Origin of the sequence: Rhodococcus sp. IEGM 1307 (assembly GCF_030056915.1) — a bacterium.
Lineage (GTDB): Bacteria > Actinomycetota > Actinomycetes > Mycobacteriales > Mycobacteriaceae > Rhodococcus_F > Rhodococcus_F opacus_D.
On the sequence record NZ_JASHKW010000002.1, the window covers coordinates 1 to 460,129 of the forward strand.

Genomic DNA, 460,129 nt, shown 5'->3' on the forward strand with positions numbered 1-460,129 from the left:
TCGAGACCGTCGTGGTCGACAAGGTGATGCAGTCGGTCGGATTCGCGCCCCGCGTCGAGGGCTTCGGCCTCGAGAAGACCGGCGTGCAGCTCGATCGTGGTGCGATCGGCATCACCGACACGATGCAGACGTCGGTGCCGCACATCTACGCCATCGGTGACGTCACGATGAAGCTGCAGCTGGCGCACGTCGCCGAGGCGCAGGGCGTCGTGGCCGCCGAGACGATCGCCGGCGTCGAGACGCTGCCGATCGAGGACTACCGGATGATGCCGCGGGCCACGTTCTGCCAGCCGCAGGTCGCGAGCTTCGGTCTGACCGAGCAGCAGGCCAAGGACGAGGGGTACGACGTGAAGGTCGCGACGTTCCCGTTCACCGCCAACGGCAAGGCGCACGGCCTCGGTGACCCGACCGGTTTCGTCAAGCTGATCGCCGACAAGAAGTACGGCGAACTGCTCGGCGGACACCTCATCGGCCCCGACGTCTCCGAGCTGCTGCCCGAGCTGACCCTCGCGCAGAAGTGGGACCTCACCGTCAACGAGCTGGCCCGCAACGTGCACACGCACCCGACGCTCAGCGAAGCCCTGCAGGAGGCCATCCACGGTCTCGCCGGGCACATGATCAACTTCTGACCCGAACACCGAGAGGGCCCGCACAGTCTCTGTGCGGGCCCTTCTCGTTTCTCACCGGGTTGCTTCCGCGATCCGATGGCGAACTGCCCGTTCCGGTGGCATCGTGGGGAAGATGACCATGCCGGACAGCACGCCAGAAGGATCCGAGGGCGAGTACAGCCTGGACGAAGAGGACCAGTTGCAGCCGGAAGACACGTTGGTCGACCGAGGTGTGGACGACGTTCTCGACGAGGGCTATTCGCCTCCGGAGAGGCCGCTCGGGCTCGACGCGTACGGGACGACGGCCGCCGAGCAGCGCGAGGGTGAGACCCTCGATCAGCGGCTCGCGGAGGAGGAGCCGGACCCGGCTCTGGAAGACGACGACAACGCGGAGATCCTCGACGACAACGAGGTCGGGCGGCTGCGGTCGGGCCGGCTCGTCGCGGAGGACGCGGGTGTGGGCGAGGACGAGGAGAAGGACCTCGTGGCGTCCGACATCGGCATCGACGGGGGAGCGGCGTCGGCCGAAGAGGCCGCGGTCCACATCGTCGACGAGGAAACCGAACTCGACGAACTCAGCTGACGCCGCGTCCGGCGTCGTACTTCTCCTGTGCTGCCTGAACGTCGGGGACGCGCGATTCGACCAGTTCGATCAGGCCGATGAGGCGTGAACCGACCTCGGCGCCGAGCGGTGTCAGGCTGTATTCGACTTTGGGTGGAATGGCCTCGAGCACCTCGCGAACGACGAGGCCGTCTCGTTCGAGGGCCTGCAACGTCTGCGACAGCATGCGCTCGCTGACGCCGTCGACGCGTCGGCGGAGTGCGCTGAATCGGTAGTTCCCCTCGGTCAGCGCCGCGAGTGCGAGCACCCCCCAGCGACCGGTGATGGTCTGCAGGGTCTCGCGCGACGCGCAGTTGCGTGCAAAGACGTCGGCCTCGAGGGTGGGGTCCTCGGCTTCCTGTGCTGGCTGTGCGAGCTCGGACATGCGTCCAGCCTACCCCACATGAAGGAAGTGCTTACCGAAACATTTGCACTTACGAAAAATTAGTGCATGATGGAAAGTGAGCTTGAAAAGTCAACTCGCCCCCTCATGCGCTAGGAGTTCGTCATGACCATCGCCGTCACAGGAGCAACCGGACACCTCGGTCGACTCGTCGTCGAGGCACTGCTCGACAAGGGCACCCCCGCGGGCGACATCGTCGCCGTCGTCCGCACCCCGGCCAAGGCCGCGGACCTCGCCGACAAGGGCGTGGAGATCAGGCAGGCGGAGTACGGTGATCGCGCCGCACTCGAGTCGGCCTTCGCCGGCGTCGACAAGCTGCTGCTCGTCTCCGGCAGCGAGGTCGGTCAGCGGGTTGCCCAGCACACCAACGTCATCGACGCCGCGAAGACCGCCGGGGTCGGATTCGTCGCGTACACCAGCGTCCTCGACGCGCAGAACAGCCCGATCGGATTGGCCGTCGAACACCGCGCCACGGAGGACCGGCTGACGCAGTCCGGAATCGACTTCGCGCTGCTCCGCAACGGCTGGTACTGGGAGAACTACCTCGGCAGCATTCCCGCCGCGGCCGAGACCGGTGCGCTGTTCGGCAGTGCCGGAACGGGTGTCGTCGCCGCTGCCGCCCGCAAGGACTACGCCGAGGCCGCCGCCGCGGTCCTCCTCGCCGACGGGCAGGCAGGCAAGGTGTACGAGCTCGGTGGCGACGAGCGCCTGACGTACAGCGAACTGGCGGAGGTCATCTCCTCCGTCCTCGGAAAGCCGGTGTCGTACAAGGATCTTCCGCAGGCCGAGTACGCCGCGGTGCTCGAGGGGGCCGGACTGCCCGCACCGATCGCGAGCATGCTCGCCGACTCCGATGCGGGAGTCGCGGTCGGCGCCCTCGACACCGGGAGCGGCGACCTGCAGAAGCTGATCGGGCGCAACTCGACTCGCGCCGCCGCCGTCCTTGCCGTGAGTACTTATTAACCGCCCGTGGTTAATAAGTACTCACGGGTGTAGGCAACCCAACTGCCGAACTCGGTGATATCCGTGGCCCCGTCGACCGCGTCGTGGGTGCAGCTGAAGCCGACCACGGCGCGGCCGTCGGACAATTCGACGCTCGTCAGCGCCATCGGGGCGGGCAGTGCGGCGAGGAAGGCGCCCAGCCCGGCGGGCGACACCCGGAACAGTTCCCCGGCGATCGCCGCTCCCGCGCCGGGGCCGCGACGGACGAGGCCGGGCTTGGGCGGTGTCGTGGCGAGCGCGGTGAGCCGGTAGGCGTCCGTGGTGGTGATGGTGTCCACGAACCGTGCGCCGATGTCCTCGAGCTGGAAATGCAGGGGCTGTCCGCGCAGGTGGGCTCCGAAGACGGCGAGTTCGACACCGTCCGCGACGAGGGTGGGCGCCGGTGCACCGACGAGACGGGCCGCGAGGTCCACGGCCACCTGGTCGGCGAACGCAGGCACCACGAACATGACACCGAACGGGTCGCCGGTGGCGGTCGGGGCGCCCGGGACCGCGACGGCGGCCATATCGAGCAGGTTGCAGAAGTTCGTGTACGTGCCCATCCGCCGGTTGATGTCGATCGGATCGGCTTGTACGGCAGCGATGGTCGGGTGTTCGGTGGTGGTGGGCAGCAGGAGGCCGTCGAAACCGGCCAGCAGTTCCCGCGTCTGCGCCTTGACGCGGGTGAGCGTGTCGAGGTCGGCGGCGAACTCGTGGCCCGCCGGCTTCCTCGCCGACTCGACGATGGCTGTGACCACCGGATCGGCACCCGCCGGTGCGGTGTCGAGGAATTTCCCGACAGCGGTGTACCGCTCGGCGACGACGGCGCCGTCGTACAGCAGGCGGGCGGCGTCGAGGAGCGGGGAGATGTCGATCGCCTCGACGGAGAAACCTCGGTCCGCCAACGACCCCACCGTGGCGACGAATGCCGCACGGTACTCCGGTGTCAGCAGGTCGAGATTCTGTTCCGCGGGAATCGCGACCCTCGGCTGCGCGGGCGCCGCCAGGCGGACGTCGGACGGCCACGCGCGGCTTCGCGGGTCCGCGCTCGCCGGGCCCGACATGATGCGGGCGGCGGTCACGGCCGTGTCGAGTTCGGTGGCGAAGACGGTGACGCAGTCGTAGTCGACGCAGGCGGGAACGACGCCGTCGGCGGGGATGACGCCGAGTGTCGCCTTGATGCCGACGAGACCGTTGAACGCGGCCGGGACCCGCCCGGAACCTGCCGTGTCGGTGCCGATTCCGATGTCGGCGATGCCGAGGGCGACGGCGACGGCGGAACCGGAGCTGGATCCGCCCGACACCCGTTCGGGGTCCCACGAGCACCGGACGGCGCCGTACGGACTGCGTGTCCCGACCAGCCCGGTCGCGAACTGGTCGAGGTTCGTCTTTCCCAGCACCACAGCGCCCTGCTCGACGAGGCGGCGCACAGCGCTCGCGGTGACGTCGGGGAGGTAGGCGAACTCGGGGCACGCTGCCGACGTCGGCAGTCCCGCGACGTCGATGTTGTCCTTGACTGCCACAACCTTCCCGGCCAGGGGGAGGTTTTCGCCGGCGTCGAGACGGGCCTGCACGGCAAGGGCATCGGCGTGCACGTCCTCGGCGGGCCGGAGGGTGATCCACACTTCCGGACGGTCCACCTCGGCGATCCGCCGGAAGGCATCCTCGACACGGGCGATGGGGGAGAGGGTGGTCTGTCCGCGGTTCACGGCATCGACAGTCATCAGTTTTCTGCTCCAATCACGACGAGAGGGGTGCCCGGTTCGACGATCGCGCCCGGTGACACGAGGACTTCGAGGACTGTTCCGGACGTGGTGAACGCAACCGGCATCTCGAGTTTCATCGCCTCGAGTACCACGGCGTTCTGGCCCGGTTCGATGCGTTGCCCGGCTTCGACTTCGACACGCCACACGCTGCCGACCATGGGAGCCTCGACGACGACAGCCCCGGGCGGAACGTCGACCCGTGCCGACGGTTCGGGTGCGGGCGCCTGCTCGACGCGGTCGAATTCGCCCGACGCGCGCCACGCGGACTTCTCCGCCTCGAACGCCGCGGACTGCCGGGAGTCGAACTCGGCGATGGATTCGGCGTTGTCCCGCAGGAACTTCAGGTGGTCGGCGAACGCGAACGTGCCGTCGGAGATCTCGGCGTCGAACCGCCCCGCGACGGCCTGCTCGCGGTATTCGCGCAGCTGCTCCGGGGTGACGGGTTCCCACACGATGCGGTCGAAGAACCGGAACATCCACGGTGTGCCCTCGTCGAAGGGGCGGTGCTGCCGGTAGCCGGACCAGATCGGGACGGTGCGCCCGATCAACTGGTAACCGCCGGGCGACTCCATGCCGTAGACGCACAGGTACTTGCCGCCGATCCCGACCGCGTCGGACGGCGTCCACGTGCGCGCCGGGTTGTATTTGGTGGTGACCAGGCGGTGCCGCGGGTCGAGGGGCACGGCCAGTGGTGCGCCGAGGTAGACGTCGCCGAGCCCCAGCACCAGGTATTCGGCGTCGAACACGGCGTCGCGCACGTCGTCGACGCTGTCCAAACCGTTGATGCGCCGGATGAACTCGGTGTTCGACGGCAGCCACGGCGCCTCGTCGCGGACACCGTTGCGGTACCGGTCGATGGCCTCGGCGATGGACGGGTCGTCGAACGACAGCGGCAACCGGACCGTGCGACTCGGCACCACCAGATCGTGTGTCGCGGGCAGCAGTTCCTCGATGTCCTGGAGGATGTCCAGCAACCGGCCGGCGGGAAGTTCGTCGGCGTCGAAATGCAGGTGCAGGGAGCGCACACCTGGAGTGATGTCGATGATGCCCGGGACCCGACGCCGGATCAGCGCTTCCGACAGCGCGTGGACGCGCATGCGGAGTCCGAGGTCGAGTTCCCGGTCGCCGTACTCGACGAGGATGTTGTCGTCGCCGCCGCGCAGGTACACGACCTCCGGTCGGTCCAGCACGGGCGCGATGCGGCGCAGGACCCCGCCGTCGCTGTTCGCCGAGCGGGTTGCGGTGGGCGGAAGATCCAGTCTGCGAGACGAATCCGAGGCCCGCAGCACGTGCGCACCGTCGTCGGAGACGGCGACGAATCGCAGTTCGTCGCCGGGCCTGATCTGCCCGAGCTTCCACCGGTGCGCCTTCACCACGGTGAGGGGGCACGCGAAGCCGCCGAGGCTCGGTCCGTCGGGGCCGAGCAGGATCGGGGTGTCGCCGGAGACGTTGAGCGCTCCGATGCTGTACGGGTTGTCGTGCAGGTTCGACGGGTGCAGCCCGGCGTCGCCGCCGTCGGTCCTCGACCAGACCGGCTTGGGGCCGTCGAGTCGGAGGCCGGTCCGGTTCGCGTGGGTCTGGACCTTCCAGGTCGTGTCGTAGAACTGCGCCATGTCGGAGTCGGTGAAGTAGGCGGGCGCCGGCTGCGGTCCCTCGGTGACGGCGAGATGCCACACGTGCGTGAACTCGGGACGCGAGTCCTCCGGGACGGGATGCGGTGCGCCGAGACCCGTGGTGTTCTCGAACAGCGAGTCGTCGAAGAGTCCCAGCACGTCACCGGTGGTGACGGCCTTGCCGGTGATGCCGCCGAACCCGCCGAGCGTGAACGTGGACGCGCTGCCGTGGTACAGCGGAGCGTCGATGCCGCCCCGGAACGCGACGTACGTGCGCAGGCCGGTGTCCGCCGGAGTGCCGACGTCGAGGACCGAGCCGGCCGGCGCTTCCACCGGTTCCCACAAGGGGATCGGTTCGCCGTCGAGAGTGACCGGGGTGTCGGCACCGCCCACACAGATCACGGTGGCGTCCGAGAACACGAGGCGCGGCCCCTGCAGGGTGCATTCGAGACCCGGCGCGCCGACCGGATTGCCGACCGCGGTGTTGACCAACTGGAACGACAGGTCGTCCATCGGTCCCGACGGCGGAATACCGACCTCCCACAGTCCGATTCGGCCGGGGTGATCCTGCACGGTGGTCATCGTCCCGGCGCGGAGCACGTCGACGCGTCGGCCGGTCGGCCGCAGATCGGCCAGCGACTGCGTGGTGTGCTCGCCGCCCAGCACCGTGTCGGCGACGCAGATCCGCCGCAGCTGGGGCAGGTTCGTCTGGACCCCGTAAATGTGCGTGTCGGCGAGTGCCTCCGCGAGGGCGGCGAACGCCGCCGTGCGCCGGTGCCCGCGGGTGATCACCTTCGCCAGCATCGGGTCGTAGTAGGCACTCACCTCGGTGCCCGTCTCGACCCACGTCTCGACCCGCGTGTGAGCCGGGAACTCGACCCCGGTGAGTCGTCCGGCGCTGGGACGGTAATCGTGGCCGGGGTCCTCGGCGTAGATGCGGGCCTCGACGGCGGTTCCCCTGATCTCGGGTCCGGAGTCGGGCAGCCCATCGAGCATGGAACCGTCCCCGCGGGCGAGCCTCAGCATCCACTCGACGAGGTCCACCCCGGTGACTTCCTCGGTCACCGGGTGTTCGACCTGCAGTCGCGTGTTCATCTCGAGGAACGACGCCTCACCGCGGTCCACGTCGTAGACGAACTCGACGGTTCCCGCGGACCGGTAGTTCACCGACGACGCGAGACTGCGGGACGAGCTGAGCAGTTGTTCCACCACGTCGTCGGAGAGTCCGGGCGCCGGGGCCTCCTCGACCACCTTCTGGTTGCGGCGCTGTAGCGAGCAGTCGCGGGTGCCGAGGCTCAGCGTGCGGCCGAGTCCGTCGCCGAACACCTGCACCTCGATGTGGCGGGCGCGGGCGACGAAGCGTTCGAGGAACACCCCGGACGAGGAGAAGTTGGCCTGGGCGAGGCGCTGGACGCGGTCGTAGGCCTCGCGGAGTTCGGCGGCGTCGAAGCACGCCTGCATCCCGATGCCGCCGCCGCCACCGACGGCTTTGATCATCACCGGATAGCCGACGTCGGAGGCCGCGGACAGGGCGGCGTCGACGGAGTCGAGGAGCCCGCTGCCCGCGACGAGCGGGACGCCGACGGCGCGGGCGGCCTCGCGCGCCGTGTGCTTGTTCCCGAACGTGCGGAGCTGTTCGGGGGTGGGGCCGACGAACGCGATCCCGGCGGATTCGACCGCCGCGGCGAACGTGTCGTTCTCCGAGAGGAAGCCGTATCCGGGATGAATCGCGCCCGCGCCTGTCGCCAGCGCGGCTTCGACGACGGCGTCAGCCCGCAGATACGACTCGGGGGCGGGAGCCGGGCCCAGCCGGACGGCGACGTCGGCCATCTCGACGTGCGCGGCCGCCGAATCGGCGTCCGAGTACACCGCGACCGTCTTCAGTCCGAGGATGTGCGCGGATCGCATGATGCGGCAGGCGATTTCGCCCCGGTTCGCGACGAGCAGAGTGTCGAAGGAGTACTCGATCGGCGGCGTATTCATCCCTGTGGACATGGTTGTATACGCTAAGGACGGGGTGTTTCACCGAGATTTCTCGAGGTAAAGCGTGGGTTAGTAAGACCTCTCACGGGCCGCGCGAACCGGGGTCACGGCGAGGAGGGCTGCACCGGGGGTACGAACTCGAATGTCGTCCCGAGCAGCCACACCAGGAGCAGGACCACCGGCAGGTGGAACATGAACTGCAGGAACGTGAATCCCACCAGGTCGCGCGCCTTGAGTCCCAGCACCGCGAGGAGGGGCAGCATGAAGAACGGGTTGATCAGGTTCGGCAGGGCCTCGGCGACGTTGTACACCTGGACCGTCCAGCCCAGGTTCATCCCGACGTCGGTGGCCGACTGCATGACGTAGGGCGCCTCGACCAGCCATTTTCCGCCTCCGGACGGCACGAAGAGGCCCAGCACGACCGTGTAGAGGGCGATGACGACGGTGAAGCCGCCGCCGCTGCCGATGTTCGTGAAGAAATCGGCCAAGTGCTCGGAGATGGTGAGGCCGTTTCTGCCCTCGGCCTTCGTCAGGATCGCGGCCATCGCGGCGTACAGCGGGAACTGGACCAGGATGCCTGCGGTGGCGGGGACGGCCAGCGCGACGGCTTGCAGGAACTTGCGCGGCGTCCCGTGCAGCACCAGCCCCAGCATGAGGAAGACCAGCAGGTAGGCGTTCAGGCTGCTGACGACGGTGAGCACGGGTTTGGTCACCAGCTGGGAGATCAGCCACCCCAACGTCATCAGACCGGCCAGCGCCGGCAGGATCCGGCTGTATTCGAGCCACTCTCCCGGTCGCGATCGGGGTGCCACCTCCTTCGGCCGGTCGTCGAGATCGACCTCCAGATCCTCGGCGGTGGTGACGGCCGCACCCCTCGGCGCGGAGAAGTGGGCGATGACCACGGTCAGGGCGATGATGATGACGCACATCAGCAGCGACTGCCAGGTGAAGATCGTGGTCCCGAAGTCGAGGACGCCGGTGATCTCCAGCAGCGCGGGCGGCAGGGACGCGGCGGTGGCCTGGAGCTGCGCGGCGGACGAGGACATGCCGAGCGCCCACACGGCGCCCAGACCCATGAAGGCCGCCGCGCCGAGCGCGCGGTAATCCACTCTCAGGTCGGATCGGCGGGCGATCGCCCGGGCGAGCAGCCCGCCGAACACCAGACTGAGCCCCCAGTTCAGGAAGGAGACCGACATGGACAGCAATGCGACGAAACTGACTGCGGTGCGCCCCGACTGAGGCACCATGGCCAGACGATCGATCAGCCGGGCGACCGGCGGGGACGTGGCGACGACGTATCCGGTCAGCACCACCATCGCCATCTGCAGGGTGAACGCCGTCAGATCCCAGAAACCGTCACCGAACGCGTCCACGACCGTCTGCGGAGACGAACCGTTGGCCAATGCGGCCACCGAGACGACGAAGACGCCGACGAGCGCGAAGACGTAGGCGTCCGGAAACCATTTTTCCGTCCAGCCGGCCAGCGACTGCGCGACCCGCGCCAGTCCCTTCTCGGAACGGACTTCTTCGGTAGCGGATGTCATGCGGCCGTTCCTCTTCTCTACGCGATGTGGAACCTACGAATAGTCGCGTTCGATCCTCAGAGTCCCGATGGTGGTGGCCAGGGCGTCGTACTGGGTCACCAGAAAGCAGAATTCGATCATCCGGCGGTCGTCGAAGTGGGTGCTCAGCGCCGACCACGCGGCATCGTCCAGGTTGTCGGTGGTGACGAGTTGGTCGACGGCGGTGAGAATGGCGCGGCGGCGCGCGTCCCAGCCGTCCGCGGCGGGACCTTCCAGCACCTGTTCGAGGAGCGCCGGGGTGACGCCCGCCCGGCGTCCGAGGCGCACGTGGTGATCCATCTCGTAGCCGCACTTCCGCAGGTGCGCCACGCGAAGGATGATCAATTCGGTCTCGTACCGGGAGATCTGCCCGCCCGGCATCAGCTTGCCGGAGTACTGCAGCCACGCACGGAAGAGGCCCCTCGTGCGGCCCACCGTGCTGAACAGATGAGCGTCCGGCACACCGGCGACACGGGAGATGATTCGCCACAACACCCAGTTGACGGGGCCGAGTTCCTTCAGACGTCCGGGTGGAATGCGTGCGGTCACGCCGCCCCCTCTCCTTCTGCTCGTCCCCTCGTGGGAACGGCTGCGTGCGCGCGTAGTTCGATCGAACGGGTCATCTCCGTGGCCCGAAGTGCGAGCATACGCACAGAATCCGTTCCGGGTACCCGGGACGGTGCGTATATCCGATTCTTCCGTCCCGCGATTGCCCGCTCGAGTGCGTCGACCGCCACCGTGATCGAGGAGGTCCGGGTCAGTGCGCTGCCGCGGGGTGGGGGAACCGCGACGCCGTCGAAATCGATCAGGGTGCGGTCCGTGTCGATCTCGCCGAGCCGGGCGATGCCGACCCGGGTCCCCAGCGATTTCATCTCGTCCCGCAGGGCCTCGCCGAGTTCCTCGGCACCGCCTCTCGTGGCGCCGTGGACACCACGCAGGGGGCTGAACGTCGTCGACGACGCCACGACGAGCGCGTACCCGTTGCGGTGCCCGATGTACGGTCCCGCGGCCCGCAGCGTGTGGTACGTCCCCATCACGTTCACCTCGATGGCATACCGCATCACCTCCGGATCACCCTCGACGATGTGCGCCGGGGGCGTCACGCCCGCGTTGGCGACGACGACATCGAGGCCGCCGAGCCGGTCGGTGAGGTAGTCGAACGAGTCCTCGACGGCTCGCCGGTCGCGGGTGTCGCAGCGACGCCACGGCGCCCGGCCGCACGTGGTGGCCGTCTGTTCGAGGAGTTCGGGTTCGAGGCCGAGCAGCCCGACACGGGCGCCCCGCTCGTGAAGTCGTCTGGCGAGTCCGGCGCCGATACCCCGGGCTGCGCCGGTGATCAGGACGCGGCGTCCGACCAGATTCTCTTCGAGAGTGCGTGACATGAAGCGAGTTCCCAACCTGTGTTACCGAGCGGTAGCAAGACGCTAGCACCCGCTCGGTTCATTGGTGGGAAAAATGTCCAACCGAGTTGGACAACTGTCTCAATCGCGGATCGCCCACGCCATGCGTGCGAGGGAAAGTGCCTGCTCAGCACGCTCGATGACCACCTCACGCGACTCGCTGATGTGCGCGAGCAGCGTGTCGTACGCGGAATCCAGCTTGCCGTCGAGGGCGAGCTCGGCCACCGAGATGTGTTCATCGACGGTCGCGCTCATGCGGTCGGGGGTGAGGTAGTCGAACATCCGGACCGGCCGCACCTTCGCGTTCACGTTGACGAGCGCATCGGACAGCGCCCGGTTGCCCGCCGACCGCAGCAGAACGGTGTGGAACTGCTCGTCGAGCGCCACGAACCCGGCGTCCGGCTCGGGGTTCTCCTTCCGCAACGCGTACCACCGGTCGAGCTCGGGTCCGAGAACGTCCGGGTCGTGCGACAGCGACTCGTCGGCGCGGACCCGGGCGATTCCTTGGAGCTCGAGCGTGATGCGCAGTTCGTACAGTCCGGCCAGCTCGTCGATGCGGGGGCGGTACGGAAACAACCCGCCCACGTCGCGCTGGACGAGTCCGTCGGCGAGGAGCCGGGCCAGGGCCTCCCGCACCGGCGTCCGCGACACCCCGTAGGTGTCGGCGAGACGCTCCTCGCCGAGACGCTGTCCCGGTGGGATCCGGCCGCTCATCAGGTCGGTGCGCAGCGACAGATACACGTGATCGCTGAGGGAGCCGGCCGGTTCTCGGCGTGCCATCAGATCGCCATCGCCGCGCGGACGTCGGAGACCGCGGTACGGACGTCGGAACCGGGTGCGGCGCCACCGGCGCCGGAGGACGTGACCCGCCCCGACTCGAGGACGTAGTAGCTCTCGGCGGATTCGAGAGCGAACCCGATGTGCTGTTCCACCAACAGGACTCCGAGTCCGCCGCGGCGGGTGAGTTCCATGATGGTGCGCTCGATCTCGGCCACGACGGACGGCTGAATGCCTTCCGTCGGTTCGTCGAGGATCAGCATCTTCGGTTCCGTGATCAGGGCCCGCGCGATGGCAAGTTGCTGACGCTGCCCACCGGAGAGGAGACCGGCACGCCGGTCGAGCAGGCCGCGTAGAGCCGGGAACAGATCCAGCACCTCGCCGACGAGTTCCTTTCCGCGCTTGCGGCCGTCGGCCACCACCTGAAGGTTCTCCGCGGTGGTCAGCTGACCGAACGACTGCTGGCCCTGCGGCACGTAGGCGAGGCCGCGCGCCACCCGGGCGCTCGGCCGCAACGCCGTGACGTCCTCGCCGTCGAACAGCACCCGCCCGGAATCGACCTTGATCAGTCCGACCGCCGCCCGCAGAAGCGTCGTCTTGCCCGCTCCGTTGTGTCCCATCACCGCGGCCACACCGTCCGACGGGACCGTCAGCGAGACTCCGTGGATCACTTCGGTTCGGCCGTACCCGGCCCGGATGTTCTCAAGCTCGAGCATCGCTGTCCTCCTTCGAAACCTCGGGCTGCAGTTCGGGGGCGGCACCGGCCGCGGCGGTCCCGAGGTACACCTCCTGCACCCGTGGATCGGCCTGCACCTGCTCCACGGTTCCCTCGCTCAGCACCTTCCCGGCGTGCAGCACGGTCACCGACGTCGCGAACGCGCGCATGAAGTCCATGTCGTGCTCGACCACCACGACGGTCCGCTCACCGCCGATTCGGCGCAGCAGGTTTCCCGTCTCGTCGCGTTCCTCGTGGCTCATGCCGGCCACCGGCTCGTCCAGCAGCAGGACGGAACAGTTCTGCACCAGCAGCATTCCGATCTCCAGCCACTGCTTCTGTCCGTGCGCGAGGATTCCGGCCGGGGTGTCGCGCAGCTTGCCGAGACCCGTGACGTCGAGCGCCTCCTCGATGGCAGGGAGCACCGTCTTGCGTCGGCGCAGCAGTGTGAGCGCCGACCGGCCCGCGCCCGCCGCGATGTCGAGGTTCTGGAGAACCGTCAGCTCCTCGAACACGCTCGCGGTCTGGAACGTGCGGCCCACACCGAGCCGGGCGATGCGGTGCACCTTCTTGCCGATCAACTCGACACCGGACTTCGTGACCGATCCCGTCGCGGGGACGAGCCCGGTGATGGCATCGACGAGAGTGGTCTTGCCGGCGCCGTTGGGGCCGATGAGGAACCGCAGGTCGCCCTGCATCAGGGTGAGGTCGACGCCGTCGACCGCCTTGAAGCCGTCGAAGCTGACCCGAAGGTCCCGGACCTCGAGGTACTCGCTGGACATTCCGGCGTTGCCGCCGAGCACCGGCTCCTTGGCCGTGGCAGGAATCGTCATCGGGCCATCTCCATTCGTTCCGTCGGCTCGGTCTCGTCTTCCGGTCCGGGCGGGGCAGGTTCGTCGGAGGAGGCCTTCTTCTTCCGCTTCAGCAGCGCGAACAGCCCCGCGACACCGGCCGGGAAGAAGCCGACGACCACGATGAACAGCAGACCCTGCGCGTACGTCCAGCCGGACGGGAACGACTCCGAGAACGCGCTCTGCGCCCACGCCACCCCGATGGCGCCGAGGACCGGGCCGAGGAGCGTGGAACGTCCGCCGATGGCCACCCCGATCAGGAACGCGATCGACGGGACGATCCCGACATCGGCGGGGGAGATGATGCCGACGATCGGAACGAACAGCGCGCCGGCGAGGCCCGCGAAGAACGCGGCCGTCACGTAGGCGACGAGTTTGATGTTCGCCGGGTCGTACCCGAGGAAGCGGACGCGCTCCTCCTGATCCCGGACGGCGACGAGCAGTTCGCCGTAACGGCTGTTCATCAGCTGCCGGGTGATCGCGACCACGGCCAGCAGCACGCCGGCGGCGATGAAGAACAGCATCTGCTTGTTGGCCGGATCGTTCAGGTTGAAACCGAAGAACGTGCGGAACCGGTTGAGGCCGTTGCTTCCTCCGGTGCTCTGCTGGCCGACCAGCAGGATGGCGAATGCGGCGGCGAGCGCCTGGCTGAGGATCGCGAAGTAGGCGCCCTTGACGCGGCGCTTGAACACCCCGAGCCCGAGGACGAACGCCACCAGCGCCGGGATCAGCAGGATTCCCAGGATCGTCACGATCGGCGACGTGAACGGCACCCAGTAGCCCGGCAGCTCCCGGATGCCCGCGATCTGCATGAAGTCGGGCACCGTGTCTCCGCGGAGTTCGGCGTCGGCGATCTTCAGATGCATCGCCATCATGTAGGCACCCAGCCCGAAGAAGACACCCTGGCCGAGGGTGAGCATGCCGCCGCGGCCCCACGCCAGGCCGATACCGACCGCGACGATCGCGAAGCACAGGAACTTGCCGAGCAGACTCAGCCGGAAGTCGCTGAGAACCGCGGGGGCGACGACGAACAGAAGCAGCGCGGCCAGTGCGAATCCCGCCCACGCGCGGTAGCGGCCACTCGTCAGGATGCTCATACGAGACTCCTCGTCTTGACGGCGAACAGGCCCTGCGGCCGAACCTGGAGGAACACCACGATGACCACGAACACGATGACCTTGGCGATCGACGCCGTGGTCGAGTACTCGACGAACGAATTGAGGATGCCGAGTGCGAACGCGGCGATCACCGCGCCCTTCATCTGACCCAGGCCGCCGACCACGACCACCAGGAACGCGTCGATGAGGTAGCTCTGCCCGATGGTCGGACTCGTCGAGCCGATCAGGGTGAGCGCCACACCCGCGACACCCGCCAGACCGGAACCGATGAAGAACGTCGTCACATCGGTTCGGCGACTGGAGATCCCGCTCGTCTCTGCGAGGTCGCGGTTCTGTACGACGGCGCGGATGCGGCGTCCCATCGGGGACTTCTGCATCGCCAGCGACAGCGCGACGACGGCCACGACGGCCAGCACCAGGATGAACAGGCGCGTCTTCGGCACCACCGCGCCCAGGATCTCCACACCACCGGAGAGCCACTCCGGTGCGGCGACGTTGACGGCGGGCGCACCGAAGACGTCCCGTGCCAGCTGCTGCAGGATCAACCCCACACCGAACGTCACCAGCAGCGTGTCCAGCGGCCGGTGGTACATCCGCTTGACGAGGGTGACCTCGAGGAGGACACCCATCGCGCCACCGACCACGAAGCCGACGAGCAGAGAGATGAACAGAGAACCGGTGGCGCTCGATACCACCTGCTGCACCACATACGCCGTGTACGAGCCGGCCATGATGAATTCGCCGTGGGCCATGTTGATGACGCCCATCTGGCCGAACGTCAACGACAGCCCCAGCGCCGCGAGCAACAGAATCGATCCGATACTCAATCCGGTGAACAGCTGTCCGATCACTACATCCATCGATGTATGTCCTCTCTCTTCCCTCGTGCTCGTCGGACCGTGTTCTAGCTACCCAGCGACTCGGCCCACGGGTAGGACTTCAGGTACGGGTCCGGCTGGATCGGTGTGCCCGAATCCCAGACCGTGTAGATCAGGCCGTCGTTCCGGATCTCACCGATGCGCGCGGTCTTGGTGATGTGGTGGTTGGACCCGTCGATGGTGACCAGTCCCTCCGGGGCGGCGAACGTGACGCCGTCCGCGTTGTCCTGGATGTCCTTGGTGGCGAAGGAGTTCGCCTTCTCGACGGTGTTCTTCCACAGGTACACGGACGTGTAGGCGGCTTCCATCGGGTCGGACGTCGGCTTGTTCGCGCCGTACCGGGCCTTGTACGCGTCGACGAACTTCTTGTTCTCCGGCGTGTCGATGGTCTGGTAGTAGTTCCAGGCGGTCAGCTGGCCCTCGATGTTCTGGACGCCGATACCGCCGACCTCCTCCTCTGCGATCGACACGGACACGACGGGCATGTCGGCGGGCTTCAGGCCGACGTTCGCGTACTCGCGGAAGAACGCGACGTTGGAGTCGCCATTGAGGGTGTTGAAGACGGCGTCCGCATCGGCGGAGCGGACCTTGTTGACGATGGTCGAGAAGTCGGTGGAGCCGAGCGGGGTGTAGTCCTCACCCTTGATCTCGATGCCGTTGGCCTCCGCGTACGCCTTGATGATGCGGTTGGCGGTCTGCGGGAACACGTAGTCACTGCCCACCAGGTACAGCGACTTGACGCCCTTCTCCTTCAGGTAGTCGAGTGCGGGCACGATCTGCTGGTTGGTGGTGGCCCCGGTGTAGAAGATGTTCTTCGAATCCTCGAGGCCCTCGTACTGCACGGGGTAGTAGAGCAGCGAGTTGTTGTCCTCGAACACGGGCAGCATCGCCTTGCGGCTCGACGACGTCCAACCGCCGAACACGGCTGCGACGCAGTCACTGCTGATCAGCTTCTCCGCCTTCTCGGCGAACACGGTGGGCTCCGAGGCCCCGTCCTCCGCGACGATCTGGATCTTCTTGCCGAGCACGCCGCCCGAGTTGTTGATCTCGTCGACCGCGAGCGCGATCGAATCCCGGACGGTCACCTCGCTGATGGCCATCGTGCCCGACAGCGAGTTCAGCGACCCGACCTTGATCGTGTCTCCGGAGGTGTCCACACAGGACGCCGCGGTGGACTCGCCGGCCGTGTCGGACGCCTTGCTGCCACAACCGGTCAGCACGAGCCCGATGGCGGCGAGCGCGGTCGGTGCAGCGAGGGCGCGCTTGGAGAAGGTGCGCATGTACGGGCCTTTCCGTCGGAGGACTTGGGGACCTCCGCAACCCGGGACATGTATCCGCCCCACGTATACAGAGGTGTATTCGTGGGGCGAACATTAAGCGGCCGTTGTTGCGCCTGAATGTCTGTCGGTGACGTGTTCGTGACGCGAATTACGGTTACGTGAACAACCGCTCACAGCGCTCCCTGCGGGGCCGGAGGCTGCTGCCGCTGCGGCCAATGTGACACCGGTTCAGTCGGATTGAACCGATGTGACACAAGGGCGAGTCAGCGGATCAGGTACGGGGAGACCGAACTCTGGTGCTCACTGATGTCGAGTTGCTTGCCGAGCGGCGGGAACGCGCGCTGCGGGCAGTTGACGCGCTCGCACACCCGGCAACCGGCGCCGATCGGGGTGCCCGGGTTGGAATCGTCGAGGTCGAGACCGTCGCCGTAGACGAGCCGGTGGGCGTGCCGGATCTCGCAGCCGAGCCCGATCGCGAAGATCTTGGCCGGCTGGCCGTAGCGCTGGGCGCGACGTTCGACGGTTCGGGCGATCCACAGATACCGGCGGCCGTCCGGCATCTGCGCGATCTGGTTCATGATCTTGCCGGGGTACGCGAACGTCTCGTACACGTTCCACAGAGGGCACGTGCCGCCGCTGGTGGAGAAGTGGAACCCGGTGGCGGACTGCCGCTTCGACATGTTCCCGGCCCGGTCGACGCGGACGAACATGAACGGAACGCCGCGCAACTTCGGACGCTGCAGCGTCGAGAGGCGGTGGCAGATCGTCTCGTAGCTCACCGAGTAGAACGCGGACAACCGCTCGATGTCGTACCGGAAGTCCTCGGCCACGTCGTGGAACTGGCCGTACGGCAGCACCGTGGCCGCAGCGAAGTAGTTGGCCAGCCCGAGCCGGGCGAGCGCCACGGACTCGTCGCTCGTGAAGCCGCCCTCGGCCACCAGCTTGTCGAGCAGGTCGCCGTATTCGAGGAACGCCAGCTCGGTCGCGAACTTGAACACCTGCTGGCCGCCCGACAGGTGCGGCGAGATCTCCAGCAGCCGGGATTCGGGGTCGTACCGGTGCAGGACGTTCTCGCCCAGGTCGATGCGCTTGACGATCTGCACGTCGTGCACGGTCTGCAACCTGCGGGCGATCTCACCGCCGACGTCGCCGCGGTGGAATCGCATGCGCGCGGTCAGTTCCTCCGCCGCCGTGTCCAGTTCGTGCAGATAGTTCTGCCGCTGATAGAAGTAGTCGCGGACCTCTTCGTGCGGCATCGTGATCGAGCCGCTACCACTGCCGTCGCTGTAGCGGTCCTCAGTGGCGAGAGCCAGCTGCGCGGTGGTGTTACGGAAGCGGCGGTGCATGTTGACCATCGCCTTCGCCAGGCCCGGATGCGACGCCACCATCTCGGCGATCTCCTGGGCGTCCGCGTCGATGCCCATCTCCTGATCCAGCGCCACCTCGCGCATCTCCGCGATCAGTCGCGTGTCGTCCTGGGATGAGAAGAACGTGGTGTCGACGCCGAACACCTCGCTGATCCGCAGCAGCACCGGCACCGTCAGCGGCCGCACGTCGTGCTCGATCTGATTGAGGTAGCTGGCGGAAATCTCCAGCGTCTTCGCCAGCGCCGCCTGGCTCAGTCCACGCTCGGTTCGGAGCTGACGCAACCGGGTGCCGACGAAGGTCTTGGACATACGGCCAATGGTACCGGCGCAGGTCAGATGTGCGAACGGAACCTTCGCAAGATTTACTCGCGCGGGTCGGGACAGCTCAGGCCTTGTTCTCCGAGCGCGGCGCGCCGACACCCGGGTCGATCTGGAACGGACCCGACGCGGACGGTGCGACGGGGAAGTCGAACATCGCCGTCGGCAGGTACACCGTCGAGCAGGAGTTCGGGATGTCCACCACCCCCGACAGCCGGCCCTCGATCGGTGCGGCGCCGAGGAGGAGGTAGGCCTGCTCGGGGCTGTACCCGAACTTGGTGAGGTAGTCGATCGCGTGGAGACAGGCCCGCTGATACGACAGGTGCGAGTCGAGGTACTTCTGTTCCCCGTCGAGGGTGACGGACGTTCCGGAGAACGCGAGCCACTCCGAGTACTGCGGGTCGGTGTTGCCGGGCATGAAGATCGCGTTCTCGGACACGCCGTACGTGTCCATGCCGCCCTTGATGATGTCGACGCGCAGGTCGATGAAGCCACCCATCTCGATGGCGCCGCAGAACGTGATCTCGCCGTCGCCCTGGGAGAAGTGCAGATCGCCGACGGACAGGTTCGCGCCGTCGACGAACACCGGGTAGAAGACGCGGCTGCCCTTGGTGAGGTTCTTGATGTCCTGGTTGCCGCCGTTCTCGCGTGGGGGCGCGGTGCGGGCGGCCTCGCCGGCGACGCGGTCGAAGTCGGCGCCCGACAGGGACCCGAGGACGGCGTCCTGCGGTTCGGGCGGCAGGGCGAGTGGGGGAACCCGGCCCGGGTCGGTGGCGATGAGCGCGCCCTCCCTCGCGTTCCACTTCGACAGGAGGGCGGCCGACGGCGCGGTGCCCATCAGTCCGGGGTGGACGATGCCGGTGAACGAGACGTGCGGGACGTGCCGCGACGTGGCGGTCTGACCGGAAAAATCCCAGACGGCCTTGTAGGCGTCGGGGAACTGCTCGGTGAGGAATCCGCCGCCGTTGTGGCGGGAGAAGATCCCGGTGTACCCCCAGCCCTGGCCTGCCAGCGGGCCGGAATCCTCCTGGGGGATGGGTCCGACGTCCAGGATGTCGACGATCAGCAGGTCGCCGGGCTTCGCGCCCTCCACGGCGAACGGCCCGGACAATGTGTGGACCGTGGTGAGGGGAGCGTTCAGGATGTCGTCGGCTGAGTCGTCGTTGTGGATGGCGCCGTCGAACCATTCGCGGCAGTGGACGCGGAAGGAGTCGCCCGGTTTCACCGTGACCGCGGCCGGGATGTCCGGGTGCCAGCGGTTGTGGCCGACGATCGCCTGATCGGTGAACTTTTTCGAGGAATCGAGCGGAAACAGCAGTTCGGGCATGTGCGCTCCTTCGGTGGCCGGTCAGGGACGAGGAAGTCGGCGGTGCAGCGGATTGCTCGTGACGGGTGAACGCCCGGCCGTGGTCCGGGGCGGCGGACCGGTGACGACGTCCGGTTCGTGAGCCGACCTCTTCGTGCTGTCGAGGAGGTTCATCGCGGACGACGATCCGTGTCCGAGTCGCGGTGAGGACACGCGCCGGACGGCGTCGCGGTCGCACCGCGGGCAGCGTGTGGTGCCGGGTACGTCGGCCATCGGGAACGACTGCTCGAACGGGCCGCAGTCGGCGGCACATCGGAATTCGTACAGCGGCATCGTGGTGCCCTTCGCCGGAGGAGACCATTCGAGGTCACGGTAACCGACCCGATTGGTGATTGCAGTCACAACGGGCGGGTCGACGGCTGTGCCGCGGTGGGAAGGCGAGGGTCGCACGGGCGGAAATATCTGTGTACGGCGAGTTGCGTGCATTTGGTTCACCACCTGCGGCTTTTTGCTACTGGCGAGTATCTTTCCTCTCCGATCGGGCAGGTGTGGCGCCGAACTTTCTTAACAGTCTTTGCAAGGTGTTGTGAAAAGCTAGCCAAGATTGGCATTAGCAACAGGTAGACGGCACTTTTTGCTTGTGTCATTCTCGGTAAGTACATACGAAGGGCCTGGCAAGGATGTGAAGCAGTACATCCGTACCGGACCAGCAGATCGAAGAGAGTGGAGTCTTGATGTCGACCACCGGCACCCCGAAGACCGCAGCTGAAATCCAGCAGGATTGGGACACCAACCCGCGCTGGAAGGGAGTAACCCGCAACTACACGGCGGAGCAGGTCGCCAAGCTCCAGGGCACCGTTGTCGAGGAAGCCACCCTCGCCCGCCGTGGTTCCGAGATCCTCTGGGACCTCGTGAACAACGAGGACTACATCAACTCGCTGGGTGCCCTCACGGGTAACCAGGCCGTGCAGCAGGTCCGCGCGGGCCTCAAGGCCATCTACCTGTCCGGCTGGCAGGTCGCCGGCGACGCGAACCTCTCGGGTCACACCTACCCGGACCAGAGTCTCTACCCGGCCAACTCGGTGCCGCAGGTCGTGCGCCGCATCAACAACGCGCTGCTGCGCGCCGACGAGATCGCCAAGGTCGAGGGCGACACCTCCGTCGACAACTGGCTCGCCCCGATCGTCGCCGACGGCGAGGCCGGCTTCGGTGGCGCTCTGAACGTCTACGAGCTGCAGAAGGCCATGATCGCGTCCGGCGTCGCCGGTTCGCACTGGGAAGACCAGCTCGCGTCGGAGAAGAAGTGCGGCCACCTCGGTGGCAAGGTCCTCATCCCCACGCAGCAGCACATCCGCACCCTGACCTCGGCGCGACTCGCGGCCGACGTGGCCGACGTTCCGACGGTCGTCATCGCGCGCACCGACGCCGAGGCCGCCACCCTGATCACCTCCGATGTCGACGAGCGCGACCGCGAGTTCCTCGACGGCACTCGCACCGCCGAGGGCTTCTACGGTGTGAAGAACGGCATCGAGCCCTGCATCGCTCGCGCCAAGGCCTACGCGCCGTACTCCGACCTCATCTGGATGGAGACCGGCGTGCCGGACCTCGAGGTCGCCAAGAAGTTCGCCGAGTCCGTTCGCAGCGAGTTCCCGGACCAGCTGCTCGCCTACAACTGCTCGCCGTCCTTCAACTGGAAGGCGCACCTTGACGACGCGACCATCGCGAAGTTCCAGAAGGAGCTCGGCGCGATGGGCTTCAAGTTCCAGTTCATCACCCTCGCCGGCTTCCACTCGCTCAACTACGGCATGTTCGACCTGGCCCACGGCTACGCCCGCGAGGGCATGACCGCCTTCGTCGACCTGCAGGAGCGCGAGTTCAAGGCCGCCGAGGAGCGTGGCTTCACCGCCATCAAGCACCAGCGTGAGGTCGGCGCCGGCTACTTCGACCGTATCGCCACCACGGTCGACCCCAACACCTCGACGGCTGCTCTGAAGGGCTCCACCGAAGAGGGTCAGTTCCACTGAGCCTTGTTCCCCAAGGCTTCGACCGATCACGGTTTCACCTGATCAACCCGACCCCGGGGAGGGGCCTGTAACAGGGCCCCTCCCCGGGCGACGACTCCACTAGACGAAAAGGAGCTGACGTGACCAGCGAAAAGATTCAGCGCGTCGGCGTGATCGGCGCCGGGATCATGGGTGCCGGAATCGCTGAGGTGTGTGCTCGCGCGCACGTCGACGTTCTGGTGTTCGAGCAGACCCGCGAGCTTGCGGCGGCGGGGCGTTCGCGCATCCTTCGTTCGCTCGACCGCGGAGTGAGCAGCGGCAAGATCACCGAGCGGGAACGTGAGCAGGCCGCCTGGCGGCTGCGGTTCACCTCCGATCTCGGTGATTTCGCGGACCGGCAGCTCGTCGTGGAGGCCGTCGTCGAGGACGAGAAGGTGAAGAGCGAGATCTTCACCGAACTCGACCAGGTCGTGACGGATCCGAACGCCGTACTGGCGTCCAACACGTCGTCGATCCCGATCATGAAGCTGGGCATCGCCACGAAGTCCCCGGAACGGGTCATCGGGATGCACTTCTTCAACCCCGTTCCGGTGCTCCCCCTCGTCGAGCTGGTGACCACGCTCAAGACGAGCAAATCGGTGTCCGAGCGGGCCGAGGCCTTCGCCAGCGATGTGCTGGGCAAGCAGGTCGTCCGTTCCGCGGACCGTTCCGGGTTCGTCGTCAACGCCCTTCTGGTGCCCTACCTGCTCTCCGCGATCCGCATGGTGGAGTCCGGGTTCGCCACCAAGGAAGACATCGACAAGGCAACGGTTCTCGGCCTCGCACACCCGATGGGTCCGCTCGCGCTGACCGACCTGGTGGGCCTGGACACGGTCAAGTCCATCGCCGACTCCATGTACGAAGAGTTCAAGGAGCCCCTGTACTCGGCGCCGCCGCTGCTGCTTCGCATGGTCGAGGCCGGGTTGGTCGGCAAGAAGTCCGGTGCGGGCTTCTACGAGTACGGCGACAACGGTCGTGCCAGCAAGAAGGCCAGCTAGTAGGTAGGTAGGCGACTACACCTGTGCGCCTTTCACGACCACTGGCGGTTGTGAGAGGCGCACAGGTGCATCGAGCCCAGAGGCATTCTCAGCCACTGGACTGAGCCCAGAAAGGTCGACCGCATGTCCAGCACCGCAGCATACGGATCCAGCATCCTGGGGTATCCCCGCATCGGACCTCGCCGCGAACTCAAGCGTGCCCTCGAGTCCTACTGGCACGGCACGAGCACGAAGGAAGAACTCGTCGCCGTCGCCCGGGACCTTCAGGAGGAGACGTGGAGTGAGCTCGCCGCGACCGGTCTGACCCAGGTCCCGGGCAACACGTTCTCCTACTACGACCACGTACTCGACAACGCACTGCTGTTCGGTGCCGTGCCCGAGCGGTTCAAGCCGCTCGAGAGTCAGCTCGATCCGCTGGACTTCTACTTCACGCTGGCCCGCGGCCGGCCGGACTTCCCGCCGCTCGAGCTGGTGCGGTTCTTCGGCACCAACTACCACTACCGTCAGCCCGAACTGGACGAGAACACCGAGTTCTCGCTGCGGTCCGAGACCGTGATGGACGAGTTCGAGCGGGCGAAGGCGCGCGGGATCGAACTGCGTCCGGTCGTGCTGGGGCCCGTGTCGCTGCTGATGCTGTCGAAGGTCGGTCCGACGTCGAAGCGGCACGGTTTCTCGACCCTCGACCTGCTGGACAAGGTGCTGCCGGAGTACGAGCGGCTGTTCGAGCAGCTCGCGAAGGCCGGCGCCACATGCGTCCAGCTGGACGAGCCGTCGTTCACCGAGGACCGCACAGCGGAAGAACTGGCCGCGCTGGCCAAGGCGTACGAGAAGCTGTCGCACGCACCGCTGCGGCCCCGCATCCTCGTCACCGGTCCGTACGGGCATCTCGGGGAGGCGCTCGCCATCCTCGCCTCCACCAAGGTGGAGGCTCTGGGCCTCGATCTCGTCAGTCACCGGCTGAGCGCCGACGAGCTGACGAAGATCCCGGGCATGAAGCGCAAGCGCATCTACGCCGGTGTGGTCGACGGCCGCAACGTGTGGCGCGTCGACCGGTACAACACGTTGACGTACCTGAACACGCTGAAGGACGTCGTGCCGGATCTCGTGGTCTCGACGTCGACGTCGTTGCTGCACGTTCCGTACGACGTGTTGTCCGAGTACGACATCCCGGGTGATGTCGCAGACCGGCTCGCGTTCGCGAAGCAGAAGGTCGGCGAGGTGGTCTCGCTGGCCAAGGCGCTCACCGAGGGGCCGTCCGACAAGTGGCGCAAGCGTCCCACGTCGGTGCACTTCAAGCTCAAGCACGCGGTGCGGGCACGGGTCAACGCGATCAAGCCGGGCGACCGCTTCCGGGTTCCGTACGAGGAGCGGCGGGTCGCCCAGCAGGAGCGACTGAACCTGCCGCTGGTTCCGGCGACGACGCTGGGCTCGTTCCCGCAGACGGACGCGATCCGGCAGGCGCGGTACGAGCTGGGTGAGGGACGCCTCGAGTGGGAGGAATACTACAAGCGGATCCAGGCCGAGATCGAAAGCACGATCCGGTTGCAGGAAGACATCGGGCTCGACGTCTTCGTGCACGGTGAGCACGAGCGCAACGACATGGTGCAGTACTTCGCGGAGCTTCTCGAGGGGTATGCCTTCACCCACAACGGGTGGGTGCAGGCTTACGGCTCGCGGTGTACACGTCCGCCGATCCTCTACGGGGACGTGTCGCGGCCGAAGCCGATGACCGTCGAGTGGATCTCGTACGCGCAGTCGCTGACGGACAAGCCGGTCAAGGGCATGCTCACGGGTCCGGTGACGATGATCGCGCGGTCGTTCGTCCGCCAGGATCAGCCGCTGTACGAGACGGCCGACCAGTTGGCGCTGGTGATCCGCGACGAGATCGCCGACCTCGAGGCGGCGGGCATCGCGATCATCCAGGTCGACGAGCCGGCGATCCGGGAACTGCTGCCGTTGCGCGAGAACGGCCGCGAGGCGTATCTCGAGTGGGCGGTCGACGCATTTCGTCTCGCGACGGGCGGGGCGAAGCCGGAGACGCAGATCCACACGCATATCACGTACACGAGCCGGGCGTCGGTGGTCGACGCCATCGAACGGCTCGACGCGGACGTGACGGCGATCGTGGCGACGCGCTCCATCACGTGGGTGCTCGGTGCCATCAAGGAGCGGGCGCTGACCCACGGTGTCGGTCCGGGTGTGTACGAGAGCCGGTCGGCCCGGATTCCGGACATCGACGAGTTGGACGAACTGCTCACGGAGGCGAGCGAGTCGGTGTCACTCGAACGGTTGTGGGCCAACCCGGACGGCGGCCTGAAGACGCGTCACTACTGGCAGCTCGAGCCTTCGCTGCGCAATATGGTGGCGGCGGCGAAGCGTCTCCGCAGGCGGGCCGAGAAGGAAGAATCCGAGGCCTGATTTCTCCGGCGTGTTCGGGGTCACCGCCTCAGCGGTGGCCCCGAACGGGCTTTCGGTCGCGCAAACATGTCGAGGTGTAGGCCGCCACGAGTGGGGCAGCACGCGACGGCGCCTACGACCGCGTGGTTGGCAGCGACGTGCGGTACCGATTCGTGATCGACACGGCAACGATCTGACCTACGCGTCACCGAGTTGATCTCGCAGTGATGCCAGTGTCTTCGCCAGCAACCGGGACACGTGCATCTGCGAGATACCGACCCGGTCGGCGATCTGGGTCTGTGTCATGTTGCCGAAGAATCGCAGCATGAGGACGGTCCGCTCCCGTTCTGGGAGGGATTGAAGCAGGGGGCGCAGGGTTTCGTGGTTCTCGACGTCGTCCATCGCGGCGTCGTAGTCGCCGAGCGTCTCCACCATGGACAGTTCGCCGGTCCGGTCCGACGACGTGTTGTCGACGGAGACGGTCTGGTACGCGTTGCCGGCGAGGAGCCCCTGCGCCACCTCCTCCTGTTCGAGGTCCAGGTGCTCGGCGAGTTCGCTGACAGTGGGAGCGTGGCCGAGACTCTGGGACAGTTCGGCGACGGCCTGGCTCAGCGCGAGGTGCAGTTCCTTCATCCGGCGGGGCACCCGCACGGCCCACCCGGTGTCGCGGAAGTGCCGTCGCACCTCGCCCATGATGGTGGGGACCGCGAAGGACACGAAGTCGGATCCCCGCTCCACGTCGAACCGGTCGACCGAGTTGACCAGGCCGAGGCGCGCGACCTGAACCAGATCGTCGTGCGCCTCGCCGCGACCGTCGAAGCGGCGTGCGATGTGCTCGGCGAGCGGGAGACAGCGCGTCACGACGGCGTCGCGCAGTCTGCTGCGCCGGGGATCGTCCTCGTCGAGGGCTGCCATCTGTTCGAAGAGTGCTGTGACGTCCTGATACTCGTCCGGCCAACGGGCCGTGTGCCCCCCACTGTGAGTATGGGACGTCACAGACTCAGGCCGTTCTTCACCTTGGTGAATTCCATGGTGGTCACGAAACCCGCGGTGGCGGAGTCTGGCTCCTGTTTCAGATCGACCGAATCGGTGAGGGCGTTGAGCACGTGCCAGGCGAACGAACGCTCGCCGAGGGAGTCGACCGAGGTGGTGGTGCTCGATACGTCGACTCGCAGGGTGTTGTCGAGATACTGCAGCCGGCACACCAGGACCGCATCCGGTGTCGCGCGGACGATCAGTTGGGTACAGATCTCGTCCATGGCGAGTTTGATGTCGGCGATGGAGTCGAGGTCGAAATCTTCGTGAATGGCAACGGTTGCTGCCAGGGCGCGCAGTACGGAGAGCTGATCGGGCGTTGCTCGCACGCGCAGTTCGACGACGGGATGTGTGTGATCCTGGTCGGGTTCGATTGTCTTGGCGATGGCCATGAGACCTCCGGGTCGGGCGTACCGTGCTGTCGGCGGGCGGTGGGTCGGCCCGCGCTGCTGAGAAGTCAGGGTAGCGATCCGGCGACACCGCAGGTGGAATACCGCAGAACAGGACCGATCAAACCAGTCCGATCAGTACGTTTGCCCGAGTAGTGTTGGCGGCACGATCAGCGTTCCTGAGGCCCTCGGCAGGGTCATGGTGGTCACGGGAGACGAGTGGGATGCCTGACGAGATTCACCTGCACACGTTGACGAATGACGTCGAGACCGCGGACGCCGACGCGGTCACCGTGTCGCTCGACGCTGTGCTCGAGTTGCTCGAACCCGTGGACGAGACCGACGTGGTGCTGCACACGCTGTGCCGTCGGGTGGTCGAGGTGTTCCCGGGTGCGGCGATGGCCGGGATCACCGTTCTCCGGCCGACGGGTCCCGTCACGGTGGCCGCGACGTCGGACGAGCTCGCGGCGCTCGAGGAGTTGCAGTACCGCTTCGGTGAGGGGCCTGCGCTCGACGCCGTGCGCTCCCGCGAGACCGTGCGGGCCGACCGTGCCGCGGCGTACGAGAGGTGGCCGGCGTACGCCGCGAGTTCCGAGCCGGCAGGCGTCCACAGCTATCTGTCCGTACCCTTGCCCGTCGCGGAGCAGTCCGCCGCGCTGAATCTGTACGGACTGTTGCCGCACGCCTTCCATCGCATGGACGAGTCGGTGCTGGAGCTGTACGTCGAGGCGGCTGCGGTCGCGGTGCGCAATGCCCGGCGGTACGGCGAGGCGAGAAATCTGATCGAGCAACTCCGTATCGCCCTCCGGTCCCGCGCTGTCATCGATCAGGCGAAGGGAATCGTGATGGCGTTGCGGGGTCTCGACGCCGAGACCGCGTTCGACGTCCTCGTCACGCGTTCGCAGCGGGAGAACGTCAAACTGCGCGTGGTCGCAGAACGTGTCGTCGCGGCTGTTTCGGCGCGGACAACCGTGCGTAACGGTTTGTAATCGCTCACCAGGGCAAATGAGAGCTCGAGTATCTGTTATTTCCTTGTGACACACCACAGGCGGGAGTAGTCTCGAACCGAGGTTGAACACACAGCCGATGTCGGGAAGCGCTGCCGTAGCAGACGGTGTCATGTGTCCGAGGTCGGGTCTGTCTGCAGGTGCTCCGCTTCCCCTCTCAATGTTCGAGATGGGGTGAGCCATGTCTGTTGGTCCAGGGGTCCCAGAACCTGAAATGGCGTGTTCGGGCACGGAGTTCGGTACCACGTACAAGCCGAGGGTAACGCTCTCGGCTGTCGGTTCCGCTCCGACACGCTGTGCGAGCGCGGAATTCACTTCCGAGCGAGTCGGGTCCGGGGTGATGTTGGTAGGGGTGCGAGGCGAAATCGACCTGTTCAGTGCACCGGGGTTCCGCGACTACGTGTGCACGCGGATTTCGCCCGAGGGGCAGTTCATCCTCGACATGTCGAAGGTGGATTTCATCGGAACCGCGGGGCTGTCGGTGCTCGACACCGTCCACGCGACGAACGTCCGGGACGGGCGGACATGGGCGATGATCTGCGGCCGGCCGGTATATCGGCTGCTCAGAGCCGCGGGCCAGGAGTCGAGCTACCCCTGCTTCGCTTCCGTGGACAGTGCCCTCGGGGCCTGGCACGGCCGAACGGCCTGACCGTCCGAACCGGCGCCCGACGTCAGTGGGCGCCGGTTCGACTCGTGCGCGGAGGGGCCGACACGCAGCGGCCGTAGGCGCGGAGGGTATCGGTGGCGACCCGGTCCCACGAGTAGCGGGCGCGGGCGCGATCGCAGCCCGCCATGCCGTATCCCGTGCGCAGGGCGTCGTCGTCGAAGATCTGTCGCAGGGCCTCGGCCAGGCGGACCGGGTTGCGCGGTGAGATGAGGCGCCCGGTGATGCCGTCGACCACCGTGTCCCTCATACCACCGACGGCGGACGCCACCACCGGTGTGCCGCAGGCCATCGCCTCGAGCGGAACCATGCCGAACGGCTCGTACCAGGGGGTGCACACGACGGCATCCGCCGAGCGCAGCAGCGAGGGCATGGCGTTCCTCGGCACGCGCCCGACGATCCGTACCCGGTTGCGCACCTTCGTCTCCCGGGCCAGGGTCAGTAATCGCGACGCTTCGGGGTCGTCGGCGACGTCGTCGGCGGCCGGCCCGCCCGCGATGACGAGTTCGGTGTCGGGGAAGTGGGAGAGCGCCTCGATCGCGGTGTCGAACCCCTTGCTCGGCGCCAAGCGGCCGACCATGACGAGGCGATGGCGTTTGCCCTTCTCGTCGGCGCGGCCGTCGGGCGTGAACTCGGCGACGTCGACGCCGGACGGAACCACGGACGTGCGCGAGCGCGGCAGGCCGAGATGGGAGAGTTCGAAGACCTCGTCAGTACACGTCGCCACCACCCGGGTGGCGCCGCGGGCGATCAACTGTTCCAAGTGAATTCGGTTGTGGGTGCTCGACGAATCCGCGCGCTCGAACCGCTGCTCGACCACCCCCAGCGCATGGAACGTCTGGACCACCGGAATGCCCATGGTGCGGGCGGCGAGTTGCGTCGCGATCCCGGACATCCAGTAGTGGGCGTGGACGATGTCGGGCCGTTCGGCTTCCCATTCGGCCTTCAGAACGCTGCCGAACGCCCCCATCAGCGGCAGGATCTCGGCCTCGGACATCCGCCGCGGAGGCCCAACCGGCACGTGCACCACGGTGTATCCGCCGGGGGTCGTGACCCGCGCCGGGGCGTCCTCGCTCTCCGCCCGGGTGTAGACGGTGACGTCGTGACCCTCTCGTGTGAGGGCTGCCGACAGTTCGGCGAGGTGAATGCTCTGCCCCCCGACATCGGCGCCGTCCGAGACGTCGAGAGGACTGGCGTTGGCCGAGACCATCGAAATCCTCAATCGTCTCGAGGTGCCGACGGCTGCCGTTCTCATCGGTTGCCCGCCGCACACGGGAGGTCTGGGTTCGCGATGAATGGCCGTCATGCCACGGGGATTCCCGAACTTCGGGTTTGTAAACCGACCGGCTAGCACTCTGTCACAGGACAGGTGGCACAGGCAGGCCGGTGTTGCGTTCTAATACCAACGCCGCCTACCGCCGACCGCACGACCAGTGGCGCCGAGAATCCACAAGATCGCGCCGATCACCAGGAGGATGATGCCGATGGTCCACAGCCAAGTGAGGCCGGTGAGCCATCCGATCAGGAGCAAGATCAGTCCGAGCACGATCATGACGTTCCTCGATTCTTCATCCCACCGGGGCGAGGCGAGAGTCCGATCCCGGACCCTCCCGCACCCCGTCGACTCCTGCGCCCATTGCGTAGGTCAGATGGCCGCCGAGCGCGCCGCCGACACCGATCGCGAGTAGTCCCGCGGTGCTCGTGACGACAGCGCGTGCGTCCGTTCCGTGTCTGCGGCGAAGGTAGGACGCGAGCATGGCCGTGATGCCGATGGCGTTGGCCTCGGCGTGGATCAGGCCGACGCGGCGCTGACGCGTATCGCGTTCGGCCCAGTCCGCCCAGCCGGTCACCAACGTCGGGGGAGTGGCGAGCAGTCCCAGGCCGATCAGCCTGCGTGCGCCGACGTGATCGCGGAACGCCAGATCGAAGACGGTCGCGCCGACCCACGCACCGATGGGGAGGCTGACGAGAACGGGATGCACGGGGTGCCCGAGCCAGGATCCGCGCAATAACGCACCCGCGCCGGACGAACCGAGCGCCCCCTGGATCCGCTGTTGCAGGAACCGGCTGCCTCCGTCGAGGAACCCGGCGGATTCCGCCTTCCGGAACAGGCTCTCGAGGTTCATGACTCCCGGTTACCCAGGGCGGCGCGAAGAAAACCGGCCTGCCTTGTCGTCGATGCAGGTCGGGCGTAGCGTCGGGACCACGTTCTCGAAGGTGAGGTGAGTGCCGTGAAACTCAATCTCTTCGCTGCTTGGGTCAGCTTCGCTCTCGTGTTGTTGTCGGTGGTCTGTCTCGGCGGGTTCCTCGTCGCCGCAGGCTCGGGGCAGGGCGGCTGGGCGGTGATCTCCGGATCTCTGTGCGTCGTCGCGCTGGCCGGAGCGATGGCGCTGTACGGAGGAGCCGTGCGTCACGATCACAGGCTGCACCACGAAACGCCGCACCTCTTCTGACGGCGGCATTTCCGGAAGGTCTCAGGAGTCCGCGAGCCTCCGCTTCTCCGCGTCGATGTCGAAAGTGGCGGGCGGCCAGTCGAGGTCCAGTTTCTCCAGGGCGTCGATCAGCAGCTCGCTGACCGCGATCCGGCTGTACCACTTGCGGTCGCACGGAACCACGTACCACGGCGCGTAATCGGTCGACGTCTCGTCGAGCATCGCCTGATACGCGTCCTGGTACGCGGGCCAGAGTTTGCGCTCGTCGACGTCCGAGGGGTTGTACTTCCAGTACTTGTCCCGGCGTTCCAACCGTTCGCGCAGCCGCGACTTCTGTTCGTCGAGTGAGACGAACATCGCGACCTTCACCAGCGTCGTGCCGCCGGCGACGAGTTCCTTCTCGAAATGGTTGATCTCGTCGTAGCGGCCGCTCCAGATTTCGGCGGGCACGAGATCGTGAACCCGGACCACCAGCACGTCCTCGTAGTGCGACCGGTCGAACACGCCGAGTTGCCCGGCGCGGGGCAGGGCGTTGTCGATCCGCCACAGGAAGTGGTGGCGCTTCTCCTCGGGTGTGGGCACGCCGAACGACGCGTGATCCACGCCCTGCGGATCCACGTGCCCGATGACGTGGCGGACCATCCCGCCTTTACCTGCGGTGTCCATGCCCTGCAGCACGAGGAGCACCGACCGGCCGTCGCCGGATCGTCCGTTGGCGTAGAGCTTCTCCTGGAGGGACGACAGCACCGCACCGCGTTCCTCGAGCAGCGCGACCCCGTCCGACTTGTCGCCGACGAACCCCGGTGTGCTCCCACAATCGAGTTCGGCGATCCGCTGACCCGGGCGCGATCGCAGGGCCTCGATCGCCGGCGTCTTCCACAATCCGCGTGCCTTGTCTGCCATGTACAAACAGTGCCACAGGAGCGTTACATGGAGTCGTGGGCGGCGAGGTGCACCGGTGTCGTGTCCTGGTGATCGGGACGGGATTTTCCGGTCTGGGCACGGCCATCCAGCTCCGCAAGCGGGGACGCGACGACTTCATCCTGCTGGAGAAGGCGCGGGAGGTCGGCGGCACCTGGCGGGAGAACACGTACCCGGGTTGTGCGTGTGACGTGCCCTCGCACCTGTACTCGTTCTCGTTCGAGCCGAACCCGGACTGGACGCGGATGTGGTCGGGACAGGAGGAGATCTTCGACTATCTGCGCGGCCTGGCCGACAAGTACGACCTGCGGCGCAACATTCATTTCGGCCGCACGATGACGGGCGGGCACTGGGACGCCGAACGGCAACGGTGGCACGTCCACACCGAGTCGGGCGACGAGTACGTCGCCCAGTTCGTCGTGTCCGGGATCGGCGCCCTCCACATCCCGAACGTCCCGGATCTGCCCGGCGCCGACACCTTCGAGGGAACGGCGTTCCACTCGGCGCAGTGGAACCACGACTACGACCTGCGGGGCAAGAAAGTCGCGGTGATCGGCACGGGCGCCAGCGCAGTCCAGTTCGTTCCCGAGATCGTGGGCGACGTAGCCGAGTTGCAGCTGTATCAGCGGACGCCGCCCTGGGTGATACCCGGCCTGAACTTCAGCATTCCGCCGGAGGCGCGGCGCTTGTTGGGCCGGGTCCCGCTGGCCCGTCGAATGGTGCGTGCCGCGGTCTACTGGACTTACGAATCGCTCGCGCTCGGGTTCAACGGGCACTCCCGCCTGATGCGGCCGATCGAGAGCGCGGCGCGGAAGAACCTGAACAGGACCGTCACCGATCCCGAACTTCGCCGGAAGCTGACCCCGTCCTATCGCATCGGTTGCAAGCGGATCCTGGGGTCGGACGTGTACTACCCGGCGTTGATCTCATCGAAGACGGTCGTGATCACCGAGGGCATCGCCGAGGTACGCCCGCACAGTATCGTCGCGGGCGACGGGGCTGAGCGGGCGGTGGACGCGATCATCTACGCCACCGGATTCCACGTCACCGACGGCTTCGACAATGTCGACCTCACCGGGGTCGAGGGCCGACGCCTCGCCGACGAATGGGAGGAACACGGGATCCGCACCCACCTCGGTATCACCGTCGCGGGTTACCCCAACGCGTTCTTCCTCTTCGGCCCCAACACCGGGCTCGGTCACAATTCGGTGGTCTTCATGATCGAGTCGCAGATTCGTTATGCACTGGAGTTGATGGATCTCGTCGACCGGCGCGGCGCCGATTCCGCGGCCGTCCGGCCCGCCGTGCAGAGCCGCTTCAACACCGACATCCAACGGAAACTGGCAAAGGGCGTGTGGTCCACCGGCGGGTGCGTGAGCTGGTACCTGGACTCGCACGGCGTCAACCGCACTATCTGGCCGGGTTCGACCGTGCGCTACTGGCGACGGACGCGGTCGGTCGAACCGGCGGACTTCGAGTTCACACCCGGCTGAACGGCGGGGGCGTCACTCCGTCGACGAGATGGCTTCCCCAGAGGTCCATCCCGGTGATCCGGGCGGTGGCCGTGCCATCCGGGCCCGTGATCTGCAGCTCGGTGCCCGCGGACAGGTCGGCATCGGCGCCGAGGACGTCGGTCAGGGTGCGTACGCGGCCGTGCCAGACGTACCGACCGCTGATGGGTTCGAAGTTTCCCGCCAACTGGACCTGCACGGTCACGGCAGGACGGTCGCCGACGACGACGTCGGCGGGGCCGCGGTAGCCCTCTTCTTCTTCCTCGTGTTCGTTCACACAGGCGAGTTTACCTGTAACTGATAGTTACACAAGAAACCTTCGGCGCTAGTCGGCCTCGGCCGCAGGCGGGCGCAGCGGGTGCGGGATCGCATTGAATCGCGCGGGCGAGCCGTTGACGGCGGCGATACCGGTGACGCCACCCCAGGTCATCATCGTCAGGTAGTTGATCAGATCCTCGACCGACATGGACCGGTTGGAGATCCACCAGTGCGTCGCCAGCTGCACACCGCCGACGATTCCGTACGCCCAGGGGACGGCGCCGCCGGAGTCCATCTCCATCTGCCGCAGCCGCTCGCCGAGAACCGTGGAGAGCACCTCCGCGATCATCCGTTCCGAGTCCGCGACCGTTTCGCGGCCCGGGCCGGAGCCGTTCGCCATGATGTACAGGTAGACGTCGGGATCCGACGCCACCGTCTCGACGTACGCCGTGATGGTGGCGCGGGTCAGCTCGAAGTCGTCGAGGTCGCCGCCGATGGCCTCGTAGATCCGCGGGGCGAGTGTGGTCTCCACGTAACGCGCCATGGTCGCGTTCGTCAGATCGCTCTTGTCCGCGAAATAGCGGTACAGCACCGTCTTGGAGACACCGATCTCGGATGCGATCTCGTCCATGCCGATGTCGCGTCCACGCAAGCGAATGGCGGCGATCGTTCCGTCGACGAGTTCTTCTCGGCGCGCGATCTTGTGCTCACGCCAGCGGCGCTTGCGCCCATCGGGCTTTGCCGCCTTGTCCAGCTTCGTCATCGACTCGGTCACCTGCTCAGGATCCTTCACGTCGTCGTTCGCCACTGAGTCTCTTCACATCCGTTTCGTGTCGCGATCTCCTGTCAGCTTAGTGCTCCGGTCTTGTCGCACGGCACAACGCCGTCTGTGCGGGCGCGCGTCCAGCGGCTGGGTTGCCGCCTTCCCGCCGTCCTTGGGCACAATGGCGTCTGTGGATCAACTGAGCCTTTCCGCCTTCGACGACGACGCGAAGCGTCGCGATCTCCGCAAGATGAAGGCTGTCGCGACGGGCTTTCTCGTGTTCGCCACCGTGGTGTACCTCGTGTGCAGGTGGCAGGAATCGCGGGGCGCGGGGGCGTGGGTCGGCTACGTGCGGGCCGCGTCCGAGGCAGGCATGGTCGGTGCGCTGGCCGACTGGTTCGCGGTGACGGCCCTGTTCCGGCATCCGCTCGGATTGCCGATCCCGCACACCGCGATCATCAAGCGCAAGAAGGACCAGCTGGGGGCGAGCCTCGGCAACTTCGTCGGCCAGAACTTCCTCGCCCCCGAGGTGGTGTCCGCCAAGGTGGAGGCCGCGGAGATCCCGCTGCGGCTGGGCAGGTGGATGGCGCAGCCCAAGCACGCCGCGCGTGTCGCTGCCGAGACGGCCACCATCCTGCGCGGCTTCGTCGAGATCCTGCGCGACGAGGACGTGCAGCAGATCATCGACAGCACCCTGGTGCGCAGGCTGGCCGAGCCCCAGTGGGGGCCGCCGATCGGGCGCGTACTCGGCGAACTCCTGCGCGAGAACCGGCAGTTGCCGATCCTGGATCTGCTCGCCGAGCGGGCGCACCAGTGGGCGCTCGGGAGTCAGGAGACCATCGACCGGATCGTCAGCCGCGATTCGCCCGCCTGGTCGCCCAAGTTCGTCGACGCCATGCTCGGCGAGAAGATCCACCGGGAGCTCGTCGAATTCACCTGGAAGGTGCGATCCAACCCGGAGCACGAGGTGCGGCAGGCGGCCAACCGCTTCCTCGTCGACTTCGCCGACGACCTGCAGAACGACCCCGCGACCATGGAGAAGGCCGAGAAGATCAAGGCCGAGATCATGGGGCGCGAGGAGGTGACCGGTCTCGCTGCGGCTACGTGGACGGTCGCCAAGCGCCTGATCATGGAATCCGTCGACGACCCGAACAGCACGCTGCGCACGAAGGTCGCGGAGAACGTCGTGCGATTCGGTGAGCGGCTGCGCGACGACCACGAGCTGAGGGCCAAGGTCGACGGGTGGGTGCTCGCCGGCACGCGCTACGTCGTCGTCCACTACACCGACGAGATCACCGCGATCATCTCCGACACCGTCGAGCGCTGGGACGCCGAGGAGGCGTCCAAGAAGATCGAACTGCAGGTGGGACGGGATCTCCAGTTCATCCGCATCAACGGCACCGTGGTCGGGTCGATCGCGGGGCTGCTGATCTACACGTTCTCGACGTTGCTGTTCGGCTGACATCGGCCTCGGCGGAGGGTCCGCTAGCTGGGTGCTAACAGAGTGCTTGCAATTGCTAGCACCCTGCTTTAGGCTTGGTTCTGCCCAGCAACACGGAGGACTGATGGCAAGCGATGATCGCGACGCAGCCGGTGCAGGAGATCTGGCAGCTCGCGTAGTCAGCAACGCCGCTCACGACATCGGAGGTTTCATTCGTGCCCAGCGCGAAGCGGCCCAGGTGTCGATGCGGCAGCTGGCGCAGCTGGCCGGTGTCAGTAATCCGTATCTGAGTCAGATCGAACGTGGGTTGCGCAAGCCCTCGGCCGAGGTGCTTGGGCAGATAGCCAAGGGTCTCCGGGTGTCGTCGGAGGTCCTGTACGTCCAGGCGGGTTACCTCGAGCAGCGGCCACACGGTCCCCTCCGTGACGCTCTGCTCGCGGATACGGCCATTACCGAGCGGCAGAAGCAAGTGCTGCTCGAGATCTACGAGTCGTTCTGTCGTGAGAACGAATCGGCGGAAGCGGCCGAATCCCGGACGTCCGAGCTTCGGACAGAAGAACACCAGCGTTCTGATTCCCAGACGCCGGAACCAGAACCCCCCACCGTTGAACAGGAGAAAGCCGATGACTGACCAGAAGACCATCGACAGCGTCAAGACCTCGCTGTACGCGGCCGTAGGCGCCGGCGACGTCGTCGTGCAGGCCGTGGCCGACGTCGTCGCCCAGGTCCGCTCGCGCGCCGAGTCCACCCAGGGCGACGTCGAGGAGCGTGTCGGCGGCGCCAAGGAGCGCATCGCCGGACTCCAGGAAGAGGTCACCGAGGGTGTCGAGAACCTTCGCGACCGCCTCGCCGGACTGCCGTCCGAGCTGCCCGAGGAGCTTGCCGAGCTGCGTGAGAAGTTCACCGCCGACGAGCTGCGCAAGGTCGCCGAGGCCTACCTGAAGGTCGCCTCCGACCTGTACACGTCGCTCGCCGAGCGCGGCGAGGACACCGTCGAGCGCATCCGCAAGCAGCCGGTCGTCGAGGAGGGCATCGGCCGCGCCGAGACCGCCTTCGGTGACGCCGTCGAGCTGACCGAGGAAGCTCTCGGCACCGTTGCACGCCAGACGCGCGCCGTCGGCGAGCAGGCCGCGAAGCTCGCGGGCCGCGCTTCGGGTCGCATCTCCGACACCGCCGAGGGGCTCGGGGAGGCCATCGCCGACGCCGGCGACGAGGCTGCCCTGAAGGTTCTCGACCTGGGCGACCAGGCCGAGGAAGCGTCGAAGGGCGCTGCCGATCGCGTCGACGCCACCGCTGCCGACGTCCAGGCTCAGGCCGACAAGGCTGCCCCGGCCAAGCACGCCGCTCCCGCCAAGAAGGCTGCTCCGGCCAAGGCTGCGGCAACTCCGGCCCCGGCTCCGGCCAAGAAGGCCGCCGCTCCGGCCAAGAAGGCTGCTCCGGTCAAGAAGGCTTGATCCTTCACGCTTTTCGGCCCCCGCACGTTCGGTGCGGGGGCCGTTTGCGTGTCGACCTCGTAGGATGGGGCTGTGATTCAAGTTGACGGCGTCGTCTCGGTGATCTTGTTGGTGATTCGCATCGTCGCCCTGGGTGGTGCTGCGTACGCGCTGTTCCACGCGGCTCGCCAGCGCAAAGACGCGTTCACCGCCGTGGACAAGTTGAGCAAACCGATCTGGCTGAGCATTCTCGCCGTCGCGTTCCTCGTCCTCCTGCTGTTCCCGGCCGTGCAGTTGTTCGGCATCGTCGCGGTCGTCGCGGTGTGCGTCTATCTCGTGGACGTGCGCCCGCGCGTCGACGACGTGCAGCGCGGGCCTCGCTGGTAGCCGCTCCCCACCCCATGAGCACGTGAAGGCGTGGCTCTCGTGCACCCAAACGATGACAATGGGCATTGTGACAATGCTATTGTGGTGACACGGCTACCGAGGAGCTGACATGTCCGTCGTCCATCTGCGTGACTCAGTGAGCGATGCCCACCCGGCCGCGGGACTCGTCGGCGGCCCGTCGCGGCTGCTGCTCCGACGGGCGCACATCGTCCGATGAAGGAATACCGGATCGACGACCTCGCGCGCGAGGCGCGGGTGAGCGTGCGCAACGTGCGCGTCTACCAGGACCGCGGACTGCTCCCGCCGCCACGGAAGCAGGGGCGCACCGGGTGGTACAACGAATCGCACCTCGCCCGTCTGCACCTGATCGGGCGCATGCTCGATCGCGGCTACACGTTCGCCACCATCAGCGAACTCCTCACGGCTGCGCACTACGGCCTCCAGGTCAAGGACGTTCTGGAGACCGACGATCCGGGCAGCCGGTGGAAGAAGCGCAGGCGAGCGGCCCGCCTCACGATCGCCGAGCTGAAACGCATGTTCGGTGCGCAGACCACCGAGGCCAACATCGCCAAGGGCACCGAACTCGGAGTGCTCGTTCCCTCCGGAAGCGACTACTCGGTGAACGATCCACGACTGGTCGAGGCTGCGCAGGTTCTCGTCGACGCCGGCATCCCGCTCGAGGACGTCCTCGAACAGACCGCGGCGGTGCGACGAGACCTCTCGGACGTCGCCGCGCGGTTCGTCGCCGTCGTCGCGGACCGCTACCTCGCAGCCGAGGGCGAGCCGCTCGAACTCGACGAGGCGAAAGTCTCGGAGATCGCGCGGCTCGTCGACCAGATGCGTCCCCTCACGCGCGATGCCGTCCAGTCGCTGTTCGAAGAGGCGATGGAGGAACAGATCTCCAAGGCACTCGAACGGGCGGCCCGGCAACTCGGTGAGACACCGGGCCCGGCGACGAGCACAGACACCAACAGAGCAAGTTAGACAGGACAGGGGCAGGAATGACCAGCAGTTCGCGCACCATCGCCTTCCGGGCACTCGCCGGCGCAGCCGGAGTGGGCGCCGTCGTCGCCGCGGCAGCGGCGATCCGCCACAAGCGCGCCACCCGCGGGTTGACGTTGTCGACCGAAGTGGCGCAGAACGAGCTGCTGCGCACCCCGAACCTGCGCCCGGACGTGACGGAGATCCTCACCGACGACGGAGCGACGCTGTACGTCCGCGCCTACGGTCCGGTGGACGGCGATCCCATTGTGCTGAGCCATGGCTGGACCTGTTCCACCGAATACTGGTACCCGCAGGTGAACGCGCTGGCGGACGAGTACCGGGTCATCACCTACGACCAGCGTGGGCACGGCCGCAGCACCGTCGGCTCGCTCCCGCTCGGCCCGGACGTCCTCGCCGACGACCTGTCGGAGGTGCTGAAGGCGACGGTGCGTGACGACAAGAAGGCCGTGCTCGTCGGTCACAGCATGGGTGGCATGAGCATCATGGCGTGGGCAGGCCGTCACCCCGACGAGGTGAAGAAGTACGCGTCGGCAGTTCTGCTCGCCAGCACCGCCTGTGATCGGCTCATCGCCGAGACCACCGTCATCCCGCTGCCGAATCGTTTTCCGCGCGTGCCGGTTCCGGTCGGCCGCGCCGTCCTGAGCACCCCGGTTCCGTTGGTGTCGTCGCCGGTGATGACGCGCGCACTCCAGTACGTGTCGATGTCGCCGAACGCCTCCCGCGCCGAAGTCCAGTTCTGCGAGAACATCGTCCGGGACTGCAAGCCGCGCATCCGCGGCGGCTGGGGCGCCGCGCTCAGCGGCCTCGACATCCACGAGGCTCTCGACAACCTCGACGTCCCGACCACGGTGCTCGTCGGCTCCATGGACCGACTGACCCCACCCGTCCACGCCCGCAAGCTCGCTCGCGTCCTGGACGAGGCCGGTCACCTCGAGCGGCTCATCGTCCTGCCCGGCGTCGGCCACATGAGCTCCGTCGAGAGCATCGACGAGTTCGACAAGGAGATCGTCCGGCTGCGCAATCTCTGATCCGACAGTTGCCCGCGTATTTGTCAGGCTCACACGCAATAGCGTGTGAGCCTGACAAATACGTCGGAATCTACTGGTTGGCGACCACACCGAAACGGCGCAGCGACAGCGCCGGGTTCTTGGCGCGGACCTCTGCGATGCGCTCGGGGGAGACGGTGCCGATCGCGGTCCCGACCCGTTCACCGAGGGACGCGATCACCACCCCCATGGGATCCACGATCATCGACGCACCCGAACCGGCCGGGGCGCTCTGGTCGGCCGCGGCGACGTAGATGGTGTTCTCGATGGCCCGGGCGCGGACGAGCGTGGTCCAGTGGTCTTCCTTGAGCGGGCCGGGCACCCACTCGGCGGGCAGGACCAGGACGTCCGCGCCCGAGTCGACGATGCGCCGGGTCACCTCCGGGAACCGCAGGTCGTAACACGTCTGCATGCCGAAGGTGACGCCGTCGACGGTGAACGTCTCGGGTTCGCCGATCGAGCCGGCCTGCACGAAGTCCGACTCCTTGTAACCGAATGCGTCGTACAGGTGCAGCTTCCGATACGCGGCGGCGATACTGCCGTCGGGGGCAACCGCGACGAGGGTGTTGAAGATGCGGCGCTCGCCCGGGATCGCTTCGTTGATTCCCGCGACGAGGATCAACCGGTGGCGGGCGGCGATCTCGCCGAGCCCGGTGACGAACTCGCCGTCGAGGGATTCGGCGGAGTCCACGAACCGCTCGTCCATCGTCGGGACCGTGAACATCGCGTATTCGGGTGCTGCAAGTACCCGGGCGCCGCCCGCCGCCGCCTCCTCGGCGAACTTCGCGATTCGGCCGAGATTGTCCTGCTTGTCCGAACCCGGTGCGAATTGAGCGATTGCGATGTCGACCATGTCAGTGCCTTTCCGAAGTGACGGGTGCCGGCATCCGTTCGATCTTGCCGAGCACCACGGTGTAACAGAAGATTCCGCCGATCAAGACCGCTCCGGTCGCGAGGAAGGCCCCCGCGAACGAGCCCGTGGAGTCGACCACCATGCCGGTCACGATGGGCGCCGCGATCCCGAGGAGATTGGCGACGAAGTTGACTATTCCGCCGAGCGATCCTGTGTACCCCTGCGGGGCGATCAGGGCGACGATGCTGGATCCGGCGGGAACGGACACAGCCAGTCCGGCTGCGCCGATCGACAGGAAGATCAGCGCGACGGCGATCGATCCCGCGTACGCTGCGCCCGTCACCGCGAGGGACGCGAGCAGGCTGACCACCAGCACGGTTCGGCGCACCTTGGTGACGTCGCCGGTCCGCGCCAGCCATCGGTCCATCAGGATGCCCGCGATGAGGAACTGCGCGATGACGGCGACCAGCCACGGAATCATCGTGTAGATGCCGCCCTTGAGCAGATTCACCCCGAACTGCTTCTCCAGATAGGCCGGCAGCCAGGTGAGCAGGACGTAGTAGGCGTAGGTGTACGACGCGTAGCCGAGCGCCAGGCCCCACGTCTTGCGCCGGCGCAGCAGGTAACCCAGTCCGTTGAGCGACCCGGCCGTCTCGGCGTCTTCGTCCTCCGCGCCGCCGGCCCGGATGAAGTCGAATTCCGCTTGGCTGAGGCGGCCCTTGGCGAGAGCCTGTTTCGGGGTGAGATAGAGCAGCCACCACACGGCCAGGTAACCGACGGACAGGATGCCGGTGAAGATGAACGCCGCGTGCCAGCTGAACGTGGTGACGAGGAAGGCCATGATCGGGATGCCGATGACGTTGGAAATCTTCGCGCACCCGTCGAAGATGGCCGTGGCGGTTCCACGCTCCTGCCGGGGGAACCACTGACCGATGGCCTTCCAGCCTGCGGGCACCGTCGGCGCCTCGCCGACGCCGAGGACCAGACGGGCGACGAGCAGCATGCCGAGACCACCTGCGGCGGCGGACGCGAACGAGGCGACCGCCCACAGGAACGCCGCCGCCCGGTTGACCCACCGGACGCCGATCTTGTCGATGAACGATCCGATCGGCATCTGGAGCATGGCGTACGTCCAGAGGAATGCGGAGGACACCATGCCCATCTGCGACGCACTGATCTCGAAGTCGCGCATGATCTCCGGGGCGGCGATCGAGAGGTTGACGCGGTCGATGTAGTTGACGAACATGCCGACGCCGAGAACGCCGGCGATGGTCCACCGGGCACGGCCCACCTTGGGGTGGGCCGCCGCTTCCGCGCTGTCGGGGGATACCGGTCCCGACGTCTGGGTCGTCATCGTGACTCCCTGATCTGCTTGATCTGCTCGAACGGTGCCGCAAATCCTGCGGCGAGTGCGCCGTGCTGCATGATCAGCGCCATCTGGTCGGCCCCGTAATGCACCGCGAACTCCTTCTCTTCGACGCTCCATGCCGGGAGCACCCAGGGCTTGCCCGCCTCGGCGGCGGCCGTGGCCACCGCGGCGAGGTCGGTGAAGTCACCCTCTTCGCGTGAGTATGCCCCGCGTTCGCGGCGGAGGGAGAGGTCGGACGGTCCGACGAACACGCCGTCGACGGTGTCGAGTGCCAGGATCTCGGCGATGTTCTCGATCGCTCCGGCGTCCTCGATCATCGGGTAGCATCGGGTGAACGTGTCCTGCTCCGTGACCCACTCGTCGGTGAAACCGCCGTAGTTGGTGGTGCGGCCGCCCGCGAAACTCCGGTCGCCGAGTGGCGGGAACTTCGCGAATGCCGTGACTTCCTTTGCGTGAGCCGCATTCTCGATGTGGGGGATGACGACAGCCGTCGCGCCGAAGTCCAGCGCCTGCTGGATGGGGCCGCGTTCGGGTCCGAGCACCTTCGCCAGGACCTCCATGCCGAGGCTGCGCAGGAACGGGATGAACCGTTCGAGATCCGCGAGGTCGAAGGATCCGTGCTCGATGTCGAGGACCACGGCGCCGTAGCCGATGCCGCGCGCGATCTCCGCTGCGGCGAAGCTCGGGTCGGACAGCCAGATCGCGTAACGCCGATCGGCGGGGGTGCTGTACATGCTGGTGGTCTCCTTTTTTCGGGGGGTCGCTTGCCGGAAGCGGGTGGCTCTCGGCGGTCACTGCGCTGTGACCGCCCCCACATCGCTCTGTATATGTCATGTATACACAGAGGATACTTGGTGTGTCCATAGCTTGTATGATCAATTTGTTACGAGTCCGTCAATCCGATGGACCGTTCGACGAAGGGATCGAGATGTCGGCATCGACGCTCGCCGGGCCCACCGGTGAATCCGGACCGGCACGAGATCGGGTCTATGTCTGGCTGCGGGACGAGATCATCCGCGGGTCCATCGAAGGCGGCCGATTCCTCGACGAGCTCTGGGTCTCCGGGACGATGGGAGTCTCACGCACCCCGGTGCGAGAGGCGTTTCACCGGCTCGCCGCCGAACGGTTCATCACGCTGCTTCCGCGCAAGGGTGCGCAGGTGCGCACGGTCACCGGTCGCGAACTCGAAGAGGTCTACCAGACCCGGCTGCTGATCGAAGGCCATGCGGTGTCCACCCTGTGTGCGCGGGGAGTCGGCGCACCCGCGCACATGGTCGATCTGATCGAGCCGATGGAAGCCGCGGGCCGCGAACAGGACTGGTTCGCGGTGTCAGGCCTCGACCGCGAATTCCACCTGACCATGGTCAGCGCAGCGCAGAACTCGGTGCTCACCGAACTCTACGATTCGCTGCGGTCGCGGCAGCAACGCGTCGCCGTCCGCGCGTTGAACGTCGGACCCCAGCGGCTCGACACCATCAACGCGCAGCATCGGGCGCTCGTCGCCGCACTCGACGCCGTCGACGCCGACCAGGCGCTGGAGATCCTCACCGCCCACCTGCGGCCCGTCCCGGAAGTGCTGGCGTTGCTGCCGTCCCAGTAGCGGGACGACGAAACTAGCTGAACACCACCGTCTTACGGCCGTGGACAAGGACGCGGTCCTCGAGATGCCAGCGCAGGCCACGGGACAGCACGAGCTTTTCGATGTCGCGACCCTGCCGGACCATGTCCGCGACCTCGTCTGCGTGGTCGACGCGGATCACGTCCTGCTCGATGATGGGGCCCGCGTCGAGTTCGGCCGTCACGTAGTGGCAGGTTGCGCCGATCAGCTTCACACCGCGGGCGAATGCCTGGTGGTAGGGGCGGGCCCCGACGAAGGACGGCAGGAAGCTGTGGTGGATGTTGATCGCCCGGCCGGCCCAGTGCTCGCACAGTGCCGAGGGCAGCACCTGCATGAAACGCGCCAGCACGACGGCATCGGGGTCGTGGGCGTCGACCAGTTCACGCACCTGCTCGAACGCGGGCCCGCGTTCGGCGGGATCCTTCGGGAACGGGACGTGATGGAAGTCGATGCCGTGCTGCCTGGTGACGGTCTCGAGATCGCGGTGGTTGCCGATCACCGCGCAGATGTCGGCGGGCAACTCGCCTCCGGCCGCGCGGCCGAGCAGGTCATGGAGGCAGTGCGCCTCCTTGCTCACCAGCAGCACCACCCGCTTTCGCTCACCGGTGTCGGATACGGTCCACTCGGTCTCGGGGCCGAGTTCGGCGGCGACGGCCGCGAAGCGCTCCCGGAGTTCCTCGATCGAGATGTCTACCGAGGAGGCACGCACTGCCTGCCGGGTGAAGAACCAGCCGGTGTCGGCGTCGGCGTGGTACGCCGCCTCGACGATCCAGCCGCCGACCTCGGCGAGGAACGTCGAGATCCGGGCGACGATGCCGGTGCGGTCGGGGCAGCCGAGAGAAAGAACGTACCGGTGGTCCTCGGTCGAAGCAGCGCTCATGGGCAACAGTCTTTCAGGTCGCGCGCCGGCCGTTCACCACGGCGGTGCCGACGAGGGTGCCGGCGTCGATGTCGTGAATCGCGCGTTCGGTGAGCAGCTGCAGGAGATCGAGGCGAATCTGCTCGACCGTCCCGGCGTCGAACGGGGCGAGCGCGCGACGGAAGTTCCCACCCAGGACGAGGTCCCAGGCGAACTCGGGGGTGGCGGGAATGCTATTGGACAGCTCCCGGACCTCGGTCGAGTGCGCACCCAGCTCGCCCAGCCACTGGTGGAGCGCGTCCGGGGTGTCGATGCGTTCGAGTGGATCGAACGGCGACCCGGCCGGTTCTGGCTCGGGTTCCCGGTGCCGGGCCACGGCGTCCTGGAACGCGCTCGCGAAGTCGCGCAACGCGCCCCGCCGCCACACCGTGATCCCGACCTTGCCGCCCGGCCGGACGAGGCCGGCGAGCCGGGTGAACGCGGCATCCATGTGGGGCAGGAAGAACACGCCGTACGAGCAGGCCAGCGCGTCGTAGCCCGCCTCCGGGACGGTGCTCGGCGACTCCCAGGTGGTGGCGTCCGCGCAGACGAACTCGATGTTCTGCAATCCACGCTCCGACGCCTTCAGCCGCCCCTGCTCGAGCAGTTCGTCGGCCAGGTCGACGCCGTGGACGAGGCCCGACGGACCCACGGCGGTGGCCGCGGGGAGCGCCGAAGAGCCTGCGCCGCAGCACACGTCGAGGACGGCGTCGCCGGGACGCAGTCCGAGCTGGAAGGCGAGTGACTGCCCGGCCGGCGTCCACACGGCCGTCGTCAGCCGGTCGAACTCCAGCCGCGCCTCGTCGAAGATCGATCCCGGATCGCTCATACGGCGATGCTAGGCCGTGCCGCAAGCCCCGGAAGGCATTGTGCGAAGCTCACAGGTATGTCCGACGTTGCACTGACCCGCTCCCAGGTGGCCGACCTCGTCGACCACACGCTCCTCAAGCCCGAGGCCACCACCGACGACGTGACGGCGCTGATCGCCGAGGCGCGCTCGCTCGGTGTGCTCGCTGTCTGCGTGTCGCCGTCGATGCTGCCGGTCAAGGCGCCGGGTCTGGTGACCGCGGCGGTCGTCGGGTTCCCCTCGGGCAAGCACCACTCGCTGGTCAAGGGGGCCGAGGCCCGGCTCGCCGTGGACCAGGGCGCGCAGGAGATCGACATGGTGATCGACATCGGGGCCGCCGTGGCCGGCGACTTCAACGCGGTGCTGGCCGACGTCCTCACGGTCCGCGAGGCGGTCGGCGACCACACGGTCCTGAAGGTGATCCTCGAGACCGCCGCGCTCAGCGACGAGGCGATCGTGGAAGCGTGCCGGGCCGCCGAGCGGGCCGGGGCGAACTTCGTGAAGACGTCCACCGGATTCCATCCGGCCGGGGGAGCGACCGTGGAGGCGGTGCGGCTGATGGCGCAGACCGTCGGCGGGCGGATCGGCGTGAAGGCGAGCGGCGGGATCCGCACCGCACAGGCCGCGCTCGACATGATTGCGGCCGGTGCGACGCGGCTGGGACTGTCGGGAACCCGTGCCGTCCTGGACGGGTTGCCCGACTGACCCGACGGTCGATCAGACCAGGAGGCCGCAGCTGCTCTGCTGTTCCTGCTGCTGTTGCTGGGTGCCGGCGGCAGGCATCGTGTAGGCGCCACCCTCGAGGGTGATCTCGATGGCGTCGTCGGTGACCTTCAACGACGTCGGCTGCATGCCCAGCGGGTAGGTCTGCAGGCTCGAGGTCAGAATCTGGACGACCCCGTCCACCAGATCGGTGGGGAGGCCGAAACCGAGGATCGCCGCACCCACCGTCTCCACTTTCACGGTCCCGTTCACGACCTCCGGTTTGACGGTCAGGTCCGCGAGCCCGGCCGGACCGACGGAGAACCGCAGGGTGCCCGCGCTCGAATCGGCGGTGACACCGCTGATGAGCGAGCCGAACGCCTGCTGCTGCAGCGTCGCGAGGATTCCCGCGGTGGACCAGGTGATGTCCGCGTCGGAACTGCCGATGGTGCCGCTGCTGTCCGCGGTGTTCTCGATCCGGATGTCGTTGACCTGAGCGTGCACCTGCATCCCCTGGGCGGGGCCGAACTTGGTGTCGTCGCTGTCGATCGTGATGTACGGGACGTTCTTGTCGACCGACTGGAGCAGGACCGGCTTCCAGCTCAGGCCCACGTCGACCTGCGAGCCGAGTTGGCTCTCGAACTGGTCTGCCATGCAGGTCTTCACTCTGTTGCGCACGAAGAGTTCGCCGCCGACGAGGACCGCCACGAGCGCGGCGATGACGACAAGAGAGATGACGAGCACACGGTTACTTCGGGGTGCGGAGTTCGTTCGGGCTGCCATTACACGGATTCTTCCCGACAACTCTGAACAAATTCTGTGAATGCGCCCGCGGCGGGTCGCCGAGATCCGCAGAAATTGTGATGCGTGCCACAAACGCCCAGTAATCTAGGGGAATGTCCGGATGGTTGGCTCCACGTCCCGGTGACCCGGAGCGCGAAGGTGTCGGTGAAGAGCTGACACGCGTCGCGACGGCTCAGGCGGGTTTCTTCACCACTGCGCAGGTGCTGCGCCTCGGTTTCGCCGCCGACGAGATCGATGAGCGCGTCGCCGACGGCTCGTGGGTCAAGGTCGAGCGAGATCTGTTCCGCTTGAAGGATTGTCCGCACTCCGATCTCGAGGAGTTCGCGAAGTGGTGCACCTGGTTCGGTGCCGCCGCCGCGGTCTCCCACCAGAGTGCCGCCGAACTTCACGGCCTCGGGCACCTGTACCCGCGGTTCATCCACCTCTCGACGGTGCTGTCACCGCCGTCGCCGACGCAGCAACTGGCGCTGCACCGGCGTTCGCTCCGCCCGGAGGACTGCGAGCAGGTGGGACCCCTGCGCATCACCACGCCGCTGTGCACGGCACTCGACCTCGCCGCGAGCGGCATCTCGCAGGAACTGCTCGACGAAGTGGTCGCCGACGGCGTCGCGATCGGGCGACTGAATGCGCGCGCACTGCACGGGGAGTGCGGATCCCTGCCGGCGCAGGTGGCGCAGCGCGTCGAACACGCACTGGCCACCTGCACCTGACGGATCACCGATCCGGGATCAGAACGGCCACTCGCCGTCCCGGGTGCCCTCCAGGAGCGGGATCATCGAGAATCCGGCGTCCGACAGTCCGCCGAACGTGTGGCGGTTCGCGGACCCCGTCGGACCGTGTCCGTGGCGGTAGCCCGCCACGTTCCACGTGTACACGGGGACGTCGGCCGGGACGTGCCGGGTCGGATCGCCCCACGCCGCCTGCTCGTCGGTGACGATGACGACGCGGTCGTGGTCGCGGTAATGCTTCCGCACCGCCGACGCCGTGTCCGTGCCGCCCAGGTCGCCGAAACTGTCGACGACCCGCAGCACCGGCTGGTGCTTGAACGGCACGAACCGGCTGTCCGAGCCGAACTCGACCAGGTTGGCCCGCTCCGCGCGCGCCGCCAGTACGGTGCCGAACACCGCGGCCGCGTCCGCCCGCGTCAGTTCCGACCGCGCCGAGACGCGGCTGTAGAACATCGATCCGGACCGGTCGACGAGCACCAGGGTGCGGCCGGGTAGCGACGGGACCGCGGACAGCGACGCCCCGAGTGCCCGTTCGAGTGCGTGTCCCCACCGCAGGCTCGGCGCGTTCCGGTAGGCCGCGAGGAACCGCATCGGAAGCTGCCGCGACTTCACCTCCCCCGGATCGGCGATCCGGGCCGCTACCTGTTCCGCGACGTGGTCGGGGATCCCGGCCTCGTCGAAGTTCCTCAGGTTGCGCAGAAGAGCCATGTACCCCATGGACGGGATCACCGCCTGCCATGCTGCCGCATCCATCGGTCCCTGCAGCCAGCCGGCGAGCGACTCCCACGTCATGCCGGCCGCCGACAGCCGCTCCGGGGTCCGGAGGACGGCACGCCGATCCTCCGGCGGGAGCGCCGCCAGCGCCGCCCGTTCCGTGAGCATCCGCAGGCCGGTGGGGATCGTGTTCTCGCGTCCCTGCCGCCGGTCGATCGCGTGCCGGAACAGCTCGCCCTGCCACGTCGCCGACGGCGACGCATGGGTGAGCTCGAGGACGTCGCCGAAGCGGACGTCCCTGGAATCGGAATCCCACTTCAGCAGTGAGCGTTCCGAGTACAGGCGGACAGCGGCATCGGCGACACCGCGCTTGACCGGCTTCGGGATCGAACGACCGTGGCGCGCAATCCAGTAGGCGAGGATCTCACCCGGCTCGTCGGCCCGCTCCAGCGCCGAGGAGATCACGGCGCGGTTGCCGCCGTGCAGACCGGCGCCCAGCCGGGCCCGGACGAACTCGGCCGCGGCCACCACCGACGCCGAACGCAGATGCGCGTCGCGGCGCAGCCACCCGATCAGGCGGGCGGTCCACTCCGGGTCCGACAGCGTGACCTCGTGGACGAGCTGGACGAACCGGCCGTCGCGGTCCGGAGCCGACTCGTAGAACGTGTGCTCACCCACCATGTTGGTGACGGCGAGGAGGAACAGCTCGCTCTTCGCGTCGCGGGCGTAGCCGCTGCCGCCCTCGAACGTGCGGCCGGCCGGTTGCATTTCCGACGTGACAGGGCTCTGTACCTTGGTGCGGCGCAGCGTCTTCAGGTTGAACTTGCTCATGGGTGTTCCTCCTTCCGGGAGGTGTCGGTGCTCGTGGGGTGCGCGCCACCCGAGATCGAGGCGACGACGGGGTGCGGAGTCGAACCGCGTGCTTGCGCACTTCACCTGAGAAGTATCCGTCGTCTGCGCACCGGGTGGCGCGCACGCATGTCGTGCCGAGTTCGGAGTCGGCGGAGGCACGGACGCGCTCTACCACTGAGCTACAGGGACCTGCGTCCCTGACCGGATTCGAACCGGCGACCACGCGATCCACAGTCGAAGTAGCCCTCGCCTGCGCACCGGCACAACATGTTTCGTGAAGTGACTCTACGGGGCGCTGTGGGGGATGTCGCGTGAATTAATTCGTGCCGGAACCGGGCGCGACCAGGTGCCACGGAACGGTGAGGATGTTGTCGCGGAGCCGGCGGCGCTGGGGTTGCACGGGAAGTCCCTGCGCGCGCAGCAGTTCGAGGGCGGCCCGCCACCGCACCCGCGGTCCGAACGAGCCGTGCGGCGCCGCGGTGGCCCACGCACGATCCGCTGCCGCGAGGAGGGCGTGGACCGGCTCACCCGGGACGTTGCGATGGATCAGCGCCTTGGGTAGCCGTTCGGCGATGTCCGACGGCTTCTCCACGGCGAACGGATCCCATGCCAGCGTCAGCGACAGCGGGCGGGTGGCGTCGAGCAGCACCCACGCACAGCGGCGGCCCAGCTCGTCACACGTGCCGTCGACGATCAGCCCGCCCGGTGCGAGCCCGGACTGCATCCGCGCCCAGGCCGGCCCGACCGCATCCTCGGGATACTGACGCAGCACGTTGAACGCGCGGACCAGGACGGGGCGCAGTCCGGAGAGCTCGAACCCGCCGCGGGCGAAACTCACTCCGTTCCTGCTCTCGACCACACGCTCGGGATCGATCTCGAGCCCGACCACCCGGCGGTCGCCGCGCACGGCGGTCAACCGGTCGGCGAGCTCGAACGTGGTGTGCGGCCGGGCGCCGTACCCGAGGTCGACGACGAGCGGGTCGGCGGATGCGTGCAGCGTCCGGCGCACCAGCGCGTCGTGGACGAGCCAGCGGTCGCTGCGTCGCAGCCGATTGATGCCTGTCGTACCCCGGGTGATGACACCGTGAGGCCGCTTCAGCGTCGCTGAAGTCATGGGAAATCCGTGCGGTGGTTGCTAGTGCTGCGACAACCACGTTTCGGTGATCTCGGCCTCGGCGCGGAAGAGGTCGATCAGGTTGACGAGCATCAGCTGCTCGAGCTTCCCGCCGATGAACGGCAGATACACCTTGGCCTCGGACGAGGTGCGGAACGTGCAGCCCGTCTCGGTGGCGAACAGCTTCATGGTGCCCGTGAGGCTGCCCGGGCCCGCTGGGATCGACGCCTCGTACGTGCCCGTGGTCGGCTCACCGAAGGGCGTGTACGACTCCTTGCGTGTGATGACCATGTCCTTCTTCATCACGGTCTGCGCGATCTCGGGGAGTTCCGACCGCGGCAGGATGTGGTGCAGGACGATGTCGATCCCGTCGTCGTTCACGTCGAAGTGCTCGATGTGGTTCTCGGAGTACTTCCGCATCTCCTCGATGCGCGCATCCCAGTAGTCACGGTTGGTGAACGCGTTGTACACCTCTTTCGGGGTGTGCTTGTAACGGGCTGAGTAGTCGATGCGGCGAGCCATGATCGCCAAGGTTACCGGCTGTGACGGAACACAAGGGACACCCGCCCCAGGTCAGGCCCCGAGCCACTGCTGCGTGAAGCCCTGCTCCTTCTCGATCAGGCGCAGGACCTCGTCCGCGATCGCGCTCTCGATCTTGCCGCCGATCAGCGGGATCCTCACGTCGGCCTTGCCTTCGACCTGCACGTTCGACCCGGAACCTGAAGCCGTCAGGGTCTGGGTCCCCGAGATCGTCGCGGGCGCACCCTGGACCTCGGCCGTGAACGTGCCCTCGGCGTGATCACCGTCGAGCGTGCCCCATGTCTCCGTGCGCTTGATCACGAGATCGCCCGACCGGACCTTCGAGACGATGCTGGGCAGGTGCTCGGCGGGGATCGACTGCGACATGGCCACCGAGATGGTGCCCGGGCCGGTCGTGACCTCGTCCAGGGTTGCCCCCGGTCCTCCGACCCGGTCGAGACGGTCGCGCCAGTACTGCTCGGTGATCAGGCCCGCATGGAGCTGGGCGACGGGAAACGCATAGGACGACGAATGCTCGATGCGGCGACTCACGATCCGCAGGCTACCGTTTGCGGTTGTGTGGGACGTGAGCATTGTCAGTCAACTCGTCGATTCGGGCGCATTCGTGTCCGAGAACCTCGAACTGTCGGGGATGACCACGCTGCGCGTGGGCGGGCCGGCGCGGATCGTGGCGGAGTGCCCGACCACGCAGGTCCTCGTCGACGTGGTGCGCCTTCTCGACGCCGCGCACATCCCGACGCTGATCCTTGCCGGCGGTTCCAATCTGGTGGTCGGGGACGGCGGATTCGACGGTGTGGTGGTGCGTGTGTGCAACACCACCGTCGGTCTGGAGGAGGGATTCGTCACTGCCGAGGCGGGCGCCGAGTGGGATCAGGTGGTCGCGCAGACCGTCGCCGCCGAGCTGGGCGGGCTGGAATGCCTGTCGGGGATTCCCGGGTCGACCGGGGCCACCCCGGTGCAGAACGTGGGCGCGTACGGCGTCGAGGTGGGGTCGATGCTGCGGCGGGTCCACCTCCTCGATCGACGCACCGGTGAGGCGCGCTGGGTCGAACCCGAGGCCCTCGGTCTCGGTTACCGCACGAGCGTCCTCAAGCACTCCGATGCCGCCCTGGTGCTGGCCGTGGAACTGACCGTGCATCCCGACGGGCTCGGCGAGCCGCTGCGCTACCGCGAACTGGTGTCGGCGCTGAACAGTGCCGAGGGCGACCGGTTGCCGTCGGCGCAGGTCCGCGACGCCGTGCTGGACCTGCGGCGGGGCAAGGGCATGGTGCTCGATCCCGAGGATTACGACACCTGGAGCGCGGGCTCCTTCTTCACCAACCCCGTCGTTGCGGACGGCGAGTTGGCGGGTGTCCTCGCCGCGATCGAGACCCGCCTCGGCGACGTGCTTGTTCCTCAATACCCGGCCGACGGCGGAACCAAGTTGTCTGCGGGGTGGCTGATCGAGCGGGCCGGCTTCTCGAAGGGTTATCCCGGCGAGAACGCCGTCGCGCGGCTGTCGACCAAGCACACTCTCGCGTTGACCAATCGAGGTGCCGCGAAGAGCGAGGACCTGCTGGCATTGGCTCGCGACGTCCGGGACGGCGTCCAGGCGGCGTTCGGTGTCCGGCTCGAACCCGAACCCGTGACGGTGGGCTGCGCGATCTGAGACAGGTCCGTAGCGCAGGTAACCTGTTAGCTGTGCATGAACTGGGTTCTCGGACAAGTCGGTCGCGCGTCGCGTTGATCGCGACGGCGCTGATCGCGTTTCTCGTTGTGCTGACCGGATGCACGGTCGGCTCCGAGTCGGGAACCGCCACCGCGCCGCCCGAACCGGCGGTCGAGGTCACCCAGAATCCGGCGTCGGGCACCGAGGACGTCAATCCGGTGGCGCCGATCTCCGCGACCGCGTCGCAGGGCACGTTCACCGACATCTCCCTCGTCAACGCCGAGGGGCGTGCCGTGCAGGGTGTGCTGTCACCCGACCGGACCACGTTCACCGTCGGGGAGGCACTGGGTTACGGCGCCACGTACACGTGGAAGGGCACGGCGCTCGGCACGGACGGCAAGTCCGTTGCCGTCGACGGCAGCTTCACCACGGTCGACCCCGACGAGACCATCGGCGCCACACTCAACATCGGCGACGGTCAGGAAGTCGGGATCGCCGCCCCGATCATCGTCCAGTTCCACGAGTCCGTCGAGGACAAGGCGGCGGTCGAGAAGGCGATGACCGTCACGACCAACCCGCCGACACCGGGCTCGTGGGCGTGGCTGCCCGACGACAACGGGTCGCGCGCGCACTGGCGTCCGCAGAACTACTGGGCGCCCGGCACCACCGTGAGCCTCGACGCCCGGCTGTACGGACTGGACTTCGGCGGCGGCGCGTACGGCGCGGAGGATCTGTCGCTGAACTTCACCGTCGGGCGCAGCCAGATCGTGATCGCGAACGCGCCCAGCCACCGCATGCAGGTGGTGCGCGGCGGCGAGACCATCATGGACATCCCCGTCAGCTACGGCGAAGGCAACGAGGCCCGCAACGTCACCCGCAGTGGCATCCACATGGTGACCGAGAAGCACGAGGACTTCCTCATGTCCAACCCGCCGTTCTACGAGAACGTGCGCGAGCGCTGGGCGGTCCGCATCTCCAACAACGGCGAGTTCATCCACGCGAACCCCGAGACCACCGGCGTCCAGGGTTCGTCGAACGTCACCAACGGCTGCATCAACCTGTCCCTCGCGGACGCCCAGCAGTACTTCGGCACCGCGATGTACGGCGATCCCGTCGAGGTGACCGGAACGTCCATCGACCTGTCGGCCGCTGACGGCGACATCTACGACTGGGCCCTCAGCTGGTCCGAATGGCAGTCCATGTCGGCCCTCGCATAGGCGAGCGAACTTTCTTCACACCCGGTGGAACCGAAACCGGGGCCGCTGCGTCTACCTGAATGAGGACGCGTCGACGGCGCCGTGTTCTCGGTTCACACAACTGTGGGGAGTCGTCCGCTGTCGAGGGGTCGACGGACGACCCCGACAGTCTGTTTCGGTCGAAAGTCGTTGATCGGCAGGGGGCTGTGGGATGGGATGGATGTTGCTGGGGGTCGTGACGATCGTGGCGGGACTGTGGACCGTGGTCCTGGTGCTCGAGCACCAGGACCGGCGGTCAGCCGCGAACGCGTCTACGTCGTGCGGTGAAAACGCCCGGACGAAGCCTGATCTCGTGGCTTGACGACGATCTGGTCGATGTTCACGTGGGAGGGCCTCGAGGCGACGAACCCGACGACGTCCGCGACATCCGCGGCGACGAGCGGGGTGATGCCCTCGTAGACCTTGTCGGCACGCTCCTGGTCGCCTTCGAAACGCACCAGCGAGAACTCGGTTTCTACTGCGCCCGGCGCGATTTCGGTGAGACGGACCGGCTTGCCGAGCAGTTCTCCGCGCAGCGTGCGGTGCAGGACGCCCTCCGCGTGCTTGGCGGTCGTGTATCCGGAACCGTTGTCGTACGCCTCGAGCGCGGCCAGCGACGTGATGGTGACGACCAGACCGTCACCCGACTCGATCAACTTCGGCAGCAGCGCCTTGGTGATCCGAAGGGTGCCCAGGACATTGGTCTCCCACATCCACCGCCAGTCGTCGAGATCGGCCTCGGCGACGGTGGCCAGTCCCTTGGCGCCGCCCGCATTGTTCACGAGCACGTCGACCCTCGGCAGTACCGCGCTGAACGCGTCCACGGAATCCTGGTCCGTGACGTCGAGTTCGAGCGCGGTACCGCCGATGTCTTCGGCGATCTTCTCCAGACGATCCAGTCGCCGGGCCCCGATGACCACATGAAATCCCTGCGCGGCCAGGGTGCGGGCGGTGGCTTCTCCGATTCCGGAGCTCGCCCCGGTGACGACGGCGATGCGGGTGTCAGGTGAAAAGGTCATGCCGACATGTTAGGGCTCGTCGATGACGGAGTAGCCACTCGCGTCGCCGGCGACGCTGCGGCTGCGCTCGCCCCGGATGTCGACGGGGACGTCGCCGGCCAGGGTGATGCGGTTGAGTCGCCGGTACTGATCGTCGTAGTCGGCGACGGCGTAGTGCTGAGTGGCACGGTTGTCCCAGATCGCCACGTCGCCCGACTGCCAGTTCCACCGGGTCGTGAACTCGAGCGAGATCGCGTGATCCTGCAGAACTCGGAAGAGTGCCTGCGACTGGGTGCTGCTCAGGCCGACCAGGCTCTTGACGAAGTGACCGAGCAGCAGTGTGCGCTCGCCGGTCTCGGGGTGCACCCGCACCACCGGGTGCTCCGTCTCGAAGTAGGTGGACTGGAACTCGGCGCGGTACTCCTTCGCCTTGTCGTCCTGCGCGCGTTCCGCGCTGGTCGCCGCGTAGTCGTAGACGTTGGTGTGCGTCGCCCACAGGTTGTCGGCGAGGACCTTCAGCGGCTCGGGCAGCGCGTTGTAGGCGGCGACACCCGACGCCCAGGTGGTGGATCCGCCGTAGGTGGGGAGTTGCACGGCGCGCAGGATCGACGCCTTCGGGATGCGATCGACGAACGTGACGTCGGTGTGCCAGCTGTTGGCCTTGCCGTAGTCGGAGTCGATGGGCAGCACCTTGGTGCCACGCGACGTGACGGTCGGATGCGCGGTGGTGGGGGAGCCGAGAAGCTCCGCGAACTCGTACTGCGAGTCGTCGGTCAGATGTTCCTGGCCACGGAAGAAGATCACCTTGTGCTCGAGCAGGGTCTGACGGATGAGCGACACGGTGGCGGGGTCGAGGTTGCCGCCGAGCCGGACGCCGTCGATCCGGGCGCCGATGTGTGCACCGAGCTTGACGACGCTCGCCGCGTTCGGGGAACCCTCGGCGTCTGTCACGTGCTCGGGCGCGAAATCGATGGACATGGTGAGCCTTTCGGATACCGGAGACGGTGTGGAGTCCCGTAACCGAACCATCGGGCGGTGTGTCGCCGGAAGGATTTGCGTCACCCTGATCGCAACGGGCCGCGGACCTTCCGTGTGATCGCGACGACGCAGAGCAGGCTGAGCAGTGTGACCGCGGTGAGGTAGACCGGTCCGACAGCATCAACGCGACGGTGATGACGATCAACCACACGAACGAGGCGACCAGGGTGAAGACGAGCACCAGTGTCTTGCTCATGCCCAGGACCTTCGTCGAATAGGACAGCAGGTACGCCATGAAGATGTATCCGACCGTGTTGATGCCGATGAACGCGCCCGCCGCCAGCAGCACTTCGCGCAGGTTCTCCCGCAGTACGGTGACGATCGGCAGTCGTTGATCGCGGTGGGTGCTCTTGACCTTCTCGAAGTCGGGGCTCTCGGTGATGGTGAACCGGATGACGAGCCCCATCAGCACCATTACCACGCCGCCGATCGGCCGTGCGATGAAGCTGACGGAGAACGTCGCGAACGCCGCCAGCGTGCCCGCGATGGAGGAGAAGGACGGAAAGAACAACGGGCCGAACACGATTGCCGCGGCCATGCCGTAAATGAAGTAGTCGTACCACTCGATGGCGGTCCCGATGAGACTGGCGCCGGCCACCTTCGGCGGCCGGACGGTCGCCCGGGGTGTCACGGAGATCTGGGTGGAGGTCATGTCGATCTCTTCGAGGGCGCGAACGACTGTTCGGTCAGGATGGCGATCTCTGCCGTCTGATCCGCGTCGTCGCGGAGGCGATCACGTCGGTACATCTCACCCCTGTAACCGTACGTTCGGTTGGTATCTCGGCGTATCGTGTGGTGAAACACTCTTGTAGTCAAGAGTGGCGATGCTCTCCGATGTGCGCCGCAGGCGGCGCCTCGCAACGGCGGGAACTGCGGAAGTGGCGCGGCGCGGATCCACACGCCGACGCGCCCTCCGATTGGTGAAACCGACCGAAGCTGCTAGTTTCGTGTCATGTCTTCAGGCCAGTCGACCGCTCCGCGGGTCACCTATGTGACTTCCGCGCTGGGCTCGCGGCTGCCCTTGGCGCGGGAACTGTGTTGTCGCTGTCTCAGCATCTGCAGCTAATTCGCGCAGTCTTCTCCTGATCGATCGTCCTCGGTCGTCCCACTCTCGACCCGGGACGGATGCAGCGTTCGGACGAAGGTGCGCACCGCCTCCGCTTGCAAGGACTGCCACGTGTCTACCCCCACTCTTTCCAGCCCCACCCGGACCGGCTCCGCATCTCGATTCCAGCGGCCCGTGTCCCGTCCCCGTCTCCACATCGTTCCCCCTGAGCTGCGGATCAGCGACGGCCCGGCCGCCGGTGTACTGCGGGTGGCCCGGTCTCGCGGGCCGCTGTCCAGGGACGTCGCCGCGAAAGCGACCGGCCTGAGCATCGCCACCGTCAACCGTCAGGTGTCGGCGCTCCTCGACCTCGGGCTGCTGCGCGAACGCGGCGACCTCACGCCGTCCGGCGCCATCGGTCGTCCGCGGGTTCCGTTCGAGGTCAACCACGAGCCCTACCTGACGGTGGGCATCCACATCGGCGCGGTCGTGACCAGCATCATCGCCAGTGACCTGCGAGGGAAGGTCCTCGGCGCGGTCGAGGTACCCACCCCGCAGGGAGCGTCCGCCGACGCACTCGCCGGCATCGCACGCAGCGCGCGGGCCTTCGCCTCCCGCTGGCACCGGCGTCGCCCGCTGTGGGCGGGTGTCGCACTCGGCGGTCGGGTCGATCCGCAGACCGGTGTCGTCGACCATCCCCGACTGGGATGGAAGTCCGCCCAGGTCGGCGCCATCATCGCGAGCGGACTCGGGTTGCCCGTCTCCGTCGCGGCGCACGTCGAGGCGATGGCCGCATCCGAACTGCTGCTGAGCCCGGACAGCGAAGACGGTGTCGCGCAAGGCGAAACGGGCCTGTACTTCTACGCCCGTGAGACGGCGGGCATCGCGATCACCATCGACGGCCGTGTTCACACTCCGTCGAGCGGTCCCGGATCGATCGCGCACTTGCCGACGGGCTCGTCGGCGCAGTGCTCGTGCGGTTCACGCGGGTGCCTCGAGGCGACGATCAGCGATCGCGCGGTCATCTCCGCAGCCCTCGACGCGGGCATCCTCGCGGAGTCGAACCAGCGGCCGACGATGAGTGCCCTCTACAAGGCGGCGTCGTCGGGTTCCGTTCCCGCGCATGAACTTCTGGTGGAACGTGCTCAGGTGCTCGGGAAGACGGTCGCCATGCTGCGGGACCTGTTCAACCCGGACCGGGTGATCCTCGGGGGCCAGGCGTTCACCGAGTACCCGGCCGGTATCCCGCACGTCGCCGAGGCCTTCGCGCAGGCATCGTCGCTGGAACGCAGGGACATTCGAATCTCCGGTTTCGGCAACCGGGTGCAGGAGTATGCCTCGACGGTGGTGTCGCTGAGCACCATCTACTCCGATCCGGTCGGAGCGATGCGCCGGACGTCGATCTAGCGTCACAGCACTTCGTCAGCCGCACAGGCAATAGCCTGTGCGGCTGACGAATTCGTGTGCATCGCTCCGGGCGCCGACTCCCCGGTGGATCTCAGAGTTTGCGCAGCCCGTCGAGGACGCGTTCCATCAGATTCCGGTCCGGGCCGGTGGACCCGGCGGTCTCGTTCACGGTGACCGCCCCGGCCGCCGCGAGGTCGCCGACGAGTACGCGCGCGACCCCGAGTGGGATCGACGCGAGCGACGCGATCTCGGCCACCGACCGCGGTTCGGCGCACAGCGCGAAGACGCGGCGCAGTTCGTCCGGCGCAAGCATCCCGTCCACCACGGTGTCGCCGTCCGCGCGGGCGACGATGACCGCCTCCAGTGGCAGATCGACCCCGGACTCGGTCCGCCCGCCCGTGAGGATGAACGGCCGGACGATGGAGACGGTGTCCTCGGGCGCCACCCACTCGGTGGACTCGACAGCAGCACTGTCGGCCACCTCGGGAGTCCGATCGGCAGGTTCGGGCACGGGTTCGACCTGCTCGGGAGCGGCCTCGGCCGGGACGGGTTCCACCCATTCGGCCGACTGCGTCGGGCTCGGGTCCTGCTCTTTCCTGGCGCTGCGGCGCCGGCCGGCTGATCCGAAGCGCGCCCCTGTCGCGCCGATCAACGGCCAGTTCTCATCGCTCACAGTCATCGGTTGGGACCCTTCTCGCACTACCCCACCCGCTCCATGGTCCCAAACCCGCGTTGCGTGCGAACGAACCGGTCCCTGTGATTCCCGCTACAGGGTGTGCGTGAGCGTTAGATTTGCTGCGTGACCCACTGGCGGCAGAACTCGGATCCGTTCCTCGCTCCCGATCTCGGCCGGTCCGCGCTGCTCGTCGTCGACACGCAGGTGGACTTCGTGGACGGCGGGACCGCCCCGATTCCCGGCACCTCGGCGGTGCTGCCCGCGATCGCGCGTCTCGTGGACGCCTACCGGGAGGCCTCGGCCCCGATCGTGCACGTCGTCCGGTTGTACGAGGGCGACGACGTGGACCTGTGCCGGCGCCGCGTGATCGCGGCCGGACTCGACATCGCCAGACCGGGCACCGCTGGCTCCCAGGTGGCGCCGGAGCTGGGGGTGCCGCCGCTCGACCCCGAGTCGCTCCTCGGCGGCGGTCTCCAGACTGTCTCGCCCACCGAGCACATCCTGTTCAAACCCCGGTGGAGTTCGTTCTACCGCACCGAACTCGACGACCGCCTGCGCCAGTGGCGGGTCGACACCGTGGTGATCGCGGGATGCAACTACCCCAACTGCCCGCGCGCCACGATCGTCGACGCCAGCGAACGCGACTACAAGGTGCTCGTCGCAGCCGATGCGATCTCGGGCGTCGACGCGCGTCACCTGGAGGAGGCCGGGCGAATAGGGGTTCTCCACGCGGAGACCGACGAGATCGTCGAGGCATTGCAGCCACCCGAGCTCGAGGTGATCAGCTGAGCGGCGGCGCGGATGTCGCGTCCGGTGGCGCGCCCCGCCTGCGCAGCTCCGCCCGCGCCCGCCCGATACCGCCGTGTTCCAACGCGGCGAGTGGTGATTCGTCGGCCCAGACGAGCTCACCGCGACGGCGGACCGTCACACTCATCGAGCCGGCGAGGTGCTCGAGGGCGCCGGGAATGTTGCGACGCTCGGCAGGAAGCGGAACCGGCAGCACGTGCGCCGAGCCCAGCGGGGAACCGCCCTCGATTTCGACGCTCCACGTGCGATTGCGGCCCCGCAGCCACCACCGATCGTCCGTGACGTGCGCCCGGACGGGGGAGGTGACCGGGTTGCCGAGGCGGAACACCGTGCCGTCGGGCAGCGCGACGACGACGGCCGTGACCTCGGTGCGCAGCCCACCCGCGGTGATCTCGCCGCCCGCGAACGCGACACATGCCTGCCGGTCGGCGAAACCCTGAGCCTGGCCCCACCACCAGGAGTCGGGGAAACCGCCCTTGCCCCAATTCTTTTCGCCGTAGACCTGGGCGCCGTCGAGGTCGATCTCGGTGCCGCCCAGCACGGCCGTTCCCTCGGCCCGGCCGCCGAGCAGCCACGGGTGCCAGTACTGGTTCAGTGCGGGCACGGTCTGGAACACACTCGACCCGCCGAGCCTGCGCCGCGGCCACGGAACCTGGGCGCCGACCCGGACGTCGAGGCGGGCGTCCGGCCCGAGATCCACCCGCACGCGGTCGACGGACCCGCGGAACGCGTCGCCGGCGAACGCGCCGAGTCCGGCAGGGTTGGCGTAGCCCTCCGGATGCGCGGCGGTCCGCAGGAACCGGGTGGGATGACCGGCGAGACCGAGCGTCGCCCAGTGCCCGTCCGCGGCCCGGTTGATCCCCGCCAGCGCGATGACGACCTGTCCCGTCGCGGGCTGGGTGAACCGCCAGAAATAGCCTTCCATCGCGACGTCGTGCGCGGCGAGGAGGTTGCCGAACGGCAGATCCGCTCCCGTGGCGCGGTATGCCCGCAGCAGTCGTGACATCGGTCAGCTTCCCGGCTGGGGGTGAAGCACCGCCTGCGACTGCGTCACCTGCGCCACGAGACGGTCCTCGTCGTCCCGCAGTTCGGTGACGACGGCGACCGTGGTTCGTCCGGCGTGCAGCGGACGCGCGGTCGCGGTGACGGTGCCCTTGCGGACGCCGCGGGTGAACACCGTGCTCGAACTCGTGGTCGACGTCGACGCTCCCGCCGGAAGGTTGAGAAACGCGCAGACGGCTCCGACGCTGTCGGCGAGCGTCATCAGCGCCCCGCCGTGCATGCCGTTTCCCGCGGTCGTGCGGTGCTGTTCCCACTCGAGGTGCCCGACAACCTCCTCGGGTGCGGCCTTGGTGAGACGAACCCCGGTGTGCACGGCGAACGGCATGGTCGCGACGAGATCAGCGGGATCCATACCCGTGGATGCTAGGCGCGGAACCACACCCGCGCAGGCGGTTCGCGGGGCTAGATTGGCGGGATGTCCAGTCTGTCGGAAGCCGCCCGCCGGTCGGGCCGGGCGCGGGGGAGCGCCGCCGCGGTGGTCGGATTCTTCGCCGCAGGCTGGTTCGGCTGGGCCATGGCCGTCGACCTTCGCCGCCCCCTCACCGTGCTCCTCGACGCCGCCATCGTGGTGGCGCTCGTCGTCGCCGTGCTGGGAGCGGTACTCGCCGTGCGTAGTCCCGCCGAGAGTTCCGCGTTGGCGGACCGGGCGGTCCGGCGGCGGTACACCCTCGTGGTGGTGGTCGAGTTCGCGGTGATCTGGGCGGGCGCCGCCGTTCTCGGAAACACGGGTCTGTCGGCGTGGATACCGGTCTGGGTGTGCTTCGCCGTCGGCGTCCACTTCGTGCCGTTGGCCGGCGTACTCGGCGAGTCGTCGTTGACCGTCCTCGGTGCGCTGCTCGTCGTGGTCGCCGCTGCCGGGCTCGTCGTGGGTCTGACGACCACCGTGGCACCCGGCACGGTGACCGGGATCGGGGCGGGCGGATGCCTCCTCGCCGCAGCCGTCCTCACCCTGGCGGGGAAGCGGTTCTCCGGCAGGAGGACACCCGGGCCGGTCGATCAGAGGGGCAGCGAAGACTCCGCGAGCCCGGCGGGCGCCCCGCGACGGCGGAACCATTCCTGACCGAACGCCGCGCGCAACTGCTCCTCGGGCATCTGCAGGAACGGGCCGAAGTCCCCGATCTGGGTGGCGTGCGCGTGCATCGCGGCGCGCTTGGCGTCCATGGCCGAGGTGACGTCCACGACCGTGGTGATCTCGGAGTCCGGCAGACCGAACGTGTCGAGGTCCGGTGGCTGGGCGTTCTCGGACCACTCCGGATTGGCGGCCATGAGTCGCCGGATGTGGTCGCGGCTCACTGCCGCCTCGTAGACGTGCGGCACACCCGCCAGTTCGGCGGCCCGGATGCCCACGTGATGGACCTGCACATGATCGGGATGGCCGTAGCCACCGTTGGGGTCGTAGATGGTGATCACGTCGGCGGATTCCTCGACGAGGATCGCGGCCAGCCGGGCAGCGGCCTCCTCGACGTCGACGTTGCAGAACGCGGCGGGATTGTCGTTCTCCGGCGTTCCCGCCATCCCGGAATCCGCGTAGTGCAGCAGCACCACGCGCTGGGCGCCGAGCAGCGACGTCGACTCCTCCAGCTCGCGGCGCCGACGCTCGGCGAGTGATTCGCCGTCGGTCAGGATCCCGTCGGGGGCCTCGCCGAGCGCCCCGTCCGTCGCGGTGACCACCACGACGCGATGACCGGCGTCGGCGGCCTGACGCATCACGCCGCCCGTCGTGAACACTTCGTCGTCGGGATGGGCGTGGAAACACACCAGGACACTCATGAGCGCAATACTTGCACGTGCTGGAAGTCGCGGCCACGATCTGTGAGGCTCGACGCGTGCTCGGTACCTATCGTCAGATCTTCGCCGCCCCCGGCTCCGCAGCGTTCTCCGCCGCAGGATTCGTTGCGCGCGTACCGATCGCCATGGTCGGCATCGGCATCGTCACGATGCTGTCCGAATTGCGCGGCGACTACGCACTGGCCGGAGCCCTCGCCGCGGTGTTCGCACTGACGTACGCGTTCATCACCCCCGTCGTGTCGCGGGCGGTGGACCGGTACGGGCAGTCCCGTGTCCTTCCCGTCGCGTCGGGGATCAGCGCGACGTCCATCGCTGCGATGCTGCTGTGTGTCCGGTTCGGGACGCCCGACTGGGTGCTGTTCGTGTGGGCCGTCCCCGCCGGCTGCATGCCCACGATCGGTGCGATGGTGCGCGCCCGCTGGACCGAGCTGTACCGCGGCACGCCACTGCTGCGGACGGCGTTCGCGTTCGAGGCGGTGGTGGACGAACTGTGCTTCATCGCGGGGCCGGTGGTCTCCGTCGGATTGTCCGTCACGGTGTTCCCCGAGGCGGGACCGCTCGCGGGCCTCGTCCTGCTGGTGGTCGGCACCCTCGCGCTCGTCGCGCAGCGCGGCACCGAACCGCCCGTGCATGCCGCAACGCACGACGGCCGCCCGTCCGTCGTCCGGACGCCCGCCGTGTGGATCCTCGTGGCGGTCATGGTGTCGATGGGCACGATCTTCGGCGTCATCGACGTCGGTGCCATCGCCTTCACCCGAAGCCACGACGCACCCGCCTCCGCCACCGTGGTGCTGGCCCTGTTCGCGGCCGGTTCCGCGGTGGCGGGCATCGTGTTCGGCGCGATCCGGGTGTCGGCGTCGCTCCGGAAACAGCTGATGGTCGCGGTCCTCGCGGTGGCGGTCCTGACGGTTCCGCTGCTTCTGGCCGACAGCATCCCGGCGCTCGCCGTCGCCTACGCGGTGGCGGGGATGACGGTGGCGCCGATCATGATCGTCACGACCGGTCTCGTCGAGCAGATCGTGCCCGCGGCCGCGCTGACCGAGGGCATCACCTGGATCGTCACCGGACTGGGTGTCGGCGTCGCGATGGGGTCGGCACTCGCAGGCCGGATGATCGACGAATTCGGCACGACCGCGGGTTACGCGGTGGCGGCGGTCGCCGCGCTGCTGGCCTCTATGGTGACCCCATGGCTATTCGTGAAACAGTCGGCGTCGACGGAACGCCCCTCGTCTACTCGGTGACCGGTGCCCCCGACGCGCGGACCCTGGTCCTCCTGCACGGTTGGGCGCAGTCCTCGAAGTGCTGGGGCCCCGGGGTGCTCGACGAACTCGCGGCCCGCTACCGCGTCATCGCCGTCGACCTGCGCGGACACGGCTACTCAGGTGCACCCGACGCCGGCTACGACGACTCCGCGATCTGGGCCGGGGACGTCGACGCGGTACTCACGGCCGAAGGCGTCACGTCCGGCGCCGTGCTCCTCGGCTGGTCCTACGGCGGCCTCGTGATCTGCGACTACCTGGCGTCGCACGGCACGTCCGCCGTCGACGGCGTGGTCCTCGTCGGAGCCATCACCAGCATCGGTCGCGGGGAGGCAGGCGGCAAGGTCGGCGCGGCGATGCGCGCGGCGATCCCCGGCGCGATGTCCGAGGAGCCGCGCGACGCGATCCGCGCGCTGGGCGCGTTCGGCAACGCGCTCACCGGACCGCCGGAAGGCAAGGGCGCACAGTCGCAGGCGCTGTTCGGGGCCAGCCTCGCCACCCCGCCCCGGGTGCGGGCCGCCCTCTTCAACCGGTCCGCGAGTCACGACGAGCTGCTCCGCTCGCTCGACGTGCCGGTGCTCGTCCTGCACGGCACCGAGGACTCCGTCGTCGACGTCTCAGCTGGTAGGCACGCTGCAGAGCTGATCCCGCAGGCGCGGGCGTCGTTCTGGGAAGGCTGCGATCACGGACCGTTCGTGGAGGATCCCGACAGGTTCGTGAAAGAGGTCGGCGAGTTCGTCGACAACCTCGGTTAAAGGGGCCGATCGGTGAGGGAGCACTATGGAGTGGTGACGCCCATGCACAATTCGCGCCCCCGCAGGGTGGCCGTCCTCTCGGTCCACACCTCACCACTGGCGCAGCCCGGTACCGGCGATGCGGGCGGCATGAACGTCTACGTGCTGCAGTCCGCCATCCAGATGGCGCGTCGCGGCGTCGAGGTGGAAATCTTCACCCGGGCCACGTCGTCCGCCGACGCACCGGTCCAGGAAGCGGCCCCGGGGGTCCTCGTCCGCAACGTGGTGGCCGGCCCGTTCGAGGGGCTGGACAAGCAGGATCTGCCCACGCAGCTCTGCGCGTTCGTCGCCGGGGTGCTCCGCGAGGAGGCCCGCCACGAACCGGGCTACTACAACCTGGTGCACTCGCACTACTGGTTGTCGGGGCAGGTCGGCTGGCTCGCCCGCGACCGCTGGGGTGTGCCGCTCGTGCACACGGCGCACACGCTCGCGGCGGTCAAGAATCTGTCGCTCGCCGATGGTGACACTCCCGAACCGGCCGCCCGCCAGATCGGCGAGCAGCAGGTGGTCGCCGAGTCCGACCGGCTCGTGGCCAACACCACCGAAGAATCCGATCAGCTGGTCCGCCACTACGGCGCCGACCCGAACCGGATCGACGTGGTGGCGCCGGGCGCCGATCTGACGCGGTACCGGCCGGGCGACCGGGCCGCCGCCCGGGCGAAGCTGGGGCTCGACCCGCGTGAGACCGTCGTGACGTTCGTCGGACGCATCCAGCCGCTCAAGGCGCCCGACGTCCTGCTCCGCGCCGCCGCCGAGCTGATCGCCCGAGATCCCGAATCGACACTGCGGGTGCTCGTGGTCGGCGGCCCGTCCGGGTCCGGGCTGGCCCGGCCGGACGCGTTGATCGAACTCGCGTCTTCGCTCGGCATCGCCGCCCGGGTGACGTTCCTGCCGCCGCAGGCACCCAACCGGCTCGTCGACGTGTACCGGGCTTCGGATCTCGTTGCGGTGCCGAGCTATTCGGAGTCGTTCGGGCTGGTGGCCATCGAGGCGCAAGCCTGCGGCACTCCGGTGATCGCCGCGAACGTGGGCGGTCTCGGCGTCGCCGTCCGGAACGGCGAAACCGGGCTTCTCGTGGACGGGCACCGCACCGAGGACTGGGCGACGGCGTTGCAGTCGCTGGTCTCCGAGCCGGGTAGGCTCGCCGCGCTGGCCGCCGAGGCTCCGCGTCACGCGGAGAATTTCTCCTGGGAACACACCGCCGACGGCCTCCTCGAGAGCTATCGGATGGCGACCGTCAACTACAACTACGGACACGGCCCCAGCGAATTCTCCCCGCGTCGCGGACGCGGATTGTGGAAGCTGCGCAGGGCCGGAGGGGTGCGCGCATGAGCGAGCTGGCCGACGTGATCGAGTCCGCCCTGACCGAACGTGAGATGGACTTCACCAGGAAGGACTCGACGCACTTCATCGTCGAGTTGCCCGGCGAGCGCAAGCTCAAGACCACCACGCTCCTGACCGTCGGCAAGCACGGTCTGCGCGTCGAGGCGTTCGTCTGCCGCAAACCCGACGAGAACTTCGAAGGCGTCTACAAGTACCTGCTGCGGCGCAATCGCCGGTTGTACTCGGTGGCGTACACGATCGACAAGATCGGCGACATCTACCTGGTCGGTCAGATCGCCGAGCACGCGGTGACCGCGGACGAACTGGACCGGATTCTCGGGCAGGTGCTCGAGGCGGCCGACGGCGACTTCAACACTCTCCTCGAGCTCGGATTCGCCGAGTCCATCAAGCGCGAATGGGAGTGGCGCGTCTCACGCGGGGAGTCGCTGGCGAACCTGAAACCGTTCGAGCATCTCATCGAGGACTCGCAGGCCTGAGTGCTGGTCGACCGCCCGCGGACGGGAAATACGCGCGGGTAGAGTTGCGGCGAGCTTGTGACTGTTGTCACAGGTTAGGTACATGTGTCTGATGTTCACAGAAACTTGTACCGACAACTGCTGCTGCAACACTTCGAGGGAGAGGCCCCAGTGAGCTTCAAGAGCCCGTTTCCGGACGTCGAGATTCCGAACCTCAGTGTCTACGATTTCCTCTTCGGCCAGGTCGACCCGGCCGATGGGGACCGGCCCGCGCTGATCGACGGTGCCTCCGGCGCGGTCACCACGTACCAGTCGCTCATCGCCCAGATCAACGGGGTGGCCGGGGCGCTGGCCGCGCGCGGTCTCGCCGTCGGCGAGGTGGTGGGTCTGCATTCGCCGAACGTTCCCGCGTTCGCGTCGGTGTTCCACGGGATCCTGCGGGCCGGTGGCGTCGCGACCACCATCAACGCCCTCTACACCGCCGAGGACATCGCCAAGCAGCTCACCGACTCGAAGGCGAAGTTCCTGTTCACCGTCTCCCCGCTGCTGCCGCAGGCCAAGGCCGCGGCCGCGAAGGTCGGGATCCCGGTAGAGAACGTGATCGTCCTCGACGGCGCCGACGGGCACCCGTCGCTGAAAGATCTGCTGGCCGAGGGCGCCCCCGCCCCGGACGTGTCGTTCGATCCGGCGACCCAGCTGGCGGTGCTGCCGTACTCGTCCGGGACCACCGGCCGGCCCAAGGGGGTGATGCTCACGCACCGCAACCTGGTGGCGAATGTGTGTCAGATCAACCCACGGATGGGCATCGGCGCCGACGACAAACTGCTGGCGGTGCTGCCGTTCTTCCACATCTACGGGATGACGGTGCTGCTGAACGCGGCCCTGTACAACCGGGCGAGCTTGGTGACGATGCCGAAGTTCGACCTGGTCGAGTTCCTGTCGATCGTGTCCGGGCAGAGGTGCACGTATGTGTTCATCGCCCCGCCGGTCGCGGTGGCGTTGGCCAAGCATCCGCTGGTCGACGAGTACGACCTGTCGAGCGTGCATTCGATCTTCTCCGGTGCCGCCCCGCTGGATCAGGAGCTGGGCAAGGCGGTCGCGAACCGGCTGGGTTGCCGGGTGCGGCAGGGCTACGGGATGTCGGAGATGAGCCCGGTCTCGCATGCGATTCCGTTCGACCGTGACGACATCGCCCTGGATTCGGTGGGTCCGTCGATCGCGAACATGGAATGCAAGCTGGTCGACCCGGCCACCGGCGAGGAGGTCGCCTACCCGGCCGAGGGTGTCAGCGCACCGGGTGAGTTGTGGTGCAAGGGCCCGAACATCATGGCCGGGTACCTCGGCAACGACGAGGCCACCGCGGAGACCCTGGACGGGGACGGGTACCTGCACACCGGCGACATCGCGACCGTCGACTCCGAGGGCGTCGTGACGATCGTGGACCGGATGAAGGAGCTGATCAAGTACAAGGGCTACCAGGTGCCGCCCGCCGAGCTGGAGGCGTTGCTGTTGACGCACCCGCAGATCGCCGACGCCGCCGTCATCGGGGTTCTCGACGACGAGGGTGAGGAGGTGCCGAAGGCGTTCGTCGTCCGCCAGCCCGGTGCCGAATTGGACGAGGCTGCGGTCATCGCGTTCGTCGCCGAGCGGGTGTCGCCGCACAAGAAGGTCCGCAAGGTCGAGTTCATCGACCTGGTGCCGAAGTCCGCCGCGGGCAAGATCCTCCGCAAGGATCTGCGGGCCAGCGAGGCCGGCCGGAGCTGACGGCAGGGGTTCACGGCGCGAGGGTTCCGGGAGGCATGCCAGGATGAACGGCATGAGTACCGGAACCCTTGTGCTGCTCCGCCACGGCGAGAGCGAATGGAATGCGCTCAACTTGTTCACCGGCTGGGTGGACGTCCACCTGACCGATAAGGGCATCGCCGAGGGCAAGCGCGCCGGCGAATTGCTGCTCGAGCACAACCTGCTCCCCGACGTGCTGTACACGTCGCTGCTGCGCCGCGCGATCAGCACCGCCAACATCGCGCTCGACACCGCCGACCGGCACTGGATTCCCGTCACCCGCGACTGGCGTCTCAACGAGCGCCACTACGGTGCCCTGCAGGGACGCAACAAGGCGCAGGTCAAGGAGAAGTACGGCGACGAGCAGTTCATGCTGTGGCGCCGCAGCTACGACACCCCGCCGCCGCCGATCGAGGCAGGCAGCGAATACAGCCAGGACACCGATCCCCGCTACGCGAACCTCGATGAGGTCCCGCTGACGGAGTGCCTGAAGGACGTCGTCGTCCGCCTGATCCCGTACTGGGAAGACACCATCTCCGCCGACCTGAAGGCCGGCAAGACCGTGCTGATCACCGCGCACGGCAACTCGCTGCGCGCCCTCGTCAAGCACCTCGACGGAATCTCCGACGAGGACATCGCGGGCCTGAACATCCCGACGGGCATCCCGCTGCGCTACGACCTGGACGAGAACCTGAAGCCGCTCAACCCCGGCGGCACGTACCTCGACCCCGAAGCCGCCGCCGCGGGCGCCGCCGCGGTCGCGAACCAGGGCGGGAAGTAACCCGTGCGTCCGGCCGGACGTCCCGTTCGCGGGACGTCCGGCCAACGGCAGGTTAACTACGGACGAAGACTCCGGTTCCCGCGTGTGACGTGCGCGGAAATGCCTGGACCCTGCGTAACCGGCCCGCCGCGCGAACGTACGATTCAGGCGTGAGTGTTGTTCAAGCCGTCTTGCTTGCCATCGTGGGCGGCTTCGTCGGTTACCTCGTCGGTGGCGTGCTGATCCCCATGCTGTCCACCCGGCAGGCGCAGCGGATGGAAGAGAAGTCCGGGCTCACGATGTCGCAGGTCCTCGACCTGATCGTGCTGGCCTCCGAGAGCGGCATCGCCGTGGTCGACCAGTTCCACGACGTCGTCCTGTTCAACCCCCGGGCGGAGGAGCTGGGCCTGGTGCGGAACCGGCTCGTCGACGACCGTGCGTGGGTGGCGGCGCTCCGGGTCCTCGAAACCGGCGAACCCGTCGAGGTCGACCTGAGTACCAAGAACCCGCAGCGGGGACGGGATCGGATCGCGGTGCGCGGCACCGCACGTCTGCTCAGCAAGGAAGACCACAACTTCGTGGTCCTGTTCGCCGACGACGACTCCGAGCAAGTCCGGATGGAAGCGACCCGCCGCGACTTCGTCGCCAACGTCAGCCACGAACTCAAGACCCCGGTCGGCGCGATGGGTCTGCTGGCGGAGGCACTCCTCGAATCGGCGGACGACCCCGAGTCGGTCCGGCACTTCGGCGAACGCGTGCTCAGTGAATCCGTCCGGCTCGGCAAGATGGTCACCGAACTGATCGCGCTGTCGCGGCTGCAGGGCGCCGAGAAACTGCCCGACCTCGAAGCCGTCTCCGTCGACGAGGTGGTGGACGAGGCGCTGCAGCGTTGCAAGATCTCCGCGGAAGCCGCCGGGATCGCCGTCACCACGGACCACAACAGCGGCTACGAGGTGCTCGGCGACCGCGCCCTGCTCGTCACCGCCCTGTCCAATCTGGTCCAGAACGCGATCGCCTATTCGCCGAAGGGCGCCCCGGTGTCGGTGAGCCGGTCGATCCGCGGCGACAACGTGGCGATCTCGGTGACCGACCGCGGCGAAGGCATCGCCAAGGCCGACCAGGAGCGCGTGTTCGAACGCTTCTTCCGCGTCGACAAGGCGCGCGCCCGCGCGACCGGCGGAACGGGACTCGGTCTTGCGATCGTCAAACACGTGGCCGCCAACCACAACGGATCCATCGACCTGTGGAGCAAGCCCGGAACAGGTTCGACGTTTACCCTGCAGATTCCTGCACACATCGAGACAGTGGACGCCGAGAGCGGAAACGTCGGGAAGAGAGAAACCGGTATGGAGGCCAAGCGATGACAAGTGTGCTGATCGTGGAAGACGAGGAGTCACTGGCCGACCCATTGGCATTCCTGTTACGCAAGGAAGGGTTCGAGACGACGATCGTCGGCGACGGACCGTCCGCGCTCGCCGAGTTCGACCGGGCCGGTGCCGACATCGTCCTCCTCGACCTCATGCTGCCCGGCATGAGCGGCACGGACGTCTGCAAGCAACTCCGCAGCCGGTCCGGTGTCCCCGTCATCATGGTGACGGCACGGGACAGTGAGATCGACAAGGTGGTGGGCCTCGAACTCGGCGCCGACGACTACGTGACCAAGCCGTACTCGGCGCGGGAACTGATCGCCCGCATCCGCGCGGTGCTGCGCCGCGGCGTCGACAGCGAACTCGACGTCGCGCAGGACTCGGCCGTCCTCGAGGCGGGGCCGGTCCGGATGGACGTCGAACGTCACGTGGTCCAGGTGAACGGCGAGGCTGTCACGCTGCCGCTCAAGGAGTTCGACCTCCTCGAGTACCTGCTGCGGAACTCGGGCCGGGTGCTCACCCGCGGGCAGCTGATCGACCGGGTGTGGGGCGCGGACTACGTCGGCGACACCAAGACCCTCGACGTGCACGTCAAGCGTCTGCGTTCGAAGATCGAGACCGACCCGGCCAAGCCGGAGCATCTCGTCACCGTCCGAGGCCTGGGCTACAAACTGGAGGCGTGAGCGGACGCCGATCCGCCACGGTTACAGAAGAATTCGTCAGCCGCACACGCAATTGCGTGTGCGGCTGACGAATTCGTGGGCGTGCGTCAGAACGGGTTGTACACGTAGACACCGCGGAACGGCGCCGAGATGACCTGCGTGAGGGCGTGTTCGCCTCCCTGGTCGTCGAACTGCCTGCAGTAGACCGCGACGTAGTGCCCGTCGCCCTTGCACTCGATGACCCGGCCGGTTCCGTACGGGCTCAGCACGAGCGCCCGGTCACCCTTGTCGCCGAACGCACCCGGATCGAACGGTGCGACGAAGTTCGCCGTCTTGTCGTAGAAGGTGTTCCAGTCCGGGGTCGGCTGGGCGGACGCGGTCGGCGCGAGGGCAAGCGTCGCGGCGGCGGTCAACAGGGCACCTGTCAGAATTCGAGCGAACATGATCTCTCCCGTCATGGCTGTGCCCGGAATGGGGCCGTGACGGGTAAATCGACCGATGGGTCTGATGCGTTACTCGGCGGCCTTCCGCTGGGCGGCGGCGGTGGCGGGGTGCACGGCGACGAGGCCGAGGCCTGCCCTGCGCTTGCACATCTTCGCCAACTCCGAGTACGCCGCCTTGCCGAGCAGTTCCGTCAACTCGGGTGCGTACGACTGCCAGACGGCCTTGACTCCGACGTGGGCGTCGGGGGAGCCGGAGCAGTACCAGTCCAGGTCCGAGCCGCCCTCGCCCCAGCCGCGTCGGTCGTACTCGCTGATGGTGGTCTTGAGGATCTGCTCGCCGTCCGGGCGTTCCACCCACTCCTGGGTGCGGCGGATCGGGAGCTGCCAGCACACGTCGGGCTTGACCTCGAGAGGCTCGATCCCGCGCTTGAGGGCCATCGAGTGGAGCGCGCAACCGACGCCGCCCTCGAAGCCGGGACGGTTCAGGAAGATGCAGGCGCCGTGGTAGCGGCGGGTGCGCAGCGCGGGCTCGTCCTCGAGGTCGTCCTCCTCGACGTAACCCTTCTTGCCGAGACCCTTCTCCATGAACTGCCAGTCCTCGGGTGTGAGCATCTTCACTGACTTGTTCAGCTTCTCCAGGTCCTCCTCGTCGGAGAGGAACGCGCCGTGGGAGCAGCAGCCGTCGTCCGGCCGGTCGCCGATGATGCCCTGGCAGGCGGGGGTGCCGAACACGCAGGTCCAGTGGGAGAGCAGCCACGTCATGTCCGCGGCGATGATGTGCTCGCTGTTGTCGGGATCGGGAAATTCGACCCATTCGCGAGCGAAGTCGAGGGGTACTTCCGGGCTGGGTGTCATCTTGTGTGAACGCCCTGCTTTACGTGCTGTCACAAAGCCCGACGGTAGACCCAGTACCGTGTCAATGTGCGACTAGGGGTACTCGACGTCGGAAGCAACACCGTCCATCTTCTCGTAGTGGACGCCCACAGGGGCGGCCACCCCACACCGATGAGTTCGACCAAGTCGACTCTGCGGTTGGCGGAGAACACCGACGACCGGGGTGACATCACCTCCCAGGGTGCAGATCGCCTGGTCTCGACGGTGGCAGACTTCGCCAGCATCGCGAAGACGTCGGGGTGCGGTGAGCTGATGGCGTTCGCCACGTCCGCCGTGCGCGACGCCAACAACTCGGACGCCGTGCTCGAGCGGGTACACGCCGAGACCGGAGTGACGCTCGAGGTTCTGTCGGGTGTCGACGAGGCTCGGCTGACGTTCCTCGCCGTGCGCCGCTGGTTCGGGTGGAGCGCGGGCCGCATCCTGAATCTCGACATCGGCGGCGGGTCCCTCGAGCTGACGGCGGGCGGCGACGAGGACCCGGACGTCGCGCTGTCGCTGCAACTCGGCGCGGGACGGCTCACCCGGGACTGGCTCGAGGCCGACCCGCCGGGCAAGCGTCGCGTGGCGGTGCTGAGGGATTGGCTGGACGCCGAACTGACCGTCCCGTCGAAGGAACTGCGCGCGGCGGGGCAGTGGGATCGGGCGGTCGGCACGTCCAAGACGTTCCGCTCGCTGGCCCGGCTGACGGGCGCAGCGCCGTCCGGCGCCGGCCCGCGGGTCAAGCGCACCCTCACCGCCAGCGGTCTCAGGCAACTCATAGCTTTCATTTCGCGGATGACGGCCTCGGACCGTGCAGAATTGGAAGGGGTGAGCTCCGACAGGTCGCAGCAGATCGTGGCCGGAGCACTCGTTGCGGAGGCCAGCATGAGAGCACTGGGCGTGGAGGAACTGGAAATCTGCCCCTGGGCTCTGCGTGAGGGTTTGATCCTCCGCAAGCTCGATACGGAAATGGGCGGTGAATTGATGGTGGGTGCTCGATGACCGAGGACAGTCAGCAGATCTCTGTGTCAGAGCTGCTCAAACGCAACGGGCAGCAGGTGGAGTCCCGGGGCGGGCGGCGTCGTCGCGGCGTCAAGGGGGGAATCTCCGTCGCCGAGCTGACCGGTGAAATTCCGGTGGTCCGGGATCCGTCCGATTCGCGGGCACTCGACCCCGAACCCGAACCGGAACCTGCCGCGCCCGAGCCGCCCCGCGCGTCCGCACCGTCGGCGCCGTCCGCGCGCGCCGACGAGCGCACAGCAGCGTTCAAGGCTCCCGTCGACGACGACGATGACGACGAGCCCATCGCCAGTCGCCCCGCCGGCCGCGGCCGCGGAGTGGTGGCGGGTGGGACGTCGCGTGATCACCAGGGAACCTGGGTCAGCCGATCCGTCCAGAAGGAACGGCCGGCGCCCGAGGCCGCCGCGCCCGCACCGGCGCCCACCGTGGCCGCCCCGGCCGTGAAGAAGGCGGAGCCCGCCCCGACCGTCGCCGCTCCCCGCGTGAAGCCGGCGCCGAAGACCGACACCGCGGCGGCCGAGACCGCACCGGCGGCGAAGTCCGACGCGCCCGCGAAGCCCGCGGTCCCGGCGAAGCCCGAGGCGCCGGCGAAGCCCGGAACCCCCGCGACGGCGGGTGCCGCGGCACCGTCGAACGGCGCGTCGAAGTTCGTGAAGACGCCGAAGCCCGAGGCTCCCGCCAAGGCGAAGCCGGAACCCGCACTGCTGTCCGGCTCGACGCTGGCCGGCGACCTGATGCGGCAGTCCCGGGACTCGGAGGCGGCGAACGCGGGCGAGGAGACGGAACTCATCGAGGCCGCCACCGACGACGCGGACACGGAGAAGCACGAGGGCGACACTCAGAAGCCCGAGAGCCCTCGCCGTTCCCGCAAGGAGGCGAAGGCCGAGAAGGCCGAGGCCGCGAAAGCGGAGAAGGCAGGCAAGAAGGACGAGGCAGGCGAGAACTCCACTCGTGAGTGGGCCGTCCTCATCGGTCAGGGTGTCGTAGCCGTGATCGCCGGCGCCCTGCTCTTCAAGGGCTTCGAGAAGCTGTGGGACGTCTTTCCGTGGGTCGCGCTGATCCTGGCGCTGCTCGTCATCGTGGGCCTGGTCGCGATGGTCCGCATCCTGCGTCGCACCGACGACATCACCAGCTTTGTGATCGCCGTCGTGGTCGGGATGATCGTCACTCTGGGGCCGTTAGCCTTCATGCTTGCGTCGGGCTGAGTTGCTCATGGTCGGGGACAGTGGGCACGGGCAGGTTCGACGGTCATCGCGCGGGCGGAAGGTACTGGTGGGCCTGTCGACGGCCTCGGTGTACCCGGAGAACACGGAGGCGGCGTTCCGGTACGCAGCCGATCTGGGGTACGACGGCGTCGAACTGATGGTGTGGGCCGAATCGGTCAGCCAGGACGTCGGGGCCGTGGCCGGGCTGGTGCGCAGGTACGCGATTCCGGTTCAGGCGATCCACGCGCCGTGCCTGCTCATCTCGCAGCGGGTGTGGGGCGCCGACCCGGTCGCGAAGCTGGAGCGTTCCGTGCGCACCGCCGAGTCGCTCGGGGCGACGAGTGTCGTGGTGCACCCCCCGTTCCGCTGGCAGCGCCGGTACGCCGAGGGTTTCGCCGATCAGGTGGCCGACCTGGAACAGCGCAGCGACGTGATCGTCGCGGTGGAGAACATGTTCCCCATGCGGGCGGACGGCTTCTTCGGCAGCAAGGAGCGATCCGCGCAGCGGCTCCGGAGGCGGGGCGGACCAGGGGCGGCGCTGTCGGCGTTCAGCCCGTCCTACGACCCCACCGATTCGGGACACGCCCACTACACCCTCGACCTGTCGCACACGGCGACGGCAGGCATGGATGCGATGAAGCTGGCGGAGCGTATGGGGGAGGGCCTCGCTCATCTCCACCTCGCCGACGGCCGCGGCGCGTCGATGGACGAGCACCTCATCCCCGGCCACGGAGCCCAGCCCTGCGCGCAGTTGTGCCGGCATCTCGTCGACACCGGATTCGACGGGCAGGCGGTGATCGAGATCAACACACAGAACGCCCGGACGCAGCGGGAACGGTCGTCGATGCTCGCGCAGGCGCTGGCCTTCGCCCGTGAGCACCTCGAGCCGGGCCGCGCCGCCTCGGGGTCGCCCCGCAGCCACTCCGGTGGCGATCACGACGACACCTGACCTATCTGCCGCCTTCCTGCTGCGGTAAGCTCGTCGCCATATTGGATAGTCTCGGTATCTAGTGCTGAGTATCCGAGGTCGACAGTCGATGAGCCGGAGGAGGGGCCGTGCGCGTTTCCGAGTTGGTCGCCCGTACCGGCATTCCACTCGCGACGGTGAAGTACTACCTGCGCGAAGGTCTGCTGATGCCCGGCGAGGCGACGAGCGCCACCCAGGCCCGGTACGGCGAGAAGCACGTCGAGCGACTCGGCCTCGTCAAGGCGCTCGCCGGGGCCGGACTCCCGATTCCGCGCATCCGGGAGATCCTCCGGCTCGTCGACCATCCCGACGGCTCGCTGTTCGAGGTGCTCGGCGAGGCCATCGCGCAACTCCCGCCCTACCTCGACGCCAGCGTCGACGACGGGGACGAGTTCCCGCGGGCACGCGCCGTCCTCGACAGGCTCGGGCAGGTGTACGACCCGCGGTACGTCGCGGTCGGACAGCTCGAACGTGCGCTCGAGGGGCTCGAAGAGGCCGGCATCCCGATGACCGACGAGCGACTCGACGCCTACGGGCGGCACGTGCGCGGGATCGCCGAGATCGACATCGGACTCATGCCCACCGAATCGGCCGAGGACGCGATCCGCTACGCGGTGCTCGGCACCGCCATCTACGAGCCGGTGATCGCCGCGATGCGCCGCCTCGCACACCAGGACCTCGCGCAGAAGCGCCTCCGGAACCCCGAAGAACAGGATCAGCAGTGAGCTCAACTCCCTTCCGCGACCTCAACGTCCTCACCGCTGCCGGTGACGGGACCTATCAGGCGTCAATCGACCCGATCTGGACGATCGGCCCCAAGGTGCACGGCGGCTCGATGATGTCGCTGTGCGCGGCCGCGGCCCGCAGACGACTGCTCGACGAGAGCGGCGACGCCGAGCTGTCCCGGGTGCAGCCCCTCGCGGTCGGTGCCAATTACCTGTCCGCCCCCGACCCCGGCGAGGTGACGCTGTCGACGACGGTCCGCAAGCAGGGCAAGCAGGTGTCGTTCGTCGACGTGGAGCTGAAGCAGGGCGACCGAGTGGCCGTGCACGCGTCGGTCACGCTCGGCGTCCCCGACGCGGGGGAGCCGCAGTACAGCGGAGTCCACGCCCTGTCCCAGCTCCCGGTGGAACCGCCCACCGACGCCGTCGTGCTCACGGCCGACCATCCGATGGGGCAGATCGTCCACGTGTCGCAGGGCTGCGACATGCGGGTGGACGGGACGTCGGCGCACTTCCTGACCGGCAACCAGGGTGAACCCGAGGTGCGCATGTGGGTGCGACCGCGCGCGGGCGACGAGGACGACCCCGACACGGCTGCCCTGTTCGCGATCATGACCGGAGACATCAGCGCCCCCGTGACGATGAACCGCGGCATGTTCGGCTGGGCGCCCACGGTGCAGCTGACCACGTACCTGCGCAGGCAGCCGGCGCCGGGGTGGCTGCGCGTGATGGCCAGCAGCACGGTGCTCGGCGGTGCGTGGTTCGAGGAGGACCACACCGTGCTCGACTCGACCGGGGCGATCGTCGTGCAGAGCCGGCAGTTGGCGATGATCCCCCGCTAGGAAGGCGCCGCGGAGCGTCGTGGCAGGCTGTTCGGCATGACGAGAATTGCGGTAATCGGAGGCGGCAAGATCGGCGAGGCCCTCATCTCGGGGCTTCTGCAGGCAGGTCACGCCGTCAAGGATCTGGTGGTGGCCGAGCAGCATCCGGCGCGCGCCGACGAGCTGGCCGCGGCGTACGCGGTGCGGGTCACCACCCCCTCCGACGCCGCGGAAGGCGCCGACGTCATCGTGATGGCCGTCAAGCCGGGCGACGTCGAGGCCGCGCTCACCGAGGTGTCCAAGGTGGAGCTCGACGGCGAGCGCGAGCAGCTGCTCGTGTCGCTCGCTGCGGGGATCCCCACCGCCTTCTACGAGACGAGACTGCCCGCCGGGTTCCCGGTGGTCCGGGTCATGCCCAACACGCCCATGCTGGTCGGTGAGGGCGTCAGCGTGCTCGCCCCCGGCAGGCACGTGAAGAAGGAGCACCTCGAACTGGTGCGCGGCGTCCTGTCGTCGGTCGGCAAGGTCGTCGTCGTCCCCGAATCGCAGATCGACGCCGTCACCGCCGTCTCCGGCTCCGGTCCTGCCTATTTCTTTCTGGTCGCCGAGGCCATGATCGACGCGGGCGTCGGGCTCGGACTGACCCGGGCGACCGCTTCCGAGCTGGTCGTGCAGACCATGGTCGGCTCCGCGGCGATGCTCGACAGGTCGGGGGAGAGCGCGACCGAACTCCGTGCCGCCGTGACCTCGCCCGGCGGAACCACCGCGGCCGCGATCCGCCGACTGGAGGGAAACGGGCTCCGAACAGCCTTTTTCGACGCTCTCGAAGCCGCGAAGATTCGTTCCGCCGAACTCGGCACGTCGACCGAATGAATATTCGATTGCCCACACCCGTCGCAGTAACCCCATCCGTCCCGCTAAGCTCGAAGTAGCACGTGCGTGTCTGTTCCGCCGGAGGGGAAGCCGGCGGCGCGAGACGTGCCGGAGGTAAGTGGTTGATGACGTCTGCAAAAAAGCCGTCCAAGGGCTCGGCCCCGGACGGACAACCGGCCCTGGCCGGAACGCAATTTCTCACCGTCGCCGAGGTAGCGACGCTGATGAGAGTGTCCAAGATGACTGTGTATCGGTTGGTGCACAGCGGCGAACTGCCCGCCGTCCGTGTGGGCCGCTCGTTCAGAGTGCATGCGAAAGCAGTGCACGACTACCTCGAAACCTCGTACTTCGACGCCGGTTGACCGATCGGCACGAAGAGGGTCACCTCGGTTTCGCCGGCAACGGTGCGACCTAGTTTTCAGAGAGCGGACCCGCACCGGTACGATTAGCGACTGTCGTACCAGCCAGCTGGTGTCGTAAGGCGCTGAGCTAGTTAAAACGAGGCCCAGGCGCCAGAGCGGCGCAGGCGTACGTGACCGGCGTGCGCAGGAACGCTAGAGAAGAACGTGAGGGACACCCGCTATGGGTTCAGTGATCAAGAAGCGACGCAAGCGCATGTCGAAGAAGAAGCACCGCAAGCTGCTTCGCCGCACCCGAGTGCAGCGCAGGAAACTCGGTAAGTAAAGAGTTGCGTCTGGATGCCCGTCACCTCCGGTGGCGGGCATCCGTCGTTTACCCGGCACTCTCCGCGTAGTGGGCGACCGACCAATTGTCGTTGTGCGGAGCGCCATCCCCCTCCTGCACGTATCGTTGACGTCACTCGCTACGTGATCGGGGGTCCTAGTGGTTGTGAGTGACGGAGACAGTACTACGCGGACGGCGGTGCCGCGCGTCGTGCTGGTCACTGGGGCAAGCAGGTTTCTGGGTGGGTACCTGGTCACCCGGCTCGCTCAGAATCCGGACATCGAGCGGGTCATCGCGGTGGACGCGGTGTCGCCGAGCAAGGACATGTTGCGCCGCATGGGCCGCGCCGAGTTCGTGCGCGCCGATATTCGGAATCCCCTGATAGGCAAGGTCATTCGCAACGCCGAGGTCGATACCGTCGTGCACGCCTCGACGCTGGCGCGCCCGCCGAAGTCGGGCAGTCGCGCGGCCATGAAGGACATGAACGTCATCGGCGCGATGCAGTTGTTCGCCGTCTGCCAGAAGGCGCCGACCGTCCGGAAAGTCGTGCTGCGGTCGGCCTCCGTGGTGTACGGCTGCAGCGCCAAGGACCCTGCCAAGTTCACCGAGGAGATGAGCGCCCGGCGGCGTCCCGCGGGTGCCTACGCACGGGACTGCATCGAGATCGAGGGATATCTGCGGGGAATGGGGCGCAGGCGCCCCGACATCGCGGTGTCGATTCTCCGCCTCGCACCGCTGGTCGGTCCCCGCCTCAACGCAACCGTCGCGCAGTACCTCACCTCACCGGTGGTGCCGACCATTCTCGGACGCGACGCACGCCTGCAGGTGCTGCACGAGGAGGACGCGCTCGCCGCCCTGGAACGGGCCACGGTATCGGGCCCGGCGGGCACGTTCAATGTCGCCGGCGACGGCGTGGTCATGATGTCCCAGGCCATCCGCCGCGCCGGGCGGATCGAGGTCCCGATGCCGTTCGGGTTGTTCCGCAACGTCGGACGTGCGCTGATGGGTCCGGTAATGCGGTCGTACACCACCGAGCAACTCGAGTACTTCCACTTCGGTTGCGGACTCGACACCACCCGCATGCGAAGCGAACTATCCTTCGAGCCACGGTGGACCTCGATGCAGGCGCTCGACGACTTCGCTCGCGCGGCAGGCGTCAAGGCGATCATCAAGAACGAATGGGTCGACGCAGCAGAAAACGCACTACTCGCTCTTACCGGCACGGCGAAAGGAGAGAGGTGAACGAAGTGGCGAAGGTCATTCCGCTGCACGGTGCGACAGCCGCGCGCGGGGCCGCTATCGGACGTTCGAGGCGTGAGCAGAGCGAGAGCCGACATCCGTCCGCGATGCCTCCACCCGCCGTGATCACCCCACCCGAGCCCGTCACCGAGACTTCGGCCGTCGACGCCGTCCGCAACGCCCTGGCCGAGCAGATCGTCAACACCGCCGAGTTCGTGCGGCGCCGGCTGTCGGGCGACTACCACGTCGACGACTTCGGCTACGACCCGCACTTCGCCGAGAACGTGTGGCTCCCCATCCTGCGGCCACTGTTCGACAAGTGGTTCCGCGTCGAGGTCAGCGGTCTGGAGAACATCCCGTCTACCGGTGGCGCGCTGGTGGTCGCCAACCATGCCGGTGTCCTGCCCATCGACGGTCTGATGACGTCCGTCGCCGTCCACGACCATCACCCCGCGCACCGCCCGCTGCGGATGCTGGCCGCCGATCTGGCCTTCGAGATGCCACTGGTCGGCGGTGTCGCCCGCAAGGCCGGGCACACCCTCGCATGCCACCCGGACGCCGTGCGCCTCCTGCAGGACGGGGAGGTCGCCGCCGTGTTCCCCGAAGGCTTCAAGGGCATCGGCAAACCGTTCAGCGAACGCTACAAGCTGCAGCGGTTCGGCCGCGGCGGCTTCGTGTCCGCCGCCATGCGGACCGGTGCGCCCATCATTCCGTGCTCGATCGTCGGATCCGAGGAGATCTACCCGAAGATCGGCGAACTCGGGACGCTCGCCCGGTTGCTGGGGATGCCGTACTTCCCGGTGACCCCGCTGTTCCCGCACTTCGGACCGCTCGGACTCGTCCCGCTGCCGTCGAAGTGGTACATCGAGTTCGGCAAGCCGATCGTCACCGACACCTACGACGCGGCGGCGGCCGACGACCCGATGGAACTGTTCGAGGTCACCGACCACGTCCGGGAGACCATCCAGCAGACGCTGTACCGGCTCCTCGCGAAGCGCCGGAACGTGTTCCTCGGCTGAACCGCCGCGGGCGGCTCAGGCCGCCTGTTCGCGGCGGCGCGCGACGATCGCGGCGAGTGCGCCGCCGGCAGCGCCGAGGAGCAGCGCCGTGGGGACGCCGATCTTGGCGGCCTTGCGTCCGGTCCGGAAGTCGCGGATCTCCCAGCCCCGGTTCTTGGCGAGTTCGCGCAGGTCGGTGTCGGGGTTGATCGCGACGGCCGTGCCGACCAGCGACAGCATCGGCACGTCGTTGTGGCTGTCCGAGTACGCGGTGCAGCGCTTGAGGTTGAGCCCCTCGCGGACGGCCAGGGCGCGCACGGCGTGCGCCTTGCCGAGGCCGTGCAGGATGTCGCCGACCAGACGTCCCGTGAACATCCCGTCCTCGCTCTCGGCCACCGTGCCGAGGGCACCGGTGAGGCCGAGGCGCTTCGCGATGACCTGGGCCAGCTCCACCGGGGTCGCGGTGACCAGCCACACCTGCTGCCCGGCGTCCAGATGCATCTGCGCCAGCGCGCGGGTGCCGGGCCAGATCTTGTCGGCGATCACCTCGTCGTAGATCTCCTCGCCGAGCCGGGCGAGCTCGGCCGTCGACCGTCCGGAGACGAACGAGAGGGCCTTCTCCCGGCCGGAGGCGACGTCGTCGCTGCTCTCCTTGCCGGTGACGCGGAACTTGATCTGCTTCCACGCGAAGTCGACGAGGTCGGACGTCTTCAGGTACTTGCGGGCGGCGAGTCCGCGGGCGAAGTGGATGATCGAGGCGCCCTGGACCATCGTGTTGTCGACGTCGAAGAACGCGGCCGCCGTGAGGTCGAGGGGAACGTCGTGTTCCACCAGTTCGGTTTCCTCGCCGGACGCGACGTGGAGCGCGAGGGCCGCATCGGCACTCGCCTCACCTGCGACATTGGCACGTACCTCGGCTTCGCTGGGTCCCAGCGGATTCCTGAACTGGCGTCGGCCCGGGAGGATGATCCCCGCCAGACCTGAACCGAAACCCGTGCCGTTCGGTAGTGATCGCGCAGGCACTCGCACCTCCCGTATCGCAGAAGCCTCTGGGAGCAGCCTATCCCCCGAATCGGGGGCGGGGCGGGTGGATGGCCGCGCTGAGGGAACTGTGTGACGTTCATCTCCGAGCCGATTGGCGTCTGCGGACCCCGAAACGGCACAGTGACTCCACCGGAGGCGTCGAAAGGAAGTGACGAGGCATGAGCACGGGCGGACACGAGGTGACGCTTCTCACGAGGGCGGGGTGCGGTGCGTGCGCGCCGGCCCGCGAGCTGCTGCTGGTTCTGTGCGAGGAGTTCGGGCTGGAACTGACGTGCATAGACGTCGACGAGGCGGCGGCCACGGACCCCGAATTGCGGGCCGAATTCGGCGACCGATTGCCGGTGGTATTGCTCGACGGACGTGAGCACAGTTACTGGGAGGTCGACGACGAGCGCCTTCGCTCGGATTTACGCAAGTAAGGGAACCCTAAAAGTGGGATCTTCCGATGCCGTGCAGGTAGGACCGCATGTCGCGCAGTCGCAGCGACTTTGTGCATGGGTTCACAAGCAGTTACCGTGGTGTGAACAATTCCCCGGAGCATCGTGAAGAACGGCATCGAATGCCGGTCGGACGAGGAGCCAACGACGTGACCGAAACGCACCAGACGCATGGGTCTGTGGCCCCTGGCGTCACGGGGGCGGTCGGGCAGTCGATGGTCGGGTCTCCGGCCCCCTCGGTCGCCGGCGCCGCTCCGCTCCCCGAATCGCGGGACATCCCCCAGGCTACGGTGACGCGCCTCGCGACGTACCTGCGGGTCCTCGGAGTGCTGACGGAACGCGGCACGATCATCGTCTCGAGCGAGGAACTCGCCGCAGCCTCCGGTGTCGGCTCCGCGAAGCTCCGCAAGGACCTTTCCTTCCTGGGGCCGAACGGTGTGCGCGGCGTCGGCTACGACGTGACGCGCCTGCGGGCCCGCATCGAACGCGCGCTCGGCCTGGACCGCGGACACAAAGTGGTGCTCGTCGGCGTCGGAAACCTCGGCCAGGCGCTCGCCGGCTACGGCGGCTTCGGCCGTCGCGGGTTCTCCATGGTCGGACTGTTCGACAGCGACCCGGCGCGGGTCGGTGCGCCGGTGGGCGACCTCACCGTGCGGCACGTCGACGAACTCGAGCAGGCCTGCGCCGAACTCGAGGCCACCATCGGCGTCATCTCGACGCCCGACGAGGCGGCGCAGGAAGTCGCCGACCGTCTGGTGCGCGCCGGACTGCGCTGCATCCTCAGCTTCTCGCCGACCTCGCTCGACGTCCCCGATCACGTCGAGATGCGCCGCGTTGACCTCGCCGTCGAAATGCAGGTTCTCTCGTTCAACAGCGCACGCAACACGGAGTCGGTCCCCACCGCTCCCCGCGTCCGCATCGGACATTCGGCTGTCCCGTCCACCGCACCAAGAAACGGATCAGTGATCGCGCCGTGAGTGTTCTGCTTGTCGGGGTCTCGCACAGAACGGCCCCGGTGCCGGTTCTCGAGCGGGTAGCTGTCACCGACACCGATCGCCCGAAGTTGACGGACAAGCTTCTGGCGTCGTCGCACATCTCGGAGGCGATGATCGTCTCCACCTGCAACCGGGTGGAGATCTACGCCGTCGTCGATGCGTTCCACGGTGCGCTGGCCGAGGTCGGCGAATTGCTCGCCGACCACTCCGGGCTCGATCTCACCGATCTGCACCGGCACGCGTACGTCCGCTACAGCGAGGCTGCGGCGGAGCACCTGTTCGCCGTGGCCAGCGGCCTCGACTCGATGGTGATCGGCGAGCAGCAGATCCTGGGGCAGATCAGGACCGCCTACGCGTCGTCCGACGCGCAGCAGGCCGCAGGCCGCACCCTGCACGAACTCGCCCAGCAGGCGCTGCGCGTCGGCAAGCGGGTGCATTCGGAGACCGGTATCGATTCGGCGGGCGCGTCCGTCGTGTCCGTGGCCCTCGACCGGGCCGCCGGCATCGTCGGCGACGGCGGACTGACCGGACGCACCGCCGTTGTGGTCGGTGCCGGATCCATGGGCGGCCTGTCGGTCGCCCACCTCACGCGGGCCGGGATCGGCCGCATCGTCGTCGTGAACCGGACCAAGGAGCGTGCGGAGCACCTCGCCGACACGGCCCGGTCCAACGGCGTCGAGGCGGAAGCCCTCGAACTGAGCGAACTCCCCGCCGCGATGGCCCAGGCGGATGTCCTCGTGACCTGTACCGGCGCGGTCGGCGCCGTCGTCACGCTCGCGGACACCCACCGCGCGCTGGCACAGCCCGGCCGCGACGCCGAACGCCCCCTCGTCATCTGCGACCTCGGTCTGCCCCGCGACGTGGAGCCCGCCGTGTCGGGTCTGCCCGGGGTCACCGTCCTCGACATGGAATCGCTGCAGCGCGATCCCGCCGCAGGCGCCGCTGCATCCGACGCCGACGCCGCCCGGACGATCGTCGCCGCCGAACTCGCCAACTACCTCGCCGGCCAGCGGCTGGCGGAGGTCACGCCGACCGTCACCGCCCTGCGCCAGCGCGCCGCGGACGTGGTTGAGGCGGAGCTGATGCGACTGGATTCGCGTCTGCCCGGACTCGACGACCCCGAGCGCGACGAGGTCGCCCGCACCGTGCGGCGAGTGGTCGACAAGCTTCTCCACGCGCCCACCGTCCGGGTGAAGCAGCTCGCCTCCGCACCCGGTGGCGACTCCTACGCCGCCGCCCTGCGCGAGCTGTTCGAACTCAGCCCCGGATCCGTCGAGGCCGTCGCCAAGCCCACCGACCTCGGCGGCGCCACCGACCTGAGCGCCATCGACATCACCGACGGCTTCATCGCCGGCCAGGACCCGCGCCTGCGCCGCTTCGTCACAGACGACAACCATGGGAAGGAATCGCAGGCATGAGCGCCGTCGGCACCCGTACGCTGCGGATCGGAACCCGTGGGAGTGAGCTCGCGACCACCCAGGCCGGGACCGTGCGCGACGCACTGATCTCGGCCGGGCACGACGCCGAGCTCGTCATCATCAAGACCAAGGGCGACCAGTCCATGGAATCGGTGGAGAAGATCGGAGTCGGCGTCTTCACCGCCGAACTCCGGGAAGCGCTCGCCGACGGCCGCGTCGACGTGGCCGTCCACTCCTACAAGGACCTGCCGACCGCCCCCGACGAACGGTTCACCATCGCCGCCATTCCGCCGCGCGAGGATCCCCGCGACGCGCTCGTGGCCCGCGACGGACTGGTCCTCGGAGAACTGCCCGCCGGTTCGAAGGTCGGCACGTCCGCACCGCGGCGCGCGTCGCAGCTCCGGGCGCTGGGCCTCGGCCTCGACATCCGTCCGCTGCGCGGCAACCTGCAGCGGCGCCTCGGCAAGGTCGAGTCCGGCGAACTCGACGCCGTCGTCCTGGCCCGCGCGGGCCTGGCGCGGATCGGACGTCTGGACCTGATCACCGAGTCCATCGAACCGGTCCAGATGCTGCCCGCACCCGCGCAGGGCGCGCTCGCCGTCGAATGCCTGTCCGCGAACACGGCGCTCGTCGCGATCCTGTCGGAGCTCGACGACCCGAACAGCCGCGCCGCCGTCACTGCGGAACGCGCGCTGCTCGCCGAGCTCGAGGCCGGCTGCACCGCGCCCGTCGGCGCCATAGCCGAGGTCGTCGAATCACTCGACGACGACGGCCGCATCTTCGACGAACTGTCCGTCCGGGGCTGCGCCGCAGCCATCGACGGTTCCGACGTCATTCGCACGGGGGCCGTGGGCTCCCCGGAGAACGCCGCAGAACTCGGCCGCTCCGTCGCGCGGGAGCTTCTCGAGCTCGGTGCGCGGGAGCTGATGAATGTCACCGAGGCCGGTGATGCCGATGTTTGATGTGCGAAGGCCGACTGATCGGCCGATCCGCTTCCTGTACCCATCTCGACACATGATCGCACTGGAGAATTACCGATGAGCCGAGTCCGTAAGAACACCCCCGGACGAATCCTGTTCGTGGGATCCGGACCGGGCGATCCGGCACTGCTCACCGTGCACGCACGGGACGTCCTTGCCGCAGCGACCCTCGCCTTCACCGACCCCGACGTCGACAAGGGCGTCACGGTCCTGGTGGGCACCGACCTGGGCGTCGACGCCGAGACCGGTGAGCCGCTCGCCGAGGTCCGTCCGGCACTGGGTGAGCCGGCGGAGGTCGCGAAGACCCTCGTCCACGAGGCGAGGAACGGCCACGACGTCGTGCGTCTGGTGTCCGGCGACCCGCTGACCACCGACTCCGTGATCGCCGAGGTCACCGCCGTCGCCCGCACCCAGGTGCAGTTCGAGGTCCTGCCGGGCCTGCCGTCCGCGTCCGCCGTCCCGTCCTACGCCGGTATGGCACTGGGGTCGGGACACACCGAGGCCGACGTCCGCGGCGAGGTCGACTGGGCTGCCCTGGCCGCCGCACCCGGACCGCTGGTCCTGCATGCCACGTCGGGTCACCTCGCCGAGACGGCGAGCGCGCTCGTCGAGCACGGCCTGGCTCCGCAGACCCCGGCCGCCATCACGGTCCGCGGCACCACCCGGCAGCAGCGCACCGTCGAGGCCACCCTCGCGACGCTGAACGAGGCCGGTTCCGAACTGGTCGGTTCGCTGGTCGTGACGGTCGGCAAGGTCGTCGCCCAGCGCAACAAGATGTCGTGGTGGGAGTCGCGTGCACTGTACGGCTGGAAGGTCCTGGTGCCGCGCACCAAGGATCAGGCAGGCGAAATGAGCGACCGCCTCGTCACGCACGGCGCCATCCCGATCGAGGTGCCCACCATCGCCGTCGAGCCGCCCCGCAGCCCGGCGCAGATGGAACGGTCCGTGAAGGGCCTCGTCGACGGCCGCTACCAGTGGGTGGTCTTCACGTCCACCAACGCGGTGCGTGCGGTGTGGGAGAAGTTCGAGGAGTTCGGGCTCGACGCCCGCGCGTTCTCCGGCGTCAAGATCGCCTGCATCGGTGAGGCCACGGCCGCCAAGGTGCGCTCGTTCGGAATCAACCCCGAACTCGTGCCCTCCGGTGAGCAGTCGAGCGAAGGCCTGCTGGCCGAATTCGCCCCCTACGACGACGTGTTCGACCCGGTCAATCGGGTTCTGCTGCCCCGCGCCGACATCGCCACCGAGACGCTGGCCGAGGGCCTGCGCGAACGTGGCTGGGAAATCGACGACGTCACCGCCTACCGCACCGTCCGGGCTGCGCCGCCGCCGGCCGAGACCCGCGAGATGATCAAGACCGGTGGGTTCGACGCCGTCTGCTTCACCTCGTCCTCGACCGTCCGCAACCTCGTCGGCATCGCCGGAAAGCCGCACGCGCGCACCCTCGTCGCCTGCATCGGTCCGAAGACCGCCGAGACGGCCATCGAATTCGGCCTGCGCGTGGACGTGCAGCCGGAGACCGCTCAGGTCGGCCCGCTGGTGGAGGCTCTCGCCGAGCACGCCGCGCGCCTGCGTGCCGAGGGCGCACTGCCCCCGCCACGCAAGAAGTCCCGCGCTCGGCGATAGGCGCTACGCGCCCGTGCGCCTTTTTGGTTGTTCCCACTACCAAAAAGGCGCACGGGCCCGACGAAGGAGGGCATGTCCTTGTTCCCGACCCACCGACCGCGACGCCTCCGCCGGACACCGGCGCTGCGTCGTCTCGTCGCCGAGACTTCGCTCGAGCCACGGCATCTCGTGTTGCCGATGTTCGTCGCGGACGGTATCGACGAGCCTCGTGAGATCTCGTCGATGCCCGGCGTCTTCCAGCACACACCCGACTCGCTGCGTCGGGCGGCGACGGAAGCGGTCGAGGCGGGACTCGGTGGACTCATGCTCTTCGGGGTGCCCCGTCCCGACGACAAGGATGCCGAGGGGTCCGGCGCGTCCGACCCGGACGGCATCCTGAACCGCGGATTGCGCTGGCTCGCAGACGAAGTCGGCGATGCGACGGTGATCATGGCGGACACCTGCCTGGACGAGTTCACCGACCACGGTCATTGCGGAGTTCTCGACGAGAGCGGTGCGGTCGACAACGACCTCACGCTGCAGCGGTACGTCGACATGGCGGTCGCGCAGGCCGAGGCCGGCGCGCATCTGCTCGGTCCGAGCGGAATGATGGACGGCCAGGTCGCCGCCATCCGCAAGGCCCTCGACGACGCGGGCTACACCGACGTCGGTCAGCTCGCGTACTCGGCGAAGTACGCGTCGGCGTTCTACGGCCCGTTCCGGGAGGCCGTCGGGTCGTCGTTGCAGGGTGATCGCCGCACGTACCAACAGGATTCGGCCAATCGCCGGGAATCGCTGCGGGAGGTGGACCTCGACATCGACGAGGGCGCCGACATGGTGATGGTGAAGCCGGCGATGTCCTACCTGGACGTCCTGCGCGAGACGGCAGACCGCTCTCCCGTCCCCGTTGCGGCGTATCAGATCTCGGGCGAGTACTCGATGATCACGGCCGCCGCGCAGAACGGCTGGATCGACCGGGACGCCGCGATCCTCGAATCGCTGACCAGTATCCGCCGCGCAGGCGCGGACGTCGTGCTGACGTACTGGGCGACCGAAGCGGCCGGCTGGTTGTGATCGTCTCGTCGGCGGATACGGTAGTGCCATGACCCAGCAGTGGCCACCGACACCGCCGCACCAGGCTCCGCATCAGCAGAGCCCGTCTCCGCACGATTTCCCGTACCCCCCGCCGGTTCCGCAGCCGAAGCCCGAACGTCCGGCACCGGTCGACGTGGGCACGGCAGCCCAGTTGCTGTGGGCGGTGGCCGGGCTCGGGCTGATCCAGGCGCTGGCCGCGATGGTTCTGGTGGTGGGGGAGAAGTCGACGTTCGTCGACGAACTGATGAACAACCCCAGCGTCACATCCGGCGAGGTCGACATGAGCCGCGACAGCGTGGAGAAACTGTTCTACGTGGGTATCGGGTTCACGGTCGTCCTCATCCTGATCCTCACCGGGCTGTTCCTCCTGTTCGTGCACTTCATGCGCAAGGGCCGGAACTGGGCCAGGATGCTGCTCACCATCGCGTGCGTGATGATGGTGGTGTGGACCGTCCCGGTGCTCTTCGGCATCGGATCCGACGGAAGCGGCACCGCGCTCGCTCTCGGTGGCGTGCAGATCCTCCAGGCCGTGGTGGCCGTCGGAGCCGTCGTGCTGATGCACCGCAAGGATTCCAACAGCTACTTTTTGAGGTTGCCCCCCTCCGACGAGTAGCTTCGATTTGCTCGTGAAATATAAAGATGTACCGTGAAGTACGTCACAAGGGCAGACCGCAGACTTCATTTCGACCGAAGGACTTTTCTCCATGCGCGCTGACGATCGAGCACACGGGTCTCGCAAAGAAGCACTGATGTTCGCCATCATCGTGGCCTTCGTGCTGCTGACTCTGTTGCTCGTCGTGATCCCGGGCGCCCTCTCCTGACGTGCCCCACGTTTTCCTCGCGCGCCACGATGTCGCAGGATGAGCGTGTGAGCGAACCAGCCGTCCTGTTCAGTGAGCCCGGCGCCCGCTGGCGGATGGTGGCGTTCGGCCCGGTCTTCTGCCTGATCGCGCTGATCATCGAACTACTGACCGGCCCGGTGGTGCACTGGTTCGCGCTGTCGTTGTTCGCAGTGTTGCTCAGCGGTTTCGTCTACGTGCAGGTGGTGGCCGCCCGTAGGCATGCCAGCGTCGAACTCACGACGTCGTCGTTGCGGCAGGGCACCGAAGACGTGCCGATCACCGAGATCGTGAAGATCATGCCCCCCGCCGACCCGGAGTCGTACGAGCAGCAGCCGTGGGAAACCGCCCGGAGTCTGGGGGAGCTGTCCGCGGTTCCCCGCCGGCGGACGGGCATCGGACTGCGACTGCGGGGCGGCGCCTTGGTGCAGGCGTGGGCGAAGGACGACGAGGCATTGCGCGCGCAGCTCGAATCGCTGCTCGCGAAGTCGGCGGGCGGGTCGGCGGAATGAACCGCCGGACCGCGGTGGTGACAGCGGAGTGGATCGGTGCCGTGGCCGGTGTCGTCGCCGCAGTGTGGTGCTGGAACCATGCCCAGGTCACATCGGAGTTCGGTCCCGTGGCGCCGGGTGCACCCTCCTTCGAGGGAACCGCGTACTCGGGGTCGTGGATCGCCGTCGCCGCCGGACTGCTGACGGTCGCGGGGTTGCTGGTGATCGATTCGGTGCGCCGGCTCCGGTCCGGCCCGGCGGGCGAACCCGCCGAGCCGTCCTCGTCATCGGAAGATCTGGGTCTTGCGGACGGTGTCGGTCCCGGGACCGTCGAGCATCGCGGAGCCGAGTAGCGCCTCGGGAACCCCGAGGCCCTCGATCAACGTCTGGGCGTGCGGCCGCAGCGACCGGCAGCGCTCGTTGATTCCCCGCTGCACCGCCTTCGACCGCTCCACCGACAGCTGCCGGTGCTCCATGAACCATGCCTTGTCTTCTTCGATCACGCTCAGCGCGTAGAGGTCGCAGACATCGCTCAGCAGGTCGCGGGCGTCGTCGTCCTCGCATTCGTCGATGCCGGCGACGAACGCCTCGAGCACCACCCGGTCGATGTGCGCCTGCGCGGCGTGCAGCACGTGATCCTGCACGAAATTGAAGGCGTCGAACGGGTTCTCCTCGCGCTTCTGCGCAGCCTGGAGGCGACGGGCGGCGGTCGCGAGCAGGTACTGCTCGCGGTCCTCGAACATCGTCAGCTGCGTGCCGCGGTTGAAGAGGCTGCCGTCCTCTTCGTTGTCCTGCCGCGTGTCGAGGATCGTCTGGATGATCTGCTGCGCGGCGGTGCGCTTCTTGACGACGTCGGAAACCGTGGTGGCCGCGAAGCGCATCCATTCGACGGGGCTCATGCCGCGCACCTCGTCCGCGTAGGACGTGAGCAGTTCCTTGGCCACGAGCTGCGTCAGGACGTGGTTGTCGCCCTCGAACGTGGTGAACACATCGGTGTCGGCCTTGAGCGCCGTGAGACGGTTCTCGGCCATGTACCCGGCGCCGCCGCACGCTTCACGGGCCTCCTGGATCGCACGGGTGGCGTGCCAGGTGTTCGCAACCTTTAGCCCGGCGGCGCGGCCCTCAAGTTCACGCTGTTCCTGGGGGTCGGCGTCGGCACTGCTCTGGATCTCGTGCATCTTGGCGACGAGCTCGTTCTGCGCGAACTGCAGAGCGTAGGAGCGTGCGATCAACGGGAACAGCCTGCGCTGGTGGACGAGGTAGTCCATGAGCAGCACCTCGTCCTCGGCCTGCGGGGCATTGAACTGCCTGCGCTGCAACGCATATCGGGTGGCGATCGACAATGCGACGCGGGCGGCGGCGCCGGCGGACCCGCCCACCGTGACGCGTCCCCGCACGAGAGTGCCCACCATCGTGAAGAATCGGCGGTTCGCGTTGTCGATCGGCGAGGTGTACGTGCCGTCGGGTTCCACGTCTGCGTATTTGTTGAGCAGGTTCTCCCGCGGAATTCTGACCTGGTCGAACGTGATTCGGCCGTTGTCGACGCCGGGAAGTCCACCCTTGTACCCACAGTCCGACGTGTGGACGCCGGGGAGATCGTTGCCGTCCTCGTCCCGGATCGGCACCACGAAGCAATGCACGCCTTGCGACTCGCCGCCCGTGATCAACTGCGCGAACACGGCCGCCATCGTCGCGTGCTGCGCCGCCCCGCCGATGTAGTCCTTGCGCGAGGACGGTGTGGGGGAGTGGATGACGAATTCGCCCGCGTCCGCGTCGTACGTCGCGGTGGTCTCGAGGGCCTGCACGTCGCTGCCGTGACCCGTCTCGGTCATCGCGAAACACCCCAGCAGATCCAGATCGACGAGACGCTTCACGTACGCCTCGTGATGGCGCGCGGTACCGAGGTTCTCGATCGCGCCGCCGAACAGTCCCCACTGCACGCCCGCCTTGACCATCAGGGACAGGTCCGACATCGCAAGCATCTCGATGCTCGTGACTGCGGCGCCGGCGTCACCGGTGCCGCCGTGGTCTTTCGCGAATCCGTCGGCGGCGTAGCCGTTGCTCGCGAGCAGACGCAACTGCGCCAGCGTCTTGGCGCGGGCCTCGTCGAGGTCGGGGGTGTAGTGCGGTGCGAAGTCGGGGGATCCGGACAATTCCGCCCTGACGCGCTCGCGTACCTCCCGCCAGCGTCCGTCGAGGGTGCTTCTCAGGTGGTCAGCTGTGGTGGCCATGACTCGACAGTAGCGGTCGCTCCGAGGCGCGTGATGTCGGTCGAGGAACAGGTCCGGCGATCAGGGGACACCGAAGGTGCCGAAGCCTTCCTCCGGCCGGCCGTAACACCGGTGATGGGCGTTGCATGCGGCAATGCTCTGGGTATTCCGGTGTGGTGAGCATTTCCCACGCACTACGGTCCCTCGTCACGGGCCCGACCTTCCGGTGGACGTCCGCACCGAGTGGCACCGCCCGCCACCCGATCAGTATCACCACGGCATCGGTGTCACTCGAACAACAGCATCGGGTGCGGGTGCGCAAGTACGTGATCGTGGCGTCGTTCAGGATTCTCGCGTTCGTGCTGTCCGCGGTGGTCTACGGTCTGTCCGGTAACCCGTGGGTGGCCGTGGCGATCATCGGTGTGTCGCTGCCCCTGCCGTGGCTCGTCGCCCTGATCGTCGACGACCTGCCGCCGTGGGAGACGGACGAGTCCCACGGTAGTGGGTGAGGCGTTCACCAGAAGCGACTCCCGGGCCCGCCCTTGAACGGGCCGACCACCTGATCGGTGATCCACCCGCCGTAGAAGCCCCCCGTCTGGGGCCGAACCCGCTCGCCGCCGACGAAACAGCCGTCCACCGATCCCGGCATGACCGCCACGTGCCCGAGGAGAGATTCGTACCCGGCGACCGGCCGCGGATAGTGCCACGCCGCACGCTCGGCGACGTGTCCGCCCGCGACGACGTCGAAATAATCCGCCCGCCCCTTCCACTCGCACACCGTGCTCCCGGCAACCGGACGCAGGACCCCCTCGGCGAAACACGTGCGCGGCAGGTAGTACGTCGGCGGGTGGCTCGTCTCGAGCAGGCGCAGCGGGTTGCGTGTGCGTGCGACGAGTTGCCCGCCGAACCGCACCTCCACCAACTCGCCGCTCTGCTCGACCACGGGTGGCCGCGGGTAGTCCCACACCGATTCCTGGCCCGGACCGACGGGGTCCGGGATCGGGTGGCCGCTCGTCATGCGTGGACCAGTCGAGTCAGGCCGAGGTGCTGATCATCGCGAGATATCCCACGGGGTCGCGCCAGAACGCGGTGATCAGGTCGGCGAGTGCGGCCGGGTCGGCGATCAATGGTGTGATGTGGCCGGCGCCGTCCACCGTGGTGGCTGCGGCGTGCGGCATCGTCGCCGCGGCGGCCCGTGCCTGCTCGAGGGAGATCATCGTGTCTGCGCGGGGGACGACCATCAGCGTCGGCGCTCCGATCCGGGGGAGGAGAGGGCCGAGGCCCTTGCGGTGCAGCATGATCGACTGCATCGCCTGGTGCATGCCGCGGCGTGGTGCCTGCCGGAAGGTCCGGGAGACGGCCTGGAACTGTTGCGGCTGCGTTCGTGAAAGCTCGGTGCCGAGAAGGACGTTCATCACCGCATTCGTGAGCGGTGGAATCGGCCCGGCGATGCGGTAGGCCCACACCATCGGCACGATCCTGGCGCGTTCCCTGCGGGTGAGGGCTTGGGTCGGTGTCCCGATGGTGACCACGGTGCGGCACAGGTCGGGAGTGTCGGCGGCCGCGACGAGCCCGACGTGTCCACCCCAGGCGTTGCCCACCCAGTCGGCGGGCTCGGTGACGCCGAGTACGTCGAGGACGGTGATCGCCGCCTCCGCGCACTCCTCCATCGTGAACCGGCGCGGTACGGCGGTGCTCGCTCCGTGGCCGGGTCCGTCGATCGAGATCAACTGCCGGTGCGCGACCAGATGGCTGCGCAGGGGTGCCCACGTCGTCGAGTCGACGAAAAGGCTGTGCCACAGCACGGTCGGCGGTCCGCTACCGGTGACGTGGACGGCGAGGTTCCCGACGCTCGTCGGGACGGTCCGGGTGATCGATTGTGTGTCCATGGGATGCCCCAGGTGCTGTGTCGAGTAATGCTTCGGAAACCGAAACTTCGGTAACCGTAGTATTCTCCTGTGTCATGGAACGGTCAAGAGGTCTGCCGTCCGATCGCCCTGCGGTGGGGCAGTTGCTGGTTCGTTTGCTGCACGAGTTCCGCCGGGAGTTGAGCGAGCCCATGGCGGAACGCGGTTACGGCGACATCCGCCCGCCGCATCTGCAGATCTTCGGCAACATCGGTTGGGAGGGCCGGCGGTTGACGGAGATCGCCTCCCGGGCCGAACTGAGTCTGTCCGCCGCGTCCGAACTGATCAACGATCTCGAGGACCTCGGGTACGTCGAGCGGGTTCCGGACACGCGGGACAGGCGGGCGAAACTGGTCGTCCCGACCGCGCGGGGACGGCAGGCGCTGCAGGACGCCGCCGTACGGGTCGCCGAGATCGAGCACCACTGGGGCGGCATCGTCGGCCACGACCGGTTCGACGACGCCTGCTCCGTGCTCAATTCACTGTTGGACGAGCTGAGTCCCGAGGACCGCTGACCGTGGGCGGAGGGACCGCCGCGCGGACGAGTTGCTCGTGACGCAGGGCGATCTGGGTCTGCGTCGCGATGACGGTCGACGAGCGAAGAACGTTGTGCCCGTCCACGATCGAGTTGATCACCCGCTGCAGGTCGGCGTGGGTGCGCGCCACCACGCGGACCAGGACGTCGCCGGCTCCGGTAATCGTGTGCGCTTCGAGAACTTCGGGGATGGCGGTCAGATGCTCGACGACCGCGGCGTGCCCGTTGCCCTGGGCGATCTCCAGGGTGGCGAACGCGACCACCGGAAACCCCAGTGCCTCCGGGTCGAGGGTCGGTGCCGAACTGGTGATCACGCCGGTGCGTTCGAGCCGGTCGAGACGCGCCTGAACGGTGCCACGCGCCACTCCCAGGCGTCTCGACGCCTCGAGCACCCCGACCTTCGGCTCGGCGTGGAGCAGGTCGAGCAGTGTGGCGTCGAGTTGATCGATACTCATGGCGTCCCTGGTCAATATGTAGGGTCCAACCGTCTTTTCGTCCAGCATTCTGTACAGATTGAACAGCGTCAAGAGGCACCGTTGCGCAGTGATGTGTGCTGGATCACAGTGAGATATGACTATCGCCGACATTCGCCTGACGCCCCGCGAGGTGGCCGCACATCTGGAGACCGACGAGCTCCGGCAATTGGTCGGGCTCGTCGAACACGACGACGCGTCGGATCCGTTTCCCGTGGTCGCGATGGATGCCGTGGTATTCGCGTGCGGCAACGCGACGCAGAGCATGCAGTACTTCGTCTCCACCTGGGGCATGACCCTCGTCGCCTACGCCGGGCCGGAGACCGGTCAGCGCTCGCACAAGTCCTTCGTCCTCGAGTCGGGGTCGGCACGGTTCGTGCTGCACGGCGCCGTCGATCCGAAGAGCCCGCTCGCGGACCATCACCGGGCGCACGGCGACGGCGTCGTGGACCTGGCGATGGAAGTGCTCGACGTCGACCGCTGCATCGCGCACGCCCGCTCGCAGGGGGCCGCCATTCTCGAGGAGCCGCGCGACGTCACGGATCAGTTCGGCACCGTGCGGCTCGCGGCGATCGCCACGTACGGCAGCACCCGGCACACCATCGTCGACCGCAGCCGGTACGACGGCCCCTACCTCCCCGGATTCGTCGCGCGCTCCAGCGGTTTCGCGGCGCGACCGGGTAAACCCCCGCGGTTGTTCCAGGCGCTCGACCACGCCGTCGGCAACGTCGAGATGGGCCGGATGGATCACTGGGTCCGGTTCTACAACCGCGTCATGGGATTCACGAACATGGCCGAATTCGTCGGCGACGACATCGCCACGGAGTACTCGGCGCTGATGTCGAAGGTCGTGGCGAACGGCAACCACCGGGTGAAGTTCCCGCTCAACGAACCCGCGGTGGGAAAGAAGAAGTCGCAGATCGACGAATATCTCGAGTTCTACGGTGAGCCGGGCTGCCAGCATCTGGCCCTCGCGACCGGGGACATCCTCGCGACGGTGGACGCGCTGCGGGCCGAGGGCGTCGAATTCCTGAACACACCCGACGCGTACTACGAGGACCCGCGGTTGCGTGCCCGGATCGGGAGGGTCCGGGTGCCGGTGGAGGAACTGCAGAAGCGCGGAATCCTCGTCGACCGCGACGAGGACGGATACCTCCTGCAGATCTTCACCAAGCCGCTCGGCGACCGGCCGACCGTGTTCTTCGAGCTGATCGAACGGCACGGTTCGCTCGGATTCGGGGCGGGCAACTTTCAGGCCCTGTTCGAATCCATCGAGCGTGAGCAGGCGGCGCGCGGCAATCTGTGAACCTCCGATCGGCACGCAGTGCATCATCGACTGATGGATGACACGGATCGGGGAACGTTCGCAGGGAAAGTCGCTCTCGTCACCGGGGCCTCCTCGGGGCTCGGGCACGCCGTGGCCCGGCTCCTCACCGACCGGGGAGCCCTCGTCTTCGGGGTCGCACGGGACGGGGATGCGCTGCGGCAGGCCATGATCGAGATCGCCGGGCCGGAGGCCGCGGGGCGCTGTGCACCGGCGGACGTGGCGTCGCCGGAAGCGTGCAGCGCGGCCGTGGCAGCCTGCGTCGCCGGGCTCGGCGGTCTCGACGTCCTGATCAACGTTGCCGGTTCGCACACCCTCCGGCACACCGCGGACGTCACGGACGAGGACTGGGCACACGATCTCGCCGTGAACCTGAACGGGCCGTTCTACCTGTCGCGGGCAGCGCTGCCGCATCTGCTCGACCGCGGAGGCAACATCGTCAACGTCGCATCCGTCGCCGGACTGCAGGGGCAGGCGTACTCGGCCGGCTACTGCGCCGCCAAGCACGGACTGGTGGGTCTCACCCGCGCGATGGCACTCGAGTTCACCGGCACACCGCTGCGGATCAACGCCGTCTGCCCGGGCGGGATGATGACACCGCAGGTCACGAATTTCGCGTTCCCCGACGGCGTCGATTTCGAGCTCGTCCTGAAGTCGGCCTCCCCGAGAGGGCTGATGGAACCCGAGGACGTGGCGAAGACGGTGGCCTTCCTCGCATCCGACGACGCGTCCGCCATCCACGGAGCCGTGTACTCGGTGGACAACGGGAAGATGGCGTGAGCCTCGTCGCCGGCCCGATCTTCCAGATCTGCTGGGTCGTCGACGACATCGAGGCTGCCGAGCGGTACTTCACCGAGCAGCTCGGCGTCGCGCGATGGTTGCGGCTCCCGGAAGTGCACTTCGGACCCGAGCACTGCACGTACCGCGGGCAGCCCGCCGACTACGTGGTCCACGTGTCCCTCGGATACGCCGGCGGACAGCAGCTCGAGCTGATCCAGCCGGTGTCGGGACGCAACCTCTACACGGAACAGCTGGAGACCACCGGTCCCGGCGTCCATCACGTGGCCTGGGTCCCCGACGACTTCGAGGCCACCCTCGCCGAAGCCGGACGTCGAGGACTGCCGGTGGTGCAGCGGGGCCGGTTCGAGGGCGTCGGGATGGAGTTCGCGTACCTCGAGGGCGGCCCGCTCGGCGGATACGTGGAACTGCTGAAACTGTCCGAGGAGATGCGGGCGATGTTCGCCTCGCTCGTCCCGGAACCACCCGGCGCGACGGATCGGCCAGAGTGATCCTGGCCACCCACTACACCCTGTCGTTGGCAAATTCGACAGAACTGGGACACTGGAGGCCGTGACTGTTTCCTCCGGTGACCCCGACGTGCACGCATCCCGCTCCGCCCAGCTCTTCGAGAGGGCTGATCTGGTCATTCCCGGCGGCGTCAACTCCCCGGTGCGAGCCTTCCACTCGGTCGGCGGCACCCCGCGGTTCATCAAGGAAGCGTCCGGCTACACGCTCACCGACGTCGACGGCAACGACTACGTCGACCTCATCTGCTCCTGGGGACCGATGATCCTCGGTCACGCGCACCCCGCCGTCGTCGAGGCAGTGCAGAAGGCGGCCGCCACCGGCCTGTCGTTCGGCGCGCCCACCGAGGGCGAGATCGAACTGGCCGAGGAGATCGTCGGCCGGGTTGCGCCGGTGGAGAAGGTGCGCCTGGTCAACTCCGGCACCGAAGCCACCATGAGCGCCGTCCGCCTGGCCCGCGGATTCACCGGCCGAACCAAGGTCCTCAAGTTCTCCGGCTGCTACCACGGACACGTCGACGCGCTGCTGGCCGACGCCGGCTCGGGGCTCGCCACCTTCGGCCTCCCGACATCGCCCGGCGTGACGGGCGCGCAGGCCGAGGACACCATCGTCGTTCCCTACAACGACCTCGACGCCGTCGTCCAGGCCTTCGCCGCGAACGAGGGCCAGATCGCGTGCGTCATCACCGAGGCCGCCGCCGGCAACATGGGCGCAGTGGCGCCGCAGCCCGGATTCAACGAGGGCCTGCGGAAGCTGACCAGCGACAACGGCGCCCTGCTCATCATGGACGAGGTGATGACCGGGTTCCGCGTCAGCTCCGCCGGTTGGTTCGGGCTCGACGGCGTCGCCGGTGACCTCTACACGTTCGGCAAGGTGATGAGCGGCGGTCTGCCCGCCGCCGCATTCGGTGGCCGCGCCGACGTCATGGCCCATCTCGCCCCGGCCGGACCCGTCTACCAGGCGGGCACCCTGTCCGGGAACCCCGTCGCCGTCGCCGCCGGGCTCGCCAGCCTGCGCGCCGCGGACCTGGCCGTGTACGACGCACTCGAGCGCAACAGCGCCACCCTGCGGACCCTGCTGTCCGACGCGCTGACCGCCGAGAGTGTGCCGCACCGGGTGCAGACCGCAGGCACGATGCTCAGCGTGTTCTTCAGCGAGGACCCGGTGACCAACTACGCCGAGGCCAAGGCCGCCCAGACCTGGCGCTTCCCGGCGTTCTTCCACGGGCTTCTCTCACGCGGTGTGTACCCGCCGCCGAGCGCGTTCGAGGCGTGGTTCGTCTCCGCCGCCATGGACGACAGAGCCTTCTCGATCATCGCCGACGCCCTGCCGCACGCCGCGAAGGCCGCCGCCGCGGCCGTCCAGCCCTGACGTGTCCTCCCCCCTCGCGGCCGGCAGCCTTGCCGCCGACACCCACCCGCCCTCCCGTCCCGACCCGAGGAACCGCAACGTGACCGAAGCCGATCATCCCGACCACACACAGACCCGCACCATCGTGCACGTGCTCCGGCACGGCGAGGTGCACAACCCGCGAGGAATCCTCTACGGCAGGCTCCCCGGGTTCCGGCTGTCGGTGACGGGTGAGGCGCAGGCCCGCGCGGTGGCGTCGGTGCTGGCCAAGCACGACATCACCCACGTGGTGTCCTCGCCGCTGCAGCGCGCGCAGGAGACGGCGGTTCCGATCGCCGACGCGCACGGCGTCGAGATCGCGACCGACGAGAACCTCATCGAGGCAGGCAACGAATTCGAGGGCCTCAAGGTGTCCGTCGGCGACGGCGCGCTGTCCCGTCCCCGGCACTGGTGGAAACTGCGCGACCCGTTCACCCCGTCGTGGGGCGAGCCGTACCTGCAGATCGCGCACCGCATGCTGGCCGCCGTCAACAGCGCCCGCGTGTCGGCGGTGGGCCACGAGGCCGTCGTCGTCAGCCACCAACTCCCCGTCTGGACCCTCCGCCGATTCCTGCAGGGGGAGCGGCTGTGGCACGACCCGCGGCACCGTCAGTGCGGTCTCGCGTCGCTGACCTCCCTCGTCTACGAGGGCGATACCCTCATCGACATCGTGTACTCGGAGCCCGCGGGCGCGTCGGATCCGAGGGTGACCGGGGCATGAGTCGGGGGCGCTTCGCCGGGCTTCTCGCGGTGATCTGTACGGCCGCGGTGTCGCTGTCGGCGTGTGCGTCCGGCGACGACGCCGTGGCCCAGGGCGGCACCTTCGACTTCGTGTCGCCGGGCGGGCAGACCGAGATCTTCTACGACCCGCCTGCCGACCGCGGCACCATCGGCACGGTGTCCGGACCCGACCTGATGACCGAGGGCAAGACCACCTCGCTCGACGATTTCGAGGGGCAGGTCGTGGTACTCAACGTGTGGGGGCAGTGGTGCGGCCCGTGCCGGGGTGAGGCCAACGACCTCGAGCAGGTGTACGAGGAGACCAAGGATCAGGGAGTGTCGTTCCTCGGGATCAACGTGCGGGACAACCAGCAGGACAAGGCGCAGGACTTCGTGATCGACAACAAGGTGTCGTATCCGTCGATCTACGACCCCGCCATGCGGACGATGATCGCGCTGGGGCAGAACTACCCCACGAGCGTCATCCCCACCACGATCGTGCTCGACCGGGACCACCGCGTGGCCGCGGTGTTCCTGAAGGAACTGCTCGCCGAGGACCTGAAGCCGGTGGTCGAACGGGTGGCGCAGGAATCGTGAGCACCAGCACTACCCTTCTCGCCGGAGGCGTCGGCGACGCCTTCCAGTCCACCGCGGCATCAGGACCGCTGCTGCTCGCGCTCGGTGCGTGCGTCCTCGCCGGTCTGGTGTCGTTCGCGTCGCCGTGCGTCGTGCCCCTCGTTCCCGGATACCTGTCCTACCTCGCGGGTGTGGTCGGCGCGGACGCCCCGGCCGTCACCGCGGAGGAGGCGGCCACCCGCACGAAGACGGTCGCCGACGGTCGGCTGCGGGTCGCGGGCGCCGCGGCCCTGTTCGTCGCCGGTTTCACCGTGGTGTTCGTGCTGGCCACCGCGTCCGTGTTCGGCGCCATCTCGGCGCTCGCGATCAACCGCGACATCCTGATGCGGGTCGGCGGGGTGGTCACCATCGCCATGGGCCTGGTGTTCATCGGCCTGATCCCGGCCCTGCAGCGCGACACGAGGCTCGAGCCGCGCCGCATCTCCAGCCTGGCCGGGGCCCCGCTGCTCGGTGCCGTGTTCGCGCTGGGCTGGACCCCGTGCCTCGGCCCCACCCTGGCGGGTGTCATCTCCCTGGCCGCAGGCACCGACGGTGCCACCGCCGCCCGCGGAGTGGCCCTGATCGTCGCGTACTGCCTCGGCCTTGGGCTGCCGTTCGTGATCCTGGCGCTCGGCTCGTCCCGCGCGCTGCGCGGTGTCGGCTGGCTGCGCCGGAACGCGCGGACCATTCAAATCTTCGGCGGAATCATGCTGGTGGCCGTGGGTATCGCCCTCGTCACCGGCGCGTGGGACCAGTTCGTCGGCTGGGTTCGCGACGCCTTTATCTCGGAAGTGACTCTGCCGATATGAGCGACACCCAGACCCCCGAGGCCCCGGAAGCCACACCGGTGCCCCGCCAATCGCTGCCCGGCCGCGCGTTCGCGGTCGTCCGCAACACCTGGCGTGGCCTCACATCGATGCGCACCGCGCTGGTGCTGCTGTTCCTGCTTGCCCTCGCGGCCATTCCCGGCGCTCTGCTCCCACAGCGCAGCCTCAACGCGGGCAAGGTCGACGAATACATCTCGAACCGGCCGACCCTCGGACCGTGGATGGACAAGCTCGAGCTGTTCGACGTGTTCGGCAGCTTCTGGTTCACCGCGATCTACGTCCTGCTCTTCATCTCCCTCGTCGGCTGCATCCTGCCGCGCTGCGTCGACCACGCCAAGGCGCTGCGCACCCGTCCGGTGCCTGCCCCCCGGAACCTCGCGCGACTTCCGCACCACCACGAGGACCGCGTCGACGAGACACCGGAGGAACTCGCCGCCCGCATCCGCACCCACCTGAAAGGGTGGCGGGTCGAGACCCGCGCGGGAGGGGAGCGCGCCGCGCACGACGGCGAGATCACCATCTCCGCGGAGAAGGGCTACTTCCGCGAGCTCGGCAACCTGGTCTTCCACCTGTCGCTCGTGGCGCTGCTCGTCGCGATCGCCGTCGGCAAGCTGTTCGGCTACGAGGGCAACGTCATCGTGGTCGCCAACAACGGTCCCGGCTTCTGCACCACGTCGCCCGCGGTCTTCGACTCGTTCAAGGCGGGCAACACGCAGGACGGCACCGGCATGACGCCGCTGTGCGTCAAGGTCAAGGACTTCGCGGCCGACTACCTCGACAGCGGTCAGGCCGAGATGTTCACATCCAACATCGCCTACCAGGCCGGCGACGACCTCGAGACGAACACGTGGCGGGACGGACAGTTGCAGGTCAATCACCCGCTGCGCGTCGACGGTGACCGCGTCTACCTGCAGGGGCACGGGTACGCGCCGACGTTCACCGTCACGTTCCCGAACGGGGAAACCCGCACCGAGACGCTGCAGTGGCGGCCCGACGACGCGACGACGTTCCTCAGCAGCGGCGCGATGCGGTTCGACCCGCCCGGCGGCATGTACACGGACACCGACGAGCGCCGGAAGAATCAGATCGCGATCGAGGGACTGTTCGCCCCGACCGCGCTGTTCCACGGCAATCTGCTGGCGTCGAGCTACCCGGCCATGAACGACCCGGCCGTGGCCATCGACATCTACAAGGGCGACACCGGCCTCGACACAGGCAATCCGCAGTCGTTGTTCTCGCTGAACACCGAACTGATCAATCAGGGCCGGCTCGTGAAGCAGGACCGGGTGAATCTGAAACCGGGGGAGAGTTCGACGCTGGCTGACGGCACCCAGGTGCGGTTCGACGGTGCGGTGGACTTCGTGAACCTGCAGGTCTCGCACGACCCGGCGCAGCAGTGGGTGCTGGTGTCGGCGCTGACGATGATGGCCGGATTGCTCGTCTCGCTGCTGGTCAAGCGTCGTCGCGTCTGGGCCCGCATCTACCCCGCGGACGCTTCCGATCTTGACCCACGACGTACTGTAGTAGAGCTTGGTGGACTCGCCCGGACCGATCAGGCCGGCTGGGGCGACGAGTTCGGCCGACTCTGCACCCGTCTGCTCACGGACGACACGAAGCCTGACGCGCAGGAGAGCCAACGATGACGACCAACGAGACACTGGCGCAGTACAGCGACTGGGCCTTCCGATCAGCCTTCACCGTTCTGGTGCTGGCACTCGTGCTGCTCATCGTGCAGTACGCGTCCAGCCGGGCGCAGGCCGTGCAGGACCGGGAACTCGTGTCGGCAGGCTCCGGCGCCCGTCCGGCCGATGCGCCGTCGGTTCCCGGCCGAGTGGTCGAGCAGCCGAAGAAGCCCATGGCCGAGCGCTTCGGCGGCATGGGCGCGGCCGTGCTGGTCGTCGGCACGGTGCTGATCTTCGCGTCGATCGTGCTGCGCGGATTCGCCACCGCACGGTTCCCGCTCGGCAACATGTACGAGTTCGTGACGATGGCCTGCGCGGCCGCACTCGTCGTCGGTCTCGCACTCCTGTCGAAGCCGGCGTACCGGTCGATGTGGGTGTTCCTGCTCGTCCCCGTCCTGATCCTGATGTTCCTCGCCGCCACCGTGCTGTACGCGGACGCGGCGCCCGTGGTGCCCGCACTGCGGTCGTACTGGCTGCCCATCCACGTCACCATCGTGAGCGTCGGTTCCGGTGTGTTCCTGGTGTCGGGCATCGCGAGCCTGCTGTTCCTGCTGCGCATGCGGTACCCGCGCGGCGAGGAGGGAACGGGCGTGTTCGCGCGGATCGCGGAGCGGCTGCCCGACGCGCAGACCCTGGACCGGCTGGCGTACAAGACCACCATCATCGGGTTCCCGCTGTTCGGCGCGGGTGTCATCCTCGGCGCCATCTGGGCCGAGGCCGCCTGGGGCCGATTCTGGGGCTGGGACCCCAAGGAGACGGTGTCGTTCATCGCCTGGGTGATCTACGCCGCCTACCTCCACGCCCGCGCGACGTCGGGCTGGCGCGACACCAAGGCTGCATGGATCAACGTGGCGGGCTTCGTCGCGATGCTGTTCAACCTGTTCATCATCAACATGGTGGTGTCGGGATTGCACTCGTACGCGGGCCTCAACTGACGGTAGTCACCGACTGATATCCTTCCGCCGCGACGTCTCCGACCGGTGTGATTCGGTGGAGACGATGGAGACTTCACGAGGGGGATGTTCAGCCATGTCCGAAAACAACGCCGGCATGTGGGAGCCGGTACGGCCTGCATCGAATCCGCCCGGGGACGACCACGCATCGGCCGCCGCGTGGAACGCCGCGCGGCAGGCCCCGTACGTTCAGCCGCAGGGTCCCAACCCGTTCGCGCAGCCCGGTGCCCAGGCCCCCTCCGCCGCACCCGCGCGGCCGCAGACCCAGGCCCCGGCTACCGCTCCCGTCCCGCAGCAGGCCCCGGCCCCTCAGCAGGCCCCGGCCCCGCAGCAGACTCCGGCTCCCCAGCAGGCGCCCGCTCAGGGAACGTTCACGCCGCCGCAGCAGGCGCCGGTCCAGCACGCGCCCCAGCATCCCCGCCCGAACAACACGAATGCCGATCAGCAGTACGCGGTGTCGGCGCGTGACCTGTCGACGTCGCTGCTCCTCAAGCAGGTCAAGCCGGCCCCCACCACGGGGTGGCGCAAGGCGCTGTACCAACTGTCCGGCCGCTACATCAACGTCGGCAACAGCGCGAAGGAACAGCGTCGGATCGAGCTGACCAAGCAGGTCAACCAGCCGCTGCAGGGGTGCTACAAGATCGCGCTGCTGAGCCTCAAGGGCGGAGTGGGCAAGACCACCACCACCGCGACCCTCGGCTCCACGTTCGCGTCACTGCGCGGCGACCGCGTCATCGCCGTCGACGCCAACCCCGACCGGGGCACGCTCAGTCAGAAGATTCCCCTCGAGACCCCGGCCACAGTGCGCAATCTGCTGCGCGACGAGCAGAGCATCGAAAAGTACAGCGACGTCCGCAGTTACACGTCGCAGAGCCGGCACCGGCTCGAGGTGCTCGCGTCCGACAGCGACCCGGCGGTGTCGGAGGCGTTCAGCGCGGACGACTACTCGCGGACCGTCACGATGCTCGAGAAGTTCTACAGCATCGTCCTCACCGACTGCGGCACCGGACTGATGCATTCCGCCATGCAGACCATCCTCGAAGAGGCCGACGCGCTCGTGGTGGTCAGCTCGGGCTCCGTCGACGGCGCCCGCAGCGCCTCCGCGACCCTCGACTGGCTCGACGCCCACGGATACCGCGAACTCGTGTCCCGGTCGGTGGCCGTCGTGAACGCGGTCCGACCACGGTCGGGCAAGGTGGATCTGCCGAAGGTCGTCGAGCACTTCGAGCAGCGGTGCCGCCTGGTCCGGCTGATTCCGTTCGATCCGCACCTCGAAGAGGGCGCCGAGATCGAACTCGAGCGGCTGCGTCCCAAGACGCGCACCGCTCTTCTCGAACTGGCGGCCGCGGTGGCGTCGGACTTCCCGGCGTCCAGTTTCGCGCTACAGGATCGTCGCTGAGGCAATGACGCCGAGGGTGCCGGATCGACCGGCACCCCGGCTTCGGCTCACCCGGCGGGGTCCGCCGGACCGGCCTCGGGTTCGTCGGACTTCTTCCGACGGGTCTCCCGATCCACCTTCCAGAGGAAATCCGGATCGTCGTCGGGTCCCTGCACCCGATTGCTGAGCACGGGCCTGGTGTTCGGGCCGAATGCCTTCCAGAGCAGGACCGCCACTGTCACGAGCCCGATGAGTGCCAACAGATAGATCACCGCGCACCTCCTTACACCGCTCGAGGGTAGCCGGTATCCCTGAGCGTAGCCGCGTCGGCGGCAGAGGGCATCTACCCGGTCGCAGTGCGTCCCGGGTAGTGCGGTCGCGGTCAGCCCTACGGCCGCCCGCCCAGCGTCAGGGTCGGCCCGCCCAGCGTCAGGGTCGGCCCGCCCAGCGTCAGGGTCGGCCCGCCTCCGTGGTGAGGGAGCGGAGCAGCTGCATGACCTCGGCCTCGCGGAAGCGGCGGTGCCCGCCGGGGGTGCGCAGCGATCCGAGCCGGCCCGCGTGCGCCCATCGCGTCACGGTCTTCGGGTCGACATGGAACAGGGCAGCCACCTGGCCCGGGGTCATGAGGGCTTCGTTGGATCCGCTGAATCCGGGTCCGTTGTAGGTGGGTGCGCTCATCGACGGTCCTCCACTGCTTTCGACTGGTCTGTGCTGAAGCCGGCCGCTGTTGCGACTGAACTCGGTCATCGTGACATCTGGCACCCCGGGTACTCGAACGATCTAATGTTGGTAAAGGGGAGGTAATAGACAAATCGGATAAGTCGGACGTGTGAGGGGTGGCCTCGGCGATGGGTAACCTGGGGGCGTGAGTGAGTCATCCGAGAAGCCAGAAGACCAGGTCGAGCGCCCCGTCGCAGCCGATTCGAGCGCACCGGCGAAGCCGGACGGGCGGGTGACCAAGGGGCAGCTGGCGCGCGACGTCGCGATCTATTCGATCGCCCGGCTACTGCTGGTCGTCGTCATCGGTGCCATCATCCTCGGGGTGGCCGCACTCGTCGGAGTCGCCGTGCCGCTGCTCGTCGCGGCCATCTTCGCGGTCCTCATCGCCCTCCCGCTGTCGCTGCTGCTGTTCGCGAAACTCCGCCGGCGGGTCAACGAGGGGATCGCCGCGTTCGACGCGCAGCGTCGCGCCGACCAGGCCGACCTGCGTGCCAGGCTCCGCGGTGAGGGCACGTCCCGGTGACGGACGGCGACTGCGTCGTCATCGACCGGAGCTTTCCGCGTGACTGGGTGGACAACGCCGTCCGCCTCATCGACGCCGACGCGCAGCGCAGCGCCGACACACACCTGCTGCGGTACCCGCTGCCCGTCGAATGGGGTGTGCAGCTCTATCTGAAGGACGAGTCGACCCACATCACGGGCAGCCTCAAGCATCGCCTGGCCCGGTCGCTGTTCCTCTACGCGATCTGCAACGGATGGATCACCGAGGGGACGACGGTCATCGAGGCGTCCTCGGGGTCCACGGCCGTCAGCGAGGCGTACTTCGCGAAGATGCTCGGACTCGACTTCGTGGCCGTCATGCCGCGCAGCACGAGCAGCGCGAAGATCGCCCTCATCGAGGCGCAGGGCGGTCGCTGCCACTTCATCGACCGGCCGCCGGAGATCTACAGCGAGGCCCGACGGCTCGCCGCGGAAACGGGCGGTCACTTCATGGACCAGTTCACGCATGCGGAGCGGGCCACCGACTGGCGGGGCAACAACAACATCGCCGAGTCGATCTACCACCAGATGATTCGTGAAGAGCACCCGGTGCCGGAGTGGCTCGTCATGAGCGCCGGCACCGGCGGCACCAGCGCGACGCTGGGCCGGTACATCCGCTACCGCAGACACGCGACCCGGCTGCTCGTGGTGGATCCGGAGAACTCGGCGTTCTTCGGCGGCTACGACACCAACTCCTGCGACTACGCGACGGGGATGCCCTCGCGCATCGAGGGCATCGGCAGGCCGCGGGTGGAGCCGTCGTTCGTCGGGCAGGTCATCGACCGGATGATGCGGGTGCCCGACGCCGCGTCCATCGCGACCGCTCGGCACGCCAGTTCGGTGCTGGGCCGCCGGGTCGGCGGCTCCACGGGCACGAACCTGTGGGGTGCGTTCACCGTCGTCGCGGAGATGCTCGCGGCCGGACGGTCCGGCAGTGTGGTCACGATCCTGTGCGACGGCGGCGAACGCTACGCGGACACCTACTTCGACGACGACTGGGTGGCCGGGGAGGGTATCGACCTCACCGGTCCGGCCGCGGTGCTCGACCGCTTCGCGGCGACCGGGGAGTGGCCCGGTCAGCCCGGCTGAGGCGCGGTCGCGGCGGTCCGCACCGGCGCCGTCACCGGGCGGGACATCGTGACCCGCGGCCATGCGGCGAGGCCGTGCCTGGCCTCGTCGGCGCGGATGCGCGACAGACCCGGGGTCAGGGTGTCTTCGGGCAAGGGGCGGAAACCCAGCCGCTCGTAGTAGGGGGCGTTCCACGGGACGTCGACGAACGTGGTGAGGGTGAGGGCGGGCAGTCCGCGGACGGCCGCCCACGACGAGATCTCGTCGAGGAGCAGGGCGCCGAGCCCTTGGCGGGCGTGGCCGGGGTGGACCGACACCTGCTCGATGTGGGCGGCCCCGTCGACCACGGCGACGAGTGCGTATGCGACCGGGGCATCGTCTGCGTCGACCGCAACCCAAATGCATTCCAGCTGGAGGTATTCGGTCAACTCGTCGAGTGTGAACGGGGGATCGTCGGCGACGGCGTCCATTCCGATGTCACGAAACGGCGCACCCGCCGCGATTTCGATGTCTTGCAGAACGGGCAGGTCGGTGGAAATGGCCGGGCGGATCACAGGTCTTTTGTACCCGAAATCGTGCTGTTCGCACAGTTTCCCTGCACTTTCCCAAAACTTACTCCACCGTAGGCTACGCAACCGTAGGTTGGTAGCCTGGCGATAGGACGACGGAGCGGGGACGAGGATGGACAAGCCCGAGGTAACTCTCGAGAACTACGAAGCGGTGTACGCGTACTACCGCGACCATCAGCAGAATCGAATGCTCGCCAAGCTGGCGTACGCGTCGCTGTATGCGAAGTACCGGCCGCGGGTCGTGTACGCGAACGACGCGAAGGCGCAGCTGGCGGGGCTGGTGAAGTCCGGCAGGGTGCTGATCGTCGCCACCAATCACATCACCCACAGCGATCAGTACACGCTTGCGGCCACGGCATGGAACACGCCGTTGCGCCGCGCGATCGGACGCACCCGGGTGCTCGCCAAGGATGAATTGTTCGTCGACCCCGACCTGCACAAGAAGGTCGACATGATGGGCGGCATCCCGGTGTTCCGCAGCAAGAACTACGGACTCCGGGCGGTCGCCGACGCGGGCCGGCTCATGATGGACATCTCCGCCGAACGGCTGTGTCGCGGTGACAACCTGGCAATCTTCCCCGAGGGCACGTGCAACGAGGACGACCCGACCCGCCTGCAGCACATCAACAGCGGCATCGGTCACATCGCGAAACGTGCGGCGGATCGCGGAGTCTCACCCGTCCTGCTGTCCATCGGCCTCAGTTACGGGCCGGACGCCCACGGGCCCGACCCCGAGAACGTGAAGTCGGCCAGCGTCTTCGTCGGGGAACCGCTGTTCGACCTCCCGGCGAAGCCGATGGACATCGCCCACGTCGTGCAGAAGGAACTGCAGATCGCTGTCGACGGGGCGGTCGCCGCGTACTGACGGCCCCCGAGATCTGTCAAGGAGGGTTGACACCCGGTCGGTGTCAATCTAAATTGACATGCATGACCGAAGCAACCACGCTCGCCGCAGCCGCGGGCAGCCCCGACCCCGCCGAGGGGCTGCGGGCCGTGCGTGCGCTGCGGCGTCTCCTCGAACGGCTCGAGGCCATCCAGGTCGCCAACGCCCGCGCCCAGGGCTGGTCCTGGCAGGCGATCGCCGATTCCCTCGAGGTGAGCAGGCAGGCCGTTCATCAGAAGCACAATCGGAGAGGGAGGTAACGGCGCATGTTCGAACGATTCTCGACGGACGCTCGGGCCGTGGTGATCGGCGCGCAACAGGAAGCGCGCGTACTGAAGTCGCCCCAGATCGGGCCCGAACACCTCGTACTCGCGCTGCTGTCCGTGCAAACCGAACCCGTCCACGGCATCCTCGCCGACGCCGGCATCGAGGAGGAGAAGTCGCGATCGACCGTCGCGACGCGCGGCACGGCGTTGAGCGACGCCGACGCGGAAGCGCTCGAATCGATCGGCATCGACCTCGACGCGGTGCGTCAGAGCGTCGAGCAGAACTTCGGCAAGGGCGTCCTCGATCCCGAAGAGCCGTCGGAGAAGCGCGGGTGGTTCGGCCGGAAGTCGGGGCACATCGGGTTCACCCGCGACGCCAAGAAGGCGATCGAACTGTCACTGCGGGAGGCGCTGGCGCGCAAGGACGATCACATCGGCGCCGAGCACATCTTCCTCGGAGTGCTGCGAGTGGCCGACGGCACGACACGGGAGATCCTCGAGGTCCAGGTCGGTGTCGGCGAACTCCGCCGTCGCGTGCACGCGGCACTCGACGACCGCGCCGCCTGACCGTCCGGTCCCGGGTTATCCGGTTCCCGTTTGTCCGAACGGTGTGCCAGCATGCACCCATGACCTTCTTGGTACGCCTCGTCATCAACGCGTTCGCGATCTGGCTGGCGGCAGCCTGGGTGTCGGGCATCGACATCTCCAGTTCGGGCAACGGAACCGGATGGGACATCGTGGTGCTGCTCGGCATCGCGGCGGTGTTCACCGTCGTCAACATCTTCGTCAAACCACTGGTGAAGCTGCTGTCGCTGCCGTTGCTGATCCTGACGCTCGGCCTGTTCACCCTGGTGATCAATGCCCTGATGCTGCTGCTCACCGCATGGCTGAGCTCCCAGACCGATTACGGCCTGACCGTCGACGGCTTCTGGACCGCCGTGTGGGGAGGCCTGATCATCTCGATCGTCAACTTCATCCTCGGCATCGTCCTCCCGGACGGCGACTGACCGGGCGGCCGCTCAGGCGACCGAGAGGGCCACGGCGGTGGCGGCGCCCCAGATCAGCATCGCCAGCCCCGAATCCCGAAGCGCCGGAATCAGTGCGAGGCCCAGGCCGCCGGAGCGGACCGGCGCGTTCGCCCGGACCGCGAGAGGCAGCGCGAGCAGTCCGACGAGCGACCAGGGGGTGCGCAGCACCAGGACCAGCGTCACGACGAACGGGACCGTCAGCGTGACGAGATGCAGGATTCGGGTACGCGAGTCGCCGAGCCGGACGGCGAGCGTGCGCTTGCCGGACTCGGTGTCGGTGGGAATGTCCCGCAGATTGTTGGCGACGAGAACCGCGCTCGAGAACGAACCGACGGCGATCGCGGACACGAGACCGGCCCAGTCCACCGTCTCGGCCTGCACGTACTGGGTGCCCAGCACGGCGACGAGACCGAAGAACACGAAGACGGCGACCTCGCCGAACCCGCTGTACCCGTACGGCTTCTTGCCGCCGGTGTAGAACCAGGCGCCCACGATGCAGAGGGCGCCGATGAGCACGAGCCACCACGCGGTGGTGGCGGCGAGGGCCAGACCGGCCACCGCGGCGACGGCGAAGCAGGCGATGGCCGCAGCCTTCACCGCCGACGGTTTCACCAGCTTGGACCCGACGAGCCGCAGCGGGCCCACCCGCTCGTCGTCGGTGCCGCGGATCCCGTCCGAGTAGTCGTTGGCGAAGTTGACGCCCACGATCAACGCGAGAGAGACCACCAGTGCCAGTACTGCCTTCCACCACACCGCGCCGCCGAGCGACGCCGCGGCGCCGGTGCCCACGAGCACCGGGGCGATCGCGTTCGGGAGGGTGCGCGGACGAGCGCCTTCGATCCATTGAGCAGCCGTTGCCATGCACCGATCTTTGCACCGTGCGAGAAGACGCCCGCACCCACGCCGTGCAATACCATCGAACGCGGTGGACCAGCACATGAGCGTGGACGAGAGAGTGGCACCGGCAAGCACACCGATCCAGGTCGCGTTGTTGGGTGAAATATCGACGTGGCGATCGGGCGTGCTCGCGCCGCTGCCCGGCACCCGCGCGCGCAGCCTGCTGGTCGCTCTCGCCCGCGATCCCGGCCGGAGCCGGTCGGCGCAGGCCCTCATCGACGAGGTGTGGGGCGAGGATCCGCCGCGGTCCCCGATGAATGCGTTGCACACGCAGGTCTCCCGTCTGCGCGCGGCGTTGCCGGACGGAGCGCTGGAGATCGGCCCGGCCGGGTACCGGCTGGCGGTGCCCAGGGATGCCGTCGATCTGGCGCGCGCGGAGGACGTGGTACGCCGGCTGCAGGGCCGGGGGAACGGTCGCAGCGTCGGGCCGGACGAGATCCGCGATGCCCTCGCGTTGTGGCGGGGCGACCCGGGCGCGGACCTTCCGGGCGGTGCCGCCGCAACGGAACTCGCCGCCGATGCCGCAGGGGTCCGGGGGCAACTCGAGGCCGCGGAACTGGCGGCGCTGGTGGCGGTCGAAGACTGGGACGCCGCCCTCCCGAAGGCGCTGGCCCACGTCGCCGCCGAACCTCTGGACGAGCAGGGGCACGCGCACCTGATGCGGGCGCTCGCCGGGCTCGGGCGGGACAACGAGGCGCTGGACGTGTTCGCGACCTTCCGCAAGCGGATGGTGTCCCGGTTGGGGGCCGATCCGTCGCCCGCGCTCGTCGCTCTGCACACCGAGATCCTGCGCGGCGGACGTCCCGGTGCCGTGGCGGCTCCGCTCCTCGTGTCGCCGGATCGGACGGCGATCGGGCTCCGCGCGGCACCCAACGCCCTCCTGGGACGCGATTCGGACATCGCCGAGATCGAGCGGTCGCTCACGTCCTCGCGCGTGGTGACCATCCTCGGGCCCGGCGGTGCCGGCAAGACGCGACTCGCGCACGAACTGGGTGCGCGGGCAGCCACGGGGACGTCCGTGGCCCTGGTGGAACTCGCGTCGCTGCGCAGCAGCGAGGACGTCGTCGCGGCGATCAGCAGCACACTCGGGCTCAGCGAGGTCGACATCGCGCCGGGCCGGCTCACCGTCAGCCGCGTCCATTCGGCGCGGGAACGGCTCCGGGAAGCGTTGTCGGCGGGGCCGATGCTCCTGATCCTCGACAACTGTGAGCACGTCATCGGCGCGTGCTCCGAGGTCGTGGCCGACCTGGTGGCGGCCGGCGACCAGCTGACCGTCCTCGCCACCAGTCGGTCTCCCCTCATGCTCGCGTCCGAGGCCGTGTACCCGCTGCCGCCGCTCGCGATCGACGACGAGGACGCGCCCGCCGTGCAACTGTTCACGGCGCGGGCTCGCGCCGTGCGGCCCACCGCGCGCCTCGACCCGGAGACGGTGCGCAGCGTCTGCCGCACCCTCGACGGTCTCCCGCTCGCGCTCGAACTGGCCGCCGCCCGGGTGCGCAGCATGAGTGTCGAGGATATCGGCCGACGGCTCGAGCATCGGTTCGCGCTACTGCGATCCCACGACCCGACGTCGCCCGAGCGGCACCGCACCCTGCACGCCGTCATCGACTGGAGCTGGCAGCTTCTGGGTGAGCAGCAGCAGATCGCGCTGCGCAGACTCTGCCGGTTCCCGGCCGGGTTCACCCTCGACGCCGCCCGGACGATCGCGGAGTGGGACGGCGTCGACGATGTCGTGGACGCCGTCGAGGGCCTCGTCAACCAATCCCTGCTGTCCGTATCGGAGACGTCGGACACGCTGCGCTACTACATGCTCGAGACGGTGCGCGAGTATGGCGAGGAACAGCTCGCGGCGGCCGGCGAGGGGACGGAAGTGTTTGCTCGCCAAGGAGTCTGGGCAAGCCAGTTCGCGTCCGAGGCGCTCCGCCGGTGCCGCGCCGACCAGGTCGCGCTCGCGGACGACATCGACGCCGACCACGACAACCTGCTCGCGGTCCTGCGGTGGGCGGTCGAGCGCGACGACGCCGAGACGGTGGCGACCGTGTTCCCGGTGCTGGGCGGCCTGTGGGCCATCCGGGGTGCGCACTCGGAAGTGATGAACTGGACCCCGCGGATTCTCGGGTCGACGGCGGACGCCGACCTGACGGACGTCGGTTCGGAATTGGTGGCGTACACCTTCCTGCTCGCGGCGATGCACCTGGTGTTCGGTGGCCAGACACGCACGCTCGCCCGTGCCCGGATCCGGCTGCGTCACGTGCTCCGGGAGCGCCCCGACCTACCGTCGGTCACCGGGTTCGCGGTGCAGCTCATCCTGTCGCTGGGTTCGGGTCGGCGGCTGGCGAGGATCGTCGCGGAAGGCGTGCGGTCCGAGGATCCGGAGACCCGCGCGGCCGCCCTCTCCGCGCGGGCCAGCATGCGGGAGAACCTCGGCGACTTCCGCGGCGCGATGAAGGATGCGACGACCGTGTCCGGACTGTGCGGGGCGATCGGTGACGTGTGGGGCACGGCGATGGCGTCGCAGTTCCTCGGTTCACTGCAGAGCCAGTCCGGTGAGTACCGGGACGCGGTGCGGCACTATCAGGATGCTGTCGAGGGCATGCGGAAGCTGGGTGCGCAGGAGGAGGCGGATCAGCTGTGGGGCTTCCAGGCCTCCGCGCTGATCGCCGCCGGTGACGTGGAGGCCGGCCGGAAGGTTCTGGCCGAGACGGTACTCGAGCATCGCGGTGCGGGCACCGGGACCGACGACCACCAGCCGGACGAATGGCGGGCCGCCGCCACCGGCAGTCTCGCGGAAATCGATCTCGCGGACGGCGACGTCGAACGCGGGCTCGCCCGTTACCGTGAGGCGCTGGACATGGTGTATCCCCGGATGCTGTCCGAGCCGTACGCCGACCCGTTCGGAATGATGCTGGCGGCGTCGGTGGTGTGCGCACATGTACTGCACGGCCGGTCCGAGATGATGATGGAGTTCGTGCCGAAGCTCGCGGAGGCGGCGCTGTCGAGGCTGGGACAGGATGCCTACCAGGATCTGCCGGTCACCGGAACCGTCGCGGCCGGTGTGGGGTGCTTCGAACTCGCTGCCGGTGACCAGGATCGGGGCCTCGCCCTGCTGGCGTTGTCGGTCCGGGCCCGGGCCCGGCAGGACATCGCGTCGCTGCGACACCCCCGGCACGTCGCGTTCGCAGTCGAGCGCGTGGGGGAGGACCGCTGGGAGGCGGCGCAGAAGCGGTTCGGCGGCTGGTCGCGTCGCGCGGTGCGCGCCGAAATCCTGGACATGCTCGCCGGTTCGAGGTGAGTGCCGGCCTCAGGCAGGGACCCGGCCGCTCACCCGGGCCGCACACGATCGCAGGAGGTCGGTGAGTTCGGGATCGTCGACGGCCAGGCGTCCGGTCTTGCCGATCGCCGCAAGGCATCCAACCACCGCGTTCTGCGCATCGTGCACCGGGACGGCGACGGCGCTGCGGCCCACCCGCACCTCGTCGACCTCTCGGGCCGAGCCGGTGTGACGGACGGCGTCGAGTTCGCCCCGCAGCGCGGCGATGTCGGTGACGGTCCGCGACGTGACCCGGCGCAGACTCGGCGGCACCAGGTCCGGACGGGACGCGAGGAGGATCTTGCCGATGGCGGACGCGTGTAGGTGCGCGGCGATCGTGTTCTCGCCGCTGAGTTCGTGGTCGGGGTCCCGGTCGATCAGTCGCACCCGGCCGCCGGTGAACGACGCCAGATGGATCCCGAAACGCACCTGCCCCCGCAGTTCCTCGAGCACGGCGTGGTGGTCGACCGGGTCCGGTGCCGCCTCCGCCCCCGCGAGCTGTCTGGTCCTGCGGCCCAGTGCGAACCCGGACAGGTCGGCGATCCGCACCAGATAGCCGTCGGCGGTCAGGAGATTGAGCAGCCGGTACGCCGTGGCCTGGGGGATCCCCGCGTGTGCGGCGATGTCTCGCGCGGTCGCCCCGGACCCGAGCTGAGCCACGGCCTCGAGCAGGGCGAGTGCCTTCTGCACGGCGCGTGGTTCGTGGCCCGCGATCTCCCCGGCTCGGGCGCCCATCACCGGGACCCGGGGGTACGTCCAGCCGCCGTCAACGCGAGGTTTCCGGCGGCGTCCGTGGCGAACACGCCGGCTCCCGGCAGCACATCATCCGTTTCCGCCGTGTCGAACACACCCATCGACCGCAGACTCGCCGGGTGGCGCCATCGCAGGTACAGCTGCCACGCCGAACCCGACAGCAACAGGGTCAGCACCACGGTGGGGACCATCGCGAAGCCGTGGGCCACGTTCACGAACAGCATGTAGGCCAGGACGATTCCGCCGGCGGCGCTGCCCGCGACTCCCGCCGACAGGACGAGAGGGGTGTGTTCCCCGATGCGGCTGAGGAACCGCACCGACGCCACGGCGACCAGCACGTACGCCGCGACCACCGCGGTCCTGGCGATCAACTGCACGTGAGAAAATCCGGTCGATTTGCCGACGACGGCGAATGTCGCGGCACCGACGCACACGGCGCACACGATGACCGCCAGCGCCGCGTACGGGGTGCGGTAGCTCCGGTGCACCCGGGCGAACAGACGCGGCACGACTCGTTCGATCCCCATCGAATACAGCAGGCGCGACGCGGCATTCGACGACGCCATCGCCGACGCCAGCCACGACGTGCTCAACCCGAGGTTCAGGGCGATCACCACGGCCGGGGCGACCCCGGTGCCGGTGCCGTGCAGATACGCATTGACCAGGGTATCCGTGCGACCGGACCACGCGGCCCACGCCGAGAAGATGAACAGGCCGCCGCAGATCATCGGCGTGAGCATCACGGTGCGGGTGACGGTGGCGAGCGGGCGCTTGGCCTCCGGACCGAAGAACGTGGCGCTCTCGAAGCCGGCCAGGGCGAACACCGCGGCCAGCGTCATGAGCAGTGGCCCGTACGCGGAATCGGACGGCGGCACGGCGGCGTGCTGGCCGCCCGCACCGGTCACGATCATCAGACCGACGATGAACAGCAACGAGCACGATTCGACGGCGAGGATGGCGAGGGCCGCGAACCGCACCCCGCGGACCAGGCAGCCGAGGATCACGATCGCGATCCCGGCGTACACGAGGAGACGTTCGGCGGGTTCGCGCAATTCCAGCCCGAAGAAGCCGAGCGTCGCGATCACGGCCTGGCCACCGTGGTACAGCGTCATCACCGCACTGCCCACGTACTTGGTCAGCATGGCGACCCCGGCGGTCAGCGCGGCACGCGTGCCGAGGCCTTGGAACACGAAACTGTAGAGGCCGCCCGCGGCCGCCATGCGTCGCGTGAACTGCGAGACGCACACCGCGATCAGGGACACCACCACCGTGGCGACGACGATCGTGATCAGACCGCTCAGCAGCATCTGGTGGGTGAACATGGTGACGGGCAGGACCACCATCGACACCGCCGGAGCCGTCGTGGCCACCGACTGGGCGAGAACCTCGAAGCCCGACAACTGCCGCCGGCCCAGCGCACGCAGCGGCGACACGGCCTGACGTTCGGGCTCGCCGGTGGCGAACGAACGCGCGATGGCGTCGGAAAGGGCTGACATGCGCGTGAAACTAGCCGGGTCGTGTTGCCGAAAAGTTTCGGTTTCGGGTCGAACTCCGCTTCGGGAGTGAGAACGGCCCGCGTCCGTTCTCGCTCGCCGGCCTCAGACTGTTTCGCTGCCGACAACTTCCCGACTCGCGTTCCTCCCAGGATGAATCCGGACAAGTTACCCGGGTCGCCGGGCGCAAGAATGGGAGCGCGAATTGGCATTCACACGTAGATCTTTCATGAAGGGCCTCGGGGCCACCGGGGGCGCGGGACTCGCGTACGGCGCGATGTCGACGCTCGGGCTCGCACCGTCGACCGCCGCTCCCGCCCGCGCGTTCCAGCCGCTCGCGGCCGGCGACCTGATCGGGAAGGTGAAGGGCAGCCACTCCGTGGTCGTGCTCGGCGGCGGCCCCGCCGGCCTGTGTTCGGCGTTCGAACTGCAGAAGGCCGGATACACGGTGACGGTCCTCGAAGCTCGCACCCGGCCCGGTGGCCGCGTCTGGACCGCCCGGGGCGGTACCGAGGAGACCGACCTGAACGGCGAGACGCAGAAATGCACGTTCTCGGAGGGGCACTTCTACAACGTCGGCGCCACCCGCATCCCGCAGAGCCACATCACGCTCGACTACTGCCGCGAACTCGGCGTCGAGATCCAGGGTTTCGGAAACCAGAACGCCAACACGTTCGTGAACTATCAGAGCGACACGTCGCTGTCGGGCCAGTCCGTCACGTACCGGGCCGCGAAGGCCGACACGTTCGGCTACATGTCGGAGCTGCTGAAGAAGGCCACCGATCAGGGCGCCTTGGACCAGGTGCTGAGCCGGGAGGACAAGGACGCGCTGTCGGAGTTCCTCAGCGACTTCGGTGACCTGTCCGACGACGGCCGCTACCTCGGATCCTCCCGTCGCGGTTACGATTCCGAACCCGGGGCCGGCCTGAACTTCGGCACCGAGAAGAAGCCGTTCGCGATGCAGGAAGTGATCCGCAGCGGCATCGGCCGCAACTTCAGCTTCGACTTCGGCTACGACCAGGCGATGATGATGTTCACCCCGGTCGGCGGCATGGACCGGATCTACTACGCGTTCCAGGACCGGATCGGCACCGACAACATCGTCTTCGGCGCCGAGGTGACGTCGATGAAGAACGTGTCCGAGGGCGTCACCGTCGAATACACCGCCGGCGGCGCGAAGAAGTCGATCACCGCCGACTACGCGATCTGCACCATCCCGCCGCACCTCGTCGGACGACTGCAGAACAATCTGCCCGCCGACGTGCTCACCGCGCTGAAGGCGGCCAAGCCGTCGTCGTCCGGAAAGCTCGGCATCGAGTACTCGCGCCGGTGGTGGGAGACGGAGGACCGCATCTACGGCGGCGCATCCAACACCGACAAGGACATCTCGCAGATCATGTTTCCGTACGACCACTACAACTCCGACCGGGGTGTGGTCGTCGCCTACTACAGCAGCGGCAAGCGGCAGGAAGCGTTCGAGTCCCTCACGCACCGCCAGCGGCTCGCCAAGGCGATCGCGGAGGGCTCGGAGATCCACGGCGAAAAGTACACCCGCGACATCTCGTCGTCGTTCTCGGGCAGCTGGCGGCGCACCAAGTACTCCGAGAGTGCCTGGGCCAACTGGGCGGGCAGCGGCGGCTCGCACGGCGGGGCGGCCACTCCCGAATACGAGAAGCTGCTCGAACCCGTCGACAAGATCTACTTCGCCGGCGACCACCTGTCCAACGCGATCGCGTGGCAGCACGGCGCCCTGACGTCCGCCCGCGACGTCGTCACCCACCTCCACGAGCGCGTGGCCCAGGAAGCCTGACCTTCCCCTCGAACAAGGAGTTGTGAACTGTGAAGTCTTTTCGTACCAAGGCCGTGACCGCCGCGCTCGCAGCGTCCGCTCTGATCGCCGGGGCGACGTCGTGCTCCTCCGAGGAGGCGGCGGCGGAAGCGCCCGGCAGCACCTTCGTGTCGAAGTCCGTTCTCGAAGCCGGCGAGGCGAATCCGATGATCGCGCAGGGTGTGGCCATCGGTGGCGGCACCGCCGTCTACAAGTCGAGCGGCATCGGCCCGGGCGCGTCCAACAAGGCCGCACCCGAGGGCACTCCCGAGTCGTACATCGACACCGACGTGTTCGCGGGCGGCGCACTCCCGGCCGGAGTCACGATCACCGAAGCGCAGGGAATCAACGCGCTGAAGCGGATTCGCGACAATCTCGAGGCACAGGGGCTGACGCTCGAGGACGTCGTGACCATGCGGGTGTTCCTCGACAACGCCCCCGGCACCGACCGCGCCGACTACGCCGGCTGGAACCGCGCCTACCGGCAGTTCTTTGCGAACACCAACCTCGGCACCGGTGACACCGAACTGGTCCCGCTCGGCACCGCGGAACCGGCCGCGCCGATGGAACGGAACTCCGCGCGTCCCAGCCGGTTCGCGCTCGAGGTCGCGAGCCTGCCCGCCGCGGGCTGGCTCGTCGAGGTCGAGGTGGACGCCGTGTACCCCGACGGTGAGGAGCCCCAGTAGTGGGGGCGCTGAGCCCGAGCCACTGGGCGATCATCGCGGTGGTGCTCGTGGTGCTGTTCGGGTCGAAGAAGCTTCCGGACGCCGCCCGCGGCCTGGGCCGGTCGATGCGGATCCTCAAGACCGAGGTGGGGGAGTTGCAGGCGGACGCCCCCGAACTGGAGAAATAGGCGAAGCGAGCCGGTGGACCCCGCGTCCACCGGCTCGCTTCGTTCTTCGGGTGTCAGGCCTTACGCATGTACGTCCGGACCGTCAGCGGTGCCATGATCGCGACGATCACGGCGGCGCCGAGCAGCGACCACACGACGTGGACACCGAAGTGTCCGTCGTTGACGAGTTCACGCACCGCGGTCACGACGTGCGACACGGGGTTGACGTTCACGAACGCCTGCATCCAGCCCGGCATCGTGTCGGCGGGCACGAACGCGTTCGACATGAACGTCAGCGGGAACAGGATGAGCATCGAAATGCCCTGCACCGACGACGCTTTGCTCATCAGGACACCCATCAGTGCGAAGATCCAGCTGATCGAGAAGGCGCAGACGATGACGAGCGCGCCGGCCGACACCACCCCGACGACACCGCCGCCGGGCCGGTACCCCATCGCGATACCGACGGCGAACGTGATGGTCGTGGCAATGCCGTACCGCACGACGTCGGCGAGGAGCGCACCGGACAGCGGCGCGATGCGGGCGATCGGCAGGGACTTGAAGCGGTCGAAGACGCCCTTGTCCATGTCTTCCCGCAACTGGGTGCCCGTCACGATCGACGTGGTGATCACCGTCTGGACCAGGATGCCCGGGATGATGATCGGCAGATACGACGCCACGTCGCCGGAGATGGCGCCACCGAAGATGTACGTGAACATCAACGTGAAGATGATCGGCTGGACGACGACGTCGAACAGTTGCTCCGGGTTGTGCTTGATCTTGAGCAGTCCCCGGTACGCCATGGTCAGCGTGTTCGCGACGGACTGCTCGAGGCTGATCCGGTTCCGGGCCTCCGGAATCGGTCGGGGGCCCGCGTGAGTGCGGGATTCGAGGGTGGTGGTCATGCGACGCTCCGTTCGGTGTCGGCCTCGATGGCGTCTGCGCCGTGGCCGGTGATGGTGAGGAAGACCTCGTCGAGACTCGGCTTCTGGACGGTGATCTCGTCGACGGCGATCCCGTGGTCGCGCAACCGGATCAGGAGTTCCACGGTGAGCGACGGATCGGTCATCGGCGCGGTGAGGCGGCCGATCTCCGGCGTGATCGCGACCTCCACACCGAGGGTGTGGGCGATCACCGACCGCGCGTCGTCGGTCTGCCCGCGATCGACCAGGGTCAACTGCAGTGAGGAGACGCCGACGGACGCCTTCAACTCGTCGGCCGTGCCGTCCGCGATCACCTTTCCGCGGTCGATGACGGCGATCCGATCGGCCAGCTGATCCGCCTCGTCGAGGTACTGCGTGGTGAGCAGCACCGTCGACCCGTCCGCGACCAGCCTGCGGATGGTGTCCCACATCTGGGCGCGCGTCCGAGGGTCCAGACCCGTCGTCGGCTCGTCGAGGAACAGCAGCGGGGGATGGGCGATCAGGCTGGCCGCCAGGTCCAGACGTCGACGCATGCCGCCCGAGAAATTCTTGAGCGGCTTCGTCGCCGCCTCGGTGAGGTCGAACTCCTCGAGCAGTTCCGTGCACTTGCGGCGGGCATCGCCCCGGCTCAGACCGAGCAACCGGGCGAAGATCACCAGATTTTCGACCGCCGACAGGTCCTCGTCGACGGACGCGTACTGGCCCGTGACACCGACCAGCGAGCGCACCGCGTTCGGTTCGCGCACCACGTCGTGGCCGAAGATGCGGGCCTCGCCGCCGTCCGGACGCAACAGCGTCGCAAGCATCCGCACCGTCGTGGTCTTGCCGGCGCCGTTCGGGCCGAGCACTCCGTACACCGACCCGGTCGGGACGGACAGGCTCACGCCGTCGACGGCGCGCTGACGGCCGAAGAGCTTCACGAGCCCGTCGGCCTCGATGGCTGGGGGAGTTGCAGTGAGGTTCATGCCGTAGACGATGCAGCCCACCCCTTGCAGCGGGCTTGCACGCCTCTTGCACGGGCTTGCGGACGCCGTTGTCCTGCGAATTCAGAGACATTGGGGGAATCAGGGGCTATTGCGGCGGAATCCGGCGAATCGGTGTGCGGATCTGGATTTCCACAGCCAGTCGGTTATCCACAGGTGGGCTGTTTTCCCTGGTCGGCGAAGACGGCCGGCGTCGAGAAGGGTGCACGATGCTCGCTATGAGAGCAGAGGACTTGATCTTTCGCCGCCATGCATTGGCCGACGGAATCACCGACCCGGAACTGCGGCGCGCAAGGACGACCGGACAACTAGTCGCCGTGGCAGCGGGTGCCTACCTCCACAGCGGCAGCTCGGAATCCTTGGACGCGCTCGGGATGCACCGAGCCCGGGTCGCGGCGGCCGTCGTGGCGCACGGGGGTGAGGTCGTGGTCAGCCATGCGTCCGCTGCCGTCCTCCACGGACTCGATGTCGGTGCGGTGAACCTCGATCGGGTGCACCTGAGCCGGGAGCGTCGATCGGGCGGCCGACGGACCGCGACACTGCACTTTCACATCGCTCCACTAGGCCCGGACGATGTCACCGAGATCGACGGCGTGGCAGTGACCTCGCTCGCCCGGACCGTGGCGGACGTGGCGCGATCGGAATCGCTGGACCAGGCCGTCGTGATCGGCGATTCCGCGCTGAATCGAGGCGGTGTGTCGATCGGCGACGTCCAGGCTGTGGTGGAGTGTCACGGGCGCCGGAAAGGCATCGGGGCTGCGCGTCGCGCGGTGGGTCTGCTGGACGGACGCAGTGAGAGTCCCGGTGAGTCGCTCAGTCGAATCAGGATGCGCGAGTGTGGGATGCCGGCGCCCGACCTGCAATACGAAGTGCGCACCGACGGAGGTGCATTCGTCGGCCGCGTCGACTTCTTCTGGGAACGCTGGGGAGTCGTCGGCGAGTTCGACGGCATGGGCAAGTACAGATTTGGGTCCGGGCAATCGGGTGACATCGTGGCGAAGGAGAAGTTGCGGGAGGATGCGATACGCGACACGGGCCTCGAGGTGATCCGGTGGGTGTGGGCGGACCTAGGGCGGTTCGACGTCGTGAAGGCGCGATTCGAGCGCGCGTGTGCCCGCTCGCGGCGCCGGTGACCCATTCCCGCCCACCGAATGGCTGGAATCACACGCAGTTGCCCGGGAATCTGGAGAATCGGTGTGCAACTCCGCAGACGGGCGGACCCGCTAGCCGAACCGCGATTCCAGCGCGCGCCGGTCGATCTTCCCCGGACCTCGGAGGGGGAGGGTGTCGACGAGGTGCAGTTCGCGGGGGGCGGCGGTGGGGTCGAGGGTGCGTTCGACGAAGGAGCGGAGTTCGGCGAGTGTCGGTTCGGTGCCGGGCTCGGCGACGACGACGGCGGTGACGCGGCGCCCCAGTCGCTCGTCGGGGAGGCCGATCACCGCGCATTCCCGGACGCCGGGGTGCGCGACGAGAGCCGCTTCGACCACCTGCGGGACGACGGTGAGACCGCCGGTGGAGATGGCTTCGTCGAGCCTGCCGGAGATGCTGAGGACGCCGTCGGTGACGGCGCCGGCGTCGTCGGTGCGGAACCAGCCGGGTTCGGCGAACGCCGGATGGTCGGGGAGTCCGCGGTAACCGGACGCGCGCATGGGTCCGCCGAGGAGGACACGGCCGTCACCGTCGATCCGTACGTGGGTTCCGTCGAGGGGCACCCCGTCGTATACGCATCCACCGCACGTCTCGCTCATTCCATACGTACGGACGACGGTGATGCCGGCGTCGGTTGCGCGACGTAGGACGGGGGCGGGGGTGGCGGCTCCGCCGAGGAGGACGGCGTCGAGTGCGGCCAGCGACGCCACGGCGTCAGGGTGGTCGAGGGCCTTGACCAGCTGGGTCGGAACGAGCGATGTGTAGCGGCGGGGGCCGCTCATCGACGCGACTGCGGCAGGCAGTGCACCGGGGTCGAAGCCGTCGGTCACGTCGATCACCACCGGCTCGGTGCCGGCGAGGACACTGCGCAGCAACACCTGCATGCCCGCGATGTGGTGGGCGGGAAGGGTCAGCAGCCAGGAGCCCGCACCCCCGAGCCGCGCGTGCGTCGCGTCACCGCTCGCGCGGAGCGCGGCCGCGGAGAGCATGGCCCCCTTCGGCACTCCCGTCGTCCCGGACGTCGCGACCACGAGGGCGACACCGTCGTCGATCGGCTCCCCGGGGTGCAGTGCGTCCGTCAGTCGCCGGGTCTCCCGCTCGTCCGCGGCGGGGACGGGGAGCGCGGCGGGGGCGGTTCCGTCGAGGATCGCCGACAGCTGCGGCAGGAGGCCGAGAACCCCGACACCGGACGGGACGGGCAGGACCTGCAGTTCGCTCACTGGGCGGGCCCGGCCAGCGGCCAGCCGCCGGCGGCGAGGTTGCTGCGCACCCGGTCGACGTCCGACTCCAGCGGCAACTCGTCGGTGACCTTGGTGATGAGCACCTGGATGTCGGTCTTCTCGATGGGAATGTCGCCCTCCTCGACGAGGGCGTCGGCGACGGCGTCCACCTCGTCTTCCGACAGACGGCGGGTGAGCAGCGCGAACAACGGAATGTAGTCCTGCTCGGGTACGCCGTTGGGGTAGCCGGCTCGCAGCCAGCCGATGATGGAGGAGAGAAACGGTGGAAGGCTCATGGCTAGCCTGCGTCGCGGGTTTCTTCCCCGTCGCCGGAACCGTCGCCGCATTCGGCGTCGGGTCCGACCGGCCACCCTCCGGCCTCGAGGTTCTCCGTCACCCGGGCGACGTCCTCTTCGGAGGGTTCCTCGTGGGTGATCTCGCTGATGAGGCGGCGGATGTTGTCGTAGTCGACGTGGCGTTCGGGTGTCTCGTGGGCCGTCTCGATGGACAGCGCGACGACCTGTTCGATTTCCTCGTCGGTGAGACGGCGACGCAGCACGGCCAGCAACGCGAAATGGTCTTTCGCCGGGATTCCCTCGGGGTACCCGGCGCGTAGCCAGTCGAGCACGGAGCGAAGTGAATTCTTGGGCACGCGTTCGGCTTCTTTCGTCGATGGAACGGGACTCGTGGTCGCCGCTCAGAAGATGTGGATACCGAAGCTGCTGGCCAAAAAGCCCTGCATCAAGAGAAGTATCCCAGTGATGATCGCGATCAGCACCACGGCGAAACAGGCCCAGGCGCCGATCCGGCCTGCGACGGTCGGCTGCGAGACTCCTTCACCGGTGTCCGTGCCGCCGAGCGAGCGCAGTCCGAGCGCGAAGATCGCGGGTAGGCCGGCACCGAACAGCAGACCGACGAGGAGGACCTGCCAGAGCGAGTTGACGGTGGTGGTGAGCAGTGTCATGGCGAGCCCCTCAGCGGTTCGCGGCGGGACCGGCGGAGTCCGCGGTCTCGGCCACACCCGGTTCGGTGGGTTCGGCGGGAACGTCGGCGTCGCCCGACTCCCACTCGGCGTTCACGTTGCCGGACGTCACCGGCTGCAGGCGGGAGCGGAGGTACATGAACCCGGCGAGCAGGATCAGGGCGGCGAACACGATGAGAACACCGGGCAGACCGCCGATCATGTGGGCGATGACCCAGCACACGGCTCCCACGATCGCCGCGGACGGCAGCGTGACCAGCCACGCGACGGCCATGCGCCCGGCGATGCCCCAGCGGACCTCGGCGCCCTTGCGGCCGAGACCGGTGCCGAGGATGGAACCGGTTGCGACGTGCGTGGTGGACAGCGGCAGTCCGAGGTGGCTGGACGTCAGGATGATGGCGGCGGACGAAGACTCCGCGGCCATGCCCTGGGGAGCGGCGATCTCGACGAGTCCCTTGCCGAGCGTGCGAATGATGCGCCAGCCGCCGAGGTAGGTACCGAGCGCGATGGCGATGGCGCAACTGAGCTTCACCCAGAACGGCATCTCGTCGTCTGCGGACAGGCTTCCGTGCGCGACGAGTGCGAGGAAGATCACGCCCATTGTCTTCTGGGCGTCGTTGGTTCCGTGGGCCAGCGACACCAGGGACGCGGAACCGATCTGGCCGATGCGGAACCCGTGCTCCTTGGTGTCCTCGGGCACGCCGGAGGTAATCCGGTAGACCAGCTTGGTGCCCGCAGTGGCGACCAGCGCTGCGACCACCGGGGCGAGGACGGCGGGAACGACGACCTTGCTGAGCACGCCGCCCCACTCGACACCGCTCATGCCGATGGACGCGATGGCTGCACCGATCAGTCCGCCGAACAGTGCGTGGGACGAGCTCGACGGCAGGCCCAGCAGCCACGTCGCCAGGTTCCAGATGATGCCGCCGACCAGGCCGGCGAACACGATGAGCAGCAGATCCTCGCCGCCCACTTCTCCCAGATTGACCACACCCTTGGCGACTGTCGCCGCCACCTCCACGGACAGGAACGCGCCGACCAGATTCAACGATGCGGAGAGCGCGACAGCGGCCTTGGGTCGCAGAGCTCCCGTCGCGATCGAGGTGGCCATTGCATTGCCGGTGTCGTGAAAGCCGTTCGTGAAATCGAAAGCGAGGGCGGTGACGACCACCACCAGGAGAACTACGAGCTCTGCGGTCACACCCAGATTGTGCGGATTTCAACCGAAAATGTACAGCTGACGTCCGGTGTACAGGATCACTCCTGCGTATGGCCTTCCGTCAGTTCTCACCCTTCGGACGGACGTCGCGGCGGATGGGGTGATCCTCCGGGATCTGCACCAGAACGATCGGGATTCCGTCGGGGTCCGCGATCCACATCTCGAACAGTCCCCACGGTTCCTGCCGGGCCTCGCGGTCGATCTTCACCCCGGCGAGAACCAGCTCGGTCTGCACTGCCGTGAGATCGCGAACCTGCAGCCACAGGGCGCCGTCGAAGGAGGACGACTCGCCCGTTCCGCCGTGCGCGGCCACTTCGATCAGGCCCTGACCGGCGAAGAACACCGTGCCACCGGGGTATTCGCGGGCGGTCGCGAGTCCGAGGATGTCGCGGTAGAAGCTCAGCGTCGTCGTGTAGTCGCGCGGCCGCAGAATCGTCCTGCTGCTGAGGATCTCCACCCGTCACCCTCCTTCGCCGGGCCGGGCTTCGTGCCCCGCCCGGCCGTGTGTTCGTCGATCTTCCTTCATCTCCGCCTCGAACAGGTGTCGCCGTCCGTCGGCGAGTTCGTGACGTGCGCCACGCTCGTGCTCGCGCAGCGGCGACCAGTAGTGGTCGTCGAACTCCTCGACGAGCTGGAACGTCCACCGGCCCTCGACGACGTTGCGCCCCACGAGTTCGGACTGCACCCGGTCCGCGACGGCCGCGTGTCCCGCGTCGCGGAGCGCGTCGACGGCTTCGCCGAGCTGAAGGTCGGCGTGTCCGATCAGCTGATGGAACGAGTAGAGGTGCCCGCGGGCACGCTCGACCGTTTCGAGGGCCTCCGACAACTTCCCGAGCGCGGCGACGGTGTCGTCACTCACTCCGGGCGGACGACGATGTTCCGGTGCGGGGAGCTCGCGGTCGATGCTCATGTGGGTCAGTGTGCCCGAATCGGAGACGCCGCGCGCCCTCTCCTGCCGAGGCGACGAATCCGTCCGCGTATTTCACCCTCCGAGGGTGTACTCGCGCCCGGCCGCCCGGTGCTGGACTGGATCGACAGCATCGGACGACGAGGGGACCGGGCCATGAAATCGAGCGTGACAGGTGAGCCGATACCGGGTGGCGAATCGTTACCGTTCCCGCCGACGCCGTCGGGAAGCATCGCCGGCCGGACCATGCAGGAGTCGGTGTACAGCCCACTTCCGAAGGAGCGGCGGCTCCCCAGCGACGCCCCGAACATTCTGATCGTCCTCATCGACGACGCCGGGCCGGGCCTGCCGAGTGGTCTCGGCGGTGAGGTGAACACCCCGACGCTCGACGCGATGTTGCAGGACGGTGTCGGGTACAACCGATTCCATACGACCGCAATGTGTTCGCCGACCCGGGCGTCGCTGCTGACCGGACGCAACCACCATCGCGTCGGCAACGGGCAGATCGCCGAGCTGGCCAACGACTGGGACGGCTACTCCGGCCACATCCCGAGGTCGAGTGCGACGGGGCCCGAGGTGCTGCGCCACTACGGGTACAGCACTGCCGCTTTCGGGAAATGGCACAACACGCCGGCCGAGGAGACCACGGCCGCCGGCCCGTTCGACAACTGGCCGACGGGTCTCGGGTTCGAGTACTTCTACGGCTTCCTCGCAGGCGAGGCGTCGCAGTACGAGCCGAACCTGGTGCGGAACACGACGGTGGTGCTGCCGCCGAAGACCCCGGAGCAGGGCTACCACCTCAGTGAGGATCTCGCGGACGACGCCATCGGCTGGCTGCGCAGGCACAAGGCGTTCGACGCCGACAAACCGTTCTTCATGTACTGGGCCAGCGGCTGCCTGCACGGACCGCACCACATCATGAAGCCGTGGGCCGACAAGTACGCCGGGAAGTTCGACGACGGCTGGGATGCCTACCGGGAGCGGGTCTTCACGAGGGCGAAGGAGAAGGGATGGATTCCCCCCGAAGCGGAGCTGACCGACCGGGACCCGACGATGGCCGCATGGGACGACATTCCCGAGGACGAGAAGCCGTTCCAGCGCCGGCTGATGGAGGTCGCGGCCGGGTACGCCGAGCACTGTGACGTCCAGGTGGGCAGGCTGTTCGACGAGCTGGACCGTCTGGGGTACCGGGACGACACGCTGATCCTGTACATCTGGGGCGACAACGGCTCGTCGGGTGAGGGGCAGAACGGCACGATCAGTGAACTGTTGGCGCAGAACGGCATTCCGACCACACCGGCGCAGCACATCGCGGCCCTCGAGGAACTCGGTGGCCTCGACGTCCTGGGGTCGCCGAAGACCGACAACATGTATCACGCGGGCTGGGCGTGGGCGGGCAGCGCACCCTACAAGGGGATGAAGCTGCTGGCGTCCCATCTCGGTGGCACCCGCAACCCGATGGTCGTGCGGTGGCCGGCGAAGGTGACACCGGACCCGACACCCCGCACGCATTTCCTGCACTGCAACGACGTGGTGCCGACGCTGTACGACATCGTCGGGATCACCCCGCCGCGGACGGTGAACGGTGTTCCGCAGGACCCGGTGGACGGCGCCAGCTTCGCGCAGACGCTCGTCGAACGCGGCGCCACCGGGGGAAAGCTCACCCAGTATTTCGAGATCATGGGCAGCCGGGCGATCTACCACGACGGATGGATGGCGTCCGCGTTCGGGCCACGCGCACCCTGGGCGGCGGGTGTGCCCGGTGGCATCCGCGACTGGAGCCCGGACGACGACACGTGGGAGCTCTACAACCTGGACGAGGACTGGACTCAGAATCGGGACCTCGCCGAGCAGCATCCGCAGAAGCTGGCGCAACTGCGGGAACTGTTCGCGATCGAGGCCGCGAAGAACAACGTACTCCCCGTCGGCGGCGGGCTGTGGGTCATCGCGCTGCATCCCGAGCAGCGGATCACGACGCCGTACACGAGCTGGGAGTTCTCCGGCGACACGATCCGGATGCCCGAGTTCTGCGCTCCCGCGCTGGGCAACAAGAACAACCGGGTCACCCTCGACCTCTCCGCGCCGGAGAATCCGAGCGGAGTGCTCTACGCACTGGGAAGCAACGCCGGCGGACTCACGTGCTTCGTCGACGACGGCTACCTCTGCTACGAGTACAACCTGTTCATCCTGATGCGCACAAAGATTCGTTCGACCGTGCCGATCCCGCCAGGCGCCCGCACGGTGCAGGTGGTCACGGAGTTCATCGAGGCGCGGCCCGGTGGCCCGCTGAACGTGAAGCTCTGTGTCGACGGCAGTGTCGTCGGGGAGGGGCAGGTGCCGGTGAGTGTGCCGTTGCTGTTCACAGCCAACGACTGTCTCGACGTCGGCACCTGCCTCGGTTCCCCGGTGTCGCTGGACTACTACGACCGGGCGCCGTTCCCGTTCAACGGCACCATCGACCGGATGGCGGTCGAGTACACGTAGGCGCTCAGAAATACCAGGGATACGGCTTCCAGTCGGGTTCGCGCTTTTCGAGGAAGGAATCGCGGCCCTCGACGGCCTCGTCCGTCATGTACGCCATGCGGGTTGCCTCGCCGGCGAACAGTTGCTGACCGACGAGTCCGTCGTCCTGCAGGTTGAACGCGTACTTGAGCATGCGCTGGGCCTGCGGGGACTTGCCGTTGATCTTGGTGGCCCAGTCGATTGCCACATCCTCGAGTTCGGCGTGGTCGACGACCTTGTTGACGGCGCCCATCTGGTGCATCTCCTCCGCGGTGTACGTCTCACCGAGGAAGAAGATCTCGCGGGCGAACTTCTGGCCGACCATCTTGGCGAGGTAGGCGCTGCCGTATCCACCGTCGAAGCTGCCGACGTCGGCGTCGGTCTGCTTGAAACGGGCGTGTTCGCGGCTGGCGAGGGTCAGGTCGCAGACCACGTGGAGGCTGTGACCGCCGCCCGCGGCCCAGCCGTTGACGAGGCAGATGACGACCTTCGGCATGAACCGGATCAGGCGCTGAACCTCGAGGATGTGGAGACGTCCGGCGCGGGCCTTGTCGACGGTGTCCGCGGTTTCGCCTTCCGCATACTGGTATCCGCTGCGTCCGCGGATGCGCTGGTCGCCGCCGGAGCAGAACGCCCAGCCCTCGTCCTTGGGGCTCGGACCGTTGCCGGTGAGCAGCACGGCGCCCACGTCGGACGTCATCCGGGCGTGGTCGAGCGCCTGGTACAACTCGTCGACGGTGTGCGGGCGGAACGCGTTGCGCACTTCGGGACGGTCGAACGCCACCCGGACGATTCCCTGGGTGACATGCCGGTGGTAGGTGATGTCGGTCAGGTTCTCGAAACCGGGAACCGGTCGCCAGTGCTGCGGGTTGAAAGTCACGGCTCCGAGGTTATCGGGTGCGGTTGACGGGTGTCCGCGCGCGCAGGACTTTGCCCGGGTTTACCGTGCAGGTATGAGCGAACAGGCTGCCGACGTCACCCGTCTCGACGGCAAGGGCGACGACGAGTACGAGCACCACGGCGGGTTCCCCAAATACGAGCCGGTGACACCCGGCCCGGACTGGCCGCGGTTCGTCGAGGGAATGCGCACGTTGCAGGACCTCGCGGTGTCGGTCGACGCCCCGGACGACGTGCTCGCGCAGGCCGCGGACCAGGTGGAGAAGCTGGCCGAACTGCTCGGACCGCACGTCGTCCCCGAGGGGCGGTCGCCGGCGGGCCGCACGATCGAGTTGCCGGGCCGGGGGAGTCTCCTCATGCCGCCGTGGAACATCGAGAAGTTCGGGCCCGAGGGCGTGCGTAGTGCGGGCATGTTCCGGCGCTACCACCTCGGTGGCAACGGTGCCGCGCACGGCGGCACGCTGCCGCTGCTGTTCGACGACCTGATGGGCATGATCGTCCACGCGTACGGGCGGCCCATCAGCCGCACCGCCTACCTGCATGTGAACTACCGCGCGATCACACCGCTCGACACGCGTCTGACCGTCGAGGGCAGCGTCGACCGCGTGGAGGGGCGCAAGACGTTCATCACCGCACGGTTGATGCAGGACGACACGTTGCTCGCCGACTGCGAGGCCCTGATGCTCCAGTTGCTGCCCGGGCAGCCCTGACGTCGTGACGTCCCTGCCCTCCGTGGAGGAGGTCCTGGCCGATGCCGTCGTGGTGAGTCTGCCCATGCGCCTGCGGTTCCGCGGCATCACGACGCGAGAAGCGTTGCTGTTGCGCGGTCCCGCGGGGTGGGGTGAGTTCGCGCCGTTCCCCGAGTACGCGGACGACGAGGCGGCGCACTGGTTGCAGTCGGCGATCGAGGACGCCTGGCTCGGGCCGCCGCCCGCGGTGCGAACGCGGGTGCCGATCAACGCCACCGTCCCTGCCGTCGACGCCGCCCGGGTGCCCGCCGTGCTCGAGCGTTACCCCGGCGCGCGGACCGCGAAAGTGAAAGTGGCCGAACGTGGTCAGACCCTCGACGACGACGTCGCGCGGGTGCGGGCGGTCCGCGCACTCGTTCCGAACGTGCGCGTCGACGCGAACGGGGGATGGTCGGTCGACGAGGCCGAGGCCGCGCTGCGGGCCCTGACCGTCGACGGTCCGCTCGAATACGCCGAGCAGCCGTGCGCGAGCGTGCCCGAGCTGGTGGAGGTCCGCAGGCGGATGCCCGACGTGCGGGTGGCCGCCGACGAGAGCATCCGGCGCGCCGAGGATCCGCTGAAGGTCGTGCGGGCGGGCGGTGCCGACGTGGCCGTCGTGAAGGTCGCTCCGCTCGGGGGAATGCGGCGGCTGCTGTCGCTCGCGGACGAGTTGTCTTCGTACGGTGTGCCGGTGGTCGTGTCGAGTGCGTTGGACACCGCGGTCGGCATCGCCGCCGGTGTCGCCGCTGCCGCCGCCCTCCCCGAATTGCAGTTTGCGTGCGGTCTGGGTACCGGGGGCCTCTTCGAGGCGGACGTGGCCCGCCCCCGCGAACCCGTCGACGGCGAACTCACCGTCGAAGCGGTGGCACCCGACGTCGAACGCGTCACGGCCCTCGCCGCGTCCGCGGAGCGTTCGCGCTGGTGGATCGAGCGGGCACGCCGGTGCCATGGCCTGCTCGAACAACGCGGAGTCCGGTTTTTCGTATAGTGTCTGGCCGGACCTGATCGCTCAGTCAATACGGAGGCATTGAAAGTGGTTGCAGCTCTGAACGAAACCCTGCTCGACGAGTCGCGCGTTCCTGCGGTCATCGCAGACGTCCAGGCTCTCATCGACGCGGAGGTTTCGGACAAGTCGGGGGCCTCGGGACTGGCACTCAAGGGTGGATACGGCGCCGTCAAGAAGGTGGGACCGTCGATCGTGCCGGACGCCATCGAGGGCCTGCTGCCGGCATTCGTCACCAAGCTCGAGCCGTACTGGCAGGCCTTCATCGCCAGTGGTGAGGCCGGATTCTCCGAGTACCTGGTCGCGCGTAGCGACGAGGTCGCGGACTCGCTCCTCGGTGTGACCGACGAGCGCATCGAGGGCAGCGACCGCGGTGCTGTCAAGAAGGTGTACTCGTCGCTGCGTCCGTCGGCGAAGAAGAATGTGATCGAGGCACTTCCGCGTCTGGGCGCCCTCGTTCAGAAGCACGCCAACTGAGAACCCAGGTGAGTGGCCCGGCGCGCCCCGGCGTGCCGTGCCACTCACCTGTGGTCAGTTGGCAGCGTGGCCGTGGCGCCAGTACCCGGTGAACGAGATGTTCGCCTTCGGGATGTGGCGCTCGTTCACGAGGTGGCGTCGCAACGCCGTCGTCAGCTCGCTCTCACCGGCCACGAACGTGTAGGACGGCCCGGTCGGCAACTCCGACTGTTTCACGGTGTCGAGCGCGAGCACTCCCGGACGGGCATCGGCGTCCTCGCGCACCAGCCAGTGCACGTTCACGCCGTCACCCACCGAAACTTCCTGAGCGTCTTCGGCATCGGGAATCTCGACGAAGACTTCGGCCCGCAGGTCCCGCGGTGCCGATCGCAGGATCCCGACGATGGCGGGAAGCGCGCTCTCGTCACCGACCAGCAGCTGCCACTCGGCGTCCGGCGTCGGGTTGTAGATCAGCCCCTCGTCGAGGATCGCCACCTCGTCACCGGCCGCGGCCGAGTTCGCCCACGCCGACGCGGGACCGAGGTCGCCGTGCGAGGCGAAGTCGATGTCGATCTCGGTGCTGTCGCCGAACGTTCCCGATCCCGCCACCCGGATCTCGCGGATCGTGTAGTTGCGCACGACCGGCCGGGTGTCCTTGGACATCAGCTTGTACTGCGCGTACCAGAGGTTGCTCGCGCTGGTCGGAAGCCGCAGCGTGCTCTGTCCCCGCTGGGGGATGAACATCCGGAACCACTGGTCGAACCCCATCGGGCTGACGGAGTCGAGTTCCTCGCCCGCGATGGTGACGCGGACGAAGTTCGGGCTGATCTGCTTGCCCGCGACGACGCGTGCGGACGCGATCCGGCGACTCTGAGGTTTCACGAACTTGCTGCGTTGAGCCATGGCGTCGGCTTCTCCCCCGGTATCGGTGCGATTTGTCAGGTAAGCCTAACCAATCGATCGGTTATGCGGGGCGACGCGGTCGGTCGAGCATCACGACCTTCGGCGGCAGACCCCACTCGTTGCGGCCGAGGCGGCTGAGAGGGGCGAGTTCCCGGAAGTCCGGAAGTCCGTCGTCGGCGAGCGCCTCGGGCCGCACCGCGACCGTGACGACGTCGCCCATCACCACGAACGAATCACCGACAGGTATGACCTGGTGCAGGGTGCACTCGATGGCGACCGGCGAACCCGCGACCCGGGCGGGACGGACCCGCTCGCTGGGTTCGGTGTCGATGCCCAGCGCGGCGAACTCGTCGACCTCGCTGTCGAACGTGGCGGAGCTGGCGTTCACCGTCGAGATCAGCGGCTCGGTCGCCACGTTGATCACGAACTCTCCCGTCGCCTCGATGTTGCGGAGACTGTCCTTGCGGGTCACCGAGGTGAACTGCACCACCGGCGGGTGGGTGCTGGACACCGAGAAGAAGCTGTACGGGGCCAGGTTGGCCACCCCGTCCGCCGAGACGGTGGACACCCACGCGATCGGCCGGGGCACGATCGAGGCGGTCAGCACCTGATACATGCGGTGTGGGGGAAGCTTGGCGGGATCGAAGAGAGTGCGCATGCGTTCATGGTGTCAGCGCCCGCGATGTGGCCGTGAACTCACCCGGCGAGGTCGCCGGACGGGGTTGCCGGAGTATCTGACACTCTTGATGTCGTGAACCCGTCCACTGCACAAGCCACCGCGGTCGTCGACGAACTGGTCCGCGGGGGAGTACGCGAGGTCGTGCTCTGCCCGGGTTCGCGCAACGCGCCGTTGGCGTTCGCCCTGCAGGCCGCCGATCTCGAGGGCCGGTTGCGTCTGCACATGCGCATCGACGAACGCACCGCGGGATTCCTCGCGCTCGGCCTCGCTGTGGCCGGTAAGCGCCCCGTCCCGATCGTCATGACGTCCGGCACCGCGGTCGCCAATCTCGGACCCGCGGTCCTCGAGGCGAACTACGCCCGGGTGCCGCTCGTGGTGCTCAGCGCCAACCGCCCGTACGAGATGCTCGGCACGGGCGCCAACCAGACCATCGAGCAACTCGGACTGTTCGGCAGCCAGGTGCGCGCGACCATCAGCCTGGGCCTGGCCGAGGACGATGCCGGGCAGAACAGCCAGTGGCGTTCGGCGGTGTGCCGGGTCCTCGCCGCAGCGCGCGGCACGAGGTCGGGCAACGCCGGTCCCGTGCACTTCGACATCCCGCTCCGGGAACCGCTCGTTCCCGACGTCCACGCGCAGGGCCCGGTCCCGCAGGGACGACCGGGTGGGGCGGCGTGGACCACCACCCAGCACGCGACGCTCGACGTGCCGATGGACCTCGACCTCACCCCCGACACCATCGTGATCTCCGGGCACGGGTCCGCGCTGCGGCCGGAACTCGCCGGACTTCCGACGGTCGCCGAGCCGACCGCGCCGCTGCACGGCATCCCGGTGCATCCGATGGCGTTGCCGCAGCTCAAACCGCGGCAGGCCGTCATCACCGGGCGCCCCACCCTCCACCGGTCCGTGTCGAAGGTCCTCGCCGATCCGTCGGTTGCCGTCTACGCGCTCACCACCGGCCCCCGCTGGCCCGACGTGTCCGGCAACGTGCTGGCCACCGGCACCCGCGCGGTCGTGTCCGGTGAACCCGACCGGGCCTGGATCAATCGGTGCCGCACGCTGTCCGAGCACACCGACAAGGCGGTGCGCGCGCAGCTCGCCGCGCACCCGAAGGCGACGGGACTGCACGTGGCGGCCGCCGTCATGGACGCCCTGGCCGACGGTGACCAGTTGCTGCTCGGGGCGTCGAACCCCGTGCGGGACGCCGCGCTCGTCAGCTATCCGGCGCCGAAGATCCGGGTGCTGTCCAACCGGGGTGTCGCCGGCATCGACGGCACCGTGTCCGCCGCGGTCGGGGCGGCCCTGGCCTACGAGGAGGGGCGGACGGTGGCCCTGCTGGGCGACCTCACGTTCCTGCACGACGCGTCCGGGCTGCTCATCGGTTCGGGCGAACCGCGTCCCCGGGACCTGACCATCGTGGTCGCGAACGACGACGGTGGCGGCATCTTCGAACTGCTCGAACAGGGCGATCCCCAGTATGCCGGGGTATTCGAGCGGGTTTTCGGCACTCCGCACGGGATGGATCTCGCCGCACTCTGCGCTGCCTACCGGGTGGAGCATCACCTGGTGGGGTTGGGTGAGCTCTCGACACGGCTGAGTGCGCCGGAGGCGCCCGGCGACCGCGGCATCCGGGTGCTCGAGGTGACCACCGAACGTTCCGGGCTGCGCGAACTGCACGCCGCGGTGCGGGCACAACTGTGAATGCGCGGGTGTCGCGGCGCGTCCGGCGGGGGGTGCTGGTGACGGCGATCGGCATCTCGGTCCTCGCCGTGCTTCTCGTGCTGGCCGCCTGGCGCAACGACCACACCATCCAATCCGACCGGGGCGTGGCCACGGCGGAGGTGCTGTCGGCGGGATCGCTGAGGTCCGCCATCAGCTTCGTCACGCCCGACGGGGTGACGCACAACCCCGAACTGGGCGTGTTGTACCCGACCAAGCTCACGGTGGGGCAGCGGATCGACGTCGAGTACGCGCGCAGCGACCCTGACCTGGTGCGGGTGTCCGGGCGCGACGCCAGCGTGGCCGTCGTCCCCGCCGGTTCGCTGATCGTCGTGACCTGGCTGATCGCGGGACCGGTGATCTGGTACCTGCGGCGGCGGGAGAGTTCGGCGGAGGCCCAGCCGACAGTGTCATCCTGAGTTTCCCGGAACTTCGCGCGACGGTCACGTCGATCTCGCTGCTGTGACCACGAGCACTGCCACGCTGAGCGCGTGAGAGTAGCCATCGTCGCGGAATCGTTTCTTCCCAACATGAACGGTGTGACCAACTCGGTGCTGCGGGTTCTCGACCATTTGCAGCGCACCGGACACCAGGCGATGGTCGTCGCCCCGGACACGGTCGGATCGCAGACGTCCGCGCCGACCGAACACGGCGGCGTACCCGTCTACCGGGTGCCTGCGGTGATGGTGCCGAAGGTCAGTTCGCTCCCGGTGGGCCTGCCGCAGCCCGGGCTCACCGCCGCGCTGCGGGCGTTCGACCCCGACGTCGTGCATCTGGCGTCGCCGTTCCTCCTCGGGGCGGGCGGGCTCGGTGCGGCGCACCGGCTCGACGTTCCCACCGTCGCGGTGTACCAGACGGACGTGGCGGGTTTCGCCGAGAGCTACGGCCTCGGCATCACCAGCCGTGCGGCGTGGGCCTGGACCCGTCGCATCCACCGGGGCTGCACGCGCACTCTCGCGCCGTCCACGTCGGCGGTCGAGGCGCTCGCCGAGCAGCGGATTCCGAGGGTCCACCGCTGGGCGCGCGGCGTGGAGACCGCTCGATTCGCGCCGTCGCGTCGCAGCACCGGTCTGCGGGACTCCTGGCTGGGCGGCTCGGATCGGCTGGTCGTCGGATTCGTGGGCAGGCTCGCACCCGAGAAACACGTCGAGCGGCTGGCGGCAGTCGCCGGCGACCAGCGGGTGCGGCTGGTGATCGTCGGCGACGGTCCGGAACGGGCGCGCCTGCAGAGGTTGATGCCCGATGCGGTGTTCACCGGCCAGCTCGGCGGTGTGGAGCTGGCCGAGGCCTATGCGAGCCTGGACGTCTTCGTCCACCCGGGCGAGCACGAGACGTTCTGCCAGGCGGTGCAGGAGGCGTTGTCCAGCGGGGTGCCGGTGATCGGACCGGATGCCGGTGGTCCGCGCGATCTGGTCGCGCACTGCCGCAACGGCTACCTGCTTCCGGTCGACCGGTTGGGCGAACTGCTGCCGAGCGCCGTCGAGGCGCTGCGCGACCGCCGCATGCGGGCCCGCTTCGGGGAGGCCGCCCGGCAGTCGGTGCTGCACCGCACGTGGCCTGCGATCTGCGACGAGCTGCTGGGTCACTACGCGGCGGTTGTGGGCGGGCAGGACTTTCGCGAGTCCCGGGCGGCCTGACCACCGCATCGATTCCGGTGGGGAATTCGAGAGGCTGTCTCGTGGTTGCCCGCAGTATGGCGAAGTACAAGACTGTCAATCCCGCGACCGGTGAAACCGTCCGGGAATTCACGACCTTGGACGATGCAGGAGTGGAGTCGGCGCTGTCCCGCCCCCACCGCGGATATCTCCACTGGCGGACCACCCCCGCCGAGGAACGCGCCCGGATCCTGGGCCGAACCGCCGATCTCTACGCGGAGCGCGAAGACGAACTGGCGCGGATGATCGCCCTCGAGATGGGCAAACCCGTCCGCGAGGCCAAGGGCGAAGTCAAGCTCTCCTCGGCGATCTACCGCTACTACGCGGACAACGGCCCCGCACTGCTCGAGGCGGAACGGCTCGACGTGCCGGGCGCGGACGAATCCGTGGTCTACCGCAGGCCGATCGGTGTGCTCGTCGGCGTGATGCCGTGGAACTACCCGTACTACCAGGTCGCCCGCTTCGCGGCGCCGAACCTCATGCTCGGCAACACCGTGCTGCTCAAGCACGCCCCGAACTGTCCGCAGTCGGCACTGCTGATGGAGGAGATCTTCCGGCAGGCCGGTCTCCCGGAGGATGCGTACATCAACGTGTTCGCCACCAACGAGCAGATCGCCGACATGATCGCGGATCCGCGTGTCCAGGGCGTCTCTCTCACCGGCAGTGAGCGGGCCGGGACCAGCGTCGCCGAGACGGCGGGCCGCAACCTCAAGAAGGTCGTGCTCGAACTCGGCGGGTCCGACGTGTTCGTCGTCCTCGACACCGACGATATGGACGCGACGGTCAAGACCGCGACCCGTGCCCGCCTGTCCAACGCGGGCCAGGCCTGCAATTCGCCCAAGCGATTCATCGTGACCGAGCCGAACTACGACGAGTTCGTCTCGAAGCTCGCCGAGTCGTTCAAGGCCACCCCGACCGGCGATCCACTCGACGCGAAGACCGTCCTCGGGCCGCTGTCTTCGCAGAGCGCCGCGGATTCGCTGATCGAGCAGATCGAGGACGCGGTCGCCAAGGGTGCGACGCTCCTCGCCGGCGGGAAGAAGATCGACGGCCCCGGCTCGTACGTCGAACCGACGCTGCTCGTCGACGTGACCCCCGAGATGCGGGCGTACAGCGAGGAATTGTTCGGACCGGTCGGCGTCGTCTACAAGGTCGCCACCGCCGACGAGGCCGTGGAACTCGCCAACTCCTCCTCCTACGGGCTCAGCGGTTCGGTGTGGAGCACCGACCTCGACGGGGCGCGGGAAGTCGCCGACCGGCTCGACGTCGGCATGGCCTTCGTCAACGAACACGGCACGACGCTTCCCGGGTTGCCGTTCGGCGGCGTCAAGCGCTCCGGCGTCGGCCGCGAACTCGGTCCGTGGGGAATGGACGAATTCGTCAACAAGAAGCTGGTGCGGGTCTCCAAGAAGTGACCGCCTCGCCACCGCGCCCGGCGCCGACATCGGCGCCGGGCGCGGTTGGTAGCGTTTCGGGCGTGGCAACTACACACGGTTCGCGGGCGTCGCTCGAAAAGGATCCGCACGAGGTCGCGTCGATGTTCGACGGCGTCGCGAAGCGCTACGACCTCACCAACACGATCCTGTCGTTCGGTCAGGACCGCAGTTGGCGCAAGGCGACGCGCTCGGCCCTGGCACTGAAGCCGGGGGAGCGCGTTCTCGACCTCGCGGCGGGGACCGGGGTGTCGACCGTCGAGCTCGGACGGTCGGGTGCGTGGTGTGTGGCCACCGACTTCTCCAAGGGAATGCTGCAGGCAGGCAGCGGACGCGACGTCCCGATGGTCGCGGGCGACGCGATGCACCTGCCCTACGCCGACGCCGTGTTCGACGCCGCGACCATCTCCTTCGGGCTGCGCAACGTCTCCGACTTCGATGCCGGTCTCCGCGAGATCGCCCGGGTCACCAAACCCGGCGGGCGCCTCGTCGTGAGCGAGTTCTCGACCCCGGTGTTCGGGCCGTTCCGCACGGTCTACATGGAGTACCTGATGAGGGCCCTGCCGCGGGTCGCGCGCGCCGTCAGCAGCAATCCCGACGCCTACGTGTACCTCGCGGAATCGATCCGCGCCTGGCCGACCCAGCAGGAACTCGCGCTGCGCATCGAGGCGGCCGGGTGGCGGAACGTGCAGTGGCGCAACCTCACCGGCGGTGTGGTGGCCCTGCACCGCGCCACCCGCTGAACCTCAGCCGAACAGCGGTCGCGAGTCGACCTTCGTCGACAGCAGACCGGACGCCCGCCACGCGCGGGCGGTGAGGTCGCTGTCTTCCTCGGTGACGAGGTTGCCCATGACCCGGACCGCGATGGTCATCAGCGCACGGGACCGCATCGCCACCGGACCGGACGCGGGCAGAACCCGGGGGACGGTCAGCAGCCCGGCGAGTCGCCGCGCCACGGAGAACGCCCGGCCGTACCGCTCCCGGAGAATCGCGGGCCACAGCTCCGTCAGGTCGTCGGAGTCGAGGATCTCCGCGACCAGGCGCCCCCCTTCGAGCCCGTAGTCGATGCCCTCGCCGTTCAGCGGATTCACGCATGCCGCCGCGTCGCCGATGATCGCCCAGTTCCGGCCGGCGATGTGCGACACCGCACCGCCCATCGGCAGCAACGCCGACGCCACCGCGCGGAGCTCGCCGTCCCACTTCCACTCGTCGCGCCGCTGCGCCGTGTACAGGTCGAGCAGCGGTCGCAGCGCACCCGGGGCCGGACGTTTGGCGGTGGCGAGGGTGCCGACCCCGATGTTCACCTCTCCGGTGCCGAGGGGGAACACCCAGCCGTAGCCCGACTGCAGCGTCCCCGCCCCGTCCCGCAGCTCGAGGTGCGAGGTGATCCACGGGTCGGCGCTGCGGTCGGTGGCGATGTAGGCGCGGGCGGCAACACCGTAAGCCGTGTCCCGGTGCCATTCACGGCCGAGCTGCTTGCCCAGTGTGGATCGGACGCCGTCGGCGACGATCAGCGTCCGGCAGCCGATGGTGTGGGTTCCGTCGGACGTCTTCAGCGTCACCGCCGTCACCCGGTCGCCGTCCCGTTCCACGCCGATCGCCTTGGCGCCCTGCACCATGACGGCTCCGGCGTCGACGGCGGTCGCACGGATCTTGTCGTCCAGCTCGGTGCGGGCCACCGCACTGCCGACGGCCGGGAACGACCTTCCCGGCCACTCGAGTTCGAGCTCCTGACCGAACCCGCTGAGCCTCAGCCCGCGGTTGGTCCCTTTCGACCGCACCCAGTCGCCGAGACCGAGATGGTCGAGCTCGGCGACGGCACGCGGAGTGAGTCCGTCGCCACACGTCTTGTCGCGAGGAAACACCGCCGCGTCGGCGAGCACCACGTCACGTCCCGCGCGGGCCGCCCACGCGGCAGCCGAGGAACCGGCCGGACCAGCACCGATGACCAGGACATCGGTGGCGGTGGGAAGCGGGGATCCCGCGGGCGACTGTTCTGCTGCGACCACACCTACATCCTGTCAGGCTTCGCTATGCGACCGCGGCGAGGCCGACGGGCAGCGGAACCGCTAGGTTCACTACCGTGGTAGCCGAGCCGCCACCGACGGCGCGGGAACCGAGCCGTCACTGACGACAGGATGGGTACTGAGAACGTGAGCACCGAGGGCGCAGCACACACCGCTGCCGACGCTGTAGTGGGCACTACGGTCGCCGGGATCGATCTCGGCGACCCGCAGCTCGCTGCCACGGTCCGTGAAGGACTGAAGCAAGTCGAGGAACTGCTGGTCAGTGAGCTCTCCGACGGGGAGGACTTCCTCACGGAGGCGGCGTTGCATCTCGCGAAGGCGGGAGGCAAGCGTTTCCGTCCGCTGTTCACGGTGCTCACCGCCCAGCTCGGACCGAAGGCCTCCGACCCGTCGGTGGTCACGGCGGCCACCGTCGTCGAGCTGGTCCACCTCGCCACGCTGTATCACGACGACGTGATGGACGAGGCGTCGATGCGCCGCGGTGCACCCAGCGCGAACTCGCGGTGGGGCAACAGCGTTGCGATCCTCGCCGGCGACTATCTGTTCGCGCACGCGTCCCGTCTCGTCTCGACGCTGGGACCCGAGGCGGTGCGCATCATCGCCGAGACGTTCGCCGAACTCGTCACCGGCCAGATGCGCGAGACGATCGGGCTTCGCGGCGAGCAGGATCCGGTCGAGCACTACCTCAAGGTCGTGTGGGAGAAGACGGGCTCGCTCATCGCGGCGTGCGGACGCTTCGGCGGCACCTTCTCCGGCGCGGACGCCGACCACGTGAAGCGGCTCGAACGCCTCGGCGACGCCGTGGGCACCGCCTTCCAGATCTCCGACGACATCATCGACATCTCCTCGGTGTCCGCCCAGTCCGGCAAGACACCCGGAACCGACCTGCGTGAGGGCGTCCACACGCTGCCCGTGCTGTACGCGCTGCGCGACGAGGGACCCGACGCCGATCGCCTCCGGGTGCTCCTCGACGGCCCCGTCACCAACGACGACGACGTCGCGGAGGCGCTCGCGCTCCTCGAACGGTCACCCGGCATGGCCGCCGCCAAGGCGAAGCTGGAGGAGTTCGCGGTCCAGGCACGCGCGCAGCTCGCCGAGCTGCCGCAGGGCCCCGCCAACGACGCCCTCGTGAAGCTCGTCGATTACACGATCGAGCGTGTCGGCTGAGCCGTATCGTCAGTACCCGAACTCGTCTTCACCCGATTTCTCGTCGTCCGAGCGGGAACCGTCCCACCACCGTGTTTCGTTGAATGATCAAGATCCCGAAACTCGGGTGACGTGATCGGGTGACAACGACAAGGAAGGCGTGACGTGCGCTACGCAAACGGGGCGAAGACTCTGGTTCTGTTGGTCGGCATGTCGGCGCTGATCGTGTTCATCGGCGCGTTGTTCCGCAACCCCACCATCCTGCTGCTGGCGATCGTGTTCGCGGTGGGAATGAACGCGTATGTGTACTTCAACAGCGACAAGATGGCGCTCAAGGCCATGCACGCCCAGCCGATCACCGAGGTGCAGGCGCCGGTCATCTATCGCATCGTCCGGGAACTGGCCACCACCGCGCACCAGCCGATGCCGCGGCTCTACATCAGCCCCACGTCCGCGCCCAACGCGTTCGCCACCGGGCGCAGTCCGCGCCACGCCGCGGTGTGCGTCACGAGCGGCATTCTGCAGATCCTCAACGAACGCGAGTTGCGGGCCGTGCTCGGACACGAGCTGTCGCACGTCTACAACCGCGACATCCTGATTTCCTCCGTCGCCGGCGCCATGGCCGCCGTTGTGTCGGGACTCGCGAACTTCGCCATGTTTGCCAACATGTTCGGCGGACGCGGCGGGGGACAGGGCGCCAACCCGATCGCGCTGCTCCTGGTGTCGCTGCTCGGGCCCATCGCCGCGACGGTCGTCAAACTCGCGGTGTCGCGGTCGCGGGAGTACCAGGCCGACCAGTCGGGCGCAGAACTCACCGGCGACCCCCTGGCGCTGGCGTCTGCGCTGCGGAAGCTGGAGCAGGGCACCCAGGCTGCGCCGCTGCCGCCGGAGCCTCAGCTCGCCGCGCAGTCGCACCTGATGATCGCCAACCCGTTCCGCACCGGCGAGAAGATGAGCCGGATGTTCTCCACCCACCCGCCGATGGCCGACCGGATCGAGCGGCTCGAGCGCATGGCGGGGATGTAGGCGGCTTCGCCGCCCGTGCGCCTTTCTGGTCGTTCCTACGACCAGAAAGGCGCACGGGTGCGGAGCGCCTCTACCGGTAGTTCACGAACTGCAGCGCGATCCCGAAGTCCTCACCTTTCAGCAGGGAGATCACGGCCTGCAGGTCGTCGCGCTTCTTGCTGCTCACCCGCAGTTCGTCGCCCTGGATCTGCGCCTTGACGCCCTTGGGGCCCTCGTCGCGGATCTTCTTGGTGATCTTCTTGGCGTTCTCCGTGGTGATGCCCTGGACGAGGCTGCCCGACAGCTTGTAGATCTTTCCGGACTGCGCCGGCTCGCCCGCGTCGAACGCCTTCAGGGAGATGTCACGCCGGATCAGTTTCTCCTTGAAGACGTCCAGGGCGGCGAGCAGTCGCTCCTCGGTGTCGGCCGTCAGGGTGATGGTTTCCTCGCCGGACCATTCGATCGATGCTCCCGTGTTCCGGAAGTCGAACCGGGTCGACAGCTCCTTGCCGGCCTGATGCAGGGCGTTGTCCACCTCTTGACGCTCCACCTTGCTCACCACATCGAAGGACGAATCAGCCACTTCACACTCCCGGTTTCGTCTAGTTCTCCCCGCCGCGACCCGGCCGGGGGCCCGCCGAATGCCGACGAGCAGATTCGACGCTATCGGTTCGCAACCGCCCGTATCCACCCGGTTTGCAAAACGGGGGGCCGTTCGTTGTATTCTTCTTTCCGCAGCGGAGAGCGATTTCGCACAGATTTCGCGCTCCTCGTGCAACCCCGGCAGATTGCCCGAGCGGCCAATGGGAGCGGACTGTAAATCCGTCGGCTTATGCCTACGTAGGTTCGAATCCTACATCTGCCACACACAGAACCCCGGTGAGCGACAGCTCACCGGGGTTCTGTCGTTCGTGGCCGGGACCGGTTGTCCGGCCGGCACCCCGCTCTGTGTGGGCTGCCGACCCGAACTGCCGGGTGCAGCGACATACGAAAGCCGCTGACCAGGCAATTTGGTTCTGGACGCGAACTCTGTGTAATCTCGTCAAGGCTTCAGCGCGCAGCGATGTGCGAGCGAAGCACGCCCCCTTAGCTCAGTCGGCAGAGCGTTTCCATGGTAAGGAAAAGGTCAACGGTTCGATTCCGTTAGGGGGCTCGCTGGATTGAAGTGGAGCGCCTAGTGCGCGACACTCGACACCGAGGCGGTGTAGCTCAGTTGGTAGAGCAAACGACTCATAATCGTTGCGTCGCCGGTTCAAGTCCGGTCACCGCTACACAATATGCATGATCCACCCTGATTGTTCGTAATCAGATTCACCCGAAAGAAGGCATCCCGTGGCCTCCTCGACTGACGTTCGGCCCAAGATCACTTTGGCCTGCGAGGTATGCAAGCACCGCAACTACATCACCAAGAAGAATCGGCGCAACGACCCCGATCGCCTGGAGATCAAGAAGTTCTGCCCGAACTGCGGAACTCACCAGTCGCATCGCGAGTCCAAGTAACACGGTCCGGAACTAGGACTGCGTTCGCGAAGGGAGTCCTCTAGGCTGCCCTCACGCGCTGACGTCAAGGGTAGAAGAGGTTCTTTCGCGTGACTGACACTGTGACAGAGACAGAGGCATACGTGCCCGAGGCTGTTCCTGCTGATCCTGCCGCGCACGCACTGGCAATGGTCGGGCACCACTACCGCGTCGACGATTTCTACGAGGTCGGACGCGAGAAGGTGCGCGAGTATGCGCGTGCCGTGCAGGACTGGCACCCCGCTCACCACGACGAGGAAGCCGCGAAGGGCCTCGGCTACGACGGTCTCCTCGCTCCTCTGACGTTCATCTCGCTCGTCGGCATCATCGCCCAGGGACGTCTCTTCAAGGAGATCGTCACGGGCTACGACCCGAGCCAGATTCTCCAGACCGATCAGCGGCTCGAGTTCCACAAGCCGATCAAGGTCGGCGACCGCCTGGTCTGTGACGTGTACCTGGAGTCGTTCCGTCAGATGGGCGGCAGCGACATCATCGTCACCAAGAACATCGTCACCGATCAGTACGACGAACTGGTCCAGACCACGTGGACGACGCTCGTCGCGCGCACCGGTGGCGAGGTCGACGAGAACATCGCTCACGCAGTCAAGGACGTGATCATGCATGGCGCTTCGTAAGTTCGAGGACGTCTCGGTGGGTGAAGAACTCCCCGAGCGCATCGTGAAGCTCACGCGTGGCGACCTGGTCAACTACGCGGGCGTGTCCGGCGATCCCAACCCGATCCACTGGAGCGACGAGGTCGTCAAGCTCGCCGGTCTGGACAACGTGATCGCGCACGGAATGCTCACCATGGGTCTCGGCGGCGGCTTCGTCACGTCGTGGCTCGGAGATCCGGGTGCTGTCAAGGAATACAACGTTCGTTTCACGAGCTCGGTCTACGTCCGTGAGGACGAGGCCGCGCAGGTCGAGTACACCGGTAAGGTGAAATCGCTCGACGAAGAAAGCAAGACAGCAGTAGTCGCGATCGTGGCGCGTTCCGAGGGAAAGAAGATCTTCGGTCGCGCCACCGCAACGGTCCGTCTGGCCTGACAGCCGGGTGGATTGGGTTTGTTCCGGGGCTTTGAAGTACACTGAGATTTCTGGGATTACTCAGCGCTGCGCGCTGCCCTACGGTGCTGTATGGCCGGCAAGGGTGGCGCGCGTGTCATGTAATCACAGAGAGGTCGGTCAAGAATTGGTCCGAGGCTAGTTTCGGACCAGGTCTCCCGACCAAAGGGGCGTAGCTCAACTGGCAGAGCAGCGGTCTCCAAAACCGCAGGTTGCAGGTTCAAGTCCTGTCGCCCCTGCCCCCGGATGCCAGCGACTGAGAGGAACGACGTGAGCGAGGAGCGCGCCAAGCGCGACGGCGACACTTCAGGGTCGACGCGCCCGGACGGTGCCGACGACACCGCGGCCGACGCCACCACCACGCGTTCCGCCACTCCCTCGGGAAAGCCCAGCGGTAAGCGCCAGGGCCGTCGTTCGCAGGCAGGTACCGAGGTCGCCGCGAGTTCCGTGAAGTCACCGGAACTCTCGAAGTCGGACACGACCACCAAGGTCAAGCCGGCGAAGAAGGATCGCGCCGACAAGCCGCGCAAGGAAAACATTTTCAAGCGCCTGCGCCGGTTCCTCCGCGAGGTCATCGCCGAGCTGCGCAAGGTCATCTGGCCCAATCGCAAGCAGATGATCACCTACACCAGCGTCGTCCTGGTCTTCGTGGTGTTCATGGTGACGTTCATCGGCGTGTTGGATCTGGTGGTCATCAAGGGCGTCACCTGGTTGTTCGGTTGACGGAATCCGCCCCGGTGGATCCGAAGTATGTGAGTGACGAGAGGAAGCGAGTGCCCCAGTGAGCACCCCCGAGAACGACACGAATGAGGCTTTGGCCGAAGAGCGTGTTTCTGCCGAGGCGGCAGCCGAAGTGGATGTCGAGGCTGCCGACGAGGGCACCGAAGCCGCGGAAATCGACGGTGCAGAGGACGCCCCGGCCGACGAGATCGTCGAGGACGAGGTGACCGCCGAAGAGGCTGTGACCGCTGACGAGGCTGCGCCCGCCGACGAGGCTGTGACGGCCGAAGAGCCCGAGGATCCCGTTGCGGAACTCAAGGCCGCTCTGCGCCGCGCACCCGGTGACTGGTACGTCATCCACTCCTACGCGGGTTACGAGAACAAGGTCAAGGCCAACCTCGAGACCCGTGTCCAGAACCTCGACGTCGGCGATTACATCTTCCAGGTGGAAGTTCCCACCGAAGAGGTCACCGAGATCAAGAACGGTCAGCGCAAGCAGGTCAACCGCAAGGTTCTGCCCGGCTACATCCTGGTCCGCATGGATCTCAACGACGAGTCCTGGGGAGCCGTGCGCAACACGCCCGGCGTCACCGGATTCGTCGGTGCGACGTCGCGCCCGTCCCCGCTGACCCTCAACGAGGTCATCAAGTTCTTGCTCCCGCAGCAGGAGCAGAAGAAGCAGGCCGCCGCGGCAACCGTCTCGGCCGGCGAGACCGGCGGAGAAAGCTTCGCAAAGCCGCTCATCGAGGTCGACTTCGAGGTCGGCGAGTCGGTCACCGTCATGGACGGCCCGTTCGCCACGCTGCCCGCCAGCATCAGCGAGGTCAACGCCGAGCAGCAGAAGCTCAAGGTCCTGGTCTCGATCTTCGGTCGCGAGACCCCGGTCGAGTTGTCCTTCACGCAGGTCGCGAAGATCTAGCGCCACATACTTGCACTGCAGTAGCAAGAAACACACCCAGCAAGAATTAGGAAATCGAGATGCCCCCCAAGAAGAAGAAGCTCGCAGGGCTCATCAAGCTTCAGATCCAGGCCGGTCAGGCTAACCCTGCACCGCCCGTGGGTCCCGCGCTTGGTCAGCACGGCGTGAACATTATGGAATTCTGCAAGGCCTACAACGCGGCGACTGAGTCCCAGCGCGGCAACGTGGTGCCGGTCGAGATCTCGGTCTACGAAGACCGGACCTTCGATTTCAAGCTGAAGACCCCTCCGGCTGCCAAGCTGCTGCTCAAGGCTGCAGGCGTGCAGAAGGGCTCCGGCGAGCCGCACAAGACCAAGGTCGCTTCCGTGACCATGGATCAGGTGCGCGAGATCGCGAAGACCAAGCAGGAAGACCTCAACGCGAACGACATCGAGCAGGCCGCGAAGATCATCGCCGGCACCGCACGCTCGATGGGTATCACGGTCGACGGCTGAGTCAGCCCTGATCGATCGGCGGCACCGCCGTCGAAGATCGACTGACGGCACCGCCGTCGAAGAAAGCGTGGGAGGGCCGGCCAGGCCCAGACCACTACTGAACCATTCACCATCGCAGACAAGACACACACTGCGGTGAGAAGTTAGGACAGAAGAAATGGCAAAGCGCAGCAAGGCGTATCTCGCCGCCGCTGAGAAGATCGACTTCGACAAGCTGTACAGCCCGCTGCAGGCTGCGAAGCTGGCGAAGGAGACGTCGTCGAGCAAGATGGACGCGACCGTCGAGGTTGCCGTCCGTCTGGGCGTCGACCCCCGCAAGGCGGACCAGATGGTCCGCGGCACGGTCAACCTGCCGCACGGCACCGGTAAGACCGCCCGCGTCATCGTGTTCGCAGTCGGAGAGAAGGCCGCCGAGGCCGAGGCAGCTGGAGCCGACGCCGTCGGTGCCGAGGACCTCATCGAGCGGATCCAGGGTGGATGGCTCGATTTCGACGCCGCCATCGCGACTCCCGATCAGATGGCCAAGGTCGGCCGCATCGCCCGCGTCCTCGGACCGCGTGGCCTGATGCCGAACCCGAAGACCGGCACCGTGACGGCTGACGTCACGAAGGCTGTCGCGGACATCAAGGGCGGAAAGATCAACTTCCGCGTCGACAAGCAGGCCAACCTGCACTTCGTGATCGGCAAGGCATCGTTCGACGACGCCAAGCTGGTGGAGAACTACGGCGCCGCGCTGGACGAGATCCTGCGTGCGAAGCCGTCCTCCGCGAAGGGCCGCTACGTCAAGAAGGTCACCGTTTCGACCACCACCGGCCCGGGCATCCCGGTGGACCCGAACCGCACCCGCAACCTTCTCGAGGATGCCGACGCGTAAGTCACGCTTCACACAGTTCGGCCGGTACGGAAATCTTCCGTACCGGCCGAACTGCTTTTCCGGGGTCAGTTTTCGTCGCCGGTTTCCGATTCGGACTTCTTCCGCCACGCCAGCATCACGGAATCGGTGCGTGCCGGCGCCCAGGGCATGAAGATCGCGACGACGACCGCGCAGACCACCACGGCGCCCGCCGCGACGAGCGACGCAGTGTGCGACCCCTGCAGCACCGTCGTCTTCATGGTGAGGATGAGATTCTCACGCTGCTGTTCGAGGAACGGCGGGATCTCCCGTTTCCGGATCTCGAGCACACTCAGGACCGTCGCACGCGCGAAGCCCTTCTCGTCGTCGTTCATCAATGCGGCCGGAATCCGGTCGAGCAGCGGACTCATCGTCGTCGCGTAGTACGACGCGACAATCGATCCGAGCACGGCGACACCGAGCGTTCCACCGATTTCCCTCGTCGTGTCGTTCACGGCGGAGCCTGCTCCCGCCTCGTCGAGAGGCAGCGATGCCATGACCGACTCGGTGGCGGGCCCCTGCACGATGGCCAAGCCGAGCGCCATCGACACCATCGACGGAAGCACATCCGTCAGGTAGCTGCTGTCGACGGCCACCTGACCGCCGAGGTACAGCCCGACACCGGTGAGGAGGAGGCCGAACACGATGACCGGGGTCGTCCCGATCCGCTGGGCCAGAAGTGTGGCGACGGGGGCGCCGACCGCCACCGACACCGCGAACGGCAGCGACGCGACACCGAACTCGAACGGCGTGTACTCCCGGACTCCCTGGAAGTACTGCGTGATGAGGAACAGGAAGCCGAACATCGAGAAGTACCCGATGGCGATCGCGAGGGCGGGCAGGGAGAACCTACGGTTGCGGAACAGCCGCAGGTCGAGGACCGGGTGCTCGGTGCGCAGTTCCCAACGGACGAATCCGACCAGGACCGCGATCGAGACGGCGACGGCGCCGACGGTGACGAACGACGTCCACCCGTGGTGAGGGGCCTCGATGATGGCCCACACGAGGACGGTGATTCCGGTGATCGAGGCGGCGATTCCGACGAGGTCCATGCGTCCGATGACGGAGGCGCGTGACTCCGGCACCAGGAGCAGCGTCGCTGCTGCCGCGACCACCGCGATCGGCACGTTGATCCAGAAGACGGAGTGCCAGCTGAAATGCTCGAGCAGCCACCCGCCGGCCATCGGCCCGATGGCGATCGCGAATCCGGCCATCGCGGTCCAGGCGGCGATGGCCAGCGCCCGTTCCCGCACGTCGGTGAAGATGTTGATGACGAGGGCGAGGGTCGCGGGGAAGACTGCGGCCGCGAAGACACCCATCGCCGCGCGGGCCGCGATGACCTCCCCCAGACTCTCGGCGTTGGCGCCGGCGATCGACATGACGGCGACGCCGATCAGACCGATGACCATGACGCGTCGACGACCGTAGCGGTCGCCGAGGTTGCCGAACGCCAGGAGCAGGCCTGCGAACGTCAGCGTGTAGGCGTCGACGACCCACTGCAAGCCGCTGACACTGGTGCGGAGTTCGACACCGATCGACGGGAGAGCGACGTTGACGATGGTGTTGTCGAGCACGACCAGCAGTTCGGCCAGGCAGATCACGGCGAGCGCGAGGAAGCGTCGTGTCCGGGATCCGGTCACGACGGCCCGGGCTTCGAGGATTGTCATGAGGAAAATCTAGCTCATATATGTAACGTCGCGTAACAGGTAAATGGACGCTGCTTCAGTCTGATGGACCACACACCGCATGCCGAGTGATGCCGGTCACTGCGATGGGTGGAGTCCCGCCGCGATTTGGCGGTTATGCAGGCCATGCCGTAATCTGTCCTGCGGAGTTCAATGCAGTATTTGAACTTCACCCCAAATCATGTTCTACCCAAGACCGTTGGTGATCACTCCCGCAAGGGTGTGATTGAAAGTCCGGGAATGTCCGGCGGCCCACGCAGGAGGACGAGGTAGGGGGATGCGTATCGGTTGTGGGCTCGCGCCCTGACCGTGTCGTTTCCTTTCACGCCCCGTGTGCCCTGCACCGGGGCGTTTTGCATGTCGTGGATTGTGTGCTCCGGGATTCCGGCGGTGCGCAGCGGTTCCGAAGTGGGATAACGACTGTCATGAGAGGAGGCGAAGTATGGCAAAGCCTGAGAAGGTTTCCGCGGTTGCGGAGATCACCGAGCAGTTCAAGGGTTCGACCGCTGCTGTGATCACGGAATACCGTGGTCTGACGGTGGGCAACATCACGACACTGCGACGCGCTCTCGGAGAAGGTGCCACCTACTCCGTCGCCAAGAACACCCTGGTCAAGCGTGCCGCTGCTGAAGCGGGCGTCGAGGGCCTTGATGACCTTTTCGTCGGTCCGACCGCCATTGCATTCATCAAGGGCGAGCCCGTCGATGCTGCGAAGGCTCTGAAGAACTTCGCTAAGGACAACAAGGCGCTCATCATCAAGGGCGGCTACATGGACGGCGCTGCGCTGTCCGTGGACCAGGTCAACAAGATCGCGGACCTCGAGTCCCGCGAGATCCTGTTGGCCAAGCTTGCCGGCGCGATGAAGGGCAACTTGGCAAAGGCCGCAGGCCTGTTCAACGCTCCTGCTTCGCAGGTGGCCCGACTGGCTGCTGCACTGCAGGAAAAGAAGGCCGCAGAAGGCGGAGCTGCCGAAGCTCCCGCCGAGGCTGCAGCCGAAAGCTGATCCGCACCCGCGCATCACTGCTATAACCCCGCCCGGTCGCGGATCAGCGACATGGGACTTACAGGAAGGACCGCCACAATGGCGAAGCTCAGCACCGAAGAGTTGTTGGACCAGTTCAAGGAGCTCACCCTCCTCGAGCTCTCGGAGTTCGTGAAGGCATTCGAGGAGACCTTCGAGGTCACCGCCGCTGCCCCGGTCGCCGTTGCCGCTGCAGGCGGAGCGCCGGCTGCTGCCGAGGCTGCTGAGGAGCAGGACGAGTTCGACGTCGTCCTCGAGTCGGCCGGCGACAAGAAGATCCAGGTCATCAAGGTCGTCCGTGAGGTCGTTTCCGGCCTCGGCCTGAAGGAAGCCAAGGACCTCGTCGAGGGTGCTCCGAAGGCGATCCTGGAGAAGGTTGCCAAGGACGCGGCCGACGCCGCCAAGGAAAAGCTCGAGGCTGCCGGCGCGAAGATCACCGTCAAGTAAGACGGTCTCTCCCGCGCTGCTCACCGAGCAGACGAAGAGGGTCACTCCCCATCCGTGGGGAGTGACCCTCTTTTTGTGTCCGCGGACGTCTTCGGAGTGTCGAGATTCCTGGCCGAAAGCTGGACGCGCGACCAGAAATTTCGCTACCGTTATCCCAGTTCAGACGCGTTGTTTTGCATAGTGGGACCCGCTGTTGGCATGCTTCCTTACTCATGAGTAGCATCCCTTGTCACAGGTAACACGTCGATGCGATAGAGTGACCCAACCCACACGGGGTGAGTGCATCGAACGGTCGCGGAGGTAATGGTGGGAGTCGAGGTATCCGTCGAGGGACTGACCAAGTCGTTCGGCTCGCAGAGGATCTGGCAGGACGTCACGTTGACCCTTCCCGCCGGTGAGGTCAGTGCGTTGCTCGGGCCGTCGGGTACGGGTAAGTCGGTGTTTTTGAAGTCGCTGATCGGTTTGCTCCGCCCGGAGCAGGGCTCGATCGTGATCGACGGCACCAACATTCTCGAGTGCTCCAGCAAGGAGCTCTACGAGATCCGCAAGCTGTTCGGTGTGCTGTTCCAGGACGGCGCCCTGTTCGGCTCGATGAACCTGTTCGACAACGTGGCGTTCCCGCTGCGCGAGCACACCAAGAAGTCCGAATCCGAAGTCCGCAAGATCGTCATGGAGAAGATGGAGCTCGTCGGCCTGCTCGGGGCCGAGGACAAGCTGCCCGGTGAGATCTCCGGTGGTATGCGCAAGCGTGCGGGCCTGGCCCGCGCCCTGGTGCTGGACCCGCAGATCATCCTCGTCGACGAGCCGGACTCCGGCCTGGACCCGGTGCGTACCACCTACATCTCCCAGACGTTGATCGACATCAACGCCGAGATCGACGCGACGATCCTGATCGTCTCGCACAACATCAATCTCGCGCGGACGGTGCCGGACAACATCGGCATGCTGTTCCGCCGTCATCTGGTGATGTTCGGTCCGCGGGAGGTGCTGCTCACCAGCGAGGAGCCGGTGGTCAAGCAGTTCCTCAACGGCACCATGATCGGTCCGATCGGCATGTCCGAGGAGAAGGACGAGGCCACCATGGCGCAGGAGCAGGCGATGGTCGATGCCGGTCACCATGCCGGTGGTGTCGACGACGTCGAGGGCATCGTCCCGCAGATGAAGGCGACGCCGGGGATGCCGTTCCGGCAGGCTGTCGCCCGCCGGCAGGAACGTGTCCGGCACATCATGCACACCCTGCCGGAGAATGCCCAGATCGCCATCCAGGAAAGCCTCGACGAGACTTCCGGCGGAAACGGCGGCGGCGGCTACGACTACGCATACAGCCAGGAAGACACTCAGGTCATCCCCGCATACCGGGGCGAAGGATACGAAAACACCACTCACGGGCAAGGGTAGGCATATCGGATGGGGGTTACCCGCAGCTCGGTCTTGCGGCCGGTCAACGGTGCGCTGACACAGGCCGGAAACATCGTCGAGCTCTTTGTCGACGTTGCACGAAACACGTTCAAGCGGCCGTTCCAGTTCCGCGAGTTCATCGAACAGGCCTGGTTCATCGCCAGCGTCACGATCCTGCCGACGGCGATGGTCGCGATTCCGTTCGGCGCAGTGGTGTCACTGCAGACCGGATCGCTCATCAAGCAGCTCGGTGCAGAGTCGTTCACGGGAGCGGCCAGCGTGCTCGCCGTCATCCAGCAGGGTTCCCCGCTGGTGACGGCACTACTGGTGGCCGGGGCTGCGGGCTCGGCCGTCACGGCGGATCTCGGTGCGCGGACGATCCGCGAAGAGATCGACGCCATGGAAGTTCTCGGTATCAACCCGATTCAGCGTCTCGTCGTGCCTCGGGTGCTTGCCATGGTTCTCGTCGCGATCCTGCTGAACGGCCTCGTGTCCGTGGTCGGTATCGCCGGCGGGTACTTCTTCAACGTCATCCTCCAAGGGGGTAATCCCGGTGCGTACCTGGCATCGTTCTCGGCCTTCGCCCAGCTTCCCGACATCTGGGTCGGCGAGCTCAAGGCGGCCGTCTTCGGTGTCATCGCCGGTGTCATCGCCGCGTACAAGGGGCTCCATCCGAAGGGTGGACCCAAGGGCGTCGGTGACGCGGTGAACCAGTCGGTGGTGATCACGTTCCTGCTGCTGTTCTTCGCGAACCTGATCCTGACCATGGTGTACCTCCAGATCGTTCCGGCGAAGGGATCGTGACCCCATGACAATCGCCAAGGGACGTGGTGACCGGACTCTGATGGCGGCACGCCGAGTCGGTCGTGCGCCGCTCAACGTGCTCGACCGGGCCGGCGAGCAGATGTCGTTCTACGCCAGGGCAATCGCCTGGTCGCCCCACACTCTCGTGCACTACCGCAAGGAAGTGCTCCGGCTGCTCGCCGAGGTCACGTTCGGCAGCGGCGCGCTCGCCGTCATCGGCGGCACCATCGGCGTCATCGCGATGATGTCCGGCTTCACCGGCGTCGTCGTCGGACTGCAGGGATTCGCCGCGCTCGAACAGCTGGGCAGCTCGGTGCTCACCGGCTTCCTGTCGGCCTACGTCAACACCCGTGAGATCGCGCCGATCGTTGCGGCACTCGCGCTCTCGGCCACCGTCGGTTGTGGTTTCACCGCGCAGCTCGGCGCCATGCGGATCTCGGAGGAGATCGACGCGCTGGAGGTCATGGCGGTGCCGAGTGTGCCGTTCCTCGTCACCACCCGCATGATCGCGGGATTCGTCGCTGTCATCCCGCTGTACATCGTCGGTCTGCTCGCGGCCTACCTCGCGTCCCGCATCATCAGTACCGTGTTCAACGGCCAGTCGACCGGCTCGTACGACCACTACTTCAATTTGTTCCTGCCACCGCAGGACGTCCTCTATTCGTTCGCGAAAGTGCTGATCTTCGCGTTCGTGCTGATCCTGATCCATTGCTACTACGGCTATCACGCCTCCGGTGGTCCCGCCGGTGTCGGTGTGGCCGTGGGTCGGGCGGTCCGCACCGCGATCGTCACCATCGCCGTTCTCGACTTCTTCCTGAGCCTCGCCATCTGGGGCACGACGACCACAGTGAGGGTGGCCGGATGAGCAACACGACATCTGTTGTGGGTCGACGGGTGCTGGGGCTGGTGTTCTTCCTTGTCCTCGCGTTGTTCCTGGTCTTCACCATCGGCATGTTCAACAAGACGTTCACCAAGGTCGTCAAGATCGACCTCCTCACCGATACCGCCGGAAATGCCCTGCCGCCCAACGCTGACGTGAAGGTCCGTGGCCTCATCGTCGGCGAGGTGCGCTCGGCATCCTCCCAGGAGGGCGAGGTCACCCTGGCTCTCGCGATCCAGCCCGACAAGGCGCAGCTGATTCCGTCCAACACGACGGCGCGGTTGCTGCCCAAGACGCTGTTCGGTGAGCGCTATGTGTCGCTGATCGTTCCCGAGGGCGACACCGCTCCGCCGATCCAGGCCGGCGACACGCTGCGTCAGGACAAGAGCGGCAACGCCGTCGAGGTCGGCGAGGTTCTCGACGGTCTGCTGCCGCTGCTGCAGGCGATTCCGCCGCAGGACCTGGCGAATACGCTCGGCGCGCTGTCCCAGGGACTGAGCGGCCGCGGCGCCGAACTCGGCCTGACGCTCGACCGTCTCGAGGAGATCTTCGGCGGGCTGAACACTGAACTTCCTGCCATCCAGGAGGATCTGCGCGGTCTGGCAGATTTCTCGCAGACGTACTCCGAGGCGGCACCCGACCTGGTCAACGCCCTCGACAACCTGCGTACCACCGGAAATACCGTGGTGGAGAAGCAGGGCGAGATCTCCACGTTGCTTGCGTCGCTGACCGGAACCGCGTCCAGCACCGCGGATCTCCTGCAGACCAACGCCGAATCGATCGTCAGTATCGCCGCCGATTCGCGTGAGGCACTGCAGATCCTCGGCCGTTACTCGCCGAGCTTCGGCTGCACGTTCGCGGGCTTCGCCAAGTCCGCTCCCGTCGCCCGTGAACTGCTGGCACCGGACGATCCGTACCCGGGCGTGCGTGCCAGCGTGCAGTTCGTCAATCCGAAGGGTCGCTACGTGCCCAACCAGGATGAGCCGCGGCTGCTCGACAACCGCGGACCGGCTTGCTATGACAACGTCACCGCTCCGGGTGGAAAGTTCCCGCAGTACCCGGGCGGGTCGTCCTACAACGACGGTGCCTACCAGGTGCCCTCGCGGAATCCCGGCCCGTCGACCATCGACTTCCTCCCGGCGCCCGCCGGCGTCCCCGATCAGGTCCCGGGCTACGGAGCCGAGGTCACACCCGCGAGTTACGCGGGTTCGAAGATGGAGCAGGACACGTTGGACGTCGTCTACGGCGAGGCCGGGGGCATGGCGCCGGAGGACGTGCCGAGTTGGACGACACTCGTCGGCGCGCCGACCATGAGGGGGACTGAGGTGAGCTTCAAGTGAGGGGCCTGGCCGCACCATTGGTCAAGCTGATCGTGTTCGCCGTGGTCACCATCCTCGCGACCGGTCTGCTGGCCGCCACCATCGCCAACCTCGGTGGCGGCGGTGGCACCAAGTTCAACGCGATCTTCTCGGACGTCACCTCGCTCAACGAGGGCGACGAGGTCCGCATCGCCGGTGTGCGCGTGGGCCAGGTCGAGAAGATCGCGATCCACGACGACCGCGAGGCAGAGGTCCAGTTCACGGTGTCGGAACGGGACTGGCTGCCCGCCAGCACCACCGCGACCATCCGCTTCCGGAACCTCGTGGGGCAGCGCTACATCGCGCTCGAACAGGGCGAGGGGCAGCAGGGAATGAAGATGAGCGGCGGCGACACCATTCCGATGGAGCGGACGAAGCCTGCCGTCAACCTCACCACGCTGTTCGACGGGTTCCGTCCGCTGTTCCAGACCCTCAGCGCCGACGACGTGAACAAGTTGTCGTACCAGATCATCCAGGTGTTCCAGGGTGAGTCGGGAACCATCACGGAACTCGTCAAGAACACGGCAAGCCTCACCAACACGGTCGCCGACAAGGATCGGGTGATCGGTGCGGTGATCAACAACCTCAACGACGTGCTGGCCACGGTGAATCAGCGTGACGATCAACTCGATTCGCTGATCGTCAACACCCAGCAACTCGTCACGGGCCTGGCGAACGAGCGGGGAACTGTCGGTTCTGCGGTGACGTCCCTCGCGGGACTCACCGACGCGACCGCCGACCTGCTCGAACCCACCCGACCGTCCATCCAGGAATCCATCACGTCGCTGAACACGCTGGCGACGACGTTGAACCGTAACTCCGACACGGTCAACAGCGTTCTCCAGACGCTTCCGGTGAAGCTCGAGAAGCTCGGCCGGGCAGCCAGTTACGGATCCTGGTTCCAGTTCTACCTCTGTGGAGTCGACATCGTCGCAGGACCAGGTACCGCGCCCCAACTGAACCTGCCCACGGGCTTGCCCACCGTCAACCAGCCGCTCTATACGAACTCGGCGAAACGGTGCACGCAGGACGGCCTACAGGAGTTGCAGACACGATGAGCAGACGTCGCAGCCCGGCAGTGGCTGGTGCCCTCGGCATTCTCGTGGTGCTGTTGGCCACCCTGTCGGCTTTCTTCCTCGATTCGCTGCCGTTCATCGGCGCCGGATCGACCTATCACGCCGAATTCACCGAGGCGGCAGGGCTCAAGCCCTCCAACGAGGTCCGGATCGCCGGCGTCAAGGTCGGCAAGGTCACGTCCGTCGAACTCGACGGCGACCATGTGGACGTCGCCTTCAAGGTGTCGGATGCGTGGGTCGGCAACGAGACGTCGGCGTCCATCCAGATCAAGACGATCCTGGGTCAGAAGTATCTGGCCCTCGACCCCCGTGGCTCGGACACGTTGAATCCGAGCGACGTGATCCCGTTGGACCGCACCACGTCTCCGTACGACGTGATCGAGGCGTTCTCGGCCGCCGCACAGACGGTGGGTGACATCGACGCCGATCAGCTCGCACAGAGCATGGTGACGCTGTCGCAGGCGTTCGAGGGAACTCCCACGGAGATCCGAGCCTCCCTGGACGGTGTGAGCAGGCTGTCGCAGACCATCGCCAGCCGCGATCAGGAACTGCAGAAACTGTTCGACGCGACCGGCAAGACCACCAAGGTCCTCGCCGACCGCAATGCCGAATTCAACCGGTTGATCAGCGACGCCGGTCTGCTGCTCGGTGAGCTCAACAGCCGTCAGCAGTCGATTTCCCAGCTGCTCACCGGAACTCAGCGGCTGTCGCAGCAGCTGACCGGGCTCGTGCGCGACAACGAGGCCGCCATCGGTCCCGCGCTCGAACAGCTCGACGGTGTCGTCGAGATCCTCAAGGCCAATAACGAGAACCTGGACAAGGCGATGAAACTGTACGAGCCGTTCGTCCGCCTGTACACGAACGTGGTCGGTAACGGTCGCTGGTTCGACCAGGTCGTGGTGAACCTCCTGCCGCCGGGTCTGCCCGACATTCCCGGTCCGCGCGATCCCGTCCGCACGTTGGGGGGTAACTGATGGCAGACGTCGAGAACGGAGCCGAGCGCGGCGGACGCGGCGGGGTCGCCCTCATCGCAGGAATCGTCATCGTCGCGCTGGTGATCGCCGGGGCCCTGTGGTGGTTGTTCACCCGCGCAGGCACCACGCAGATCACCGCGTACTTCGACAAGTCGGTGGGTATCTACGAGGGTTCCGACGTGCGGATCCTCGGTGTGAAGGTCGGATCCGTCGACGGTGTCGAACCGCAGGGCGACCAGGTGAAGGTCGACCTGCGCGTCGACCGTGGCGTCGACATCCCCGCCGACGCCAAGGCAGCCCAGGTCACGCCGTCCGTGGTGTCCGACCGCTACATCCAGCTCGCGCCTGCCTACACGGGCGGCGACACGATGCAGAGCGGCGCCGTCATCTCGCGTGACCGCACTGCCACCCCCGTCGAGGTGGACGAGCTCTACGCGAGCATCGAGAAGCTGTCCACCGCTCTCGGCCCGGACGGGGCGAACAAGGAAGGCGCGCTGTCACAGTTCGTCGAGACCGGCGCGGCCAACCTCGACGGCAACGGAGAGGCGCTGGGGCAGAGCATCAATCAGCTGTCCGACGCCGCCCGCACGCTCAACGAGAGCCGCGGCGATCTGTTCGACACCGTCAAGAACCTCCAGGTGTTCGTGGGTGCGCTGGCGGCCAACGATCAGCAGGTCCGCGACTTCAACTCCCAGCTGTCCGACCTGTCCGGATTCCTTGCGGGGGAGCGGGAGAACCTCGGTGCCGCCCTGAACCAGCTGGCGATCGCCCTGGGTGACGTCTCGAAGTTCGTGGCCGACAACCGGGAGATCCTCGCCGAGAACGTGGACGATCTGGTTCCGGTGACGCAGACCCTCGCGGACAACCGCGAGTCGCTGGTCAATTCGCTGACCCTGCTTCCGCTGGCGATCAGCAACCTGGCCAACTCCTACGACGCGGAGTCCGGCAACCTGGCCTCGCGCCTGGCGTTCCCGGATCTGCAGGACCCGGCCGGCGTCGCGTGCAAGTTGATCGACCTCGGCAAGCTGGTACCCGGCGATCCGCGCTTCGAGCAACTCGGGCGTCAGATGCAGCCGCTGATCGACAACTGCGCCAACATCACGTCGCAGATCACGCAATCGGCGAAGACGCCGTCGCTCGTGCTTCCGTTCGGGATCATGAGTGCGGACAACATTCAGCGGACGGTCACACCCGGCACGGTGCCGGGTGTCGTGTCGCCGCGATTCGAAGGCGCAACGGGTGGTGAGGGCGAATGAAGCGGTCGGTAATCCTCGGCGCCGGTGCGTGCGCCGTCGCCATCGCAGTGACGTCCTGCTCGTCGGAGGGAATCTACGGAGTTCCGCTGCCGGGCGGCCCGGATGTCGGTGACCACCCGATGCACCTGACGATCCAGTTCGACGACGTCCTCGACCTCGTCCCGCAGTCCGCTGTCAAGGTCGACGGTGTTCCGGTCGGCCGGGTCGAAACGATCAAGGTGGCCCCGGACGGCTGGACAGCCGATGTGGAGGTCGTCCTCGACTCGTCCGTCGATCTCGCGGCCAACGCGGTCGCCGCCATCGAGCAGACCAACCTGCTCGGCGAGAAGTTCGTCCAGCTGTCCGAACCGCCGGAAGACAAGGATCCCGCGCGGCTCGAGGACGGCGACACGATCTCGCTCGATCGCACCCGGCACGCCACGGAGATCGAGCAGGTACTCGGCGCGCTGTCGCTGCTGCTCAATGGCGGCGGCGTCGGCCAGTTGCAGCCGATCGTGCACGAACTGACCACCGCACTCGACGGGCGTGAGGATCGTGTCCGGGGACTTCTCGAGCAGGCGAACACGCTCATCGACGGTCTCAACCAGCAGCGCGACGACATCACCCGCGCCCTGGACGGGCTCGACACCCTGACCACGCGGGTGAACGAACAGAACGAGAAGATCGGGCTGATCCTCGACCAGCTCCCGATCGCCGCCGAAGTGCTCAACGAGCAGCGACCGCAGCTCACCCAGATGCTCACGCAACTGGACCGGCTCGGCACCGTCGGCACGGACGTGATCAACCGGTCGAAGAACGATCTGATCGCGGACCTCCTCGCGCTGCGGCCGACGCTGAAGGCGCTCGCCGAGTCCGGCGACGACCTGCCCAACTCGCTCGCGTTCATCCCGACCGTCCCGTTCCCGGACGGTGTCGAGAAGATCGCGCTCGGCGGATCGGTCAACCTGTTCCTCACGGTCGACCTGCAGATCGGCGATGCGCTCAGCGCACTCGGCGTCGGTCAGGGCGACCCGGTGTACGTGCCGCCGAAGTTCGGTGAGCCCAAGCCGATCGTCGATCCCTCGAACCCGTACTACAACGGCAACGGGCCCAAGCCGGGATGGCCGACGGTGTCGCTGCTGCCGATTCCGCCGATCATCCCCGCCCCGACGGGCCTGCGGATCCCGGGTCTCCCCGGCACCGCGCCTGCGGCAGGCAACGGTGGCGCAGGGAACGGCACGACGGACGGTGCAGCGCCGCCGCCGCAGAACCCGCTCGGGGGACTGCTGGAGCAGTTCGGAATAGGGGGTGGACAGTGAGGTCACGACTGGTCAGGATCCAGCTCGTCGCGTTCGCCATCGTGGCGATGCTCGGGCTCGTTTACGTCGGCGCCAAGTACGTCCGCCTCGACAATCTTCTCGGGTTCGGTGAGTACGACGTGAACGCGCAGTTCAAGGACTCCGGCGGCATCTTCACCAACGCCGAGGTCACGTACCGCGGAGTTCCCGTCGGCCGTGTCGGCGACTTGTCCCTGACCGCGGACGGAATCAACGTCGAGTTGAAGATCTCCTCGGGTGGGCCCGACATCCCGGCGTCGGCCAAGGCCGTCGTCGCCAACCGATCCGCGATCGGTGAGCAGTACGTCGACCTTCAGCCCGACAGCGACCAGGGGCCGTTCCTCGAACAGGGCTCGGTGATCACCGAGGCCGACACGTCGACACCTGTTCCGGTCGAGCAGGTGCTGATGGCCACCGACGGTCTGGTCCGGTCGGTTCCGGTCGACTCGCTGCGCACGGTCGTCACCCAGCTGGGAACGGCATTCAACGGCAAGGGCGAAGATCTGCAGACGCTCGCGGACTCTCTGTCGACGCTGACGAAGGACGGACTCGACGTTCTCCCGCAGACGCTGGCCCTCATCCGGGACAGCCAGACGGTGCTGGCGACGCAGTCCGATCAGTCCTCCGCGATCGTCCAGTTCAGTTCGGATCTCGACGCGGTTGCGGCGCAGCTGCGGACCAGCGACCCCGATCTCCGCGCGATTATCGACAAGGGAATTCCGGCGAGCGACGAGGTCGGTCTGCTGGTGAACCAGATCGGTCCGAGTCTCACCACCGACCTGACGAACCTCGCCGCGGTCGGCGACAAGCTGGCTCCGCAGGCGATCGCGCTGCGGCCGATCCTGATGTTCTTGCCTGCCATCGCGGCGTCCGCGTCGACCGTGGCCCCCGGCGACGGCACGGTGCATCAGGGCATCGTCCTGGAAACCAACAATCCGCCGTCGTGCACACTCGGTTACGAAGGGACACAGGAGATCCTGGCCGAGATGAAGCGGCAGGACCCGAACTTCGACGACACCCAGCAGGACTTCCCGTACAACACGAAGGCCAACTGCGACGCTCCCCAGGGAAGCGTGACGGGTGTGCGAAGTGCAGACCGCATCGTGTTCGCCGATCCGGACACGATCCAGCCGTGGGATTTCAAGCCGAAGGTCATGCCTGACACTCTCAACTTGAATCCCATCGCAACGCAGCTCGCACCGCTCCTCGGGGTTACTCCCAAGTAGCATTCGGTTCCGGCCGAGGGCGAGTAGAAGAAAACAATCAGTAGGGTATTGGTGTGACGCGAATTACCACGCCCCCGGAGTCGGGACAACCGGCTCCGGGGAAGGACAGAACTCTGAAGGCCTCGTTTGCTGCGGTGACCGCACTGGTGGTGATCGCGGTTGTCGCAGCCGGATGGTTTGGCTTCGGGTGGGCGCGCGCTCTCTTCGTGGACAAGCCGATCGCCGACGCACGCGATTCCGCGTTGACAGGCGCCCAGCAGGCCGCGATAAACCTCAACTCGGTCGATTCGAAAGACCTCGACGGATCCTTCGAGAACATGAAGTCGTCGATCACGGGCGACAAGATGAACCAGGACCTCCAGGCGACGATGGACGGGTTCACCGACCAGATGCGTCAATCCGGTGCGGCGAGCAAGGCCGAGCTGATCCAGGGCACACTCACGGAACTGAACACCGACGACGGCACCGCGAAGGCACTGGTCGTCGTGGCAGTCACCACCACGTGGCCCGACCGCTTCGACAAGGCCAAGGTGACGATGCGGATGGACGTCCAGGACGTGGACGGGGTCTGGAAGGCCTCGTCGGTCGAACCGGTGGGCGGGCGTATTCCGCTCGAGAGCGGACCGGTGCCCGCCGACGGCGCGGCTCCCGCCCCGGCCCCCACCGAACCGGCTCCCGCCGAGCAGGCGCCGGCCGAACAGGCCCCCGAAGGCGACAGCGGCGGTCAGTAGTCCTGATGTGCCGCGGCGGCATGTCGCTGCGGTGTCCACGTCGACGACAGCTCGTCGTGCAATGAGAAAGTGGTGAACTATGCCCCCCAAGCGCCGAAACAACGTGCCGGACAGCGCTGCAAAGGGCAGGCGTCCGCGCGTGGCGGGGACCCGTCAGTCGACGCCGAAGCCGCCCCGACCGGAAACCCCGGTCGCTGAGACGGAGCCGGTGACGAAGCCGGAACCGGCGAAGAAGACGGAACCGGTGGCGAAGGCCGAAACCGAGACGGCGAAGACCTCCGGCACGGACACGACTGTGTCGTTGGCCAAGCCGGTGTCGACGGCGAAGGCCGCGTCCGCGGGAAAGGCGAAGGTTGCCAACCTTCAACCGCGCATCAGCAAGCAGCAGGCCCCCACCGCCGCCGAGACCGCGGCCACCGGCAACGGGTCCAGTCGGATCACCTGGAAGCTCGTCGGGATCCTCGGAGCCGTGGCGGTGGTGCTCGGGGTCTTCGCGGTGGTCGCGGCTTTCAAGCCCGGCGCAGACATCACGAACACCGCCTGGGTCGACGAAGGCGGTACCGCCGAGGTGACCAAGGCGGGAACGGAGGCGATCGAGACGCTGTACACGTACAGCTATGAGAGCATCGATCAGGACTTCGAGAAGGCGCGCGGCTACCTCAACGACGCCAAGCGTGACGAATTCGACTCGACCGCCGGCACCACCAAAGAGGCCGCCATTCAGACCAAGACGGCCACCCAGGCCTCCGTCACCGACATCGGGGTCACGATGCTCGACGGCGACCGGGCCGAACTGCTCGCGCACATGAACGTCAGCGCCACCGGTGACGCCGTGGCTCAGGGCAGTGCTGCGACCCCGCTGTCGATCAAGATGGAGAAGATCGACGGCAAGTGGGTGCTGTCCGACATCTCCGACAGCGAGGGCTGATCCTGCCGCCCAAAAAGATTTGAGCTGGAACGGGATCCGTGCGCTCCGGACGGGTGAGTGCTGAATTGCCCTCTCCGGCAGAGTAAACCGATTCGCATCCGATCGTCTTCACGATTGGATGGGAATCTGTTGCTGTGGTGTCGGTTTCGGATGCTCTGGTGAACCGGGGGTAGGTGTTTTCCGTGCCAGGAATCCCGGCGCCCACCAGTTGGCCTCACCCATCAGCTTCACCAGGGCGGGCACCAGCATCATGCGGATGACGGTGGCGTCGATGAGCAGCGCGACGATCATGCCGAGCCCGATGAATCGCATCATCGTCAGTTCCGAGAGCGTGAACGCGCCGGTGACGACGATCAGCAACGCGGCGGCCGCAGTCACGATGCGCCCCGTATGTGCGGTGCCGATCCGCACGGCCTCCTCGGTCGACGCACCGTTGTCGTGGGCCTCGACCATCCGTGACATCAGGAAGATCTCGTAGTCGGTGGAGAGCCCGAACACCACCGCGATGATGAGCACGACCATCGTCGCGGGCAGCGGTCCCGGCGTCACGCCGAGAAATTCGGCCCCGTGACCATCCTCGAAGATCCACGTGAGCACGCCGAACGAGGCGGCGAGGCTCAGAGTGGCCATCGCGATCGCCTTCAGGGGCAGCACCACGGAACGGAACGCCAGCAGCATCAGCACGAAGGTGACGCCCACCATGATCCCGATCATCCACGGCAGTCCCGCGGCCATCGCGTCCAGTCCGTCGGCGGTGAGGGCGTTCAGCCCGCCCAGCATCTTCTCGGTGCCTTCCGGGGGCGGGAGGTCGCGCAGTGCGGCGGCCGTCGCCATGGCCCCCGTCGTGCGGTCGGCGTCGCCGAAGATGGCCCGGATGGCGACGAACGTGTCGGTGGCGCCGACCGGGACCACCCGCTGGACGCCGTCGACCGCGGCCGTCGCCCGGAAGAACTCCGCCGTGGCGGCCGGCGGCGGGGCCTTGCCGTCGCTGCCCTGCAGAACCAGCGTCGCCCCGTTGTTGGCGAGTGGAAAGTCGGTGGCGAGATCCTGGACGGCGAGCCGGAGCGGGTGAGCCGCGGGCAGTCCGGTGTGGTCGAGATCACCCAGTGATGCGCCTGTGAGGGGCGCGGCGAGCACGAGCAACCCCGCGACGATGGCCGTCGCGATCGGGACGGGCCGCCGCATGACGCGGGCGGCGACGCCGCCCCAGAACCGGTGCGCCCGGTCTTCGCCGCGTTCGACCACTCCCGGTCGCCACGTCAGCGAGTTGATGCGTGGCCCGAGCAGAGCGAGTGCCGCGGGCAGCGCCGACAGCGACAGCACGGCGGCGATCCCGATGGCTGCCATCCCGCCGTAGGCGAACGACCGGACGATGGCCTGGGGAAACACGAGCATGCCCACGAAACCGCACACGAGGAGGAGGGCGGAGAACCCCACGGTCCGGCCGGCCGTGGCGAGCGTCCGGCGGACGGCGTCGTCGGTGCGGGAGCCGGACCGCAGCTCCTCGCGGAACCGGGTCACGACGAACAATCCGTAATCGATGGACATGCCGAGCCCGACGAGGCTCGCGATGTTCACAGAGAATGCGCTGACCTCGGTGAAGTACGAGATCACGCGCAGGGCGCCGAGGGCGCCGAGGATCGCGAGACCGCCGACGCACAGCGGGACGGCTGCGCCGACGAGGCCGCCGAAGATGACGAGCAGAAGGAGCAGCAGAAGCGGGAATGACACCGCCTCGGCTCGCAGCAGATCACTTTCGGACACCTCGTTGAAGGCGTTGGCTGCCGCGCTGAAGCCGCTGAACTCCGCGTCAGCGCCGTCGATGACCAGCAGGGGTTCGAGAACGTGGTACGCCGCGATACGCGTGTTCTCGTCGCCGCTCAGCGACAGCACCACCAGTCCCTCGGTGCCGTCGGTGGACCGCAGGAACTCCTTCGCCTGCGGCGGCGCCGACCAGTACGACAGGGGAGTGTTGGCGAGCATTCCGGGGTCGATCTGCGCGAGGTGGGCGGCCACCTCGGGACCGAGATCCTCGATCGTCGCACCCGGACGTGCGTGGTAGGTGACCGCCAGATCGGGGGTCTGCCGTCCGAACGTCCCCTCGATCAGGCGCTCGACGGCCGCGGATTCGCTGCCCGGATCGGTGTACCCGCCGAGGCTCAGGCGGTCGAACACGCCCGATCCCCACGCCCCACCGAGCAGCACCAGCAGCACCGTGGCGGCGAGGACCAGCTTCGGACGGGCGACGACGAACGAACTCCAGCGCGTCACGGCTCTGCTTCCCTCGAGAAATCGACGGCGATCGCGTGCGCATATTGTTCACCGCCCGTCAGCGGCTGGGAAGGGGCGGCGTGAACTGTCCCGGGCCTCGCGAAACGACGCGACACGCCCCCTAACTCTTGACGCCGCGATGATCACGCGTCACTCTGATGCGTGAACATGCGCAGTGACGCGTGGCCAAGCGCCCGGCTGGGTGCTGTTTCGGGTGCCCGACTCGACATCTACTGAGTTTGGGTGTACTTTTGGACGTTGCGCTGGCTGCCTCCTGTCCACCCCTCGTCCGCACCGCTGCGAAGTGATTCACTCTTCAGCAACTGTGACGAGTTTCGTTCGGGTTGTGACCAGCGAAATTCGAAGCAGATACAGCGGCGGTCGCAACAGCAAGAGCGGCCCGCGTGAGGTGCTGGAAGGACGCATCTTGGCAGTCTCTAGCCAGACCAAGGCAGTTTCCGGAATCCCCGGAGCCCCGAAGAGGGTTTCGTTCGCAAAGATTCGCGAACCCCTCGAAGTTCCCGGGCTTCTTGATGTACAAACCGATTCGTTCGAGTGGTTGATCGGTGCGCAGAGCTGGCGCGAACGCGCCGCCGCTCGTGGCGACAGCGCAATCTCCGGAGGTCTCGAGGACATTCTCGCGGAGCTTTCTCCGATCGAGGATTTCTCGGGCTCGATGTCTCTGTCCTTCTCGGACCCGCGTTTCGACGAGGTGAAGGCCTCGACGGACGAGTGCAAAGACAAAGACATGACCTACGCGGCGCCGTTGTTCGTGACCGCGGAGTTCATCAACAACAACACCGGTGAGATCAAGAGCCAGACGGTCTTCATGGGCGACTTCCCGATGATGACCGACAAGGGCACGTTCATCATCAACGGCACCGAGCGTGTCGTGGTCTCGCAGCTGGTGCGTTCCCCCGGCGTCTACTTCGACCACTCCGTCGACAAGGGCACCGAAAAGGACCTGCACAGCGTCAAGGTCATCCCGGGCCGTGGTGCATGGCTCGAGTTCGACGTGGACAAGCGTGACACGGTCGGCGTCCGCATCGACCGCAAGCGCCGCCAGCCCGTCACCGTGCTGCTGAAGGCCCTCGGCTGGACCACCGAGCAGATCACCGAGCGCTTCGGCTTCTCGGAGATCCTCATGGCGACGCTCGAGAAGGACAACACCGCCGGCACCGACGAGGCGCTGCTCGACATCTACCGCAAGCTGCGTCCGGGCGAGCCGCCGACCAAGGAGAGCGCGCAGACGCTCCTGGAGAACCTGTTCTTCAAGGACAAGCGCTACGACTTGGCTCGCGTGGGTCGCTACAAGATCAACAAGAAGCTGGGCCTGAACCTCGGACAGCCGATCGTCGCGTCGACCCTCACCGAGGAAGACATCGTCGCCACCATCGAGTACCTGGTGCGCCTGCACGCCGGTGACACCGAGATGACCGCCCCCGGCGGCAGTGCGGTGCCCGTCGAGGTCGACGACATCGACCACTTCGGTAACCGTCGTCTGCGCACGGTCGGTGAGCTCATCCAGAACCAGATCCGCGTGGGCCTGTCCCGCATGGAGCGAGTGGTTCGTGAGCGCATGACCACCCAGGACGTCGAGGCGATCACGCCGCAGACGCTGATCAACATCCGGCCCGTCGTGGCTGCGATCAAGGAGTTCTTCGGAACCTCCCAGCTGTCGCAGTTCATGGACCAGAACAACCCGCTGTCGGGGCTGACGCACAAGCGTCGTCTGTCCGCCCTCGGCCCCGGTGGTCTGTCCCGTGAACGCGCCGGCCTCGAGGTGCGAGACGTTCACCCGTCGCACTACGGCCGCATGTGCCCGATCGAGACCCCTGAGGGTCCGAACATCGGTCTGATCGGTTCGCTGTCGGTGTACGCACGGGTCAACCCGTTCGGCTTCATCGAGACGCCGTACCGCAAGGTCGAGAACGGCCAGGTCACCGACCAGGTCGACTACCTGACCGCGGACGAAGAGGACCGCCACGTCGTCGCCCAGGCCAACTCGGCCCTCGACGCCAACGGTCACTTCACGGACGATCGCATTCTGGTCCGTCGTAAGGGTGGCGAGGTCGAGTTCGTCTCGTCCGCCGAGATCGACTACATGGACGTCTCGCCGCGACAGATGGTGTCCGTCGCGACCGCGATGATTCCGTTCCTCGAGCACGACGACGCCAACCGTGCCCTGATGGGTGCGAACATGCAGCGTCAGGCGGTGCCCCTCGTTCGCAGCGAGGCTCCGCTGGTCGGTACCGGCATGGAACTGCGTGCCGCCGTCGACGCGGGCGACGTCATCGTCACCGAGAAGACCGGTGTCGTGGAAGAGGTCTCCGCCGACTACGTCACGGTCATGGCCGACGACGGAAGCCGCAAGACCTACCGGATGCGCAAGTTCGCGCGTTCGAACCAGGGCACCTGCGCCAACCAGCGTCCGATCGTGGACGAGGGACAGCGTGTCGAGTTCGGACAGGTCCTCGCCGACGGCCCCTGCACCGAGAACGGTGAGATGGCGCTCGGCAAGAACCTGCTCGTCGCGATCATGCCGTGGGAAGGCCACAACTACGAGGACGCGATCATTCTGTCGCAGCGCCTCGTGGAAGAAGACGTCCTGACCTCGATCCACATCGAGGAGCACGAGATCGATGCCCGCGACACCAAGCTCGGTGCCGAGGAGATCACTCGCGACATCCCGAACGTCTCCGACGAGGTCCTCGCCGACCTCGACGAGCGCGGCATCATCCGTATCGGTGCCGAGGTTCGTGACGGTGACGTGCTGGTCGGAAAGGTCACGCCGAAGGGCGAGACCGAGCTGACCCCCGAGGAGCGCCTGCTGCGCGCCATCTTCGGTGAGAAGGCTCGCGAGGTTCGCGACACGTCGCTGAAGGTTCCCCACGGTGAGACCGGCAAGGTCATCGGCATTCGCGTGTTCTCGCGCGACGACGACGACGATCTGCCCCCCGGTGTCAACGAGCTGGTCCGCGTCTACGTGGCACAGAAGCGCAAGATCCAGGACGGCGACAAGCTCGCCGGCCGCCACGGCAACAAGGGCGTCATCGGCAAGATCCTCCCGCAGGAGGACATGCCGTTCCTGCCCGACGGCACTCCGGTCGACATCATTCTGAACACCCACGGTGTTCCGCGTCGTATGAACATCGGTCAGATCTTGGAGACCCACCTCGGGTGGATCGGCAAGACCGGCTGGAACGTTCAGATCGCCGGCGACGGCTCCCGTCCCGATTGGGCGGAGCAGCTGCCGGAGGAGATGCTGTCTGCACCTGCCGACTCCAACATCGCTACCCCGGTGTTCGACGGCGCCAAGGAAGACGAGCTCACCGGTCTCCTCGGTTCGACGCTGCCGAACCGCGACGGCGAGGTCATGGTCGCGTCCGACGGAAAGGCCACGTTGTTCGACGGCCGTTCCGGCGAGCCGTTCCCGTACCCGGTCTCGGTCGGCTACATGTACATCATCAAGCTGCACCACCTGGTCGACGACAAGATCCACGCTCGTTCGACCGGTCCGTACTCGATGATCACCCAGCAGCCGCTCGGCGGTAAGGCCCAGTTCGGTGGCCAGCGCTTCGGTGAGATGGAGTGCTGGGCGATGCAGGCCTACGGCGCGGCATACACGCTGCAGGAGCTGCTCACCATCAAGTCGGACGACGTGGTGGGTCGAGTCAAGGTGTACGAGGCCATCGTCAAGGGCGAGAACATCCCCGAGCCGGGCATCCCCGAGTCGTTCAAGGTGCTCCTGAAGGAGCTCCAGTCGCTCTGCCTCAACGTGGAGGTGCTGTCCTCGGACGGCGCGGCCATCGCGATGGCCGACGGCGACGACGAGGACCTGGAGCGGGCCGCAGCGAACCTGGGCATCAACTTGTCCCGGAACGAAGCGGCGACGGTCGACGACCTCGCGAACTAGGTTTCGGTCCCCGGGTCCTGAGAAATCAGGATCCGGGGGCGTAGTTCACATTTGAATTGGCAGTCAGGTATCGGCGGGTGACCGTTGATCCACAATCCCTCTGGGGAAAGGAAGTTACGTGCTCGACGTCAACTTCTTCGATGAACTCCGCATTGGCCTCGCCAGTGCAGAGGACATCCGCAATTGGTCCTACGGCGAGGTCAAGAAGCCGGAGACCATCAACTACCGCACCCTCAAGCCCGAGAAGGACGGCCTCTTCTGCGAGAAGATCTTCGGCCCCACCCGGGACTGGGAGTGCTACTGCGGTAAGTACAAGCGTGTCCGCTTCAAGGGCATCATTTGTGAGCGCTGCGGCGTCGAGGTGACCCGCGCCAAGGTTCGGCGTGAGCGTATGGGCCACATCGAACTGGCCGCCCCGGTCACGCACATCTGGTACTTCAAGGGCGTGCCCAGCCGTCTCGGCTACCTGCTCGACCTGGCGCCGAAGGATCTCGAGAAGATCATCTACTTCGCCGCGTACGTCATCGTCGGTGTCGACGAGGAACTGCGTCACAACGAGCTGTCCACTCTCGAAGCCGAGATGCAGGTCGAGAAGAAGTCCGTCGCGGATCAGCGTGACGCCGACCTCGAGGCCCGCGCTCAGAAGCTCGAAGCCGACATCGCCGAGCTGGAGGCAGAGGGCGCCAAGTCCGACGTCCGCCGCAAGGTCAAGGACGGCGGCGAGCGCGAAATGCGTCAGCTCCGTGACCGCGCGCAGCGCGAGCTGGATCGTCTCGACGAGATCTGGACCACGTTCACCAAGCTCAGCGTCAAGCAGCTCATCGTCGACGAACTGCTGTACCGCGAGCTCGTCGACCGCTACGGCGAGTACTTCACGGGCGCCATGGGTGCCGAGTCGATCCAGAAGCTCATGGAGAGCTTCGACATCGACGCCGAGGCCGAGAACCTCCGCGAGACCATCCGCAGCGGCAAGGGGCAGAAGAAGCTCCGCGCACTGAAGCGTCTCAAGGTCGTCGCAGCCTTCCAGGTCAACCAGAACTCGCCCATGGGCATGGTTCTGAACGCCGTCCCGGTGATCCCGCCGGAGCTGCGCCCGATGGTTCAGCTCGACGGTGGCCGCTTCGCCACCTCCGACCTGAACGACCTGTACCGCCGCGTGATCAACCGCAACAACCGCCTCAAGCGACTGATCGACCTCGGTGCCCCCGAGATCATCGTCAACAACGAGAAGCGGATGCTGCAGGAGTCCGTGGACGCGCTGTTCGACAACGGCCGTCGTGGCCGTCCCGTCACGGGTCCCGGTAACCGTCCGCTGAAGTCCCTGAGCGACCTGCTCAAGGGCAAGCAGGGTCGTTTCCGTCAGAACCTGCTCGGTAAGCGCGTCGACTACTCGGGTCGTTCCGTCATCGTCGTCGGCCCGCAGCTCAAGCTGCATCAGTGCGGTCTGCCGAAGCTGATGGCTCTCGAGCTGTTCAAGCCGTTCGTGATGAAGCGTCTGGTCGACCTGAACCACGCGCAGAACATCAAGTCCGCCAAGCGCATGGTGGAACGTCAGCGCGCACAGGTGTGGGACGTCCTCGAAGAGGTCATCGCCGAGCACCCGGTGCTGCTGAACCGTGCACCCACGCTGCACCGCCTGGGCATCCAGGCCTTCGAGCCGCAGCTGGTCGAAGGTAAGGCCATTCAGCTCCACCCGCTGGTGTGTGAGGCCTTCAACGCCGACTTCGACGGTGACCAGATGGCCGTGCACCTTCCGCTGTCCGCGGAGGCGCAGGCCGAGGCTCGCATCCTGATGCTGTCGTCGAACAACATCCTGTCGCCCGCGTCGGGTCGACCGCTCGCCATGCCCCGTCTGGACATGGTCACCGGTCTGTACCACCTGACCCGGTTGGACGAGGGTGCGATCGGCGAGCTCGAAGCGTCGACCAGCGAAGAGGCGGAGCAGGGCGTGTACTCCTCGCCTGCCGAGGCTCAGATGGCCGTCGATCGTGGCGCGCTCGTCGTGCAGGCGAAGATCAAGGTGCGGCTCACGCAGCAGCGCCCGCCCCGCGACATCGAGTCGGAGCTGTTCCCCGAAGGCTGGAACTACGGTGACGGCTGGACCGCGGAGACGACGCTGGGTCGCGTGCTCTTCAACGAGCTGCTGCCCGCGGACTACCCGTTCGTCAACGAGCAGATGCCGAAGAAGCGTCAGGCGACGATCATCAACGATCTCGCCGAGCGCTACCCCATGATCGTGGTCGCGCAGACCGTCGACAAGCTGAAGGACGCCGGTTTCTACTGGGCCACGCGTTCGGGTGTCACGGTCTCGATCTCCGACGTCCTCGTGCCGCCGGAGAAGGCTCAGATCATGGAGTCCTTCGAGGCTCAGGCCGACCAGATCGAGAAGAAGTACCAGCGTGGTGCTCTGAACAAGACCGAGCGCAACAGCGCCCTGGTCAAGATCTGGTCCGAGGCCACCGACGAGGTCGGTAAGGCCATGGAGGCCCACTTCCCCGACGACAACCCGATCCCGATGATCGTGAAGTCCGGCGCCGCCGGCAACATGACTCAGGTTCGGTCGCTCGCCGGTATGAAGGGTCTGGTGACCAACCCGAAGGGTGAGTTCATCCCGCGTCCGATCAAGTCTTCCTTCAAGGAAGGCCTGACCGTTCTCGAGTACTTCATCAACACGCACGGTGCCCGTAAGGGTCTGGCCGATACCGCGCTCCGCACCGCCGACTCGGGTTACCTGACCCGTCGTCTGGTGGACGTCTCGCAGGACGTCATCGTCCGCGAGGTCGACTGTGGAACCGAGCGCGGCATCGTCACCACGATCGCCGAGAAGCAGGCCGACGGCACGCTGATCCGCGACGCTCACGTGGAGACGAGCACGTACGCCCGCACCCTGGCCGCCGACGCGGTCGACGAGAACGGCAACGTCATCGTCGAGCGTGGACACGACCTGGGCGACCCGGCGATCGACGCGCTGCTCGAAGCAGGCATCACGCAGGTCAAGGTCCGCTCGGTGCTCACCTGCACCACCGGCACCGGCGTCTGCGCCACTTGCTACGGCCGCTCCATGGCCACCGGCAAGCTCGTCGACATCGGTGAGGCCGTCGGTATCGTCGCCGCACAGTCCATCGGTGAGCCCGGTACCCAGCTGACCATGCGTACGTTCCACCAGGGTGGTGTCGCCGGAGACGACATCACCGGTGGTCTGCCGCGTGTTCAGGAGCTGTTCGAGGCCCGCGTCCCCAAGGGCAAGGCCCCGATCGCCGACGTCAGTGGCCGCGTGCAGCTCGAGGACGGCGACCGCTTCTACAAGATCACCATCGTCCCGGACGACGGTGGCGAAGAGGTTGTCTACGACAAGCTCTCGAAGCGTCAGCGTCTGCGTGTCTTCAAGCACGACGACGGCACCGAACGCCTTCTGGCCGACGGTGACCACGTCGAGGTCGGTCAGCAGCTCATGGAAGGTGCTGCCGATCCGCACGAGGTGCTGCGTGTCATGGGCCCCCGTCAGGTGCAGATCCACCTCGTCAACGAGGTCCAGGAGGTGTACCGGAGCCAGGGTGTGTCGATCCACGACAAGCACATCGAGGTCATCGTGCGCCAGATGCTGCGTCGCGTGACGATCATCGACTCGGGCGCCACGGAGTTCCTGCCCGGTTCGCTGACCGAGCGTGCGGACTTCGAAGCGGCCAACCGCCGGGTCGTCGCCGAGGGTGGCGAGCCGGCAGCCGGACGTCCGGTGCTGATGGGTATCACCAAGGCATCGCTGGCGACCGACTCGTGGCTGTCCGCGGCGTCGTTCCAGGAGACCACTCGCGTGCTGACCGATGCGGCGATCAACTGCCGCTCGGACAAGCTGATCGGTCTGAAGGAAAACGTGATCATCGGAAAGCTGATCCCCGCCGGTACCGGTATCAACCGTTACCGCAACATCCAGGTTCAGCCGACCGAAGAAGCTCGCGCTGCTGCGTACGCGGTTCCGTCCTACGACGACCAGTACTACAGCCCGGACGGCTTCGGCCAGAACACCGGTGCCGCGGTGCCGCTGGACGATTACGGTTTCAGCAACGATTACCGGTAGGCGCTCCGCGCCCGTGAGCGGCTGACGAGTCCCAGGACTCGCCGGGCACTCACCAAGGACGAAGGCCCCACCCCTCTCTCTTCGGGGGTGGGGCCTTCATCTGTTTGCATGCCTTGTCGCCGGGTGTTCGCCGTTGCTAGCGTCGGATGATGGCCCGGTCGAGGTTCGCCATCGCGCTCCTACTCGCCGTCGTCGTGGGGGCCGCGACCTCCTGCACGGCCTCGGACACCCAGCAGAGCGAGGCGACGTCGTCGGCGGCGCCTGCCGCGTCCGCCGGTCCCGCCGTGCTCACTCCGGTGGTCGCGGATGTGGTGGCCGCACCGATCCCGGTGACGGGCAGCGACGGTCGCGTGCACCTGGTCTACGAACTGCGGCTGACGAACACCGGTTCGCAGCCGGCGACGATCACGTCGCTGCAGGTGAAGGGCGACGGCCGCACGCTGGTGGATTTGAGCGGCGATGCGCTGACGCCCTGGTTCCAGGCACTCGGCGGAGGCCCGAAGACCGGCACCGTCCTCGCCCCCGGACAGCAGGGGCTGGTGTGGATCGACGCGACACTGAACAGTCCCGACGACGTGCCCACCAGTCTCGGCCACGTCGTGAACGTCAACTTTCCGCAGGCGACGTCACTCGTGCCGTCGCAGCTCGCCGAGAACGTGGCGGACACCGAAGTCGACACCCGCGACGCCGTCCGGATCCGCGCTCCCCTCGACGGTCCGCGGTGGCTCGACGGCACCGGCTGCTGCACGGTCACGTCCCACCGCGCGGCCGTGCTGCCGATCAACGGGCGGATGCTCACGGCCGAGCGCTTCGCGATCGACTTCGTCCAACTCGACGAGCAGGGACGCATCTACGTCGGCGACAAGACTCAGCTGTCGAGCTACGAGTACTACGGCGCACCGGTCCGTGCGGTGTCGGACGGCAAGGTGATCGCCGTCGTGGGCGACCTGTCCGAACAGGTTCCGGGTGCCAGTCCGCAAGGACTGCCCCTCGACAAGTACGGCGGAAACCACGTCGTCCAGGACATCGGGAACGGGCGGTACGCGTTCTACGCGCACCTGCAGCCCGGCAGCGTGGACGACATCAGCGTCGGCCAGGACCTGCGGGCGGGCGACCAGCTCGGGTTGCTGGGCAACAGCGGTAACACCGACGCACCGCATCTGCACTTCCATCTGATGGACGGGCCGGACTACCTGGCGTCGAACGGCATTCCGTTCGAGTTCGAGAACTTCGACCTCGACGGGCGGGTGACGGGGGAGAGCCTCGAAGCTGCTGCGACCGCCGGCGCCCCGGTGGTCGACGAGGCGGGAACGCAGACCGGATCGCGCACCGACGAGATGCCGCTGTACCTCGATGTCGTGACGTTCCCGGGCAGTTAGCCGAGGAGCCCGCGCTCGACGAACCGGGTGAGTGCGGCGATGCCCGCATCGTCGTCGCCGTCCCACAGGCCGACGAAGGCGGTCGCCACCGCGGCGAGCAACTGGGCACTGACGTCGGGGCTCGCAGGGAGGTGTGCGCCGTCCGCGGAGAGTGTCGTGAGGAGTTCGGCCCACGGCTTCATCTGCTCGATCCCGAAGTCGTGCATCCGCTGCGCGAACTCGGGATCGACGAGGGCTGCGTCGCGGAGCGCGGCCATCACGGTGCGATGCCGCGACTGCAGTTGCCAGAACACGGCGAGATGCGGACCGAGGTTCCGCAGATCGTCGGGGGAGGTGGTGACGAGTGCATCCGCGTCGTCGCCGATGTCGTCCGCGAGCGCGAGGAGCAGCGCTTCCTTGCCATCGAAATGGTTGTAGAACGAACCCGCCGCCTTGCCGGCCTCGGTCGTGATGTCGGTGATGGTGGCGTTCAGGTAACCCTTGCGTTCGAAGACCACTCTGGCTGCGTCGAGTAAGTCCCGGCGCGTCTGGGCGGCCTTCTCCTGTCGGGTGGTCACTGCGGTTTCCCATCTCCCTCGCCGCTGGTCTGCCCTCGCTCGAGCTGGTTCTCGTCCCGTGAAGACTATCCTCGACCACACCTGTCCGATATGCGTGGTTCGCTGAACGGAGACGAGATGTCCGAGAAGAAGATCGATCGCGTCAAGACGGAGTCGGCACTCGAAGTGCTGCGGGAAAGCCCCACGATCGCACTCATCACCGTGGCACCGGCACTGGTCGTCTTCGGGGTGGTCTGGTGGCTGTTCGGATTCTGGTCGGCCCTCGTGCTGGTCCTGATTCTGGGTGTCGTCGCCGTCGTCGGCCGGAAGCTGTTCTGAGGCCCCTACCGCGGGACGTGGAACGCGGCGAGTGACGCCGCACTCGACGTGAGTTCGTCCCAGTCGCACGGCACCGTGAGGACCGCGAGCGCGGACGTCGGGAACTTCTCCCGCATCAGGTCGGCTTCCCCGGTGTCGGGGTTGCCCGCCAGATCCAGTGCCGTCGACGGCATGCCGGGAACATGTCCGACCACGAGCAGCGTGCGCACCGACGGCTCGACCCGCACGATCTCCATGAGCACCTCGGACGGGTACGCGCCGTACAACTCGTCGGCGAACCGGGCGGGAGCGCCGACCCGGGTCGCCTCCAGCGTTTCCCGGGTGCGGCGAGCAGTCGAACACAGCACGGCGTCGATCGGCGGCTGCGTGGACCGCAGCCACTCACCGGCCAGACCCGCCTGCTTCCGTCCGCGCGGCGCCAACGGCCGTTCGTGATCCGCGACCCCCTCCGGGTACGCCGACTTGCCGTGGCGCATCAGGATCAGGGTGCGATTCCGCGAGGAGCTGTGCGAGGCCATGGCTAGACGCTAGCGCCCCACGCCGGCGCGTTCACTGTCGAGTTGGGCCATCTGCGCGGGCGCGTAGCGGTCCCCGGCGACTGCGGTGTCGGGAACCGCTGCGGCGATGGCGGCGAGGTCACCGGCGTCGAGGTGGACGTCGAGTGCGCCGAGGGTCTCCTGGAGCCGGGCGACGGTGCGCGCTCCGACGACGGGCACGATGTCGTCGCCCTGGGCGAGAACCCACGCGATCGCCAGCTGCGCGACGCTCACCCCGTGCTGCGCGGCCACGGCGGCGAGCGAGTCGACGAGGGTGAGGTTCTGCCGGAGGTTGTCGCCCTGGAACCGGGGGCTGTGTGCGCGGAAGTCGTCGGCCGCGAGGGTCTGATCGGTGCGCAGCGAGTCGCTGAGCAGACCCCGGGAAAGTACGCCGTAGGCCGTCACGCCGATCCCGAGTTCCCGGCAGAGCGGAAGGATCTCGGCCTCGATACCCCGCGAGATGAGCGAGTACTCGATCTGCAGGTCCACGATCGGGTGCACGGCCGCCGCGCGGCGCAGGGTCTCGGGGCCCACCTCGGACAGGCCGATGTGGCGCACGTAGCCGGCCTCGACGAGTTCGCCGATCGTTCCGACGGTGTCCTCGATCGGCACGTCGGGGTCGAGACGGGCGGGGCGGTAGATGTCGATGTAGTCGACGCCGAGACGCTGCAGCGAGTAGGCGAGGAAGTTCCGGATCGACTCGGGTCGCGTGTCCACTCCGGCCCACGTGCCGCCGGGGCCGCGCAGTCCGCCGAACTTGACGCTGAGGGTCACGTCCTCCCGTCGACGGCCGGCGAGGGCCTTGCCGATCAGGGACTCGTTGTGGCCCGATCCGTAGAAGTCCCCGGTGTCGACGAGATCGATCCCGGCTTCGAGCGCCGCGTGGATGGTGGCGATGGACTCCACGTCGTCGGTCCTGCCGTACATCCCGGACATGCCCATGGCGCCGAGGCCGAGCCGGCTGACGGTGGGACCGGTGGTTCCGAGTGCGGTGGTGCTGATCATGTTCTGCTCCGATTGTCGGTGTCTGTTCCGGACTGACACCAGCGTCGCCGTCGCCGGGAGCGGCAACCAGAGACCGTTCATCGGGGGACCGGCGATCCCTGGCAGCGTCCCGGTGGGTCCGGCACAGTTGATGCATGAACCGCTCCGAGTTGGCCGACTTCCTCCGCCGTCGCAGGGAACAGCTGGTTCCGGCCGACGTCGGACTGCCACCGGGTGTACGCCGGCGGACGCCGGGGCTCCGGCGCGACGAGGTGGCGATGCTCGCGGGAATGTCGACGGATTACTACACCCGACTCGAGCAGGCCCGCGGCCCGCATCCGTCGACGCAGGTCCTGGCGTCGATCGCGCGGGCGTTGCGGCTGACCGACGATCAGCGAGACCATCTCTACCTGTTGTCGGGTCAGGTGCCGCCGATGCGGGCCGCGGGCAACAAACACGTCGGACCGGGACTGCTGCACCTGCTCGACAAGCTCGACGACACCCCGGGCTGCGTCATCTCGGACCTCGGGGAGGTGCTGGTCCAGAATCGCATGCACGTGATCCTGTTCGGCGACGCGACCCGGTATTCGGGTCTCGACCGGTACGTGCCGTGGCGGTGGTTCGCGCACCCCGGCGAGCGCGGGATGTTCCCCGAGGACGATCACGAGCGGCTCGCCGGAAACCACGTCGCGGATCTGCGGGCGACGGCTGCCCGGCGGGCCGGTGACGCCGACGTGACGGAATTGGTGGACCGCCTCTACGAGAGCAGCGCCGAGTTCGCGGCGCTCTGGGACAGGCACGATGTGGCCGTCCGCCGCTCCGACACCAAGACCGTCCTCCACGCCGAGGTCGGACGCATCGACCTCGTCTGCGAGACGCTGCTGACCCCGAGCGCCTACCAGCATCTGCTCGTGTACATGCCGCAGCCGGGCTCCGACGCGCGGGCCCGGCTCGACCTGTTGCGGGTGATCGGCACCCAGCAGATGGTCTGATCAGGTGGTGAGTGGCCCGACCCGGGCCACGGCCCGCAGGGCGTCGTCGACCAGGAACCACACGGTCAGCGACGTCTCGTCCCGCCTCGAACGCAGGACGATCCGGTCCGTCGACACGATGGGCGAAAGGTATTCGAGCACGGCGCGATGGGGATTGTCGACGAGGCGACCGCCGCCCGGATGCTCGTGGTCGGCGAGCAGTTCTTCGACGGCCTGCCAGTAGACGGCGTTGTTGACGTGGTCGAACGGGTCGATGTCGGTGCGGCGTAGAACGAACTCGGTATCCACGATGCCGTCCTCCTCGGCAGCCGGCGCATTCTCGACGAGCCAGCGCTTCCATTTGAGCCGGTGTTCCTCCGCCGACTCGCCGAGGCGTTCGATGAACCCGTCGTCGATGCGGGTGGGCATTCCCGTTTCGCCGCTGATGTGGATCCAGAAACCTTCGGTCTCGATGAGGGCGCCCGCCTCACCCTCGATCTGGACCCGCATGTTCGTCCAGCGGGTCGAGAGCGCGGAGCACCAGCGCCGGAGGTGCACCCGCTCGGGCCATACCGCCGGTCGTACGACGTCGATGACGGTGCGCCGGACGATCCACAGCGGGTGACTGTCGGCGGCGTCGACCGCGTCGAGGTTGTCCAGTCCGGCGTCCTGCAGATACCGCGCGATCCCGTCGAGGCGCAGGCGCTTGGCGGCATCGATGTCGCCGGTGCGGACCGGCCAGGACGTCTCGAAGAAGCGGCCGCGTGCGGGGACAGCGGCGAGGGGTCGGTCGAGTGCCAAGATGCGGTTCCTTCGCTCGTGGACGGAGCCCCGATTCTTCCATCCCGGCGCCGGTGCTTGTTTGCGGACGCGATTCTCAGTACAGTTCATATAACTGTTACTACGTGTAACACAAACGAGTTCGATGGTCCGGACAGGTGTGAGGAAACCGCAATGGCATATGTCATCACCCAGGCGTGCTGCAACGACGCGAGCTGCGTCTCCGCATGCCCCGTGAACTGCATCCATCCGACACCGGAGGAGCGGGAATTCGCGCAGACCGAGATGCTGCACATCGACCCGGAAACCTGCATCGACTGCGGGGCCTGCGTCGACGCGTGTCCGGTCGACGCGATCTTCCCGGAAGACAAGCTCATCGGCTCGCTCACGCGCTACAAGGACATCAACGCCGAGTACTACACGACCAACCCCATGCCGACCGGGTGGATCCCCCTCACACCCGCGACCCCGCCGCGCCGCGACCTCGGCAAGCTCCGGGTCGCCGTCGTCGGCGCCGGCCCGGCGGCCTGCTACGCCGCCGGTGAACTGCTCGAACGGTCCGACGTCGAGGTCGAGATGTTCGAGAAGCTCCCGACCCCGTGGGGACTCGTCCGCGCGGGTGTCGCACCCGACCATCCCGGCACCAAGGAGGTGACCCGGATGTTCGAGTGGAGCCTCGACCGGCCGAACTTCGAGTTCCACCTCAACGTCGAGGTCGGCAAACACGTCACCCACGACGAGCTGCTGGAGAATCACCACGCCGTCATCTACGCCGTCGGGGCGTCGAGCGACCGGCGTCTGGGGATCCCGGGCGAGGATCTTCCCGGCGTGCACGCCGCCACCGAGTTCGTGGCCTGGTACAACGGCCACCCGGACTACGCGGAGCGCACGTTCGACCTGTCCGCGAAGCGCGCGGTGATCGTCGGCAACGGCAACGTCGCGCTCGACGTGGCCCGCATCCTCACGATGAACGTCGAGGAGCTGGAACGGACGGACATCGCCGATCACGCCCTCGCCGCGCTGCGGCGCAGCAACATCGAGGAAGTCGTTCTGCTCGGCCGCCGCGGGCCTGCGCAGGCCGCCTACAGCAACCCCGAGTTCCTGGCGCTCGGCGACCTCGAGAACGTGGACGTCGTCATCGACGACGCCGATCTCGACCTCGACTCGGCCAGTGAGGCACTGCTCGACGATCCGGCCACCGCGATGAAGGTCCGGCTCGCGCGGGAGTTCGCGCAGCGTGCCCCGCGGCCCGGACACAAGCGCATCGTGTTCCGCTACCTGACGTCGCCGCTCGAGGTCACCGGTTCCGGCAAGGCCGAGGCCCTGCGCTACGGACGCAACGAACTGGTGGTCGACGACTCCGGCGCGTTGTCCGCCCGGGCTCGCGGCGAGGAGGGTTCGCTGGACACCTCGCTCGTGCTGCGCTCCATCGGCTACCGCGGCAACCCCGTCGGCGGTGTCGCGTTCGACGAGAAGCGCGGCGTGATCCCCAACGAGCACGGCCGGGTCACCGACCGGGTGTACGTGACCGGATGGATCAAGCGCGGACCCAGCGGCGTCATCGGCACCAACAAGGCGTGCGCGAAGGAGACGGTGTCGTCGCTGCTCGCAGATTTCGAGGCCGGAAAACTCCTCGGCACGGTCGGCACCCGCAAGGACGTGAAGAAGCTGATCGAGCGGCGCCAGCCGGAACAGATCGGGTTCCCCGGCTGGCGGGCGATCGACAAGGCGGAGACCGGCCGCGCGGCGGGGTCCGGCCGGCCCCGCGTGAAGATGACCGACAAGGTCGAGCTGGTGTCCGTCGCCCGCAAGCGGAAGCGGCTGTTCGCTCGTTGACGCCTCTCGCCGCCCCTGCGCGTCTAGTGTTTCGAGCATGCGCGCAGTGGTGGTGACGGAGCTGTCGGGGCCGGGCGGCATGACGCTGCAGGACGTACCCGAACCGGCGGCCGAGGGGCTCATCCTGATCGACGTCAAGGCCAGCGGCGTGTGCTTCCCCGACCTGCTGATCAGCTACGGCAAGTATCAGCTCGGCCCCGAGTTGCCGTTCGTTCCCGGCGCCGAAGTTGCGGGTGTCGTGGTGTCGGCACCGGTCGACAGCGGATTCGAGCCCGGACAGCGGGTGCTCGCGGCGTCGCAGGTCGGCGGTTACGCCGAACGGGTCGCGGTGCCGCCGGCGCAGGTGCTGCCCAGTCCGTCGATTCTTGATTTCGACGAAGCGGCGTCGCTGATCGTCAACTACCAGACGATGGAATTCGCGCTGGAGCGCCGGGCCCGGCTGCGGGCAGGCGAAACCGTCGTCGTCCTCGGCGCGGCGGGTGGGGTGGGGACGTCCACCATCCAGCTGGCCAAGGCGCACGGCGCCCGCGTGATCGCGGTGGTGCGCCGGGACGGCGCCGACGACTTCCTGCGCGAACTGGGGGCCGACGAGGTCGTCCGCCTCGACGACGGCTGGGGCGCCCGGGTCCGTGAGCTGACCGGCGGCCGCGGCGCGCAGATCGTGGTCGACCCGGTTGGCGGCGACGCGTTCGACGAGGCCGTCCGGGTGCTGGCCCCGGAAGGCCGGCTGGTCGTGATCGGTTTCGCGGGCGGGACGATCCCCGAGGTGAAGGTGAACCGGGTGCTGTTCCGCAACATCAGCATCGTGGGTGCGGCGTGGGGTGAGTTCATCCGGACCGAACCGACTGCGCTGGAAGAGGCGCATGCCGCGTTGATCCGGCACGTCGAACGCGGACTGCGTCCCGTGGTCACCTCGCGGTATCCCCTCGAGCGGGCCGCGGACGCACTGCGTGACCTCGAGGCAGGCCTCGTGCTGGGTAAAGCGGTGCTCGTCCAGGACTGAACCCGCAGGTCCAGGCTGCCGCCGGGGGATGTGATACCTGACACCATTTATTCGGTTGCGCCATAGTTGCCCTTGGGCAATAGTTGCATGAGCGCTAGCATTCGAGGGTGCCCGACAAATCTCCTGATCTTCTCTTCGAACTACTCAACGATTTCTTCACCCAACTGTTGAGTGCGGGGGAGTCGGAGTCGATGGACAACCTCATCGAACTGGACCTCACGTTTTCGCAGGTGCGCATGCTCTTCGCGCTGGTTCAGCACGGTGAGCCACTTCCGATCAACGAGGTGGCCGAGCGGTTGCGGCTCTCGGTGGCCGCAGCGGGTCGGAACGTCGATCAACTCGTGAAACTGGGTCTGGTCGTTCGCCGGGAGGACGAACGCGACCGGCGGGTCAAGCGGGTCTCCCTGTCGGAGGCCGGACATAAGGTCGCTACCCAGCACATCGAATGCAAGCGTGATCAGTTGCGACGGTTCGCATGGCGGGTTCCGGAGATCGAGCGGACTCGGCTGATCGAGGCACTACAACCGATCCTCGCGGGGGAGTCCCTGCGAGAACTCAACCAGGAGATACTCGGATGACATCGCCGACCGCCGCGAACGCGGCGCCCGACAAGCTCGACGGCACGGTCCTCAAGATCGCGTCCGTGGTGGTGCTCGGTGCCATCATGTCGATCCTCGACGTCACCGTCGTCAGCGTCGCGTTGCCGACGTTCGCCACGGAGTTCGACACCACGTACGCCACCGTCGCGTGGACGATGACCGCGTACACGCTCGCCCTGGCCACCGTCATCCCCGTCACCGGGTGGGCGGCCGACCGATTCGGCACCAAGCGCCTCTACATGACGGCGCTCGTGCTGTTCGTGCTCGGCTCGGTGCTGTGTAGCTTCGCGTGGGACATCACGTCGCTCATCGGCTTCCGCGTCCTGCAGGGCCTCGGCGGCGGCATGTTGATGCCGCTCGGCATGACGATCATGACGAAGGCTGCCGGCCCCGACCGTGTCGGCCGGGTCATGGCGGTTCTCGGAATCCCCATGCTGCTCGGCCCCATCGGTGGTCCGATCCTCGGTGGCTGGCTGATCGAGGCGGCGAGCTGGCACTGGATCTTCCTGATCAACCTGCCCATCGGCATCATCGCCCTGGCCGCCGCGTTCATCATCCTGCCGTCCGACAACGCGTCGCCGTCCGAGTCCTTCGACTTCCTCGGCATGCTGCTGCTGTCGCCGGGTCTGGCTCTGTTCCTGTTCGGTGTGTCGTCCATCCCGGAGGTGGGGACCGTTGCTTCGGCGCGCGTGCTCGTGCCCGGTGCGGTCGGCCTGGTGCTGATCGTCGCGTTCGTGTTCCACGCGCTCCGCAAGGATCACCCGCTGATCGACCTGCACCTGTTCAAGAACCGGCAGCTGTCGGTCGCGGTCATCACGACCTCGCTGTTCATCGTCGCGTTCATGGGGGCCGGTCTGCTGTTCCCCAGCTACTTCATCCAGGTGGGCGGGCACACCACCCTCGCGGCCGGTCTGCTGATGGCTCCGCAGGGTATCGGCGCGATGCTGACCATGCCGGTGGCCGGACGTCTCGTCGACAAGATCGGGCCCGGCAAGATCGTGCTGACGGGTCTGCCGCTGATCCTGATCGGTCTGGGCGTCTTCACGCAGGTGGCGTCGGACTCGCCGACCTGGCTGCTGATGGGTGCGCTGTTCGTGATGGGCATGGGCATGGGCTGCACCATGATGCCGCTGATGACCGCAGCCATCGTCACGCTTTCCAACGAGCAGGTCGCGCGCGGTTCCACGCTGATGAACATCGTCCAGCAGACCGCCGGTTCGATCGGTACCGCCGTCATGTCGGTGGTCCTCACCAACCAGCTGCTCGATCGCGGTCTCGACAGCCAGACGGTCGCGATGCAGCACGTGCCCGAGGTCGCCGCGCAGGAGCCTCCCGGAATGGTGGATCAGGTCCTGAGCCAGGCCGCCGATGCGTTCGGCAACACGTTCCTGGTCGCCACCGTGCTGATCGCGTTGACGCTCATCCCGGCGTTCCTGCTGCCGCGGAAGAAGTCGGTCAACCCGAAGCTCGAGGCCGAAGGTGCCCCGACGGTCATGATGCACTGATCGGGCTCGTTCGATCCGACCGTCGCCGAGGGCGGCAAGCGCACTGCGCTTGCCGCCCTCGGCCGTTTCCGGAATAGGACGAAGTGGTTGAATGTTGCAATAGGTTCATGCAAATGCATGGAGTTCTGGCGCGAGAGGAACAGCTATGCAGTTCGGAATCTTCACCGTCGGCGACGTGACACCCGATCCCACCACCGGCCGCACCCCCACCGAGCACGAGCGCATCAAGGCGATGACGACCATCGCCACGCATGCGGAGGATGTCGGGCTCGACGTGTTCGCCACCGGCGAGCACCACAACCCGCCGTTCGTGCCGTCCTCCCCGACCACCATGCTCGGCTACCTCGCAGCGCAGACCGAGAAGATCATCCTGTCGACGTCCACGACGCTGATCACCACCAACGACCCGGTGAAGATCGCCGAGGACTACGCGATGCTGCAGCACCTCGCGGACGGCCGGGTGGATCTCATGATGGGTCGCGGAAACACGGCCCCCGTCTACCCCTGGTTCGGTCAGGACATCCGCCAGGGGATTCCGCTGGCGCTCGAGCACTACCGGCTGCTGCGCCGGCTGTGGGACGAGGACGTCGTGGACTGGCAGGGACAGTTCCGCACCCCGCTGCAGGGCTTCACGTCCACGCCGCGTCCGCTCGACGGCATCCCGCCCTTCGTGTGGCACGGCTCGATCCGCAGTCCGGAGATCGCCGAAATCGCGGCGTTCCACGGTGACGGCTTCTTCGCCAACAACATCTTCTGGCCGAAGGAGCATTACATCGCCCTGATCAACCTCTACCGCGAGCGGTACGAGCACTACGGTCACGGCCGCGCGGACCAGGCGATCGTCGGACTGGGCGGGCAGGTGTTCATGCGCAGGAACGCCAAGGACGCCGTCGACGAGTTCCGGCCCTACTTCGACAACGCCCCCGTCTACGGCCACGGGCCGAGCCTCGAGGACTTCACCGAGCAGACCCCGCTGACCGTCGGCACACCGGAGCAGGTGATCGAGAAGACCCTGGCGTTCGCCGACTTCTTCGGCGACTACCAGCGGCAGTTGTTCCTCGTCGACCATGCGGGACTACCCCTGAAGACGGTGCTCGAGCAGCTGGATCTGCTCGGCGGCGAGGTCGTGCCCGTGCTGCGCAAGGAATTCGCTGCCCGGCGACCTGCCGGCGTGCCGGACAACCCGCCGACGCACGCGTCGATGAAGGCCGATCGCGAGCCGGTCGATGCCGCCCGTCAGTAGGACCGAACGCGCGGCCGAGGCGTGGGAGGCACTCTTCCGCGCCCAGGTCGCGGTGATGCGCAACCTCGCCGCCGACGACGTGTGGGACGAGGTGAGCATGCGCGAATACGACGTGCTGTTCACCCTCGCCCGGGCACCCGGACACAGACTGCGCCTGCACGATCTCAATCGGGAGATCCTGCTCAGCCAACCGTCGCTGAGCCGGCTCGTCGAGCGACTGGCCCGGTCCGGATTCGTCACGCGGGAATGCGATCCCGGCGACCGCCGGGGGACCGTCGTCGCTTTGACGGACGAGGGTGCTCGTGTGCAGAAGTCCGTCGGACGCAGGCACGCGGCGAGCATCCGGCGGCACGTCGGCCCGGCACTGTCCGACGACGAACTCGACACGCTCACCGAACTCTGCGCGAAACTGCGCGGCGCACAGGACTGACGGAAGGCACGATGGAACAGTGAGCAATCTGGAGACGAATTCGGTGGAAGAGCGGTGCGAGTCGCACGCCGACGGCGGGGGCATCCAGGTGCTCGGCGCGCGCGAGGTCCCGCTCGGCGGTCCCCGCGCGATGCCGGTGCGGCGCACCCTCCCGCAGCGGGAGCGGTCGCTGATCGGAGCCTGGTGCTTCGCCGACCACTACGGTCCGGACGACGTCGGGAACACGGGCGGGATGAACGTTCCGCCGCACCCACACACCGGACTGCAGACGGTGAGCTGGCTGTTCACCGGCGAGATCGAGCACCGCGACAGCATCGGTTCGCACGCGATGGTGCGTCCCGGTGAGCTCAACCTGATGACCGCGGGTCGGGGGATCGCGCACTCCGAGGTCTCGACCCCGCAGACGCGCATCCTGCACGGCGCGCAGCTGTGGGTCGCGTTGCCGGCGTCGGCGCAGGACGCGGATCCGGCGTTCGAGACGTACGCACCCGACCCGGTCGAACTGGACGGCGCGAGCGTGCGGGTGTTCCTCGGGAGCACGGCGGGCTCCACCTCGCCGGTCCGCACGTTCACGCCGCTGCTCGGCGCGGAGATCCTCCTGGAGCCGGGCGCCGACGTCACCCTCGACATCCAGCGCGGCTTCGAGGTCGGGGTGCTCGTCGACGAGGGTGAGGTGCAGCTGCGCGGGACAACGCTGCGGTGGGCGGAACTCGGCTATCAGCCGCCCGGGGAATCGCTGGTGGCGCTGCGCAACACGGGCGGGACCCGGGCCCGGCTGCTGCTGCTCGGTGGTGAGCCGCTGGGCGAGCAGGTGATCATGTGGTGGAATTTCCTCGGCCGTAGCCACGAGGACATCGTCGGCTACCGCCGCGAGTGGCAGTCCGAGCTCCGGGGCTCGGCGCCCGCCGACCCCCGGTTCGGCACGGTCGAGGGTTACGACGGCGATCCGCTGCCCGCACCGGAACTGCCGAACAGCCGGCTGAAACCGCGCGGCTGAGACGTCGGCGAATCAGTAGCTGGTCATCGACGTGTTGGCGCCGCAGAGCACCACACAGAGCGGCTTGTCGTCGGCGGGGGCGAGCTGTCCGGTGACGATCGCGGCGAGCGCGGCGGCAGTGCCGTGCTCGACGACGATCCGGAACTCCTCCCACAGCAGTGTTCGCGCGTCGATGAGGGCGTCGTCGTCGACGATCAGGCTGGACACGGGGCGCGACCGGACGGTGTCCCAGGCGATGGAACCGATCTTGGTGGCGCCCAGGGAATCGCCGGCGATGCTGTCGATGTCGATGTCCACGGGCTGCCGGGCGGCGACCGCGGAGTGCAGCGTCGCCGCTCCGCTCGGTTCCACGCCGTAGATGCTGTCGTCCTCGCCGCTGCCTGCGACGACACCGGAGAGCAGTCCGCCGCCGCCGACGGCGATCACGTAGGACAGCGGCTCGGCGACGTCGTCCTGGATCTCGAGGGCGATGGTGCCCGCCCCGGCGACGATGTCGGGGAGATCGTAGGCGTGCAGGGCGAGGGCGTTCGACGACGTCGCGAGTTCGTCCGCGTACTCGGCCGCCTCGGCGTATCGAGCACCGACCTTGCGCACGTCCGCGCCGAGCGCGATCAGCTTGTCGATCTTGACGTCGGGTGCCGTGACGGGGACGACCACCGTGCACTTCACGCCCCGCAGCCGCGACGCCCAGGCCGCGCCGATCGCGGCGTTCCCGCCGGACGCGATGACGACACCCGCATCGTCGAGCCGCCCGTCCTCCTCTGCGTGGAGCAGCGCGTTGAGGCTGCCCCGCACCTTGAACGAGCCACCGTACTGCAGGAACTCGAGTTTGAAGATCACCGGTACGGCGCCGCGCACGGTGGGGACGGTGGCACGGAACGTGGGTGTCCGGCGGATCAGGCCGGTGATGCGCTCACGCGCCCTGTCCACGGATGCGCGGTCGACGGATTCAGCCATGGTCCCATCGTTCCATCCCGTGCGGCCGCGACTACCGCGGCTGCTTGACCGTCGCCGTGCCTTGGGCGGCGGCGCACAGTACCTCCGAGCCGTCGTCCTGCACCGCGTAGATGTCGCACCGGCACAACGCCTGCCGCCGGGTCGACGCGTCGGCTCGGGCGTCCGCCCGCAGCAGCACGCCCTGGGCGGGGCGGAGGTAGGTGATCGTGAAGCCCGCGGTCATGATGTTCGCGCCGAGTACGGTGCCCGCGGCGAACGTCAGAGCGTTGTCGGCGGCGTACGACAGGACGCCGCCGTGCACGAAGCCGTTCTGTTGCCGCAGTTCGTCCCGGACGGGGATCTCGAGGGTGGCGCCACCCTCGCCGAACTGGGTCATGCGGGCGCCGACCAGCATGCTGAACGGCTGGGCCGCCAGCACGGCCTGCGCGGTGTCGGCGGTGAGTGCGACGTCCACTGTCATGCCTCTACTCCTGGTTCCGTAGCGAATTCCACGCGGCGCGCGCCAGTTCGGGCGCCACCGCGGTGGGGTCGGTGGTCATGGCGCCCGCGAGCCACTGGCGGGAGTACTCCTGGGCCGGGCCCAGCCACAACGCGTAGAGCACGTCGAAGTCGAACCGGCGGACCGTTCCGTAGTGTTCGTGGACCCGCCACCAGTGGGTGACGTCGCGGAAGAACGCCGCGTTGGTGGAATCGGCCCGCCCGTCGATGCCCGGGGGCCGGGGCGCGGCGAGGATGGTGGCCCGCTGCGGGTTGCCGGACACCCACTGCAGGTGGCGGACGACAGCGCCTTCCACCCCGGACCGCGCATCGGCGCATTCCGAGAGCACGGCCCGGAATCCGTCCTGATAGTCGGCGAGAGCGCGCAACCAGACCTGGAGGTACAGCTCTTCCTTGTTCGGGAAGTGGTGGTAGACGGCTCCCACACTGACACCGGCCTCGTGCCGGATGTCGGCGAGCCGCGTCGCGAGGACGCCACGGCGGGCGAAGTGGCCCTCCGCCGCATCCAGCAACAGACTTTGAATCGGCACATACCGAATATAGTTCGGTCATGGTCGCGGGGGAAGCGAGTTCGCAGGTTTACGGCGAAGGGCGACGTCGTTCCTGGGACGATGAGGACGTGCGCAACCCGCGACAGCCCCGACGGATCACGCCCCGAACGGGACGTCTGGTGTCCCCGCCGCCTCGCCCGCTCCGACGCCCGGGTCCGCCGCCCACGCAACTCCACGAGTTCGAGGCCGCCGGCCTCCTCGACGGACTCAGCGGATCGGATCGCTCTGCGCGCATGGGGGTCCTGAACACCCTGATCGAGGACGGGGTGTCGATCGACGAACTCCGCGCCGCCTCGCGGACCAATCGGCTCGCGCACCTGCTGCTCGAGCACGCGCTGGCGCCGAAGGGCCGGTACGGCATCGACGAGATCTCCGAGAAGACCGGCGTCACCGTGGAGGATGCCCGTCGGTGGTTCCGGGCGATCGGCCGGGGTGCGTCGGAGGACGGGACGTTCTACGACGACGGCGACCTCGACCTCGCGCGCGGACTCAAGCAGTACCGGGATCTGGGGCTCGACGAGAGCGGAATCTTCGCGGCCGCCCGGGTCCTCGGCCGCAACCTCTGGACGGTCGCCGACGCCGCGGACGCGCTCCTGCAGGAGCGGCTCGAGGCGACGCGCGATCACCCCGAGGTGGCCCTGCGGTATGCGGTGGAGGTGCGGCGCATAGCGGATTTCGAGGCGCAGATCCTGGCTCATCTCATCGCCACCACTCTGCGCCACCAACTGCGCTCCGATGCGGTGGGTATCGCCAGGGACTCGAACCTGCAGGTTCGGGGGGCGCAGGAGATCGGCGTCTGTTTCGCCGACCTCGTCGGATTCACGCTGCTCGGTGAGCAGGTGGCGCCCGCCGATCTGGGGCGGGTGGCCGAGCGGCTCGATGGGATGGCCACCGATCTGGTGCTTCCGCCGGTGCGTCTGGTGAAGACGATCGGCGACGCCGTCATGTTGGTCTCGGCCGATCCCAACGCGCTGGCGTACACCGCGCTCGACCTCGTGCAGGCCGCCCGCGCCGAGGGGCTTCCGCCGCTGCGGGCCGGGATCGCCTGGGGCACAGCCGTGCCGAGCGCGGGCGACTGGTTCGGCAGGCCCGTGAACATGGCCAGCCGCGTCGTCGCGGTCGCGCCGTCTCACGAGGTGGTCGTGACCGGCGAGTTCTACGACGAACTCGACACCGACGAGTTCTGGGGCGAACCGGCGGGCAGTCACCGGCTCAAGGGGATCGACGTCCCCCAGGAGCTGTTCGGGATCGGCCGCCGATCCGTCGCCTGAGCGGCGCGGCTCCGAAAACGTGTCGTACCCCCGCGATATCGTCATGGCACAGCTCACAGAAGCACATCGAGTGAGGCGCATCATGACTGGCGATTCGGGCGCAGACTGGCATTTCTACGCGGTGGTCGAAACCGCGGTGGACGGCGGTCACACGCTCGCCGCGTTCGGGCCGCGACCCACGGCGCTCGACGCGCTCCGGCTTGCCGTGCATTCGGTCAACCACACCGCGTATTCGGTTCTGGAACAGGGCATCGCGGGTGATCCGCGTGCCGAGGCGAGCGTCGTCGAGCGGTTGCCGATCACGTCGTTCACGATCAGGCGGCACAGCCGCAGCACGAGTGAGCTCGACGTCCGCTGGATGCTGAACGGCGGCAGGCATCACCGGCAGGGCTACCGCGGTTCCGTCGTGAGGTAGTACTCGAGCACCGGCCCGACCCAGCGCATCAGCTGCTCGTGCGTCATGTTCGCCACGGGCGGCACCCGGAGTACGTAGCGGGAGAAGGCGAGTCCGAGGACCTGCGACCCGACGAGGGCCGCGCGTTCGTCCGGGCGGTCCGCCGTGACCACGGCCAGCGCGGGCGCTACCTGGCGGGCGAAGACCTGCAACATCGCCTCGGCGGCCCGCGGGCTGCTCGCCGCCGCGCGGAGCAGGGGGAGGAACGCGCCGTCGTTCTCCCACACCGCGAAGAAGCGCGGCATGAGCACGGCCGCGAGGTCCTTCGCGGGAACGTCGTGGAGGTCGGGCAGGTGCAGATCGAATTCGGCGGCCTCGGCGAACAGTGATTCCTTGTTGCCGAAGTACCGGACCACCAGTGCGGGGTCGACGCCCACATCGGACGCGACGGCGCGCATCGTCGTGCGTTCGTAGCCGTCGGTGCCGAATCGGGCGCGGGCGGCGTCGAGTATCGCGGCGCGGGTGGCGACGGCGGAGCGGGCGCGGCGGTCGGGCATTCCCAGAGTGTAAGTCAACAGCTGTTGACCTCGCGCGGGGATGCGCCTACCGTGGAAGTCAACGGTTGTTGACTTAGTCGGGACGCTTTCGATCGGAGGCAACGTCATGACGCACATCGACGTGGTGGTGATCGGCGCGGGACCCACCGGATGCATGCTCGCGGGAGAGCTGGCGGCGGCGGGCCGATCGGTGACGGTGCTGGACAAGCGCGCCGCACCGTCCACCCTCAGCCGCGCATTCGGCGTCCACGCCCGCACCCTCGAACTGCTCGACGCCCGCGGACTCGCCGACCGACTCGTCGCCACCGGCGCCGCCTCGCCGGGTCTGAAGCTGTGGCGCGGTGCAGCGCTGAACCTCGGACGCCTGCGGTCCCGGTTCCCGTTCGTCCTCGTCACCCCGCAGCGGAACGTCGACACCCTCCTGGAGGAACACGCCCGGGACCGCGGCGCCGACATCATCCGCGGGTTCACCGTGACCGGGGTGGAGCAGGACGGGAACGGCGTCCGTGTTCACGGCCACCACAGTTCGGGACGCGACAGCACGTTCCACGCGATGTATGCGGTCGGTGCGGACGGCGCGCACAGCGCGGTCCGGACGATGATCGGGCAACCGTTCCCCGGCAAGGCCGTGCTGCGGTCGATCATGCTCGCCGACGTCGAACTCGAGAACCCACCCGACAATCTCGTGACCGTCAACGCCGTCCGCGACGGATTCGCGTTCATCGCACCCTACGGCGACAACCTGTTTCGCGTGATCGCCTGGAACCGGCGGCATCAGGTGGACGACACCGCGCCCGTGGATCGGGAGGAACTGCGCAGCACCATCGAGGTCGCCATGGGCACGGACTACGGTCTCGGCGGCGTGCGCTGGCAGTCGCGTTTCCACAGCGACGAACGGCAGGTCCCGCAGTATCGGACGGGTCGGGTGTTTCTCGCCGGCGATGCAGCCCACGTGCATTCGCCTGCCGGTGGGCAGGGAATGAACACCGGCATTCAGGACGCCGTCAATCTCGGCTGGAAACTCGCGGCCGTCCTGGACGGCGCGGACGACGCGGTTCTCGACACGTACCACTCCGAGCGGCACCCGGTGGGACGGCTGGTTCTGCGGTCGAGCGGTGCCACGATGCGTATGATGATCGTCCGGCCGTGGATCCTCCGGAAGCTCCGGAACGGGGCAGTGGCGGCGCTTCTCTCCTTCCCGCCGATCGGCGACGCGATCGCCCGGATGTTCTCGGGGATCGGAATCGGGTACGGCCACGCCGCCGGTGAGAGCACCCTGGTCGGCCGACGTGCCGAGGACCTGCCCACCGACGGCGGACGGCTGTACGAGGTGATGCGCTCGGGCGGTTTCGTCCTGGTCACCGCGCCCGGGGCTCCCGTCCCGGGCGGTGTCCACGCGGTGACCCGGACCGACGAGGGCCCCGCACTGCTCGTGCGTCCCGACGGCTACATCGCCTGGGCGGGCGACAGTGCGTCCGGCCGGTGGCGGGACGCCCTGGAACGGTGGACGGCCCGCACGTCGAACGGTGCCCGGCCGGTCAGCCGGTGACGTCCGAACGGCTGTTGAACGCCTGCGCTCGCAGGTCTCGGGCGAGATGATCCCGTTGCTCGAGCACCAGCCGTCGTAGCGCGGCGGGCGCATCGGCGTTGGTATCGAGCCATCCGTCCGCCGCGTCGAGTGTGGGCTCGGACGGGAACAGCCCGACCACGATCCGCCGCGCGATTTCGATACTGCGCTCCTCCCACACCGAGCGGATCGAGGCGAAGTAGTCGGCGGCGTAACCCTCGACGAGGTCGTGCCGGGCGCCTGCGCGGAACCCGGCGATGATCGCCCCGAGATGTTCGTTGGACAGTGTGCGGTCGTGGAAGATCGATTCCCAGGCCTTCGCCTTCACGTCCGGGTCCGGTCGCGAGAAACTCGCCCGCAAGTACGCGGTGCGACCGGAACCGGTGTCGTCGCGGCGCAGCTCCCCGTCGAGGTCCGCGTCGTCGGCGTGTCCGGTGGCGGCGAGCGCGCCCCAGAATCCCCAGCGCAGATCCGGGTCGAGCGACAGCCCGGTCGGTACCGACCCGCCGGACTCGAGAATCGATCGGATGCCGGCCGCGCGACTGCCGTCCATCGCCGCTGCGCCGGCAACCGCGCGTGCCCAGGCGAGTTGGCTTCCCGAAGCCGGCGGGGCGTCCCACAACGCGCGCCAGGTGTGCTCGAGCCAGTCGAGACGGGCGGTGTCGCGCGACGTCTCGGGGAGGAAGTGCTCGATCGCATAGGGGGCGTTGGCCTGCACCGACGTGAGGAGGGTCAGGTGCGACTCCGCCGGTGAGAACCGCTGGGCCATCGACAGATACCGCGTGGCACCCAGTTCGCTGTCGCGGGTCGCGTTCCACAGCGACGACCAGATCAGGCCCCGCGCCAGCGGGTCGCGCAGCCGGTCGAGCGACGTCTCGACGGTGGTCAGCGATCGGTCGTCCAGCCGTACCTTCGCGTACGTCAGGTCGGCGTCGTTGAGCAACACGAGCGGCGCGTCGGCGAGGTCGATCGGGGTGCGGGCGTCGGTGAGGTCGACCTCCACCCGCTCCACGCACACGAGGTCGCCGGTGTCGTCGAAGTCGTAGCGCCCGACGCCGAGCCGGTGCGGACGCGGATCGGTCTGCACGATCGCGGCGCGCCCGTCGGCGCCGCGTTGCAGGCTCAGTGCGGACACGCCGGTGGTCTGCAGCCAGGCGCGCGCCCAGCTCGTCAAATCCCGGCCCGACGTCGCCGACAGTTCCGTCAGCAGATCCGTCAGGGTGGTGTTCCCGAAGGCGTGGGCGCGGAAGTAGCGGCGTGCCCCCTCGAAGAACGCATCACGCCCGGCGTACGCGACGAGTTGCTTGAGGACGCTGGCGCCCTTCGCGTACGTGATGCCGTCGAAGTTCAGTTTCGCGGCCTCGAGGTCGACGATGTCCGCGACGATCGGATGCGTCGTCGGCAACTGGTCCTGCAGGTACGCCCACGCCTTGCGACGGTTGGCGAAGGCCACCCACGCGCCGGTCCACCGGGTGGCCTCCGCGTTGGCCAGTGCGCCCATGTAGTCGGCGAACGATTCCTTGAGCCACAGGTCGTCCCACCACACCATCGTGACGAGGTCGCCGAACCACATGTGGGCCATCTCGTGCAGGACCGTGTTCGCCCGGCCCTCGTACTGGGAGTCGGTGGCGGCGCCGCGGAACACGTACGCCTCGGTGAATGTCACACAGCCGGGGTTCTCCATGGCGCCGAGGTTGTACTCGGGGACGAACACCTGGTCGTACTTGCCGAACGGGTAGGGGTAATCGAAACCGTCGGTGAAGAACCCCAGCCCCTGCCGGGTGATCTCGAAGATCGTGTCCGCGTCGAGGTACTGCGCAAGCGAGGCGCGGCACAGGACGCCCAGCGGGATCGTGACGTCGCCGCCACTCCATTCCGAGTCGACCCGGTGGTAGGGCCCGGCCACGACCGCGGTGATGTAGGTGGAGATCGGCAGTGTCGGCGCGAACGTGACGACCTGCGCGCCGGTGGTGTCTTCCCGTTCGGCGACCTGCTGGTTGGAGACCACCTCCCACTCCTGCGGCGCGGTGACGACGAACGTGAACGGCGCCTTCAGGTCCGGCTGTTCGAAGCACGCGAACACCCGCCGCGCGTCCGCCGGTTCGTACTGCGTGTACAGGTACGTCTGCCCGTCCGCCGGGTCGAGGAACCGGTGCAGACCCTCACCGGAACGGCTGTACTCGCCCCGGGCTGCGACGATCACGACGTTGGATTCACACAGCCCGGTCAACGCGATGCGGGCGCCGTCGTAGTCGACGGGGACGTCGGCGCCGTTGACCGTCACCGACTCCACACCGGCGCCGAGGAAGTCGAGCCAGGTCGTGGACGTGCGGGCGGTGAACTCGACGGTCGTGGTGGTCGCGAACGTCCCGACCTCCCGGTCGACGGCGCCGAGTACGTCCAGTTCCACCCGATAGCCGAGAACGTCGATCGCGCGGGAACGTTCGGCGGTTTCGGCTCGGGTCAGGTTCGCTGTGCTCACGCGTCGATCCTGCCAGCCCCGCCCGCAGGCCGTGCCGCTACCGGTTGCTCAGGACGGAGCCGACACCGGCCGCGACGACGAGCGCGATCGCGGCCAGCGACTGCAGTCCGAGGACCTGCCCGAGCACGATCACCCCGGCGAGGGTCGCGGCCGCAGGCTCGAGCGCGATGAGCACGGCGAACACCTTCTTGCTCATCACCTGCAGCGCCCGTAGCTCGAGCGAGTACGGAATCACCGACGACAGCAGGGCCACCGCCGCGCCCACGGCCAGGATCCGGGGGTCGAACAGTGCGGTGCCGCCGGACACCGCGCCGAGCGGAAGCGTCAGGGCCGCCGCGACGATGCTCGCGCCCGCCAGGCCGTCCGCGCTGGGAACCGTTGCCGCGAGGTTCGAGCCGGCGACGATGTAACCGGCCCACGCCGCCCCGGCGGTGAGCGCGAATGCCACCCCCACGAGGTCGAGGGACTCGGCACCCGAGTTCTCGCGCAGGCCGAGCATGATCACCCCGGTCAGCGCCGCCAGCACCCACACACCGTCCCGCAGTCTTCGCGACAGCACGGCGGCGAGGGTGAGCGGTCCCAGGAACTCGATGGTGACGGCGGTGCCGAGCGGGAGCCGCGCGAGGGCCTCGTAGAACGCCGAATTCATCACGGCCAGCGCCACTCCGAGTGCGAGGATGCCCTCGCGTTGCGTTCGTGTCCACCGTCGCCACCGCGGCCGCACGATCACCCCGAGGATGATCGCCGCGATCGTCAGCCGCAGCGACACCGCGCCACTGACGCCCACCGCCTCGAACAGGGTGCTCGCGAAGGCGGCGCCGAACTGGACGGACAGCACCGATCCGAGGACCGAGACGACGGGAAGAAGCTGACTGCGCGGCTCGGCTGTCACCGGTGTTCGATGCCCGGGTTCACTGGCCGGTGAAGTTCGGGCTGCGGCGATCGAGCATCGCGCCGACCGCCTCGTGATGGTCCGCGGTGTGATGGGCGAGCGACTGCATGGCCGCCGACAGTTCGAGGAGGCTCTCGAGGCTCTGGTGACGGCCCTCGCGCAGCAGCTTCTTGGTCATCCGCAGCACCTGCGGCGGGTTGACCGCCACCCGCTCGGCGAGCGCCCGTGCCGCGCCGAGGAGTTCCTCGGGTTCGGTGACCTGCGAGACGAGTCCCCACTCGAGGGCTTTCGCGGCGTCGATCGCGTCGCCGGTGAACGCCATCTCGCTGGCGCGCGCCATCCCGACGGCCTGCGGCAGGAACCAGGCGCCGCCGTCGCCGGGAACGAGTCCGACCTTGACGAAGCTCTCCGCGAACACGGCGGCCGTGGAGGCGATCCGCATGTCGCACATCAGGGACAGGTCGCATCCGGCACCGATCGCGGGTCCGTTGACGGCGGCGATGGTCGGCACCTCACAGTGGTAGAGGGCCAGCGGAATGCGCTGGATGCCGTGCCGGTAACCCTGCCGCAGGTCGGCGGGGGAGCCGCCGAACATTCCGGCGCGGTCGCGCATGTGCTTGACGTTGCCGCCGGAGGAGAACGCCGAACCCGCACCCGTGACGATCGCGACGCGCACGCTGGGATCACCGTTGACGTCGGCCACCGCATTCTCGAGCGCCTCGATCACGTCCGGCTCGGAGATCGGGTTGCGCGCCTCCGGACGGTTGAGCGTCCAGGTGACGATGTCGCCTTCGCGGGTGGTGAGCACGGCGTCGGTCATGGACGACTCCCTCGGGTGTGAGCGCGGATTCGAGACCGTCCCAGTCTGTCATTGCGCTCAGATGCCGGTGCGCCGTACCAGTGCGTCGGTGGCGGACGGCGCGAACGTGCCGAGCACCCGGAACAGTTCGGCGTAACTGGGGAGCAGTTCGATCGGCCGGGTGCGCACGGCGGTGACGAACCATTCCGCCGCCTGCTCGGGAGTCAGGGCCGCCATCGCGTCGTAGTCCGTGGTGGGCGCGATCATCGGCGTCCGGACCAAGGGAAAGTCCAGGGTGGTCACGGAGATTCCGCGGTCGCGCACTTCGGCGCCGAGGCTTCGGCCGAACGCGCCGACGGCCGCCTTGGACGCGTGGTAGGCGGAGAACTTGGGCATCACGCCGGCGGGTACCCCCCACGTCGCGACGTTGATGATGTGGCCCTCGCTGCGCTCGATCATCGACGGGAGCAACGCGAGGGTCAGTCGCGTCGAGCCGAAGTAGTTGACGGCCATGGTGCGCTCGAAGTCGTGGAATCGGTCCAGCGAATCCTCGACCGTCCGCCGGATCGACCGCCCGGCGTTGTTGACGAGTACATCGACTGGGCCGATCTCCCCGAGCACTTGAGCGACGAGGGCGTCGACGGACTCCGGGTCCGTGAGGTCGCAGGGGACGGCGTGCGCGTCGCAACCGGACCGCAGGATGTCGTCGCGCACGGACTCGAGGGCGTCGGAGCCGCGGGCCACGAGGACCACCTCCGCGCCGAGGGCGGCGAGCCGGCGTGCGGCCGCTTCCCCGACCCCCGAGGAACCACCGGTGACGAGGATCCGTTTCCCGGCGATGCGGTGGCCGGTTCCCGGTACGGCTCGGGCGGCCAGTGCGCGCGGGGAGGGGAGAGGGTTGAGCGCCGCATGGGTGAGCAACTGTCGTATCACGTGACCAGCGTGGCAGCTCGCCGGACGATCCGCAGCCAAATAACAATCAATCGTGCTTGCTTTTTTATCGGGCCGGTGTGATGCTGGTCGCATGGCTGAACTGCAGAGGTTCATCGACGACTTGTGCGCCGAGAGCGATTCACTGGATGCCCTGGTCGCCGACCTCCCCGACTCCCGCTGGGCCGATCCGACACCGGCCGAGGGCTGGACCATCGCCCACCAGATCGGACATCTGCTGTGGACCGACGAGGCCGCCCTCCTGGCGATCACCGATCCCGACGGCTTCACCGAGCAACTGACGGTGGCCGCCTCGAACCCCGCCGGCTTCGTCGACGCCGGCGCCGAGGAGCACGCCCGGCGGCAACCTGCGGAACTGCTCGCCGCCTGGCGCTCGGCCCGGGCTCGACTCGCGGAGGCTCTCCTGGCGGTGCCGCCGGGACAGAAGATCCTCTGGTACGGCCCGCCGATGAAGGCGGCCTCGATGGCCACCGCCCGCCTGATGGAGACGTGGGCGCACGGTCAGGACGTCGCCGACGCGCTCTCGGTGCCGCGCACACCCACCGAGCGGTTGAAGAGCATCGCCCACCTCGGTGTCCGCACCCGCGACTTCGCCTACGCCGTCAACGAACTCGCCCCACCCGCGGAGGAGTTCCGCGTCGAACTGACCGCCCCCGACGGAGTGTCCGTCTGGACGTGGGGACCCGAGGATGCCGCGCAGAAGGTCACCGGGCCCGCCGAGGACTTCTGCCTTCTCGTCACCCAGCGCGCGAACCGAGCCGATCTCGCTCTCGAGGCCACCGGTGCGGATGCGGACGCGTGGCTGAACATCGCTCAGGCCTTCGCGGGCCCCGCGGGCGGCGGCCGCGAGGCGGGAACCCGATGACCGTGCGGATCGGCAACTGCTCCGGTTTCTACGGCGACCGCCTGTCGGCGATGCGCGAGATGCTCGAAGGCGGCGAGCTCGACTATCTGACCGGCGACTACCTCGCCGAACTCACCATGCTGATCCTCGGCCGCGACCGCATGAAGGACCCGAACCGCGGCTACGCCAAGACGTTCCTCCGTCAGGCGGAGGACTGCCTCGGGCTGGCCCTCGACAAGGGAGTCCGCATCGTCGCCAACGCAGGCGGCCTCAACCCGGCCGGTCTCGCGGACGCGTTGCGGGAGGTGAACGACAAGCTGGGGCTGCAGGCGACGATCGCCCACGTCGAAGGCGACGACCTGATCGGCCGGGCCGCCGAACTGGGGCTGGGCAGCCCGCTGACCGCCAACGCCTACCTCGGCGCGTGGGGCATCGTCGAATGCCTGAATGCCGGTGCCGACGTCGTCGTCACCGGGCGCGTCACCGACGCGTCCGTCATCGTGGGCCCGGCGGCCGCGCACTTCGGCTGGCAGCGAGACGCTTTCGACCAGCTCGCCGGCGCCGTGGTGGCGGGGCACGTCATCGAGTGCGGCACCCAGGCGACGGGCGGCAACTACGCGTTCTTCACCGAGATCGACGACCTCGACCGTCCCGGATTCCCGATCGCCGAGATCGACTCGGACGGATCGTCCGTCATCACCAAGCACCCCGGGACCGGTGGCGCCGTGAACGTCGGCACCGTCACCGCGCAGTTGCTGTACGAGATCACCGGTGGCCGCTACGCCGGTCCCGACGTGACCGCGCGGATCGACTCCGCCGCACTGTCGCAGGACGGACCCGACCGCGTGCGCATCAGTGGCGTCGTCGGGGAGGCACCGCCGCCGCAGCTCAAGGTGTCGCTGAACACGCTCGCGGGATTCCGCAACGAGGCCGTGTTCGTCCTCACCGGCCTCGACATCGAGGCCAAGGCTGCCCTGGTGAAACGGCAGCTCGAGGGGTGGCTTCCCACGCGGCCGGCCGAACTCGACTGGTCGCTCGCCCGCACCGATCACCCGGACGCCGACACCGAGGAGGCCGCGAGCGCGCTGCTGCGCTGCGTGGTCCGGGATTCCGACGCCAACGCGGTCGGACGCGGATTCTCCTCCGTCGCAGTCGAAATGGCACTGGCGAGCTACCCGGGATTCACGCTGACGGCGCCGCCCGGGCAGGGGCAGCCCTACGGCGTGTTCACCCCGGGATACGTGTACGCCAAGGAGGTGCCGCACGTCGCGGTGCTACCGGACGGAACGCGCGTCGACATCGAACCCGCCACCGACGTCCGGGAACTCGAGGACGTCGCCGAACCCGCGCTCCCGGAGCCGCGGGGTGCCGAACCCACGGTCCGGGTGGCGCTCGGCACCATCGCCGGAGCGCGCAGTGGGGACAAGGGCGGCAACGCGAACGTCGGTGTGTGGGTGCGTACCGACGAACAGTGGCGGTGGCTGGCCCACGCCCTGACCGTCGACGAAGTCAAGCGCCTCCTCCCGGAGGCCGCCGACCTCACCGTCACGAGATATGTGCTGCCGAAACTGCGCGCCGTCAACTTCGTGATCGAGGGAATCCTCGGGCAAGGCGTCGCGTCCCAGGCCCGGTTCGACCCGCAGGCCAAGGGGCTCGGCGAATGGCTGAGATCCCGGCACCTCGACATACCGGAAGCACTTCTTCCCGAAGGGACAACGTTGTGAGCGTGTGGGACACACCCGAGCGGCAGGAACTGCGCAAGACGGTGCGCAGCTTCGTCGAACGACAGATACTGCCGCACCTGGACGAGTGGGAACGCGACGGCGAACTGCCCCGCGCGCTGCACCGGGAGGCCGCCGAGCTGGGTCTGCTCGGCGCCGGCTTCCCCGAATCCGTCGGAGGCGAGGGCGGTGACCTCGTCGACGCCGTACTGATCTGCGAGGAATTCCACCAGGCGGGTGCATCGGGTGGCGCGTTCGCTTCCCTGTTCACGTCGGGAATCGCGCTACCGCACCTCGCGGCGGCCGGTGACCCGGAGCAGATCGAGAAGTGGGTCCGCCCCACCCTGCGCGGCGAGCTCATCGGCTCCCTCGCCATCACCGAACCCGGCGGCGGTTCCGACGTCGGGCATCTGCGGACCACCGCGGTCCGCGACGGCGACCACTACGTCGTCAACGGATCCAAGACGTTCATCACGTCTGCTGTCCGGGCCGACTTCGTGGTCACCGCCGTCCGCACCGGCGGCCCCGGCGCATCCGGGGTCTCCCTGCTCGTGATCGAGAAGGGCACACCGGGCTTCGAGGTGGCACGCAAACTCGACAAGATGGGCTGGCGTGCGTCGGACACGGCCGAGTTGTCGTTCGTCGACGCCCGGGTGCCCGCCGCAAATCTGGTCGGCGAGGAGAACAGCGGGTTCGCGCAGATCGCCCAGGCGTTTCTCACCGAGCGCATCGCCCTCGCCGCGCAGGCCTATTCGAGCGCGCAACGGTGCCTCGACCTCACACTGCAGTGGGTGCGCGACCGCGAGACGTTCGGCCGTCCGCTGATCAGCAGGCAGTCGGTGCAGAACACGGTCACGGAGATGGCGCGCAAGACCGACGTGGCCCGCGTCTACACCAGAGCGCTGGTGGAGCGTTCGCTCGTGTCGAACGAGGACTTCATCGCGGAGGTCTGCTTCGCGAAGAACACCGCCGTCGAGTCGGGCGAATGGGTGGCCAACCAGGCCGTCCAGCTGTTCGGCGGCCTCGGCTACATGCGGGAGAGCGAAGTGGAACGGCAGTACCGCGACATGCGCATCCTCGGGATCGGTGGCGGTACCACCGAGATCCTGACGGGGCTCGCGGCCAAGCGATTGGGGTATCAGTCATGACCACGTTGAAGTCCACGCTGGACACGAGTTCCGAAGAGTACGCCGCGGCGGCGAAGGCCATGACGGACAAGCTCGCCGAGATCGACACCGAGCACGCCAAGGCACTCGCTGGCGGCGGCGAGAAGTACACCGAGCGGCACAAGAAGCGCGGCAAGCTCCTCGCCCGGGAGCGCATCGAACTGCTCCTCGACCCCGACTCGCCGTTCCTCGAACTGTGCCCGCTCGCGGCGTGGGGCAGCGACTTCCCGGTCGGCGCCAGCACTGTCGTCGGTATCGGCGTGGTGGAGGGCGTCGAGTGCCTGATCGTCGCCAACGACCCGACGGTCCGCGGCGGCACCAGCAATCCGTGGACGTTGCGGAAGGGATTCCGCGCCAACGACATCGCCCGGCAGAACCGGCTCCCCGTCATCTCCCTCGTGGAATCCGGCGGCGCCGACCTTCCCACCCAGAAGGAAGTGTTCATCCCCGGTGGCCGCATGTTCCGCGACCTCACCCAGCTCTCCGCCGCGGGTATCCCGACCATCGCCCTCGTCTTCGGCAACTCGACGGCCGGCGGCGCGTACATCCCCGGCATGTCCGATCACGTCGTCATGATCAAGGAACGGTCCAAGGTGTTCCTCGCCGGACCGCCGCTCGTGAAGATGGCCACCGGTGAGGAATCCGACGACGAAACCCTCGGCGGCGCCGAGATGCATGCCCGCAAGTCCGGCCTCGCCGACTACTTCGCGGTCGACGAGCAGGACGCCATCCGGATCGGCCGCAGCATCGTCAAGCGCCTGAACTGGAAGAAGCAGGGTCCCGCGCCGCGGGCCGAGGTCATCGAACCGCTCGAGGACGCCGAGGAACTGCTCGGCATCGTCCCCGCCGACCTCAAGATCCCGTTCGATCCCCGCGAGGTGATCGCCCGCATCGTCGACGGCTCCGATTTCGACGAGTTCAAGCCGATGTACGGATCGTCACTCGTCACGGGCTGGGCCGAACTGCACGGATATCCGGTGGGCATCCTCGCCAACGCGCGCGGCGTGCTGTTCAGCGAGGAATCGCAGAAGGCCACCCAGTTCATCCAGCTGGCCAACCGGTCGCACACACCACTGTTGTTCCTGCACAACACGACCGGATACATGGTGGGCAAGGAGTACGAGGAGGGCGGGATGATCAAGCACGGGTCGATGATGATCAACGCCGTCTCCAACTCCACCGTCCCGCACATCTCGATCCTGCTCGGCGCGTCCTACGGCGCCGGCCACTACGGCATGTGCGGACGGGCATTCGACCCGCGGTTCCTGTTCGCCTGGCCCAGCTCCAAATCCGCCGTGATGGGTGGGGCGCAGCTGGCCGGTGTCATCTCCATCGTCAGCCGCGCCTCTGCCGAGGCCCGCGGGCAGGCGTTCGACGAAGAGGCCGACGCCGGCATGCGCGCCATGATCGAGAACCAGATCGAGGCGGAATCCTTGCCGATGTTCCTGTCCGGTCGCCTCTACGACGACGGCGTGATCGACCCGCGCGACACCCGAACCGTGGTGGGAATGTGCCTGTCGGCCATTGCCAACGCCCCGATCGAAGGCGCCGAGAACTTCGGCGTCTTCCGGATGTGAGGCCCGACATGATCCAGTCCGTACTGGTTGCCAATCGTGGTGAGATCGCCCGCCGCGTCTTCGCCACCTGCCGCCGCGCAGGCATCGGGACCGTCGCCGTGTTCTCGGACGCCGACGCACTCAGCCCGCACGTCGCCGAGGCCGACACCGCGGTCCGGTTGCCGGGCAACAGTCCCGCCGACACGTACCTGCGCGGTGACCTCGTCATCGAGGCGGCACTGCTCGCCGGCGCCGATGCCATCCACCCCGGCTACGGGTTCCTCTCCGAGAACGCGGACTTCGCGCGCGCCGTCCACGACGCGGGCCTGACGTGGATCGGGCCGCCCGCGCCCGCCATCGAGATGATGGGTTCGAAGGTGGAGTCCAAGAAGATGATGGCTGCCGCCGGAGTCCCGGTGCTGACCGAACTCGACCCGGGCGCCGTCACCGAAGCGGACCTGCCGGTTCTCGTCAAGGCGTCCGCAGGTGGCGGCGGACGCGGCATGCGTGTCGTGCGTGAGCTCGCGGACCTTCCGGAACAGCTGGAAGGCGCCCGCCGCGAAGCGCAGTCGGCGTTCGGCGACCCGACCGTGTTCTGCGAGCGGTACCTGGAAACGGGCAGGCACATCGAGGTCCAGGTGATGGCCGACCGGCAGGGGACCGTCTGGGCGGTGGGGGAGCGTGAATGCTCCATCCAGCGTCGGCACCAGAAGGTGGTGGAAGAGGCGCCGTCGCCGTTGGTCGAAGCCGTCCCCGGGATGCGCGAGCGACTGTTCGAGGCCGCCCGGCTCGCGGCGAAGGCCATCGATTACGAGGGTGCGGGAACGGTCGAGTTCCTGGCTTCCGGTCGAGCGGAGCGAGGGGGAGACGACCCGGACGCGGGTGACTTCTATTTTCTCGAGATGAATACCCGGCTGCAGGTGGAACATCCGGTCACGGAATGCACCACCGGCCTCGACCTCGTGGAACTGCAACTGCAGGTGGCGTCCGGGCAGGCGCTCGGCGCCGAATCGCCCGCCGTGTCCGGCCATTCCATCGAGGTCCGGTTGTACGCCGAGGATCCGGCGCAGAACTGGCAGCCGCAGAGCGGACCGGTCCACCGCTTGGACCTGCCCGAGAACGCGGTCGAATTCGACGTCCTGCGCTCCCCGGGGATCCGCCTCGACTCCGGCGTGGTCGACGGATCCACCGTCGGCGTGCACTACGACCCGATGCTCGCGAAGGTCATCGCGTTCGCGCCCACCCGCACACAGGCGGCCACCCGGCTGGCCACGGCCCTGAGTCGTGCGCAGATCCACGGACTGCGCACCAACCGCGACCTCCTCGTCAACGTGCTCCGCCACCCGGCATTCCTCGCCGGCGACACGGACACGGCGTTCTTCGACACGCACGGGCTGGACGTGCTGGCCCGTCCGCTGGCCTCGGCCGACACCGAGCGATTGTCGGCGCTGGCCGCCGCACTCGCGGACGCCGCGCACAACCGCGACGTCGCGACCGTGAACACCTCGCTGCCCAGCGGATGGCGGAACCTGGCGTCCGCACCGCAGAGCAAGACGTTCACGGGCGGAGGCGGTGACCTCGAGATCCGGTACCTGCTCACCCGGTACGGGCTGAAGGCCGAGGGCTTCGACGACGTCGCGCTCGTGTCGGCCACGGCGCGGCACGTCGCACTGGACGTCGCGGGGCTGCGCCGCTCGTTCGCGGTGTCCCGGTACGGGGACGACGTGTTCGTCGACTCCGCCCTGGGCCCGGTGAGCCTGCACGCCGCACCGCGATTCACCGATCCGAGCGCCGTCGTCGCCGAGGGGTCGCTGCTCGCGCCGATGCCGGGTTCCGTCATCCGCCTCGGCGCCGCGGCCGGCGACACCGTGACCGCCGGTCAGCCGATCGTGTGGCTCGAGGCGATGAAGATGGAACACACGATCAAGGCACCGGCCTCCGGTGTCCTCACCGAACTTTCCGTGACCGCCGGTCAGCAGGTCGACGTGGGAACGGTCCTTGCAGTAGTCGAAGCAGCGCAGCCTGGAGGAGAACTATGAGCTTCATCGAGACCGAAGAACAGAAGGAACTCCGCGCCTCCGTGTCGAGGCTCGGGGAGCGGTTCAACTACATCGACTACGTGCTGCCCCGGGCGCGGCGCAGCGAACCGCTGACCGAATTGTGGAACGAGGCGGGCAAACTCGGCTTTCTCGGCGTCAATCTCCCCGAGAAATACGGGGGCGGCGGGGCAGGCATCTACGAACTCGCCCTCGTTCAGGAAGAGCTCGCGGCCCACGGCGCCGGCCTCCTGCTGGTGGTCGTGTCGCCGGCCATCTGCGGCACGATCATCGGCAAGTACGGCACCGAGGAGCAGAAGCAGGCCTGGCTCCCCGGCCTCGCCGACGGTTCGAAGATCATGGCGTTCGGCATCACCGAGGCCGACGCGGGTTCGAACTCGCACCAGATCACGACCACCGCGCGTCGGGTCCGGTCGAGCGAAGCGAGGGGTGATGGTCAAGCTGAGGACTGGCTGCTGTCGGGGAACAAGATCTACATCTCCGGGGTCGACCAGGCCGACGCCGTGCTGATCGTCGCGCGGACCGAGGACTCGAAGACCGGCAAGCTGAAGCCTGCACTGTTCATCGTCCCCACCGACGCCGAGAACTTCGTGAAGACGCCGATGGAGATGGACATCGTCGAGCCCGACCACCAGTTCATGCTGTTCCTCGACGACGTCCGGCTGCCCGCCGACGCGCTCGTCGGCGAGGCCGACGCGGCGTTGATGCAGCTGTTCGCGGGTCTCAACCCCGAACGCATACTCGGCGCCGCCATGGCGATCGGCATGGGCCGGTACGCGCTGGACGCCGCGGTGCGGTTCGCGAAGGAACGCACGGTGTGGAAGGAGCCGATCGGCGCGCACCAGGGCATCTCGCATCCGCTGGCGCAGATCAAGATCGAACTCGAACTCGCCAAGCTGATGATGCAGAAGGCGGCCGTCCTCTACGACAGCGGCGACGACTTCGGCGCCGCCGAGGCCGCCAACATGGCCAAGTACGCCGCCGCCGAAGCCAGCATCAAGGCACTCGACCAGGCTGTCCAGACGCACGGTGGCGCGGGCCTGACAAAGGAATACGGTCTCGCGGCGATGCTCGGCGCGGCACGCATCGCCCGTGTGGCCCCGGTGAGCCGGGAAATGATCCTGAACTTCGTCTCCCAGCACTCGCTCGGGCTGCCGAAGTCGTACTGATGTCGAACGGACAGCACATGACCGACGTGGAAGCCGACCGGTACGTCCGGTACGAGGTGAACCGGGGGTTCGCCACCCTCACCCTCGATTCGCCCCACAACAGGAACGCGATCTCCGGCAGGCTCGTGGACGAACTGCTGCAGGGATTGCGGGACGCCGCCGCGGACAACGACGTCCGCGGCGTCGTCCTCACCCACACCGGCGGCACGTTCTGCGCCGGGGCGGATTTGAGTGAGACGTCCGGCGACGTCGGCTCGCGGACCCGGCAGATGGCCGACCTGCTGCGGGCCATCGTCGAGTTGCCGAAGCCGGTGATCGCCCGGATCGACGGTCACGTCAGGGCCGGGGGCATGGGCTTGGTCGGGGCCTGCGACATCGCCGTCGCCGGCCCGCGCAGCACGTTCGCGCTCACCGAGGTCCGGCTCGGACTTGCCGCGTCGATCATCTCGTTGACGGTGCTGCCGCGTATCGATTCGCGCGCGGCGAGCCGCTACCTCCTCACGGGCGAGAAGTTCGGTGCGCACGAGGCGGAGGCCGTCGGGCTGATCAGCGAGTCCGCCGAGGATCCCGAGGACACCGTCGAGGAGTTGCTGGACCAGTTGCGGCAGGCGTCGCCGCAGGGTCTGGCCGAATCGAAGACCCTGACGACGCGCAGTGTGCTCGCCGATTTCGACCGCTACACCGACGAGCTGACCGCCCAGTCGGCGAGGCTGTTCGAATCCGAGGAGGCGCGGGAGGGCATGATGGCGTTTCTGCAGAAGCGGCCGCCGAGATGGGCCTCCGGCCCCGTGCGTGGTTGACGAGTCTCTGGACTCGTCACCCGCTCACGGGCGCGCAGCGCGACGAGAGGAAGTGACACATGACCCGCGAACCGAAGCAGGACCGTAGCCGGGTCACGCGCGGGCATCTCCTCGAGGTCACCATCGACTGCCTCGCCGAGCTGGGCTGGGGTGCCACCACGGTGAGCCTCGTCGCCCAGCGCGCCGGCGTGTCCCGCGGCGCGACCCAGCACCATTTTCCCACCCGCGAAGACCTCATCACCGCGGCACTCGAGGTCATGTTCGACGCGCGGATGGAGCAGGCCCGGCGCGAAGCCACCGATCTGCCGACCGGGGAGGGACGCACCGAGGCGGTGGTGTCGCGGCTCGTCGACTACTACACGGGCACCCTGTTCAAGGCGGCGCTGCAGGTCTGGACGGCCGCCGCAGCCGACCCCGAACTCCGGGCCCGGATCGTGCCGCTCGAGGAGCGGTTCGGGCGGGTCGCGCACCGCACCGCCGTCGAACACTTCGGGTTCGACGACGCCGACCCGGTGGCGCACCGGCTCGTCCAGGCCACCCTCGATCTCGCCCGCGGACTCGGTCTGGCCGACGTGCTCACGGACGACTCCAAACGACGGGCGGAGATCGTGCGGCAGTGGGCGGCGCAGCTGGACGCGGCGTTACCGTCCGGACAGCCGCGGAGCGGTCAGTCGGTAGAGCCGCGGAGCCTCGACGTGGCCGTTCTCGACTGACCGGGCAAAGAGCGCGGGGATCGGTAGAGTCACCGACCATGGGCCGGAAATGGGGAGCGCTCGTCCTGATCACCGTCGCGGCCGGTCTGGCCGGCTGTGGGGGAGACGGAGACGATTCCGGTACCGAACCCCCCGCGCAGCAACTCCCGCAGGTGACCGATCCGGGCCCGTTCTTCGGTCAGTGCGGTTCGGTCACCGACGACGAGGTGGCGAAGGCGTTCGGGATGCCGACCTTCACCGGCGTGACGCGTAATTCCGTCGGCTGCGAGTGGGAAACCGCGGGAATCGGCGGTCCCAGCGTGACGTTCTCCTGGTACCGCGGCAGTCCCATCGGCCGCGAGCGGGCGGGTTCCGAGCTGATCGGCAGGCCGGCCACCGACATCGATATCCAGGGGCATCCCGGATTCATTGCGTCGTCCGAAGGAATTCTGTGCGAACTCGGTGTGGAGTTCGGGGGTGACTTCGTGCACTGGTCGGTGATGTACGCGGATGCGCAACCTGCGGCGGACCCGTGCACGGTGGCGCGCGATCTCGCCGAACTCAGCGTGTCGAGGGCCAAGTGAGCGGGGGAGTGATGAGCAGCGGGACGTGGCGTGCGGTGCGGGTGCTGGCCGCGGCCACCGCGGTCGGGCTGATCGCGGGGTGCGGGTCGACGATCGAGGGCTCGCCCAGGGCGGAGGGGGCGTCCTCGTCCGGTGACACCGAACAGTTCACGGCCCTGTTGGAGGAGTGCAACGCCGTCGCCGACGAACAGATCGCCCAGACCGTCGGCGCCGACGCCATCGAGCGGGGCTTCTTCGGCGCGATCTGCCGCTGGGACGCGGTCGGCGCCAACGGTCCGGTGAAGGTGACGTTCAACTGGTTCGAGACGGGCTCCCTCGACACGGAGAAGTCGACAGGCGAGAAGCTCGGCTACACCGTGGAGTCCTCCACCATCCAGGGGCGCAAGGCCGTCGTGATGCGTCCCCCCGGCGATCCGGGGGCGTGCGGAGTGACGGTCGGATCACCCTCCGCGGGCGTCGTCGGCTGGTGGGTACAGTTCCAGACGGGGGCGGCAGACCCGTGTGAAGCGGCATCGACGCTTGCGGATCTGACGCTCAATCTGAGTAGTTGATGTGCCCGTGTCCGTACCGACAGCTCCGCGCAGTACCCCACATCGCAGGTCAGCCCTTACCACTGCCAACCCACTTTGACCTTCCGGCGCGCCGCCGGGTATCGTTGTGGGTCGTGTCCGGCATGCCCGGGCCGATCTGTGTGCCTAGCGAGGTATTGCCGTGCGCGCGTTCGTGCAGATTTCTGCATGGAACGAGCATCCGGCTGCCTGTGTGGGGGTATGCGACACACCCGACCTCGGGTGCAGCTCGAGGTGCGGGTGAGGGGCAGCAGCTCTCTTGCCCCAACTGCTAGATCCCTAATTTCAGAACAGCCAAGGTTGCTTGTCCAGAGCAGTCTGTTCAACACGAAGAAAGCCGGTAAATGCCAACCATCAACCAGCTGGTCCGCAAGGGCCGCCGCGACAAGACCGCGAAGGTCAAGACGGCAGCCCTCAAGGGCAGCCCGCAGCGTCGTGGCGTGTGCACCCGCGTGTACACCACCACCCCGAAGAAGCCGAACTCGGCGCTCCGTAAGGTCGCGCGTGTGCGCTTGACCAGCTCCGTCGAGGTCACCGCTTACATCCCGGGCGAGGGTCACAACCTGCAGGAGCACTCGATGGTGCTCGTCCGCGGTGGTCGTGTGAAGGACCTCCCCGGTGTGCGCTACAAGATCATCCGTGGCTCGCTCGATACCCAGGGTGTCAAGGGCCGCAAGCAGGCCCGCAGCCGCTACGGCGCCAAGAAGGAGAAGAGCTAATGCCACGTAAGGGCCCCGCTCCGAAGCGTCCGCTCATCAACGACCCGGTCTACGGTTCGCCCCTGGTGACGCAGCTCGTCAACAAGATTCTCCTGGACGGCAAGAAGTCCACCGCCGAGCGCATCGTCTACGAAGCACTCGAGCAGGCGCGCGAGAAGACCGGCACCGACCCGGTCGTCACCCTCAAGCGCGCACTGGACAACGTCAAGCCCGCCCTCGAGGTCCGCAGCCGCCGTGTCGGTGGCGCCACCTACCAGGTGCCGGTCGAGGTCCGTCCGGGCCGCTCCACCACCCTCGCGCTCCGCTGGCTCGTGACCTTCTCCCGGCAGCGCCGCGAGAAGACCATGGTCGAGCGTCTCGCCAACGAGCTCCTCGATGCCAGCAACGGCTTGGGTGCCGCTGTGAAGCGCCGTGAGGACACTCACAAGATGGCCGAAGCCAACAAGGCATTCGCCCACTACCGCTGGTGACGTCACGTCGGAGCAGTCACCTACCGTGACTGCTCCGGCGTCGTCGCACGTCGGGCCCCTACCGGGGACCGGCTGATCTACAACTCGAGACAATGGCCCCGCTGGTGGAACACCGGGGAGGCCGACACCCGATACACGAGCTACGAGCGGGGAAGAATCCTGTGGCACAGGAAGTGCTGACCGACCTGAACAAGGTCCGCAACATCGGCATCATGGCGCACATCGATGCCGGCAAGACCACGACCACCGAGCGCATCCTGTTCTACACCGGTGTCAACTACAAGATCGGTGAGACGCACGACGGTGCCTCGACCACGGACTGGATGGAACAGGAGAAGGAACGCGGCATCACGATCACCTCTGCCGCGGTGACCTGCTTCTGGAACAACAACCAGATCAACATCATCGACACGCCGGGCCACGTCGACTTCACCGTCGAGGTGGAGCGTTCGCTCCGCGTGCTCGACGGCGCCGTCGCAGTGTTCGACGGCAAAGAGGGCGTCGAGCCCCAGTCGGAGCAGGTGTGGCGTCAGGCCGCCAAGTACGACGTTCCGCGCATCTGTTTCGTCAACAAGATGGACAAGATGGGCGCGGACTTCTACTTCACGGTCCAGACCATCATCGACCGCCTCGGCGCGAAGCCGCTCGTCCTGCAGCTGCCGATCGGCGCCGAGGACGACTTCGACGGCGTCGTCGACCTGGTCGAGATGAAGGCTGTCACCTGGCGTGGCACGGTCGCCATCGGCGCCGAGCCCACCATCGAGGAGATCCCGGCCGATCTCGCCGACAAGGCTGCCGAGTACCGCGAGAAGCTGCTCGAGACGGTTGCCGAGTCCGACGAAAAGCTCATGGAGAAGTACTTCGCCGGCGAGGAGCTCTCCGTCGAGGAGATCAAGGGCGCCATCCGCAAGATGACGGTCAACTCCGAGCTGTACCCGGTTCTGTGCGGTTCCGCGTTCAAGAACAAGGGCGTTCAGCCCATGCTCGACGCGGTCATCGACTACCTGCCGAACCCGCTGGACATCGGCGAGGTCCAGGGTCACGCCCTGGGCAACGAAGAAGAGATCCTCACTCGTAAGCCGAGCAAGGAAGAGCCGTTCTCGGCTCTGGCCTTCAAGATCGCTTCGCACCCGTTCTTCGGCAAGCTGACGTTCGTCCGCGTGTACTCCGGCCGGATCGATCCGGGCGCCCAGGTCATGAACGCGACCAAGGGCAAGAAGGAGCGCATCGGAAAGCTCTTCCAGATGCACGCCAACAAGGAGAACCCGGTCGACGAGGCCGTGGCCGGCCACATCTACGCGATGATCGGTCTGAAGGACACCACGACCGGTGACACCCTGTGTGCACAGGACGCCCCGATCGTGCTCGAGTCCATGAGCTTCCCGGACCCGGTCATCCAGGTCTCGATCGAGCCCAAGACCAAGTCCGACCAGGAGAAGCTGGGCACCGCGATCCAGAAGCTCGCCGAAGAGGACCCGACGTTCTCCGTCGAGCTCGACGAGGAGACCGGCCAGACCGTCATCGGCGGCATGGGCGAGCTCCACCTCGACATCCTCGTCGACCGTATGCGTCGCGAGTTCAAGGTCGAGGCCAACGTCGGCAAGCCGCAGGTTGCCTACCGCGAGACCATCACCAAGAAGGTCGAGAAGCACGACTACACCCACAAGAAGCAGACGGGTGGATCGGGCCAGTTCGCCAAGGTGATCATCGCGCTGGAGCCGTTCGTCGGCGAAGACGGTGCCACCTACGAGTTCGAGAACAAGGTTTCCGGCGGTCGCATCCCTCGCGAGTACATCCCTTCCGTGGATGCAGGCGCGCAGGACGCGATGCAGTACGGCGTTCTCGCCGGCTACCCGCTGGTGAACCTGAAGCTGTCGCTGCTCGACGGTGCTTACCACGACGTCGACTCGTCGGAAATGGCCTTCAAGGTCGCCGGTTCGCAGGCGCTGAAGGAAGCCGCCCGCAAGGCCGGCCCGGTCATTCTCGAGCCGCTCATGGCTGTCGAGGTCACCACACCCGAGGAATACATGGGTGACGTGATCGGCGACCTGAACTCCCGCCGTGGCCAGATCCAGGCCATGGAGGAACGCAGTGGTGCCCGTGTCGTGAAGGCGCTGGTTCCGCTCTCGGAGATGTTTGGTTACATCGGTGATCTGCGGTCGAAGACCCAGGGCCGGGCGAACTTCTCCATGGTGTTCGATTCCTACGCAGAGGTTCCCGCGAACGTCTCGAAGGAAATCATCGCCAAGGCGACCGGCGAGTAACCTCGGTTCCAGCCGGCCGAAGCACGACCCAGTAATAACAACCGCACTGCTGCATACCGCAAGCATCAATCAGTCCAGGAGGACACACAGTGGCGAAGGCGAAGTTCGAGCGGACGAAGCCGCACGTGAACATCGGCACCATCGGTCACGTCGACCACGGCAAGACCACGCTGACCGCGGCCATCACCAAGGTTCTGCACGACGCGTACCCGGATCTCAACGAGGCTTCGGCCTTCGACGAGATCGACAAGGCTCCTGAGGAGAAGGCTCGCGGTATCACGATCAACATCTCGCATGTTGAGTACCAGACCGAGAAGCGCCACTACGCGCACGTCGATGCTCCCGGTCACGCCGACTACATCAAGAACATGATCACCGGTGCGGCGCAGATGGACGGCGCCATCCTCGTGGTCGCGGCCACCGACGGCCCGATGCCCCAGACGCGTGAGCACGTGCTGCTCGCCCGCCAGGTCGGCGTGCCGTACATCCTCGTCGCCCTGAACAAGGCCGACATGGTGGACGACGACGAGATCATCGAGCTCGTCGAGATGGAGGTCCGTGAGCTCCTCGCTGCGCAGGAGTTCGACGAGGACGCTCCGGTTGTCAAGGTCTCCGCACTCAAGGCGCTCGAGGGCGACCCGGAGTGGACCAAGAACATCCTCGAGCTCATGGCTGCGGTCGACGAGTCCATCCCGGACCCGGTCCGCGAGACCGAGAAGCCCTTCCTCATGCCCGTCGAGGACGTCTTCACGATCACCGGTCGTGGCACCGTCGTCACCGGTCGTATCGAGCGTGGCGTGATCAACGTCAACGAGGACGTCGAGATCGTCGGCATCAAGGAAACCAAGACCAAGACCACGGTCACGGGTATCGAGATGTTCCGCAAGCTCCTTGACTCGGGCCAGGCCGGTGACAACGTCGGTCTGCTGGTTCGTGGTATCAAGCGCGAAGATGTCGAGCGTGGACAGGTTGTCGTCAAGCCCGGCACCACCACCCCGCACACCGAGTTCGAGGGCCAGGCGTACATCCTGTCCAAGGACGAGGGCGGCCGCCACACGCCGTTCTTCAACAACTACCGTCCGCAGTTCTACTTCCGTACCACGGACGTGACGGGCGTTGTGACGCTGCCCGAGGGCACCGAGATGGTCATGCCCGGTGACAACACCGAGATGTCCGTCAAGCTGATCCAGCCCGTCGCCATGGACGAGGGCCTGCGCTTCGCGATCCGCGAAGGCGGCCGTACCGTCGGCGCCGGCAAGGTCACGAAGATCAACAAGTGATCTAGCTCCACCAACGCCAATGGCGCTCACCCTCCGGGGTGGGCGCCATTGGCGTTTTCGGGGTGTGACACTCAGCGGTAGTTCAACGCATCCCATTCTCGGATGTCGCTGGGATGCGCGATGCCCTCGAGGACGAACGGGTCGCGGGCGATGAATTGTTCTGCGCGCTCGCGGCTGCTGAAGATCGCCATGGACCCGTTGCTCGCCGGGTCGTCGAACGGTCCGATACCGAGCAGCCCACCTTCCGCGGCGAACGCGTCGAGGTACTTCCGGTGTCGTGGATAGATCTCCGGAATCCTGGCGGCGGTGGTCGGATCGGTCGCGTAGAACACCACGTATTCCATGGCACCGAACCTACCGAGACCGGAACGCCGCGTGTCAGCTTTCGACGTGCACCGGGTGGTCGGCGCGGTCGAGGTGGAGCAGGACCTGGGTGGCGACCTCTTCACCGCCGAGGGTCGATGCGACCCAGGACGCGACGTCCTCGGATTTGCGGGTGAAGTCGTACATGTCGAGGGTGGGGTCGGCGGTTACGACGATCGACAGGGTGGGGAGTCCGCGTTCGATGACGGCGCGAGCGCGTGTCTGCCGCACTCCGGGGTACTGCGCGAGTTCGCTGGCGACTCCGTTGGCGAGAGAGCCGAGGTCGACGGTGACGTAGGTGCCCGATTCGCGGTCCGGTACGGCGACGGGGGATGTGCGTCGCCGGGTGAGGTCCAGGGCGAGGAGCACGATCCCGAAGACCAGCCCCACGACGACCGTCGCGGCGAGCGCCCAGCCCCACCAGTCCTGGTCGGGGAGTGCGGTGACACGCGCGCGGTCGTACCGCGACACCCATTCGCGGACGATCGGAACCTGGAGGTCCCAGGCCACGGCGTACGCGCCAAATCCGAGGAGTGCGAGCCCTACGAGCAGGACGATGACCCGGTTGACGGCGGCGGTCCGATGTCTCACGGTTTCACCTGCACTCGGAGTTCGGGGGACGTGCCGAGCAGCGACAGCGTCGGTTCCACGGCCTCGCGTACGGAAATGGCCACGTCGCCGGCGGGTGTCGACTCGGTGCGCACCACGCGGACGGTGACGTGTTTGCGGTCGACCGTCGTGTGCGCCGACAGCACGCCGGGGACGGTCTTGGCGTGACTACTGGAGTTGCGAGCGAGGTCGGTGGGGCGGAGCCAGACGATCGGGGTGTCACCGACTGCGAGCGGCAGGTGGGTGCGCGGCCGCGGTTTGAGGGCCGCGACGATGAACACGACCCCCAGCACGATCGCGCCTGCGGCGACGGGGACGATCCACTCGGACCAGTGCAGCCGGCCCAGCCATTGCACGGTGTTGCGGATCCAGGGCGCGTTGGCGAAGGTGCCGCGCATGATGAGCAGCTCACGCGCTGCGACGACCGCGAGACCGAGGGCCCCGACGGCGACGATGATCGCGGCGGGCACAGCGGCCGGGGTCGCGCGCGGCGTGCGTGGCCGGAGGGGCGCCACCGGGGCGGGCGGCACCGCCGGATCGCCCTGTTCGGAGTAACGGCCTTCGGCCGAACTGTCTTCGGGGGCGGCGGATTCCGTTCCGACGACCACGATGTTGAGTTCGATGACCGGCATGCCCGTCATCTGCTCGACCTGACGGTGCACCTGCGCGCGGAGCCGGCGGTTGACGAGGTCGAGGTGGCACGGCCACTGCACCGCGATGTACAGGTTGATCGCGACGGCGCCCGCTCCCGTCGAGACGTCGGCGCGGGGGAGTTCCCGCCCCGTCAGGCGGGACAGCCCACCGGACTGCTTGACGACGCCGGGTACCTGGAGTGCTGCGGCGACGGCGATCTTCACGACGGCGCGCTCCTTGATGACCAGTTCGCCGCGCAGGGCGGTGTCGTCGAGCGCCGCGTCGTCATGCGGACCGGCGGGGGGTGCGGTGAAGGGTTCAGCCACGGCCGCGGCTTCGGAGGATGGCGCCGAGATCGAGGTGGCCGTCGCGGTGCGCGCCGACGGCCATGCCCAGCGCGCCGAGGAGGACGGCGAAGACGAATCCGCTGAAACCACCGAGGATGCCGGCGATGGCGAGAAGTAACCCGACGATCAGGCCTGTGATTGTGCTGTTCATTGAGATTGTCCTGTCTCTGTCAGGAGATCTTCGATGGTCACGTCGACGGGGACGTCCACCAGCGATTCCACTGCGGCCCGCACTCTTTCGGCGGTGTCGACGACGTTGGCGGGGTAGCGAGCCGCGAGGTGGACGGCACAGGACGTGGGGCCGACGGTCACCCCGGTCACCCGGCGTCCGGGCAGGTAGGTCGCGACTTCACCGAACGCGCCGCCGTGCATCGCTGCCACTCCGGGGATGGCGAGGACGGCGGCGACGATGCGTTCGGAGATGTCCTCGGCGTGGGTGTCCGGTGGAAGTGGTCCGGTCACTGCACCCTCGGTTTGCCGTCGAGCTCGGACGCGGCCTCGGATTCGTCGAACAGCATGACGTCGAAGACGGTGATGTTCACTTCGGTCACTTCGAGCCCGGTCATGCGCTCGACGGCCGCGATGACGTTGCGCCGGATGCCGACCGCGAGTTCGTGCAATGCGACACCGTATTCCGCGACGATGCCGATGTCGATGGCGGCCTGTTTCTCGCCGACTTCGACGGCGACGCCCTGGGCGTGGTTGACGCGGGCGCCGGGGATCCGATCGCGGAGGGCACCGACAGCGCGCGCGGTACCGCCGCCCACGTCGTAGACGCCGTTGATCTCACGGGTGGCGATCCCGGCGATCTTGGCGACCACGGCGTCCGCGATGATGGTCCGTCCCTCGGAACTGACGAGTTCCGGCGTCGCCCCGGCACCGAACTGCACGCGGCTGCGTGCCCCTGAATCGCTGGTCATCGTGGATCCCCTTCGAGTCGCCTGCCTTCTCCTCAACAGTAATGATCACCGACCGTACGCGGGGTCTCCCACGCGCCTTTCCGTCCGCGGATCCCGTGACGGGAGACACCCAAAAATATTTGATATGACTACCCGGTAACATCTGACGTGATGCAGGTAATACAGACGCAGCCCGACGGAAGGAACCCCATGGCGGAAGAGCCCACCGGTGAGGACGCCGCTCCCCAGGCACGGACGCCGGCCGTCGCCGCGGGTGTGGTGGTTCTGGCCGTCCTCGCACTCGCGTTCGTCGCGGTCAGCGGCTACTTCGGCTACACACACCGGCAGGCGGCGCAGGAGGCTCAGCAGAGATCCGAGATCCTCGAAGCAGCGCGGCAGGGCGTCGTGAATCTGACGACGATGGACTTCGAGCGGGCCGACGAAGACGTGCAGAAGGTACTCGACGGCTCGGCCGGAGAATTCCGCGACGAATTCGAAGCCCGATCCAAGGACCTCATCGCGGTCATGCAGGAGGCCAAGGTCAAGTCCCAGGGGGAGGTGCGCCAGGCTGCGATCGAGACGCAGAACGGCGACTCCGCGGACGTGCTCGTCGCGGTCGCGCAGAAGGTGTCCAATGCGGGCGGCGCGGCCGAGGAGCCGCGCGGTCAGCGGATGCGGGTGACGATGCAACTCGAGGACGGCACGTACAAGATCGTGAAGGCGGGGTTCGTGCAGTGAGTACCGACGCATCGCCGAAGTCCCGCAGACTCCTCCTGATTCTGGGCGCGCTCACCGCGGCCGCGGCCGTGCTGGCGGGGGTTCTGTACTTCACGCTCTACCGACCCGACCAGCGCGTCGACGACGCCGTCCGCGCCACCGTCACCGACACCGCGTCGCAGGGCGCGATCGCCCTGCTGTCCTACAAGCCGGACACGGTGGAGAACGACGTCGGCGCCGCGAAGGAACGCCTGACGGGGGAGTTCCTCGACTACTACACACAGTTCACGACGGACGTCGTCGTCCCGGCGGCCAAGGAGAGCCAGGTCGCGACCCAGGCGACGGTGGCCGCGTCCGGTCCGGTCGAGGTGGCGGCCGACACCGCGACCGTGCTGTTGTTCGTCAATCAGACCACCACCAGTGCGGCGAAACCGGAACCGGCGGCAACGGCGACGAGCATCACCGTCGAGCTCACCAAGTCCGGCGACAACTGGCTGATTTCGGGCTTCGATCCGGTTCAGTCGTCCGGGTAGCGTTGGCGCCCATGAGTACTCTTCGAGAGGTCGGCGACCGCGAGTCGTGGCGTTGCTGGCTGTGTGACGAACCGGTGGACCCCGACATGTCGGTCAACGATCCGCGTGGCCCCAGCATCGACAGCGTCGTCACCGCGAAGAAGGCCAAGGCGAAGGGCGGCGTCGAACGCCTTGCGCACCGGGCGTGCAACACCAAGAAGGGTGCCGTCAAACCGGTCGTGCCGTGGCCCGACCGGTTGTTCGTCGTCGATCCCGCCCCGATCATCGGTGTGGTCGAACAACTCGGCCGCAAGGGCGGACGGGTGGCGGTGGCGCGATGCCCGGGCAAATCGGACGCCGAGGACGCGGCGGAGTGGTTGCTCGACAGGTTGTCCCGTCTTGCACCGGAACTGAACGTCGAGACGCAGATCGATGCCGCCGGTGGTGCGTATCTGCTCGTCCTTCGCACCGCCTGACCCGTGAGTACTTGTTAACCGCGGGCGGTTAACAAGTACTCACGGGCGGCGGAGTCGCACGAGGGAGTAACGTCGGGAACAGAACATGAATCCGACCTCGAGTGCGAAGGAATTCCGATGAATCTGGCCTTGACCGACGAGGAGCTGGCGTTCCGCGACGAGATGCGAACGTTCTTCACCACGCAGATTCCGGCGGAGATCCGCGAGCGGTATGCGCGTGGTGAAGAAGTGGGGAAGGAAGGATTCATCGAGTCCCAGCGGATTCTGAACGCCAACGGGCTCGCGACGCCGCACTGGCCGGTCGAGTGGGGCGGCCGCGACTGGACTCCGGTGCAGAAGCACATCTGGCTCGACGAACTGCAGCTCGCGTCGGTACCCGAGCCGCTCGCGTTCAACACCAGCATGGTCGGCCCCGTCATCGCGGCCTTCGGTTCGCAGGAGCAGAAGGAGAAGTTCCTTCCCCCGACCGCCAACCTCGACATCTGGTGGTGCCAGGGATTCTCCGAACCCGAGGCCGGCTCCGACCTCGCGTCGCTGAAGACCCGCGCCGTCCGCGACGGCGACGACTACGTGATCAACGGCCAGAAGACGTGGACCACCCTCGCGCAGCATGCCGACTGGATCTTCGTCCTTGCCCGCACCAACCCGGACGCCCCCAAGAAGCAGGCCGGCATCTCGTTCATCCTCGTCGACATGAAGACGCCCGGCGTCACGGTGCGCCCGATCAAGCTGATCGACGGCGGCTACGAGGTCAACGAGATCTTCTTCGAGGACGTGCGCGTGCCGGCCGAGAACCTCGTGGGCGAGGAGAACCAGGGCTGGAGCTACGCCAAGTTCCTGCTCGGCAACGAGCGCACCGGTGTGACCAGGCTGGGATTCTCCAAAGTCCGTCTCGCGCAGGCGAAGGAACGCGCAGCCGAGATCTCGGTCGGCGAGGGGACGCTGCTCGACGATCCGCTGTTCGCCGCCCGGATCGCCGAACTGGAGAACGAGATCATCGCGCTCGAACTCACCCAGCTGCGGGTGGTGGCCAGTTCGGCCGACGGCAAGCCGAACCCGGCGTCGTCGCTGCTGAAGCTGCGCGGGTCCGAACTGCAGCAGGCCACACTCGAACTGCTGACCGACGTCGCGGGACCCGACTCCCTGCCCTTCGCCGCAGGTGACGGCATCGCCTCGCCGCTCTGGGCGCAGCGGACGACTCCGACGTATCTGAACTACCGCAAGGTTTCCATCTACAGCGGATCGAGCGAAGTGCAGCGCAGCATCATCGCCTCCTCGATCCTCGGATTGTGAGGGCGTGACATGGACTTCGAACTGACCGACGAACAGAAACTGCTGCGCGACACCACCCGCGAACTGCTGGGCCGCAGCTACGACGCGGAGAAGCGCAACACCGTCACCGACACCGAGCAGGGGTGGAGCCCGCAGGTGTGGAAGCAACTCGCCGAGGTGGGACTGCTGGGCCTGAGCTTCGACGAGGAAGACGGCGGAATGGGCGCCGGACCGGTCGAGGTCGCATCGGTGATGACCGAGATCGGCCGCCGCCTCGCGCCCGAACCCGTCCTCGACGCCGTGCTCGTCCCCGGCGGTCTGATCGCTGCGGCCGGCAGCACGGAGCAGCGCCGCCGGATTCTGCCGGACGTGTCCGAGGGCAATCTCCTGCTGGCCTTCGCCGATCGGGAACCGGGTGTGCGCTGGCCGTCCACCCAGGTGTCCACGACCGCGAAGAAGGACGGCGACGCGTGGACCCTCACCGGTACCAAGAACCCCGTTCCGCACGGCGGTAGCGCGAACACCCTGGTCGTCACGGCGGCACTCCCGGACGGTGGGGTCGGACTGTTCCTCGTCGACGCCGATGCCAGCGGCCTGACCCGCACCGCCTACGCGACCCACGACGGATTGCGGGCCGCGCAGGTGGAACTGTCGGACACCCCGGCGGAGCCTCTCGGTGCGGGCGGCGACGCATCGTCGGCGATCGAGAGCGCGCAGATCCGGGCGCAGGCGGCACTGTGTGCGGAGGCCGTCGGCGCGATGGAGGAAGCGCTGCGACTGACCACCGAGTACCTGAAGACCCGCAAGCAGTTCGGTGTCCCGATCGCGAAGTTCCAGACGCTCACGCACCGTGCGGCCGACATGTACGTGCTGCTGGAACTGGCTCGCAGCATGAGTCTCTACGCGACGATGTCGCTGGCCGGCGGAGCCGCCGATCCGGTGGTCGCCTCCCGCGCCAAACTGCAGATCGGCCGCTCCGCCCGCACGATCGGGCAGGAAGCGATCCAAATGCACGGCGGCATCGGCATGACGGCCGAGTATCCGGTCGGCCACTACGTGAGCCGGTTGACCGCCATCGAGCACACCCTCGGCGGGTCCGACGACCACCTGCGGGTGCTCGCGTCGGCGACCACCCAGGGGACCATCAGCATCATTTAGCCGCCCCCGTGAGTACTTATTAACCGCCCGCGGTTAATAAGTACTCACGGGTCCAGGTCTCGGATTGGTATCGGAAAGAGCGTTTACGACGTGTCGCACAGGGACCCCAGTGTGACGCGGCTAACGTTCTGCGCGCACACCAGAACTCACGGGGGATGTACGTAATCTCGGTGAAGGAGCATTGCCATGGGGTCCGGTCCAGTCAAAGCGATCATGTGGAGCCTGCTTTTCGTGGGACTCGTCGGTGCGGGAGTCGGGATCTCCGAACTGCACGTTCCCTGGACGGTCGCATCGCTGATCGTCGCCTCGGTCTCCGGACTGGTCCTGCTCAGGATCCGCGCCGACGCGCACCCCGAACTGCACAGCGACCGCCGGATGGCTGCCGGCTGACCCGCGGTCACTCCGTCTGAAGACCGTCCGCCCACCTGCCGATGTCGCCGCGTTCGAGTGCGAGCGCCAGCAGTTCCGGGAACTTGTCCGGGGTGCAGGCGAATGCGGGAATGCCGAGCACCCCGAGGGCCGCGGCGTTGTCGTGATCGAACGACGGGGCGCCGTCGTCGGACAGTGCCAGCAGAACAACCACCTGGACGCCCGCGTTCGTCATCGCCGCCATCCGCCGCAGCATCTCCGCGCGGATCCCGCCCTCGTACAGGTCCGAGATCAGCACGAACAGCGATTCGGTCGGTCTGTCGATCAGTGACTGGCTGTAGGCGATGGCCCGGTTGATGTCGGTGCCGCCGCCGAGTTGCGTGCCGAACAGCACGTCGACGGGATCGGACAGCTTGTCGGTGAGGTCGACGACCGCCGTGTCGAACACGACCAGCGACGTCTTCAGCGCGCGCATCGAGGCGAGGACCGCGCCGAACACGGACGCGTACACGACGCTCGACGCCATCGACCCGGACTGGTCGATGGCGAGGACGACGTCGCGATGCACGGCCTGCGATCGGCGGCCGTATCCCAGCAGCCGCTCCGGCACCACCGTCTTGTACTCGGGGAGGTAGTGCGCGAGGTTGGCGCGGATCGTGCGATTCCAGTCGATGTCGCGGTACTTGGGGTTGGTGATGCGGGCCGACCGGTTCAGGGCACCGGTGACGGCGGTCCTGGTCTTCTGCGCGATCCGTTCCTCCACCTCCCGGACCACCTTCTCGACGACCATCCGGGCGGTGGCCTTGCTGGTCTCGGGCATCGCCCGGTTCAGGCTCAGCAGCGTGCCGACGAGGTGGACGTCCGGTTCGACGGCGTCGAGCAGTTCGGGTTCGAGGAGCAGCTGGGTGAGGCCGAGCCGGTCGATGGCGTCCTTCTGCATCACCTGCACGACGCTGCTCGGGAAGTAGGTGCGGATGTCGCCGAGCCAGCGCGCGACCTTCGGCGCCGACCCGCCGAGACCCGCGCCGCGACGGCGGCTCTTCGACCCTTCGCTGCTGGTGTCGTAGAGGGCGGCCAGAGCGCCGTCCATCGCCGCGTCCGTCTTGGACGCGAGACCGCCGGTGGATTCCTCGGCGGCGTTGCCGAGCAGCAGCCGCCACCGTCGTAGCCGCTCCGCGTCTTCGGTCACGACGTCACCCCCAGAATGTCCGCGACCGTCCGGATCGCGATCGTGCCCCGACGAGCGTCGACCTCGGCGCGGGCATCGGCGGTGGACCCGCCCTCCACGGACTGCCCGATCGCCCGGCGTTCCCCGGTTTCGAACCCGCCGAACGTGCGCCGCAGCAGTGGCAGTACGTCGACGAAGTCCTGCTCGCGTAGTCCCGACACCCATCCGTCGAGCAGTTGCAGCAGTTGCCGGTCGTGGACCAGCAGCAGCCCTCCGCCGCCGAGGAAGCCGTCGACCCACCCCGCCTTGGCGGAGGGATCGGCGCCGACGGACAGCGCCCGCGACAGTCGGGTGGCGGACTCGGTTTCGCTGACGGTGCCTGCGTCGCGGAGCAATCGGACCATGCGCCCGATTACGAGGCCGTTCACGTCGCTGCGATCGACGAGGCCTGCGAGTGTGCCGAGCCACCGCGCCGACGCACGATCGTCGTCGCGCAGCATCACCGCCGCGTGGACGTCGTCGACGGCGCGGCGCAGGTCGAGTGCGCTGTCGTCGTCCAGACCCGATATCGCGGTGGGCAGTCCGGCGCAGATGCGGACGAGCAGGCTGTCGGTGACGCGGGTGAGGGACGAGACGTCGGTGCCGCGGACGTCCCCGTATCGCAAGGTGCGGGTGAGCGCGGGCAGGGCATCCATCAGGTGCATCACGTCGTGGTCGAGTGTGGCCGCCGTCTCCAGCGCCCGCAGCAGTTCGGCCAGCGCATCGCCGAGATCCGACAGGAGGGCCTGCTCGAGCAGCCCGGTGAGCTGGGCGAGCGAGACGTCACCGGCCGACGCCTCCTCACGCACCTTCGCTGTCGCCGCGGCCTCGACGGTGGTGCCCCACAGCGACGCCTCGATGATCGACACCGCCAGTTCGGGTTTCCAGGTGAGGGACCACGTCTCGCGGAATGTGCCGGTGCCGCGGATGTCACTGTCGGCCGGCGTGCCCCAGTCGACACCGAGGATCTGCAGGCGGTGCAGGAGCCGGGACCGCGCGACGTCGTTGTCTCGGCGCAGGTCGAGGTCGATGGTCTTCTCGGTGGCCTGCTGCTTGAGGCGCAGCGTCTTCGCCCGCGCCCGCAGGTCGGCGTCGAGGGGAACCGTCGGGGTGTTCTCCGGGACGGCGCCGAGTGCCTCGCCGACGACGAGTCGCCGTGTGATGAGGTCGAGCAGGACGTCGTCGCCGTCGCACATCACGGCGCGGGTGGCCTCGGTGACCTCGGAGAGACCGGCCAGCGGCCGCGCACGCATTGCAGCCAACGTGTCTGCGAGACGGACGGATTCGATGACGTGCGCACTCGATACCGGAAGGTCCTCGTCCCGCAGCACCCGCGCGACCTTCGTGAGCCATCGGGTGATCGTGCGGTCCGGTGCGGTGAACAGGTGGTGATACCAGCCGGGGGAGGTGATCCCGGCGCCGTATCCCGATGCCGCGGACAGTCGTGAATGCGTCCACGGCACCCACGTGAGCGAGGTCTTGATCTTGGGGATTCCCTTGAGGATTCGCGCGTCCGCGGTGGCCGGGCCGAGAGGACCGGCGAGGGCCGGGGCGTGCCACGCGCCGCACACCACCGCGATCCGCTGCGCGCCACCCTTGATCACTTTCCGCAGCGTCTGCCGCATGTACGCCTCGCGCCTGCTGGTGGGCTCGTCGAGTTCGACGGTGTCCCGCAGCGCGGTCATGGCCTCCGTGATCGCGTCGAACGAGTCGGGACCCGAACCCGATTCGATGACGGCGTCCCACCAGCGTTCGGTGTCGTCGTAGCCCGCCGCGGCGGCCAACTGGGTCAGCGGATCCTCGGTACGGGGCTCGGAGTCGTCTGCGGCGAGGGTATTGGCGGCGGGAAGGTCGCAGAAGCGGACGTCGACGCCGCGCCCGGCCGCCCACGACAGCGCCTGCCACTCCGGGGAGAACACGGCGAACGGCCAGAACGCCGCCGTCCGGGGCTCCCCGGTGGCATACGCGAGCAGGGCCACCGGAGGTTCCATGGTGTCGGAGGCGGTCAACGCGACCAGCGGATCGGCGTCCGCGGGCCCTTCGATCAGGACGGCGTCGGGGACGAATTCGTCGAGCGCGCGCCGCACCGATCGTGCCGAACCGGGCCCGTGGTGGCGGATGCCGAAGACACGGACGTCGGAGTTCACCCGGTGACCTCGCGGCACGCCCGGTAGAAGTCGGCCCAGTCCTCCCGTTCGCGGACCACGGCCTCGAGGTATTCGATCCACACGACCTTGTCGGCCACCGGGTCCTTCAGCACGGACCCGAGAATGCCGGCGGCGACGTCGGACGGGCGGAGCACCCCGTCGCCGAAGTGCGCGGCGAGGGCGAGTCCGTTGGTGACGACGGAGATCGCCTCCGCCGTGGACAGCGTTCCGGACGGCGACTTCAGCTTGGTACGGCCGTCGCCGGTGACGCCCGACCGGAGTTCGCGGAACACGGTGACCACGCGCCGGATCTCGTCGACGGTCGCCGGAATCTCCGGCAGTTCCAGCGAGGACCCGAGTTGCTCGACGCGCCGCGCGACGATGGCGACTTCGTCCTCCTCGTCGGCGGGCAGCGGCAGGACCACCGTGTTGAACCGTCTGCGCAGCGCGGAGGACAGTTCGTTGACCCCGCGGTCGCGGTCGTTCGCGGTGGCGATCAGGTTGAAACCCTTGGCGGCCTGCACCTCGGTGCCCAGTTCGGGGATGGGCAGCGTCTTCTCCGACAGCACGGTGATGAGCGCGTCCTGCACATCGGCGGGAATGCGGGTGAGTTCCTCGACCCGTGCGATCCGCCCGCCCTGCATGGCCGTCATGACGGGGGACGGAACGAGTGCACCCGCTGTCGGGCCCTCGGCGAGAAGCCGCGCGTAGTTCCAGCCGTACCGGATGGCCTCCTCCGGCGTCCCCGACGTTCCCTGGACGAGCAGGGTCGACTCGCCGGAGACCGCCGCCGACAGGTGTTCGGACACCCACGTCTTCGCGGTGCCGGGGACGCCGAGCAGAAGCAGCGCGCGGTCGGTCGCAAGCGTCGCGACGGCCACTTCGATGAGCCGGCGGGGACCGACGTACTTGGGGGTGATGACGGTGCCGTCGTCGAGTTCGCCGCCGAGCAGGTACGTCACGACCGCCCACGGAGACAATTTCCACGACGGTGGCCGGGGCCGGGTGTCGTGCGCGGCGAGGGCGGCGAGTTCGTCGGCGTAGGCCTGCTCGGCGTGGGGTCGTAGCAGGTCGGCCTGGGCGGCCGCGATCTCGGTCACTCGAGCTCCTTCAGGACTGTTCTGCGGTGGTCGATGTTGGTGGCGACAGTGGCGAATGCCTGGTGCCAGCCGGGATCACGGGTGCGTTCGGCGGCTGCTCGGAGAAGCGGCGCCGCAGCGAACGGGAAATGCGTCTCGGCGCTGCGGAGGGTCGAGTAGTGGCTGTGCCGGGAGAACTGCCCCAGATCCTTGCCGGTCTCGGCGTGCCGCCCGGCGACGTCCTCGAGGCGAGCGATCACCCGCTCGGCCAGGTCGAGCGGCCAGGGGTGGGGCAGACCGTCGAACAGGGCGGCGCCGTCGACGCCCAGCAGGTAGGAGTCGGCGCGACCCGACAGGATGTATGCGAGGCGTTCGCGGGCGGGGACGATCGGCACGACGCGCCGTTCGGTTGTCCGTCCCTCCCGGTGCAGCAGAGCCGACGCCCAGCGCGGATTGCGCTGCAGCACGGTCGCGGTGGTCCACGCCTCCATCATCACCTCCCGCCACTGGTCTTCGATCCGAATCTCCAACGCGGTGGAGGCGGAGCCGATCATGCCTTCCCACACCGACAAGGGGGCGGCGGTGACCACCATCCGCAACCACCAGCTGCGGATTCCCTTGTTCTTGAAATGGACGTCCTCGATGCCGTCGCGACGGGCCGAATCGTCCAGGGAGCCGGGCATGTTCACCACGAGACGGGTGCGCAGCGGCTTCTTCTCCACGCGCACCCATGCCCGGGCGCGAGCGGCCATCCGCTCGGCGTATGCGGAGTTCGGCAGCTGGCGCAGCAACTGGACCGCCTGCTGGCGCACCTCTTTCCGCCGGTCGTCGAGTGCGTGCTCGAGCAATGCGGAGTCGGCATCACTCAGCCCCGTTCCCAGAACGGCGATGAACGCCGCCCGGTGCTCGCCCCGTTCGGAATCCCAGGTGCGGCTCAGTTCGGTCATCGCGATCGCCGGGTTCACCGCCCGCATCGCCGTGAGCCATTGCAGTCGTTCCTGGTGTGCGCCGTGCGTCCACACGTCGGTGCGATCGGATCGGCGGACCAGCATCGACCAGTCCGGGTTCTGCGCGGCGAGCCACTGGCCGCGGGGGCCCACCAGTCGGAGGATGCTCTCGCGGTGGGTGTCGTTGGTGCGGGCCACGGCCATCAGGTCGGCGACGAGATGATCCGGCGCGCGGTAATTCCGCTCGGCCACGACCGCGAACCACTCGGTGAGCGTCCACGACTTGGCTGCGAGCAACTGCATCAGGTGCGACGCGGACGCGGGCGGCAACTGCAGCCGCGGATCGTCCTCGGCGGGGGCGGGCAGCACGCGCGCGGAGGCGGCGACCCCGCCGTCGCGGTATGCGTTCTCGAGCGCGGCGGCGCCCAGCAGGGTCTCCGCCGGATCACCGCTGACCGCTTGCGTCAGTTCGCCGGTGGCCAGATCCTCGAACGAGGGGGTGGACCGTGCCGTGCCGAGCAGGGCGGCGGACAGGAGTTCGCTCATCGCCGGCTCCCCGCCGCCGCGGGCGAGGGCGTGCCGGGCCCGAGCGGATACACGTCGCCGCGATCGAACACCGAGACGGGAACCAGCGATTCACTGGTCCACTCCCCGAACACGGTGACGGGACGGCCGCCGGACATTCCGAGGAGCCGCCACAGGACCGGGTCTTCGCCGGACAGCGGCAGCGCGCGCCCCTGCGCGTCGACGAGGAACCAGTGCCCGTCGTCGATTGCCGGGGTGACGCCGGTGAGCAGCGCCGGCCACGAGCGGACCCACGGGTCGGCCCCGACCGCGGCGGCGAAGTGGTCGAGAGCGGTGTCGATATCGCTCGGAGCGACGGTGGTGAATGGTTCGGGGGTCTCGTGAGCGTCGCCGAACTGGGCGCGCAGCGGCGCGGCGCCGGGGTAGAAGTGCACGGTGGCGTCGACGAGCGAACCGAGCGGCGGGACCACTGTCGAGAAGTTCGCGGAGCCGTGCGCGAAGTCCAGGAGGATCGCGCGGCGACCGTGGTTGCGGCCGATCAGCCACACCTTGCGGGTGAAGAGGCGCTTCTCCTCGGTGGTCTGCATTCCCAGGACCATCCACCGGTCACGGACTCCCGGCTCGCTGCGCACGCTGTCGGTGCCCACGGGGTACCCGACGTGCGAGCGCACCGACGCCTGCAGTGGTTCCGGTAGTTCGCTCAGACGGCGATGGGCGACGACGAGGAGGTGCAGCCTGGCGTACTCGCGGAGCAGCCGGTCCGGCCAGTCGGCGCGGGTGGCCACGACGATCGGCAGGCGACGCAGGGCGGACGCGACGCCGGGCGCCTGCGCGTCGACCATGCGGGCGGCGATGGCGTCGAACGCGGATGCCGAGATGTCGGCTGCGCCGAGCCCGCCGCGGATCTGGTCGGTGAGCCACAGGTCGAGTTCGTCGAGGCCCGCCGTCACCCGCTCGGTCCGGCGTTCAGTGGCCTTCGCACCGGCCGTCGTCGTGGTGGCGGCAGCCGCCGGCGCGGCTGCCCGCCCCGCTCTGCGGCTCAGCCAGTCCGCCGCGAACGGCGGCGGTTCGGACCGCTCCGGGACCCGGCCGTGCGACCAGATCAGCAACAATCCGAGCGTGTGTTTGCAGGGAAATTTCCGGCTCGGGCACGAGCAGTTGTACGCCGGCCCGGAGAGATCGACGACCGATCGATAGGGGCTCTTGCCGCTGCCCTGGCACAGTCCCCAGAGCGCGCCACCGTTGCTGCCCGTCTCCGACCACGCGGCCGACAGCTTTGCGGCGGCAGCGAGCGAGCCGGCATCGGGGGCGACCGATGCGACCTGTCCCTCCGACCAAGGCGACGTCACTCCGCCACCGTAGGGGAGTTGTCCGACAGGAAGGGAGGAGGGTGCTCGGAATTGTCGGCCAACTTCGGTGTGGACGTCGGTCTCCCGTGTCAAGCTGTCGTCAGGTACGACAGCGAGGGAGTGAGCCGGTGATCCACGGAAGGTATTTCGAGTTCAAGGGTCGTCCCGCCGTGCGGTTCCGGTGCACGTACCCGTTCCCCGTCCAGAGGCTGTGGGAGGCCGTGTCGGAGCCGGACGAGCTCGCGCACTGGTTTCCGTCACGGGTCCGCCTCGACACCTACGCCGGCGGCGACATCGAGTTCTTTCCGGAACCGCACAGCGACCCCGAGACGGGGACGGTCCTCGTCTACGGCGCCCCGTGCACGCTCGCGTTCACGTGGGGCGGGGACGAGATCCACTTCGAGGTCGAGCCGACCGCGGACGGGTGCGCCCTGACGCTCGTCAACGTTCTCGAGGTCCGCAACACGGCAGCCAGGAACGCCGCCGGGTGGAGTGTCTGCCTCGCCGACCTCGACCGGCACCTCGACGGCTCCGACGCGCCCGGTCACCGTGGAGATGCGTCCGCGGACTGGCGCCCGTTTTATCAGACCTATTTGGGGGAGGGGATGCCGTCGGGTGCGCAGATCCCCGGGGAGTCTGCCTGACCGTGGCCGGCGGCGGTCCGGCGTCGAGGGCGTTCGAACAGGCTCTCCACGTCGGATGCCGGCTCGTCCGGCTCCTCGACCGCGATGTTCCCGCCGGTCCTCAGCCATCCGTTCCGCAGCGACGATGTCAACCAGTTGTCCAGCGCGGCTTGGGTTTCGAACTTCAGCACGATCACGCAGACATCGGAGGTGCTGCTCTCCTTCAGCCATCCTCCGCCGAGGAATCCGGGAAACAGCCGGGCCAGTCCGAGTCCGGTCTGGATCCAGTCGGCGAACTCCTCGTCGCAGCCGGGAAGGACCCGGCGGACGATGGTCGTCGTGACGGACGCATCCACCGGCCCGGCTGTTCCGGCGCCCTCGGCCGCGTGCTCCATCGTTTCCTACCTCGGTTCCGCTCACCCCCGTGACACGTGCCACCTCAAACTACCAGCGGTTACGACGTCACAGGTCGTAGAAGGGCGCGGCGTACCTGAACGTGCCGGTGATGCTCGGATTCCAGCGTGTGAGCCGGCGGACCTGGAAGTGGGACGACCACGAGGGCTGGTCCGGCTCGATCCCGACCGACGTTCCGGAGACGAAGCCGAACCGCGGGTAGTAGTCGAGGTGACCGAGCAGTGCCACCAGGGGTTCGTCCCTGGCGTCGGCGCCGCCGAGTGCGGCGTGCATCAGTGCCGAACCCACGCCGTCGCGCTGGAGGCCGGGGAGCACGCCGATCGGGCCGAGCGCGAGTACGTCCGTGGAGTCGACGGTCGCGCGGGTCAGGCACACGTGGCCGGCGACGGACCCGGCCAGTTCGGCGACGAGGGACAGCTGCGGAATCCACGCGTCGCCCGACCTCAATCGGGTCACGAGGCCGACCTCGAGGGGAGTGTCGCCGTCGAACGCCTGCCGGTGCACCTCCGCCACCGCGGCGATGTCGCCCGGATTCTCACGTCTGATCAGCATGCGGACAGAGTGTATCGACGGGCCCGCGGCCGCAACGGATTTCTGACGGCGCCCGTTGTCCGGCCGGTAGCGGTGGACGGAAAGCGTTCTCCAATTGTGACCGTGTGACGATTCGGGCCGAATGAATTTCCGAACGATCGATAGCAGTATGGGCAGAACGTGAGTCGAGCGAAGGACAAAGGGAATCGGGGTGCGGGTGGTCGAGGCCAGAGTGGTCGGATACAGTTGCGGTGTGCAACACAACGAGGTCGAGCCGGAGGAAACGCCCGCGTCGGGCGTGGTGGCCGTCCATGACGAACTCGTCCGCCTCGTCCGTCAACTGGTTGCCGATGACCGTCCTCCCGTCGGATCCCCGACGTTCGCTCAACATTCGCTGCTCTCCTTCGTCGCCCGCAATCCGGGATGCCGGGCCACCCAGATCTCGGACGCATTCGGCGTGCACCGCTCCACGGTGTCGCGTCAACTTCGGGGCTGCATCGACGAGGGGTGGGTGCACGCGGAGCCGGGACCGCTCCGCAGCGGTCATCCGTTGAGCCTCACCGACGGCGGCGTCGCGGTGCTGGCCGGCGCCGACGCACGCCGCGTGGAGGAAGTCCGCGACCGGGTGGCCACGTGGTCGGACAGTGAAATCGCCGCGTTCGCCCGGCACCTCCGGAAATTCCGCCAGGGCGGCGACACAGACCACGACAGCATCGGAGACGACACCCGTGCGTGAGTACACCAGCGCCCCGACGTTCACCGTCTCCGACCACGAGAACGCCGTGCTGAGGGTGTTCGCGCACGCCGAGAGCCATCCGGATCGGGTGATGTACACACGTCCCGAGTCCGGTGGGTGGGTCGACGTGACGGCCAAGGACTTCGGCGCGCTCGTCATCGGGGTCGCGAAGGGTTTGATCGCCAACGGTGTCCAGCCCGGCGACCGTGTGGCACTGCTGTCGTCGACGAGATTCGAATGGTCGCTGCTCGACTACGCGATCTGGGCGGCCGGCGCCGCGTCCGTCCCGATCTACGACTCGTCCTCGCACGACCAGATCCGGTGGATCATCGAGGATTCAGGGGCGGTCGCCGCGCTCGTGGAGACTCCGGCCCACGCGTCGAGTTTCGAGGGTGACGGCATCCCCTACACGCTGAAGCGCATCCTCACCATCGACGAGGACGCGGTGGGCACGCTCATCAAGGACGGGTTGTCGATCGACGATTCCGAGGTGTTCAAACGGGTGGTGGCGCTGACCGCCAACGATCTCGCCTCGCTCGTGTACACGTCCGGGACCACGGGCCGTCCCAAGGGCTGCACCCTCACCCACCGGAACTTCCTGTCGGAGGTGCGGGCGTTGCTCGCGGCACCGATCGGTGACGTCGCCCGGCCCGGCAACCGCGTCCTGACGTTCCTTCCGCTGGCGCACGTGCTGGCGCGCGCGGTGTCGCTGGCGATGTTCGAGGCCGGCGCGACGCAGGCACACTGGTCCGACTTCGGCACGGTCACGGGCGAATTCGAACGTTTCCGGCCCAACACCATTCTCGGTGTACCCCGCGTGTTCGAGAAGGTGCGGGACGGTGCGGCGCGCAAGGCGGCGTCGGCGGGCGGCCTGCAGAAACGGATCTTCGACTTCGCCGAGACCACGGCGGTGGCGTACAGCGAGGCCCAGGACACGGGCGGTCCGTCGCTGCGACTCCGGCTCGAGCGTGCGCTCGCCGACAAACTCGTCTACGCGAAACTCCGTGCCGCCCTGGGCGGCGACTGCTGGTGGGCGATCTCCGGTGGCGGGGCCCTCATCCCGAGGCTCGGTCACTTCTTCCGCGGCATGGGAGTTCCGGTCTACGAGGGCTACGGTCTCACCGAATCGACTGCCGCGCACTGCGTGAACGTCCCCGGCGCTCAGAAGATCGGGACGGTCGGTCAGCCCCTGGACGGCAACAGCGTGCGCATCGCCGCAGACGGTGAGATCGAACTGCGCGGCGGCGTCGTGTTCGGCGGCTACTGGCGAAACGAACACGCCACCCGGGACGTGCTGGACGACGGCTGGTTCCGCACCGGCGATCTCGGCGACCTGGACGACGAGGGCTACCTCACCATCACCGGCCGCAAGAAGGATCTGCTGATCACCGCCGGCGGCAAGAATGTGTCGCCGGGGCCCCTCGAAGACCGGCTGCGCTCGCACACCCTCGTCTCGCAGGCGGTCGTGGTGGGCGACGGCCGCCCGTTCATCGGTGCCCTGCTGACCGTCGATCCGCAGGAATTCGACAAGTGGAAGTCCGCGCACGGCAAGCCGTCCGACGCCACGGTGGCGGACCTGCGCGACGACGAGGAGCTGCGCGGGGACCTGCAGGACGCGGTGGACGACGCGAACACCACCGTCTCGCACACGGAGTCGATCAAACGGTTCGTCGTCCTCGGCCGCGACCTCACGGAGGCCGACGGAGAGCTGACCGCCACCCTGAAGATCAAGCGTCCCGTGGTGACCGAGCGCTTCGCCGACGACATCGCGAGCCTGTACCGGCGGGGCTGACCCGTTACGGTGGCGGCATGACAACAGCTTTCGTTCTGTCGGGTGGGGCGAGCCTCGGTGCCATCGAGGTCGGCATGTTGCAGACCCTGATCGGCAGGGGAATTCGGCCGGACCTCATCGTCGGCACGTCCGTCGGCGCGCTCAACGGCGCCTGGCTCGCCGGCGGCTCCTCCGACGCAGATCTGCGTGCACTCGCCGACCTGTGGCGTGGTCTCACCCGCAGTGCGGTGTTCCCCACCGGATTGCTCACCGGATTCACCGGTTTCGTCGGCCTCCGGAACCATCTGGTGTCCAACCGCGCCATCCGGAGGCTGCTGGAGCAGAATCTGCGGTTCGAACGGATGGAGGACGCGCCGATCCCGCTGCACGTCATCGCCGCCGACGTGCTGACCGGCAAGGACGTCCGGCTGTCCACGGGGCCGGCCGTCGACGCCGTCACCGCCAGCGCGGCGCTGCCCGGCATCCTCCCACCCGTGGTGATCGACGGCCGGGCGCTGATGGACGGCGGGGTCGTCAACAACACGCCCATCTCCCATGCAATCGAATTGGGGGCCACGACCGTGTGGGTACTCCCGACCGGATATGCGTGCACCCTCTCGAAGGTCCCCGGAAGTGCCCTGGGCATGGGGTTGCTCGGTGTGACCCTCGCGATCAATCAGCGGCTCGCCCTCGACATCGAACGGTACGAGAGTGCCGCCGACATCCGGGTGGTGCCCCCGCTGTGCCCACTGGACACGAGTCCCGCCGACTTCGGCGACGCCGACGAGCTGATCACGCGGGCACGGGAGCAGACCGCGAAGTGGCTCGACGAGGCGCGGGTCGTCCAGGTCGGTCAGGCCGATCTGCTGTTGCCGCACGTGCACGGATAACCGTCAGCGGCATCCCGCGGCCGCAGGCACCCCGGCCAGTCGCTCGTCGATCCAGCGCACCACCTCGGGCAGCGCGAACACGGCCGCGGTGAGGTGCTCGCCGAACTGCGGGGCGTAGGTGACGTCGCCGCCGCCGCGGCACCACTCCTGCTGCAGCGCGATCACCCCCTCCTCCGGAATCCATTCGTCGCCGAGGAACACCCGCGACGACCCGTGATACAGCAGCACCGGCGTGGCCGGGGTGAGCGCGCCCATCCTGTTTTCGGCGACCACCGTTCGGGCCGTGGGATTGCCGAACGGGTCGGGTACGGCCGCGAACAGTTCGGCGGGAAGCAACGCGATCCCGGCGGGTGCGAGGGCCAGGATGCACTGGTCCTTCAGTGGGGACGTCGCCAGCAGCACACCGAGCGGATTCGCCAGTGTCAGCATTTCCGGATACTCGCGGGCGAGCCCGAGGACGGCGGACAGGTACAGACCCGAACCGAGCTGGCCGTTCATCGTCCTGCGCAGCAAACCGAAATCGGCGGGGATGCCGCCCGCGGCGGCGCCGGCGAGTTCGACGTCCGGCGCGTACGACGGTTGCAGTTGCGCCGCCCAGCCGGTGGCGATCGCACCACCGCTGTAACCCGTCGCGACGACCGGACTGTCCGAGAGCCCGAGACCGGGCAGACGCTTCATGCCGCGGATGCTGTCGAGCACGGCATGACCCGCCATTCGTCCCGCGCTGTACGCCATCCGCGGTCCCTCGTGGTCGGGCACGAGCACCGCGTAGTTCTTCGCGAGGAACAGCGACAGCACCGGTGGGATGTCCAGGTCCAGGGTCTGCCAGTCGTGCACCATCTTGTAGGACGGGGTGCACCGGGCGCCCAGGGAGTCGATGGGCATGTTGTAGGCGACCACCGGTCTCGGTTCCGGCGCCGTCCACGCCGCGGTCGGCACCAGGACCGTCGCGGTCACCGGCACGGGACGGTCCTTGGAATCGTTGGAACGCACCATGATCTGGTGAGCCCGGTGCGGCACCAGCGTGTTCGGGAACGCCCGGAGCGTCACTTCCCGCGAGCGGATGATCTCACCGGCGTCGAACTCCGCGACGTTCGGCGGCCACGCGAAGAAGTCGTCGTCCAGAATGGGGGACGGGAGAATGGATTCGGTGCCCAGGGGCTGGGCGGACACACGTGGGGGATGGACGCAGACGAACGCGGCCGCGCAGGTGGAGAGTGTCATCAGGACCACTGCACGAAACAGCTTCATCGCTACCACCGCCTGAGGTAACTGTCCCAGAATGTAACTGTAACTCCAGTCACATCATCGCAGATCGACACGGGTACAGCGGTGGTTTGTTTTCGTCGCGGGGTGGTTACTGTGTGTGCATGGCGGTCACCGTGGAGCGGGCAGTACTCGAGCAGGCTGAAGACATCGTTCAGATGCACTGGGACGCTGAGGATTGGATCCTGGCCAGGGAACTCGACGCACCCGCCCGGGGTGAGGTGTCGCTCGCCGACGTTCGTGAACAGATCGAGTTCGGGGAATGGCGTGTCGCGCTGTTCGCGGGCATCGTGGTGGGCGCGCTGCGGGTGCTGCGGACCGACCCCGACGTGTGGACCGAGGACGACATACCGGCCGCCTACGTGGCCCGGGTCATGACAGACCGCCGGCACGCCAGCGCGGGACTCGGCGCCCAGTTGCTCCGGTGGGTCGACGAGCACGCCCGCTCCGAGGACGCGTCCGTCGTCCGGCTCGAGTGCGTCGAAACCAACGCCCGGCTACGCGACTACTACGAGGAGCAGGGATTCTTCCTGGTGGGTCGCAGGGACTTCGACGTGGAATGGCCGAGCGTCGTGCTCATGGAGAAATCCCTGCGCTGACCGTTCACAGCGGGTCGAGGATACGGTGCAGGAACTGGCGCAGTCTCGGCCCGGTCGGGTTGGCGAGTACGTCTCTCGGTGTGCCGCGTTCGAGTACGACGCCGTTGTCGACGAACAACACCTGATCGGCCACCTGCTGCGCGAACCGGATCTCATGGGTGACGATCACCATCGTCCAGCCCTCGGTCGCGAGGTCCCGGATCACCCGCAGCACCTCGCCGACCAGTTCGGGGTCGAGTGCGGACGTGGGCTCGTCGAACAACATCAGTTTCGGTTTCAGCGCGAGCGCCCGGGCGATACCGACCCTCTGCTGCTGACCACCCGACAGCTGATACGGGTACTGGTCCGCCTTCTCCGCCAGGCCGACCTGGGTGAGTAACCGCATCGCGTCCGCGCGCGCCTCGTCCTTGGGGCGTTTCTGCACCACGATCGGCCCCTCGGTGACGTTCTGGACCACCGTCTTGTGCGGAAACAGGTTGTGGGCCTGGAACACCATGCCACTCTGCCCGCGGAACGTGGCCAGCGTCGACCGGTCCACCTTGGCGCCGAAGTCCACGGACACGTCGCCGATGGAGATGGTCCCGCGGTCCGCCACGTCTAGGGCGTTGAGGGTGCGCAACACCGTCGTCTTGCCGGACCCCGACGGCCCGATGATGACGGTCACCGTTCCGGCCCCCACGTCGAAGCTGATGTCGCGCAGGACGTGATGCTCGCCGAACGACTTCTCGACGCCGGATACCTGAAGCAGGGGCGGGGTGTCGGTCATTTGGCCACATACCTGTCGAGTCGGGCTTCGAGCCGGCCCTGGACGGCCGACAGGAAGATGCAGATCACCCAGTAGTACAGGGCGGCGACGCTGTAGAGGGCGAAGAAGTCGAACGTCGGTGCGGCGGCGAGCTGGGCGACGCGCAGCAGTTCGGTCACCAGGATCGTCGATGCCAGCGAGGTGTCCTTCACCAGCGAGATCAATGTGTTGGACAGCGGCGGCACCGCGACCCGTGCGGCCTGCGGCAGCACGATCCGCTGCAGTGTGGTGGTGTACCCCATCCCGATGGTCTGCGCGGCTTCCCACTGGCCCTTGGGGATCGACAGGATCGCCGACCGGATCACCTCGGCGGCGTACCCGCCGACGTTGAGGCTGAACGCGATCACGGCCGCCGGGAAGGGGTCGAGAACCACGCCGAACTGGGGCAGCGCGTAGAACACGATGAACAGCTGCACCAGGAGAGGCGTGCCGCGGATGATGGACACGTAGAAGCGGGCGATCACCGACAGCGGTCTGATCGACGAGATCCGGGCGAGCGCCACCAGCAACGCGATGACGAGCCCGATGGTGAAGCTGATGATCGTCAGCGGAATCGTCATGGTGACCGTGGCCTTCAGCATCGGCCACAGGTTGTCCAGGATCAGCTGGACTGTTGCGTCGTCCACAGGCAGGCTCTCAGTTGGTCGGTGCCGAGACGTCGGTGCCGAAGTACTTCTGCGAGATCTGGGCGAGCGTTCCGTCGGCGCGTAGTTCGTCCAGGGCCTTGTCGATGTCGGGCATCAGACCGCTGTCCTTGCGGGCCGCGAACGCCTGCTCGCTCGTGTCACCGGTTTCGGCAGCCACTTTCACACCGGTGTCGTTCGTCTGCTTCTGGTATTCGGCGACGGCCAGATTGTCGTTGACGGTGGCGTCGACGCGACCGTCCTTGAGCAGGGTGATGGCCTGCACGAAGCCCTCGACGGATTCGACGTTCGCGCCCGCGTCCCTGGCGACCTGCGCCCAGTTGCTCGTCGCGGACTGCGCCGTCGTCTTGCCGTTCAGGTCGGCCAGCGAGGTGATCGAGTTGTCGTCGACGCGGGTGACGATCACACCCTCGGAGTAGGTGTACGGCGTCGACAGGTCGTACTTCTGGGTGCGTTCGTCGTTGACGGTCACCTGGTTGGCGACGAGGTCGTAGCGTTTCGCTTCGAGGCCCGCGAAGATCGAGTCCCACGGTGTCTGCGTGAACTCGACGGAGACGCCGAGTTTGTCACCGACCGCGCGGATGACATCCACGTCGTACCCGGTGAGCTGACCGTCGGGGCCCTGGTAGCTGAACGGTGTGTACGTGCCCTCGGTGCCGACTTTCAGTACCCCGGCCTCGCGAACCTGGTCGATGACCGGCCCCGAGTCGGAGTTCCCACACCCCGCCATCGACAGCGCGGTCAGGACGGTGATCAGGACGGCCGGAAGTGTGCGTCGCACGGGGTTCCTCCTCTGTCGGCGGATCAGCTAACCGTACTGGTCGAACGCTACCCGGATAGGATCTTCCGAGTCCCCTCAGGAAGAAGGATTGTCTCGCCGTGCCCTCTCTCGCTCTCCGACGGCCGGTGTGGCTGCATCCGACGGTGTTTCGTATCGAGTCGTTGTCCGCGCTCGTCGTGGCGATGGCCCTCATCCCGGAGGCGTTGTCGTTCTCCATCATCGTGGGGGTCGATCCGCGGGTGGGCTTGTTCACCGCCGCGATCATGGCGATGACCATCGCGTTCACCGGTGGCCGTCCCGCGATGATCTCCGCGGCCACCGGTTCGGTGTCGCTGGTGCTGGCCCCGCTCATGGCGTCACACGGTTTGCAGTACCTCATTGCGGCCGTCTTCCTCGGCGGTGCGATGCAGATCCTCCTCGCCCTCCTCGGGGTGGCGCGGCTCATGCGGTTCCTGCCTCGCAGCGTGATGGTGGGGTTCTGCAACGCGCTGGGAATCCTCATCTTCGTGCACCAGTTCCCGTATCTGACGGATGTGCCGTGGGCGGTGTACGCGCTGCTCGCCGCCGGGCTGGCGCTGCTCGTGTGGATCCCGAAGCTGACCACGGCGGTGCCCGCCCCGCTGCTGGTGATCGTCGGTCTCACCGCGTTCACCGTCCTCGCCGGTGTCGCGGTGCCCACCGTCGGAGACCAGGGTGAACTGCCCGACGGGCTGCCGACTCTGATCGGGCTGCCGGACGTTCCTCTCACGGCCGACACCCTGCAGATCATCGCGCCGTTCGCGCTGGCGATGGCCGTCGTCGGACTGCTCGAATCGTTGATGAGCGCCAAACTCGTGGACTCCGTCACCGATACGCACTCGGACAAGACGCGGGAGTCGTGGGGCCAGGGCGTCGCGAACATCGTGACCGGACTCTTCGGCGGCATGGGCGGGTGCGCACTGATCGGGCAGACCATCATCAACGTCAAGACCGGTGGCGCGCGAACCCGGTTGTCGACGTTTCTGTCCGGTGCATTTCTGCTGATTCTCGTGGTCGGGCTCGGCGACGTGGTGGGGACCATTCCGATGGCGGCGCTCGTCGCCGTGATGGTGCTGGTGGCCGCCACGACCTTCGACTGGCACAGCGTCCGCACGCTCCGGCGGATGCCGCTGAGCGAGACGATGGTGATGCTCAGCACCGTGGCGGGCACCCTCGCCACCGACAACCTCGCGATCGGTGTGGGTGTCGGCGTGCTGGTGGCGATGGTTCTGTTCGCGCGCCGGGTGGCCCACATGGTGGACGTGCGCGGCGAACTCGACGGCGACGTGAAGACGTACCGGGTGAGCGGTCAACTCTTCTTCGCCTCGTCCAACGACCTCGTGTTCTCGTTCGACTACGCCGACGACCCCGGCCGCGTCGTGATCGATCTGTCGGGCGCCACCATCTGGGACGCGTCCACCGTGGCCGCGCTCGACGGCATCACCACCAAGTACGCGAGCCGCGGCACCGACGTCACCGTGGAGGGCCTGAACCCGGTCAGCGAGGAGCGGTACCGCAGGCTGACCGGCCGGCTGGGCGACTAACCCGCGGTTTCCCGCAGGTACGCGAGGTCCTCGGCCAGCCCCTCCGACGGCGTCTCGAGGACGACCGGCGCATCGACGGTGCGCACGACCTCGGCGAGCAGTTCGGCGTCGATGGTTCCGTCGGCGAGGTTGGCGTGCCGGTCGCGGGCCGAGTTGAACTCGTCGCGGGAGTTGTTGAGGTGCACCAGGTCGATGCGTCCGGTGATGGCCTTGATGCGTTCGACGACACCGACCAGTTCCTCGCCGCCCGCCCACGCGTGACAGGTGTCGAGGCAGAATCCGGCGCCGAAATCGCCGACCTCCTGCCACAGCCGGTCGATGGCGTCGAAGTGCCGTGCCATCGCGAAGTCGCCGCCCGCCGTGTTCTCGATCAGGATGGGGACCGGGAATCCGCCCTTGTCGGCCTGGCGTTCGAAGAGTTTGCGCCAGTTGACGATCCCTGCGTTCACGTCCTCGCCGTCGCGGACGTGCCCGCCGTGGACCACCAGCCCGAACGCGCCGATGTCGGCGGCGGCCTGCGCCTGCTGCGCGACGGCGTTGCGGGACGGCATGCGGAGTCGATTGTTGAGGCTGGCCACGTTGATCACGTACGACGAGTGCACGACGACGTCGATGGGACTGTTCCGGATCTCGTCGGTCCGCGGATGCGTCGGCGGTTTGTCCCACTTCTGCGGGTCCGTGAGGAACATCTGGATGACGTCGGCGCCGAGCCGTTCGCCGTATCCGATCGGATCTTCGTCCTGGCGGACGTGTGCTCCTATGCGCATGTATCCAGGGTAGGGGGTGGGTGTGACGAGGTGCCTTGTGCTTGTGATCGCATGCTTAAAGCCGGAGGGCATTCATTTTGCGTTCTTCTCGCACCTTAAGCTTGCGATCGCAGTCATAGGTATGGACTTCGAGACGAAATCGGCGCACACTGGCGTTAAGCATCCGTCGACAAGCATTGCACCGAGCAGGGAGGCTTCATGGCAACCCCACGCCGCCGCGAGCGAACCGAGACCGGCGGGGTCGCCGACGGGTTCGTGGCGCGGCGACACCAGCTCGGGCTGACGCAGGCGGAGCTGGCCGACCTGGCCGGGGTGTCGAGGTCCAGCGTGCAGTCGATCGAATCGGGTCGGGGGACGGTGCAACTGGATCTCGTCGACGCCGTCGCGGACGCCATGGGATGCCGCCTGGCGCTCGTCACCCGCTCGGGCGTGGAGGTGGCGTCCTGATGGTCGAGAACCTCAGCAACATCGACCGGGCCGACGTCTACAAGGGCGAGCGCCTCGCGGGCAGTCTCGTGCGGGAGGGCGGCGACGTCGTCTTCCGCTACGACGCCACGTACCTGCAGGACCCCGGCGCCCCGCAGATCGCGTGGACGATCCCCACGTCGTCGACCGAGGTGCGCGCGAGTGGGGGCAGCGTCCCGCCGTTCTTCGCGGGTCTCCTCCCGGAAGGGATCCGGCTGCGGGGCGCGGTGGCGGCCACCAAGACGTCCGAAGACGATCACCTCACGATCCTGATGGCGGTCGGGGCCGACACGATCGGCGACGTGCGCGTGCTACCCGCGGGGGTGCCGCCGCCCGAGACCGCACCGGTGTTCGACCCCGACGCGGTCGAGCGCCAGGACCTGCGGGCGTTGTTCGAGCACATGTCGGGGCACGAGGCGGTGAAACTGGACCCCACCTCGCTACCCGGTGTGCAGGCGAAGGTGTCGGCGCAGATGTACTCGACACCGATCGCCACCGAGAAGGGTCCCGCGATCCTCAAACTTTCACCACCGCAGGGTTATCCGCAGTTGGTCGAGAACGAGCACTTCTTCATGGGACTCGCCGCGCAGTGCGGGTTGCCCGTCGCCGACCACCAGCTGGTGCGCGACGGGAAGGGCAATGCCGGTCTGCTCGTCGCCCGGTTCGACCGGCGGGTCGATTCGTCCGGCCGCGTCATCCGCACACCGCAGGAGGATGCGTGCCAGGTGATGGGGATGTTCCCCGCCGCCAAGTACCGGCTGAAGACCGAGAGCGTGATCACCGCACTCGCCGGCGTGTGTGAGCGCGGCGGCGGTTCGGCCCGGGTGGCCACCCTGGAACTGCTTCGGCTGGTGGCCTATTCGTACGCGATCGGCAACGGCGACCTGCACGGAAAGAACTTCTCGGTGCAGCTCGCCGAATCGGGGTTGTGGAGCGTCACACCTGCCTACGACCTGCTGTGCACCCAGCCGTACCTCGGATGGCGCGACCCGATGGCTCTCGACTTCTACGGCAAGGCGAACAAGCTGAACCGCAGGCACTTCGTCGAATCCGGTGGCCGGCTCGGTGTCCCCGAACGCGCGGTCACGAGAATGCTCGACGGCATCCGCAAGGGCATCGGGCGCGGCATCGCGGAGATCGAGACGATCGGCTTCACCGCGAAAGAGAATGCCCAGCTGCGCACGCTGATGGAACGGCGCTCGGACGAACTGGGCTGAGCCGGCTCACCACACTCGAAACGCGCTGTCCGAGAGCGTGAATCCGTGGCCCGCGTCGCTACGGCACGTGACCCCGGACGTCTCGTCGACGAGGCACGTCAGGTCGTTCACGTGTAACGCGGTGCCGTACGACAGTGCGGGGGCGGCAGATCGGTCGAGCGGGTAGTACCGGGGGTCGCCGGCGCTGGCGAACTGACCGGGGCGGCCACCGGCGACCTCGATCGCGTTGGGCGTCACCGGGCTGCCGGACGCGCCCGCGCCCGGAACCTTCGGCGCCGACGCCGGCATCGGCCCGTGACAGCCGGCGGTCGGGACGTCGCCGCCGGTGAGGATCGCACAGTGGAACTTGGTGCTCGGTGTCGTGAAGTAGTAGCTCCCCGCCGCGGTGCCCGCAAACGTCTCCGGGTCTGCCTGGGCCTGGGTGTTCGTGGTGGTCGTCGTCGTGGTGGTGGTGGGGCGCGACGACGTCGTCGTGGTCGGGCTGGTGGTGGTGGTCGTCTTCGGTGCGGTGGTCTTCGGTGCGGTCGTCACGGTCGGAGTGGTCGCGGGCCCCGCGACGGCGCCGGTCTCGGGGGATCCGTCGGCTGCGCGACCGCAACCGGCCACCACCAACGCCGTCGCGAACAGAAGCACCGCACGCACCGTGAAGGTCATGAGGGAGAGCCTAGAACCGCACCCCGCCCCGAGTGGTCGCGGCGCGTCGGACGAAATTCTGGGACAGTGGTGACCAGTGAACCGCCAGGAGGTCCGATGTCGGAAAGCACCCAGTACGAGGAGCGGCGTGCACGCATCTCCCTGCAGGTCCGCCAATGGTGTGAACGATCCGCGATCACAGGCACGCACGCCCCGTTGTCGGACGCCGCTGCCGTCCTGATCGCCGCCGGACACCTCGATTCGCCTACCCGGCAGGTACTCACCCACCGGCGTCGCGCGGGCCGCACCATCCCGTCGCTCGGCGGCTTCGGGGCCCTGCGTCTGCTGACGGACGAGTACCACCAGTTGGCGCGCCGCGCCGACAGCCTGCGCCCCGGACCGGCGCAACTACTGTTCAAATACCGTGCCACCGAACTGGCCCGCAAGCTGCAGTCGTCTCGGTCCGCGGTCGTGATGTCGCCGGCGCACTACGGCAACGGTGTCCGGGCGATGCGCCGGGATCGGCGTGAGGGTGTCCATCTCGATCTCGAGCAGCGTGAGGCGCTGTTCCGGGCGCTGCAACGCACACCGGCGCCGATCGCCGGCACCGCGCTCGAACGTGCAGGCAACTATGCCCGCGGCACCGCGGCGGAACGCCTCGGTCAGGCCGCCGAAAACACCCCGATGGCCGCAGTCGGCCGCCGCGTCGCCGAGGCCATCGGCAAGGGCGTCGATCTCGACAACGACAGATTCGCCGACTCGTACGACACCCTGCTCTACCTGGCGGGGATGCTCTTCGACAGGATCGACGGTTCCGCAGTCTGGCATTCGGAGCACTTTGCGATCCAGCGGTACCAACTCGACCTCGCCGAAGAACTGACACAGATCGCCGTCGATGCCGTGGCGCTGCGCGGAATCCGGACCGAACTCGACGAAGCGCTGCGTGCCACCCATTCCGACACGGCCCGTCGACAGATCGAGGCCCGGCAGAACGCACTGAAGCCGGTGTGGGATCAACTGGTCGACCGCGTCGCCGCACTCGCACGGATCGGCGACCTGCTGTCCCGAGCCGAGGTGCAACTGCGGTCCGTGCTGGCGGTCAACCGGGCGATGAGTCTCGACAGCCGCATCGACGAACTCATCTCACGCTCCGGCGACCGCGAGCTGTCGGCGGAGAACACCCATCACGTCGGCGATCAGTTCGGCGGGGTGGAGGAACTGATGCTCACCTACCAGTCGACGCTGTACGGAGACATCGCCGAACTCACGTCCTGGTCAGGTGGGAGCAAGTGACCCCGGCGACCGAGAGGCTGACCCCCACCACCTCATGACACGCGCAGGTACGCCGGGGTCGGTAGCAGCGGGGCCGCAGATCGGTAGTGGTGCCCGGTCGGGGTGCCGACGTCGATGAGGTGGGTGCGGCCGGGGTTGTGCACGGGGCGGGCGGACCATCCCTCGCCTTCCTTCGCATAGTTACATGCCTCGCACAGGCCGGACCCGTTGTCCGCCGTCGTGGCACCGGATTCTCGACGTGAGCGGATGTGGTCGTGATGCCGGATCGGCGCGTCACACCACGGGGTTCGGCACGTCCGGTCCCGCAGGTCGATCAGCTGTCGCAGGCCCTTCGGAAATATGCGGGATTGCGATTCCATCGCGGTCAACGACCCCGACTGCGGGCAGGAATACACCCGCTGCAACGACGTCTCCGCGTCGGCATCGACAGAATCTGCCACCAACTGCCGGGCAATCCCCGCCGGCACCGGCCCGAACCCCTGCAACTGCGCCGCCTCGTGCCCACCGGCCAGCAAGGTCTCGTCCGAGAGCACCAGATTCACCGCCACCGGCACCCCCGCCGCCACCGATGCCCCGGTGCCACGGTCGAACAACAGGTCCACCATCAGCTGATTGCGGGTCCGGCCGCCACTGTTCCCGGTGGCAATCAGACTGTCCGCATCCCGACCCAACGTGGCCTGCAGACACACCGCCTGCTCGACCGGCATCAGCACACTCAGATATGCCATCGAGTCCGGCGCAGGCCGTGTCGTGACCCGACGCTCGGACACCGCCTTACGATGCCGCCGCACCACGGACGCGGCATCGAGTTCCACCGCCAACGCCTTCGCCCGCGCGATCAGCCCGCGGTCGCCGACCCCGTCGAGAGTGGCCGGGTCCGAACACAACCGACGGTCCACGATGCCCCGATCCGTCGCCGACAGGCACGCCGTCTCCCGCACAAGCAGCGTGGCTCGCCATTCGTTCAGCCGGCCCGACCGCAACAGGGCCAGGGTGTGGGGCATCTCGTGCACCAGAGCCTGCGCGAACCCGAGATGCCGACCACCGCGGTTCGGGGATTCCCTGCGCGCCAACGCAATCTGCGAGGCAATGCCGCGGTCCCACTCCACCCGCGGCAACCCCCGAGCCCTGCGATCCGCACGAATACTCGTGGCGACGCCGTCGGTGATCACCGCCTGCACCGCACACCCGACCGACTTCAACGCCTCGATCGCGTCGAGCCACTCGATCCCCAACCCCGCATCACCGCCAGCGGAGACCGCTCGTAGCCGCGCCGTGAACGCACGCAACTCGGCCAGATCTGCTGCAATCAATTCCCCCACAACCAACCTCCCCCAAGGTTCGAATGTATGTTCGATCCTATCAATCATGCTCGACCAAGGCAATACCCGGCTACGGTGGTGTGGGACTCTCGTCGACAAAGATGTGGGGGCTGGGTGCGATGACCGATGACGCCGATCTGCAACGTGCGGTCGCGAACGAGTTCTCGGCACTGGCCGATCTGCTCGACGGGATCTCGGACGCGGAATGGGACACGCCGTCGCTGTGCATGGGCTGGCGGATTCGGGAAGTGGTCGCGCATCTCACCATGGCCGCGCGCTACTCCGAGGAGCAGTTCATGGCGCGCCTGCGTGAGTGCGAGTTCGATTTCACCCGGCTCTCCAACGAGATCGCCCGTAGCGACGCCGAATTGGCGCCGGCGGAACTCGTCGCCAACCTGCGCTCGGACATCATGCGCAGGTGGACCCCGCCGGGCGGCGGCTATCACGGCGCGCTCAACCATGTGGTGATCCACGGTCTCGACGCCACCGTGCCGCTCGGGGTGCCGCGACACGTACCGGAGGAGACGATGCGCGTCGTCCTCAACGATCTCACGGCGGGTGGTGGGCACTCGAATTTCGGCATCGACATCGAGGGACGTGGCCTGCGGGCCACGGACCTCGACTGGTCGTACGGGTCGGGCGCCGAATTACGCGGAACGGGCGAGGATCTCGCGCTGATGATCTGCGGCCGCGCGCTGCCGGCAGGACGGGTCGAGGGCGACCCGTTGTAGTCCGGTTCAGATACCCGGGATGACGCCCGGGTAGACGAAGTGCCCGGGACCTCCGCCGGGGAGGGTGGCGCCGAGGGATCCGGGGAAATCCATGGACAACTTGACGAGTTTGTGTGGTTGCCCGTTCTGGTCGGCTTGCCAGCAGTCGAGCAGTACGCCGTGGAATCCTGTGCAGACGATGCGGTTGGCGGTTCCGAACGGTGACGTGAGCCGATTCGCGCTGACGAACGGATTCCAATAGTCGAGATCGGTGGGGGTGAGGAAGTTCTGGTTGTCGAACGGCGCGACCGGACTGGGCTCGGTGGGTACCGGCGGCCATTCGTCGGCGGCGGCCACACCGGCGCTCCCGAGGAGGGCGGCTGCGGCGACGGCCACGGTCGCGGTGATCTGTGTGAATCGGCGAGTAGCGGTAGTCATCTCCACCAGGCCACAGTAAAACGCCGGCAGTTTCTACGTCCGCAATCCGGGATGACGGCTGGCCAGGACGGGGACGAGGAGCTTGTTCGGTGCGAGGTGGGCGAACACGGACGCGGCCCGGTTCGCGAGGCCGGGGATGGCGATCATGTGCCCCTTGTCGAGGCCGTCGATTCCGGTCCTGGCCACGGATTCGGGGCTTTCCCACATGAAGCTGGGCAGTGCGGCTTCGGCGTCTTCCTTCGCGAAGCCGGCTGTCTCACCGAAACCGGTGTCGACGGGTCCGGGGCAGAGGGCGGTCGCGGTGACACCGGTGCCCTTCAGTTCGCCGGTGAGGCTCTCGGTGTAGGAGAGGACGAATGCCTTTCCGGCGGCGTAGGCAGCCTGTCCGGGCAGCGGCTGGAACGCGGCCGTGGAGGCGACGTTGAGGACGGCTCCTCGGCGTCGTTGCACCATGCCGGGCAGGGCGCGGCTGCAGAGGTCGGCGACGGCCATGACGTCGACCTCGATCATGTTCATCTCGGCGTCCGGGTCGGACGCGGCCACCGGGCCGAGCGTGGACAGGCCGGCGTTGTTGACGAGGATGTCGAGGGTGAGCCCGAGCTCGCCGACCCGGTCGAGCAACGTCGCGCGGGCCGAGCGGTCGGAGAGATCGGCACCCAGCACATGCGCCCGACCACCTGCGGCCCGTAGCTCGGTGGCCAGTTCCTCCAACTTCTCGGCTCGGCGGGCGACGAGCACCACCTGGTGACCGCGGCGGCTGAGTTCACGGCTGAGGGCCGCACCGATACCGGACGACGCTCCGGTGACGAGCGCGGTGCGATCGGCGGCAGGGGTGGGCAAGCTCATGTGTCCAACCTACGTGCCGCCGTCGCACGCGCAAGGGTTCAACCGGTCAGGCGTGGGTTCCGCCGTCGATGCGGATCTCGGTTCCGGTGACGAACGCGCCGTCGTCGGAGGCGAGCATGGCGACGACTCCGGCGACCTGCTCGGGTCCGCCCATCGCCGCGCCGCCCGATTCCAGGGTGGTGGGCAGGATGGGTGAGAGTTTGGCGAACAGGCTCCAATCGGCATCGGACGGAACGTATCCGGATGTGGCGTCGGTGATGCCGGTCTTGATGCTGCCGGGGGCGACACCGACGGCGCGCAGACCCTGCTTGCCGTATTCGAGAGCCAGTGCATGGGTGAACGACTGGATGCCGCCCTTGCTCGCGGCGTACGCGGCCATGTAGGGGTGCGCGAACGCGGCGGACGTGGAACTGAAGTTCACGACCACGCTGCGGTCGTTGCGCAGCAGCGCGGGCAGGCATTCGCGGACCATGAGGAACGTGCCGGTGAGGTTGATCCCGATCACCTGATTCCACACGTCCAGCGACGTCTCGTGGGTGTGCGAGGCGCGGAGGATGCCCGCGGCGTTCACGAGTACGTCCAGTCCGCCGAGCTTCTCGACGCTGCGGCTCACGCCGTCGGTGACGGACTTCTCGTCGCCGATGTCGATTGCGGCCACGCTGAGTCGCCCTGCCGTGCCTGCTGCCTCGGCCAGTTCCGCTGTCCGCGCGAGGCCGTCCTCGGACACGTCGGCTGCCACGACGGTGCCGCCTTCCTCGAGCAGGCGGAGGGCGGTGGCCTGTCCGATGCCCGATGCGGCTCCGGTCACCAGGATCCGCCGGTTGTCGAAGCGATTCATGATCTGTGCTCCTCGTGTGTTTGCCGAATTCGATCTCATTGGCCCATGACGTATTTGACGGTCGGCCCCGCGGTCCATCCGCCGTCGACGGCCAGTTCCGCCCCGGTGACGTACGTGGACGCGTCGGACAGCAGGAACCCGACGGCACCGGCGATCTCCTCGGGCACGCCGACCCGGGCCATGGGAGTGTTCGGGTAGTTGCCCTCGCCCTGCTGGATTCCGAGGCCCGCGGTCATCGGGGTGTACGTCATCCCCGGGTGGACGGAATTGACGCGGATCCGGTCGGTGCCCAGTTCCACGGCGGCGATCTTCGTGAGCCCGCGCACGCCCCACTTGGACGCGCCGTAACCGGCGGTCAGCGCGAGTCCCATCAGACCGGCGGCCGACGAGATGTTGACGATCGATCCGCCGCCGGCGGCGCGCATCGGACCGATCACGGCCTGCAGACCGTTGAACACGCCGGTCAGGTTGATGTCGAGGACCGTCCGGAAGTGTTCGAGCGGTTCGTGCTCGATGTATTGGCCGGTGGAGATGCCGGCGTTGTTGACGAGGCCGTCGACGCGTCCGAATTCGCTCGTCGCCACGTCGACCGCGGCCTGCCACTGCTGCGGGTCCGTGACGTCGAGGTGGCTGTACCGCGCCCGCTCACCGAGTTGGTCGACGATCGCGCGGCCGTCGTCGTCGAGAACGTCGCCGACCACGACGCTGCCGCCCTCGTCGACGATGCGCTGGGCGAAGGCCGCGCCGAGCCCCCGCGCCGCCCCGGTCACGATCACAACCTTCCCCGCCAGTTGCTGTGCGGTCTCGGTCATCTCAGCTCACATCCTCGTCGTCAAAGAGTCATCTTCGTCGGGCACGTCGGCTGCCGACGGCCCGAGTCTGCTGTGGGCGCCGCCGGCGGGAAACGGGTTCTCCCGGTGATCGGAACAACTCGTAGCCACGGGAAACGTCCGACCACTGTGATGTGGATTACCCGCTGACGTTCCGGACATGCCGGACGGGCGGATCTCCCCGACAGCCCATCGAAAGGCTTCCCCTATGTCTCGACGCGTCACCTCCACCGCCGCGGTGCTGATCACCGGCAGCGTCCTGTTCGCGGGTTTCGGCACGCCTGCGCTCGCTTCGGCGGACCCGCTGTCGCTGCCCGGAATCAGCCTCCCGGGATTCGGTTCGTCCGACTTCGGGAGCGCGGGCCCGGTCGTCGAGACACCTCGACTGGTGTCGGTCGACAACTTCCGCGACGTCGGGGGAACGGGCCGGGGGTACGCCACCACCCGCGGAGGGCACGTCACGAGGGGAGTGTTCTACCGTTCGAACGCTCTGGTTCCGAACGATCAGGATCTCGCCGTCCTCACCGGGCTCGGACTGACCGCGGTGTACGACGTGCGGACCGTCGAGGAGGTGGCGGCAAAACCCGACCGGCTCCCGGCCGGGCCGCGCTACCTCGGCATCCCCATCCTGTCGGGAGACCTCGGTGCCGCAGTCGCGCAACTGAAGTCGCCCGCCGACGCCGTCGCGTTCATGCAGCAGATGAACCGCAGCTTCGTCGACGACGCGGCGACCCGGGCCGGGTTCGCGCAACTCCTGACGTCATTGGCCGACACCGACGGGCCGCAGATCTTCCACTGCACGGCGGGCAAGGACCGCACCGGCTGGGCATCCGCGCTGCTGCTCTCCATCGCGGGCGTCCCGCAGGACACCATCTTCGACGACTACCTGCTCACCAACGACTACACCGCCGCGTCGATGAAGATCACGTACGACCAGATCGCCGCCAGCCGCGGCGAGGCGGTGGCGCAGATCTACCAGCCGCTGCTGGGCGTCGACCGGAGCTACCTCGAGGCCGGGCTCGGCCGGCTCACCGAGCAGTACGGCACGGTCGACCGCTATCTCACCGAGGGTCTCGGTCTGAGCCCGGCGACCGTCGACCGGCTCCGGAGCAAGCTGCTGAGCTGAGGTCAGGCGCCGATCGCGTCCGAGAGAGTCGTGAGCCGGCTGATCTCGGATGCGGTCAGGGTCACGGTCGGGGCGTCGAGTAGCGCGGGAAGTTGTTCGAGGCGGCTCGCGCTCGCGATCGGCGCGGTGATGCCGGGCCGGGTGAGGAGCCACGCGAGCGCGATGGTCGAGATTTCCGCCGAGTGCGTGTCGGCGATCTCGGCCAGGGCCCCGACGACGGCGAGACCGGACTCGGAGAAGTAGCGGGTCGCCATCCGCTGGCGGGGCTGACCGTCCAGGTCGGCCTGGGTGCGGTACTTGCCCGCCAGGAAGCCCGCGGCGAGCGAGTAGTACGGGAAGACGCCCAGGCCGTTCTCGGTGGCGATCGCGGCCACCTCGGGCTCGTAGTCGTGGCGGTGCACCAGGTTGTAGTGCGGCTGCAGCGCGATCGGGGCAGCGAAGCCGTTCTCGGCCGTCAGGGACAGCCACTCGCGGATGCGCTCGGGCGAGTAGTTGGAGATGGCGACGTGGCGGACGAGTCCGTCGCGGACCAGTTCGTCGAAGGCGCCGAGTGTGTCGACGAGGGGAGTGTCGGCGTCGTCGAAGTGGGCGTAGTACACGTCGATGTGGTCGGTCTGCAGCCGCTTCAGGGATGCCTCCGCCGCCGCGCGGACGTTGGCGGGGGCCAGGCCCTTGAACTCCGGGTGCTGGCTGACCTTGGTGGCGATCACCATGTGGTCGCGGTTGCCGCGGGACGCCATCCAGTTTCCGAGGACGGTCTCGGACTCGCCGCCGGAGTTGCCCTCGGCGAACGCCGAGTACGAGTCCGCCGTGTCGACGAAGTTGCCGCCGCCTGCGGCGAAGGCGTCGAGGATCTCGAACGACGTCGGTTCGTCACTGGTCCAGCCGAAGGTGTTACCACCGAGGGCCAGGGGAAAGATGTCCAGATCCGAGTTGCCGATCGCGACCACGGGTGCTCCGTTTCTAGGTGTGTCCTGTCCGGGAATGTGCGAAGAGTTCGCGTGACGACGCTATCGCAGCCGCTAGGCGCACGCGCGTCCGGCTACCGGACACAGTCTTCTCGGTGACGGATACCGTCGCGAATCGGACATGTGTGCGCGATCCCCGCCCACCGCGACTCCGACGGCATACCGTAAAGGGGGTGCGTTCGTTCCGGCGAGACACGGAGTTGAGTGATGCAGGACCAGTCGATCGATGACCACTTGAACACGGGCCTGTTCGTCGACGGGCAGTGGATCCGCTCCAGTTCCGGTGAGACCCGGGACTGCATCAATCCGGCCGACGGATCGGTGGTCGCCACCGTCGACGAGGCCTCCCCGGAGGACGCGACCCGCGCAGTCGCCGCGGCCCGCGCGGCGTTCGACGAGGGAACCTGGCCCCACACACCCGTCGCCGAGCGCACGGCGTTGGTCGCGAGGATCGCCGACCTCCTCGAGCGCGACAAGGAGATCCTGGCACGCATCGAGACGCTCGACACCGGAAAAACGCTGGAGGAGAGCAGGATCGACATCGACGACGTGGTGTCGGTGTTCCGGTACTACGCGCAACTCGCCGCGGTCGAAGCCGACAATCTGGTCGATGTCGGCCGGCCCGAGGTGATCAGCCGGGTGGTGCGTGAGCCGATCGGTGTGTGCGTGCTCATCGCACCGTGGAACTACCCGCTGCTGCAGATCTCCTGGAAGGTGGCGCCCGCGCTGGCCGCCGGGTGCACCATGGTCCTCAAACCGAGCGAGGTGACCCCGCTCAGCACCATCGCGTTCACCGCGCTGATCGCCGAAGCAGGTGCCCCCGCCGGGGTGGTGAACCTCGTGCAGGGCAGCGGCGCCGTCCTGGGGGCCGCGCTCACGGGCACCCCCGACGTCGACTTCATCTCGTTCACCGGCGGGCTGGCCACCGGACGCGTCATCCTCGAGACCGCGGCGAAGAACGTCACCAAGGTGGCGGTGGAACTCGGTGGCAAGAATCCGCACATCGTCTTCGCCGACGCCGACGGAGACGACTCTGTGGACCAGGTGCTCACCGGGGTGTTCCTGCACTCCGGGCAGGTGTGCTCGGCGGGAACCCGCCTGATCATCGAGGAGTCCATCGCCGACCGGTTCGTCGCCGCACTGGCCGCGCGGGCGGAGAAGATCCGGATGGGCAACGGTCTCGATCCCGCGAGCCGAACCGGCCCGCTGGTATCGGAGGCCCACCGGGAGAAGGTCGAACGGTACGTGGCGCTCGGCCTCTCCGAGGGCGCCCGGTTGGTGACCGGGGGAGCCCGGCCTTCCGATCCCGCGCTGGCGGACGGGAGCTACTACCTGCCCACCATCTTCGACCACTGCGACCGCACCATGCGCCTCGTGCAGGAGGAGACGTTCGGACCGATCCTCACGGTCGAGCGCTTCAGCACGGAGGAGGAGGCGCTGCGACTGGGCAACGACACCGAATACGGCCTCGCCGCCGGCGTTCGGACCGCCGACAGTGCGCGGGGCGAGCGGATGGTGCGCGGTCTGCGCCACGGAACGGTGTGGCTCAACGACTTCGGCTACTACACCGCGGCCGCCGAGTGGGGCGGCTTCAAGATGTCGGGGAACGGGCGCGAACTCGGTCCCACCGGTCTGGCGGAATACCAGGAGACGAAACATATCTGGCACAACACCTCGCCCACGGCGGCGGGGTGGTTCGACAACGGCTAGGTCGGCGCACGGAGAGGCGAGAGAACCATGGCTACTCGGCACGGAGCAGTGGGTGACGGAGGTGCGCCGGGGGACAGTGGACTCGGCGAACTGGGGTACAAACAGGAATTGGACCGCAGCCTCGGCAAATTCGCCAGTTTCGCGGCGGGGGTCAGCTACATCTCGATTCTCACCGGCACGTTCCAGTTGTTCTACTTCGGGTTCGGCACCGCGGGGCCGGCGTACCTGTGGTCCTGGCCGATGGTGTTCGTCGGGCAGATGGCCGTCGCCCTGTGTTTCATGGAGCTCGCCGCCAAGTACCCCGTCGCCGGCTCGGTCTACAACTGGGCCAAGCTGCTCGGCAGCAGGATCGTGGGATGGTCGTCGGGCTGGCTGATGCTCACCGCGTCGATCGTGACCCTCTCCGCGGTCGTGCTCGCGCTGCAACTCAACCTTCCGCGGTTGTGGAGCGGGTTCCAGATCGTCGGTGACGGCAGCGGTGAATACGACTTCGCCACCAACGCCGTGATTCTCGGCACCATCATGATCGCGTTCACCACGGCCGTCAACGCATTCGGCGTCAAACTGATGGCCCTCATCAACAGTTCGGGTGTGTTCATCGAACTGATCGCGGCCGTGCTCATCGCCGTCATCCTCGCCGCCAACATCACTCGCGGTCCGGACGTGTTCTTCTCCACCCACGGTTACGGCGCCGGGGAGAGCGGCGGCTATCTGACCGTCTTCCTCGTGGCGTCACTCGCGTCCGGGTACGTGATGTACGGCTTCGACACCGCGAGTTCGCTCGGCGAGGAGACCGTCGACCCCCGGCGGACGGCGCCCAAGGCGATCCTGCGGGCGATCCTCGCCTCGTTCGTGATCGGCGGGGCGATCCTGGTGTTCGCCGTCATGTCGGCCCCCGACCTCGACGATCCGCTGATCGGCAGCAGCGAGGGCGGCCTGCAGTACATCGTCGAGCAGGTGATGTGGGGACCGCTCGGCAAGATCTTCCTGGTCTGCATCGTCGTCGCGGTCACGGTGTGTTCGCTCGCGGTGCACGCCGCGGCCATCCGGCTCACGTTCGCGATGGCCCGCGACAACGCGCTGCCGTTCGGGGAACGGCTGGCCCACGTCAACCCGAAGCATCAGACGCCCGTGGTCCCCGCCATCGTGATCGGTGTGCTCGCGGCGTTCATCCTCGTCATCAACATCGGTCAGCCGCAGATCTTCACGGTGCTGACGTCGATCGCGATCATCATGATCTACCTGGCGTACCTCATGGTCACCGGGCCGCTGCTGAAGAAACGCCTGCAGGGGCAGTGGCCGCCGAAGGAACTCGCGGAGAGCGGCTACTTCACGATGGGCCGGTGGGGGCTTCCGGTGAACATCTTCGCCGTGCTGTGGGGAGTGGGGATGGCGCTCAATCTGGCCTGGCCGCGCCCCGAGGTGTACGGCACTCCCTGGTACAACACGTGGGGTGCGTTCGTCTACATCGGCATCATTCTCGGGCTCGGTCTCCTCTGGTATGCGGTGAAGGGCCGCAACCACATCGGATGTCTCGCCTCGCACGCGGCGTCGTCGAAGGACGAGGCGGAGAGTGAACTGCCATGACGGACACCGTGTTCGACTACGTCATCGCAGGCGGGGGAACGGCTGGATGTGTGCTCGCCGCGCGGCTCAGCGAGGACCCCTCGGTGACCGTCTGCCTCGTGGAGGCCGGGCCGTCCGACGTGGGTGACCGCAACGTCCTCGAGCTGTCGCAATGGATGCATCTGCTGGACTCCGGCTACGACTGGGACTATCCGGTGGAGCCGCAGGAGAAGGGCAACAGCTTCATGCGGCACGCCCGCGCCAAGGTGCTCGGCGGATGCTCCTCCCACAATTCGTGCATCGCGTTCTGGCCCCCCGCCGAGACACTCGACGACTGGGCGGCGGCGGGCGCCACCGGCTGGGGTGCGAAGGACGTCCTGCCGCTCGTGGCGCGGGTGGAGAACAACGACGCCCCCGGCGAGCAGCACGGCCGCAGCGGTCCGGTGCGGTTGCGTGACGTCCCGCCGAACGACCCGTGCGGCGTGGCGCTACTCGAGGCTGCGGCGAAGGTCGGGTTGCCCACCGTGCAGTTCAACCGGGGCGAGACGGTGCTCGACGGGGCGGGGTGGTTCCAGATCAACGCGTCCGAGGACGGCACGCGCATGTCGACGTCGCACGCCTACCTGCACCCGATCCTCGGGTCCCGCCCCAACCTCGACGTGCGCACCGACTGCCGGGTCAGCGAGATCGTCATCGACGACGCGATGGCGGCGACCGGCGTGCGGTACCAGCGCCCCGATCTCACCGGCTACGACACGGTCTCGGCGCGCCGCGAGGTGATCGTCACCGCCGGGGCCATCGACACACCGAAACTGTTGATGCTCTCCGGTATCGGGCCGACGGTGCACCTGCGCGAGATGGGTGTGCAGGTTCGGGTCGACGCCCCCGGGGTCGGGCAGAACCTCGACGATCACGTCGAGGGGCTGGTGTTCTGGGAGGCGTCCCGGCCGATGGTCGAGACGTCCACGCAGTGGTGGGAGATCGGTCTGTTCGCCACCACCGAGGAGGGGTTGAACCATCCCGACCTGATGATGCACTACGGCAGCGTGCCATTCGACATGAACACGCTCCGGTGGGGATACCCCACCACGGACAACGGCTTCTGTCTCACCCCGAACGTCACACAGGGACTCTCCCGCGGAACGGTCCGGCTCCGCTCCCGCGACTTCCGGGATCGTCCGCGAGTGGATCCCCGGTACTTCACCGACCCCGACGGCCACGACGAGGCGGTGATGCTCGCCGGGATCCGGCTGGCGCGTCGCATCGCCGAGCAGGAACCTCTCCGCGGCTGGATCACGAGGGAACTGGCCCCCGGGCCGGAGGCGGTCACCGACGACGAACTGATCGACTACGCGCACCGGACGCACAACACGGTGTACCACCCGGCCGGGACCGCCAGGATGGGTGCGGCCACCGATCCGATGGCCGTCCTCGATCCGGAACTGCGGGTGAAGGGTGTCCGCGATCTGCGGGTGGTCGACGCGTCCGCCATGCCGAAACTGCCCTACGTCAATCCCAACATCACGGTCATGACGATGGCCGAGAAGTGCGCCGACCTGATCCGCGGAACCTGACCCGGCGACGTGCCGGAGGCCCTGCGTGAACCGCTGGTTACTTTGAAGTCCTACTATCTCTCCGTACTGGTAGAGAGACGGAAGGGCACGTCATGAATTCTCCTGAACCGATCGTCGTTGTCGACGGCGCGAGGACCCCGATCGGCAGCTTCGGTGGTGCGTTCAAGGACGTGCCCGCCCACGAACTCGGTGCCACCGCCGCGAAGGCCGCGCTGGACCGTGCCGGCGTGCCGGGCGGCGACATCGACGAGGTGGTGATGGGCTGCATCGGTCAGGTCGGACCGGACGCCTACAACGCCCGCCGCGTCGCCCTGGCCGCCGGACTTCCCGAGAAGACCCCCGCATATACCGTCAACCGGCTGTGCGGGTCCGGTCTGCAGGCCGTGTGGTCGGCGGCGCAGCAGATGCGCTGGGGTGGGGTGGACTTCGCCCTCGCCGGCGGCGACGAGAGCATGTCGCGGATGCCGTTCTACGACTTCTCCGCCCGCTCGGGCTACAAACTCGGCGACCGCACGCTCGTCGACGGCACGGTCGCGATTCTGACCGACCCGTTCGGTGGCGTGCACATGGGCCGCACCGCCGAGGCCGTCGCCCGCAAGTACGACGTCAGCCGGCAGCAGCAGGACGAGTTCGCCGTCGAATCCCAGCGCCGTGCCGCCTCCGAGGCCGCCAAGGCCGCGTTCGCCGAGGAGATCACGCCGGTCGAGATCGGGGGCCGCCGCCCGAAGACGATCGACGTCGACGAGCACCCCAAGCCCGACACCACCCTCGAGACCCTGGCGAAGCTGCGGCCAGCGTTCGAGGAGGGTGGCTCGGTGACCGCGGGCAACGCGTCCGGTATCAACGACGGCGCTGCGGCCCTGGTGCTGGCCACACAGTCCGCCGCCCGCGAGAAGGGCCTGACCGGGCTGGTCACGCTCGAGGCCGTCGCGACCGCGGCGATGGACCCGGCTCTGATGGGATACGCCCCGGTGCTGGCGCTGGCGAATCTGTTCGAGCAGACCGGCACCACCCCCGGCGACATCGACGTGATCGAGCTGAACGAGGCGTTCGCGTCGCAGGCGGTCGCGGTGATCCGGGACGCGAAGCTGAATCCGGAGAAGACCAACCCGTACGGCGGTGCGATCGCGCTGGGTCACCCGGTCGGGGCAACGGGCGCGATCCTGAGCCTGCGCCTGGCGAAGGACCTCGTGCGCCGCGACCTCGAACTGGGCATCGTCACGATGTGCATCGGCGGCGGCCAGGCCCTCGCCGCACTCTTCCGGCGCATCTAGAACCGGGGCAGACGATGAAGAAGCACATCCCGTCCTGGCACGACGACGAGGTCAAGGCGCTGTCCGAGCTCGCGGTCGGGTTCTTCGAACGCGAGGTGGTCGCGCACAACGAGAAGTGGGACGCCCAGCACCGCATCGACCGTGCGGTGTGGCTCGCGGCAGGCGAGCTGGGGTTGCTGTGCTGCTCGATCCCGGAGGAGTACGGCGGCGGTGGCGGCACGTTCGCGCACGATCTCGCCGTGTTCGAGGCCCAGGGCTATGCCGGCGACCTCGCGCTCGGCATCTCGGTGCATTCGGGGATCGTGGCGCACTACCTCCTCGAGTACGGCACCGAGGAACAGAAGAAGACCTGGCTGCCGGGGATGGCGACCGGGGAGATCCTCGGCGCCATCGGCATGACCGAGCCCGGCGCCGGCTCGGACCTCAAGGCGATCAAGACCACCGCCATCCGGGACGGCGACGAGTACGTCGTCAACGGGTCGAAGACGTTCATCACCAACGGCGCGTCCGCCGACATGATCGTGCTGGCGGTCAAGACCGATCCGAAGGCCGGCGCCAAGGGGGTGGCGCTGCTGATCGTCGATCTGCGGGACTGCCCCGGGTTCGCTGTCGGGCGGGTGTTGGACAAGGTCGGTCAGCACGGCGCCGACACGTCGGAGTTGTCGTTCACCGATGTGCGGGTGCCGGTGTCGAATCTGCTCGGCGAGGAGGGGCAGGGTTTCGGGCAGTTGATGGCGCAGTTGGTGCAGGAGCGGTTGATCATCGGCGCGCAGGCGTCCGGTGCGATGACTCGTGCGGTGGAGGACACCGTTGCGTACACGAAGTCGCGGCAGGCGTTCGGGCACAGTCTGTTCGAGTTCCAGAACACGGCATTCGAGCTGGCCGAGTGCCAGACCATCGCCCGCACGTGTGCGGTGTTCCTGGACCATTGCATCGAGGCGCACCTGCGTGGGGAACTGGACCCGTCCGAGGCGGCGATGGTCAAGTACTGGCTCACCGAGCAGCAGTGCGCGGTGATCGACCGGTGTGTGCAGTTGCACGGTGGTTACGGGTACATGCGGGAGTACCTGATCGCCCGGATGTACGAGGACGCCCGCGTCCAGAAGATCTACGCGGGCGCCAACGAGGTGATGAAGGGAATCATCGCGAAGTCGCTGTAGCCGATGCCGGCTCACGCGACACGTCGTACGCCGCCTCGTCGAACCGGCCGAGTCGCTGCCGCATGCGGTCGGTCGACCACGGCCAGTTGAAGCTGTTGCGGCCGTTGACGTCGAGGAAGTAGCTCTGGCAGCCACCGGCGTTGTAGACGGTGGTGGCCAGGGCTTCCTGGACCTGGGCGTTGAACGCGTCCTGCACTTCCCGGCGCGGTTCCATCCTGGTCCACCCGTTGCTCCGAGCCGTGGTGACGGCCTGGATCAGGTAGTCGAGTTGCGCCTCGAGGATCATGAACGCCGATGTGTGGCCGGTTCCCAGCGCGGGTCCGAGGAGGACGAACGCGTTGGGGAAACCCGCGACGGTGGTGCCGAGGTAGGCCTGCGGGCTGCCCTTCCAGTGATCGTCGAGGCTGCGACCGTCGCCGTCGAACACTTTGGAACCGATCGGCATGTCGAGGATGTGGAAGCCGGTGCCGAAGATGATGGCATCCACTTCCCGTTCGGCGCCGTCGCTGCCGACGACGACGTTCCCGCGCACCGACTGCACGGCGTTGGCGTGCACCTCGACATTGGGTCGGGTGAGTGCGGGGTAGTAGGTGTTGGACAGCAGCAGTCGCTTGCAGCCGAGCGTGTAGTCGGGGGTCAAGGCCCTGCGCAGCTTCGGATCCCGCACCTGTGCGCGGAGTTGTGCCTTGCCGACCTGCTGGATCACCCGCAGGATCCACGGGTGCCGGAAACCGAGTCCGAGCGATTCCATGATCGCGTACTCGACGCGTCGCAGCGCCCGGATCGCACCCGGCACGCGGCGCAGGATCGCGCGCTCGACACCGGGCAGGGTGTGATCCGGTTTCGGTAGCACCCACTGCGCGGTGCGCTGGTAGAGATGCAGCGACTCGACCGTCGGCTGGATCGCCGGGACGAATTGCACTGCGGATGCACCGGTTCCGACGACGGCCACGCGTTTGCCGGTGAGATCGTAGGTGTGATTCCAGCGGGAGGAATGGAACACCTCGCCGGTGAAGGTGTCGAGGCCGGGGATGGCGGGAACGAGCGGTTCGTTCCACGGTCCGGCGGCGGCGATGACGGCGTTCGCGGTGAACGTGCCCGCGGACGTGTCCACCGTCCACCGCCTGCTCGGCTCGCTCCACTGGGCACGTTGCATCTCGGTGCCGAACTTCACGTGTGCGGGCACCCCGTGTTCGGCGGCGGTGCGCTCGATGTACCGGCGGATCTCCTCCTGTCCGGCGAACAACCGCGACCACTCCCGGTTGGGTGCGAACGAGTAGGAGTACAGCGCCGAGGGGACGTCGCACGCGCAGCCCGGGTAGGTGTTGTCACGCCAGGTCCCGCCCAGTGCGTCGCCCTTCTCGAGGATGGCGAAGTTGTCGATTCCGCTCTGCTTCAGGCGAATCGCGGCTCCGATGCCGGAGATCCCGGCACCGACGATCAGAATGTCGTAATGCGTCATGCGCGTACTCCGTTCGCGAGCTGAGCGCGGGTGGTGACGAGGGAATGTTCGAGGGTGGCGAGCCGGCGCCGGCCGTCCATGAAGTTCGGACCCATGACGGCGAGGTCCTCGGCGGTCGCGTCGAGCCGGATCACCCGGGTGCCTGCCGCCTCCAGCTTCGCGATCTCGGCGTCCAGCCCGGCACTCATCCAGTTCCGCAGCATCAGGCGTTCGACGCGGGCCGCCCGGCGGCCGGCGATGCGGCCCGTCGACGCCATCGGTGCCAGCACGATCACCTCGTCGAGTTCGAGGGGCAGCACCAGGTCGGCGGATGCGGTGGACGCCGCGCCGCCGTCGACGAACCGGCGGCCGCCGATGGGGACCGGTGGATACCAGCCGGGAATCGCCCACGACGCCCGCAATGCCTCGGACAGGGTGGCGGTCGGTGCACCGGGTGAGCCGAACGCGATGCGCTCTCCCGTGTCGTAGTCCATGCTCACCAGCCACGCCGCGGGGTGACTCACCCAGCCGGAGGCGCAGGTGAACCGCTGTGCGAGCCGGTCGAGCCAGGCGGCGTCGCCGCGGCCGTGGGGGAGGAGGCCGCTCGCGGCGGTCACGGGTGGGAGCCCGCGGCGCAACAAGCCGGGCGAGCCGAGGCCCGGTCTGGGGAGCGGCGGGAACCGTCCCGGTGCGGCGGCGAGGTGTCCGTCGAGCGCCGGATGGGTGGGCCCACCGAGCTGCATCGCTAGCAGGTCGTCGACGCCTGCCCCGCCGCCGAGCATGGTGACGAGTTCGGCGCCCGCGGACGTGCCCACGAGTACGTCGGCGTCGCGCGGGTCCCAGCCCAGCGCGTCGCTCACGGCGACCAGGGCCGCCACGGTCCAGGCCGCGCCGAGCGTGCCGCCGCACCCGATCACCAGTCCGCGGCTGGGTTGTATGTCACTCGAAGTCATATCTAGAAGCTAGCAGAAACCAGATACCGGTGGTATATGAAAATTAGAATATTCTCGCAAGGGCTTCGGCGAAAGGGTGAGCATGGCGCGATTGACCAGGTCGGAGAGTCAGGCGCGCACACGGGCGCATCTCGTCGCGACTGCCCGCGACCTCTTCCTGGCCGACGGGTACGCGGCCACGTCGCTCGAGAAGGTCGCCGACGAGGCCGGCTATTCCAAGGGTGCCGTGTACTCCAACTTCAAGAACAAGAAGGAACTGTGCCTCGAGGTGCTGGGGCTCATCCACGCCACCAAGGGGCAGGAGATCGCCGAGGCACTCGGCGGCGGCGGCACGATGGAGGAGCGGCTCGAGGCGTTCCAGGCCTGGGCGGAGAAGACGCTCGGCGACGTCGGGTGGACCATGCTGGAGTTCGAGCTGATCGTGCTGTCCCGCCACGATCCCGAACTCCGCGACGCACTCACCGCCACTCTCGGGGTGGCCCGGGACATCACGGTGACACTGCTGAAGTCGTTCACCGACTCGCTCGGGGTCGTCCTGCCCGTGCCCGTGGAGGACGCGGCCGGCAGCATCCTCAGTCTCGGTGTCGGACTGGGTATTCAGCGCGCCATCGATCCGACCATTTCCGCTCGGGTGGTCACCGACAATCTGCGGGTGCTGCTTGCGGTGTCGCAGGAGGCTCCGACTCAGGGGTCCGTGCCGGGGTGAAATTGGCGCGAGGAGCCGATCCGAGTGGCGGCGCGCGCGTACGGTGAATTCATGAAGCGGTGGAACGCCCTGGCAATTCCGGCAGCCGCCGCGGCTGCGATCGCGTCGTACGATCTTGTTCAGCGACGTCACGCGCTGCTCCGGAATTTTCCCGTGGTCGGGCACGGACGTTATCTGCTCGAGTCGCTCGGCCCGGAACTCCGGCAGTACATTACGACCGGCAACGACGAGGAACGTCCCTTCACCCGGGACCAGCGTCGCTGGGTGTACGCGTCGTCGAAGCGGGTGACCGACACGTTCGGGTTCGGTACGGACAACGACATCGAGTTCACCGACGGCTACACCATCATCAAGCACCGGACGTTCTCGGAGATTCCTCCCTCGGCGATGCCGCATGCCGACGAACAGCTCGCGATTCCGTCGGCGAAGGTGCTCGGTGCCGCCCGCGGCCGGACGAATGCCTTCCGCCCGCGCTCCATCGTGAACATCTCGGGGATGAGTTTCGGGGCGCTGTCGTCCGCGGCCGTGGTCGCTCTCAACCGTGGTGCCGCTGCCACCGATTGCCTGCACAACACCGGCGAGGGTGGAATCTCCCGGTACCACCGGAACGGCGCAGACCTGATCTTCCAGATCGGGACCGCGTATTTCGGCTGCCGCGACGAGGACGGCCGGTTCGACCTGGCGCGGCTTCGGGCGCTCGTCGAGTCGGCGCCGGTGCGGGCCATCGAGATCAAACTCAGTCAGGGCGCGAAACCGGGCCTCGGGGGTCTCCTGCCCGGGGCGAAGGTGACACCGGAGATCGCCGAGATCAGAGGCGTACCGGAGGGCCGTGACTGCATCAGCCCGTCCCGGCACACGGCCTTCCGTGACGTCGACAGCATGCTCGACTGGGTGGAGCTCCTGGCCGCCGAGACGGGGCTGCCGGTCGGGATCAAGTCCGCAGTCGGCGACCCGACGTTCTGGGACCTGCTCGTCGACGCGATGAGCAACTCCGGGCGGGGTGTCGACTTCGTGACCATCGACGGGGGTGAGGGCGGTACCGGCGCTGCGCCGCTGGTGTTCACCGACGCGGTCTCGTTGCCGTTCCGTAGCGGCTTCGCGCGCGTGTACGCCAAGTTCGCGGAAGCCGGTCTGACCGACGGCATCACGTTCATAGGCTCGGGCAAGCTGGGCCTGCCCGACAATGCCGTGGCGGCGATGTCGCTCGGATGTGACCTGATCAATGTGGCGCGTGAGCCGATGCTCGCGGTCGGGTGCATCCAGGCGCAGAAGTGTCACACCGATCGGTGCCCGACGGGTGTTGCGACGCAAAATCACTGGCTCGCACATGGACTCGACGCCGGCATCAAATCGGTCCGGGCCGCGAACTACCTGCGGGCGTTGCGCCGGGACGTATTCAAGGTGGCCGAGGCGTGTGGTGTCGCGCACCCGGGCCTGATCACCGCGTCGGACGTCGAGGTCGCGGACGGCAACCGGCATTCGATCACGCTCGCCGACCTCTACGGTTACCGGACCGGCTGGGGGCTGCCCGGTGACGCCGACCGTGCCGAGATCACCCGCCTGATGAGCGAGGCCGCCGCCGTTCCCGCGGGCGAGACCGGGTCGCCAGGAGCGAAGACGGCGCCCTGAGGGCTGTCCGTCCCGACTACAGCCAGTCGCGTCGGCGGAACAGGATGTAGAGCAGGGTGGCCGACGTCACGATCACGATGGTGCTGGCGATCATCCCCGACAGCTGCCCGACTCCGGGGAACAAGACGTTCTGACCGAACCACCCGGTCACCGCCGTGGGAACCGCGATGATGGCCGCCCATCCGGTGAGCTTCTTCATGACGGTGTTGAGCCGGGCATCCTGGAGCGACAGATTCGTCTCGAAGACGGTCACCACCATGTCGCGCAACGACTCCGTCCACTCCGCGGCGCGCGTCACGTGGTCGTAGAGATCGGTGTACAAGCTGTCGAGAACCGGCGACTTGTCGCGTGGGGATTCGGCCCGCCCGCGCATGACGGCGCCCACCACCTCCCGCATCGGCAGCACGACGCGACGCAGTTGCACCAGTTCCTTCCGCAGCCGGTACGTGCGCTGCTGAATCTCCCGGGTCCGCGCGGACTCGTCGAACAAGCCCTCCTCGAGCGCTTCGATCGCGTCGTCGATCGTCTCGATCGTCTCGAACTGCCCGTCCACGATGGCGTCGAGCAGTCCGTGCAGGAGCGCGAGTGCGCCGGAACCCGGTGTGAGCAGTGCGGGGTCCTCCTCCCAGCGCTCCACCACCTGCGACATGTCGAATCGATCGTCCCGCCGCACCGTGATGATCCCGTTCGACACCACGAACGCGGAGACGCGGCTGAGCCGAAGCCGAGAATCGAGAACGCCGAGAGTGCTGACGTCGTCGGTCTCGAACCAGGTGGCGTACGCGGTCACGAACGCATGGCCCGCATAGCGCGTCGCCTTCGGCCGCTCACCGCGGGCGACGGCATCCTCGATGGCGTTCGGATCGAGCGACCACTCGGCCGCAAGCTCGGTCAGGCACTCGTGGTCGGGGTCGCACAGGTCGACCCACACGAGCGCATTCTCGTCCTTCACCTGTTCGGACACGTCGGCAAGCGGGAAATCCTTGCCGACGCACTCGCCATCGCGCCACACACGGGTCTGCACCAGGGTTGAGGGTCACGCTCCCAGTCTGCCGAACCATTCCGGCAGAGAAGCGGTTATGACGCGCGATCGGACGAATACCCCCACAGCCAGTCGGTGTACTTGTAGCTCGACGTGTCGCGGGTGCGGAACAGTTCGTTGCGCGCGATGCGGGCGGTGCCGTCGAGGTGCCACAGCTCACCCCACATGCGTCCGGTAGTGAGGATGCGGTTGCAGCGCGGTGCGCGTTCGGTGTTGACCTCCTTCAGGATCTGCGGCCACGCGGAGTTTCCGCCCGTGGAGAAGTCTTCGGCGGCATAGTCGGCGAGGCACTTGGCGTCCTCGATCGCCATCACAGCTCCCGAGGCCAGGTACTGCAGTGGCGGGTGCGCTGCGTCGCCGAGCAGGATCATCCGCCCGTCCACCCAGTTCTCGATCGGCTCGCGGTCGTACATCGGCCACCACCGGTCCTTCCCCAGGTAGTCGATCCCGCGGCGGACGTTCTCGTGGCAGTGCGCGTAGGCCTGTTCGAGCTCCTCGGGGCCACCCCAGTTCTCGATTCCATTCTTGAAACCGGGCGATTCGAACACCGCGACCTGGTTGAGCATTTCGCCGCCGCGCAGCGGGTACTGGATGAAGTGGCACTGCGGTCCGATGTAGCCGACTACGTCCTCGATGTCCTCGTCGAGTTCGACGTCCTGGTACGGGGTGGTGCCCCGGTAGGCGGCGTAGCCGGACGACACGGGCTCGTCGTTCGAGATCTTCCCCCGCAGCCGGGATTTGAGGCCGTCCATGCCGAGCGCGATGTGCGCTTCGTGGGTGCGGCCGTCGTCGGTGCTGACGGTCACCTTGTCACCGTCGGTGATTACGTCGGTGACGGTGATGCCCGTGTGCAGTTCGGCGCCCGCATCCCGTGCGGCGTCGACGAGTGTCGCGTGCAGGTCGCTGCGATGGGTCACGAAGTACGGTCCGCCGTAGCGGGCACGGAACTCGGTGCCGAGGTCGATCGTGGTGAGCACCTCCGCGGTGACGGCGTCGCGGAACACGATGTTCTTCGGCAGGTAGGCCCGGGAGAGAACGTCGTCGAGTACGCCCCAGGAGTCGAGGATGCGGGCGCCGTGCGGTCCGACCTGCAGTCCGGCGCCGACTTCCCCGAACTCGGAGGCACGTTCGAACAGCGTGACGTTCGCGCCCTTCCGGGCGAGGGCCAGGGCGTTGGCCGCGCCGCCGATCCCGCCTCCGGCGATGATGATGCGTGCGTCCTGCAGATTCGACATGACAGTTCCTTCGTTTCGTGCGTTCGGGGCATGTGAGTGGCAATGCGTGCCGGGGCACACGGCGGCACTCACGTGGGGGAGGGGAAGCGTCGCCAGATCACGGTGAGCAGCAGTGCGGCGACGAGCGCGCTGACGCCGAAGAGGATGAAGTTCGAATCCGCGCCGAGTCCGGCGGCAAGGAGCAAGCCACCGATCTGCGGTGCGGCGACGGCTCCGACGCGGCCGACGCCGAGCGCCCAGCCGAGGGCCGTGCCCCGCAGATAATCGGGGTAGTAGGACGCGACCGCGGCGATGATGAGGCACTGGGTTCCGTGTGTCCCGACGCCGGCGAGCACGAATATGACGTAGACCAGCGCCACGGGTGGGGCGGTGAGCAACGCCAGCAGGGCGAGACCCGCGAGGAGTGCGGCGACGATGCTCGTGGGGATCGTGCCGAACCGGACGCCGCCCCACGCGGTGACGAACGAGCCCGCGACGGCGCCGAGGTTGAGAGCGAGGGCGAACGTGAGCGCGCTGCCGAGATCGGTGCCCTCGCCCTGCATGAGTTTGGGCAGCCACGTGCCGAGGCCGTACCAGGCGAGCAGGGTGACCACCGTGGCGAGCGCGAACATGATACTGACGGAACGGAACCGGGTACCGAGCAGTGCGCTGAAGCCGGTTGCCGGCCGCACCTCCGCCGACGTCACCGCCGCAGTGTGGTCGGGCAGCGTCTTCCACGCGATCGGAACCAGCAGGATCAGCGGGACGAGCGCGAAGGCGAACATCGGCTGCCAACCCCAGTTCGGGATGACGGGGATGCCGAGCAGCGCCGCGATCGAACCGCCGATGGGAACACCGGACATCATCATCGTGGCCACCGCGGCGCGCCACTTCGCAGGAATCAGTTCTGCAGCAAGCGCATTGGAGGTGGGCACGAGGCCGCCCAGGCCGAGTCCGGCGATCAGACGCAACGCGCCGAACATGACGGGTCCGGTCGCCAGCGCACACAGCGCGGTGAACACGGACAGGACGATCGCGCACCCGATCACCGCACGCTTGCGTCCCACCACGTCCGAGAGGCGTCCCGCGAGCACCGCGCCGATCATCATCCCGAGGAATGCGAGGCTGCCGAGGGTGCCCGCTGTCGCGGCGCTGATGCCCCACTCCTTCTGCAGGCTCGGAATGACGTTGCCGTAGACAATGAGGTCGTAGCCGTCGAAGACCACGAAGAGCCAGCAGACGACGACGGCGATCGCGGCGTTGCGGTCCAATCCGACACGGTTCGTCGGCGGCACCGTAGTGGTGGCAGTGAGGGGCATGAATCGAGGGTGATGCGGCGCACAGCTCGCGTGCAATAAAGTTCTGCTGTGCAGAAGAAGCGAACGATCGAAAAGCCGACGTACATGTTGGAGTCCGTCGACAACGCGTTGCGCCTGCTGCAGATGCTGCGCGACGTCGGCGGGCTGCGGCTCAAGGACGCTGCGGAGGAACTCGGCATCGCGCCGTCCACCGCGCACCGGCTGCTGGCGATGCTGGTGTACCGAGGGTTCGCCGTTCAGGACGAGAAACGCATGTACCACCCCGGGTCGGCGATGGGCGCCGGCCCGGCCCAGCGCGGGTGGACGCGCGAGTTCACCGACCTCTGCAGGCCCCACATGGAAGCCCTCGCGATCCTGTGCGGCGAGACCGTCAACCTCGTGATCCGCGTCGGCACCCAGGCGCGCTTCCTCTCGTCCGCCGAGTCGACGGGAATGTTGCGCGTCGGTGACCGTCAGGGTCAGGTGCTCGACGCGGAATTGACTGCGGGAGGACGCATTCTGCTGGCAGAACTGCCGCGAGCGACCCTCGAACAGCTGTACCTGCGGCCCGCGGATCTGCCCGACGACGACCGCGAGTGGGGCGACCGCCGCCTGTCGCCCGACGACTTCGAGCGGTTCCGGCGGGAACTGTCCGCCGCCCGCGCCGTCGGATTCGCCGTCAACGTGCAGCAGACCGAGGAAGGGGTCGCGGCGTTCGGTGTCGCGATCCGGAACCGGGCTCGCACGGCCGTCGGGGCGCTGACGGTGGCCGTGCCCATCACCCGCTTCCGGCAGCACTCGCAGGGACCGCTGGTGTCGCAGATCAAGAACGCGATCCGCGAACTCGAGGTGGACATCGCCGACCTCGAACCCTGACGATAATTCTGGACAGAAGAATTCTCTATCAGCCGGGACGCCGACCCTCCTAGCGTCGACGCCATGACCGCTACCGAACCGCACGTCGACGACGCTCCGGAGCTGACACAGCTCTACACCGATTTCGAGGCCGAGCACCTGAATCCGTTGTGGACGCAAGTCGGTGATCTGATGCCGATGACGCCGGCGTCGCGGGCGGTGCCGTTCGTGTGGAAGTGGTCGACGTTGTATCCGTTGGCGCGGCGGGCCGGGGATCTGGTGCCGGTCGGCCGGGGTGGGGAGCGGCGGGCGATCGCCCTGGCGAACCCGGGGTTGGGTGGGGTGCCGTATGTGACGCCGACGTTGTGGGCGGCGATCCAGTATCTGGGTCCGAAGGAGGTGGCCCCCGAGCACCGGCACGCGCAGAACGCGTTCCGGTTCGTCGTCGAGGGGGCGGGGGTGTGGACGGTCGTCAACGGGGATCCGGTGGCGATGCGGCGCGGCGATTTCCTGTTGACCCCGGGTTGGCATTTCCACGGTCACCACAATGAAACCGATCAGCCGATGGCCTGGATCGACGGCCTGGACATCCCGTTCGTGCATTACACCGACACCGGGTTCTTCGAATTCGGGTCCGAGAACGTCACCGACGATTCCACCCCGGATGTGTCCCGGTCGGAGCGGTTGTGGGCGCATCCGGGGCTGCGGCCGCTGGTCGGGTTGGACGCGAAGGCGTCGTCGCCGATCGCGGCGTACCGGTGGGAGCACACCGACGCCGCGCTGCGCGAGCAGCTGGCATTGGAGGACGAGGGGTACGCGGCGACCACCGAACCCGGTCACGCCGCGGTCCGCTACACCAACCCGACCACCGGCGGCGACGTGATGCCCACGATCCGCGCCGAGTTCCACCGCCTGCGCGTCGGCGCCCGCACCCGGCCCCGCCGCGACGTCGGATCGACCGTCTACCAGGTGTTCGACGGTTCCGGCCGGTTCGTCCTCGACGGCGAGAACCGTGAGGTCGGCACGGGGGACATGATCGTCGTCCCGTCCTGGACGGAGTGGTCGATCGAGGCCGACACCGAGTTCGACCTGTTCGCGTTCTCCGACGCCCCCATCGTCGAGCGCCTGCACTTTGATCGCACCTACATCTCCGAAGGAGCCTGAAAATCCCATGAAGCTTGCCACCCTGCGCCGCGCCGGCGCCACCGTCGCCGTCCGCGTCGATTCCGACACCACCGCCACGATCATCGACGGGTACCCGGACCTGTCCGCCCTGCTGGCCGACCCTGACTGGAAAACCCTCGCGCAGAACGCGTCCGGTGCCACCGTCGATCTCGACGGGGCCGATTACGCCCCGGTGGTCCCGAACCCGGGGAAGATCATCTGCGTCGGCTTGAACTACGCCAACCACATCCAGGAGATGGGCCGGGATCTGCCCGAGTACCCGACCCTGTTCGCGAAGTTCAAGGAGGCGTTGACTGGTCCGTACGACGACGTGATCGTCCCCTCGTATGCCGCCGCCCAGTTGGATTGGGAGGGGGAGTTGGCGTTCGTCGTCGGCAGGCAGGCGTACCAGGTGCCGGAGGCGGACGCCGAGCAGTACATCGCCGGGTATTCGGTGATGAACGATTACACGATGCGCGATTACCAGTACCGGACGTTGCAGTGGGATCAGGGCAAGACGTTCGAGAAGACCAGTGGTTTCGGGCCGTTCCTGACGACCACCGACTCGTACACGTTCGGCGGGACTCTGGTCACGAAATTGGAGGGGCAGGTGGTGCAGTCCACCACCACCGACGATCTGGTGTTCACCCCGGCCAGGCTGGTGGAGTACATCTCGCACATCGTGACGTTGCAGCCCGGTGACGTGGTGATCACCGGCACCCCGGGCGGGGTCGGGCACGCCCGTAAGCCCGGTCTCTACATTCAGGACGGGCAGACCGTCGAGGTCACCATCGAGGGCCTGGGCACCGTCCGCAACACGACGATCGTCAAGTAGGGGTGCACCCGGTGGGTTTCCACGATCTTCCCCTGGCCGAGCGGCTGCTGATCGCGCGCCGCGGCACCGCGTACTTCGCGCAACGCCTCGCCGAGCTGTCCGATTCCGACCTCGACGGGCAGACCCTCCTGTCCGGGTGGTCGCGGCGGCATCTGCTCGCGCACGTCGGTTACAACGCCGCCGCGTTGTGCCGGCTGCTGGACTGGGCGGCCACCGGGATCGAGACCCCGATGTATGCGTCGGCGGAGCAGCGGGGCCGGGAGATCGTCGAGGGCGCCACCCTGTCGGCGGCGGCGCTGCGGAACCTGTTCGACCACACCGTCGCCCGGCTCGACGAGAAGTGGCGCAACCTGCCCGCCTCGGCGTGGGATGCGCAGGTCCGCACCGCGCAGGGCCGTCTGGTGCCGGTGTCGGAGACGGCGTGGATGCGCACCCGGGAGGTGTGGATCCATGCGGTCGACCTCGGCAACGGCGGCCGGTTCGGCGACTTCCCCGACGTGGTCCTCGAGTCGCTGCTCACCGACATCGTCGGGATGTGGCGGCGCAAGGACCTCGGTGCCGGCCTGATGCTCGCGGTCGACGGAAATGAACCGGTTGCCGTGCGGCCGGATTCACCGCCCGCCGAGAAGGTGTCCGGACCCCTCGCCGCGGTCGTGCGGTGGGCCGCCGGACGCGGCACCGTCGGCGTGAACATCGACGGTGAAGTCGGGGAACCGCCCCGTTGGCTTTGATGGACGAAGGCGATGATGTCTTGACTACGTGCAGGTTTGGCCATTGCTCCGGCTAGCCGGCGACGGGTACCCGTGTGCCGAGAGTGGTGGCGGCGCGACGGACTTCGGGGATCAGGTGGTCGATCTGGGTGTCGGTCAGTGTGTCGGCGGGTCCGGTGACGCCGAGGACGGCGACGAGGGTGCCGTCGGAGGCGCGGACCGGGGCGGTGACGGAGGCGATGCCGTAGAGGCGTTCGCTGACCGACACGGCGAAGCCATCGCTGCGGATCTTGTCGAGTTGGGCGAACAGTTCCGCTTTCGACACGGTCGCACCGCTGGCCAATGCCATGTCGCCGATACCGCCGAGGATCTCGTCGACCTCCGCGGTGTCGAGATGAGCGAGGATCGTCTTCCCGGCGCCGCCCAGGTAGAGCGGCAGGCGCTCACCGACGGGGAGGATGTAGTTGAGCGGATGGTCGCTTTCCACCCGCGCGATGAGCACTCGGGAGGACTCGACCTTCACATACATCGACGCGGTGAACCCCGTACTCGCGGCGAGCTGCTGCAGCATGGGCTGGGCAAGGACACTGAGCGGGTTGGTGACCATGAACGCGTGCGCGACCGCGAGCGCAGCGGGCCCGGCGGTGTAGGTGTCGCCGATGCGGGCGGCGTACCCGCGTTCGAGGAGCACGCCGAGGATCCGTTGCACGGTGGCGACGTGCAGTGAGGCGTGGCGGGCGACTTCGCTGAGCCGCAGGGGCTGCTTGGCCTCCTGGAGGACACCGAGCACGTCGAACGCGCGGTCCAGTGATCGCATGTTGTTGGTCGGCGCCGCCATGTTTCCTCCTCGATTCACCTACTTTCGATGAAACTTATCATTGTGCGATAAACCTGTCAGCGGATGGCGGTCGCGTTGCAGGGCGAACCGACCCCGCCGACGAAGTTGAGCGGTTTGACGGTGACCAGGGCGTCCCAGGAGTGGGTGCGGCGGCTGTCCTCGACGAGTGCGGTGAGGTTCCACAGTTCGCCGAGGGGGACGCCGAGTTTGCCGATCAGTTCCTGGTGCATCATGCCGGCATCCTCGGGGGCTGACTCCGTGAACGGGCTGTCGGGGAGGACGGGGAGAACTTCGACGGCGAAGGTGTCGGTGCCGAAGAGGGCGATCTTGTTGTTCCACAACCACTGTGCGAGGTAGCGGCTCTGTGCGAAGCCGGTGGAACGGCGGCCGGTCCGGACCTCGTTGCGTTGGTCGTCGGTGGCGGTGAGGTACCAGTGCGCCCAGCCGGTGTGGACGAGAATAAGGTCACCGCCGCGGATCTCGCAGCCTTGGCGCTGCGCGGCGGCGTCCAGGTCGGCAGGGTCGAGCGCCGGACCCAGGGTGTGGTCGAGGGGATGCCCGCGTTCGGCGTGAAGCGCTTCGAGGTCGAGGAGCAAGCCGCGGCCGACGATCGGGTCCTGCGACCAGGCCTGGATCCCGAGCGCCGGGGACCCTTCGGTGACCTGGTCGTCGGGAATGCCGCCATAGAAGCCGTGCCCGGACACCCGTCGGTGGCGCAATCCGTCGAGGTGACTGCTGGCTTGCAGGTAGAAACCGTCGAGGAGGTCGTCGCGGGATTCGGCGTGCGCGGAGACGATGGTGTGCTTCGGCGCCGTGCGCGACCGGGCCATCGGTGGGTCGAACGCGCCGAGCGGATAGTCGAGGGCGAACACCGCACCCCGGGTGACCAGGGTGGCGGCGTCGCGGACCTGCCCGGGGCCGGCGAAGTTCGCCGTCCCCCGGTCCCGGTTGTCGAAGACTCCCCAACTCGACCCGGCCGGGGCGCCGTCGGTGCGGGCGCACAGGTCGGCGTAGGTGGAGTCGGCACCGATCGTGCTCATCCGCCTGGTCATCCGACGTGTTCGGCGGTGCGGGCGGGAGAGTCCTCGTTTCCGAGGGCGTCCTCCTCTCCGCCGTGGTGGAAGTACGACAAGACGAAGGCGAGCAGTCCGGCGATGCCTGCGGCACCGTAGGCGTAAGGGGCGAGCAGTTCCTCGACGTGGGTGACGACGACGCCGTCTCCGAGGATCAGTCCGACGGATTGGCCGAGCACGATCGCCAGTCCGCCGAGCAGGAACGCGACGACGCTGATGCGGAAGAGGGTAGAGACGCTTTTCTGGAACATGACGTGTCCTGTCGCGGGATTAGACGGGGAGGAGGCCGAGGGCGATCAGTACCCCGATGCCGAGGATGGGAATGCAGTAGTACTTCAGGAGTGGCATGAAGATCTTCGACGGGTCGATCCGGGCGATACCGGAGGCGACGTAGATGGGAGCGCCCGAGGGCGGGGAGGCGCCCTCGGTGGACGCGAAGACCAAGACGGCGGCCGCGGCGACGGGGGCGGCGATACCGGTGCCGACCAGGGCGGCGACGGCGACGGGGCCGACCGAGGCCATGGTGGCAGAGGCGGTCAGCGGGATCGCGATGATGACGATGATGATCCCGACGAGGATCGCCATCAGCCAGGACGGTGCGCTGAGGCTTTCGAGCATCGCGGTCAACTGCTGAGGCAGTTTCAGCTTGGCGAGCACCGCCGACGCGGAGAACGCGGCAACGATGGTGATACCGATGACGCCGAACTGGGGGGCGGCGTCGCCGAGGACTTTCCACCAGCCCGTGCTGGTTTTGGGCAGGTGCCGGCGCCCGAGGAAGAGCACCAGCAGGATCATCAGGACGGGGATCCAGGTGATCAGGCTCAGAGCACTCGACATCACCAGGTCGGTGTAGTGCGCGATGGGTGCGGCGATCGGACCGCGGGTGAGCAGCAGCGGGATCAGGATCGGGACGAACAGCAACAGCGAGGTCCACCCGACCCGCAGGCTCCGCTTGACCGGGATCCGGTCCTCCGGGGCGATCGGCTGCAGGCCGTTCTTGCGGACCAGGTAGTAGCTCAGCACCAGCCGGTAGCCGAGGCACCAGAGGCCGGCGATGGCGAGCGGAACGATGATGTCGTCCGCGGCCATCATCCCGGTGACGGTGCTCGACCCGACCAGGATGAACATGGTCGCACTGAACGGGAACGTCACGCCCATGCCCGCGCAGCCGGCTACCACCGTCGCGGACAGTTCGCCGCTCACGCCGGAGCGTTTCATCCACGGCACGGTGACAGAGCCGACCGCGGCGGTGACCGAGGCGCCGACATGCGCAATGGCACCGAACATGCCGCCGGCGACGGTGGACGTGTAGATCGGGCCGCCGCGCAGGCGGCCGAGGAACGAGTTGAGGATGTCGATGAGCCGGTCCAGCACCGGGGTCTTCGCGAGGATGAAGCTCATGAAGATGAACGCCAGCCCGGCGAACGTCACTTCCTCCTGCATCGAATTGACGAAGCCCTCCCACATGTACTTCGGGGCGTCACGGCCGGCGAAGGCCCCGACGACGACGAACCCGACGATCATCGCCTCACCGATGTTGCGTTTGAGCACCGCATTCCAGAAGACGATGGACGCGATGAACGCCAGCAACGCCCAGATGGCAATCATGCCGCGACCTTACGGGCGGCGATGATCGCGGCGCGACGCTGCGCCTCGTCGGCTTCGACCGCCCGGCCACCCGCAAGGCTGGTGAACGCTTCGGCCGCCGGGATGATGATGACGCCGTCGTCGTCCGCGACGACCAGATCGCCGGGTGCGCAGACGACACCGCCGACCGCGACCGGGACGTCGATCTTGCCGGGGCCGTCCTTGTAGGGGCCGGACGGGTTCACCGCGCGGGCCCACACACCGAATCCGATCTCCTGCAGGACATCGATGTCGCGGGCGGCGCCGTCGATGATCATGCCGACGCAGCCGCGGGAGCGGGCGCGTTCGGCGATCAACTCACCCATCAAGGCCCGGTTCTGGTCGCCCTGTCCGTTGATGACAATCACCTCACCAGGCTGCACCTTCGCCAGCGCCTCGTGCAGCGCCTTGTTGTCGCCGGCCCGGGTCCACACCGTGCGGGCACGGCCGACGATCCGTGCACCTTTCCACATGGCATGGATACCCGAATCGACCATGCCCATGCGCTGGCGGGCGTCGCCGATGTTGGCGACCGGGAGCCCGGCGTAGGCCTCGAGCAACTCGTCGGTGGCGCGTCCATTCGCATCGGCGAGGGTGCGGTGCACCTCGGCCGTCGCGGACGCGAGGACGGGGCGGACCCCAAGGATGTCGAGGAGCTCGACCGAGGCGGCCGCCTCCACCGAGCGTCGGGCGGCGTGCTTGCGGGTGCCGTCCCGCAGCCGGTCCAGGGCCGAGAAGCTGCCGGACAGCTCACCGGCGATCTGCGCACGCACCCATTGCTCGGCGTCGGCAGCGATCCCGGCATCGACCGATTCGACGATCAACGCGCCGAGGCCCTTCATGAACGCGCTGCGCAGCAGCTTGCGGTTCGACGCGTCCCCGGGCGCACCGGAGATGTCCTCGACCGCGGCGCCGAGCGCCTCGAAATAGGCGGCCGCCGCGGTCGATCCGTCGCCACTGACCACCAGAGCGGTACGCGCCCCGTGGGCGGGGACGGACCCGACCACCGCGACATCGGCGAACGCAGCGCCTGCCGCGCCGACCACGTCGGCGACCTGCGCCTTGATCTCGGCCGGCGCGGCATTCATGTCCGCGTAGCAAATGCCGGCCGACAGATGCGGTGCGGCGTCGAGCGCCGCCCGCACCGCCACCTTCGCGCTGGTCAGACTCAGCACCAGATCCGCACCCCGCACAGTGTCGGCGACGTCGTCGAAGCGCAGCACTCCCGCGGGAGTGGCGGTGTCGGCCGGGTCGAACCCGGTCACCTCCCAGCCCTTCGCGAGGAATCCCGACGAGTAGAGACTTCCGGCTTCACCCAAGCCGAGGATCGCAACCTTCATAATTTCCTCTCATACTGTGATAACCTCTATCACATGATGCAGTAATGGTGGTCACACTGCATCGCCGTTGTCAAGGCATCGAGATGTGAGAGGGATTGATCGCGAAAGTGACCACCGCACGCGCGGACGGCTCAGGACCCCGCGCCTATTCGGCGTGCTGACGTGCAGGTTCGCATCTACCGTCGAGTGGGTTCGCGATTCGCACAGCAACGAGGATTTGCACGGGCCGGGGCACGAGAATCGAGGCTGACCGGGAATTCGTGCGCGCGGAGAGACAGGGGAGGACCGAAAATCCTGGAAGTCGCACGCATGTGAATGTGGGTGACCACGCCGAGGTGCATGCCGGCGCCACCTCGGAGTTCGTCATCGTGAGCATGGGTGTCGCCGAAGAGGGGGTTCTTCCAGCCACCGAAGGAGTGGTACGCGGTGGGGACGGGGACGTCGATGCCGACCGTGCCGACCTCGACCTCGTTCTGGAACTGTCGGGCGGCGCCGCCGTCGTCGTTGGTGAAGATGGCGGTGCCATTGCCGAACTGGCTGGAGCGAGCGTCGAGCTAGTACGACGCCCGGCCACCGCTGGCGTCGTAGACGGCGCCGGTCGAGAAGCTGAGCGCTTCCGAGCACAGCCATGCGACGAGTTCGGCGATCTCCTCGGGCCGTCCCATCCGGGCCATCGGGGTCAGGCTCTGCGACCGCGCGAGGATCGCCGGGTCGGTGCCGGCATTCATCGGGCTCTCCACCGCGGCGGGTGCCACCACGTTGGCCAGGACACCGGTCTTCGCGACCTCCTTGCCGAGCGATTTCGTCAGCGCGATCACGGCGGCCTTCGACGCCGAGTAGGCGCTCTGGTTGGGATTCCCGTCCTTCGCCGCGATGCTCGCCAGATTCACGACCCGCCCCCAGCCGGCGCCGGTCATGGCCGGCACGAACGCGCGGCAGAGGAGGAATGTCCCGTCGACGTTGATCCGGAACGTGGGCGCCAGTCCTCGAGATCGACGTCCACCAGGGGAGCGGACGGTCCCACGACGCCGGCGCTGTTGACGAGGATGTCGACACGGCCGAGCCGGGCGGCGAGTTTCTCGACGGCGTCGGCGTCGGTGACGTCGAGGTGCTCGTCGGCCCCCGTGGCGACGTCGGCGGTGACGACGCGGACCCCGGCGTCGGCGAGGCGTTTCGCGCACGCCGCGCCGATTCCGCTCGCGCCGCCGGTGACGAGCGCGGTGGCGCCCTCGGGATACGTGGACATGGTGTTTTCTCCTCGCGACTGTGTGCGCAGTAGTCTTGTTCTATGTGCGAAATCGGTATGATCCGTTTCACACTGTGTATGAATTGGAATATATGGGCTGAGCAACACTCGTCAAACTCGCCGAAGGGAATCCGATGGAGATTCGCTGGCTGCAAGCGTTCGTCGCCGTCGCCGAAGAACTGCATTTCGGCAGGGCCGCGGCGCGACTCCAGATGGCCCAGTCGCCGCTGAGTCAGACGGTGCGCAAACTCGAGAAGGAAATCGGCGTGCCGTTGTTCGAGCGGAGCACCCGCAGTGTCGCCCTGACGTCGGCCGGACACACGTTCCTGCCGCATGCGTACCGGATTCTCGAGAGCGTCGACATCGCGCGGCAGGCCACCCGTGCGTCCGCCGGGGGCGTGTACGGTCGCATCAAGATCGGCTTCACGGGCGTGCTCAATCACCTGTCCCTGCCCCCGCTCACCCGCGCGCTCCGGCAGCGCTACCCCGACATCGAACTCACCCTCGTCGGACGCATCATGACCCGTGACGCCATCACCCAACTGGACAGTGGTGCACTCGATCTCGCGTTCGTCGGCCTTCCCGTCGAGACGGCCTCGGTGTCCACCCGGTTGATCCGCCGCGAGCCGTTCGGGGCCGTGCTCCCGGCGGACCACCCGCTCGCGTCCGAGCCGGAGATCGATCTGCGCGACCTGGCCGAAGACGGCTTCGTCACGACACCGCTGTCGGCCGGTTCGGCATTGCAGGAGGTCGCGATGCGGGCCTGCGTCGATGCGGGGTTCCGTCCCCGCGTGGTGCAGGAGATCACCGATCCGTACATGATCCTGATGCTGGTGGCGGCGGGTGTCGGCGTGGCGCTCATGACGTCGGGCATTGCCGCGCTCACGCCCCCGGGCACGGTGTTCGTGCCGCTCACCGGCGAGCCGATCTACATGAACCACGGACTCGCCTGGTCACCGCGTCGGGTCTCCGACGCGCTCCGGGTGGCCCTCGCGGTCTCGGAGGACATTCTCCCGACTCCCGATTAGGACATTTTTGGTCTATATCTAAGACTTTTTTTGCGCTGGACTGCGCATAGTTCGCCATGACACGCTCGTCACGGTCCGGAACTTCGTGTGAGGTGGATCACCTCCGAAGGAAGCCTCGCGGCGCACCGGATCCTTGGGACGAAAGGAACACCATGGCAAGCACTTCCACTCGCGACACCGGGGGACAACCGAACGAGAACGCCCGCCGGGCCGCCGTCTCGGGATTCCTCGGCAGCACGCTGGAGTACTACGACTTCTTCATCTACGGATCCGCGGCAGCGCTGGTCTTCCCGCGAATCTTCTTCCCGGGCGGAGGAGCCACGGCGACCCTGCTGTCGATCGGCACGCTCGGCGTGGCGTACATCGCGCGTCCACTCGGCGCAGTGCTGTGGGGACATCTCGGGGATCGATACGGGCGCAAGAATTCGCTGCTGGCGTGCCTCCTGCTCATGGGTATCGCGACCGTGGTCGTCGGCTGCCTGCCCACGTACGACCAGATCGGTATCGCCGCGCCCATCATCCTGGTGCTCCTGCGATTGCTGCAGGGCCTGTCCGCCGGCGGCGAATCGCCAGGATCGTCCGCGCTGACGCTCGAACACGCACCGGACGACCGTCGCTCGTTCTACACCTCGTTCACCATGAGCGGCATCATGTTCGGCATCGTCATCTCGAGCCTGGTGTTCATTCCCGTGGCCGCGCTGCCGGACGACGCGCTCTACTCGTGGGGCTGGCGTGTGCCCTTCCTGCTCAGCATCGTCGTGACGGGTGTTGCGGTCTGGCTGCGTCGCAAGCTCGACGAGCCGGAGGTCTTCGAAGAGCTGAAGGAACACGACGACACGGCGGGCATCCCCGTCGTCGAGATGTTCCGCTCGCACTGGCGCACCGTGATCCGCATCAGCCTCAGCGCGACGTTCGCGATGATCAACACCATCGTCAACGTGTTCGCGCTGGCCTACGCCGTGCAGGTCGCCGGGCTCGAACGCTCCACGATGCTGTGGGCCATCGCCACCGCCAACTTCGTCGCGGTCCTCACCCAGCCGCTGTTCGGAATGCTCGCCGACCGGATCGGCCGCAAACCGGTGTTCGTGACGGGCGCCGTCGGCGCCGCGGGCATGGTGTTCGTGTTCTTCCACGCGATCGGAACCGGCAGCGCACCGATGGTATTCGCGGCCGGCATCGTCCTGATCGGCCTGTTCTATGCGATGCCCAACGGCGTGTACCCGGCGTACTTCCCCGAGCAGTTCCCCGCCAAGGTCCGGTACACCGGAATGGCCGTGAGCCTCATGCTCGGACTTCTGGTCGCCGGCTTCACCCCGGCCATCGCGCAGTGGCTGTCGGCGGGAGACACCGCGAACTGGACCCCGGTCGCCTGGATGTGCCTGGGCTTCGCGCTGCTGTCGTCGGTCGCCGCACTCACCGGTCCCGAGACCTACCGCACCCCCACCGAGCAGCTCGGCGAACCCGGCACGACGACGGTCGGCGCCCGGCACCAGACGCTCGTCCGCAACGACGCCTGACCGGCCCCGCCCTTCACTGCAGGAGATTGTCATGCACCCCGTATCCATCCGGCACCGGATCCGCCTCGTCGGGGCAGGGATCGCCACGTCCCTGTCGCCGGCGCTGCACGAACACGAGGCCGCCGCCCTCGGCCTGACCGACTACCGCTACGACCTGATCGACGTCGCGGCGGAGGGCATCCCCGTCGACGACTCCGGCGACACGCTGCGGCAGGCCGTCGCGGCGGGCTGCACCGGACTCAACGTCACCCACCCGTGCAAGCAGGTGGTCGTCGACTCACTCGACGAATTGTCCGACAACGCGCGACTTCTCGGTGCCGTCAACACCGTCGTCGTCCGCGACGGGCGGTTGATCGGTCACAACACCGACCACAGCGGATTCCTCGCGGCGCTGCGCCGGGGACTGCCCGATGCCACGCTCGGCCGCGTCGTCCTCGCCGGTGCGGGCGGTGCCGGTTCGGCCGTCGCCTACGCGCTCGCCGCCGCCGGGGTGACGGACCTGCGGGTCGCCGACCTCGACCCGGCCCGTGCCGCGGACGTCTGCGCGCGCCTCGCGGCGGCGTTCCCGCAGACACGAGTCACGGCCATCCCCCTCGACGCGATCGAAGCGAACCTGGAGCACTGCGACGGCGTCGTCAACGCCTCTCCGATCGGCATGGTCGGACATCCGGGAACGCCGTTCGACACCGACGCGCTCCATCCCGGACTGTGGGTCGCCGACATCGTCTACCGCCCGCTGCGGACCGAACTCGTCACGGCAGCAACCGCTCTCGGCTGCGACGTGCTCGACGGCGGTCAGATGCTCGTCGCTCAGGCGGCCGACACGTTCGCCCTCCTCACCGGAGTCACGCCCGACCCCGACCGCATGCGACGTCACCTGGGCGAACTGCTCGCCGATCAGTGCGCCCCGACCGCTCTCGAGGAGTCCCGATGACCGCGCGTCCGTTCGCCGCACCACTCGACCTGGGTAACGTGCGACTGCGCAACCGCTTCGTGTCCGCGCCGATGGAGCGCAACTACTGCGAAGTCGACGGCACGATGACCGACGACTACGTCGCGTACCTCGAGCGCCGTGCGGCGGGCGGTGCCGCTCTCGTCTTCACCGAGGCCAGCTACGTGCGGGCCGACGGCAAGGGTCGTATCCGGCAGATGGGCGTGGACGTCGACGAACGCATCCCGGGCATCGCGAAGATGGCCGCGGCGATCCACGCGCAGGGTGCGCTCGCCGGCGTCGAACTCAATCACGGCGGCCGCACCGCGCAGGGTTCCGTCAGCGGATTCGTCCCCGTCGCACCGTCGCCGATCCCGTGCGCGGTGGTCGGCGGCGAAATGCCCGAGCAACTCGACGGCGACGACATCGAGCACATCATCGAATGCTTCGGTGAGGCCGCCGCGCGCTGTCAGCAGGCCGGGGTCGACGTGATCTCGCTGCACGGCGGTCACGGCTACCTCATCCACCAGTTCCTCTCGCCGGCGTACAACCACCGCGACGACGAGTGGGCCGACCCGACGCTGTTCGTCAACAAGGTGATCGACGCCGTGCGCACGATGGCACCGGGTATCGCTCTCGGACTGCGGTTCTCGGCGTTCGAGGCCGTCGACGGCGGTCTCGACGCCGAGACGACCCGCGCCCGGATCGACGCGATCGACACCGACCGGCTCGACTTCCTCGACGTCTCCGCCGGCAACTACGAAGCCGGGCAGTGGATCATCCAACCCGGCGAGTGGCCCCGCGGCCTCCTCGCCCCGTACTCCGAGCAGTACACGCGGGACTTCGACCTCCCCGTCGGGGTCGCAGGCCGGATCAACTCACCCGAGGTCGCCGCGCAGATCATCGAATCGGGGCAGGCCGACTTCGTCAGCATGGCCCGCACCCTGCACGCCGACCCGGACTTCCCGAACCGCGCGCTGGACGGCGGCCGGTACCGGCCCTGCATCGCCTGCAACTACTGCATCGACAGCCTCGCCGCCGGACCCGTTCCGTGCTCGGTCAATCCGTGGGTGGGCCGCGAACTCGAGCAGCCGTCGAAACCGGCGGACGTGGCGGTGCGTGTCGCCGTCGTCGGCGGTGGCCCGTCGGGGATGGCGGCCGCCCGCGACCTCGCGCTCGCCGGGCACCGCGTCGACCTGTACGACGAACGTGGCAGTCTCGGTGGCGATTTCGCGCTGGCCTCGCGACTGCACGAGTACCCCGAGTACTCACGGATCGTCGACTGGTACCTCGCCGAGATCGCCGACCTCGACATCACCTGCCACACCGGCACGCGGGTCGACGCCGCCGCACTGGCGGAACTCGACTTCGACGCCGTCGTGCTCGCGACGGGCGGCCGCGGACCCGAGGTCGACCTCCCCGGGGCCGACACCCGGAGGGTCCGCGACGTTCGCGAGTTCCTGGAATCCGGAGACCCGGCACCCGAGGCGATCACGATCTTCGGCGCCGACCGGGAAGCGGCCGCGGTCGCCGACGACCTGCTCCAGCACGGCACGAAGGTGGTCATGATCGGCCCGCAGGAGACGATCGCCCACGACGTCGGCCGGCGCGGAAAGATCGTGCTGCTGCCGCGGCTCGCGGCGAGTGCGAACCTCACCACCCACCTGTCGTCGATCGTGACGCGGATCGAGGAAGACCGGGTGGTGATCTCGACCGCCGGAGAAGAGCGGGTGGTCGACGCCCCCGGCGAACTGCTGATCTCGCACGGTGTCGAACCGCGTACCGACCTGCTCGCCGCGGTGCGGTCGCTGGCACTGCGACTCGGCGTCCACACGGTCGGTGACGCGAGTGGCGACGGCGGCTCCATCCACGCCGCTCTCGTCACCGCAGCCGACGTCGTCGCGAAGATCACCGCGGCCGCCGAAGCCCGCGAGGAGGTCAGCGCATGATGGACATCCCGCCCCTCGGTCTCGGGACCTGGCCACTGACCGGCCCGGACGCCACCCGGGCCGTGCTGTCCGGCATCGAAGCCGGCTACCGGCTCGTCGACACCGCCACGGTCTACGACAACGAGGACGCCGTGGGGGTTGCGCTCGCGGAGTGCGGACTGCCCCGCGAGGAGCTGTTCGTCACCACGAAACTGCGTGGGAGCGATCACGTGTCGGGCGACATCCGCGGCGCGGTCGAGCGCAGCCTGAAGAATCTGGGACTCGATCGGCTCGACCTGTTCCTCATCCACTGGCCGCTGCCACGCCACGACCGGTACGTGGCGGCGTTCGAGGCGATGCTCGCGTGCCGCGACGCCGGCCTCGTCCGCCACGTCGGCGTCTCCAACTTCCTGGAGAAGCACCTGCGTCGCGTCGTCGCCGAGACCGGAGAAGCGCCCGTGGTCAACCAGATCCAGATGGACCCGTCGCTCGCCCGGCTGCCGGTCCGGCGCGCCGACGACGAACTCGGCGTGTTCACGCAGTCGTGGAGCCCACTGGGCCGCGGCGAGGTTCTCGGCTCACCCGCGGTCACCGACATCGCCCGGCGCCTCGACCGCACCCCCGCGCAGGTGGTCCTGGCCTGGCACTTCGCGCAGAGTGTCGTGCCGATCGCGAGATCCGCGAATCCCGCGCGCCAGGCCGAGAACCTGGCCGCCCTCGACGTGCGGCTCACCGCCGCGGACGTCGACGCCTTGAACCGTCTCGACCGCGGCGAGTCCGCGGCCCGGGACGTCGAAACGGAGGAGCACTACTGATGGCACTACGTATCGGCATCGTCGGCTGCGGAAAGATCGCCGGCAACCACGCGCGGGCCCTGCAGCAGGTGCCCGGCGTCGAGGTGGTCGGCTGCTGCGACCCCGACGTCGACCGCGCCCGCGAGTTCGCGGACGCACACGGTATCGCGCGGGCCGTCGGTTCGGTGGAGGAGTTGATCGCCCTCGGCCTCGATGCGTGCACCGTCTGCACACCGCACCCGGTGCACGAGCAGGTGGTCGTCGCGGCCGCGGAGGCCGGGATCCACGTGCTGTGCGAGAAGCCGATCGCGGTCGACGTCGCCGCGGCAGACCGGATGATCGCGGCCGCCGACCGCGCCGGCATCACGTTCGGTGTGCTGTTCCAGCGCCGGTTCTGGCCGGCCGCGAAACGCATCAGGACGGCCATCGACGACGGCCGGATCGGCGTTCCGGTGCTCGGTGAGGCGTCGGTGCTCCTGCACCGCCCGTCGTCCTACTACTCCGCCGACGCGTGGCGCGGACGGTGGGACACCGACGGAGGCGGAGTCCTGATGACACAGGCCGTCCACCAGATCGACATGCTCCAATGGTTCATGGGTGAGGCCGTCTCGGTGAGCGGCTTCATCCGCACCCACACGCACGGCGACCACATCGAGACCGAGGACAGTGCGTCCGCCGTCGTCTCGTTCGCGTCGGGCGGCACGGCGACCGTCACCGCGACCACCGGCGCCAACCACAACCTCGGCAACCGGGTCACCGTGATCGGGCAGACCGGTGCGATTGCGAGCGTCCTCGAGTTCCCGGAGGGCCGGGAGGGCGTCAACGAGATCTGGACGGTCCCCGGAGAAGTCGAGTTCCGCACCCCGTTCACACCCGGCGTCCGTGCCAATCTCGACGTCACGGAAGTCAACGCCGGACTCGCCGACTTCCACACACTCCAGGTGCAGGACTTCGCGGACGCCGTCCTGGCCGGTCGCGACCCCGCCGTCACCGGACGCGACGCGCGCGCCTCGCTGGCGATCATCGCGGCGATCTACGAGTCCTCGCGCACCGGCCGGGTCGTCGACCTCACGCCCGCAACGACTTTCGCAACAACATCCGCTCAGGAGACGCTATGACCCCCGAACACACCACCGCCACCTATGACGTCGTCGTCATCGGCTCCGGAGCGGGCGGTCTGTCCGCCGCCGTCGCCGCAGCCGACGGGGGCGCCTCCGTCCTCGTCGTCGAGAAGGCGGATACGTGCGGCGGCGCGACGGCATGGTCCGGCGGCTGGATGTGGGCGCCGCGGAACCTGTTCGCGCAGGCGGACGGCGTGAACGAGGACCGCTCGCTGCCGCGCACCTATCTCGCGCACCGACTCGGCGAGAACTTCGACGCCGCCAAGGTCGACGCCCTGCTCGACGGAGCACCCGAGATGGTGGAGTTCTTCGAGACGAAGACGGCGTTGCAGTTCGTTCCGGGCGCGAAGATCGCCGACGTCCACGGCGACACGCCGGGTGCGGGCACGGGACACCGCTCCGTCGGGCCGAAACCGGCGAGCCTCCGGAAGCTCGGCCCCGACGTCGCGGCGCTGCTCCGACGGCAGCTCTACGAGACCTCGTTCCTCGGCATGGGCATCATGGCCGGCCCGGACCTCCAGGCTTTCCTGCACTCGACGCGTTCGGCAAAGGCGTTCGTGCACTGCGCCCGCAGGGTGTCCACGCACCTGCTCGACCTCGCCACCACACGCCGCGGCCAGCAACTCGTCAACGGCACCGCACTCGTCGGCCGGCTGCTGCGGTCGGCGCTCGACGCCGGCGTCGAGATCCGCGTGAGCACGGCCGCCACCGCGCTGACCACCGACTCCGCGGGCAGTGTCACCGGTGTCCGGCTGGAGGGCCCGGACGGGGCCTACTCCGTGTCCGCCCGCCGCGGAGTCGTCCTCGCGACGGGCGGCTTCAGTCGCGACGTCGACCGGCGCCGCGAACTCTTCCCCCGCACGCCCACGGGCCGTGAACACTGGACCCTCACCCCGCCCACGACCACCGGCGACGGCATCACCCTCGGCGAGTCGGTCGGCGGGCGACTCGACCGCTCGGTCGCATCGCCGGTAGCGTACTGCCCGGTGTCGATCATCCGATACCGCAACGGCAAGGAGGGCGTGTTCCCGCACATCCTCGACCGCGGAAAGCCCGGCGCCATCGGCGTTCTCGCCGACGGCCGCCGCTTCGTCAACGAGGCCCTCGGCTACCACGACTACACGCTCGCGATGGTCGACCAGGTCCCCAACGGCGACGAGGTCTGCTCCTGGTTGATCGCCGACCAGCGGTACCTGCGGTACTTCCCGCTGGGCATGGCCAAGCCGCTGCCGATCCCCACGTGGCCGTACCTGAAGTCCGGCTACCTCACCCGCGGCCGCACGGTGCGGGAGCTGGCCGAGAAGATCGGCGTCGACCCCGACGGCCTGGAGAAGACGGTCGCAGCGTTCAACGAGGGCGCCCGCGACGGCGTCGACCCCGAGTTCGGTCGTGGCACCACGCCGTTCACCATCGGGTCGGGAGACCCGGACAATCCGTGGCCCAACCCCTCCCTCGCACCGCTCGAGGAGGGCCCGTTCTACGCGGTCAAGGTGGTGCCCGGCAGCTTCGGCACGTTCGCCGGTCTGGTCACCGACGCGACGTCCCGGGTGCTGAACGACGACGACCAGCCGATCGACGGGTTGTTCGCCGTCGGGGTCGACCAGTCCAGCGTCATGGGCGGCCACTACCCGTCCGGCGGCATCAACCTCGGCCCGGCCATGACCTTCGGCTACCTCACCGGTCGCCGCCTCGCCTCGACGACAGGAGATCAGCGATGACCGCCCCACTCGGCCTCGCCGCACTCACCGTGCTCGACACCGCGCCGCTGCAACAGGTGGACCTCGCCGAGAAGCACGGCTTCGACACCATCGGCATCCGGCTGCTGCCCGCCGCGCCCGGCACCACCGCCTACCCGCTGCACGAGGACGACGCCGCCCTCGACACGCTGATCCGTCGTCTCGACGATTCGCCGATCGACGTGTTCGACCTCGAAATCATCCGACTGGGAGCCGATTTCGACTCGAAGTCGTACGTTCCGCTGCTCGAGGCGGGCGCACGCCTCGGTGCGAAGGCCGTGCTCGTCGGCGGCGACGACCGCGACCGTTCCCGGCTCACCGACTCCTATGCCCGGCTCGCGGAACTGTGCGCGCAGTACGGCATCGTCGCGAGCCTCGAGTTCATGCCGTGGACGGCCGTGCCCGACGCGACCACCGCGGTCGAGATCGTGGCGCAGGCCGACGGGCCGGCCCGCAGCGTGCTGGTGGACGGGCTGCACGCCGGACGGTCGAGCACCACGCTCGACGACCTGGCGGCGATCCCGCGGGCATGGCTGCACTACGCCCAGATGTGCGACGGCTCGGTGCCCGCGCCCACGGACGACGCCGAACTGATCCGTCAGGCCCGCGAAGAGCGCCTCGTTCCGGGGTCGGGCGGCATCCCGCTCGCCGACATCTGGTCGACGTTGCCGGCGGGCCTGCCGGTGAGCATCGAACTCCCCAACGAGCCGCTCCGGCGGGCCGCCGGCACGGACGCGTGGCTCGCGCGGCTGGTCGCCGCCACCCGGGAGGTGCTCGCGCAGGTTCCGGCAGCAACCGGACGCTGAAGGTCCGGGCTACCGTTCTTGCATGCCCCGCCCCGACACCGTCCCCGTGTACACGATGCGCCAGCTGGCGGCGTTCGTGGCGGTCGCGGAGACCGGAACGATCAGTGGTGCGGCCGAGCGGATGCACCTGTCGCAGTCGGCGCTGTCCGCGGCGGTGACGGACCTGGAGAAAGCACTGAAGGCGCAATTGTGTGTGCGCCGGCGGGCCCGCGGTGTGCAGCTGACCCCGACGGGGGAGGCGGTGCTGTCGCGGGCGCGCGCCCTGTTACAGCAGGCGGGGGAGTTGCAGTCCGACGCGTCCGGGGAGGGCGGTGTCGTCGCGGGGCCGATCGCCGTCGGCTGCTACCCCGCGCTCGGCCCGACGATCCTGCCGTCGATGTTGTACGCGTTCACAGCCGAGTACCCGCGGGCGTCCGTGGAGTTCCGGGAAGACACGCAGAACCGGTTGCGGACGCAGCTCGAGGGCGGCGAACTGGACGTCGCCATCGTCTACGACCTGGACCTGTCCCCGGAGTGGCAGACCGTGCCGCTCATGACCCGGGAGCCGATGGTGGTGTTCGGGACGGAGCATCCGCTGGCGGGAGTCGACGGGCCGGTGCGGCTCGTGGATCTGGCCGAGCACCCGATGGTGCTGCTGGACGCGCCACCGAGCACCAACCATGCGATGGACGTCTGCCGGGAGGCCGGTTTCGCGCCCCGGGTGGCGTACCGGACCGCGAACTTCGAGACGGCGCGGGCCTTCGTCGGACGCGGCCTGGGGTGGACGCTGCTGTTGCAACGACCCCTGGTCGACGTCACGTACGAGGGTCTGCCCGTCGTCGTGAAACCGATCGCCGAACCGAAACCGGCGTCGGTGGCCGTGGTCGTGGCATGGCATCAGGAGGCGACGCTGAGCCGGGTCGCGCGAGCATTCATCCGGTTCGTCACGCCCTGAGCTGCGCATTCGTGCCTTCCACGGTTTTTCTGCAATTCATGCGGGGATAGTCCCGCTTTTCAGATGTATGTGAGTCGGGTCATTGTTTTCCGGTAGCGCGATGAGTATGCGCGCAGCAGAACCCGGGAAGGCAGACGATGACGGCAATCACCGAGGCGACACCGCCGGTGTCCCACAAGGAAGCGCGCAGGGCAGTCCTGTCGAGCTTCGTCGGTACCGCGATCGAGTGGTACGACTTCTTCATCTACGGCACCGCCGCAGCCCTGGTGATCGGACCGCAGTTCTTCCCCGGCGCGTCGACGTTCGCCGGAACCCTCGCCGCATTCGCCACGTTCGCGGTCGGATTCATCGCCCGCCCGATCGGCGGTGTCGTCATGGGCCACTTCGGTGACCGCATCGGGCGCAAGTCGATGCTGGTGCTGTCGCTGACCATGATGGGCGCCGCGACCGTCGGCATCGGCCTGCTCCCGAACTTCGAGGCCATCGGGGTGGCCGCACCCATCCTGCTGGTGGCGTTGCGGTTCGTCCAGGGCATCGGCGTCGGCGGCGAATGGGGCGGTGCGGTGCTCATGGCCACCGAACACGCCCCGGAAGGCAAGCGCGGACTGTACGGCGCGGCGCCGCAGATGGGTGTCCCGGCCGGAGTGATCATGGCGAACGTCGTGTTCCTCGCCGTCACCCAGTTGTTGTCGGACGACGCGTTCCAGACGTGGGGCTGGCGGGTGCCGTTCCTGATGAGCGCCGTGCTCGTCGGCGTCGCGATGTGGATTCGGCTCGGCGTCTTCGAGTCCCCGGCGTTCGCGGAGGCCAAGGAGAGCGACACGATCGTGAAGATGCCGATCGTCGAGGTGCTGACCCGCAACTGGCGGACGGTCCTGCTCGCGGCGGGCACGTTCATTGCGACCAACGGCATCGCCTACGTGTTCATGGTGTACGTCCTGACGTACGGCACCAAGGAACTCGGCTACAGCCGCGCCACGATGCTCACACTGCTGATCGTCGCGTGCCCGGTCTGGATGGCGGGCATGGCCGTGTCGGCCTGGAAGTCGGACGTGCTCGGCCGGCGCCGCGTGTACACGTGGAGTTCGATCGCGCTCGTGATCGTGGCCGCGGTGTTCTTCCCGCTCATCGACACGGCGTCGATCCCCGTCATGCTGCTCGCGATGATCGTGATGGCGGCGGTCCTCGGCACCACCGCGGGGCCGCAGTCGGCACTGTTCGCGGAACTCTTCCCCGCCCACATCCGCTACAGCGGTGCGTCTCTCGGCTACCAGATCGGCGCCATCCTCGGCGGCGGGCTCGCACCGTTCATGGCGACGTGGCTGTTCGAAGCGTTCGGCAGTTCGACGGCCGTCACCGCCTACTTCGTGGTGATCGCCGTGGTCAGTCTCGTCTCGATCCTGCTGTTGCCGGAAACCAACACCAAGCGCCGGGAAGCGAAGGTCGCCTGACATGTCCACCTACTTTCAGCCACAGAAGTACCCGGCGACGGAGTTCGCGTCGACCGGTGCAACGGACGAGGCCCTGCCCGTCGTCGTCGTGGGCGCGGGCCCGGTCGGCATGGGCGTCGCGCTCGGCCTCGCGCAGCGCGGCATCCCCGTCACCGTGCTCGAGGCCGCCGACCAGGTGTCGTTCGGCAGCCGCGCCATTTGTATCTCCCGGCACAGCCTCGAGGTGGCCGCCCGGCTCGGTTTCGGCCCGGAACTCGAGAAAATCGTGCTCCCCTGGGTGGGTGGGCGCAGCTTCTACCGCGACGAGCAGGTGCTGCACTTCCAGATGGCGCACGGCGAACACGACGTCCGCGGGCCCATGGTCAACGTGTCGCAGTCCGAGATCGAACAGATCATGACCGATACACTGCTCGCGCACCCGCTGATCACGTTCCACTGGTCGTCGAGCGTCGCCGGGGTGCTGCGGTCGGACGAGGACGTGACGCTCGACGTCGACACCGCGTTCGGTTCGCGCCGACTCCGCGCGCGCTGGGTGGTGGCCGCCGACGGCGGTCGCAGCCGGATGCGCGAACTCGCGGGAATCCGGTTGCAGGGAAACAGCTATCAGGGCAATTACGTGATCGCCGACATCCACTGGGAATCGACGCTGCCCGCCGAGCGGATGGTGTGGTTCGACCCGCCGAGCAACCCCGGCTCGACGATCATCATGCATCAGCAACCCCGCGACATCTGGCGCATCGACTACCAACTCGACAGTTCCGACGACGCCGAACTCGAGACGCAGGAAGACCGCATCCGCGACCGGATCACCCGGCACCTCGACTGGCTCGAGAACGACGTGCCGTGGACCCTCGAATGGCACGGCTTCTACCGCGCGCACGCGCTCGCGCTGGAAGACTTCACGCACGGTCGCATCCTGTTCGCCGGCGACGCCGCCCACCTGGTGCCGATCTTCGGCGTCCGCGGGCTGAACTCCGGCATGGAGGACGCCGAGACCCTGGCCTGGACCCTGGCCGCCGTCGTCCACGGGACCGCAGACGGGTCTCTCCTGCAGGCATATTCGTCCGAGCGGCGCGCCGCCTGGCGGCAGAACGTCGACAACGCGGGCAAGTCGACGCTCATCATGTCGCCCGGCAGCCACGGCTACCGCACCACCCGCGACGCGGTGCTGGCGCTGGCCACGACCCGTCCGGAGTTCGGTCACCTCATCAATCCGCGGCAGTCGAGTGCGACGCACGCGCACCTGTCGCCGCTCACGTGGCCGGTGGCCGAGGGGACGACCGGCGTGCTGCCCGGGGATCCGATGGAGGACCGGCGCGTCCGCGTCGTCACCGCCGAAGGGTCGGTGGAGTCGTCGCTGAACCGGGTCCGGGGAACGGGTTTCGCGCTCCTCGGTGTCGGAGTCGACGCGGCCGGTGCCCGGATGATCGCCGCACACGCATCCGCGCTCACGATGGCGCTGTCGCCCGAATCGGTGCGGGCGGTCGTCGTCCCGGCACCGGGTGCGGCGGTGGCCGCGGCGGCCGACCTGACGGTCCTCGACGACCCCGACGGTGCGCTGCCGACGGCTCTCGGCGCGTCCGCGGGTGAGTGCTTCGTGATCCGCCCGGACGGACTCGTCCTGTGCCGGGTCCGCGACCTGTCGCTGCTCGGCAACGTCCACGACCACCTGAAAACGGCAACCGCCCCCACGCTGGGCGTCGTCCCCGCGCACACGGAGACGACGGCGACACCGGACGAACTGCTGCGCGAGAACGTGTGGATGGGACTGTCCGAGGCGCTCGACCAGGCGGACGAATCGGACCGCGAGGGATTCCTGACCCGGCTCGCGCTCCTACTCGGATCGCAATCGGGCCTGCGGGAGTTCGAGGAAGCGCTGGCCGCCGCCTCCCACGTGAGTGGCAAAGTGTGCTCCGGCACTCCGCGGCACTCACATGCGGACGCTTAGCCTGGGAGCATGGCGCACCCACAGTTCCTGAACTCGCCCAAGTCCTTCGTCGTCGACGCGCTCCGCGGGGCCGTCGCCACCACCGACGATCTCGAATGGCATCCGGAACCGGGTTATCTCACACGGCGGGAACCGTTGCCGTCCGGGCAGGTCGCGTTGCTGTCGGGCGGCGGGTCCGGGCACGAACCGCTGCACGCCGGGTTCGTCGGCCGGGGCATGCTCACCGGAGCCTGCCCCGGCCTGATCTTCAGTTCGCCCAACGCGCTGCAGGTGCGGGCCGCGACCCGGGCCGTGGACGCGGGCGGCGGAGTCGTGCACATCGTGAAGAACTACACCGGCGACGTCCTCAACTTCCGCATCGCCGGCGAACTGGCGGCGGAGGACGGCATCACGGTCGAGCACGTGCTCGTCGACGACGACGTCGCCTCCGAACGGGAGGACGGGCCCGGACGTCGCGGCACCGCGGCCACGATCGCGGTCGAGAAGATCTGCGGCGCTTCGGCCGAACGCGGCGACGACCTCGCCACCGTCGCGGAGTTCGGGCGGCGCACCGCCCGGAATTCCCGCAGCATGGCGGTCGCGCTCAGCGCGTGCACCGTTCCGGGGGCGGACTCGCCGTCGTTCGACCTCCCGGAGGGGCAGATCGAACTCGGGATCGGCATCCACGGCGAACGTGGAACCGAACGGGTCGACGCGATGGGGGCGGCCGAACTGGTCCGCCGGCTCACCGACCCCGTGCTCGCCTCCCTCGGCGTGGAGCGGGGGGAGCCGGTGATCGCGATCGTCAACGGGCTCGGAGCGGCCCATCCGCTGGAGCTGCAACTGCTGTTCGGTGAGCTCGCCGACCACCTCGCGGAGCGGGGTGTGGTGATCCGTCGCTCGCTGGTCGGCAGCTTCGTCACCGCCCTCGACATGGACGGCGCGTCCATCACGCTGGTGCGCTGCGACGACCAGCTCCTCGACCTGTGGGACGCACCGACCGCCGCACCGGGATGGCCCAACGCCCCGGCCGGGGAATTCCGCGGCATCGCAGACGAATCCGAGGTGCGGTTCCGGTCGAACGTCGCCTCCCGCGAGCACGAGGCGGAGGTGCCCGGAACCGCCGACGCGCTGGGCCGGGCGGCGGTGGGTGCGTGGATCGGCGCGTTCGTGGAGAAGGTGCTCGCCGAGGAACCGAACCTCACCGACCTCGATCGCCGCGCGGGCGACGGGGACTTCGGAACCAACATGGTGGCCGCCCTCGACCACGTCGACGTTCCCGGGATCCGCGACCGCTACTCTCCGGCGACGGTGTTCGAATCACTGTCCGACGCCTACCTCGGTCACGCGGGTGGCACGTCCGGCGCGCTGTTCGGTGTCTGGTTCCGGCAGTTCTACCGGGTGGCCGCCGACGCACCGCACGAACTGGACACGAAGGCGATCGCCGCCGCGGCACGAGCAGGCCTCGACACGATCCAGGAACTCGGCGGGGCGCAACCCGGAGACAAGACGATGATCGACGCCATCGCCCCCGCCGTCGCCGCCCTCGAATCGGCCGTCGCGGCCGGGAAGGGGCCGGCCGAGGGTCTGGCCGAGGCCGCGGACGCCGCCGCCCGCGGTGCCGAGGCCACCGCGGACATCACCGCGCGGCGCGGCCGGGCCAGTTACATCGGTGAGGCGGCGCGCGGCGTCGTGGACCCCGGTGCACTGGTGCTGTCGTGGTTCTTCGCCGAGGCCGCGGAAGCGGCCCGCACGGTCGGGTAGTCACCGCGCGCCGGGCTCGGCACGTAAGGTGAGGAGAAGAACCCCCGAGTCGTGCTGTGCAAACCCGTCGCCACACCTCTCTCCACCTGCGTACGGGGCGCAGAATCAGGGACGGACACGTAGACAGTGGAAGACACCGCCAGCCGGGGAATCCAGGCTTTCATCGCCGACGTCGTGGAACGGGGCGGCAAAGCCGTCCGGCTCACCCACTCGCGACGTAACCCCGTCCAGGTCTGGGGCGACGACGGCACGAGTTGCATCGTGCGGGTGCGCTCCAAGCTCAGCGGCGACTGGCAGGCCCGCAAACAGGACGAATCGCTCGACGACGACGACACCGGCTCGCAGTTCTGGGTGTTCGTGGATCTCGCGAGTTCGCCGGAGGAGTTCTTCGTCGTGCCCTCGTCCGAGGTCGCCGACGACATCCGCGCCGAGGTGGATCTGTGGATGATGGACACCCCCGGCCGCACGCGGACCGGACATCACGCGATCCCGCTGAGCCGGATCGCGCACGGTCGCGGGCGCTGGGACTTGCTCGGGCTGGCGGGGGAGAAAGACCCCAGCCGGTACAGCGACGCGCAACGCGCGACGACGGCGGCGACGTTGCGCGCCGACGCCGACGCCCGCGCTTCGGCCCGGAAGAAGCCGGCCAAGGCGACGGCGGCGTTGGAGGAATTGATCGATACCCGCCTCGAGGTCGTGGCCGACTTCGAGGGATATCGGTTGGTCGGACGGTTCGACCCCGACACCCAGACTCTGGAGATCATGCGTGGTCCGATGCAGGGCCGCCGGTTCCCCGACCCCACGACGGCGGCGACCGCTGTTGCCAGTCACATCAGCGGAGACATCGAAACCCACGACGGCTGGGAATTCTGGCGCAGCGAACAGGGTGATCGAATTCCTATGGGGCAGAACAGTATCCGATAGCAGCTGAGAGTTCCCTGAAACTGTTCCGGCGCGCGGCGGTTGAGAATACCCTGAGGTGGGTACCGCAGACATGATCCGCCGTGCATCGGCGGTTGTGGCCACGGCCGATGGGAGCTCATGATGCGAATCGTCGATGGCACAGTGCACGCAGTGTCAGGTGCTGCGAACGCGACGACCAGTGCGGTCGGCGCGGTCGGAGGGGCCGCGATCGGTGGTGTGGTCGGCGGAGTGCGCGGAGCGGCGAGCGGGGTCCGGTCCGGCATGGAGAGCGGGAGTCATTCGACGCCTGCCGCCGCGCTGACCTTGGCCGCCGTCGGCGCGGCCGGACTGGTCGAGTGGCCGGTGCTGGTCACCGTGGGCGGGGCGGCGCTCGTGCTGCGGCAGTTCGGCGCGGGTTCCAGGCAGTAGCTGCCGTGGGACTCGGTCGATACGTCCGTGCCGCCGCATCCCTGCCGGTGCGCGGCGCCGGTGTCGGACTCGGGGTGGTGTCCTACGGGGGCACGGTCGCTGCCGATCTGATGGCGACCACCGCACGGACTGCGACGCAGATCGCCACCGAGGTGCTCGGGGGAACCCCGGCCCGCCGCACGAGTTCCGGACACGGCCGTGCCTGGATCGAGGTCCGCGGACTCGACGGACCTCGCGGGGACGACGTGGCCGCGACCGTTCTCGGCGCCGTCCGGGAGACCGCCGGTGTGGCGGGAGCCGAACTCAACCGCGCGCTGTCCCGGCTGGTGGTGACGGTCGACGAGGACGGACCGTCGGTGGCCGCGCTGTGTGCCGTGGTCGAGGGCGCGGAGGATGTCGCGCGACCGATCGCCCGCGGTGCCGTTCGCGACCGGCCCGGAGAACTTCCCGGCGACGACGTCGCACTCGCCGAACGCGCGCTCGCACTGGCCGCCGTCACGACGGGCCTGGTCGCGGCCGCCGGCGTTCGCCTGCTTCCGATGCCGGCCCTGCCGGCGGCGGTGCCAGCCGCCGCCGTCACGTTCGTCAACTATCAACCCCGATTGCGCAGCATGGTCGAGGACCGGCTCGGGCCGGACGCCGCCGAACTGCTGCTCGCCACCGCTCAGGCCGTCGGCGACGTGCTGCGGCGGGCACCTGCGTCACTCGCCGTGGACGTGGCATTGCGGTCGGCGATCACGGCGGAGGCGTGGTCGGGCCGGCGGGTGTGGCACCGCCGCGAACCCGAACTGGCCCGGGACCCCGCGGACGACACGGAGCGCCCCGCCCGCCCGCGCGGCGCATCGGGACCGGTGGAGCGGGACGTGGACCGGGCGGCGATCGCGCAGTGGGTGGGCGCGACCGCGGTGGGAGCGGCGACCCGAAGCGTCGCAGGCGCCGCGGACGCGGCCCTGGTCGCCGCGCCGAAGGCGGCGCGCACCGCACGCGAGGCCTTCGCCGCGACACTGGGCCGTGGACTGGCCGATCGCCACGCCGTGCTGGCCCTGCGTCCCGGCGCGCTGCGCTGCCTGGACCGGGTCGACGCGGTGGTCGTGGACCCGTCGGTGCTGCACACGGCCGAACTTCGGGTGAGCGGGATCCGTGCGGTTCGGGACGCCGACCGGACGAGAGTGTGGGAGGCCGCTCGATCTGCCGTGGAGGCCGGCGCCCTCGGGGTGGGCTGGCACGCGCTGACCGACCTTCCGGACGATGTCGCCGCGGCAGCCGTGGACGAAGATGCCGCCGTACTCGTGACCCCGGCGCACCATCCGAGCGCAGCGGCCGTGCTCGCGCAGGCGCGCTCGTCGGGCGCCCAGGTGGTGTCGGTGAACGTGGATACGCTCGGCGGACTCCGCTCGGCGTTCGACGATCTGCTGCCCTCCAGCGGATCACTGGATGTCGATCTGCGCGACGCCGTCGCGCAGTTGCAGGCGAACGGCGCGACGGTGGCGGTGGTCGCCGGCCGGGCGCCGCACGCACTGTCGTCCGCCGATGTCGGTATCGGTGTCCTCGTCGACGACGCCCCGCCGCCGTGGTGCGCGGACCTGCTGGTCGACGACCTCGTCGGAGTGTGGCGGGTGCTGCGGTCCCTGCCGGACGCGCGGACGGCGAGCCGGCGCGGCGTCGAGATCGCAACGGCGGCGTCGATGCTCGGTGCGCTCGTCATGCTGCCGGGAGTGCGTGGGCGTGGACCCGGACCCGTCACGGTCGGCGCGGCGGCAGGACTGTGGACGGGGCATTCCCTCGCGCGCGCTGTGCTGCGGGCCGAGGTTCCACCCGCCGCCCCGGTTCACGCCTGGCACGAGATGCCGGTGCCGGACGTGCGCCGGCTGCTTCCCGCGCGCAACGAGGAGGAGGCCGCGGTCTCCCGGCGCCGGTCGGTGAATCTGGTGCTGACCCCGGTCGAGGCGATCGGGCGGCTCACGGCGTGGCCGGTCGGGTTGGCCTGGGATTTCGGCCGGGCGATGCGGACGGAACTGTCGGATCCGCTGACCCCCGTCCTCGCCACCGGATCGGCGGCGAGCGCCCTGCTGGGGTCGCCGATCGACGCGGTGCTCGTGGGGTCCGTGCTGGCGGGCAACGCCGCGCTGTCGGCCGTGCAACGCCTGCACGCGGAACGTCTGCTGAACCGGTTGCTGGCGGCGGGCGATCCGCCCGCGCATCGCGTCGCCGGGCCTCCGGAGCGCCGGGTGACCGAGCGGGTGGAGGCGTCGCGGTTGCGGCCGGGCGACGTGATCGAGATCGGTCCCGGCGAGGTGGTGCCCGCCGACGGCAGGCTGGTCGAGGCGTCGGGCGTCGAAGTCGACGAGTCCTCGCTCACCGGGGAATCGCTGCCGGTGAGCAAGCAGACGTCGCCGACTCCGGGCGCACCACTCAGTGACCGCGCCTGCATGGTGTTCGCGGGGACCACGATCCTCACCGGCACGGCGGCGGCGATCGTCACCGCGGTGGGCGACGCAACGGAAGCGGGACGCGCGGGTGCCCTCACCCCCGCGAGTGCGTCGCACGTGGGTCTGCAGGCGCAGCTCAGAAGCCTCACCGACCGGGTGCTGCCCGTCAGCGTGGGAGGCGGCGCGCTGGTCACCGCCGTCGGGTTCCTGCGCGGCACCGGACTGCGGCAGGCCGTCACGAGCGGCGTCGCGGTCGCGGTCGCGGCGGTTCCCGAGGGTCTACCGCTCGTCGCGACACTCGCGCAGCAGGCCGCCGCACGCAGACTGACGAGGTCGGGCGCACTGGTGCGGACGCCGCGGTCCGTCGAGGCACTCGGCCGCGTCGACGTGGTGTGCTTCGACAAGACGGGCACCCTGAGCGAGAACCGACTGCGGGTCGTCACCGCCGTCCCGGAGCCGGGGTTCGATCGCGAGGACGTGCTCGTGTGCGCGGGCCGGAGCGCCGTGACCCCCGACGGCAGTCCGGCCGCGCACGCCACCGACGCCGCGATCGCCGACGCTGCCGTGGACCTGCTACCGCAGGAGGAAGACCGGAGCAGTTACCTTCCGTTCCGCTCCGGACGGCCCTACTCCGCCTCGCTGTCCGGGACACACGTGTCGGTGAAGGGTGCACCGGAGGTCGTGGTCGCGGCGTGCACCGGCATCGACGCGGACGAGGTCCACGACGCCGTTCTCGGCATGGCTGCCGACGGGTTACGTGTCATCGCCGTCGCCCGCCGGACCGTCACCCCCTTCCAGGCGCGTCGCGCGGCCGACGACACCGCGGTGCTCGACGATCTGTGCGGCAGTGGGCTGCAACTCGTCGGACTGCTCGGGCTGGCGGACACCCCGCGCCCCGAAGCGGCCGGACTGCTCCCGGCACTGGAAGGGCTACAGGTCGGGGTCCGGCTGATCACCGGCGACCATCCCGTCACGGCCACCGCCATCACGAAAGAGCTGGGACTGGCGGTGTCGTCCGAGCAGGTGATCAGCGGGACCGACTGGGACACCCTGTCGCACCGGGGGCAGGAGAATGCCGTCGAGAAGTGCGTCGTCTTCGCCCGGATGTCGCCCGAGAACAAGGTGCAGATCGTGCAGACCCTCGAGCGAGTCGGTCACGTCTGCGCGATGGTCGGCGACGGCGCCAACGACGCGGCCGCGATCCGGGCGGCCAGCGTGGGGATCGGTGTCAGCTCGCGCGGCAGCGACCCGGCCCGCAGCGCCGCGGACGTGGTGCTCCTCGACGGCCGTGTCGACGCGTTGCTCGACGCCCTCGACGAGGGCCGTCAGCTGTGGCGGCGGGTGCAGGCGGGGGTGTCGGTGCTGCTCGGCGGGAACGCCGGGGAGGTGGCGTTCGCGCTGATCGGCAGCGCGATCGCCGGACGGTCGCCGCTCACCGCGCGTCAGCTCCTGCTGGTGAACGTGCTCACGGACGCCCTGCCCGCGGCCGCCCTCGCGGTGAGCCCGCCCAACGAACAGGCCCGGGGAGAGGGCCGCGGCCCGGACAGCGCTGCGCTGTGGCGGACCGTCGCGATCCGCGGCGCCGCCACCGCGGCAGGCGCGACGACGGCGTGGGCGCTGGCGAGCGTGACGGGCAGGCAACGCCGGGCGTCGACGGTCGGGCTGGTGGCGCTGGTCGGCACGCAGCTGGGTCAGACACTCATCGATTCGCGGAGTCCGCTCGTGGTGCTCACCGCGGGCGGTTCACTGGCCGCACTCACCGTCATGGTCAGTACTCCCGGTGTCAGTCAGCTCCTCGGGTGCACCCCGCTCGGACCGGTCGGGTGGGCCCAGGCGCTGGGCTGCGCGGGTGCGGCGGCCGCGGCGGCCGCGTTCGCACCGGGGTTGCTCGAAAAGCTTGCGGGCGATCAGTCGACGATCTCGATCACACCCGCCCGCAACAGCACCGCATACACCTCCCGCAGCGGTGGGGTGAGCACGCGGGTGACCACCCCGGTCAACGGGTCCCCGGCGGCGGAGAAGACACCGGCAGCGGTCTGGGCGACGGAACTCAGCACAGCTGACACGGTCCGCGATCAAGGTGGCTGACCGGGAAACGGCACGGACAAGGGAGACGAACCATGGCCCAACGAACGTCGCAGGCGGAATCGCAGAGCGACGCCGTCCAGCGGGTGCGGGAGGCCCGCAGCTTCGCGGTGCAGCTACCGATCCTCGGCAGGGTGCCGCTGCCGAGGCCCGAGCAACTGGCATTCTTCGCGGCGATCGGCTTGCTCGCCGCCGTCGAGATCATCGAATGGCCGGTTGCCCTGACCATCGCGGCAGGACACATCCTGATCACCGATCAGCACAACCGCGCCGTCCAGGAGATCGGGGAGGCCCTGGAAGGCGCGTGACGCGGAAGTCCGGATCAGGCGGGCGGGCAGGCCGGTGACGTCAGCTGCGCGATCGCCACGATGGAACATGCCGTCGCCTTCGACAATTTCCACGTCCCGTTCTCGCCGGGCACGAAGATCGCGGGCAGGGTGTTCTGCTGCACCTGGCCGTTGATCGTCAGCTGCAGCTGCGCGCTGGCGCTGCCGTCACCGTTGTCGATCACCGGGTCCAGGACCGTGACCTGCGCGCCCGCCTGCTGGGCGGCGGCAGCAACCTGATTGAACAGGTTCGGGTCCTGCTCCGAACCCTCCACCATCGCGATCTTCTCCTCGAGCGGAGTGGCCGGGTCGAGGCCCTTCGCCAGCAGGGCGTTGAGTTCGGCCGCGGTCGGCAGAACGAGGTCGTCGGTGGTCTCGGCCGCTGCCGTGGTCGTGGACGTGGTGGTTGCGCTCGGGCCGGACGGCTCGTCGGAACCACAAGCGGACATCGTGAGGGCTGCGGCGATCGCTACCGCGGCAACCGTGATTTTGCGGATCGTCAACTCAGTTACCTCTTCGTATCTCGGTGCGCTGGTCGTTCGGTCTCACATCGAGTCTGAAGGTTTGGGCAGCGTCGCGCCGTCGAAGCCAGAGAATTCTCAGACTTCGACCGAATTCACGCAGCCGTACCGAACGCGCCGCGGTACGGAGTGGCGTGGCTCCACTGCAGAGCGGCAGCCGTGACGTCGGACGCGGGAAGGTCGTGGTGATGGGTCTGGATGAACGCGATCAGTGCGCGGGCGGTGCGCGCGAGGGCGACCTTGTGCCGGCGCGACGTCTCCGCGAGTTCGGTGAACGCGTCGTTCTCGGAGCATCCGCGGTAGGCGATGAGAATGCCGACCGCGATGTCGACGGCTGTGCGGGTGGAGTAGCTGGGCGCTGTCATGAATGTTCTCCCAACCTGCGTCGCAATGGGTACCACTCCATCCTCCCGCACTCGGTAGGACGTCGAAAGGGTTCGAATCTCCTCGAGCCTTCCTCGTGCGAGTTCTTCACCCAGGTTTTCCCTTACGGTAGGGGCATGGCTACCGTCTGGACGATCCCGATCGACATCACTTCTCGCTGGCTCGACAATTCCGAGGTCCAGACTTTCCTCGCGTCCAACGACCTGGACAACGCGGCACCCGACCCCCGGGTGCGGTTCGCGCAGTTCGCGGACGTCACGAAGTCGCTGGAACGGCACATCGGGCACACCTTCTCCTCGGTGCAGGGCGCGGCCACCGCACTCTTCGACGGCATCGACGGCGGTGTGCCCGTCGCGTTGAAACTGGCGGCGCTGCGCCTGATCCTGAAAGAGGTGTATCAGACCCGCCACGCGCCGCAGCCGTTCCCGAAGCGGGTCGGTGAGGAACTCGGCACCTACGTCTACGCCCTCCTCGATCCCCGCAACAGGTCGGTGTTCTACGTCGGCGCCGGACGCGGCACCCGGGTATACGGCTACGTGTGGGAGGCATTGGCCGAGAACGAGCACCGGAAGACGCTCGAGGATCCGGAGACCGACAGCGCCGAGGTGAAGGCCGCGACGATCGCCCGCATCCGCGAGATCTACGATTCCGGCCACGAGGTCGAGCACTACGTCGTGGCGCATCGGATCGCCGACACCGGGGACGTCGCCGGCGCGGTGCGGGGCGGAGTCGTGGGAGCGTTGGGGCTGAACGAGGGTGCGGTGCTCAGCAATCTCGCCGGTGGCGCGGGCGAGCATCGCGCGGTACCCGTCGACGACCTCGTGTTGCAGTACGCAGCAGAACCCGTCCCGAACCTGCCGACTCCCTGCGTCGTCCTCGACGTGCCTGCCGCGTCCCGGCGCGGCGTGACGCCGGAAGAGGTGTATGAACTGTCCCGCGGCGCGTGGGCGGCAGGCGCTGCCGTGCGCAACACCGACGACATCCCGGTGATCGTGTTCGCGGACAACATCGTTCGCGCCGCATACCGTGCCAAGTCCTGGTCGTCCGTCGCACGACCCGGTGACGCGGCGCTGTGGCGGTTCACCGGCGAGCCCGACACCGAACTGGAGAGCCAATTCGTGAACAAGCGCATCGTCCCCGCCAAGGTCGGTCTGAAGAAGTGGCCCACCCACGGCTGGGTCCCGCACCTCACCCAGGCGCGCCCCGGCCGCTGACGTGAGTGGCGAAGCGTGCCCCGGCACACTTTGCCACTCACCTGCAGAGTGGGCCTCCCGAGTCGGTGGGGTGTGGTAAGTCTGAGCCGACCGGAGTTGGGGAGCGAAGGGAGGCCACGTGCTCGTACTGCATCGCGCCGAGCGTTCCACCACTCTCGCGTCGGCTCTCGGCGACGTGCTCGCGACCCCGCTGTCCGATCCGTTCGCCCGGGAGGTCGTCGCCGTCCCGGCGAAGGGGGTGGAGCGCTGGCTCACCCAGCGACTCTCGACCGCGCTCGGTGCCCGGCCCGACGTCGGCGACGGGGTGGCCGCCAACATCGACTTCCCGTCCCCGACCCGGCTCGTCGACGAGTGCCTCGCCGCCGCCACCGGGGTGTCCGCCGACGACGACCCATGGAACTCGTCCCGGGTGCTGTGGGCGTTGCTCGGCGTCGTCGACGACTGCCTCGGTGAGCCCTGGTGTGCCGTCCTCGCGAAACACCTCGGGCACGGTGTCCCGGACCGCGACCCGGACGATCACCGGCCGGGCCGGCGCTACGCGACCGCGTCCCACCTGACCGATCTGTTCCGCAGTTACGCCGCACAGCGGCCGGCGATGCTGGTCGACTGGGCCGGTGGCCGCGACACCGACGGTGCGGGTGGTCCACTCGACGACGACCTTCTCTGGCAGGCCGAACTGTGGCGGCGGCTGCGCGAGAAGATCGGCAGCCCCGCTCCCGCCGAGCGGCTCGACTCCGCCTGCGCCCGGCTGCGAGCGGAACCGGACCTCGTCGAACTCCCCGCCCGACTGTCGCTGTTCGGTCCGACGCGCCTCGCCACCGATCAGATCGCCGTCCTCGCCGCCCTGGCCGTCAATCGTGATGTGCACCTGTGGCTTCCGCATCCGAGTCCGGCCATGTGGTCGTCGTTGTCGACGGCAGACAGTGTTCTCGCACGCGCCGACGACCACAGCGCGCTGTCCGTCGCCCACCCGCTGCTGTCGAGCCTGGCGCGGGACGTCCGCGAACTCGAGTCGAGGCTGACCCGCCTCGACGTCGACGACCTCCACCACGAGGGGCCTGCGCCCCGCGACTCCCTGCTGGGGTGCCTGCAGGCGGATGTCCGGGACGACCGGGCGCCCGCGCTCGCCGAGTGCACGGCCGACACCTCCGTCCAGGTCCACGCCTGTCACGGACCGGCCCGCCAGGTGGAGGTCCTGCGCGAATGCCTCCTGCATCTCTTCGAGGACGATCCGACTCTCGAACCGCGTGACGTGCTCGTCATGTGCCCCGACGTCGAGTCGTACGCCCCGCTGATCCGGGCCGCGTTCGGGCAGGACGTGCTCGGGCATCCCGGCCATCGCCTCCGGGTCCGGCTCGCGGATCGTGCCCTGCACCAGACCAATCCGGTTCTCGCCGTGATGTCGACTCTCCTCGAACTCGCCGACGCGAGGGTGACGGCGAGTCAGGTCCTCGACCTGTCGGCGGCCGCGCCGGTACGCAGGCGGTTCCGGTTCGGCGACGACGACCTCGAACGGATCCGGGAGTGGGCGACCGCGACGGGCGCCCGCTGGGGAATCGGGCCGCGGCAGCGCGCCGCATTCGGTCTCGGCGACTTCCCGCAGAACACGTTCACCACCGCGCTCGACCGCATCCTGCTCGGCGCCGCCGCCGACGAGTCCGAAGGCGAATGGCTCGCCCTGGCGCTGCCGCTCGACGACGTCGACAGCAACGACATCGACCTCACCGGGCGGCTGGCCGAATTCGTCGACCGGCTCGACGTCGCGCTGCGCGGGCTCGGCGGTCCGCAGTCGGTCGCGGACTGGTCGAGCGCGCTCACCCGGGCACTCGACCTCCTCGTCGACGTCAGCGCCGCCGACACGTGGCAACTCGCGCAGGCGCGACGAGAACTCGGGGCGGCGATGGAGCACGGCGGCGACGCGGTCCTGCGACTGTCGGACGTGCGCGCCATGCTGGCCACCCGGCTCGCGGGCCGCCCCACCCGCGCGAACTTCCGCACCGGCGAGCTGACGGTGTGCACCATGGTGCCGATGCGGTCGGTGCCGCACCGCGTCGTCGTTCTCCTCGGCCTCGACGACGAAGTGTTCCCGCGCGGGGTGAGCGTGGACGGCGACGACGTGCTGGCCCGTAATCCGCTTCTCGGCGAACGTGATCCGCGCAGCGAGGACCGGCAGCTGCTGCTCGACGCCGTGATGTCGGCGAGTGAGAAACTCCTGCTGTTCTATACGGGCGCCGACCCCGTCACCGGCATGTCCCGGCCGCCGGCGATCCCGCTGTCCGAGCTGCTCGACGCAGTGGCGGCCACCGTCGGCAGCGATGCCCTCCCCGGCGTCGTGACCCGGCATCCGTTGCAGCCGTTCGATGCACGCAACTTCCGGCCCGGGCACCCGTTCAGCTTCGATCGGGCGGCGCTGGCCGGTGCCCGCGCCGCGCAGCACCCGCCCGAACCGGAGCCCGCATTCCTGCCTGCGCCATTGGTGCCGCCGCCGCTGGGGGACGTCGATCTCGCGGACCTCATCGCGTTCCTGGTGCACCCGACGCAGGTGTTTCTGCGGCAACGGCTCGGGTTGCGGGTCCCCGACGTGGACGAGGACCTCGCCGACGCACTGGAGGTGTCGCCCGATCCGCTGGCCCGGTGGGATCTCGGCCAGAGGATGCTCGTCGCGAGGCTGACGGGAGTCGAACTGGCCGACTTCCGCGCCGCGGAGTGGCGCCGCGGGACGTTGCCACCGTTCAAGTTGGGGGAGTCGGTGCTCGGTGGAATCGAGCACGCGGTCGAGTCGCTCGTCGCCGTCAGCGGGTCCGTGCACGTCGGGCGGGCGGAAACCGTGGACGTCGATGTCGATCTCGGCTCCGGACGGCGCCTCACCGGCACCGTCGGCGGGGTGCACGGGTCGGTGATCGCGAGCACCACGTATTCGAAGTTGGGGCCGAAACACCGCCTCGCAGCCTGGGCACAGTTGCTGGCCGTCGCGGCGTCCGACCACGAGACCGAGTGGACTGCCGTCACGACCGGCCGCGGCGCGTACAGCCGTCCGGCGTGGCGCTCGACCCTCACCGCACCCGAAAACGCACTGGAGGAGTTGGTGCGACTCGTCGAACTGCGCGATCTGGGGCTGCACGCGCCGTTGCCGATCGCCACGGGCGCGTCGGCGGCCTATGCCGAACGACGCCACGGCGGCAGCAGCATGGAGGACGCGATCGAGGCGGCCCGGAAGGAATGGAGCAGTGACTTCGGTGACTCACGCGACCGGCACATCACGTACGTGTACGGGGTTTCGCCCGGGCTCGACGTCCTCGGCGACACGGTGACCATCGAGAACTACGCCCGGCAACTGTGGGCGCCGCTGCTCGCCGCCGAGACGTTGGCGCAGCCGTGACCGGCGCGCGAGGCTTCGACCTCCTCGGTCCGCTGCCGGAGGGAACGACGGTGCTCGAGGCGAGCGCCGGCACCGGCAAGACGTACGCGATCGTCGGCCTGGCCGCCCGCTTCGTCGCCGAGGGAGGCGTGGACCTGTCCCAGCTGTTGCTGGTGACGTTCAGCCGGGCGGCCACGCAGGAGCTGCGGGAACGCACCCGTGAACGATTCGGTTCCGCCGCAGCCGCATTGGCCGATCCGGCAGCGGCACGGCTGAGCGCGGATCAACTGATCCGGCATCTCGCCGAAGCCGACACCGACGAGGTGACGCTACGGCGCCGGCGCCTGCTGCAAGCACTGTCGGACTTCGACGCCGCCACCATCGTCACCACCCACAGCTTCTGCCAGCGCGTGCTCGACGGGCTCGGCATCGCGGGCGAACGCGACCCCGACACCGTGCTGGTCGAGGCCGCCGACGACCTCACGACGGAGGTGATCGCCGACCTGTACCTGCGGGCCTACAGTCGCGTCGAGTCGGCGCCGTTCACGCCGGCGGAGGCCACCGCGGCCGCCCGGGCCGCCATCTTCGACCCACAGGCCGTGCTTGCCCCGGAAGATGCGCGGGGCACCCCGGCCGGGGACCGGGTGGCGTTCGCCGAGGCGGTGCGCGCCGAAGTCGAACGGCGCAAACGCGCAGTGGGTCTGCGTGACTTCGACGATCTCCCGATGCTGCTCCACCGCGTCCTCAGTGATCCCGAGCACGGTGCGGCGGCCTGCCGGCGAGTCCGCGAACGCTACGGCGTGGTGCTCGTCGACGAGTTCCAGGACACCGACCCGCTCCAATGGGACATTCTGCGCCGCACGTTCCACGGCAGCGGAACGCTGGTGCTCGTCGGCGATCCGAAGCAGGCCATCTACGCGTTCCGCGGCGCGGAGGTGCTCAGCTATCTGGACGCGGTGCGGTCGGCCGACCGCCACCAGGAGTTGACCACCAACTGGCGCAGCGATCAGGAACTCCTCGACGGCCTCGAATATCTGCACGGCGGCGCCGCGCTCGGGCATCCCGAGATCGTGGTGCACCGCGTCGACGGTGCGAGACCGAAGTCGCGTCTGACGGGTGCCGCGCCGCTGCGGCTGCGGTATCTGCCGAGGACCGGCGCCGGGCCGATCAACAAGTCGGGATACCCCGCGGTCGGGCCGCTCCGGAAGCGGATCGCGGCCGACCTCGCCGCCGACATCGTCGCTCTCCTCGACGGTGGCGCGACACTCGACGTCGGGGGGAGCGCCCGGCTCGTCGAACCCGGCGACATCGCCGTCCTGGTGCGCACCAACGCACAGATCACACTGGTCCACGACGCCCTCGACCGGGCAGGTGTGCCGTCCGTGCTCGCCGGTGGGGCCAGTGTCTTCACCACTCCGGCTGCGCAGCACTGGCTCTGGATCCTGCAGGCCATCGAGCAACCGCACCGTTCAGACCGGGTGCGGCTGGCCGCGCTGACCCCGCTGCTCGGGCACACGGCCGAGGAACTCGACGCCCGCGGCGACGACATCGTCGCCGAGGTCGGCGGGCAGCTCCGCGAGCTCGGCGCGGTGTTCGCGCAGTCCGGTTTCGCGGCGCTGTTCGAAAGACTTTCCGCGGTCGCCGCACTGGAGGCGAGACTGCTACGGGTGGCAGCGGGTGAGCGGGCACTGACCGATCTCCGGCACGTGGCGCAGTTGCTCAACGGTGCCGCCGTCGAGCAGTCGCTCGGTCTGACGGCCGTCACCCGCTGGCTCACCGAACGGATGAAGGATCCGTCCTCGGGTGGGGTGGACCGCAGCCGAAGACTCGACAGCGACGCCGCGGCGGTGCAGATCGCGACCGTCCACGCCAGCAAGGGCCTCGAATTCCCGCTCGTGTACCTGCCGTACGCCTGGGACGCCGCGAAGATCTCGAAGCCGAGCAAACTGCTGCTGCACGACGACGACGGGCGACGCATCCTCGACGTCGGTGGTCCGGGCAGCCCCGGTTACGCGGATCGCCGGAACCGGCACGACGCGGAGGAGGCGGGGGAGGAGTTGCGGCTGCTGTACGTCGCGGTGACCCGGGCGATGTGCGGGCTCGTGGTGTGGTGGGCACCGGCGTTCACGACCGCAGGCGCGCCGTTGCACCGGATGATCCTGGGACGGCAGCCCGGGCAGCGGGAGGTCCCGCAGAAGGTCACCGTCCCCGAGGATCCGGTTGTCGCGGAACGGTTGTCGACGTGGGGTGCGGAAGCGCCGGAGACGGTGACCGTCGAGGCGGTGGGTTCCGACCCGATCGCGCGGGTCGGGTGGACACCACAACGTGAGCCCCACGGAGACCTGGAAGCCGCGCGCTTCCGGCGGCTGCTCGACACGCGCTGGCGTCGCACGTCGTATTCGGCGTTGACCGCGTCCGCGCACGACGCGCCCGCGGTGGGCAGTGAGGCCGAGGTCGAGGAGAAGACGGACGAACCGGCCGAACCTCCGTTGCAGGCGCCGGCCGACGTCACGGCGGGGGTGCCGTCGACGATGAACGAACTGCCCGGCGGCGCGACGTTCGGCACGCTCGTGCACGCGGTCTTCGAGATCGTCGACACCGCGGCACCCGATCTGGAAGCAGAAGTCCTGCGGTGCTGCCGCGACGTGATCGCGTCGACGCTGTCGGACATCGACCCCGCCCAGCTGGCGACGGCGCTGCTGCCCGTGCTGCGGACTCCCCTCGGCGCGGGGGGCGAGCCGACTCTCGCCGACATCGCCCCCGCAGACCTGCTGGCGGAGCTCGACTTCGAACTGCCGCTCGCCGGTGGCGACACACCCTCGCTCACCGTGATGCTCGACGGCGTCGGCAGGCTGCTGCGCACCCACCTTCCCGTCGACGATCCGCTGCGGCCGTACGCCGATGCCGTGCAGACACTCGAACCGACTCCGCTGCGCGGATACCTCACCGGCAGCATCGACGTCGTGCTGCGGTTGCCCGGACCGCGATACGTCGTGGTCGACTACAAGACCAATCGCCTCGCGCAGGGCGACCTGACCACCGCGCACTACACCCGCGAGTGCATGGCCGCCGAGATGGTGCGGGCGCACTATCCGCTGCAGGCATTGCTGTATTCCGTTGCATTGCATCGCTATCTGCGCTGGCGGCAACCGAACTACGATCCGGCGGTGCACCTCGGTGGCGTCCAGTACCTGTTCGTTCGCGGAATGGTCGGCCCCGACACCCCGCCCGGCTGCGGAGTCTTCGACTGGGCACCGCCCGCCGCGCTGATCACCGAGCTGTCCGATCTGCTGTCCGGGTCGGCCTCCGAGCACGAGGGGACGCGATGACCGAGGTGCAGGTGGCGCAGCGCGGCAAGGGGATGCTGCGGGTGTTCAACGAGGCCGGTGTGCTGGCCGCCGCGGACGTGCACGTCGCGTTGCGGTTGTCGGCGCTCGGCGGCGAATCCTCGGAAGACGTCGTACTGGCCACCGCGCTGGCGGTGCGCGCGGTGCGGTCCGGCTCGGTGTGCCTGGACCTGACGCGGATCCGTGAGGTGACCGTCGACGAGGAGTCCGAAGTCGATCTCGACGCACTGCCCTGGCCGGATGACGGCATCGTCGTCGAGGCACTGCGGCGGAGTCCGCTGGTCATGGGTGGTTCGGCGGGACCGCTGCGACCGCTGCGGCTCGTCGACACGGCCGAGGGTGGCCTGCTCTACCTCGACCGGTACTTCCGGCAGGAAGCGACCATCCGGCGGGTACTCGACCAGCGCGCCGTCGGGCATCCCCTCGTCGACGAGCAGTCGCTGCGGGAGGGCCTGGACGCGTTGTTCCGCGACCAGAACGACGACGGGGAGCCGGCCCCGGCACCGGACCGGCAGCGAATCGCCGCCGCAGTGGCCGCCACACAATGGACGTCGGTGGTGGTCGGCGGACCCGGAACAGGCAAGACGCACACCGTCGCCCGGGTACTGGCGCTGCTGACCAGGCAGCCCGGGCCGGGCCTCCGGATCGCGCTCGCCGCACCCACCGGAAAGGCCGCGGCGCGGTTACAGGAGTCGGTGCGCGAGCAGTCCGACGCACTCGGGTTGCCACCCGACCTGACTGCGATGACGCTGCACCGGCTGCTGGGGTGGCAGCGCGGCCGTGGCAGCCGGTTCCGCTACAACGCGAACAATCACCTGCCCTACGACGCGATCGTGGTCGACGAGACGTCGATGGTGTCGCTGACGATGATGTGCCGGCTCCTCGAGGCGGTCCGCCCGGACACCCGGCTGGTGCTCGTCGGCGACCCCGATCAGCTGACGTCCGTCGACGCGGGCGCGGTTCTGGCCGATCTCGTGGCCAGGCCGGTGACGGGAACCGAGAATCCGGTGCTCGCCAGGATCGTCGGCGCCGACCTGGAGGCGGCCGACGACCCGCTCGAGGCCGCCTTGAGCGCTGGGGAACGGGACAGGTTGCGGGGCGGAGTGGTGCGGCTCAGCCGAGGGCGGCGGTTCGGCGGCGGCATCGCTCAGCTGGCCGTCGCGGTGCGGAAGGGCGAACCGGACGAGGTCGTGAAGATCCTGTCGAGCGGTTTCCCTGAGGTGTCGTTCCACGGTCCCGAAGATCTGGACGCGTTGCGGGCGGACGTGGTGGGGACGGCCGCCGCGGTCACCGCAGCCGCGGAATCCGGCGATGCCGTTGCTGCACTGCGGCATTCGGAGGAGCACCGGCTGTTGTGCGCGCACCGGGAAGGTCCGTACGGCGTGCAGCGGTGGGCGCGGCAGGCGATGGAGTGGATAGGGGAGGCGACGGGGCAGCGACTGAACCCGGATCGCTGGTATCCGGGCCAGCCGCTGATGGTGACTGCCAATGATCACGAAACGAAGATCTACAACGGCGACACCGGGGTGATCGTGCGCCGCGACGACGACGAACTCGTCGCCGCGTTCGTGCGGGGCAACGAACCATTCCTGTTGCATCCGACGCATCTGTCCGCGGTGCAGACGGTGTACGCGATGACGATTCACCGCAGTCAGGGCAGCCAGTACGACACGGTGTCCGTGGTTCTTCCCGGCGAGGCGTCGTCGCTGCTGACTCGCGAATTGCTGTACACCGCGATCACCCGGGCACGAAAGCACGTGCGGATCATCGGGTCCGAGGATGCAGTGCGGGCGGGAGTGCAACGCCGGGTGCTGCGGGCGAGTGGGCTTCGGAGGGCGATTCCGTAGCCCGGCTCCGCCGGTAGGCGATCACGACCGCGAGTGTTGCCGACACGAAGACGACCTGCAGGAGTGTCCGGGGGATCAGGGCTTCGAACGGTCCCGTCGAGAGTCCCTCTACGGCGGCGTACACGTTCGCCGGGAACATCAGGATGAGCAGGGCGGTGAGGCAGCCCGCCGCCCACGGCGCAGTGCGTCGTATCAGCAGTCCCGCGGCGCCTGCCAGTTCGAGCAGACCGGTCACGGTCACCAGTAGCTCGGGGTTCGGCAGCGACGGCGGGACCATGGCGACGAGTTCCGCACGCATCCCCACGAAATGGGCCATGCCGGTCAGCGTGAACATGGCCGCGAGTCCGCCCCGCAGGGCAACAGGCCACGGCCGGAGCCGGCGCACACCCGCCGCACCTGCAACGAGGAGTGCCAGAGTGACGGCAACGAGGGCGATCAAGGGTTCCATGGTTTCTCCTGAATCGATCACTGTTCGTGGGTGTTGTTACTGCGGGACAACCGGTCTCGGGCACGGCTGAAATTCTGTGTGACGGGCACACGTGCGGTGGCGCGGGCCAGGCCCATCGCCGGCGTGCCGACGTAGATCGACTCGGCGCGGTCCACCGGATAGGTCTCGTGCCAGACGCCGACCGCACCGGGCGCCTTGCGGGCCCGCCGGTTGAATGCGGCCCAGTCCGGACGATGCTTCGCTTGGCTGTCACTGGCGTAGGCGTACAGCTTGTCGACGGAGTTCCAGTACTGGATCACTGTCGGGCCGCGCCCCTCGAACGTCAGGCGGTAGCCCATCAGACCCGAATCCGGGTCCTCGGACAGTTCGCGCAGCATCCTCGGCATCGCGAGGAAGGTGGGTAGCCACAGGTCCGGTCGCCAGGGTCGGTTGATGGTCATCCCGATCAGGAAGACCACCAGTTCGCCGTCGTAGTGGTGCGTCGAACGGGTGGGGTCGATCGTCGTCATCGGATGCCTCCCAATGTTGGATACCGATACTATCTAATAGTGGATAGTGCGGGTATCCAATGTCAAGGGGTGTGGGCATACGAAAACCCGGACCGCGCAGTGCGCGGCCCGGGTGACTAGGTCAGGAGTGGTTTACGGAGCCGGAAATGTCGGTGTCACCGGGACGACCGAGGCGAGTGCGCGCTCGTGGGCGTCGGTGGACCATTCGGGTTCGGTCGTGATGTTCATGTCCCCGACGATCGTGCCGAAGATGTCGATGTCCGTGCTGTACAGGATTACCGCGTTGCGCTGCGAATCCGTGAAGTTCGTGCCGGTGATGTTCGCGTCGCTCAGGTCGGCGTACGACAGATTCGCGGCGGCGAAGTTGGTGCCGGTCAGGTTCGCCCGTGTCATGTTCGCGCCCGACAGGTCGGCGAAGCTCAGGTTCAGGCCCGCTAGATTCGCGGACCTCAGATCGGCGCCGGGGCAGGTTGTGCGATCGCCGGGGTTCGGAATGGCCACGATCTTGCAGCCGTTGATCTCGGTGAGGACGTCCGCCGCGGCCGTCCCGGCGCCCGCACTGAGTGCGGCACCCCCGGCCAGCGCGACCGCGCCCAGTGTCAGAGCCCTGAAATGTGTCCTGCTCATGCCGGACCGCCCCCTCGCGTAGAACCTCAACCGTCATCGCCGAACTTAGTGCCGGGCGCCCTGCGCCGCACGGGGAATGGCGACACCTGCACGTTGGCCGAGGCGTTGCCAGGCACCGACGCACCCCTTCTCGGTAGACGCACCCGTTCCAGGGCTCGAAAAGGGGTGCGTGGGCGCAGAAGGGGTGCGTGTGTCGGGCGGCGCGCCGGGGATCGACTACTCGCAGGCGATGCCGTCGTTGTCGCGGTCGAGGTGCGACGCGTAACCGTCCTGGCCGCGGTAGATCGGCGTCACACCCGCATTGCGGGCCTCGGTGCAGTTCTTGTACCCCGCGCGGGGTGCGGGAGCCTGCGGTGCCGGAGCCGCCTGCGGTGCGGGGGCTACCTGCGGTGCCGGCGCGACCTGCGGTGCGGGTGCCGGTGCTGCCGGAGCCGCGGGCGCGGGCGGCAGGAGGGGGTTCACGGCGTCGGCCGAACCGCTCGGAATCAGCGACGCAATCTCCGGGGGAAGGAAGTCGAAGATCGTCGCCGCCTGTGCGGAGGGCGCGACTGCCATCGAAATGGCGGCACAACCGAGGACGCTGAGAACTAACCGTCGAGCCTTCATATTTACCTCGTTCAGGGGTGGGGTGGGGCTTCGGCAGGACCACCGGCACATGCACCTCGCGACAGTGCTTTCGTGAATTCGATCCCGTCTGCCGATGATGGTAGCCGCGGCCGAAAGATTCTGTGACACAGGCGTCTCCGCTGTCGATCACGCGAATGACAGCGGGAGTCGCGCGACCCGCGGGATCTGAAACGCTGTCAGCGCTGCGGGAGAACGGTCACCCCGAGCGGCCGCGGACGTTCGTCGACACCGTGCTCGCGGCCGCGCAGTAATCGCCTCGCGGGAGCAGGTGCGCGGCGGCCGTCCGCCACGGGTCGAGCAGGGTCTCGAAGTGTGCGGTGGTGAAGTCGTGCCGCCCCACTAGATCGGACACCGCGTGCGCGGCTGCCGCGTCGCGCACCGCGGTCGCGATGTCCGCGCACAGTTGCTCGTCCTCGCGCACTGTCGCCTCGTCCATGAAGTGCCGTTCCCACGCGGCGTCCTGGGCGCGGTACCAGGATTTGATCCGGCCCGCGTCCCAGGCCGCCTCACGTGCGCACGCCCAGGCACCGAGCCGTCGGCGGCTGTCGACGACGCTCCTCGTCCGCGTCAGCGCACCGAAGTGCCCGTGCAGGAGGGCTGCCGCTTCCACGGCGTGTCGCATGACGTCCTGCCAGTTCGGGCCGAAGCTCTGCTCGCACTCGTGTTCCGTCACGGCGAACGTGTCGAGGGCGGACAGCGCGTCGTCCACGACGTCGACGTGGAGAAGGTACGAGCCGGGCAGCTCACGTCGGCTCAGCAGCTGGAACGCGACGAACGCGTCGCCGCGGACCGGGGCGCAGTGCACGAGGACGTCGAGCACCGACAGCCGGGTCTCCGGCGCGTAGTCGCCGGGCTTCGGAACCGGGTGCCGCCGGATGAACTGGGCGGCGCGGGCAGGGAGCAGGCGCAGTTCGTCGGTGATCATGTCAGCACTCGACATAGTTGACCGGGACGTTGACGGCCAGACCACCGGTCGACGTTTCCTTGTACTTCGACAGCATGTCTGCGCCGGTCGAGCGCATCGTCTCGATCACCTGGTCGAGGCTGACCCGGTGGGTGCCGTCGCCGCGCAGGGCCATGCGAGCGGCGTTGATGGCCTTGCCCGCCGAGATCGCGTTGCGTTCGATGCACGGAATCTGCACCAGCCCTTCGATGGGATCGCACGTGAGACCGAGGCTGTGTTCCATCGCGATCTCCGCGGCATTCTCCACCTGTTCGATTGTGCCGCCGAGAATCTCGGCGAGCCCGGCAGCGGCCATGGACGCCGCGGAACCCACCTCGCCCTGGCAGCCGACCTCGGCTCCGGAGATCGACGCGCGTTCCTTGTACAGCGATCCGACGGCGCCGGCGGCGAGGAGGAAGCGGATCGCGGTGTCGTCGGGATCCGACTTCCCGGCTGGGGTGTAGTGAACGGCGTAGTGCAGCACCGCGGGGATGATGCCCGCGGCCCCGTTGGTCGGCGCGGTGACGATGCGGCCGCCGGATGCGTTCTCCTCGTTGACGGCCAGGGCGACGAGGTTGACCCAGTCCTCGGCGAATGCGGGATCACGGTGCGGATCTTCCTGATCCAGGCGGAGATACCAGTCCCGTGCCCGCCGGCGCACGCGCAGGGCGCCGGGAAGAATTCCGTCGCGCGCGATCCCGCGCTTCTCGCATTCCACCATGACGTCGCGGATATGGAGGAGCCGTTCGTAGATCTCCACGGTCGACCGCGTTTCGCGTTCGAACTGGAGCATCACGTCACTGATGGTGTAGCCGTGGCGGGCCGCGACGTCGAGGAGTTCCTTGGCGGACCCGAACGACAGACCGCCGGTGGCGGGGCGCGGCGGCTGTGCGCTCTCCGCTTCGGTGACGACGAAGCCGCCGCCGATGGAAAAGTAGGTTTCGCTGTGGATTTCGACGCCGGCGGCGGTGGACGCGGTGATCCTCATCCCGTTCGGGTGCAACGGCAGGATGGTCAGCGGATGGAGGACGATCTCGTCCTCGGCGAGTGCGACGTCGTGGGATCCGCCGACCCTGATGCGCCGGGTGCTGCGCATCTCCTCGAGACGTCGTTCCATTTCCTCGGTCTCGATCTTCTCGGGAAAGTACCCCTCGAGCCCGAGCAGCACCGCGGACATCGTCCCGTGGCCCGCTCCCGTGGCTGCGAGCGACCCGTACAGGTCGACGCGGATGTCCGCCGTTGCGTGCAGGGCGTCGAGGGCGCGGAGGTCGGAGACGAACCGTGCGGCGGCGCGCATCGGTCCGACGGTGTGTGAACTCGAGGGGCCGACGCCGACGGAGAACAGGTCGAACACGCTGATGGTCATGGGATTACACCGCCTCACTGAGTTCGTTCGCGTATTGCGCGGGGGTGAGAAGTCCGTAGGCGGACGACGTCGGCGAGGGGAGGACGGCGAACAGCCAGCCACGGTGGAAGGGGTCGTCGGCGACGAGTTGCGGGTTCTCGGCGGCGTCGGTGTTCGTCATCGTGACGAGTCCGCTGATCGGCGCGTACACCGTGACGACGGTCCGGGCGGACGTCCACACGAGGGCGCAGGGGGCGCCTGCCTCGATCGTGCTGCGCACTGCCGGAAGTTCCAGTCCGACCACCTCGACCTCGTCGAGTGCGGTGTCCGTGACCCCGGCCCGGAGCGGGTAGTCGGCGAAGCTCTGTCCCGGTGCGAGGGCCAACCAACTGTGCGTTGCCGTGAACCGTCGATCCGAGGGAATCTTTCCAGCTCTCATGCCTTTTCCTTTGACAGTCGGGCGTTGTGGTCGCGGAGTCGCGCTGTGATCCAACAGGTCTGACATTGATATATCAGTATGTGTCATAACAGTAGGTCAGGTGTGAGGGTGGGTCAAGAGGTGGTCCGGAAAACGTCCGGAAACGAAGCGGCTACGGCCGGAGAGTCGCGGGCAGCACGCCTTTGAGTGAGCTCGTCACGGCGAGCGCCTCGGCGGCCAGGAGATCGCGCGGCGTGAGTATGCGTTCGCGCATCAGCCCGCGGTCGAGCTGCCACGACCGCTCGACACCCGGCAGGCACCCCGACGCCAATGGCGGCGTCCACCAGACGCCGTCGATCCGGGCGGCGAGATTCGCGATCGTGGTCTCGGTGACGTGCCCGAGTTCGTTGACCAGCACGACGTCGTCGGCCCCGGGATGGCGGTGTCGTCTGCGGTCGTATCGCTCGCGCAACGTCGTCTTGTGTCCGAGGAGAACGTCCCGGGAGTCGACGGGCTCGCCGTCGAGCACGAGAGACACCGACGCGGGTGCGACCGGCGGCCCGAAGACGTCGACGTCCACCCCGCCGTCGCGGTGCAGGCGCACGCGGACCCGGGCCGGACCGACGCCCGACAGCCGCTGCACGAGGTGGCGCCGGACGTCACGTTCCCCGAACTCGTACCCGAGCACGGCCGCCGAACGGGCCAGACGTCGCAGGTGACGGTCCACGTGCCGCAAGCCGGTCCGCGGATCGTGATACATCGTCTCCATCAGCTGGGCACCAGCTTCGACAAGCTGCGCTTCAGCAGGACCGATCGTCGCGAGACCGGCGGCGGACACGGAGGTGTTCACTGTGCGGAGACTCGATTCGACGCGTGACTGAAGCTGGCGGGACCACGATATACGAGCGCGCGGAGCACGGATACCGCGTCCACAGTGGCGGCCACGTCGTGCACCCGTAGGACGGCTGCCCCGTTCTGTGCGGCGATCAGGGCAGCGGCCACCGAGGCGGCCTGACGGTGCTCGACGCCGCGACCGGTGATCGTGCCCAGCATGCCCTTCCGGGACAGTCCGGCCATCACGGGAACACCGAGGTCGGTGATCTGCCGTAGCTCGGCCAACAGCGCGAGGTTGTGGGCGAGGGTCTTGCCGAAGCCGAAACCCGGGTCCACCATGACGTGCTCGAGCGGAATTCCCGCGCCCCGGCAGGCGCCGACACGGTCGACGAGGAACCGGCGCACCTCGGACACGACGTCGCCGTACTCCGGCGACGTCTGCATCGTTTCGGGCTCGCCCCGCATGTGCATCAGGCACACGGGTACGTCCAGGCCGGCCGCGGTCCGCAGTGCCCCCGGAAGCCGGAGGGCACGAACGTCGTTGATCATCGACGCGCCGGCGGCGACCGCCTCGCGCATGACGTCCGGTCTCGAGGTGTCGACCGAGATCGGGACCGACGTCGACATCGCGAGGGCTGCGACTACCGGCACCACGCGCTCGATCTCCTCCGCGACGGACGGCGGGCGGGACCCGGGGCGGGTCGACTCGCCGCCGACGTCGAGGAGGTCGGCGCCCTCCGCGACGAGCGACAGCCCGTGTTCGACCGCCGCGGAGGTACCGAGGTATCGGCCGCCGTCGGAGAACGAATCCGGGGTCACGTTGACGATGCCGCAGATCAGGGGAACGTCGCGTGCGAGAGCGTCGAGCAGTCGGCCGGGGCCGGTGGCGGTCAGCGTCGGGAACGGAACCATTCGGGCGCATCTCCTTCCAGAAAGGGGAATCGGTCCGGTGGACGACGCCGTGCCGTCCACCGGACCGACGCTGTCGCTTACACCGGGTCGACGCCGAACTCCTCCGCGGCGTCGATCAACCACTCCGCGAGGTACCGGGCGAACGAGGGCCGCACGAGAATCCGGTAGTCGGTCCCCTCGTCGTCGAGCGCGATCAGGATCACGCCCGCGAGGCCGAGCATGGTCTGCGCTGCAGTGCCGCGGCCGTACACCCTCGGATGCAGATCCAGTGAGCACCCCTTCTCGAGGACGTCGCGGGCATGAGTGCCGCGCAGCCGCAGGGTGGTTCGCTGTCCGGAGACGTCGATCGCGGCGCCGCCGTGGGGTGTCACCGCCGCCCGCAGGTCAGACTCGAGAGCAGGCGCCGACTGTGATCGCGTGGTGATCAGCCACTCCTCGGGACCGAGCCAGACGGCGGTGGTGGCGTCGGTGCCGGCGGACGTCGACGCCGCGGTGGGGAGGTCGAACCCGAGGACCGTTGCGGCGGCCGTGGCTCCCGGTCCGGCCGCGTCGACCCACAGGTCGACCATCGCGACAAAAGGTTCCTCGGCGATGCTCACCGACTCGGGGAGTTCGGAGAATTTCTGGTCCCAGCCGTGCAGGGGGCTGAGGGGGACGAGGGTGTCAGCCATCGCGACGTGCTCCTTCGGGATCGACGAGGACGGAACTGGTGACCTCGACGGCGACCAGGTTTCCGTCCACCGGGACGTGCAGGGTGTCGCCGAGCCGGGCCCGGCCGCCCTTGACGAGGGCGAGCCCGAACGGGCGGCCGAGTTCGGCGCTGAGATAGCTCGACGTGACGTGCCCGAGCATCGGCACCGGCGGGGGCGGCAGGATGCCGCCTTGCGCCTCTTCGATGATCTGCGCGCCCTCGGGCAGCACGGTCTGCTTGTCGAGGGGCAGCAGTCCGACGAACTGTTTGCGCAGCGGGTTCTGGTTCTCCGCCCGGGTGAAGGAGCGCTTCCCGATGAAGTCGCGCTTCTTCTTCGACACGGCCCAGCTCATCCCGAGGTCCTGCGGGGTGACCGTCCCGTCGGTGTCCTGACCGATGATCGGGTACCCCTTTTCGGCGCGCAGGACGTGCATGGTCTCGGTGCCGTACGGGGTGATGTCGAACTTCTCGCCCGCGGCGATCAGGCGCGCCCAGACCGCGGGTGCGTGCCAGCCGTCGACGTTGACCTCGAACGCGAGTTCACCGGAGAAGCTGATCCGCGCGACCCGTACGTGGACGCCGCCGAGGGAGGTGTCGCGCCACGCCATGAACGGGAACGCGTCGTTGGTGACGTCGAGGTCGGGGAAGACCTCACCGATCACGTCGCGGGAGCGCGGTCCGACGACGGGGAACGTGGCCCACTGTTCGGTGACCGAGGTGAGCCGCACCTTCAGGTGGGGCCACTCCGTCTGCAGCCATTCCTCCATCCAGTCGAGGATCTTCGCGGCGCCGCCGGTGGTCGTGAAGACCTGGAACCGGTCGTCGTCCAGGCGCATCACGGTGCCGTCGTCGATGACCATGCCGTCGACCCCGCACATGACGCCGTAGCGGACCATGCCGACCTTCAGGGTGCTCATCATATTCGTGTAGACCATGTCGAGCAGCACCCCGGCGTCGGGACCCTGGACGTCGATCTTGCCGAGGGTGGAGCCGTCGAGGATGCCGATGCTGCGGCGCACGGCAGCGCATTCGCGCAGCACCGCGGCGTCCATGTCCTCCCCGGGCAGGGGGTAGTAGCGGGGACGCTTCCACTGGCCGACGTCCTCGAACACCGCGCCGCGGCCGACGTGCCAATCGTGCAGTGCGGTCACCCGTTCGGGGTCGAACAGGGCGCCGCGGCTGCGGCCGGCGAGGGCGGCGAACGCGACCGGGGTGTACGGCGGCCGGAATGTGGTGGTGCCCAGCGTCTCGATCGGCCTGCCGAGCAGTTCGGCCGTGATGCCGGAGGAGATCACCCCGGACGTCTTGCCCTGATCGTGCGCGGTGCCGATGGTCGTGTAGCGCTTGATGTGCTCCATCGACGTCATGCCTGCGCCGACCGCGCGGGCCAGGTCGGCGACCGTCGCGTCGCGCTGCACGTCGACGAACTGGGTGTCCTCACCGGCGACGTCCCGCACCCGCCAGAGCACCAGCGGGGTGGACTGTTCGATCGCGGGTGCAGGTTCCGGGTCGATCGTGCGATCGGGAACGGTGAAGCCGAGGTCGCGCATGATCGACTGGCCGGCGGTCTGCCCGTCGCGCAGGCACCCGTCCAGGTCGAACACACCGTTCGCGGACCCGGCGACGGAGACTCCGTCGAGGTCCTCGCCGGGCACGAAGGCGCCGAGGTTCTCGTCGTAGCGGAGCTTGCCGCGGGCCTGGGAGAACAGGTGCACGGCCGGGTTCCAGCCGCCGCTGACGAGCAGGACGTCGCAGGCGAGGGGAACTGCGGTACGGGTGTTTTCGCGCTGGGCGACGACGGCGTGACTGATCCGGCCGTTGCCGCGGGTGCCGGACACCACCGATCCGGTGCGGATGGTGATGCCGCGCGCGTCGCATTCACGCTGCCAGCGGGCGGGTGCCTCGTCGCGGGCCTCGACGATCGCGTTGATCCGGACCCCGGCGTCGTGTAGGTCGATCGCGGCCTCGTACGCGCTGTCGTTGGTGGTGAACACGACGGCCTGCTCACCGACCTTGACACCGTAGCGGTGCAGGAAGGTGCGGGCACCGTGCGCGAGCATGATGCCCGGGCGGTCGTTGTCGGTGAAGACGACGGGACGCTCGTGCGCGCCGGCGGCGACGAGGATGTGCCGGGCGCGGATACGCCAGACGCGCTGGCGGCTCAGCGCCGCGGGGGCCTCGACACCGAGATGGTCGGTGCGCCGCTGCAGCGCGAGGACGAAGCCGTCGTCGTAGTTGCCGAACGCGGTGGTGCGCTGCAGGTGCAGCACATCCGGGTAGGTGGCGAGTTCGGCGACCGCGGCCGCGACCCAGTCGAGGGCGGGTGCGCCGTCGATGAGGTCCGTGGACCCGAGGAGGTCGCCGCCGGCTTCGCTCTGCTCGTCGACGAGCACCACCCGGGCGCCCGCCCGGGCCGCCGTGAGCGCGGCGGCGAGACCGGCCGGTCCGGCGCCGGCGACGAGGAGGTCGGTGTGGACGTGCTTGGCGTCGTACTTCGCCGAATCGGCGATCTCGGCGAGCCGACCCTGGCCGGGGATGCCGCGGGCGACGAGGCCGTCGAACAACTCGATGGTGGTGGCGAGCAGCATCGGCTCGGGGAACGGCTCCTCGATCTGTACGAGACCGCCGGTGTCCTCCGCCCACGCCGCGGTGATGCCGCGGGGCCGGCCGAGTTTGATGCTGGTGGTGATCTGGTGGACGCCGTTCGCGAGCAGGGCCGAACCGAGCGTGTCACCGGGGTGACCGGTCAGTTCCCGGCCGTCGAACGTGAAGGTGTAGGAGGTGTCGCGGTCGAGGCGACCGCCCTGGCGGGTGCGGAAGGGTGCGTTCACGATATCGTCGGCTTCTGCTCGTCCAAGCGGTAGACGCTGTGGAATCGGTAGGTGGCGGTGTCGCGTACGGCGTTGAACCAGCGCCGGCAGCCGGCGCTGTGGTTCCACCGTTCCGCGAAAAGACCTTTCGTGTTCGCGCGGAAGAACACGAAGTGCGCCCACTGCTCGTCGGTCAGGGATTCGGGATCTTCCGGATACAGGACGTGGGCTTCGCCGCCGTAGTGGAACTCGGTTTCCTCACGGGACCCGCACCACGGGCATTCGATGAGTTGCATTGTGGCTCCTGAATTTCAGTGCGCGACGGGGGATCAGTGAGCGACGGCCGCGGCGCCGTGCTCGTCGACGAGAGCGCCGGTGACGAATCGGTCGAGGCTGAACGGCGCGATGAACTCGTGCGGTTCGTCGTTCGCGATGGTGTCCGCCAGACACCAACCCAACCCCGGGGTGGCCTTGAATCCGCCGGTGCCCCAACCGCAGTTGAGATACACGTTGTCGTACGGAGTGCGTCCCACGATGGGGGAGGCGTCGGGGCACACGTCGACGATGCCGCCCCAGGTGCGCAGCAGATGCGCGCGGGCGAACACCGGGAACAACTCCACCGCGGCCGCCATCTGACGTTCGATGATGTGGAACGCGCCGCGCTGGCCGTACCCGTTGTAGGAATCGACACCGGCGCCCATCACCAGTTCGCCCTTGTGCGCCTGCGAGACGTACACGTGGATGGCGTTGGACATCACGATGGTCGGGTGCACGGGTTCGAGCAGTTCGGAGACCAGCGCCTGCAGCGGGTGGCTCTGCACGGGGGTCCGGATGCCGAGCATGTCGGTGAGCGTCGAGGTGTGCCCGGCCGCGCACAGCGCGACCTGACCGGTCGCGATGTCGCCGCGGGTGGTGCGCACCCCGGTCACCTTGTTGCCGTCCGTGACGAAACCGGTGACCTCACAGTTCTGGATGATGTCGATGCCCGCCTCGTCGGCTCGGCGCGCGAATCCCCAGGCCACGTAGTCGTGTTTGGCGATGCCGGCCCGCGGCTGATACGTCGCGCCGAGGACGGGGTACCGGATGTCGCTCGAGATGTTCACCAGCGGGCACAGCTTCTTGACCTCGTCGGGTCCGACCCACTCGGCGTCGATTCCGTTGAGCTTGTTCGCCTCCACCCGGCGGACGCTGTCGCGGACGTCCTGCAGGCTGTGCGCGAGATTGAGGACGCCGCGCTGGCTGAACAGGATCGGGTAGTCGAGGTCGTCCTCGAGGCCCTCCCACAGCTTGAGGGCGTGCTCGTAGATCTTGGCGCTCTCGTCCCACAGGTAGTTCGACCGGATCAGCGTGGTGTTGCGGGCCATGTTGCCGCCCGCGAGCCAGCCCTTCTCCAGGACCGCGACGTTGGTGATGCCGTGATTCTTGGCGAGGTAGTGCGCGGTGGCGAGGCCGTGTCCGCCGCCGCCGACGATGACGACGTCGTACGACTTCTTCGGTTCCGGGTTACGCCACAGGAAGTCGGGGTGGTCGGGCAGGTGGGCGCCGGGCGGCTGGGTGGCACTCATCAGTTCGCCTCCGTGAGGTCGGGGTAGAGCGGGAAGCGCAGCGCGAGGGCATCGACGCGGCCGCGGAGTTCGTCGAGTCCGGCCTCGTCGGTGGCCGGTCGCAGCGCGTAGCTGATGATGTCGGCGACCTCGGTGAACGCATCCAGGTCGAAACCGCGGGTGGCGAGCGCGGGGGTGCCGATCCGCACCCCGGAGCTGACCATCGGCGGACGCGGGTCGAACGGGACGGCGTTGCGGTTCACCGTGATTCCCACCCGGTGCAACCGGTCTTCGGCCTGCTTGCCGTCGAGTTCGGACTCGCGCAGATCCACCAGCACCAGATGCACGTCGGTGCCGCCGGACACGACGTTGATGCCCGCCTGCCGGGAGTCGTCCTCGAGGAGGCGGTCGGCGAGGATCTTCGCGCCGGCGAGCGTGCGTTCCTGGCGCTCCCGGAACTCGGGCTCGGCGGCGAGCTTGAACGAGACGGCTTTGCCGGCGATCACGTGCTCGAGCGGGCCGCCCTGCTGTCCGGGGAACACCGAGGAGTTGAACTTCTTCGCCAGTGCCTCGTCGTTGGTGAGGATGACGCCGCCGCGGGGACCGCCGAGGGTCTTGTGCGTCGTCGACGTGACCACGTGGGCGTGCGGGACGGGGGAGGGGTGCAGTCCGGCGGCGACGAGTCCGGCGAAGTGCGCCATGTCGACCATGAGGTACGCGCCGACCTCGTCGGCGATGCGACGGAACGCGGCGAAGTCGAGTTGGCGTGTGTAGGCGGACCAGCCGGCCAGGATCAGCTTCGGGCGATGCTCACGCGCGAGACGCTCGACCTCGTCCATGTCGACGAGATGGTCGTCCTCGCGGACGTGGTACGCGGCGACGTCGTAGAGCTTGCCGGAGAAGTTCAGCTTCATCCCGTGCGTGAGGTGACCGCCGTGCGCGAGGTCCAGGCCGAGGATGCCGTCGCCGGGCTTCAGCAGTGCCGACATCGCGGCGGCGTTGGCCTGCGCTCCCGAATGCGGTTGCACGTTGGCGAATGTCGCACCGAACAGTGCGGTGAGGCGGTCGATGGCGAGCTGCTCGATGACGTCGACGTGCTCGCAACCGCCGTAGTAGCGGCGGCCGGGGTAACCCTCGGCGTACTTGTTCGTCAGTACCGACCCTTGCGCCTGCATCACCGCGAGCGGGGCGAAGTTCTCGCTGGCAATCATTTCCAGGGTGCCCTGCTGTCGCTCGAGCTCGGCCGCGATCGCCTGGTGTACGGCGGGGTCGAGATCGGCGAGCGAATGCGTCAGCGTCGGGTTCGCTGCTGCCACCTCGGTGAGGTGTGCGGTGTCCACGGTCATGGTTCGCCTTTCTGGAAGGTCAGTTGACTTTGAACTGATATATCAACTGGAAAGTAGAGTAAGGTCAGTGACGGACAAAGGTCAATAGCTCCGGAAAATCAGGGAGACGGAACATGAGCCTGGCGCATTCATCGGTCGCGGACACGGCATCGAACGGCGGCACCAACGCCGACCGCGCGTACGAGATCGTCCGCGAACGCCTGGTCATGCTGGACATCCGGCCCGGCGAGCCGATCAACGACGACCGTCTCGCCGATGAACTGGGATTCGGCCGGACACCGGTGCGGGAAGCGCTCAAACGCCTCGAACGGGAACGTCTTGTCGTCGCCTACCCGCGTCGTGGCACGTTCGCCACCGCCGTCGACATGACCGACCTCGCCGACATCTCCGAGATCCGCAAGCAACTCGAACCGACCGCGGCGGCCCGGGCGGCCCGGACGGCGTCCCCGGACTCGCGAGCCCGGCTGACCGCGCTCGCCGACGAGATCGCCGAGATAGACGACAGTGAAGATCCGCGCGAAGTCCTGCGCAAGGACGTGCGCGTCCACCGCGAGATCTACCGGGCGTCCGGGAACCCTCACCTCGAGGACATCCTCGTCAGCCTCGACTCACACGCTACCCGCATCTGGTGCCTCTTCCTCGACCGGCTGCCCGACGTCGCGAGCCACGTCCGCGAGCACGTCGCCCTGCTCCGGGCCATCGTCGACGGCGACGAGAACACCGCCTCGTCCCTCACCCTCGCCCACGTCGCCGGTTTCGAGAAGGCCATCCGCGACCTGCTGTAGGCCTCCGGCCCGTGCGCCTTTCTGGTAGCGGGAGCTACCAAAAAGGCGCACGGGCGCGAAGCGCCTCAGCTGAAGACGACCGTCCGGTGACCGTGCAGCAGGACGCGGTTCTCGCAGTGCCAGCGCACGGCCCGCGACAGCGCGAGGGCCTCGGCGTCCTGCCCGACCGTGGCGAGTCGCGTCGGGTCGAAGGAGTGGTCGATGCGGATGACTTCCTGCTCGATGATGGGCCCCTCGTCCAGATCAGGGGTCACGTAGTGGGCGGTGGCCCCGACCTGCTTGACGCCGCGATCGAACGCCTGGTGGTAGGGCTTGGCGCCCTTGAAACCGGGCAGGAACGAGTGGTGGATGTTGATGGCCCGCCCGCGTAGTGCGCGGCACGCGTCGTCCGACAGCACCTGCATGTACCGGGCGAGGACCACGAGATCTGCGTCGAATTCCTCGACGAGTTCGAGCAGCCGGGCTTCGGCCTGCGGCTTGGTGGCCGGCGTGACCGGGACGTGGACGAACGGCAGCCCGGCGGCCTCGGCCATGGGGCGCAGCACCTCGTGATTGGAGACGACGGCGACGAGTTCGGCGCCGAGGTTGCCTGCTCGCCAGCGGAAGATGAGGTCGTTGAGGCAGTGACCCATCTTGGAGACCATCACGATCACCCGGGGCAGGTCGGTGCCGTTGAAGTTGAACGTCATGCCGAATTTCGCGGCGACGCTTCCGAATTCCGCCGTGAGGCGTTCGATGTCGACATCTTCCGCGGACACGAACGACGTGCGGAGGAAGAACGCGTCGCTCCGGGTGTCGTCGAACTGCTGATGCTCGGCGATATCGCAGTTCTGCTCGAAGAGAAAGGAGCTGACTGCGTGAACGATCCCGGGACGCTGAGCGCAGCTGAGCGTCAGGGTGAAGGTCTGGGTCATGTGGGTCTCCTCGATGCCGGACTGGTTACGGTGTCACTAATTGAGGTGTCAGTCCGAGCGAACTGATATATCAGAATGGCCATGCTATTTCAGGCTGGACGAGCGGGTCAAGGGGTGGAGACGGAGTCAGACGCTGCTGCGGAACCCGGCGAGCACGGACTCCGATCGAGTCTGGGCGTACTGCGTCCCGGCGGCGTCGACCGTGTGATTGAGCAGCAACGCGGTGGTCACCGGTCCCACCCCTCCGGGGACCGGGGTCAGCGCGCCCGCCCGACCGTCGACGGCCACGGCGTCGACGTCACCGAGCAGTTGGCCGTCCGCGGTCGCCGTGGTCCCGACATCGATGACAACGGCGCCGTCGGCGACGTGGTCGGCCGTGATCAGTCCGGGAATGCCGACCGCGACGACGAGGATGTCGGCGCCACGGGTGCCGGCGGCCAGGTCGGTGGTGTGCCGGTGGCAGACGGTCACCGTCGCGTTGCGCTGCACGAGCAGATGCGCGACGGGACTTCCGACTACAGTCGATCTGCCGACCACCGCGGCCGTCCTGCCGTGCGGGGAGATCCCGTGGTGATCGAGGAGGGCGATCACGGCGTGTGCGGTGGCGGGCGCGAACGCCGGCTGACGCGCGACGAGTCGGCCGAGGCTGACCGGGTTGGCGCCGTCGACGTCCTTGGCGGGGTTGATCGCCTCCCGGAGGGCATCGAGGTCGGTTCCGTCCGGCAGGGGTGTCTGCAGGATGATGCCGTGGACGTCCGGGTCGTGGCCGAGTTCGACGAGCGTGCTGCGGATCTGCTCGGTCGACGCCGCGGCACCGAGATCGACGATGTCGCACAGGATTCCGGTGCGTTTCGCGGCCGACGCGATGGACCGCACGTACCAGGCGGTCGATTCGTCGTCGGTGGCCTGCACGACCGCCAGCTTGGGGCGGACCCCGATTTCGGCGAGTGCTGCGGCGGCGACGGACGCGTCATTGCGGATGGAGGTGGCGAGTTCGGCGCCACCGAGGCTTCTGGTCATGAACTCAGCTGCTTTCGTACTCGTGTCGTGACTGCGTCGGCACGCTCGACGATCGCGTCGACGCCGGACAGGCATTCGGTGAGGGCCCGGCGGGTATCCGGATCGGTGATACCCGGCAGGTTCACCTCGATGTTGACCCGGGCGGTGGTGGTGGCTGCGCGGGCAGCCTCGGCGGCGGCCGCGACGTCGCTGACGACGGTGCGGTTCGCTACCGGCAGCAGGACGTCGGCGAGTGCGACGACGTCGCCCGCCGCGACCACCACCTCGGCGGGGACCGCGGCGGCGCCGGCGAGGGCGGTCGCGATCGCCGACGTGCGGGCGGCCGTTTCGTCGTCCGTGTCCTGGGGGAGCCGGTAGGCGTCGATGACGGCCGTGAATGCCGCCATGTCGTCGTCGGCGAACTGCAGTGCCTTCTCGCGGAACGCATCCGCGGACGCGCAGATGCGTTCGACGAGCATCCCGTGGTCGGCGTACCTCTTGCCGGTGGTGTAGCGGGCGACCATCGAGACCAGCGCGGCTGCCTGGCCGAGGTGGAGGGCGCCGGTCGCGCCGCCGCCGGGCGCGGGGGTCCGAGCGGCGAGTGAGTCCAGGAATCCGGCGATCGTGTCGTCTCGGAGGGTCATGACCGGATCTTCTTCATCTCGGGGTCGACGAGCGGCTCGGCCACGACCGTTGCCGGGATGCGGCGTCCGAAGTACTCGATCTCCACCGGGGTGTCGGCGGTCGCGTTCGCGGGAAGCCAGGCGTAGGCGATCGGCGCCCCCACCGTGTGACCGAACGCGGCGCTCGTGACGTACCCGGCGGGCTGTCCGTCGACGAATACCGGCTCGTGGCCGAGGACCACCGACGTGCGGTCGTCGATCATGAGGCACGCCAGGCGCCGCTCCACCGTCTCGTCGGAGACGCCGTCGAGCGCGTCACGCCCACGGAAGTCGCCCTTCTGCAGTCGGACCGCGAACCCGAGACCGGCCTCGTAGGGATTGTGCTCGGTGGTCATGTCGCTGCCCCACGAGCGGTAGCCCTTCTCCATCCGCAGGCTGTTGAACGCGGCGCGGCCGGCGGCGATGACGTCGTACTTCTGCCCTTCCGCCCACAGCAGATCCCACAGGCGCAAACCGTTGTCGGCGGACGTGTACAGTTCCCAGCCGAGTTCGCCGACGTACGACAGACGCATCGCCGTGACGGGAACACCGCCGATGCGGACCTGCTTCGCGCGGAAGTACTTGAAGTTCTCGTTCGTGAAGTCGTCGGAGCTCAGCGCCTGCACCAGATCCCGGGCGCGCGGGCCCCACAACCCGATCCCGCACGTGCCGCCGGTGATGTCCCGGATCTGCACACTGCCGTCGTCCGGGGACTGGCGGCGGAAGTAGTCGAGATCGAGGTTGCCGTTGGCACCGACCTGGAAGATGTTGTCTGACAGCCGCGTGACGGTGAGGTCGCTGCGGACGCCACCGGTCTCGTCGAGCGCGAGCGTGTAGGTGACGGACCCGACGGACTTGTCCATCTTGCCGGTCGTCAGCCGGTCGAGCAGGGCCAGCGCGCCGGGGCCGCTGATCTCGAGGCGCTTCAGCGGTGTCATGTCGTACATCGCCACCGAGGTTCGGGTCTTCCAGGCCTCGGCCGCGGCGATGGGGGAGTGGAACATCGCTGCCCACGGTTCGCGGGCCGGCGGCTGCCATTCGGCCGGAAGGTCCTGTACCAGATGGGCGTTGGACTCGAACCAGTGCGGGCGTTCCCAGCCGGAGCTTTCCAGGAACACGGCGCCGAGTTCCTTCTGGCGAGTGTGGAAGGGGCTGACCCGCAGGTCGCGGGGAGACTCCTTGGGCTGCAGTGGGTGCAGCACGTCGTAGATCTCGACGAAGTTCTGCTGCGACGTCTCGCTGACGTAGTCGGGTGCGAGCTGGATCTCCTCGAAGCGGTGCACGTCGCAGCCGTGCAGTTCGACCTCGGAGCGGCCGTCGACGAGCAGTTGCGCGACCGCCCGGCCGACACCGGCGGAGTGCGTCACCCACACTGCCTCGGCGATCCAGAACCCGGCGACGTCCGGGGACTCGCCGATGAGCGGTCCGCCGTCCGGGGTGAACGAGAAGACCCCGTTGAAACCGGCCTCCAGTTTCGCGGATTCGAGGCACGGCAGCAGCAACTTGCTCTGCTCCCACGACGGCGCGAAGTCTTCTTCGGTGAACGGCAGCATCGACGGCATGTCGGACGCGGACACGTCGTCGCTCTCGTCGAGGTCGCGCAGGTTCACCGGCATCGGGCGGTGCGCGTACGTGCCGATGCCGAGGCGGTCGACGTGCTCACGGAAGTACAGATCCTGGTCCTGGTGGCGCAGGATCGGGAAGCCCGCCTCGGCGAGTTCGGTGTTCCGTCCGACGAGTTCGGGAATCTGCTCGGTCTTCGCGTACTGGTGTGCCAGAGGGAGCAGCGGGACGTCCATGCCCACCATCGCGCCGATGTCGGGACCCCAGAAGCCCGCGCAGGACACCACGATGTCGGCGGGGATCACCCCGTCGGCGGTGGCGACGCCGGTCACCTTGCCGCCGCTCTGTTCGATGCCGATCACCTTCGTCGAACCCTGGAACACGGCACCGCGGGCCTCGGCGCGCCGGGCCAGCGCGACGACGACTCGGGACGCCTTCGCGAGGCCGTCCGTCTCCACGTACAGCCCGCCGAGCACCCGCTTCTCGTCGAGCAGCGGGTGCAGCTTCGCGCACTCGGCCGGGTCGAGGACGGCGCCCTCGATGCCCCAGGACGTGGCCCAGCCCTGTTTGCGGTGCAGATCGGCCAGACGCTCGGGGGTGGTGGCCACCTCGAGTCCGCCGAGTTGGTTGAAGCACCATTCGCCGTCCACGTCGAGTCCGACGAACTTCTCGACCGTGTACCGGGCGAACTCGGTCATCGTCTTGGACGCATTCGTCTGGAACACCAGGCCCGGTGCGTGCGACGTGGAGCCTCCGGTGAGCGGCAACGGTCCCTGATCGAGAACCGTGATCCGATCCCAGCCGCGAGCGGTGAGCTCGTCGGCCAGATTCGCGCCGACGATGCCGGCTCCGATGATCACTACGCGCGGTGACCCCATGATGGTCCTCCTGGTTGGGTGGGTGCCTGTGTGTGGCGAAGTAGCGGGAGATTCGGTGTTCGGTGTGGGCTCGAACGGCGCCGGAAAGAACTGTGAATTGCGAAACGGATCGGACTGATCCGAACCGAAATCGACAACTGATATATCAACACATTAGGTCTGGACGAGTAAGGGGGTCAACCCCGAATTGCGGGTAATTCCACGACGATTGGTCGATGAAATGGCCGCAATTCCGCGATCCGAAGTGGAAATGCGCACCGACCCCGACTGTGATGACGTGGAACCGGGTGTGGATGGAGGTAACCGTCGCACGGTGATGTCGCCTATCCTGAAGTCGAGATGACTGAATTGGACGATAACTCGAATGGGGATCGGAGCCGGCCGTCCGGCGCTGTGCAGTCAGTGGACCGCGCTCTGGCGGTACTCGAAATCCTGGCGAGGCTCGGTACCGCCGGTGTCACCGAAATCGCCGACGAGTTGGGTGTCCACAAGTCGACCGCATCGCGCCTCGTCGCCGTTCTGGATTCGCGAGGGTACGTCGCGCAATTGAAGAGCCGGGGAAAATTCCAACTCGGCAATTCCATCGTCCGGCTGGCCCGCACCGCGTCGCCGGACGGCGATCTGGTGCGGCAGAGTCAGGAATTGTGCGCCGAACTGGCGGAAACTGTCGGTGAGAGCGTCAATGTGTCGATACTCGACGGCAATCGCTCGGTGAGCATCGTCAAAGCGGACGGTCCGTCCGGTGTCGGTACCAATACCTGGGTGGGTCAAAGCAGCCCGGCGCATGCGACGGCGAGTGGAAAATTGTTGCTGACGGAATTGTCCGACAGCGAACTCGCGGAGCGTGTGGGAGAAACTCCGATTGCACTCACGGAGAAAACTCTCACCGATGTGCCCGCGCTCGTGGAATCGTTGAAAACCATTCGCGAGCGGGGATGGGCGGAGTCCGAGGAGGAACTCGAACTCGGGCTGAACGCGGTGTCCGTCCCGATCCGGGACTACACGTCGAAAATGATTGCCGCTCTGAGTGTGTCCGGCCCCGCCTACCGGCTGCTGCCCGAACGGTTCGAGGACGTCGCCCGCGCCGCACTCGACACGTCCCAGCAGATCAGCAGCCGATTGGGCTATGCCGTCACGTAGCGCCGGCATCAGGCCCGCGACCTGGCGAGTTGCTTCTTGTACCGGGTGAACAGCCGGGGACTGTTCATCGCGAAGACGCCCACGGTGTCGCCGTCCCGGTCGTAGGTGGCCACGAACGTGCCGGTTCCGGGATCGCCGTCGACGAACCGGACCTCGTCGGTGCTGTGTCTCGTCCCGGCGAACTGCAGCATCTTGCCGTACTGGTGGGACCAGAAGTACGGGATCGCGGCGGGTCCGGACGGTGTGGCCATGATCGTGTCGGCGACGGTGGCGGCCTGTGCGACGGCGTTGCTCCAGTGCTCGCTTCTGTGGTGCACCTGGTGGGCGTCGTCGAAAGTCCGTGCGCAGTCGCCGATCGCGTACACGCCGGGCACGTTCGTGCGGCACGACGAGTCGGTGAGGAAGCCGTCTTCGATCATCAGTTCCGAATCGCGTGCCCATTCGACGTTGGGGACGGCCCCGATTCCGACCACCACGGCGTCCGCGGGGAGGATGGTTCCGTCACTCAGCTGGACGGCTTCGACCGCGTCGTCACCGAGCAGTGCGGCGACGACTGCCCCGGTGAGGAGCCGGACGCCGTGTGCGGCATGCTGTCCTGCGCAGATCGCCCCGAGTTCGATGCCGAGCGGGCCCGCCAGGGGTGTCGGTGACGCCTCGACGACGGTGACGTTCAGGCTCATGCGGGCCGCGGTGGAGGCCACCTCGGCGCCGATGAACCCTGCTCCCACGATCACGAGGTTCTGCGCACGCGACAGCGAATCCCGCAGTGCGCGTGCGTCGTCGACCGACCTGAGTGTGTGCACGCCGGCGAGACCGGAGTGTCCGGGCAGGGTTCGGGCACGCGCGCCCGTCGCGACGACGACGGCATCGGCGTCGAAGTGGGACCCGTCGTCGAACGTGACACGGTGGAGCCCTTCGGGGGCATGGACCAGACCGGTGGCAGTTCTGTTCATGCGCCATTCGACGTCGAGGGTGTCGTCGTCGCTGTTCATCAACAGCAGATCCTCGTCGGTCAGGTCGCCGGTGAGGAATTCCTTGGACAGGGGCGGCCGGTCGTAGGGCAGGGACTGCTCGCTGCCGGCCACGACGAGGCGGCCGGTGTATCCCTTCTCGCGCAGTGCGCGCACCGCCGACAGTCCGGCGAGGGAAGCGCCCAGTACCACAATGGAATTCGGGACAGTGTTCATCGGGCGTCGCCCTTCTGGTCGAGATGAAGCAGCACGGTGCCGTCGACGATCGACACGTCGTGTGTGCGGACCGCGATCTTGGCCGGCGGGCCCGAGGGCACTCCGGTGCGGAGGTCGAAGCACGCTTCGTGGAGCGGGCACTCGACGGTGCAGCCTTCGACCCAGCCGTCGGCGAGGGAGGCGTCCTGATGGGTGCAGGTGTCGTCGATGGCATACAGACCGTCGGAGGTGTGGAAGACGGAGATGGGAGCCATGCCCGGCGGGGTCACCGTGACGACTTCGCCCACGGGCAGTGTCACGAGTTCGCAGACGGGGAACGCCGTGGCGCCGGGGTGGGTCACAACTGGGGAATCGTTATCGAGAATCACTCGATACCTCCGAAACGTCGGGGAGGAAGGACAAGTTGTGGAGCGGTTGTTGCGCTATGCGCGACGACTTGCAAGCTGTGCAACACAATGCTCTCCGGTGCTGCCCCACGGTGTCAAGCATTCGCGTGTAAAAACTGCGTTCCCGAAGTCGGTGGGCATAACCTCGGGGCATGAGTGAATCCGAGGCAACGGCGCCCGCGGCCCAGGGAACGGAAGGAAAGGCGAAGACAGTGCACGCCGTGGAACGTGCCATCGACGTGCTCGAGATAGTCGCGGCAGAAGGCCGTGTCGGCGCCTCGGAGATCGCCGTGCGTCTCGGCGTGCACAAATCGACCGTGTCACGCCTGATTGCGTCGCTGCAGCAACGCGGATTCGTGGAGGAAGCGGGTGTCCGCGGCAAGTATCAGCTCGGATTCGCGGTAGTGCGATTGGCCGAGGCCACGGTCGCGCAGAGCGGGCTCGTCGAGGTTGCGCAGCCGGAGTGCGACCGCCTGGCCGATGCCTTCGGGGAGACGGTCAACCTCGCGGTACTGGACGGTGCGGCGACCCTCAACGTGCTCGAGGCCCGCAGCGATCGCCACGTCGCGCTGCGTACCTGGGTGGGTCAGGTGACCCCGGCGCACGCGACCGCGACCGGCAAGGTCCTGGTCTCGGAATTGACGTCCGGCCAGCTCCGGAGTCGGCTGGGGCCGCAATTGCGCCCGCTCACTCCCAACACGATCACCGACTTCCGGGCGTTCGACGTCGAACTCGAGCACGTGCGGTCGCGCGGGTGGGCGTCCACGGCCGAGGAACTCGAAGCGGGGCTCAATTCCATCGCCGTGCCGGTGCGGAGCAAGGTCACCAACCGGATCGTCGCGTCGATCTGTGTGTCCGGGCCGGAGTACCGGCTTGCTCCTGAGCGGTTCGAGGCCGTGGCGCTCGAACTCGCCGACGCGGTCGCGCGGATCGAAGCGCAGCAATCCGTCGGCGCGGGTGACTGAACGCCCGGAAGTGCTTCTCCCTCAAGGCGGGACGAACGGATAGTCCCGTTTGTCCGGGTTCCGGCCGTCCGCGGTTAACGCGGTGTTTCGGTCGTGTCGCGTCCGCGAAAGAAGTGTCGAATGTGATGTTTGACACGTCCGCGGGCCACAGTCTAAGTTGTGTAAATCGCATAGCGTTGCTGATGACGCAACAATGCTGACGCCGCGATGACTCGGCGGGAACAGCTGTCCGCTGTTCGGACGGTCGCCGCGGATCGGGCACGCATGTCGTCACTCTCGGCAACGACGCCCCCTGCGATCTGCGCCCCCTACGCACACAGACATCAGGTCACAGCTCGACCGACACGCATCTTTCCCGGCAACGAAAGAAACGGTGACATCTATGTCCGCTCCGGACGTTCAAGCCCCCGCTCCCGCCTCCACGCCCGCACCGGCACTGATCCCCACCCTCGGTGGCCGGTACTACACCGACGCCGACATCTTCACGGACGAACAGGAGAACCTGTTCGAGGCGATGTGGTTCTGCGCCGTCCGCGCCGCCGATCTCGCCGACCCCGGAGCCTTCCGGAAGATCACGGTGGGCCGGGAGAGCGTGCTCCTCGTCCGCGGCCGCGACGGGGAACTGCGCGCCTTCCTCAACATCTGCCGGCACCGCGGCGCCATGCTGTGCACCGAGGACGAAGGGCAGATCCGCAGAAACCTGCAGTGCCCCTACCACGCGTGGACGTACGGACTCGACGGCAAACTGGTGGCCGCCCCCAACATGGCCGCGCTGCGGGACGAGACCGGAGCCGACATCGACCGGGTTCGGTACGGACTGGTGCCGGTCGCGCTTCGCGAATGGCTCGGCTACGCATGGGTGTGCCTGGCCGACGAACCGCCGTCGTTCGAGGACGAGGTCGTCGGCGCCGTCACCGAACGACTCGGTGATCCGGCCGCCATCGACCGGTACCAGATCGGAACCCTGGAACTCGGCCGCCGGATCGTCTACGACGTCGCGGCCAACTGGAAGCTGATCATCGAGAACTTCATGGAGTGTTACCACTGCGCGACCATCCACCCCGAGCTCACCGAGGTACTTCCCGAGTTCGCGGACGGCCTTGCCGCACAGTACTTCGTGGGGCACGGTGCCGCCTTCGGTGACGACGTCGAGGGATTCACCATCGACGGAACCGGCGGATTCGAGTCGTTGTCCGGCATCAGTCCCGACCAGGACCGCAAGTACTACGCCATCACGATCCGGCCGCAGGTTTTCGTCAACCTCGTGCCCGACCACGTCATCTTCCACCGCATGTACCCCGTGTCCGCGGATCGCACCATCGTCGAATGCGACTGGCTGTACTCCCCGGAGGTCACCGCGTCGGGTCGCGACGTCTCCCGTTCGGTGGAGCTGTTCCACCGGGTCAACCAGCAGGACTTCGACGCCTGTGAGCGGACCCAGCCCACGATGGCGTCGAAGGCGTACCGGAACGGGGGTGTGCTGGTGCCCGCGGAACACCACATCGGCGAATTCCACGACTGGCTACTCGAAAGGCTGAGCGGGGATCCCCGATGACCTACGCCGGCGAGCAACCGAGGGTGACCGACTCTCCCAGGGTGAACGGTGTCGATTCGCAACCCCGACACCAGGCGCAGGAGCAGCAGGCGGCGGCGCCGTCCGACGGCGAGGGGCGGCGGAGCGTCGACAAGGTGGTGTTCGGCACGGCCGCGGCGCTTGGTGTCGGACTCATCCTCTGGGGACTGCTGGCACCGGAGAACCTCTCGGTCGTGTCGACCGCGGCGCTGGACTGGCTGGTGGCCGACCTCGGTTGGCTGTTCATCGCCGCGTCGTCGGCGTTCGTCGTCTTCTCACTCTTCCTCGCGTTCTCCCGGTACGGCCGGATTCCGCTCGGCCGCGACGGCGAGAAACCGGAGTTCCGCACGGTGAGCTGGATCGCGATGATGTTCAGCGCCGGCATGGGAATCGGATTGATGTTCTACGGCGTCGCCGAACCGCTCGCCCATCTGGTGAGCCCGCCGCCGGGAACGGACGGATCCGTCGGGTCGGCGATGGCCACGACGATGTTCCACTGGGGTCTGCATCCGTGGGCGATCTACGCGGTCGTCGGGTTGTCGATTGCGTACGGCTCCTACCGGCGTGGCCGCAAGCAGCTCATCAGTGCCGCGTTCTTCCCTCTCCTCGGTCGCCGCTCGGAGGGCGCCGTGGGGAAGGTCATCGACATCCTCGCGATCATCGCGACGATGTTCGGCACCGCCGCGTCGCTCGGACTCGGCGCACTGCAGATCGGTTCCGGTCTCGAGATCATCGGCTGGATGGGCCACGTCGGCACGTTCGCGCTCGTTGCCCTCGTTGGGCTCTTGACGTTCGCGTTCGTCGGTTCGGCGGTGTCGGGAGTCGCGCGGGGCATCCACTGGCTGTCCAACATCAACATGGTGCTGGCGGTGATTCTCGCGCTGTTCGTGTTCGTGCTCGGTCCCACCGTACTCATCCTCAATCTGCTCCCCACCGCGATCGCGGACTACGCGGCGCAACTCGCCACCATGTCGGGACGGACGGCCGCGAGTTCCGGCGACGACACGGCGTCCTGGCTGTCGTCGTGGACGATCTTCTACTGGGCGTGGTGGGTGTCGTGGACTCCGTTCGTCGGAATGTTCCTCGCCCGGATCAGCCGCGGCCGCACCATCCGGCAGTTCGTTATCGGCGTGATCGTCATTCCCACCTCGGTCAGCCTCGTATGGTTCGCGGTGTTCGGCGGCGCAGGCATCGGACAGCAGCAGGACGGAGTCGACCTGGCGGCGCGTTCGTCGACCGAAGGCCAGTTGTTCGGGATGCTCGACCATCTGCCGTTGACGGGGTTTGCCACCGTGCTGGTCATGGTGCTGGTCGCGATCTTCTTCGTATCCGGCGCGGACGCCGCGTCCCTGGTGATGGGCACTCTGTCGCAGCGGGGTGCACGAGAACCGAGCACGTGGGTCGTCATCTTCTGGGGAACCCTCACCGGGGGCACCGCGGCACTCATCCTCTGGACCGGCGGCTCGGACGCCCTGCAGGGTCTGCAGACGATGACGATCATCGCGGCCGCGCCGTTCCTCCTGGTGATGATCGGATTGTGCTTCTCGCTGTATCGGGACCTCTCCCGTGATCCGCTCATCGTCGGTTCATCGAAAAGGTATGCACACGAGAGGGTTTCGGACACAGTATGAAGATGACGGCACTATCCGCGGATCAGGGCGTCCAGAGGTTGTTCGGGAAGGTGAATTTCATCGCGGGGGAGTGGGTCGCGGCGACGTCGGGCCGCACCCGCGACTGCATCGACCCGGCGACCGGGAACGTGATCGCCACGGTCGACGAGGCGTCGCCCGAAGACGCCGGGCGAGCCGTGCAGGCGGCCCGGGCGGCCTTCGACGCCGGGGACTGGCCTCAGACGGCGGTCGCCGCGCGGTCGTCGCTCCTGTCGCGTATCGCGGATCTGCTCGAGCGCGACAAGGAGGAATTGGCGCGTATCGAGACGCTGGACACCGGTAAGACGTTGGTGGAAAGCCGAATCGACATCGACGACGTCGTCTCCGTATTCCGGTACTACGCCCGGCTGGCCCTCGTCTCCAGCGACCGGCTGGTCGACGTGGGTGACCCCGCCGTCGTCTCCCGGGTCGTTCGCGAACCGATCGGGGTGTGCGTCCTCATCGCGCCGTGGAACTACCCGCTGCTCCAGATCTCCTGGAAGGTGGCACCCGCGCTGGCCGCCGGCTGCACGATGGTGCTCAAGCCCAGTGAAGTCACGCCACTGAGCACGATCGCGTTCGCCCGGCTGATCGAGGAGGCGGGTGTGCCCGCCGGTGTCGTCAACCTGGTGCAGGGGAGCGGCGCCGACCTCGGACCCGCGCTGACCGACACCGGTGACGTCGACTTCATCTCGTTCACCGGTGGACTCGCGACCGGCACCACCATCCTGGAGACGGCCGCGAAGCACGTCACGAAGGTCGCCGTGGAACTCGGCGGGAAGAACCCGCACATCGTGTTCGCGGACGCCGAGTGGGAGTCGTCGGTCGACCAGGTGCTCACCGGCGTCTTCCTGCATTCGGGGCAGGTGTGCTCGGCGGGGACGCGGCTGATCGTGGAGGAGTCGATCGCCGACGACTTCGTCGCCGCCCTCGTCTCGCGCGCCGAGGCCATCCGCGTCGGCCCGGGGCTCGATCCCGGCACCGAGACCGGACCGCTCGTGTCGACCGCACAGCGCGACAAGATCGAAGCCTATGTGGCACTGGGTATCTCCGAAGGGGCGGTGCTCCGGACGGGTGGCTCCCGGCCCGCCGATCCCGCGCTCGACGGTGGTAGCTACTACCTGCCCACCATCTTCGACCACTGCGACCGGTCCATGCGCATCGTGCAGGAGGAAACGTTCGGGCCCATTCTCACGGTCGAGAGGTTCACCACCGAGGAGGACGCGGTCCGGCTCGGCAACGACACCGAGTACGGCCTCGCCGCCGGAGTCCGGACGTCGGACGCTGCCCGCGGCGAACGGGTGGTGCGCCGCCTGCGCCACGGGACCGTGTGGCTCAACGACTTCGGCTACTACACCGCGGCGGCGGAATGGGGCGGATTCAAGAAGTCCGGCAACGGGCGCGAACTCGGACCGGCCGGGCTCTCCGAATACCAGGAAGTCAAACACATCTGGAACAACACGACCTCGCCTCTCGCGGGTTGGTTCACCGCGACCTGACGTGCTCCCGGCAGGGGCGCGCGAGCAGGCCTACTCACCTTCTCAGGAAGTGATCGAATGACCAGTACCGACAATACGACCGGCGATCACGACAGTGGACTCGAGGAGTTCGGCTACAAGGAGTCCCTCGATCGCAGTATCGGCAAGTTCGCGAGCTTCGCCGCGGGCGTCAGCTACATCTCCATCCTGACCGGCACTTTCCAGTTGTTCTACTTCGGATTCGGCACCGCAGGCCCCGCCTACCTGTGGTCGTGGCCGCTGGTGTTCGTCGGCCAGCTCGCCGTGGCGCTCTGCTTCATGGAGCTGGCCGCCAAGTATCCGATCGCCGGCTCCGTGTACAACTGGGCGAAGACGCTCGGCAGCAGAGTAGTGGGGTGGTCCGCGGGCTGGCTGATGCTCACCGCGTCGATCGTCACCCTGTCGGCCGTTGTGCTGGCGCTGCAGCTCAACCTGCCGCGGCTGTGGAGCGGCTTCCAGATCGTCGGTGACGGCACCGGAGAACACGACTTCGCCACCAACGCCGTCATTCTCGGGACGGTGATGATCGGCTTCACCACCGTCGTCAACGCGCTCGGTGTCCGTCTCATGGCGATGATCAACAGCGCCGGGGTGTTCATCGAGATCATCGCGGCGGTGCTGATCGCGATCATCCTCGCCGCCAACATGACCCGCGGCCCGCAGGTGTTCTTCTCCACCCACGGGTACGGCGCAGGCGAAAGCGGCGGATACCTCGGTGCGTTCCTGGTGGCGACGCTCGCGTCGGGTTACGTGATGTACGGCTTCGACACCGCGAGTTCGCTGGGCGAGGAGACGGTCGAACCCCGCCGCACCGCCCCCAAGGCGATCTTCCGTGCGATCCTCGCGTCGTTCGTGATCGGCGGCGCGATCCTCGTGTTCGCCGTGATGGCGGCACCCGACCTCGACGATCCGAAGATCGGCGCGTCGGACGGCAGCCTGCAGTACATCGTGGAGCAGGTGATGTGGGGTCCGCTGGGCACGATCTTCCTGGTGTGCATCGTGATTGCGGTGACGGTCTGCTCGCTGGCGGTGCACACCGCCGCGATCCGGCTGACCTTCGCCATGGCCCGCGACAACGCCCTCCCGTTCGGTGAGCGGCTCGCCCGCGTCCACCCGCGCACGCGGACACCCATCGTGCCTGCGGTGACCATCGGGGTGGTGGCCGCGCTGATCCTGGTGGTCAACATCGGTCAACCGCACATCTTCACCGTGCTCACGTCGATCGCGATCATCATGATCTACCTGGCCTACCTGATGGTCACCGGACCGATGCTGAAGAAACGGCTGCGGGGTGAGTGGCCGCCGCGGGACCTGAAGGAGGGCGGCTACTTCACGATGGGCAGATGGGGACTGCCCGTCAACATCGTCGCACTCGTCTGGGGAATCGGGATGGCCCTCAACCTCGCGTGGCCACGCGAGGCCGTGTACGGGGAACCTTGGTACAACACCTGGGGCGCCTTCGTCTACATCGGCATCATCCTCGGGTTCGGCCTGCTGTGGTACCTCACCACCGGCCGGCACCACATCGGAACGTTGACGTCACACTGCGCGGCGGTGGTAACGACCGCGCCGGAATCCGAACCGAACGACAAGGAGCTCGCCCGATGACCGACGGCGAATCGAAGAGCACTGCAGGGGAATTCGACTACGTGATCGCGGGCGGTGGCAGCGCGGGCTGCGCACTCGCGGCACGTCTGAGCGAAGACCGGTCGGTAACGGTGTGCCTGCTCGAGGCGGGCCCGTCCGACGTCGGGGACCGGGCGATCCTCGAGCTGTCGCAGTGGATGCATCTGCTCGACTCCGGGTACGACTGGGACTACCCCGTCGAGCCACAGGAGAAGGGCAACAGCTTCATGCGGCACGCCCGGGCCAAGGTCCTCGGTGGCTGCTCGTCCCACAACTCGTGTATCGCATTCTGGCCGCCGGCCGAGGCACTCGACGACTGGGAGGCGATGGGGGCGTCGGGTTGGGGTGCGCGCGACATCCTCCCGTACGTCAGCCGGCTCGAGAGCAACGACGCCCCCGGCGACGGGCACGGCCGCAGCGGGCCCGTGCGGCTGCGGGACGTCCCGCCGAACGACCCCTGCGGCCGAGCGGTTCTCGACGCCGCCGCCGCGGTCGGTCTGCCGACCGTCGCATTCAACCGCGGCGGAACGGTGCTCAACGGCGCCGGATGGTTCCAGATCAACGCGTCCGAGGACGGCACCCGGATGTCGTCGTCGCACGCGTACCTGCACCCGATCCTCGGGACCCGGCCCAACCTGGAGGTCCGGACCGGCTGCTGGGTGAGCGAGATCCTGTTCGACGAACAGCAGACGGCGACGGGCGTCCGGTACCAGCGTCCCGACCTCACCGGCTACGACACGGTGTCGGCGCGACGGGAGGTGGTGGTGACGGCCGGGGCGATCGACACCCCGAAGCTCCTGATGCTGTCGGGTATCGGTCCGGCGGAGCATCTCGCGGAGTTCGGGATCCCCGTGCGCGTCGACTCGCCCGGTGTCGGCTCGAACCTCGACGATCACGTCGAGGGCCTCGTGTTCTGGGAGGCGTCCCAGCCGATGGTCACCGAATCGACGCAGTGGTGGGAGATCGGACTGTTCGCGACCACCCGGGAGGGCCTGAACCATCCCGACCTGATGATGCACTACGGCAGCGTCCCGTTCGACATGAACACCCTGCGGTGGGGTTACCCGACCACCGACAACGGATTCTGCCTGACACCCAACGTCACTCAGGGCCGCTCCCGCGGAACGGTCCGGCTGCGGTCGCGGGACTTCCGCGATCGCGCGAAGGTCGACCCCCGGTACTTCACCGACAGCGAGGGCCACGACGACCGGGTGATGTTGTCCGGGGTGAAGCTGGCCCGAACGATCGCCGAGCAGAAGGCGCTACGCGGGTGGATTGCCCGCGAACTGGCGCCGGGACCCGACGCGGTGACGGACGCCGAGATCCTCGACTACATCCACAAGACCCACAACACGGTGTATCACCCCGCGGGCACGGCCCGCATGGGCGCCGTCGACGATCCGATGGCGGTGCTCGACCCGGAACTGCGCGTCAAGGGGGTTCGAGGACTGCGGGTGGTCGACGCGTCGGCGATGCCGAAACTGCCGCACGTCAACCCGAACATCACGGTCATGACGATGGCCGAGAGGTGCGCGGATCTGCTCCGCGGCCGGGCCGGGTCCGGGCTGCGGGCGGTGGAGTCGACGCTGTCCGAGGTCTGATCCGGGCGTCGATCGCCTCTGCGGTCCTTCGCCAGATCTCGCTCTCCGGATCGATGACGGTGAAGTGATCGCCGGGCCCCTCGATCCGGACGACGTCGTCGGGGGTCGCCGCGGCGGCGTCGTGGTATTCCCTGCTCATCTCCAGCATGTCCGGCTCGTCGTCGACGGCGCACACCACTAGCTGAGCGGTGCCCAGCGGCAGTCGCTCGATCGGCGACGACCGTTCGTACGTCGCACGGTCGCCGGCCCGGTCGCCGCCGACGGCGTCCGCCACCGCGCCCTCGCCGAGGTGGCGTTCGCCGGCGAGTCGCAGATTCAGCACCCCGGCGAGGCTGACGGCCAGTGTCGGACGAACCGCTGCGTCCTCGGTCGCGGCGTCGGCGGCGGCGCGGAGCGCGAGCTGAGCACCGGCCGAGTGGCCGAGAATCACGACCCGCTCCGGGTCCGCCTCCGGCACCGTCGCGACAGCCTGCACGGCGTCGGCGACATCGGACGCCATTGCTGCCCATCGGTTCTCCGTGCCCCGCCGGTACTCGACATTCCAGGTGACGTACCCGCGGGCCGTCAGGTCGACTGCCAGCGCGTCCATCAAGTCGGAATCCCAACGCGGACGCCAGAATCCGCCGTGGATCAGCACGGCGACGGGGAAGGGGCCGTCGCCGCCCGGGATCCGCAGTTCCACTCGCTGATCGGGGTGGTCGCCGTAGCGGACGGTCCGTCCGGGGTGGAAGCGGTGGTGATACCAGCTGTCGACGGCGTAGCGGAGTCCGTCGAGTCCGCGCCCCCGGATGTGGACCCGGGTGCCCGGCGAGCGGTCGGCCTCGCACTCCACGAAATCGACGCGGATCGCTCCGCCGGCCGGGGCGGGGAAGGAGGCCCCGGCACCGGGCACGGCGATGAACTCGCCTCGCCCCGCCGCCGACCGCACGGCCCGCTCCAACCCGGCGGTGTCCGCGGCGAACGTCAACTCACCGGTCAGGCCGCGCGCATCCAGTGCCCGGCCCACGAGTTCCTCCGCGGTTCCGCGGTGCGCCACCACGCCGGGGGCGAAGACGATGGCGACTCTGCGCGCTGGTTCGCTCACCGGGTCACCGTACGTACCCGTGATGACATCTGGCCAGGGGTGTTCGTGTCCTTGGGTGAGGTGGCTCTGTGCGTGGTCTTCTCTCGGATGCGCGCTGAGTCGGTGCGCACGGACGGCGAAGCCGCATAATTGAGGGTGCGAGGTGAGGTCGGTGCGGCAGACACCCTGGTTGGTGACGACGGTATTCGTCGGGTCGGTTGCTGTCCTGCTCGCAGTCCACACCGGCGGCGGTGCGTCGGGCGAACCCGACAGGGACGCGACGCGCATGCTCGATCCCGCCGGGCCGGTCCTCGTCCTCACTCCGCCGCGCGGGCAGCCGGGCGACCGCATCCAGTACCACGCGACGAGTCTTCCGACCTGTGGCGGGCCGTGGGCGGTGGAGTTCGGCGATCGTGTCCTGGGCGAGACCCGTCAGGTCGGCAGCGTCGCCGACTTCCGCGCGGCGGTGCCGAACCGCGGCAGTCGCGGTTTCCAGGTGGCCGGTCTGCGGTGTCTGCCGACCCCGTCCATGGTGGTGCAGACGTCGTTCGAGGTGCTCCCGGTGACACGCTCGTCGGAGCCGACCACTACCTGGATGCTGCCGCCACCAGAGCTACCGACGCGGACGACGAGACCCACACCGACGACCACCACCACGCTCACAGCTCCTGCTGACGCGGAACGGTAAGCGTCGGTGGGGTCCGTGACGTCTGGTCAATCGCCGAGCTACGAAGCGCGTATTCGACAACTGTAGCGGTCGCCACGATTATGTAATATGGAGGTCGGGAGCCCGGTACTCGAACACCAGCAGTGAGGACGGTCATGGGCGTGCAGGCCAACACCAGAGCCATCGAGAAAGACATCGTCACCGACTTCAGCGAGCGGATGAGCTACGCCTCGTACCTCAACCTCGACACCCTGCTGAGCGCGCAGAAACCGGTGAGCCGGCCGGAGCATCACGACGAACTGCTGTTCATCATCCAGCACCAGACCACCGAACTCTGGCTGAAGCTCGTCCTGCACGAAACGCTCGCCGCCCGAGCCGCTTTCGACGAGGACGAGATCGGCCGGGCGCTCAAGTGCGTGGCCCGCGTCAAGCACATCCAGAAGACGCTGACCGAACAGTGGTCGGTGCTGGCCACGCTGACCCCCACCGAGTACTCGGAGTTCCGCCGGTTCCTCGGCAATTCGTCCGGGTTCCAGTCGTACCAGTACCGCGCCGTCGAGTTCGTGCTCGGCAACAAGAACGCCGGAATGCTTGCGGTGTTCGACGCCGATCCCGCCGCCCACGATCTGCTCGAACGGCTCCTCGCCGAGCCGAGCCTGTACGACGCGTTCTGGCAGTGTCTGGCGCGGCTCGGGTACGACGTGCCGGCCTCCGCGCTGGACCGCGACGTGACCGCCGCCTACACGCTGAACGAGGATTTGCTGCCCCTGATCAAGTTCGTCTACGAGAACCACGACGAACACTGGGCCGTCTACGAGGCCTTCGAGGAGTTCGTCGACCTCGAGGAGAACTTTCAGCTGTGGCGCTTCCGTCACATGCGCACGGTGCTGCGGACCATCGGCATGAAATCCGGAACGGGAGGGTCCAGCGGAGTGGGATTCCTGCAGAAGGCGCTGGAACTGACGTTCTTCCCGGAACTGCTGGCCGTGCGCACCGAGATCGGACGATGATGACCACCTCGACCGATGTGCCGGCTGCCCGCGCCGCCGAACTCGACGCCGTGGACCCGCTGCGCCCGTACCGCGACCTGTTCATCGGCGCCGACGACCCCTCGGTGCCCGCCTACCTCGACGGCAACTCGCTCGGCCGACCCACCAAGGCGAGCGCCGAGCGGATAGGCGTCTTCGTCACCCAGTCGTGGGGTGGCCGGCTCATCCGCGGGTGGGACGAGGAGTGGTACGACCTGCCGATCACGATCGGTGACACACTCGCGAGGGTGGCGCTCGGCGCGGCCGCCGGGCAGACCACCATCGGCGACTCGACGACGGTCCTGCTGTACAAACTCGCGCGAGGTGCGCTCGCGTTGCGGCCGGACCGCACCGAGATCGTCGTGGACCGCGACAACTTTCCGACGGACCGGTACGTGCTCGAGGCCGTCGCGGGAGAACTCGGGCTCACGCTCCGGTGGATCGAGTCCGATACCCGGGGCGGCGTCACCGTCGACGACCTGAAGTCCGTGGTCTCCGAACGCACCGCGCTCGTCGTGCTCAGCCACGTCGCCTACCGCTCCGGGTACCTGGTCGACGCCGCCGGCGCCGCTCGCGTGACACACGACGCCGGTGCGCTCCTGCTGCTCGACCTGTGTCACTCCGTCGGCTCGGTTCCCCTCGAACTCGACACGTGGGGTGTCGATCTGGCGGTCGGGTGCACGTACAAGTATCTGAACGGCGGACCGGGATCACCGGCGTTCGCCTACGTTCGTGCCGACCATCAGCAGGACTTCGTGCAGCCGATCTGGGGCTGGATGGGCCGCGACAACCCGTTCGCGATGGAGCAGGGCTACCGCCCGGCGCCCGGCATCCGGCGGGTGATCAGCGGAACGCCGTCGGTCCTCGGCATGATCGCGCTGCAGGACACCCTCGCACTCCTCGACGAGGTCGGCATGGACGCCGTGCGCGCCAAGTCGATCGCGCTCACCGAGTACGCACTCGACCTCGTGCGCGAATTTCTGGTTCCGCTGGGTGCGGAGATCGGGTCGCCGGAGGATTCCGCCGAACGGGGTGGTCACGTCATCATCGACCACCCGCGGTTCCAGACCGTCGTCGAGCGACTGTGGACGAAGGGCGTCATCCCCGACTTCCGGGCCCCGCAGGGGCTTCGGCTCGGCCTGAGCCCGTTGAGTACCAGCTTCGGTGAGGTGTGCGCCGGGATACTCGCGATCCGTGATGAACTCACCGACTGAACCGGCGAGCGCGATCCTCGACGACTTCGATTCGCGGCCCGGCAGCGCGACGTCGCTGATCCGCACGGTCCTCGGCGCGTACGTGCGCGACCTCGGCGGGTGGGTGGCGATCGCCGACTTCGTGGAATTGATGCAGGCCGTCGGTATCCCGTCCGAATCGACGCGCATCGCGGTGGCCCGCCTGAAGAAGAAGGGGGTGCTACGGCCGCTGACCCGCGACGGGCGGAGCGGGTACGAGGTGACCGAGCAGGCCGAGGCGATGTTCAGGCGCGGCGATCCGCGGATCTTCGGCTTCCGTCAGATGGCGGACACCGACCCCTGGCGGCTGATCTCGTTCACCATCCCCGAATCGCAACGGGCGGTGCGGCACCAGTTGCGCAGGCGACTCGGCTGGATCGGCTGCGGAACCGTGTCGCCCGGCCTGTGGATCGCCCCCGAGTACCTCGCCGGCGAGGTCCAGGACATCGTCGCCGCGCTGGGCCTGTCCGAGTACGTGACCACGTTCGTGTCCACGGCGGTGTTCGTCCCCGATTCGATGGGGGCCGCGGCGACGCGGTGGTGGGATCTGGGCGGCATCGCCGGGCGGCACCGCGACTTCCTGGACCGCCACCGGGTCGCGCTGTCTGCCGCAGAGGAGGTGTCGCCGCGCGACGCGTTCGTCCGCTTCGTCCCGCTGCTCGACGAATGGCGCATCATCCCGTACATCGACCCGGGCCTGCCTACCGGGATGCTGCCCGCGGACTGGCCCGGCGCCGACAGCGTCCGCCTGTTCGCGTCGGCGCGGGACCGCTACCTCGACGGGAGCCGCGACTGGGTGCGGAGCGTGCAGTCGCGACTACCCGTGTGAGGTGCTATCCGAGGAATTCCTCGCCGATGTTCTTGGCCCACTCCTCGGCCTGATCCTTCGGGCGGATCGAGCTGGACCCGTCGTGCCTGCCGTGTTCGCCCACCTGGACCGCGCCGAGGGAGACGAGCTTCTCCGCGATGATCTCGCCGCCGCGGTTGTAGGTCTCCTCGTACACCTTGTCGCCGAGGCCGAACAGCGCGAACTGCACACCGGTGAGGTCGGGTTCGTCCTCCTCGAGACCCTCGAAGAAGGGTTCCGCGCCGGTGGGCAGCTCGCCCTCACCATAGGTGGAGCACACGATGACGTGGAAATTCTCGGGGTCGAGATCGCCCGCGTCGAACTCCATCATGTCGTACAGGGACGTGTCGCCGTAGTCGCCGAGCACGTCGGCGATGTTGTCGGCCACCAGTTCGGAGGTTCCGCCCTCGCTGCCGTACAGAATCACCACTGCCATTGTTCTTGCTCCTCGTGAGTTGCTGCCGACGTGGTCAGTACACGTCGCGCAGGTAGCGCTTTTCCTTCTTGAGCTTGGTCACGTAGTCGGCGGCCTGCTCGGTGGAAAGGGTGCCATGGGTGGCGACGACCTCGTGCAGGGCCCGGTCGACGTCCTTCGCCATCCGGGTGGCGTCGCCACAGACGTAGAAGTGGCCGCCGTCCTCGAGCCAGGCGAACAACTCCGCGCCGTTCTCGACCATCCGGTTCTGCACGTAGATCTTCTCCGCCTGGTCGCGGGAGAAGGCGAGGTCGAGGCGGGTGAGGAGACCGCTGTCGCTCATCGCGCCGATCTCGTCCTCGTAGATGTAGTCCGACGCTCGGTGCTGGTCGCCGAAGAACAGCCAGTTGCGTCCCGACGCGCCTCGCGCCTGCCGTTCCTGCAGGAACGCGCGGAACGGCGCGATGCCGGTGCCGGGGCCGACCATGATCATCGGTGCGTCGTCGTTCGCGGGGACGCGGAACGACTTGTTCTTCGACACGAAGATCCCGCCGCTGCCACCCTCGGCGATCCGATCGGCGAGGAACGTGGAGCACACGCCGCCGCGGTCGCGTCCGGCCGAGCTGTGGCGGACGCTGGCGACGGTCAGGTGCACGCTGCCGGGGTTGGCGAGTGGGCTGGACGAGATGGAATACGCCCTGTGCTGCAACGGCTTCAGCAGCCCGACGAACTCGTCCGCGGTCAGGGTCACCGACGGTTCGAGGAGCAGCAGGTCGAGCACGTCCTTGCCCCACAACCAGGCGTCGAGGGCTTCCTTGTCGCCGTGCCGCAGCACGTGGCTCAGTTCTTCGTCGCCCGCCCGCTTCTCGATCTCGTCGATGAATTCGTGGCTCGGCGTGGAGATCTCGTACCCGTGCAGCAGGAGATCGCTGAACGGTCGCTCCTTGCCGGTGACGGCGGCATCCGCCGGGATGCCCAGCCGGGACACCAGGGCGTCGACGAGCGCGGGATCGTTTATCGGCATCACACCGAGCGCGTCACCGGCCTCGTACTCGAGACCGCTGTCGGCGAGCGCGAACTCGTAGTGCCGGATCTCCTTCGCGGACGTGTCACTCGACAGCCGCCGGTTCACGGAGAGCGTGGACGCGTAGGGGTTCTTGCGGTTCCACTGCGACCGCTTCCGGGCCGGCTTCGTCTCGGGCTCGGCGACATCGGCGACGGGGGACTCGCCGCGCATGCCCTCGACGGCCGCGAACAGGGGGAGGGTGTCGGCGACCCACGCGGCGGCGGTGTCCTCGTAGTCGACGTCGCAGTCGACGCGCGGAGTGACGCGGCGGGCACCGAGCTGCTCGAGCCGGGTGTCGATCATCTTGCCGGCCTGGCAGTACCCGTCGTAGCCGGTGTCGCCGAGCGCGAGGACGGCGAAGTCGGTGTTCTCCAGTCGCGGCGCGGTCTCCGCCGCCAGCGCCTGCCAGAACAGCTCGGCGTTGTCCGGCATCTCACCCTCACCGTAGGTGGAGGTGACGACGAGGACGCGGTGCATGGCGGCGAGGGCGTCCGTGTCGACGTCGTCGAGCGCGCTCACCACCGGCGCGAAGCCCTGCGAACGGGCCGCGGCCGCAGCGTCTTCCGCGACACCCTCGGCGTTCCCGGTCTGGCTGCCATACAGCACGTGCATGGCGGGCAACTGCCCACCGCCCGCCGCGGCGGGCGCGTCGGAGCCGCCGACGACCAGGCGCGAACTCATGCCGGCGAGGAAGCCGGTGAGCCACACGCGCTGGTCCTCGCTGAACGGGGCGTCCTGGGGGATGTAGGGCAATTTCATGAGGGGACCACGTCTCTCGTGGGGATCAGATCGGGGAGAGCGTGCTGCGCGAACAGCTCCTCGAAACCGGGCAGCCGGCCGATCTTGTCGACGTTCTTGGCGTCCTGGTGCAGGATCCAGCCGTACGTGCCGGGGGCGTCGATGGACCGCACGTTGCGGCGGCGCAGCGCATCCTTGTAGTCGGCGAGACGCTTGGCCGCCACCATCACGGCCAGGTCCTCGTCGCTGTAGTCCTTCAACGCTTCCCGCGCGTACCGCTGCAACCGCTGCATGAGGAAGAAGTCCTCGGTGAGCAGCAGGTTGCGGACGGCCTTGTCGACCGCCGGATCGGACGGATCCGCGGCACCCGGCAGCTTGGACAGCGCCATCTCCTGCGCCGCGTTCAGCACCGTGTAGTTGTTCAGCAGTGCGAACATGGCTTCGGTGTCGGCCTCGCCGTAGCCGGGCACGGCGCCGTCCAGCACCGCGTGACCGTCCCGGTAGTCCAGCTTGAACTTGCGCACCTGGTGCGCGACCAGTGCGGCGGCGAGTTCGTCGGCGAGCTCCTTGCGGGGCTTGGCCTTCAGGATCTCGTCGCTGTCCTGGTACTGCAGCAGTGCGCGCGGCATGCCGTACACGAAGTGGTGCTGTTCGGTCTCCCAGTTCTCGAGCAACCATGCCGCCTTGGCGGAACCGGTGGCCTCGAGGTGCCACCCGAGCAGCACGTGCACGGCCTGACGGTGCAGCGCCGCGTGCTCGTCGTCGCCGGTGATGGAGCCGAGCAGGATCGAGTCCGCGCTGGCCTTGCCGGGCAGCTTGCCCTCGGGGTCGTACTGGTAGACGAAGCCACCGCTCATACCGTTGCCGACACCCTTGCCGAAGCCGCCGAGGTTGAGGACGGCGCCGTTGGTCATGTACTCGCACGCGAAGTCGCCGACACCCTCGACCACCGCGGTGGCACCCGAATTGCGGACGGCGAAACGGTCGCCCGCCTGACCCTCGACGAACGTGCGCCCACCGGTGGCGCCGAACAGTGCGAAGTTGCCGATCAGCACGTTGCCGCCGTGCAGATCGGAGCCGCCACCGGGCGAGCGCACGACGATGCTGCCGCCGTTGGCGCCCTTGCCGACGCCGTCGTTGGCGGTGCCGGTGTGGACGAGGGTCATGCCGTCGTTGCAGAACGCACCGTACGACAGGCCCGCGGATCCGGACGTGGCGATCCGGACGCTGCCGTCGCGCAGGTAGCCGCGGCCGCGCTCGTCGCGGAGCACCGCGGGCAGTTCGACATCGGTGAGCTCGTGGTTCAGCATCCGCTCGATGTCGACCGCCAGCTGGGCGCCGACACTCTTGTTGCGGTTGCTCAGGTGCACCCCGTCGCCGAGCTCGATCGTGGCCTCACCCTGCTCGACCAGCGCGGCGCGCAGCTGCACGAGCCAGCCGTCGTCGAGCGTGTAGTCCTTCTCCAGGTACACCGGATCGCCGATGGTCACTTCCTCGACCACGGCGAGCATCGCGCGCAGGTCGAGCTGGCCGACGCTCGACGGGTGGTCGAGGAGCTGCAGCAGATCCGAGCGGCCCCGGGCCTCGCGCAGCGAGGACATCCCCAGCTCGGCCAGCACCTCACGGGTCTCGTGCGCGATGTTCAGCAGGTACTGCGCCATCGCCCGCGGATCACCGTCGAACAGCTCGGGATTGGTGGTCAGACCGGCCGGGCACTTGACGTTGCAGTTCTTGGCCATGACGCACTTGAGCATCATCAGCGCGGTGGTGCCGAACTCGAAGCTGTCGGCGCCGAGCAGCGCCGACTTCACGACGTCGCTCGCCGTCTGGTGCGCCCCGGAGCACCGGAGCAGCACCTTCTGCCGCAACCCGTTGGCGCACAACGCCTGATGAACCTCGGCGACACCGATCTCCGCCGAACGTCCGGCGTACTTGAGGCTGGTCACCGCCGCGGCACCGGTGCCGCCGGTGTTGCCCGCGACATTGATGACGTCGGCGCCGGCCTTCGCGACACCCACCGCGATGGTGCCGATGCCCTCCGAGGACACGAGCTTGACGATGACGCGGACCCGCGCCGCCTTGCAGTCGTGGATCAGCTGCGCGAGGTCCTCGATGGAGTACGTGTCGTGATGCGGTGGGGGAGAGACGAGTTCGACACCGGGGGTGCCGCCACGCGCGGCCGCGATCTCGACGGTCACCTTGGGTGCGGGCAGCTGCCCGCCCTCGCCCGGCTTGGCGCCCTGCGCGATCTTGATCTCGAGTTCCTCGAGCATCGGGTCGGCCAAATACCCGGCCCACACACCGAAGCGGCCGGACGCGAACTGCTTGATCCGGGAACCGCGGATGGTGCCGTAGCGCGAGATGTGCTCGCCGCCCTCACCGCTGTTCGACATGCCGCCGACCATGTTGGTGCCGTGCGCGACGGCCTCGTGCGCGTTGGAGTTCAACGCGCCGTGGCTCATGGCGCCGGACGTGAGGAACGGGGTGATCTCGCTGGCCTTCTGCACCTGCTCGATCGGCAGGCTCGCCGGAGCGGTGCGCAGCAGCGACAGACATCGCAGCGCCTCACCGGACGTGCGCACGAGCAGGGCATCGCCGTCCACGCTGTGCTCGAGGAGGTCGTCGCCGAACCGCATCGCCAGCGATTCGCCGAGCGCCGCCAGCACGCGGGCCTCGCCCGCGTGGGGGCCGGTGAGCCGGAGCCGGAACCGGTCCTCGCCGAGGGCCTCGGATTCGAGTCCGCGCACCGCGAAGCTGTTGTTGCCCTTGCGGGAGAAGCGGCCCATCTGCTTGCGGAACTCGGCTGCCGTGGTGAGGAACGTGACGTCGGCAGGCAGATCCAGCACGTCGCGCAGCGCTGCGGGACGACGGGTGCGCTCCTCGGCCATGGTCCGCGCGAAGGCGCGGTAGCCGGGGGTGATCTCGAAGCGGTCGATCGCCTCGGGTGTCAGCTTCTGGAAGCCGGCGTTGCGGTAGGCGTCGTCGTCGAGGCCGAACGCGTCCTCGAGCCGGTTCAGCGGCAGCAGTCGCAGCGATTCCGTGTGGTCCTGCGTGCCCGCCGTGTCGAACGAGATGGGCTCCTCGGTGAGGTCGACGAAGCCACGCACGGCCGCCGTGCCGTACGAGTGACCGGCGCCTTCCGCGCGCTCCTTGAACAGACCGAGCAGCGGGACGTCCTTCTCCCCGGTGACCGTCAGGGCGCGCTGGTGCCAGTCGGCGACGGCCTGCGCGATGACGGCGAACCCGACGCCACCCACCGGCGTCTTCACGTTCGCGAAGTAGCGGCGCAGCACCCGGTCGTCGGTGTCGAGGTAGTTGGGTTCGAAGAACTCGCCGCCGATGTAGCTTTCGGCGGTGCACAGGCCGACCCGGCCCATCGTCTTCATCAGCGACTTCTCGGCGGCCTTCGCGAACCGCTTGAACGCCACATCCGCCTCGTCGGCGAACTTCTCCTCGGCGCGCAGGCGGACGGCGAGCGGGTAGATCGCGGCGGCGCCGAAACCGAGGGCGGCGGCCACATGGTGCGACGACGAGATCTGACCGCTCTCCGCGACGACAGACACCCGCAGGCGCAGGCCCTCCTCGATCAGCCGCTGGTTGACAGCGGAGATCGCCACGATCATCGGCAGCGCGGCGCGGTCGGTGGCCACGTGGCGGTCGGTGACGATCGCGATGCCGCCCTGCTCGCGGGCGAACGACTCCACCTCGTCGCACAGCCCGTCGACCGCGGCCTCGAGTGCGGCCGCGTTGGCGGCGGAGTCACCGTGGTCGGGGGTGTACAGCATCGGGAAACGCTGCACCGGCGTCTCGGACTGCTTGCGGATCCGCAGCATGTCCATGTGGGTGAGGATCGGCGACGGCACCACGATCTGCGGCGCCGACCGCGCCCCGCTGTTCGGCTTGGCGCCCAGCGCGACGCGCAGCGTCATGCCGTCGGCCTCGCGGATGCTGTCGAGCGAAGGGTTTGTGACCTGGGCGAACCGCTGCGAGAAGTACTTGGCCACCCCGCCTTCCTGATCGGAGAGCGCGTTGATGGCTTTGCCGTAGCCCATCGCGGAGATCTTCTCCTGACCCGACGCGAGCATCGGGTCCATCATGAACTTGAAGCTTTCCTGGTTGTGCGAGTACGCGACGTAGCGCTGGGTGCGCTCGAGGTCGCCGTTGTACCGCAGCGGTCCCGGCTCGGCCTCGACCTCGGGCAGCGCCTCGATGGTCCGGCGAGCCTCCGCGACGAGCGTCGGGTAGTCGTTCCGGGAGGCGAGCAGCTCGAGTGCCTCGTCGGTGGAGTACGAGCGGCCCTCACGGTGGTCGAAGTACAGCATTCCGCCGGCCTCGATGCGTCCGCGGTGCAGGACCGTCTCGGGGTCGAAGTCGATCTGTCCGGCCTCGGACGTGACGCACAGGTACTCGTCCGTCTCCACCGAGCGCAGCGGACGCAGTCCGAGCCGGTCGAGCCGGGCGCCGACGACGGTGCCGTCACCGAAGATCAGCGCCGCCGGGCCGTCGTTCTTCTCCTCGTACAGCGAGAAGTACTCGAGCATCGCCCGGACCTCGGACGACAGGGTGGAGTCGTTCTCCCACGCCGGCGGCATCATCGACACCACCGCGGTCACCAGGTCGAGACCGTCCTCCACCACCCGGCTCTGCAGCGTCTGGTCCAGGCGGCAACTGTCGGACTGGCCGTGCGGGCGGACGATCTCCCGGTTGCGGGCACGAGCGAGCGCCGTCTCGGACAGGCGGTTCTTCTTGTCCGTGTTGAGCTCGCCGTTGTGCGCCATCAGACGGAACGGCTGCGCCATCGTCGGGTGCGGGTCGGTGTTCGTCGAGAACCGGGTGTGGAAGTACAGGGTGTGGATGGCGTGCGCCGGGTCGACGAGGTCCTGGAAGTAGGGCATCACCTCGTTCGAGTTGAGGCGGCCCTTGAGCACCTGGGTGCGGGCGCTCAGCGACAGCGGGTACAGCCCGGCCAGATCGGGCTGGGTGTACGCGACGGCCTCGATCGCGAGCAGGGCGTCGTGGATGCGACGGTCGAACTCGGTCTCGTCGGCGCACGCGTCGGGCGCGGTGAACACCCACTGCCGGATCGGCAGCTGGTGCCGGATGGCGGCGGGCCGGAGCACGGTCGCGTCGACGGGCACGTCACGCTCGAGCAGCACGTGGAAACCCTGATCGGCGAGAGCCCGCTCGATGACGGCCTCCGCGTCGCCGTGGAACGCCACGTCGGTGGGGAGGAAGAAGTTGCCGACACCGAAGCGGCCGGTCTCGAGGTCGTCCTGACCGGTCAGCGTGCGGAAGAACGGCACCGACAAGTCGACGCAGACACCGGCGCCGTCGCCGACACCCTCCGCAGACATGCCACCGCGGTGAGGAACAGCACACAGGGCCTGATGGCCCCGGGTGAGGACGTCATGGGTCTGAATGCCGTCCTTGCGGGTGATGAAGCCCACGCCGCAGCTGCTCTTGTCGAGCGTCCTGTCGTACAGGCCGGACTCGGTGGCACTCGTGTTCAACCGACTGTCTCCTCGCGATACTCGCCGAATATGGGGCCGTGCTGGGCGCACGGGTGGCGTCGGCGAGAGGATCACGGCAGAGAACCGGCCCCGAACCGATACGCCGGTGAGGCAGACGTCGTTGTCTGAGGTGCGGAGCTATCGCAGGTCCGCGCGAAATCGCAGATTAGCCGAGGCTAAGTCTCGAGAGCAAGTAGCTCGATCCGCAGCCGACGAGCGGTACCAAATCCGCGCCGAGCGTGCAGCCGAACGACGAGTTGCGAACATCACACCTGGCCAGGACGCTGGGCCCCGCTCGGAGATGCACGGACGTTGGTCAGATGCGGACGCTATTGCGGGTGCGGGTAACTATTCCGTGGGCGTTTGTGGGCTGACCTCAGTCGGTGAGGTCGATGCGGACGGTCAGGAGGTCGGTGCCGACGGCCCGGACGGCGACGCTGTTCATCCGGGGAAGCTGCGCCAACCGGGCGCGGGCGTCGTCGTCGGGAAGCAGCGTCGCGGTACCCGCGTGCCACCTGCCGTGAATCCGCAGCCGAACGGCATTGTTCGCGCGGATGTTGCGGATGTAGTTCGACCGTTCACCGAACTCGGACACCAGCCAGAACTCGGTGCCCGTGCGCCGGCCGCCGATGGGCGTGACGCGGGGCTGCCCGCTGACGCGGCCGGTGGTCTCGAGGAGCGTCTGGCTCGACAGTCGCGTGGAGAGCGGGTTGGCGACGTGCCGCTGGAATTGCATGACGATCCGTCGTTTGATCGCGTCGAGGTCGGCCATGACGAGAGCCTTCCACGTGCGGAAGGCCCTCGTCGACTATTTCGCTACTTCGCGGCGACCGGTTCGTCGTCCTCGAACGGGTCGCCGGTCCGTTCGGCGTTGTAGCGGGCTTCGTCGAGGATGCCTTCCCGCTTCGCGACGATCGTCGGGACGAGAGCCTGCCCGGTGACGTTGACCGCGGTGCGGCCCATGTCGACGATCGGTTCGACGGCGAGCAGCAGGCCCACACCGGCGAGGGGCAGTCCCAGCGTCGACAACGTGAGCGTCAGCATGACGGTGGCGCCGGTGGTGCCCGCGGTGGCCGCGGATCCGATCACGGAGACCACGATGATCAGCAGGTAGTCGGTGAACGACAAAGGCACACCGTAGAACTCGGCGACGAAGATCGCGGCGATCGCGGGATAGATGGCAGCGCAGCCGTCCATCTTGGTGGTCGACCCGAGCGGCACCGCGAACGACGCGTACTCGCGGGGGACACCGAGATTGCGTTCGGTGACCCGCTCGGTGAGGGGCAGGGTGCCGATCGACGAACGGGAGACGAAGCCGAGCTGCGTGGCAGGCCAGACGCCGGAGTAGAAGGCGCGCACCGACAGTCCGTGCGCGCGGATCAGGACGGGGTAGACGACGAGGAACACGATGGCCAGGCCGATGTAGACGGCGGCGGTGAACCAGCCGAGCGAGCCGATGGCGTCCCAGCCGTAGGTGGCGACGGCATTCGCGATCAGCGCGGCGGTCCCGATCGGTGCGAGGCGGATGATCCACCACAGCACCTTCTGCACGATCGCGAGCAGCGACGCGTTGAACTGCAGGAACGGTTCGGCCTTGGCCCCGACCTTCAGCGCGGCGATGCCGATCGCGGCCGCGACGACGAGCAACTGCAGCACGTTGAAACTCAGCGACGTGCTGGCGGCGCCCTCGGTGAGGGTGGTCTTCGCGTTCAGGCCGAGGAAGTTGCTGGGCACGAGGCCCGTGACGAACGCCCACCACGAGCCGGTGGTGGCCGGTTCCTTGCCGGCGCCGGTGACGGTCGTGTGGGATCCGGGCTGGGTGACGAGTCCGATGACGATCCCGATGACGACGGCGATGAACGCGGTGATCGCGAACCACAGCAGTGTCTGGACCGCGAGGCGCGCGGCGTTCGCCACCTCGCGCAGGTTGGCGATCGAACTGACGATGGCCGTGAACACCAGCGGGATCACCGCGACGGTAAGGAGTTTCACGTAACTGGAGCCGATGGTGTGGACGGTTCCGACGAGCCAGTTCTCGTTGCCGTCGGCGGCGACGGGCATGGCGCGGGCGACGAGTCCGAGGATGACGCCGACGACGAGCCCGGTGACGATCTGGGGGCCGAAGGATGTGGCCCACTGGGGTAGACGGCGTCGAGAGGTGGTCTCGGCGCGCGTGGACAGCGCGGGACTGGGCATGGGTGTGCCTTTCGCATGGGGCCGTGGAACGTCGCCCGGTGGGGCGGATACGGCGAGAGAGAGTCCTGAGTGGAGAGGTGCGTCAGCGCGAGCGCGGACAGATTGCGCTCGCCTGCAGGCGGAGGTCGACGTAGCGCCGAGAGGTCAGGAACAACACTGCGGGAACAATACTCCCGGTGGCGGCGCGCGTTTACTCCGGTTCGGCCTCGCCCGGATACCAGCGGGCGTAGACGTCGGGGTGCGCGCGGGTGCGGCTCTTCCACGCGTTCTCGCCGTACGTGCGATAGAGCGGATTCGCCGGATCGAGTTCGATGCCGCGGGCACGTTCGGCCAGGTGCGGCGGCAGCCCGATGGTCGGGACGGTGGCGTCGAGGGCAGGATTGAGGAAGTACGGCACGGACAGTCGCTCGGGCGCACCGGCCGGGGTGAGCACGCGGTGCCGGGTGGCCTTCAGGTACCCGCCGGTCGCGACCTCGAGCAGTTCGCCGATGTTCACCACGAACGAGCCGGCGCGGGCAGGCGCGTCGATCCAGTCGCCGGTCTCGGTTTCCACCTGGAGTCCCGACGACCCGGGTTCGAGGAGCAGCATCGTCAGCACGCCGGAATCCTTGTGGGCGCCGACGCCCTGCTCTCCGGTGTGGTCGGCGCTCGGCCGTTCCGGATAGCGGACGACCTTGATCAGCGTGGCGGGGGCGTGCGCGAATGCGTCGTCGAAGATCGCCGGATCGGCGTCGAGTGACGCGGCCCAGTGCCGCAGCAGTCGCATCCCGACGTCGGCGAGTGCGGCGTCGAGGGCCTCGATCGTCTTCTCGAGGTCGGGGAGATCCGCGGGCCATTGATTGGGACCCTGCAGTCGCAGGTAGCCGGCGGCACCGGGGATCGGCTGCCGCTCGGGGCCGATGTCGATCTGTTCCCGCCAGTCGGTCTCGCCGTTGGTCAGTTCGCCGCCCACCCGGTTGTAGCCACGGAAATGGGGGCTGTTCAGCATGGCGATCGACTGCTTGGAGGCCTCGGGCAGGGCGAAGAACTCCCTCGCGACGGTGAACACGCGGTCGAGCAGTTCGCGGTCGACGCCGTGCCCGTCGAGGTAGAAGAACCCCACGTGGTGGGTGATCTCCCGCAGCCGTTCCCGCCCGGCCGGAGTGTCCAGTTCGGCGAGGTCGATGACGGGGAGCATCCCTCCACGGTATGCCCGCTTCGTCGTGGTGTCAGGTCTCCCGGCGGCGCTCGAGCAGCACGCTGTCGTGCCAGACGCCGTCGATCTGCGCGAGCCGACGCCGTACCCCGACCGTCCGGTAGCCGACCGCGTGGTGCAGCGCGATGGACCCGGTGTTCACGGCCAGCACCGAGGCCTGGAGCGTCCAGATGCCCGAGAAGTCCGCCTCGTCGATGAGCCGCCGCATCAGCGCGGTCCCGACGCCCGCGCCGCGGAACTCCCTGTCCGTGTACACGGAGTTCTCGGCCACCCCGCGGAAGCAGCGCCGCGAGGACACGGGGGACAGGGCCGCCCATCCGGCGACCGTCCCGTCCACCTCCGCCACCCAGCGGTGCCCGCCCAGCCAGCGCGCGTCCAGTTCCGACCGTGTCGGGGTCTCGGTGTCGAAAGTGGCCAGCCCGCCGGCGATGCCCTCCGAATAGATCCGGAGCACCGACCCCCAGTCGCCCGCATCGAGCCGGCGGACGGTGATCGGCGGAATCGTGGAGGTGTGGCCATGAAATGCTGTGACACAACGTAATCGAGGATCGGGTTCCGAAGGGACGAGGGCAAACATGGCGCCAGCTTAGCGGCTCGACGTGCCCATGTGGGGTGCCACGTTTCGGGGCGAATGTACCTTCGGGCGCCTCGGCAGCGCCGACGGGTACATTCGCCCGGCGAGGTCGGGAGCTCAACCCGGTGTCGTGACGCTCACTGCCGCAGCCGGATCCACGTCGTCTTCAGCCCGGTGTACTTGTCCATCGCGTGCAGGGAGAGGTCGCGGCCGAACCCGGACTGTTTGAACCCGCCGAACGGGGTCTGCGCGCTGATGGCGTCGACGGTGTTGACGGAGACGGTCCCCGCCCGCAGTGCCGCGGAGACGCGGTGCGCCCGGTTCAGGTTCTCGGTCCACACCGAGGCGGCCAGGCCGTAGATGCTGTCGTTACCCATCCGGACGGCGTCGGCCTCGTCGGTGAACGTCTGGACGGTGAGGACGGGTCCGAACACCTCCCGGGTCACCACCTCGGCGGTGGGTGCGACGTCCGCGAAGATCGTCGGCTCGACGAAGGACCCGCGGCCGTCGACGGTGGTCCTGTTGCCGCCCAGCAACACCCGACCCTCGGACCGGGCCCGGTCGATGAACCCCGCGACGGTGCGAGCGTGGTTCTCGTCGACGATCGCACCCAGCGTGGAGGCGGGATCGAGCGGATTGCCGGGGCGGATCGACGACGCCCGGCGGACGAGGGCCGCGGTCACCTGTTCGGCCACCGACTCCTCGACCAGCAACCGGGAGTTGGCCGAGCACACCGCGCCCTGGTTGTAGAACGCGCCGAAGACCGCCTTCTCCACCGCGTCGTCGAGATCGGCGTCCGCGAACACCAGGTTGGGACTCTTGCCTCCGCATTCGAGCCAGACCTGCTTCAGATTCGAGTCCGCCGCATACCGGAGGAACCGCTTCCCGGTCGCGGTCGAGCCGGTGAAGGCGAGAACGTCGACGTCGGGATGCAGGCCCAGCGCCGCCCCGGCGGTGGCGCCGAACCCGGGGACGACGCCCAGGACGCCGTCGGGCAGGCCCGCCTCGGCGGCGAGCTCGGCCAGCCGCAGCACCGACAGCGGAGCCTGCTCGGCGGGTTTGAGGACGACGCTGTTGCCCGCTGCGAGGGCCGGCGCCAGCTTCCACACCGCGAGGTCGAGTGGGAAGTTCCATGGGACCACCGCCCCGACGACCCCGAGGGGTTCGCGGGAGACGAGCGCGAGACTCCCGGGATCGGTGGGCGCGATCTCCCCGCCGATCTTGTCGAGGGCCTCGGCGTAGAACCTGAAAAGCTCGGCGGCCGAGGGGACGTCGACGGTCAGCGCCTCCACGACGAGCTTGCCCATGTCGAGGGAGTCGAGCAGGGCGAGCTCGTGCCGGTGTTCGAGGATCAGCTCGGCGAGCCGGAGCAGGACCCGCTTGCGGTGGGACGCCGGGCTCCGCGACCAGACGCCCGAGTCGAACGCCTCGCGCGCAGACCGCACCGCGGCGTCGACGTCCGGGGCGTCCGCGGCCGCCACCCGTGCCAGCAGCTCACCGGTGGCCGGGTTGATCGAGTCGAACGTCTCATCGGACTTGGCGGGACGGAACGCGCCGTCGATGAAGAGCTCCCGGTGCGGCGTGATCGTCGCGGCGAGCCGGGTCCAGTCGTCGAGTGTGGTCGGGTCAGGCATCGTCATCCCTCGGGCTCGAAAGTGGTGGTGTGCGATCAGGGAACATAGATGGCGAACTGTTTGAGCAGGGGCTCGTCGACGCGGTACTCGCCGCGCCACCCCTTGGTCAGGGTGAACGCGTCGCCGGGTCCGAAGGTGTGCGAGACGCCGTCGTCCGCTGTCAGCGTCACCGAACCCTCCAGCACCCGGGTGTATTCGTCGCCCGGGTAGGACTCGATGTACTCGCGATACGGCTCGGCGCGCCACGAGCCGACGGTGAACTTCTCGTCGCCGCTGCTCAGGTGAACCATTTCGTGTTCCTTCGGATCGCCTGCCCGGAGCGTGTCCGCGGTGACGTAGGCGCTGGGTGTCATCGCCGCGATGTTCCGGGCGTCGGTCGGGATCGGGTGCACTGCGGTCATGGTGTTCCTCAGTTCTGTGCGTTGGCGAGCGGGGGGACGGAGAATTTCTCGACGGGTTCGATGGACAGTCCGGTGACTTCGCGTCGGAAGGCGACCGGACCCGGGGCGGGTGGTTCGTCGAGTTCCTCGGCGTACCGGTGCCCGGACCAGACCGCCGCCGCGATGGTGGACGGCGCCCAGGCGTCGCCGATGCCGCGGACACTGCGCAGGTCGGCGTCGGCCCATTCGGATTCGCGGGAGTGCAGTTCGTGGAACAACCCGTCGTGTGGGAGTCGGGCGGTGACGAGGACGACGCCGTCCGCGTCGACGAACTGCTCGTCGCCGGTGAACGCGCACACGGTGCGGACGCCCTGGGGGGTGACCGCGGTGACGGCGCGGTTCACCTGAACGTGCACACCGGCCTTGATGATTCGCTTGCGGATTCGGACCACTTCCATGGTGTTCGTCGTCCACTGCGACACGTGCGCGGCCGGCGTGATCAGGGTGACGTCGAATCCCTCCTTGGCGAGGAGTTCGGCGACGACCGCACCGAGGTAGTAGTGGTCGTCGTCGAAGAGCACGACCTTGTTGCCCCGGGGGCGGAGCCCCGCCATTACGTCGTCGGGGGTCAGGACGTCGGCGTGCTCGTCGACGGGGACGGCGTGGGTGTGCCACCGGCCGACGCCGTCGCGGCGCCAGTGCGAGCCCGTCGCGACGACCACGTGGTGGAAGTCGTTCTCGATGACGTCGTCGGCGGTCATCTCGCTCTCCATGAACACGTCCACGTCGGGGAGCTTGCGGAGTTGCTGTTCGCGGTAGTCGACCACGCGGATCCACGCGGACAGTCCGGGAAGCCTGGACTCGCGGGTCACGCGGCCGCCGAGTTGCCTGCTCGCCTCGGCGAGGCTGACGTGGTAGCCGCGTTGCCCGAGCGCGCGGGCCGCCTCGAGTCCGGCGGGGCCGGCGCCGACGACGAGGACGCTCGAATCGGTCGAGCGGACCTTGATTCGCTCCGGGTGCCAGCCGCGCCGGAACTCCTCGCCCATCGTCGGGTTCTGGGTGCAGCGGATCGGCGACATGGTGAAGTCGCCGGACACGCAGATGTTGCAGCCGATGCACTCCCGGATGTCCTCGAGGTTCCCCTCCTCGATCTTGCGGGGAAGGTACGGGTCGGCGATCGAGGGGCGGGCCGCCCCGATGAAGTCGAGGATTCCGCTCTTGACCTGATGCAGCATCGTGTCGGGCGAGGTGAAGCGGCCGACGCCGACGACGGGTTTCGTGGTGAGCTGCTTCAGACCGCGTACGTATGGTTCCTGCTCCGCCTCGGGACCGAACCGCGACGTGACGGAGTCGTCCTCCCAGCTGCCCAGCACGAAGTCCCACAGATCGGGGGTCTCGCCGAGCAGGCCGATCACGTCCTCGATCTCGCTGCGGGTGATCCCCTCGTCGCCGAGGAGTTCGTCGACCGAGATGCGGCACGCTACGGCGGCCTTCCCGTCGGCGACCTCGCGTGAATCCTCGAGGATCTCGCGGAGCAGGCGAACCCGGTTGGTCAGGCTGCCGCCGTACTCGTCCGTCCGGTTGTTGTAGCGGCGGGACAGGAAGTGGTGCAGGCCGCCGATCGCGTGCCCGGCGTACACGTAGACGATGTCGTATTCGGCCTTCAGCGACCGGCGCACCGCCTCCTTGTGCCAGTGCCGGAGGTCGGCGATGTCCGACTTGGTCATCGCCCTGGCCTGGACGGGGTCGTAGTTCCAGGAGACGACGGGCAGATTCTGCGGGCCGAGCGGGGTCTCGCGGCTGATCAGGTTGGGGCTGTTCAGGCCGTTGTGGGCGAGTTCGATGCCGGCGAGGGAGCCGCCCTCGTGAATCTTCTCGGAGATCCGGGTCAGGGCGGGCAGGTCCTGGTCGTCCCACAGGCGCAGTTCGATGAACGGGCCGATGTCCGAGGTGGGGTGGATCTCGACCTGCTCGGTGCAGACGACGGCCCAGCCGCCCTCGGCCTTGACGCGCCGCATGTAGGCCTCCCCGGAGGGATCCCGGTAGCCCATGCCGTTGCAGTGCGGGACTTGGAAGAATCTGTTGCGGGCGGTGACCGGTCCGATCTTGACCGGTTCGAAAAGGATGTCGTATCGCGGATCACGCACGGTGGGTTCCTCACGCTGTTCGGTTCGTGCAGTGCCAGAATCGTCGGTCCGCGCGACCACAACAGTCAACAGGATCTTTCCGTGCCACTGCATCAGTTATTCAGATGCCAACTCGGCGGCATCCGCATCTGGAGAACTGATGCAGTACCCCGGATCTTTGTGCTGTACAGATTTGCCGGGTCCGGACGAGAGTAGTGACCGGCATCACTGCAACGTGAGAGGCACGATCGATGAGCGACAACACCCCCACCGCCCTGGCGGACGAACAGACACAACATCTCCAGAAGTCACTCGGCCGTTTCGACATCGTCTTCCTCATCGTCGCGGCGGTGGTGTCGGTCGAGGTTCTCGGTCAGGTCTCCACCTTCGGCGCGGAGACGTTCACGTGGGCACTGGTTCTCGCGGTGTTCTTCCTGCTGCCGTACGGCCTCATCTTCGCCGAGATCGGCAGCACGTTCACCGGCGAGGGCGGGGTCTACGTGTGGGTCCGGAGAGCGTTCGGCCGGCCCCTCGCCGCCCTCGCATCGCTGCTGACGTGGGTGACCCAGCCCGTGTGGGTCGGCGGGTCCATGGCGTTCATCGCCGCGGAGACCTGGAACCACTACGTCACCGCGTTCGAGGAAGGATCGGTGACGGACTACCTGTTCAAACTGGTCTTCATCTGGCTGACGGTGCTCGCCGCCGTCGTGAGTCTGGCTCGCGGCAAGTGGATTCCGACGGTCGGTGCGTTCCTCAAGATCGTCTTCCTGCTGTTCTTCCTCGTCACTACCGGCATCTACGCCGCGAAGAACGGCTTCGCCGGCATCTCGGCGGGCGACTTCAGCCCCACCCTGACCGGGCTCCTCGGTGTGACGCCGCTGCTGCTGTTCTCCTACCTCGGTTTCGAATCCGGCAACAGCGCCGCCGGGGAGATGAAGAACCCCGCCCGCGACGTCCCGATCTCGATCGCCCGCGCCTGCGCCATCGCCGCCGCGTCGTACCTGCTGCCGATCTTCGCCATCCTGCTCGTCGTACCCGCGGACGACATCACCGGTGTCGGCGGACTCCTCGAGGCGGTCGCGACCGTGTACAGCGTCTACGGTCCCGCCGCACCCGCCATGCTGACCGTGACCGGGGTGATCTTCGCGGTGATCCTGATGACCCAGGGTGCGGCGTGGATGATCATCAGCGACCGCATGCAGGCGATGGCCGCGGCCGACGGTGCGTTCTTCGGCGGGTTCTTCGGCCGTTTCCATCCGCGTCTCGGAACGCCGGTGCGCGTCAACTTCCTGTCCGGACTCGTCGCCACCGTCTTCATGGTCGCGGCCATGCAGATCACCGGCTCCGGCGGCTCCATCTTCGCGGTCGTGCTCACCATCTCGATCTCGACGTTCCTGCTCAGCTACCTGATCGTCATCCCGTCGGCGGTCCGCCTGCGCACGCGTTTCCCGGACGTCGTGCGGCCTTTCCGGGTTCCCACCGGAAACGCGGGCTTCCGCGTCCTCGGCATCCTGTGCTTCGCGTGGGTGCTGCTCGGCTCCTGGGTGGCGGTCTTCCCGGGCACCCTGGAATCGGTGTTCGGCCTGGACTACGACTTCGAGGAGATCTGGGGAGTGAGCCAGGGGACGTTCGAACTGTTCACCCTCGGGACGCTGGCCGTGCTCGCGCTACTCGGCGCCGTCGGATACGTGCGCGGCACATCCGTGCGGTCCGCGAGTGGCCCGCGCCCCACCCGGGAAGACGGCCCCGGATCGCAGCCGGATCCCGATCTCGTGAACGCCGACATCCGCTGACGGTGTCGCGTCCGCCGCGTGTGTCGTGGGTGGCTCCCCGGTCGGAGACCTGCAATCCTGGTGGCCTCAGATCCCGAGGAGAGCGCATGCAACGACGACCCGACGTGACGTTCACCCAACTGAGGTATTTCGTCGAGGCCGCGAACTTCTCCAGCATGACGAAGGCCGCCGACGAACTGATGGTCGCGCAGTCGGCGGTCTCCTCGGCGATCTCCCAACTCGAGCATCAGATCGGCACCCAGCTCTTCATCCGGCAACGGTCCCGCGGACTGGTCCTCACCGCGGCGGGGGAGGAGATGCTCCGCGACACCCGCAGCGTCCTCGCCCACCTCGGTGAGGTTCTCGACGCGGCCCGCGGTCACGAGGACAACGTGCGGGGAACGGTGCGCCTGGCCTGCTTCGTCACCCTCACCCCGTTCATCCTCCCGACACTGATCTCGGACCTGCGCGATCAGCACCCCGACCTGGAGGTCGAGGTCGTCGAGACGCAGGCGGAGGCGGTGCGGGCGGCGCTGCGCAACGGCACCGCAGAACTGGCCCTGACCTACGACCTCGCGCTGGGCGACGACATGGAGACGGAAACGCTCGGGGTCGCCAGGCCGCACGTCATCCTTCCGCCGGACCACCGGCTGGCCGGACACGACGCGATCACCCTCGCCGACCTCGAGGGCGAACCCATGGTGTTGCTGGACCTGCCGAGCAGCCGCGACTACTTCCTGGCGATGCTGTCGGCGGCGGGGGTCACGCCGGTGGTCCGGTACCGCTCGGCGAGCTACGAAACGGTGCGCGGACTCGTCGCCCGCGGCCACGGCTTCTCGATCCTCAACCAGCGGCCCGCCGAGGGCCGGACCTACGACGGCGGACGGGTCGCGACGCTGCCCATCGCCGACGACGTTCCCGGCCTCCCCGTGGTACTCGCCCGGCTGAAGGGTGTGCGGAGCACGGCGCGGGCCCGGGCCGTCGCCGAACGGGCGCGGGCCGTGTTCGCGAAACAGGCGGGTTCGGCCCGCTAGAACGGCCACCCCATCTGGGCGTCGCGGTCGGCGCCGAAGGCGTGATCGACACGGTCGAGGACGCCGGGGTCCGCGGCCTGCAGCCGGTTCGCGGCCGCGAAGGTGCGTGCCCGGTGGGCGCCGAGATACAGGCTGCCCAGCACGTCCAGGTCGAGCACCACCTGCGGGGTGGAGTCGGTCGGGGTGCACATCGCGGTGCCGTCCCGCACGGTCAGCGCGAACCGCCCGCCGGCGTCCAAAAATCCGTCGTCGACCTGGATCACGACGTCGAAGTCTGTTCGGTACCTGCGGGCCTCGAGCGCGGCGGGCACGTCCATGATCCGGACCCACAGCTCGTCGTGGCGCGAGGTGGTGCGCACCAGCCGGCCGTCGGTCAGCAGATACGGCAGTGGGTCCTCGGGGGTGAGGTGCGCTTCGATGCGCCGCACGAGGTCCAGGCCGAGCAGTGCCCGCCACACCGCGGCGTGCGCGTCCCGCGTGACCGTGCGGATCTCCTCCACCCGGGCGACGGTTCCGTTGTCGCCGGACACGCGACGGTAGAGCACGTAACCGTCGTCGTGCACGAGCCCGAACAGGCTTGTGCCGCCGCCGCGCTCGCTCTCACGGTCGGCGAAGATCCGATTCCACACGATTTCGGGCCGGACCTGCGCCCCCGGGGTCACCCGTTGCCAGCGGTCGTAGACGTCGGTGAACGCGGCCCGGGCCTCCGCCGGATGGACCATCCGCACACCACCCGGATCCGGTGCCTTCGGATGCGGCACGGCGAATCGGCGGTCGATGCTCGACGTGGTCTCGATGGTTGCGGGCCCGTACCCGAAGCGTCCGTAGATCCCGCCCTCACTGGCCGTGAGGAGCGACAGCGGGACCCCCGACGTCCGGATGCGGTCGTGATGTTCGGCGTAGAGCGCGCGAAGGAGACCGCGGCGTCGATGGGTGGGCGCGACCGTCACCGCGGTGACGCCCGCCGCGGGAACGCCCTCGCCACCGGGAACGGTGACGGTCATGGGGATGTCCATGGTGGCGCCGACCACCGCGTCCTCGTCGACCGCGATGATCGGCGGCGCGCCGCTGACGAGTTGCCTCCAGTGGGCGGTGAACTCCTCGTTCTGCGGTGTCACGAAGCAGATCTCGTTGAGCAGGGTGATCTTCGGCCAGTCCTGTTCGGTCGCCGTTCTGATCGTGATGCCGGCGGTGGTCGTCGTCATTCCCCGACACTGGCACACCCCACGTGGACGCGCAGCCGAATTTCGGCCTCCGACCTTGACCCGGTACGTGTCTTCGGAGAGTCTGAGACCCTGCCGACCGGTGAGGGGGTGACGTCACGGTGTCGAGTGACCACACCTCGTCCGCACCTCGCCGAACGCTCCGGCTGCGCCGGGAGTCCTGGGGATTCGTCATCGGCTCCTTCCTGTTCGGGATGGCGGCCACGCGGGTGTACGGGCAGGCGGTCGGCCCCGAGATCGACAACATCACCTACTTCGTCGGATCGCTGTTCTTCACGACCGCCGGATTCATCCAGTTGCGGCTCAGCGGCAGGCCGGTGCCCGGGGAGGAATCCGCGACGGTCGAACGCTACGACTGGTGGGCGGCGCTGATCCAGTTCGTCGGCACCCTGCTGTTCAACGTGAGTACCGGGGTCGTGCTGATCCAGAGCCTCACCGTCGAACAGGACCGAGTGTGGGGGTGGAGTCCCGACCTCTTCGGGTCGACGGCGTTCCTCGTCGCCAGCGGTCTGGCGGTGGTGGCCACCACCGAAACCGACAAGCTGTGGGATCCGCATGCCCGCAACTGGCGCAGCACCTGGCTGAACATGATCGGGTCGGTGGCGTTCGGTGTGTCCGCGGTCGGCGCGTACATCGTGCCCGGCACCGACGCGCTGAAGAACGCGGCGGTCGCCGATCTGGGCACGTTCGTGGGCGCGGTTTGCTTCCTCGTGGCCGCACTGCTGATGCGCCCGCCTCACCCCAGGTATTCGCCGAACCAGGCGAGGACACGTTCGTAGGCCTCGGCTGCCGCGGTCGCGTTGTAGCGGGGCCCGGTGTCGTTGAAGAACGCGTGATCGGCACCCGGAACCGTGACGATCTCGTGCGGTAGCCCCGCCTTCGCGAGTGCGGCGGCCGCGGCGTCGCGGGACGCGTTCACCCGGGCGTCCAGTTCCGCGTAGATGGCGAGGACCGCGGCCTTCGACCCGGAGAAGTCGGCGCCCTCGGGCAGGGGACCGTAGAAGGGGACCGCCGCCGCCAGCCGCGGCTCGCCGGACGCGAGGAGTTGCCACACCATCCCGCCGCCGAAGCAGAATCCCACCGCCGCCATCTTCTCGTCCGGCACCCGACGCCCGAGTTCGTCGATCCCGGCCTTCATGTCGGCGACGAAGCGTGCCGGCGGCACGGTGGCCAGCGCGGCGGTCGCCTGCGCCTGATCGGTGAACGTCGCGGTCCCGCCCTCTTCCGAGAGCAGGTCGAGGGCGAGCGCGGAGTAGCCGGCACCCGCGAATCGTCCCGCCACCGAACGGATGTGGTCGGTCAGGCCCTTGTTCTCGTGTATGACGAGGACCGCTCCGCGAGGTGTGGCGGCGTCGGCCCACGCGCCCTGCAGGACCCGGCCGTCCGGACCGGGGAACGTCACCGCTTCGGTCTCGACGGCCTCGGCCGCTCCCGGCGGCGGGGGCGTCGCCCCGCCGGGTGTCACCGGCGCCGACGTCGGCGACTCGTCGCTGTCGGTGGAACAGGCGGCGAGCAACGAGGACGCCGCCGCCACGCCGAGGCCGATGAGTCCGAGTCTGCGCAACGCCTCGCGGCGGGACAGCAGCCCGTCGGCATGATCGATCGCGATCTCTTCGGCGATATAGCGTTGCAGTGGCGTCATGATCGTCCCCGTCCGCATCGGCTGATGTAGGGAATTATCCCTGGTCGAACCCGTGATCGACATCGGTTCCCAGTTCATCACTTTTCCTTATGCAGTACGCCACTTATCTGTGTTGTACAGATTTCACCGGGGACCTCAAGATTGGTGCAACGGCACGAACTCCTCGCTCACCGCACACAGAAAGGAGCCCGTCATGCCGATCGCTGACCGTCACCCAGCCGTCGAAACGACGGCCCGAACATCGGTGGCCTCACCGATGCCGGACAACTCGACCGCGAACTTCGTCATGGCCATGAGCGCTGTCGCGACCGGAGTCACCGTCGTCGCGACCGACGGTCCCGGCGGGCGCGCCGCACAGACCGTGAGTGCGATGTGCTCCGTCTCGGCCGACCCGGCGCTGGTGCTGGTCTGCCTGCACGGACGAAGCCCGGTCAACGACGCGATTTCCGGGAACGGTGCCTTCTGCGTCAATGTGCTTGCCACCCAGCACGATCACGTCGCCGACACCTTCGCCGGCCGGCCCTGGCCGGGCAAGCAGCGGTGGGACTTCACCTGCGGGCACTGGACCGTGGCCGAATCCGGCTCACCCCGCGTCCACGACGCGATCGCGTCGTTCGACTGCACCGTCCACGACGTCATCGAGGCCGGCACCCACCGTGTCTACATCGGACGCGTCGCCGCGGTGGAGGCACACCCCGGTGAACCGCTCGTGTACGCCTCCCACACCTACAGCAAGCCTGCAGCGTTCGAACCTTCCACCTTCCCCGACTACCCGGACGCACACCCCGCGCCGAGGACCAGGAGCACGAAATGATCCGCACCGGAGACGAATACAGGGAGTCCATCAGGGACGGCCGCGAGGTCTGGGTCGACGGGGAACGCGTCAAGGACGTGGCCGACCACCCCATGTTCAAGCCGATCGTCGACGTGCGGGCACGCATCTACGACCTCGCGCACGACGAGGCCACGCAGGACGCGATGACCTACGTCGACCCCGAATCCGGCGAACGCAACGCCATCGCCAACAAGCTCCCCCGCACGCAGCAGGACTGGCTCGACAAGCGCGCCGCCGTCGACCTGGTCCTCGAGGACACCCGGGGCGTGGTCACCCGCGTCGGTGACGAGACCATCGGCGAGATGTGGTCGCTGTTCGACGGTCAGGACGTCCTCAACGAGGTCGACCCGCGCTTCTCGGAGAACATCCGCCGCCACCTGGAGCGTTCAGTCCGGGAGGACCCGTTCCACGTGTCGGCGAACACCGACCCCAAGGGCGACCGGTCCAAGGCGCCGCAGGATCAGGACCCCGACATGCTCCTGCACGTCGTGAAGGAGACCGACAACGGCATCGTCGTGCGCGGCGCGAAGTACGAGACCGCCGCCGCCTACTCCAACCAGGCGTTCACCAAACCCACCATTGCCAACTGGGGAAACAGTGAACTGTCCGACTACGCCGTCGGATTCGTGCTCGACATGGGCGCGCCGGGGCTGAAGTACATCTCCCGCAACGGGTTCGCCGGCCGCGGGCCGTCCGCCGACTACCCGCTCGCCAACCGGGTCGACGAGGTGGAGTCCCTCGTCGTGTTCGACAACGTCGAGATCCCCTGGGAAGACGTCCTGTTCTACCGGCACACCCGGGCGGCCACGTTCATCCGCTCCACCCTGCATCGCTACAGCGCGTTCCCGTTCGTGCAACGCACGCTGCACCTCGCCGATCTGATGATCGGATCCGCACTGTGGAACGTCAAGCAGAGCGGGCTCGAGAAGCAGCAGGCGGTGCAGGAGAAGCTCGCCCAGCTCGCCTGCTACCGGGAGACCATCAACGCCCACCTCACCGCGGCCATCTCACTCGCCGAGCCCAGCCCGGGTGGCCTGCTCATGCCCAACCAGTCCCTGCTCTACACCGGCCGGGTGATGGCGCTCAGCCAGCTGCCCGCGATGATGCACATCGCCCGCGAGCTGTGCGGCGGCCAGATCTGCATCACCCCGGACGCCGCCACGTTCGCCGACCCCGACGTCGCGCCGTGGCTGGAGAAGTTCTACTCCATCAACGACAACTGGGTGGCCGACGACCGTCGCAAGCTTCTCGCGTTCGCCCGCGACCTGCTCAACAGCGACTACGCGGGACATCGCCTGACGTTCCAGCTCTTCGCCCAGTCACCACCGTTCGCGCAGCTCGCCGCCGTCTACCGCAACTTCGACTTCGACGGGCCGCTCGGGCTGGTCAAGGCCGCAGCGGGGCTGTCGGACAACGTCGACGGGGGTGCGGCATGACCACCCACACCCGCATCCGCCCGTTCAACACCCGCGACACGTACCCGGAACAGAACCTCGACAACGACCTCGCGCAAGCGGTCGTCGCCGGCGGAGTCGTGTATCTCCGCGGGCAGATCGGTCAGGATCTCGACACCCGGGAGTCGGTGGGAATCGGCGACGTCGAGGCCCAGGCCGAGAAGGCGATGGTGAACATCGCGATGCTGCTGAAGGAATCGGGCAGCCGGCTCGAGGACGTCGTCAAGGTCACCATCTACCTGGTGGACGTCCGGTACCGCGAGACCGTCTACCGGGTGGTCGGACGCTGGCTGAAGGGTGTGCACCCCGTGTCCACCGGCATCGTCGTCGACGCCCTCGCCCGGCCCGAATGGCTCGTCGAGATCGACGCGACGGCAGTGATCAGCTCATGACGTTCTCACTCGTCGCCCGTGATTCCGGGGGCGCGTTCGGGATGGTCGTCTGCTCCTCCAGCCCCGCCGTGGCCGCACGGTGCCTGCACGTGCGGTCCGGGGTCGGTGTCGTCGCCTCCCAGAACGTGACCAATCCGCAGCTGGGACCGCTCGGCCTCGACGCGCTCGCGTCGGGTGCGAATGCGGAGACCGCACTGAAAAGCGCACTCGCGCAGGAGAAGTTCCCGGATTGCCGCCAGGTCGTCGTCGTCGATGCGGACGGCGGCACGGCCGTGCACTCGGGCGCGCAGACGTTGGGCATCCACAGCAGTGCGCAGGGCAGCGGCGCCGCCGTCGCCGGCAACATGCTCCGCGACGAAGGCGTCATCCGATCGCTGCTGTTCGGCTACGTGTCGAGCGCGGCCCCGACGTTCGAGGGCAGACTGCTCGACGGTCTCACCGCGGCCGTCACCGCGGGCGGGGAGGCGGGGCCCGTGCACTCGGCGGGAATCCAGGTGGTCGAGGACGTGCCCTGGCCCGTCACCGATCTGCGCGTCGACTGGCACGACGACCCGGTCGGCGAACTGCGCCGACTGTGGACGGTGTGGGAACCGCAGAAGCGGGACTACCGGGTGCGCGGTGTCGACCCGACGGCCGCCCCGTCCTACGGCGTGCCGGGGGACCTGTGAGCGCCGACGCCGCGGTTCGTGACGGAGCGAGGAAGGCGGAAGACCGGATCCTGGCTCTGTCGCACGACCTTCACGCCCACCCGGAGGTCGCGTGGGAGGAGGAACGTTCGTGCGTCCGGGTGGCCGGGGTGCTGTCGGACGCCGGTTTCACGGTCGAGCAGCAGTACGTCGGACTGCCCACCGCGTTCCGCGCGCACGTCGGTTCCGGACCGCTGCACCTCGCGGTCTGCGCGGAATACGACGCGCTCCCCGGGCTCGGGCACGCGTGCGGGCACAACGTCATCTCCGCCATCTCGGTGGGCACGGCGCTGGCCCTCGCCCCGCTGGTCGACGACCTCGGCATCACCCTGGCGGTGCTCGGCACTCCCGCCGAGGAAGGCGGGGGCGGCAAGATCGACATGCTGAAACGCGGTGCGTTCGAGGACGTCCACGCCGCGGTCATGGCCCACCCCGGCCCGGTCGACGTCGCCCGGGCCGAACCGTACGCGGTGTCCCACAGCCACATCCGGTACGACGGCAAGGCGGCACACGCCGCCGCGTACCCGGAGCGGGGCGTCAACGCGGCCGACGCGTTCACGGTGGCGCAGGTCGCCATCGGGCTTCTCCGGCAACAGCTTCCGTCGAGCACGCGAGTGCACGGGATGATGACCCGCGGGGGAGAGGCGCCCAACGCCATTCCCCAGCGGACCGAAGGTCGCTGGTACGTGCGCGCGGAGACGCTGGAGGAGCTGGCCCGCATCGAACCTCGGGTGGCCCGCTGCTTCGAGGCCGGCGCCGTCGCAACCGGCTGTGAACTCACCATCGCCCCGGAAAGCGAACCGTACTCGGAGTTCCGCACCGACGAAGCGCTGCTCGCGTCGTACGTCCGGCACGCGGAGGGGCTGGGCCGCGTGTTCCGCACCGGCGCGGACTCGCTGATGAACCGGGCCTCCACCGACATGGGCAACGTCTCGCAGGTGATTCCCGCGATCCACCCCTACATCGGAATCGACTCCGCGCCCGCGGTCAACCATCAGGCCGAGTTCGCCGCGGCCAGCGCCGCGCCCGCCGCAGACCGGGCGGCCGTCGACGGTGCGCTGGCCCTCGCCCTGACCCTGCTCGACGCCTGCGGCTCCGCCACCCGTGAGTACTTGTTAACCGCCCGACGTTAAGAAGTACTCACGGGTGGGGCAAAGAATTCGAGCGCGATGTTGTCGGGGTCGCGGAACGAGATGCCGGAACCGTAGTGCGCCGTCTTGATGCCCCCGTGCTCGATGCCGAGGGCGTCGAGCCGCTCCACCCACCGGGGCAGCGCGTCGGGGGAACACTGGAACGCGATGTGGTCGAGTCCGACCTGCCGTTCGTCGAAACGTGCGGGAGCGCCGCTGTCGGGGTGCGTGTGGAGGCCGAAGAGCATGCCGCCGTCGAGCGCGAACACCGTGTGGTGGAAGGTTCCCGATTCCTCGTCCTCGTCGAGCACGGGGGCTGATCCGAACAGTGCGGTGTACCAGGCGGTGCTGGCCGGTAGGTCGGACACGGTGATCGCGACGTGGGTGAGGCCCGGGAAACTGGACATCTGCGACAACTTCCTTCTCCGGTGAATCGGTCTCTTCTTTCGACCCTAGCGAGTCGGCGCTGCCGGGTGGTGGACAAACGCGAAACCCTGCCCGAGCGGACAGGGGCGGGCACCACGCACACCGCCCGAGCCTGTAACGGGCTCGGGCGGTGCGGTGTTCGAGGACTACAGGCGCGCAGGCTCACGCGTCGCGGCGGACGTGCTCTTCGCTCCGGTCGAGCCGCGCCGCGCGAGGAGCAGGTAGAGGGGTCCGGTCACCACGAGTCCGGCCACCCAGGACAGGTCGGCGCCGCCGAGGAACGCGGACACCGGGCCCGTGTAGAGGGATGTGGCCATGAACGGAATCTGGACGACGATGCCGAGCAGGTAGGCGGTGATTGCCGTCCAGTTGAACCGGCCGTAGACGCCGCCGTCGAAGCGGAAGATCGACTCGAGGTCGTAGACGCCCTTGTGGATGATGTAGAAGTCGATGAGGTTGATCGCCGTCCACGGCACCAGGACCACCAGGAGGACGACCACCAGATCGACGAAGTGCGCGACGAAGTCGGCCGACAGCGCGATGGCGACGACGGACGCCGCGACGAGGATGATCGTCGAGAGGATGATGCGGGCGTGGGCGGTCGGAATCCAGCGGGCGCGGAACGTCTGGACCGACGTGATGATGGCGAGGACGGCGCCGTACAGGTTCAGCGCGTTGTGGCTGATGACGCTGAGCAGGAACAGCACCAGCATGATGCTGCCGAGGCTTCCCGTCGTCGCCTTGACGCCGTCCATCGTGCCCATGCCGATCGGTGCGGCCAGCGTGACGACCGCGCCGAACGCGAAGGCGAGGAACGAGCCGAGGGTGCAACCGAGGTAGGTCGCCCAGAACGTCGACGGCACACCGACGTCCTTGGGGAGGTACCGCGAGTAGTCGGACACGTAGGGTGCGAACGCGATCTGCCAGAGCGCGCCGAGTGACACGGTGGCCAGCCAGCCGGCGAAGTTGAAGTCGCCCCGCGTGAGGAAGTCCGACGGCAGGTCGCCGGTGAGGATGGCGAAGAAGCCCACCAGGATTCCGATTCCGAGGACCCAGGTTCCGATGCGGTTGAGGATGTGGATCAACCGGTAGCCGATGATGCAGATGACGGCGGAGCCGAGAGCGCCGGCCACGATTCCCACGTCCACGGGGATGCCGTTCACGATCCCGTGCATCGACTGGCCGGCCAGGACGATGTTCGATGAGAAGAAGCCGAGATACATGACGGCGGCGATCACCACGATGATGAGCGCCCCGAACGTGCCGAACTGGCCGCGGCTCTGGATCATCTGGGGGATCCCCATCTGGGGTCCCTGCGCCGAATGCAACGCCATCAGGGCGCCGCCGGCGAGATGTCCGACGACGAACGCGACGAGGCTCCACCACAGCGAGAGTCCGAACAGACTGGGGCCGAGGGCGCCGGTCACGATCGGGAGCGGGGCGAGGTTGCCGCCGAACCACAGCGTGAACAGATCGCGAACCTTGCCGTGGCGATCGGATTCCGGGACGAACCCGATGGTGTGCTTCTCCAGCATCGGGGCGACGTGGGTGTCGGGCATCAATCCTCCGAACGGCGCAAGTGCGCCACTTCTAGGTCGAGTAGTGGAGACCACAATGGTCGGAGGCAGTGAATCTGTACAGAACAACTAACTGATGCGTTGCATCACTTCTTCTGATTCAGCAGGTCGGACTAGCCTGGGCCGATGCGCACCGTGGGAGTCGACCTGGCGGCCGAACCGAAGAAGACGGCCCTGGCGGTCATCGACTGGTCCGGCGGTGTGGCCCGCGTCGAGTCCGTCCGGCTGGGAGCCGGGAACGACGCCGTCACCGAGGCCGTGCTGGCCTGCGACAGGACCGGTATCGATGCACCGTTCGGCTGGCCCGACGCGTTCGTCCGCATGGTGTCCGAGCATCACGCCGGCCGACTGTCCGCGACCAGCGGTCTCGCCAACCGCGAGGGGCGTCGACCGTTGACGAAGCGGCGCACCGACCTCGTGGTGCAGGCCGCGACGGGGATATCCCCGCTCAGTGTGTCGGCGGATCTCATTGCACACGTCGCGTTGCGCTGCGCCGGAATACTTGCGGAACTCGGCGACCTCGGCATCGACGTCGGACGCGTCGACGGCCGCGTGGTCGAGGCGTATCCGGCGGCCGCGCTGCGCACCTGGGGGCTGGTGTCGCGGGGATACAAGAGCGCTCAGAACCGGGTGACGCTGGGGGAGTTGGTCGACGCGCTCCTGGCGGCCGCGGACTGGTTGGAACTCGGTGCATTCCAGACGATCTGCCGCGAATCGGACGACGCCCTCGACGCCGTGCTGGCCGCCGTCATCGCACGGGCCGCGGCCGTCGGCTGCACAGCACTACCCGAGGGCGACGACCGCGCCGTCGCCGAGCGGGAGGGATGGATCCACGTGCCGACGGGAGGCCTGCAGGCGCTGCAGCCCTAGCGGCGGATTCCTGCGACTGCGCTGGTAGACCGACCGCGGCGACGCCCCCGGGCGAAACCTGGCAAATTGGACACCACACGCACCGTGCGTGGGCACACGAAGAAGGAGTCCAATGGCTTTCTGGGATCAGCTGAAGGCAAAGGCGTTCGAGATGAACGGCCAGCTCAAGACCAAGACGGCACAGTTCCAGAACAAGGAGTTCGCCAACGCCAGCATGGCCATGTGCGCCCTCATCGCCGCGGCGGACGGGACCATCGACCCGTCCGAGCGTCAGAAGACCGCGGCGCTGATCACCAGCAACGAGGCGCTGAGTGTGTTCCCGTCGGACGAGCTGAGTCAGAAGTTCGACTGGTACTGCAGCAAGCTGCAGTCCGACTTCGAGTTCGGCAAGATCGAGGCCACCGCGACCATCGCGAAGCTGAAGTCCAAGCAGGATCAGGCACGTGCCGTCATCCAGATAGGCATCGTCATCGGTGGCGCCGACGGCAACTTCGACCAGCACGAGCGAAACGTGGTGCGCGACGCCTGTTTCGCCGTCGGCATCGCCCCGGCGGAATTCGAACTCTGAGGTGATCGGTGACGCGCCCGGCTCACGGGCGCGTCACCGACGCTCAGTAGGCCGTGATGATCGGCGCCGGGTTCCACATGCCCGAACGCTGAGTCCGGGTGGTGTCGATCTCCGCGGTCTTCGCGTCGGGGTCGAGCGGGGAGTACTGCTCCACTCCGCCCCAGTCACGGTCCCAGTCGTCCCGCAGATACGACGGTATGGTTCGGCTCGCCCGGGTCATCTCGATCCAGCCCAGGGGGCCTCCGCCGTACCGGTCCTGCCACAGGCTCGTCATGATCGCGCCGGGACGGTCGGGAAGGATCCGGTACTCGGGCGCCTCCGCGACCCCGGTGCGGTGGTCGAACGGTCGCTGGCACGGAAAGGCAAGTCCCACAGCCCAGTCGATCATCACGGGTGCGTCGGATCCGATCACGTCGTTGAGTGTCTGCGTCCGCGGAACACGCGGCGGTGTCACCGCCAGCCACTGCTGCGGATCACTGTCCGAATCCGACGCCACGAGGCGGATCACATCCGTATCGTCCGGCAGGGAATCGAGCGGGACGCGCAGATTCCGCCAGGAGGGTGCCGGGCCGATGTCGATCGGCGTCACGCGCCCCGCCACCGCGACCGCGCCGTCCGGCCCCGTGGTGCCGTATTCCACCTCGAGATTCTGGCCGTACGTGACGACGCCGTCCGCGTCGACGGAGTGGATGCGGCCCGCCGCGGCGATGGAGATGATGTCGCCCGCCCCGGCGTCCGAGTCGGGATTCGGCAACCGGTACCAGCCGGTGCTCAGTGACGCGTCGCCGTCGCTGCCGTCGCTGCCGAGGACCGGCGTGCGGTCGGGGTCGAGGCCGAACGGCAGGGCCACCGCGCTGCCGTTGACACCCACTGCGCCGGCGCCGCCGCCGGTGCCCGCAGCATTGCTCGACGCCGTCTGCTCGGTGTTGTCGGTTGTGACGGAGTTGGCGACACCCGCATCCGACGATTCCTCGTCGGCACTGAGGTCGCCGGCGACGCCGTTCGGTGTGAAGCCGACGGTGCCGGTACCCGCTAGGGCGGTGGCGGCGTCGCCGGACAGCGGTTGCAGCAGCGACGCGTTCGGATCGGTTTCGAGCAGGACGTCGTTGGCGAGACCGCACGGTGCGCCGGTGACGGCGTCGACGTTGGAACGGGCGAGGGAGAACGCGGGATACTGCGCGACCGCGCCCTTCGCCATCGACAGCACCTCGAACAGCACCATCGCGGCGGCCGCCACCGTCAACGGCGGGATCGCCCACAACCGGCGTCGCCGCACGGCGTCGGTCCGGGTGTAGGGCTCGCGGAAGTAGCACCACGCCGCGATCAGCAGCATCACCAGCGTGGCGCCGAGGAGGATCGTGCCGGCGCCCAGGCCGGCGATCGACACCGGCTTGTCCCACCACGGGACGCTGTAACTGGACACGTACCACCACCCGTTGGTGCTGGTGAAACACATCGCCAGCAGGAACAGCACGGCGGCCACGAACAGGGCGCGGTTGCGCGGCGAGCGCACCACGGCGGTGCTCACCGCCACGGACGCGAGGACGGCGAGCGACCCCGCGAGGCCGGCGTAGATGCCGAAGTGGTGCGTCCACTTGGTGGGCGTGAACATCATCAGCCCCATCGCGGCGAGCGTGATGCCGATGAGCCGCCGCGACGGTCCGGCCGCGGTCCCGGGGATCCGGCCGCCCTTGCGGAGCATCACGAAGACCGTCACGGCCAGGCTCAGCACCATCACGAACACGCCGAACCGGCGCGCCAGGGAACCGTCGACGGAGATGTTCAGCAGGTACTGGTAGCGGAGGTATTCGTCGAACCAGGGAACGTTGGGGCCGATCGCATGTACGTGCTGCATCTCCATGACGGCGGCGAGGGTCTGGTCGGCGAACACCGCCACCAGGATCACGGTCCCCGACGCGACGAGCGGCGCCAGCAAGGCGACGTATCCCACCGTCTTGGCCCGCGCGATCACGATCTGCAGGATCGGCCGGGCGCCCGCGACCAGGGCGCCGAAACAGATCAACCCGGACGGACCCGCGGTCAGCGTGGCCGCACCGACCAGGATCGCCACCGCGGCGGGCAGAAGTCGCCGGGTCGCGACGGCGCGTTCCACGGAGCACCAGGTGAGCAGCACGCCCACCGCGACGATCGGCTCGGGCCGCAGACCGTTGTTGTACGGGAGCCAGAACGCGAGGAACACCAATCCGCCGGTCCACAGCGCGAGCCGGTTGCCGCGGACGGCGGCGCCGAGTCGCGGTGCGACTTCACGGCTGATCACCAGCCACGCGACGATGCCGGCGAGCAGCGCGGGCAGACGCACGAACGGGCTCGCCGGGGTGATGTTCGCCAGCACCGCGAGGACGTCGTAGTACGGAGACCCGAACGGCGCCTCCGGGACGCCGTACCAGCGGAAGTAGTTGGCCATGTACCCCGCGGCCTCGGAGGTGCGGGCCATGTTGAACTGATAGCCGTCGTCGGAGGTGGAGGCGCCGATGAAATGCCACAGCACCAGCGTGCCGATGACGACGGCGTCGACGGCCCCGAACGACCACCAGCGGGTGGGCAGGAATCGTCGTGCCCGGCGTCCGTCCACGTCGTCGAGACGGTGCAGAGCCACCAGTGCCAGAATCGTCGCGAGCGCGCCCACCACCATGGCGACGAACTTGAGGGTCGACGGCGTCGACGAGAAGCGGCTGTCGATCTCAGCGGTCACCTGCAGTCCGTCGGGCGCCGCACCGTCGAGGTCGCTGAAGATGCCCACCATCTGAGGGCGGAGGTCGCCGTCGACGACGGTCGGTGCGTCCTGGCCCGCCGCGACGAATCCCGCGGTGGTCCGCGTGGAATCCGACGACACCACGAGTGCGCAGTCTGCGGGTAGCTGGTCCAGCGGCGATGACAGCAGCACCTTGTTCCGCAACAGCACCTCGACGCCGGCGGGACCGTCCGGGGTCGCAGGATTCACCCTGGCGACCAGTCCGTACCTCCCGGCGTCGGCGGCGCCCGCGGGGGCGGTGGAGGTCAGGATCCCGCCGCGGTCGGCGAGTTCGCCGACCGCCGAACAGGGGATCTGCACGTCGAGGCTCAGCGGCGCGTAGGTGACGAGCGGTGCCTCGACGCTTCCGGTGCTGCCGTTCTGCGGCCAGCTGAGGGTCGCGCTGTCCTGCTCGACCGGAAGGAACGGGAGCGACAACGTGAGCAACACTCCGAAGACGGAGGCGATGATCGCGAGAAGGCGGGCGGAGCGGACCGACTGACCGAGGGGAGATGACTGGGGCGGGGTCCCGATCGGCGACTCGTCCGAGTCGTCTCTGGACACTTTCGCCGATTCCAGCCTGCTGTCAGTCACGACGTCGGATAGTACCCATCCGCGCCAATCGTTAGCGAAGGCAAGAACAGGTCCGGTCGGAGGACCGGCCACCCCGGCGGATCACATGTGGAAGTGCTTCAGGATCCGCGACCGGCGTTGCGGTCGTGTGAGGAGATGGTGGTGGTGCCGCGGACCGCGGCGGTGCTGAACCTCGGAATGCACTTCGCGGATGATCTCGAACATGCCTCCGCCTTCCTTCTACGCGAGTCGGTAGCCCGACGGTAGGTCGGGAACAGGGTGAGCCGATTCACCCGGGGCGGGTGAACCAGGTCACCCGATCACGGGCTGCACCGACAGCTGTTTCACGCCGGTCTGCGAACAGCCGGTGGTGGGGTAGGGGAGGAATACCGACCCGGTGTCGTCGGGTGGGTACACCCGGAATCCCGCGACCGGAGTGGGGCCACACGTCTCGGCCGGATAGTTCTGCACCACCGTGGCGCGCACGGCTGCGGTGGCCCGCGAGCCCGGAGCGACCGTCACCGGAGTCTCGGTGCCGCCGTCCCGATCGGCCGCGGCACCCACCTGCGGACCGTCCGGGGACGCAACGTACGAGACCCCCGGGTATCCGTGGAGGACGCAATTTCGGGTGCCGGTGTTGGTGAAGACGAGCGGGATCTCCTGAGATCCGGCGGCCCCGCTCGCCTGTCCGAGCGTCACCTGTAGTTCGCCGATCAGGCAGCGGTCGGGGTGCGGTGCGGTCGCCTCGAACGGTGCGGATCTCGTGACGGTGATGTCACGCGAGGGTTCGGCGGTCCCCGTCTCGTCCGTCGAGCCACAGGCCGAGGCGGTGAGCGCGGCGGTGATTCCGAGTACGCCGAGAAGGGCGCGTGCCGGTGACTGCGTGCGCATCTGATCGCTCCTCCTATTGATGTGCTGCCGTAGTCGATGGTCCGCGATCGGTGGCATCCCGGTATGTGATTCGGGGAGATCGCATTCGCCCCTCGCCGGACGATTCCGGTCGTAGGCTGCGGGGCGCAGGGGATCCGCGACACATTCACTGGAGGCAGACCGATGAGCGAAGTTCTGGACCGGACCAAGATCTACATCGACGGATCCTGGGTCGATTCGCAGGGGACGGGCCGGATCGACGTGGTGAATCCGGCCACCGAAGACGTCATCGCGGTGGTCGCCGAGGGCACCGCCGACGACGTCGATCGCGCCGCGAAGGCCGCGCGAGCAGCCTTCCCCGCATGGTCTGCGCTCAGCGGCAAGGAACGTGGCGAGTACCTCCGGAAGGCGGCCGCCCTGATCCAGGAGCGCCTCGACGACTTCACTGCCCTGGTGTCCCGCGACATGGGCATGCCGCTGGGATTCGCGAAGCCCATCCAGATCGGCATGCCGCTCGCGAACCTCGCCGCCTTCGCCGAACTGGCCGCCACCTACGACTTCGACGCCCACGAGGTGGGCAACTCGCTGATCGTGCGCGAGCCGATCGGTGTCGTCGGGGCGATCACCCCGTGGAATTTCCCGCTCCACCAGGTGGTGCTCAAGGTCGGCGGTGCTCTGGCCGCGGGGTGCACCGTGGTGCTCAAGCCGACCGAGGTTGCACCGCTCGCCACGTACGCACTCGCCGACGTCTTCGACGAAATCGGTCTGCCGGCAGGCGTGTTCAATCTCGTCAGCGGATTCGGGCCCGTCGTGGGCGAGGCGATCGCCGGCCATCCCGAGGTGGACATGGTCTCGTTCACCGGCTCCACCCGCGCGGGCAAGAGGGTCGCGGTGGTCGCGGCCGAGACGGTGAAGAAGGTGGCACTCGAGCTCGGCGGCAAGTCCGCCAACGTCATTCTCGACGACGCCGACCTGACGAAGGCTGTCACCGACGGAGTGGCCAAGTGTTTCCTCAACTCCGGTCAGACGTGCTCGGCGCTGACCCGGATGCTGGTCCCCGCGGGCAAGGTGGACGAGGCCGCCGCCATCGCGGCGCAGGTCGCGCAGAACTACTCGGTCGGCGATCCGACGGCCGCCACCTCCGTGCTGGGGCCGCTGGTGAACTCGAACCAGCTGAAGCGGGTGCGCGGCTACATCGAACAGGGCATCGCGGAAGGCGCGCACGCCGTACTCGACGGCCGGGAGACCGGCCAGGAATCCGGCTACTTCGTCGGCCCCACCGTGTTCTCCGGTGTCACCGAGGACATGACCATCGCCAAGGAGGAGATCTTCGGCCCCGTCCTGTCGATCATCGGATACCAGGACGAGGACGACGCCGTGCGGATCGCCAACGCGACGGAGTACGGCCTCGCCGCCGGCGTGTGGTCCGGTGACCAGGACCGCGCCGACCGCGTCGCGCGGCAGCTGCGCGCAGGCCAGGTCGAGGTGAACGGCGGGGCGTTCAACACCAACGCCCCGTTCGGCGGGTACAAGCAGTCGGGCATCGGCCGCGAGGCCGGCGTCCTCGGCTTCGAGGAGTTCCTCGAGATCAAGTCGATCCAGCGGTAGGCGGCTTCGCCGCCGTGCGCCTTTTTGGTAGCAGTGACTACCAAAAAGGCGCACGGGTGCGGAGCGCAATTGGCCTCACGCTGAACCGAATCCGTGACTCCCGACCGCCGCGGTCCTACCCTCGAACCGAGGGGTGGACAGTGGAGATGAGGAGAACGACATGGATCTCGGTCTGGGCGGCAAGCGGGCCGTCGTCACCGGCGGCAGCCGCGGAATCGGTTTCGCGATCGCGCGCAGCCTCGCGTCGGAGGGGGTCGACGTGGTGCTCGCGGCCAGGGGCGTCGAGGCGCTGGAATTGGCGGCGAAGACGCTGTCGCAGGAGACCGGGCGCCGGGTGATCGGCGTCCCCACCGACACCGGCGACGACGGTTCGGTGCGCGCCCTCGTGCAGCGGACGGTGGACGAACTCGGTGGCGTCGACATTCTCGTGAACGCCGCGGCCACACCGTGGAGTGCGGGCAAGCCGAGCGACTTCGCGTCCACCACCGACGACGTGGTGCGCGCTGAACTCGAGATCAAGGTGCTCGGCTATCTGCGGACCGCCCGCGCGGTGGCACCGCACCTCGTGGAGCAGGGGTGGGGACGGATTATCAATATCAGCGGGCTCGGTGCACGCCAGGCCAATTCCATCGCGCAGACCGTGCGGAACGTCGGTGTGTCGGCGCTGACGAAGAACCTCGCCGACGAACTCGGGCCGCACGGAATCAACGTGACGGTGGTGCATCCGGGACTGACGCGGACGGAGCGACTCGTCGACCGGTTGGCCAAGCAGTCCGAGGACGAAGGTGTTCCGGTCGCCGAGTTGGAGTCGCGGCTGGCCACCAACTCGATCCACCGGCTGATCGACGCGAGCGAGGTCGCGGACGTCGTCACGTTCCTGGCGTCACCGCGCAGTGTCGGGATCACCGGCGACGCGGTGGCCGTCGGCGGTGGTGCTCCGGGCGCCGTCTATTACTGAGCGCGGGCGGGTGACAGCACGCCGTCGTGTTCGGTGACTTCGCGGGCGGCGCGCTCCCCGGACCGGATGGCCCCGTCGACCCATCCGCACATCACGGACGAACTCTCCGTTCCTGCCCAGTGAATGCGACCGCAGGGCTTGCGGAGGGCGCGCCCGAATTGGGTGAGCACTCCCGTCGGCGCATGACTGAGCATGCCGCCGCCGGAGTACCGCTCGACGCTCCAGTTCTGCTCGATGTAGTCGACGGGGGAGGCTGCCTTACTTCCGAACCTCGCGGTCAACTCGCCGAGCACGGCCTTCTTCCGTTCCGCTTCCGGCAGTGTCCCGAGCTTGCGGGCGATCGGTCCCTCGACGATCACGCATAGAACACCGGGACGTCCCGTATCCGTGCTCGCGTCGATGGTGACGGTCGCGGGGGAGTCGGGTGCCGCCGACTGCCCCGACAGTCCGGCGGCGCGCCAGAAGGGTTCGTCGTAGAGGACGGCGATCTTCATGACCGCACCGCTCGGCATTCGCTGGTGCAGGAAGGACCGATCCATCGGCAGCAGCGGTTCGTAGACGATCTGGCTCGCGATCGCGAGGGGTACCGCGACGATCGCTCTCCGGGCCCGCACGGCCAGATCCGCGGAGCGGACGGTCACGCCGTCGCCGTCCTGCGCGATGTCCCGGACGGGTTGTGACAGGTGGAGCGCGTCGCCGATCTCGGCTGCCATCGGACGATAGACGGCACCCATTCCGCCGACCGGCCGCGCGTCCTCGGCGGCGTCCTTCACACCGAGGACGAAACTCGGACCGCCGCCGGATGCCATCTGGTACAGGACGAACAGCATCGACACCTCGGACGCCGCGGACGTGTAGCAGCCGGCGATGGCGGTCTCGAGAAGGTCGTGGGCGGGTGTGGACAGCGTGTTGTCGCCGAGCCATTTGGCGAGGCTGATCGAGTCCCACTTCGCTGCCTTCTTCGCCTCCCACGGCGCGTCCAGCGGGATCGTCTTGCACATCTCGCCGAGTTCGACGAACACGGCGCCGAGATTCGCGGCCGCCCACGGACTCATCGTCAGGGGAATCGTGCCCCTGTACCGGTACTGCTTGCCGTCGACGACCATCATCGCCTCGCCGTCGGTGTACTGCTTGTAACTCTTGACGCCGAATTCGTCCATCAGGGCGTAGATCCGGTCCTGTCCCGGCCCGATCCACGCACCGCCCCGATCGATCCACGAACCGTCTTCGCGGACCTCGGTGAACGTTCGGCCGCCGATCCGGTCACGCGCCTCCACGAGCGCGACCGATTGTCCGGCCTGCTTCAGGCGCAGTGCCGCCGTCAGTCCGGCGAATCCGGCGCCTACGACGCAATAGTCGACCTCGATGTCTGTCATGACACATCCCCTCGCGCTGCGCGCGCGGCCCTCGTGCGGCCGTATGTAACGGGTGCGCCGCCATTGGTCCTGGGGGTGTGAATTCCTCTCTCCGGGAATGAAATCGCCGCGCACAGAACATATTCATCCTTACTCGCGGCGAGTGGTCCGGTCAAGGCCCGACCCGTGAGTACTTGTTAACCGCCCGTGGTTAACAAGTACTCACGGGTGGGGACGAGCGGGAAGACCTGCTCGGCGATGCGCTCGAGTTCCTCGTGCGCGGGGGAGCACTGGATGAGCAGCAGGGTGAGACCGGCATCCTGGTAGGCGCGGATCTTCTCGGCGACCTGTTCCGGTGTGCCGACGAGGTCGGGACGCAGTCCACGTGTGCCGACGGAGTACTCGCGCCTGGACAGCTCGACGTCGAGTTCGGAGTTCTTCACGAACTCCTCGAACGACGCATACCCGGGCGAGTGCGGATCGACGGTGGTGATGCGTTCGAGTTCGGCGCGGGCCTCGGCTTCGGTGTCGCGCACGATGATGTACGTGGACATGCCGAATTCGGCCATGTCCCGCTGGTGGATTCGCTGCGACCGTGCGTTCATGTCCGCGATCTTCGTGCGCACCTCCTCGACGGTGCCGCCGTGCAGCACATACGAGTCGGCGAAGGTCGCGATCGATTCGCGGCCGCTCTCGCTCTCCCCGCCCGCGAAGACCGGGGGATGGATGCCGGGCTTCGGCGACAGGATCGAGTCGCGCACGCTGAAGTGCTCGCCCTGGTAGGTGAACGGGGTGTGCTCCCAGAGCCCACGGAGAACGTCGACGAATTCGGTGGCCTGCCGGTATCGATCGTCGTGCCGGGTGAAGGCGCCGCCGTACTGTCGGGCTTCCTCCTCCCACCACGCGGCGACGACGTTGAGCGCGAACCGTGCCGCACCCGCCTCGGTTGTTCCGGCGATGTCGGTGATCGTCGCCGATTCCTTCGCGGTGACCGCCGGCAGGTGGAATCCCGGTCGCACCGCCGTCATCACCCGGAGTTGTTCGGTGACCGCGAGGATCGCCGACGACAGCGACCACGCCTCGAGGCTGGGCGCGTCGACGCCCTTGCGGTCGTTGAGATAGAGCTCGGGCACGAGGGTGGTGTGGTATCCGAGACGATCGGCGAGCTGTGCGAGCTTCTTGACGTAGGCCCAGGTGGCGGGCATCCCTTCGTCGCCGAGGTTGCGCAGGAAGCCGCCGTAGATGGGCGTCCAGTAGCCGAAGTGCATGTCATTCCTCCGTGATGGCGTCGAGCGAAGCACGCAGATCGTCGACGAGGTCCTCCAGGTTTTCCAGTCCGATCGACAATCGGACGGTGCGGTAGCCGAATCCGGCGTCGCGGAGTTGCGTGTCGCCGAGATGGCTGTGCGTGGTGGTGGCGGGGTGTACTACCAGCGAACGGGCGTCGCCGATGTTGGCGACGATGGCGAACAATTGCAGCGAGTCGATGAACTTCGCCACCTTCGAGTCGTCGACGGCGAGATCGAACGAGAAGACCGAGCCGGCGCCGCGTGGCAGATACCGTTGGGCGGCAGCGTGCCACCGGTTGTCCGGCAATCCGGGGTAGTTGACCTTGGCGACCGCGGGATGGCCGTCGAGGAAGTGTGCGATCGCCAGCGCCGAACCGACCTGCCGTTCCAGCCGCAGGTCCAGCGTCTCCAACCCCTGAAGCAGCTGGAACGAATTGAACGGGGACAGTGCGGGACCGAGATCGTGGACGATCTTCGTCTTCGCGTAGACCAGGTAGGCGCTGCGTTCGCGGCCGAACTCTTCCCATAGCACGAGGTCACCGATGCGCGGGTATGGCTCGGTGAACTGGGTCCACCGCTGCGGTTCCGCGCCGAAGTCGAACGTGCCGAGGTCCACGATCACACCACCCAGCGAACTGCCGTGCCCACCGATGAACTTGGTGGCCGAGTACACGGTGATGTCGGCTCCGAAGTCCTTCGGGCGGAGCAGATACGGGGTGGCGATCGTGTTGTCGACGATCAGCGGGACCCCCGCCTGGTGCGCGATGTCGGCCACGGCCCGGACGTCGAGCACGGAGGCGACGGGGTTGCCGATCGTCTCGGCGAAGAAGGCCCGGGTCTCCGGACGCGCGGACGCACGCCAGGCGTCGAGGTCGTCCTGATCGACGAGCGTGACCTCGATCCCGAAGTCCGCGAAGGTGTCGGTGAGGAGATCGACGGTTCCCCCGTACAGCTGCCGCGCCGCGACGATGTGCTGTCCGGACTTGGCGAGCGTGAGGAGGGCGACCGCGACAGCGGACTGCCCGGAACCCGTGGCCAGGGCGGCGACTCCGTCGTCGAGATCGGCGAGGCGCTGCTCGAACACGGCCTGCGTGGGATTCCCGGTGCGGCTGTACAGGTTTCCCTTCCGGCGGAGGGAGAAGATGTCCCGTGCCTGTTCGAAGCTGCCGAAATCGTAGGCAACCGATTGGTAGATCGGGGGGATCGCGGTGTTCTGCGGCGTTCCGGGTTGATAGCCGGTGCGGACCTGCCGGGTCGCGAACCCTGTGGTCTCGGGCATCGGTGTGTCTGTCCCTTCGTCGATACTTCTGGGTGAATGGCAGAGCGGGTGAATGGCAGAGCAAAACGAATATGTTCGGAACAAAACACGAAGCGCGGCGAGAAGGCACGCGTTTTGTTCTGCTCGAGCATTAGTCTTGTTCGACCTCGCGCGTGTGGGTCAGGGTGACGCAGTCAATCCTGCGAACAATCCCCCGAATGAGGTAATCAGTGGACATCGACTGGCTGGAACCCGAAGCGACTGTGCGTGGCTCGGTGATCGTGGTCGCCGGCCGCGGTGAGCATGCTCACGTGTACCGCCGGTTCGCCCGCCGGATCGCCTTCGACGGTTACCGTGTCGCGGTGGTGGAGAACGATCCCGCGGCGACTGCTCGGGTGATCGCCGATGCGGAGACCGATCTTCCGGTCACCCTCGTCGGGTCGGACAGCGGCACCCTGACCGCCCTCGACCTGGCCGCGACGCATCCGGCCGTGTCCGGTGTGGTGGCCGCGGGTCTTCTCGTCGCGGGCGCCGACGCCTTCACCGGAGAGTGGGACGGCGAACTCGAGATCCGTTCCGCGTGTCCCGTGCATCGGGGGGTCCTGTCGTCGGCCGACGCTCTCGAGCGGGGAACGCTCGGTGCGGAAACGCCGGTCGCCACGGCCGATTCGCTGACCCACGTGCAGGTTCCCGTCCTCGTCGTGCACGGCGGCGCCGACGTACTGAGCCCGGCAGCGGACGTCCTGGCCGTCACGTCCGCGTTGCCCGACGCCCGGGTCGTCGTCGTTCACGAGGGGCTGCACGACATCCTCAACGACGTGTCCCACCGGTCGGTCGCCGCTGAGATCGTGCAGTTCCTCGAGCGTCTCCGCCTGCCCGGGACGCCCGACATCATCCTCCGCGAACCGGCCGGGGCACTCGCGCAGTGACCCGGACTCGCGGGGCGCGGGGGCGGTAGTGGTTGTCGATCGAAGGGGTGTGGATGTCAGCGGTGCTGGAGTCGGAGACGATAGCTCCGGAGTGGTTGCTCGACAAGATCGACGGCCGCACCGCGGAACTGGCCGATGCCGTCGCCGACCTCATCAGGTCGGGTGAGCTCGGCCCCGGCGATCGCCTGCCGACCGTCCGCGCACTCGCGAAATCGACCGATCTCAGTGTCGGTGCGATCGTCAACGCGTGGGGCCGGTTGCAGGAACAGGGGTTCGTGCAGACCCGTCGCCGCGGCGGCACCGTTGTTCTTCCGCCGCTCGACAGCGTGCCCGAGCGTGGCATACCGGACTGGCGTGGCGTCGACCTGGCGCAGAATGCACCGGACCTGGCGCTGCAGCCCTCCCTGTCCGACGCTTTGTTGTCCAGTCTGGACGCCGAGACATTGAATGTGTTCGGCCGGGAACTGATGACCGAGCGGTTGCGGAATGCCGTCGCGCCGGGTTGGCCGTTCGAACCGGAGGCCTGGGCCACGGCGGGCGGTGGCACCGAGGCGCTGTTGCTGGCCGTGGAGGCGGCGGCACCACCCGGTTCGATGGTGGCCGTCGACGAGCCCCTGGGCCCGGGTGTTCTCGACACCCTCCGCGACCTGGGGTTGGATGCGGTCGGGGTCGGCGCCGACCGCGACGGCCCCCGGCCGGACGCTCTCGACGCGGCCCTGACCGCCGGCGCGGTGGCTTTCGTGTTCCAGCCCGGTGCGCCGTTCGCCGTCGACCATGCGGTCAGCGCGCGGCGCACGAGTGAACTCACCGAGGTGTTGCGGCGGCATCCGGCCGTGTGGGTCGTCGAGGACGACTCGATCGGACCGCTCGAACCGCAGCAGCCTCCCTCTCTGGGATCGGTACTGCCGCAGCGTGTCGTCCGGATCCGCAGCTACTGCAAGGCATACGGGATCGACGTGCGGACCTCCGTTCTCGGCGGGTCCCGCGAACTGATCGAGAAGGCCATGAAGGTGCGCAGCCACGGAGTCGGCTCGAACAGCCGGATCCTGCAGAACACCCTCGCCCATCTGATCGGCAGCGCCGACGCCGAGCACGCGGTCACGGCGGCGCACGAGCGCTACGCCGCCAGACGCACGTCGCTGCTGGGGGCGCTGATCGACCGTGGCATCGAGGCTTTCGCGGGCCCGCACAGTCTGGTCGTGTGGGTAACGGTGTCGGACGAGACCGCGGCCCTCGTCGCGTTGGCGCGGCAGGGCATCTCGGTGGGGGCCGGATCCCGCTCGTTCGTGCAGGCGCCCGCACGCCAACTCCTACGCCTGTCGGCCACCCAATTGCCCGACGACCCGGACCTGATCGGGCAACTCGCCGACGTCGTCGCGGTGGCCGTCGCGGAGTCGTCGCGCGAGTTCTTCGACTGATCGGACTTTGTTCGACAGCCCTGCGGGACATACGAAATATGTTTTGAAACATCGAGAATTTAATACTCTGCACGCGTCTGTTTGCTCCATACACTTCAACGCGGCGTGCCGAGGCAGGTGCCTGACGGCGAACGACGAAGGAGCGAGAACATGACGAGACGGCAACTGAAATTGGGAGCTGTCCTCACCCCCACGGGTGGTCCCGGGCACCCGTACACCTGGCTGGACCCGGAGATTCCCGCCGACGCGAGCGTCGACATCGACTGGTACATCCGGTACGCGCGGCTGGCCGAGCAGGCGCGGTTCGATCTCGTGTTCATCGTCGACAGCCAATTCATCACCCCCGACTCGCCCCCGCACTACCTGAACCGGCTCGAGCCGCTGACGCTGCTGTCGGCGCTCGCGGTGGCCACCGAACACATCGGGCTCGTGGGCACACTGACCACATCGTTCAACCAGCCGTTCAACCTCGCGCGACGGTTCGCGTCCCTCGATCTGATCAGCCGCGGCCGTGCCGGCTGGAACGTGGTCACCAGTGGCGACTCGGGTACCGCCGGAAACTACGGACTCGAGGAGCATTACGACTACGCCACCCGCTACGGCCGGGCCCTCGAACACGTCGAGGTCGTCAAGGCTCTGTGGGACTCCTACGAGGACGACGCGTTTCCGCGCGACCGGGAGGCCCGCCGCTTCCTCGACGCAGACAAGCTGCACACCCTCGACCACCGGGGCGAGCACTTCTCGGTGGTGGGCCCGCTCAACATCGAACGCTCGCGGCAGGGGCAGCCGGTGATCTTCCAGGCCGGCGACTCCGACCAGGGCCGCGACCTCGGAGCGCGGATCGCCGACGGGATCTTCACGCACGCGCCGAGTTTCGAGGCGGGCGCGGCGTTCTACACCGACATCAAGACCCGCGCCGCGGCCTACGGGCGCGCTCCCGAGGACATTGTGATCCTGCCGGGAGTCACCGTCACCGTGGGCGACACCGACGCCGACGCCCGCGAGATCGAACGTGCAACCCAGCTGGCGGACAACGACTTCGGAAAGTCCCTCCGGGAACTGGGCCGGCCATTCGGCTGGCACGACTTCCGGCAGTACGACCTCGACGCGCCGTTCCCCGCCGAGGCACTGCAGCACGCCGAGCGCAGCTTCTACACGCAGGCGAAGAAGATCGCCGACCTCGCCGCCGACCGCGGGCTGACACTGCGGCAGACCGTCGAGGCGCTCAGCGCACCGAAGACGTCGCCGTTCACGGGCAGCGCCGAGACCGTCGCGAACGAACTGCAACGCTGGCTGGACGGCCACGCCCTCGACGGCATCAACATCCACATCGGCCACCCGGCACAGTTCCAGCGCTTCGTCGACGAGGTGCTGCCGATCCTGCGCGAGCGCGGGGTCGTCCGGGAGGACTACGAGCAGAACACGTTGCGCGGCAACCTCGGTCTGCCCTTCGCGGAGAACCGCTACACCCGCGCGCGGCGTGAGGGAGTCGACCCCGCCCCGCTGCCCGGCACCACCGCATCGCTGTCCGCGAGCGTCTGAATCACCACCCCCCCTTGCATGGTCAGGAGCACCCAGTGAGCAAGAAGAGCCGGCGGATCGTCGGCGCCGTAATACTCGGAGTGATCGTCGGGCTCGTTGCCACCGCGTGCGGCGGCGGCAGCAGCTCGGACGGCGCCGAGGTCAAGTGGGCGTTCAACCTCCCCACCTCCTGGGATCCGGTGACGAGCCGGACCGGAAACGACATCAACACGATCAGCCTCGCGTACGCGTCGCTGACCCGGCTCGACGCCGAGGGCAACGTCGAACCGTCACTCGCCGAGAGCTGGAAGTACAACGCCGACGGCACCGCCGTGACCTTCACCCTGCGTGACGGTCTCACCTTCTCCGACGGGACCATCCTCGACGCCCCGGCGGTCAAGGCGTTCTTCGATCGCGGCAAGACCCAGGACGATTCCTTCCTCCGCGATCAGCTGGCCGGCGTCACCGAGGTCACGGCCGACAGCGCCACCGACGTCACGCTGCACCTCGCCGACGCCGACTACCAGATCCCCTACCTGGTCGCCGGGCGTACCGGGGCCATCGCCAGCCCGACCGCGGCCGCCGACCCGCAGAAGCTCAGCGTGTGGCCGGTCGGGGCCGGTCCGTTCACGATCACCGACTTCGTCGCCGAGGACCACGCGTACTTCGAGAAGAACCCGAACTACTGGGACGCGGAGAACATCCACATCGATCACTTCGAACTCAGCGTCGCCCCGGACCCGGCCACACTCGTCGCCGGTGTCCAGTCCGGTTCCATCGACTTCGCGACGCTACCGGCCCTGCAGTCCAAGGAAGCCGAGGCCGCCGGTCTCGATGTGACCGTGAAGCCGTCGCTGGCCGCGAACGACGTCTCCATCAACCTCAACAAGGCCCCGTTCGACAATCCGAAGGTCGTCGAGGCGTTCCGTTACGCATTCGACCGCCAGGCGTTCGTCGACGTCATCACGAACGGGTTGGGCAGCACGACGAGCCAGCCGTTCCCCAGCGGGTACCTCGCCTTCAACCCCGAGATCGAGAAGCTCTGGAACTACGACCCCGACAAGGCAGCTCGTCTGCTCACCGAGGCGGGCTTTGGGCCCGGACAGCTGTCTCTCGAAATCACCGCGCAGTCGGCGGCCACCAACCGGGCAGAGCTGGTGCAGTCGCAGCTGAAGAAGATCGGCGTCGAATCCACGATCAAGGTGGTGCCGCCGGGATCGTCGACGTGGCAGAGCGAGGTCTACATCGCGAAGAACCCGCAGCTGGCGACGGACGGCACCATCGGGCGTGAATCACCGGTGCAGAACCTGCTCGCCGTCTACGGTCCGGAAGGCATCATGAACCTCAGCGGCCCGCACGCGTCGCCGGAGTTCACTGCCGCCCTCGACGCCGTGCGTCGTACGCCCCTCGAGGACCCGGAGTACAAGCCGCGGCTGTGGCAGGCCGTCAAGGTCGGGGTCGAGCAGTCGCCGACGAACTACATCTTCAGCAATCCGTGGATCATCGTGTCCAACCCGGACCTGAAGAACCTGAACATCCTGCCGTCCCAGGTGCGGTGGGAAGGCGTCACGGTCTCGTGACCACCGCAGACGTCCAGACCGCCGGCACCGGGAGAACATTCGCTCTCCCGATGCCGGCGGGTGCGCTCGGCGCGGCGGTGCGGGTCGTGCTGAGCACCGTGCTGATCGTGGTCCCGGTCTTCCTGTTCTCCACCCTGATCACCTTCCTGCTCGGGGCGGCCAGCGGGCTGAATCCGGCCGCCGGGATCGCCGGCGACGCCGCGACCCCGGAGACGATCGCCCGCATCGACGCCGAGTTCGGGCTGGACAAGCCGGTCTGGCAGCAGTACGTCGACTGGATGTCGAGCATGCTGAGCGGCGACCTCGGGGTCTCGTGGTTCAGCAAGATCCCGGTCAGCGAGTTGATCGGTGAGCGGCTGGCCGTCAGTGCCTCGATCGCGGGTGTGGCTCTGGTCATCGGACTCGTCCTCGGCGTCGGACTCGGGGTGCTCGCCGCCGTCTACAAGGGCAGCCTGCTCGACCGGCTGATCACCGCCTACACGTCGGTGGCCTCGACGCTGCCGCCGTTCGTCATCTCGATCGGACTGATCCTCGTCCTCAGCGTCGGGTTGCACTGGCTGCCGTCGGCCGGGTACGTCCCGCCGGACGAGGACTTCGGCCGCTGGCTGTCGCTGATCATCATGCCCGCGATCGCGTTGAGCATGGACGTCGTCGCCGACATCGCGCGACAACTCCGCACCGGATTGGTCGCGGAGCTGGACCAGAACTACGTCACCGGCGCGGTGGTCCGGGGCATCAGTCCGGCCCGGATCCTGTTCGTGCACACACTGCGTAACGGCAGCGGGCCCGCGCTGTCCATCCTGGGCATGAAGATCCCCACGCTCATCGGCGGCGCCGTCGTGATGGAGACCATGTTCTCCATGCCCGGCTTCGGTCGCCTCGCCGCCGACTCCGCGCTGCGCGGAGACGTTCCCATCGTCCAGGGAACGCTTGTCGTGGCGATCGTGTTCGTGCTGTTCTGCAACATCGTCGTCAACATCGCGCAGAGCGCGCTGCAGCCGGCAACCAAGCGGAGAGACTGAAATCCCATGCTCACAGCAATCCTGCGCTATCACTCCGCTCGCGCAGCGGTGGTCGTTCTCGGGCTGATCGTGGTGCTCGCGGTCTTCGGGCCCGCCCTCGCGCCGTTCGACCCGCTCGAGCAGGACACGTCGGCAATCCTGCAGGGCCCGAGCGGAACTCACTGGCTCGGGACGGACAACGTCGGACGGGACGTGTTCAGCCGGCTGCTGGCGGGTTCGACCGTGTCGGTGCTGTCCGCACTGCAGTGCGTGGTGGTCGGATTCCTCCTCGGCGTGATCCCGGGCTTCCTGTCGGTGTACCTCGGGCGCGGCGTGGAATGGTTCACCCTCCGGTTGATGGATGCGCTCATCACGCTGCCGTTCCTCGTGTTCGCCGTCGCGATGACCGCGCTGCTCGGAAACGGGCTCGCGCAGGCGATGTTCGCGGTCGGCATCCTCATCGCACCCGCGTTCTACCGGGTCACCCGTGCCGCGGCGCTGACGGTGGCGAACTCCCAGTACGTCGAGGCCGCCGAACTGATGGGGGCCGACACGTCCTGGATCATCCGTCGCCACGCGGTGCGTAAGGTGCTGCCGGCGGTGGGGGTGACGTTCGCGGCGATGACCGGAGCCAGCCTCGTCATCGTGTCTTCGCTGACGTTCCTCGGGATCGGGGTCGTTCCGCCGGACCCGACCTGGGGCGGACTCCTCGCCAGCGGATTGCAGTACCTCTACCAGGTTCCGTTCGGCCCGGTCGTGCCCGCCCTGTTGATCGTGGCCACCGTCTGGGCACTCAACGCCATCGCCGACGCGCTGCGGGATGCGACCGGCCGACCCCAACCACGCGCCCGCAGGAAACAGGAGGTCACCTCGGATGTCCACTGACACATTGGATGCCCCGTCGGCACCCGCAACCACGCGTCCCGACACTCCGGTGCTCACCGTGAGCGATCTGCGCATCGCACTCGACGACGGAACCGAACTGGTCCACGGCGTCGACTTCTCCCTCGCGCGCGGCGAAGCCCTCGGGATCGTCGGCGAATCGGGCAGCGGTAAGTCGCTGACCTGCCGGGCCATCCTCGGAATCCTGCCCGGCGGAATCGGCGTCACCGCAGGCTCGATCGATTTCGACGGCATCGAACTCACCGACCTCGGTCGAAAACACTGGCGGCCGCTGCGGGGTACCCGCATCTCGGCGGTCTTCCAGGACCCGGCGTCCTATCTGAACCCGTCCATCCGGGTCGGTGAACAACTGGCCGAGGCACTCCGGTCGACCCTGGGGCTGTCCCGCGCGGACGCCCGGCGGCGCGGCGTCGAACTTTTCCGGAAAATGGGGCTGAACGACGCCGACACCGTGTACCGCCAATACCCGCACGAACTGTCCGGAGGAATGCTCCAGCGGGTGCTCATCGCGATCGCGGTGTCCGCGGAACCGGAACTCCTCATCGCGGACGAGGCGACCACCGCCCTGGACGTCACCGTTCAGGCCGAGGTGCTCGACCTCCTCGAGGACCTGCGTGACGAACTGGGCCTCGCCCTCGTCCTCGTCTCCCACGACCTCGCCGTGGTGGCTCAGGTCTGCGACAGCGTGATCGTGATGCGGGACGGCGCCGTCGTCGAGTCCGGGCGTGCGGAGGACCTGCTCACCGCGCCCCGGCACGACTACACCCGCCAACTCGTCGAGAACCATCGGGAGTACGGGCTCGAGTCGGTCACCGGAAAGGAGGCGGCTCGTGTCTGAGTCGTTGCTGCGCATGACCGGCGTCCGGGTGGAGCGCGGGGCCCGCGGGGCCCGCAAGCAGATCCTGCACGGCGTCGGCCTGACCATCGATGCCGGTGAGAAGGTGGGACTCATCGGTGAAAGCGGCTCCGGGAAAACGACACTGGCCCGCACGATTCTCGGTCTGATCACTCCCACGTCCGGAACGATCGAGATCCGCGGGCAGCGCGTCGACGACCTGTCCACGGCGCACCGCAGGGCGCACCGCCGCACGGGGACCGTGCAATACGTGTTCCAGGATCCGCTACTGAGCCTCGATCCGGACATTCCGGTGGGCGAGTCGATCGCCGAGGGACTGCTCGTGCGGGGCGGACTCGACCGGGGTTTCGTGCGGTCGCGGGTGGCAGCGGTACTGAGCAGTGTCGGACTCGACGCCGACATCGCGGCGCGGATTCCCGCCGACCTGTCGGGTGGGCAGCGCCAGCGGATCGCGATCGCGAGGGCCCTCGTCCTCGATCCGGCGCTGCTGCTGCTCGACGAACCGGTCAGCGCCCTCGACTCGGTCAACCGCATCCAGATCCTGAAACTGCTCACCGAACTCGGGCACTCGCGGCAACTCGCTCAGCTGTTCATCTCGCACGACCTCGGGGCGGTCGCGGCGCTGGTCGACCGGATCGTCGTGCTGTACCGCGGAAACATCGTCGAGGACGGGCCCACCCATCAGGTGATCTCCGATCCCCAGCACCCGTACACGGCGCTCCTCGTCGGTTCGGCTCCTACGTTGAGCGGCGGCGCGGTGACGCGGGAACGTCGCCGCGAACTGAGGCTCCGCCTCCCGTGAGTACTTGTTAACCGCGGGCGGTTGACAAGTACTCACGGGTCAGCGGCGCAGCGCCTTTCGCGCCAGCCAGTTGCCGAAGAACTGGGAGGCCTGGACGAGCAGGATGATGACGAGGGTGGCCACGAGGGTCACCTGCCAGTTGAAGCGCTGATAGCCGTAGACGATGGCGAAGTCGCCGAGTCCGCCGCCGCCGATCGTCCCCGCCATCGCGGACATGTCGACGATGCCGATGAGGACGAACGTGTAGCCGAGGATCAACGGGCCCAGGGCTTCCGGGATCAGCAGGGTGACGATGATCCGCAGGGGTCCCGCGCCCATCGCGCGGGCAGCCTCGATCACGCCGGGATCGACGGTCACCAGATTCTGTTCCACGATGCGGGCGATGGCGAACGACGACGCGATGATCATCACGAAGATCGCGGCCTCGGTTCCGATGGTCCGGCCCACCACGGCGAGGGTCACGGGCCCGAGTGCGGCGAGCAGGATGATGAACGGAATCGGCCGAACGATGTTCACCAGGATGTTCAGCACAGTGTAGGCGGCCGTGTTCTGGAGAATCCCGCCCTTCCGCGTGGCATACAGCAGCGTGCCCACCACGAGCCCGATCAGTCCACCGACCACCAGGGTGATCACCACCATGTAGACGGTCGTGCCGATGGATTCGAACAGTACGGGGCGCAGCTTGTCCCAGTTCGTGGTCATGCCTGTACTTCCTCGACGTCGGTGACGGTCCGCAACCGGCGGATCACGTCGTCGACGCCGTCGTCCGGACCGACGAGTTCGAGTGTGAGACTGCCGAACGAGCGGTCCTGCAGGGTGGTGATGCCGCCGTAGACGATCTCGAACCGGACGCCGTGCCCTCCCGCGTCGGAGAGGACGTCGCCGATCCGGCTGCCGTCCCGCACGTCGGCGGTGACGATCCGGCCACCGAAACGCGACCGCAGCCGTTCCAGGTCGGCGGGCTCCGGGCGGTTACGCAGGATCGTGCTCACGAAGCTCTTCGACGCCGGCGCCTGGGGTTCGGAGAAGACGTCGAACACCGTGCCGAGTTCCACGACGCGACCCTCCGCCAGCACGGCGACACGATCCGCGACGGCCCGGACGACGTCCATCTCGTGCGTGATCACCACGATCGTGACCCCGAGTTCCCGGTTCACCTTGCGGAGCAGGCGGAGTACGTCCTGTGTGGTTTCCGGGTCCAGGGCGCTGGTGGACTCGTCGGCGAGCAGCAGGTCCGGCGACGTCGCGAGCGCGCGGGCGATCCCGACGCGCTGCTTCTGCCCGCCGGACAGCTGGTCGGGGTAGGCCCGTGCCTTGTCGGAGAGGCCCACGAACTCGAGGAGTTCGGCGACGCGTTCGCGGCGCTTCTGTCGCGGCCAGCCGGCCACGACGAGGGGGTAGGCCACGTTCCCGGCGACGGTCCGCGAGCGGAACAGGTTGAACTGCTGGAAGATCATCCCGATCTTCGCGCGCACGTGCCGGAGTTTCGATTCCGACAGCGCGGTGATGTCGACGTCGTCGACGACGACACGCCCATTGGTCGGGCGTTCCAGGCCGTTGATCAGCCGAACCAGCGTGCTCTTCCCGGCGCCCGAGTAGCCGATGACCCCGAAGATCTCACCCCTCTCGATGGTGAGATCCACGGCGTCGACAGCGGTGAGGGTCTTCTTTCCCGACTGGAAGGTTTTCGTGACGGATTCGAATCGGACGATCGGTGTCATCTACTTGGCCGAACGGATTCCCTCTTCGACCCGCGACAGGATTTGCTGCAGTTGGGCACCGTCGCGTTCGACCTCGACCGACGTTCCCTTCGACTCCTCGCGCACGGCGGCCTGGATCTCGGGGTCGTGCCAGATCTTCACGAGTTCGAGGTACGTCGCGTTGTCCTTGTCCTCGGCGCGGGTGACGAACGTGTTGATGTACGGCTCGGCGGCGGGGCTGGACGGGTCGTCCTTGTAGAGAGCCGATTGGGGGTCGATGCCCGAACGCTCGAGGAACGTGTTGTTGACGATCGCGCCGTCGACGGATGCGAGCGACAGCGCCGTCTGGGCGGCGTCGACCGGGGTTACCTTCACCTTGGACGCAGCCGTGTCGATGTCGGCGGGCGTGGGGGATGGGTTGTCGCCGGTCAGCGTGAGCAGGCCGGCGCCCTTCAGCACGAACAGGGCACGAGCCTGGTTGCTGGGGTCGTTGGGGATCGCGATCTCGCCGCCCTGCGGAATGTCGGCGAGGCTCTGGTGCTTCTGCGAGTACAGGCCGAGCGGCACGATCTGGGTGGCGCCGATCGGGGTGAGGTCGTCGTCCGCGCCGGTGTTGTACTCGCCGAGGAACTGCAGGTGCTGGAAGAGATTGGCGTCGATCTGCCCTTGCGACAGGGCGATGTTCGGCTGCGAGTAGTCGGAGAAGTTCACGACGTCGAGCGTGATACCCGCGTCCTTCGCCTTGTCCTCGAAGATCTCCCATGAGCGGTCGCCGGCCTCGGTGGTTCCGATCCGGACCGTGTCGCCGTCGGCGCTGCCGGATCCACCGGAGCACGCAGTCAGTGCCGCCAGGAGTGGCACGGCGGCAAGGGCGAGAGAACGGCTGAACTTCACGGAAAATCCCCACGATCGATCGGATGACCACGGAGTGTGGCCACGGGCAAGGTAGCGCCTCCGGGCGCCGCGCGGAATGGTTCGGATCGCCGTGATTCGAAGGGGAGTGTCCCGACTTCCGTTCCTGCCCTGCGGTATTCGACCGGACCGGCTGCGTGCTCTAGGGTGGCAGGGTAGACACGCGAGAGGTGATGTAGCGATGAAGGTAACGGTAGTGGCGGGCAATCCCAAGCCCGGTTCGCGGACGTTGGATGCAGCCGGTCTGGTCGCGACCGCGGTCACGGGCGCCGCCGCGGATTCCACGGTCGACGTGATCGAACTCGGGGCAGGTCTGCTCGGGTGGGGTGACGACAAGGTCGCGGCGGCCGTGGAGACGGTGGCGTCGTCGGACCTCGTCGTGTTCGCCAGCCCGACGTTCAAGGCGTCGTACACGGGCGTGCTGAAGCTGTTCCTCGACCAGTTCGCGACCGGAGACGGCCTGAAGGACGTCGTGGTGGTGCCGCTGATGCTCGGGGCCGGGCCCGCGCACGCCATGGCGCCGGACCTGCTGCTCAAGCCGGTGCTCGTCGAACTCGGCGCGACGGCCCCCGCTCCCGGCCTGTACCTCATCGACACCACCTACACGACCGACACACGTATCACCGACTACGCCGAGCGATGGGGTTCGATCCTGACCGCGGCGGCCCGGACCCGGACGGAACTCTCATGACGCAGGCAGACGGCACACTGGACAAGACTTCGCTCCGGGAGGCGTTCGGACATTTCCCGAGCGGCGTCGTCGCCGTCTGCGCCGAAGTCGACGGTGAGCGCGTCGGGATGGCGGCGAGCACGTTCGTGCCCGTGTCGCTGGAGCCGCCACTGGTCGCGTTCTGCGTGCAGAACACGTCCACCACATGGCCGAAACTCGCGGACCTCGCCCACGTCGGGATCAGCGTGCTCGGTGAGGCGCACGACGCCGCCGCCCGTGTGCTCGCCGCGAAGACCGGCGACCGGTTCGCGGGCCTCGACACCGAAACCACCGACGGCGGTGCGCTGTTCATCGACGGAGCATCGGTGTGGCTGGACACCACCGTCACCCAGCAGGTGCCCGCGGGGGATCACGCGATCGTGGTCCTGCGGATCAACGAGCTCAGGGTGCAGTCGGAGATCGAGCCGATCGTGTTCCACCGCAGCCGGTTCCGCTGGTTGCGCACCGTCGCGTCCTGACACGGGGTGAGATGACCACGGAACTGACGGCGCCGGCCGATACAGACGTTCATCCCCTGGACGACGCCATCCGTGAATCCCTTCGCGGGGCGCACGCGCATTTCGCCACATGGTCGGGCCGGGTGGCGCGGTACCACCCGGACGTCGCGCCGCACGTGGGCCACCCGGCGACGCTGGGCGACGAGGAGTGGGCGGATCTCGCGGCACTGCTCGGGTCGTCGTCGACGGCCGCTCTGCGCGGATTCGGGCACACCCCGCCTCAGGGCTGGGAGGTCGTGGACTCCTTCGGCCTGGTCCAGATGGACGGCACCGCGCTGGACGTCGCACCGGACCCCGACGCCGAGGTGCTCGGCGCGGCGGACGTCCCCGAGATCCTGGACCTGATCGGCCGCACCCGGCCCGGACCGTATCTTCCGCGGACCATCGAGATGGGGACGTATCTCGGTTTTCGTGTCGACGGTGAACTGGTGGCCATGGCGGGCGAGCGGTTGCATCCGCCCGGGTGGACGGAGATCAGCGCGGTCTGCACCGATGAGCGTTTCCGGGGCCGCGGATTCGGTGCCCGGCTCGTGCGCGCCGTGGGAGCAGGGATCCGCGCCCGCGGGGAAAGACCGTTCCTGCACGCCGCGCAGGCGAACACGACGGCGATCCGCCTGTACGAAAGTCTCGGCTTCACCCTCCGCCAGCAGTCCGCGCTCACCGTCGTCCGGACGCCGGCGTAGGCCGATCCGGCGCCCGCCGTGACACCGGTCAGGCAAAATCGCAGGTATGAAGTACGTGCTACTGATCTGCGACGACGAGTCGGTATCGCCGACGAACGAGGAGCTCGCGGCGGATCCGGTGCATCAGACTTGGTGGGAGGATCTGCAACGACGCGGCGGGATGCTCGTCGGCCAGCGGCTGCGACCGGTGGTGGATGCCACGACGGTCCGGGTCCGCGACGGTGAGACTTTGGTCTCGGACGGGCCGTTTGCCGAGACCAAGGACTTCGTCGGCGGATTCGTGATCGTCGAGTGCGCGAACCTGGACGAGGCGATCGAGATCGCTGCCGGCCATCCCTACGCGCGCTGGGGCGGCGTCGAAATCCGCCCCGTCTGGGAATGACTGCGCCCGATGACCGAGTGCGTGCGGCGGTCGATGCGGCATTCCGGGACGAGTGGGGGCAGGTCGTTGCGACTCTCATCGGGTTGACGGGGGATTGGGATCTGGCCGAGGACTGTGCTCAGGACGCATTCGCCTCCGCGTTGACGAACTGGCGGCGCGACGGCGTTCCGCGCCGCCCCGGCGCCTGGCTCACCACGACGGCGCGCCACCGCGCGATCGACCGGCTGCGCCGCGACGCGGCAGGTGCGGGCAAGGTACGCCAGCTCGCCGTGCTGACCCGCGACCCGGACGAGCCGCATGACGAGATCCCCGACGAGCGGCTGCGGCTGATCTTCACCTGTTGCCATCCGGCGCTGCCATTTCCGGCGCGGGTCGCGCTCACCCTGCGGACGTTGGCCGGTCTGAGTACCGCCGAGATCGCCCGGGCCTTCCTGACCGCCGAGTCCACGATGGCGCAGCGCCTGGTCCGCGCCAAGCGCAAGATCCACGAGGCCGGGATTCCCTACCGGGTCCCGCCCGTCGAGGTGCTCTCACCGCGACTGGCCGCGGTTCTGGCGGTGCTTTACCTGATCTTCAACCAGGGCTACGACGAGGAGGACGGGCGGGCCCTCACGGCCGAGGCCATCCGCCTGGCCCGGCTCTTGATCCGGCTGATGCCCCAGGAACCGGAGCCGCGTGGCCTTCTCGCGCTGATGCTGCTGCACGAGTCCCGGCGCGCGACGCGCACCGACGACGGAGCGTTGGTCACCCTCGAGAACCAGGACCGGTCTCGGTGGGACCATGCGCTGATTGCCGAAGGTGTGGCAACGCTGGACCAGGCGCTGGCATCGGGGCGCATCGGTGGTTACCAGGTGCAGGCCGCGATCGCCGCCTGCCACGTCACCGCGCCTGACTCGGCGAGCACGGACTGGCCGCAGATCGCGGCCCTGTACACCGAGTTGGCGCGACTGGCGCCGTCCCCGGTGGTGGATCTCAACCACGCCGTGGCGGTCGCGATGGCCGACGGCATTCCGGCCGGCCTTGCCCTGGTCGACGAGATCACGGCATCCGGCCGGCTCGACCGCTACCACCTGCTGCCAGCGACCCGGGCCGATCTGCTCCGCCGGGACGGCCGCCCCGCCGAGGCCGAGGCAGCGTACGAGCAAGCCCTGCAGCTGGCGCCGACCGAGGCCGAGCGCCGCTACCTGACCGGCCGCCTGCGCGAGCTCTGAAGAAATCTCGAGATCATTGTGCGGTTGTTGTCGATCTTGGACGGAATCCTTCGTCGGTGAGGTGAAAGCCCACCAAGAGGAAGGAAAGTGTCGTGAACACGGAAACAACCCCGTCCGTCGTCGACCGCGCGACCTACCAGGCCGAACTGGATGCGCTGCGGGTCCGGGAGAAGACGCACACCCACGAAGGCGACGCGATTGCTGCGGCCCGCCGGCGACTGCCGATGGTCGAGGTGGACCCCGCCATCACCCTGGTCGGCCCGCACGGGCCGGTCCCGCTGCTGGACGTGTTCGAGGGCCGCAGCCAGTTGATCGCGTACTTCCACATGTGGCACGCCGGCCACCCCGCGGCCGAACAATGTGAGGGCTGCACATTCTTCAACGGCCAGGTGCGCGAGCTGTCGTACCTGCACTCGCGCGACGTCACGTACGCCACGCTGTGCCAGGGACCGTACGACGTGAGCGTCCGCTACCGCGACTTCATGGGTTGGGACGTGCCCTGGTATTCCGCGCAGGATGCGGCGGATGCCCTGCTCGGCGATCGCCCACGGTCCCCGGCGCCTCTGGTCTGTTATCTGCGACAGGATGACAGGGTGTTCGAGACGTTCTGGACCAGCGGCCGCGGTCTGGAACCGATGGCTCCGACGTACGGGTTGCTCGACATGACCGCGTACGGCCGTCAGGAAACGTGGGAGGATTCGCCGAGCGGTTGGCCCCAGCATTGGGAGCCCGGCACGAGGGACATCATGCGCACCGACGGACGGCCCACCGCGCAATGGTCCCGCCTGGCATCCGGACGCTCCGACGCCCTCGGCGCCACCGGGCGCTGACGCCACTGATCACAGTGCGGATGCGGCGACGTGTTCCCGGCGCGTGAGCACGAGCGCCGCGCCGTCGGTGATCGCGATGGTGTGTTCGCTGTGCGAGGTGCGCGATCCATCGGCCGAGCGGATGGTCCACCCGTCGGGGTCGTAGACGATCTTGTCCGTGCCGGCGGCGAACCACGGTTCGAGGGCGAGGGTCAGTCCCGGTCGCAGTGTGAGTCCCCGGCCCGCACGTCCCGTATTCGATACGTGCGGATCTTCGTGCATGGTTCGTCCGAGCCCGTGACCACCGAACTCGGTGTTGACCGGGTACCCGTACTCGGCGGCGACCGCGCCGATCGCGGCAGAGATATCGCCCAGCCGGTTGCCGGGTACGGCGGCGGCGATGCCGGCTGTCAGGGCCTTCTCGGTGGCTGCGATGAGGCGCTCGTCCTCGGGTCGTGGATCACCGACGATGATGCTGCGGGCACAGTCGGCGACCCACCCGTCGATGGACACTGCGATGTCCATGCTCAGCAGGTCTCCGTTCTGCAGCACGTAGTCGTGCGGCAGGCCGTGGAGTACGGCGTCGTTGACCGACAGGCAGATGACGTTGCGGAACGGCCCGCGCCCGAATGACGGCGCGTAGTCCCAGTAGCACGACGTGGCGCCGCGCTGGGCGATCAGCTGGCGGGCGCGTTCTTCGAGCTCGAGCAGATTCACACCCGGGCCCGCGCGGTGTTCGAGATCGTCGAGCAACTCGGCGATGAACGTGCCGGTGACGTCCATCGCAGCGATCTCCTGTGGTGTTTTCAGTTCCAGCACCAATTACTCCTCCTGATAGGCCAAAATCGGTATTAAAATACCACCCTAGACGATGTATAGGTATTTTCATACCGCTGCGGAGTTAGACTGCTCGCATGGTGCGTCTTCCTTTGACTCCGGAACAGCTGGCCGCAGGTAAGCGCCTCGGTCTTCAGCTACGGCAGGCGCGCGGGGATCGCACCCTCGCCGAGGTTGCGCAGGAGGCGGGGATCTCCCCGGAGACTCTGCGCAAGATCGAGACCGGGCGGATGGCGACACCCGCATTCACGACTGTCGCGGCCCTCGCCCGGGTGCTTCCCCTGTCGCTCGACGAGCTTGCCGACATCTGCCTTGCCCGTACCGGCCTCCGGCAAACCGGGTAGCAATTCTCCAGCCCGAGAAGGGATCTCACCGGGTGTGCTGCCGGAGTGCGGTGATGGCGCCGTGCGGCCTGTGGCCGCTCCCCGTTCGTGTATGGGTCTCGATCACCTCGAAGCCGGCCGTGACCAACTCCTGGCCGAGTTCCGCCACCGGCCACCGATAGGCAGTGGTCACAGCATGGTCGAAGGTCTCCACGGTTGCTCCTTCGAAGAAGCCCACCAACAACCCGCCGCCCGGCCGAATCACGCGCGCGAACTCGGCGAGCGGAGTCCGGATGTCCTGCGGACTGTGGTGAATGAGCGAGTACCACGACAGCACACCACCGAGTGATTCGTCCGCGGCGTCCACTGTCTCGAAGCCGCCGATGTCGAAGGAGAGGTGGGGATACTGCAGGCGAGCTCGTTCGACGAACTCGGGAACCAGATCGATCCCGCTCGCCGCCAGTCCGCACTCGGCCAAGAAATCCGTCCACTGCCCCGGACCGCACCCGGCGTCGACTACCGGACCTGTCAGGGTGGCGGCCCAGCTGCTCACCAAGGCCCGATCGGAGGGGTGTGTCGAACTCACGGAGCCGAAGAGGTCCGTGTACTCCTGGGATCTGGCCGAGTAGGACTCTCGGACCGTGTCGCATGGTGCGGCGCTCGTGTTCTCCATGCCGTCGATCATTGCGGAAAGTCGAGCGTCGTCCCTGGAACGTTGCGGCCGGGATGGCGAAGATCAGGGCTGAAGGACGTACTTCCCGCGTACGCCGCCCCGCGCGATCACGCGGTGGGCGTCGGCGACCCGATCGAGCGGTACGACGGCGTGCACCCGCGCCGGCAGGTGGCCGCTCGCGGTGGAGTCGAGGAGCTGGGCGAGCCGGGCACCGTCGGGCTGCGTCACCAGCACCCGGACGGTGACGCCGCGTTCCCCTGCCGGTGCCGCGCCCGGCTGCACGCCGACGAAGACGCCGCCGTCGCGAACCAGCGTGAGGCCCTGTTCCTGGAGTGCGGCACCGTCGGCCACCGCGTCCCAGGCGCGCGCCGCCTCCGTGGTGAAGTCGGCGCCGAGGCCCCGGACGAATTTCTCGTCTTCGGCGCGGGCGAGTCCAGTGACCCGCCAGTCGCGGTCCTGGGCGAGTGTCACGACGTTCGCCCCGACCGCTCCAGCGGCCCCGGTCACCAGCAGGCTCCGGCCTCCACCGTCACCGAGCAGATCGACCAGCTGGTCTGCAGCGAGGCCGCCGAGCGGAACCGTTGCGGCGGTGGCCAGGTCGAGGCCGTCCGGCACGAGAGCGGTGTCGCTCGCCGGGACGACCAGCTGCTCGGCGTACGTGCCGAAGTCCCGGTCGAAGCCGGCGACCAGCCCCGCGACGCGGCTGCCGACCGGGATGTCGACGTCCGGACCAGCCGCGGTGACGGTACCGGCGAAGTCCCAGCCCAGGCCGGTGTGGTCGGGCTGGTCGATCAGCCCGAGCCGGTGGAACACCCCGGCGGCGAGCGCCAGGTCGACGGGGTTGACCGCGGCCCCGGCGATCTCGACCCGGACCTGGCCCGGCCCGGGCTCGACGACGGGTACGTCGATGATCTCGATGGAGTCGGGACCGCCCGTGGTGCGGACGACGGCGGTGCGGAAGGTGGTGGACATGTTGCCTCCTGTGGACCGGGATTTGTGCTGCAACTCCACGATGGAGGGGTTACTCTCCAATGGAAAGTACGCACTTCAGAGTGCGTAGGTCACCGCACGGGAAGGAGCGGTCGATGCCGACAACAACGGCGGCCCAGGAGCGGGCGCAGGCGAAGGTGGAGTACGAGGCGTTCCTGGCGACCTGTCCCAGCCGCCAGCTCCTCGACCGGATCTCCGACAAGTGGGTGACGCTGGTCCTGGCCGCGCTGGGCAGCGACGGCCCACACCCGGACGAAGACTGCGTCGGCGAGCCGCGGCGGATGCGCTACTCGGAGCTGTCTCGCCGGCTGGCCGGAGTCAGTCAGAAGATGCTCACCCAGACGCTGCGCTCCCTCGAACGCGACGGCCTGCTCACCCGCACGGTGACGCCGACCGTGCCTGTCACGGTCACCTACGAGCTGACCGACCTCGGACTCTCGCTCCACTCCGTCATCCGCGGGATCAAGGCGTGGGCGGAGGCGCACATGGACGAGGTGCTTGCCAACAGAAACACGTACGACACCCGCGTCGGCTAGCGCGCTGAACCTAACCACTCACGGGGAGCGGAGCGCCCTCGAAGCGTTCGCGGAGGGTGGATTCGGCGTACTCGTACCGGAAGATCCCCTTCGCGCGGAGGATCGGCACGACGTGATCGACGAAATCGGTGAGCCCGGAAGGGAATCCGTCCGGCATCAGGTTGAATCCGTCCGCCGCGCCAGCCAGGAACCATTCCTCGATGGTGTCGGCGATCTGCTCGGGTGAGCCGACGACCAGCCGGTGACCGAAGCCGCCCGCCTTGCGAAGCAGTTCGGACACCGAATACCGGCTCTCGAGCGCCAGCCGCACGACGGCCTCCCGGAACCCCAGCGAGCCGGAGAACGACGGATCGACCGGGGCGAGAAGCAACTCCTCCGGGATCGGCCGGTCCGGGTCGAGGGAGCTCAGGTCGACACCGAGCATGCCGCCCAGCCGTTCGGCGGAGAAACCGTCGGCGGCCTTGGATTCCCAGTCCTCGTACCGGGCGATCGCCTCGGCCTCGGTGCTCCCCACCACCGTGACGAGCCCGGGAAGGATCTTCACCGCCTGGGGATCCCGACCGGCTGCGCGGGCGACATCCTTCACTTCCCGGTAGTGCTGACGCCCGGCGTCGAGCGTGAGCTCCGCCGAGAACACCGCGTCGGCGCTGCGACCGGCCAGCGCGCGGCCCTGCGGGGAGCCGCCGGCCTGCACGAGCAGGGGGTGGCCCTGAGGCGACGGCGGCACGGGCAGTGCGCCGTGAACGTGGAAGTACTCCCCGTCGTGGTGCACCGGGACCCGGGTGGTCGCCGATTCCCACAGCGCGGTGACGACGTCCACGAACTCCGTGGCCCGGCGATACCGCGACTCGCGGTCGGGAATCCGGGAGAGACCGAAGTTGTGGGCGGTCCCGGCGTGGAACGTGGTCACCACATTCCACGCCACCCGTCCACCGGACACGACGTCGAGGGAAAGGAACCGGTCCGCCAGATCGAACGGATCGTTGAACGTCGTCGACGCCGTGCCGATCAGCCCGAGGTGCTCGGTCGCGCTCGCCACCACCCCGAGCACGGTGGTGGGTTCGAGGGCCCGCGTCGGCTTCACGGCGGGATCCTCGCGGAGCGCAGGACCGTCCGCGAGGAACAGCGCGTCGAGGGTGCCGCGCTCGGCGATCGTCGCGACCTCGGTGTAATAGTCCGGGTCGATGAACGACGTCGGGTGCAGGTCGGGAGCCCGCCACGCGGACGGGTGGAAACCCACGTCCAGCACGTTGACGTTGAGGATGACCTCTCGTTGCGCGGGCATCAGCCGGCCGGCTTCGCGGCCGCGCCGTCGATGTTGGTCTGGCTGCGGTCGGTGGCTCGCGCCGATTCGATGCTCTGCGCCACCCGGGAGAAGAACGGGTCGCTGTCGATGAGCTGGCCGATCCGCGGGTCGTGGTAGGTGTCGAGCAGCGGCGCGAAGTCGGGGTTGTCCTTGTTCTTCTCGTTGATGACGACCTCGATCCAGTACAACTCGTAGGCGGGGGCGTTGAAGACGATCTTGTCGTCGGGGACGTCGGCGAGGTCGAAGTTGGACCGCCAGCCCAGTGCCAGGTCGACGTCGGGCAGCGTGCGCGGCAACTGCGCCAGCGCGGCCTCGGTGAACTCGAACGACTTCGGGTTGTCCTTCACGTCGCGGATGGTCACGCGCGACGGTCGACACCGTCCTTCAGGGTCAGCTGGCCGAGATCCTGCAGGGTCTGCAGTGCCTGCGCCTGATTCGACGGGTCGTCGGGGATGGCGACCTTCGCGCCCTTCGGGAGATCCTCGAGCTTGCCGTACTTCTCGGAATATCCCGAGAACTTGAGGACGTACCAGTCTCCGGCCGCATGCAGTCCGAGGTTGCCGTCCTCGTTCTGCACGCGCATCCACTCCTGATGCTGGCTGTGGTTGGCGTCGATGTCGCCCTGGGAGACCGCGAGATTCTTGAGCTTCGAATCCTCGATCTGCACGGGTTCGACGGTGATGCCGTGGTCGGGGGCGAGTTTCGCGACTTCCTTGGCGAGCTTCTCGTCCAGGATCGATCCGGCGGTGTATCCGATCTTGAACGTCGTCTGCGGGCCGTCACCTTCGGTTCGGTCGTTGCCCCCGACCGCGCCGCACGCGGTGAGGAGGAGAAGCAGTGTGGCCGTCAGTCCGCCTGCCGCCACAGCACGGGCGCGCGTCACCGAGCGGGGTCGAGTCGTCATGGGTGTTGTCCTCTGATCTGGGTGAATGTGAAGGAAGGCTCAGCGCCGGTTGGTGAGGCGGGCGGCCAGGTCGCCGACGAGCTGGATGACCTGGACCAGTACCACGAGGGCGATGACCGTCGTGATCATCACGGTGTTGTCGAATCGGTTGTAGCCGTAGGCGATGGCGAGGTTGCCGATGCCGCCTGCGCCCACCGCTCCCGCGATCGCCGACATGTCGAGGATGCCGATCAGCGCGATGGTCAGAGCGCCGATGATGGTCGGAACAGCTTCGTGGAGTTGCACTTTGCGGATGATCTGAAAGTTCGACCCGGCCGAGGCCCGGCCCACTTCCACCACTTCGGGGGGAACGTCCCGCAGCGAATTCTCGATCAGACGCGCGACGTACGGTGTCGCGGCCAGCGTCATCGGAACCGCCGCCGCCTGCACCCCGAGCGAGGTGCCGACGACGAATCGGGTGAACGGAATGATGGCGGCCATCAGCACCAGGAAGGGCAGCGATCGACCGAGGTTGACCACCCAGCCCGCCACCGCGTTGACCGCCGGGTTGGGGAACAGCCCCCGGGGCGCGGTGTTGTGCAGGATGACCGCCAGCGGAGTGCCCAGCAGGATCGCCAGGATCACCGTGATCCCGACCATCTGCACGGTCTGCTGCAGGGCGGGGAGGAACAGCTCGGGAAGTTCCTCGACCGGAGTCGAAATGGCGAGAACGACACTGTCCGGGGCGCTCATGCCGCGGCCTCCTCGGTGGTCCGCGCGGACGCGTCGTCGTCGACCCGGGTTCCGTGCAGACCCCAGGACGACAGCAGGTCGCCGACGGACGGATGCTCACCGGCCACCGAGATGGTGACCCGCCCCGCCGGGCGCCCGCCGACCGATTCCACGGTCCCGGACAGCACGCCGATCGACCGGCCGGTGGTCTTGCCGAGAAGCTCGATCCAGTTGGTGGGAACGGTGTCGGAGCCGTAGGTGACGTGCCAGAGCACGTCCCGGTCCTCCGCGGTGATGTGGGAACGATCGGGGAGGAGGCCGACGCCGAGTTCGGAGTGCGGATCGCGGAGGAGTTCGATCACCGGGCCCGATTCCACCACCCGCCCCGCGTCGAGGACGGTGACGACGTCCGCGACCTGCCGGACGACATCCATTTCGTGGGTGATCAGCACGATCGTCAGCCCGAGGTCGTCGCGCAGTTCGCGCAGCAACGCGAGGATGGATCGCGTGGTATTGGGATCGAGCCCCGACGTTGCCTCGTCCGACACCAGGACCTTGGGAGCGAGTGCCAGCGAGCGGGCAATCCCCACGCGCTGCCGCTGCCCGCCGGACAGCTGCCGGGGGTAGAGGTCGGCCTTGTCGGACAGTCCCACCCGCTCGAGCAGCTCCGCCACCCGTGTTCGCCGCTCGGAGCGGCCCACACCGGCGAATTCGAGGGGCAGGGCCACATTCTCCGCCGCCGTGCGGCGGGCGAGGAGGCTCGACGCCTGGAAGATCGTGCCGATCGCGCGACGCTGATCCCGGAGCCGGCGTTCGGACAGTCCCGAGACGTCGGTGCCGTCGAGCAGAATGCGGCCCTCGGACGGACGCTCCAGCAGGCTGATGATGCGCGACAGCGTGGTCTTGCCCGCACCGCTCTGTCCGATCACCGCCGCGATCTGGCCGGTGCCGACGGAGAAGTCGATGTCGTGGAGCACTTCGACGGAACGGGATCTGTTCCCGAATCGTTTCGTGACGGAACGGACTTCGATCATGCTGAACCACCTGTGTCGGATGACGGCACCTCGGTCGGCCGTCGGGACGGAAATCCCGGCCCGTGGACGGGCCGGTGGATTCCCGAAACGATAGGCGTGGGTAAACGGAAAGTCATGCCTAAGAATCGACTTGATCGGAAGGACCGTTAGTTCTGCGCGCCCGGATAGACCGGACGGCGGTGGGCCGGCGCCGGCGCCGGATCGGGCAGCCGCAGCGTCGCCCGGAGTGACCGCTGCCGGTACCCGCGGGGCCGAGCCGGCCTCGTCCACGCGGCGAACCCGGCGTCGAGGTCGGTGACGGTCGCGATGTGACCGTCCACGTCGGTGGCGCCTGGATCGTCGACGACGAACAGCAAGGCGCGCTCGCGCACAGCCTGCCCGTGACGGTCGACCTGGCTGCCGTCCAGCACGACGATGTCGGAAACCTCGGCGGCGGAGACGATGTCGTCGCCGTCCTGCGCCCACCACGCGACGGGAATCTTCTGCTGCGGCGGGGTGGGCACGTTGAGGGGGCCGGCGATGTCGAAGACCCCGCGGTGGTCGGCGTAGACGATCCGGTCGGAATCGGCGAAACGCACGTCGTGCGGGCGTCCACGGATCGTGTCGGCCGGCCAGCTCTCCCACAGTGTGCGGGAGGCGTGGATCGCATCGGTCGTGGCTGCGGGACTCGGTCCGGCATCGATCCAGACCCCCGCAGAAGCCAGGTTTCCCGGCGCCGATCGGTCTTCCACACCGGTGAGCCAGCCGACCCGGCCGCGGCTGGTGTGATCGAGCGATGCGAGCCGGCGAGCCAGGTTGTACGGGTGGTCGAGGTGGGGAACCGCGGTGACGAATACACCGACATCGTCGGTGGCGGCGATCAGTGCTGCGGCGGACACGCTGGGCGACAGGGCGGCGGTGGGCCGGGGAGCGGTCCGCGACACCCGCTCGACGCCGAGCAGGACGAAGTCCGCGCCCGTGCGGGTGATGAATGCGGCGAGTTCGTCGATCCGGCCGCGGCGAATGGCGTCGACGAGCAGGCGCTCACCGAGTGCGAGTCCGTGGAAGGTCCTGCTGCGCTGGATCACACTCATCGGAGGTCTCCCGTTGTCGGTTTGAGGGTCTGCTGACGTGATGTCAAGGGGTATCTCCTGAGAAGAGGGTGGATGTCGCGAGGGTGAGGGATGTCAGTCCCAGGATCACCAGCAACATCGATACGGACGCACTGCGCCGGAGGACGCTGGACCGCGGATCCCGCGGGTCGTACCACAGCCAGAGAGACTGTCCGGCAACGAATTCGCCCCTACCTGCATCGGACAGCGAGGCGCCGAGCGTCGATCCGGGATCGAATGTCCGCCGCTGACCGACGAACTCGTCGCTTCCGACCCGATACGAGTAGGTGATCGACGGTCGTACATCGACGACCGAGCACTCGGACCCGGTCCACGACCGGGATCTCCACAGCGCGAGGACGCCCGGAACCCCACGGAACAGGAGGAACGCACCCGCGATGATCCAGACGGTGATCACACGGGCGACGGTACGGCCCGCCTCGGTGTGTCGTACAGCCTTCGCCGCAGCGTGAGCGGAACACGGAACCTGCGCGTCTCGTTCGATTCCCGCTCCGGACATCCACGACTTCGGCAACGCGGCCAACTCTGTGCCCTGGTTCTACGACACGTGACGGAACGCAAGTGACTGATGTTGGGGGACAGAACTTTTCATATCGACACACGTCCAGAATCAGACTGAGCGCAACGCTCGTCCCGTGAGCGATGCTCTGGGAAGGTAACGACTATCGCGGAAAGGGGAACCGTCATGAGCCGACATTCCGTCGTCGGACTGCACGTCGACGCCGCAGTCGTCACCGAACTGCTCGACCCGAGGCAGCCGGCGCGGCGAGAAGAGTTCGGGCGCGGCATCGACGAGTCGGGAATCGACTTCGTCGTTCTCGGCGGTGACCGCCTGGACGCGGGGCAGCCGAGTCACGCGACGATCGATGCGACCGTGGCCGCCACCGTCCTGGCACGTCACACGACGTCGGTCGGACTGGTGGTGGCCGGTGCTCCCGTCCGCGATCACCCGTTCAATCTCGCGCGCCGCCTCGGCTCGCTCGACCACGGATCCCACGGCAGGGCCGGGTGGCTGATCGGCTCGGGCCCGGTGGACGCCGCGGTCGATGCCGTGTCGGTGGTCCGGAAGTTGTGGGAGAGCTGGCCGGGCGACAGCATCGTCGACGACGCCGAGCGCGGCGTCTTCGCGGAATCCGAGCGGATCGTCTATATCGATCATGCGGGCACGTTCTCCGTGTCGGGCCCCCTCAACGTCCCCGAGCCACCGCAACGCAAGCCGCCCGTCTTCTGGCGCCCCGCGAACGAGGCCGAACTGGTGGCGGCGCGGCGCACGGCCGACGCCGTGATCCTCGCGGACGAGGATGCGGTGCGCCGCTATCGGGCGCACTTCGACCCCGATGCCGCCCGTGACCAGGTGGTACTGACCGACCGGCACTGGGCGCCCGGCGGCGTTTCCCCTCTGGCGACGGAGGCCGACGGTGTCGTCTTCCGAGGGGCCACCACGGCAACCCTGCCCGCCCTGCTCGGCGCGGTACGGCGGGAACCGATCCTCCGGGACCCGCGGCGCACCCTGCGTGACCGCCTGGGCTTGCAGGCGGCGGAGACCGTACTGTCCGGCGGCCGCAGCGCGTTCCCGGTCAGCTGAGCATTCCACCGAAGACAGGAGATTCACCATGACAGCGGTATCCGAGACCCCCGCGCCGGAGGCGGTGCGTCCGCCGGCCCGCGGCTCCGCCGAACTGGCGGCCGTGATCGCCGTGATCGCCGAGGACGCCGCGCGGCGGCGCGCCCGTGGCGGGACCGAGGGCCCGCAACGGGCCGTCGAGTTGATCCGCGAACACCGGCTCGGGGCCGTGCGGGTGCCGCGGGAACACGGCGGCGGTGGCTACACCTTGCAGGATCTCTTCGATCTGGTGATCGACCTCGCCGAGGCCGATCCCGATGTGCCACACATCGTCAGGGTCCACTACGCGTTCGTCGAGGAAGTGCTGCGTGCCCCACGCACGGAGCGCAAGGACGCATGGTTGCCGGAGATCCTGTCGGGCACACTGTTCGGTGGCGCATCCTCGGAACTGAGCACCCGCGCCGTCGGCTCCTACAGCTTCGAAACCACTCTGACACCGGATCCCGGCGGATACCGCCTGAACGGGGTCAAGTTCTACAGCACCGGTTCGCTGTACTCCGATTTCATCCGGGTCTCCGCCAACCTCCCGGACGGCAAGGCGCTCAGCGCCATCGTTCCCGCCGACCGGGCGGGCATCGTCCACAAGGACGACTGGGACGGAATCGGCCAGCGCCACACCGGCAGCGGGACGACGGTGTTCGAGAACGTTGCCATCGAGGAGTCCGAGACGCTGCCGTTCCGCGGTGGCGACGAGGAGACCCGGCCGCGGCAGGCGCTTCCCCAGTTGTACCTGCACGCGATCGCGGCGGGCATCCTCCGCACCGTCACGGCCGAGTCCGCCGAGCTGATCCGCGGCCGCAAGCGCAGCTTCGTGTTCGCAGTGGCCGAGGAACCACGGCACGACCCGCAGTTGCTCGAGATCGTCGGAACCCTCTCTGCGGCCGCCTTCGCGGCGGAGTCCGTGGTCCGGGCGGCCGCCGCAGCACAGGATGTGGCCGCGGACGTCGCGCGCACCTCCGGCGTCGACGCCCGACTCGAGCAGGAGGCCGCGGTACTGGCCGCCAAGGTGAAGGTCGCCATCGAGGACATCGCGCTCCGAGCGGCCACCCGACTGTTCGAGGTCGGCGGCGCCTCGGCCACCCGGGAGTCGGCGCACCTGGACAGGCACTGGCGCAACCTGCGAACCCTGTTCTCCCACAACCCGACGGTGTACAAGGCGCGGGTGATCGGCGACCTCGTGGTCAACGAGACCCCGCTTCCGGACACCGGATTCTTCTGATTCGGAAGGCACTGCCGTGAGTAGATCCCGACGCCAACTGGTGCTCAACGTGAACGTGCTCGACGTGGGAATCGCCCCCGGAGCGTGGACGCTCGACGACGTGCACGCGCACTCGTTCGTCGACCTCGATCACTTCACCAGGATCGCGCAGATCGCCGAGCGTGGCACCCTCGACGCGTTCTTCCTCGCCGACGGTCCCGGCTTCTGGGAGAACCCCCGGGTGAAGCCGACCCGGGCGCTGGAACCGTCGGTGATCCTGGCGGCCGTGGCGACGGCCACCGAGAACCTGGGCCTGATCGGGACCGCCTCCACCACGTTCAACGACCCGCGCGATCTCGCCGAACGCTTCCTCTCCCTCGACTACCTGAGCGGCGGCCGGGTGGCGTGGAACGTGGTCACCACGTATTCGCCGACGGCCGCGGCCAATTTCGGATTCGACCAGATTCCGGACCGCGACTACCGCTATCGCCGCTCCGAGGCGTTCGTCGGCGTGGTGACCGCGCTGTGGGAGAGCGCCCGGAGCGGTGTCCCGGTGTCGCATCACAGCGAATTCTTCGACGTCGACGGCGTGCTGCGGGTGCCGTCGTCGGAGCAGGGACAGCCGCCCCTCATCCAGGCAGGCGGGTCACCCGCCGGCCGTGCCCTCGCCGGACGCACCGCGCACGGCGTCTTCTCCGCGGAGCTGACGCTCGACGCCGGGCGCAGGCACTACAAGCACGTCAAGGACGTGGCGCGGGCGGGCGGCCGCAATCCCGACGACGTGAAGATCCTGCCCGGGCTGATCACGGTCATCGGCTCGACCGAAGCGGAGGCCGTCGCTCGACACGAACAACTCCGCACCCACGTCCCCGCGAAGTTCGGCTGGGACCGGCTGAGTCTGACCCTCGGAGTCCCGCTCGCGGAACTCGACCTCGACCAGCCGATCCCGGCATCGCTGCTGGACGGGCCGCCCGACCCGGCGACGTTCGCGGGTTCCCTCGGGTTCCGCGAATCAGTGGTCGGGCTGGCGCGTGAGCGGAATCTGACCGTGGCCCAGCTCCTTCGCGAGTTGGACGGCGGTGGCGGGCACCGCGCCGTGATCGGCACACCGGGACAGGTGGCCGACACCATCGAGGCGTGGTTCCGCGCCGAGGCGGCCGACGGATTCAACCTGATGCCCGACGCGTTGCCGTCCGGACTCGACACCTTCGTCGACGAAGTGGTGCCCCTGCTCCGCAAGCGGGGGCTCTTCCGCCACGAATACGCGGAGAAGACCCTGCGTGAGCGTTTCGCTGTGCCGCTTCCCGAGTACGGCGCCGCACGGTCGGCCTGAGTTCGTTCAGACGGTAAGGAGGGCCTCGTGACGTCACCGCGGTCGGGCTCGCAGGCGGTGGAACGGGCAATCGCGGTACTCGCCTGCTTCGAGGGCGCCACCGACCTGACCGTCAGCGCGCTCGCCGCCCGCACCGGGTTGGCCGTCAGCACCGCGTATCGCATCGTGCAGGCCCTCGTCCGCGGCGGACTACTCGAGCGTGACGAGCGGACCGACTGCTATCGGGTGGGGCCGAGCCTGATCTCCCTCGCCGTCCCATCGCTGGGGCGTCTCGACGCCGAATCGTTCGCCCCGCATCTGTATTCGCTCGCCGCGCATGTGAAGCTGACGACCAGCCTCGGGGTCGCGAGGGACGACGTCGCGGTCACCGTCTTCTCGGCACGCCCACCCGAACGGTTCTGCACGCATCAGCTGCCCGGGGCACGCCAACCGCTGCAGAGCAGCGTGATGGGGATGGCGATCCTGGCGTTCGGCACGGCGTCCGCACGGCGAAGCAGTTCGGTGACGGCGTCCTCCGACCTCGAACGGGTCCGGAGGCTGGGGTACGCCGCGGCTTTCTCCTCCGAGAACCGGGACGTGCTCGCCGTCGCGGTTCCCGTTCTCGACCCCGAGGGACGGCCCCGCGGCGCGTTGGGGGTCCAGGCACTGCGCCGGCGACTCACCGACGAACTGGTGCGGGAGATCGTGCCGCCGATGCGCGGCGTCGCGGCGCGGATCGGCGCAGGGGCCGGAACTGCATTTCCCGCGTTCCGGTAGGGAAAAACTCAGGGTGAACCTTTTTCGCATTGTGAAAATACCGTTGTAGCACCGTGGTTCGGGATTCGATGATGATCGCGACGTATCGATTCAGCCCGAAACCAGGAGTACTCATGACACTCACCACCGCCGCGCCCGCCGACTCGGATCGGACCGCCGACGCCGCACTCGAGGTCCGTCCCGTCGCCGGGCACATCGGCGCCGAGATCTCCGGAATCGACCTCCGGAAAGAACTGGCCGACAACGAGGTAGCGCAGGTCCGCGACGCCCTGCACCGCTACAAGGTCCTGTTCTTCCGCGACCAGGAGATCGGGCATGCCGAACAGATCGCGTTCTCGCGGAAGTTCGGTGACGTGACGCCGTCGCACCCGTACGACGACGAAGCCCCCGAGGGTTTCCCGCAGATCCTCGCTGTCGACAGCCGCAAGTACGAGAAGCGCTTCGGGCGCAAGAAGTACAGCTACGACAACAAGTGGCACACGGATGTCACCGCTTTGATCAACCCGCCTGCCGGCACGATCCTGCGCGCCCACATCGTCCCGGAGCAGGGCGGCGACACCCAGTGGACGAACCTCGTCGCCGCATACGAGGGTCTGCCGGACTCGCTGAAGGGCCTCGTCGACGGTCTCCGCGCTGAGCACCGGTTCGGCGGACGGCACCCGCAGTGGGCCGAGGACAGCAGCTACGCCCAGAAGACGCGGGAGAACCCGCTCGTCACCGAACACCCGGTGGTCCGAGTGCACCCGGTGACGGGGGAGCGGGCACTGTTCGTCACCCCCGGTTTCACCAGCCGGATCGTCGGGGTCTCGCCGTCGCAGAGCGACCGCCTGCTGGACCTGCTGTTCGCCGAGGTGACGAATCCCGCCTACACGGTGCGGTTCCGCTGGGCGCCGGGCAGCCTCGCGTTCTGGGACAACCGTGCCACCGCCCACCTCGCGCCCACCGACCTCGACCACCTCGACGTCACCCGCGTCCTGTACCGCACCACCCTCGAGGGCGACGTTCCCGTCGGCCCCGACGGCAAGGAGTCCACGTCCCTCGCCGGTGCGGCGTTCCGCGGCGAGAAGTAGGCGGCTCCGCCGCCCGTGCGTGGTTAACGAGTCTCTGCACTCGTCAACCACTCACGGGCTGCGGAGTGCCCGGCGGAGGGTATCGGCGAACGTGGTGGGGTCGTGAATCAGCCAGCCGTGGCCGCCCGTCACGGTGAGGACGGGCGGATTGCGGAGTGCCTTCCGCATCGACTCGAAGCTGGCGAGCGGAATCGTCCGGTCCCCGCGACCCCAGACGAGGGACACCGGTAGGCCCCGGTCGGCGAGGACACCGAGTTCGTGGCGCAGGTCCGCCCGTCTGGCCAGGTGTGCCGTGCGCCAGACCGCACCGGGATCTCGCAGCGTGTTGGGCAGGAAGCCGTTGACGAGTGACGCGGCCGTGTGGGTGATGGTCCGGATCGACAGCGCCTCACCCAGGGCCGACGCGCCCCAGTCCCACAGCGGCCTGTCGCCGATGGGCCGTATTCCCCAGCCGTCGGACGACCAGGCGCCACCGCCGACGGAGTTGACGAGCACCAGGCGTTCGACCCGCTCCGGAAGGTCGTGGGCAGCCTGAATGGCGACGCCCCCGCCGAAGGAGTGGCCGACCAGTGTGATCGGTTCGCTGATTCCCGCCTCGTCCAGGAACCGTCCCAGCCAGGCCGCGTAACCGGCGAAGGTCCGCGCCTCGGGCGGATGGTCGGGAGTTCCGCCGAAGCCGGGGAGCGTCGGAGTGAGGACGCGGTGCCCGTGCTGGGCGAGCATCGACAGGCTGCGGCCGTACACCCGCGGGGTGAGCCCCCATCCGTGCAGGAAGACGACGGGCGAGCCGCGCCCCACGACGGTGAGGGTCGCGGCGTCCGCAACTGCGGGTTCCCCGAAGATCTCGGGTTCTGAGTTCTGGATCAGTGACACGCCCAACAGCGTGGACGACGCGCATGCCTTCGGTAACGGGCCGAATTGCCTGAAGGCATACCTGTTTCTGGGGTTTCATGACGGACCGGTCGGTTCGAGATCTGATCGTTATATACCTGGATTGCGAAAACAGGTATGTGTATGGGCCATTCGGCCGTTGTCCGCTGAGTCCGTGACCGGGATGTTATCTAACGTCTCGTCCGAGCGGCACTGATGTCGCCGGAACCTCATGAATTGAAGGACTCAGCTCAATGGCCAAGCATAGATTGCGTCGGGGCAATCGTCTGCAGTTTTCGACCGGCAGTCTTCTGATTGCCGCCGGTGTGGGAGTGGGAGCTTTTCTGCTTCCCGTTGCTCCCGCTGCAGCGGAGCCGATCACGATCCCAGGGATTGGGACGTTCGAGGTACCAGGCGTGCCGCCAGTGCCTCCGGCTCCGGCTCCGGCTCCGAACCCAGGGCCCCTCCCGGGACCCCTGCCGGCCCCGCCGGCGTTGCCGTCCACCCACGGCGCGCAGGCTCTCGCGGCCGCCGAATCGAAGATCGGATCGCCGTACGTCTGGGGCGCAACCGGGCCGAACGCCTTCGATTGCTCGGGTCTGGTGCAGTGGGCGTACAAGCAGGCAGGCATCTCGGTACCCCGCACCACCTACGACCAGGTGAACGGTGGCTCGCCCGTCGACAAGGGCAGCCTGCAGCCGGGTGATCTCGTCCTGTTCAACGGGGCGAACCACGTCGGGCTCTACGCCGGGAACGGCACGGTCGTCCACGCGCCCACGTCCGGGCAGCCGGTGAAGCAGGCGCCCCTCGATTCGATGCCGTTCTACGCGGCGCGCCGGTACTGAGGCGGCTCCGCCGCCCGTGCGCCTTTCTGGTTGCCAGCGCTACCAAAAAGGCGCACGGGGCGCGAAGCGCCCTACGAGTTCCGGATCAGATCCGACGCCCGCTCACCGATGAGGACGGAGGGTGCGTGGGTGTGCCCGCGGATGATGGCGGGCATGATCGACGCGTCGGCGACGCGCAGTTTGTCGACCCCTCGCACCCGCAGGTCGGGCGTGACGACGCTGGCGTCGTCGTTGCCCATGCGGCACGTCCCGACCGGGTGGTAGAGGGTGTGGGCATTCTCCTGCAGTGCCCGCGCGAGAATCTCGTCGAGTGGCGTGCTCGGCGTGACCGCCGGGCGAATCATGTTGCCGAGCCTCGACTTCAGCGCCGGAGCCGATGCGAGGGCGTCGCACAGGCGTAGTCCTTCGAGCATCGCCCGCCGGTCGACTCCGTCGCTGTCGCTGAGGTAGCGGGGATCGATGATCGGCTTGGCGAGGGGATCGGCCGACCGAAGCGAGATCTCGCCTCGACTCTCGGGTTTCACGAGGATGGCGCCGATCACCGCGGCGTGACCGGTCGCCGGGATGAGGCCCTCGTCGAAGAACGGCGCCGGCCCGAAGATCATCTCGAGGTCGGGCAGTGCCAAATCGTCCCGACTGCGCGTGAATCCGTACGCCTCGCCCACATTCGACGTGAGCATGCCGCGGCGACGGGTCAGGTAGTTGAGCAACTCGGGGATCTTCTCGGCGGTGAACAGCGAGTCCGAGTCGACGCTGTAGCCGAGGAACGACACCAGATGGTCGAGCAGATTCTTCCCGACCTCCGGCAGGTGCTGCTGCACCGCGATTCCGTGCTCGCGCAACTGTGCCTCGTCGCCGATGCCCGACAGCATGAGGAGTTGCGGGGAGTTGATCGCCCCGCCGGCGAGGATCACTTCCTTCGCGGCGCGGATGGTGCGTCGCACCCCGTCCTTCTCGTACTCGACGCCGACGGCGGCGGTGCCCTCGAACAGCACCCGGGTGGCCTGGGCACCGGTGAGGACGGTCAGATTCTTCCGTTTCAGCGCCGGCCGGAGGTAGGCGTCGGCGGTGCTCCACCGGGCGCCCCGCTTCTGCGTGACCATGGTCTGTGAGAAACCCTCGGGCCGAGTGGTGTTCGCCCGTTCGACGGGGTAGCCGGTCTCCTCGGCGGCCGCGAGGAACGACCCGGTGAGGGCGCGGGGGCTCCGCTGGTGCGAGACGACGATCGGTCCGCCGGTTCCGCTGTCGGCGTCCGACGCGTCCTGCACGTTCTCGATGCGGCGGAAGTACTTGACCACTTCCTTGAACGACCAGGAGTCGTCGCTGAGTTCGGCCCACTCGTCGTAGTCGGCGGCGAACCCGCGCACCCACATCATCGCGTTCATCGACGACGAGCCGCCGAGCATCTTGCCGCGCGGCCAGTAGATCGTCCGCCCGCCGAGCCCGGGTTGCGGCTCGGTCAGGTAGTCCCAATCCAACTCACTGCGAAACAGTTTCGAGAATGCGGCGGGGATGTGCGCGAACTTGTCCTTGTCCTCACCGCCGGCCTCGAGGACCACGACCTCGCTGCCGGAGTCGGCGCTGAGCCGGTCGGCCAGCACGGCACCTGCCGAACCCGACCCCACGATCACGTAGTCGGCCACAGACAGTTCCTGATTCATCGTTCATCTCCACTTCGACGGGGGTGAGGGATCGAGGACACGCAGCCCTCATCCACGCAGCGCGGACGCGAAGATCGCCGGCAGCCGGGTCCATGAGGGTGCACCGGCAAATCCTGTCAGCAATCGGCCCGTCGTGGCGGCGGTTCGGTTGGTGACGAACCACGGGGGCTTGGGCGAGATGGACATCTCACGGTTCAGGATCGACCGCGGCGACGGGCGGAACGGGCCCCGGACGACGGTGCGCTCCGGCCGGTCGATGAGGAGGGCGTTGTGCACCACGCCGATGCCGCTCTGGACGTCGTCGAGGGTGTGGCCGGGGAAGGCTCCCCAGGTCGCGGTGGCGGTGAGGTAGCCGACGCCGGTCCACGCGTTCACGGCGATGGTCCCGTAGCGGAGGCTCTCGAGCAGTGAGTCGAACTCCGGGCCCAGCTCGCGGATGGTCTGCGGCGCGGCGACGATGTTGACCCCGAGGGTGCCGATGAAGTCCTCGTTCACGAGGTCGGCGGCGTGTGCCGCGAACTCGGCGCCGCCGTGGGGTAGGTCGATCACGCCGAGCACCGGAGCGAAGTACTCGGTCTGCAGGAGTGGGGCGTAGGCGCCGGGCTCGAGATCGGTGACCAGGACGCGTCCGCCGTTCTCGCCCAGGCGTGCGGCGGTGGGGAACGACGCGGTGGCCCCGGCGACCCGGGAGTCGCTGCCGGGGTAGTACGCGGCGCGGTCCGGTGCCGTGTCGAGGGCCTCTTTCAGGGCGGCCACGAACTCGTCGCGCTGCTTCCACTCGGACGACACGACCACGGCCTGCGCCGCGACGCAGTTGTAGCCGCCGTTGTGGAGCCGTTGCGTCGCAACGTGTTCGGCCTGGAACTTGATGTCGGCGCGGCTCCACTCACCGGGCAGCACGATGGTGGGGGACACACCGCCGAGTTCGCTGGAGATGGCCTTGGCGAGGATGGGGTCGTTCGCAGCCTTGCGCCGCGCACCCTCCTCGCCGGTGCCGAACACGATCGCGTCGTGGGTGAGTGCGCTGCCCGTCATGTGCACGTGGTCGACGAGGTCGTGGTGCACCAGATACGTCCCGACCTCCGCGCCGCCGGTCAGCAACCGGACCGCGCCGATCGAGATGAGCGGCTCCAGGACCCGCGTCAGTACGGGCAGCAGCCGGTCGGTGATGGGGTTGAGCTTGAGTGCGACGACGCGATTGTGCGCGATCAGTTCGTACAGGGTGTCGAGCGGGGCGATCGAGGTGATGTTGCCGGCGCCCAGAACCACGCCGATGCCCTGAGTCCGCGACGGGTCGCGCTGGGCGAGGCCGGCGTCGCGCTGTGCCGTCGCACGATCGATTCCCGGTTGCAGCCACACGTCCGCGCTGAATCCGCTGAGCAGCAGCTTGTCGAAGATGTTCAGGGGCAGCGCCTTGACAGTGGTGCGGCCGCCGGGGGCGGTGCCGAACGTGGCGCCGTCCAGCGGGCTGGCCCCGGATTCGAGTTTCGCCAGGCTCGCGGACAGCGCCGCGGTGCCGGTGGCCAGCGGGTACGGTCCGGACATCCATTCCTCGCCGACCAGCGGCGACTTCGGGTCCAGCCCCTTGATCGCGACCGCGGCGTCCACCCAGTCGGCGGCGTGCTGCACGGTGAGGTCGTGCACCTTGTCGAGGAGTTCCCTGCGATCGGCGAGGGAGAGGTCGGCCCAGGTCTTCTCGCCCTCGGCGAGGTCGGCGAGGGCGGCGTCGACCTCCGGATGTGGGGAGGCCGCGCCGGGGGTGGTGGAGGTGGCCTCGGGTTCTGAAGTGCTCACTGTGGACAGCTCCGCTCGAGTCGAGTACATGAAGGACCGCGCCGCAGAAACGAAAAACTACTGTGGCGTAGAACACTGATTCTCGTCCCAGTTCCGGGCATCGCGCCATAGGCAGCGGCTGTCAATGTGAACATGCGGGCTATGCCGTCGCACAAAAAGGGTATGGCGCGGACCACGCCCGGTGGATAGTCTTGCCGGATGACTGTCAGCTCGGATGTCGCGCCGTCGCCCACCGATCTTCTCGGATCGATGCTGGAGTCCGTGGACCAGCTGTCCGAGCAACTCGTCTCGCGCATCCTGTCGGCCGAGCACGGCTACGTGGAGGCGACCCTCCTCACTCCCGAGCAGTTGTACGCGGCGTGCGTCGACAATCTGACGGCGATGCTGGGCAACCTCGCGGGCAGTGCGCCGATCCGGCTCGAGGCGGCGCGCGCGGCGGGACAGTTGAAGGCCGAACAGGGTGTGCCCCTCGCGGCGCTACTCCACGCGTTCCGGCTCGGCGGCCGCCTGATCTGGGACGAACTGATGGACCGCTCGGAGGGCCGCGCCACCAACGCCCTGCTCGACATGGCCGCCCAGGTGTGGGCGCTCGTCGACGTCTATTCGGACAGCGCCGCGGAGGCATATCGGGAGACCGCCGACCTGCGCGCCCGCGAGGACGCCGAGTCGCGGGGCCGGCTGATCAGAACCCTGTTCGGTGACCACGCCGCCAACCCGGCCGGTGCCGCCGACGCGCTCCGCACGTTCCGGATCCCGGAGAACAGCACGTTCCTCGTCGTGTCCGTGGAAGCGGCGGCGTCCCCGTCCGCCGCGGACGTCGTGCAGTCGGACCTTCGCGGTGTGGGTGTCGACTCGGTGTGGGACACGGAGGTCGACGGCCGGATCGGACTGCTGTGGGCCGCCACCGCCGACGTACTCGATTCCGCGTTGGACCTCCTCGGCCGCAGTGGTCACGGCCGGATCGGGGTCAGCTCGGTGTTCGGACGTCCCGGCGGGACGAGCCGGGCCGTGGAGCAGGCACGGATCGCGCGTCGCTGCGCCGGACACGGCGGATGCACCCTCACCCGTTACGAGTCGGTGCCGGTGTCGCTGCTGCTGGTCAGCGTTCCCGACGCCGGCAAGCTGGCGTCGAACCAGATCCTCGGACCGGTGCTGGCCCTGCCCACCGAGGAACAGGAGAGCCTGCTCGCCACCCTCGACGCCTGGTTCTCCTGTCGCGGATCCACCACCGCGGCGGCCACCCAACTGCACTACCACCGCAACACCGTCCTGTACCGGCTGCGCAGAATCCACACCCTGACGGGACGCGACTTCTCCGACCCCATCGACGCCGCCGAACTGTACGTCGGTCTGCGGGCGCACCAGCTGCTCGGTGCGTGACCTGAGCGGCACCCGCTCGGCTCGGTGAATCCGGCCCCCGCGCCCGCCCGAGGGCCGACAATGTGTGTGGGTCGGCCGTCGTCCGCTCGGGTATGCCGAGCAGTGGGGCAGTGCAATGGGATTCATCATCGGATTCGCACCGTGGATCGTCTACTGGATCCTGGTGGGCAACACGGGATTCGTCGCTGCCGTCGCAATCGCGTTTGGTATCGCGGCGATTGGCCAGGTGGTGCAACGGTTGCGGGGCCAGCCGTGGCGGACCCTCGAGGTCGGCACCGTCGCCGTTTTCGCGTTGCTGCTGATCGCGGCGCTCACTTTGGACGACGCCGTCCTCGAACGCTGGCTTCAGCCGGTCAGCAACTTCGGGTTGTTCGCGATCGCGGCGGTGGGTGTCCTGATCGGGCGGCCGTTCGTGCGCGAGTACGCGGTGGCAACCGTGGACGCCCGGACGGCGGCGAGCGGCGGCTTCCGGTACATCACCACGGCCATGACGTGGATGTGGGTGGCCGCGTTCGGACTGATGACCGTGTTCTCGCTGATCCCACCGATCGTCGACGGCGACGCCACCATGCGCGACGCCGGCGACACCCTGTCCGTCGTCTGCTACTGGGTGCTGCCGTTCACCCTCATGGGCGTCGCGGGCCTGGTGTCCGCGGTATTTCCCGGATGGTTCGAGAAGCGGTCGCAGCTTCTGGAGACGCAATCTTCGGCGGAGCCGGCGGTCGCCGAGCAGCCCGCGCCGGCCGCGGACGTGTCGGCAGGGTTACTCGAACTCGACGTTCCGGCGTGGTCGCGTCACGACGAGGCGTTCTCGCTGATCGTCCGCGGCGCCCGGCCCGGATCGTCGGTGACCGTCCGCACCACCGGGACCGACGTATTCGGTGGGCGGTGGCGGTCCGAGGCCACGTTCACCGTCCCGGCAGACGGAACAGTCGACGTCGCCGGACAGGTTCCGGACCACGGTGATTGGGACGTGGCGGACGCCGACGCACCGCTGTGGGCCATGCGTTTCGTGTCCGAAGACCGGGTTCCCGACCTCTTCGTGCCGCCGCCCGACACCTGGCTGGTCACCGTCGAGGCGAGCACCCCGGACGGAACGTCGCGGCGGACGGTGACGCGTCATGTGAGCGCCCCCGGAGTGTCCGTCCGTTCTCTCGATGTCGGCGGCCGGCCCGCCCTGCTCGCGCTGCCCGCCGGCGACGCTCCGAGCGGCGGGTGGCCGGGCGTCGCCTGCTTCGGCGGCTCGGAGGGCGGCGTCGACTCCCAACGTTCCACCATCGGGATGCTGGCCGCCAACGGGTATGCCGCACTGGCCTATTCGTGGGTGGACGAATCGAACACCGACGCGACGCTGGTGAACATTCCGCTCGAGCGGTTCACAGCCGCGGTCGAGGCTCTCGGTGCGCAGCCGTCGGTGGACGCGAACCGCCTGACCGCGATGGCCATTTCGCGCGGCGCGGAGGGCCTGTTGGCCTCCGCCTGCGTCGGCGAACTCCCCGTCGCCGGGCTGATCCTGATCAGCCCGAGTTCGGTGTCGTGGCAGGCGATCGGCCCCGACGGCGAGATCGCCGGCACCCCGTCGTGGACGTGGAACGGCCGGCACGTGCCGTGGGCGCCGCTGCCGGGCGGGGTGCTGATGCCCCAGCTGATCCGCAACGCATGGCGGGCCCATCACGACCTCACCGCGCACCGGCCGAGCCTGCTGCGCCTGGGGGCCGCCTACCGGGCCGGGCTCGCGGCCGCACCGGCGGAGGCGACGCTGCGGTCCGAACAGGCGACCGCGTCGGTGCTGTGCCTGACCGGTGCCGACGACCAGCTGTGGCCGTCGGACGAGATGGCCACGGCACTTCTCGGGCGCCGATCCGACGCGCGCGACGAACACCGGACGTTCGACGGCGCCGGCCACCTCCTCCGGCTCGGAATGTTCCCCGCCGACGCGCAGTGGACCGGCGGCATCGCGTTCGGCGGCGGGGGCGCAGGTCAGGGCCAGGCGCAGCGCGAATCGGTGCACAGTGTGCTCGGCTTCCTCGCGCGGACCACCGCGGTGGCGAGGGCCTGATGCGCGGCGCAGAGGGCGGCTTCGGCCACACGGACCGCATCGTCGGCTCGATCGTCGACATGGCCGGGGTGTCCCGGGCGAAAGTTTTTCCGATCTCGAGGCTGGAATCCTTCGTCGACTCCGGTGCAGGCGCGTCGCCGAGTTGGACTGTGTTCTGCGTCGACGACCACCTCGCGTTCACCCCGTCCTTCTCCGTCGTGGGCGACCTCCGTCTGCGTATCGACGGCGATGACATGCGGGATCTGGGCAACGGCACGTACTGGGCGCCGGCGTGCCTGACCGAGCAGGACGGGACGCCGTCGCCCGCCTGCACCCGGGGCGCGCTGCGGCGGGTGACGGCGCGGCTGGCGGAGTCCGGGCTGACCGCACGGATCGGCCACGAGATCGAGTTCACCCTCTTCGACGCGGCGACCGCCGAAGAATGGTCCGCCTACGGCCTCAATGCCGTTCTCGCGCAGGAAGAATTCTTCAAGCACCTGCTCGCGGCGGCGTCGACGGCCGCGCTGCCGATCGAGCAGGTCCACGCCGAGGCGGGGCTCGACCAGTTCGAGGTGTCGCTCGCCCCCGCGGATCCCGTCGAGGCGGCCGACAATGCGGTGCTGGCCCGCACCCTGATCAGCCGGGTCGCGCGCGCCCAGGGGCTGCGGGCGTCGTTCTCACCCATGCCCGTCGCGGGAGGGGCGGGAAACGGCGCCCACCAGCACGTGTCGATCTTCGAGGGTGATCTGCCGATCCTGTCGGGAGGCCCGGGCCCGCACGGGCTGACTCCCGCCGGTGGCGCGGCCATCGCCGGGATTTTGCGGGCGCTACCCGAGTTCACGGCCGTTCTCGCCGGGTCGGCGCTGTCGCATCTGCGGTTGCGCCCGGGCATGTGGTCGGGGGTGTTCCGCTGCTGGGGCCTGGAGAACCGCGAGGCCGCCGTCCGGCTCTGCGCGGACACCGCCGGGAACCCGCACGGCGCGAACCTCGAGATCAAACCCGTCGACCCGTCCGCGAACCCGTATCTGAGCAACGCCGCCATTCTCGGCGCCGCCCACGACGGCATCGCCGGTGCGCTTCCCCTCCCGGACGAGGTGGCGGTCGACCCGGCGGAACTGACCGGCGCCCATGCCGTCGATCTCCTCCCGACCCTGCCGTCCGACGTGCTCGGAACGTTCGAGTCGTCGGCGCTCGCGCGGGATCTGTTCGGGCCGCTGATCGTGGAAGCGCTCGCGGCGGTCAAGGGGTACGAGCTCGCCGAATACCGGGAGAAACCGGTCGACGAGGTCGCGCAACGCTTCCGGTACGCGTGGACGTCGTAGTCAGTTTCGGATCATCGCCAGCGCGGTGCGCAGTCCGCGCCGCTTCCCGGTCGCAGGGTCGACCCCGAACACTTCCTTCATCCCGCCCCGGATGCGGAATCGCAGTTCCGACGCCGTCTCCGGTGCGTCGTCCGCGGATGCCGACAGGAAGCGGTTGGGCAGGGCGAGCTTGAAGATGGTGCGGAGGGTGAGTCCGTACTGGTGGGGGAGCGAACCCGTCGTGTAGGGGAGGTCGTACTTGTCGCACAGTTCCCGCATCTTCACACCGATCTCGGCGTAACGGTTGCTGGGCAGGTCGGGGAACGCGTGGTGCTCGATCTGGTAGCAGAGGTTGCCACTCATGAACGCCAGCACCGGGCCGGCGTTGAAGTTGGCGGAGCCCAGCATCTGCCGCAGGTACCACTCGGCCTTGGTCTCCTTCTCGAACTCCTCCTTGGTGAACTTCTCCGCGCCGTCCGGGAAATGACCACAGAAGATCACGCCGTAGGCCCACAGGTTGCGGATCACGTTGGCCGTGATGTTCGCCGTCAGCGTGCTCTTCCATGCCGGGCCGGTGAGCGCCGGGAACACCACATAGTCCTTGCCGACCTGCCGCGCAATCTTGCGTCCCACCTCCTTCGCGTTGCGGAGGGTTTCCGCGCGGTCGTAGTCGCCGCGCCGGATGCTCTCCACGTCCAGGTGGTGCAGCGCGACACCCCACTCGAACAGCAACGCCAGCAGCACGTTGTAGAACGGCTGCGCCAGGTACACCGGCGACCACTTCTGGTCCCGGGTCATGCGCAGGATCCCGTAACCGACGTCGCTGTCGAGACCCACGATGTTGGTGAACTTGTGATGGACGTAGTTGTGAGAGTGCTTCCACCCCGACGACGGGCAGGTGTTGTCCCACTCCCAGTTCGACGAGTGGATCTCGGGATCGTTCATCCAATCCCACTGGCCGTGAATGACATTGTGGCCGAGTTCCATGTTCTCGATGATCTTCGCCGCACCCATCAAGGCGGTACCCAGAATCCACGCAGGTCTCTTCCGGCTACCGAACAGGACGATCCTGCCCGCGATCGCCAGCGACCGCTGCAGTTTGATCGTCCGGTCGATGTACCGCGCGTCGCGGGCGCCGCGGGACTCCTCGATGTCTGCCCGGATCGCATCGAGTTCCGCGCCCAGCGCCTCCACATCCGCATCGGTGAGGTGGCTGTACTCCTTGATATCGGTGATGGCCATCTGGTCTCGATACCCGGTTCAGCCGATTCTCAATCTGCGAATCCGCCCAACCGTTCCACAACCGTGTTGTGGTCGCACGTCCGTGTGACGGCGTCCGCTATTCTCTCCACGGTCGCCGAGCGTGTCGGTGACCCGGATCCGGGGGTGGATCTCGATACGGATATCAGGGGGAGATGTCGATGTCAGAGGGCGATATGACGTGGCCGGAAAGTGTCATTGCGTCGCTGGACGGGACCGGGGCGACGCAGCCTCCGCTGGCCGCCGTCCCCGGGCTGGCGCCGGTGCTCGGTGGACCGGATGTCGAGGTCGTCAAGGTCGACCCCGACATGCTGCGTGCGATGTCGACCGCGCTGGCCGTCATCGCGCGTGAGATCGAGGCGCTGGGCGGCCGGCGGAGCTTCGAGCACGCGGTCCGGGCCGTCGAGGGATCCGACACCGCGGCGGCATGCCAGGACGCCGGCGACATCCTCGCGTCCGCGCTCGGAGTCGCGGCCGGTCGCATCGACGAGATGGCGTTCATCGCGGGTGACGGGGCCGAGAACTACGAGGTCATCGACGCGTCGTTCGCGTCGCAGCTGTCGGCGATGGGGGAGCTGTGATTCCGCGTAGGTCGCAACTGCATGTGTGGAACCCGCGAGACCTGACACTGGCGGGCGAGGAGATCGGGCGGACCGCCGAGGACACGCGGGGCCGGGCGGACGACGTCCAGCGTGTTGTCGCGGATCTGGGCCGGCACGACGACTGGCGCGGTCCGACGCAGGGGGCCGCCGAGCAGCGGGCGAACAGTGAGCGCACGGAAATCCGCAGGCTTGCAGATGATCTGGAGGATCTGTCGAACGCGCTTGTGGGCGGGGCTGATCGCCTCGGCCATGCGCGGGACTACGTCGCCACCGTGATCGACAAGGCGGCAACCGACGGATTCACCGTCTCCGACGACTGGCAGATCGTCAGCCCGCCGACGACGATGAGCGAGGCCGAAGCCGCCGAGCATGCCGAGCTGTTCGAGTACTGGCGCAGCCAACTCGGTGGAGCGCTCACGGAACTCGACAATGCCGACCGAGGCATGGCGACGGCGATCCGGGACGCGCTCGGGGCCGTGGCGGCGAGCGCCCCGGCGTCCGCAGGCCTGTCGGGGCACGAGGGCACCGCGCTGGGCGAGCAGGTCGCGCGGGGTGGGTCCGACATTCCACAGGATGTCCGTGACCGTGTTGCCCGGGAGATCGCGGCCGCAGGGCTCACTCCCGAACAAGTGCAGACGCTGGCCGACGGCGGCAAGGTCACCGATCTTCCACAGGGAACGATCGACTTCCTGCAACAGTTCTATACGGCGGCCGGCAAGGACGGGTTCCTCGCCCTGTCCGAGCAGTACAGCGAGAACGGACGCACCGAGGCCGCGAGCGCTCTGTCCAACGGCCTGGCCGTGGTGTCGAACTACAACGTCGGCAGTGCCAGCGGCGACGTCGGCGGTCAGAGCCACATTCCGGAAAGCCTTCGTGGGCTGTTCGAGGGCCCGGTGACGTCGACCGGCAACCTGATGAAGGGCGCGCACGACGCGCCGCAACCGTCGGTGGTCGTCAACAACGGCGACGACCTGGCACGCTTCACCAAAGCCTTCGGCCTCGCGGACCCGGCCGTGCAGCAGGGCAGTGAGCTGAGCGAGAGCCTCTTCTCCCGTGCCGGCGAGATCGCCTCGGCCACCAACGACAAGAGTCTCCTGATCGGGGACTCGTTCGACCACAACGCGCTGGACCGCGACAGCGTCGACACCCTCCTGCAAGACATGGTCGGCGTCGGTGGCCGCGACCATGCCGCCGTCCACAACATCCTGTCCGGTGAAGGCATGCCGGCCGACTACAACCGCGACGACGTCATCATGCCCCTGCTCCAACGTGATTGGCCCGACGGCGGCGAACAGAAGGTCGCCGGGATGTTCGACTGGATCGCCGTCGACGCCCGGCCCTCCGACCCATCCGATCCCGGCGAAATATTCCGGTCCACACAAGCCGGCGAATCGGCATTCGGCCTCGCACAAATCCTCGCCGCGAAAGACGCCGACCTACTCGACATCCCGGGGACGAACGGGCAGGCAATCGGTGAGGTGAACCCCGAAATCACGCAGGCGTTGGGCACAACGCTCGCACCCTACATCGGCAATATGGTCGGGGTGCCCGAGTCCTTCACCGGAACCAATGCGTTCACCGGCCAAACAGGCCATGAATACCTCCGGCTGGAGGATGCACCGAGAATATTCTCGGTGATCGATTCCAATGCCGAAGGCGCCTCGCATTTCAATGCGCAAGCCTTGGGGTTGTCAGCTCAGTTGGAGCAGGCTTGGGCTGTCGACGGCCAGACACCCCAGGACCCCCACTATCAGTACGGGACGTGGGCGGGCAATCTTCAGGGCGTAGTGGACAAGGGGCTCGACCTCGAGTTCGCCGACCGGCTCGGCGACGAAACATCCCAGAACGCTGCTGGTTTCGAAAGTAAGGGCGTTGCCTACGACACCATCAGAACAGTGATCGGCAAGGGCGTCGAGTTCATTCCTGTAGCGGGCCCTCTGATTTCAAGTGGTATCGATCTCGCCGACCCGTCGTTCAAGAGCGCGGTCTTGGGATCCATACCGGACAGCACGCTGCAGGCGAATGCGGATTTCGCCGACAACGCGTTGTTGACCAATCAGTACTACCAGATTGCATTGGGCCTTCAGGCTGCAAATGGGGGAGTATTGGATTCATATTCAGGGCTCGACCTATTTCGAGACGGTACTGACGGACCGCTGCTGCCATACGATCAAATTGCGGACGATAACCCGTACCAGAGGCTCCCTCTCCTGCAGTCGGGCTTGGCCGGATACTTGACGGACTCGGGAGTGACGGGGCTGGGCCATTTTATTGATGCCTTGAACGCCGGCCGTGACCAAGTGAAAGACATGAGGTACGGGCAGTGAGGCGGCCGGTCTTCCCTATGATCGCGGCGATGTTGGTCATGTCGGCCTGCGGGACCGATGCAGCGAGCGAAGCACCGGAGCCGCCGGTGGTCGCGTCAGCGCTGTACTCCGTGCCCGACAATGCCGCTTATAACTATCGCTGGTCGGCAGATCCGGGTATCGATTTGTTGACTCCCGAAGTGACGGTGATCAGGGCGTACGTCGAGTCCTACTACCTCACAGTCCGGGCGCTCACACCGGCCGCGGGATACCCGGGTTTCTCTGAATCCGTGGACGAGCGTCTCCTGACCGACTACGGCAACCCCGATCAGCTGAAGAAGAGCCACTTTGTGGGAACGCAGTTTCAGCATCTGCTGTGGATGGCGCCGACCGAGCGCGGATGGTTTGCAACCGTGTGCACGGGCGATTATTCGGTAATGCGCGAAGGCCCAGACGGACGGTTCTTCAACGTCGGATCGACGAATATTGTTGCGGAAACCGTGGAGATCGAGGCGCCCGACGCGAGAGCTTTCAGTCAGTCGTCGGAGGGCCCCGAACGCGCTCCGGTCGCCGATGTCTTCGGGGGCTGGAAGGTGGTCGACCACGTATACAGTGCACGAAACCAAACGGCGTTCCTCGAATGTCGAAACCGGATGCCGGACGAGGCGTCGAATCGGCCGGCGAAGTGGGACCTCCCCCACGACACCCCCTACCCGACGCTTGCTCCGTATCCGGGCTGGCCGCGTTACGACGAGAACTGACGGCCACCGCCACCGTCGGCGGAAGGGCACTGTCGCCGCTGCCGTCGTCCGGTCATATCCTCGACGTCAGCCTTCCGTGTTCGGTGGAGGCGTGGGCGAATGATCGGACGGTTGGTAGTGGACAGCAAATGTGACGTCGTGTACGCAGACGACCTCCGGGTGGGCGAGAAGTTCGAGCTGGGCTCGTACACGGTGACGGAGGAGGAACTGGTCGAGTTCGCGGGGCAGTGGGATCCGCAGTCGTTCCATATCGACCGCGAGTCTGCAGATGGCGGCTATTTCGGTGGGCTCATCGCGAGTGGTGTGCACACGATCGCGGTGTGCCAGCGACTGTCCGCGACCACTGTTTATGCAGGCTGGAGCGTTATTGCGGGGGTGCGGATGCGCGACGTCAACTTTCTCCGTCCGGTGAAGCCGGGTGATGTGCTCACCGGAAAGCTGGTCGTGGAGGAGGTGACGCCTGACGATCGCGGACGGGCCTTGGTGACCGTCGCGGCGGAGATTCTCAACGGATCCGGCAAGCAGGTCTTGACCTCGGTGACCGAGATGTACATGCGCTGCCGACCGGAAACCGACTGATCGTCGAAATTCTTGGACGAAACGCTACCTTCGAGGATTGTTTTCCGGGTTTCTGGGTACCGCCCCGAAAGGCCAGGTAACCAACGGAGGCAGTCATGAGAATGGGCAGGAGAGTGGCCGCGGTGGCAGTGTTCGCGGCTTCGATCGGATTGGGAGCATCCGGTGTCGCCTGGGGCGGCAGTCTCGACTCGGCGGTGCCGGTGCGTCGGCCGGACGTCATTCAACCGATGCCACCCGGCTTCCCGCAGAACGGTCCGATCGGATGCGACGACTGGGCGGAACCCTACGAGAACAATGTGCCGCAGTGGGGCACCGATCCGTACAACCAGTTCGACAACTGGTGCGACGGTCCCGAGGACGGCCTTTCCGCGCAGCAGCCGCCGGTCAATGACCAGCAGGGCCGGACGGTCAATCCCTGATTCGACGGTGAATGTTCGCACGAGGCATTGTGCCGTCGTGTAGCGCGGTCGTGAACTGAAACCGACCGTCCGTCAAATTTCATTCACGAAATTCGCCCTCCGAGGATTGTTTACGTTGTCTTTGGGTACAGCCCTTAGGCAGCGTTATTCACCTATGGGAGGCAACGATGAAGGTCGGCTTGAGATTGGCTGCGGTCGCTGTGTTCGCGGCCTCGATCGGTTTGGGAACATCCGGTGTCGCCTGGGGTGACGCGCTCGACTCGGCGGTCGTACCGGTGCGCGCACCGGACACGGTTGCACCACTGCCTCCCGGTGTTCCGCCGACCGGCCCGGCCGGCTGCGACGACTGGGCGGAACCGTACGAGAACAACGTCCCGGCGTGGGGCACAGACCCGTACAACCAGTACGACAATTGGTGCGACGGACCCGAGGACGGTCTGCCGCAACCGGCCACCTACAGCGGCGACGAGGGCGGAGGCGACTCGCCGAACGAGCCCTGACCGACCGATCCGAATCAGCGCGCCCCGGGAGTCTCCGTTCCGGGGCGCGCTGATTCAGTTGCCGGAGGGCGGTTCGTGCAGTCCGAACGCGGAACCCTGATCGTCGTGGCACAGCTTGAACCGCCCGAATTTCGCCACCGACTCGGGGTCTTCGCCCAGGTCCACGGCATCGACGGTGCCGCCCAGCGCCAGCACCTGCTCGACCGCGGAATCGAGGTCGGGCACCCGGAAGAAGACGTACGGGCCGGCGCCCTCGTCGCTGCCGTGGATCCCGCCCGGGACGTTCGGTGTGTTGATCGAGTATCCCGATCCGCCGGGCCCGGATTCGAATTCCCAGCCGAACAACGCCGAGTAGAACTTTCGGCCCTGCTCGGTGTTGGCCACACCCAATTCGAAGAATGACAGTTCGCCCGACATGAGCACTCCTCCGTCGACAGTGTCCCCGTGAGGCTACGCCGAGATGCCGTCACGCATAAGGCTCGCGCGTAGACCGACCGCGCCGCAGGAGTATTGATCGCCGCTGCTGCGGGTGGCGCCCTCGGGTTCTTATACGGCGTCACTGCACCGCCGTCGGTAACGATCCGCTGCCTGCGGCCAAAGTTACGCAGGGTGCGCCTGCTGTGATAGATACTGCACCGGTGATGCTGCCCAAACGAACCTGCTTTTCCGCCCTATCGATGGTGATGCTCGCTGTCGCAGGCTTGCTGGTCGCCGCCCCGGGGAGCACCGGCGCTGCACCGCTCGCCTGGCGAACCACGATGGTGGCGTTCAGCAACGTCAGCGACCGCGACCTGGATGTGTACGAGTCGGAGGACGGCACGGGGTTCCAGCCCCTCCGAATGTCTGCGTATCGGCCTCCGTCAGGGGTGGTGCGTGACCCGAGCATCTTCCGGCACACGGACGGGTTCTACTACCTCACCTACACGACGGTCGACGGGGCGAACATCGGCTTCGCACGCAGCAGTGACCGCATGGACTGGAAGTTCCTTGGGGCCTGGCCGGTCCCGTTCTGCTGCGCCTTCCTGCCGGGCACGGGAGACGGAACGGGCTCAGCGAGCCCGCCGGGTTCCTCAGGGTCGGCCGGGTTCAGCGACGGACCGTCGCTGTCGCCGTTCACCACCAAGGCCTGGGCACCCGAATGGTTCGTGGACGGCGACCGGGTCAACGTCATCCTGTCGATGTCGACCGGTGGTGGATTCGTGCCGTATCTGATGACGGCGCTGGAACCATCTCTCACGTTGTGGAGCCCGCCTGTTCCGCTCGCCGGGATCGGCGCGGACCACATCGACACCACCGTGGTCAAGGTGGGATCGACCTACCATGCGTTTACCAAGAACGAGACGAAGAAGGTCGTCGAGCATGCGGTCGCGTCGTCGGTGACGGGACCCTATTCATTCGTCCCGCCTGGAAATTGGGGCTCGCTGGTGGAGGGCCCAGCCTTGGTTCAGTTGCCGAGCGGCGCCTGGCGGATATATCTCGACGCCTACACCGAAGGAAAGTATCTCTATTCCGACAGCACGGATGGGCTGCGCACCTGGTCGCCCGTGCAAGAGCTTCCAGGCGTTTCTGGGACGGTGCGCCACTTCGGCGTGATGAGAGAGCCGGCATAACGACGACTCCGCGACGCCGCCGTCGTCGATGACGGTCGCCGTCGCGGAGGTGGCTGCGATCGGAGTGGATCTCGGCTGTGTGGTGCCGGATTGGATGCCGTTGCTGCACAGTTCGTTCGGTGCATCGATTCGAAGCCTCCGGATGTCGGGAGGGTGAACCGGCTAACCGGTGTTGAGCGTGAACGTAACTCGTAGGTGAGTGGCGCAGCGTGCCGGGGTGCACATCGCCACTCACGTGCGGGGACCGTGCGTCAGGCCGCCAGCTCGTCGGCGATTTCGATGTCGATTTCCTGTTCGGTCATTCCGCCGAAGAGATGGTTGGTGAACATGTCAGCTCAGTTCTCGTAACGTGTGGTGGATCCCGGCACGGTCGGAGCTTCTTGTCCGACCTACTGGGTGTATCGCCCTCGGCGACGCTTCCGTTTCAGGTCCCCGCAGGTGAGTGGCAAAGTGTGTTCGGGCGCGCATTCCCGCGCACGTAACGCTTAGGCTCGACTCGACCGTTCGTGTCCCGGAAACAGGAGATGAGTCGAGATGCCCGCAACCTTCGTTCTGCTGCCCGGCGCCGGCTCGGACTCGTGGTACTGGCACCGCGTCGCACCGATCCTGGAGGGGAGAGGGCACTCGGTGATCGCCGTCGACCTTCCGTACGGCGACGACGACGCGGGCCAGTACGAGTTCGCCGACGTCGTCGTGGATGCGGTCGAGGACGTCGAGGGTTCGATCGTGCTGGTCGCGCAGTCCATGTCCGCGTTCACCGCGGCGATCGTCTGTCAGCGCGGCGAGGTCGACGTGGACCTGCTGGTTCTCCTGGCACCGATGCTGCCCGCGCCGGGGGAGGCACCCGGGCAGTGGTGGGAGACCACCGGTCAGCCGGAGGCGAAACGGGCGTTCGACGTGCTGGAGGGCCGCGACCCGGATGCGCCCGACGACCTGCGGGCGCTGTTCTTCCACGACGTGCCCGACGACGTCACCGAGGAGGCGTTCAGCCAGGAGGAGCCCGTCATGTCGAACACCCCGTTCGAGACGGTGTGGCAGGCGGACGCGTGGCCGCACGTGAAGACGCGGGTCGTCGCCGGGAGACGCGATCGGCTCTTCCCGCTCGACTTCATGCAGCGGATCGTCCGGGAGCGACTGGGCATCGCACCGGAGGTCATCGACACCGGCCATCTGGCGGCACTCGCGCGCCCCGGCGAACTTGCTGCCATGCTGGAGCGCTACGCGTCCGAACTGTAGGGCATGTACATCCGACGAGAAGGAGAACAATCGATGGCGTTGTCGGTATCGGGCGAGTTCGAGATCGAGGCGCCCCAGGAGCAGGTGATGGCTGCGCTGGCGGACGTCGAACGTATCCCCGAATGGTCGGTGGTGCACAAGAAGGTGGTCGTCGAGTCCCGATTCGACGACGGACGCCCCCGCACCGTGCGGATGACGCTCGCCGTCCTCGGGGTCGCGGACACGCAGCTGGCCGAGCACAAGTGGCTCGGGGACGAGCAGATGTCGTGGACGCTCCTCGAGAGCGAGAAGCAGAAGTGCCAGGAAGGGGAGTATCGGCTGACCCCCACCCCGCGCGGGACGTCGGTTCACCTCACGATGTCGGTCGAGCCGAAGGTGTGGGTGCCGAAGTCCGTGCTGCGTCAGGGGCAGAAGCAGGCCGTGCGATTGATCCGCAAGGGATTCACCAAGTTCGTTCTCGAGAACTACGTCTGACGAGGACCAGATGACGGTCGAGCAGAGCAGCCCCACCACGCTTCGGCGACTGTCGGCGCGGTTGGCCCTGATCCGCGACGACACCGACGACGACAAGCTGTCGGCCGGTTTCCTCCTCGTCGCCACGATCCTGGCGTTGGTGTGGGCCAACATCGGTGATTCGTACGAGTCGTTCTGGCACACCCCGGTGACCATCCAGATCAGCGACTACGGCATCAGCCTCGACCTGAAGCACTGGGTCAACGACGGGTTGATGACGCTGTTCTTCTTCGTCGTGGGGCTCGAGGTGAAACGTGAGCTGACGATCGGCGAACTCACCGACCGCGCCCGTGCCGCCGTCCCACTCCTCGCCGCGATCGCGGGTCTGGCACTGCCCGCCGTCCTGTTCCTGATCCTCAACCCCAGCGGCGCCGAGGCCGGTGCGTGGGGCGTCGTCGTCTCCACCGACACGGCGTTCGTGCTGGGCGCACTGGCACTCGTCGGACCCCGATGCCCCGCCCGGTTGCGCGTGTTCCTCCTGACCCTGGCCGTCGCCGACGACATCGGTGCCCTGGCCATCATCGCCTTCTTCTACACCGACAACCTCCGGCTCGGACCGCTGCTCCTCGGGTGCGTCGGGTTGCTGCTGATCATCCAGTTGCGCAAGCTCGAGGTGTGGCGTGGTGTCGCCTACTTCATCGTCGCGGCGGGCACGTGGGTCGCGTTCTACGAGTCCGGCGTCCACCCCACCCTCGTCGGCGTGCTGATCGCGCTGATCCTGCCCGTGTATCCGCCGCGGCGCAGCGAGGTGGAGCGGGCGGGTGAACTCACGCGCGCGTTCCGGCAGTCACCCAACTCCGACTACGCCCGCGCCGCCCAACTCGGTGTGCTGCGCGCGGTGTCCGTCAACGAGCGGCTTCTGCGCTTCTACCAGCCCTACACGGCGTTCCTCGTCGTCCCGATCTTCGCGCTCGCCAATGCCGGCGTGGTCATCACCGGGCAGACCCTCGCGGACGCGGCCCGGTCTCCGCTGGCGTGGGGCATCGTGCTCGGCCTGGTGGTCGGCAAGCTCGTCGGCATCACGGCTGCCACGGCTCTGTTCTCGAAGCTGCGGCCCGGCAGCCTGCCGCCCGGGCTGACGCTGTCCCAGATCGCCGGTGGCAGCGCGCTGGCCGGTATCGGCTTCACGATCTCGTTGTTCATCGTGGACCTGGCCATCGATTCACCCGAGCTCGCCAACGACGCTCGGGTGGGTGTCCTGACGGCGGCGGTCATCGCCACCGTCCTCGGTTGGGCTCTGTTCCGGCTGTCGGACTGGGTGCACCCGCCGACGGAGGCCGTCGGGCTCACCCTGCTCCGGCCCGTCGACCCCGGCCGCGATCACCTGCGCGGGCCGGTGGATGCGCCGCTCACCCTCGTCGAGTACGGCGACTTCGAGTGCCCGTTCTGCAGCAAGGCCACCGGCAGCATCCGGGACGTACGGGCGCATTTCGGGGACGAGCTCCGCTACGTCTTCCGGCATCTCCCCCTCGACGCCGTGCATCCGCACGCGCGTTTCGCCGCCCAGGCGAGCGAAGCGGCGGCCGCGCAGGGACGGTTCTGGGAGATGCACGATCACCTGTTCGCCAACAGCGACGCCCTCGCCGAGGACGAGATCTTCGGTTACGCCGCCGAGCTGGGGCTCGACATGGACCGGTTCGAGGAAGACATCCGTAGGGGCACCTACGTTCACCGCATCGACGACGACGAACTCGACGCCGAGTCGAGCGATTTCCGGGTGACCCCCACGTTCTACCTCGGCGCGACGGGCACCGACCTCGCCCGGCACAGCGGCCCCTACGACGCCGCCACCCTCATCCGGCAGCTCGAAGAGGCGCGCGACGCCGACGGCGCACCCTGATCAACCTTTCGAACGCTGCACCGCCTGGATCGCGGCCGGCGTGACGGGGTCGACGTCGTCGGCGAAGTCGTCGTGCTTCTTCAGGTAACCGGCGACGAACGGGCAGATCGGCACGATCCGCTTGCCGTCCCCGACGGTCTCGGTGAGCGCGCTGCGGATCAGGGTGGTGGCGAGGCCACGCCCGCCGAACTGCTCACCGATCTCGGTGTGGAAGAAGATCCGTTGATTCTCGTCGTCGAGGTACTCGGTGAACCCGGCCAGTTCACCATCCACGCGGACCTCGAATCGGTGGTGTTCGGGGGCGTTCCGGACGTCGGGTGCGGGGCCGTCTTTCGTGTCGTCTGTCATGGACCCACTATGCCGCGCGGCGGGGTTCCGACTGCGCGCCGGGTGTTCCCGGACGTCGTGGAGGTGGAGGATCGAAGGAGTTCAGCAATCCGAGAGGGGACGCAACCGTCATGACCGACTACGGCAGGGCCGTGCAGTTCGGGGCGTTCGTGACCCCGTCGGTGGAGTTGCTGGCCAACACGTTCGAACTCGCCGCCCTCGCCGACGAGACCGGGCTCGACCTGATCGGCGTGCAAGATCACCCGTACCAGGCGAAATTCCTCGACTGCTGGTCGCTGATGGGCGCGCTGCTGGCCCGGACCGAGCGGGTGCGCGTGTTTCCCGACGTCGCATGCCTGCCGCTTCGCCCGCCGGCGACGATGGCGAAAGCCGCGGCCAGCCTCGACCTGATGTCGGGAGGCCGATTCGAACTGGCGTTGGGTGCCGGCGCGTTCTGGGAGGCGATCGGGGCGATGGGCGGTGACGTGCGCACGCCCGGTCAGGCCGCGACGGCGTTGGAGGAGGCGGTCGAGGTGATCCGCCTGATGTGGTCCGGTGAGCGTGCCGTGTATTCCGAGGGTGAGCACTATCGCCTCGCGGGCGTGCATCCCGGACCGGTCCCGGCGCACAGGATCGGGATCTGGCTGGGCGTCGGCGGCCCCCGGCTGCTGCGGGCGCTGGGACGCTCGGCGGACGGGTGGGTCCCGTCGAGTTCGTACTTTCCGCCCGAGGTCCTGCCCGGCATGCACGCGCGGATCGACGCAGGTGCGGCGGATGCGGGCCGGGACCCGAGCTCGATCGTCCGCGCCTACAACGTGTTCGGCCGGGTGAGCGACACACCGTCGGACACGTTGTTCCACGGAACCGCCGACCAGTGGGTGAGCCAGCTGACGGAAATCGCGGTGGAGGCTGGCATGGACACGTTCATCTTCGGCACCGACGGCGACGATCTCGCCCAGGTCCGTAGATTCGCGACCGACGTCGCGCCCGCAGTTCGGGCCGCCGTGGATGAGCGCCGTGGAGTGGGTGCCCGCGCTTGACCCGACCGCGACTCGCTCAGTTGCCGTCCTTCTCCTTGTCCTTGTCCTTGGGCTTGTCGTTCCCGTTGCCGTTGTTGCCGTTGTTGTTTCCCGGTCCGGGCTTCGGTACCGGTGCGCCGGTCGGTGGGGGAGGCGCAACCGGGTTGACCTCGACGGCACTGCTCGGGACGGAGACCGGGGCGGGGACGACGGCGGTGGTGCTCGGCCCGGGACCGACCGTGCCGTCCCGATTCTGAGACGCGATGGCCAGCGCCGCCACGACCAGGGCCACCAGCACGGCGGCAATGGCGGCGATGATCAGGCCGGTCCGCCGTGGTCGCCGGGGCTCGGGCGGCAGCTGAGGGACGGAGGTGGTGGGTGTGAATGTTCTCGTCGGCGGCGGGTGCGCGCCGGGCGCCCCGAGGACGGCGTCCCGCATCGCCTGGGCGTCGGCGTACCGCTGCTGCGGGTCGCGGGTCATTGCCCGTTCGATCGTGTCGACGAGGTTCGGATCGGCGTCCGGGCGGGCTTCGCGCAGCGGTCGGGCCGCACCGTCGGTGATCGCGCGGGCAAGCGACAGGATGTTGTCGCCGGCGAACGGCCGGTGCCCGGCGAGGGCTTCGTAGCCGACGACGCCGACGGCGTAGAGGTCGTCGGCGGTCGTGGCGGGTGTGCCCAGGATGCGGTCCGGACTGAGGTAGGCCACGGTGCCCAGCACCTGTCCCGTCGCTGTGTGGTCGGATGCGGCGCTCTTCGCGATGCCGAAGTCGGCGACCTTCACCGTGCCCGCGGCGGTGAACAGCACGTTTCCCGGTTTGATGTCGCGGTGCAGGATCCCGGCTTCGTGGGCGGCGCCGAGGGCGGCGAGCACGTCGGCGAGGATCGACCGCACCCGCGCGTCCGGTACGGGACCGGCGGCGATCTCGTCGGCGAGGGTCCGCCCGGGCAGGCGCTCCATCACGATGTACGCCACCCCGGCGTCCTCGCCGCAGTCGTGTACCGCGACCACGTTCGGGTGATTCAACGTGGCGGCCAGCCGGGCCTCGGCCTCGAACCGGCGGCGGGTGTCGGGGACGGAGGTGAGCTCCGGGCGCAGCACTTTGATCGCGACGGGTCGCTGCAGGCGCAGGTCCCATCCGTCGTGGACATCGGCCATTCCGCCGCGCCCCAGCACTCCCCGCAACTCGTACCGACCTGCGAGAACTGCGGACACCGACATGCGCTCACGCTATCGTCAGCTCTTGTGCCGGACACCGCTGCCTCCCACCTACCATGACGCCATGACCGCTTCAGGTAAACGCCGACACCTGTCCGTCGTTCCCGACGCGCCGGTGATCGTCCGGCCGTCCGAGCGGCCGGGTCGCCGAGACGTCGCGAGTTTCCACCTGCGGATCGAACTCGACGACGTGTCGCCGACCATCTGGCGGCAGTTCGTCGTGCCCTCGAACCTGCGGCTGAACGAGCTGCATCCGATCGTGCAGACAGTCATGGGCTGGCAGGACAGCCACCTGCATTCGTGGGTCGGCGGCGAGCCGCCCGCCTCCGAGCGGTACGAGATGCGCGAGAGCATCGAGGAGGGCTTCGCCGACGAGGACGACGAGCTGTGCGAGGACGCGGTCCGGCTCGATCAGGTTCTGGCCGAACCCGGCGAGCTCTTGTCCTATCAATACGACTTCGGCGACGGCTGGGACCATACGATCGTCCTCGAACGGATCGAGGCCGACGGGCCCGCGCCGACGGTGACCTGCCTCGCCGGCGCCCGCGCCTGCCCACCCGAGGATTGCGGCGGACCGGGCGGATACGCCGACCTGCTGACGGTCCTGGCCACGCCGTCGCACCCCGGCCACCACGACGCCGGGGCGTGGGTCGGGCCCGGCTTCGCGCCCGAATCGTTCGGCGTCGACGCCGTGAACCGTAACCTGCGGATCGAAGTCGTGATCCGTGACCACTGGCCGGTGACGGATTCGAAGTTCGCCGACCTGCTGCGACGAATACCCCATCAGGCTGCCCCGCATGTCTTTTCGCTTCTCGAGCATGCCCAGCTCACCACGCGAAAGGGTGATTTTCCCGCGGCCCAGGAAGCGGCGACGCTGCATCTGCGGTGGTTGCTGCAGCGCATCGGATCCGACGGCATCACGCTGACTCAGGCGGGCTACCTGCCCCCGGCCGTGGTGGCGGAGATGCGGCAGGCGTTACCGGGCTTCGACGACTGGCCCGCCACCAGCAACCGCGAGACGGACCAACGGCCGGTCCACCTGCTCCGCGAGTACGCCAAGACACTCGGACTGGTGCGCAAGTACAAGGGAAAACTCGTTCGAACCAATCTCGGAACGGCGATGGCGGACAACGCGACACAGATGTGGCGTCATCTGCTCGACCGCCTGCCGCTGGGCACCGAGCAGATCGAGCGGGAGGCCGGATACCTCGTGCTTCTCACCCTCGCCGCAGGCACGTCGTCGGATGAACGACGGGACGCGATCGCCGAGGGACTCGCCGCCCTCGGCTGGCAGACCAGCGACGGCACGATCGTCGGCCGGGAAGAAGTCTTCTGGATGGGACGTCCCACGATCTCGTTCCTCGAACTCATCGGCGCAATGGTCGAGGGCTACGTCCAACGCGACCAGCCCATGGACCCCGAATGGGGTCGGCTCCTCGCTCAGATGGTGCTGTCGATGTAGGTCGGGGTCACCGCATGTGGAATTAACCGATGGTCATCGAGTCCGGACTCGACAGGGATACTCCGCACTGCGTCCGATCATCCTCGGGCATCACGCATTCAGTCGGATCGACGCGGGTCCTACTTGGGCGGGGATGGTTTGCTGCACTTCCCGTCCTGCTCCGTTGAGACCCGCGCCGCTTCATCGCCGTGCACGGAACCGATGGCCGCCGGGCCGCTCGGGCTAACTGCCAGACGATGCTACCGACAGGAGTATGGCGAGGATGGACGGCATCGCGGCCGACCCGACAGCGGCCGAACCGATTCCCGCGCCAAGTCCGAATGTCGTCATATTGCGGTAGTCGACGGCTTCGATGGGCGGGAGTCCGGGAATCGGGTTGGGAACGGGCTCCGCTCGACGCCAGTTTCCGCACCGATGCGTGGTGAAAGTCGCATCGCCCGGCTTGATCTCGATCGTCTGGGATCCATCGCCCAGGGAATTTTCGAGAATCGAATTGTCGGATGCGGTGCGCTCCCAGTAACAGGTGCGGCCGCCGGAGGACGACCACAGACCAGGCAGCAGGTCCTGCTCGCCGTAACCGACTCTGTACGTGCCGTCGCTGTCAAGGTAGATGCCTGCGGCGTTGGCCACGCCGGCGCCGGAAACCGCTATCGCAACCGCCGACGACATGCACAACACTGCCCCGACGAGTTTGTTCTTCACTTGACCTCTTCATTGTGGTGTGTCGACTGGGCTTGTGCGCGGTCGTGAGGAGGCTGGCCGGATCAGTGTCAGGCAGCCGATCCGGTGACCTCGATGACGTTGGCCTGGAATTTGGGAACTGTCATGGTCCCGCCCATCGTGGTCGTGTAGGAATACGAGCCGACGACCTCGACATACATCGTTACAAAGTCATCTTCGACTACGTTCGCGACAACGTTGGAATCGCCCGCGGTAACGACGGTATTCTGGTCGTAGTCGTACCTGTCGCCCGGCGCAGAGCCGGTCTCGGCGCGGAAGGATGTTGTTCCCGTGGCGGAGTCGAATTGCGTCACGATTCCGTACACAACGAGTTTCCGGCCCTTCGACGCGTCGGGGTTCTTCGTCAACAGAGCGAAATCTCGGGACGAGATGCTCTCGTATGTTGAGGGGTCGAGTTTGGCGGCCTCGATCGCGGCAAGACGCGCTGCTTCGGCTTCCCTTGCTTGCCTTTCTCGTTCGGCCGCGGCTGCGCGTGCTTCGCTCTCCGCTCGGAACTCCGCGGCCGAGATCGTCGACGTTGCAACAGCGGTCCGGGTGTTGGAGGGCGCTGCGGCAGTCGTTTGCTCATCGTCGTCGGAGCCAACGGCTCCGATTAACCCTATGAGAACAACAAGGGCGATCGCGATCCCGGCGATCCACGGCCACTTCTTGGATCTGCCTGGACCTGGCTGCGGGGCGTAGGGTCTCGGCGGCTGCCCTGGGCTCGGTTGTCCCAGCTGGCCAGGAAGTGGTTGCCGAGGCTGATCATTCGGGTAGTACGGATTCGACATAGGAAGGTCCTTCACGAGAGAGGATGCTCGAGGTTGCCTGGAGGGGATGCCCAACCAGTTCGAGTGAGGGTGGGGTATCCCCTGCTGATCAGGAACCGAAGATCGACGGTGCCGGTGCCGATGCCGGTGCCGGTGCCGCGGGTGCCGGCCGGGCCTGGGGCTGGGCGGCCGGAGCGGGCGTCCACGTTCCGCAGTCCGTGGACGAGAAGACCATGTCGGTCGGCTTGATGGTGACGATCACCTTGGGCGAGTGGGTGTAGTCCATGGCGATGACGTCCTCGTACTCACCGCTGGTGCCCGACAGGCGTTCCCAATAGCAGCCCATGATGTCGTCGACGGTGCCGCTGCCGACGTACGTGCCCGGGGCGATGTCCACACCAACGATGTAGTCGCCGTCGCCGAACGAGGTTGCGGGCGCGGCATTCGCGATCCCGGATCCGACGCCAAGGATCGCGAGAGTGAGTGCAGCGGTGAGTGATACCTTGCGGAACATGTAGATGATCAGCCTTTGCTCAGTATTTGCGAACCTGCGGTCGGTTCGTTGAAACGGAAAGTATCAGGCCCGTCCGACACGTGTGTTCGGGAGGGGGCTTCGGCGGCCATTTCCGGTTGGTCGATGTCATTCAGATGATGTATTGATTTGTCGGAGAATGAGATCTGGCGACATGCGGGCAGGACACGGGGTGCCGTGTCTGCCTGCCCCGTGTCCCGTCACCGCCCCAGTGCCCTTTACAGGGTGTTGATCCAGGCCAGACGGTCGGTGGACAGTGAAAAGGTGTCCTCGAAGAGCACCACGTAGGTTCCGGGGCCGGAGCCCTGACGGGCGTCGAAGCACACGCTGCCGGTGGCCTGACCGCTGGGCGCGATCTTCCCCGAGTTCAGCAGTTCGCGGTCCGGGGCGAACGTCGCGTCACGGATCGCTCCGCTGGCGTCCTGAAGGCTCCAATCCACGTATCCGTTGAAGTCGTTCTGCTTGTCACCGACGTTCTTGATGGTCACGGTGCTGCACAGGTATTCGCCGATCACGCTGCTCACCGGGTCGAGCGTGGACACGGTGTAGGCGAGCCCGTCCCGCGTGATCGTGTCGCCGCCGGCCGCGGACGTGTCCTCGTCGAGTTTTCCGGGGAACGCGGGGCCGCTGTCGGTGGCTGCGTCGTCTCCGCTGGAACCCGCGGTGACGGTGGTGTCCTCGTCGCTTCCCGTGCTCGACGCGATGGCAATCGAGCACGCGCCGAAAAGTAGAATCGGGACGCCGACGACGATCCACGGCCAGATGCGACGCTTCTTCTTCGGCGGCTGCGGGGTGGGGTAGGGCTGGTTCTGGTAGGGCTGTCCGGGGTTCGTCATGTCGGTTCCTCCTGCGGATCGCTCGAGTGGGTGACGTGCCGGGACCGCTTCGAGGCTGCTGTCCCGCTCGGGGAAGAGTTCACCCGACTCGGCACCGGTCGCGGATCGTCCGAAGAGTCGGTTCGATTCCTCCTTTCGGTCGGAAGTCCGCTCGGGCCCCTACTTTCGGCCGATCGTGAACTTGTCGGACCGGTGCGTAGCCTCATTGCCGTGACTGCAACATCCGCTGAAACCATCCGTCGTCGCGTCTGGACCACCGGCGCGGTGACCCTCAGCGTGTTCTGCTCGCTGATGACGGTCGGGCTGTCCGGCGATTCCGGAACTGTTGCGGTGTGGAACATCGCGATCGGGCTGATGCTGAATCTGGGTGCCGCGGTCGCGCTGGTGTGGCGGCATGAGCGTCCGTGGCTGGTGCTGGGCCTGGCCGTCGTGGGTCCGTTGTTCTTCTCGACCGATGCCACTGCCGCATTGATCGCGCTGTATGCGCTCGCGCAGACCGAGCGGGGGCAGCGGCTGGCCGCGGCAGCGACAGCGGTGTTCCTGGCGTGCGGAGTCTCGCTCACCTATGACGGGTTCCGCACACGGGACAATTCGGTTTTGACGATGGGTTCGACGCGGCCGGAGGTCGGCGGGCCGAAGCCGGACTGGGATATCGCACTCTGGATCCCCTGGCTCGTTGCGGCGACACTCGTGGCGATCGTGGTCTCGGTCGCGGTGTTGAAGCACACCCGTTCCGAACTCGCTCAGGCCGAGCGCAGTCGTGACCGCGCCACCGAGCAGACACATGCGATGCGGGACGAGATGATTCGCACCGAGGAACGCACTCGCATCGCGCGAGACATGCATGACACTCTCGCCGCCAGCCTGAGCCGGATCTCCCTGTTCGCCGGGGCCTTGCAGGTCAGCGGTGCCGGCAACCCGGAGAAAGTCGCCAACACCGCGTCGATGATCCGCAGCACCGCGCACGAGGCGCTCGACGAACTCAAGAACATCGTGGGCGTGCTGCGAGGGTCGGGTGGGGCGAGTCGCGCGGGCGGCCACCAGGGCATCGACGGCGTCGCCGACCTGATCCAGTCCGCCCGTGCCGCCAGTCTCCACGCCACTTACTTCACGGATCTGCGGCCCGGAGACGTCGGCACCGTGTCGGGCCACGTCGCCTATCGGGTTGTGCAGGAATCGCTCACCAACGCCCAGAAGTACGCGAGCGATCAGACCATCCGCGTCGCGATCAGCGGGGCCAGCGAGAGCGGGATCCGCATAGACGTCCGCAACCGGCTCAGCATTCAACCCCCGAGTGTCCCGCCCGGGTCGCGTGCCGGACTTCCCGGGCTCGCGGAGCAGGCCCGCGACATCGGCGGAACCCTCAAGGCGGGCAGGCTCGGTGACGAGTTCGTCGTAGACTGCTGGCTGCCCTGGTTCGCCTGACCGCTGTCGCCGATACCGTTGGCGGACGTGTCGGTCCGGGGTAATACCCTGTGGTCACCATGACCGGAGCCAGCGCAATCCCCGTCTTGATCGCCGACGACGACCCCTTCGTCCGGCGAGGTGTGTCCGACATATTCGCCGCCACCACGGACATCACCGTCGTCGCCGATGTCGACGACGGCGACCGGGTGCCCGCCGCGGTCCACGCGTATCGACCGCACGTTGTCTTGATGGATCTGAAGATGCGCCGCGTCGGCGGGCTCGACGCCACCCGTCAACTGATGACCCTGCAACACCCACCCCGGGTGATTGCGATGACCGCGATGGACGTCGACGACCTCGTGATCCAGGCCGTCTCCGCCGGCGCCCACAGCTTCCTGAGCAAGGATGAACCGCCGGAGACGTTTCACCAGTCTGTCCGTGCCGTCTCCGCCGGCAACACCCTGTTCAGTCAGGAGTCGCTGCGCCGGATCGTCGCTGCCAGCCGCACCGCCGCTGCGGTTCCTGATCCTGCTGGTCTGGCCGTACTCAGTGCGCGAGAACGCGACGTCCTGCGGTCACTCGCGTCGGGCGCCTCGAACGCCGACATCGCCGCGCAACTGTTCCTCAGCGAAACGACCGTCAAGACTCACATTTCGGCGGTGTTCAGCAAGTTGGGCACCCGGAACCGCGTCGAAGCGGCGTTGACCGCGTTTCGGGCCGGCCTGGTCACCTGAGTGCCCTTCGAAGCGAGGACCCCCACTCCACCCGAGGACGAAGTGGGGGTGCGAGCAATCTTCCCCTACCAAAGGTCTAACGCTCGTCGGCCACTTTACGCTTTGGTGCACGACTTCGAATGCCAAGCACTCACATGTCATCGCATGGACGACACCTAATCGATGCAAGACGATTTCGGGCCACATGTGTCGGCACCTTCTGCTTTGATACGACTCACGGGGATGCGTTCGAAGACCCCGGCGTGGTCGCTCGCGAGCAAGGGAAGGTGATGATGATGGTCGATTCCACCGAGGTGCCCGAGGTTTCGTGGGCGGGAATGGTCGAGTGGTTGACGGGTTCGCTGGTCGATCAACCGGTCGCGCTCATCGTCGAGATCGGCCCGAACAGCTACGTCAGTGAGGACGACGACGAAGAAGTCGTCTGCGCGCAGATTCAGGTACTGGCCGACGGTGTGTTGATGCTCCGACGATCACGCGTCGAACTCGGGCACCTGCTGCTCGCCGACTATTCGGCCGAGCACCTGACCCTCGACAGGTGGCATTTCGACGGCCACTTCGAAGACTGTACGGACGGCTATCTCTTCAGTCGCGATGTGAACCTGATCGCGAACACCTGCGTGGCGTGGTTCCGGGACAATTGGGGCACCCGGTCCACCAGCGAACTCGGATGCTCGTATCGGTTCCCCGACGAGTTGATTCCGTCTATCGACGCCGACGACGTGTTCTGACCTCCACCGCGGCCGAACTCGAGGATTTCGAGGGCCCCGGTACGACGATTCCGGCACACTGGTTCCATGAGCAGTCCGCCGCGTCGTCGGTGGGTGTTGCATGTCGATCTCGACCAGTTCATCGCCGCGGTCGAGGTGCTACGGCATCCTGAGCTGCGGGGACGTCCCGTCGTCGTGGGCGGCCGCGGGGATCCCACCGAGCGCGCGGTGGTATCGACGGCGTCGTATGAGGCGCGTGAGTTCGGTGTCGGTTCCGGGATGCCGATGCGGATCGCGGCACGGAAGATCCCCGACGCAGTGTTCCTACCTGTCGACGCCGAGGCCTACACCGAGGTGTCGGCGGTTGTGATGGACACCTTGCGCAAGCTGGGCGTCGTCGTCGAGGTGATGGGCTGGGACGAGGCGTTTCTGGGTGTCGAGACCGACGACCCGGAGGCCTTCGCGCGAACCGTGCACGACGCCGTCCTCGACGCGACCGGGCTGCACTGCTCAGTCGGTATCGGCGACAACAAGTTACGGGCCAAGATCGCGACGGACTTCGGCAAACCGCAGGGCATCTACCGGCTCACCGAGGAGAACTGGTTCACCGTCATGGGGGAGCGCCCCACCGACGCGCTGTGGGGGATCGGCAAGAAGACAGCGAAGAAGCTTGCCGCGCTGGGCATCAGCACCGTGCAGGAACTCGCCGACGCCTCGGATCAGGAGTTGGCCGCGACCCTCGGTCCGAACATGGGTCCGTGGTACGCCAGGATCGGTCGCGGCATCGATCTCTCCCCGGTCTCGGCGGAACCCTGGGTGGCGCGGTCGCACAGCCGGGAGACGACGTTCCAGCAGAACCTCTCAGACAGGGAGGCCGTCACCGAAGAGATCAGACGACTCGCCGCCCGGGTCCGGGAGGACATCCTCGCCGAGAACCGCCAGGCGGTGCGAGTGGCGTTGAAGGTGCGCTACGCCCCGTTCGACACCCACACGACGAGCAAACCACTGCCGGAACCGACATTCGATCCGGACGTGATCGCCGATGCGGCAGCAGCATTGGTCGACAGGCTCGACCACGACCGGGAAGTGCGACTCCTCGGCGTGCGGCTGGAAATGACCCCGCCCACGTGAGTGGCAAAGTGTGCTCGGGCACGCTTTGCCACTCACGTGTCAGCGGCGGGCGAAGACTGCGGGTTCGCTGTCGGGGACCTGGGCGACGAGGTCCCGGGCGACGAGGTGCCGAAGGTGAGCCGCCGCCTCGGACAGCGCCATTCCCTTGCCCATGGGGGAGATGTCGGCCCACGGCTTGTACCACTTCATGCGCTCGGCCACCTGCCACACGGTGATCTGGTCGTCGCCGAAAGCCTTGTACAGGTGGTCGAGTCGCTCCTCGTGGTGCTCGATCAGCTCGCCGGCACGGCCTGCGACGTCGTCGATCGGGATGCCGTGGGCGCCGAGTCCCCGGGTGATGTCCATGGTCTGCACGCGGCGTAGCGAGTCCATGAACTCTGCCAGGCCGTCGCGCTCCTCGAGCGGGTACACGAAGTTGCCAACATGAGGCGTCGTCTTCTGCAGGACGTGGTCGCCGGTGAACATCACGTCGGCGTCTTCCAGGTAGAAGCAGACATGGCCGGGAGTGTGGCCGGGGGTGTAGACGGCCCGCAGGTTACGGCCTGCGAGGGCAATGAGTTCGTCGTCGACGAGAACACGATCGGGCGCCGACTCGGGACCCGCCGGCGGCTTCCCGCTCGATGCCTTCTCGAATGCCTCGAGATCTGCCGGGGCGGCGCCGGCCCGCGTCATGTTCTCCTTCTGGAAGTCCAACCACTCGGGCCCGTGACCGGTCGACATGTGCTCGAACATCCCGTGATCGGATTCGTGCATCGCAATCCACGCCCCGGAGGCCTCCCGGACGCGACCGCACAGACCGGTGTGGTCGGGGTGGAAGTGCGTGAGTACGACGCCTTCCACATCCTTCACCGAGTGTCCGATGGCCTCGAGTCCGGAGGTGAGGCCGTTCCAGGCGTTGTCGTCGTCCCAGCCGGCGTCGACGAGGATCAGACCGCCGGGTGATTCCATCGCGTACACCAGGGTGTGACCGAGGGGATTGTCGGTGATCGGCACCGGAATCTGGAAGATCCCGTCACCGATGGGCGCTGCGTCGCTCATATGCATACCTCGTTGCCTAGATGAACAAATTAGTTCTACTTACCTTCATACTGACCTTTCACCGCGGTTTGCGATACCGCGGGTCCCGATTAGCGGAACGACATGGCCCGTGACCAGGTGCTTTCGCGCGAAATCCGACCGGGGGACCGGAAGGCCCACTGGATGCCGGACGCTATGGAATGCTCCACTCGGACCAGCTTTCAACATGCTCGCATTGCGACAGGAGACTGCTTTGACCACAACCCTCGTTCGATCACGCCGCCGGTGGTACACGACCGGAATGTGTGGCCTCGCCGTATTGGGTGCCTCGGGGCTGCTCGCCCCCAGCGTCGCGGTTGCCGCGCCGGCGGCGTTGCCTGCCGGCTGTGTGCAGGGCGCCGGCACCCAGGTGACCTGCACGTTCACGTTTACCGGCAGTGCGCAGTCGTTCACGGTTCCCGAGGGCATTACCAGCTTGGCGGTGACGGCAACGGGTGGTGGTGGCGGAAACAGTCAAACCATCCTCGGCGGCGCCGCGGCCGTTGCAACCGGACAGCTGACGGTTGCCGCGGGTGACGCGCTGTACATCCAGGTCGGCGGCAACGGTGGCGACGGCAACGGCCAGGCCGGATACAACGGCGGTGGGGCCGGCGGCAACGGGGCAAGTGGCGGAGGCGGTGCCTCCGACGTTCGCACCGGGACGGGTGAGCTGGCGGATCGTCAGATCGTCGCCGCGGGCGGAGGCGGTGCGGGTGACACCTATATCGGTGGCGCAGGCAACCTGATGGGACCTGCTGGCGGACCCGGCGGCGGGGGCGGCGGTGGCGGAGGCGGCACGGACGTCGCTGGTGGTGTCGGAGGCAACGGTGGCACGGAACCGCATGGTTCGCCAGGTGAAGCCGGCGTCGGTGGTGCCGGTGCAGGCAAGAGCGGTGGCGGTGGCGGCGGCTGGTTCGGTGGCGGAGGTGGCGCCGAGAACTACGGCGGTGGCGGAGGCGGTGGCGGATCGTCCTACGCGCCCGGCGGAACCTTCGGCGTCGCTGGGGCGGATGCCGTTTCGTCGGTAGTCATCACATACGGGGCCGGTTCGGGAACAGGGTCACTCGGAAACCTCTTCGGCAGCAGCTGATCTCGACTCCCACGCTGGAGTCGTCGTCACGGGCCGCGAAGTGACACACGAAATCGGCAGCAGCCCCGAACTTTCGTCCGGGGCTGCTGCCGATCGTGTCGTCAGACTGCGACAGCCACCGGCGCAGAGGCGGTGGCGGATTCGTAAATCGCTTCGATGCGGCGCCGAGTCTCGTCGGGGTCGGACTTCATCGCGAGGACGAGTTCGGAAATGACGAGCTGCATTGCGTGCTCGAGCTGCCGCTTCTCGCCGGCCGAGAGTGGCTTGACCTGCGAACGCGTCATCAGATCGCGGATGACTTCACTCACCGTGAAGATCCCGCCCACGGTCAGCTTTTCCTGGTTGGCCTTGAATCGCCGAGACCAGTTGGACGGGTCGTCGACCGTCGGACCGCGCAAGATGTCGAAAACACGTCCGACTTCGTCGTTGTTGATCGCGTTCCGCACGCCGATGGATTCGGCTTTCGCTACCGGAATCTCGATGGAGAGCCCGTTCTGGGCGACTTCGAACTGTACGTATGCAGTGGGTAGATCGTTGAAGACCCGGGTCGTGAGCTTTGTGACTGTCACCGACCCGTGGTGCGGGTACAGGAAAATATCACCGATATTGAGATTCATAGATTACCTACCCTTCCCCAACATTATGGCACACGCTGCCATATTGACAACCGGTGACCACGTGAGGACCATCGCGGGGGTGTGCTCCTACCGATAACGAAGGCCCTTGATGACCAGACCCGAAGTGTTCTCCGTGTCGCCTGACCTGCCCGCCGGCCCGCTGGGGCTGCGGGAGCGACGACGCGAGCAGACGAATGTCGAGATCAGCGAGACCGCACTCACACTGTTTGAGTACAAGGGTGTCGAGGGCACGACCGTCGGTGAGATCGCGCAGGCTGCGGGCGTGTCGCAGCGAACCTTCTTCCGATATTTCGCTACCAAGGAAGAGGCCGCGCTCCGCGATCACTGGGCCTTCGAGGCGGTCTTGGCTGGAGGACTCGACCAGCTCGACGCGGAGGTCTCACCGAGGCTCGCGCTGGAAACGGCCTTCGCTGCTGCTCTGACGATGTACTCGGACAGTTCGTCGATCGCCTGCCGGCGATTGCTGCGGGTGAACCGACTCATCAAGAAGGAGCCGGCGCTGCGGGCGGAGCTGGCGCGCGAGAGTGTGCGGCGAACCGCGGCACTTGTCGATGTGGTGTCGACGAGGTTCGACTGCGCCGACTTGCAGGTTCGGCTGGCGGTCGATGTGTCGATCGCCGTGCTCCGGGCGGCGTTGGAAACGTGGGTGGACCAATCGTCCATTGACGAGGCGGCGAGTCTTCCCGAAATCTATTCCTTGGCAAGGGGACTCGCGCAGGCGTGATCGGAGACGGTCCGCAGGCGCCGGCTCAGCCCTCCAGGAAGCTGAACCGGACGTGTCGCACCGGGTTGTCGACATTGGTGTCGACGAGGCACACGGATTGCCAGGTGCCCGTCGCGAGTGCCCCGTCGACGACGGGTACGGACGCGTAGGGCGGCAGGAACGCAGGTAGCACGTGGTCGCGGCCGTGCCCGTGGCTGCCGTGGCGGTGGATCCACCGGTCGTCGCGCGGAAGCACTTCGTCGATCGCCCGCAGGAGGTCGTCGTCGCTTCCGGCGCCGGTCTCGATGACGACGAGTCCAGCAGTGGCATGCGGCACCCATACATGCAACAGGCCGTCACCGGCGCCTGCTGAGGCGAGGAACTTCTCGATCTCACGGGTCAGGTCGTGCACCACCGGCTCAGCGCCGGTGCGCACCTCGATCTCGGTACTGAACATAGTTCTGACGTTAGTGCCCTGGTGCGTGACAGCGCACGCGCAATGTGACCAAGCCCTGCCGCGATCGGAATCGTCAACACCGCATCGAGCGGCGTCGACAACTAAGGATGCAATCTCGATGGCGAGCCCAACTAGTTAAGCGACCATGCTCAGGTACTCGAATCAATTGCAGGAGTACCGGGCGGCTCGAGCGGCGGACCCGACCCCGCAGCGGTTGCGCCCTCGGGACGGAAATCATGCGTGGAGCAAGAGGTTATTCTGTGTGCGCATTGAGGTTCCTTTCGGTGCAAAGCCCGGTCCCAGTATTCCCTTGGCGGAGGGGGGACCGGGTATACCGGAAACCGCGCCGCCGCCGTCACTGTCGCGGATGTGGTTTCGCGACCGCCGTCTCTACTACTTGCGGCCGGCTGCCCACTTCATGCCCCAGCTGTAGGTCTTGTCGAGGTCGGCCTGGCTGCCTTCGATGTACTTCACCTCGCGGGTGACGGTGATGCCCTGTCCGGTGTTCTGCAGCATCGCGATGGCGCAGATGCGAGCGGAGCTGTTCGACGAGTCCAGTCGTACCTCCACCTCGGGGCCGCTGGTGGGGTAGAGGGTGACGACACCGTCCACGGCCGCCCAGTTGGGTGCGCCGTCGTAGATCATCGCGAAGATGAGGATCCGCTTGAACATTTCCGGTCGGTCGAGGTTGATACGCATGTTCTCGCCCCCGGTCGCGGTGCCGGTGCGGTCGTCGGCGTCGAGTTTGATGAACGGCGGGTCCTGCAGCGATCCGAAGGTGTTGCCGAGTGCCTGGACCACACCCTTCGACCCGTCGGCCAGTTCGTAGAGGCAGCCGAGGTCCAGGTCGATGCCGTTGGTGCCGCCCGCGGCGGCCGCGAGCTTCGCGAAGAAGCCGGTCTTCTTCGGTTGCGGTGTCGCCCCCGTCGACCAATTGAGGTTGACCCGCATCGCGCCCTGCCGCTCACCCGACTTTGTCAGGCTGACGGAAGGCGCAGCCTTCGACAGGGTTACTTTGCTCAGACTGACTCCGCCCGGCGCTGCGGCAGGAGCGGACGGGCGTCGGGTGTAGTCGATGGCCACAGGTGGGAACCTTCCGATTGAGCGCGTCAGACCGTTGTCCGATTTGCACGATTTCGGTCAAGAATAGCGGTAGTCGCGTGGTCGGACTTCAGCCCGACCATGGTCACGCTGATTCCCGCGCACCCCACTCGATCGCCGGGCAGGTGTCCATCACCATGGCGACGCCCCTCGCGGTGGTTCGCTGGAAGGCGGCCTCGTCGATGACGCCCAATTGGAACCAGACACCCTTCGCACCGATCTCGACGGCCTGGTCCGCGAACTCGCCGGCGGCCTCCGACTGGCGGAAGACGTCGACGACGTCGATGGGGAACGGCACATCTGCGAGAGTGGCGTAACCCTGCTCGCCGAGCACCGTCGGGGCGTCGGGATGGATCGGGACGATACGTTTTCCTCGGCGCTGCAACAGCTCCGCGATCCGGAACGCCGTCCGGTCCGGATTGCCGGAGAGTCCGACGATTGCCCACGTCCCCCAATCGTCGAGCATCGACGAGACAGCTTTGGGGTCCTGCCACCTAGTGTCCACATCGCCAAACTACTACTCGGTTGGTTCGCAGAGGTATCGGAATGGCCATCAGACTTCCCGTGAATCTGTGCTCGACAGTCCGGGATCGGTGTTCTCTTCGATCCGACTCGATCGCCCAGGTCATCCGGCTCCGGTACGTGCCGACAGAATCGGACCCGTACGCCCTCGATGAACCGGGAAGATCTATGGCATTACGCGAGAACGAATGCGGCAGGGCGGCGTCTAAGTTGTAGAAACGCTGAAAGCGGAGTCAGTCCGGACATCCCGCGACGCTAATATGACTCCATTTGGTCACCAGGAACCATCCCGATCGATCGGTCTCCGGCCCGGCAGGTTCCACCTTCCTTGCCTTCGCGTGAAGGACGCCCGATCGCCGAGATCCGCTGGCAGCATGTACTCAGGATCGATACTTGTCCTAACAGCCAGCTACTGTCGGTCTGTTGCGGCGGGAAGGGTGAGTACGTGGAGGAACAGTTGATTGCGGATATCTCTCAGGGTGCCGACGTGGCACCGGATTTTGACACACGTCTGCGTAGCGAGGCGATGAGGTTTCTGGCAGTCCGCACCAATGACGGTCTCGACTCGATCAGTAGACAGGAACTGCTCGACTTCTCCATCGACGGCGAGATGTTCCGATTGATGGATCCCACTCGCGGTATACGTAAGCCGCGTCAGCTCGCCTCTGCATTGTCGATCAGCACAACCTATCGTCGTGCTGGTGAAGAACGACCGTACGAGGATACGGTCGGTGTGGATGGACTCCTCCGCTACAAGTGGTCGGGGAAGGACCCTGAGAACATGGACAACCGGGGTCTTCGTGCGGCGATGAAGCTGAAGGTTCCGCTTATCTGGTTTTATGGCGTGGGTCCGAGCCGCTTTCAGCCGATCTACCCAGTGTTCATTGTCGCTGAGGAAGCGGAGCAACATCAATTCGTGGTCGCAACGGAAGTGGCGCGTGATTTGCACCGGACGGAATCGCCTGTGGAGGAGCATCTTCGTCGATACATCGTTGCGGAGACCAAGCGGCGTCTGCATCAGCCCGTCTTCCGGTCCACTGTGATGCGCGCGTACGACACCCGTTGCGCGGTTTGTGCGCTTGGGCACAGTCAACTTCTGGACGCGGCGCACATCGTTCCAGACTCCGACGATGAGGGCATCGCTTCTGTTCGAAATGGGCTAGCGATGTGCAAGATTCACCATGCGGCATTCGACGCGCATATTCTGGGCATCCGACCTGACCTTGTGGTCGAAATTCGACAAGACCTGCTCATCGAGATCGACGGGCCGATGCTCGAATACGGCTTGAAGGAACGGCACGGTCAGAAGCTCATGGTAGTTCCGCCGGTCCGGGCTGAGCGACCCGATCGGGAACTACTTGAGGCAAGCTATGAAAAGTTTCGGTCAGCGGGGTAGTCGCTGAATCAGCGACACAAACTGCTCGGATGCAGGCTCCTGCGTCCGATGTTGTCGTCGGGCTGATTGAAACGAATCGGTTGCTGTCTAGTTCGAGATCCAGACAGAATCCGTTTCTACGGCCACGCTGGATACGTAGGGGCTACTGGTTTTGCGAAATGTTTGCCCAATCGCAGCTCTCCCAATGGCGGCGCAGAGCGTCGCGATCCGGATGATGGCTGGGGTTCGAGGGCAGTCTCAAAGGCTTGCCCTCGTGACTTCCGTATTCCGTGTGAATTAGGTCCGGTCCGACCCGTATCCGCAAGTCCTGATCGATTGTCATGCGTTGGAGGTCGAACAACGTGTGAATATCGGCGCGAAGTAATAGGCCGTTGGTTACATGATTTGTGTGCATACCGTAGTAGCGGTCGATGTGTGCCGCCTCCAATACGGCTAGAACCGTTGATCCAGTAACTGCGCAGGTGCTGTCGTAAGAATTGATCAAGGAGTTGCGAAACTGCCCCTGCCCTTGACGTACTGCGATGTCTCTCTGCGCACGCTTGCGGAGATCGTCCCCGGGCGCATAGGCAGTGAGTCCGTCCGGAAAAGTCTGATCGATAACGGGCTCGTTCCCAAATAGTCCGCGTAAGTATGCTTGTCCTTCAAGCTCTTTCACCTCGATGCGACCGTTGCTCGCGGGGACGGTGATTCCGGTAGCCGCGGCCATCTCCTTCCATCGTGGCTGTCGCACCGGTGCGGAGCTCTGCGACTCTAATGTGAAGCGCCACCGATATCCTCCGGTGGCCACATCGTGCCAATGCGCAGGCGGATGGGACGAGTTCAACTCGAACGTTTCCGAGGTTGCTCGTGCCCATCCGATGAGACCTGTGCCGGCCATCCAGAAGAAGACGTCGTCAGCCGGCTCGATCTTGGTACGGGGCCGTGTATCCCAAAAGCCGTCTTTCTGTGCGAAGTCCCAGTGATCTGGGTAGTCCTTCGAAATGACAAGTACCCATGCAGTCAACGCTCGTGCGCCTATCCCGTATCGCACCGGGTGGAGGTATGTCCTGAAGCGGAAGCCTGTCGGGCCGTGCTCGTGTGTACAGTATTTTGTTTCGGCAGTGCTGTGGCTCAGCTATTTTCGCTCACCAGTGCGTGGAGAGCGTTGCGTGTCTCCTCGTCCGTCGAGTAGATGACAGTGCCCACCATCCCGCGGGTGAGTAGCACCTTATAGATATTGCGAACCAGTTTGTTGAATCGGATATCGCTGACCTTCTTTAAGTTTCGCATATCGGGGTCCCGATTTGCAGAGCGTACAGTTTTGAACTGGCAGTCGCGCCACACGAGATCGGGCCCAAGAATGACTCCATTCCAGTCGTACTCGAATCCCTGGGCGGTGTAGACGCACCCGACCTGATCAAAACCACCCTCCTCGGTGGCCCACAATGGTGCTGGTGGTGCATCACCGAGGCGTCTGTCGCTCTTACTGTTCCACGGCCGTGACCAGTCACCGATCTGGACATCGGCGGGTAGCGAGCCATCCTTGTTTGCGTCGCTCCACGGCCAGCAATAGCCGGCTGTCATTCGGGCGGTGTAGCCGCGCTCTTGCTGCTGTGAGAGGAGATGCTCTAGTTCTAGTGGTGTATTGGCAACGCGAACCGCGAACTGCGGATCACCCCTCCACGCGCACGGACCTCCCTCGACTAGCCCAAGAAGGCGCTTGACCCAAAGCACGTACTCTTCACTGCCACCGCAACGAAACTGTTCGCCGAGGTGTACGTGCTGCGTCGTAAGACCGAGGGTATCGGCGTGACGCTGGATCTGCTCCAGCGAGCCCATTTCTCCTGGGCGAACCACCTGATGTTCGTCCAGGAGAAACACCGGCACGCGCGCGGCGGCGATCAGCTCGTCGATCTGAGGCCGGTCGGTTCGCAGCTCTGCCTTGGTGTACCGGTCAACGGACGTTTCGCGGATACGGTGGGCCTCGTCGAGTACGACCACGTCGAGCCCATTGCGGTCTGCCGTCATAAACTGGTTGAAGTACTTGAACATCTTCTGCACTCGCGGGGCACGCGCGCCAGCCACCTTCCGGAGCGTCTGCGTGAATGATCGGGACCCGGTTGCATGCAGGACCGTCCGGCCACGTCGAGCGAGCTCGCCGACGAGAGACAGCGCGATCACACTCTTGCCGCTGCCTGGCCCGCCTGTGACGATGATGATGCGTTTGCCATCGCTGGCGCGCGCCTGCTCGACGGAATGCAAGACCAGGTCGACGGCGAGCTGTTGTTCGCCCAGTAGATGGAACTGTGGTCGGTCGCGGACTTCAGCGGCCGCAACCTTGAGGAGCTGCTGCGATGGAGCGACCGCGGAGCGAATTAGGGTGTCGCCTGCGGTGTGGCCTGTCGTGGCGGACAAACGTGTCTTGAGGAATTCGACCATGTCGCCCCGGTCTGCGGCTGTATACAGTCGTGCGGTCGTGCTTACAGGGAAGGCTCGCAGATCAGCGACTGCGCCGGGGTCGGTGGCGTTGTGAAGGTATGCGATCCCCGCGAGCGCGTCGGGCTGATTGGCGAGTGCTTTTGCGAAGTCGGAGAGATAGTCGCAGTAGCCCTTCACCTGAGCAACGGGGTGCAGCTTCGGCCCGCCTGGCATGCCTGGAACGTCGACGAGTTCCACGCTGTCTTCGTAGCGATGTGCCGCTGACCACTGTTTAAGTTCGACGACCACATACGACGGCTCACCCGTTTTCGGATGAGTGCCGGCGAGCACGACATCGGCCCGTTGCGAAGTCAGTGGGAGGTGGTATTCGACGAGCATCTCCACGCTGCCTAGCCCTGCATCGCTTAAGTCGCGGGCCAGAACTGGGAGGCTGCGACTCCAGGACTTCTGCTCTGCGTCGCTCGCCCGGCGACCGGTCCGAAACAGCATCTGTTCAAGAAGCTGTTCAGCCAAGGACTCGGGATGAGCCATGCCGACGATTCTGTCGGCAGAGGTACGAAGCAAGGTCACAGTGGGGTCCCCCGGGCAGCACGAATCAACTCGTGCGGGTGGGGGCATGTCCGTGGCTGTGAATCACAGCGGAAGTCCGTCGGGCCGCAACACACAGATTAGCCGAGTTGCATACTCTGCTCGTGCAGCGGTGTGCCGTGTCAGCCGAATGGCCCGCGAAGTCCAAGCCGTGGCAGCTTCCACCAATTGTTTGCCAGCACGCCACGTTCGGACGAAAGTGGTCATTCTCGGTTCTCGGATACGGGTCGCCATGGGCACACATGCTGTGGTCAGGTGTGATAAGACCGGTACTTCAGGCGGCTACCGACGCCGGGTCGGCTGTCTAGGGGGACGTTTGGCTGTGACCAGTTCGGCGGCACCATCGCCCGCGCCCGCATCACCGACCTTGTTGGCTACTGTCAGTCGGCCGGTGATCGGTGCCGCGACCCGGACACAAACGGCGCGTGACACCGAGTCGCGACCGCGTCTTGCTAGTGCCTCTGCGATTCCTCGCTGCCAGCGGGGTGCAGCGCGACGAGCGACATCAGCTTTCCCCCAGTTCTGTGTACTTCGTCGCCCTGCCCCGCGACTCCTCTTCCGGGTACTTCTTGTCGTTCAGCTCGACCTTCCTCCTCACGACTTCGGCGAGGTCGATGTCCAGGACCTCAGCCAGCCGCAGCAGGTAGATGAAGACATCGGCGACCTCTTCCTCGACATGCGCACGCGTCTTCGCATCCTGACCGACTGCTCCGCTTTGCTCGGGAGTCAGCCACTGAAAGATCTCGGTGAGCTCGCCGACTTCGCCGCTGAGCGCCATCACAAGGTTCTTCGGGGTATGGAATTGAGACCAGTCTCGGCGCTCGGAGAAGTTCGATACCAGTGACTGGAGATCGTCGATTCCCATGTCGAATTCTTATCACGCTCATCGGTTGAGCTCGACCGGGCACGAAAGGCGGATCTGTCGGGGCTTACCTCTCCAAGCGATCCCCGCGAGATGTGAAACCCCGAAATCTGGGGAGCACCGATCGACTAGTGCACATCGGCAGCGGACATTCGTGTGGGCGCTGCGAGGCAGCTCGTGCAGTGGTCGTTCTCATGGGTTCACCCCCCGTCGTACCGATCTGATGCACCGACAGTCAATGTGCCCCAATCGCTAAGCGACCTTAGTTGTCGACAAGATGCACGACCGCCGTAGGACCCGAAAGGATGAGTACTCTGCAGGGTCGAGGAATGACACCACAGCCACACCAGCGACGTCGTCGCCGACCCGGCGCCCGTGTGGGGTGTCGAGCAGCTGCTACCGGATCGACAGCACCGGCGGAACCTTGCACCCGGGTCGTGATCGTCTGTTGGTCTTCAGGGCGGTCGCCGACGCGGGTGGCCGATCTAATGCGCCGCCGCATCCGCCTCCACGATGGCTGCAGTTGTTCCGACGGGAGTGACTCAGGCCGTGTGCGGCTCGTAGTCGCGTACCCCGCGCCAGAGAAGTGCGCCGACGGGCAAGGATGCGAACACGCCGTCGGCCGCGGATGAGGTCCGTCGATACAGCAGCGGAAGCCGCGTAATGCGTGCAATCTCGGTGAGGTGTGGTCGCTCGAGCGCTCGGTCGACATGGGCGCGAACCGGGATGCTCGCCGACTTGTCAAGGTTGCATCGGCTGTCGGCCGCGACCAGGTTGGCGACACCGTCGATCGGGATCATCGACCACGCCACCACGTGGTCGATATGGACATCGCCGGCCATCCGCCCGCCGCAGTAGAAGCAGAGGTCGTCCTGGAGGTCACGCAAGGGTTCCACCAGGGACCGCAACGCAGTGCGATCCGTGCCGAACAGGAAGCCGTCCAGGTCTTCCGCGTCGAGCTCAGCGCGGTTGAAGGCGACGACGTCGTGGGTCCACGCGGTCCGGATAAAGCCACGAAGTAGCGCGGAGGTGCGACGCAGGCCCTCCGGTATGCCGGGCCGCAGGGTGATCGTGCCGATGCGGTCGACGGCGCCCACCGTCATCTTCTTGTGGAAACCCGATGCGTCGAAGAGGAAGTCGTCACGAATGTCACGATCGCGCACGTGGGGGACCGTTTGAAGATGCGTGAGCGGCTGTTGCGCGACGGTAGGTCGCAGTGACCGGATGAGTCGGACGTAGTCTGGGTGCTCCGCTTCGCGTGCGGCCTCGGCGGTACTCAGATTCTCGGCAGCAAGCTGGACGCGAACGTCGGCGATCCGGTCCGGTATCGATCGGCCGCTCTTGTTCTGAGACAGTCGGCCACGATGGTTGAAGACGCGAACCTGAGGCCAGTAGTACGCCACGATTCGATGAGTGATCTCGTTGACAGGCACCGTGAGACTGCCGTCCGAGGCGGCCGTGTTCTCGACGCAAATATCGACCAGCGCGAGCAACGTCGCCAACTTGTAGGTCGATTCACGACGCCCGGACTCGAGGAGCTGTACTACGCGACCGGCGACGTCGACGGGGTCGAGTGGTGTCACTCGCGCCACGTTACGTCAGCGGTCGGAGAGTCTTGGCGTCGGTCGAATCCGACGAGATCGGTTCATGTGCTCACGAGATACGGTCAGACAACCGATACCGCGGCCGCGGTATCGGTGTTATCAAATGTGCGGTGAACATATTGCGATGAGTTCGGTCGCAGTGGGAGATGTCGGTACTGCTGGCTCAGCCCGTTTGCCTGCCCCACGCTCGAATCCGCATCCACATCGGCGAAGGACAGCCCTCCATGACTCAGCCTCAGCGCCCGTACGGCGACCAATTTCAACAGCCGTATGGTGCGCAGCAGCCGTATGGGCAGCAGCCCTTGGCGCATCCAGGTCAGAACTTCGGGCCGGGGTGGGCTTTGCACCAGCCGACGGCGTACGGCTACCACCCCGTGACGGGATTGCCGTACTCGCACAAGACGAAGCTTGCTGCCGGGCTGCTCAGTATCTTCTTCGGGTACTTCGGTGCCGGGCGCTTCTACGCCGGCCACACGGGGCTGGGGTTCGCGATGCTGATCGTGAACATCGTGCTCACGGTCGTCAGCCTGGGAATGTGGCTCTTCGTCGCGTGGATCTGGCCCGTCATCGACGGCATCGTCCTCCTCGCAGGCGAACCGAAGGACAAGAACGGACTCCCATTGCGGTAGCTGCCCTCGTGACAACACCACTGCCGCAGCGTTTCCTACACGCACGTCGGATGCGGCACCGGTAATCACCGATTCGTACCCTGAACCGGCTGCAATTGCGTCGGACGTGGAAGGGCGAAGCCGGGCGGATGCCGAGGCGAGCGGCTGCGACCGGAGGTTGCCTCGAGGCATACATGGTCACTCAGTCGCGTAGTGCGCGAGAGCGGCGAGCACGAAGCTCGCCGCTCTCATCCGGGCGGGTCGGTCGGGGAGGGAGACACCCCAGGCGTCACGTGCTCACCGACCGGTGAGTGCCCGGGCCTGATCTGTCAAAGCGACTGTCGCCGCACGCAACTGGTCGATCGAGTCGAGTGGCTCTGCGTAGCCGACGCGGGTCACGGCCACGCCGCGGGGGGTGGTGACGCGCAGGTCCAGTCCATAGCGGTCGGCGCCCTCACAGGTGACCGTCTTCGCGTCGGGGAAGCCGCCGAGCGCCTGGGCCATCGCGCGGAGGGCGTCGGAGTGGTCTGCGTTGAGGTGCTCGATGGCCTGGCCGGCATGCGGGGTGACGGGGTCTGCTGTCGCGGCGGCGTAGGACTCTTCGCTCGCCGAGTCCATTCGCCCGTAGCCGCCGACCCACCGCACACGCTGTACCCGCAGCACCCAGAGGGAGAAGTCGCTGAAGTCGATGTAGACGTGCGCCGCCGGGACGGCCGCGAGGTGCGCCTCCCGCGCGGCGGCGAGCTCGTCGCCTTCCGGGCGGTAGACGTACCCGGCGAGCGTGATGCGGGTGCTGGCCAGCGGATCGGCGGGCGGGTTCGGCGCGACGATCGCGATGCTGGCGCGGGGATCGTGTGCGAGGTTGCGGCCGTGCTCCGCCATCTGCGATACACACAGCACGGGCGAGCCGTCGAGCAGACCGTAGGTGACGAACGACGCCCACGGGTCGCCGTCCCTGGTCAGGCTAGCGAGGGTGCCAACGTTCGTCGTGGCCGCGACCGTCCGGGCCTCCTCGGCAGCGGACGGGCGGGCCGGGTTGGCGACCTCCTCCAGCGGCGGCGGCACGGTCGGGGCGTCACCGGGAT

444 protein-coding genes, 4 tRNA genes and 2 pseudogenes (1 of these 450 cut by a window edge) are annotated in these 460,129 nt (G+C 67.8%); 256 read left to right on the forward strand and 194 right to left on the reverse strand.

Annotation, left to right across the window (positions count from 1 at the left end; translation table 11 throughout):
* On the forward strand, positions 1–629 hold a 629-nt coding region (locus QM841_RS03650), incomplete at its 5' end, for an oxidoreductase dimerization domain-containing protein (RefSeq protein ID WP_283330974.1).
* A 112-nt stretch (positions 630–741) separates the two neighbouring features.
* On the forward strand, positions 742–1,191 hold the full coding sequence (locus QM841_RS03655; RefSeq protein ID WP_283330975.1) for a DUF5709 domain-containing protein: 450 nt from the start codon (positions 742–744) through the stop codon (positions 1,189–1,191).
* Here QM841_RS03655 and QM841_RS03660 read toward each other — a convergent pair.
* On the reverse strand, positions 1,184–1,594 hold the full coding sequence (locus tag QM841_RS03660) for a winged helix-turn-helix transcriptional regulator (RefSeq protein ID WP_280779834.1): 411 nt from the start codon (positions 1,592–1,594) through the stop codon (positions 1,184–1,186). The two genes, QM841_RS03655 and QM841_RS03660, sit on opposite strands and share 8 nt — an antisense overlap.
* A gap of 123 nt (positions 1,595–1,717) precedes the next feature.
* On the opposite strand from QM841_RS03660, the gene QM841_RS03665 reads away from it, so the two are divergent.
* A complete protein-coding gene (locus QM841_RS03665; RefSeq protein ID WP_283330976.1) occupies positions 1,718–2,575 on the forward strand; it encodes an SDR family oxidoreductase in 858 nt (285 codons plus the stop codon).
* On the opposite strand, the gene atzF is transcribed toward QM841_RS03665, so the two are convergent.
* The 14 genes from atzF to QM841_RS03735 form a co-directional block, all read right to left on the reverse strand.
* Positions 2,572–4,317 (reverse strand): allophanate hydrolase, encoded by a 1,746-nt coding sequence (gene atzF, locus QM841_RS03670; RefSeq protein ID WP_283330977.1) that lies wholly within the window; start codon positions 4,315–4,317, stop codon positions 2,572–2,574. The genes QM841_RS03665 and atzF overlap by 4 nt on opposite strands.
* Positions 4,317–7,967 carry an urea carboxylase gene (gene uca, locus QM841_RS03675; protein ID WP_283330978.1) on the reverse strand — a complete coding sequence of 1,217 codons (3,651 nt, stop codon included), beginning with the start codon at positions 7,965–7,967 and terminating at the stop codon, positions 4,317–4,319. Before uca ends, atzF begins: the two co-directional genes overlap by 1 nt.
* Before the next feature lie 92 nt (positions 7,968–8,059).
* Positions 8,060–9,499 (reverse strand): short-chain fatty acid transporter, encoded by a 1,440-nt coding sequence (locus QM841_RS03680; RefSeq protein WP_283330979.1) that lies wholly within the window; start codon positions 9,497–9,499, stop codon positions 8,060–8,062.
* A gap of 33 nt (positions 9,500–9,532) precedes the next feature.
* Positions 9,533–10,066, reverse strand: a complete 534-nt coding sequence (locus QM841_RS03685) for a carboxymuconolactone decarboxylase family protein (RefSeq protein ID WP_283330980.1) — start codon at positions 10,064–10,066, stop codon at positions 9,533–9,535.
* Positions 10,063–10,899 carry an SDR family NAD(P)-dependent oxidoreductase gene (locus tag QM841_RS03690; RefSeq protein ID WP_283330981.1) on the reverse strand — a complete coding sequence of 279 codons (837 nt, stop codon included), beginning with the start codon at positions 10,897–10,899 and terminating at the stop codon, positions 10,063–10,065. The genes QM841_RS03685 and QM841_RS03690 overlap by 4 nt, the downstream gene beginning before the upstream one ends.
* Positions 10,900–10,998: 99 nt before the next feature.
* Positions 10,999–11,697, reverse strand: a complete 699-nt coding sequence (locus QM841_RS03695) for a GntR family transcriptional regulator (protein ID WP_011594949.1) — start codon at positions 11,695–11,697, stop codon at positions 10,999–11,001.
* Positions 11,697–12,410, reverse strand: a complete 714-nt coding sequence (gene urtE, locus QM841_RS03700; protein ID WP_283330982.1) for an urea ABC transporter ATP-binding subunit UrtE — start codon at positions 12,408–12,410, stop codon at positions 11,697–11,699. The genes QM841_RS03695 and urtE overlap by 1 nt, the downstream gene beginning before the upstream one ends.
* Positions 12,397–13,242 (reverse strand): urea ABC transporter ATP-binding protein UrtD, encoded by an 846-nt coding sequence (urtD, locus tag QM841_RS03705; RefSeq protein WP_005261083.1) that lies wholly within the window; start codon positions 13,240–13,242, stop codon positions 12,397–12,399. The genes urtE and urtD overlap by 14 nt, the downstream gene beginning before the upstream one ends.
* Complete coding sequence (gene urtC / locus QM841_RS03710) at positions 13,239–14,357, reverse strand: urea ABC transporter permease subunit UrtC (protein WP_005261082.1); 1,119 nt, start codon at positions 14,355–14,357, stop codon at positions 13,239–13,241. The genes urtD and urtC overlap by 4 nt, the downstream gene beginning before the upstream one ends.
* Positions 14,354–15,238 carry an urea ABC transporter permease subunit UrtB gene (gene urtB, locus QM841_RS03715; protein ID WP_005251836.1) on the reverse strand — a complete coding sequence of 295 codons (885 nt, stop codon included), beginning with the start codon at positions 15,236–15,238 and terminating at the stop codon, positions 14,354–14,356. Before urtB ends, urtC begins: the two co-directional genes overlap by 4 nt.
* A 44-nt stretch (positions 15,239–15,282) precedes the next feature.
* Positions 15,283–16,536, reverse strand: coding sequence for an urea ABC transporter substrate-binding protein (urtA, locus tag QM841_RS03720; RefSeq protein WP_005563339.1), 1,254 nt, complete (start codon positions 16,534–16,536; stop codon positions 15,283–15,285).
* A 263-nt stretch (positions 16,537–16,799) separates the two neighbouring features.
* The gene (gene ramB, locus QM841_RS03725; protein ID WP_007301354.1) at positions 16,800–18,212 is read right to left on the reverse strand and encodes an acetate metabolism transcriptional regulator RamB; all 1,413 of its coding nucleotides are present in this window, start codon (positions 18,210–18,212) and stop codon (positions 16,800–16,802) included.
* 76 nt (positions 18,213–18,288) lie between these two features.
* Positions 18,289–19,548, reverse strand: a complete 1,260-nt coding sequence (fmdA, locus tag QM841_RS03730; protein WP_005563337.1) for a formamidase — start codon at positions 19,546–19,548, stop codon at positions 18,289–18,291.
* Between the two features lie 21 nt (positions 19,549–19,569).
* The gene (locus tag QM841_RS03735; RefSeq protein WP_283330983.1) at positions 19,570–19,929 is read right to left on the reverse strand and encodes an FmdB family zinc ribbon protein; all 360 of its coding nucleotides are present in this window, start codon (positions 19,927–19,929) and stop codon (positions 19,570–19,572) included.
* Between the two features lie 332 nt (positions 19,930–20,261).
* Here QM841_RS03735 and aceA point away from each other — a divergent pair, with 332 nt between their 5' ends.
* The 3 genes from aceA (at position 20,262) to metE (ending at position 24,985) form a co-directional block, all read left to right on the forward strand.
* Positions 20,262–21,551: an isocitrate lyase gene (gene aceA, locus QM841_RS03740; protein WP_283330984.1), complete on the forward strand. Its 1,290-nt coding sequence runs from the start codon at positions 20,262–20,264 to the stop codon at positions 21,549–21,551.
* 119 nt (positions 21,552–21,670) lie between these two features.
* A complete protein-coding gene (locus QM841_RS03745; protein ID WP_005261077.1) occupies positions 21,671–22,567 on the forward strand; it encodes a 3-hydroxybutyryl-CoA dehydrogenase in 897 nt (298 codons plus the stop codon).
* A gap of 123 nt (positions 22,568–22,690) precedes the next feature.
* Positions 22,691–24,985 (forward strand): 5-methyltetrahydropteroyltriglutamate--homocysteine S-methyltransferase, encoded by a 2,295-nt coding sequence (metE, locus tag QM841_RS03750; protein ID WP_283330985.1) that lies wholly within the window; start codon positions 22,691–22,693, stop codon positions 24,983–24,985.
* A gap of 177 nt (positions 24,986–25,162) precedes the next feature.
* On the opposite strand, the gene QM841_RS03755 is transcribed toward metE, so the two are convergent.
* Positions 25,163–25,960, reverse strand: coding sequence for an RNA polymerase sigma factor SigF (locus QM841_RS03755; protein ID WP_005251853.1), 798 nt, complete (start codon positions 25,958–25,960; stop codon positions 25,163–25,165).
* Positions 25,957–26,391 carry an ATP-binding protein gene (locus tag QM841_RS03760; protein ID WP_009474792.1) on the reverse strand — a complete coding sequence of 145 codons (435 nt, stop codon included), beginning with the start codon at positions 26,389–26,391 and terminating at the stop codon, positions 25,957–25,959. The genes QM841_RS03755 and QM841_RS03760 overlap by 4 nt, the downstream gene beginning before the upstream one ends.
* A gap of 221 nt (positions 26,392–26,612) precedes the next feature.
* Between QM841_RS03760 and QM841_RS03765 the strand changes: the two genes are divergently transcribed.
* Together QM841_RS03765 and QM841_RS03770 are read left to right on the forward strand one after the other, a co-directional pair.
* A complete protein-coding gene (locus tag QM841_RS03765) occupies positions 26,613–27,377 on the forward strand; it encodes a GAF and ANTAR domain-containing protein (RefSeq protein WP_283330986.1) in 765 nt (254 codons plus the stop codon).
* A gap of 358 nt (positions 27,378–27,735) precedes the next feature.
* Positions 27,736–28,044, forward strand: coding sequence for an STAS domain-containing protein (locus QM841_RS03770; protein WP_005251861.1), 309 nt, complete (start codon positions 27,736–27,738; stop codon positions 28,042–28,044).
* Between the two features lie 22 nt (positions 28,045–28,066).
* Here QM841_RS03770 and QM841_RS03775 read toward each other — a convergent pair whose 3' ends face one another.
* The 3 genes from QM841_RS03775 to QM841_RS03785 all read right to left on the reverse strand — a co-directional run bounded on the left by QM841_RS03775 (position 28,067) and on the right by QM841_RS03785 (position 30,185).
* The gene (locus QM841_RS03775) at positions 28,067–29,281 is read right to left on the reverse strand and encodes a glycosyltransferase (protein WP_411194622.1); all 1,215 of its coding nucleotides are present in this window, start codon (positions 29,279–29,281) and stop codon (positions 28,067–28,069) included.
* Positions 29,282–29,455: 174 nt separating this feature from the next.
* A complete protein-coding gene (locus QM841_RS03780) occupies positions 29,456–29,611 on the reverse strand; it encodes a DUF6131 family protein (protein WP_005251863.1) in 156 nt (51 codons plus the stop codon).
* A 16-nt stretch (positions 29,612–29,627) separates the two neighbouring features.
* Positions 29,628–30,185 carry a DUF2231 domain-containing protein gene (locus QM841_RS03785; protein ID WP_283330987.1) on the reverse strand — a complete coding sequence of 186 codons (558 nt, stop codon included), beginning with the start codon at positions 30,183–30,185 and terminating at the stop codon, positions 29,628–29,630.
* A 96-nt stretch (positions 30,186–30,281) separates the two neighbouring features.
* On the opposite strand from QM841_RS03785, the gene QM841_RS03790 reads away from it, so the two are divergent.
* Positions 30,282–30,512, forward strand: coding sequence for a hypothetical protein (locus QM841_RS03790; RefSeq protein ID WP_016882734.1), 231 nt, complete (start codon positions 30,282–30,284; stop codon positions 30,510–30,512).
* 21 nt (positions 30,513–30,533) lie between these two features.
* Here the strand turns inward: QM841_RS03790 and QM841_RS03795 are convergent, their stop codons facing one another.
* Entirely contained in the window at positions 30,534–31,394 is an 861-nt protein-coding gene (locus tag QM841_RS03795) for a polyphosphate kinase 2 family protein (RefSeq protein ID WP_283330988.1), read from the reverse strand.
* A gap of 35 nt (positions 31,395–31,429) precedes the next feature.
* Here QM841_RS03795 and QM841_RS03800 point away from each other — a divergent pair, with 35 nt between their 5' ends.
* Positions 31,430–32,905 (forward strand): flavin-containing monooxygenase, encoded by a 1,476-nt coding sequence (locus QM841_RS03800; protein ID WP_283330989.1) that lies wholly within the window; start codon positions 31,430–31,432, stop codon positions 32,903–32,905.
* Here the strand turns inward: QM841_RS03800 and QM841_RS03805 are convergent.
* Complete coding sequence (locus QM841_RS03805; RefSeq protein ID WP_283330990.1) at positions 32,892–33,200, reverse strand: DUF4873 domain-containing protein; 309 nt, start codon at positions 33,198–33,200, stop codon at positions 32,892–32,894. The genes QM841_RS03800 and QM841_RS03805 overlap by 14 nt on opposite strands.
* A gap of 48 nt (positions 33,201–33,248) precedes the next feature.
* A complete protein-coding gene (locus QM841_RS03810; RefSeq protein ID WP_283330991.1) occupies positions 33,249–33,989 on the reverse strand; it encodes a TetR/AcrR family transcriptional regulator in 741 nt (246 codons plus the stop codon).
* Positions 33,990–34,134: 145 nt separating this feature from the next.
* Between QM841_RS03810 and QM841_RS03815 the strand changes: the two genes are divergently transcribed.
* The 6 genes from QM841_RS03815 (at position 34,135) to QM841_RS03840 (ending at position 39,238) form a co-directional block, all read left to right on the forward strand.
* Entirely contained in the window at positions 34,135–35,406 is a 1,272-nt protein-coding gene (locus QM841_RS03815) for a DUF445 domain-containing protein (RefSeq protein ID WP_280779852.1), read from the forward strand.
* Between the two features lie 103 nt (positions 35,407–35,509).
* Positions 35,510–36,016: a helix-turn-helix domain-containing protein gene (locus tag QM841_RS03820; protein WP_005261063.1), complete on the forward strand. Its 507-nt coding sequence runs from the start codon at positions 35,510–35,512 to the stop codon at positions 36,014–36,016.
* Positions 36,009–36,839 carry a major lipid droplet protein TadA gene (tadA, locus tag QM841_RS03825; protein ID WP_283330992.1) on the forward strand — a complete coding sequence of 277 codons (831 nt, stop codon included), beginning with the start codon at positions 36,009–36,011 and terminating at the stop codon, positions 36,837–36,839. The genes QM841_RS03820 and tadA overlap by 8 nt, the downstream gene beginning before the upstream one ends.
* A gap of 72 nt (positions 36,840–36,911) precedes the next feature.
* Entirely contained in the window at positions 36,912–37,205 is a 294-nt protein-coding gene (locus QM841_RS03830; protein ID WP_005251878.1) for a DUF2516 family protein, read from the forward strand.
* Positions 37,206–37,418: 213 nt separating this feature from the next.
* A complete protein-coding gene (locus QM841_RS03835) occupies positions 37,419–38,189 on the forward strand; it encodes a MerR family transcriptional regulator (RefSeq protein ID WP_283330993.1) in 771 nt (256 codons plus the stop codon).
* Between the two features lie 17 nt (positions 38,190–38,206).
* Positions 38,207–39,238: an alpha/beta fold hydrolase gene (locus tag QM841_RS03840; protein WP_283330994.1), complete on the forward strand. Its 1,032-nt coding sequence runs from the start codon at positions 38,207–38,209 to the stop codon at positions 39,236–39,238.
* A 70-nt stretch (positions 39,239–39,308) separates the two neighbouring features.
* Here QM841_RS03840 and QM841_RS03845 read toward each other — a convergent pair whose 3' ends face one another.
* The 3 genes from QM841_RS03845 to QM841_RS03855 are packed head-to-tail and all read right to left on the reverse strand — an operon-like array spanning position 39,309 to position 42,212.
* Complete coding sequence (locus tag QM841_RS03845) at positions 39,309–40,109, reverse strand: carbon-nitrogen hydrolase family protein (RefSeq protein WP_280779855.1); 801 nt, start codon at positions 40,107–40,109, stop codon at positions 39,309–39,311.
* A 1-nt stretch (position 40,110) separates the two neighbouring features.
* A complete protein-coding gene (locus QM841_RS03850) occupies positions 40,111–41,463 on the reverse strand; it encodes an MFS transporter (protein ID WP_009474777.1) in 1,353 nt (450 codons plus the stop codon).
* A complete protein-coding gene (locus tag QM841_RS03855; RefSeq protein WP_280779856.1) occupies positions 41,460–42,212 on the reverse strand; it encodes an HpcH/HpaI aldolase family protein in 753 nt (250 codons plus the stop codon). Before QM841_RS03855 ends, QM841_RS03850 begins: the two co-directional genes overlap by 4 nt.
* Before the next feature lie 194 nt (positions 42,213–42,406).
* On the opposite strand from QM841_RS03855, the gene QM841_RS03860 reads away from it, so the two are divergent.
* Positions 42,407–43,078 carry a GntR family transcriptional regulator gene (locus QM841_RS03860; protein ID WP_280779857.1) on the forward strand — a complete coding sequence of 224 codons (672 nt, stop codon included), beginning with the start codon at positions 42,407–42,409 and terminating at the stop codon, positions 43,076–43,078.
* 13 nt (positions 43,079–43,091) lie between these two features.
* Here the strand turns inward: QM841_RS03860 and purU (QM841_RS03865) are convergent, their stop codons facing one another.
* Positions 43,092–43,976 (reverse strand): formyltetrahydrofolate deformylase, encoded by an 885-nt coding sequence (gene purU / locus QM841_RS03865; RefSeq protein ID WP_283330995.1) that lies wholly within the window; start codon positions 43,974–43,976, stop codon positions 43,092–43,094.
* Between the two features lie 13 nt (positions 43,977–43,989).
* The gene (locus QM841_RS03870) at positions 43,990–44,823 is read right to left on the reverse strand and encodes a class I SAM-dependent methyltransferase (protein ID WP_283330996.1); all 834 of its coding nucleotides are present in this window, start codon (positions 44,821–44,823) and stop codon (positions 43,990–43,992) included.
* Between the two features lie 57 nt (positions 44,824–44,880).
* On the opposite strand from QM841_RS03870, the gene deoC reads away from it, so the two are divergent.
* The gene (deoC, locus tag QM841_RS03875) at positions 44,881–45,546 is read left to right on the forward strand and encodes a deoxyribose-phosphate aldolase (RefSeq protein WP_009474772.1); all 666 of its coding nucleotides are present in this window, start codon (positions 44,881–44,883) and stop codon (positions 45,544–45,546) included.
* Positions 45,547–45,558: 12 nt separating this feature from the next.
* Here deoC and QM841_RS03880 read toward each other — a convergent pair whose 3' ends face one another.
* Complete coding sequence (locus QM841_RS03880) at positions 45,559–46,326, reverse strand: LmeA family phospholipid-binding protein (RefSeq protein ID WP_105416035.1); 768 nt, start codon at positions 46,324–46,326, stop codon at positions 45,559–45,561.
* Positions 46,327–46,439: 113 nt separating this feature from the next.
* Between QM841_RS03880 and QM841_RS03885 the strand changes: the two genes are divergently transcribed.
* A complete protein-coding gene (locus tag QM841_RS03885; protein WP_105416033.1) occupies positions 46,440–47,057 on the forward strand; it encodes a type IV toxin-antitoxin system AbiEi family antitoxin domain-containing protein in 618 nt (205 codons plus the stop codon).
* Positions 47,058–47,075: 18 nt separating this feature from the next.
* On the opposite strand, the gene QM841_RS03890 is transcribed toward QM841_RS03885, so the two are convergent.
* From QM841_RS03890 to QM841_RS03905, 4 genes are all read right to left on the reverse strand, one after another.
* Positions 47,076–48,620 (reverse strand): TROVE domain-containing protein, encoded by a 1,545-nt coding sequence (locus tag QM841_RS03890; protein WP_283330997.1) that lies wholly within the window; start codon positions 48,618–48,620, stop codon positions 47,076–47,078.
* A 337-nt stretch (positions 48,621–48,957) separates the two neighbouring features.
* Positions 48,958–49,755, reverse strand: coding sequence for a hypothetical protein (locus QM841_RS03895; RefSeq protein WP_009474768.1), 798 nt, complete (start codon positions 49,753–49,755; stop codon positions 48,958–48,960).
* A 21-nt stretch (positions 49,756–49,776) separates the two neighbouring features.
* Positions 49,777–50,277 carry a DUF2505 domain-containing protein gene (locus QM841_RS03900; RefSeq protein ID WP_005560412.1) on the reverse strand — a complete coding sequence of 167 codons (501 nt, stop codon included), beginning with the start codon at positions 50,275–50,277 and terminating at the stop codon, positions 49,777–49,779.
* 51 nt (positions 50,278–50,328) lie between these two features.
* Entirely contained in the window at positions 50,329–50,826 is a 498-nt protein-coding gene (locus QM841_RS03905; RefSeq protein WP_283330998.1) for a DUF2505 domain-containing protein, read from the reverse strand.
* 25 nt (positions 50,827–50,851) lie between these two features.
* Between QM841_RS03905 and QM841_RS03910 the strand changes: the two genes are divergently transcribed.
* Together QM841_RS03910 and QM841_RS03915 are read left to right on the forward strand one after the other, a co-directional pair.
* Positions 50,852–51,943 carry a UDP-N-acetylmuramate dehydrogenase gene (locus tag QM841_RS03910; protein WP_280779863.1) on the forward strand — a complete coding sequence of 364 codons (1,092 nt, stop codon included), beginning with the start codon at positions 50,852–50,854 and terminating at the stop codon, positions 51,941–51,943.
* Positions 51,944–51,975: 32 nt separating this feature from the next.
* Positions 51,976–53,160: a L,D-transpeptidase gene (locus QM841_RS03915; protein WP_283330999.1), complete on the forward strand. Its 1,185-nt coding sequence runs from the start codon at positions 51,976–51,978 to the stop codon at positions 53,158–53,160.
* A 290-nt stretch (positions 53,161–53,450) separates the two neighbouring features.
* On the opposite strand, the gene QM841_RS03920 is transcribed toward QM841_RS03915, so the two are convergent.
* Entirely contained in the window at positions 53,451–54,197 is a 747-nt protein-coding gene (locus tag QM841_RS03920) for an SDR family NAD(P)-dependent oxidoreductase (RefSeq protein ID WP_037237881.1), read from the reverse strand.
* Between the two features lie 9 nt (positions 54,198–54,206).
* Entirely contained in the window at positions 54,207–55,154 is a 948-nt protein-coding gene (locus QM841_RS03925) for a TauD/TfdA dioxygenase family protein (RefSeq protein WP_283331000.1), read from the reverse strand.
* A 452-nt stretch (positions 55,155–55,606) separates the two neighbouring features.
* Here QM841_RS03925 and QM841_RS03930 point away from each other — a divergent pair, with 452 nt between their 5' ends.
* Together QM841_RS03930 and QM841_RS03935 are read left to right on the forward strand one after the other, a co-directional pair.
* On the forward strand, positions 55,607–55,759 hold the full coding sequence (locus QM841_RS03930; protein WP_283331001.1) for a hypothetical protein: 153 nt from the start codon (positions 55,607–55,609) through the stop codon (positions 55,757–55,759).
* A 632-nt stretch (positions 55,760–56,391) separates the two neighbouring features.
* Positions 56,392–57,666 (forward strand): ROK family protein, encoded by a 1,275-nt coding sequence (locus tag QM841_RS03935; RefSeq protein WP_502943214.1) that lies wholly within the window; start codon positions 56,392–56,394, stop codon positions 57,664–57,666.
* A gap of 91 nt (positions 57,667–57,757) precedes the next feature.
* Here the strand turns inward: QM841_RS03935 and QM841_RS03940 are convergent, their stop codons facing one another.
* On the reverse strand, positions 57,758–58,345 hold the full coding sequence (locus QM841_RS03940; protein ID WP_283331002.1) for a DUF742 domain-containing protein: 588 nt from the start codon (positions 58,343–58,345) through the stop codon (positions 57,758–57,760).
* Positions 58,346–58,465: 120 nt separating this feature from the next.
* On the opposite strand from QM841_RS03940, the gene QM841_RS03945 reads away from it, so the two are divergent.
* Positions 58,466–59,131: a cysteine hydrolase family protein gene (locus QM841_RS03945; protein ID WP_280779869.1), complete on the forward strand. Its 666-nt coding sequence runs from the start codon at positions 58,466–58,468 to the stop codon at positions 59,129–59,131.
* Here QM841_RS03945 and QM841_RS03950 read toward each other — a convergent pair.
* Entirely contained in the window at positions 59,124–60,155 is a 1,032-nt protein-coding gene (locus QM841_RS03950) for a tocopherol cyclase family protein (RefSeq protein WP_283331003.1), read from the reverse strand. The genes QM841_RS03945 and QM841_RS03950 overlap by 8 nt on opposite strands.
* Positions 60,156–60,158: 3 nt before the next feature.
* A complete protein-coding gene (locus tag QM841_RS03955) occupies positions 60,159–60,563 on the reverse strand; it encodes a PaaI family thioesterase (protein ID WP_005251933.1) in 405 nt (134 codons plus the stop codon).
* Between the two features lie 63 nt (positions 60,564–60,626).
* Here QM841_RS03955 and QM841_RS03960 point away from each other — a divergent pair, with 63 nt between their 5' ends.
* Positions 60,627–61,271: a hypothetical protein gene (locus tag QM841_RS03960; protein WP_283331004.1), complete on the forward strand. Its 645-nt coding sequence runs from the start codon at positions 60,627–60,629 to the stop codon at positions 61,269–61,271.
* Here the strand turns inward: QM841_RS03960 and QM841_RS03965 are convergent.
* The gene (locus QM841_RS03965) at positions 61,208–61,981 is read right to left on the reverse strand and encodes a PIG-L family deacetylase (protein ID WP_283331005.1); all 774 of its coding nucleotides are present in this window, start codon (positions 61,979–61,981) and stop codon (positions 61,208–61,210) included. The genes QM841_RS03960 and QM841_RS03965 overlap by 64 nt on opposite strands.
* A gap of 56 nt (positions 61,982–62,037) precedes the next feature.
* On the opposite strand from QM841_RS03965, the gene QM841_RS03970 reads away from it, so the two are divergent.
* The 8 genes from QM841_RS03970 (at position 62,038) to QM841_RS04005 (ending at position 70,443) form a co-directional block, all read left to right on the forward strand.
* Positions 62,038–63,240, forward strand: coding sequence for an MFS transporter (locus QM841_RS03970; protein ID WP_280779873.1), 1,203 nt, complete (start codon positions 62,038–62,040; stop codon positions 63,238–63,240).
* On the forward strand, positions 63,186–64,013 hold the full coding sequence (locus QM841_RS03975; RefSeq protein WP_283331006.1) for an alpha/beta fold hydrolase: 828 nt from the start codon (positions 63,186–63,188) through the stop codon (positions 64,011–64,013). The genes QM841_RS03970 and QM841_RS03975 overlap by 55 nt, the downstream gene beginning before the upstream one ends.
* A 12-nt stretch (positions 64,014–64,025) precedes the next feature.
* Entirely contained in the window at positions 64,026–65,384 is a 1,359-nt protein-coding gene (gene mshA / locus QM841_RS03980) for a D-inositol-3-phosphate glycosyltransferase (RefSeq protein ID WP_283331007.1), read from the forward strand.
* Positions 65,381–65,872: a type III secretion system chaperone family protein gene (locus QM841_RS03985; RefSeq protein ID WP_105416006.1), complete on the forward strand. Its 492-nt coding sequence runs from the start codon at positions 65,381–65,383 to the stop codon at positions 65,870–65,872. Before mshA ends, QM841_RS03985 begins: the two co-directional genes overlap by 4 nt.
* A 150-nt stretch (positions 65,873–66,022) precedes the next feature.
* A complete protein-coding gene (locus tag QM841_RS03990; RefSeq protein ID WP_283331008.1) occupies positions 66,023–67,615 on the forward strand; it encodes an AMP-binding protein in 1,593 nt (530 codons plus the stop codon).
* Between the two features lie 43 nt (positions 67,616–67,658).
* A complete protein-coding gene (locus QM841_RS03995; protein ID WP_206031898.1) occupies positions 67,659–68,414 on the forward strand; it encodes a phosphoglyceromutase in 756 nt (251 codons plus the stop codon).
* Between the two features lie 149 nt (positions 68,415–68,563).
* The gene (locus tag QM841_RS04000; RefSeq protein WP_280779878.1) at positions 68,564–69,757 is read left to right on the forward strand and encodes a sensor histidine kinase; all 1,194 of its coding nucleotides are present in this window, start codon (positions 68,564–68,566) and stop codon (positions 69,755–69,757) included.
* Complete coding sequence (locus QM841_RS04005; RefSeq protein ID WP_005251956.1) at positions 69,754–70,443, forward strand: winged helix-turn-helix domain-containing protein; 690 nt, start codon at positions 69,754–69,756, stop codon at positions 70,441–70,443. Before QM841_RS04000 ends, QM841_RS04005 begins: the two co-directional genes overlap by 4 nt.
* 86 nt (positions 70,444–70,529) lie before the next feature.
* Here QM841_RS04005 and QM841_RS04010 read toward each other — a convergent pair whose 3' ends face one another.
* Together QM841_RS04010 and QM841_RS04015 are read right to left on the reverse strand one after the other, a co-directional pair.
* Positions 70,530–70,865: a hypothetical protein gene (locus QM841_RS04010; RefSeq protein WP_280779879.1), complete on the reverse strand. Its 336-nt coding sequence runs from the start codon at positions 70,863–70,865 to the stop codon at positions 70,530–70,532.
* Between the two features lie 69 nt (positions 70,866–70,934).
* Positions 70,935–71,720, reverse strand: coding sequence for a DUF3109 family protein (locus tag QM841_RS04015; RefSeq protein ID WP_280779880.1), 786 nt, complete (start codon positions 71,718–71,720; stop codon positions 70,935–70,937).
* Between the two features lie 66 nt (positions 71,721–71,786).
* On the opposite strand from QM841_RS04015, the gene QM841_RS04020 reads away from it, so the two are divergent.
* From QM841_RS04020 to QM841_RS04065, 10 genes are all read left to right on the forward strand, one after another.
* Complete coding sequence (locus QM841_RS04020; protein WP_105415996.1) at positions 71,787–72,740, forward strand: Ppx/GppA family phosphatase; 954 nt, start codon at positions 71,787–71,789, stop codon at positions 72,738–72,740.
* The gene (locus QM841_RS04025; RefSeq protein ID WP_283331009.1) at positions 72,737–73,963 is read left to right on the forward strand and encodes an Rv0497 family membrane protein; all 1,227 of its coding nucleotides are present in this window, start codon (positions 72,737–72,739) and stop codon (positions 73,961–73,963) included. Before QM841_RS04020 ends, QM841_RS04025 begins: the two co-directional genes overlap by 4 nt.
* A gap of 7 nt (positions 73,964–73,970) precedes the next feature.
* Positions 73,971–74,912 carry a sugar phosphate isomerase/epimerase family protein gene (locus tag QM841_RS04030; protein ID WP_280780020.1) on the forward strand — a complete coding sequence of 314 codons (942 nt, stop codon included), beginning with the start codon at positions 73,971–73,973 and terminating at the stop codon, positions 74,910–74,912.
* 107 nt (positions 74,913–75,019) lie between these two features.
* Positions 75,020–75,655: a MerR family transcriptional regulator gene (locus QM841_RS04035; protein WP_283331010.1), complete on the forward strand. Its 636-nt coding sequence runs from the start codon at positions 75,020–75,022 to the stop codon at positions 75,653–75,655.
* Complete coding sequence (locus QM841_RS04040) at positions 75,652–76,494, forward strand: thioesterase family protein (protein ID WP_280779883.1); 843 nt, start codon at positions 75,652–75,654, stop codon at positions 76,492–76,494. Before QM841_RS04035 ends, QM841_RS04040 begins: the two co-directional genes overlap by 4 nt.
* Before the next feature lie 36 nt (positions 76,495–76,530).
* On the forward strand, positions 76,531–77,346 hold the full coding sequence (proC, locus tag QM841_RS04045) for a pyrroline-5-carboxylate reductase (RefSeq protein WP_105415988.1): 816 nt from the start codon (positions 76,531–76,533) through the stop codon (positions 77,344–77,346).
* Between the two features lie 125 nt (positions 77,347–77,471).
* Positions 77,472–77,708, forward strand: a complete 237-nt coding sequence (locus QM841_RS04050; RefSeq protein ID WP_005258384.1) for a helix-turn-helix domain-containing protein — start codon at positions 77,472–77,474, stop codon at positions 77,706–77,708.
* Positions 77,709–77,928: 220 nt separating this feature from the next.
* The gene (locus tag QM841_RS04055; protein ID WP_003402602.1) at positions 77,929–78,030 is read left to right on the forward strand and encodes a 30S ribosomal protein bS22; all 102 of its coding nucleotides are present in this window, start codon (positions 77,929–77,931) and stop codon (positions 78,028–78,030) included.
* Between the two features lie 198 nt (positions 78,031–78,228).
* Entirely contained in the window at positions 78,229–79,272 is a 1,044-nt protein-coding gene (locus tag QM841_RS04060; RefSeq protein WP_009474737.1) for an NAD-dependent epimerase/dehydratase family protein, read from the forward strand.
* Positions 79,269–80,288 (forward strand): lysophospholipid acyltransferase family protein, encoded by a 1,020-nt coding sequence (locus QM841_RS04065; protein ID WP_016882763.1) that lies wholly within the window; start codon positions 79,269–79,271, stop codon positions 80,286–80,288. Before QM841_RS04060 ends, QM841_RS04065 begins: the two co-directional genes overlap by 4 nt.
* Positions 80,289–80,303: 15 nt before the next feature.
* Here the strand turns inward: QM841_RS04065 and QM841_RS04070 are convergent, their stop codons facing one another.
* Positions 80,304–81,290 (reverse strand): HAD family hydrolase, encoded by a 987-nt coding sequence (locus tag QM841_RS04070; RefSeq protein WP_164060735.1) that lies wholly within the window; start codon positions 81,288–81,290, stop codon positions 80,304–80,306.
* A 179-nt stretch (positions 81,291–81,469) separates the two neighbouring features.
* Between QM841_RS04070 and QM841_RS04075 the strand changes: the two genes are divergently transcribed.
* From QM841_RS04075 to QM841_RS04115, 9 genes are all read left to right on the forward strand, one after another.
* Complete coding sequence (locus tag QM841_RS04075; protein ID WP_283331011.1) at positions 81,470–81,730, forward strand: glutaredoxin family protein; 261 nt, start codon at positions 81,470–81,472, stop codon at positions 81,728–81,730.
* Positions 81,731–81,870: 140 nt separating this feature from the next.
* Positions 81,871–82,725 (forward strand): redox-sensing transcriptional repressor Rex, encoded by an 855-nt coding sequence (locus QM841_RS04080; protein ID WP_029539322.1) that lies wholly within the window; start codon positions 81,871–81,873, stop codon positions 82,723–82,725.
* Positions 82,722–84,161, forward strand: coding sequence for a glutamyl-tRNA reductase (locus QM841_RS04085; RefSeq protein ID WP_016882766.1), 1,440 nt, complete (start codon positions 82,722–82,724; stop codon positions 84,159–84,161). The genes QM841_RS04080 and QM841_RS04085 overlap by 4 nt, the downstream gene beginning before the upstream one ends.
* Positions 84,158–85,123, forward strand: coding sequence for a hydroxymethylbilane synthase (gene hemC / locus QM841_RS04090; protein WP_283331012.1), 966 nt, complete (start codon positions 84,158–84,160; stop codon positions 85,121–85,123). Before QM841_RS04085 ends, hemC begins: the two co-directional genes overlap by 4 nt.
* A gap of 75 nt (positions 85,124–85,198) precedes the next feature.
* The gene (locus tag QM841_RS04095; RefSeq protein ID WP_005251986.1) at positions 85,199–86,764 is read left to right on the forward strand and encodes a bifunctional uroporphyrinogen-III C-methyltransferase/uroporphyrinogen-III synthase; all 1,566 of its coding nucleotides are present in this window, start codon (positions 85,199–85,201) and stop codon (positions 86,762–86,764) included.
* Between the two features lie 78 nt (positions 86,765–86,842).
* Positions 86,843–87,817 carry a porphobilinogen synthase gene (gene hemB / locus QM841_RS04100; RefSeq protein WP_283331305.1) on the forward strand — a complete coding sequence of 325 codons (975 nt, stop codon included), beginning with the start codon at positions 86,843–86,845 and terminating at the stop codon, positions 87,815–87,817.
* 28 nt (positions 87,818–87,845) lie between these two features.
* Complete coding sequence (locus QM841_RS04105; RefSeq protein WP_283331015.1) at positions 87,846–88,451, forward strand: hypothetical protein; 606 nt, start codon at positions 87,846–87,848, stop codon at positions 88,449–88,451.
* Between the two features lie 255 nt (positions 88,452–88,706).
* Positions 88,707–89,189 carry a transport-regulating membrane protein Mce1N gene (mce1N, locus tag QM841_RS04110; RefSeq protein ID WP_271213146.1) on the forward strand — a complete coding sequence of 161 codons (483 nt, stop codon included), beginning with the start codon at positions 88,707–88,709 and terminating at the stop codon, positions 89,187–89,189.
* Positions 89,186–89,521, forward strand: a complete 336-nt coding sequence (locus QM841_RS04115; RefSeq protein WP_105415976.1) for a hypothetical protein — start codon at positions 89,186–89,188, stop codon at positions 89,519–89,521. The genes mce1N and QM841_RS04115 overlap by 4 nt, the downstream gene beginning before the upstream one ends.
* Here QM841_RS04115 and QM841_RS04120 read toward each other — a convergent pair.
* A complete protein-coding gene (locus QM841_RS04120; protein WP_283331017.1) occupies positions 89,453–91,399 on the reverse strand; it encodes an acyl-CoA dehydrogenase family protein in 1,947 nt (648 codons plus the stop codon). The genes QM841_RS04115 and QM841_RS04120 overlap by 69 nt on opposite strands.
* Before the next feature lie 155 nt (positions 91,400–91,554).
* Here QM841_RS04120 and QM841_RS04125 point away from each other — a divergent pair, with 155 nt between their 5' ends.
* Positions 91,555–91,887: a DUF3099 domain-containing protein gene (locus QM841_RS04125; protein ID WP_283331018.1), complete on the forward strand. Its 333-nt coding sequence runs from the start codon at positions 91,555–91,557 to the stop codon at positions 91,885–91,887.
* A gap of 5 nt (positions 91,888–91,892) precedes the next feature.
* Here QM841_RS04125 and QM841_RS04130 read toward each other — a convergent pair whose 3' ends face one another.
* Together QM841_RS04130 and QM841_RS04135 are read right to left on the reverse strand one after the other, a co-directional pair.
* Positions 91,893–92,396 carry a DUF427 domain-containing protein gene (locus QM841_RS04130; protein WP_283331019.1) on the reverse strand — a complete coding sequence of 168 codons (504 nt, stop codon included), beginning with the start codon at positions 92,394–92,396 and terminating at the stop codon, positions 91,893–91,895.
* A 16-nt stretch (positions 92,397–92,412) separates the two neighbouring features.
* Complete coding sequence (locus QM841_RS04135) at positions 92,413–93,267, reverse strand: alpha/beta fold hydrolase (protein ID WP_283331020.1); 855 nt, start codon at positions 93,265–93,267, stop codon at positions 92,413–92,415.
* 74 nt (positions 93,268–93,341) lie between these two features.
* On the opposite strand from QM841_RS04135, the gene QM841_RS04140 reads away from it, so the two are divergent.
* Positions 93,342–93,800, forward strand: a complete 459-nt coding sequence (locus QM841_RS04140) for a MarR family winged helix-turn-helix transcriptional regulator (RefSeq protein ID WP_280779891.1) — start codon at positions 93,342–93,344, stop codon at positions 93,798–93,800.
* Here the strand turns inward: QM841_RS04140 and QM841_RS04145 are convergent.
* Positions 93,760–94,275, reverse strand: a complete 516-nt coding sequence (locus QM841_RS04145) for an Lrp/AsnC family transcriptional regulator (protein ID WP_283331021.1) — start codon at positions 94,273–94,275, stop codon at positions 93,760–93,762. The genes QM841_RS04140 and QM841_RS04145 overlap by 41 nt on opposite strands.
* 115 nt (positions 94,276–94,390) lie before the next feature.
* Here QM841_RS04145 and hppD point away from each other — a divergent pair, with 115 nt between their 5' ends.
* From hppD to QM841_RS04195, 10 genes are all read left to right on the forward strand, one after another.
* Positions 94,391–95,599: a 4-hydroxyphenylpyruvate dioxygenase gene (gene hppD, locus QM841_RS04150; protein ID WP_283331022.1), complete on the forward strand. Its 1,209-nt coding sequence runs from the start codon at positions 94,391–94,393 to the stop codon at positions 95,597–95,599.
* 33 nt (positions 95,600–95,632) lie between these two features.
* Positions 95,633–96,397, forward strand: a complete 765-nt coding sequence (locus tag QM841_RS04155) for an SDR family NAD(P)-dependent oxidoreductase (RefSeq protein ID WP_283331023.1) — start codon at positions 95,633–95,635, stop codon at positions 96,395–96,397.
* The gene (locus tag QM841_RS04160) at positions 96,394–96,906 is read left to right on the forward strand and encodes a VOC family protein (protein ID WP_283331024.1); all 513 of its coding nucleotides are present in this window, start codon (positions 96,394–96,396) and stop codon (positions 96,904–96,906) included. Before QM841_RS04155 ends, QM841_RS04160 begins: the two co-directional genes overlap by 4 nt.
* 61 nt (positions 96,907–96,967) lie before the next feature.
* Entirely contained in the window at positions 96,968–98,293 is a 1,326-nt protein-coding gene (gene hemL, locus QM841_RS04165; RefSeq protein ID WP_283331025.1) for a glutamate-1-semialdehyde 2,1-aminomutase, read from the forward strand.
* Positions 98,294–98,372: 79 nt separating this feature from the next.
* Positions 98,373–99,032: a histidine phosphatase family protein gene (locus tag QM841_RS04170; RefSeq protein WP_005566498.1), complete on the forward strand. Its 660-nt coding sequence runs from the start codon at positions 98,373–98,375 to the stop codon at positions 99,030–99,032.
* Positions 99,029–99,628: a TlpA disulfide reductase family protein gene (locus QM841_RS04175; protein WP_005258349.1), complete on the forward strand. Its 600-nt coding sequence runs from the start codon at positions 99,029–99,031 to the stop codon at positions 99,626–99,628. The genes QM841_RS04170 and QM841_RS04175 overlap by 4 nt, the downstream gene beginning before the upstream one ends.
* Positions 99,625–100,455 carry a cytochrome c biogenesis CcdA family protein gene (locus QM841_RS04180; RefSeq protein ID WP_037233399.1) on the forward strand — a complete coding sequence of 277 codons (831 nt, stop codon included), beginning with the start codon at positions 99,625–99,627 and terminating at the stop codon, positions 100,453–100,455. The genes QM841_RS04175 and QM841_RS04180 overlap by 4 nt, the downstream gene beginning before the upstream one ends.
* Positions 100,452–102,116 (forward strand): cytochrome c biogenesis protein ResB, encoded by a 1,665-nt coding sequence (resB, locus tag QM841_RS04185; RefSeq protein ID WP_283331026.1) that lies wholly within the window; start codon positions 100,452–100,454, stop codon positions 102,114–102,116. Before QM841_RS04180 ends, resB begins: the two co-directional genes overlap by 4 nt.
* A complete protein-coding gene (gene ccsB, locus QM841_RS04190) occupies positions 102,113–103,090 on the forward strand; it encodes a c-type cytochrome biogenesis protein CcsB (RefSeq protein WP_283331027.1) in 978 nt (325 codons plus the stop codon). Before resB ends, ccsB begins: the two co-directional genes overlap by 4 nt.
* 94 nt (positions 103,091–103,184) lie before the next feature.
* Positions 103,185–104,507, forward strand: a complete 1,323-nt coding sequence (locus QM841_RS04195) for a MinD/ParA family ATP-binding protein (protein WP_283331028.1) — start codon at positions 103,185–103,187, stop codon at positions 104,505–104,507.
* Between the two features lie 47 nt (positions 104,508–104,554).
* Here QM841_RS04195 and QM841_RS04200 read toward each other — a convergent pair whose 3' ends face one another.
* Together QM841_RS04200 and QM841_RS04205 are read right to left on the reverse strand one after the other, a co-directional pair.
* Positions 104,555–104,758 (reverse strand): hypothetical protein, encoded by a 204-nt coding sequence (locus QM841_RS04200; RefSeq protein WP_009474708.1) that lies wholly within the window; start codon positions 104,756–104,758, stop codon positions 104,555–104,557.
* 178 nt (positions 104,759–104,936) lie between these two features.
* On the reverse strand, positions 104,937–105,164 hold the full coding sequence (locus tag QM841_RS04205; RefSeq protein ID WP_005252019.1) for a BldC family transcriptional regulator: 228 nt from the start codon (positions 105,162–105,164) through the stop codon (positions 104,937–104,939).
* 187 nt (positions 105,165–105,351) lie between these two features.
* Here QM841_RS04205 and QM841_RS04210 point away from each other — a divergent pair, with 187 nt between their 5' ends.
* Positions 105,352–105,729: a DUF4229 domain-containing protein gene (locus tag QM841_RS04210; RefSeq protein ID WP_009474707.1), complete on the forward strand. Its 378-nt coding sequence runs from the start codon at positions 105,352–105,354 to the stop codon at positions 105,727–105,729.
* Positions 105,726–106,835: an L-cysteine desulfhydrase Cds1 gene (gene cds1 / locus QM841_RS04215; protein ID WP_283331029.1), complete on the forward strand. Its 1,110-nt coding sequence runs from the start codon at positions 105,726–105,728 to the stop codon at positions 106,833–106,835. Before QM841_RS04210 ends, cds1 begins: the two co-directional genes overlap by 4 nt.
* Here cds1 and QM841_RS04220 read toward each other — a convergent pair.
* Entirely contained in the window at positions 106,823–107,368 is a 546-nt protein-coding gene (locus QM841_RS04220; RefSeq protein WP_105415944.1) for a GNAT family N-acetyltransferase, read from the reverse strand. The two genes, cds1 and QM841_RS04220, sit on opposite strands and share 13 nt — an antisense overlap.
* A gap of 127 nt (positions 107,369–107,495) precedes the next feature.
* Here QM841_RS04220 and QM841_RS04225 point away from each other — a divergent pair, with 127 nt between their 5' ends.
* The 4 genes from QM841_RS04225 to QM841_RS04240 all read left to right on the forward strand — a co-directional run bounded on the left by QM841_RS04225 (position 107,496) and on the right by QM841_RS04240 (position 109,539).
* A complete protein-coding gene (locus QM841_RS04225) occupies positions 107,496–108,248 on the forward strand; it encodes a lysophospholipid acyltransferase family protein (protein ID WP_283331030.1) in 753 nt (250 codons plus the stop codon).
* A 62-nt stretch (positions 108,249–108,310) separates the two neighbouring features.
* Positions 108,311–108,526, forward strand: coding sequence for a hypothetical protein (locus QM841_RS04230; RefSeq protein WP_005258323.1), 216 nt, complete (start codon positions 108,311–108,313; stop codon positions 108,524–108,526).
* A 6-nt stretch (positions 108,527–108,532) separates the two neighbouring features.
* Positions 108,533–109,099, forward strand: a complete 567-nt coding sequence (locus QM841_RS04235) for a Clp protease N-terminal domain-containing protein (protein WP_283331031.1) — start codon at positions 108,533–108,535, stop codon at positions 109,097–109,099.
* 59 nt (positions 109,100–109,158) lie between these two features.
* Entirely contained in the window at positions 109,159–109,539 is a 381-nt protein-coding gene (locus QM841_RS04240) for a phage holin family protein (protein WP_009474702.1), read from the forward strand.
* 12 nt (positions 109,540–109,551) lie between these two features.
* On the opposite strand, the gene QM841_RS04245 is transcribed toward QM841_RS04240, so the two are convergent.
* Complete coding sequence (locus QM841_RS04245; RefSeq protein WP_280779903.1) at positions 109,552–110,421, reverse strand: 1,4-dihydroxy-2-naphthoate polyprenyltransferase; 870 nt, start codon at positions 110,419–110,421, stop codon at positions 109,552–109,554.
* 76 nt (positions 110,422–110,497) lie between these two features.
* On the opposite strand from QM841_RS04245, the gene QM841_RS04250 reads away from it, so the two are divergent.
* Entirely contained in the window at positions 110,498–113,749 is a 3,252-nt protein-coding gene (locus tag QM841_RS04250) for an AfsR/SARP family transcriptional regulator (protein WP_283331032.1), read from the forward strand.
* Positions 113,750–113,758: 9 nt separating this feature from the next.
* Here the strand turns inward: QM841_RS04250 and QM841_RS04255 are convergent, their stop codons facing one another.
* Both QM841_RS04255 and QM841_RS04260 read right to left on the reverse strand, forming a co-directional pair.
* Positions 113,759–114,502 carry an IclR family transcriptional regulator gene (locus QM841_RS04255; protein WP_280779905.1) on the reverse strand — a complete coding sequence of 248 codons (744 nt, stop codon included), beginning with the start codon at positions 114,500–114,502 and terminating at the stop codon, positions 113,759–113,761.
* Complete coding sequence (locus tag QM841_RS04260; protein WP_283331034.1) at positions 114,502–116,016, reverse strand: APC family permease; 1,515 nt, start codon at positions 116,014–116,016, stop codon at positions 114,502–114,504. Before QM841_RS04260 ends, QM841_RS04255 begins: the two co-directional genes overlap by 1 nt.
* 226 nt (positions 116,017–116,242) lie before the next feature.
* On the opposite strand from QM841_RS04260, the gene QM841_RS04265 reads away from it, so the two are divergent.
* The 3 genes from QM841_RS04265 to tatA are packed head-to-tail and all read left to right on the forward strand — an operon-like array spanning position 116,243 to position 118,694.
* Positions 116,243–117,823: a flavin monoamine oxidase family protein gene (locus QM841_RS04265; RefSeq protein ID WP_283331035.1), complete on the forward strand. Its 1,581-nt coding sequence runs from the start codon at positions 116,243–116,245 to the stop codon at positions 117,821–117,823.
* 29 nt (positions 117,824–117,852) lie between these two features.
* Positions 117,853–118,527, forward strand: coding sequence for a Rid family hydrolase (locus tag QM841_RS04270; protein WP_283331036.1), 675 nt, complete (start codon positions 117,853–117,855; stop codon positions 118,525–118,527).
* A complete protein-coding gene (gene tatA / locus QM841_RS04275; RefSeq protein ID WP_005252050.1) occupies positions 118,527–118,694 on the forward strand; it encodes a Sec-independent protein translocase subunit TatA in 168 nt (55 codons plus the stop codon). The genes QM841_RS04270 and tatA overlap by 1 nt, the downstream gene beginning before the upstream one ends.
* 53 nt (positions 118,695–118,747) lie before the next feature.
* On the opposite strand, the gene QM841_RS04280 is transcribed toward tatA, so the two are convergent.
* Together QM841_RS04280 and QM841_RS04285 are read right to left on the reverse strand one after the other, a co-directional pair.
* Positions 118,748–119,578, reverse strand: coding sequence for an ABC transporter permease (locus QM841_RS04280; RefSeq protein ID WP_280779908.1), 831 nt, complete (start codon positions 119,576–119,578; stop codon positions 118,748–118,750).
* A complete protein-coding gene (locus QM841_RS04285) occupies positions 119,575–120,561 on the reverse strand; it encodes an ATP-binding cassette domain-containing protein (RefSeq protein ID WP_283331037.1) in 987 nt (328 codons plus the stop codon). The genes QM841_RS04280 and QM841_RS04285 overlap by 4 nt, the downstream gene beginning before the upstream one ends.
* Positions 120,562–120,797: 236 nt before the next feature.
* Between QM841_RS04285 and QM841_RS04290 the strand changes: the two genes are divergently transcribed.
* Positions 120,798–121,712 (forward strand): hypothetical protein, encoded by a 915-nt coding sequence (locus tag QM841_RS04290; RefSeq protein ID WP_283331038.1) that lies wholly within the window; start codon positions 120,798–120,800, stop codon positions 121,710–121,712.
* Between the two features lie 90 nt (positions 121,713–121,802).
* On the opposite strand, the gene menE is transcribed toward QM841_RS04290, so the two are convergent.
* The 7 genes from menE to QM841_RS04325 all read right to left on the reverse strand — a co-directional run bounded on the left by menE (position 121,803) and on the right by QM841_RS04325 (position 126,059).
* Entirely contained in the window at positions 121,803–122,948 is a 1,146-nt protein-coding gene (gene menE, locus QM841_RS04295) for an o-succinylbenzoate--CoA ligase (RefSeq protein ID WP_283331039.1), read from the reverse strand.
* On the reverse strand, positions 122,945–123,244 hold the full coding sequence (locus QM841_RS04300) for a DUF3349 domain-containing protein (RefSeq protein WP_009474690.1): 300 nt from the start codon (positions 123,242–123,244) through the stop codon (positions 122,945–122,947). Before QM841_RS04300 ends, menE begins: the two co-directional genes overlap by 4 nt.
* A 2-nt stretch (positions 123,245–123,246) precedes the next feature.
* Positions 123,247–123,600: a DUF3349 domain-containing protein gene (locus QM841_RS04305; protein ID WP_105415925.1), complete on the reverse strand. Its 354-nt coding sequence runs from the start codon at positions 123,598–123,600 to the stop codon at positions 123,247–123,249.
* Between the two features lie 45 nt (positions 123,601–123,645).
* Positions 123,646–123,912 carry a hypothetical protein gene (locus QM841_RS04310; protein ID WP_283331040.1) on the reverse strand — a complete coding sequence of 89 codons (267 nt, stop codon included), beginning with the start codon at positions 123,910–123,912 and terminating at the stop codon, positions 123,646–123,648.
* A 10-nt stretch (positions 123,913–123,922) separates the two neighbouring features.
* Entirely contained in the window at positions 123,923–125,131 is a 1,209-nt protein-coding gene (locus tag QM841_RS04315) for an inorganic phosphate transporter (RefSeq protein ID WP_280779913.1), read from the reverse strand.
* Positions 125,132–125,210: 79 nt separating this feature from the next.
* Positions 125,211–125,606, reverse strand: a complete 396-nt coding sequence (locus QM841_RS04320; protein ID WP_283331041.1) for a VOC family protein — start codon at positions 125,604–125,606, stop codon at positions 125,211–125,213.
* A 3-nt stretch (positions 125,607–125,609) separates the two neighbouring features.
* Positions 125,610–126,059, reverse strand: coding sequence for a hypothetical protein (locus QM841_RS04325; protein WP_283331042.1), 450 nt, complete (start codon positions 126,057–126,059; stop codon positions 125,610–125,612).
* 153 nt (positions 126,060–126,212) lie between these two features.
* On the opposite strand from QM841_RS04325, the gene QM841_RS04330 reads away from it, so the two are divergent.
* Positions 126,213–128,540, forward strand: coding sequence for an arylsulfatase (locus QM841_RS04330; RefSeq protein ID WP_283331043.1), 2,328 nt, complete (start codon positions 126,213–126,215; stop codon positions 128,538–128,540).
* Between the two features lie 4 nt (positions 128,541–128,544).
* On the opposite strand, the gene QM841_RS04335 is transcribed toward QM841_RS04330, so the two are convergent.
* Complete coding sequence (locus QM841_RS04335) at positions 128,545–129,438, reverse strand: 1,4-dihydroxy-2-naphthoyl-CoA synthase (protein WP_005252069.1); 894 nt, start codon at positions 129,436–129,438, stop codon at positions 128,545–128,547.
* Positions 129,439–129,511: 73 nt separating this feature from the next.
* Here QM841_RS04335 and QM841_RS04340 point away from each other — a divergent pair, with 73 nt between their 5' ends.
* Genes QM841_RS04340 through QM841_RS04350 form a run of 3 tightly spaced genes read left to right on the forward strand, consistent with a single transcriptional unit; the run spans position 129,512 to position 131,663 of the window.
* Complete coding sequence (locus QM841_RS04340; RefSeq protein WP_005258299.1) at positions 129,512–130,165, forward strand: PaaI family thioesterase; 654 nt, start codon at positions 129,512–129,514, stop codon at positions 130,163–130,165.
* 4 nt (positions 130,166–130,169) lie between these two features.
* The gene (locus QM841_RS04345; RefSeq protein ID WP_283331044.1) at positions 130,170–131,171 is read left to right on the forward strand and encodes an o-succinylbenzoate synthase; all 1,002 of its coding nucleotides are present in this window, start codon (positions 130,170–130,172) and stop codon (positions 131,169–131,171) included.
* Between the two features lie 45 nt (positions 131,172–131,216).
* Positions 131,217–131,663 carry a DUF6918 family protein gene (locus QM841_RS04350; RefSeq protein WP_283331045.1) on the forward strand — a complete coding sequence of 149 codons (447 nt, stop codon included), beginning with the start codon at positions 131,217–131,219 and terminating at the stop codon, positions 131,661–131,663.
* A gap of 54 nt (positions 131,664–131,717) precedes the next feature.
* On the opposite strand, the gene QM841_RS04355 is transcribed toward QM841_RS04350, so the two are convergent.
* Complete coding sequence (locus tag QM841_RS04355) at positions 131,718–132,545, reverse strand: siderophore-interacting protein (RefSeq protein ID WP_283331047.1); 828 nt, start codon at positions 132,543–132,545, stop codon at positions 131,718–131,720.
* Positions 132,546–132,606: 61 nt separating this feature from the next.
* Positions 132,607–133,203, reverse strand: coding sequence for a flavin reductase family protein (locus QM841_RS04360; RefSeq protein WP_283331049.1), 597 nt, complete (start codon positions 133,201–133,203; stop codon positions 132,607–132,609).
* A gap of 93 nt (positions 133,204–133,296) precedes the next feature.
* Between QM841_RS04360 and menD the strand changes: the two genes are divergently transcribed.
* The 5 genes from menD (at position 133,297) to QM841_RS04385 (ending at position 138,771) form a co-directional block, all read left to right on the forward strand.
* Positions 133,297–134,922, forward strand: coding sequence for a 2-succinyl-5-enolpyruvyl-6-hydroxy-3-cyclohexene-1-carboxylic-acid synthase (menD, locus tag QM841_RS04365; protein WP_280779919.1), 1,626 nt, complete (start codon positions 133,297–133,299; stop codon positions 134,920–134,922).
* Positions 134,919–135,359 carry a DUF3592 domain-containing protein gene (locus tag QM841_RS04370; protein WP_283331051.1) on the forward strand — a complete coding sequence of 147 codons (441 nt, stop codon included), beginning with the start codon at positions 134,919–134,921 and terminating at the stop codon, positions 135,357–135,359. Before menD ends, QM841_RS04370 begins: the two co-directional genes overlap by 4 nt.
* Positions 135,360–135,431: 72 nt before the next feature.
* The gene (locus QM841_RS04375; RefSeq protein WP_283331053.1) at positions 135,432–136,577 is read left to right on the forward strand and encodes a glycosyltransferase family 4 protein; all 1,146 of its coding nucleotides are present in this window, start codon (positions 135,432–135,434) and stop codon (positions 136,575–136,577) included.
* Positions 136,578–136,633: 56 nt separating this feature from the next.
* Positions 136,634–138,010, forward strand: coding sequence for an NAD-dependent succinate-semialdehyde dehydrogenase (locus tag QM841_RS04380; protein WP_283331306.1), 1,377 nt, complete (start codon positions 136,634–136,636; stop codon positions 138,008–138,010).
* 62 nt (positions 138,011–138,072) lie between these two features.
* Complete coding sequence (locus QM841_RS04385; RefSeq protein WP_005252082.1) at positions 138,073–138,771, forward strand: demethylmenaquinone methyltransferase; 699 nt, start codon at positions 138,073–138,075, stop codon at positions 138,769–138,771.
* A 3-nt stretch (positions 138,772–138,774) separates the two neighbouring features.
* Here the strand turns inward: QM841_RS04385 and QM841_RS04390 are convergent, their stop codons facing one another.
* Positions 138,775–140,037, reverse strand: a complete 1,263-nt coding sequence (locus QM841_RS04390) for a geranylgeranyl reductase family protein (protein ID WP_283331054.1) — start codon at positions 140,035–140,037, stop codon at positions 138,775–138,777.
* A gap of 129 nt (positions 140,038–140,166) precedes the next feature.
* On the opposite strand from QM841_RS04390, the gene QM841_RS04395 reads away from it, so the two are divergent.
* Both QM841_RS04395 and htpX read left to right on the forward strand, forming a co-directional pair.
* Positions 140,167–141,222 (forward strand): polyprenyl synthetase family protein, encoded by a 1,056-nt coding sequence (locus QM841_RS04395; RefSeq protein ID WP_016882791.1) that lies wholly within the window; start codon positions 140,167–140,169, stop codon positions 141,220–141,222.
* A 144-nt stretch (positions 141,223–141,366) separates the two neighbouring features.
* Positions 141,367–142,227, forward strand: a complete 861-nt coding sequence (gene htpX / locus QM841_RS04400) for a zinc metalloprotease HtpX (protein WP_005252087.1) — start codon at positions 141,367–141,369, stop codon at positions 142,225–142,227.
* 70 nt (positions 142,228–142,297) lie between these two features.
* Here the strand turns inward: htpX and QM841_RS04405 are convergent, their stop codons facing one another.
* Positions 142,298–142,789 carry a YajQ family cyclic di-GMP-binding protein gene (locus QM841_RS04405; protein ID WP_007298080.1) on the reverse strand — a complete coding sequence of 164 codons (492 nt, stop codon included), beginning with the start codon at positions 142,787–142,789 and terminating at the stop codon, positions 142,298–142,300.
* A 199-nt stretch (positions 142,790–142,988) separates the two neighbouring features.
* On the opposite strand from QM841_RS04405, the gene QM841_RS04410 reads away from it, so the two are divergent.
* The 11 genes from QM841_RS04410 to rplA all read left to right on the forward strand — a co-directional run bounded on the left by QM841_RS04410 (position 142,989) and on the right by rplA (position 147,796).
* Positions 142,989–143,071, forward strand: a tRNA-Tyr gene (locus tag QM841_RS04410).
* 215 nt (positions 143,072–143,286) lie between these two features.
* Positions 143,287–143,359: transfer RNA gene (locus tag QM841_RS04415), tRNA-Thr, on the forward strand.
* A 45-nt stretch (positions 143,360–143,404) separates the two neighbouring features.
* Positions 143,405–143,477, forward strand: a tRNA-Met gene (locus QM841_RS04420).
* Positions 143,478–143,538: 61 nt separating this feature from the next.
* Positions 143,539–143,706: a 50S ribosomal protein L33 gene (rpmG, locus tag QM841_RS04425; RefSeq protein ID WP_005252089.1), complete on the forward strand. Its 168-nt coding sequence runs from the start codon at positions 143,539–143,541 to the stop codon at positions 143,704–143,706.
* 89 nt (positions 143,707–143,795) lie between these two features.
* Entirely contained in the window at positions 143,796–144,359 is a 564-nt protein-coding gene (hadA, locus tag QM841_RS04430) for a (3R)-hydroxyacyl-ACP dehydratase subunit HadA (RefSeq protein ID WP_009474668.1), read from the forward strand.
* The gene (gene hadB, locus QM841_RS04435; protein WP_005252091.1) at positions 144,346–144,771 is read left to right on the forward strand and encodes a (3R)-hydroxyacyl-ACP dehydratase subunit HadB; all 426 of its coding nucleotides are present in this window, start codon (positions 144,346–144,348) and stop codon (positions 144,769–144,771) included. The genes hadA and hadB overlap by 14 nt, the downstream gene beginning before the upstream one ends.
* A gap of 184 nt (positions 144,772–144,955) precedes the next feature.
* Positions 144,956–145,028: transfer RNA gene (locus QM841_RS04440), tRNA-Trp, on the forward strand.
* 31 nt (positions 145,029–145,059) lie between these two features.
* Complete coding sequence (secE, locus tag QM841_RS04445) at positions 145,060–145,512, forward strand: preprotein translocase subunit SecE (RefSeq protein WP_157951354.1); 453 nt, start codon at positions 145,060–145,062, stop codon at positions 145,510–145,512.
* A gap of 58 nt (positions 145,513–145,570) precedes the next feature.
* Positions 145,571–146,428: a transcription termination/antitermination protein NusG gene (gene nusG, locus QM841_RS04450; RefSeq protein WP_283331056.1), complete on the forward strand. Its 858-nt coding sequence runs from the start codon at positions 145,571–145,573 to the stop codon at positions 146,426–146,428.
* A 59-nt stretch (positions 146,429–146,487) separates the two neighbouring features.
* On the forward strand, positions 146,488–146,922 hold the full coding sequence (rplK, locus tag QM841_RS04455) for a 50S ribosomal protein L11 (RefSeq protein ID WP_005252095.1): 435 nt from the start codon (positions 146,488–146,490) through the stop codon (positions 146,920–146,922).
* Positions 146,923–147,079: 157 nt separating this feature from the next.
* Positions 147,080–147,796, forward strand: coding sequence for a 50S ribosomal protein L1 (gene rplA / locus QM841_RS04460; protein ID WP_005252097.1), 717 nt, complete (start codon positions 147,080–147,082; stop codon positions 147,794–147,796).
* A 65-nt stretch (positions 147,797–147,861) separates the two neighbouring features.
* On the opposite strand, the gene QM841_RS04465 is transcribed toward rplA, so the two are convergent.
* Entirely contained in the window at positions 147,862–149,481 is a 1,620-nt protein-coding gene (locus tag QM841_RS04465) for an MFS transporter (RefSeq protein WP_283331057.1), read from the reverse strand.
* Between the two features lie 460 nt (positions 149,482–149,941).
* Here QM841_RS04465 and rplJ point away from each other — a divergent pair, with 460 nt between their 5' ends.
* The 13 genes from rplJ to QM841_RS04530 all read left to right on the forward strand — a co-directional run bounded on the left by rplJ (position 149,942) and on the right by QM841_RS04530 (position 162,914).
* Entirely contained in the window at positions 149,942–150,502 is a 561-nt protein-coding gene (gene rplJ / locus QM841_RS04470) for a 50S ribosomal protein L10 (protein WP_283331058.1), read from the forward strand.
* A 78-nt stretch (positions 150,503–150,580) separates the two neighbouring features.
* Positions 150,581–150,967, forward strand: a complete 387-nt coding sequence (gene rplL, locus QM841_RS04475) for a 50S ribosomal protein L7/L12 (RefSeq protein WP_005252104.1) — start codon at positions 150,581–150,583, stop codon at positions 150,965–150,967.
* Between the two features lie 303 nt (positions 150,968–151,270).
* Positions 151,271–152,365, forward strand: a complete 1,095-nt coding sequence (locus tag QM841_RS04480) for an ABC transporter ATP-binding protein (protein ID WP_005571709.1) — start codon at positions 151,271–151,273, stop codon at positions 152,363–152,365.
* 9 nt (positions 152,366–152,374) lie between these two features.
* Entirely contained in the window at positions 152,375–153,169 is a 795-nt protein-coding gene (locus QM841_RS04485) for an MlaE family ABC transporter permease (RefSeq protein WP_005252107.1), read from the forward strand.
* 4 nt (positions 153,170–153,173) lie between these two features.
* On the forward strand, positions 153,174–154,034 hold the full coding sequence (locus tag QM841_RS04490) for an MlaE family ABC transporter permease (RefSeq protein ID WP_025433123.1): 861 nt from the start codon (positions 153,174–153,176) through the stop codon (positions 154,032–154,034).
* Entirely contained in the window at positions 154,031–155,389 is a 1,359-nt protein-coding gene (locus QM841_RS04495; RefSeq protein ID WP_280779926.1) for an MCE family protein, read from the forward strand. Before QM841_RS04490 ends, QM841_RS04495 begins: the two co-directional genes overlap by 4 nt.
* Positions 155,386–156,465 carry an MCE family protein gene (locus QM841_RS04500; protein WP_164060599.1) on the forward strand — a complete coding sequence of 360 codons (1,080 nt, stop codon included), beginning with the start codon at positions 155,386–155,388 and terminating at the stop codon, positions 156,463–156,465. Before QM841_RS04495 ends, QM841_RS04500 begins: the two co-directional genes overlap by 4 nt.
* The gene (locus QM841_RS04505; RefSeq protein ID WP_283331059.1) at positions 156,462–157,457 is read left to right on the forward strand and encodes an MCE family protein; all 996 of its coding nucleotides are present in this window, start codon (positions 156,462–156,464) and stop codon (positions 157,455–157,457) included. The genes QM841_RS04500 and QM841_RS04505 overlap by 4 nt, the downstream gene beginning before the upstream one ends.
* Positions 157,457–158,713 (forward strand): MCE family protein, encoded by a 1,257-nt coding sequence (locus QM841_RS04510; protein WP_280779927.1) that lies wholly within the window; start codon positions 157,457–157,459, stop codon positions 158,711–158,713. Before QM841_RS04505 ends, QM841_RS04510 begins: the two co-directional genes overlap by 1 nt.
* Positions 158,710–160,011: an MCE family protein gene (locus QM841_RS04515; RefSeq protein ID WP_283331060.1), complete on the forward strand. Its 1,302-nt coding sequence runs from the start codon at positions 158,710–158,712 to the stop codon at positions 160,009–160,011. The genes QM841_RS04510 and QM841_RS04515 overlap by 4 nt, the downstream gene beginning before the upstream one ends.
* On the forward strand, positions 160,008–161,255 hold the full coding sequence (locus QM841_RS04520) for an MCE family protein (protein WP_037233524.1): 1,248 nt from the start codon (positions 160,008–160,010) through the stop codon (positions 161,253–161,255). The genes QM841_RS04515 and QM841_RS04520 overlap by 4 nt, the downstream gene beginning before the upstream one ends.
* A gap of 134 nt (positions 161,256–161,389) precedes the next feature.
* Positions 161,390–161,986 carry a hypothetical protein gene (locus QM841_RS04525; protein ID WP_007298072.1) on the forward strand — a complete coding sequence of 199 codons (597 nt, stop codon included), beginning with the start codon at positions 161,390–161,392 and terminating at the stop codon, positions 161,984–161,986.
* Positions 161,987–162,065: 79 nt separating this feature from the next.
* The gene (locus QM841_RS04530; RefSeq protein WP_349307384.1) at positions 162,066–162,914 is read left to right on the forward strand and encodes a hypothetical protein; all 849 of its coding nucleotides are present in this window, start codon (positions 162,066–162,068) and stop codon (positions 162,912–162,914) included.
* A 108-nt stretch (positions 162,915–163,022) separates the two neighbouring features.
* Here QM841_RS04530 and QM841_RS04535 read toward each other — a convergent pair whose 3' ends face one another.
* Positions 163,023–165,185: an MMPL family transporter gene (locus QM841_RS04535; protein ID WP_283331062.1), complete on the reverse strand. Its 2,163-nt coding sequence runs from the start codon at positions 165,183–165,185 to the stop codon at positions 163,023–163,025.
* Positions 165,186–165,594: 409 nt separating this feature from the next.
* Between QM841_RS04535 and rpoB the strand changes: the two genes are divergently transcribed.
* From rpoB to QM841_RS04550, 3 genes are all read left to right on the forward strand, one after another.
* Entirely contained in the window at positions 165,595–169,101 is a 3,507-nt protein-coding gene (rpoB, locus tag QM841_RS04540; protein ID WP_011594854.1) for a DNA-directed RNA polymerase subunit beta, read from the forward strand.
* Between the two features lie 118 nt (positions 169,102–169,219).
* Positions 169,220–173,176, forward strand: coding sequence for a DNA-directed RNA polymerase subunit beta' (locus tag QM841_RS04545; protein WP_280779933.1), 3,957 nt, complete (start codon positions 169,220–169,222; stop codon positions 173,174–173,176).
* 146 nt (positions 173,177–173,322) lie between these two features.
* Positions 173,323–174,555 (forward strand): M23 family metallopeptidase, encoded by a 1,233-nt coding sequence (locus tag QM841_RS04550; RefSeq protein WP_349307385.1) that lies wholly within the window; start codon positions 173,323–173,325, stop codon positions 174,553–174,555.
* Here QM841_RS04550 and QM841_RS04555 read toward each other — a convergent pair.
* Positions 174,552–175,112, reverse strand: coding sequence for a TetR/AcrR family transcriptional regulator (locus QM841_RS04555; protein WP_283331064.1), 561 nt, complete (start codon positions 175,110–175,112; stop codon positions 174,552–174,554). The two genes, QM841_RS04550 and QM841_RS04555, sit on opposite strands and share 4 nt — an antisense overlap.
* Positions 175,113–175,229: 117 nt before the next feature.
* On the opposite strand from QM841_RS04555, the gene QM841_RS04560 reads away from it, so the two are divergent.
* Positions 175,230–175,430 carry a hypothetical protein gene (locus QM841_RS04560; protein WP_005258232.1) on the forward strand — a complete coding sequence of 67 codons (201 nt, stop codon included), beginning with the start codon at positions 175,230–175,232 and terminating at the stop codon, positions 175,428–175,430.
* Between the two features lie 5 nt (positions 175,431–175,435).
* On the opposite strand, the gene QM841_RS04565 is transcribed toward QM841_RS04560, so the two are convergent.
* Both QM841_RS04565 and QM841_RS04570 read right to left on the reverse strand, forming a co-directional pair.
* Complete coding sequence (locus QM841_RS04565; protein ID WP_280779936.1) at positions 175,436–175,948, reverse strand: SixA phosphatase family protein; 513 nt, start codon at positions 175,946–175,948, stop codon at positions 175,436–175,438.
* Positions 175,949–175,957: 9 nt separating this feature from the next.
* The gene (locus QM841_RS04570; RefSeq protein ID WP_283331065.1) at positions 175,958–176,971 is read right to left on the reverse strand and encodes an aldo/keto reductase; all 1,014 of its coding nucleotides are present in this window, start codon (positions 176,969–176,971) and stop codon (positions 175,958–175,960) included.
* Positions 176,972–177,105: 134 nt separating this feature from the next.
* Between QM841_RS04570 and QM841_RS04575 the strand changes: the two genes are divergently transcribed.
* Positions 177,106–177,942, forward strand: coding sequence for a helix-turn-helix transcriptional regulator (locus QM841_RS04575; RefSeq protein ID WP_283331066.1), 837 nt, complete (start codon positions 177,106–177,108; stop codon positions 177,940–177,942).
* On the opposite strand, the gene QM841_RS04580 is transcribed toward QM841_RS04575, so the two are convergent.
* Positions 177,943–178,722, reverse strand: a complete 780-nt coding sequence (locus QM841_RS04580) for an acyl-[acyl-carrier-protein] thioesterase (protein WP_280779939.1) — start codon at positions 178,720–178,722, stop codon at positions 177,943–177,945.
* A 153-nt stretch (positions 178,723–178,875) separates the two neighbouring features.
* Between QM841_RS04580 and QM841_RS04585 the strand changes: the two genes are divergently transcribed.
* From QM841_RS04585 to QM841_RS04615, 7 genes are all read left to right on the forward strand, one after another.
* The gene (locus tag QM841_RS04585; protein WP_280779940.1) at positions 178,876–180,537 is read left to right on the forward strand and encodes an FAD-dependent oxidoreductase; all 1,662 of its coding nucleotides are present in this window, start codon (positions 178,876–178,878) and stop codon (positions 180,535–180,537) included.
* Between the two features lie 37 nt (positions 180,538–180,574).
* Positions 180,575–181,540, forward strand: coding sequence for an NADPH:quinone oxidoreductase family protein (locus QM841_RS04590; protein WP_283331067.1), 966 nt, complete (start codon positions 180,575–180,577; stop codon positions 181,538–181,540).
* A 107-nt stretch (positions 181,541–181,647) separates the two neighbouring features.
* Entirely contained in the window at positions 181,648–182,118 is a 471-nt protein-coding gene (locus QM841_RS04595) for a MarR family winged helix-turn-helix transcriptional regulator (protein WP_005574387.1), read from the forward strand.
* Positions 182,115–183,644, forward strand: coding sequence for a DHA2 family efflux MFS transporter permease subunit (locus QM841_RS04600; protein WP_283331068.1), 1,530 nt, complete (start codon positions 182,115–182,117; stop codon positions 183,642–183,644). The genes QM841_RS04595 and QM841_RS04600 overlap by 4 nt, the downstream gene beginning before the upstream one ends.
* A 145-nt stretch (positions 183,645–183,789) precedes the next feature.
* Positions 183,790–184,887, forward strand: coding sequence for an LLM class flavin-dependent oxidoreductase (locus tag QM841_RS04605; protein WP_283331069.1), 1,098 nt, complete (start codon positions 183,790–183,792; stop codon positions 184,885–184,887).
* The gene (locus tag QM841_RS04610) at positions 184,871–185,317 is read left to right on the forward strand and encodes a MarR family winged helix-turn-helix transcriptional regulator (RefSeq protein WP_283331070.1); all 447 of its coding nucleotides are present in this window, start codon (positions 184,871–184,873) and stop codon (positions 185,315–185,317) included. Before QM841_RS04605 ends, QM841_RS04610 begins: the two co-directional genes overlap by 17 nt.
* 19 nt (positions 185,318–185,336) lie before the next feature.
* Entirely contained in the window at positions 185,337–186,314 is a 978-nt protein-coding gene (locus QM841_RS04615) for a pirin family protein (RefSeq protein ID WP_283331071.1), read from the forward strand.
* A gap of 12 nt (positions 186,315–186,326) precedes the next feature.
* Here QM841_RS04615 and QM841_RS04620 read toward each other — a convergent pair whose 3' ends face one another.
* From QM841_RS04620 to QM841_RS04630, 3 genes are read right to left on the reverse strand one after another with little or no spacing between them, the layout of a single operon-like run.
* Positions 186,327–187,271, reverse strand: a complete 945-nt coding sequence (locus tag QM841_RS04620; RefSeq protein WP_105418824.1) for a serine/threonine dehydratase — start codon at positions 187,269–187,271, stop codon at positions 186,327–186,329.
* A gap of 31 nt (positions 187,272–187,302) precedes the next feature.
* Positions 187,303–187,731, reverse strand: coding sequence for a PaaI family thioesterase (locus QM841_RS04625; RefSeq protein ID WP_005258207.1), 429 nt, complete (start codon positions 187,729–187,731; stop codon positions 187,303–187,305).
* A 4-nt stretch (positions 187,732–187,735) separates the two neighbouring features.
* On the reverse strand, positions 187,736–188,299 hold the full coding sequence (locus tag QM841_RS04630; protein WP_283331072.1) for a TetR/AcrR family transcriptional regulator: 564 nt from the start codon (positions 188,297–188,299) through the stop codon (positions 187,736–187,738).
* A gap of 89 nt (positions 188,300–188,388) precedes the next feature.
* Here QM841_RS04630 and QM841_RS04635 point away from each other — a divergent pair, with 89 nt between their 5' ends.
* Together QM841_RS04635 and QM841_RS04640 are read left to right on the forward strand one after the other, a co-directional pair.
* A complete protein-coding gene (locus QM841_RS04635; protein WP_283331307.1) occupies positions 188,389–189,591 on the forward strand; it encodes an adenylate/guanylate cyclase domain-containing protein in 1,203 nt (400 codons plus the stop codon).
* A gap of 82 nt (positions 189,592–189,673) precedes the next feature.
* Positions 189,674–190,006: a hypothetical protein gene (locus tag QM841_RS04640; protein ID WP_283331073.1), complete on the forward strand. Its 333-nt coding sequence runs from the start codon at positions 189,674–189,676 to the stop codon at positions 190,004–190,006.
* On the opposite strand, the gene QM841_RS04645 is transcribed toward QM841_RS04640, so the two are convergent.
* Entirely contained in the window at positions 189,982–190,542 is a 561-nt protein-coding gene (locus tag QM841_RS04645) for a TetR/AcrR family transcriptional regulator (RefSeq protein WP_280779948.1), read from the reverse strand. The genes QM841_RS04640 and QM841_RS04645 overlap by 25 nt on opposite strands.
* Positions 190,543–190,648: 106 nt before the next feature.
* On the opposite strand from QM841_RS04645, the gene QM841_RS04650 reads away from it, so the two are divergent.
* Positions 190,649–192,091, forward strand: a complete 1,443-nt coding sequence (locus QM841_RS04650; protein WP_283331074.1) for an FAD-dependent oxidoreductase — start codon at positions 190,649–190,651, stop codon at positions 192,089–192,091.
* Here the strand turns inward: QM841_RS04650 and pepN are convergent.
* Genes pepN through QM841_RS04670 form a run of 4 tightly spaced genes read right to left on the reverse strand, consistent with a single transcriptional unit; the run spans position 192,081 to position 197,329 of the window.
* Positions 192,081–194,591 carry an aminopeptidase N gene (gene pepN / locus QM841_RS04655; RefSeq protein WP_283331075.1) on the reverse strand — a complete coding sequence of 837 codons (2,511 nt, stop codon included), beginning with the start codon at positions 194,589–194,591 and terminating at the stop codon, positions 192,081–192,083. The genes QM841_RS04650 and pepN overlap by 11 nt on opposite strands.
* Positions 194,592–194,628: 37 nt before the next feature.
* Complete coding sequence (locus QM841_RS04660) at positions 194,629–195,483, reverse strand: EamA family transporter (protein ID WP_283331076.1); 855 nt, start codon at positions 195,481–195,483, stop codon at positions 194,629–194,631.
* Positions 195,484–195,502: 19 nt separating this feature from the next.
* Complete coding sequence (locus QM841_RS04665; RefSeq protein ID WP_280779951.1) at positions 195,503–196,303, reverse strand: crotonase/enoyl-CoA hydratase family protein; 801 nt, start codon at positions 196,301–196,303, stop codon at positions 195,503–195,505.
* 57 nt (positions 196,304–196,360) lie between these two features.
* Complete coding sequence (locus QM841_RS04670; RefSeq protein WP_283331077.1) at positions 196,361–197,329, reverse strand: SDR family oxidoreductase; 969 nt, start codon at positions 197,327–197,329, stop codon at positions 196,361–196,363.
* On the opposite strand from QM841_RS04670, the gene QM841_RS04675 reads away from it, so the two are divergent.
* The 14 genes from QM841_RS04675 to tuf all read left to right on the forward strand — a co-directional run bounded on the left by QM841_RS04675 (position 197,307) and on the right by tuf (position 213,124).
* Positions 197,307–198,098: a TIGR03084 family metal-binding protein gene (locus tag QM841_RS04675; protein WP_283331078.1), complete on the forward strand. Its 792-nt coding sequence runs from the start codon at positions 197,307–197,309 to the stop codon at positions 198,096–198,098. The two genes, QM841_RS04670 and QM841_RS04675, sit on opposite strands and share 23 nt — an antisense overlap.
* Positions 198,095–199,801, forward strand: a complete 1,707-nt coding sequence (locus tag QM841_RS04680) for an acyclic terpene utilization AtuA family protein (RefSeq protein ID WP_283331079.1) — start codon at positions 198,095–198,097, stop codon at positions 199,799–199,801. The genes QM841_RS04675 and QM841_RS04680 overlap by 4 nt, the downstream gene beginning before the upstream one ends.
* Positions 199,798–200,946: an acyl-CoA dehydrogenase family protein gene (locus QM841_RS04685; RefSeq protein ID WP_105418844.1), complete on the forward strand. Its 1,149-nt coding sequence runs from the start codon at positions 199,798–199,800 to the stop codon at positions 200,944–200,946. The genes QM841_RS04680 and QM841_RS04685 overlap by 4 nt, the downstream gene beginning before the upstream one ends.
* Positions 200,943–202,541 (forward strand): acyl-CoA carboxylase subunit beta, encoded by a 1,599-nt coding sequence (locus tag QM841_RS04690; RefSeq protein ID WP_283331080.1) that lies wholly within the window; start codon positions 200,943–200,945, stop codon positions 202,539–202,541. Before QM841_RS04685 ends, QM841_RS04690 begins: the two co-directional genes overlap by 4 nt.
* Before the next feature lie 8 nt (positions 202,542–202,549).
* Entirely contained in the window at positions 202,550–204,559 is a 2,010-nt protein-coding gene (locus QM841_RS04695; RefSeq protein ID WP_283331081.1) for an acetyl/propionyl/methylcrotonyl-CoA carboxylase subunit alpha, read from the forward strand.
* Positions 204,556–205,746: an acyl-CoA dehydrogenase family protein gene (locus QM841_RS04700; protein WP_283331082.1), complete on the forward strand. Its 1,191-nt coding sequence runs from the start codon at positions 204,556–204,558 to the stop codon at positions 205,744–205,746. The genes QM841_RS04695 and QM841_RS04700 overlap by 4 nt, the downstream gene beginning before the upstream one ends.
* A complete protein-coding gene (locus tag QM841_RS04705; protein ID WP_283331083.1) occupies positions 205,746–206,546 on the forward strand; it encodes an enoyl-CoA hydratase family protein in 801 nt (266 codons plus the stop codon). The genes QM841_RS04700 and QM841_RS04705 overlap by 1 nt, the downstream gene beginning before the upstream one ends.
* 59 nt (positions 206,547–206,605) lie before the next feature.
* Positions 206,606–207,259, forward strand: a complete 654-nt coding sequence (locus QM841_RS04710) for a TetR/AcrR family transcriptional regulator (protein WP_283331084.1) — start codon at positions 206,606–206,608, stop codon at positions 207,257–207,259.
* A gap of 38 nt (positions 207,260–207,297) precedes the next feature.
* Positions 207,298–207,822: a DUF3558 domain-containing protein gene (locus QM841_RS04715; RefSeq protein WP_105418854.1), complete on the forward strand. Its 525-nt coding sequence runs from the start codon at positions 207,298–207,300 to the stop codon at positions 207,820–207,822.
* An 11-nt stretch (positions 207,823–207,833) separates the two neighbouring features.
* Positions 207,834–208,373, forward strand: coding sequence for a DUF3558 domain-containing protein (locus QM841_RS04720; protein WP_011594824.1), 540 nt, complete (start codon positions 207,834–207,836; stop codon positions 208,371–208,373).
* Between the two features lie 362 nt (positions 208,374–208,735).
* Positions 208,736–209,110 carry a 30S ribosomal protein S12 gene (rpsL, locus tag QM841_RS04725; protein WP_005252198.1) on the forward strand — a complete coding sequence of 125 codons (375 nt, stop codon included), beginning with the start codon at positions 208,736–208,738 and terminating at the stop codon, positions 209,108–209,110.
* Positions 209,110–209,580 (forward strand): 30S ribosomal protein S7, encoded by a 471-nt coding sequence (gene rpsG, locus QM841_RS04730; RefSeq protein WP_005252199.1) that lies wholly within the window; start codon positions 209,110–209,112, stop codon positions 209,578–209,580. Before rpsL ends, rpsG begins: the two co-directional genes overlap by 1 nt.
* Before the next feature lie 161 nt (positions 209,581–209,741).
* Positions 209,742–211,844 (forward strand): elongation factor G, encoded by a 2,103-nt coding sequence (gene fusA / locus QM841_RS04735; protein ID WP_005258137.1) that lies wholly within the window; start codon positions 209,742–209,744, stop codon positions 211,842–211,844.
* A gap of 89 nt (positions 211,845–211,933) precedes the next feature.
* Positions 211,934–213,124, forward strand: coding sequence for an elongation factor Tu (gene tuf / locus QM841_RS04740; protein ID WP_005252203.1), 1,191 nt, complete (start codon positions 211,934–211,936; stop codon positions 213,122–213,124).
* A gap of 71 nt (positions 213,125–213,195) precedes the next feature.
* Here the strand turns inward: tuf and QM841_RS04745 are convergent, their stop codons facing one another.
* From QM841_RS04745 to QM841_RS04770, 6 genes are read right to left on the reverse strand one after another with little or no spacing between them, the layout of a single operon-like run.
* Positions 213,196–213,468, reverse strand: coding sequence for a YciI family protein (locus tag QM841_RS04745; protein WP_283331085.1), 273 nt, complete (start codon positions 213,466–213,468; stop codon positions 213,196–213,198).
* Positions 213,469–213,502: 34 nt separating this feature from the next.
* A complete protein-coding gene (locus QM841_RS04750) occupies positions 213,503–214,078 on the reverse strand; it encodes an Asp23/Gls24 family envelope stress response protein (protein WP_283331086.1) in 576 nt (191 codons plus the stop codon).
* On the reverse strand, positions 214,075–215,055 hold the full coding sequence (locus tag QM841_RS04755) for a DUF6286 domain-containing Asp23/Gls24 family envelope stress response protein (RefSeq protein WP_283331087.1): 981 nt from the start codon (positions 215,053–215,055) through the stop codon (positions 214,075–214,077). Before QM841_RS04755 ends, QM841_RS04750 begins: the two co-directional genes overlap by 4 nt.
* Positions 215,048–215,227 (reverse strand): hypothetical protein, encoded by a 180-nt coding sequence (locus QM841_RS04760; protein ID WP_005252219.1) that lies wholly within the window; start codon positions 215,225–215,227, stop codon positions 215,048–215,050. The genes QM841_RS04755 and QM841_RS04760 overlap by 8 nt, the downstream gene beginning before the upstream one ends.
* A complete protein-coding gene (locus QM841_RS04765; RefSeq protein ID WP_283331088.1) occupies positions 215,224–215,538 on the reverse strand; it encodes an Asp23/Gls24 family envelope stress response protein in 315 nt (104 codons plus the stop codon). The genes QM841_RS04760 and QM841_RS04765 overlap by 4 nt, the downstream gene beginning before the upstream one ends.
* The gene (locus tag QM841_RS04770) at positions 215,535–215,996 is read right to left on the reverse strand and encodes an Asp23/Gls24 family envelope stress response protein (RefSeq protein ID WP_005252221.1); all 462 of its coding nucleotides are present in this window, start codon (positions 215,994–215,996) and stop codon (positions 215,535–215,537) included. Before QM841_RS04770 ends, QM841_RS04765 begins: the two co-directional genes overlap by 4 nt.
* Positions 215,997–216,185: 189 nt before the next feature.
* Between QM841_RS04770 and QM841_RS04775 the strand changes: the two genes are divergently transcribed.
* The 6 genes from QM841_RS04775 (at position 216,186) to QM841_RS04800 (ending at position 220,500) form a co-directional block, all read left to right on the forward strand.
* Entirely contained in the window at positions 216,186–216,713 is a 528-nt protein-coding gene (locus QM841_RS04775; RefSeq protein WP_283331089.1) for an Rv1363c family protein, read from the forward strand.
* Positions 216,710–217,225: an Rv1363c family protein gene (locus QM841_RS04780; RefSeq protein ID WP_283331090.1), complete on the forward strand. Its 516-nt coding sequence runs from the start codon at positions 216,710–216,712 to the stop codon at positions 217,223–217,225. Before QM841_RS04775 ends, QM841_RS04780 begins: the two co-directional genes overlap by 4 nt.
* Positions 217,226–217,236: 11 nt before the next feature.
* Positions 217,237–217,680, forward strand: a complete 444-nt coding sequence (locus QM841_RS04785) for a hypothetical protein (protein ID WP_005252226.1) — start codon at positions 217,237–217,239, stop codon at positions 217,678–217,680.
* A 117-nt stretch (positions 217,681–217,797) separates the two neighbouring features.
* Positions 217,798–218,973 (forward strand): acyl-CoA dehydrogenase family protein, encoded by a 1,176-nt coding sequence (locus QM841_RS04790; protein WP_280779966.1) that lies wholly within the window; start codon positions 217,798–217,800, stop codon positions 218,971–218,973.
* Between the two features lie 9 nt (positions 218,974–218,982).
* Positions 218,983–220,110 carry an acyl-CoA dehydrogenase family protein gene (locus QM841_RS04795; protein ID WP_283331091.1) on the forward strand — a complete coding sequence of 376 codons (1,128 nt, stop codon included), beginning with the start codon at positions 218,983–218,985 and terminating at the stop codon, positions 220,108–220,110.
* 186 nt (positions 220,111–220,296) lie between these two features.
* Positions 220,297–220,500: a hypothetical protein gene (locus tag QM841_RS04800; protein WP_005252231.1), complete on the forward strand. Its 204-nt coding sequence runs from the start codon at positions 220,297–220,299 to the stop codon at positions 220,498–220,500.
* Between the two features lie 7 nt (positions 220,501–220,507).
* On the opposite strand, the gene QM841_RS04805 is transcribed toward QM841_RS04800, so the two are convergent.
* From QM841_RS04805 to QM841_RS04825, 5 genes are read right to left on the reverse strand one after another with little or no spacing between them, the layout of a single operon-like run.
* The gene (locus QM841_RS04805) at positions 220,508–221,668 is read right to left on the reverse strand and encodes a VWA domain-containing protein (protein WP_283331092.1); all 1,161 of its coding nucleotides are present in this window, start codon (positions 221,666–221,668) and stop codon (positions 220,508–220,510) included.
* A complete protein-coding gene (locus QM841_RS04810) occupies positions 221,665–223,833 on the reverse strand; it encodes a DUF5682 family protein (RefSeq protein WP_283331093.1) in 2,169 nt (722 codons plus the stop codon). The genes QM841_RS04805 and QM841_RS04810 overlap by 4 nt, the downstream gene beginning before the upstream one ends.
* Positions 223,830–224,933 (reverse strand): ATP-binding protein, encoded by a 1,104-nt coding sequence (locus QM841_RS04815; RefSeq protein WP_283331094.1) that lies wholly within the window; start codon positions 224,931–224,933, stop codon positions 223,830–223,832. Before QM841_RS04815 ends, QM841_RS04810 begins: the two co-directional genes overlap by 4 nt.
* On the reverse strand, positions 224,930–226,405 hold the full coding sequence (locus QM841_RS04820; RefSeq protein WP_283331095.1) for a DUF5691 domain-containing protein: 1,476 nt from the start codon (positions 226,403–226,405) through the stop codon (positions 224,930–224,932). Before QM841_RS04820 ends, QM841_RS04815 begins: the two co-directional genes overlap by 4 nt.
* Entirely contained in the window at positions 226,402–227,733 is a 1,332-nt protein-coding gene (locus QM841_RS04825) for an SWIM zinc finger family protein (RefSeq protein WP_283331096.1), read from the reverse strand. The genes QM841_RS04820 and QM841_RS04825 overlap by 4 nt, the downstream gene beginning before the upstream one ends.
* Positions 227,734–227,861: 128 nt before the next feature.
* Here QM841_RS04825 and QM841_RS04830 point away from each other — a divergent pair, with 128 nt between their 5' ends.
* Positions 227,862–228,377: an SRPBCC family protein gene (locus QM841_RS04830; protein WP_283331097.1), complete on the forward strand. Its 516-nt coding sequence runs from the start codon at positions 227,862–227,864 to the stop codon at positions 228,375–228,377.
* Here QM841_RS04830 and QM841_RS04835 read toward each other — a convergent pair.
* Positions 228,323–228,751 (reverse strand): antibiotic biosynthesis monooxygenase, encoded by a 429-nt coding sequence (locus tag QM841_RS04835; RefSeq protein ID WP_005252244.1) that lies wholly within the window; start codon positions 228,749–228,751, stop codon positions 228,323–228,325. The two genes, QM841_RS04830 and QM841_RS04835, sit on opposite strands and share 55 nt — an antisense overlap.
* Positions 228,752–228,818: 67 nt before the next feature.
* On the reverse strand, positions 228,819–229,322 hold the full coding sequence (locus QM841_RS04840) for a GNAT family N-acetyltransferase (protein WP_283331098.1): 504 nt from the start codon (positions 229,320–229,322) through the stop codon (positions 228,819–228,821).
* Positions 229,323–229,512: 190 nt separating this feature from the next.
* Between QM841_RS04840 and QM841_RS04845 the strand changes: the two genes are divergently transcribed.
* The 3 genes from QM841_RS04845 to QM841_RS04855 are packed head-to-tail and all read left to right on the forward strand — an operon-like array spanning position 229,513 to position 232,698.
* Entirely contained in the window at positions 229,513–230,037 is a 525-nt protein-coding gene (locus tag QM841_RS04845) for a MarR family winged helix-turn-helix transcriptional regulator (protein ID WP_105418891.1), read from the forward strand.
* A complete protein-coding gene (locus QM841_RS04850; RefSeq protein ID WP_283331099.1) occupies positions 230,030–231,829 on the forward strand; it encodes an AMP-dependent synthetase/ligase in 1,800 nt (599 codons plus the stop codon). The genes QM841_RS04845 and QM841_RS04850 overlap by 8 nt, the downstream gene beginning before the upstream one ends.
* A gap of 17 nt (positions 231,830–231,846) precedes the next feature.
* Complete coding sequence (locus QM841_RS04855) at positions 231,847–232,698, forward strand: patatin-like phospholipase family protein (RefSeq protein WP_283331100.1); 852 nt, start codon at positions 231,847–231,849, stop codon at positions 232,696–232,698.
* A 3-nt stretch (positions 232,699–232,701) separates the two neighbouring features.
* Here the strand turns inward: QM841_RS04855 and QM841_RS04860 are convergent, their stop codons facing one another.
* A complete protein-coding gene (locus tag QM841_RS04860; RefSeq protein ID WP_283331101.1) occupies positions 232,702–233,949 on the reverse strand; it encodes a lipase family protein in 1,248 nt (415 codons plus the stop codon).
* A gap of 119 nt (positions 233,950–234,068) precedes the next feature.
* Between QM841_RS04860 and QM841_RS04865 the strand changes: the two genes are divergently transcribed.
* Positions 234,069–234,563, forward strand: a complete 495-nt coding sequence (locus QM841_RS04865) for a GNAT family N-acetyltransferase (RefSeq protein WP_283331102.1) — start codon at positions 234,069–234,071, stop codon at positions 234,561–234,563.
* Between the two features lie 4 nt (positions 234,564–234,567).
* On the opposite strand, the gene QM841_RS04870 is transcribed toward QM841_RS04865, so the two are convergent.
* The 3 genes from QM841_RS04870 to QM841_RS04880 are packed head-to-tail and all read right to left on the reverse strand — an operon-like array spanning position 234,568 to position 236,793.
* On the reverse strand, positions 234,568–235,329 hold the full coding sequence (locus tag QM841_RS04870) for an amino acid ABC transporter ATP-binding protein (RefSeq protein WP_283331103.1): 762 nt from the start codon (positions 235,327–235,329) through the stop codon (positions 234,568–234,570).
* Entirely contained in the window at positions 235,326–235,994 is a 669-nt protein-coding gene (locus QM841_RS04875) for an amino acid ABC transporter permease (protein ID WP_009474599.1), read from the reverse strand. The genes QM841_RS04870 and QM841_RS04875 overlap by 4 nt, the downstream gene beginning before the upstream one ends.
* A gap of 10 nt (positions 235,995–236,004) precedes the next feature.
* On the reverse strand, positions 236,005–236,793 hold the full coding sequence (locus tag QM841_RS04880) for an amino acid ABC transporter substrate-binding protein (RefSeq protein ID WP_283331104.1): 789 nt from the start codon (positions 236,791–236,793) through the stop codon (positions 236,005–236,007).
* A gap of 98 nt (positions 236,794–236,891) precedes the next feature.
* Here QM841_RS04880 and QM841_RS04885 point away from each other — a divergent pair, with 98 nt between their 5' ends.
* The gene (locus tag QM841_RS04885; RefSeq protein WP_283331105.1) at positions 236,892–238,355 is read left to right on the forward strand and encodes a SulP family inorganic anion transporter; all 1,464 of its coding nucleotides are present in this window, start codon (positions 236,892–236,894) and stop codon (positions 238,353–238,355) included.
* Here QM841_RS04885 and QM841_RS04890 read toward each other — a convergent pair.
* Positions 238,352–239,122, reverse strand: a complete 771-nt coding sequence (locus QM841_RS04890) for a deoxyribonuclease IV (protein WP_283331106.1) — start codon at positions 239,120–239,122, stop codon at positions 238,352–238,354. The two genes, QM841_RS04885 and QM841_RS04890, sit on opposite strands and share 4 nt — an antisense overlap.
* 198 nt (positions 239,123–239,320) lie before the next feature.
* Here QM841_RS04890 and QM841_RS04895 point away from each other — a divergent pair, with 198 nt between their 5' ends.
* Together QM841_RS04895 and QM841_RS04900 are read left to right on the forward strand one after the other, a co-directional pair.
* Positions 239,321–239,569 (forward strand): helix-turn-helix transcriptional regulator, encoded by a 249-nt coding sequence (locus QM841_RS04895; RefSeq protein ID WP_009474594.1) that lies wholly within the window; start codon positions 239,321–239,323, stop codon positions 239,567–239,569.
* The gene (locus tag QM841_RS04900) at positions 239,569–240,804 is read left to right on the forward strand and encodes a type II toxin-antitoxin system HipA family toxin (protein WP_283331107.1); all 1,236 of its coding nucleotides are present in this window, start codon (positions 239,569–239,571) and stop codon (positions 240,802–240,804) included. The genes QM841_RS04895 and QM841_RS04900 overlap by 1 nt, the downstream gene beginning before the upstream one ends.
* Before the next feature lie 6 nt (positions 240,805–240,810).
* Here the strand turns inward: QM841_RS04900 and QM841_RS04905 are convergent, their stop codons facing one another.
* On the reverse strand, positions 240,811–241,458 hold the full coding sequence (locus QM841_RS04905) for a hypothetical protein (protein WP_283331108.1): 648 nt from the start codon (positions 241,456–241,458) through the stop codon (positions 240,811–240,813).
* A gap of 96 nt (positions 241,459–241,554) precedes the next feature.
* Here QM841_RS04905 and QM841_RS04910 point away from each other — a divergent pair, with 96 nt between their 5' ends.
* A complete protein-coding gene (locus tag QM841_RS04910; RefSeq protein ID WP_283331109.1) occupies positions 241,555–242,730 on the forward strand; it encodes a hypothetical protein in 1,176 nt (391 codons plus the stop codon).
* A 32-nt stretch (positions 242,731–242,762) separates the two neighbouring features.
* Here the strand turns inward: QM841_RS04910 and QM841_RS04915 are convergent, their stop codons facing one another.
* A complete protein-coding gene (locus QM841_RS04915) occupies positions 242,763–244,052 on the reverse strand; it encodes an HNH endonuclease (protein WP_283331110.1) in 1,290 nt (429 codons plus the stop codon).
* Between the two features lie 119 nt (positions 244,053–244,171).
* Here QM841_RS04915 and QM841_RS04920 point away from each other — a divergent pair, with 119 nt between their 5' ends.
* Positions 244,172–244,783 (forward strand): maleylpyruvate isomerase family mycothiol-dependent enzyme, encoded by a 612-nt coding sequence (locus tag QM841_RS04920; RefSeq protein ID WP_247250605.1) that lies wholly within the window; start codon positions 244,172–244,174, stop codon positions 244,781–244,783.
* 6 nt (positions 244,784–244,789) lie between these two features.
* On the opposite strand, the gene QM841_RS04925 is transcribed toward QM841_RS04920, so the two are convergent.
* From QM841_RS04925 to QM841_RS04940, 4 genes are read right to left on the reverse strand one after another with little or no spacing between them, the layout of a single operon-like run.
* Entirely contained in the window at positions 244,790–245,200 is a 411-nt protein-coding gene (locus tag QM841_RS04925) for a hypothetical protein (RefSeq protein WP_283331111.1), read from the reverse strand.
* A gap of 33 nt (positions 245,201–245,233) precedes the next feature.
* Complete coding sequence (locus tag QM841_RS04930) at positions 245,234–246,046, reverse strand: SDR family NAD(P)-dependent oxidoreductase (RefSeq protein ID WP_007300348.1); 813 nt, start codon at positions 246,044–246,046, stop codon at positions 245,234–245,236.
* Positions 246,047–246,092: 46 nt separating this feature from the next.
* Positions 246,093–246,884: an SDR family NAD(P)-dependent oxidoreductase gene (locus QM841_RS04935; protein ID WP_280779995.1), complete on the reverse strand. Its 792-nt coding sequence runs from the start codon at positions 246,882–246,884 to the stop codon at positions 246,093–246,095.
* 35 nt (positions 246,885–246,919) lie between these two features.
* Positions 246,920–247,696, reverse strand: a complete 777-nt coding sequence (locus tag QM841_RS04940) for an SDR family oxidoreductase (RefSeq protein WP_280779996.1) — start codon at positions 247,694–247,696, stop codon at positions 246,920–246,922.
* Positions 247,697–247,922: 226 nt separating this feature from the next.
* Here QM841_RS04940 and QM841_RS04945 point away from each other — a divergent pair, with 226 nt between their 5' ends.
* Positions 247,923–248,840 carry a tyrosine-protein phosphatase gene (locus QM841_RS04945; protein ID WP_283331112.1) on the forward strand — a complete coding sequence of 306 codons (918 nt, stop codon included), beginning with the start codon at positions 247,923–247,925 and terminating at the stop codon, positions 248,838–248,840.
* 2 nt (positions 248,841–248,842) lie between these two features.
* Here QM841_RS04945 and QM841_RS04950 read toward each other — a convergent pair whose 3' ends face one another.
* The gene (locus tag QM841_RS04950; protein WP_283331113.1) at positions 248,843–249,790 is read right to left on the reverse strand and encodes an aldo/keto reductase; all 948 of its coding nucleotides are present in this window, start codon (positions 249,788–249,790) and stop codon (positions 248,843–248,845) included.
* A gap of 225 nt (positions 249,791–250,015) precedes the next feature.
* On the opposite strand from QM841_RS04950, the gene QM841_RS04955 reads away from it, so the two are divergent.
* The 5 genes from QM841_RS04955 to QM841_RS04975 all read left to right on the forward strand — a co-directional run bounded on the left by QM841_RS04955 (position 250,016) and on the right by QM841_RS04975 (position 257,092).
* Complete coding sequence (locus QM841_RS04955) at positions 250,016–251,518, forward strand: aldehyde dehydrogenase family protein (RefSeq protein WP_283331114.1); 1,503 nt, start codon at positions 250,016–250,018, stop codon at positions 251,516–251,518.
* A gap of 27 nt (positions 251,519–251,545) precedes the next feature.
* Positions 251,546–253,105, forward strand: coding sequence for an APC family permease (locus QM841_RS04960; protein ID WP_283331115.1), 1,560 nt, complete (start codon positions 251,546–251,548; stop codon positions 253,103–253,105).
* Complete coding sequence (locus QM841_RS04965; RefSeq protein WP_283331116.1) at positions 253,102–254,658, forward strand: GMC family oxidoreductase; 1,557 nt, start codon at positions 253,102–253,104, stop codon at positions 254,656–254,658. The genes QM841_RS04960 and QM841_RS04965 overlap by 4 nt, the downstream gene beginning before the upstream one ends.
* A 92-nt stretch (positions 254,659–254,750) precedes the next feature.
* A complete protein-coding gene (locus tag QM841_RS04970) occupies positions 254,751–255,932 on the forward strand; it encodes a thiolase family protein (protein WP_283331117.1) in 1,182 nt (393 codons plus the stop codon).
* 14 nt (positions 255,933–255,946) lie between these two features.
* The gene (locus QM841_RS04975) at positions 255,947–257,092 is read left to right on the forward strand and encodes an acyl-CoA dehydrogenase family protein (protein WP_280780003.1); all 1,146 of its coding nucleotides are present in this window, start codon (positions 255,947–255,949) and stop codon (positions 257,090–257,092) included.
* Here the strand turns inward: QM841_RS04975 and QM841_RS04980 are convergent.
* On the reverse strand, positions 257,073–258,554 hold the full coding sequence (locus QM841_RS04980; protein ID WP_283331118.1) for a flavin-containing monooxygenase: 1,482 nt from the start codon (positions 258,552–258,554) through the stop codon (positions 257,073–257,075). The two genes, QM841_RS04975 and QM841_RS04980, sit on opposite strands and share 20 nt — an antisense overlap.
* The gene (locus QM841_RS04985; RefSeq protein WP_283331119.1) at positions 258,551–259,486 is read right to left on the reverse strand and encodes a patatin-like phospholipase family protein; all 936 of its coding nucleotides are present in this window, start codon (positions 259,484–259,486) and stop codon (positions 258,551–258,553) included. The genes QM841_RS04980 and QM841_RS04985 overlap by 4 nt, the downstream gene beginning before the upstream one ends.
* Before the next feature lie 82 nt (positions 259,487–259,568).
* On the opposite strand from QM841_RS04985, the gene QM841_RS04990 reads away from it, so the two are divergent.
* On the forward strand, positions 259,569–260,192 hold the full coding sequence (locus QM841_RS04990) for a TetR/AcrR family transcriptional regulator (protein ID WP_283331120.1): 624 nt from the start codon (positions 259,569–259,571) through the stop codon (positions 260,190–260,192).
* Positions 260,193–260,243: 51 nt separating this feature from the next.
* Positions 260,244–261,821, forward strand: coding sequence for an FMN-binding glutamate synthase family protein (locus tag QM841_RS04995; protein WP_283331121.1), 1,578 nt, complete (start codon positions 260,244–260,246; stop codon positions 261,819–261,821).
* A 16-nt stretch (positions 261,822–261,837) separates the two neighbouring features.
* On the opposite strand, the gene QM841_RS05000 is transcribed toward QM841_RS04995, so the two are convergent.
* From QM841_RS05000 to QM841_RS05010, 3 genes are all read right to left on the reverse strand, one after another.
* A complete protein-coding gene (locus QM841_RS05000; protein WP_283331308.1) occupies positions 261,838–262,848 on the reverse strand; it encodes a magnesium transporter CorA family protein in 1,011 nt (336 codons plus the stop codon).
* A gap of 50 nt (positions 262,849–262,898) precedes the next feature.
* Positions 262,899–264,098, reverse strand: coding sequence for an FAD-dependent monooxygenase (locus QM841_RS05005; protein ID WP_283331122.1), 1,200 nt, complete (start codon positions 264,096–264,098; stop codon positions 262,899–262,901).
* A 68-nt stretch (positions 264,099–264,166) separates the two neighbouring features.
* Positions 264,167–265,396 carry an MFS transporter gene (locus QM841_RS05010; RefSeq protein WP_283331123.1) on the reverse strand — a complete coding sequence of 410 codons (1,230 nt, stop codon included), beginning with the start codon at positions 265,394–265,396 and terminating at the stop codon, positions 264,167–264,169.
* A gap of 48 nt (positions 265,397–265,444) precedes the next feature.
* Here QM841_RS05010 and QM841_RS05015 point away from each other — a divergent pair, with 48 nt between their 5' ends.
* From QM841_RS05015 to QM841_RS05030, 4 genes are all read left to right on the forward strand, one after another.
* Entirely contained in the window at positions 265,445–266,251 is an 807-nt protein-coding gene (locus QM841_RS05015) for an IclR family transcriptional regulator (protein ID WP_283331124.1), read from the forward strand.
* Between the two features lie 63 nt (positions 266,252–266,314).
* On the forward strand, positions 266,315–267,394 hold the full coding sequence (locus QM841_RS05020) for a cupin domain-containing protein (protein ID WP_283331125.1): 1,080 nt from the start codon (positions 266,315–266,317) through the stop codon (positions 267,392–267,394).
* 7 nt (positions 267,395–267,401) lie between these two features.
* Positions 267,402–268,229, forward strand: a complete 828-nt coding sequence (locus QM841_RS05025; protein WP_283331126.1) for a fumarylacetoacetate hydrolase family protein — start codon at positions 267,402–267,404, stop codon at positions 268,227–268,229.
* A gap of 11 nt (positions 268,230–268,240) precedes the next feature.
* Positions 268,241–268,960 carry a maleylpyruvate isomerase family mycothiol-dependent enzyme gene (locus QM841_RS05030; protein ID WP_283331127.1) on the forward strand — a complete coding sequence of 240 codons (720 nt, stop codon included), beginning with the start codon at positions 268,241–268,243 and terminating at the stop codon, positions 268,958–268,960.
* 52 nt (positions 268,961–269,012) lie between these two features.
* On the opposite strand, the gene QM841_RS05035 is transcribed toward QM841_RS05030, so the two are convergent.
* From QM841_RS05035 to QM841_RS05065, 7 genes and pseudogenes are all read right to left on the reverse strand, one after another.
* Positions 269,013–269,777, reverse strand: a complete 765-nt coding sequence (locus QM841_RS05035; protein ID WP_283331128.1) for an IclR family transcriptional regulator — start codon at positions 269,775–269,777, stop codon at positions 269,013–269,015.
* Between the two features lie 56 nt (positions 269,778–269,833).
* Positions 269,834–270,817 carry a cyclase family protein gene (locus QM841_RS05040; RefSeq protein ID WP_283331129.1) on the reverse strand — a complete coding sequence of 328 codons (984 nt, stop codon included), beginning with the start codon at positions 270,815–270,817 and terminating at the stop codon, positions 269,834–269,836.
* 8 nt (positions 270,818–270,825) lie between these two features.
* Positions 270,826–271,101, reverse strand: a complete 276-nt coding sequence (locus tag QM841_RS05045) for a hypothetical protein (protein WP_283331130.1) — start codon at positions 271,099–271,101, stop codon at positions 270,826–270,828.
* A 19-nt stretch (positions 271,102–271,120) separates the two neighbouring features.
* Positions 271,121–272,458 carry a TRAP transporter large permease subunit gene (locus QM841_RS05050; RefSeq protein ID WP_005250744.1) on the reverse strand — a complete coding sequence of 446 codons (1,338 nt, stop codon included), beginning with the start codon at positions 272,456–272,458 and terminating at the stop codon, positions 271,121–271,123.
* On the reverse strand, positions 272,455–273,816 hold the full coding sequence (locus tag QM841_RS05055; protein ID WP_283331131.1) for an RraA family protein: 1,362 nt from the start codon (positions 273,814–273,816) through the stop codon (positions 272,455–272,457). Before QM841_RS05055 ends, QM841_RS05050 begins: the two co-directional genes overlap by 4 nt.
* Positions 273,817–274,175: 359 nt before the next feature.
* Positions 274,176–274,358 (reverse strand): annotated as a pseudogene (locus QM841_RS05060) (aldehyde dehydrogenase family protein); the annotation flags it as partial.
* A gap of 12 nt (positions 274,359–274,370) precedes the next feature.
* A pseudogene (locus QM841_RS05065) lies at positions 274,371–275,062 on the reverse strand (SDR family NAD(P)-dependent oxidoreductase).
* Positions 275,063–275,196: 134 nt separating this feature from the next.
* Between QM841_RS05065 and QM841_RS05070 the strand changes: the two are divergent.
* The 16 genes from QM841_RS05070 to QM841_RS05145 all read left to right on the forward strand — a co-directional run bounded on the left by QM841_RS05070 (position 275,197) and on the right by QM841_RS05145 (position 297,153).
* The gene (locus tag QM841_RS05070; RefSeq protein WP_283331132.1) at positions 275,197–276,090 is read left to right on the forward strand and encodes a LysR family transcriptional regulator; all 894 of its coding nucleotides are present in this window, start codon (positions 275,197–275,199) and stop codon (positions 276,088–276,090) included.
* A 152-nt stretch (positions 276,091–276,242) separates the two neighbouring features.
* Positions 276,243–277,607 carry an MFS transporter gene (locus QM841_RS05075; RefSeq protein ID WP_283331133.1) on the forward strand — a complete coding sequence of 455 codons (1,365 nt, stop codon included), beginning with the start codon at positions 276,243–276,245 and terminating at the stop codon, positions 277,605–277,607.
* Between the two features lie 31 nt (positions 277,608–277,638).
* Positions 277,639–278,541, forward strand: coding sequence for a shikimate dehydrogenase (locus QM841_RS05080; protein WP_283331134.1), 903 nt, complete (start codon positions 277,639–277,641; stop codon positions 278,539–278,541).
* Entirely contained in the window at positions 278,538–280,487 is a 1,950-nt protein-coding gene (locus QM841_RS05085; protein WP_283331135.1) for an oxidoreductase, read from the forward strand. Before QM841_RS05080 ends, QM841_RS05085 begins: the two co-directional genes overlap by 4 nt.
* Entirely contained in the window at positions 280,484–281,281 is a 798-nt protein-coding gene (locus tag QM841_RS05090; RefSeq protein WP_283331136.1) for an aldo/keto reductase, read from the forward strand. Before QM841_RS05085 ends, QM841_RS05090 begins: the two co-directional genes overlap by 4 nt.
* Positions 281,281–282,378: a Gfo/Idh/MocA family protein gene (locus QM841_RS05095; RefSeq protein WP_283331137.1), complete on the forward strand. Its 1,098-nt coding sequence runs from the start codon at positions 281,281–281,283 to the stop codon at positions 282,376–282,378. The genes QM841_RS05090 and QM841_RS05095 overlap by 1 nt, the downstream gene beginning before the upstream one ends.
* Positions 282,375–284,099, forward strand: a complete 1,725-nt coding sequence (locus QM841_RS05100; RefSeq protein ID WP_283331138.1) for an FAD-dependent oxidoreductase — start codon at positions 282,375–282,377, stop codon at positions 284,097–284,099. Before QM841_RS05095 ends, QM841_RS05100 begins: the two co-directional genes overlap by 4 nt.
* Positions 284,096–284,923, forward strand: a complete 828-nt coding sequence (locus tag QM841_RS05105) for a sugar phosphate isomerase/epimerase family protein (RefSeq protein ID WP_283331139.1) — start codon at positions 284,096–284,098, stop codon at positions 284,921–284,923. Before QM841_RS05100 ends, QM841_RS05105 begins: the two co-directional genes overlap by 4 nt.
* Positions 284,924–284,945: 22 nt before the next feature.
* A complete protein-coding gene (locus QM841_RS05110) occupies positions 284,946–285,857 on the forward strand; it encodes a LysR substrate-binding domain-containing protein (protein WP_283331140.1) in 912 nt (303 codons plus the stop codon).
* Between the two features lie 137 nt (positions 285,858–285,994).
* The gene (locus QM841_RS05115; protein WP_283331141.1) at positions 285,995–287,308 is read left to right on the forward strand and encodes an MFS transporter; all 1,314 of its coding nucleotides are present in this window, start codon (positions 285,995–285,997) and stop codon (positions 287,306–287,308) included.
* A gap of 1 nt (position 287,309) precedes the next feature.
* Positions 287,310–289,256, forward strand: a complete 1,947-nt coding sequence (locus QM841_RS05120; protein ID WP_283331142.1) for an FAD-dependent monooxygenase — start codon at positions 287,310–287,312, stop codon at positions 289,254–289,256.
* Positions 289,257–289,265: 9 nt separating this feature from the next.
* Positions 289,266–290,999, forward strand: coding sequence for a dihydroxyacetone kinase subunit DhaL (dhaL, locus tag QM841_RS05125; RefSeq protein ID WP_283331143.1), 1,734 nt, complete (start codon positions 289,266–289,268; stop codon positions 290,997–290,999).
* 126 nt (positions 291,000–291,125) lie between these two features.
* Positions 291,126–291,923 (forward strand): hypothetical protein, encoded by a 798-nt coding sequence (locus QM841_RS05130; RefSeq protein WP_283331144.1) that lies wholly within the window; start codon positions 291,126–291,128, stop codon positions 291,921–291,923.
* A gap of 150 nt (positions 291,924–292,073) precedes the next feature.
* Positions 292,074–292,331: a hypothetical protein gene (locus tag QM841_RS05135; RefSeq protein ID WP_280782123.1), complete on the forward strand. Its 258-nt coding sequence runs from the start codon at positions 292,074–292,076 to the stop codon at positions 292,329–292,331.
* A 5-nt stretch (positions 292,332–292,336) separates the two neighbouring features.
* Complete coding sequence (locus QM841_RS05140; protein WP_283331145.1) at positions 292,337–296,848, forward strand: cation-translocating P-type ATPase; 4,512 nt, start codon at positions 292,337–292,339, stop codon at positions 296,846–296,848.
* A 32-nt stretch (positions 296,849–296,880) separates the two neighbouring features.
* Entirely contained in the window at positions 296,881–297,153 is a 273-nt protein-coding gene (locus tag QM841_RS05145) for a hypothetical protein (protein ID WP_105413430.1), read from the forward strand.
* Positions 297,154–297,167: 14 nt separating this feature from the next.
* On the opposite strand, the gene QM841_RS05150 is transcribed toward QM841_RS05145, so the two are convergent.
* Complete coding sequence (locus QM841_RS05150; RefSeq protein ID WP_005252352.1) at positions 297,168–297,674, reverse strand: WKL family lipoprotein; 507 nt, start codon at positions 297,672–297,674, stop codon at positions 297,168–297,170.
* A gap of 113 nt (positions 297,675–297,787) precedes the next feature.
* On the reverse strand, positions 297,788–298,057 hold the full coding sequence (locus QM841_RS05155; protein WP_005563493.1) for an ANTAR domain-containing protein: 270 nt from the start codon (positions 298,055–298,057) through the stop codon (positions 297,788–297,790).
* Between the two features lie 135 nt (positions 298,058–298,192).
* Between QM841_RS05155 and QM841_RS05160 the strand changes: the two genes are divergently transcribed.
* From QM841_RS05160 to recD, 4 genes are all read left to right on the forward strand, one after another.
* Complete coding sequence (locus QM841_RS05160; protein WP_283331146.1) at positions 298,193–299,290, forward strand: GIY-YIG nuclease family protein; 1,098 nt, start codon at positions 298,193–298,195, stop codon at positions 299,288–299,290.
* A gap of 118 nt (positions 299,291–299,408) precedes the next feature.
* The gene (gene recC / locus QM841_RS05165; protein ID WP_283331147.1) at positions 299,409–302,669 is read left to right on the forward strand and encodes an exodeoxyribonuclease V subunit gamma; all 3,261 of its coding nucleotides are present in this window, start codon (positions 299,409–299,411) and stop codon (positions 302,667–302,669) included.
* Positions 302,627–305,977 (forward strand): UvrD-helicase domain-containing protein, encoded by a 3,351-nt coding sequence (locus QM841_RS05170; RefSeq protein WP_502943217.1) that lies wholly within the window; start codon positions 302,627–302,629, stop codon positions 305,975–305,977. Before recC ends, QM841_RS05170 begins: the two co-directional genes overlap by 43 nt.
* The gene (gene recD, locus QM841_RS05175; RefSeq protein WP_283331149.1) at positions 305,974–307,842 is read left to right on the forward strand and encodes an exodeoxyribonuclease V subunit alpha; all 1,869 of its coding nucleotides are present in this window, start codon (positions 305,974–305,976) and stop codon (positions 307,840–307,842) included. Before QM841_RS05170 ends, recD begins: the two co-directional genes overlap by 4 nt.
* Here the strand turns inward: recD and QM841_RS05180 are convergent.
* From QM841_RS05180 to glyA, 14 genes are all read right to left on the reverse strand, one after another.
* A complete protein-coding gene (locus QM841_RS05180; protein ID WP_280782115.1) occupies positions 307,760–308,290 on the reverse strand; it encodes a DoxX family protein in 531 nt (176 codons plus the stop codon). The two genes, recD and QM841_RS05180, sit on opposite strands and share 83 nt — an antisense overlap.
* A 17-nt stretch (positions 308,291–308,307) precedes the next feature.
* Complete coding sequence (locus QM841_RS05185; RefSeq protein WP_283331150.1) at positions 308,308–308,799, reverse strand: DUF4188 domain-containing protein; 492 nt, start codon at positions 308,797–308,799, stop codon at positions 308,308–308,310.
* Between the two features lie 132 nt (positions 308,800–308,931).
* A complete protein-coding gene (locus tag QM841_RS05190; protein WP_283331151.1) occupies positions 308,932–309,426 on the reverse strand; it encodes a pentapeptide repeat-containing protein in 495 nt (164 codons plus the stop codon).
* Between the two features lie 216 nt (positions 309,427–309,642).
* A complete protein-coding gene (locus QM841_RS05195) occupies positions 309,643–310,032 on the reverse strand; it encodes an excalibur calcium-binding domain-containing protein (RefSeq protein WP_283331152.1) in 390 nt (129 codons plus the stop codon).
* Between the two features lie 217 nt (positions 310,033–310,249).
* Positions 310,250–310,978 (reverse strand): hypothetical protein, encoded by a 729-nt coding sequence (locus tag QM841_RS05200; protein WP_283331153.1) that lies wholly within the window; start codon positions 310,976–310,978, stop codon positions 310,250–310,252.
* A gap of 1 nt (position 310,979) precedes the next feature.
* Positions 310,980–312,362 (reverse strand): L-serine ammonia-lyase, encoded by a 1,383-nt coding sequence (locus QM841_RS05205; protein WP_283331154.1) that lies wholly within the window; start codon positions 312,360–312,362, stop codon positions 310,980–310,982.
* Between the two features lie 4 nt (positions 312,363–312,366).
* Complete coding sequence (locus tag QM841_RS05210) at positions 312,367–312,780, reverse strand: glycine cleavage system protein H (RefSeq protein ID WP_280782110.1); 414 nt, start codon at positions 312,778–312,780, stop codon at positions 312,367–312,369.
* 151 nt (positions 312,781–312,931) lie between these two features.
* A complete protein-coding gene (locus QM841_RS05215) occupies positions 312,932–313,609 on the reverse strand; it encodes an aminotransferase class IV (RefSeq protein WP_283331155.1) in 678 nt (225 codons plus the stop codon).
* The gene (gene folP / locus QM841_RS05220) at positions 313,606–314,505 is read right to left on the reverse strand and encodes a dihydropteroate synthase (protein WP_283331156.1); all 900 of its coding nucleotides are present in this window, start codon (positions 314,503–314,505) and stop codon (positions 313,606–313,608) included. The genes QM841_RS05215 and folP overlap by 4 nt, the downstream gene beginning before the upstream one ends.
* Before the next feature lie 77 nt (positions 314,506–314,582).
* On the reverse strand, positions 314,583–315,176 hold the full coding sequence (locus QM841_RS05225) for a sarcosine oxidase subunit gamma (RefSeq protein ID WP_283331157.1): 594 nt from the start codon (positions 315,174–315,176) through the stop codon (positions 314,583–314,585).
* Positions 315,169–318,027 carry a 2Fe-2S iron-sulfur cluster-binding protein gene (locus QM841_RS05230; protein WP_283331158.1) on the reverse strand — a complete coding sequence of 953 codons (2,859 nt, stop codon included), beginning with the start codon at positions 318,025–318,027 and terminating at the stop codon, positions 315,169–315,171. Before QM841_RS05230 ends, QM841_RS05225 begins: the two co-directional genes overlap by 8 nt.
* The gene (locus QM841_RS05235; RefSeq protein WP_283331159.1) at positions 318,024–318,302 is read right to left on the reverse strand and encodes a sarcosine oxidase subunit delta; all 279 of its coding nucleotides are present in this window, start codon (positions 318,300–318,302) and stop codon (positions 318,024–318,026) included. Before QM841_RS05235 ends, QM841_RS05230 begins: the two co-directional genes overlap by 4 nt.
* Before the next feature lie 33 nt (positions 318,303–318,335).
* Positions 318,336–319,571, reverse strand: a complete 1,236-nt coding sequence (locus QM841_RS05240; protein WP_007300401.1) for a sarcosine oxidase subunit beta family protein — start codon at positions 319,569–319,571, stop codon at positions 318,336–318,338.
* Positions 319,571–320,896 carry a serine hydroxymethyltransferase gene (glyA, locus tag QM841_RS05245; RefSeq protein WP_283331160.1) on the reverse strand — a complete coding sequence of 442 codons (1,326 nt, stop codon included), beginning with the start codon at positions 320,894–320,896 and terminating at the stop codon, positions 319,571–319,573. The genes QM841_RS05240 and glyA overlap by 1 nt, the downstream gene beginning before the upstream one ends.
* A 113-nt stretch (positions 320,897–321,009) precedes the next feature.
* Between glyA and QM841_RS05250 the strand changes: the two genes are divergently transcribed.
* Positions 321,010–321,681: a GntR family transcriptional regulator gene (locus tag QM841_RS05250; protein ID WP_283331161.1), complete on the forward strand. Its 672-nt coding sequence runs from the start codon at positions 321,010–321,012 to the stop codon at positions 321,679–321,681.
* Positions 321,682–321,746: 65 nt separating this feature from the next.
* Here the strand turns inward: QM841_RS05250 and purU (QM841_RS05255) are convergent, their stop codons facing one another.
* The 4 genes from purU (QM841_RS05255) to QM841_RS05270 all read right to left on the reverse strand — a co-directional run bounded on the left by purU (QM841_RS05255) (position 321,747) and on the right by QM841_RS05270 (position 326,697).
* Positions 321,747–322,595: a formyltetrahydrofolate deformylase gene (purU, locus tag QM841_RS05255; RefSeq protein ID WP_280782102.1), complete on the reverse strand. Its 849-nt coding sequence runs from the start codon at positions 322,593–322,595 to the stop codon at positions 321,747–321,749.
* Between the two features lie 126 nt (positions 322,596–322,721).
* Positions 322,722–323,615, reverse strand: a complete 894-nt coding sequence (locus QM841_RS05260; RefSeq protein WP_283331162.1) for a bifunctional 5,10-methylenetetrahydrofolate dehydrogenase/5,10-methenyltetrahydrofolate cyclohydrolase — start codon at positions 323,613–323,615, stop codon at positions 322,722–322,724.
* Positions 323,612–324,238, reverse strand: coding sequence for a cyclodeaminase/cyclohydrolase family protein (locus QM841_RS05265; protein ID WP_283331163.1), 627 nt, complete (start codon positions 324,236–324,238; stop codon positions 323,612–323,614). The genes QM841_RS05260 and QM841_RS05265 overlap by 4 nt, the downstream gene beginning before the upstream one ends.
* Positions 324,235–326,697 (reverse strand): GcvT family protein, encoded by a 2,463-nt coding sequence (locus QM841_RS05270; RefSeq protein ID WP_283331164.1) that lies wholly within the window; start codon positions 326,695–326,697, stop codon positions 324,235–324,237. Before QM841_RS05270 ends, QM841_RS05265 begins: the two co-directional genes overlap by 4 nt.
* Before the next feature lie 339 nt (positions 326,698–327,036).
* Here QM841_RS05270 and QM841_RS05275 point away from each other — a divergent pair, with 339 nt between their 5' ends.
* The gene (locus tag QM841_RS05275) at positions 327,037–327,837 is read left to right on the forward strand and encodes an IclR family transcriptional regulator (protein WP_280782098.1); all 801 of its coding nucleotides are present in this window, start codon (positions 327,037–327,039) and stop codon (positions 327,835–327,837) included.
* A gap of 8 nt (positions 327,838–327,845) precedes the next feature.
* On the opposite strand, the gene QM841_RS05280 is transcribed toward QM841_RS05275, so the two are convergent.
* A complete protein-coding gene (locus tag QM841_RS05280) occupies positions 327,846–329,024 on the reverse strand; it encodes an NAD(P)/FAD-dependent oxidoreductase (RefSeq protein ID WP_283331165.1) in 1,179 nt (392 codons plus the stop codon).
* Positions 329,021–329,365 carry a bifunctional 3-phenylpropionate/cinnamic acid dioxygenase ferredoxin subunit gene (locus QM841_RS05285; RefSeq protein WP_105413454.1) on the reverse strand — a complete coding sequence of 115 codons (345 nt, stop codon included), beginning with the start codon at positions 329,363–329,365 and terminating at the stop codon, positions 329,021–329,023. Before QM841_RS05285 ends, QM841_RS05280 begins: the two co-directional genes overlap by 4 nt.
* A gap of 197 nt (positions 329,366–329,562) precedes the next feature.
* Here QM841_RS05285 and QM841_RS05290 point away from each other — a divergent pair, with 197 nt between their 5' ends.
* The 6 genes from QM841_RS05290 (at position 329,563) to QM841_RS05315 (ending at position 338,341) form a co-directional block, all read left to right on the forward strand.
* A complete protein-coding gene (locus tag QM841_RS05290; RefSeq protein ID WP_283331166.1) occupies positions 329,563–330,375 on the forward strand; it encodes an IclR family transcriptional regulator in 813 nt (270 codons plus the stop codon).
* Positions 330,376–330,757: 382 nt separating this feature from the next.
* The gene (locus tag QM841_RS05295) at positions 330,758–331,930 is read left to right on the forward strand and encodes an aromatic ring-hydroxylating oxygenase subunit alpha (protein ID WP_283331167.1); all 1,173 of its coding nucleotides are present in this window, start codon (positions 330,758–330,760) and stop codon (positions 331,928–331,930) included.
* A complete protein-coding gene (locus QM841_RS05300) occupies positions 331,927–333,579 on the forward strand; it encodes a BCCT family transporter (RefSeq protein ID WP_283331168.1) in 1,653 nt (550 codons plus the stop codon). Before QM841_RS05295 ends, QM841_RS05300 begins: the two co-directional genes overlap by 4 nt.
* Positions 333,576–335,096 carry an aldehyde dehydrogenase family protein gene (locus QM841_RS05305; RefSeq protein WP_283331169.1) on the forward strand — a complete coding sequence of 507 codons (1,521 nt, stop codon included), beginning with the start codon at positions 333,576–333,578 and terminating at the stop codon, positions 335,094–335,096. The genes QM841_RS05300 and QM841_RS05305 overlap by 4 nt, the downstream gene beginning before the upstream one ends.
* 57 nt (positions 335,097–335,153) lie before the next feature.
* Complete coding sequence (locus tag QM841_RS05310; RefSeq protein ID WP_283331170.1) at positions 335,154–336,722, forward strand: APC family permease; 1,569 nt, start codon at positions 335,154–335,156, stop codon at positions 336,720–336,722.
* The gene (locus tag QM841_RS05315; RefSeq protein WP_283331171.1) at positions 336,719–338,341 is read left to right on the forward strand and encodes a GMC family oxidoreductase; all 1,623 of its coding nucleotides are present in this window, start codon (positions 336,719–336,721) and stop codon (positions 338,339–338,341) included. The genes QM841_RS05310 and QM841_RS05315 overlap by 4 nt, the downstream gene beginning before the upstream one ends.
* On the opposite strand, the gene QM841_RS05320 is transcribed toward QM841_RS05315, so the two are convergent.
* Positions 338,250–339,425, reverse strand: coding sequence for an alpha/beta hydrolase family protein (locus QM841_RS05320; RefSeq protein ID WP_283331172.1), 1,176 nt, complete (start codon positions 339,423–339,425; stop codon positions 338,250–338,252). The two genes, QM841_RS05315 and QM841_RS05320, sit on opposite strands and share 92 nt — an antisense overlap.
* A gap of 151 nt (positions 339,426–339,576) precedes the next feature.
* On the opposite strand from QM841_RS05320, the gene QM841_RS05325 reads away from it, so the two are divergent.
* From QM841_RS05325 to QM841_RS05340, 4 genes are all read left to right on the forward strand, one after another.
* Positions 339,577–340,092 (forward strand): hypothetical protein, encoded by a 516-nt coding sequence (locus QM841_RS05325; RefSeq protein WP_283331173.1) that lies wholly within the window; start codon positions 339,577–339,579, stop codon positions 340,090–340,092.
* Positions 340,093–340,226: 134 nt separating this feature from the next.
* Entirely contained in the window at positions 340,227–341,081 is an 855-nt protein-coding gene (locus tag QM841_RS05330; protein WP_283331174.1) for a tryptophan 2,3-dioxygenase, read from the forward strand.
* The gene (locus tag QM841_RS05335) at positions 341,078–342,313 is read left to right on the forward strand and encodes a kynureninase (RefSeq protein WP_283331175.1); all 1,236 of its coding nucleotides are present in this window, start codon (positions 341,078–341,080) and stop codon (positions 342,311–342,313) included. Before QM841_RS05330 ends, QM841_RS05335 begins: the two co-directional genes overlap by 4 nt.
* Positions 342,297–343,160 carry a PaaX family transcriptional regulator gene (locus QM841_RS05340; RefSeq protein WP_283331176.1) on the forward strand — a complete coding sequence of 288 codons (864 nt, stop codon included), beginning with the start codon at positions 342,297–342,299 and terminating at the stop codon, positions 343,158–343,160. Before QM841_RS05335 ends, QM841_RS05340 begins: the two co-directional genes overlap by 17 nt.
* 4 nt (positions 343,161–343,164) lie before the next feature.
* Here QM841_RS05340 and QM841_RS05345 read toward each other — a convergent pair whose 3' ends face one another.
* The 10 genes from QM841_RS05345 to QM841_RS05390 form a co-directional block, all read right to left on the reverse strand.
* The gene (locus QM841_RS05345) at positions 343,165–343,614 is read right to left on the reverse strand and encodes a flavodoxin domain-containing protein (RefSeq protein ID WP_005252412.1); all 450 of its coding nucleotides are present in this window, start codon (positions 343,612–343,614) and stop codon (positions 343,165–343,167) included.
* 34 nt (positions 343,615–343,648) lie between these two features.
* On the reverse strand, positions 343,649–345,418 hold the full coding sequence (locus tag QM841_RS05350; RefSeq protein ID WP_283331177.1) for a sulfite reductase subunit alpha: 1,770 nt from the start codon (positions 345,416–345,418) through the stop codon (positions 343,649–343,651).
* Positions 345,415–350,907, reverse strand: a complete 5,493-nt coding sequence (locus QM841_RS05355; RefSeq protein WP_283331178.1) for a glutamate synthase-related protein — start codon at positions 350,905–350,907, stop codon at positions 345,415–345,417. The genes QM841_RS05350 and QM841_RS05355 overlap by 4 nt, the downstream gene beginning before the upstream one ends.
* A gap of 376 nt (positions 350,908–351,283) precedes the next feature.
* Positions 351,284–351,679 carry a nitroreductase/quinone reductase family protein gene (locus QM841_RS05360; RefSeq protein WP_105413468.1) on the reverse strand — a complete coding sequence of 132 codons (396 nt, stop codon included), beginning with the start codon at positions 351,677–351,679 and terminating at the stop codon, positions 351,284–351,286.
* A gap of 44 nt (positions 351,680–351,723) precedes the next feature.
* Positions 351,724–353,103 carry a dicarboxylate/amino acid:cation symporter gene (locus QM841_RS05365; RefSeq protein WP_280782081.1) on the reverse strand — a complete coding sequence of 460 codons (1,380 nt, stop codon included), beginning with the start codon at positions 353,101–353,103 and terminating at the stop codon, positions 351,724–351,726.
* A gap of 190 nt (positions 353,104–353,293) precedes the next feature.
* A complete protein-coding gene (locus tag QM841_RS05370) occupies positions 353,294–354,280 on the reverse strand; it encodes an isopenicillin N synthase family dioxygenase (RefSeq protein ID WP_283331179.1) in 987 nt (328 codons plus the stop codon).
* Between the two features lie 31 nt (positions 354,281–354,311).
* Positions 354,312–354,875 carry a GNAT family N-acetyltransferase gene (locus tag QM841_RS05375; protein ID WP_283331180.1) on the reverse strand — a complete coding sequence of 188 codons (564 nt, stop codon included), beginning with the start codon at positions 354,873–354,875 and terminating at the stop codon, positions 354,312–354,314.
* A gap of 134 nt (positions 354,876–355,009) precedes the next feature.
* Positions 355,010–356,506: an aldehyde dehydrogenase gene (locus QM841_RS05380; RefSeq protein WP_283331181.1), complete on the reverse strand. Its 1,497-nt coding sequence runs from the start codon at positions 356,504–356,506 to the stop codon at positions 355,010–355,012.
* 35 nt (positions 356,507–356,541) lie between these two features.
* Positions 356,542–356,907, reverse strand: coding sequence for a cupin domain-containing protein (locus QM841_RS05385; RefSeq protein WP_105413473.1), 366 nt, complete (start codon positions 356,905–356,907; stop codon positions 356,542–356,544).
* A gap of 8 nt (positions 356,908–356,915) precedes the next feature.
* Entirely contained in the window at positions 356,916–359,033 is a 2,118-nt protein-coding gene (locus QM841_RS05390; protein ID WP_283331182.1) for an oxidoreductase, read from the reverse strand.
* A gap of 230 nt (positions 359,034–359,263) precedes the next feature.
* Here QM841_RS05390 and QM841_RS05395 point away from each other — a divergent pair, with 230 nt between their 5' ends.
* Both QM841_RS05395 and QM841_RS05400 read left to right on the forward strand, forming a co-directional pair.
* Positions 359,264–360,805 carry an APC family permease gene (locus QM841_RS05395; RefSeq protein ID WP_283331183.1) on the forward strand — a complete coding sequence of 514 codons (1,542 nt, stop codon included), beginning with the start codon at positions 359,264–359,266 and terminating at the stop codon, positions 360,803–360,805.
* A gap of 86 nt (positions 360,806–360,891) precedes the next feature.
* Positions 360,892–361,818, forward strand: coding sequence for a LysR family transcriptional regulator (locus QM841_RS05400; RefSeq protein WP_061044390.1), 927 nt, complete (start codon positions 360,892–360,894; stop codon positions 361,816–361,818).
* On the opposite strand, the gene QM841_RS05405 is transcribed toward QM841_RS05400, so the two are convergent.
* Complete coding sequence (locus QM841_RS05405) at positions 361,815–363,023, reverse strand: enhanced intracellular survival protein Eis (protein WP_283331184.1); 1,209 nt, start codon at positions 363,021–363,023, stop codon at positions 361,815–361,817. The two genes, QM841_RS05400 and QM841_RS05405, sit on opposite strands and share 4 nt — an antisense overlap.
* Positions 363,024–363,142: 119 nt before the next feature.
* Between QM841_RS05405 and QM841_RS05410 the strand changes: the two genes are divergently transcribed.
* Positions 363,143–363,820: a hypothetical protein gene (locus QM841_RS05410; RefSeq protein WP_247253758.1), complete on the forward strand. Its 678-nt coding sequence runs from the start codon at positions 363,143–363,145 to the stop codon at positions 363,818–363,820.
* On the opposite strand, the gene QM841_RS05415 is transcribed toward QM841_RS05410, so the two are convergent.
* On the reverse strand, positions 363,778–364,683 hold the full coding sequence (locus QM841_RS05415) for a dienelactone hydrolase family protein (protein ID WP_280782073.1): 906 nt from the start codon (positions 364,681–364,683) through the stop codon (positions 363,778–363,780). The genes QM841_RS05410 and QM841_RS05415 overlap by 43 nt on opposite strands.
* Before the next feature lie 193 nt (positions 364,684–364,876).
* On the opposite strand from QM841_RS05415, the gene QM841_RS05420 reads away from it, so the two are divergent.
* The 5 genes from QM841_RS05420 to QM841_RS05440 are packed head-to-tail and all read left to right on the forward strand — an operon-like array spanning position 364,877 to position 369,183.
* Positions 364,877–365,497: a flavin reductase family protein gene (locus QM841_RS05420; protein WP_283331185.1), complete on the forward strand. Its 621-nt coding sequence runs from the start codon at positions 364,877–364,879 to the stop codon at positions 365,495–365,497.
* Complete coding sequence (locus QM841_RS05425; protein WP_283331186.1) at positions 365,494–366,954, forward strand: 4-hydroxyphenylacetate 3-hydroxylase family protein; 1,461 nt, start codon at positions 365,494–365,496, stop codon at positions 366,952–366,954. The genes QM841_RS05420 and QM841_RS05425 overlap by 4 nt, the downstream gene beginning before the upstream one ends.
* Complete coding sequence (locus tag QM841_RS05430; RefSeq protein WP_283331187.1) at positions 366,951–367,364, forward strand: RidA family protein; 414 nt, start codon at positions 366,951–366,953, stop codon at positions 367,362–367,364. The genes QM841_RS05425 and QM841_RS05430 overlap by 4 nt, the downstream gene beginning before the upstream one ends.
* Positions 367,361–368,032 (forward strand): DUF1028 domain-containing protein, encoded by a 672-nt coding sequence (locus QM841_RS05435; RefSeq protein ID WP_283331188.1) that lies wholly within the window; start codon positions 367,361–367,363, stop codon positions 368,030–368,032. The genes QM841_RS05430 and QM841_RS05435 overlap by 4 nt, the downstream gene beginning before the upstream one ends.
* Positions 368,029–369,183, forward strand: a complete 1,155-nt coding sequence (locus tag QM841_RS05440; RefSeq protein ID WP_283331189.1) for a M20 family metallopeptidase — start codon at positions 368,029–368,031, stop codon at positions 369,181–369,183. The genes QM841_RS05435 and QM841_RS05440 overlap by 4 nt, the downstream gene beginning before the upstream one ends.
* Here the strand turns inward: QM841_RS05440 and QM841_RS05445 are convergent.
* Positions 369,180–369,587: a VOC family protein gene (locus QM841_RS05445; RefSeq protein ID WP_105413483.1), complete on the reverse strand. Its 408-nt coding sequence runs from the start codon at positions 369,585–369,587 to the stop codon at positions 369,180–369,182. The two genes, QM841_RS05440 and QM841_RS05445, sit on opposite strands and share 4 nt — an antisense overlap.
* Positions 369,588–369,752: 165 nt before the next feature.
* Positions 369,753–371,165 carry a purine-cytosine permease family protein gene (locus QM841_RS05450; RefSeq protein ID WP_283331190.1) on the reverse strand — a complete coding sequence of 471 codons (1,413 nt, stop codon included), beginning with the start codon at positions 371,163–371,165 and terminating at the stop codon, positions 369,753–369,755.
* Between the two features lie 144 nt (positions 371,166–371,309).
* On the opposite strand from QM841_RS05450, the gene QM841_RS05455 reads away from it, so the two are divergent.
* Together QM841_RS05455 and QM841_RS05460 are read left to right on the forward strand one after the other, a co-directional pair.
* Positions 371,310–372,053, forward strand: a complete 744-nt coding sequence (locus QM841_RS05455; RefSeq protein ID WP_283331191.1) for a DUF429 domain-containing protein — start codon at positions 371,310–371,312, stop codon at positions 372,051–372,053.
* A gap of 112 nt (positions 372,054–372,165) precedes the next feature.
* Positions 372,166–372,621, forward strand: a complete 456-nt coding sequence (locus QM841_RS05460) for a tellurite resistance TerB family protein (protein WP_005254018.1) — start codon at positions 372,166–372,168, stop codon at positions 372,619–372,621.
* A 43-nt stretch (positions 372,622–372,664) separates the two neighbouring features.
* On the opposite strand, the gene QM841_RS05465 is transcribed toward QM841_RS05460, so the two are convergent.
* The 3 genes from QM841_RS05465 to QM841_RS05475 all read right to left on the reverse strand — a co-directional run bounded on the left by QM841_RS05465 (position 372,665) and on the right by QM841_RS05475 (position 376,837).
* Positions 372,665–375,937 (reverse strand): arabinosyltransferase domain-containing protein, encoded by a 3,273-nt coding sequence (locus QM841_RS05465; RefSeq protein ID WP_283331309.1) that lies wholly within the window; start codon positions 375,935–375,937, stop codon positions 372,665–372,667.
* Positions 375,938–376,048: 111 nt separating this feature from the next.
* A complete protein-coding gene (locus QM841_RS05470) occupies positions 376,049–376,171 on the reverse strand; it encodes a hypothetical protein (protein WP_283331192.1) in 123 nt (40 codons plus the stop codon).
* A gap of 87 nt (positions 376,172–376,258) precedes the next feature.
* Entirely contained in the window at positions 376,259–376,837 is a 579-nt protein-coding gene (locus QM841_RS05475) for a DUF4232 domain-containing protein (RefSeq protein ID WP_283331193.1), read from the reverse strand.
* Between the two features lie 162 nt (positions 376,838–376,999).
* On the opposite strand from QM841_RS05475, the gene QM841_RS05480 reads away from it, so the two are divergent.
* Both QM841_RS05480 and QM841_RS05485 read left to right on the forward strand, forming a co-directional pair.
* Complete coding sequence (locus tag QM841_RS05480; protein WP_283331194.1) at positions 377,000–378,424, forward strand: aldehyde dehydrogenase family protein; 1,425 nt, start codon at positions 377,000–377,002, stop codon at positions 378,422–378,424.
* 160 nt (positions 378,425–378,584) lie between these two features.
* On the forward strand, positions 378,585–379,382 hold the full coding sequence (locus QM841_RS05485) for an SDR family NAD(P)-dependent oxidoreductase (RefSeq protein ID WP_283331195.1): 798 nt from the start codon (positions 378,585–378,587) through the stop codon (positions 379,380–379,382).
* Here the strand turns inward: QM841_RS05485 and QM841_RS05490 are convergent.
* The 3 genes from QM841_RS05490 to QM841_RS05500 form a co-directional block, all read right to left on the reverse strand.
* Positions 379,376–380,758, reverse strand: a complete 1,383-nt coding sequence (locus tag QM841_RS05490; RefSeq protein WP_283331196.1) for a flavin monoamine oxidase family protein — start codon at positions 380,756–380,758, stop codon at positions 379,376–379,378. The genes QM841_RS05485 and QM841_RS05490 overlap by 7 nt on opposite strands.
* Positions 380,759–380,934: 176 nt before the next feature.
* On the reverse strand, positions 380,935–382,005 hold the full coding sequence (locus QM841_RS05495; protein WP_283331197.1) for an LLM class flavin-dependent oxidoreductase: 1,071 nt from the start codon (positions 382,003–382,005) through the stop codon (positions 380,935–380,937).
* A 1-nt stretch (position 382,006) separates the two neighbouring features.
* The gene (locus tag QM841_RS05500; RefSeq protein WP_283331198.1) at positions 382,007–383,305 is read right to left on the reverse strand and encodes an O-acetylhomoserine aminocarboxypropyltransferase/cysteine synthase family protein; all 1,299 of its coding nucleotides are present in this window, start codon (positions 383,303–383,305) and stop codon (positions 382,007–382,009) included.
* A gap of 209 nt (positions 383,306–383,514) precedes the next feature.
* On the opposite strand from QM841_RS05500, the gene QM841_RS05505 reads away from it, so the two are divergent.
* The 8 genes from QM841_RS05505 (at position 383,515) to QM841_RS05540 (ending at position 392,294) form a co-directional block, all read left to right on the forward strand.
* The gene (locus QM841_RS05505; RefSeq protein ID WP_283331199.1) at positions 383,515–384,213 is read left to right on the forward strand and encodes an alpha/beta hydrolase; all 699 of its coding nucleotides are present in this window, start codon (positions 383,515–383,517) and stop codon (positions 384,211–384,213) included.
* Positions 384,214–384,266: 53 nt separating this feature from the next.
* Positions 384,267–385,631, forward strand: a complete 1,365-nt coding sequence (locus QM841_RS05510) for an aminotransferase class I/II-fold pyridoxal phosphate-dependent enzyme (RefSeq protein WP_283331200.1) — start codon at positions 384,267–384,269, stop codon at positions 385,629–385,631.
* A gap of 150 nt (positions 385,632–385,781) precedes the next feature.
* A complete protein-coding gene (locus QM841_RS05515) occupies positions 385,782–387,173 on the forward strand; it encodes an LLM class flavin-dependent oxidoreductase (RefSeq protein WP_283331201.1) in 1,392 nt (463 codons plus the stop codon).
* A 35-nt stretch (positions 387,174–387,208) separates the two neighbouring features.
* Complete coding sequence (locus tag QM841_RS05520; RefSeq protein WP_283331202.1) at positions 387,209–388,732, forward strand: ABC transporter substrate-binding protein; 1,524 nt, start codon at positions 387,209–387,211, stop codon at positions 388,730–388,732.
* Positions 388,729–389,754, forward strand: coding sequence for an ABC transporter permease (locus QM841_RS05525; protein WP_283331203.1), 1,026 nt, complete (start codon positions 388,729–388,731; stop codon positions 389,752–389,754). Before QM841_RS05520 ends, QM841_RS05525 begins: the two co-directional genes overlap by 4 nt.
* Before the next feature lie 6 nt (positions 389,755–389,760).
* Positions 389,761–390,618: an ABC transporter permease gene (locus QM841_RS05530; protein WP_283331204.1), complete on the forward strand. Its 858-nt coding sequence runs from the start codon at positions 389,761–389,763 to the stop codon at positions 390,616–390,618.
* The gene (locus QM841_RS05535; RefSeq protein ID WP_283331205.1) at positions 390,608–391,474 is read left to right on the forward strand and encodes an ABC transporter ATP-binding protein; all 867 of its coding nucleotides are present in this window, start codon (positions 390,608–390,610) and stop codon (positions 391,472–391,474) included. The genes QM841_RS05530 and QM841_RS05535 overlap by 11 nt, the downstream gene beginning before the upstream one ends.
* Complete coding sequence (locus QM841_RS05540; protein WP_283331206.1) at positions 391,467–392,294, forward strand: ABC transporter ATP-binding protein; 828 nt, start codon at positions 391,467–391,469, stop codon at positions 392,292–392,294. Before QM841_RS05535 ends, QM841_RS05540 begins: the two co-directional genes overlap by 8 nt.
* Positions 392,295–392,333: 39 nt before the next feature.
* On the opposite strand, the gene QM841_RS05545 is transcribed toward QM841_RS05540, so the two are convergent.
* The 3 genes from QM841_RS05545 to QM841_RS05555 are packed head-to-tail and all read right to left on the reverse strand — an operon-like array spanning position 392,334 to position 394,888.
* Positions 392,334–392,996, reverse strand: coding sequence for a methionine ABC transporter permease (locus QM841_RS05545; protein WP_283331207.1), 663 nt, complete (start codon positions 392,994–392,996; stop codon positions 392,334–392,336).
* Positions 392,993–394,015, reverse strand: coding sequence for a methionine ABC transporter ATP-binding protein (locus tag QM841_RS05550; protein ID WP_280782050.1), 1,023 nt, complete (start codon positions 394,013–394,015; stop codon positions 392,993–392,995). The genes QM841_RS05545 and QM841_RS05550 overlap by 4 nt, the downstream gene beginning before the upstream one ends.
* Complete coding sequence (locus QM841_RS05555) at positions 394,016–394,888, reverse strand: MetQ/NlpA family ABC transporter substrate-binding protein (protein WP_283331208.1); 873 nt, start codon at positions 394,886–394,888, stop codon at positions 394,016–394,018.
* A 199-nt stretch (positions 394,889–395,087) separates the two neighbouring features.
* On the opposite strand from QM841_RS05555, the gene QM841_RS05560 reads away from it, so the two are divergent.
* The 6 genes from QM841_RS05560 to QM841_RS05585 all read left to right on the forward strand — a co-directional run bounded on the left by QM841_RS05560 (position 395,088) and on the right by QM841_RS05585 (position 399,239).
* Positions 395,088–395,597, forward strand: coding sequence for an NADPH-dependent FMN reductase (locus tag QM841_RS05560; RefSeq protein WP_280782048.1), 510 nt, complete (start codon positions 395,088–395,090; stop codon positions 395,595–395,597).
* Positions 395,594–396,094 (forward strand): flavin reductase family protein, encoded by a 501-nt coding sequence (locus tag QM841_RS05565; RefSeq protein WP_007300445.1) that lies wholly within the window; start codon positions 395,594–395,596, stop codon positions 396,092–396,094. Before QM841_RS05560 ends, QM841_RS05565 begins: the two co-directional genes overlap by 4 nt.
* 11 nt (positions 396,095–396,105) lie before the next feature.
* On the forward strand, positions 396,106–396,816 hold the full coding sequence (locus QM841_RS05570; RefSeq protein WP_283331209.1) for a GNAT family N-acetyltransferase: 711 nt from the start codon (positions 396,106–396,108) through the stop codon (positions 396,814–396,816).
* 46 nt (positions 396,817–396,862) lie between these two features.
* Positions 396,863–397,198, forward strand: a complete 336-nt coding sequence (locus QM841_RS05575) for a YciI family protein (RefSeq protein WP_283331210.1) — start codon at positions 396,863–396,865, stop codon at positions 397,196–397,198.
* Positions 397,195–398,409, forward strand: a complete 1,215-nt coding sequence (locus QM841_RS05580) for an RNA polymerase sigma factor (protein WP_283331211.1) — start codon at positions 397,195–397,197, stop codon at positions 398,407–398,409. The genes QM841_RS05575 and QM841_RS05580 overlap by 4 nt, the downstream gene beginning before the upstream one ends.
* Positions 398,410–398,501: 92 nt before the next feature.
* Complete coding sequence (locus QM841_RS05585; protein ID WP_283331212.1) at positions 398,502–399,239, forward strand: DUF899 family protein; 738 nt, start codon at positions 398,502–398,504, stop codon at positions 399,237–399,239.
* A gap of 9 nt (positions 399,240–399,248) precedes the next feature.
* On the opposite strand, the gene map is transcribed toward QM841_RS05585, so the two are convergent.
* Entirely contained in the window at positions 399,249–400,037 is a 789-nt protein-coding gene (gene map, locus QM841_RS05590; protein ID WP_280782043.1) for a type I methionyl aminopeptidase, read from the reverse strand.
* Between the two features lie 95 nt (positions 400,038–400,132).
* Between map and QM841_RS05595 the strand changes: the two genes are divergently transcribed.
* Positions 400,133–400,399 (forward strand): helix-turn-helix domain-containing protein, encoded by a 267-nt coding sequence (locus QM841_RS05595; RefSeq protein ID WP_009474442.1) that lies wholly within the window; start codon positions 400,133–400,135, stop codon positions 400,397–400,399.
* Positions 400,400–400,424: 25 nt separating this feature from the next.
* On the opposite strand, the gene QM841_RS05600 is transcribed toward QM841_RS05595, so the two are convergent.
* The gene (locus QM841_RS05600; protein ID WP_283331213.1) at positions 400,425–401,051 is read right to left on the reverse strand and encodes a class I SAM-dependent methyltransferase; all 627 of its coding nucleotides are present in this window, start codon (positions 401,049–401,051) and stop codon (positions 400,425–400,427) included.
* 63 nt (positions 401,052–401,114) lie between these two features.
* Positions 401,115–402,023, reverse strand: a complete 909-nt coding sequence (locus tag QM841_RS05605; protein WP_283331214.1) for an NADP-dependent oxidoreductase — start codon at positions 402,021–402,023, stop codon at positions 401,115–401,117.
* A gap of 113 nt (positions 402,024–402,136) precedes the next feature.
* Here QM841_RS05605 and QM841_RS05610 point away from each other — a divergent pair, with 113 nt between their 5' ends.
* The gene (locus tag QM841_RS05610) at positions 402,137–402,577 is read left to right on the forward strand and encodes a winged helix-turn-helix transcriptional regulator (RefSeq protein ID WP_283331215.1); all 441 of its coding nucleotides are present in this window, start codon (positions 402,137–402,139) and stop codon (positions 402,575–402,577) included.
* A gap of 10 nt (positions 402,578–402,587) precedes the next feature.
* Here the strand turns inward: QM841_RS05610 and QM841_RS05615 are convergent, their stop codons facing one another.
* The 7 genes from QM841_RS05615 to QM841_RS05645 form a co-directional block, all read right to left on the reverse strand.
* Entirely contained in the window at positions 402,588–403,862 is a 1,275-nt protein-coding gene (locus QM841_RS05615; protein WP_283331216.1) for an LLM class flavin-dependent oxidoreductase, read from the reverse strand.
* Positions 403,862–404,245: a MetQ/NlpA family ABC transporter substrate-binding protein gene (locus tag QM841_RS05620; RefSeq protein ID WP_283331217.1), complete on the reverse strand. Its 384-nt coding sequence runs from the start codon at positions 404,243–404,245 to the stop codon at positions 403,862–403,864. The genes QM841_RS05615 and QM841_RS05620 overlap by 1 nt, the downstream gene beginning before the upstream one ends.
* Positions 404,242–404,787, reverse strand: coding sequence for a MetQ/NlpA family ABC transporter substrate-binding protein (locus tag QM841_RS05625; RefSeq protein WP_283331218.1), 546 nt, complete (start codon positions 404,785–404,787; stop codon positions 404,242–404,244). The genes QM841_RS05620 and QM841_RS05625 overlap by 4 nt, the downstream gene beginning before the upstream one ends.
* Positions 404,788–404,826: 39 nt before the next feature.
* On the reverse strand, positions 404,827–405,519 hold the full coding sequence (locus QM841_RS05630; RefSeq protein ID WP_283331219.1) for a methionine ABC transporter permease: 693 nt from the start codon (positions 405,517–405,519) through the stop codon (positions 404,827–404,829).
* Positions 405,516–406,532, reverse strand: coding sequence for a methionine ABC transporter ATP-binding protein (locus tag QM841_RS05635; protein ID WP_283331220.1), 1,017 nt, complete (start codon positions 406,530–406,532; stop codon positions 405,516–405,518). Before QM841_RS05635 ends, QM841_RS05630 begins: the two co-directional genes overlap by 4 nt.
* 146 nt (positions 406,533–406,678) lie before the next feature.
* Positions 406,679–407,605 carry an LLM class flavin-dependent oxidoreductase gene (locus QM841_RS05640; protein WP_283331221.1) on the reverse strand — a complete coding sequence of 309 codons (927 nt, stop codon included), beginning with the start codon at positions 407,603–407,605 and terminating at the stop codon, positions 406,679–406,681.
* A 43-nt stretch (positions 407,606–407,648) separates the two neighbouring features.
* Positions 407,649–408,041: a DUF3592 domain-containing protein gene (locus QM841_RS05645; protein ID WP_283331222.1), complete on the reverse strand. Its 393-nt coding sequence runs from the start codon at positions 408,039–408,041 to the stop codon at positions 407,649–407,651.
* 288 nt (positions 408,042–408,329) lie between these two features.
* On the opposite strand from QM841_RS05645, the gene QM841_RS05650 reads away from it, so the two are divergent.
* The 5 genes from QM841_RS05650 to QM841_RS05670 all read left to right on the forward strand — a co-directional run bounded on the left by QM841_RS05650 (position 408,330) and on the right by QM841_RS05670 (position 413,625).
* Positions 408,330–409,229 carry an LLM class flavin-dependent oxidoreductase gene (locus tag QM841_RS05650; protein ID WP_283331223.1) on the forward strand — a complete coding sequence of 300 codons (900 nt, stop codon included), beginning with the start codon at positions 408,330–408,332 and terminating at the stop codon, positions 409,227–409,229.
* A gap of 28 nt (positions 409,230–409,257) precedes the next feature.
* Complete coding sequence (locus tag QM841_RS05655; protein ID WP_283331224.1) at positions 409,258–410,487, forward strand: acyl-CoA dehydrogenase family protein; 1,230 nt, start codon at positions 409,258–409,260, stop codon at positions 410,485–410,487.
* A gap of 16 nt (positions 410,488–410,503) precedes the next feature.
* Positions 410,504–411,799 (forward strand): LLM class flavin-dependent oxidoreductase, encoded by a 1,296-nt coding sequence (locus tag QM841_RS05660; protein ID WP_283331225.1) that lies wholly within the window; start codon positions 410,504–410,506, stop codon positions 411,797–411,799.
* A gap of 27 nt (positions 411,800–411,826) precedes the next feature.
* Positions 411,827–412,555, forward strand: coding sequence for an IclR family transcriptional regulator (locus QM841_RS05665; protein ID WP_283331226.1), 729 nt, complete (start codon positions 411,827–411,829; stop codon positions 412,553–412,555).
* 113 nt (positions 412,556–412,668) lie between these two features.
* Complete coding sequence (locus QM841_RS05670; RefSeq protein ID WP_283331227.1) at positions 412,669–413,625, forward strand: TauD/TfdA dioxygenase family protein; 957 nt, start codon at positions 412,669–412,671, stop codon at positions 413,623–413,625.
* Between the two features lie 51 nt (positions 413,626–413,676).
* Here QM841_RS05670 and QM841_RS05675 read toward each other — a convergent pair whose 3' ends face one another.
* On the reverse strand, positions 413,677–414,504 hold the full coding sequence (locus QM841_RS05675; RefSeq protein WP_349307386.1) for an alpha/beta fold hydrolase: 828 nt from the start codon (positions 414,502–414,504) through the stop codon (positions 413,677–413,679).
* Between the two features lie 245 nt (positions 414,505–414,749).
* Here QM841_RS05675 and QM841_RS05680 point away from each other — a divergent pair, with 245 nt between their 5' ends.
* A complete protein-coding gene (locus tag QM841_RS05680) occupies positions 414,750–415,340 on the forward strand; it encodes a C40 family peptidase (RefSeq protein ID WP_283331229.1) in 591 nt (196 codons plus the stop codon).
* A gap of 71 nt (positions 415,341–415,411) precedes the next feature.
* On the opposite strand, the gene QM841_RS05685 is transcribed toward QM841_RS05680, so the two are convergent.
* Positions 415,412–417,001 (reverse strand): GMC family oxidoreductase, encoded by a 1,590-nt coding sequence (locus QM841_RS05685; protein WP_283331230.1) that lies wholly within the window; start codon positions 416,999–417,001, stop codon positions 415,412–415,414.
* 48 nt (positions 417,002–417,049) lie between these two features.
* On the reverse strand, positions 417,050–418,795 hold the full coding sequence (locus QM841_RS05690; RefSeq protein ID WP_283331231.1) for an aldehyde dehydrogenase family protein: 1,746 nt from the start codon (positions 418,793–418,795) through the stop codon (positions 417,050–417,052).
* A 198-nt stretch (positions 418,796–418,993) separates the two neighbouring features.
* On the opposite strand from QM841_RS05690, the gene QM841_RS05695 reads away from it, so the two are divergent.
* The 3 genes from QM841_RS05695 (at position 418,994) to QM841_RS05705 (ending at position 423,535) form a co-directional block, all read left to right on the forward strand.
* On the forward strand, positions 418,994–420,175 hold the full coding sequence (locus tag QM841_RS05695; RefSeq protein ID WP_283331232.1) for a PucR family transcriptional regulator: 1,182 nt from the start codon (positions 418,994–418,996) through the stop codon (positions 420,173–420,175).
* Between the two features lie 115 nt (positions 420,176–420,290).
* The gene (locus QM841_RS05700; protein ID WP_283331233.1) at positions 420,291–422,234 is read left to right on the forward strand and encodes an acyl-CoA thioesterase/bile acid-CoA:amino acid N-acyltransferase family protein; all 1,944 of its coding nucleotides are present in this window, start codon (positions 420,291–420,293) and stop codon (positions 422,232–422,234) included.
* A complete protein-coding gene (locus tag QM841_RS05705; protein ID WP_283331234.1) occupies positions 422,234–423,535 on the forward strand; it encodes a type I glutamate--ammonia ligase in 1,302 nt (433 codons plus the stop codon). The genes QM841_RS05700 and QM841_RS05705 overlap by 1 nt, the downstream gene beginning before the upstream one ends.
* Here the strand turns inward: QM841_RS05705 and QM841_RS05710 are convergent, their stop codons facing one another.
* Positions 423,536–424,756 (reverse strand): fatty acid desaturase family protein, encoded by a 1,221-nt coding sequence (locus QM841_RS05710; protein WP_065491920.1) that lies wholly within the window; start codon positions 424,754–424,756, stop codon positions 423,536–423,538. It lies immediately after the preceding gene.
* A 173-nt stretch (positions 424,757–424,929) separates the two neighbouring features.
* Between QM841_RS05710 and QM841_RS05715 the strand changes: the two genes are divergently transcribed.
* From QM841_RS05715 to QM841_RS05740, 6 genes are all read left to right on the forward strand, one after another.
* Positions 424,930–425,355, forward strand: coding sequence for a hypothetical protein (locus tag QM841_RS05715; protein WP_349307387.1), 426 nt, complete (start codon positions 424,930–424,932; stop codon positions 425,353–425,355).
* Positions 425,352–427,703 carry a WXG100 family type VII secretion target gene (locus QM841_RS05720; protein WP_349307388.1) on the forward strand — a complete coding sequence of 784 codons (2,352 nt, stop codon included), beginning with the start codon at positions 425,352–425,354 and terminating at the stop codon, positions 427,701–427,703. The genes QM841_RS05715 and QM841_RS05720 overlap by 4 nt, the downstream gene beginning before the upstream one ends.
* 17 nt (positions 427,704–427,720) lie before the next feature.
* Positions 427,721–428,443, forward strand: coding sequence for a hypothetical protein (locus QM841_RS05725; protein WP_283331237.1), 723 nt, complete (start codon positions 427,721–427,723; stop codon positions 428,441–428,443).
* A 99-nt stretch (positions 428,444–428,542) separates the two neighbouring features.
* Entirely contained in the window at positions 428,543–429,022 is a 480-nt protein-coding gene (locus QM841_RS05730) for a MaoC/PaaZ C-terminal domain-containing protein (protein WP_283331238.1), read from the forward strand.
* Positions 429,023–429,117: 95 nt separating this feature from the next.
* The gene (locus QM841_RS05735; RefSeq protein WP_005252542.1) at positions 429,118–429,441 is read left to right on the forward strand and encodes a hypothetical protein; all 324 of its coding nucleotides are present in this window, start codon (positions 429,118–429,120) and stop codon (positions 429,439–429,441) included.
* A gap of 167 nt (positions 429,442–429,608) precedes the next feature.
* Positions 429,609–429,941, forward strand: a complete 333-nt coding sequence (locus QM841_RS05740; RefSeq protein WP_283331239.1) for a hypothetical protein — start codon at positions 429,609–429,611, stop codon at positions 429,939–429,941.
* 54 nt (positions 429,942–429,995) lie between these two features.
* On the opposite strand, the gene QM841_RS05745 is transcribed toward QM841_RS05740, so the two are convergent.
* Entirely contained in the window at positions 429,996–430,358 is a 363-nt protein-coding gene (locus QM841_RS05745; protein ID WP_283331240.1) for a VOC family protein, read from the reverse strand.
* Between the two features lie 260 nt (positions 430,359–430,618).
* Here QM841_RS05745 and QM841_RS05750 point away from each other — a divergent pair, with 260 nt between their 5' ends.
* The 4 genes from QM841_RS05750 to nhaA all read left to right on the forward strand — a co-directional run bounded on the left by QM841_RS05750 (position 430,619) and on the right by nhaA (position 435,140).
* Complete coding sequence (locus tag QM841_RS05750; protein ID WP_283331241.1) at positions 430,619–431,551, forward strand: glycoside hydrolase family protein; 933 nt, start codon at positions 430,619–430,621, stop codon at positions 431,549–431,551.
* 534 nt (positions 431,552–432,085) lie between these two features.
* A complete protein-coding gene (locus QM841_RS05755; RefSeq protein WP_280782012.1) occupies positions 432,086–432,787 on the forward strand; it encodes an alpha/beta fold hydrolase in 702 nt (233 codons plus the stop codon).
* A gap of 33 nt (positions 432,788–432,820) precedes the next feature.
* Entirely contained in the window at positions 432,821–433,261 is a 441-nt protein-coding gene (locus QM841_RS05760) for an SRPBCC family protein (RefSeq protein WP_005252560.1), read from the forward strand.
* 10 nt (positions 433,262–433,271) lie between these two features.
* Positions 433,272–435,140: a Na+/H+ antiporter NhaA gene (gene nhaA, locus QM841_RS05765; RefSeq protein ID WP_283331242.1), complete on the forward strand. Its 1,869-nt coding sequence runs from the start codon at positions 433,272–433,274 to the stop codon at positions 435,138–435,140.
* On the opposite strand, the gene QM841_RS05770 is transcribed toward nhaA, so the two are convergent.
* Positions 435,141–435,488, reverse strand: coding sequence for a GNAT family N-acetyltransferase (locus tag QM841_RS05770; RefSeq protein ID WP_283331243.1), 348 nt, complete (start codon positions 435,486–435,488; stop codon positions 435,141–435,143).
* 110 nt (positions 435,489–435,598) lie between these two features.
* Here QM841_RS05770 and QM841_RS05775 point away from each other — a divergent pair, with 110 nt between their 5' ends.
* Positions 435,599–436,507, forward strand: coding sequence for an LLM class flavin-dependent oxidoreductase (locus tag QM841_RS05775; RefSeq protein ID WP_283331244.1), 909 nt, complete (start codon positions 435,599–435,601; stop codon positions 436,505–436,507).
* A 16-nt stretch (positions 436,508–436,523) separates the two neighbouring features.
* Here QM841_RS05775 and QM841_RS05780 read toward each other — a convergent pair whose 3' ends face one another.
* Positions 436,524–437,705 (reverse strand): serine/threonine-protein kinase, encoded by a 1,182-nt coding sequence (locus QM841_RS05780; RefSeq protein WP_283331245.1) that lies wholly within the window; start codon positions 437,703–437,705, stop codon positions 436,524–436,526.
* A 61-nt stretch (positions 437,706–437,766) separates the two neighbouring features.
* On the opposite strand from QM841_RS05780, the gene QM841_RS05785 reads away from it, so the two are divergent.
* The gene (locus QM841_RS05785; protein ID WP_283331246.1) at positions 437,767–439,164 is read left to right on the forward strand and encodes a plasmid pRiA4b ORF-3 family protein; all 1,398 of its coding nucleotides are present in this window, start codon (positions 437,767–437,769) and stop codon (positions 439,162–439,164) included.
* A 222-nt stretch (positions 439,165–439,386) separates the two neighbouring features.
* Here QM841_RS05785 and QM841_RS05790 read toward each other — a convergent pair whose 3' ends face one another.
* The 4 genes from QM841_RS05790 to QM841_RS05805 all read right to left on the reverse strand — a co-directional run bounded on the left by QM841_RS05790 (position 439,387) and on the right by QM841_RS05805 (position 442,022).
* Complete coding sequence (locus QM841_RS05790; RefSeq protein ID WP_283331247.1) at positions 439,387–439,866, reverse strand: Rv1352/Rv1906c domain-containing protein; 480 nt, start codon at positions 439,864–439,866, stop codon at positions 439,387–439,389.
* 68 nt (positions 439,867–439,934) lie between these two features.
* On the reverse strand, positions 439,935–440,675 hold the full coding sequence (locus tag QM841_RS05795; protein WP_283331248.1) for a DUF2510 domain-containing protein: 741 nt from the start codon (positions 440,673–440,675) through the stop codon (positions 439,935–439,937).
* An 88-nt stretch (positions 440,676–440,763) separates the two neighbouring features.
* Positions 440,764–441,168 (reverse strand): Rv1352/Rv1906c domain-containing protein, encoded by a 405-nt coding sequence (locus QM841_RS05800; protein ID WP_283331249.1) that lies wholly within the window; start codon positions 441,166–441,168, stop codon positions 440,764–440,766.
* A gap of 236 nt (positions 441,169–441,404) precedes the next feature.
* A complete protein-coding gene (locus tag QM841_RS05805) occupies positions 441,405–442,022 on the reverse strand; it encodes a DUF4352 domain-containing protein (protein ID WP_065491907.1) in 618 nt (205 codons plus the stop codon).
* A 30-nt stretch (positions 442,023–442,052) separates the two neighbouring features.
* Between QM841_RS05805 and QM841_RS05810 the strand changes: the two genes are divergently transcribed.
* From QM841_RS05810 to QM841_RS05825, 4 genes are all read left to right on the forward strand, one after another.
* A complete protein-coding gene (locus tag QM841_RS05810) occupies positions 442,053–443,447 on the forward strand; it encodes a sensor histidine kinase (protein WP_283331250.1) in 1,395 nt (464 codons plus the stop codon).
* A gap of 59 nt (positions 443,448–443,506) precedes the next feature.
* Positions 443,507–444,163, forward strand: coding sequence for a response regulator (locus QM841_RS05815; protein WP_283331251.1), 657 nt, complete (start codon positions 443,507–443,509; stop codon positions 444,161–444,163).
* Between the two features lie 275 nt (positions 444,164–444,438).
* Positions 444,439–444,891 carry a hypothetical protein gene (locus tag QM841_RS05820; RefSeq protein ID WP_065493218.1) on the forward strand — a complete coding sequence of 151 codons (453 nt, stop codon included), beginning with the start codon at positions 444,439–444,441 and terminating at the stop codon, positions 444,889–444,891.
* A 66-nt stretch (positions 444,892–444,957) separates the two neighbouring features.
* Positions 444,958–446,001 carry a DNA polymerase IV gene (locus tag QM841_RS05825; RefSeq protein ID WP_283331252.1) on the forward strand — a complete coding sequence of 348 codons (1,044 nt, stop codon included), beginning with the start codon at positions 444,958–444,960 and terminating at the stop codon, positions 445,999–446,001.
* 39 nt (positions 446,002–446,040) lie between these two features.
* Here the strand turns inward: QM841_RS05825 and QM841_RS05830 are convergent, their stop codons facing one another.
* Positions 446,041–447,039 (reverse strand): MBL fold metallo-hydrolase, encoded by a 999-nt coding sequence (locus QM841_RS05830; RefSeq protein WP_283331253.1) that lies wholly within the window; start codon positions 447,037–447,039, stop codon positions 446,041–446,043.
* A gap of 232 nt (positions 447,040–447,271) precedes the next feature.
* Between QM841_RS05830 and QM841_RS05835 the strand changes: the two genes are divergently transcribed.
* Positions 447,272–448,147 carry a glycine-rich protein gene (locus tag QM841_RS05835; protein WP_283331254.1) on the forward strand — a complete coding sequence of 292 codons (876 nt, stop codon included), beginning with the start codon at positions 447,272–447,274 and terminating at the stop codon, positions 448,145–448,147.
* Positions 448,148–448,248: 101 nt separating this feature from the next.
* Here the strand turns inward: QM841_RS05835 and QM841_RS05840 are convergent, their stop codons facing one another.
* The gene (locus tag QM841_RS05840; protein ID WP_332113135.1) at positions 448,249–448,716 is read right to left on the reverse strand and encodes a CarD family transcriptional regulator; all 468 of its coding nucleotides are present in this window, start codon (positions 448,714–448,716) and stop codon (positions 448,249–448,251) included.
* 157 nt (positions 448,717–448,873) lie between these two features.
* On the opposite strand from QM841_RS05840, the gene QM841_RS05845 reads away from it, so the two are divergent.
* On the forward strand, positions 448,874–449,509 hold the full coding sequence (locus QM841_RS05845) for a TetR family transcriptional regulator (protein WP_283331255.1): 636 nt from the start codon (positions 448,874–448,876) through the stop codon (positions 449,507–449,509).
* A 25-nt stretch (positions 449,510–449,534) separates the two neighbouring features.
* On the opposite strand, the gene QM841_RS05850 is transcribed toward QM841_RS05845, so the two are convergent.
* The 3 genes from QM841_RS05850 to QM841_RS05860 form a co-directional block, all read right to left on the reverse strand.
* Positions 449,535–449,945, reverse strand: a complete 411-nt coding sequence (locus QM841_RS05850) for a secondary thiamine-phosphate synthase enzyme YjbQ (protein ID WP_105413544.1) — start codon at positions 449,943–449,945, stop codon at positions 449,535–449,537.
* Between the two features lie 393 nt (positions 449,946–450,338).
* Positions 450,339–451,028 (reverse strand): TerD family protein, encoded by a 690-nt coding sequence (locus QM841_RS05855; protein ID WP_283331256.1) that lies wholly within the window; start codon positions 451,026–451,028, stop codon positions 450,339–450,341.
* Between the two features lie 103 nt (positions 451,029–451,131).
* Positions 451,132–451,551, reverse strand: coding sequence for a CoA-binding protein (locus tag QM841_RS05860; protein WP_164062406.1), 420 nt, complete (start codon positions 451,549–451,551; stop codon positions 451,132–451,134).
* A 462-nt stretch (positions 451,552–452,013) separates the two neighbouring features.
* Between QM841_RS05860 and QM841_RS05865 the strand changes: the two genes are divergently transcribed.
* Complete coding sequence (locus QM841_RS05865) at positions 452,014–452,964, forward strand: HNH endonuclease (RefSeq protein WP_255221339.1); 951 nt, start codon at positions 452,014–452,016, stop codon at positions 452,962–452,964.
* 142 nt (positions 452,965–453,106) lie between these two features.
* Here QM841_RS05865 and QM841_RS05870 read toward each other — a convergent pair whose 3' ends face one another.
* From QM841_RS05870 to QM841_RS05885, 4 genes are all read right to left on the reverse strand, one after another.
* Complete coding sequence (locus tag QM841_RS05870; protein WP_283331257.1) at positions 453,107–453,670, reverse strand: HNH endonuclease; 564 nt, start codon at positions 453,668–453,670, stop codon at positions 453,107–453,109.
* A gap of 404 nt (positions 453,671–454,074) precedes the next feature.
* Positions 454,075–455,952: a DNA/RNA helicase domain-containing protein gene (locus QM841_RS05875; RefSeq protein ID WP_349307389.1), complete on the reverse strand. Its 1,878-nt coding sequence runs from the start codon at positions 455,950–455,952 to the stop codon at positions 454,075–454,077.
* A 523-nt stretch (positions 455,953–456,475) separates the two neighbouring features.
* Positions 456,476–456,835 (reverse strand): nucleotide pyrophosphohydrolase, encoded by a 360-nt coding sequence (locus QM841_RS05880; protein ID WP_164062409.1) that lies wholly within the window; start codon positions 456,833–456,835, stop codon positions 456,476–456,478.
* A gap of 539 nt (positions 456,836–457,374) precedes the next feature.
* A complete protein-coding gene (locus tag QM841_RS05885) occupies positions 457,375–458,415 on the reverse strand; it encodes an HNH endonuclease (RefSeq protein WP_283331259.1) in 1,041 nt (346 codons plus the stop codon).
* A 245-nt stretch (positions 458,416–458,660) separates the two neighbouring features.
* Here QM841_RS05885 and QM841_RS05890 point away from each other — a divergent pair, with 245 nt between their 5' ends.
* Entirely contained in the window at positions 458,661–459,065 is a 405-nt protein-coding gene (locus QM841_RS05890) for a TM2 domain-containing protein (protein WP_164062411.1), read from the forward strand.
* A gap of 276 nt (positions 459,066–459,341) precedes the next feature.
* Here QM841_RS05890 and QM841_RS05895 read toward each other — a convergent pair whose 3' ends face one another.
* On the reverse strand, positions 459,342–460,129 hold the 3' portion of the coding sequence (locus QM841_RS05895) for a HugZ family pyridoxamine 5'-phosphate oxidase (protein ID WP_283331260.1). It continues 22 nt past the right edge of the window; only the last 788 of its 810 coding nucleotides appear in the window; the start codon falls outside the window, past its right edge; its stop codon occupies positions 459,342–459,344.

Coding starts and splice junctions, on each gene's coding strand:
- QM841_RS03655 (WP_283330975.1), top strand. CDS start 742: ATGACCATGCCGGACAGCACGCCAGAAGGATCCGAGGGCGAGTACAGC.
- QM841_RS03660 (WP_280779834.1), bottom strand. CDS start 1,594: ATGTCCGAGCTCGCACAGCCAGCACAGGAAGCCGAGGACCCCACCCTC.
- QM841_RS03665 (WP_283330976.1), top strand. CDS start 1,718: ATGACCATCGCCGTCACAGGAGCAACCGGACACCTCGGTCGACTCGTC.
- atzF (WP_283330977.1), bottom strand. CDS start 4,317: ATGACTGTCGATGCCGTGAACCGCGGACAGACCACCCTCTCCCCCATC.
- uca (WP_283330978.1), bottom strand. CDS start 7,967: ATGTCCACAGGGATGAATACGCCGCCGATCGAGTACTCCTTCGACACT.
- QM841_RS03680 (WP_283330979.1), bottom strand. CDS start 9,499: ATGACATCCGCTACCGAAGAAGTCCGTTCCGAGAAGGGACTGGCGCGG.
- QM841_RS03690 (WP_283330981.1), bottom strand. CDS start 10,899: ATGTCACGCACTCTCGAAGAGAATCTGGTCGGACGCCGCGTCCTGATC.
- QM841_RS03695 (WP_011594949.1), bottom strand. CDS start 11,697: ATGGCACGCCGAGAACCGGCCGGCTCCCTCAGCGATCACGTGTATCTG.
- urtE (WP_283330982.1), bottom strand. CDS start 12,410: ATGCTCGAGCTTGAGAACATCCGGGCCGGGTACGGCCGAACCGAAGTG.
- urtD (WP_005261083.1), bottom strand. CDS start 13,242: ATGACGATTCCTGCCACGGCCAAGGAGCCGGTGCTCGGCGGCAACGCC.
- urtC (WP_005261082.1), bottom strand. CDS start 14,357: ATGAGCATCCTGACGAGTGGCCGCTACCGCGCGTGGGCGGGATTCGCA.
- urtB (WP_005251836.1), bottom strand. CDS start 15,238: ATGGATGTAGTGATCGGACAGCTGTTCACCGGATTGAGTATCGGATCG.
- urtA (WP_005563339.1), bottom strand. CDS start 16,536: ATGCGCACCTTCTCCAAGCGCGCCCTCGCTGCACCGACCGCGCTCGCC.
- ramB (WP_007301354.1), bottom strand. CDS start 18,212: ATGTCCAAGACCTTCGTCGGCACCCGGTTGCGTCAGCTCCGAACCGAG.
- fmdA (WP_005563337.1), bottom strand. CDS start 19,548: ATGCCCGAACTGCTGTTTCCGCTCGATTCCTCGAAAAAGTTCACCGAT.
- aceA (WP_283330984.1), top strand. CDS start 20,262: ATGTCGACCACCGGCACCCCGAAGACCGCAGCTGAAATCCAGCAGGAT.
- metE (WP_283330985.1), top strand. CDS start 22,691: ATGTCCAGCACCGCAGCATACGGATCCAGCATCCTGGGGTATCCCCGC.
- QM841_RS03760 (WP_009474792.1), bottom strand. CDS start 26,391: ATGGCCATCGCCAAGACAATCGAACCCGACCAGGATCACACACATCCC.
- QM841_RS03765 (WP_283330986.1), top strand. CDS start 26,613: ATGCCTGACGAGATTCACCTGCACACGTTGACGAATGACGTCGAGACC.
- QM841_RS03770 (WP_005251861.1), top strand. CDS start 27,736: ATGTTGGTAGGGGTGCGAGGCGAAATCGACCTGTTCAGTGCACCGGGG.
- QM841_RS03780 (WP_005251863.1), bottom strand. CDS start 29,611: ATGATCGTGCTCGGACTGATCTTGCTCCTGATCGGATGGCTCACCGGC.
- QM841_RS03785 (WP_283330987.1), bottom strand. CDS start 30,185: ATGAACCTCGAGAGCCTGTTCCGGAAGGCGGAATCCGCCGGGTTCCTC.
- QM841_RS03795 (WP_283330988.1), bottom strand. CDS start 31,394: ATGGCAGACAAGGCACGCGGATTGTGGAAGACGCCGGCGATCGAGGCC.
- QM841_RS03820 (WP_005261063.1), top strand. CDS start 35,510: ATGGCAAGCGATGATCGCGACGCAGCCGGTGCAGGAGATCTGGCAGCT.
- tadA (WP_283330992.1), top strand. CDS start 36,009: ATGACTGACCAGAAGACCATCGACAGCGTCAAGACCTCGCTGTACGCG.
- QM841_RS03835 (WP_283330993.1), top strand. CDS start 37,419: ATGAAGGAATACCGGATCGACGACCTCGCGCGCGAGGCGCGGGTGAGC.
- QM841_RS03840 (WP_283330994.1), top strand. CDS start 38,207: ATGACCAGCAGTTCGCGCACCATCGCCTTCCGGGCACTCGCCGGCGCA.
- QM841_RS03845 (WP_280779855.1), bottom strand. CDS start 40,109: ATGGTCGACATCGCAATCGCTCAATTCGCACCGGGTTCGGACAAGCAG.
- QM841_RS03850 (WP_009474777.1), bottom strand. CDS start 41,463: ATGACGACCCAGACGTCGGGACCGGTATCCCCCGACAGCGCGGAAGCG.
- QM841_RS03855 (WP_280779856.1), bottom strand. CDS start 42,212: ATGTACAGCACCCCCGCCGATCGGCGTTACGCGATCTGGCTGTCCGAC.
- QM841_RS03860 (WP_280779857.1), top strand. CDS start 42,407: ATGTCGGCATCGACGCTCGCCGGGCCCACCGGTGAATCCGGACCGGCA.
- purU (WP_283330995.1), bottom strand. CDS start 43,976: ATGAGCGCTGCTTCGACCGAGGACCACCGGTACGTTCTTTCTCTCGGC.
- QM841_RS03870 (WP_283330996.1), bottom strand. CDS start 44,823: ATGAGCGATCCGGGATCGATCTTCGACGAGGCGCGGCTGGAGTTCGAC.
- deoC (WP_009474772.1), top strand. CDS start 44,881: ATGTCCGACGTTGCACTGACCCGCTCCCAGGTGGCCGACCTCGTCGAC.
- QM841_RS03880 (WP_105416035.1), bottom strand. CDS start 46,326: ATGGCAGCCCGAACGAACTCCGCACCCCGAAGTAACCGTGTGCTCGTC.
- QM841_RS03885 (WP_105416033.1), top strand. CDS start 46,440: ATGTCCGGATGGTTGGCTCCACGTCCCGGTGACCCGGAGCGCGAAGGT.
- QM841_RS03890 (WP_283330997.1), bottom strand. CDS start 48,620: ATGAGCAAGTTCAACCTGAAGACGCTGCGCCGCACCAAGGTACAGAGC.
- QM841_RS03895 (WP_009474768.1), bottom strand. CDS start 49,755: ATGACTTCAGCGACGCTGAAGCGGCCTCACGGTGTCATCACCCGGGGT.
- QM841_RS03900 (WP_005560412.1), bottom strand. CDS start 50,277: ATGGCTCGCCGCATCGACTACTCAGCCCGTTACAAGCACACCCCGAAA.
- QM841_RS03920 (WP_037237881.1), bottom strand. CDS start 54,197: ATGACCTTTTCACCTGACACCCGCATCGCCGTCGTCACCGGGGCGAGC.
- QM841_RS03925 (WP_283331000.1), bottom strand. CDS start 55,154: ATGTCCATCGATTTCGCGCCCGAGCACGTGACAGACGCCGAGGGTTCC.
- QM841_RS03930 (WP_283331001.1), top strand. CDS start 55,607: ATGACGAGCCCCATCAGCACCATTACCACGCCGCCGATCGGCCGTGCG.
- QM841_RS03940 (WP_283331002.1), bottom strand. CDS start 58,345: ATGACTGTGAGCGATGAGAACTGGCCGTTGATCGGCGCGACAGGGGCG.
- QM841_RS03950 (WP_283331003.1), bottom strand. CDS start 60,155: ATGTCACGACTGCTGCGGGCATACCGCGCCACGGGAGCGGATCTGCCG.
- QM841_RS03955 (WP_005251933.1), bottom strand. CDS start 60,563: ATGGATCCCGCTGATCTCGTCGCGACCATGCCGTTCGCCGTGCACACC.
- QM841_RS03960 (WP_283331004.1), top strand. CDS start 60,627: ATGTCCAGTCTGTCGGAAGCCGCCCGCCGGTCGGGCCGGGCGCGGGGG.
- QM841_RS03965 (WP_283331005.1), bottom strand. CDS start 61,981: ATGAGTGTCCTGGTGTGTTTCCACGCCCATCCCGACGACGAAGTGTTC.
- QM841_RS03975 (WP_283331006.1), top strand. CDS start 63,186: ATGGCTATTCGTGAAACAGTCGGCGTCGACGGAACGCCCCTCGTCTAC.
- QM841_RS03985 (WP_105416006.1), top strand. CDS start 65,381: ATGAGCGAGCTGGCCGACGTGATCGAGTCCGCCCTGACCGAACGTGAG.
- QM841_RS03995 (WP_206031898.1), top strand. CDS start 67,659: ATGAACGGCATGAGTACCGGAACCCTTGTGCTGCTCCGCCACGGCGAG.
- QM841_RS04005 (WP_005251956.1), top strand. CDS start 69,754: ATGACAAGTGTGCTGATCGTGGAAGACGAGGAGTCACTGGCCGACCCA.
- QM841_RS04010 (WP_280779879.1), bottom strand. CDS start 70,865: ATGTTCGCTCGAATTCTGACAGGTGCCCTGTTGACCGCCGCCGCGACG.
- QM841_RS04015 (WP_280779880.1), bottom strand. CDS start 71,720: ATGACACCCAGCCCGGAAGTACCCCTCGACTTCGCTCGCGAATGGGTC.
- QM841_RS04025 (WP_283331009.1), top strand. CDS start 72,737: ATGACCGAGGACAGTCAGCAGATCTCTGTGTCAGAGCTGCTCAAACGC.
- QM841_RS04030 (WP_280780020.1), top strand. CDS start 73,971: ATGGTCGGGGACAGTGGGCACGGGCAGGTTCGACGGTCATCGCGCGGG.
- proC (WP_105415988.1), top strand. CDS start 76,531: ATGACGAGAATTGCGGTAATCGGAGGCGGCAAGATCGGCGAGGCCCTC.
- QM841_RS04050 (WP_005258384.1), top strand. CDS start 77,472: ATGACGTCTGCAAAAAAGCCGTCCAAGGGCTCGGCCCCGGACGGACAA.
- QM841_RS04055 (WP_003402602.1), top strand. CDS start 77,929: ATGGGTTCAGTGATCAAGAAGCGACGCAAGCGCATGTCGAAGAAGAAG.
- QM841_RS04075 (WP_283331011.1), top strand. CDS start 81,470: ATGAGCACGGGCGGACACGAGGTGACGCTTCTCACGAGGGCGGGGTGC.
- QM841_RS04080 (WP_029539322.1), top strand. CDS start 81,871: ATGCCGGTCGGACGAGGAGCCAACGACGTGACCGAAACGCACCAGACG.
- hemC (WP_283331012.1), top strand. CDS start 84,158: ATGAGCGCCGTCGGCACCCGTACGCTGCGGATCGGAACCCGTGGGAGT.
- QM841_RS04095 (WP_005251986.1), top strand. CDS start 85,199: ATGAGCCGAGTCCGTAAGAACACCCCCGGACGAATCCTGTTCGTGGGA.
- QM841_RS04105 (WP_283331015.1), top strand. CDS start 87,846: ATGACCCAGCAGTGGCCACCGACACCGCCGCACCAGGCTCCGCATCAG.
- QM841_RS04115 (WP_105415976.1), top strand. CDS start 89,186: ATGAACCGCCGGACCGCGGTGGTGACAGCGGAGTGGATCGGTGCCGTG.
- QM841_RS04120 (WP_283331017.1), bottom strand. CDS start 91,399: ATGGCCACCACAGCTGACCACCTGAGAAGCACCCTCGACGGACGCTGG.
- QM841_RS04130 (WP_283331019.1), bottom strand. CDS start 92,396: ATGACGAGCGGCCACCCGATCCCGGACCCCGTCGGTCCGGGCCAGGAA.
- QM841_RS04135 (WP_283331020.1), bottom strand. CDS start 93,267: ATGGACACACAATCGATCACCCGGACCGTCCCGACGAGCGTCGGGAAC.
- QM841_RS04140 (WP_280779891.1), top strand. CDS start 93,342: ATGGAACGGTCAAGAGGTCTGCCGTCCGATCGCCCTGCGGTGGGGCAG.
- QM841_RS04145 (WP_283331021.1), bottom strand. CDS start 94,275: ATGAGTATCGATCAACTCGACGCCACACTGCTCGACCTGCTCCACGCC.
- hppD (WP_283331022.1), top strand. CDS start 94,391: ATGACTATCGCCGACATTCGCCTGACGCCCCGCGAGGTGGCCGCACAT.
- QM841_RS04155 (WP_283331023.1), top strand. CDS start 95,633: ATGGATGACACGGATCGGGGAACGTTCGCAGGGAAAGTCGCTCTCGTC.
- QM841_RS04175 (WP_005258349.1), top strand. CDS start 99,029: ATGAGTCGGGGGCGCTTCGCCGGGCTTCTCGCGGTGATCTGTACGGCC.
- resB (WP_283331026.1), top strand. CDS start 100,452: ATGAGCGACACCCAGACCCCCGAGGCCCCGGAAGCCACACCGGTGCCC.
- ccsB (WP_283331027.1), top strand. CDS start 102,113: ATGACGACCAACGAGACACTGGCGCAGTACAGCGACTGGGCCTTCCGA.
- QM841_RS04195 (WP_283331028.1), top strand. CDS start 103,185: ATGTCCGAAAACAACGCCGGCATGTGGGAGCCGGTACGGCCTGCATCG.
- QM841_RS04205 (WP_005252019.1), bottom strand. CDS start 105,164: ATGAGCGCACCCACCTACAACGGACCCGGATTCAGCGGATCCAACGAA.
- QM841_RS04225 (WP_283331030.1), top strand. CDS start 107,496: ATGGACAAGCCCGAGGTAACTCTCGAGAACTACGAAGCGGTGTACGCG.
- QM841_RS04230 (WP_005258323.1), top strand. CDS start 108,311: ATGACCGAAGCAACCACGCTCGCCGCAGCCGCGGGCAGCCCCGACCCC.
- QM841_RS04235 (WP_283331031.1), top strand. CDS start 108,533: ATGTTCGAACGATTCTCGACGGACGCTCGGGCCGTGGTGATCGGCGCG.
- QM841_RS04240 (WP_009474702.1), top strand. CDS start 109,159: ATGACCTTCTTGGTACGCCTCGTCATCAACGCGTTCGCGATCTGGCTG.
- QM841_RS04245 (WP_280779903.1), bottom strand. CDS start 110,421: ATGGCAACGGCTGCTCAATGGATCGAAGGCGCTCGTCCGCGCACCCTC.
- QM841_RS04250 (WP_283331032.1), top strand. CDS start 110,498: ATGAGCGTGGACGAGAGAGTGGCACCGGCAAGCACACCGATCCAGGTC.
- QM841_RS04255 (WP_280779905.1), bottom strand. CDS start 114,502: ATGGGCGCCCGAGCCGGGGAGATCGCGGGCCACGAACCACGCGCCGTG.
- QM841_RS04260 (WP_283331034.1), bottom strand. CDS start 116,016: ATGTCAGCCCTTTCCGACGCCATCGCGCGTTCGTTCGCCACCGGCGAG.
- QM841_RS04265 (WP_283331035.1), top strand. CDS start 116,243: ATGAAGGGCCTCGGGGCCACCGGGGGCGCGGGACTCGCGTACGGCGCG.
- QM841_RS04280 (WP_280779908.1), bottom strand. CDS start 119,578: ATGACCACCACCCTCGAATCCCGCACTCACGCGGGCCCCCGACCGATT.
- QM841_RS04285 (WP_283331037.1), bottom strand. CDS start 120,561: ATGAACCTCACTGCAACTCCCCCAGCCATCGAGGCCGACGGGCTCGTG.
- QM841_RS04290 (WP_283331038.1), top strand. CDS start 120,798: ATGAGAGCAGAGGACTTGATCTTTCGCCGCCATGCATTGGCCGACGGA.
- QM841_RS04300 (WP_009474690.1), bottom strand. CDS start 123,244: ATGAGCCTTCCACCGTTTCTCTCCTCCATCATCGGCTGGCTGCGAGCC.
- QM841_RS04310 (WP_283331040.1), bottom strand. CDS start 123,912: ATGACACTGCTCACCACCACCGTCAACTCGCTCTGGCAGGTCCTCCTC.
- QM841_RS04325 (WP_283331042.1), bottom strand. CDS start 126,059: ATGAGCATCGACCGCGAGCTCCCCGCACCGGAACATCGTCGTCCGCCC.
- QM841_RS04330 (WP_283331043.1), top strand. CDS start 126,213: ATGAAATCGAGCGTGACAGGTGAGCCGATACCGGGTGGCGAATCGTTA.
- QM841_RS04340 (WP_005258299.1), top strand. CDS start 129,512: ATGAGCGAACAGGCTGCCGACGTCACCCGTCTCGACGGCAAGGGCGAC.
- QM841_RS04355 (WP_283331047.1), bottom strand. CDS start 132,545: ATGGCTCAACGCAGCAAGTTCGTGAAACCTCAGAGTCGCCGGATCGCG.
- QM841_RS04360 (WP_283331049.1), bottom strand. CDS start 133,203: ATGCGCACTCTCTTCGATCCCGCCAAGCTTCCCCCACACCGCATGTAT.
- QM841_RS04380 (WP_283331306.1), top strand. CDS start 136,634: ATGGCGAAGTACAAGACTGTCAATCCCGCGACCGGTGAAACCGTCCGG.
- QM841_RS04395 (WP_016882791.1), top strand. CDS start 140,167: ATGGGTACTGAGAACGTGAGCACCGAGGGCGCAGCACACACCGCTGCC.
- hadB (WP_005252091.1), top strand. CDS start 144,346: ATGGCGCTTCGTAAGTTCGAGGACGTCTCGGTGGGTGAAGAACTCCCC.
- rplK (WP_005252095.1), top strand. CDS start 146,488: ATGCCCCCCAAGAAGAAGAAGCTCGCAGGGCTCATCAAGCTTCAGATC.
- rplA (WP_005252097.1), top strand. CDS start 147,080: ATGGCAAAGCGCAGCAAGGCGTATCTCGCCGCCGCTGAGAAGATCGAC.
- QM841_RS04465 (WP_283331057.1), bottom strand. CDS start 149,481: ATGACAATCCTCGAAGCCCGGGCCGTCGTGACCGGATCCCGGACACGA.
- rplJ (WP_283331058.1), top strand. CDS start 149,942: ATGGCAAAGCCTGAGAAGGTTTCCGCGGTTGCGGAGATCACCGAGCAG.
- rplL (WP_005252104.1), top strand. CDS start 150,581: ATGGCGAAGCTCAGCACCGAAGAGTTGTTGGACCAGTTCAAGGAGCTC.
- QM841_RS04480 (WP_005571709.1), top strand. CDS start 151,271: ATGGTGGGAGTCGAGGTATCCGTCGAGGGACTGACCAAGTCGTTCGGC.
- QM841_RS04485 (WP_005252107.1), top strand. CDS start 152,375: ATGGGGGTTACCCGCAGCTCGGTCTTGCGGCCGGTCAACGGTGCGCTG.
- QM841_RS04490 (WP_025433123.1), top strand. CDS start 153,174: ATGACAATCGCCAAGGGACGTGGTGACCGGACTCTGATGGCGGCACGC.
- QM841_RS04495 (WP_280779926.1), top strand. CDS start 154,031: ATGAGCAACACGACATCTGTTGTGGGTCGACGGGTGCTGGGGCTGGTG.
- QM841_RS04505 (WP_283331059.1), top strand. CDS start 156,462: ATGAGCAGACGTCGCAGCCCGGCAGTGGCTGGTGCCCTCGGCATTCTC.
- QM841_RS04510 (WP_280779927.1), top strand. CDS start 157,457: ATGGCAGACGTCGAGAACGGAGCCGAGCGCGGCGGACGCGGCGGGGTC.
- QM841_RS04515 (WP_283331060.1), top strand. CDS start 158,710: ATGAAGCGGTCGGTAATCCTCGGCGCCGGTGCGTGCGCCGTCGCCATC.
- QM841_RS04530 (WP_349307384.1), top strand. CDS start 162,066: ATGCCCCCCAAGCGCCGAAACAACGTGCCGGACAGCGCTGCAAAGGGC.
- QM841_RS04550 (WP_349307385.1), top strand. CDS start 173,323: ATGATGGCCCGGTCGAGGTTCGCCATCGCGCTCCTACTCGCCGTCGTC.
- QM841_RS04560 (WP_005258232.1), top strand. CDS start 175,230: ATGTCCGAGAAGAAGATCGATCGCGTCAAGACGGAGTCGGCACTCGAA.
- QM841_RS04565 (WP_280779936.1), bottom strand. CDS start 175,948: ATGGCCTCGCACAGCTCCTCGCGGAATCGCACCCTGATCCTGATGCGC.
- QM841_RS04570 (WP_283331065.1), bottom strand. CDS start 176,971: ATGATCAGCACCACCGCACTCGGAACCACCGGTCCCACCGTCAGCCGG.
- QM841_RS04575 (WP_283331066.1), top strand. CDS start 177,106: ATGAACCGCTCCGAGTTGGCCGACTTCCTCCGCCGTCGCAGGGAACAG.
- QM841_RS04585 (WP_280779940.1), top strand. CDS start 178,876: ATGGCATATGTCATCACCCAGGCGTGCTGCAACGACGCGAGCTGCGTC.
- QM841_RS04590 (WP_283331067.1), top strand. CDS start 180,575: ATGCGCGCAGTGGTGGTGACGGAGCTGTCGGGGCCGGGCGGCATGACG.
- QM841_RS04600 (WP_283331068.1), top strand. CDS start 182,115: ATGACATCGCCGACCGCCGCGAACGCGGCGCCCGACAAGCTCGACGGC.
- QM841_RS04605 (WP_283331069.1), top strand. CDS start 183,790: ATGCAGTTCGGAATCTTCACCGTCGGCGACGTGACACCCGATCCCACC.
- QM841_RS04610 (WP_283331070.1), top strand. CDS start 184,871: ATGCCGCCCGTCAGTAGGACCGAACGCGCGGCCGAGGCGTGGGAGGCA.
- QM841_RS04620 (WP_105418824.1), bottom strand. CDS start 187,271: ATGGCTGAATCCGTCGACCGCGCATCCGTGGACAGGGCGCGTGAGCGC.
- QM841_RS04625 (WP_005258207.1), bottom strand. CDS start 187,731: ATGACAGTGGACGTCGCACTCACCGCCGACACCGCGCAGGCCGTGCTG.
- QM841_RS04640 (WP_283331073.1), top strand. CDS start 189,674: ATGACTGGCGATTCGGGCGCAGACTGGCATTTCTACGCGGTGGTCGAA.
- QM841_RS04645 (WP_280779948.1), bottom strand. CDS start 190,542: ATGCCCGACCGCCGCGCCCGCTCCGCCGTCGCCACCCGCGCCGCGATA.
- QM841_RS04650 (WP_283331074.1), top strand. CDS start 190,649: ATGACGCACATCGACGTGGTGGTGATCGGCGCGGGACCCACCGGATGC.
- QM841_RS04665 (WP_280779951.1), bottom strand. CDS start 196,303: ATGACCGACGCCGTGCTCACCACCCGCGAAGGCGACATCGTCACCTGG.
- QM841_RS04675 (WP_283331078.1), top strand. CDS start 197,307: ATGGCTGAACTGCAGAGGTTCATCGACGACTTGTGCGCCGAGAGCGAT.
- QM841_RS04670 (WP_283331077.1), bottom strand. CDS start 197,329: ATGAACCTCTGCAGTTCAGCCATGCGACCAGCATCACACCGGCCCGAT.
- QM841_RS04680 (WP_283331079.1), top strand. CDS start 198,095: ATGACCGTGCGGATCGGCAACTGCTCCGGTTTCTACGGCGACCGCCTG.
- QM841_RS04690 (WP_283331080.1), top strand. CDS start 200,943: ATGACCACGTTGAAGTCCACGCTGGACACGAGTTCCGAAGAGTACGCC.
- QM841_RS04695 (WP_283331081.1), top strand. CDS start 202,550: ATGATCCAGTCCGTACTGGTTGCCAATCGTGGTGAGATCGCCCGCCGC.
- QM841_RS04700 (WP_283331082.1), top strand. CDS start 204,556: ATGAGCTTCATCGAGACCGAAGAACAGAAGGAACTCCGCGCCTCCGTG.
- QM841_RS04705 (WP_283331083.1), top strand. CDS start 205,746: ATGTCGAACGGACAGCACATGACCGACGTGGAAGCCGACCGGTACGTC.
- QM841_RS04710 (WP_283331084.1), top strand. CDS start 206,606: ATGACCCGCGAACCGAAGCAGGACCGTAGCCGGGTCACGCGCGGGCAT.
- QM841_RS04715 (WP_105418854.1), top strand. CDS start 207,298: ATGGGCCGGAAATGGGGAGCGCTCGTCCTGATCACCGTCGCGGCCGGT.
- QM841_RS04720 (WP_011594824.1), top strand. CDS start 207,834: ATGAGCAGCGGGACGTGGCGTGCGGTGCGGGTGCTGGCCGCGGCCACC.
- rpsL (WP_005252198.1), top strand. CDS start 208,736: ATGCCAACCATCAACCAGCTGGTCCGCAAGGGCCGCCGCGACAAGACC.
- rpsG (WP_005252199.1), top strand. CDS start 209,110: ATGCCACGTAAGGGCCCCGCTCCGAAGCGTCCGCTCATCAACGACCCG.
- QM841_RS04745 (WP_283331085.1), bottom strand. CDS start 213,468: ATGGAATACGTGGTGTTCTACGCGACCGATCCGACCACCGCCGCCAGG.
- QM841_RS04760 (WP_005252219.1), bottom strand. CDS start 215,227: ATGAACAGCACAATCACAGGCCTGATCGTCGGGTTACTTCTCGCCATC.
- QM841_RS04770 (WP_005252221.1), bottom strand. CDS start 215,996: ATGACCAGCGATTCAGGGGCACGCAGCCGCGTGCAGTTCGGTGCCGGG.
- QM841_RS04775 (WP_283331089.1), top strand. CDS start 216,186: ATGGCGGAAGAGCCCACCGGTGAGGACGCCGCTCCCCAGGCACGGACG.
- QM841_RS04785 (WP_005252226.1), top strand. CDS start 217,237: ATGAGTACTCTTCGAGAGGTCGGCGACCGCGAGTCGTGGCGTTGCTGG.
- QM841_RS04790 (WP_280779966.1), top strand. CDS start 217,798: ATGAATCTGGCCTTGACCGACGAGGAGCTGGCGTTCCGCGACGAGATG.
- QM841_RS04795 (WP_283331091.1), top strand. CDS start 218,983: ATGGACTTCGAACTGACCGACGAACAGAAACTGCTGCGCGACACCACC.
- QM841_RS04800 (WP_005252231.1), top strand. CDS start 220,297: ATGGGGTCCGGTCCAGTCAAAGCGATCATGTGGAGCCTGCTTTTCGTG.
- QM841_RS04820 (WP_283331095.1), bottom strand. CDS start 226,405: ATGAGCGAACTCCTGTCCGCCGCCCTGCTCGGCACGGCACGGTCCACC.
- QM841_RS04835 (WP_005252244.1), bottom strand. CDS start 228,751: ATGGAGCACGCGGCCGAGGGCGCCGGAACAGCCGGGCCGGTGGATGCG.
- QM841_RS04840 (WP_283331098.1), bottom strand. CDS start 229,322: ATGCTGATCAGACGTGAGAATCCGGGCGACATCGCCGCGGTGGCGGAG.
- QM841_RS04855 (WP_283331100.1), top strand. CDS start 231,847: ATGACAACAGCTTTCGTTCTGTCGGGTGGGGCGAGCCTCGGTGCCATC.
- QM841_RS04860 (WP_283331101.1), bottom strand. CDS start 233,949: ATGAAGCTGTTTCGTGCAGTGGTCCTGATGACACTCTCCACCTGCGCG.
- QM841_RS04865 (WP_283331102.1), top strand. CDS start 234,069: ATGGCGGTCACCGTGGAGCGGGCAGTACTCGAGCAGGCTGAAGACATC.
- QM841_RS04870 (WP_283331103.1), bottom strand. CDS start 235,329: ATGACCGACACCCCGCCCCTGCTTCAGGTATCCGGCGTCGAGAAGTCG.
- QM841_RS04890 (WP_283331106.1), bottom strand. CDS start 239,122: ATGCGCATAGGAGCACACGTCCGCCAGGACGAAGATCCGATCGGATAC.
- QM841_RS04895 (WP_009474594.1), top strand. CDS start 239,321: ATGGCAACCCCACGCCGCCGCGAGCGAACCGAGACCGGCGGGGTCGCC.
- QM841_RS04900 (WP_283331107.1), top strand. CDS start 239,569: ATGGTCGAGAACCTCAGCAACATCGACCGGGCCGACGTCTACAAGGGC.
- QM841_RS04905 (WP_283331108.1), bottom strand. CDS start 241,458: ATGACCTTCACGGTGCGTGCGGTGCTTCTGTTCGCGACGGCGTTGGTG.
- QM841_RS04910 (WP_283331109.1), top strand. CDS start 241,555: ATGTCGGAAAGCACCCAGTACGAGGAGCGGCGTGCACGCATCTCCCTG.
- QM841_RS04920 (WP_247250605.1), top strand. CDS start 244,172: ATGACCGATGACGCCGATCTGCAACGTGCGGTCGCGAACGAGTTCTCG.
- QM841_RS04925 (WP_283331111.1), bottom strand. CDS start 245,200: ATGACTACCGCTACTCGCCGATTCACACAGATCACCGCGACCGTGGCC.
- QM841_RS04930 (WP_007300348.1), bottom strand. CDS start 246,046: ATGAGCTTGCCCACCCCTGCCGCCGATCGCACCGCGCTCGTCACCGGA.
- QM841_RS04935 (WP_280779995.1), bottom strand. CDS start 246,884: ATGAATCGCTTCGACAACCGGCGGATCCTGGTGACCGGAGCCGCATCG.
- QM841_RS04940 (WP_280779996.1), bottom strand. CDS start 247,696: ATGACCGAGACCGCACAGCAACTGGCGGGGAAGGTTGTGATCGTGACC.
- QM841_RS04945 (WP_283331112.1), top strand. CDS start 247,923: ATGTCTCGACGCGTCACCTCCACCGCCGCGGTGCTGATCACCGGCAGC.
- QM841_RS04955 (WP_283331114.1), top strand. CDS start 250,016: ATGCAGGACCAGTCGATCGATGACCACTTGAACACGGGCCTGTTCGTC.
- QM841_RS04960 (WP_283331115.1), top strand. CDS start 251,546: ATGGCTACTCGGCACGGAGCAGTGGGTGACGGAGGTGCGCCGGGGGAC.
- QM841_RS04965 (WP_283331116.1), top strand. CDS start 253,102: ATGACGGACACCGTGTTCGACTACGTCATCGCAGGCGGGGGAACGGCT.
- QM841_RS04970 (WP_283331117.1), top strand. CDS start 254,751: ATGAATTCTCCTGAACCGATCGTCGTTGTCGACGGCGCGAGGACCCCG.
- QM841_RS04975 (WP_280780003.1), top strand. CDS start 255,947: ATGAAGAAGCACATCCCGTCCTGGCACGACGACGAGGTCAAGGCGCTG.
- QM841_RS04980 (WP_283331118.1), bottom strand. CDS start 258,554: ATGACGCATTACGACATTCTGATCGTCGGTGCCGGGATCTCCGGCATC.
- QM841_RS04985 (WP_283331119.1), bottom strand. CDS start 259,486: ATGACTTCGAGTGACATACAACCCAGCCGCGGACTGGTGATCGGGTGC.
- QM841_RS04990 (WP_283331120.1), top strand. CDS start 259,569: ATGGCGCGATTGACCAGGTCGGAGAGTCAGGCGCGCACACGGGCGCAT.
- QM841_RS04995 (WP_283331121.1), top strand. CDS start 260,244: ATGAAGCGGTGGAACGCCCTGGCAATTCCGGCAGCCGCCGCGGCTGCG.
- QM841_RS05005 (WP_283331122.1), bottom strand. CDS start 264,098: ATGTCGAATCTGCAGGACGCACGCATCATCATCGCCGGAGGCGGGATC.
- QM841_RS05010 (WP_283331123.1), bottom strand. CDS start 265,396: ATGCCCCTCACTGCCACCACTACGGTGCCGCCGACGAACCGTGTCGGA.
- QM841_RS05020 (WP_283331125.1), top strand. CDS start 266,315: ATGACCGCTACCGAACCGCACGTCGACGACGCTCCGGAGCTGACACAG.
- QM841_RS05025 (WP_283331126.1), top strand. CDS start 267,402: ATGAAGCTTGCCACCCTGCGCCGCGCCGGCGCCACCGTCGCCGTCCGC.
- QM841_RS05035 (WP_283331128.1), bottom strand. CDS start 269,777: ATGGCGGCGCCGACCAACAACATGCGATCACTGGACCGCGCGTTCGAC.
- QM841_RS05040 (WP_283331129.1), bottom strand. CDS start 270,817: ATGAGCACGATCGGTGCCGACTCCACCTACGCCGACCTGTGCGCCCGC.
- QM841_RS05045 (WP_283331130.1), bottom strand. CDS start 271,101: ATGTTCCAGAAAAGCGTCTCTACCCTCTTCCGCATCAGCGTCGTCGCG.
- QM841_RS05050 (WP_005250744.1), bottom strand. CDS start 272,458: ATGATTGCCATCTGGGCGTTGCTGGCGTTCATCGCGTCCATCGTCTTC.
- QM841_RS05055 (WP_283331131.1), bottom strand. CDS start 273,816: ATGAAGGTTGCGATCCTCGGCTTGGGTGAAGCCGGAAGTCTCTACTCG.
- QM841_RS05070 (WP_283331132.1), top strand. CDS start 275,197: ATGGAGATTCGCTGGCTGCAAGCGTTCGTCGCCGTCGCCGAAGAACTG.
- QM841_RS05075 (WP_283331133.1), top strand. CDS start 276,243: ATGGCAAGCACTTCCACTCGCGACACCGGGGGACAACCGAACGAGAAC.
- QM841_RS05080 (WP_283331134.1), top strand. CDS start 277,639: ATGCACCCCGTATCCATCCGGCACCGGATCCGCCTCGTCGGGGCAGGG.
- QM841_RS05085 (WP_283331135.1), top strand. CDS start 278,538: ATGACCGCGCGTCCGTTCGCCGCACCACTCGACCTGGGTAACGTGCGA.
- QM841_RS05090 (WP_283331136.1), top strand. CDS start 280,484: ATGATGGACATCCCGCCCCTCGGTCTCGGGACCTGGCCACTGACCGGC.
- QM841_RS05095 (WP_283331137.1), top strand. CDS start 281,281: ATGGCACTACGTATCGGCATCGTCGGCTGCGGAAAGATCGCCGGCAAC.
- QM841_RS05100 (WP_283331138.1), top strand. CDS start 282,375: ATGACCCCCGAACACACCACCGCCACCTATGACGTCGTCGTCATCGGC.
- QM841_RS05105 (WP_283331139.1), top strand. CDS start 284,096: ATGACCGCCCCACTCGGCCTCGCCGCACTCACCGTGCTCGACACCGCG.
- QM841_RS05110 (WP_283331140.1), top strand. CDS start 284,946: ATGCCCCGCCCCGACACCGTCCCCGTGTACACGATGCGCCAGCTGGCG.
- QM841_RS05115 (WP_283331141.1), top strand. CDS start 285,995: ATGACGGCAATCACCGAGGCGACACCGCCGGTGTCCCACAAGGAAGCG.
- QM841_RS05120 (WP_283331142.1), top strand. CDS start 287,310: ATGTCCACCTACTTTCAGCCACAGAAGTACCCGGCGACGGAGTTCGCG.
- dhaL (WP_283331143.1), top strand. CDS start 289,266: ATGGCGCACCCACAGTTCCTGAACTCGCCCAAGTCCTTCGTCGTCGAC.
- QM841_RS05145 (WP_105413430.1), top strand. CDS start 296,881: ATGGCCCAACGAACGTCGCAGGCGGAATCGCAGAGCGACGCCGTCCAG.
- QM841_RS05155 (WP_005563493.1), bottom strand. CDS start 298,057: ATGACAGCGCCCAGCTACTCCACCCGCACAGCCGTCGACATCGCGGTC.
- QM841_RS05160 (WP_283331146.1), top strand. CDS start 298,193: ATGGCTACCGTCTGGACGATCCCGATCGACATCACTTCTCGCTGGCTC.
- recD (WP_283331149.1), top strand. CDS start 305,974: ATGACCGAGGTGCAGGTGGCGCAGCGCGGCAAGGGGATGCTGCGGGTG.
- QM841_RS05180 (WP_280782115.1), bottom strand. CDS start 308,290: ATGGAACCCTTGATCGCCCTCGTTGCCGTCACTCTGGCACTCCTCGTT.
- QM841_RS05185 (WP_283331150.1), bottom strand. CDS start 308,799: ATGACGACGATCGACCCCACCCGTTCGACGCACCACTACGACGGCGAA.
- QM841_RS05190 (WP_283331151.1), bottom strand. CDS start 309,426: ATGAGCAGGACACATTTCAGGGCTCTGACACTGGGCGCGGTCGCGCTG.
- QM841_RS05195 (WP_283331152.1), bottom strand. CDS start 310,032: ATGAAGGCTCGACGGTTAGTTCTCAGCGTCCTCGGTTGTGCCGCCATT.
- QM841_RS05200 (WP_283331153.1), bottom strand. CDS start 310,978: ATGATCACCGACGAACTGCGCCTGCTCCCTGCCCGCGCCGCCCAGTTC.
- QM841_RS05205 (WP_283331154.1), bottom strand. CDS start 312,362: ATGACCATCAGCGTGTTCGACCTGTTCTCCGTCGGCGTCGGCCCCTCG.
- QM841_RS05210 (WP_280782110.1), bottom strand. CDS start 312,780: ATGAGAGCTGGAAAGATTCCCTCGGATCGACGGTTCACGGCAACGCAC.
- folP (WP_283331156.1), bottom strand. CDS start 314,505: ATGGTTCCGTTCCCGACGCTGACCGCCACCGGCCCCGGCCGACTGCTC.
- QM841_RS05225 (WP_283331157.1), bottom strand. CDS start 315,176: ATGGCTGACACCCTCGTCCCCCTCAGCCCCCTGCACGGCTGGGACCAG.
- QM841_RS05235 (WP_283331159.1), bottom strand. CDS start 318,302: ATGCAACTCATCGAATGCCCGTGGTGCGGGTCCCGTGAGGAAACCGAG.
- QM841_RS05240 (WP_007300401.1), bottom strand. CDS start 319,571: ATGAGTGCCACCCAGCCGCCCGGCGCCCACCTGCCCGACCACCCCGAC.
- glyA (WP_283331160.1), bottom strand. CDS start 320,896: ATGACCGTGGACACCGCACACCTCACCGAGGTGGCAGCAGCGAACCCG.
- QM841_RS05250 (WP_283331161.1), top strand. CDS start 321,010: ATGAGCCTGGCGCATTCATCGGTCGCGGACACGGCATCGAACGGCGGC.
- purU (WP_280782102.1), bottom strand. CDS start 322,595: ATGACCCAGACCTTCACCCTGACGCTCAGCTGCGCTCAGCGTCCCGGG.
- QM841_RS05260 (WP_283331162.1), bottom strand. CDS start 323,615: ATGACCAGAAGCCTCGGTGGCGCCGAACTCGCCACCTCCATCCGCAAT.
- QM841_RS05265 (WP_283331163.1), bottom strand. CDS start 324,238: ATGACCCTCCGAGACGACACGATCGCCGGATTCCTGGACTCACTCGCC.
- QM841_RS05270 (WP_283331164.1), bottom strand. CDS start 326,697: ATGGGGTCACCGCGCGTAGTGATCATCGGAGCCGGCATCGTCGGCGCG.
- QM841_RS05275 (WP_280782098.1), top strand. CDS start 327,037: ATGACTGAATTGGACGATAACTCGAATGGGGATCGGAGCCGGCCGTCC.
- QM841_RS05280 (WP_283331165.1), bottom strand. CDS start 329,024: ATGAACACTGTCCCGAATTCCATTGTGGTACTGGGCGCTTCCCTCGCC.
- QM841_RS05290 (WP_283331166.1), top strand. CDS start 329,563: ATGAGTGAATCCGAGGCAACGGCGCCCGCGGCCCAGGGAACGGAAGGA.
- QM841_RS05295 (WP_283331167.1), top strand. CDS start 330,758: ATGTCCGCTCCGGACGTTCAAGCCCCCGCTCCCGCCTCCACGCCCGCA.
- QM841_RS05300 (WP_283331168.1), top strand. CDS start 331,927: ATGACCTACGCCGGCGAGCAACCGAGGGTGACCGACTCTCCCAGGGTG.
- QM841_RS05305 (WP_283331169.1), top strand. CDS start 333,576: ATGAAGATGACGGCACTATCCGCGGATCAGGGCGTCCAGAGGTTGTTC.
- QM841_RS05310 (WP_283331170.1), top strand. CDS start 335,154: ATGACCAGTACCGACAATACGACCGGCGATCACGACAGTGGACTCGAG.
- QM841_RS05315 (WP_283331171.1), top strand. CDS start 336,719: ATGACCGACGGCGAATCGAAGAGCACTGCAGGGGAATTCGACTACGTG.
- QM841_RS05330 (WP_283331174.1), top strand. CDS start 340,227: ATGGGCGTGCAGGCCAACACCAGAGCCATCGAGAAAGACATCGTCACC.
- QM841_RS05335 (WP_283331175.1), top strand. CDS start 341,078: ATGATGACCACCTCGACCGATGTGCCGGCTGCCCGCGCCGCCGAACTC.
- QM841_RS05340 (WP_283331176.1), top strand. CDS start 342,297: ATGAACTCACCGACTGAACCGGCGAGCGCGATCCTCGACGACTTCGAT.
- QM841_RS05345 (WP_005252412.1), bottom strand. CDS start 343,614: ATGGCAGTGGTGATTCTGTACGGCAGCGAGGGCGGAACCTCCGAACTG.
- QM841_RS05350 (WP_283331177.1), bottom strand. CDS start 345,418: ATGAAATTGCCCTACATCCCCCAGGACGCCCCGTTCAGCGAGGACCAG.
- QM841_RS05360 (WP_105413468.1), bottom strand. CDS start 351,679: ATGGCCGACCTCGACGCGATCAAACGACGGATCGTCATGCAATTCCAG.
- QM841_RS05365 (WP_280782081.1), bottom strand. CDS start 353,103: ATGCCCAGTCCCGCGCTGTCCACGCGCGCCGAGACCACCTCTCGACGC.
- QM841_RS05370 (WP_283331179.1), bottom strand. CDS start 354,280: ATGCTCCCCGTCATCGACCTCGCCGAACTGGACACTCCGGCCGGGCGG.
- QM841_RS05375 (WP_283331180.1), bottom strand. CDS start 354,875: ATGTTTGCCCTCGTCCCTTCGGAACCCGATCCTCGATTACGTTGTGTC.
- QM841_RS05380 (WP_283331181.1), bottom strand. CDS start 356,506: ATGCCTGACCCGACCACACTCGACGACTGGACCCGGCTCGCCGCGACG.
- QM841_RS05385 (WP_105413473.1), bottom strand. CDS start 356,907: ATGACCGCAGTGCACCCGATCCCGACCGACGCCCGGAACATCGCGGCG.
- QM841_RS05395 (WP_283331183.1), top strand. CDS start 359,264: ATGAGCGACAACACCCCCACCGCCCTGGCGGACGAACAGACACAACAT.
- QM841_RS05400 (WP_061044390.1), top strand. CDS start 360,892: ATGCAACGACGACCCGACGTGACGTTCACCCAACTGAGGTATTTCGTC.
- QM841_RS05405 (WP_283331184.1), bottom strand. CDS start 363,023: ATGACGACGACCACCGCCGGCATCACGATCAGAACGGCGACCGAACAG.
- QM841_RS05415 (WP_280782073.1), bottom strand. CDS start 364,683: ATGACGCCACTGCAACGCTATATCGCCGAAGAGATCGCGATCGATCAT.
- QM841_RS05420 (WP_283331185.1), top strand. CDS start 364,877: ATGCCGATCGCTGACCGTCACCCAGCCGTCGAAACGACGGCCCGAACA.
- QM841_RS05425 (WP_283331186.1), top strand. CDS start 365,494: ATGATCCGCACCGGAGACGAATACAGGGAGTCCATCAGGGACGGCCGC.
- QM841_RS05430 (WP_283331187.1), top strand. CDS start 366,951: ATGACCACCCACACCCGCATCCGCCCGTTCAACACCCGCGACACGTAC.
- QM841_RS05435 (WP_283331188.1), top strand. CDS start 367,361: ATGACGTTCTCACTCGTCGCCCGTGATTCCGGGGGCGCGTTCGGGATG.
- QM841_RS05445 (WP_105413483.1), bottom strand. CDS start 369,587: ATGTCCAGTTTCCCGGGCCTCACCCACGTCGCGATCACCGTGTCCGAC.
- QM841_RS05450 (WP_283331190.1), bottom strand. CDS start 371,165: ATGCCCGACACCCACGTCGCCCCGATGCTGGAGAAGCACACCATCGGG.
- QM841_RS05455 (WP_283331191.1), top strand. CDS start 371,310: ATGCGCACCGTGGGAGTCGACCTGGCGGCCGAACCGAAGAAGACGGCC.
- QM841_RS05460 (WP_005254018.1), top strand. CDS start 372,166: ATGGCTTTCTGGGATCAGCTGAAGGCAAAGGCGTTCGAGATGAACGGC.
- QM841_RS05470 (WP_283331192.1), bottom strand. CDS start 376,171: ATGTTCGAGATCATCCGCGAAGTGCATTCCGAGGTTCAGCACCGCCGC.
- QM841_RS05475 (WP_283331193.1), bottom strand. CDS start 376,837: ATGCGCACGCAGTCACCGGCACGCGCCCTTCTCGGCGTACTCGGAATC.
- QM841_RS05480 (WP_283331194.1), top strand. CDS start 377,000: ATGAGCGAAGTTCTGGACCGGACCAAGATCTACATCGACGGATCCTGG.
- QM841_RS05485 (WP_283331195.1), top strand. CDS start 378,585: ATGGATCTCGGTCTGGGCGGCAAGCGGGCCGTCGTCACCGGCGGCAGC.
- QM841_RS05490 (WP_283331196.1), bottom strand. CDS start 380,758: ATGACAGACATCGAGGTCGACTATTGCGTCGTAGGCGCCGGATTCGCC.
- QM841_RS05495 (WP_283331197.1), bottom strand. CDS start 382,005: ATGCACTTCGGCTACTGGACGCCCATCTACGGCGGCTTCCTGCGCAAC.
- QM841_RS05500 (WP_283331198.1), bottom strand. CDS start 383,305: ATGCCCGAGACCACAGGGTTCGCGACCCGGCAGGTCCGCACCGGCTAT.
- QM841_RS05510 (WP_283331200.1), top strand. CDS start 384,267: ATGTCAGCGGTGCTGGAGTCGGAGACGATAGCTCCGGAGTGGTTGCTC.
- QM841_RS05515 (WP_283331201.1), top strand. CDS start 385,782: ATGACGAGACGGCAACTGAAATTGGGAGCTGTCCTCACCCCCACGGGT.
- QM841_RS05530 (WP_283331204.1), top strand. CDS start 389,761: ATGCTCACAGCAATCCTGCGCTATCACTCCGCTCGCGCAGCGGTGGTC.
- QM841_RS05535 (WP_283331205.1), top strand. CDS start 390,608: ATGTCCACTGACACATTGGATGCCCCGTCGGCACCCGCAACCACGCGT.
- QM841_RS05545 (WP_283331207.1), bottom strand. CDS start 392,996: ATGACCACGAACTGGGACAAGCTGCGCCCCGTACTGTTCGAATCCATC.
- QM841_RS05550 (WP_280782050.1), bottom strand. CDS start 394,015: ATGACACCGATCGTCCGATTCGAATCCGTCACGAAAACCTTCCAGTCG.
- QM841_RS05560 (WP_280782048.1), top strand. CDS start 395,088: ATGAAGGTAACGGTAGTGGCGGGCAATCCCAAGCCCGGTTCGCGGACG.
- QM841_RS05565 (WP_007300445.1), top strand. CDS start 395,594: ATGACGCAGGCAGACGGCACACTGGACAAGACTTCGCTCCGGGAGGCG.
- QM841_RS05570 (WP_283331209.1), top strand. CDS start 396,106: ATGACCACGGAACTGACGGCGCCGGCCGATACAGACGTTCATCCCCTG.
- QM841_RS05575 (WP_283331210.1), top strand. CDS start 396,863: ATGAAGTACGTGCTACTGATCTGCGACGACGAGTCGGTATCGCCGACG.
- QM841_RS05580 (WP_283331211.1), top strand. CDS start 397,195: ATGACTGCGCCCGATGACCGAGTGCGTGCGGCGGTCGATGCGGCATTC.
- QM841_RS05595 (WP_009474442.1), top strand. CDS start 400,133: ATGGTGCGTCTTCCTTTGACTCCGGAACAGCTGGCCGCAGGTAAGCGC.
- QM841_RS05600 (WP_283331213.1), bottom strand. CDS start 401,051: ATGGAGAACACGAGCGCCGCACCATGCGACACGGTCCGAGAGTCCTAC.
- QM841_RS05605 (WP_283331214.1), bottom strand. CDS start 402,023: ATGTCCACCACCTTCCGCACCGCCGTCGTCCGCACCACGGGCGGTCCC.
- QM841_RS05610 (WP_283331215.1), top strand. CDS start 402,137: ATGCCGACAACAACGGCGGCCCAGGAGCGGGCGCAGGCGAAGGTGGAG.
- QM841_RS05615 (WP_283331216.1), bottom strand. CDS start 403,862: ATGCCCGCGCAACGAGAGGTCATCCTCAACGTCAACGTGCTGGACGTG.
- QM841_RS05625 (WP_283331218.1), bottom strand. CDS start 404,787: ATGACGACTCGACCCCGCTCGGTGACGCGCGCCCGTGCTGTGGCGGCA.
- QM841_RS05630 (WP_283331219.1), bottom strand. CDS start 405,519: ATGAGCGCCCCGGACAGTGTCGTTCTCGCCATTTCGACTCCGGTCGAG.
- QM841_RS05635 (WP_283331220.1), bottom strand. CDS start 406,532: ATGATCGAAGTCCGTTCCGTCACGAAACGATTCGGGAACAGATCCCGT.
- QM841_RS05640 (WP_283331221.1), bottom strand. CDS start 407,605: ATGAGTGTGATCCAGCGCAGCAGGACCTTCCACGGACTCGCACTCGGT.
- QM841_RS05650 (WP_283331223.1), top strand. CDS start 408,330: ATGAGCCGACATTCCGTCGTCGGACTGCACGTCGACGCCGCAGTCGTC.
- QM841_RS05655 (WP_283331224.1), top strand. CDS start 409,258: ATGACAGCGGTATCCGAGACCCCCGCGCCGGAGGCGGTGCGTCCGCCG.
- QM841_RS05670 (WP_283331227.1), top strand. CDS start 412,669: ATGACACTCACCACCGCCGCGCCCGCCGACTCGGATCGGACCGCCGAC.
- QM841_RS05680 (WP_283331229.1), top strand. CDS start 414,750: ATGGCCAAGCATAGATTGCGTCGGGGCAATCGTCTGCAGTTTTCGACC.
- QM841_RS05685 (WP_283331230.1), bottom strand. CDS start 417,001: ATGAATCAGGAACTGTCTGTGGCCGACTACGTGATCGTGGGGTCGGGT.
- QM841_RS05695 (WP_283331232.1), top strand. CDS start 418,994: ATGACTGTCAGCTCGGATGTCGCGCCGTCGCCCACCGATCTTCTCGGA.
- QM841_RS05700 (WP_283331233.1), top strand. CDS start 420,291: ATGGGATTCATCATCGGATTCGCACCGTGGATCGTCTACTGGATCCTG.
- QM841_RS05705 (WP_283331234.1), top strand. CDS start 422,234: ATGCGCGGCGCAGAGGGCGGCTTCGGCCACACGGACCGCATCGTCGGC.
- QM841_RS05710 (WP_065491920.1), bottom strand. CDS start 424,756: ATGGCCATCACCGATATCAAGGAGTACAGCCACCTCACCGATGCGGAT.
- QM841_RS05715 (WP_349307387.1), top strand. CDS start 424,930: ATGTCGATGTCAGAGGGCGATATGACGTGGCCGGAAAGTGTCATTGCG.
- QM841_RS05725 (WP_283331237.1), top strand. CDS start 427,721: ATGATCGCGGCGATGTTGGTCATGTCGGCCTGCGGGACCGATGCAGCG.
- QM841_RS05730 (WP_283331238.1), top strand. CDS start 428,543: ATGATCGGACGGTTGGTAGTGGACAGCAAATGTGACGTCGTGTACGCA.
- QM841_RS05735 (WP_005252542.1), top strand. CDS start 429,118: ATGAGAATGGGCAGGAGAGTGGCCGCGGTGGCAGTGTTCGCGGCTTCG.
- QM841_RS05740 (WP_283331239.1), top strand. CDS start 429,609: ATGAAGGTCGGCTTGAGATTGGCTGCGGTCGCTGTGTTCGCGGCCTCG.
- QM841_RS05745 (WP_283331240.1), bottom strand. CDS start 430,358: ATGTCGGGCGAACTGTCATTCTTCGAATTGGGTGTGGCCAACACCGAG.
- QM841_RS05750 (WP_283331241.1), top strand. CDS start 430,619: ATGGTGATGCTCGCTGTCGCAGGCTTGCTGGTCGCCGCCCCGGGGAGC.
- QM841_RS05755 (WP_280782012.1), top strand. CDS start 432,086: ATGCCCGCAACCTTCGTTCTGCTGCCCGGCGCCGGCTCGGACTCGTGG.
- QM841_RS05760 (WP_005252560.1), top strand. CDS start 432,821: ATGGCGTTGTCGGTATCGGGCGAGTTCGAGATCGAGGCGCCCCAGGAG.
- nhaA (WP_283331242.1), top strand. CDS start 433,272: ATGACGGTCGAGCAGAGCAGCCCCACCACGCTTCGGCGACTGTCGGCG.
- QM841_RS05770 (WP_283331243.1), bottom strand. CDS start 435,488: ATGACAGACGACACGAAAGACGGCCCCGCACCCGACGTCCGGAACGCC.
- QM841_RS05775 (WP_283331244.1), top strand. CDS start 435,599: ATGACCGACTACGGCAGGGCCGTGCAGTTCGGGGCGTTCGTGACCCCG.
- QM841_RS05780 (WP_283331245.1), bottom strand. CDS start 437,705: ATGTCGGTGTCCGCAGTTCTCGCAGGTCGGTACGAGTTGCGGGGAGTG.
- QM841_RS05785 (WP_283331246.1), top strand. CDS start 437,767: ATGACCGCTTCAGGTAAACGCCGACACCTGTCCGTCGTTCCCGACGCG.
- QM841_RS05795 (WP_283331248.1), bottom strand. CDS start 440,675: ATGTCGAATCCGTACTACCCGAATGATCAGCCTCGGCAACCACTTCCT.
- QM841_RS05800 (WP_283331249.1), bottom strand. CDS start 441,168: ATGTTCCGCAAGGTATCACTCACCGCTGCACTCACTCTCGCGATCCTT.
- QM841_RS05805 (WP_065491907.1), bottom strand. CDS start 442,022: ATGACGAACCCCGGACAGCCCTACCAGAACCAGCCCTACCCCACCCCG.
- QM841_RS05815 (WP_283331251.1), top strand. CDS start 443,507: ATGACCGGAGCCAGCGCAATCCCCGTCTTGATCGCCGACGACGACCCC.
- QM841_RS05820 (WP_065493218.1), top strand. CDS start 444,439: ATGGTCGATTCCACCGAGGTGCCCGAGGTTTCGTGGGCGGGAATGGTC.
- QM841_RS05825 (WP_283331252.1), top strand. CDS start 444,958: ATGAGCAGTCCGCCGCGTCGTCGGTGGGTGTTGCATGTCGATCTCGAC.
- QM841_RS05830 (WP_283331253.1), bottom strand. CDS start 447,039: ATGAGCGACGCAGCGCCCATCGGTGACGGGATCTTCCAGATTCCGGTG.
- QM841_RS05845 (WP_283331255.1), top strand. CDS start 448,874: ATGACCAGACCCGAAGTGTTCTCCGTGTCGCCTGACCTGCCCGCCGGC.
- QM841_RS05850 (WP_105413544.1), bottom strand. CDS start 449,945: ATGTTCAGTACCGAGATCGAGGTGCGCACCGGCGCTGAGCCGGTGGTG.
- QM841_RS05870 (WP_283331257.1), bottom strand. CDS start 453,670: ATGGCCGCGGCTACCGGAATCACCGTCCCCGCGAGCAACGGTCGCATC.
- QM841_RS05880 (WP_164062409.1), bottom strand. CDS start 456,835: ATGGGAATCGACGATCTCCAGTCACTGGTATCGAACTTCTCCGAGCGC.
- QM841_RS05890 (WP_164062411.1), top strand. CDS start 458,661: ATGACTCAGCCTCAGCGCCCGTACGGCGACCAATTTCAACAGCCGTAT.